Source organism: Chryseobacterium sp. Tr-659 (assembly GCF_011752975.1).
GTDB lineage: Bacteria > Bacteroidota > Bacteroidia > Flavobacteriales > Weeksellaceae > Chryseobacterium.
Genome location: NZ_VWWP01000003.1, coordinates 230,687 through 657,852, shown reverse-complemented (window position 1 = coordinate 657,852; position 427,166 = coordinate 230,687). Strand labels below are relative to the sequence as shown.

The window sequence follows — 427,166 nt, the reverse complement described above, 5'->3', positions numbered from 1 at the left end:
TTACAAATCAACAAAGAGCAAATCAGCAAACTTCAGGAAGAGCAAATGAACAGCCTGAAAGGAGGTAACAACCGTATCCAGGCGCCTAGCCAATCTTGCGGGCAGTGTTCTTGCAACGGGTCTACTCAAGCTGAATTAAGACTTGCTTAATTACCAAATCATTTTTTTAAATAATACAAATCATTAAAATTTTAACATCATGCAAAAAATCAAATTAACTAAAGGGTTACAAATCAACAAAGAGCAAATCAGCAAACTTCAGGAAGAGCAAATGAACAGCCTGAAAGGAGGTAACAACCGTATCCAGGCGCCTAGCCAATCTTGCGGGCAGTGTTCTTGCAACGGGTCTACTCAAGCTGAATTAAGACTTGCTTAATTACCAAATCATTTTTTAAAATAATACAAATCATTAAAATTTTAACATCATGCAAAAAATCAAATTAACTAAAGGATTACAAATCAACAAAGAACAAATCAGCAAACTTCAGGAAGAGCAAATGAACAGCCTGAAAGGAGGTAACAACCGTATCCAGGCGCCTAGCCAATCTTGTGGACAGTGTTCTTGCAACGGGTCTACTCAGGCAGAATTAAGACTTGCTTAAGCCTTTGTAATAAATACAAACTTAACGAGGCAGTCTGCTTCTTTATAAAGAGGGAGATCTAAAACCCTCCCTCTTTAAAAAATAATATAACCCTACAGCTCTAAGATCATGCAAAAAGAAAAAAAAATAATATCTGAAATAGAAGAATGTATCCGTAAAAAAGATTCTGTACTCACCAGTATCGGCCTTAATAACGGAATCCTAAGTGCATCAATGTTTTACTATTATCATTACCTAATGACACAGGAAACAAAATCATTAGAACTGGTAACCTATTATATAGAAAAATCTTTATCTACTTTAACTGAAGATTACAAAAGTTTTCATTTTAATGATGAAATAAGAGAATTGGGATTATATATATTATTTCTGAAAAATCAGGGTATTTTGGATCAAGATATAGACTCTCTTTTGGAAAATATCGATGAAATATTAGAGCAAATTCTTATCCAGAAGATGGAAAAAGGAGATCTCGATCTTACCAGCGGATTTCCAAGTATTGCAAAATATTTTGTATTACGAAATCTGGAAGATAAAAAGCACCTGATCTATAAAACACTTGATAAAGTAACTGAGCTATCAAAATCTGACAAAAATGGAAATTACTGGATGTTTGATTTACGAAACACAGAAAATCCATATGTAGAATTAGGTTTAGGACACGGGGTAACAGGAGTGATCAGCTATCTTTTATTCCTTTACAAAAACAACATTTATACTGATCAGTCTTTAGAACTTATCCATAGCGGATTATCCTTTATCTGGTCATGCAAAGAAAATGGAGCTGAAAACATATCTCTTTTTCCTTTTAATGCATTTGAAAAGATTTATGTTGATTATCATAATCTGGCTTATGGAGAAATTGGTATTGGATATACATTTTACAATGCCGGAATATTATTAAATGAAAAAGACTATTGTGATAAAGGACTCCATATCTTATTACATACAACCAACTTTAAGGATGCTGATAAATCTGCTATTATGGAGGCAGGATTAGTTTATGGCTCAGCAGGATTATCTGCATTATATAAAAACATTTATCACCTAACAAAACATGATGCCTTTTTGGAGGCAAAAGAATACTGGCACGATCATCTTCTTGAATATAAAAAAGAAGAAAACGGTAAATGGGCAGGGTTCAAAGCCTATTACAACAGTGAGTATGACAGTATCAATATGGCCTTAGGGCAAGGCATTGCCGGAATAGGAGTGACATTAATGAGCAATATCATTAAAACCGATCATAATTATGTTTCATTCTATAATTACGACTTATAATGGAAACTCTACAATCTAAAAATATTAGTGCAATTCTCCACGAGTATGACAGAAAAATACTCGATTTTGACTACGAAAACTTACCTGACGGATTGTTATTCGGAAAGCTGGGATTATTGCTTTATTTCTTATCAAAATATCAAATTACTAAGAATGATATTTATATACAAAAAGTAAGTGAAATTCTTGAAGAGGTTTTAGAAAATGCTCATCTTCAAAAAGAAAATAATGTTTATGCACTTCCTAATTTATCAAAAGGAATGACCGGCCTGGGTATTATTCTGGATTTATTAAAGAAAGACGGATTAATAGAAGATGATTTTGATGAATTAATTACTGACATTGGAGAACTAATTTTCCAACAATCCGTAAACATGCTTCACGAGAATAATTATACTTTCTTTGATGGGCCAATCGGAAACTTACATTATTTCAATACCATCAAAAATGAAAAGTACAGCAGTGAAATTGTCAACATTCTTTATGATGAATGCCTTTCACAACCCATTCCATTTGAAAACAAACTGAATGACAGCTATGCAGATGGTATCAACTTAGGATTCAATTATGGCTACCTTTCTATTGTTAATAATCTTTTGTCTCTCCCCTTAATCACGGAAAAAGCAAAGTATATTATTAGTGTCTGCCTGGATTTCATTATTTCTAATTTTGATGTCCGCGAAGTAGAAAATGCCAGAATATATAAACCATACAATTACAAAATAACAAAGGACCTGTTAAAGCCTTTCCACAATAACAGGCTTTGCTGGTGCAACAGTGATCTTTCTTTCTCTTATCTCCTATATAAGACAGGAGAAGCACTACAGGAAACAAAATACAGGGATATGGCCTATGAACTTGGCCTGGAAACCACAAAAAGAAAAGTAATGGCCAATACCGGAATAGAGTTCGTCCAATACTGCCACGGTACTTCAGGTCTTGTACAGCTCTATCATGAAATTGACCAAAAAGACAGCCATCCAGATTATAAAAAGGCAAAAGATTTTTGGTTAAACAGATCTCTCGAAATTTTGGAAAAAGAACTGGATCAGCCATTCACAGAGCAAGACTGCTCCCTGATCCTTGGAAAAACCGGAGCTCTGATGGCTCTTGATGATAAAATTGATAAAACTAATTACCTAAAATTTTTACTTTAACATGAAAACAAAAAGCATAGGATTACTAGAATTAGGCTACAGAGGCGGCAAAGATTCAATGACTGCCCTTAACGATGTAGTTGATTATGCCCTTCATGCAGAAAGATTAGGGTACAGCAGATTTTGGCTTGCAGAGCACCATTATTCTCATATTAAAAATCTCGCATTCTCAAATCCTGATATTGTTATTGCCATGATTGCCGGAATGACAGAAAAAATAAGAGTAGGATCCGCAGGAACTTCTGTTCCCAGTTATTCTCCTTACGCAATTGCAACGACCTATAAACTAAGCAATAACATATTTAGCGGAAGAATAGACCTTGGCCTGTCAAAAGGAGTTCCTGAAAGCGCACATACTAAAAACCTTCTCAATCCGGATATGCTCAAAAAAGGGATCGGAAATGTTTTTAAGGAAAACGCCTACACCATCCATGAATTATTATATTCCGAAATTGAGAAAAATGAAAAAGAAGGTATATTAATTCCTCCGTATGGCGGATTAATCCCCGAACTTTGGTATCTGTCTTCTTCTCTGAATAATGTAGAAGACGCATTAAATTTACATTCAAACTATTGTGTTTCATTATTTCACAATAATGGAAAATTTCTGGAGGATCTCAATGGTAAAAAAGAAAAAATCCACCAATACAAAGAATCATTTTTGCAAAAAAACGGATTCATACCCAAATTTTCTTTAGCCTTAGCTGTTAATCTCTCAGAAGACAATGAGATAAAAGCTACGGCAGAAGAAGAGTCTGAATCATTTAAGGTTTTAAATCTCAGCTTTGAACAGCTTTTTGAACTTATAGCACAGCTTGATAAAAAACTTCCCATTGATGAATTCATTTTATATGATACTGAATCTGACAGCGACAAAAAAATAGAAAATGCTGAAACCATAAGCAATTACTACAACCTACAATCTATCGAACATGAAAACGCAACTAGATAATATTAACATTGGTTTTATGAGAAACGCTTTGTACTCATTTAAACAATATAAAGATATACCGGAAAGAGCAGAAGAGCTTGATCATTTTGTTTTAAAATTATGGGATGATAAGATCTTCAGAGAAGCAATATTTCTGGCATCATCTGAGTTGTATCATGAATGGGCAAAATTATGTGATAATGACCCTTCATTTCCATTGGTTAAAAGAAGTAGAATAAACAATTCAATCTTGAAATATTTCATCCGAATGACCACAAGATCCACTCCTTTTGGCACATTTGCATCTCATTCAAATTTTGAATTAAGTTCAGAAAATCAAGATATTGAACAGGAAAACATGAGCTCTATCAGTCGATATACAACATTGGATCTTTCTTTTCTTTTTCAGGTTATTGCATTAATTAACAGAGACTTTCCGGAAGTTCACGAATATGAGCTTAATGACTCTATCTATAAATTAGGTGATTATTACCGATACATCGAAACGACCATACAAAATGAAAAAAGAGTCTATACGCTAAGCTCGTTGGAAAAGGATGAACTTCTGGATTTTCTTGTTGAAACAGCTGCCAACAAATCTTATTCTTTTGAAAATCTGGTTGCCCTGGTAGCAGAAAATGTGGAAGAAGTTTCTGAAGAAGATGCAAAATATTATATTTTTAGTTTGATTGAAGCTCAATTCTTTAAAAGTAACTTTGATATTTGCTTGAATGAACAATCTCCCCTTCGTCAGACAATTGAATATTTGACTTCAAAAAAGCATCTTCATACTGATCTAAATACATATCTTGAAAATCTCATCAAGATGGAAGATTATTTAAAGCTGCTAAATTCCGGAATCGGACAAGCACAGGAACATTACGATGAAATCTTTTCTATCGCAAATAGTTTCTCTGTTTTATACGACAGAAAACACCTGATCAACACATCATTAAAAAGAAATCTTAATTTTTCTCCTATCACAAAGGAGGACCTTTCTAAAATTAAAAAAGGAATTCATGTTTTATCCTCTTTCTGGGATAAAGGAAATGACGCAATAAATGAAAATTTAGAAAATTTCAAAAAAATGTTTTATTCAAGATATGAGGGAAACCTGGTTCCTCTGGTAGAAGTTTTGGATAATGAAAGTGGAATCGGATATGTACAGGAGCAGAATAATGAAACTGACTTTTCTTCTCTTCTTGACACCTTAAGCTGGCCCAGCCTTGAAAATGAATCATTTACAATTACCTACCACAAAAAACATCATGAATTCTGGCGAAGAGCAATAAGTAACGCAATCTCCAACGGGGACACTTCTATAGATTTAAATCAACATGATATTCAGAGCCTGCAAAGTAAGGAAGATATTAATCTGGCCAGATCCTTATCCATTATGCTGGAGAAAGTCTCAGGTAAAATCGCTATCAATTCTGTTGCCGGCACAAGCGGCCTTAACCTAATTGCAAGATTTTCCAATGAAGATGATGAGATCATGGCATCTATGAACAAAATTATAAAGGAAGAACAAAACAATGACCACTTTATCTATGTGGAGCTTTTACATTTACCCGATAACAGAGTTGGAAATATTCTATTGAGACAGGTAAAAAGAGGAGCTCAGCTATCTTATCTTACCAAAGCATCTTCTTCAGAACAAACAATACATTTAAATGATCTATACATCAAAATGATCAATGGCAGAATCATTTTATTCCACAAAGAACTAAATAGAGAAATTAAAATTTTTCATTCTACTGCACATAATTTTGATTATAACTCTCTTCCTGTATATCAGTTTTTATGTGATCTTCAGAAACAAGATATCTCACCTGGCTTAGTACTGAATATTGGAGATTCCAATTATCTTATGTACGATCATGTCCCTCGTATTACATTTGGTGATGATATTATTTTTACTCCTGCTTTGTGGAGAGTATACCAGAATGAAGTATCCGGAATTAAATCAAAAAATAACTCAGAAAGCATTAAAGTCTTACAAAAATACTTGTCTGAAAAGAAAGTAAGCCGGTATTTCTTTATTTCACAAGGAGATAATAAATTACTTATTGATTCTCAAAATGAAAACTTATTGTTCTTTCTTGTAGAAGAGCTGAGAGTAAAGCAAAGAATTGTTTTAACAGAATGCCTCTATGATTTAAACAATGATGAATTCAGCAACGAAATCATAATGCCTCTTATCAATAAAAACCATAAAGTCATTAAAACAGAATTATCTGAGTATATTTTTAACAGGAACATTTCTGATAATAAATTTATTCCCGGAAACAAATGGCTATACTATAAAATCTATTGCGGAACAAAATCGTCAGACAAAATCGTAAAAGATATTTTCCCTGCCCTTCTCCCTCATCTCACTGAAGAAGAGCTCATAAAAAAATGGTTTTATATCCGGTATAATGATCCTGATAACCATATCAGATTAAGACTGGAAATTAATGATGGAGATTTAACCAATACTGCCAAAATCATTACCACTTTCAATGATTATTTTGATAAACATATCAGTGAAGGAATTATTAGCAAAGTAGAAATGGGAACTTATGACAGAGAGTACGAAAGATATGAGGGCGAATTTATCAATGTTGCAGAACATATTTTCTACTATGACAGTACAATGACTGTTGATTTGTTAAGAAATATACCAAACAATGATGATCTTTGGCTATATGCTATTAAGAGTATTGATACCTATTTTAATGTTTTCAATCTGGACCTGGACAGGCGGTATGAAATAATCAACAATCTCTATACTGGTTTCCAACGTGAGTTCAATGTAGATAGTAACCTAAAGAAGCAGCTTGATATAAAATATCGAAACAACCTGAATACAATCAGCAATATTATAGAAATAACGGATAACAGCTCCTGCTTTTCTCAATTTGTAAGTTCGGTTGCTGAAAACTGTCAGGAAATAGAGAATCTTACCCTCACACAAAAGGAAAAATTAGTGACTAGCTTTATTCATATGCATATTAACAGGCTAATCAGATCCAGACATAGAATGCATGAATTAATTATTTATGGCATTGTAGAAAAGTACTATAAAATGAAAATTGGCAAAAGAAAATATCTAGTATCATGAAGCTAAAATTTGTCCCTCAACACGACCAAATGGACTGCGGCCCTGCCTGCATTGCAATGGTAGCTTCCTATTTTGGCAAGCAGATTCCACTCCATTTTTTAAAAGAAAACACCAATTTATCACGAGAAGGCGTTAGTTTACTAAGTATCAGCGAATTGTTCGAAAATATTGGATTTGAAACATACCCTGCTAAATTAACGTTAAAAACACTTGACGAAAATGGAAGCCTGCCATGTATTCTTCATTGGAATAAAAACCATTTTGTGGTGTTACTAGATGTAAAGAAAAGTTTTTTCACTGGAAAGAACCGCTACAAAATTGCAGATCCAAGCCACGGAATAATTTGGTTAAGTGAGAAAGATTTCCTTAATAGCTGGTTATCAGATGGTGAAGAAGGGATTGCTCTTTTTATAAGCCCTACCAACAGCTTTTATCAACAAAGTTTTCCTGAAGAAAATAAAGTAAATCTTTCATTCGCAGTAAAGTATTTTAAGGAGCACAAAACCAAATTCATTTTTTTGTCTCTTATGCTTTTATTGGGAAGCTGCCTGAGCCTGATATTCCCATTTCTTACACAAACCCTTATTGACAAAGGAGTAAATACAAAAGATATTAATCTTATAACAACGATCCTGCTCTCCCAGGTAGCGTTATATGTAGGAAGTATTACAATAGAAATCTTTAGAAACTGGCTCATGATCCATATTGGAACAAGAATAAGCATTTCCATTATTTCAGACTTTTTGAAAAAAATGCTAGTACTTCCTATGAGCTTTTTTGATTCGAAAATGAAGGGGGACTTCACACAAAGGATACAGGATAATGAAAGGATTGAAGACTTCCTGACATCACAAAGTCTGATGACCTTCTTCTCAATGATTACCTTCTTGGTATTCTTTGGTGTTCTTTGGTATTATAATGTCTCCATTGTATTAATTTACTCAGCCTTAACCGCTTTATCTTTGGGCTGGGCTCAATATTGGCTGAAAAAAAGAGAAATTCTCGATTATTATCGTTTCAGAGAAAAAGGAGAAAGCCAGGAAAGTGTATATGAAATTCTGAACGGTGTTTCTGAGATGAAACTTAATCAATTTGAAGATTATAAAAGAAAAGAATGGGAAGGAATTCAGAATAAGCTTTTTAAAACAACTCTTCGTATCATGAAGGTTGATCAATTCCAATTTTCAGGCTTTGAATTCCTTAATCAACTTAAAAATATTTTAGTGACTTTCTTTGCTGCTTTACAGGTGGTGAAAGGAAATATGACAATCGGGGAATTATTGGCTATTTCCTATATCATCGGACAGCTTAACTCTCCTGTAAATCAAATGATCTCTTTCTTCCGTTCTTTACAGGATGCGAAACTGAGTCTTTCAAGATTAAATGAAGTTCAGAATCATGAAGAGGAAGAAAAAGAAGGGATGAAGGATCTTGAAGTAAGTAATAAAGCCTTAGCCCCTGAAGAAAGAGGAATTACGTTAAATAATGTTTCATTTCAGTATGAAGGTCCGAAATCTCAGTTTGTTTTAAAAGATGTCGATCTTTTTATCCCTGAAGGAAAAGTAACCGCTATTGTGGGAGCCAGCGGAAGTGGAAAAACAACATTAATGAAGCTATTGCTGAAATTCTACAACCCGACCCATGGCACCATTCATTATAACGAGGACGATATTCTTACCTTATCTCCTAAAAGCATCAGAGAAAACTATGGGGTGGTAATGCAGGACGGATTTATCTTCTCCGATACCATTGAAAGAAATATTGCCACCAGCGAAGTGGAAATCAATACCAGAAAAATGGAAAATGCAGTGAGAGTAGCTAACATTTCATCTTTCATTGATAATCTTCCGTTAGGATACAGTACCAAGATCGGAGCTGCCGGCAACGGAATTTCCGGAGGACAGAAACAAAGAGTACTTATTGCAAGAGCTGTCTATAAAAATCCTCATTTCATATTATTTGATGAAGCAACCTCTGCTCTGGATGCAGAAAATGAAAAGATCATCCATGATAATCTGCAGGAATTCTTCAAAGGGAAAACTGTAATCATCGTAGCACACCGTTTAAGTACCGTAAAAAATGCAGATCAGATTATTGTTTTGAAAAACGGCGCTGTTGTGGAAAAAGGCAACCACCAGGAGCTTGTCAATAAAAAAGCGGATTATTACAGTCTTGTAAAAAACCAGCTTGAACTGGGCAACTAATCACCTCTCAATATACTTTAACCGTTTCGCAGCTTGTGAGGCGGTTTTTCGTTTTAGTATATCTTAAAAAGCAAAAGCCCTCCGTAATCTCTTACAGAGGGCTTTTTGTACCCCAGACGGGACTTGAACCCGTACGTCCTTGCGGACACAGGATTTTAAGTCCTGCGTGTCTACCAGTTCCACCACCAGGGCATGGTGTGGGCAAAAAAAAAGATTCGAACCAAGGGTTCCAACCTTCTTAATGACTCTAAAAGAGCCTTTTAGAATAGTGCGGATGAAGGGACTCGAACCCCCACGCCTCACGGCACCAGATCCTAAGTCTGGCGTGGCTACCAATTACACCACATCCGCTGGTTTGCTGATCTGAATACACAGATTCAGGCTGTATCTCTTACAAATATATAAAAGTTTTATAGAAAGAACGCTCTCTATTAAAACAAAAAACCCTCCGTAAGATATTACAGAGGGTCTTGTACCCCAGACGGGACTTGAACCCGTACGTCCTTGCGGACACAGGATTTTAAGTCCTGCGTGTCTACCAGTTCCACCACCAGGGCATGGTGTGGAGCGAAAAACGGGATTCGAACCCGCGACCCCAACCTTGGCAAGGTTGTGCTCTACCAGCTGAGCTATTTTCGCATAGTGCGGATGAAGGGACTCGAACCCCCACGCCTCACGGCACCAGATCCTAAGTCTGGCGTGGCTACCAATTACACCACATCCGCTGGTTTTTTTATATTGTAAGTTTTAAAGAGCTTGCTTCGTTTTTGTGAGTGCAAATATAGGACAATTTCCTTTACTACCAAACTTTTCAGGAAAAAAAATTAAAATTTCCACATTTTTTTTCCGCGGCACGTATTATTACATTTCATTTTCTTACTTTTACGTCGTTAATATTTACGATATGGAATTACAAGGAACGGTAAAGAAACTTTTTGATGCTCAAACATTTGCGAGCGGGTTTCAAAAGAGAGAAATGGTTATTTTGACTCAAGAACAGTATCCACAGCCGATAAACATAGAATTTTTATCTGATAAAATCAGTTTATTAGATAACCTTAAAGAAGGAGAGAACGTAAAAGTAGGAATCAATATCAGAGGAAGAGAATGGGTTTCTCCTCAGGGTGAAACTAAATACTTCAACTCTATCACGGGATGGAGAGTGGAGAAGGTTTCTGATAATGCATCAGAACCTACTCAGGCTATGCCTCAGCAGTCTGCATCTCCTGTTTCTAACGAGAATCCGTTTGCCGGAGATGATGATGACGATTTACCTTTCTAATTAAAGAATAAAGATCAAATATAAATCCTGCTTTTTGAAGTGGGATTTTTTTTCTAAAAGATGGTCCGATTAGACGAAAACGAGATTTCATTTCCTGATCCGGAGGTGTATAACGGTCATGATGGTTTGATAGCGTTTGGCGGAGATCTGTCTGTAGAACGGATCTGGTTTGCCTATCAGCTGGGTATTTTTCCCTGGTTTAATCCCGGAGAAGAAATTTTATGGTGGTGCCCGGATCCCAGGTTTGTTTTGGTTCCTGAAGAAATTAAAGTTTCAAAATCGATGAGGAAGATTCTGAACAGAAATGTTTTTACCTTTTCAGAGAATCAGAGTTTCAGGGAAGTTATAAAAAATTGCCAGCAGGCTAACAGGAAAGGGCAAACAGGGACGTGGCTTTCTGATGAACTGATGAGTTCATTTATCCAGCTTCATGAATACGGCCTGGCAAGAAGTATTGAAGTATGGCAAGGCGGGGAGCTTGTCGGAGGCTTTTACGGATTACAGATCGGGAATGTTTTTTGTGGGGAAAGTATGTTTGCAAAGGTAAGTAATGCGTCAAAAGCAGGATTTATTCATTTTGTTGAAAGTAATAAAGACAAGCTTGAATTAATTGATTGTCAATCTCATACCGAACACCTTGAAAGCTTAGGAGCAAAAATGATTCCTAAAAAAGAATTTCTAAAAATCTTACACGAAAATAATGAACGCAGATAAAGAAAAGTGGGTTCTACTGGTGATCCTGAGTATTATTTGGGGCTCCTCATTCATTTTGATCAAAAAATCACTGGAACATTTCAACCCGTTTCAGGTAGGATCTTTACGGGTTTTAATTGCCGGAATAATCTTACTTCCTATTGCGATTTCCAATTATAAGCTTTTCCCGAAAAAGCACCTGAAATGGCTTATTCTGGCAGCTTTTACAGGAAATTTCATCCCGATGTTCCTTTTTCCTATTGCAGAAACCGAGGTCAGCAGCAGTATTGCAGGGATTATCAATTCCATGATGCCTATTTTTGTTATCATTGTAGGGGCATTGATCTGGAAATTCGAGACCACAAAAAAACAGATCATAGGGACATTTATAAGCTTCACGGGAGTCTGTATTCTTGCGTTTGGAGGTGGTGACAGCGGAGAATTTAAATTGATTCCTATTTTGCTGCTATTATTGGCTACTTTATGTTACGCGCTGAGTACAACCACTGTAAAATCTAAACTTATGAGTGTCTCTTCAACAGTTTTGTCTGCTTTTGTATTCTCATTTGTTTTATTTTTTCCATCCGTTATTGCATTAACGAGTACAGGATTCTTCTCAGAATTCAGCTTTTCAAAAGATAATTTGCTGGGGCTAATGTTTGTGAGTCTGTTATCCATCTTCGGAACCGGCCTGGCCATGATGATGAATTACAGATTACTGAAAGTTTCCACACCTCTTTTTGCATCAACCGTTACATTAGTAATGCCCATTGTTGCTATTATCTGGGGAATTATAGATGGTGAAAAACTGACTTATTTACAATTTGTAGGTGCAGGAATTATCATTGGCGGTCTCGTATTTTTAAGAACAAATCAAAGAAAGTAAAATTTTATTATAAATTAAATTATATTTGAGTGATTTAATTTATAACTATGAAAAAAACTTTACTATCTGGCTGCATAGCCTTATTTGCACTTTCGTGCTCAACTTCTAACGACACTCCTTTTGACAACAGTGACCCTGCCAATCAAAAAGTGATTCTACCCACCAAAATGAGCAAAGGCGGTATCGTTATGAAAGTTAACTACAACGGAACTAAAATCATCAGCCTTATCAACGCCGGCAATACCGGGCAAAGAACTGAATTTACCTATACCGATGATTATATTACCGGTATTAAAAATTATGAAAACAATATTCTTGAAAATGCCTTTGAATATGCATATTCCAACGGACGTATGTCATCAGCAGTCAATAAAGAATATACTACGAACGGAACTGTGGGAAAAACCATAACCTACACTTATACCTACACCAGCAATACTGAAATCAGTGTAAAAAAGCAGGCTAATTTAGGCGCTAATAACAATTATACACTAAACAGTATATATACTTATAGTAATGGAAATATGGTAAAATCCGCAGGTACAGGAACAGGGACCAGCAATGGAGCAACTGTGAATTATACTGAGAGCGGAACTTATACCCATACTGATAAAAATTACGCTTTTAAAAATGTAAAAGGGCTTGACAAAGTTATTTTTAACGGAGATGAGCCTGTAACAACGCTGTTTTCGAATATTAAAAACAGCCTTAGCACGTATAAGGGCCAGCTTAATTCTACGGGTGCCGGAACCGTTTCTGTGGCTTATAAATACACAACTACGTTCAATGAAAGCGGATATCCCGCTATTGAAAGCAGACAGCCGGTAGATAATGCCGGGAACCCTACAAGCAGTTCTCCTGAGAAGTTCATTTACGAATACAACTATCAATAAAAAAACCTGCATTTCTGCAGGTTTTTATTATTTTCAGATTAATTCTAATTCTTTTTCTTCACTTTATCAGCCTTCACCTTTTTTACTTCATCTTTAATGAAAGGATATTTTTTCTGCATATCCTTAGCTAAAGACGGATCAAGGTCTAATGCTTTCTGAAGTGATTCCATTCCTTTAACCTGATCTTTCAGGTTGAAAAAGCAGTTGCTTAACTGATAAAACAATTCCGCTCTGTGATGTTTTTTTATGGCCAGATTCAGAACGGTTACCGCTTCTTCATACTCCCCAACCAACATCAACACTTCCGAATAGGCATACCAGTTATAAAATCTTGTCGGTTCTGCATCTACCAGTTTTTTAAGACAGGAAAGACTTTCTTCAAATTTCCCTGAATCAATGAATAAGAACGCCAGTCTTTTCTGATAATCGAGGTTGTTCTCATTCAGCTGGGTAGCTTCTTTGGCAAAATGCAGCGCTTCAGACATCCCTCCCATTTCTTCGTATAGATAAGACTGTTCCATCATTGCAAGATAAAACTGAGGATCTTCTCTCAATGATTTCTGGAACGCATTTAAAGCTACAATAGGTTGTTTTAAAGCCTTATTACACAATCCGATTTTATAGAAAGTAAATGCTTTTGTATATTCCAGCTCAAGCATTTCTTCATACGTTTCGATGGCTTTCTGGTATTGTCCTAAAGCTTCATAGCAAGCGGCTTTGTTGGCATATACTCCTACAGAGTTTGAGTTAATGGCCAGCAAATAATCATAGCCTCTTATGGCTTCGTCGTAATTTTTCCTGTTGAAATAGAATTGTCCGTATTCAAACCAAGCGGTTTCAGAATAAGAGAATTCATCTAAATATTCATTTAGAAAGGCAATAGCCTCCTCACTCTTATTCAGATCACTGAAACACACCATACAATTTTCCAGCGCATATTCATCCGCAGGATCTTCTTTAAGTGCTTTTCTGTAATGCTTAAGAGCGTTAAAAGGATCTCCGAGATTCACATATTCATCCGCAATAAAGTTGTGGAGAAAGTTTTCTTCTTCCTCTAATGTCAAAGCTTTTTTGCAGATTTCAATGGATTTTCTGGGATTTCCTAGGTTCGAATAATACTTGGCGTAACAAACCAAAAAGTCTGTGTTTTCCATAGAGGAACCTTTCAACTCGTTGATAAGATCCTTCGCCGTATTATATTCTTCCCATTCCAGAAGAATTTCAAGTTTTTTGATCTTGATATCCAATGAATTGGGATGAAGCTTAAGTCCATAATTAACAGCCATGTCGGCGTAATTAAAATCACCAAGCTCCAAGTAATAAACAATGATATCTTCTAATTCTTCGGTATCGAAGTAGAATTCGTCATTGTTTTCCATCATTTCCTCGAACTTTTTTACAAGTTCATTTCCAAAATACTCTTCCAATAGTGTCCTCTTTAGTCGGTCCGATGTCTGAATTTACTTACAAACCTCGGCAAACTTTTAATTAATAATACATCTGAAACTGATATTCAAATATTTATGCAAAGTTGCAACTTTTTTTTGAATTTTCCATTTCATAAATTTCTATTATAAAAATAGTAAAAAAAGAAAACCGATAAAAGGATTGTGGATAAAAAAACAAAAATTGGGGTTAAATCCTTATGACCAGCCGTTTTCCGCTTTGTACCCCGTCATTCCAGACAGCACTGATATTTTTGATATCGACATCTTCAGTCTCCATTTTAATTTTCCCGTTCACGGCCGCTTCAAACATTTCCGGAATGATTTCTGAAAACAGAAGCGCAGATTCTTCCTTCGTCCAGCTTCCCAGCCCGGAACCTGAAATCTGGATATCTGTAGCTCTTAGGATCTGTGAAGAAAGCTGAATGGTATCCCCGCTCATTCCTCCGATTGTTACTAATTTTGTTTTATGAGAAAATGTTCCGTCACCTTTTAAAACAGATAATATCATTTCTACGGAATGTCCCCAAATGTAGTCCACGATAATATCTATTGGAGTTTCCTGATGAATTTCTTTTATTTTTTCTTTAAAGTAAGCATCATCCTTTTGAAGGGAGACGGTTTCATCAGCTCCCAAATTCCGTAAAGCCTCCAAAGATTCTTCATTTCTTCCGGTAACAATGATCTTTTGAGCTCCATATAATCTGGCGATCTGGACGGCAATTCTTCCTGTAATTCCTGTTGCCCCATTAATCAGTACAATATTTCCCGGTTGTATTCCAGCTTTGAATTTTAAAGCCATTGCAGAACCCATAACAGCATTGGGCAAAGCTGCGGCAATTGAAAAATCAAGGTTCTCAGGAATCTTAACAATCATTCTTTTGTCTGCCACTGCTTTTTCCGCCACCGTTCCTTTTTTGCTGAAAAAATAAACCTTATCTCCATTCTCCAGATATCCTACTCCATCTGAACCGATAATTTTTGGCTGATGCACTTCTTTTTCTGTGGAATAGTGATTTCCACTTGCTCTTGCTTTATCAAGATTTTTGATGGATGCGGCTTTCACTGAAACCAGAATTTCATTTTCATCTACGATTTCAGGTTCCGGAAAATCGGCATATTGAGGAGCACTTCCTTTTTCAAATACAACTGCTGCTTTCATTGTTTTAAATTTTTAAACAAAATTATTGAGAATAGGTGCTGCAGAGCAATAACATTTGTTATCAGTTTGGAGAAGGGAAGATAGAATTCTATAAACAGATGTATTAAAGCTTAGAAACTGAAACGCAAGGTTCGCAAAATCATATTGCTTTTATTAGTTTTAACCCAACTTATATATTAAACCTGTTTAAACTTATTTAGAAAATGAGTTTAAACAGGTTCCAAGTGTATAAAAAAATTGAAATATAATTTAAACGATCTCTAAGATTGTACAAACAAACTGTTTTCCTAACGCAAAGTTTTCAATTTTAAAACGGTTGATTGTAAGTGAGCAAAGAATAGAATCAACTTCGTTGATTCGTCGAAGCTTGGGTATAAGCATACCGCTTCATCAGCGACAAAGTTGCATCATTTTGCTCCCTTAAAATAAAGGGTAATTATCCATAAACTTTGCGTTAATAATTTTTAATACACACTTAAGTTCACATAAGATGAAAATCTTTGATCTTCAACAAGACTTTAGTGTACTTCTTATACACAAAGCATATAGCTTAAATAGTTTAAGTTTTTAAAATGCTTTTGTGCCTTTTCTGGTTTAGTAAAAAAGTTTAAACAGACTTATTGTTATCATCAAACTTCCGGCTCCCAGCTTATTAAAGTTTCTCTTTCAATATTTTGCTCTTTATTCTGCTGAGATGCACGGTTGTAATACCTAAATAAGAAGCAATATAATGCTGGGGAACTCTTTTTACGATTTCGGGTTTTTGTTTAAGCAGATTCAGATACCGCTGCTGAGGAGTATCTTTAATAAACGAAAAGAAGTGTTTCATATAATCGAATACCCTTTCAAAAAGCGCATCCATAAACAGCTTTCTGAGCTCAGGAGTTTCGTAAACCTCTTCAAGAAAAGCTTCCACATCAGGCTTATTGATCTTATATAGAATACAGGGTTCTATTGTTTCAAAAGAAACCATACTCGGCAGTCCTTTTTTAAAACTTTCAAGGGAAGAAAACATGGTATTCTCAAGGAAAAACTGAAAGGTAACGTCTTTGCCATCATTATTATACCAGGCTCTTACCATTCCTTTTTCAATATAAAAAGCGTTATATGAGACTTCTCCTTCCTGCAAGAGCAAAGTTCTGGAAGGGACTTCCATGCGTTCAAAGCTGCTTAGAAATTTCCGCCATTTTTCTTTTGGGAAAGGGAATTTGTTTTTGACGTGCTCAAACATTTGGAAATAAAAAAGAACGGAACTTGTTGTCCGTTCTTATACTATTTAGATTAAACTTCTGATTTTAGCAATGATATCATCTCCTAACTTATCAGCTTCTTCCTGAGATTTCGCTTCTGTATAAATTCTGATGATTGGTTCTGTATTGGATTTTCTAAGGTGAACCCAATTGTTTTCAAAGTCTATTTTAACCCCGTCAACAGTAGAAACTTCTTCATTCTGGTATTCCTGTTCCATTTTGCTTAAAATAGCATCCACATCAATTTCCGGAGTCAGTTCTATTTTCTTTTTACCCATGAAGTAGCTTGGATAGCCTGCTCTCAATTCGGAAACTGTTTTATTTTCTTTGGCCAAGTGTGTTAAAAATAGTGCGACACCTACTAAAGAATCTCTTCCGTAATGCAGATCAGGATAGATAATTCCTCCGTTTCCTTCTCCTCCGATCACGGCATTTTTTTCTTTCATCAGAGTCACCACATTTACTTCTCCTACCGCACTGGCAAAGTATTCTGAATTATGTGAATGTGCAACATCTCTCAACGCACGGCTTGAAGATAAGTTGGAAATTGCAGCACCTTTTTTCTGTTTCAGAAGATAATCTGCAACGGCTACTAATGTATATTCTTCACCGAACATTTCTCCTTTTTCATCTATTAGGGCTAATCTGTCTACATCCGGGTCTACAACAATTCCCAGGTCTGCATTTTCTTTTTTCACCAATTCGCAGATATCTCCCAGGTGTTCTTTCAAAGGTTCCGGATTATGTGGGAAATGACCTGTGGGCTCGCAATATAATTTGATGGTTTCACATCCTAATTGGTCTAAAAGCATAGGAATGGCAATCCCTCCTGTAGAGTTTACAGCATCCAGTACAACTTTAAAGTTCTTCGCTTTAATGGCTTCCGCATCTACCATTGGAAGATCAAGAATCTGCTTGATATGGATATCAAAAGCATCTTCTCTTGTTTCATATTTCCCAAGGTCATCCACTTCTGCATAGTTGAAATCTTCATTTTCTGCCAATGCCAATACTTCTGCACCGTTTTCACCACTGATGAATTCTCCTTTCTCATTTAAAAGTTTCAGTGCATTCCATTGCTTTGGATTGTGGGAAGCGGTAAGAATAATTCCTCCGTCTGCATTAAGTTCCGGAACCATTACCTCAACGGTTGGTGTTGTAGAAAGTCCCAGATCAACCACATGGATTCCTAATCCCTGTAATGTAGCAGTAACTAAAGAAGAAACCATTTGCCCGGAAATTCTTGCATCTCTTCCGATAACCAGAGTAAGGTCTTTTTTATTTTTATTATTCTGAAGCCAGGTTCCGAATGCGGAAGCGAATTTTACCACATCCAGCGGTGTAAGATTATCATTTACTTTTCCGCCGATAGTTCCGCGGATCCCTGAAATAGATTTTATTAACGACATTATGTTTTTGCTATTTTATTGTTCTTATTCTAAATTTTCCTACGCAAAGATACTTAAAAGAGCATTCAACTTACAGTACAGGAATCTTTTTTTGGATTTTATCATAGGTATTTTTTACAACCTTCGGAGGAGCAAACCGATAGCCTATGTACAACAGCCCGTAAAGGTTATTATTTTCTACGGTCTGGTTTTCTTTCTGATTGTAGGCGTAAGCATTAAAATTCATTTTCCCTCCGAATAGAAAACGATCGGTATTATATCCTACATGTAAGCCTCCTTCCATTCTAACGGTCATATATTGGGCATTCTCTTTTGAATAATTGTTTTGAGGATCCCGGAAACTGGAGAATTTCCCTCCAAATCCAAGCGCCAGATAAGGAGAAATGTTTACATTTTTCCCGATTACCCAATTGTAAAAATAGCCTATATTTCCTCCAATCTTATACTGATATTCTTTACTTTTCAGCCCTTCAATCTTATTTCTGAATATGGTAAGATCGTAATCCAGAAAAGGAATCCAGCTTCCATAGCTTTTACTCTGCCATTCTCCCTGTGTATAAATACTTCTTGCCGAAAAGTTTTTATTAAGAATATAAGAGGTTGATCCTCCGAAGCTTTGTACACGTAAATCGGGAAACTGGATATAAGGATCTCTCCCTTCCTGCCAGGCGGGAAAAAGGTCTTTCATATTTTCAATATAAAACCCTCTTACGTTTTTATAGTAAACATTCTGAATAAATCTTTCTGGGAAAAACCTGAAGCTCAAATCTGTATAAGAGCTGTTTCCTTTCATTGCATCATCATTATTTCCTTTAATAAATTTGGGTGCAAAGGAAAGCGTTGCGCTTATAATCCTGTAATCAACTGATACCGATGTTTTGGTTTTATTGTTGACAGAAAGAATGGTACGGTCAGGATTTTCATCTTCTCCTTGTGAAAAAATATAGCTTTCAATATTCGTATCAAGGTTCACACGAATCATAACCTGGTCTGCATAAGACTTGGTATTTACAGTATCTGTTTGGCTTTTTCCCTGATTGAAAACTAAAAGAAATATTATAACTGTTCCTGCCCGTAAGAAATTCAAACCGAATAATTTAAATTAAAAAATGAAAATACTACATTTTTTTTAATTATCCCATGAAATCTGTATTATGAACAGCCACAATCTTTATCACAATTCGTTCTTTTGGAGCTGAATTTTTTAGGTGCAAAATTCTTTTTTAACACCTTAAACAATGAGTAACATGCAAATGCCACTATTAAAAATATAAGTACGTATTGAAAAATTAATGATGAATCCATTACTTTAAAATCTGATATACTATCATCGACACAAAATATGCCAAACCTGTCATCATGACTACCTGAAAGCCGGTCCATTTCCAGCTTTTGGTTTCTCTGTAGACTACTGCCAGTGTAGAAACACACTGCATTGCAAATGCATAAAATAAAAGAACTGAAATTCCGGTAGCAAAACTGAAGACCTTTTCGCCATTCGGTTTTACATCTCTTCTCATTTTATCTATTACCTTTACTTCCGGAGCATCATCTTCCAAACTGTAAAGTGTGGACATTGTTCCTACGAAAACCTCTCTCGCTACAAAACTGGTAAGAATACCTACTCCCATTTTCCAATCGTAGCCAAGAGGAGCAATAACAGGTTCTATTCCCTTCCCCATTTTCGCAAGATATGAATGATCTAAGTGCACATCTGCAGCTACCCATTCATCTGCTTTTTGTTTTGGTCCGAAATAACTCAGGAACCAGATGATAATACTTACAATGAAAATGATTTTACCGGCACCTGTAATGAAATCCCATACTTTACCCAGAACCATCTTGAAATCGTATCCGAAAAGCGGTCTTTTATAGGCTGGAAGATCCATCACCAAATATGTTTTTCCTTTACTTTTAATAAATCTCTTAAGAATTGCCGCTGAGAATAAAGCGACCAGGAATCCCAACAGGTACATTCCCATCAGCACCAGCGCTTTATATTTAATTCCTAAAAATGTTCCTTCTGAAATAATCAACCCGATAATGATACTGTAAACCGGAAGTCTCGCGGAACAGGTCATAAACGGAGTTACAAGGATCGTTAAGAGTCTTTCTTTAACGTTTTCGATATTTCTTGTGGAAATTACTGCCGGAATGGCACAGGCTGTTCCTGATACAAGGGGAACGATACTTTTTCCATTGAGTCCGAACGGGCGAAGTAACCTATCCATAAGGAATACCACTCTCGCCATATATCCTGAATCTTCCAAGAGATAAAGAAAGTATAACAGAATCCCGATCTGTGGAGCAAAAACTACAATTCCTCCTATTCCTGGAACAATTCCGTTTGAAATAAGTGAATTGACAGGCCCAGCCGGAAGGTGTTCATTTGTAAATGCAGCCAGCCATGAGAAAAAACTTTCAATCCAGTTCATAGGATATTCTGCCAGAAAGAAAACACTCTGGAAAATCACCAGCAAAATGAGTAAGAATACTACATATCCCCAGAATTTGTGAACCAGAACCTTGTCTAGTTTTTCGGTTATAAGCTCCTTAAACTGAGCTTTTTTTGAAATGACATCCTCAAGGATTTTGTCTACACTTTGATATCTTCTAACGGTTTCCTGAACCTGTAATCTTTTAGGAACCAAACTTTTAGAATCTGATTCATTCATCTGTTCCATTACAGATTCTATCCTGCCAAGGTCTGTACCTAGTGAAAGGCTCATCCAGGCTTTATATTCATTATCGAAACCTTTATGTGCTGCCAGTTTCTGGATGAAATCTCTATGTTCGTTTGGTGTTTCGAAGGAAACTTTATCTGTTTTTACAAAATTGTTATTGTAAACAGCTTCTCTTATCTCTTCAATTCCGATCTGCTTTTTGGCATTGGTCTGAATAATTGTAATGCCTAATGCTTCGGAAAATTTCTGAATATCTATCGTAATACCTCTTCTTTCCGCCTGATCAATCTGATTAACAATCAAAATCATGGGAATTCCCAAATCCTGGATTTGCTGAAACAGAAGAAGTCCTCTTTTTAAACTTAATGCCTCAAGGATATAAACTACTCCTGCATAATTTTTCTGCTCATCAATAAGATATTTGGAAAAAATAGCTTCATCTTCTGAACTCGGATACACGCTATAGGAGCCCGGAAGATCAATTACCTCAACATCTTCGTTTTTATATACGTAATTTCCCGAATGGCTGGCAACGGTAACGCCGGCATAGTTACCGGTCTTCTGCTTTTTATTGCAAAGGGTATTGAAAACCGTTGACTTCCCTACATTAGGGTTTCCGACTAAAAGTATCTGTTTTTTCTTGTTTTCCTGCATTAATTCAATTCTTCAACAATGATGTAATCTCCTTCTTCCTCACGAAGAGCAATCCGGCTTTTTTCTGCTCCAAATTCTACATACATAGGCCCATTGAACGGAGCCTGATACAAAATCCTGAAAATGGTCTCCGGAAGAAGCCCCATTTCAATGATTTTATTGGGCATTTTCAGATGGTCATTATCATACCCCAATATCTTCCCCATTTTGTTTTTAGGGAATCCACTTAATTTATGTAATCCTTTCTCTTTCAAAGCCTAATTTTTAGTGATGCAAATATACGCTATTTAAATTTAATCTAAATAACGTTTCGTTATAAAAGAAATCAACCCAAACACATTGCTGTATCTGGGTTGATTCGAAATATAATTTAGTTGATATGAATGCTTATTTTTTCTTTTTATCTGGTGTTCCCATATCTTTCTCGATCGGGTTATCATTGGATCCGAAGAAATCTTTCACCTGCTTTTCAAGTCTTTTCATAAAGTCTCCTACTGTACCGTCTGTTCCAGGCATTGGTCTGCTCATATTCTCTGCAGTCATGTACGGACGGGATTCTGCAAATGGATCTACTTTAAAGGCTTCGTATGATTTTTGGAATTTTTCTTTTGTAGTTGGGGTTACAGTATTACTAGACATTCCCATCTTAGCATTAATCTTATCTGCATAAGATATTTCATCATAGTTTTCCACTTTTTTATTTCCACTCAACAACCATGAATAATTTTTATCAGTATCTTCAATTTTTACAATAAGACCCGGCAGTCCGTAGAATTTATATGGTCCATCTTGAAAAGGAATGTCAGAGCTAAACCAAGCCGTCCATGTCCTTCCACCAAACTCTGTTGTTGCTTTTTGGGTATTGTAAGATCCTATTTTTTGTTTTTCAGGTAAAATATTCCACTGTAATTTAACATTATCATCATAAGAGAAAAAGTTTCTGCTAATTTTATCAACATACTGCATCTTCATCTCAGGATAATTTTTTATGATCTTATAAGAAAATTTAGGCCATCTTATCATTTTACTCATGTCCTTAAAAGTCTTGGTTTTTTCCATTTCTTCTACCTGAGCTTTAATTATAGAATCCTGAGCAGGCATTGTATAATCCTGATAGATGGATTTTTTAGGAGTAATATCCAAAATAGTAATCACTTTATCCAGCTTTGCTGAATCTTTCTTAGGTTTAAAAGTCAGTTCATAAAAGAAACGGTTGGCTGTCTCTTTAGATTCTTGTGCTCCTGCCATTGCAAAAAGAGCAATAAGAAATAGGGAAAAGAACTTTTTCATTGTAATCAAGTTTATATAATTAGTTATAACATGTTTCGTTTTGTTACAACTTTCTTTAAATTTTATTTTTTGGTGAATATGCTTAGCATTACTTTATCATCTTGTGATCAAAAAATTATGATTCCGTTACAACATTTTCGGATTTTAAAGTCTTACCTTTAAGTTTCTAAAAAACAAAATATTATGGATACCTTATCTCAATTAAAATCCGAACTGGATGGAGAATTCCAAACCACAAAAAAATTTATTGAACTTTTCCCTGAAGGAAAAAATGATTATGCACCTCATGAAAAAAGCATGAAAATGATGCCCTTGGCTACCCATATTGTAGAAGTTTTTCAATGGCCGAAAACCATTTTAAATACTTCTGAGCTTGATTTTGCCAAAGGAGATTACAAACCTACCTTTCTTTCAACAAGAGAAGATCTTCTGAAAAAACTGGAGGAAGATTATCAGGCAGGTAAATCTGCTTTGGAAAATAGTACAGAAGAAGATCTGAATCCGAGCTGGACGATTAAAAATGATGGTCATGAACTTGCAAGCTGGAGCAAGTATGGCGCCATCCGCCATGCTTTAAACCAGATTACACATCACAGAGCACAGCTGGGTGTTTATTACAGACTGAATAACATTCCTTTACCCGGAAGTTATGGTCCTACTGCTGATCAGCAAAGCTTTTAATAGTCAATATATCTCAACAAAAAACCAATCCCTCGGGATTGGTTTTTATTTTATTTAAAGTTGAATTTTACGGTAAACATGACCTGGCTAGGGCGAAGCTGAATTTTACTATATGTTGTGGCTGTTGAACTCACATCATATGTTTCAAAAACTTTTCTGTTGGCAATGTTCATCCATTTAATTTCAAAATCAACTTTCTTTTTTGCCCACGAGAACTGATAAGAAAGGTCATAGAATGCATTATTATAGCTTTGGTTAACATTACTACTGTTCACCTGATCCCAGTTAAACCCGATTGTATGATTTTCTATCGGATAAAAGTAAACTGCCAGATTATGATTGTATCCGTTTCTTGAATTTTTTCCATTCAATTCGGGAATAAAGCTTGTATTGGTTTGCTTGGTAAACGACATACTCGCATTATAATCCAAGCTCATCCAGCTAAAATAAGTGTTATTCAATTTAAACCCAAGAGACTGTGTATTATTTTCAGTTGCATATGCTCCTTTATTTAGATAAGCATCAGAACGGGAAGTATTATTGTTGTAGCTAACTGATGCATTGGTCTTAAATTTCGGGAAATATTTCCCAACTTCTGCGCTGTATACGTTACTTACCGCATGATTATCCTGCTCTTTATAATGTCCAACAATGAAACCTTCATTATTTCTATTCGGATCTGAAATCAAGTTTCTTTTGCTGTCGCTAAAGCGATAATTAACATTAAAAAACAAGTTATTCAGTGGATTTCTATATTCTACTCTCGCTCCTGTAGATTTTGTATTATTTTGTGGAATTGGATTCAAAGGATCCATAACGTTAATACCATTAGGGGATTGCATAAGGAACCCTGCATAAGCCGTATTTACATCTCCGAAGTTATTATTAATATTACCGTTTGCTGAAGCCTTCCAGAATGAAGCAAATGAATATTGTACAAAAATATTCGGTTCAAAAGTCACTTTATTTACAGATTTGGAAACGCTTCTTAATGGATCATCTGCTTTAATATTGTTAGAATTTACAGGAAGGTTTGCAAATAACATCCATGATTCACTCTTATAGTTTACCCCTAAACTTCCATATGGTGTAGCTATAGAATAGGTAAGGTCATTATTATAATCTTCTCCATATCCGAAATATTTTCCTGCCTGAAGATTGGTAAGGGTAGAGTTAAGGGTTGTTCTTTTAAAATTGAACCCTACTTCTGGAGTGAATGTCCATCCTTTAGTAGAAAATCCGATATTGGCAGAATGATTGGCTTCAAAGGTCTTCAGCCTGAAGTTCTGTCTCACGGTTTCTGCGCTATTCCCTGGTGTAAAACCTGGAATTTCCAGATAAGAAGCAGGCGTAACATCCAATGTTTGTTTATCCGTCTGATAGTTTAAGAATGATTTTACATTCACCATTTTTTCTTTCCATGGGATGATTGTACTCAGTGAGTTTTGAAATGAAGAAGTTGGAGATTCTACTGCTTCCTGCCCATGTCTGCTGGATGTATTTGAAGAGGTGCTCGTTCTGTCTGCCAAAGCTCTGTCAGCATTCCAGAATTGAGAGAAGCTTGTTGTATTTTTAAAGAATCCTTTTTTTGCATTCTTGGTAAAAATTAATTCTCCTTTTGCTTTATCCGTATAAAAATTATTCAGAATATTTTGAATAACGGTAGATGCTCCTTCTGTAGGAGTGGCAAAATAATTTGTTTGCTTATAGCTTTCTCTTTCAACTGCGTTATTGGTATAGTTGGCACTTGCCTTTAACTCCCATTCTTTTTTCTTATCAATGTTCACCAGATAGTTGGCAGACAGGTAATGAACATTATTCATCAAATATCTTTTTACCGGTAGATCCGGTGTACTTGCATTTTCAACATTTAGCCAGCTGTTTTGTCCTGCATTAATCCTTCTTCCTTCCCAACCATTACCAAATGCCAGAATATTTCCTTCATTTTCCACCTGCTCACCCATATTATTGGTCTTATAGTTGACTACCCACTGGCTTTTCTGCCCGAAGAACATGGGAGTCAGCTTTACATTCCAAAGCCATGGATCACCAAATCCTGTTCCAACTTCTCCTCTACCTGTCATGGTTACGGAGTTTTTAAGCTTAATATTGATGGCAGCCTGATCAGACGGAACTTTATCCTGAAGGATTTTAACCGGCTGATGGTTTTCAAGAACTTCTACTTTTTGTACGGCATCTTTCGGCAATGAATTATTAATTGTACCATAGCCTCCTTCCATAAGGTCTTTCCCGTTGACATAGAATTTATTGATGGCATTTCCCTGATAAAGAATCGTTCCGTCGTTATTCACTTCAATTCCCGGAATTTTCTTCATTACATCGGCAAGCGTTCTGTCATTTTTATTGTTGAAAGCTTTAAGATCATAAGAAATTGTGTCTCCTCTTGCGGTGATCATTTTTGTTTTCAGCTGTACTTCTTTGATTTCCGTAGCTTCAGACTGCATTTTAAAACTCAGGGTCTGATCGCTGTTGCTGATCTGTTTGGTAAGAGGTTTCTGATTAAAGGCCTTTACCTTCAGGTCTACATTAGATTCTGCAGAGGTAAAAGTAACTTTGTATTCTCCTTTGGAATTGGTAATTCCATATGCAAGAATAGCATCTTTCCCCGGTTCTTCGATGGTAACACTGGCACTTGGAATTGCCACTCCATCCTCATCTGTGATCTTTCCCGAAACGGTTTTCTGTGCAAAAGCAAACACAGTAAAGAAAAGCATCAGAAATAAAGAAATATTCCTTTTCATATTTATTATTTGCTCAATTAGTTAATCGTTATTGTTTTTTGTTACACTTTCTATAAAGATGATTTTTATAAAGAAAAGTTAAAACTCTATCACTACAAACATAGTTATAAAAACAATACCTTTTTATTTTTTTTAATATTAACCGAAACTTATAACTTTTAAACACTCCTTAACTGCTATATATAAGTTCTGAAAAATCTCATTTTGGCATATCAATTCTTCAAAAAAAGCACTGCTTGAATTTTTGAAATTTTGTAACAATATGGAGAATGAAACTGTCTTATTAGTTATAAAAACAATGGTTTTTGGGAGATGAACAAATTTCAAAATTTTTATTTAGTCTAAATAGTTAAATCTGATTTGAATCATAGATTAAAAAAAAATTAAACACTGGTTCATAAATATTTATTTAATAATTTTGTAACATAAAATTTATAAAATGGGAATTATTTTAAAGCCTATAGATGTTGTAGATGAAATTTCTAAAGAAGAATTCTTCGAAAAATATCTAAAGCCAAGAAGGCCCGTTGTCATCAAGAATATGGCAAAAAACTGGCCTGCTTACCAAAAATGGACGATGGAATACATGAAGGAGGTTGTAGGAGATGTAGAGGTCCCGTTATATGACAGTTCAAAAGCAGATCCATCTGCTCCCATCAATGCTTCTGCAGCCAAAATGAAATTTGGAGATTATATAGACCTTATCCAGAGAGAGCCTACAGACCTTAGAATTTTCCTTTTTGATCCTATAAAATATGCTCCAAAACTTCTGGAAGATTATATTTCACCGAAAGAATTAATGGGAGGCTTCCTTGATAAGTACCCTAACATGTTCTTTGGAGGAAAAGGATCTGTAACATTCCTTCACTTTGATATTGATATGGCGCATATCTTCCATACACATTTTAATGGAAGAAAGCATATTCTCCTTTTTGATTATAAGTGGAGAGAAAGACTTTACCAGATTCCTTATGCAACGTATGCACTGGAAGATTATGATATTGAAAACCCGGATTTCACAAAATTCCCGGCATTGGATGGTGTAGAAGGTATTGAGTGCTTCCTTGAGCACGGAGATACATTATTTATGCCTACAGGATGGTGGCACTGGATGAAATATCTGGACGGAAGTTTCTCTATTTCTTTGAGAGCATGGGACAAATCATGGGCAGTAAAAGCACATTCTCTATGGAACCTTACGGTACAACGTAAATTTGATGACATCATGAAGTCCAATTTCAAAAAGAGCTACATGGACTGGAAAGAGAAAATGGCTGTTAAAAGAGCAGAAATTGCCTTGAAGAGAGGCTTACCAAAATAATCAAAAAGGCGTTTCGCTTGAAACGTCTTTTTTAGTTTATTTATTCATTATCAATAATTTACAACACTCTGTAAACAGGATACTGTCTGAATGTTTTTTCTTCAAAATAAGGGGAGTGTTTGTAAATCCAGTCTAATTGCGCTTCACCATCATCCGACAATTTTTTATCAGATGCCTTCGCCGCTTCAAAAGAATCTTTAAGCTTTTTATCTTTCTTCAACAGTTCTGCTGCAGTATCTTCAAAAATATAAGCTGAATAATATTCTTTCTGGGCTAAAATCCCGTCAAAGAAATTCCAGTTAAAAAATGAGTCTAATGCTTCAGGCTCAAGGGTTTCAATGACATATTTAACACCAGGCTGATGGGTAGAAACCAGATAATCACCCGCTGAAAAGGTAAGATTTTTACGGGAAGTTTCTACTGTTGTTTCATAATGCAGATAATGCCCTTCATAGGGATTCTTTACGGTCTTAAAATCTTTGATTTTGTAAGATTCAACGGCAAAAGTACTATCTTTCTGAATCGTTTTCATCTGAATTTTATTCCTTTTAAATTCTTCAATGACCCGATACTGCGACTGTGGAATTACGTAATATTCAGGAATGGTAACATAACCCGTAGGAACAGCTGTGGTAAACAGCTTTATATTTTTTGTAAAAGGCTTACTTCTATCATAATATAATCTGGGTTTGCCGGATACATCACTGGGTTTATACTTTCCTTCATAGCCTTTAAAATCCATGGTAGAAAACTTTGTAGAATCTATTTTCCAACGGATTCCGTATGGTTTCCCGGCTTGGTATTGTTTTAGATTTTCAAGACGGAGTTCCTTTATTTTGCTGTAATCTTTATCCAGATTCTGAAGATTCACCAGCATATATTTGTACGTAGCATCTACTCTTTTGTCATAAGGTTTCAGCATATGAGTTTCGGGAACGGTTCCTAAAGAATTGAAAAGGGAAGTATATCCTGTGGAATATCTCGGAGAATCTTCAAAAGAAGCAAAACCAACTTCCGGAACATCACCGTGAATATTTACGTAAGGAGTACTTTCATATCCCAACTTTTTCATATCCTCCAGATTTTTAGCCTGGTATTCGTTATAGAAATAATTTCCTAATGTATTTCCTAAACGTTCTTTAAAGGTAGAAATATAGGTAAATGTATATTGATAGTCTGCCCCATTACTAACATGGTTATCAATAAAAACATCCGGTTTCAGCCACTGATAGATCTCCTGAAAGCTTCTTGCATTTTTTGAATCTGCTTTGATAAAATCTCTGTTCAAATCATAGTTTCTTGCATTTCCTCTGAATCCATACTGTTCCGGGCCATTCTGATTGGCTCTGGAATAAGATCCTCTGTTGAGCATTCCGCTTACATTATAAGCAGAAATGGCAGCTATAATAAAGTTCTGAGGGGTTTTGATCTTTTGGGCAGCCAGATCACGCATCAACATCATTGTAGCATCTATTCCATCCGGTTCGCCGGGGTGAATTCCGTTATTAACAAACAGAATCGCTTTATTCTTTCTTAGTTTTTCCAGATCTTTTTCGGGAAAAGGATTGTAAATGACTACATAAATAGGTTTTCCGTTATCGTCTTCTCCTTTTTTAAGATATTGAATGGTATTGAAGTTTTTTGCAAGATCCTGGTAGTAGGTATTCATTTCATCATAGGTAACAGTTTGATTACCATTTCCTTTTTCAAAAGGTGTCTGAAATGATTTCTGAGCAAAAAGGAACGTAGAACTTAGGGTAAATAAAAGATATTTCAGTTTCATTGAAGTCATATTTTCAGACTTTAAAAGTAGTTATCTTTTGTGAAAGGGAAATAAGTAAATTGGCAAAATTGCGAAAAGGGAAATAGGGAAAATGCTTTGAAAATACAAACCTCACAGGTTTTCAAAACTTGTGAGGTTCATGATAAAGTAAAGCTCATCTTAATTTATTCTATCAATTTCTTCCTTTTTCTTTTGGATATAAAGCCGGCAGCGGATCGCTTTGCCAGAATTCTTTTGAGTTAATATCCATTATTGACAGAGCTCCCGTGTAGGCTGCTCCGGTATCCATATTCCAGATATTGGCTTTGTTGGCCGGTGTTGTTATTCCAATGTCCAGCGTAGGAGTATGTCCGATAAATATTTCACTATACAAGAGGAGCCTTTTAGGATATAATGCTGAATTCTTCTCAAGCTTCTTATCCATTGCAACGGCAGTTTCCCAAAGAGTTCTGTCCCAGCGGTAATTGCTGGAATACACTTCTCTTTCCGGACCGTGCATAGATGCATATCCTGCATGGATAAACAACCGGTTCTTGTTATCAATATGATAATTTTTCATTCTTTGGAAAAACTCAAGGTGAATATTCCTTTCTTCCAAAGGATAGTCTGTATAACTTTCTACAGTACTCCTACCTCCATTGAAAAGCCAGACATCTGGACTTTTTCCGGAAGCTAACCAGTCTTCACACCAGGCATCATGATTTCCTTTGATAAAAATGCATTCCTGCTTTTCGGAAAGTTCCAGCAGAAATTTTATAATTTCGGAAGATTCACTCCATCCGTCTACATAATCTCCAAGGAAAATCAGCTGGTCATTTTCCGTGACTGCTGCCCTTTCAATAACCTGCTGTAATGCTTTAAACCCTCCGTGAATATCTCCTATTACTAATGTTCTGCTCATTTTACTTCGAAATGTATTTTGCATCTACAAAATCTGTTAACCATACTCCGTTTGCAGACTGGTAGAAAGATAAGCCATCCAAATGCATCATGCCAGTTCTGATGGTAAGAATAACAGGTTTCCCGTGTCTCATTCCCACTTTTGTAGCCGTCTCTTTATCAGCGCTTAAGTGTACATGCTGACGGGTTCTCTTTTCAATACCTTTTTCCAAAATGGATGTGATATTGGCTTCTGCAGTTCCGTGATACAGAAATTCAGGAGGCTGCTTTGTTTCCAAAGCCAGATCTATATCAATAGAATGCCCTTGGCTGGCTCTGATCATGGTTTTATCTTGGTTAAAAGCAAACCGCTTTTTATTATTGGTTTCTACTACCTCATCCAGTTCTTCGGGAGTAAAAAATATTCTTCTTTTTTCTGATTTGGTTCTCAGTTCTTCTACCTCTGCCCAGCCATTTTCATCCAGTTTAAGGCCAATAGTTTCGGGCTGATGCCGTAGAATAAGGCTTAAAAACTTACTTATTTTTTTCTTTTCTATTTCGTTCATGGTTTGTTTTTTAATTTATTAATTTTTCGTTCAACTTATTGCATAAGTTTTCAATATCATCTTTCCTCACCAGCTCAGCAATCCATTCTTCAGGAATATTTTCATATCCATAATAAATTCCTGCAATTCCTCCGGTAATGGCTCCTGTGGTGTCCGTATCTTCACCTAAGTTTACCGCTTTTAAAACAGCTTCAGAATAACTTTCTGAGTTTAGAAAACACCATAAGGAAGCTTCCAGGCTGTGAAGGACATATCCATTTGAACCTATTTTTTCCGCATCAAACTCAAATATGTTTTTATTTAAGATTCTTTCAAATTTATCCATTTCTGACTGAGAACAAACAGGAATATGATCTAAAAAGTGTTTTACTGTTTGTTGCATTTTATGATAAGCATCAAACTTTTCTGCTCCATTTAAGATTTCAAGTAAAAACTCTAAATAGATAAAACATGCAATCACAGAACGAATATGTCCGTGTGTAATTGAAGAAACTTCTTTAATCCTATCAAATCGTTTTTCAACAGGAAAATTTTTAATGTAGAACAATAATGGTAAAATTCTCATTAAAGATCCATTCCCATTATCAAATTCACTTGTTCCACCACATAATTGAGGAGTATCTCCTTTACTGATTTTATATATTGCTTGTCGTGTAGCGATTCCTATATCGAAAACCCTACCATGAGGAGTCCAAATTTCTGTATTATACCATTGCAAAAACTTCAGAGCCATGTCTTGCAGATTGTATTCTTTACACAAACTATCTGCAAGACACAGGGTCAGAGAACTATCATCGCTCCAAGTTCCTGCAGGCTGATTATGAGTTCCGAAGCCTTGCATATTGATTACAGGCGAAAGTTCAAGTCGTTCCCTACTTCGAAATTCAACCGGAACTCCCAAAGCATCTCCAATGCAAACGCCCATGATTCCTGCTTTTACTTTATTTTCCATCAGGCAAGGTTTACCAGTTTATCAAACAACAGTTTCATTCCTTTTGTTGCGGGCTCTTTCATCACTACCGCTCTCTGTCCGTATCCAAATCCTGTTTCATTGGGGTTAATAACGATTAAAAGGCAGTCGTCTTTGATATCATGGATCAGTCCTGCCGCAGGATAAACCTGCAAAGAGGTGCCGATTACCAGTAAAATATCCGATTCTTTTACGATTTCTCTTGCTGTCTGATATAAAGGAACATCTTCACCAAACCAAACGATAAAAGGTCTTAGTTGAGCCCCGTCTTCTGCTTTGTCACCGATATTAATATCCTCTTTCTGCTCATAAATCAGGCTTTTATTATTACATGAGCATGATTTGAACAGTTCTCCATGAATGTGAAGAATCTTAGTAGATCCGGCTCTCTCATGAAGGTCATCGATATTTTGGGTAATGATCTGAATATCGAAATATTTTTCCAGCTCCGCCAACAATTGATGGGCTTCGTTGGGTTGTACTTCATGCAGCTGGCGTCTTCTCTGGTTGTAAAATTCCAATACCAGAGTTCTGTCTTTTCTCCATCCTTCCGGACTTGCTACATCCGTTACATTATGATTTTCCCAGAGTCCGTCTCCGTCTCTGAAGGTTTTTATTCCGCTTTCGGCACTTATTCCTGCGCCGCTTAATATGGTTAGTTTTTTCATTGGTTTAATCTAATAGTTTTTTGTAGATGATCTCATTTTCATCATCGAAACAGACAAAAATAATGTTCTCAATGATATCTGAATGAAAACTTTTTACATTCTCAACAGCAATTCTTGCAGCAAGATCTTTTGGAAATTTATATATTCCAGTACTGATGTTCGGAAAGGCAATTGTTTTTATTTTAAGGCTCTCTGCCAGTTTTAAAGAATTAATATAGCAATTGGATAAAAGTTTTGAACATCTTTCCTTATCATCATTCCAAACCGGGCCTACTGTATGAATAACATATTTTGCAGGAAGATTTCCGGCAGTTGTTACTACAGCTTCCCCGGTATTGCATTTTCCTTGTTTATTTCTGATCATTCTGCATTCTTCCAAGATCTGTGGACCGCCCGCTCTGTGAATAGCTCCATCTACGCCACCACCGCCAAGTAAAGAAGAATTGGCTGCGTTGACAATTGCATCTGCCTGGATCTTTGTAATATCTGCTCTTACTATTTCAATTTTCATTTTAGATTGAGTTTTCTATTTAAAACCTCATCATCAAATAATAATGGTTTTTCTTCAGGAATAATCAAATTATCCAAATCATCATTAAGGACAAACTGATACTGATCTTTCACAAAATCTGAAATATTTTCAATGAGAAGAATATCATTTTTAGCAAAAGAATAGATAAATTCATTCCGTAAACCTATTTGTATTGCTCTTCGCTCCAGTTTATTTCCAAACGGGTCATGATCCGGATCCCATTGCAGCCTCACCGACGATTCTTTTATCTGATCCTGCCATTCTTCTTTTGAGGTTCCAAGCTTATTATTGTAAGAAGAATATACAGCATTTTCAAGATATTTTCTGAAAACATCTTTTTTCAAATGAATTGCCAAAACGTAATCCTGGTCTTCTTTTCTCCCCCAACCATTACGATACATCATCCATAGAAAATTAGGTTTTATCCAGGTCATTCTTTCTAGGCTGAAACCACCGCCAAAGAATTGGTTTTTAACTGCAAATTCTCCTATCTGTTTTCTATAGGATTGATATACTACAATTTTCTCATCATCATATTGAGCCATGATGTGAAACCCTCGTTGAGGCCAATTTTCTAGTTGTTCTTTATATCTTTTTAATTTAAGTTTCATTGGTTTGATGATTAATTCGTCTTTACAACGTTTATCAAATTTGTTATATCATTATTTGCAGTTTTCTCAAAATCCCTTCCTATGAAAACCTTTATCACTTCAATACCTCCTACAATCGCCCCATTAAAATGGTCCAGTTCTTCAGAAGGAATCCATAATTCATTATGATTTCTTGCTCCAACATTTTGTGCAGGATATCGATTGATCATTTCTTCTTGAACCTCAAACCGAGTTACAAAACCAAGATAATTTCCGGCTTCATCTCTGGTATTCCATTTTTCTGCAATCTCGGAAGCATACTCTTCATTAAGAACAGGATAGAAAATGGGCTGCCATTCTAATCTTGGAGGAAATTTTTTAAATCCTGCTTCTATAATCAATATCATTTCTTTTTCTCCTACTGGTCTGTATAATGTTGTTGTTTTCATAGTTATTATTTTTCAATCATTAAATCATTTTTTATTCTATCTTTAACTATAAAATTAATGCTTTTATCCTTCAGCTTCTACTTCTTTAGAAATTTAAAATCCTTTGAATACGGAGAGCAAGATCCGTAAACCTCATCAAATTTTACATCAAGGTTTTCTACCTTAAAATTCTCATCTATCTGATCCAGGCAAGTAACAACAAGATTATTCTTAGCCGGAAATACATATGCTGCATCCAGTTTCAAAGCATAATTCAAAAGGTTATAATCTATCTCTCCGAATCTAAGTTCTTTCTGATATTCATTAAAGGTACAGGTTTCCTCTTCATTGTTTTTTAGAGCGATTTCTTTTTCATTGCTCATCCAGCCATTTCCGTGGCGGGTTGCATAGCTTCTGGTGACGTAATACATTTCGATGTCTTCAATTTTTAAAAGCTTACAGATTTCGTATGCATTTTTTGAAGTGGTATGGGCGTAGGTTACATTAGGAAAAACGCCGTGGTCCATGTCCAATAAAATCCCCTGGCTTCCTTCAAAAATAAGGTGGTCAAATGAAGTCAGGTAGTTATAATCATTTATTTTCCAATCAACCCCATCAATAGCATTTAAGAAAGGATTCAAAAGTTCTCTGATCTCATTCTCTTCAACAAAGCCATAGTAATAAGCAATTCCTTTCAGCTTTTCCATCAGCATTTCTCTAGGCGCTATCAAATCTGCTGCAAATAGCTTATAAGGACTTTCGTGTCTTTTCATCGTTGCTCCTACTCCTTTTCCGCAGGTTCCGTGTTCCAGGTTTTTTACGCTTGTCCTGTTCTGCCACACATCGAACGGAGTCGTTACTTTTGCAAGCGGGTGAATGTGAAGCTCAATATTCCCGTTTTTTGCTTTTAATTCTTCCATTTCATTGAAAAGAAAATCCGGATGAATTGTACAATGTTCGGTAAAATAAGAAGGTAATCCTCTAAGAGCTCCACTTGCAAAACTGGAGTGAACATGCTTTCTCTCATCAATCATTACAGTGTGCGCAGCCTGCTGTCCTCCTGAAAACCTGATCACAACGGCTTCAGGATGCTGAGAAGCCAGAAAGTCTGTGGTAATTCCTTTTCCTTCATCACCAAACCCAAGTCCTATTACTATTTGCGCCTTTTTCATTTTTTAAAGCATTTGAAAATTATTTAATTCCTGATCTGCTTCTCCTGATTTATGACCTTTATATTGATCACAAATAATCCCTTTGATAACATTTGGAATTTCTCTGTGGTCTTCTATCGAGATACAGTTTTGTCCCAATAATTCCTTCCATCCTTTGTCTGCTCTGACTGCCTGATCAGTATGCAAAACACTGATGTGGTAAACATCATATCGTTTTTGTACTTCTTCCAGTAATTCTGTGTGTCTGTAAGTCTGCTGACCTGTTCCCATAATCTCCCTGATCGCAGAGGCGGGCAATGTTTTTAAGCAAGGTTCATCTCCCACCGTAAACAATAATCCTTTTTGTTTTCTTTTTTCAAAGGCATCTGTACGGGTATGAAAAGCGGCAAAATACCAGGCCAAAAGATAGCTTTCTCCTGCATTCCCTCCTCCTCCGGATTCGATGTAGGTACGGGTGAGCCACATATCCAATTCTTCATCTCCGGATTCAAATTGCCCTACCTGAAGAGGATAGCTGTCACACTCATGGTCTCCAATTCCTAGAAATAATAAAGCCGGATCCGGAACTCCTCCCTGAATGATTCCCCCCATAAGTTTGGGAAGGCCTTCCCTGATCAGTTCATAAGGAATATGTCCCATACTTCCTGTAACATCAAGTCCTAAGATAATTGGAATTGAGTTCGGGTGAACTTCTGAATCTCTGGATTCTCTGAAAGAAATTCCATAAGGGTTCATAGATTCGTGGGCTTTTCTCTTAGCATTCTGAGTGAAAATTTCCCCTGCGGATTTTGTTCCGTAACCTGCTTTTCTTGCTCTGTCATAACGAGCGTCTAAATCATATCTTGTACTTCCCATGACTATAAGGTTTTTCCGAATAAATATTCAAATCTCTTTTTAGTAACTTCAAGCTGAATATTCAGATTTCTGATTGTTAATGATAATTCCATGTCTTTCTGAACGAATGCTTCAGGATTGAAGTCCGCAAACGTGAGACTATTCCTGTCTAAAGGACTGATATCAATAAGCCCTTCCTGTTCTCTCTCAAGTCTTTTGATTTTCAATTCGATATCTTCAACTCTGCGTTTGTAAATCAATTCTGAATCTGCTCCAATCGTTTTTGCACGATCTTCTCTGATCTGATCATTATTTCTCTGCAATGATTTGATAAATCTGGGTTTTAGTTCATCTTCCATGATCGAATATTTTTATTTGTGTTATTATTACGCTAATTAGACTGTACATGACTTTTCCTGATTCTTTTACGAATCATTTATTCTCTGGAAAACATTACGTCAGTTCTCAATACATATTTCAGTCCGCTAATCAGTGTTTTTCCTTCATGTCTTAAAGGATGATGAAAGATCAGTGCTGTTCCTTTTTCTGGCGATACAGTACACAAGTTTTCAAATTCTGTTTCTCCACCTTCAAAATCATCATTGAGATAGATCATAAATGTATAAAGACTTTTCTCTTTTTCATTTCTGATATAACTTCCATCTCTGTGCATTTTGAATTGCTGGCCGGAAGTGTATCTGTAAACTCTGAACATTTCATTAAAATTAAGAAGCTTATAACCATTGTGTTCCTGAGGCAGAAATGCAGCTGCTTTTTTAAACAGATCTTCAGCCATTGTTTCATCAAAGATCATCAGTCTGTCATTGTTTCTAACCCCTTTACTCATCTGCTGCTGTCCAAATACAGTAATCTTTGCTTCTTCAAAATCTTTTTCCTGTGAGAGTTTTATATATTGATCACATTCTTCTTCAGCGAGAAAATTTTTGATCAAAAATATCTGGGGGTGTAATTCTATTTTTTCCATAATTAATATTTTGTGTCCGGTTATTGTGCTTTTACCTTCTTAATTCATCTCTTACTTCCATCAGTGCAAATCCTAAAAGATTTTCACCATTCCATAACAACGGATTGTGAGCTCTTGCATCTGTTTCCAGCATACCGATTCCCCATATTTTATCATAAGGACTGGCTTCTACCAGAACTTTTTCACCCGTTGATAACAAAAAGTCTCTGAATTTCTGATTTTGTGAAAACTTTAAAAGATTTCCTTTCTTTACGATCCCATATTTATGCTCATCCCAAAGTTTAGGATCAAAGTTTTTTACTTTACGACCCATACTTTTTGCCTGATTAGGTGTTGCTGATTGTAAGATCTTCTCTTCCATTTCAGAATCATTAAACAATCTTGCTTTTCCAGCCATCATATAGTGTTCAGCCGTTTTATAAGCAATCCCATTTTCTTCAAGCCTCCCCGGATACCATTGACTAAAGCAAGATTTAGTAATCTCATCTTTTGTAGTGTGGCCCCAGAAAAAAAGATATTTTATCTTCTCCTTTTTCTGAAACCTTTCTTTCATATATTGTAAAGTGTAATTCATATTGTGTTATTTTTACACAAATTTAAAGCAATATCATTTTATCCACCAAATTTATTTGTGTCATTTTTACACTAATAAACATAATACACTGATTTTCAATGATAAAAATTTGAATTCAATAAACATAAAATGTTATTAAACATGATGCAATTCTATAATGACCTTAGACTAAAGCCAATAAAAAAACGGGCATTAGCCCGTAACTATTGAATTAATTTCAAAAATGTGATTCTTTCTTGATCTTATCTATTTGTGAATATTAGCCCCAAAATATTAATGAAACCTGTATGTGAAACCAACTATTTAATTTCAAAATAGAATCCCTGTTCTTCCAGTTCTTTATATTTCTCCTGATTGAACGTAAATAGTTTTCCTGGTCTTCCGCTACCTTCCTTTTTAACATTATTGGTTTCATTGAGTAATCCGTAGCTCATTATTTTTTTGCGGAAGTTTCTGCGGTCTATTTCCTGCCCCACAATTGTTTTATAAAGGTTTTCAAGATCTGAAAAAGGGAATTCTTCATTAAGAAGATTGAAACCAATCGGCTGATATTGAATTTTTGTACGAAGTCTTTTCAAGGCCATATCAATAATCGACTGATGGTCGAACGCTACCGATGGAAGCTTATTAACACTGAACCATTGGGCATCATCTGCATCAGAATCTGCAAACAATTCATGATAGGAAGGGTTCACAAGCCCCAGATAAGCCACAGAAACCACTCTATTTCTAGGATCTCTGCCTATCTTACCAAATGTATAAAGTTGTTCTAAAAAATCGGGCTTTATGCCTGCTTCTTCATACAGCTCTCTTTTTACTGCATCATCAAGGTTTTCATCATCCAGAACAAGACCTCCGGGAAGAGCCCACCCTCCTTTAAAAGGTTCTATATTTCTTTTAATGAGAAGGATCTGAAGATCTTTTTTGTCAAAATATCCAAAAATAACGGCATCCACAGCCACTTTTATATCCTGTAATTTCTTTGGAGACTCCATAAATTGATTTGCGTTACGAATACACAAAGTTACGATTTAATCAAAACAATAAAAAATTATTTTGATCATAATAAAAGTTCATACCTTTAAGTTATTATTATAACCAACTTAAAATTAAATAATTATGAAAAATTTACTCGTAACTCTTTCACTTACATTTTTATTTACAGCTTGTGAGAAAAATAAGACAACGGCTGCCAATAACTCTGATAAAGCAGATTCTGCCACAGCAAAATCCGAATGGAAACCTGTAGATTCTGCTGCAGCGAACAAAGCCTGGATGGAATATGCCACTCCTGGTGAAATGCATAAAATGCTGGCAAAATCAGACGGAACCTGGACCGGTGAAACCACAATGTGGATGGAAAACGGAGGAAAGCCTATGGCCAGTAAATCTGAAGCTACCAATAAAATGGTCTATGACGGACGTTATCAGATCAGTAACCACAAGGGAAATTTTATGGGTATGCCTTTTGAAGGAATGAGTATTGTAGGCTATGATAATGCAAAGAAAAAATTTGTAAGCACATGGATTGATAATATGGGAACCGGAATGATGCATGGTGAAGGAGATTGGAACTCTTCAACAAAATCAGTTGAATTTAAGGGAAAAATGACTGATCCTTCAAGACCGGGGCAAGATTGTGATTTCAGGGAAGTTTTCACTTTTATTGATGACAATACTCAAAAATTGGAAATGTACGGCCCTGATTCCAAAACCGGAAAAGAGTATAAAACGATGGAAATAAAATTCACCCGTAAGAAATAAACAAAAAAACCGCTTCATCCGAAGCGGTTTTTAGCTTAGTTTGTTTCTGTAACCAAAGTTGTAGGTGTACTGTAGTTATTGTTGAAATATCCTACATTGAATTCCTGAGAAGTCCAGTTCCCTGTTTTGGAATTGAAAACATATACTTTATGATCATATTTATCCGTAAACAGGAAGTTCCCATTTGAAACCGTTACTTCAGGAGTGCTGTAATTATTATTATGATAGGTGATATTATAGGTCTGCGATTTCCATTCCATAGTCTTAGCATTGAAAACATTAACTTTAGAGTCGTATTTGTCTATAAATGCAAAGTTACTTCCTGAAGAAATTACCTCAGGTACCGTCATATTGTTATTATAATAAGCTACATTAAATTCCTGTCCAAGCCAGGAACCGCTTACATAATTGAACACATACACTTTACGATCATACTTGTCTGTAAACATTATATTTCCATTCGATAACGTAATTAATGCAGGAATAATATTATTGTTGTAATATCCTATATTATATAATTGAGAAGACCAGTTTCCTGTTTTGGAATTAAATACATACACTTTACGATCATATTTATCAAGGAATGACACATTCCCGTTAACAGCATTTACATCCGGCGCAGCATTGTTATTATAATATCCTGCGCTGTATCCCTGTGAAGACCATATTCCCGTTTTAGAATTGAGCGTATATACTTTATGATCAAATTTATCCAGGAAATAGTAATTACTGCTCTTATTTTCAATAAGATCATCCCCAATAGATGAATCCGGAGACGAAACATCAATTTTCTTTGCTACCATAGCATAAGGAACGCTCGTGAGCTGGTTCGTTCCTACATTAATATAATTGCTTCCTCCTGCAGGATCCATTTCCACTTTAATGAATTTAGGGTTCACTGTCCAGTTAATCCCGGAAAATGATCCGGAAACAGGAGTTCCTCCTCCAATATTTAAATTGACCAATCCTTTAGAATTTGTTGTCTTAGAATGCGTTTCAGTATAAAGGTTAATTCCGTTAGCTGAATTATTTAAAATACTGATTCTCAATGATACGTTTCCATTTACTACAGGATTTCCGGATGAATTAAAAGCAATAGCCTGATATGCGAAAGCCTGTGGGACCTGTGCAAAAACTACGGCTGTAGATAATGCTAATAAAAATGTATATAGTTTTTTCATAGTAATAATTTTATTTCTTAATGACTTTTATAGGTTTTAGTTCTGAATTTTTGAAAGTAAGCAGATAAACACCTTTTATCAGAGATGTCAAATCTATATGGTCTCCTTTAATTTCTTGTTGGGAAACCAACTTTCCGGATAAATCGTAAATGGAAACTGTCTTTGGTTTTATTTTGGAGGACACTTTAATTGTGATATAATCTGCCGTTGGGTTTGGAAAAACACTTATTTTTTCCTGATCAGAAATCACTTCATGAATACCCAGAACATTTAAAACAGTCTGATAGAGCATCCCTATCGTTCCCGAATTCTGAGCATCAGGCTCAGTGGGGATTACATAAATCTCTCCTACCGTATGCATGAGATTCTCATTAGATACTCCTCCAGAATTTAATCCTCCCAATGTAGTTTGGGAATAGAATGTGGCAGATGCTAAAAAGCTTGCCAGCAAATAGAATTTTTTCATGGAAATTAATTTGGCGTAAATATAATATAAAGAAATGTAGTTTATTTCAAATAAATATTATGTTAAATCCAAAGCGGCTTTGAGGAAAATAAATGCCAAAACCACTAAATAATAATATAAAAAAGACCGGTAAAATTACCGGTCTCTATATCTATAAACTTATGTTAGTCATTAAGCTTTAATACTGCCATGAATGCAGATTGCGGTACTTCTACCCTTCCAATCTGTTTCATCTTTTTCTTACCTTCTTTCTGCTTTTCCAATAGTTTACGTTTTCTGGAAATATCTCCTCCGTAACATTTTGCTGTTACATCTTTTCTTAAGGCTTTAATTGTTTCTCTGGCAATTACTTTCGTTCCTAACGCTGCCTGAACAGCGATATCAAACTGCTGTCTCGGAATCAGCTCACGAAGCTTCTCACACATCCTTTTACCAATATAATAAGCATTAGAATCGTGAATCAGTGAAGATAATGCATCTACCATATCACCATTGATCAGGATATCCATTTTTACAAGCTTGGAAGCTCTGAATCCTATCGGGTGATAATCGAATGAAGCATATCCTTTGGAAATCGATTTTAGTCTGTCATAGAAGTCGAATACAACCTCAGCAAGAGGCATATTGAAAATCAGCTCTACTCTTTCTGATGTCAGGTAACTTTGATTCACAATTTCTCCTCTCTTTTCGATACATAAAGTCATTACAGCACCTACGAAATCAGATTTTGTAATAATAGAAGCTTTAATGAAAGGTTCTTCCACTCTATCCATTGTAGAAGGATCCATCATTTCAGATGGGTTGTTGATCAAAATCGGAACTTCAGGTTCTTTTTTAGTATATCCAAAATAAGAAACGTTTGGTACCGTTGTGATCACGTTCATATTAAACTCTCTGTCAAGACGTTCCTGAACAATTTCCATGTGAAGCATTCCTAAGAATCCACAACGGAAACCGAAACCAAGAGCGGCAGAACTTTCCGGCTCGAAAACCAGAGAAGCGTCATTCAGTCTTAATTTTTCAAGAGAGAATCTTAATTCTTCAAAATCTTCTGAATCAATTGGGTAGATTCCCGCAAATACCATTGGTTTTACTTCTTCAAATCCGTCAATAGGTCCATCGGCAGGTTTTTCAAAAGAAGTAATGGTATCTCCTACTTTCACTTCACGGGCATCTTTAATCCCGGAAACCAGATATCCTACATCTCCACAGTGGATTGTTTTTTTCGGAACCTGCTTCAGTTTCAGTGTTCCTACCTCATCAGCTCCATATTCTTTCCCTGTTGCAAAGAATTTAATCTTTTCGTTTTTAGTGATGCTTCCGTTCACTACTTTAAAGTAAGCTTCAATACCTCTGAACGGGTTGTAAACAGAGTCAAAAATCAAAGCTTGAAGCGGCCCTTCAGGATTTCCAACCGGAGCAGGAATTCTTTCAACGATCTGCTCTAAAAGGTTATGAACTCCTTCTCCTGTTTTTCCTGAAACCCTTAATACATCTTCATATTCACATCCGATAAGATTCATGATCTCATCTGTTACCTCTTCAGGATTAGCTGAAGGAAGGTCTATTTTATTAAGGATAGGAATGATCGTTAAATCATTCTCTAGGGCAAGATAAAGGTTGCTGATGGTTTGTGCCTGAATACTCTGAGCTGCATCTACAATAAGAAGAGCTCCTTCACAGGCAGCAATGGAACGGGAAACTTCGTAAGAAAAGTCTACGTGTCCCGGTGTATCAATCAGGTTTAAAATATATTTTTCTCCTTTATACTCATAATCCATTTGGATGGCGTGGGATTTAATCGTAATTCCACGTTCTTTCTCCAAATCCATATCATCAAGCGTCTGAGACTGTAATTCTCTCTGGGTAACAGTATTGGTGTACTCCAGAAGACGGTCTGCCAGGGTACTTTTACCGTGGTCGATATGAGCGATTATGCAAAAATTTCGTATGTTTTTCATTTAAGAATCTTGTAATTTGCAAAGATAAAAAAAAGCGAGAGATTATTGTCTTTCATTATCTTAATGTATCAATTTATTTAAAATTCCGGTAAAAATCCCCTATTTCCCTCCATGCCTGATAAGAATTCATAGGGTTGAGTATATCACTGAACTTTAACAAAAAGACATTCCAGCAAAATTAAACGGCTCTCACAGAAAGATCTGTAAGAGCCGTCCAACATTAAAAAAATAAACTATTATGGGTTCTGCTTAGGTCCCGAAGTATTATTATGTCCGTGAGTTTTTCTTTCGTTCATTTTATCTCTCATCATACTTTCAGACTGAAATAGCTTCAGCACTTTCTGGCAGGGAATGACTTGTTGCATTTTATCTGCATATTTTTTTCTGTTATCCAATAGCTTCTGCCCTACTTCAAAGCTTTGCTGTAATTTTGCTTTTGCTTCCTCATCTGTTAGGGTTTCAGGATCATAATTGGGGTCAAACTGCTTTTTAATCTGCTTTTGGCTTTCAATGTATTCATTATAAAGCTGAGTAAATTCTGCTTTATCATTGGGATCAACATTCAGGTTATCCATGATCATATTATCCCTGAATTTTTTAAGCAGCTCTTTTCTTTCTTCGGGAGAAAGATTATTAATGACCTCTTTCCTTTGTTTAGGATCCATTTTTTTCCAGTCATAATCTGTCCTTTGGGCATTCAGACCAAAGCCGTAAATAATCAAAAACGTCAATAATATCTTTTTCATCTTCTTTTAATTATATAAATCCAAATAAACATCCTGAGTCGAGTTACTTGCTAATTCTGCAATTTCAGAATTAGAAAACGAGTCCAGATATTCATTCATTCGGGTTTCTTCTTTCTTGTTTACAGCTTTCACCGGTTTCGGGGTCTCTGTTATCTGTTCTGTTTCATTACCGTTTTTAAAAGAGTAAGCATTGTTACTTTTCTGATTGTCAACTGTTTGATTATTATTTTCAACAGAAGTTAAATCAGATTTCAATGTTTCGTAAGCCAGTTCACCTTCTGTTTTCGGTTCTCCTTTATGAGCCGTATAAGCTGTTTTTGAACTCAAGTCTTCCACTGAATTGTCATCAGAATTAAAAACATAAGTTGCTCCAAAGATCAAAGCCAGAGATGCCGCTGCAGCATATGCCCAGTTCAGCTTAAAGACAGGTGTTTTTTTACTTGCCTTTATATCATTCAAAACGCTCTCCTGAATCGTATCAAAGATACCATCAGAAACCTTGTAAATGTTTTTACGCTCTAATTTTTCTATGTCGAACTCTTTCATCTTTGTTGGGTAAAAAATTATCTTTCGTAATTTTCTTTAATATAATCTTCTATTTTTTGCTTGGCATAATGATAATTGGTCTTCAAAGTTCCTACAGACATATCTACGATCTTAGATATTTCTTCGTAAGGCAAATCATCATAATACCGCATCATAAATACCAGTTTCTGCTTTTCGGGCAGGCTTTGTATAGCGTTCTGCAGCAAAATCTGTATCTCTTCGGCATCTCCTTCAGAATTATCGGCTACAAGATTCTGCATGTGATACTCCGGATCCTCATCAGTTTTCTGCATTTTCTTCATTTTGTTAACCTGCTGTAATGCTTCGTTGGTAGCGATTCTGTACAACCAGGTATACAACTGGCTATCATTTTTGAACTGATGAAAATTCTGGTAAGCTTTAATAAAAGTTTCCTGCAAAGTATCCTGTGCAAGATCTCCGTCCACAATAATTCTTCTTATGTGCCAGTACAATCTGCTTTGGTAGGCATCCATTAAGGCACGGACTCCTTTCTCCTGGGTCCGTGGGTTCTGCATCAACGAAATAATTTCCGCGTCCTTAATCTTCATAAGATGCCTTACATTGTTTTGGATTACAAAAATAACCGAAAGTTAAATTAATTATTCAATTTTCAGTTTAAATATTAAAAATAATATGAGACACTTACGCAATAAACGTGCCTATATGGAAGTTCATGATTTCCGAGACGCTCTTCCTTTCCCGGCTCAGCTTAAAATCTTATATTTGTTATATGCAAATTGTAATTATCGGTTCCGGAAATGTTGCCTATCATATGGCTAAGGCTTTCACTTTGAAAAACATTCCCCCCGCCCAGATTTTTGGCAGGAACGAAAAAGAATTAAGTAAAATTTCTGAAGAATTGAATGTTCCTTATTCCACCGGACAGCTGGAAGATGCAGATCTGTATGTTATCTGTGTAAGTGATAATTCTGTAGAAGAGGTTTCAAAGATTATTACAAAAAAGGACTGCCTGGTTGCCCATACTTCAGGCTCTCTTCCCAAAGAGATTCTTGCCGGTGAATACAGAAAAGCCAGTTTTTACCCTCTTCAGACATTTTCCAGATCAAAAGAACTCGAATATGAAAAAATTCCTTTCTTTATTGAGACTGAAAATGAAAATGACAAAAAAATATTGTTTGAAATCGCATCCAGAATTTCAGAAAATGTAATGGAAAGCAATCACGAGAAGAGAAAGTACATTCATCTTACGGCTGTTTTTGCCTGTAATTTTGTGAATCATCTTTTTTCCAGGGCTAAAGAAATTTCAGATTCACAGGAAATTCCGTTTGATTATTTTTTACCATTGATTGATGAAACAGTTCAGAAAATTCATGAAATTGAACCTCAATTAGCACAAACCGGACCTGCCGTTCGAAATGATGTACGGGTTTTACAACTGCATGAAAAGTTATTAAAAGACGAAAGTCTTGAAATTTATAAAACAATAAATCATTCTATTCAGAAAATGTATGAGTTATAAAGAGAAATTAAAAGATATAAAGGCGTTTGTATTTGATGTGGACGGAGTTTTCACAGACGGAAGTGTTTATCTTCTTCCCGGAGGAAATATGTGCAGAGTCATGAATGTATTGGATGGATATGCCGTAGTTAAAGCCTTAAAAAACAATTATTTAATCGGAGTTATTACAGGAGGAAATGATGAGATGGTAAAACACAGGATCAATTATCTTGGCATTCAGGATTATTACCCGAAATCTCACAACAAGATTGAAGATTTTGAAGATTTTAAGAAGAAATATAATCTTAAGAATGAAGAAATTCTGACCATGGGTGATGATCTACCGGATATTCATATCATGGAAAGCTCTGCTATTGCGGCCTGCCCTGAAAATGCAGTTCCGGAAGTGAAGGGCATTTCACATTATATTTCCCCGAAAAAGGGTGGAAGCGGGGCAGTACGTGATGTTATCGAACAGGTAATGAAGGTTCAGGGCAACTGGCATGATGATAATACCCAATCTGTATAATTAATCTTATGAAATTACTCTTAGCATCACAATCCCCAAGAAGAAAAGAACTTCTTTCTAGCCTTGGCTTTCAATTTGAAGTTGTCAAAATAGATTGTGAAGAAATTCTTCCTGAGTATATAAAAATAGAGGAGGCTGCAGCTTATCTTTCTGAATTAAAAGCTGATGCATTCAGGAGCTTAACATCTGATGAAGTGCTATTGACGGCAGACACTGTGGTGGCTATCGACAATCGGGTTCTTGGAAAGCCTAAGGATGAAACGGATGCTTTTAATATGATCCGGAGTCTTTCGGGAAGGACCCATCAGGTTTATACGGGAATCACGATCAAAACACTTGATCAAACCTTTACTGAAACGGACGTAGCTGATGTTACTTTTCATGAAATCACGGATGAGGAAATTCATTATTACATCCAACAGTATAAACCTTTTGATAAAGCAGGCAGCTACGGCATCCAGGAGTGGCTTGGAATGGCTAAAATCGGGAAGCTCACCGGAAGCTTTTATACCATCATGGGACTTCCTACCCACCTTGTTTACAAAATTTTGACATCTATAGAGAAGAAATAAAATATTTTCACGAGAAATATAAATATTATTCATTATAAAATTTTATTATTTTTACAAAATGATCAAACTGCTGATAATAAAAAGCAGATTAGCGAGTTATATTGAATAATGAAAAAGAATATTTTGTTCCTTTTAGTAATATGCCTTGTTGCTTCCTGTGCTACCAAAACAAAAAAGCCGGAGCAGCGATCTAAACTATTGAAAGGATTTTCCACATATTACAACACGCTTTTTAATGCCAAAGATGCATTAAACAGTGAATTTACCTCCAGAGATAAAGGGCATAAGGATAATTTCTATGCACCTTATATTTCTATCCTTACTATTGATGAACAGCCTTTAGGAAGTGATCTTGGCCAGTCTCAGGCGTTTGCCGAGAATTCTATGAAAATGGCTGAAGTAGCCAACAGACCTGCCGGAAGAAGCAACTCGGGAGTGCCCAATATGCCTGGCGGTCCCGGAAACACACCTGCAAGACCAGACGGAGAGGCGACAAAAGGGGCTACTACACTGGAAATTGCTGAAGCCAAAGCTTTAAAAGCGATTAATAAATATTCGGTAACCAGAAACGGGGAAGAAAAAAACAAACAGATTTTTGAGGCCTATATGATCCTTGCGCAATCGAGAATTTACCGTGGTAAGTCTCTTGAAGCACTGGATGCTCTGAATTATGTGTTTACTCATATGAAGGATGATAAAAGGATTCCGCTGGCAAGAATTTATCAGGGTCTTGCTTATGATAAGATTAAGGACTACCATAAAGCCCACGAAACTTTTGCTAAACTGAAAGGTGAGAAAATTAATAAAAGTTATGCAAAGCTGCTTAGTATTTATTATTCCGAATCTCTGCTGGATGCCGGTAAAAAAGAAGATGCTGCTAAAGAACTAGATGCGGCTTATGAACTGAATTCCAACAGAAAACTAAAGAGCAGAATTGCCTATCTGAGAGGACAGGTTCTGGAAAATCTGGGCCAAAATGATAAAGCAAGAGAAAGTTATACAGCAGCCTACAAATATGCGAATGATTTTGAATTCGAAGTAAAATCCCAGATCGCCATTGCGAAAACCTTTAATGGAAAAGGAGACTATAACGGAGCCAAAAATTATCTCGAAGGCATCAGTAAAAAAGGAACTTACGGATCCAGAAAAAATGAATTTTATTATGCTTTGGGTTTAATGGCAAACAAGGCCGGAAAGAAGGATGAAGCACAGCAATTCTTCAGAAAATCTCTTTTTGAAAAAGTTTCCGACCCTCAGATTCGTGGACTTACTTATTACGAGATAGGGAAGAGCTATCTTGATAAAAATGATTACATCGGCGCCGGAAGTTATTATGATTCAGCACTTGCCGTAATGACTTATGAGCCATCAAAAATACTTTTAAAAGACCAGTCCGCATACATTAAGAAGATTTCAAAGAATTATTATCTGATCAAAAAGAATGACAGTATTCTTTCTTTAGCCAAGATGGATAATACTCAAAAAACTGACTTTTTCACAAAGCATATTGCAAAATTAAAGGCTAAAGAAGAAAAAGAAGAGCAGGAGAGAAGACGTGCAGAAAGAAACAAAGGTTTTGATTCGGGAGATTACAGTGCTAATTCTATTTTTGCCAATAACAATTCCAATTCTTTTGAAGATTTTGGAGTAACTACTAAAGGGTTTTATTTCAGTAATACAGGAACTGTAAGTAAGGGAACTTCCACGTTTAAGCAGACATGGGGAGACAGAGCTCTTGCCGATAACTGGCGCTATTCCAAGAAGATGGCCTCTATTGAAGATATGAAAAATGAAGCTTTAGGAGTGACTTCGGCACCTAATCCAAGACGTTTTGAACCGGCTTACTATATTGAGCAGATTCCTACGGATCAGGGTAAACTTTCCCAATTAAAAAAGGATAGGGATACAGCCGCTTTAGGCCTTGGAGTGATGTATCAGAACTATTTTACCAATACTCCCCTGGCTACTAAAACGCTGTATGACCTGGTAGATGTAAAGCCGGAAGAAAAGGTAATGCTTCAGGCTTTATACGAGATTTTTGCCATGAATTATGAGAAAAATCCTCAGGCTTCAGAAAGGGCAAAACAGATTCTTCTTGCGGATTATCCTTATACTTCTTATGCTGAGTTTGCAAGAAATCCTAAAAATAAATCTTTCGTAAAATCAACGGAAGAAGTTGAAAATGAATATAAAAAGGCCTATGCTTTATTTGAATCTGAGAAATTCGGGGAAAGTAAACAGTTAATTGATCAGACAATTCAGAAGTATCCGAAGGATGCCCTTGTTCCTAAGTTATACCTTCTGAATGCTTTCAATTCTGGTAAATCCAGTGGAAAAGAAGTAATGATATTACAATTGGAACAGATTGCTTTAAATTATTCCAAAACCCCTGAAGGGATAAGAGCCAAAGAAATGCTGAATTACCTGAAAAGCGATCTCAGCTTTCAGGCAACCGACAATAAGGGGAATGCTGTCCCTCAGCAGCCCGGCGGAGTTCCTGTTCAGCCTAATGCCCAGAACAATAATTCTCCACAGCAGATGATGAATGGTATGCCTCAGAAATCAGAGATCCAGAGTATACAGCCACTCAACAATATAGATACGGCTGTACAAGGCAAAGCAAAAAAGCAGAATGATAACAAGCAGGAATCTAAGGTTCCGAAAAGGCCTCAATAAAATAAAAAAGCGAAGAAATATTCTTCGCTTTTTTATTTTTAAGTCGTCTGAAATCTAAGGATTTTTCTTTTTAACTCCATGGAAATCTTTCAGATAAAAAGGCTCAAAATAAGCCATATCTTCAAATTCTTTGTTTTCTACTTTTTCCAGTGTCTTTTTAATGAGATATTGGGCAGAAGGATAAACATCTTCTTTGAAAACTGCATCAGGAAGCTGCAGGATATCTTTTGCCTTTGAAGCACCATCTCCTACAAACAGCACTTTTTTATCTTTAAATTCTTGAAAAGAAGTTTCATCTAAAATCTTAGCTTCGGTCTCTGAGATTTCTTTTCCCGTATTACCGTCATAAACGGCCGTATAAACCTCCATTCTCCTCGCATCAATCAAAGGTACTATTAAGTCATAGTTATTGCCTAAAAAAGGCTCTATCATGCTTTCAAGAGAATTTACAGCAACCAGAGGAACTCTGAGTCCATAACAGAATCCTTTTGCTGATGCCGCACCGATCCTTAACCCGGTGTATGATCCCGGGCCTTTACCCAAAGAAACTGCTTCAATCTCCTGAAGCGAAATACCAGCTCCTTCCAAAGCCCATTCCACATAGGTATGAAGGCTTTCTGACTGTTTATAATTTTCAGAAACCTCTTCACACAAACACAGCAGTTTTTCATCATCCGATACTGCTACGGAACAGTTTTTAGAGGATGTTTCCAGATATAGAATTTTCATTTTCTTGTTTTAAGCTCTACTGCAAAATTGCAAAACGCAAAATCGCTTCTAGTATTCTGCAAATTTACTTCTTTATTTTGATACTATTTTCTGTAAATCGTTCTAGGCTCTGCCTGGGCACTCGGGTAAATCGTCATATCTGAAATGGTCACATGTTTGGGTGCATTTACACAATAGGCGATAGCATCTGCAATATCTTCTGCTTTCAGAGCTTCATATCCGGCATATACTGTTGATGCTTTTTCACTGTCTCCTTTGAATCGTATCAGAGAGAAATCGGTTTCCACCGCTCCCGGCTGGATGTTTGTCACTTTGATTCCAAATTCTGTAAGCTCTAACCTCATTCCTTCTGAAATAACATCTACTGCCTTTTTAGTGGCACAGTAAACAACACCGTTCGCATAGGTCTGTCTTGCTGCTACAGAACTAATGTTTATAATATGACCTAGATTTTTAGTTTTCATCAGCGGGATAATCATTTTAGAAACATAGAGCAGTCCTTTTACATTTCCATCGATCATTGAATCCCAGTCATCGGTCTTCCCCGCTTCCAACGGATCTAATCCATGTGCATTACCGGCATTATTAATAAGAACGTCAATATCTTTCCAATTCTCCGGAAGGGAATTAATGGCAGTTTCAACTTCACTCAGATCCCTTACATCAAACTTTAAACTAAATATTTCGGTATATCGAGATAGTTCAGATTTAACGGCTTCCAGTACTTCAGCTCTTCTTCCGCAAATAATGATTCTGTTCCCTTGTTTCGCAAAAAGCTCTGCTGTGGCTTTTCCAATGCCGGAAGTAGCTCCGGTAATTAATATTGTCTTCATAAATTAATACATTGCTACATTATTATATTGATTGATCAGTTTGCATCGAATGCCTGAAAAGCATCGGCAATATGCTCAATTGTTAAGTTTCTTTTTTCATCGGGAAGAACAGAAATAATATCAAATCTTACTTCATTGTGTTTGTCAAATTCTTCCAGATAATGATTTACAGCGGAAACAATTGATTTTATTTTTGTTTTGGTCACTGCTTCCTGTGGCAGCATAAAAGCATCTGTAGACCTTGCTTTCACTTCCACAATAATGAGAAGATCATCCTTTTCAGCAATAATATCAACTTCAGCTTTCTGAAAGCGAAAATTCCGGGTCAGAATTTTATACCCGTTCTTCTTAAGATAATCTGCAGCCATGTCTTCTGCTATCTTTCCGAAATCATTATGACTAGCCATATTATGGATGGGAGTTTGAAAGTGGGAGAGGATTAAAACTCAATCTTCACTTTGGCTTCAGCCTTTACTTTGATTTTTCCCCCAATGATAAGCGGTCTGTTGTCCTTAATGTGTCCATTTGGAAAAGCAAATACTGTTGGAAATTTATATTTGGAAATTCTTTCAGAGATCAGTTGATAAGCAAATTCATCAAAGCTTTCCTCATAGCTCTTATTTTCTTTTTCATCTCCCATATTAGTCATACCCCCAACAATAAGTCCTTTGATCTTATTGAAGACCCCTGCCAGCTCCAGACTCATCATCATGCGGTCCAGTGCATAGAAATTTTCTCCGATATCTTCGATAAACAAGATCTTGTCTTTAAAGTCAAAAGAATATTTGGTTCCCAAAAGGGCATAAATAAGGGCTAAATTCCCCCCAACCAATTCTCCTTCAACATTACCTTCTTTATTAAATTGATGAGATTTTAAACTGTATTTTGGAGTTTTCCCTTTTAAGAGATCAAAAATTAATTCATAGCTTTCATCAGTAACTCCAAAACTCGATGTTTTAATGGTCTGCCCATGGATAGAAGCAAATCCTTTCTTCAACAGATAGCTTTGTATCACTGTATTGTCGGAATACCCGATATACCATTTCGGATCCTCTGTGAAATTTTTAAGCTTAAGATGCTGAATCAGATGCTGGCATCCGTAACCTCCTCTGGAAGCCCATACCGCTCTGATCTCTTTATCATTTAAAGCCCAATTTATATCTTTTATTCTTTCCTTTTCTGTTCCGGCATAATTGTATCCGTTGGAAAATCTGGTGTAAAGATGTTCTCCTAAAACGGGCTCAAATCCTTTACTTTTAATCATTTCTATTCCCTTTTCCAGCTGGGTGGCATCTACAGCTCCTGCAGGGGAAATAACAGCTATTTTATCCCCTTTTTTAAGGGGTTTTGGAAAGATTATTTTTTTCATTTTGTTTTTTGATATTTTACTTCTTTTTTTTCTGCTTCTTCCAGTTGTCTTTCAAACTGATTGAATTTTTTGAAACTCTGGAGGAAAATAAAGAAACTGAAGATAATAAGAATAACTCCCACAACTCTTCTGATCTGATTGGCCAGCTTTTGGGTAAGTTTATCGTGGAATTGTTTAGCCAGGAAAATTTTGGCAAGATCAATACAGAGATAAGTTCCGATCACAATGCCTATGTATAAAATAAAACTGCTGGTGTCCGGATATTGATTCCTTACGGAAATTACCGTTACCAGCCAGAAAAGAATGACTCCTACGTTTAAAAGATTGAAGAAAAAACCATTAAAAAATGTCTTGATATAATTCTGACTGATAATCTTTTCTTCGCCGGGCATGTGCATTTTGGTTCTTGTGACCAGCATCACTATTCCGTATACAAAAATGAGAATGGAAGTGATTCTATAAAAGCCCGGATGTTTATCAATTAACGTTACAATATCTGCACTGGCATAATAGGCCGCTATAATACATAATAAATCTGCAGTGATAACGCCAAGGTCCAATGATAAGGCATGTTTTGGCCCTCTGGAAAAGCTGGTTTCAATTAACAGGAAAAATATAGGCCCTATAAAAACCAGACTCAGCATGAATCCTAATATGATGGCAGATAGTACAAGTTCTAGCATTAAGTAGTGTTTTAAAATGGAAAAATTCCATTTCGTTTTATACAAAGTTATACTTTATCATTTAATTATTCAATAAAGTTGTGATATATCAATGGGATTTTAATCATAGTTTAATCTGATAATTTCTTACGAAGAAAGCAAAAAGTACATAACAGCAAGTTTTTTGAAAGTAAAAAAATAAGACCGTCAGTTTTAAAAACATGACGGTCCCTTTGCATTTCTTATAAATTCTTAAAGACAAGACTGATTATTCCACAATCTTGAAATCAAGTTGTTTCTGAATCAAATTGGCTTTTACTACTTTGATCTGAACTTCATCTCCCAGCTGATATTTGTTTCCGTGTCTTATTCCATACACAGCATGGGTTTTTGCATCATACATATAAGAATCATCCACAAGATCTCTTAATTTGATAAGTCCTTCTGCACCGTTTTCAGGAATTTCAACCCAGAAACCAAATTCTGCTACTCCGGAAATAACTCCTTTGAAAGTTTCTCCCAGATGTTTCTCCATGAATTTCACCTGCATGAACTTAATAGAATCTCTTTCCGCATCTGCTGCCAGTCTTTCCATAGCACTGCAGTGTTTTGCCTTTTCTTCAAGCTCTGCTCTGTTCGGAGATTTTCCTCCATCCAGATAATGCTGAAGAAGACGGTGTGCGAGTAAATCCGGATAACGGCGGATAGGAGAGGTGAAGTGGGAATAGTATTCGAATCCCAGACCGTAGTGTCCGATAGGTTCCGTAGAATATACTGCCTTGCTCATACTTCGCATTGCCAGTGTTTCAATCATATTTTCTTCTCCTTTTCCTTTTACATCATGAAGAAGCTTATTCAAAGATGCAGCCACTTTTTTTGTATTGGCCAGATCCATTTTATATCCGAAAGTAGCAACAAAATCTCTCAATGACTCTAATTTTGCAGGATCCGGATCATCATGAACCCTGTAAATAAATGTATTGTTTGTGATCTCTCCTTTTCTTGATAAAGAAACAAATTCAGATACTTTTTTATTAGCCAGAAGCATAAACTCTTCAATCAGGTGGTTGGAATCTTTACTTATTTTGAAATAAACCCCTACCGGCTCATTGTTTTCATCCAGATTGAATCTTACTTCGCTTCTGTCAAATGTAATGGCTCCTTTTCTGATACGTTCATGACGCATAATCTTTGCCAGTTTGTCCAAAGTATTGATCTCTTCAACAAGATCTCCTTCACCCGTTTCAATACGCTCCTGAGCTTCTTCATAAGTAAACCTTCTGTCTGAATGGATTACTGTTCTTCCGAACCACTGCTTCTGTATTTCAGCCTGATCATTCAGTTCAAAAACCGCTGAAAAGGTATATTTATCTTCGTTCGGACGTAGGGAGCAGACATCATTACTCAATACTTCCGGCAGCATGGGTACAACCCTGTCAACAAGATATACAGAAGTAGCTCTCTGATATGCTTCATCATCCAGAATAGTTCCCGGAACCACATAATGGGATACATCTGCGATATGGACCCCAATTTCCCAGTTTCCGTTTTCCAGCTTTCTTATTGATAATGCATCATCAAAGTCCTTAGCATCCTTAGGATCAATGGTGAATGTGCATATATTACGCATGTCCCAGCGTTTTGCTACTTCTTCATCTGTAATACTTCTGTCTATTTTATCTGCATCAACTTCAACTTCCTGTGGAAACTCATATGGAAGACCATATTCTGCAAGAATAGAGTGGATCTCCGTTTCATGTTCTCCCGGAGCTCCAAGAACCTGAATGATTTCTCCTTCAGGATTTTTATCTCCCGGTTTCCATTCAGTCATCTTTACAATAACTTTATCTCCGTCTTCAGCATCGTTGAACTTTCCTTTGGGAATAAAGATATCTGTATTGATTGATTTTTTATCACAAACAACGAACCCAAAATCTTTATGGGCAACCTTCTGAAATGTTCCTACAAATTCAGTTCTGGTACGTTCCAAAACCTCCAAAACGGAGCCTTCAAGTTTCTTTCCTTTATAATGATAAGTTATAATAAGAACCTTATCTCCCTGCAGAGCATCTTTCACATTTTTGGAATGAACGAAGACATCATCTTCTAATCCTTCCACATTTACGTAAGCATTCCCGCTCTGGTTAAAGTCAATAATTCCGGTTAGCGTTCCTGCGATTTTCAGGTTCACTATATATTTTCCACGCTCCACTTCTTTGATTTTCTCGGAGCCCTGAAGTTTATGCAGTGCCTGGATTACAAGTTCTCTTTGTCTTGGATTTTTGTAATCTATACCATCAGCGATCTGCTTATAATTATAAATTTTTGATGAATTTGCATTCATAAAACGGAGAATCAGTCTTCCGATCTCCATCAGTTTTAAATCATTTTTATGACTTATATATTTTCTTTTTTTTGGCATTTTAATTTTTTTATTATTGGTAATAATCTGATTCTGAAATCTCTTTAATTTTTGATTTTTCCATTTCCAGAAAAAGCTTTTCTTTATTTAAAGAAACTACAATTCTATTTTCCTTGATATCCAATGTCAAATAAATTGCATCATTGGTAGGAGATATTATACTATCAGAATCTGTTCCATTTGCAAAATTTCCTTTTGCATTAAAAACACTTCTTTTATTAATTGTTATTTTTGGTACACTCTTGAAATTAAACAATTCGTTATTTACTTCATTTTCATATTCTTTCGGGATCATGATCGGAACTATTAATTTGTCAGGAAATATATTAACAAATTTCTTAAAATTTCTCTCATCCCAAAATGATTTAAATAGCAATACACTCTCCAGATTAATAGCAGAATAATCTTGTCTGTCAAGTCCACAACCAGGATAATGCATTTTTAAAATTACAACAGATACGATCTTGCTTTTAATACTTTTCCTGTCTATCTTTCTAAAAATATAATCAGCGAGTATATGATAATTTATATTCTTATTGTGGGCTAAAAAATCTTCCTGTATCTTTTCTAAATCCTTATCTGAATAGTATGGATGACTTATTGCCGGCTTACAACCATCATTTTCAGCAACACCGGGTACAGTAGGACATTTATCATCCTTATCCAAAATACCGTCCCCATCATAATCTGGCCATGGGCAGCCATTATTTTCCGGGGGTCCGGTTACTGTGGGGCAAGCATCATCTTTATCAATCACACCATCCTTATCTGTATCCGGCCATGGGCATCCCTGGTTTTCTTCAGGCCCTGCTTCTTTAGGGCATTTATCAAGATATAATAAAGTTCCGTCTTTATCCTCATCAGAAAGACAGATCTTTTCACTGAACTCTTTTCTGCATTTTTTTAACGAATCTTTCACTATCATCTCCTGAGCCTGGAAATAAAAAGCCGCAAAAAGCAATACTGAAGATATTCTTATTTTCATCAAACCTTAATGTTTAATTTAATCTCATTTTTCTAAATCTACTTAATAACGGGAACTTTAGTTTTGTATAAATTTAATACAATTCTGGAGAAGAAAAGAGAAAAACCTTTTATTAAATAGGGATCAAATATAAGAAAGGCTTTAGAGAATAACAGAGTATAATTTCTATTGAACACTGCAAATGTACAAATAAAAAATAAATAAGGCTTGTAATCGATTACAAGCCTTAGTATATTTAGCAAACTGCAATTTTATCAACCCTGTTCTGGTGTCTTCCACCTTCGAACTCTGTTGAAAGAAATTTATCTACAATTTCAATCGCCAATTCCTTTGATATAAACCTTGCTGGCATGGAGATCATATTGGCATCATTATGCTGTCTTGCCAGTGTTGCAATCTCCGGCATCCAGCAAAGTGCGCATCTGATCTTCTGATGTTTGTTTGCTGTGATCTGAACTCCGTTTCCGCTTCCGCAGATTAGAATTCCCAGCTCATTTTCCCCGTTTTCCACAGACGTTGCTGCAGGGTGTACAAAGTCCGGATAATCCACACTGTTTGTGGAAAACGTGCCAAAATCCTGAACCTCAAACTGTTCTGAAAGGTAGTTTTTAACAATCTCCTTATATTCATAGCCTGCATGGTCTGCTGCGATAGCAATTTTTCTTTTCATAATACCTGTATTAAGCTTTTTTAGATTTTATTTCCTTACAAAGGTAAGAATAATAACAATTCGTGTTAGTAAACCGGGAGTTAATTGTGAAAAGCAATGTGAATAACTGTGGAAAACTTTTCTCAACTTTCTATTTTTAAACTTCAATTTATTTCGTAATAGAAAACCTTTCCGGAAATTTTTACCACAACTTTCCAGATGTTTTCTTCAGCTATCCCCAGCTTTTTCCATAATAAAATAACTAATATCTGCTTTCTTTCAAAGTTATCAACATCTGTTAATAAGTATGTGAAATAGCAGGTTTACAAGCATTTGTATTGTGAGTTAAATATGAGTTCAATAAAAGTTGAATGTTATCAATTATTATCTTAAAACTTATCCCCGAAACTAACAACACTCAACAACAACTACATTATTCTTTTTTTTAAAAGAGAAAAAATTGTTGATTAATGGGTGATTGGGTTCGGGGAAAGTTTTTGAAAACTTTTATTTCAATGAATCTGTTGAAAAAGTTTAAAACCTTACATTTGTGAAAACGAAAATTCAGAGAAATTAATGAAATTGCTTTTGCCAGGGTTTGAAGAAAACCTGAACTGATTGGGCTGGCATGTTTAGGAATTTCCTCAGAAAATAAAAATAAATCTACATATGAAAACAATCAATGATTTCAATTTTAAAGACAAGAAGGCTCTGGTAAGAGTGGATTTCAATGTTCCGCAGGATGATCAGCTGAAAGTGACGGACAATACCAGAATTGTTGCTGTGAAACCAACCGTGGAAAAAATTCTTAATGATGGAGGTTCTGTTATTTTAATGACTCACCTTGGAAGACCTAAGGGAGAAGTTAAGGATGAATTTTCTCTTAAACATATTCTGGGTGAAGTTTCGAATGTTCTTGGACAGGAAGTGAAGTTCGTTGATGAATGTATAGGAGAAAAAGCTGAAAAAGCTGCTTCTGAGCTTAAGCCGGGTGAGATCTTATTATTGGAGAATGTTCGTTTTCATAATGAAGAAGAAAAAGGGGATGAAGGTTTTGCAGAGAAACTGGCAAAATTAGGTGATGCCTTTGTAAACGATGCATTCGGGACGGCTCACAGAGCTCACGCTTCTACTGCTGTGATCGCTCAATATTTTCCATCAACTAAATATTTCGGTTTACTTATGGCGAAAGAGCTTCAGGCAATCGATAAAGTATTGAAAAGTGGTGAAAAACCAGTTACGGCAATTCTGGGAGGCTCCAAGGTTTCAACTAAAATTACCATTATAGAAAATATTCTTCCGGCTGTTGATAATTTAATCATTGGCGGGGGTATGGCGTTTACATTTATTAAAGCACTTGGTGGAAAAATCGGAAACTCTTTGGTTGAAGAAGATAAGTTACCATTGGCTTTAGAGATTTTAGGTAAAGCCAAAGAACATAAAGTAAAAGTATATCTTCCATCTGATGCAATTATCGCTGAAAGCTTTAGTAACGATGTGGAAAGAAAAGAAGCAGATATCTATGCTATTCCTGAAGGATGGATGGGGTTAGATGCTGGACATAAGTCAAGAGATCAGTTTAATGATGTATTGTTAAATTCAAGAACCATTCTTTGGAACGGGCCAATCGGGGTTTTCGAAATGTCACATTTTGCCGGAGGAACTATTGCCTTAGGAGAAAGCATTGCTGAAGCAACGAGATTGGGAGCTTTCTCTTTAGTAGGAGGAGGTGATAGTGTGGCTTTTGTTAAACAGTTTGGATATGCTGATCAGGTTAGTTATGTTTCTACCGGAGGAGGAGCAATGCTTGAAAGTCTTGAAGGGCTTGAGTTACCTGGTGTAGCTGCTATCAATAATTAAAAGGAAATAAAATTCAAATATTACAAGTCTGCTAATTCTATTAGCAGGCTTTTTTTGTTTTTAAAATTCTCTTAGAATCCTTTATTAATCGGAGTTTTCTTATAATTTTTGATATAACTAAAAGTTATATTCAAATAAGTTAGATTCTATTTCAGATACTTATATTTTCAAGTGAATATATGTTTAATGTTTTGTTTTTAAATTCTGAGATTTTATACATTTTTACTTCTATTTAATTATGTGTTAAATGACTATTTTGTTTGCAGTCGATCTCTTGAATCTTATGAGATTTATGGGTTCTTTTCATCAACATCTTTTCTTTAGTAGGAAGGTAGATGATATAAATTTAAGAGTTGTTCTGATGAAAATTTCTTGTTTAGGCTGGCTTTGTTTTTTAGTGTTATGAATCTAATTTTCATTTCAAATTTCTTTTAGCTTATTTTTTACTTTAAGCGCAATTGCGAATTGTGTTTTTTTACATTCAAGAGCGTTTTACGTAATTTTTTAGTTCGATATTTGCGTTTTTATCATATAATTTATTTCATACTTTTGTGAAGACTTTGTATTTTACTGATTTACAATTATTAAACTGTTTTTGTTATTTTTGTTTATTTTGAAAAAATTGAATTATTCACTAATTTTCGTTAAATATGTCTTAGATCTATCTTTTTTGTAGATTTTCTTCAAGAGTAATCGCAAAAGGATTTTTTCAGATTTTAAATTTCCATATCATTTTTATAAATTTTATTTTTCATAAGTAAAATTTTTATTTGTCACTAATGTCTCTTAAATATAAAAATGATCTGATTAAATAAATTTTTAAAATTTATAATTGATTTATAGAAGGTGAGTGGAGGAGGGGGAGTTACCTCAATTAATGTTTATTAAATTTTTGAACGAGAAGCTAATTTTTTATTTTTCAGAAAACTCTCTGAAAATTGACTTCTATAATTGCTTCATAAATCAAGTAACTATCCTTTTTGTATAGATTTATATCTTTATTTATTTCCAAGCGTAATTAAGGTTGTTTTTGAAGGAATTTGACTTCTAAAATTCAAATTTTTGTTTTAAAAGCCATTTTTTGTAAAAGTTGCTGTAAAAGATTCAAAGAAAATTTGAAATGAATGAAAGAAGAAAAATAATTTTTTTTTTTCAATTGAGAAATGGATAGGGGAGGTACTTTTTAAAACTAAGATTAAAGTATAATGATTTTCAGTGTAAGTTTTTTATAGAAGTGACAGTGGTTAAAAATTAATGCAATGAAAAAAGAAAAGCTCAGGGGGTAAATTTCCCTGAGCTTTAATATTTTTTTGTTCAAAATGGTAAAAATCGACCTTCATAAACGGCTTAAAAATCGATTATCTATCTTTTTTCGATAATGTATATCAAACTTGAAAATTCGTTAGAAAAAAGTGCCTTTACGTTGGAAATTGTTCCGTAGACTACTGCTTTTAGCCAAAAAAGTGGTGATTTTTTGTATTTTTCGCTTAGCATAGAGATGTAATAAGAATCTAGAACTAACGGTTTGATTTTTCTCATTTTCCAATCTGGTTTTTTGGAAATGAGATTTTCCATTCCATTTTTCGAAAAATGATAGATGTGTCTCGGGACGTCATAAGCTGCCCAATATTCTTTATAATGTTTTGCATCATATGAAGTAGGGTTGGGAACTGCTATAACAAGAAGTCCTTTTTCTTTTAATTTCGTATGAAATATCTGAAGCATTTCATTTTGATTTTCTACATGTTCAAAGACATGCCATAATGTAATTGCATCCAAAGAATTATCTTCAATTTTTTGGATATTATCCAGAATGGTGGCTTTTGTTATTTTTCCCAACACAGTTTTTCTGGCATCGGCATCAGGCTCAAAACCGAAAGTTTCAAAATCGTTTTCTATATATTTTACAAATTCTCCTGCGCCGCATCCATAATCAAGAACTTTGGATCCTTTTTTAATCCTGTCTACTAAAATATTTTTTTTGTATTGCAGATTGAAGGACTGTAGAAATTTATATAATTTTTCTTTCAGACTTCCGGAATCCTGGTGGTGAGAAATATAATCTTCACTTTCATAATATTTGGAAATATTGGAAGGAATAGGAGAGGTTTTAAAAACCCCTTTGGTTTCTGTCTCTTTAATTTCAAATATTTCCTGGGATAGAAAATGATCTTTTATTTTCATTGAAATCGATATCTTATTGTATTTAAAAAATTAAGATATTCAGAAGCGTTTTATGCTTATAAATACCTTAATTTTTATTTTAAATTTTTAAATGTTTCACGTGAAACATTTATTTTTTTAACGTCCTAAATATACTAGTAAAACATTTATATCGGCCGGAGAAACACCACTTATTCTTCCTGCTTGTGCAATAGTCTTTGGCCTTACGTTAGACATTTTCTGTTTTGCTTCTGCAGAAAGGCTGGAAAGCTTTGTATAATCGAAGTCTTCCGGGATTTTAATATTCTCCAGACGATTTAACTTCGCTACATTTTCTTTTTCTTTCTCTATATAGCCTCTATATTTAATATTGATTTCGGCCTGTTCTCTTACTTCTTCATTATATTTTGTAGAAACTTCTTTAATGAAATCAATTTCATCAAGTTTTTCTAAGGTCATATTAGGTCTGGTAAGGATTTGAGCTGCTCTGTACGCCTGATCAACCGGGCTGCTTTCAATAGATGAAAGAACAGGATTGATAATTCCAGGCTTTAAAGAAGTTTCTCGAAGAAATTCTTCAAGTGATTGACTTTCAGCTATTTTAGCTTCTACGCGTTTCAATCTATCTTCTTTTGCTAATCCAAGTTGGAAAGCTTTCTCTGTAAGTCTGATATCTGCGTTGTCCTGTCTAAGTAAAAGTCTGTATTCGGCACGTGAAGTGAACATTCTGTAAGGTTCTTCAGTTCCTTTTGTGATCAGGTCATCAATAAGTACTCCGATATAAGCTTCATCTCTGTTCAGTATAAATTCATCTTTTTCGTGTACTTTGTTGTGTGCGTTGATACCAGCAATTAAACCTTGTCCGGCTGCTTCCTCATATCCTGTTGTTCCATTGATCTGCCCGGCGAAATATAAATTGTCAATTATTTTCGTTTCCAACGTATGCTTTAACTGGGTAGGAGGGAAGTAGTCGTATTCAATTGCATAACCCGGACGGAAAACTTTTACATTTTCAAATCCCGGAATATGTTTCATTGCTTTGATCTGAACATCTTCAGGAAGGGAAGAACTGAATCCGTTTACATAGATTTCAACAGTTTTCCATCCTTCCGGTTCTACGAAAAGCTGATGTCTGTTTCTTTCTGCAAAACGGTTGATTTTATCTTCAATACTTGGGCAGTATCTTGGACCTAAGCTTTGAATGGTACCATTAAACATTGGGCTTCTGTCAAATCCTTCTCTCAAAATATCGTGTACCGTTTCGTTGGTATATACGATATGACAGCTTAATTGTTTTGTAAGTTTTGGTGTATCAAGATAGCTGAACTTTTGAGGATTTTCATCTCCTTTTTGTTCTTCCATTTTTGAGTAATCCAGACTTCTTCCGTCTACTCTTGGTGGAGTACCGGTTTTCATTCTTCCTGCTTCGAAACCTAAAGTGACCAATTGTTCTGTAATTCCAAATGCTCTTGGTTCGCCCATTCTTCCTCCGCCTAATTGTTTATCTCCAACATGGATCAATCCATTCAGGAAAGTTCCGTTGGTAAGAACTACAGATTTTGCTTTGATCTCAATTCCTAAAGAAGTAACCACTCCGGTTACTTTATTATTTTCAACAATCAGTTGTTTCACCATATCCTGAAAGAAATCAAGATTGGGAGTATTCTCTAATGCTAAGCGCCATTCTTCAGCAAAAAGCATTCTGTCATTTTGGGTTCTTGGAGACCACATTGCAGGACCTTTTGAAAGATTCAGCATTTTGAATTGGATGGCAGATTTGTCTGCTACAATTCCGGAATATCCTCCCATTGCATCAATCTCTCTTACGATTTGTCCTTTTGCGATTCCACCCATTGCCGGGTTGCAGCTCATCTGTCCGATGGTCTGCATATTCATTGTAACCAATAGTGTTTTCGAACCCAGGTTTGCGGCGGCAGCTGCGGCTTCACAACCTGCATGTCCGGCACCCACTACGATCACATCATATATTTCTGAAATCATTTTTATCTCGCTTGTTTTAAGCTTTAAACTTTATCTTTTTAACCAATGTTTCACGTGAAACATTTTTGGAGAATGCGCTCTAGATAAACTTGTATTATTGCTAGAATTGAGTACTTTAGATATCGGACTTTAAGTGATTGTTAAATATTAATTCTTTAAATCCCTATATTTAGCTAAGTACAGATCTTCCATTCTCCGCATCTCTTTTTCTTCCTCTTCCGTCTTGTCTTTGTAGCCTGCAAGATGTAAAATTCCGTGGGCTAAAACCCTTCTTAATTCTTCTTCATAATCTCGGGAAAGGGTAGAGGCGTTGTCAGAAATGCGCTGCAAAGATACGAAAATCTCACCGCTTATTGTCTTGCCTTTTACATAATCAAAAGTGATGATATCTGTATAATAATCATGCTGCAAATAATCCTGATTAACTTTAAGCAGATATTCATCATCACAGAAAATGTAATTGATTTCTCCTAGTTTTTTTCCTTCTGAAAGAATAAGATCTTCCAGCCATTTTTTGTAATCTGTACTTACCGATTCTGGTAAGTTTTCATAAAAGAACTGTATCATTTTTTTAAAACCAGTGTCCTAAAATAACACTGAATATACCTTTTTGATTGTTTTTAAGTGAGTGGCTAAAGTTTACTTTAATCTGCCCGAAAGGAGATTTATAACCCGCCGTAAGTCCTAATGAGCTATAATTTACTTTAACTGCATCTTCAAATTTAATATCATTGGAAAGGTTCGCAAAGCTGAAGTTTCCGCTGATAAAATAGTTTTTATTGAATTTAAACTGAATATCATTTGAAGCTAATATAACGTTATTCGTATAAAGCTGTGCAAAATAAAAGCCACCGAAACTTTTAAAATTAAGAATATTTTGCTCAAATATTCCACCTAATCTGTATTGATAATATTGGGGAAGATGATCACCAATAGTAATACCGCCAAATAGATTAAGACGATATGTGAATTGTTTTCCCAGTGGAACATTGATCTTTAAATCGGCTTTTACCTGAATGATTCTTTTATCAACCTCTGATTTCAACAGATCTATTACCTTTCCTTCAGCAGAGAAATATATACCTTTTGTCGGGAATTCCTTATCATCCTGAGTGTCGGTTTTAATAAATAGATAAGGATTCAGAAAACGCCCGTAACGACGGTTGTCACCATTAATTTCAGCTTTAAAGTAATCATGGCTAATACCACCTCCGATGGCAAATTTATCTTTCCAAGTGGACTGTAAATAAGCCTCATTTCTTGCCCATTCCCATTTATCAATGACATTGTTGTCTACATTTTTAATGTCAAAATTCATTCCTGAGGAATAAATACCAAATCCTGGAATATATCCGTTATCAATAAAATAATTCAGATAATATCTGAGTCTGTCTCCTACAACAACATCTACAGAAAGATTTGAATTTTTGAATAAGAGTCTTTTTGCAGAATAATTCAAAAGAAGGCCGGTTTTGAAAACTTCATCGTAATGCAGTCCGAATTTTAAGAAATGTCTGGCATCATCTTCGGTAACATACAGTTTCAAATAATTGGCATCATTTTCCTGAACGATATCGTAGTTGATAAATTTGTAATTATTAGTGGCAACCAATTTATCAACCATTTTGTTGATGCTGCCGTAGGTCTGTAAAGAGGGGAGACGCAGTCCCATTTTCCCCAGGGTATAATTTTTACCGTAAATTTTGCCTCCTTCTATGGAAATACTATCTATCTTATAAACGTTGGAATATATTGGATTTATGCGTTGTCTGAGACGGTCAAACGGTCGTTTGGGAAGCTGATCCAATACCTGGGAATATTTCATTCCTTCAGCATAGCCGCTGTCAAGGATTTTCTTCTTATCATCATAGCTTGTTGCAGACATTCCCTTTAGGTTGGGTTTGATATTGATATCTGTGTATTTATACTGTTTTCGGGTATCTTTTTTAATACCAAAATCAATGACCTGGTTGAGAATAGATATAATATTGTTTAAATCCTCTCTTTTTGAAAGATCCTGGTTAAGGTCCACACCGATTACGATATCGATTCCTTTATCCTTTAATGGCTTTGATGGATAATTTACGGTCATTGCACCATCTATATAAATACTATCACCAATTTTTACAGGATCCATTAAAGAAGGAAATGCGGAACTTGCCATGATGGATTGTACAAGATCTCCCTTTTCAAAGATCTGCATATTCCCGCTTTCGAGATTGGTGGCAACACATAGAAAAGGAATAGGGAGCTTGGAAAAATCTTCAATATTGGAAACATTTTTAAAAAGCTCTTTAAGAAGATATACGTTTCTCTGGCCCGTACTGATTGAAGAAGGAAGTGTGATTTTTCCGTTTTTTAAAGGAATAGATAAAAGATATTTGTCTACGGATTTATTGAAAAAACTGGCTTCCTGTCTGGATTTAGGATCCATAATAAGTGAATAGAAATCCGTATCCATTACGATTTTTTCAATTTCCTTTCCTGAATATCCGGAAGCATAAAGCCCTCCAACGATAGCTCCCATACTGGTTCCGGCAATATAATCTACTTTTACTCCTAATGAATCCAGCACTTTAAGTACTCCTACATGAGAAAAACCTTTGGCACCACCACCGGCTAGCGATAGTCCTATCTTTGGGTTTTTCGGAATTACCAGATCTTTCTTTACTTGAGAATGAATCAGCAGCAATTGGAATACAAAAACAAGAATCAGGAGTTTTCTCATAGTTAATCTTTTATATAAATCCGTTTCACCCGAGGTGAAATAGAGGTTAATACTTCATAGGTTATCGTTTTGCAGTATCCCGCAAATTCTTTTAGACTGGGTTGTGCATTGAAGACAGTTACCGTATCTCCTTCCTTCACATTAGGGATATGATCTACATTAATCATCATCATATCCATACAGATATTTCCAACAATAGGGGCAAGGGTTTTACTGATTCCAACATTCCCCACTTGGTTTCCTATCAATCTGGGAATACCATCTGCGTATCCTACCGGGATTGTTGCAATTCTGGTAGAATGATCGGCTTTATATCTTCTGCTGTAGCCGACAGACTCTCCGTTTTCAACCATTGATATCTGTGAAATTACGGTTTTAAAACTTACCACAGGCTTTAATTGTTTCTGTATTTCAATGTCAGATGATTCCCCAAGCATTCCAATACCTATTCTCACCATATCATACTGGTGATCTGTATAGCTGGTTATCCCCGATGAGTTAAGGATATGGCGAATAGGCGTGTAACCCAGCTTTTCTGTCAGATAATTTGAATTTCTTTCAAAAACTTCAAGCTGTTTCAATGTAAATTCTTTTTCTTCAGGCATATCCGAAGAAGATAAATGACTGAACAAGCTCTGAACTTTAAGATTTTTTTCATCTAAAGTTTGACTTAGCTGATCCAGCTCAAAATCTTTAAAACCAAGACGGTGCATTCCTGTTTCCAACTTGATATGGATGGGATATTTTTTATCATATCCGGATTTCTGAACAGCTTCATAGAACAATTCCAATACCCTGAAACTGTAAATTTCGGGTTCGAGATTGTATTCTATAATGGTCTGATAACTGTGCTGCTCAGGGTTCATCACAATAATAGGAGTGGTAATCCCTTTTTTACGAAGCTCTACACCTTCATCAACATAAGCTACTCCCAAATAATCGATATGATGATGCTGGAGAAATTCCGAAACTTCATAACTTCCCAGTCCGTAGGCATTGGCTTTTACCATTGCCATCATCTTGGTTTCTGGTTTCAATAATGATTTATGATAATTGATATTATGAAGAATAGCATTCAGATTTACTTCCAGTACCGTATCGTGTTTTCTGAGCTCGAGGATATCTTTAAGTTTTTCGATCTCATATTTTCTTGCACCTTTAAGCAGGATGATCTGGTTTTCTATTTCTGTTAGGTATTTACTTTCAATGAGTTCTTTAGTATCAATAAAAGTATAAGTTTTAGATTTAAATAAATCACTAAACTTTGAAATTTCATCACCGATTAAAAATACAGAATCAAAATTCTGTTCATTAACTAGTTCAGAGACTTCTTCATATAATTCCTGGGAATTGCTGCTCACTCCTACAATATCAGTTAAGACTAATGACTTTTTAGACTTGTTATATTCATTCAGAAATTGAAGGGCAGTTTTTAAAGAATCCAGATCAAGGTTGAAGGAATCGTTGATAATAATATTTCCTTTAATTCCTTCAATCGCTTCAAGCCTCATTTCAACGGCCTTTAAAAGGTTGATTTTTTCGACGATCTTTTTATTTTCGATATTCAATTCCTTAAGCACTGTGATAAGCGCCATAGCATTGGTTAATGTAGCTTCGTCTCTCTGATGGGCCGGAAAACTGATTTCTTCACCAAAATATTCCACTAAAATATTTTCATCTTTGGAAATACTGTTTTTGATAAAGACGTTATTCTCTTTTTTAAAACCGTAGGAAATTAATTTCTTGTCCGGATAGGATTTTTTTATTTTTTGATCAACCAAAGAATTGTCTCCATTATAGATGATCACTTCAGAGTTTTTAAAAAGGATAATCTTTTCATCAATGAGTTGTTCTTCGGAAGAAAAATTTGCAGCATGGGCGGTTCCGATATGGGTTAGCAATCCGATCTGAGGATGGAAGATATTTTCCAGTTTTTCCATTTCATCCGGTTGCGAGATTCCTACTTCAAAAATTCCCAGCTTATGGGAACTGTTAATCTGAAGAAGAGATAAAGGAAGACCGATCTGAGAATTAAAACTTTTGGGACTTTTTACAGTAGGAAATTCATTCCAAAGGCATTGATATAACCATTCTTTTAAAATGGTTTTTCCATTACTTCCGGTAATTCCGATAGATTGTAAATGTGAATTTTCAAAATGATATTTGGCTAATTTTTGAAGAAAATCTACCGAATTATCAACAATAATCCAGGTTATATTTTCAAATTCCGGATACTGATGTTCAGAAATAATGACATTGATACCTCTGTCAATTGCAGATTCAATAAACTTTTCACCGGAATTTTTATGGGTATTGATCGCAATAAATGCAGTATTCTTTATCGAATAAATGATTCTGCTGTCGTAAGCTATATTTTTGATCAATAAATCTCCGTCTCCAATTACCTGTGCATTGGTGATCTCTGCAATGTGTTGTACTGTATAGTTCATTGGTACCCTTTCTGCTTTATTTTTTAGCGGAAATGCAAAAGGTAAAATAGCAAAAGGGTTAAAGATTACATCATCAGGTTTTTCCTTTTCATATTTTACAATAGAGATTTTCCGCTTCTTATTTTATATTAAGTGAATCTGTTTTATGGCTGCCAGTCTTTGCTATCAAGCGATTTTACTGTTTTGCCTTTTCTCTGTTTATTTTCTTTTCGAAAGTACTTCATCAATGAAAACTCTTCGGCTTACGGCTTCATAGCTTTCGGTTTCACCCAGCTCAACCAGATTATCTCCTTGAGAGGTTCTCATGGAGTAATTGGCGAGGTTACCCGTTCTCTTGCAAATAGCATGCACTTTTGTAACATATTCGGCGGTAGCCATTAAATTGGGCATAGGCCCGAAAGGACGGCCAAGAAAGTCCATATCCAATCCGGCAATAACTACTCTTATACCGCTATTGGCAAGCTGATTGGCTACATCAACAATGCTTTCATCAAAAAACTGAGCTTCATCAATTGCTACTACATCACAATTGGAAGCCAACAAAAGAATTTCATTAGGATTTTCTACTGCTGTACTGCGTATTTTATTCTGATTATGAGAAACTACATCCTCTTCAGAATAGCGAATATCCATTTTTGGTTTAAAAATTTCCACATTCTGTCCTGCCATCTCTGCTCTTCGCAATCTGCGGATCAGTTCTTCGGTCTTACCTGAAAACATGGAGCCACAAATCACTTCCATCCAACCGCTTTGTTTGGAATGATTAATTGTATTTTCTAAAAACATTTGTTAAATTAGCCGTATATTTTTAACATCAAAAGTAAGCAATTTTAATAAGAATCTTATTATGCAGAATATCCAAGATTTAAAGGAAAAGATTTTTTTTGAATCCATGAATATCATTGATAATCTGGACAAAATAAGTAACGTAGATGAATTACTTTCCAAGCAAGATCTTGTGGATGAGCTTGCTAACAGGATTTCTTTTTTGAAACTGCTGGAAAAAAATATCGAATATTTCGTTGTTGATGAACCGGGGTATAATCCGGAAAGCCAGTACATCTCTTTTGCTTCGGGGGAGCTAGATCATGATTCCGGCAACGAAGTAACAGAAGAGGAAGCTATCTTCAATAATGAACTGAACGAAATTGATGAAAATGAAGTTTTTTCCGAAGGAAAGGAAGAAGAAGCTATTTTCAACAACCAGCTGAATGAGATCGTTGAAAACGAATTCCATGAAAATATTGTAAGTTTTGTGGAAGAAAGTTATGGTGAAAGATCAGCTGAAAATATTCAGGAACAAAGTTCTCCGAATGAAATTACGGAAGAGGAAGCAGTGTTCAATAATCAATTGAATGAAATTGAAGAAAAAGAAGCAGGAGAACCATACAGTGAGGTTGTAAACTTTGTGGATGAAGAGAAGATTCTGGCAGACTCTCAACCGGATTCTGACGAGGATATTGATGAAAACATGTTTGATAACGAAGTTACGGAAGAAGAAGCCATATTCAATAATCAGCTGAACGAAATAGATAGTAATGAAGAGGAAGAAGCTGTTGAAAAAAACGATAAAAATGAAACCGATTTTGCTGTTGTAAACGAAGCGAAAGAATCTGTAGTAACCGAAACTATTCCAAGTATTTTCGACACAGAAATGCTTGAAGATGAAATGCTGATCGAAGAAAGTGAAGAGCAGTTTATTTCTTCAAATGTATCGATAGAACAGGGAGAAATGGCAACAGATACCTCTAATGTTGAAAATATTCTGAGTGAAATTAAAAATGATCATGAAGAAGAGCATGAAAAAGAGGAAAATATATTAGCAGAGGTTTATGACAGAAGAAAAATTGTTGAAATAGACAAACCTGTTCCAGAAGAAACAGACAAACATCCTTCTGATGAAAGCTTCGAAAACTTAGATGAATATCATCACGATAAAAAAATAAAACTAGCCAATATCAAAGGGTTAAAAGCCGTTCAGTCACTTTTTGATGATGATCCTCTGGAAAGAGAAGTTCCAAATGAAAAAGAGCCTGTGGTAGTGAAAGAAGAAACCGGAAGCATTCTGAAATCTAATATTCCTACCAATTTTATGGAAGCTGAAAAACAGAAACCTGAATTTAAACTGGATCTGAATGACAGAATTGCATTCTCAAAAATGCTTTTTGAAGGCAGCCAGACAGATCTTAATGATACAGTTGCTCAGCTAAACCACTTCAAAACGCTGGAAGAAGCCAAAGAATATCTGAGTGATCTGTATTACGAAAGAAAATGGAACAAGGTGGATGAATATGCGCAGAGACTTTGGATATTGGTGGAAAATAAATTCTTATAATTTTGAGCGGAATCCTATATTTTGTTCCCACACCTGTCGGGAATCTGGAAGATATGACTTTCAGGGCGGTAAACGTCCTTAAAGAAGTTGATTATATATTATGTGAAGACACAAGAACTTCCGGAATACTTTTAAAACATTTTGAGATCTCCAAGCCTTTAAAATCTTATCATTTGCATAACGAACACCAGGCAACGGAGAAAGTGATTACAGACCTTAAAAACGGTCAGAATATCGCTATAATTACCGATGCTGGTACGCCAGGCATCTCAGATCCAGGGTATCTGCTGGCAAAAGCAGGAGCAGATAATAATATTGATATGATCTGCCTTCCTGGAGCTACAGCACTTATTCCGGCACTTGTGGTTTCAGGTCTTCCCAATAATGAATTTTTATTTGCAGGATTTTTACCACAGAAAAAGGGTAGGCAGACAAAGCTGAAGCAGCTTGCAGAAGAAAAGAAAACCATAGTTCTGTATGAGAGCCCACATAAAATCAATACAACACTTGAACAGATTAAAGAATTCTTTGGAGAAGAAACCAAAGTAAGTTTAAGCCGTGAAATCTCCAAGAAATTTGAAGAGACTAAACGAGGAACAATCAATGAATTAATTGAGTTTTCCAAGACTAAAACTTTAAAAGGAGAAATCGTTCTTATTGTCAATAATTCTATTTAATATTCCTTGAAACATTTAGTTTTTGTATTGTGTTCTGTAGTCTGTACAGCACAGACGAACCAGTATATGAAGGTTATTCTGTCTAAAAAGACAGGGAAGGAGGTCATTTCTTATTCGGAAGGGTACGGTACTGTTTATGATTCGGGATCTAAAAAACAGGGAATTGTTGATTCTTTGGGTGTTGTTACTTTCGAATCTCCCTACAAAGGAAGTATTTTACATGTTTTTAAAAACAGATTTATTCTTTATTCGGAAGAAACAGAAAACAGAAGAAAATCAGCAATTATTGATGAAAAAGGAAATGAAGTGATCCCATTGGATGATCAGGAATTTAATACACCCTGGTGGAGCAAACAGAGAATTATTTCTTCCAGAAAAGGAGAGGAAGCAGTTTATGATTACAATGGGAAGCAGGTAATTCCATATTCAAATAAGATTCGTTTTTCGGGAAAAGATAGATTTTTTGTTTTAAAAGATAAAAACTGGCTGTTGTATGACCTTAACGGAAAACAGTTGAGCGATAGAGAATTCAAAGATGATTACAATTTTGAAGAAGGCAGGGCACTTATTGTGAATGAAGAAAATCAAAATGAAATCATTGGAAATAATGGACAGACATTGCACAAGTTTTCAAAGCAGATTGTCAATATCAATGCATATCCTTTTCTGATCACCAGAAATAAAGCTACAGGAAAATACGGGCTGATTGATACAGATGAAAATCTGATTTCAGAGGAAATTTACAATGAAATTACTCCCGAATACTTTGATGAAAAAGAATATATTTATCTCACAAAAAATAATAAAACAACTGTTTTTTATAAAAAGGACCGTCAGCTCTATTCACATGCTTTTAAGTATTTAAATCCCTTATCCAATAATCTTTTCAGTGTATACAATGATAAAGCAAAGAAATCCGGTATTGTAGACCTGAAGGGAAGTATGATTACTCCGCAGGAATATGATTTTATCAGAGACTTTATGGTTTCCGGAAAACATTTCATTTATCTGAAGAAAGGGAGAGAAGAAAAGCTTTTTAATAAAGACTTGGAAAATATTCTGGGTGAAGGTGATCAGGTTCTCGGGTTTTATCCGGAAAGTTTAATTATCAGAAAAAAAGATCAGTATTACAGATTTTCTGTTAAAGATTATTCTATGACTGAACTGAAAGGAATTAGTTGGATAAAAAGACAAGATGATGAATATTTTAATGTTCTTAATGAATATTCAAAGCCTCTGGTATGTAAGAACTCTGATGATCTTTATGGAATTCTTGATGGAAAAGGAACGGAAATTGTACCCTTTATTTATGAAGATATTATCACATTTGAAGACTTTGAAAATGAATTTGTTGTTAAAAAAGACGGTAAATATGGTGTTTTAAATTTTCAGAATGAACCGCTGACAGACATTATATACGATAAGTATTTGTGGCAGAAAGAGGTACTGAAGTTAGATAAAAGTAGAAAGTCAGACTTTATTTATTTCACCAGATTTAAAAATAATACAGTCCAACTTTAATAGAATGCTAATAATTGATCAAAAAAATTCACTATTTTGATGATTTAAATGTGTTGAATAACATTTTATAATATCTTTGCAAACCGTTTAATTCCGGAAAGGAATAATAAATACTAAAATATTCAGCTGTCACAAGCTGAATGAGTTATAAAGAAAATAATTGTCAATAGATATGAAAATATTAGAAGGAAAAGTAGCACTAATTACCGGAGCTACAAGAGGAATCGGGAAAGGTATCGCTGAAATGTTTGCTCAGCAAGGAGCAAAAGTAGCATTTACTTACGCCGGCTCTGTAGACAAAGCAAAAGAATTAGAGGCGGCTTTAAGTTCTGTGACCCAAATTAAAGGATATCAGTCTGACGCATCAGATTATGATGCAGCTCAGAAACTGGTAGAAGAAGTAATGGCGGAGTTCGGACAAATTGATATTTTAGTGAATAATGCAGGGATTACAAAAGATAACCTGTTATTGAGAATGTCCAAAGATGATTGGGATAAAGTAATTAAAGTAAACCTGGATTCAGTTTTTAACCTTACTAAAGCGGTAATTAAACCGATGATGAAGGCGAGATCGGGATCTATTATTAATATGACTTCCGTAGTGGGGGTAAAAGGAAATGCCGGACAGGCCAACTATGCAGCATCTAAGGCCGGAGTAATCGGATTTACAAAATCTGTTGCCCTGGAATTAGGTTCAAGAAATATCAGATGTAACGCGATCGCTCCGGGATTCATTGAAACTGAAATGACAGCTGTTTTAGATGAAAAAACAGTTCAGGGATGGAGAGAAGAAATTCCAATGAAAAGGGGAGGGCAGCCTGCAGATATTGCAAATGCTTGCGTATTCCTGGGAAGCGAAATGTCAGCATATATTACCGGACAAACACTAAATGTTGACGGTGGAATGCTGACTTAAAAATATAAAAAAAGTACAGAATATAATATTATTCTTGTCGGTTAAAAAGTAGTTCCAAGGATATTATATTTTGGAGAAATGGCTTTGGGGAATGAAGAAGAAACATTTGTAAATGACCAGCTTCAAAAGTATTTTCACAAAAAATATATCAGAACAAAATAAAAAAGGCTTTAGATATTGATCTAAAGCCTTTTTTTTAATCTTTAAAAACCTGATTTTCCTGTTCCTGAACCCTGATAAAAGTTGTCCTTTTTGAAAGCTCTTTAAGCTGGGAAGCTCCTACATAAGTGCAGGTAGAGCGTACACCTCCTAAAATATCTTTTACCGTTTCAGATACAGGACCTTTATAGGCTACTCTTACTGTTTTGCCCTCAGAAGCCCGGTATTCTGCAACACCTCCGGAATGTTTATCCATGGCTGTTTTTGAACTCATTCCATAGAACAAACGATATTTTTTACCGTTTTCTTCTATCATTTCGCCACCACTTTCATCATGGCCCGCAAACATTCCACCCAGCATTACAAAATCTGCTCCGCCACCAAAAGCTTTTGCTACATCCCCGGGTACTTTACATCCGCCGTCTGCAATAATGTGTCCTCCTAAGCCATGAGCTGCATCTGCACATTCAATAATAGCGGAAAGCTGAGGATAGCCAACTCCTGTTTTTACTCTGGTAGTACAAACCGAACCAGGCCCGATTCCTACTTTAATAATGTCTGCTCCCACCAAAAGAAGTTCTTCCACCATTTCTCCTGTAACCACATTTCCAGCTATGATAATCTTGTCCGGAAAATTAGTCCTTACTTTCTTCACAAATTCAACGAAATGTTCAGAATAGCCATTGGCTACATCTATACAGAGAAATTCGATTTTTGGGTGCTTTTCGAGGATGTGACATATCTTCTCCTCATCAGATTTCCCCGTTCCGGTACTTAAAGCAATATATTGGTGAATATCATCAGACTGACTGTTCAGAAACTGGCTCCATTCTTCAGGAGTATAATGTTTGTGAACGGCGGTGATGATTTTTTCTTTTGCTAATTCAACGGCCATTTCAAAAGTTCCTACCGTATCCATATTAGCAGCAATAACGGGAACTCCTTTCCACTTCTTTTTTGTATGCCTGAAAGTAAATTCTCTTTCAAGATTAACTTCTGAGCGGGACTTTAATGTTGAACGTTTCGGGCGGAACATTACATCCTTAAAACCCAGTTTTATGTCATATTCTATACGCATTTTGTAATTATTTGTCAGAATAAAGGTAGTGAATAATCTCCAACGGATCATTTTAAAAATACTTGTTTTTTTGAAAAAACAGATCTATTTTTAATCTCGGAAATGATAAAAGGCAGGAAATAAAAAAGAGCATGAATTTTAATTTCACACTCCTTTTATGTTGTTTATTGCTTCAGACAAAGTGAAGTAAAAACCTTTTACATTATAGGTTATTTTGTTTCCTTCGCATCTTCAAAAGTCATCACTTCTTCCAATGTTTTCATATATTCGTAAGCGGTAAGATCGAATTTAACAGGAACAATCGAAATATAGCCGTTAGCCAGAGCTGTTTCATCAGCATCCTCAGAATCATCCATATTATTAAAATAACCGGTTAACCAGTAATATTTTTTTCCATGGGGGTTTATTCTTTCATCAAAGCTTTCCTCCCATTTTGCATGAGCCTGTTTGCAGACTTTTACTCCTTTTATCTCTTCTGCTGTAAGTTTAGGAATATTCACATTGAGAACAATACCTTTCGGCATTGGGTTTTCAAGCGTTCGTCTGACAATATTCTGAATATATTCTTTGGCTTGTGTAAAATCTGCCTCCCAGCTGAAATCAAGTAATGAAAATCCGATAGCAGGAATTCCTTCTACACCAGCTTCCACAGCAGCAGACATCGTGCCTGAGTAGATGACATTGATAGAAGAATTTGCCCCATGATTGATCCCCGAAACCACAATATCCGGCCTCCTTTTCAGAATCTTATCAAGAGCCATCTTTACACAGTCTACAGGAGTTCCACTACAGGAATAGTCGGTTTGTGGACCCTCAAGCGTGACTTCTTCATAACTTAAAGTAGAGTTAATGGTGATAGCGTGGCCTTTTCCACTTTGAGGAGAATTGGGCGCCACAACAACGACTTCTCCGATTTCATTCATAAAACTTACAAGATTTCTGATACCAGGAGCTGTAATTCCATCATCATTAGTAACCAGAATAAGCGGTCTTTCCATAAAAATTAATTTTAACAAATAGTAAAACTTAATTTCTTTTATTCTGTGAATAAGAAAATTAAGTTACCTCAAAAGTAGATAAAAGTTTTCAAATTCAAAGATGGTTTTTATCAAAATCAATTGGAATTTTATTCATTACTCTGGGTTAAAAAATACTTTTTTTTAAATAAAGAAGTGATGTTTTTATATATAATGACTTATTATTTAGGATAAAATTTTTCTCGAAATTCAATTATATTCAATAATATATCAATTTGATTTTGTAGTTATTATGTATAAAATTTATATGATAGAGATTTGTTGTTGAAATGTACTCTAAGTAGTGAATTATTTATTTTTTCAGGGCAAAAAAGATGTAATTTTACTTTGTTAGACTCTTATAAAAACCAAGGTGGTGATATCACTACGATAAGATGAAAACATAAACACAAATCTATTAACCATAAAAAATTTATACTATGTCCCTCAGAATTTTATTATTAGTTATTATTTTAAGTTCTGGCCTTCTTCGGGCTCAGCTTAACGAAATCAACAATATCAAGACAAAATACATCGGCTGGCTTACGGACGGTACTATTACTACCTATTCCGACAATAATGTAAAGGCATTATATAATAAATACATCCAACAGGCTAATACAGTAGAGTCTACAATTAACAGCAATTATAACTTTACAAACCCGGGCCCAGCATGGGATATGACAAATAGTTCAGATGAGAATGCCTTTACAAATCTGGTTAACAATAATCTTTTTTATCTTGTAATGGCTTATCATCTTAAAGGCCCAATTGTTAATGGGCAGCCATCAAACCCAAAATACCACAGTATTCAGCTCAAAGATTTAATTCTTAAAGTGTTTAAATATATTAAAGATAAAGGGGTAAATTCTACAACCAATTTTCAATTTATTGTAAACAGTTCTATTGAAGCCTTAGAAATATATAAATCTAACTTCGGGTTACGAAGTGTTCCCTTAGGGCAATGTATATTACTTATGAAAGATGAATTGGTACAGGCTGGTGAATTTTCCCACCATATGGGAATTTTAGCCGGTCTTACTTCGTTTATTGATCCTTCTAATCCTAACTTTAATTTTACTTATGCAGGATTTAATACGGATGTAATCCGTTCTCTGATGCATGTTCGTTTGTGTTATATTTTAGCCTTGGACGATGCGGAGCCGCAGAAATTAGAAAAAATGAATTTCCTTATTAGTTTTATTAATAATGCATTGCTTGTCGCTAATGGATGGGCAGATTTTATTAAACCAGATTTTACCACTTTCCATCATATTGCAGCTTATCCTAATTCATATGGCATGGATGCTCTGTATGTTGCAGTTATACTTAATTATATTTTGAAAAATACACCTTATGAACTCAGTGCGGCTTCAAAAAATAATATTAAAAATGCATTGATGGCTTATGAGAAGTTTAGTGTTGATACTGAAATACACCGCGGATGGGCAGGGCGTTTTCCTAATTCAACCACACCTCTTCGTAATTACAGATATGCTTATGCTTTGTTATACGCTGCTGATCCTATAGGAAATCTCGAGGCAGGGAAGCTTTTTAAAAGAATTTATAATATGCCGGGAGCTGGTTTTACTACCAATCTTTATCTTTCACTTGGGATCGTCAATACGATGATGACTGGAGAAATAATAGTTAATGCAAATAATAATACTGCTCTTTTACCAGGGAATTCTATTACCGAAGGGCAGTTTGGGTTTCCATATGGAGGGCTGAGTGTTCATAAATACAATGGTTATCAGGTTTCTGTAAAGGGAACCAGCAAACATATCTGGCACTATGAAAACAGTGCAACGGAAAATATTTTTGGAAGATATATTTCAGCGGGAGCGATGGAAATCTTATCAGCTGGAAGTCCTAAAACCCGATTGTCTAACGGATTGGGAGTAGCAGGAACAAACGGAGCAGTTACGGATAACGGATGGGACTGGAGCCATTTGCCAGGAACAACAGTGGCCAGTATTCCGTTAAGTGTTTTTCCTTCGGGTGTACACCGATTGTTTAATGGTAAAAAATTCCTGGTTCATGCTTCTCTGGATAATAATGGGGTGTTTGCAATGGATTATAAAGATGCGAATTCCGGTACAGGTGCTGCGGCATTTAAAACTGTTTTTTTCTTTAAAGACAAAATATTATGTCTTGGCTCGGAAATTAAAGATGCAGGAGGAACCTATCCTATCCATACCACATTGTTTCAAACGGGGCTTCCGGATCCATCTACTCCTACCCATATTAATGGAGCAAGCCAAACAGGACTCAATGTGAATTTTTCTCACAATACGGGTGCTGTTTGGGCAACAGATGCCATAGGAAATAGTTTTGTTGTTCCGGCCAATGGATATACAGGTGCTGTAGTGATTAAAAGAAGTACCCAGCAATCCCGTAACCACGCTAATACAGCAGACACTTCAGGTAATTATACAACGGCCTATATAGATCATGGAATAGCTCCATCAGAAGATAAATATTGTTATGCAATCATTATGCAGGGAGGAGCAAACGGAGCACAGGATATAGCCGCCAATTTTTCCAATTATTTTGAAATTCTCCAGCAGGATAATAAAGGACATATGATGAAATATGTAGAAGATAATATTTATGCATATGCTATATTTGATCCTTCTGCTGCATTTCAGTATGATAAAGTTATTTCCGTTGATAAACCTTCTGTAATAATGACTCAAACATTGAATAGCGGGAATAAACTAAAGGTAAGTCTTACCAATCCTTTAGGGCTTTTGAATGATAACGAATCCTATACCTATAATCAGATTGCAGGGAATGCATCCAGACTGTATCGCATACCACAAGTGGATCCTGTAAAACTGACTATTGCGGGGCAATGGCAGCTTGAAGCCCCAGATAGCAATGTGAATGTTTCCATTGTTGGAAATAATACGGAAGTTACATTCAATATAATCAATGGCTTTACCATTCAGACTTCTTTAATACCTGCAGCTTTCTTGGGAATATATGAGACAAAAGACAATGATAATGGCCTTTCTGTGTATCCCAATCCTACCAAAGGAAAAATAAGGATCGTGCTGAAGAAAAAACCTTCAAATCTTAAAATTTATGATAAGTCAGGCAAAGATGTTTCTTCATTAGCTTCGGTAGTAAAAAGTGATAAAACCGCAGATGTGGACCTTACCCCTTTAATGCCGGGGATTTATACGGTATGTATAGATAAAGATTGTAAAAAAGTGATTAAAAATTAAATCCAAAATAACAGTTTACCTGTTTTTTACCTGTCTCACAAATATTGCGTGCTGGGTTATTATTAAAATATCATCCAGAAATAAGGGGTTTTCTAATCATTACATATCAGGCTTTAACAGATGCCTGTCTCAGACAACATCTGCTAAAGCCTGATAATTGATTGAATAAATTGGTTTTACAAAACGCTGGCCTATTCAAGAGGTTTTCTGCCGGTAATAATATTGTAAAGAATTACAACAATAGCAATAACCAATAAAATGTGGATTAAATAGCCCGTACTGATTCCCGGAACTATTCCTAACATTCCTAAAAGCCATACAACGATACAGATGACTGCGATTAACCATAATAAACTTCTCATGACGTTACATTTTAAAGTTATATGATTAAATATCAGCATATTTTATGCCTTTATGGAACAAAATCCATTTTTATGGTATCTATTTATTCAATTTGTTAGAAAAAAAATTCTTGTAAAAAGAATAAAATCTTCTCCCCTCATTTTTCAGTCAAAGTACCTGATAAAAGGAGATGCTCAAAATGAACCTTATTATTTATGCTTCACTTTTAATAAAAATAGGAAAAACTGTTCGATATTTGTAAATAAGGTATTAAATTTGATCATTTGTAACAGTACCAAACTTACTGCTACTAATTATGATACTTATTTAAAAAAAATTAATAAATAAAGACAGTTTATGTGGAAAAATTTCAAACTGAATAAATTTTTACTCCTGATTCCATTAACCAGTCTAATGTTTTGTTTCAACTCGCCAAAGAACGATGATGAAAAGATGCAGACGATAATGGTGAGCGTAAAAAACACTCTCTCTTACTTACATTATAGCCCGAAATCTTTCAATGATGCTTATTCTAAGGATGTTTATAAGCATTATTTTGAATTGGTAGATCCTGCAAAAAGATATTTTGTGCAATCTGATATGGATGAATTCAGCAAGCATGAAACTAAGCTTGATGACTATATCAGCCAGGGAGATCTTACATTCTATAAACTTACTATTGACAGGCTGTACCAAAGAGTAGATGAAATTGATAAAATCACTCAGGATATCTTCAGCAAGCCAATTAATCTTCAGGAAGATGAAACCCTTACCCTGGAGCCAAAGCTTAAAAAAGTACCCGCTAATAAGCAGGAACAATATAATGAATGGAAAAAATTCATTAAATACAATATCCTTCAGGAAATTGAATCCATGAACAGTAAGGAAGAAGCTCAAAAAGAAAAGAAAGATTCTGTTCAAAAATATAAGCTGAAAGATACGATCAAATTTAAAGTTCTTACTCAGGACGAAAAGATCAAAAAAGCTACGGACGAAGTAAAAGATCTGGTAAAAGATACCTTCACCAGATTCAAAAAAAGAAAGAAAATGGATTGGTTTACAGTATATATGAATGCATATACAGAGGTATTCGATCCACATACCAACTATTACTCTCCAAAGGATAAAGAAGATTTTGATACCCAGTTTACAGGAAAAGTAATTGGTATCGGGGCTTTGATTCAGGAGAAAAAAGGGAATCTGTATCTGGGTGCGCTTACCATTGGAGCACCGGCATGGAAGTCTAAGCAGCTTTCTGAAGGAGATAAGATCTTAAAAGTAAAATCCAAGCCAAAAGAAGACGCAGTTAATGTAGTAGGTATGCTTTCTGATGAAGCAGTAAGATTAATAAGAGGAGAAAAAGGAACTCCGGTTACCTTAACGGTTCAGAAAAAAGATGGAACAATCAAGGATGTAACAATGATCCGTGAGGAAGTTGCTATTGAAGATACTTTTGCAAGAAGTATTGTAGTAAATGCTCCAAACGGAAAGAAATACGGATTTATTAACCTTCCAAGCTTCAATGCTGATTTTGAAAATGCAAAAGGAAGAAATGCTTCTGATGATATCAAAAATGAAATCGTTAAACTGAAAGCTCAGAACATTGAAGGGATCATCCTTGACCTTAGAAATAACGGAGGAGGATCTCTAACAGAAGTAGGAGATATTATGGGGCTTTTCATGGATGCAGGGCCTTATGTTCAGGTGAAGGACGGAAATGGAAAAATACAGACTTTAAAAAATAAATATGAAGCTCCTATCTGGACGGGTCCACTTGTGATCATGCAGAACGAGCTTTCTGCCTCAGCCTCAGAAATCCTTGCAGGAGTAATGCAAGACTACGGAAGAGCAATGATCGTAGGATCTCCACAGTCTTTCGGAAAAGGTACCGTTCAGACTTTTGTGGATTTGAACAGATTCCTGAATACTGAAGACGATTTCGGATCTTTAAAGCTAACCATCCAGAAGTTCTACAGAATTACAGGAGAATCTACGCAGAGAAAGGGTATTGTTTCCGATATTCAAATGAAAGACTTCTTTACCTATGCTGAAGTAGGAGAGCGTTATGATGACTATGCGTTGGCTTGGGATAAAATTCCACCTACAAAGTTCCAGAAACTAAACTATTTCAACATTCAGGCTCTTGAAAAAGCAAGTGCAGGCAGAATGGCTAAAAATACCAATTATCAATTGTTATTAGAATCAGCACAATGGAGAGAGAAACTGGATAAAGAAGAAAGTATTACGTTGAATATTAATAAATTCAATGATCTGATGAAGCAGAGAAAATCTCAGATTGAAAAGTTCAAAGCTTTAACTAAATTTGAGAATGGACTTCAGTTTATGATGTATCCAAGTGAAGTAGAAAGAGAGAAAAAAGATGAAGCTTTCAAGAAAAAATCTGAAATGTGGATCAAAAATCTGAAAAAAGATCTTTACCTGCAGGAAGCAATGAATATTGTAACAGATATGGGAGCAAAATCCTAAACATAAAAAGACCGCTAATGAAAATTAGCGGTCTTTTTATTTAAATAAGGGGGATTATTTAATCTCTACACATCCCACTCTTCCACCTGCATTTCCCGTAGGCTGAGTATGGAAATCATCCGCGGCAGCATGTACAATAAGGCCTTTTCCGATGATGTTTTTGGATTCATCTGTACAGCCAAGACACCATTTATCCGTCTTGAAAGTCAGTGTTGCAGTACCGCTCTGATCAGCAACCAGGTTTCCTATATCTCCCATATGGAAATGTTCGGCACCCCATTTACCATGGTCATCCTTAGCTGGGTTCCAGTGTCCGCCTGTAGAGGTTCCGTCTGCTGCAGAACAGTCTCCTTTTTCATGAATGTGTACCGCATGGATTCCAGGAGTAAGGTGGGTAATATCAAGTTTCATGATAACCTCATTTCCTTTTTGAGTAAACTTTGCAGTTCCTCCTGTCTGTGTTCCGCTTTTGGCATTTACGGAGTATGTTTTTGTAGTTCCGCATGAAGCAGCTAAAAACGCAAATCCTGCCAATAATGCTAGTGTTTGTACTTTCATTTTTAAATGATTTATAGTGATTTTAGGATAAATTTAAAAAAGATTTTCCAAAGCGCTTTATGATTCCAGTATTTTTTTCTGAACTTGCAGTAAACCGGAAACGTATCTCATTATGTTTCAGTCCGGGACTTTGCTAGTTTGAAAACAGACTTATTGATTCTGAGATTCCATGAGAAAATGCTTATTTTGGTTCTGCAATTGTGACAACAATAATGGAATATTTTTAAATCAATAAAAAAATAAGAAATGGTGATTCTGTACACATTCATTAATGAAGAAAAACACCGGGATCTTTTAGATAGATATCTGCCTGCTTTTTCAGATGATATTAAAAAAGATATCCTGAAGTACAGAAGATGGGAGGATGCACAGCTTTCTTTGTTGGGAAAGGTCCTATTGCGATACGGGTTAAAAAACTATTTTCAGATATCTGAAGCAGAAACAGGCCTTTTACCGAATAAAAAACCTTATTTGAAAGAATGTGATATTCAATTTAATATTTCGCACTCAAAAGAACTGGTAGCCTGTATTATTGCAGAGTTTCCAATAGGTATAGACGTAGAATTTACTGATCCGAAGATCAACTATTTCGATTTTAAATTTCAGATGACAGAAAATGAGTTTCGTGAAATTCATGATTCCGAAGATTCAATAAAGGGATTTTTTACGTATTGGACGAGAAAAGAAGCTGTTATAAAAGCACATGGCAGCGGAATGATGCTTCCTCTGGATTCTTTCGAAATTGTAAATGATGAATGTGTTATAGAGGATGAAAAGTTTTTTACGAAGAAGATCTTTATTCATGAAGATTATCACTGTTATATTGCCTCTTCGGATAATAATATTAAAATGACACATCCTGATTTTAAACACCTTGAAATGTGATTTTCTTTAAGACCGCAATAAAAGACAACTGATATCTTTTCCAGAATCATATCTTTGTGAATCAACACTTTTGAATTGGAAGAGTATAAAAAAAGGATCGTTAAAACGATTCAATACATAGACAAAAATCTGGATTCCGAACTTTCTCTGGAAAAAATTTCAGAGTTCAGTGCCTATTCACCATTTCACTTTCACAGAATTTTTAAACTGGTTACAGGAGAAACCCTTCAGGGGTATATTATCAGGAAAAGGGTGGAAAAAAGCGCATTTTACCTTGCTAAGCGGAAAAGTGTTGAGATCAGAGATATCTATTTTGATCTTGGGTTTTCAAACCATTCGGCTTTCTGCAAAACATTTAAAAAACATTATGGTCTTCCTCCTTCCGAATTTCGTAAATCAGCCCCCGAAAAATTCCACAGAATTTTACAGATAGAAAGCAAGAACGGACAAATTGATACGGTTTTCAGCCAATACATTTGCAAGATTGAAAACCTGTTAAACTGGACAAAAATGAATTTAAAAATTGAAGTAAAAGAACTGCCGGAAATGGATCTGGCCTCTGTAATGAGCCTGGGAATTGTAAATGTGGAATCTTCTTTCAATGTTCTGATAGACTGGGCCCTAAAGAAAGGTCTTTTTCCAAGGGAAAATGTAAAAATGATTTCTGTTTATCATGACAGCTGCCAGATAACCCCACTGGATAAGGTAAGAATTCATGCGTGTATGCTTCTGGATGAAAAGCTTTCATACCCGGAAGGAGAGGTATTTTCTGAAACCATTGAGGCCGGAAAGTTCATTGTAGGGAGCGGAGAAGTAACCCTCAATGATATTGAACAATGCTGGGTTTCTCTGTTTCTTTGGATGAACGAGAACAATTATTCTATAAGGAAAACTTTCCCCTTTGAAATTTATCATTCGAATTTTAAAGAACATCCGGAAGGGAAAATGATTGTGGATTTTTGTATTCCGATCCATTAATTTCCCATTCGGTAACAAAAGAATGCCTTTCGGTAATAATTTTTTTACAGAAGGGCATTTCTCATCCTATTTTTGAACCAGAAAACTGCTCAACATGAAAACGCAAGGACAAAAATTACTGCTTCTGATATTACTTATTATTTCGATAACAGGATATGCACAGGTAAAAATTTCAGGAAAAGTAGCCTTTAAGAATAAAGGGATTGGTGAAGTAAACGTAACTCTGAAAGATACCTATGATGGTGCCACAACAGATGTCCAGGGGAACTTCTCTTTTGAAACTTCAGAAAAAGGAATTCAGAAAATAACTTTTACCCATCCGAAATATGAAGATGTGGAAAGAACTATTACCATTGAAGGCCAGGATATTTCAGTGAATGTGGATCTTAAAGAACAGATCAGTGAGATTGATGCTATTGTGGTCTCTGCAGGATCTATTGAGGCCAGTGATAAGAAAAGAGCAACCGCGCTGCTTACGCCTATTGATATTTATACAACGGCTGGGGCAGACGGACAGATTTCTTCTGCTCTTACTTATCTGCCTGGTGTTCAGAAAGTAGGGGAGTCAGAAGGGCTTTTCGTAAGAGGAGGTACAGCTACAGAAACCAAAATCTTTATGGATGGAAGCCTTATTAATAATTATTTCTCTAATTCAGTGCCGGGGATAGCCGGAAGAGATCAGTTCAATACTTCTCTTTTCAAAGGGAATGTATTTTCCAGTGGAGGATATTCTGCGTTGTATGGACAAGCGCTTTCAGGAGCATTAATGTTGGAAAGTGTAGATCTTCCGGATGAAACTTCTTATAATTTTGGGGTGTCACCGATTTTCCTGAGTGCCGGATTTCAAAAACTGGGAAATAATAAGAATTATTCTTATGGTGCTTCTGCCGGATATTCACTGCTAAGTCTGATGCAGAAAGTATTTAATTTTAATACAGACTTTATTGAAGCTCCGCAAGGGCTGAACAGTGATTTTAATTTCAGATTTAAAACAAAATCAGGAGGTATTTTTAAGTATTATGGAATGTACAACTCGAATAAAATGGGGGTAAAAACGCAAAGTCTTGAACCGGGCTATGATTTCGGGCTGGTAAGATTAAAAGGGCAGAATACATATCACAACCTTTCTTTCAGACAAAAATTCGGAAAATATCTTTTGAATGTCGGAGGTTCTTATTCCTATAATAAATCGGACCTTAATTTCTCTACAGAAACCAACGATATAGAATCTGATAAAACAAGACTTCTTACGGATGGAAATTACATTAATTTCAAAGCTGTTCTTGAAAGAAAAATTAACAAAATCAGTGCTGTAAGAGGAGGCTTTGAATTAAATAATACCGACGAAAATCTGAATTTTGAAGAAGTTCATAAACATTATAAAGATCTCATTTCTTCTGCTTTTGTTGAAACCGATTTAGGTTTTAGCAATGCATTATCTGCAAAAATAGGGCTAAGAGCAGAGAACTCATCTTTTTTAGGAAAAACCAATCTTGCACCCCGTTTTGCTTTGGCATACCGCCTGGCAAAAGACTGGACAACCTCTCTTGCTTATGGAATTTTTTATCAGAATCCCGAAAGTAAATACATCAACGGACCAGCAGATCTGGATTTTCAGAAATCACAACATTATATTTTCCAGGTTCAGAGAAGTTCGGAGGGGAGAACGCTACGTTTTGAAGCTTTTTATAAAAAATATGACCAGCTTATCAAAACTTATAATATCACACAGGGAAAAGAACAGAATCAGCAAATTCAGACGGCTTTCAATAATGGAGGTTACGGCTATGCAAAAGGATTGGAACTGTTCTGGAGAGATAATAAGAAAACCTTTAAGAATATAGATTATTGGCTTACTTATTCTTTCCTGGATTCTAAAAGAGATTTCCTCAATTATCCGGTAAGCCTACAGCCAGGTTTTGCGGCAGAGCATACGCTTTCAGCTGTTGTAAAAAGATTTATTCCGGAGTGGAAATTAGGGGTTAATCTTTCTTACACATACGCTAAAGGGCGGCCATATTATGACATTGCCTCTAAATTTGAAGATGGAAAAGCCGTTAATTTCACCAGAAATGAAGGAAGACTAAAAGATTATAATGCATTGAATCTGAGTTTCAATTATGTGCCAAGTGTAGGAAAAAAAGATGCTAAATCGTTTATGGTATTTGTATTGAGTATTTCCAATGTTTTAGGATCAAAGAATGTGTACGGATATAATTTTTCTGTAGACGGATCAAGAAGCTCGGCAGTGGTTCCGCCTGTGAATACCTTTGTTTTTGTTGGAGCCTTTTTCAGCTTCGGAGTAGATAAAACAGAAGATGCAATCAATAATAATCTATAAAAACATAACTTAGAACAAACAATATAACTGACTTTTAAAATTTAATCCTATGAAAAAATATCTTTTAAGCTTTGCTTTAGCTTTTATGAGCTTAACAGCATTTGCACAGACAGGTTACGAAAAAATTATGTCTGAAAAAATTGCAAAAATAGAGACCTGCAAAACACCTGAAGACTTTCAGACACTGGCTAACGATTTCCAGAGAATAGGAAGTAAAGAAAGTACACAATGGCTTCCACAGTATTATGCAGCTTTTACGCAGATTCAGAAAGGAAGAGTAATGATGAGAACCGGGAATATGCAGGAACTTGATGGAATAGCCGGACAAGCCGAAAAGTATTTAGGAATGGCTCAGAACCTTGCCGGAACAGATAACGCGGAAATTCACCTGTTAAGAAAGATGGCTTATTCTTTGAGAATGATGGTCAATCCGCAGCAGCGTTATATGACAGACGGAGCAAGAGCTGCGGAAGAGATGAGTACTGCGGAAAAGCTGGATCCTGCCAACCCAAGAATTGCTCTTATCAAAGCGGAAGATGTTTATTTTACACCAGAACAGTATGGCGGAAGTAAAACCAAAGGATTAGAATTGTTTAAAGATGCCCTGGCTAAATTCAATGCTTATAAACCTAAAACAGCTTTAGATCCGAATTGGGGAAAAGCAGAAGCTGAATATTTCATAAGCCTTCCGGCAGAAAAAGCTAAATAACTCTCTTTCCTTACTTTTTAGATAAAAATTAACCTTCATTCGTGAAGGTTTTTTAGTCCCATTCGGGCATGAAAATCAGCCTTTCGGTAAGAATTAATTTTTGATACCTTTAATAAAAACTAATTTTGAATCAAGAAACAGCTCATGAAACGTAAATACCTTACCATATTGCTTTGGACATCATTGGGAACTACATTGTTTTTCTTTTTGTTTTTTAATGATGAAAAGACTTTGAGTACTTTTATGATTACGCTGCTTCTTTCAACGATGTATTCTTTTGTATTGGGGCTTGGTAACGGATTTATCAATGAATTTCTCAACAAGAAATTTCCCTGGTCTGAAACAACCCGTACAAGAGCTGTTTTAAGTATTATTTCCATTATCATTGGGAACTTTATTCTGGTGTATTTCTGTAATTACATGAATTATGTTGTGATTCAGAAAACAGCTACTACTAAAGAATTCTTTTCTCAAAGATATGGGCTTACCAATTGGTTTATGATCAATATCGCCCTTCTGATCTCAGCATTTCTTCACGCTAAAAGTTTTATGGAAGAGCTGAAGAAGACTTCCAGAAAAGAAGTGGTAGAGCAGAAGCTTATTGCAAAATCAGCAAATGCACAGTTTGAAAGTTTAAAGAACCAGCTGGATCCTCATTTTCTTTTTAATTCATTGAACGTGTTAAGCTCTTTAATTGATGAAAATCCCAGACAAGCCCAGAAGTTTACGGCTTCAATGTCAAAGATTTATCGTTATGTACTTGAACAGAAAGATAAAGAGCTGGTAACGGTAGAAGATGAAATAGAATTTGCGAAAACATACTGTGAGCTTTTAAAAACCAGATTCGAAGACAGCGTAGATTTTACTTTTGATGTTACGAAGGAAGACTATCAGAAGTACGTAGTTCCTCTGTCTTTGCAGCTGCTGCTGGAGAACTGCATCAAACATAACTTTGCAACGTCTTCAAAACCTTTGATCATCAGAATTTTTTCAGACGGAAATACGCTCTGTATTGAAAATAATCTGCAGGTAAGGGAGCAGATCAAAGAAAGCTCCGGAATCGGGCTTGCGAATATTGTACAACGTTATTCTCTTCTTACGGAGCGGAATGTGTTTATAGAAAAATCTGAGGATCATTTTAAAGTGAAGCTTCCGATGCTTCTAGTTAAGCCGCATATTGCCAGTCCTGAGACTGATAATAGTTCGGCAGCCTACAAAAAAGCGCAAAAGAGAGTGAAGGAAATAAAAGGATTTTATTCCAGCCTTATTTCTTTTTGTATTATCATTCCTTTTTTATTTTTTATCAATCTTTTTACCAGCAAAGGGGAATATTGGTTCTGGTATCCGGCATTGGGCTGGGGAATGATTTTGGCTTTCAAGGCTTTAAGGGTTTTTGGGATCGGAGAATCTTGGCAGGAAAAAAAGATCAGAGAAATTATGAATCAGCAAAAAAACAGAAAAAATGGAAAATTTTGATGAAAATGATATTCAATATCAGGAAGCTAAAAAGCAAGTGAATCAATTAACAGGATTTTATGGGCATTTATTTTTTTACATAGCTGTGAACATTCTTATTGTTTTTTACAATATTTCTAATCTGGAACCCGGAGAAAGTTATTTTCAATTCAAGAACTTCTTTACAGCCACTTTATGGGGAATTGGGCTTCTTACCCACGCCGTAGCGGTTTTTTTACCAAGAATCGGGTTTGTAAAGAAGTGGGAGGAAGATAAAGTACGGGAACTAATGAATAAGAAGAAAGATGATTAAATGAAAATGATCATACAGTCAGGTTTATAATCCTGTTACACTTTCGCTTACAAAGAACTTTAACCTTAAAAACTTTCAAAAATGAACACCTTGGTAATTCTATTTTATATGTCAATGGCAGTTTGGTTTATTAGTGAAATACTATACAAAAACATGATGAAATCCGGGAAGTCTGATAAAAAAGACAAGGATAAATCTACCCTGAATATTTTGTGGCTGGCCATTCCTTTTTCTATAGCAAGCTCAATAAGTTTATCATATTATACTCATTTACCTATGGTTGATGGTGATTGGATTCTTTACCTTGGTGAAGCTCTGATACTTATCGGAATTATTTTCAGATATATTATTATCAGATCGTTGGGACAATACTTTACGGTAGATGTAACAATAAGACAGGATCATAAGATTAAAAAAGAAGGTTTCTACAAATATTTGAGACATCCTTCCTATGCTTTTTCTCTGCTGACGTCACTTGGGTTGGGCTTATATTTAAATAACTGGCTGTCACTAATCTTTGCTTTTGTTCCTCCGTTTTTGGCTTTTGCTTACCGTATTAAAGTTGAAGAACAGGCTTTGGTAGAACAGTTCGGAGAAGAATATATTCAATACAGAAAAACGACAAAGAAAGTGATCCCGTTTATCTACTGAGTTCAAATTTTTACCATTCGGGCAGTATTTTCTACCATTCGGTCATATAAAGTTGATTGGGTTCCTTTTTCCGGCTTACCTTTGATTCAACAAAAAAGATATTAACCTTTAAAACAGAATATTATGGAAATTTTATCATCAAATAAAGAAACGAATGCTTACAGAAAAGCTTCAAGAAGAGTAAAAGAACTGAAAGAGTTTTATGGAAACCTTGCTTCTTATTGTGTGGTGATTCCGTTTTTAGCAGTATTAAACCTTCTGACAGCTCCAGGATACCTATGGTTTTTATGGCCGGCTTTAGGATGGGGAGTAGGAATTGCATTTCATGCTATAAATGTATTTGGAATGGGAAAAAACTGGGAAGAAAGAAAAATAAAAGAACTGATGGAGAAAGAAGAAAAAGAAAAAATAAAAACATTTTAATCAATAATTACACTAAAAACTTATACGATCATGGATTATCATACAGCCTATACAAGAACCCAGAACCTTAAAAAGTTTTATAGAAGCATTTTTATATTTGCAGTTATTGCAGTTCTTATTGCTCCTGATGATATTTTTGGAGAGAAAATTGTAAGAATTCAGCTTTTTGACAGATATACCATACTCGGAATATGGGGACTCATTCTTCTTATAAAAGCAATTAAACTTTTTGTTTTTGATTCCGAATGGGAAAGAGAAATGATTGAAAGAGAACTTGAAAAAGAGAAAAAAACAATAGATTATTAAAATCTGCCCGCTTTTATCTAACTTTAGTTCCTGAAATCTGAAAACCAAATTAAAAACTAATGATCAAAACTGTCATTATAGAAGATGAAAAACCTGCTTCAAGGAAATTAGAGCGTATGCTGAGTAATTTTCCTGAAATTGAAGTAGTTGCTAAAATAGAATCGGTAGAAGAGGGGGTTGCCTGGTTTTCGGAAAATGAACATCCTCAGCTGATATTTTCAGATATTGTTTTAGGCGATGGATTGTCTTTCGATATCTTTGAAAAAATTCCTACCAAAGGATTCATTATCTATACAACAGCTTTTGACCAATACACACTGAAGGCCTTTAAGCTGAACAGCATCGATTATCTTTTAAAACCTATTCTTGATGAAGATCTGGAAGGTGCAGTGGAGAAATTTAAATCATTTATTCCTGCAAACAATACGATAGGTTCACAGGATATCAAACAGTTGATCAGGAAGGAAAAGTCTATGCTTTCCAGAGTATTGGTGAAGATTGGGTATAATCTTAAAATCGTGCAGACACACGAAATAAGCTGCTTTTTCAGCGAGAATAAGATAGTCTACCTTCAGACCGAAGACCGTACCTATCCGTCAGATTTTACGCTTGATGAGCTGGAAGAAGTTCTGGATGCGAAAAAGTTTTTCCGTGTCAACAGACAGTTTATTATCAATTCAGATTATATAAAGAATATTCACACATCTCCTTATTACAAAGTGGATCTTGAGTTTCAGCCTCAGGAAGAGATTACAGTAAGCAGAGATCGTGTTAAAGATTTCAAAGACTGGCTGGTAAGCTGATCAAAACAGGTATCTGTTATCAGGCGGTCCTGGAGAGAATATTTTCATTTTAATTTAAAAAAAACTAACCATGGACCTTGTACTCATTATCTTTAAGTTATTCCTTTCTATTTTTTATCCCTAACAGGAAAATTCTGTTCGTTTGATACTCAATGGGCATAAAAATCACTCGCTGATTGTATAAACTGCTGGAAGGCTTCTGTAACCTCTTTACTATGCTTATGAGTAAGAGGAAACGGAACCATATGGGAATATTCATACGGAAAATCTTTTATTTCTACATCTACGGGAATGTTACGATAACCGCCTTGTAAAGTATTCAGGGCTTCCATTGGAGGCGCAACGCCATCCTTTTCCAGAACGTATGCCTTTATTTGTGACTGAATTTCTTGTATTCTTTCCTCTCTTTCCTTTTGAAAATAATTGTAACGAAGCATCTTCTTAAACCAGCTTTCCTGAGGATGGAGCTCATCATTCTGATAATGTTTCAAACGAGAATCCGATTTAAAATCCGAGCTTAAAAGCTCTGTAAAAACAGACTGCATTTTTACAGTCGCCTGAGTATCCATAATGTATTTGGATATCGGAAACATGCGGTCGATTGTCATTCCTCCGCAGAAACAAAAGACCTTAGATTGGGTAAAGAAGCGATTTGGATCTGCCATTTTAATGATTATTGAAAGGAATGAACCAATTGAATATCCGAATAAATCCAGCTCTGCATCCGGAGAAATACTGCTGATCTTATTATTTTTAATATCTTTTACCACCTCTGTGATATCGGAATAGGTTTGCAATCCTGACCAGAAAATCCTTTGCGGATGTGCTTCCAGCCTTGAGCTTATCGCCGCATTCACATAAGAATAATTACTGTTTTCCGGATATTTCCTTTTCCTAAAATTTACAATTTCCATCATATGATGGCGATCGCTCCATACAGCTTCTGCACGATCCATATGAAAAGCAATAGGAAAGAGGATGACAGCCTTATTTGCCCTTTGAGCCAGTTCATAAGCCCACGGCAGATATTTATCCCATTTCTTTTCATTCAGGCCGTGGAAAAAAAGAATACACCCTTTTGCGGTTTTCACATCAGTTCTTTTGAGAATATAATACGTAAACTTTTTATTGCATTCAATATCGAAGTCTTTGATGTCTACCGTAGGCTGATTATAGAGCAGATACCCTTTTCCATTGGTTTCCAGAGATTGGCTGTGCTTACAGCAGGTATGATTTTCCGAGCCATAGAGCAGATCGGAAACCTTAGATTCAAACGGAATAGATTCTATGGTTATATTTAATTCTTTGACCTCTACAATTTCCTTTCCGGAATCAAAATGGCTTTTCAAAACTTCATACAATTCATAATATTCCATAGCAAGATAATTGAAGGGTTCATTATTAGAACTATCAAGTTAGGAGAATTATTGCAGTAATCTGTTGATTTTTAATGAGTAAATGTATTCTAGGCATAAGAGAATAGAAAAAATAATATATTTCTACTGTAAACGCTTCATTTTTTATCTGTTGAACGTTCGGTGGTTATTATTATATCTTTTTTTTTAAGAAGTATAACTATCTGTAATCAATTCTGTTAGATTCAGTGTCTTCAAGTTGTTTAACAATAGATTCTGGAATTTCATCGCTGTCAATCGGAAAGCTTATAGAATCTGAAATAAAGTTTTTTCTGTCTGCTTTTCTGAAAATTTCAAACAGGGCAATCGGTTCCTGGTTAAAACTTATGCAGGTGCTTATAAAATGGATTTCGTGGAGTTTATAGTCGGGATTCTTAAGCTTTTCTTTAATGTCTTTTATTCTGGAAATGAAATGCCGTTGGCGGATGAATGTATTGCTGTTCATAATGATAAAAACATAATCAGAATAAGCAGTTACCTTTCCGAAATATTTATGATGATCACCACCGCTTCTCTCTATGAAATATTCTCCTGTAGTTTCAGACTTGTATATTTCCATGGCAGAGCGCCAGATACGGTCTTCTTTTGCCATTACAGGATTTTCCGGTAGATTTCTGTTGTAAGAGTACCAGCAACCCACTAGACGTTCTAAAAGAGCTGTATTTTGATTTGCATTATTCATATCAATTCTAAGGTCATTAAAATCGAAAGATTCTGTATTAGAGTTAATGAAATCTATATAATTGGAATATCCCAGAACCTTTACAATCAGGCTTAGTTTGGCAAGGTTGGGTTTACTTAAAGCTGCATTTTCATTTTGTCTGAATTTCTTCAGTTTATTAATGATCAAATGCTCGTAAAGATAATTGGTACCGAGAATGTCAGGATCTTTTTTTATTTCTTTTTCAGAATGATCGTTGATAATCAGTTCGTTCAGTTCAGCGCCGATGTAGGACCATTCGGTTTTTGTTACGTCTTCCCAATGGTTTTTCTTTAAAAAATGACGGCTTAAGAAGGTCATCAGTTTTTCAAGATGAAGAATATCTTCCTTTTTCATTTGTTTTCAGTTTTATAAGACTAATTTAAGATTTTTATCAAACCAAAAAAGATTTATGTAAGACTTTTATATTTAAAAATCCATTGACATTTGAATAGAAAAACAAAATTTAAAACAATGGAAACAAAGATGTTATTAAAAGATGAATCCTTATGGAACAGGATACAGGAATTTTCACTGGATGCACCAGATGCGGATTTTCCGTTTTCAAGAAAGCTGGCAAAAGAAGAGTGCTGGAGCCAGGATTTTACCCGCAAAGCAATTGAAGAATATAAAAAGTTTGTCTATCTCTGCTGTATTCTTCCCAATGGAGCTTCACCAAGTAAGATCGTAGATAAAGTATGGCATATGCATCTCATCTATACCCAGAATTATTGGGAAGAGTTCTGTCCCCATATTTTAAAAAGACCACTTCATCATCATCCCTCAAAAGGTGGAGAAACTGAAAATAAAAAACATCAGAACTGGTTTGGCAATACATTGAAAAGTTATTGTGAAATATTTCAACAGGAAGCTCCAGCCGAGATCTGGAAAGAATTGACAATAAAAAGTAAAGGCGGGTCCTGGCTAAAAAAACTGAGGATTCTTTTTCCTTTCCTTATTTTACTGCTGCTATACTCGTGTACGGAAGGTGATGATTTTACCGGATTACTTGTTACAGGGGTGGTTTTTGGGATGATTTTTATATTGGGAACGATAGTGTCTGTAATAGGAAATAATGAAGTTTCTGATCCTAATAAAAAAGATTCTCAGAATAGTGACGGGGGAGGTTGTGGAGGTTCCAGCTGCAGCGGAGGAGGATGTGGTGGCGGCTGCGGTGGTTGTGGCGGTTGTGGTGGCTGTGGAGGATAAAAATTCATTATTATGAAAAAGATAATCATTCATTCAGTTCCGGTTGTAACAAGTTTTGTATGGCTTTTTACAACATATCAGACACTTAATCCCATAATTCTTAAGGGCCCAGATTTTCTTACATTTTACGCCATCCTGATTCTTGGATTTTATGCTTCTGTTTTTATAAACTCTTCTAAAGAACGGGGATCGAAAATAACATTTTATTTTGCGGGACTTATTTTTTTATTGGGATTGGTAAAACTGTTCAGAGGAATTATGTTAGGAAAACCTATTGGCTTCCTATTTATGATTTTAATGACGGAATGTATTGTTACATTGGTTTTTATATCAAATCACATAAATAAAAAGATAAAGTAAAGACCTTGTAAAAAACAAACCCGAAACAATCAAGTTCCGGGCTTTATTATGCGTTGTTGATATTAAATATCTTTTATAGGTTGATAGCCATACTTTCGTATCATAGCGGAGGTAAGAACCACTAAGATAAGTGTGACAGCGATGTTAGATTTTTCCGGATGTACGATAACCTGATAAAGGTTGTAACCCAAAACTGCAGATACAATTGAGATCAGGATATTGTTTACGTAGGCATACTGGTTTCTTGTAGTCGTTTTCATAGTAATTTTTTATTGTTATTTACTTAGTAAGTATGATAACTTTAAAAACGTTACAGAAAATTTCAAAAATTATTTTTCTAAAAATTTCTACCTTCGAAACCCTTACACATACACAACGAATTCTTACGAAATCACACCGCTTCCGATAAGCTCTTCATCAATATACCAGGAAGCAAACTGTCCTTCAGCAATAGCAGATTGCAGTTCATCGAATTCAATATAAAATGCATTTTCAAACTGGTATAGAATCGCTTTTTGTAAAGGCTGTCTGTATCTGAATCTGGCCATTACTTCCAAAGATTCACCCTTTTGAAGTCTCATATCCTCACGTACCCAATGCAGTTCAGAATTATCAATTTTCAATGCTTTTTTATGAAGTCCGGGAAAATGGCTTCCTTCGCCAACAAAAAGAATATTGTTTTCCATGTCTCTGGACACAATAAAGCAGCTTTCTTTATGTCCGCCTATTCCAAGACCTTTGCTTTGTCCGATCGTGAAAAACTGGGCTCCCTGATGTTTCCCGATTACTTTTCCGTCAGATTTTTTATAATTGATTTTTCGTGATAAAAATTCAAGTTCCTCTTCTTTGGACGAAAATTCAGGTTTTTCTTCTGAAAATAATGGTGAATCTTTAAAAATTTCTACAATCTCTCCTTCATTGGGCTTTAATTGCTGCTGTAAAAATTGTGGCAGGCTTACTTTTCCGATAAAACATAATCCCTGAGAATCTTTTTTATCTGCAGTTACCAATCCGATTTCTTTAGCAATCTCTCTTACCTGAGGCTTTGTAAGCTCTCCGATAGGAAATAAAGCTTTTGACAACTGATCCTGGCTCAGCTGGCATAAGAAATAAGACTGATCTTTATTGTTGTCTTTTCCGGATAAAAGATGGAAAATCTCCTTACCGTTTTCATCAAAAGTGGAGTGTACTCTGGCATAATGTCCTGTAGCAACTTTATCTGCTCCAAGGGACATTGCCGTTTTCATGAAAACATCGAACTTTACCTCTCTGTTACATAAAACGTCAGGATTCGGAGTTCTTCCTTTTTCATATTCCGCAAACATATAGTCTACGATACGTTCCTTGTAAAGCTCACTCATGTCTATAACCTGGAAAGGAATTCCGAGTTTTTGCGCTACCATAAGGGCATCATTACTGTCCTCAATCCAGGGGCATTCATCTTCAAGAGTCACGGAAGCATCATTCCAGTTTCTCATAAACAAAGCCACTACCTCATGGCCTTGCTGTTGCAGCAGATACGCTGTAACACTAGAGTCTACACCTCCGGAGAGGCCTACTACTATTTTCATTGTATTTCAATTTTACGAAACTCTTAACGGGAGTTCTTAGTTTGACCCGGCAAAAATACAACTAAATAAATTCGTAAAAAAACCATAATTTTAAACATTGATAAAAACGATGGTTGTCATGATCATCATTATATTCCGTCAATTGCTATGGATGGGAGTATAAAATATCATCAAAACAAAATATATCTACATATGAAAAAGTTTATTATTTCAATGATGCTGATGGGTTCAGGATCAGTCTTTTCTCAGGTTTCAGTGGGAGCACCGGTACAGGAAAACAGTAAATGGACTTTCGGAGGAGGGATTGGAGTAGGCTTCGGAAGCAATAGTGCTTTTAATTTATCAGCATCTCCCAGAGTTGGATACAGACTTACGAATGATCTTGAAGGAGGTGTAGTAGGAACGGTTTCATGGCAGACTTCCAATTCTTATAAATCTACAATGTTTGGAGTAGGGCCTTTTATCAATTACTATTTCGCCCGATCATTTTATCTGGGAGCCAATTATCAGCATTATTTTATTGATTATAAGGATAAATTCTATGATTATAAATTCAATACGGAAGAAAATGCGTTGTTTCTGGGAGGAGGATACATGCAGAGAATTGGTAATAATTCCTTTATGCAGCTGGGATTAATGTATAATGTTCTCTGGAAGCAAAATTCAAGCGTGTTTTCAAGCGGTCTGATCCCGAATATCGGTTTTGTGGTAGGGCTTTAACGATTATATCCATTGAAGGAGTTTAGTAAAATTATATATAAGTACTTCAATTTTATCGAAGATAAAATCTTTGCGCCTTAAAATGCATCACATATAAAATCCTTTTGTGTCTTTGCATTTTCCAATAAAAACGGATGTATTTAAATATAATCTCGCAGATTTTCCAGATCACGCAGATAATTTAACAACATCAAAATGTAAATTCAATAGGGAAGGGCTTAGTCAAACGTATAAAAGCAAAAAGCACCAGGAAATTCCTGGTGCTTTTTTATTGAAATTAAATTAATTATTTAAGATTAAGAAGACTTTTCAGCAGTTGATGACTTCTTAGGTTTTGAAGTTTTTCCCACCAATCCGTCTTTCGCTTCATTAAGGTCAAGAACTACGGTTTCTCCTTCGTTCAATTGTTTATTAACCAGCATTTCTGCTAATAAATCCTCAATGTACTTCTGAATCGCACGTTTCAATGGTCTCGCTCCGAAATCTTTATCCCATCCTTTTTCAGAAATAAAGTTTTTAGCATCTTCAGTTAATTCTACTTTATATCCTAATTTTTCAAGTCTGCCATAAAGTTTATTCAGCTCAATATCAATAATCTTCTTGATATCATCCTGTACAAGAGAGTTAAAGATTACAATATCATCAATTCTGTTTAGGAATTCAGGAGCAAATGCTTTTTTAAGAGCGCTCTCAATTGTACTTCTTGCTCTGGTATCTGAACTTGTCTTCTTAGCTGAAGTTCCAAATCCTACACCATCCCCAAAATCTTTAAGATCTCTTGTTCCGATATTGGAAGTAAGAATAATGATGGTATTTCTAAAGTCAATCTTTCTTCCTAAGCTGTCTGTAACGTGACCTTCATCAAGGATCTGCAACAGAATATTGAATACATCCGGGTGAGCTTTTTCAATCTCATCCAAAAGAACCACCGCATAAGGTTTTCTTCTTACAGCTTCTGTTAACTGACCTCCTTCTTCATATCCAACATATCCCGGAGGCGCACCAACTAATCTTGAAACCGCAAATTTCTCCATGTATTCACTCATGTCAATTCTGATCAGAGATTCATCGGATTCAAAAAGCTCTCTTGCCATTACTTTAGCCAATTCCGTCTTACCAACACCGGTTGTTCCAAGGAAAATAAATGTACCAATTGGACGGTTCGGATCTTTAAGACCAGCTCTGTTTCTTTGGATAGCCTTCACTACTTTTTTCACTGCATCTTCCTGGCCAATTACTTTTCCGTTCAGCTTCTCATCCATTTGGGCAAGCTTGTCAAGTTCGTTTTTGCCTACTTTAGTTACAGGAACTCCACTCATCATAGAAACCACTTCCGCTACATTTTCTTCCGTTACGGTTTCTTTCTTCTCTTTTACATCTTTATCCCATTTTTCCTGAGCAGCATTCAGTTCCATCTGAAGACGTTCCTCTTCATCTTTAAGCTTTCTTGCTTCAAGATAATCCTGAGCTTTTACAGCTTTCTGTTTCAGTTCTTTGATATCTTCAATTTTCTTTTCAAAATCAATGATCTCTGTAGGAACTTTCATATTCTTGATATAAACTCTTGAACCTGCTTCGTCCATAGCATCAATAGCTTTGTCCGGTAAGAAACGGTCTGTAATATATCTCGATGTCAGATTGACACACGCTGCAATAGCTTCCGGCGTATAAATTACATTGTGGTGTTCTTCATACTTATCTTTGATCTGGTTCAGAATCTGAATCGTTTCATCAATAGAAGTAGGTTCCACCATTACTTTCTGGAATCTTCTTTCTAAAGCTCCGTCTTTTTCAATATACTGACGGTACTCATCCAGAGTGGTAGCCCCGATGCATTGAATTTCTCCTCTTGCCAAAGCCGGTTTGAACATATTGGAAGCATCCAGACTTCCTGTAGAACTTCCTGCTCCCACAATTGTATGAAGCTCATCAATGAATAAGATAACATCTCTGTTTTTCTCCAGTTCCGTCATGATGGCCTTCATTCTTTCTTCAAACTGACCACGGTATTTTGTTCCGGCAACTAAACTTGCCAGATCTAAAGTGATCACTCGTTTTCCGTAAAGAACCCTTGATACTTTTTTCTGTTGAATTCTTAATGCCAGACCTTCGGCGATCGCAGATTTACCAACTCCAGGCTCCCCGATAAGAAGCGGGTTGTTTTTCTTTCTTCGTGATAAGATCTGAGAAACTCTCTCAATTTCTTTTTCACGCCCGATCACAGGGTCCAGTTTTCCATCTCTGGCCAAAGAAGTAAGGTCTCTACCAAAGTTATCCAAAGTAGGAGTTTTACTTTTTGCAGAACCTAAATTTCCTGTAGGCTTTCTCATTTGCTCAAATTCTTCTCTCTCATCATCATCGTCATAAGCACTCATTTGTGGCGACTGCCCGGAATTTTTAAGCATAGTCTGGTACTCTCTTGAAACTCCTTCATAGTCGATGTCATAAGCTCCCAGAATATTTGAAGTAGGGTCCTCATATTTATAAAGAATACCTAAAAGCAGGTGAACGGTATTAATCTCATTGCTTTTGTATTGTCGGCATTCTAACTCCGCACGTTTAATGGCATGATCCGCCATTTTGGTGAAAGAAATATTGGTAACCTCCTCAGAAATAGGATTAAGACTTGCTGTATTTAGAGTTTCAATTTTTCTTCTGATTTGTGTTAAATCCGCATTAAGGTTTTGAAGGATTTCTTTTGCAGAGTTTTCCGTTTTTATAATACCTAAAAGTAGATGTTCTGTATTAAGAAATTCACTTTTCAGCCTTTTAGCTTCGCTTTTGCTTTGTTTGAACACCTGGCTCAAACCTTGTGAAAACTTATAATCCATAATATATCTCATTAGAACAAAGGCAACATTACCTTTTATTCATTATCTAAATTACAAATATTTTACCAAAAATCAATTAATGACTTTATGGCAGAAAAAATTTTATTATCTTATTGAAAATGATTAAGTTTGTTATCCTTAAATTTTCCCCATGAATCCTGAGATCACTACTTATATCGGCTATTCTGCTTCTGTTTTTATCGTATTGAGTTTCATACTGAAAGATGTAAGAAAAATCCGAATTGTCAACATGATTGGCTGTATGTGTTTTGTCATTTATGGGTTCTTTAGCGGGCCACTGTGGCCGGTTATTATACCCAATGGGCTAATTTGCTTCATTCAGGTTTATCATTTAATATTAGATAAGAAAGATAAATGAAGAAGAAAATAATAGTATCTGCCTTCAGCAGCCTGTATACCGATCAGAGAATTGAAAAGGTTTGTAAAACCCTTTTTGATAACGGATATCCTGTAGAACTGATAGGAAATGATTGGGGAGGGAATGAGAAAATGGAACGCCCTTATCCTTTTTCCAGAATAACGCTGAAGTCTAAAACTTTAAAGACTGCTTATTTTGAATTCAACTGGAAGCTTTATCATGAACTGAAAAAAAAAGCGGACAAAGATACTATCCTTCATGCCAATGATATAGACGCACTTCTGCCAAATTATCTCATTGCCAAAAAAATGAATATTCCCCTGGTTTTTGACAGCCACGAAATTTTTACGGAAATGCCATCGGTACAAAACCGATTTTCACAGAAATTCTGGAGAGTATTGGAAAGAAACCTTGTTCCAAAAGTAGAATTTATGATGACGGAAAGTGAAAGCTATGCCGGATGGTTTCATGAGAAATATAATGTGAGTCCGGTAGTGGTAAGAAATATTCCGAGAAAAATTAGTTCTGTTCCTGAAATTCCGGACAATCATCCTAAAATAATTCTGTATCAGGGAGCAATCAACCAATCCAGAGGAATTGAAAAAATGATTAAAGCCATGCATCATATTAAAGATGCGGTTCTTAAGATTGCGGGTGATGGGCCAAAGAAAAAAGAATATGAACAGCTTGTTGTTCAGGAAGAATTACAGGATAAAGTATTTTTTCTGGGTAAATTGAAGCCAGATAATCTCAGAGAGATCACAAAAACGGCTGATGCAGGATTTAGTCTTGAAGAAAATAACGGAGTAAGCTATTATTATTCCCTGCCTAATAAGGTTTGTGATTATATTCAGTCCAGAGTACCTTTGGTTATGATCAATTTTCCGGAAATGCAGCGTATCAGAAACCAATTCCATGTAGGTGAAGTTGTAAGTGACCACCAGCCGGAAACAATTGAAAAAGCAATTAATCTGATTCTTAGCAGAGGAAGGCGGTATTATCAGGAAGAGCTGAACAAAGCTGCAGATGTATTCTGTTGGGAGAATGAAGAAATAAAGATTTTGCAACTTTTTGAGAAAGCATCCCGTAAATAAATTTTACAAAATTGGTTATCTTTGCATAAAGAAATTTGATTTAAAATGACCATTAAAGAAAAACAGCAGGAAATAATCGATGAATTCGCATTTCTTGACGACTGGGAGCAAAAGTACGAGTACATTATTGATCTTGGAAAAGAGCTGAAAGGATTACCGGAAGACAAGAAGACAGAAGAAAATTTGATTAAGGGCTGCCAGAGTAAAGTTTGGATTGATGCCGAATTTAAAGACGGAAAACTTTTCTTTAATGCCGATTCAGATGGTATTTTACCCAAAGGTATCGTATCTCTTTTAGTAAGCATTTATAGTGGGCATTCCACTCAGGAGATTCTGGATTCTGATTTTGATTTTATTGCAGAGATCGGATTGCAGGAATTCCTTTCACCATCCAGAGCTAACGGACTGATGGCGATGACCAAACAGATTAAGTTTTATGCAGTTGCTTATCAACTGAAATCATAACCGTGACCAAAATTTTAGCATATCGTTTTTCCGCATTCGGAGACGTTGCGATGACTGTCCCTGTTTTCAGAGAATTTCTGGAGCAGAACCCCGGTGTGGAAATTATTATGGTTTCCAGAAAAAATTTTGAAGCCCTGTTTGCGGGAGTTCCTAACGTTACATTCAAAGGAATTGATTTGGATGATTATAAAGGGTTCTTTGGACTGAGAAAGCTGAGCAATGAGCTGATCAGTGAATTTAATCCGGATTGTATTGCCAATCTTCATGATGTTATCAGGACAAAGATCCTGGATAAGATATATATAAGGAAAGGACTTAAGGTTTTCAAAATCGATAAAGGAAAAGAAGAGAAAGAGCACCTTACGGATGTCTGGAACCTTGAAAAAGTCCAGCTGAAAAGAACAGTGGAGCGTTATGCTGATGTTTTTCGTAAGATGGGATTCAAAGTAGAACTTTCCCATCAGCTCAGACCCGTTTCTAAGCATAAATCAGGGATTGGATTTGCCCCTTTTGCCCAACATAAAGGGAAAATGCTTCCTTTGGAAAAGTCTTATGAATTAGCAAGGATTCTTGCTCAGAAACATACCCTATATTTCTTTGGAGGCGGAAAAAAAGAAACCGAGACTCTTGAACAATGGGAGAGTCAGATTCCCAATACCAAAAATCTTTCCGGGAAACTGAACCTTACTGAAGAACTTAATAAAATTTCAGAACTTGAACTGATGATTTCTATGGACTCTGCCAATATGCACCTGGCAAGCCTCGTAGGAACCCGATGTGTTTCCATATGGGGAGCTACACATCCTTACGCCGGATTTTTAGGGTTTGGGCAGAGTGAAGACGATGTTGTTCAGGTAAAAGATCTTACCTGCAGACCATGTTCCGTTTTCGGTGATAAAGAATGTTATAGGGGAGATTGGGCCTGCCTGGAAGAATTTAATATTCAGAAGGTTGTAGAGGCTGTTAATCTTTAAAAATAGTTGCAATAATTTCTTCGGCTTTAGAAGCATCAGAATGTTTTCTTTCTAAAACTTTCTTCCTGTTTTCGGTGTCATTATAATCTTTTGTTGCAGCAATAATGATTTGTCTGCGGATTTCCTCCGTTTCAGAGCCATACAGGCAGAGTTTGATAAGATCTGCATCGTCGGTAATATTTTCGTTAATGATCACAAAACGGCTGTTATAAAGAGTGTTGAAAAGCTTCACTTTTGTGCCGGAATTCTGATAAGAAAGCAAAATGTTGGCGTGTGCCCCATTCAATAAATGATGGAGGTTTTCTGTAGTTTGAATAGGAGTGAGGCTGATATTTTCAACTGCAGAAATCTTCTTTTTAATATCCTCACTGGCACGGTCGGAAGCTACCTTCAATTGATAGTGAGGAAGACTTTTAAAAAGATCAATCGTTTCCTCCAGAGCCTTTTTGTTATCTGCGGTGGTGAGATCTCCATGAAAAAGAAAATATTTTCCCTTTTTATCTAATTGTTTTACTGATGAGTTGCCATGAAAGATATGAATCAGCTGCGCATTATTCGAGTATGTTTCTACTTCATGATATTCTTTTTCAGAAAGACAGAATACGGTGTTAAACTTCTTTAAAAGCTTTTTCTGATATCCTGTATATTTTAAAGATTCAATGCTGTAAATAATCTTTTTAAAAATATTTTTTTCCGATAGAGATAGGCCTTTATAATATGCTGTTTCGTTATTGTGATGACGAAGATAAAGTTGATGCCCTCTGCCTTTTAAAAACTTTATAACATAGGTTGTCTGAAGGCCTTCAAACAAAATTGGAGCTTTGATCTTTTCCAGATGGGTAAGAAGCAACTCAGAATCTCTTATAGCTGCAGCAAATGGGGTTCCTGAGAAATAAAGAAGTGGATTCTTCTTCTTTTTATAAAAAAATATATTTTCTGTGTTTTCTTCTACTTCCGGATCAATTCTTTCAGGAATCTGATCTACAAAACAATGAAGATGGATCTTTATTCCCAGGTCAGACAAAGCTTTGATCTTATAAAATACATCAATAATTCCACCATAAGAAGGAGGGTAGGGATAGTTGAATGATATGATATGAAGTTCCTTCACGAAATAGATGCAATCGAACGGAGGCAAAGGTAAGTAATATAAAGGAAAAGGACTTATGGAGTTTAGGGATAAAATAAAAAAATCTCCCAATTTCTTGAGAGATTTTTTGTGGGTCCTGAGGGATTCGAACCCCCGACCCTCTGGGTGTAAACCAGATGCTCTGAACCAACTGAGCTAAGAACCCGAATTTTTTTGAAAGGTTTCGTTTCCTTTTCTGTGGGTCCTGAGGGATTCGAACCCCCGACCCTCTGGGTGTAAACCAGATGCTCTGAACCAACTGAGCTAAGAACCCTCTAGACTTGTTCTCTTGTTTAGAGTGGTGCAAATATACGACTTATTCGGTAATCTCCAAATTTTTTTCTAAAAAATCTCCCACAACAAAGTTACTTCCGCCAATAAAAATCATTTCTTCGTTTGTACATTGTTCTTTTGCAGATAGATACGCTTCCTGTACGGAATTAAAAATTTTGTAAAAAATTTTCGCCTCCTTAAGAAGGTTTTCATAATCTTCCGGATGTCTTCCCCTGTTGATGGATGGTTTTGCAAAATAAAACTCAGAATTTTCAGGAAGTAAATTCATCACTTCATCTATTTTTTTGTCATTTACGAACCCCAAAATGATATGCTTGTGCCTGTCAATTGAATTTAATTGTGAAAAAACATACTCCAAACCTGCCTGATTATGTCCCGTATCACAAATCGTAAGTGGATTTTTTGAGAACTCGAACCAACGGCCGATAAATCCGGTATGATGATGAACGCTTAATAATCCTTTTTCCAGATTCTGATCAGAAATGTCAACCTGCTGCTTTTTCAGCTCTTCAACCAATGCTAATACAACGCGGATATTCTTTTGCTGGTAGTTTCCTTTCAGATCAGAAGTAAGATCAGTTTCAATTAAAGTGGCATCTATAAAAGGAGCATTTTCTTTAATGGCTTTTTCTCTGATGATGTTTTTTACAACCTCATTTTCATCGCCAGAGATAATAGGAGTGTTGTTTTTAACGATTCCTGCCTTTTCCGTAGCAATTTCCGCTATGGTATCTCCTAAAATATTCTGATGATCCAGCTGAACATTCGTAATTGCAGAAATCAGAGGTTTAATAATATTGGTAGAATCCAGCCTTCCTCCTAATCCCACTTCAATAATAGCAAAATCTACCTGCTGCTGGTAAAAATATTCAAAAGCCATAATGGTAGTGAATTCAAAGAAAGACGGGCGGATATCTTCGGGAATAGTTTTAAGCTTTTGAATAAAATCGAAAACAAACTCTTTATTACAGTTTTTTCCGTTCACTTTGATGCGTTCCGTGAAGTCGATGAGGTGAGGAGAATTATATAAACCTACTTTATAACCTGATTCCTGAAGTACAGAAGCCAGCATATTGCTTGAAGAGCCTTTTCCGTTGGTACCGCCAATATGGATACATTTGATTTTATCCTGAGGGTTTCCAAAGAAAGCGCAAAGCTTCGTAATGTTATCCAGTCCCGGTTTATAGGCCTTTTGCCCATCTATCTGATAGTTGGGCATTTGTATGAAAAGCCAGTCAATGGCTTCCTGGTATTGTTCATTTGTCATGGTACAAAATTCCCAAAAGTTTTTTTAAAATAAAATATAATTTTTCAATCTGTAACTTTTTTATATTTAATTCGTCTAATATTGAAAAATCTTAATATGAAAAAAGTTTGGATCATCGTTTTTGGATTGGGTTATCTGGGTTTAAGTGCTCAGAAGAAATGGTCCTTAAAAGAATGTGTGAATTATGCTGTAGAGCATAATCTTCAGGTTATCCAAAATCAATATAACAAACAATCACAAGAATCTAATCTTAAAATTGCCAAGAAAGGGTACCTGCCTTCTGTTTCGGCAGGGTTGAACAATTCCGTAAGTTTTGGACAGCTTTCATTAGGGACCGGAAGTATCAGAAACGATAGATTTAGTAATAGTGCTAGTCTTGGTGCTGATATTTTGGTATACAATAATGGGAGGCTTGAAAAAAATGTTCGAAAAGCTCAGTTTGATGTAGAAGCCAGCCAATATGATATTGAAACCATCAAAAATGATATTTCTCTCCAGATTGCTCAGCAGTATCTTACAACGCTTTTGAATAAAGAGATTGTCAAGATTTCTCAAAGCGCGGTAGAGAATGCTCAAAAGCAGTATGACAGAGCAAAAATAACAACAAATGTAGGAACAACGGCACAAACTGTTTTGGCAGAAGCGGAAGCTGCTTTGGCAAGAGAAAAACAAAATTTAAAGACAGCTGAAGTAAATGTTGGAAGAGCATTATTTGCTATTGTTCAGCTTTTACAACTTACAGAGTATAAAGATTTTGATGTTGAAGATGTTAATATCCCCGAAACCTTAGACTTGCAGCTGCAGTCTGCGGATGACGTTTTGGTTACCGCTTATAAAATTCAGCCACAGATAAAAGCAGCAGAAAGCAGAATAAAATCTGCTGAAGCTCAAACGGAAGTCAGTAAAACGGCATTTTGGCCTACGCTTACGGCTAGTGCTGGTCTTTCTTCATTTTACAACAATATATTGAATGGAGGTCCTGCAGAGAGTGCTCAGCCAGGGCTATTTCAACAGTATAAAGACAATTTCGGTCAGAATGTAGGGCTTTCTCTGAATGTTCCTATTTTTAACAAAGGAATTACAAAATTACAGGTAGAACAGTCCAAAATTAATGAAAGTCTTGCTAAAAACAGTTTAGAACAACAGAAACAAACGGTAAGACAGAATGTACAAAAAGCACAGTTTGATGCGGATGCCAACTATGAAACCTATCTGGCAGCCGTGGAAGCAGAGAAGAGTTCCAAGCTGGCACTTGAGTTTGCTGATAAAAGTTATGCTGCAGGAAGAACTACTATCTATGACGTGAATGTGGCAAGAAATAATTATGCAAATGCACAGGGATCGGTAGCGCAGGCAAAATATAATTATCTTTTTAGTCTTAAACTATTGAATTTCTATGCCGGAATTCCATTAAGTTTGTAAAATGTCTATCCAATCATTAGAAAAATATTTACCTCAAAATACTCTTAAATATTTAAGAATCTGGTTTTCAGATTACTATATACATATAAAAGTTACAAGAAACAGAAATTCCAAACTGGGAGATTACAGAAAACTTCCGGACAATTCTCATGAAATTACGGTAAACTCTACGCTTACCCCACAACTTTTTTTCTTTGTGCTTACCCATGAGCTGGCCCATCTGATTGCCTTTGAAAAATATGGACGAAGAATTTCTCCCCATGGCAACGAGTGGAAGGAAACCTTCAGAAATATGCTTCTTGAAAGTCTCGAAATTTATGATGAAGAACTGAAACCAATTATTATAAGATTTTCAAAATCCCCTAAAGCAAATTTCATGGCAAGCCCTGATCTGGTAAGATATTTTCATACTGAAAAACAGGATGATAGTCTTCATTTTATAGAGGAGCTTCAAAAAGGTGAATTCTTTATATATCGTAACGAAAAGTATTTATTGGAAGGTCTGGTTAAAAAAAACTATCTTTGTAAGAACCTGGCTACTGGAAGGAAGTATTCTTTCAAGCCTTTAGCAAGGGTAGAAAAATGTAGCTAAGAATGTTAAAATCAGATAAATACTGCGTTATAATGGCGGGAGGAATCGGAAGCCGGTTCTGGCCAATGAGTACGCAGAAATTTCCAAAACAGTTTCAGGATATTTTAGGAACAGGCCGTACGATGATTCAGCAAACCTATGACAGAATCAGTAAGGTAATTCCTAAAGAGCACATATTCGTGATCACGAATAAAGAGTATGTTGCTCTTTCTCATCAGCAGCTTCCGGAAATTCCTGAAGAAAATATTGTGGGTGAGCCGCTGATGAAGAATACAGCTGCCTGTAACCTGTATATGGCCAATAAAATTGCTGAAATTGATCCGGATGCCACTATGATTGTACTTCCGGCAGATCATCTGATTCTTAAAGAAGATGTGTTTTTGGAAAAAGTGGAGCTTGCTTTTGAAGTAGCTTCAAAAAATGATTATCTGGTGACGTTAGGAATCACACCTACAAGGCCGGATACGGGATATGGATATATTCAGTTTGTAGAAAAGAAAGGTTCAGAATATTTTAAAGTAAAAACATTTACAGAAAAACCCATTCTTGAAATAGCCCAAAGCTTCCTGGAAAGTGGAGATTTTCTTTGGAATGCCGGGATATTTATCTGGAATGTAAAAAGTATTCATCATGCATTTGAACTGTATCTTCCTGAGATGATGCAGCATTTTATGGCTTGTGAATATAATTCAGAGAAAGAAAACAGCTGTATTGAGACCATTTATCCGAAAGTTCAGAAAATCTCTATTGATAACGGAATTTTAGAAAAAGCAAAGAATGTGTATGTTATTCCATCAGATCTTGGATGGAGTGATCTGGGAACATGGACTTCTGTTTACGAAAATACGGAAAAGGATAAAGAAGGAAATGCCGTAAAACTAAAGCATTTACTGGCCTATAATTCAAAGGGAAATATCATTCGTTTAAAAAATAATAATAAGGCCGTGATTATTGATGGTCTTGAAAACTATATTGTAGTAGATACAGATAAAGCACTTCTTATTTGTCCCCGTGACAATGATCAGCTTATTAAAGACTACGTTCTTGACTTAAAAAACTTCAAGAAAGGAGAGAAGTTTATGTAAAATTTGGTATATTTTCTGCTGATTTTGAAATTATGATTATAGCTGCAACCCGATTCACAATTCTTACATTTTTACTTTTTGGAATATTTGGATATGCCCAGGAGAAGCAAAAATTTGCGGGTATTTCACATATTTTACAGGAGATTAATCCAGGTAATAAAGTAGACTCATGGATACTGGTATATAACAGCTATGGAAAAGGTAAAGAAATAAGGATTTCGGGTAAGGTAGATTATATTCCCCAGTTTTCGGGATTCAATCTTTTTCCCCATGAAGATAGTTTTTATTATATCGCTTATTCAGAAGGAGGGAAAGTAAACTATGTTCTTGATCTTGAAGGGTTAAAGAAATTTGTAGGTAAAATTGAAAACCCTCAGGAAGCAGCAATTGTTTTGGCAGCAGATGGGTATGTGGTAGATGAGGAGTTCAAAGATATTGCAGGTAATTATCATGAAGATAAGTCGAATTATTATCTGGACTTAGGGAAACTTACCTCAAAGGAATGTCCTTATCAGAAAACACATTATACATTAACTGTAAATAAAGCAACAGGAGCCGTAACCCATGTAAAGGACAACGGAACCTATATTGAACTTTACAATAAAAAATGTGCTAATAACCCGAGACTTTTAAAAATCGAAAAAAAGGAAGAACCAAAGAAAGATGAGCCTAAAAAAACACCCAAGCGCAGATAATACCTACGAGACTGAGCGATTAATACTTCGTCCGATGTCTCGTGAAGACAGAGATTTTATTTTTGAACTTTACAACAGACCTAAATTTGTTCAGTACATCGGCAATCGTAATGTAAATACTATTGAAGATGCTGAAAACTATATTCTGAACAGATTTACTCCACAAGTTGAAAGGCTGGGATTTGGAAATTATCTTTTAGTAACCAAAGAGGGAAAAGAAAAAATTGGAGCCGTTGGAATCTTTCAAAGAGAAGGGCTGGATGTAGTGGATATCGGATATTCTTTATTGGAAGAATTTGAAGGAAAAGGATATGCTTTTGAAGCGGCTCAGAAGGTAAAATCCATTGGGATGGATGATTTTGGATTATCAAAAATATCGGCCATCATTTCAAAAGATAATATTTCTTCTCAAAAGCTGATCGAAAAGCTGGGACTAAAGTTTAAAAAACATGTAACCCTTCCCGGTGAAACCGAAGAATTAAACTATTACGAAACAGAATAATATCAATTTCTAATATTATGTTTCCACCAATAGCACAACATGTATCAGTGCTGTTGGTGGAAATATTTTTTATATCTGTGTTCGAAAAGGAATTACCCTTCCAGAATCTGGTCAGTCGCCGTTTTAGACGTTACTTTTTCAATAACTCTTGTGCAGACTCCGCTTTCATCAAAAATAAACGTAGTTCTTACAATTCCCATATACGTTTTTCCAAATGTTTTTTTCTCTTGCCAAACCCCGAATTTTTCAATTATATCACGGGTTTCGTCAGCAATAAGATCATAAGGAAAAGCAAATTTGCTGTGGAAGTTCTTCTGTTTTTTTACCGTATCACCACTTATTCCTAATAATTGAAATCCTGCTTTTTTAAGCTTGGAATAATTGTCGCTAAGATTGCATGCTTCTACAGTGCAGGTTGGCGTATTGGCCTGCGGATAGAAGAAAACAACCAGCTTTTTTCCGATTAATTTTGATGAGGTTATAGTTTCTCCGTCTTGATTGACTCCTTCAAATTCAGGTAATTTGTCTCCAACTTTCAGCATAATGATTTAATTTTGTTCAAATTTAAGGGTTACATGACAAAAAAACAAAGAGCTGAGCTCGTTCAGATAGAACTGGATAAATTATATCCTACTACACCTATTCCTTTGGATCATACAGATCCGTATACATTAATGGTTGCCGTTGCGCTTTCTGCCCAGACAACAGATAAAAAGGTAAATCAGGTGACACCTGACCTTTTTGCCGTTGCCGGAACACCTCAGAGAATGGCTAAACTGGAAGAATTTGAGATCAAGGAACTGATCAAAGAGATCGGGCTATCCAATACGAAGGCCAAAAACCTGAAAAGAATGGCCGAACTTCTATTGGAAAGGCATGCTGGTATTGTTCCTCAGACTTATGAAGAATTGGAAGCGCTTCCGGGTGTAGGACATAAAACGGCTTCAGTGGTAATGAGCCAGGGATTTGGTTTCCCGGCTTTTCCGGTGGATACCCACATTCATCGTCTGATGACACAATGGAAGCTTACGTCAGGAAAAAATGTAGTAGAAACGGAGCGTGATGCGAAGGATTTATTTCCTGAAGAAGTATGGAATAAACTTCACCTTCAGATTATTTTCTATGGAAGAGAATATTCTCCTGCAAGAGGAAAAGGAGAGAAAGATTTTATTACTAAGATGATGTTTGAAAAGTAGTTTCTCACAGGTAATTTCCTGTGGTTCCCGGGCAAGTAAAAAAATATTTGGATTTTCAACCGTGTCAAGGTTTTAAACCTTGACACGGTTATTAGACATAGCGCTATTAAAAAATTAGGTTGAAATAGCTCGCAAAGTCAATATTTCCCTAGCTGAATGAACGAAAAAGAAAACGCAACAATTACTTTGTGATCGTTGCGTTATTTTAATTTTTATTGGTGGATTAAAAGTCCAATAGTCTTCTGTGGTAATTAATCTGTCCCAAGTGATAATCCAGATGAGCAACCAGATGAATAAGAAAATAATCTGTGGTCATAGTGCTTTCAAAAACGACTAAAGGATATTCTTTTTTAAGATCTTCTTCAGACAATTGTGGCAGAACAGAATCTATCATAGCAATTGTAGCTTCAACCTTTTCGATGAGTTCGGCTCTTGGAATATCTTTTAAAGAAAATTCCAAGTCACGTTGTCTTACATAGCTGGTATTTCCAAGGTGAGTTCCTATAAAGTGGTTAAGATTTCCTACAAGGTGAAGAACAAGATTACCTGCGGAATTGGCGATGTTTTTATCAATTTTCCAAAGATTTTCTTCATTCTGATAGGCTTCTATCTCTGTTTTAAGTTTGTTTAAATCTCTGTTGTAAAGTGATTTAAGGCTTTCTGTGATCATATCAATTTTTATTGTATTAAGGTTTTAAAATATCCTTTGAAGTGCTTATCAACCAGAGGATCAATGCTGCATTTATAATCTATGAAACCATAAATACTGTCATTTTTGTTGAATTTGCTTCCGTTTAGAATCAATTTTTGATTTAGTGCATGAGTTTCAATGAATTTTACTTCATTTTTTAGAGCTTTAGGATTAATATCCCTTATTCTGAAATGATCGTTAAATACCTGAACAAGAACTCCGTTTCCAAAATATCCATTGTAATTGTTCAGCCATATTTCTAATGTATCATTTTTATATAAGGCTTTACATTTATAATCATCAAATGAAATATTTCGCTGAGAGTGATTATCAAGAAAGCTGGCAACCTGAGTAATAAAAGCTGTTCTTGTATTGTTTTCAACGACCTCGCTATTGTATAATTTCTGCTCAGGATATTTTGAGAGAAGCTGTATACTATCATGAGACGGTAAATTCCGGTTAACCAAAAATGTTTCGAAATTTTGCTTCTTTTGACAGTTTAAAGCAGTCAGTAAAAGTATGGCAAAAAATAAAAATAGTCTCATAAGAAACTATTTTTGTTTTTTAGCCCAAAGCTCCATTTTTCTGTTCAGTACATCCAGAGGAAGGCATCCCTGGCTCAAAACTTCATCGTGGAAGCTTGCCAGATTGAATTTGTTCCCGAGTTCTTTCTGATACATCTCTCTCAGTTCACGGATTCTTAAGGATCCTATTTTATAGCCTAAAGCCTGTCCCGGCATTGCCATATATCTTTCAACTTCCGCAGTAGCAGCCCCTTCATCATAAGAAATATTGCTCAGAAAATATTTAATAGCTTCTTCTCTTGACATCTTTCCGGAATGGATTCCTGTATCTACTACAAGTCTTACCGCTCTCAGCATCTGGTCGCTTAAGTATCCCATTTTCTGATAAGGATCTGTATACAACCCGAATTCTGGGCCTAACGTTTCACAATAGTGTGCCCATCCTTCACCATACGCTCCAAACCATCCGAATCTCATAAATTTAGGAAGTTTCGTATTTTCCTGCTGAAGGGAAACCTGATAGTGATGACCTGGAATTGCTTCGTGCAGGAAAAGAGATTCCATTCCCGAAGTAACATTGAATTTGGCAGGATCAGGAAGCGGAACATAAAATATTCCCGGTCTTTTTCCGTCCGGAGTTCCCGGAATATATTCTGCGCTGGCACTTGCCTCTCTGAATTTCTCCGTCTGTCTGATCTCAAACTTTGTTTTCGGGGTTACATTGAACATTGTTTTCAGTTTCGGAGTAATCTTCGTTAAAATACCGTTGAATGCATTTAACACCTCTTTAGATGTTTTATAAGGCATTGCTTTCGGATCTGTTTTTACAAAAGTGATAAACTCTTCCAGTGTTCCGGAGAAGCCAACCTGCTGCTTTACTTTTTCCATTTCTGCGCGAAGCATAGCTACCTGCTGCTGCCCGATCTTATTAATTTCTTCAGGAGATTTCTTAGTGGTTGTCCAACTTTTTACATAATAGTTATAGATTTCACTGCCATTAGGAAGGCTGTTGTAACCGTCAGTATCTCTTGCTTTTGGCAAATATTCTTTTTCTAAAAACACTCCCATTTTGGTATAAGCAGGAATGATTTTTTTGGTAATGGCCTCTTTATAAAGTGCAGAGAATTTATCTTTCTGAGCCTGGGTGAAATTCTTAGGAAAGTTTTTAACAGGTCCATAGAAGATGTTTTTTTCCATATCTGATGTAGTGATTTCCTCAGCTTTCATTTGAGGAATCATTTTAACAACCAGTTTTTTGGGAAGAACAATCTTGTTATTAATTCCTTCACGGAAGTTGTCTGCAGCGGCTGACATCCATTCCGGGAATTTTTCCATTCTTTTTAACCAGTCACTGTAATCTTTTTCAGTTTTAAACGGCTGGCTTCCCTGTCCACTTCCATACAGCGGAAAAGTAAGCGGAAGTCCTCCGAACTGTGTAAAAGGAATATATTCAGGATGATAGGCATAGGCCTGAATTTTATCTTTTAACGTATAATCAAGAACATCATAGACCACCTTGTCATCATCAGAAAGGTCTTTATAATCTACATGTTCAAGCTGTTTCTGAACCGAATTGTAGAAAGCGATTTCCCCGGAGATAAAGTCTTTATCAATATTAATAGGCAGCTGATCGTTGTACCTTGTATCTCCCTGAGAAGTTGCATCTAACGGATATAGCTTAAGATATTGCTCATAATAGTTGGATGCAATAGAATCCAGGTTGCTGGGTGTTACTTTTGTAAGAGGAGAGTCTGATTTTTTGCATGATGCAAGACCAATCATCAACCCTAATCCTAAAATACCTTTTGATAAAATGTTTTTCATTTCCAGAATCTTTATGAAAACAAAAGTAAGTATTATTAGGAGATCCAGACTTATTGTAGGACTTGATTTTAAAAAATAATTTTCAAAATCCTTTTATCTTAAAATCAATTTTTTATCTTTGTCTAAAACGTTTAACAATCATATTATTACAGTTCTTTTTTAAGAAAAAATGAAAGGGATTTTAAAAATTTACCATCCGGACGAAACGCTAAAATACAATATTAGAAATACTTATTGTAAGGCAGTTTACAGCAACCAGCAACACTTTTTAGAGGTTGAAATTATTACGGATGACAGTTTGGATCACGTAGACGATGATTCATTACAGTACAACTTTCCACAGCTATCACTTGAGGTTTTCGATTTCCCTATTGCATCAGCGGAAATAGAAGACAAAACCATTAAAATCGATGATTCTGACGAAGAAACCTATACAGAGGTAGATCTTTTCGATGATGAAGAGGCCTATATCTATGATAATGAGCTTCTTTTTGAAAGAAACGAAGAAGGAGAACTTCAGTTAATCTGGAAGGGAACCATTGACGACTTCTATACCGGATCAGATACGCCGATTCCTTTTAGATTAAAATGTGAATTTAAACAGGATGATATTGAAGTAGACGAAGACTAACAACCGTCTCCATCCTTTTTTATACCGAATTTCTTTTCAAAGTTTCTTTTGGAAAGAAATTTGCTATTTGTAAATCATAACAAAATTTAAGTTGTTTTTAAGCAATTTTAAGATATCAATTCATAATATTTCCACTACATTTGTCGTTGAAACTTTAATAAAATTCACATTTAATGCTGTTAACGGAACTTTCTCAGATTTTATTTGCACAAATCGCTACACCCGCAGTTGCTACAGACAATTTAGAGTTCTCATTCTGGAAGATCATGTTCCACGGAGGGGCTTTCGCTAAAATAGTGATGGTTACAGTGTTACTCCTTGGGGTATTTTCTCTGTATCTGTTTTTTGAAAGATTTTTCTTTATTAAAAGGCTGACTTCGAAAACGGACTCTAATTTTATGAACAATATTGAAGACTTTATAAAAGCCGGAAAGATAGAAGCTGCGTCAGATTATTGTAAAACCCAAAATTCGCCGGAAGGAAGAATTTTAGAAAAAGGAATTTCAAGATTGGGACGTCCCGTTTCTGATATTGTAAGTGCTATGGAAGCTCAGGCACAGGTTGAAGTTGCCAATATGGAAAAGAACCTGAACCTTTTGGCTGTGGTGCCAAGTATTGCTCCCATGCTGGGACTTTTAGGAACGGTAATCGGGATGATTATTGCATTCTTTAACTTATCTCATGCAACAGGATCTTTCTCTCCGAAAACCCTTTCAGAGGGTATTTATACTGCTTTAGGACAAACAGCTGTAGGTTTGGCGGTAGCAATTCCTGCTAACTTTTGTTATAATATTCTTTTAACAAGAATTGACAAGTTTGTATTGAAAGCTCAGAATATGTCCGGAGAATTCCTAGACCTAATCAACAAACCTTTATAAATCTTTCTTAAGATGAAAATTCAGAGAAGAAATAAAGCGAATCCGGAATTCAGTTTAGCAGCGATGACAGACGTTATCCTGTTGATGCTGATCTTCTTTATGGTAACCTCTTCTGCTGCTAATCAAAGCGCAATTGATGTAAACCTGCCGAAAACCGGAGCCGTTGAAGACAATATTCCTAATCCTTTGACTGTAAGCATCAAACCGGATGGTTCATATTTTGTAGATGATAACCCGGTGAACAAAGGAGAGCTGGAACAGATTATCGTGGATAAATTAACGAATCAAACCAATAAATCCTTCACCATCAGAGCTGATGAAAATACATTGCATAAAGATGTTGTTTTTGTAATGGAAATTGCAGAAAAGCATAAGTTTAATATTGCTATTGCAACAGTTAAGGATAAATAATAAAGCCGGATTTCCGGAAAGAATCGCCTTTATAAAATGAGAAGCTATACAGCAAATAGAAACGAAGAAAATAAAGACAGGATAAAAAGCGCCTTGCTTTCTGTTCTGATCTGGGCTGCCATTTTGCTTTTTGTTTTTTTATATAAATTGAAGCCTGAACTGGATAAAAATCCTGAAGTGGTAACAACAATGCTGGTGAACTTTGGAGATAACAGGAATGGAAAAGGAGTTGAAGAGCCGGCCGAGCAGCCGGGAAGTTTAGCTGCCGCAACGGAAGAAGTAACCCCGGAGCCTGCAGAAACTCCTGTTCCTGAAACAAAGACAGTTGTAAAACCTGAACCAGCCCCGGAGCCTAAGAAAACTGAAGTTAAGGAGAAGGTGATCACAGGAAATAATCCAAAAAATACGGTTGCTAAAAAAGAAGAATCGAAAAAAGCGGATAAAAAGGAAGCTACCAGTACAAGCGCTTCTAAGAATACTAAAAAGTCAGGCGCTGCCACGGCCAATTCAAAAACAGGAAATGGTGATGGTAAAGGCAATGCTGCCATCGGAAATCTGATTAAAGGAAGAGGAACAAAAGCTGGAAGCCAGGGAACGGGTGAAGGTATCGGAAATGCCGGAGATCCTTTAGGCGGAGACGGAAATGGTGACAGCAAAGTAGGAATAGACAGAAAACTAGTTGGATATATTCCCGGAACGATGGGAAGAGGTGGCGCACAGCCATCTCATAGTTGTACTGCCAGTGGATCAATTACCATTGCTTATACAGTAGATAAAGCCGGAAATGTAGTTTCTGCAAGAAGAGCAGGAGGGGTTTCAGATCCTTGTGTTTCATCTACATCTGTAGCCTGGGTGAAGAAATATGTAAAGGCAGAGAAAGCCAATGTATCCTCAACAGGAACGTATAAAATTACATTCTAAAAATATAAAAGCACTTTATTCAAGTGCTTTTTTTAATTCGTTGATTCTGTTGATAACCGGAAGCGCGAATATTCCGCTGGTCTGAAGATACAGTTCGTAGAATGTTTTTGCTTTATCCTGAAAGTCTTTATTCTGATCTTCTCTGCTCTTAAAGTAGAAGAGATTCCCAAGCATTTCATAATAATCTTTATGGTCTCTTTCCTGTCTTTCATTAACGATTGCAATTATTTCTTCTTTTGTTTTAGATGAAACTTCTGTAAAGCTCATTTTGAAAATATCCCTCATTAAAGTGTCAAAATCCAGTTCTTTCTGCATTAGACTTTCTTCGGGTTTTTCCAGGATCAGTTTTTCCAGAGCTTGAGTTAATTGACGGATGAGTCTTAAAGTAAATTCTTTATCTGTAATCATAATGGGTAATTTTGTTGCTAGTTGCTAGTTGCTAGTTGCTAGTTGCTAGTTGCTAGTTGCTAGTTGCTAGTTGCTAGTTGCCAGTGATTGTTTATTTACGCCAGTTTAATTGGACGTATTTTATGAAATTATTTATTTTTCCTCCCAGGAGTTTATATTGTTCTGATTTTTCTTTAAACTCTAAACTTAATTCTGGGTAAAGTCTTGTGATTTTTGATAAATGGCATACAGTTTCATCGCAACTTGCCTGAGAATAAGTCAGGAATTTGATAAAGTCTCCTTTGTAACTGTTTCTTCCATATCCTTCTGCAATGTTTGTGACAACGGAATCTGCCGAGCGCCTTAATTGGCTGCCAAGCTCATATAGTTCATACTTTGGTAATTGTAATGAAAGCTTATGTGTTTCGATAAATAATCCAAAAGCAATATTATAAATATCAAGTTTTTCGTAGCTCATTCATATAATTTTTTAATGATAGAAAAACCAGCAACTTTAATTAAGCAAAGAATAGATAAGCTAAGGCAATTGAAGTAATAATACCTACTAAATCGGCCAGAAGCATAGCAACAACAGTATATCTTGTGTTTTTAATAGCCACAGCACCGAAATATACTGCAATCACGTAAAACGTCGTATCTGAGCTTCCCTGAAGAACCGCAGCAAGTCTTCCCTGGAAACTGTCTGGACCAAAGGTTGCCATTGTATCCACCATCATTCCTCTGGCTCCAGAACCGGATAAAGGTTTTATTAATGCTGTTGGTAGCCCATCTACAAATCTCGGATCAAGGCTGGCAACATTGGCGACCCATTTCATTCCGTCGATGATTACATCAAAAACTCCGGAAGTTCTTAATAAAGAAATGGCAATCAGCATTCCAACCAGATAAGGAATAATCTTTACGCAGGTTGTAAATCCTTCTTTAGCGCCTTCAATAAAAGCATCAAAAACGTTGATCTTTTTATAAACGGCCCCAAGTACAATCGCAAGGAAAATAAAAAGAATTAAACCATTGCTTAACACCTTACTGAAGTCATCCAGCTCATCTTTGCTCAGCTGGACGAGATATAATACCAATAAAGCAATAATTGCTGAAATTCCGCCTACATAAGCAATAACGACAGGGCGCAATAGATTTATTTTCTGATATAAGGAAACAATGATCATTGCAGCTAAAGTTGCCGCAAAAGTAGCAATCATGCAGGGAAGGAAAATATCCGTAGGTGTTTTTGAGTTCATTGAAGCCCTTATGGCGATGATAGATACAGGAATTAAGGTCATCCCACCGGCATGTAAGCAGAGAAACATAATCTGAGAATTACTTGCCGTCTCTTTATTAGGATTTAAAGTTTGGAGACTTTCCATCGCTTTTAATCCGAAAGGTGTTGCTGCATTATCCAAACCCAGAAGATTGGCACTGAAATTCATCAGCATATGTCCGAAGGCAGGGTGATTTTTAGGGATATCCGGAAACAGTTTGGAGAAAAATGGCTGGATCAGACGGCTTAAAAGATTGATTCCTCCTGCTTTTTCGGCAATACTCATGAATCCCATGAACAATGTCATAATTCCAATTAACCCGAGACATATCTTCACCGCAGTTTCTGAAGTCCCGATAACTCCATCAGCTTCCTGAACACGATAAACATTTACATTTTGCTTTAAAGAGTCTGTTTTATAATGAATTCTGCTGTCTGTAAAATCATTTTTTTTCATCAGGCTGTCTCTGACAACCGGAGAGAGGTTGTTCATTGGCTGAGAAGCAATCTTCACGGTATCACCCCCTTTTCCTACCACCATATCATTAAAAATGGTTTTATAATGGCTTGATGAAATATATTTTATACTGGCAATGGCAATGGCAATGATAATGAATGCCGACCAAATTCTGCTGAGAACCATCTGATTGATTTAATTGTTTAAACTTATCAAAAATACTTTAAACCACAAAAATAACTAAAGTCTTTTGTTATTCTGGTGTGAAATAGAACTAATGGAGGCTTCTGATCTCAGAGCTTATTTTATCGCAATGCCCGCAAAGAATTCCAGTAATTATGTATGATGTTTTCGTTCGCGAAGGTGTTAGCACTAAGCAAAAAGTTATAATTAAATAACATAGCTGAATAAAATGCCCTTGCGGACAAAAAATATATGTTAAGTTTTTAGATTTCCCTTGCGATCCTTGGCGTTTAAATTAAAAGATTTACTCTTCCAGATAAACAAGATGTCCCTCGAAATTATCATCTAAATTTCTAAGAACCTTTGCATCATCCATTTTTTTTGCTAATCCGTCTATAAAGAAACTCTTTTCAAAAAACTGACGGTGAATCCCAGGAAGCATTTCCATGAAATAATCCATTCCGAATTTATTGTTATGGAGATCCATTTTGGTTTCCAAAGGCTGGTTAGGGAATAGTTCTTCATGCATGTCTGTCATTCTTTTACAGAAATCCAATGCTTTTTTAGGGGAAGAGATTTTGCAGCAATACATCATAATGAAACAGCACCATAAGGCATGCCTGAAAGCATTTCCTATTCCGTTGTTTGAAGCTGTTGCTGGGAATTTTGCCTGTGCAATAGTGTAAGCTTTTACCGTAGCATGAAAGCTTAGCAAAGCAAAAAGAGGATGGGGGAGAACAAGTGATAAAAGACGGATGATCTTTTTAAAACTCATACTCCTGACGGCATTGAAAAATATCTTAAAAGTCCTCATAAATAAAAATCTCTCCCTAATTAGAGAGAGATTGTATTGTTTTTGTTACAGTTACTAAGCTTTTACTGCTAATAAATTAACGGTTTTTGCAACAGTATCCTGAATTTCAGTTCTTTTTACAATGAAGTCTACAAATCCTTTTTCCTGTAAGAATTCTGATGTCTGGAATCCTTCCGGTAAGTCTCTACCAATCGTTTCACGGATTACTCTTGGTCCTGCAAAACCGATCAATGCTCCTGGTTCTGCCATAATGATATCAGCAGTCATTGCGAAAGACGCAGTGATTCCTCCGAATGTAGGGTCACAAAGATAAGCGATGTATAAAAGTCCTGCTTCTGAAAGCTGAGCCAGTTTAGCCTGAACTTTTGCCAGCTGCATCAAAGAGTAAGTGGCTTCCTGCATTCTTGCTCCTCCGGATTGACAAATAATCATATAGGGAAGTTTATGCTTGATACAGTAATCTACGGCCCTTCTGATCTTTTCTCCCATTACAGAACCCAAAGATCCTCCGATAAAAGCAAAATCCATACAAGAAACTACCATTTCAGTTCCTTTTACGGTTCCTACAGCATTTCTGATAGAATCTGTAAGTTTTGTTTTAGCTTTTACTTCTTTTAAACGGTCTTTGTAAGGCTTTGTATCTTTGAAGTTTAAGATATCAATACTTTCAACATTGGCATCCAGTTCGGTAAATTTACCACCGTCAAAAAGGATGTCAAAAAATTCTGCACTTCCTATTCTTACATGAAATCCGTCTTCAGGAGAAACATAGTTATTTCTCTTTAGTTCATCATGTTCCACAACTTTTCCGGATGGAGTCTGATGCCACAGGCCTTTGGGAACGTCCTTTTTTTCATCAGTAGAGGTGGTAATGTTTTTTGCTTTTCTTTTAAACCAGTCGAATGCCATTTTTTATTAGTATTAATGTATAAATGTAAAATGTACCAATGTAAATGTATTTTTATGAATACTTTTTACATTGATACAAATGTACAGTTCTTATTTTAAAGTATTTACGTTATTTAAATCTTCAAATGCTTTTACCAATCTTGTAGAGAAAGTTTCCTCACCTTTTCTTACCCAAACTCTTGGGTCATAGAATTTTTTGTTTGGCTTTTCTTCTCCTTCAGGGTTTCCGATTTGAGCTCTTAAATAATCAATATTGTTCACCATGTAATCTCTTACGCCCTCTGTGTAAGCAAACTGAAGATCAGTATCGATATTCATTTTGATTACTCCGTAGTCAATAGCCTCTCTGATTTCTTCCAAAGTGGATCCTGATCCTCCGTGGAATACAAAATTAACAGGCTTAGCTGCTGTTCCGAATTTCTCCTGAACATACTTCTGAGAATTGTCAAGGATTTTTGGAGTAAGAACTACGTTTCCTGGCTTGTAAACTCCGTGTACGTTACCGAAAGCGGCAGCAATTGTGAAGTTTTCAGAAATAGCTTTTAATTTTTCATATGTATAAGCTACATCTTCAGGTTGAGTATATAATTTAGAGTTATCAACGTCTGAGTTATCAACACCATCTTCTTCACCTCCTGTTACTCCGATTTCCACTTCAAGAGTCATCTGAAGTTTAGCCATTCTTTCGAAATATTCAGAAGAAATCTCAAGGTTTTCTTCTAAAGATTCTTCAGAAAGGTCTAACATGTGAGAAGAGTAAAGAGATTTTCCTGTCTGCTTGAAGAATTCTTCGTTAGCATCCATTAATCCATCAATCCAAGGAAGTAATTTTTTTGCACAGTGGTCTGTGTGAAGAATTACTGTTGCTCCGTAAGCTTCAGCAAGGGTATGGATATGTTTTGCACCTGCTATAGCTCCTAAGATAGCAGCTTTTTGTCCGTCATTGCTTAATCCTTTCCCTGCATTGAAAGCAGCTCCACCATTTGAAAACTGAATAATTACAGGAGAGTTTAATTTCGCTGCAGTTTCCATCACAGCGTTTACGTTGCTTGATCCAATTACGTTTACTGCAGGTAATGCAAATTTGTTTTCTTTAGCATACTGAAAGATATCAGTAACTAACTGACCTGTGGCAACTCCTGCCGGAAAAATTCTGCTCATGTTTTACTTTTTATTATAAATTTATTAGGTGTTTTAATTTCGTGTAAAGGTAATCATTTTTAAGAAATTACTAATTTCTTTTGTCTCGTCCCCAAAGTAGCTTCTGGCGGATGGTTTCGTAGAAACTCAAACCGTTGGGCTGAACCAGAAGAAGCTGAAAAGAAGCCTTCCTGATGATGATTTCCTTGTCGGTTTCAATATGGATTAATCGAGAATCCAAAGAAAGCGAATATTGTGATACACGACTTTCCACTCTGAATTTTATTTCCACTTTATCATTCACCACTAAAGGTCTCACGTTCAGATTATGAGGAGCAATAGGTGTGATGACGAAGTTCTCGTTGTTGGGTGAAATGATAGGTCCGCCACAGCTCAATGAGTATGCGGTAGAACCGGTTGGTGTTGAAATGATAACCCCGTCTCCCCAGAATACATTCAGAAACTCATCATTAATATAAGAATCTACGGTAACCATGGAAGTGGTTTCTTTTCTGGAAACGGTAACATCATTCAAAGCATATGGAAAAAAGCCTTCCAGGTTAGGAGATACCACTTCAATTACTGAACGGCGGCTTGTTTTTACATCACCTTTTAAGATCGAATCCAGCTCTTTAAATGCTTCTTCTTTTGTAAAAAAGGCAAGGAATCCCAATCTTCCTGTATTAACTCCTACCACAGGAATTTCAAGATCTTCAATAAAGGTTAAAGAGTTTACGATAGTTCCGTCTCCTCCGAAAGTGAAGAATAGATCAACCTCTTTATCCAAAAGGTCCTGCTTGCAGTTAAAAGTCTCAAAAATTTTTGAAAACTGAAGCGCTTCGGCCATTTCATCATACAGAACAGATTTTACACCTCTGGTTTCAAGTTCAGAGATAAACTTGCTTAGATATAGAAAAGTATCAAGATCCTTTTTCTGAGAATATATGGCTGCCTTCATGTTATATTTCTATGAATTTTTGGAAAAAACCAAATCGGTCTTTAAACAGATCGGTTTTCTCGTCAGAATAGTATTTTTCAACAATTCTGTAATCGTACCGGTCAAAAGTTGAGTCTATCGAGGCCAGATTTTCGTTGCTGATCTTTATGGTGATATGGATCACTTCATCAGACATAAAGCTGATAAATCCGCCATAGAATTTCGAGTTGTTGCTTTCCACAATATTGGCGATTTCCGTCATTGAATATTTTCTGGCGGGCGTTTCTATGGTGAGAATCGCTCCGGTTTCAGAAAACAGAGGGTAACGGGAAAGATCCTGGAAAATATCTTCACAAGTGATATATCCCAGGTATTTTTCACTTTTGTTAATCACCGGTATCACATTGGAACTGAAGGTATGAAACAGGCGAATACTGTCCATAATATTATTGTCTTCCAGAATCGCAAAACGTTCGATCTGATGTTCAAGATCCTTCAGAGTACCACCGTCTTCCTCATAAAGAAAGTCCTGGGCAATAGCTCCGTAAAAGTGATGAGATTTTTTGATGAAAATATGGGAATATCCAAAATCTTCCAATGTATTTCTGGCCGACTCTATGGAGTCAGACAAGCTAAAACACGGAAAGTCTTTTGAGATATAGTCCTTGATAAACATTGTGCTAATTTATAAAAAATTAAATGAAACTTTTTCTGAAAACACGACTTTTTTTAAGATGAAACAAAAAAAGTGCCGTCAAAATTTGTTTGTAAAGAAAAAAAAGGTACCTTTGTCGCCTTTCATTTTTACTTTTTATTAGATTTATTTCAAACTGCACTGTCTACTAAGGACATATGCAGTTTTTTTATTTTAATGCTTTTGCAAATTCCCACATCACAATTCCGCCGCACACACTTACATTAAGAGAATGCTTTGTTCCGAGCTGTGGAATTTCGAGAAATACATCAATATTGGGCAATACTTCATCACTGATTCCTTCTACTTCGTTTCCTAAAATCAGGGCATATTTTTTTGATCTGTCAATCGTGAAATCAGTAATGAGCTGGCTGTCGGTAGTCTGCTCAATTCCGATGATTTCGTATCCATTACTTTTCAAATCGGCAATGGCCGTATTAGTCTCTGATTCATGAGACCAGTCTACACTTTCCGTTGCTCCCAATGCCGCTTTATGAATCTCACGGTGCGGGGGCTGCGGAGTAATTCCGCAAAGGATTATTTTTTCAATTAAAAAGGCATCTGCCGTTCTGAAAGCGGCACCCACATTGTGCATACTTCTGATATTATCTAAAATGATGACTAACGGGATTTTTTCAACCTTCTTAAATGTTTCTACATCTATTCTGTTAAGTTCTTCCAGTTTTAGTTTCTGTACCAATTGTATTATTTTGTTGAGATTAATTTTCCGTCTTATTTTCAATGTTCTGCATCCTTGATAAAGGATTTTATTGCTTATTACATTGCTGCTTTCAGAGAAAGGGCGGTTTCATTGTGCAATTTATTAAATTTATAATTGAAAATTTCAGATACACTTAATTAAATGCTGTTATTTTTTATTCATAATCTGATGAACGTTTTTCTCAATATTCTGCGCTAATGTTTCCATTGGGATATCATTCTCATCATTGTTGAAAGGATCCTCGATTTCTTCCGCAATAAGTTCAAGACTCATAAGAACATAGTATACAAAAACAGTAAGAGGGATCATGAAAAGGCCAATAGTAATCACATAGGCAATAGGCAAAGCAAAAACATACAGGATTATAAATTTCTTGATGAATGAAGAATATGAATAAGGAATAGGGGTGTTTTTGATTCTCTCACAACCTCCGCATACATCCAGAAATCCTGAAAGCTGCGTGTCCAGATATAGCATTTCAACATCTGAAATTTTACCTTCTTTTTTTAGCAGGTTAAGTTTATGACTTAAAAGAATAATCATTTCGCTTGGCCCGTGATTTTTTAATGAATTTTCTATTTCGGAATAATCTTCATCCAAAGCCAGTCTCGTTGATTCTTTAGAAAGATGTTGGGCTAAAAAATGAGGGAAGAATTTTAAATATCTTGAAATCTGTTCTGCATCCTGGTGATTGTCACCAAGAATGGTATTGATTTTTATAGCAAAGTTTCGGGTATCATTCACCAGCTTTCCCCAAAGTTTTCTCCCTTCCCACCATCTGTCATAAGCCGTATTGGTTCTGAAAACCAATAACAGGGAAAGTACAAATCCTAATAAAGAATGAATCATTCCTACATTACTGATTCCCGATTTTGAAGTAAGATGAAGGTATTCCACCTCCAGATATTGAATTCCCCAGGAATATAATCCCACCAGCAGCATACTTGGAAAAAGAATTTTTAAGGTATCACTTTTATGTAGGCTGAAAAGGATTTTAAGAAAATGTTTGGTATTATAGACTCTCATAAATTCACTTGATATCACAAATATAAATTTTTCATCTGAGGTCTGCTAATAAAGTAATAAAGTCTGAAGCTGGAAGAGGGAAGTTATGGATGCCGAAGAGATAGTTTACGTTTTCTATACATAATCTTTTATTGAATGACGTATACGGTTACAGACAAATAAGAACTTACAGCCTCCCTTTTCCAGCTTCGTATCTTTTTATCTTAATTTTCTCAATTTTCAAAAAAACACTATTTTTATTTCGCCTAAATACAAAATACATGATCCTCGAAAACGTAGATGTTGTTAATGATATCAGTAAAGAAGATTTTCAGAAAAATTATTTTAAAAAGCAGAAACCGCTTTTGATAAAGAATTTTGCGAGCAGATGGGATGCTTTTGATCAATGGAACCTAGCTTACATCCGGGAAAAAGCGGGGGATCAGGAAGTCCCGTTATATGACAATAAACCTGCTGATGCTGCTAAAAGCTCAGATGCACCGGTAACGCATATGAAAATGAAGGATTATATCGATACCATTAAAAGCAAACCTTCAGATCTTCGTATCTTTTTTTATATCATTACAGACAGGCTTCCTGAATTACTGAAAAACTTCACCTATCCGGATCTTGGAATGAAGTTTTTTAAAAGGCTTCCTACTTTATTTTTCGGGGGAAGTGAAGCACACGTTCTGATGCACTATGATGTGGATCTGGGAGACTTCATGCATATTCATTTTGAAGGGAAAAAACGAATTCTGCTGTTTGATCAGAAACAATCTCCGTTTTTATATAAGGTTCCGTTGTCAGTTCATACCATCTATGATGTGGATTATGAAAACCCGGATTATGAGAAATTTCCTGCTTTGAAGCATGCAAGAGGGTATGAAATCTTTATGGAACATGGTGATGCATTATTTATTCCGGGAGCATTCTGGCATTTCAACAGATATCTCGAGCCGGGATTTTCTCTTTCATTGAGAGCGCTTCCCAATAAACCGAATGTTTTCGCCAATATGCTGTATCATGTTTTCATTATGAGATACACAGATAAGATGATGCGTAAGTTATTTAAAGCGAAATGGGTAAATTATAAGCAAAAATGGGCCTATAAGAAAAGTTCAGAGGCGCTGGAAAGACATTTAAAAGAGAAATAACTTTTTCAGACTGGATGCGTGAAGATCAAACTTGGAAATTACTATTTGTTAATAAGGTTCTGAAAATCAAAAATTTATCAAAGGGATAGAAATACATCTTCTCAACTTCAATAACCTCCCTTTTCCTGCTCCCATCTTCCAGCCTTAAAAGTTTCTACTTATTAATCAACCCGAAAATCGTTGCATCTACAAATTTTCCTTTTTCAAAAAAGAAATCTTTCAAAATCCCTTCTTTGCTGAAGTTTAAAGAGGTTAACAGCTTTTCAGAAGAAATATTCGCGGGATCAATAAATGCATCTATGCGGTGCAGTCTCATCGTTTCAAATCCGAAAGTAAGAATAGGAAGAACAGCTTCCTTCATATAAGACTGTTTCCAGAACTTTGGGTTAAGCTCGTATCCGATCTCGGCTCTGAAGTGTTCCCGGTACCAGTTGTGATAGCCACAGGTTCCTATGACTTTCTTTTCAGACTTCAGCTCCAATGCCCAGCGGAATCCTTTTCCTTTGTCAAACTCAGTATTGAAATGCTGAATGATCTGTTGTGAATCTTCCAACGTTTTGAAGGTATCCAGATCATAATATTCCATTACTTCATCTAAAGAAAAGTACTCAAATAAGTCCTGGCTATCATTAAGGGTAAGCTGCCGTAAAATAAGTCTTTCGGTCTCTAAAACTGGAAATTCCATGAATAGTGTGATTTTATGGTGAAAATACGATTAATTACTGATAAAGAAAAGCGAATAAGATTAACCTATAAACAATTCTCCCTCCGTGAATTTATTTTTTTAAATTTGGGGCTCATTTTTTACTATGGCAAAAACGAAGAAGGAAACCCCATTAATGACACAGTACAATACCATCAAGGGTAAATATCCTGATGCGCTTTTACTTTTCAGGGTGGGAGATTTTTATGAAACTTTTGGGCAGGATGCCGTGAAAACATCCCAGATACTGGGTATTGTTCTTACCAAAAGAAATAACGGAGAAGGAAGTGTAGAGCTTGCCGGTTTTCCGCATCATTCAATAGATTCTTACCTGCCGAAACTGGTAAGAGCAGGAATGAGAGTGGCTATCTGCGATCAGCTGGAAGATCCTAAAATGGTGAAAGGGATTGTAAAGAGAGGCGTTACAGAATTGGTTACTCCCGGCGTTACTTTCAATGATCAGGTTCTGAATTCGAAAAAGAACAACTTCCTTCTGTCTTTGCATAAAGAAAAAGAGAAATATGGTATTGCGCTGGTAGATATTTCTACAGGAGAATTTCTGGTAAGTGAAGGAAACCTGGAGAAATTATTGCATATCGTCAATACTTTTGATCCGAGCGAGATCATTTTTCAGAGAAGTGCACAGATTCCTGAACAGTTTAAGAATAAGAATGCTTTTAAGCTGGAAGATTGGGCATTTCAATATAATTTTGCCTATGAAAAATTAACGAATCATTTTAAAACCAATTCATTAAAAGGATTTGGGGTAGAGAATCTTCCATTAGCCATTACGGCTGCCGGGGCTATTTTTGCCTATCTGGTGGAGGATACCCATCATAATTTACTTTCCCATATTACCAAACTTCAGATTATCCCTCAGGAAGACTATCTGATGATGGATAATTTTACGTTAAGAAACCTGGAGATCGTTTATCCGAGCAATCCACAAGGAAAATCACTGCTGGATATTATTGATAAGACATCTACTCCAATGGGAGGGCGTTTATTGAGGAGGAGAATCATTCTTCCCCTTAAATCTGTGGATGAGATCATGAGAAGGCTGTCCCTGATTGATTTTCTAAATGAAAATGATCATCTGAAATACGAAATCTGCCAGTTGTTGAAATCTATTTCTGATCTGGACAGACTGATGGGAAAACTGGCCGCAGAAAAAATATCTCCCAAGGAACTGGGATATCTGCGTCAAAGTTTAATTAATATTCATAAGATCAAAGCTTTATTGCATCCTCATGCAGATGTATTGGCTTGGCTTGAGCCCTTATTTAATCTTGAAGAGCTGATTAAATTTTTACAAGATCATCTTAATGAAGAGCTTCCGGTAAGCATTGCGAAAGGAAATATTATTAAGGAAGGAGTTTCCGAAGAACTGGACAGATTAAGAAATCTCCAGAGTAAAGGCCGCGGTTTTTTGGATGAAATGTGCCAGAGAGAGATCGAAAGAACAGGGATTACCAGTCTTAAGATTGATTTTAACAATGTTTTCGGGTATTATATTGAAGTTCGTAATACCCATAAAGACAAAGTTCCGGATGATTGGGTAAGAAAGCAGACACTTGTAAATGCGGAAAGGTATATTACCGAGGAATTAAAGGAATACGAAAACCAGATTTTAGGAGCTGAAGAAAAAATCGGGGTTCTGGAAACTTCATTGTACAGAAAAGTATGTTCCGAAACAATGATTTATATTGATCAGATCCAGGGGAATTCAAACATTATTGCTCAGCTTGATGTTGCTGCAGGATTATCCGAGCTGGCTGTTTCCGAAAGTTATACTAAACCTATATTAAATGACGGGTATGCCATTGATTTAAAAGAGGCAAGACATCCGATCATTGAAAATGCACTTCCTTTAGGAGAAAAATATATTCCTAACGATATATTCCTTGATAAAGATTCGCAGCAGATTATTATGGTTACCGGACCGAACATGGCCGGTAAATCGGCGATCCTTCGCCAGACGGCAATTGTATGTCTTCTCGCTCAGATCGGAAGTTTTGTGCCTGCAAAGCATGCTGAAATAGGAATGCTGGATAAAATCTTTACAAGGGTAGGAGCTACGGATAATATTTCTGCCGGTGAATCAACTTTTATGGTGGAGATGAACGAGGCAGCAAACATTCTGAACAATATCTCCGAACGAAGTCTGATTCTTTTAGATGAAATTGGCCGCGGAACGTCAACCTATGACGGGGTTTCCATAGCCTGGGCCATTGCAGAATACTTGCATCAGCATCCTACACAATCCAAAACTTTATTTGCAACACATTACCACGAACTGAATGAAATGACCGTGAATTTTGAAAGAGTAAAGAACTTTCACGTATCCATTCAGGAGAACAAAGGAAATATTATTTTCCTGAGAAAATTGGTTCCTGGAGGAAGCGAACATAGTTTCGGTATTCATGTTGCAAAACTGGCCGGGATGCCTGCAAAAGTAGTAAACAGGGCCAATGAGATCCTTAAGACTCTGGAAGCCAGCAGAACGCAGGGAGGGAGTTCTTCGGAAAGCATTAAAAGAGTTACGGAAGAAAATATGCAGCTTTCTTTTTTCCAGCTGGATGATCCGGTTCTGGAGAATATCCGGGAAGAGCTTACAAAGATAGATATCAATACTTTAACACCCATTGAAGCTTTAATGAAGCTTAATGCGATAAAAAAAATGATTGGAGGTTAATCCAATCATTTTTTTATTATCTGGTATTAGCAGCAAAATCCGTCTTGCATGCCGGGAACACCATAGCGGTCTTCTCCGGTATTCGGATCTGTGCAGCTTATCACTCTTGGGCAGATAGGTCTGTTTGCCCCTCCGCAAATCTCTTTTAGCTCATTTTTAGAGAGCTTTCTTTTTTTAATGTCTGATGTTTTCATAGTGATTTTAATTAGGTTAAACTAAATTCTTTTCTTATTGATGAAAACCTACATCTATAATCTATAAATCTTTTGTAAATAAGGCTATTAGCAGCAGAATCCGTTTTTATCCCCGGAACCAGGTCGCCATTCTTCAAACTCTCCTCCGCGGCAGAATCCTTCCCAGCATACTCTACCACTTCCTGTAATGTTTTTCAATTCATCTTTGGTTAATTTTTTTCTCTGAATGTTTAATTTTTTCATGATAATTTTAATTTGTTTCAGAGCTAATTTACATTTTATTTCTAATAATTCAACAGGTTGTGAAAGAATTTCACATGATAAATGAATTTATTAACAAAGTTTAACAAATTGATATTCACTGCAAAAGGATGTATTTTGTTAATTTTGAGTATGAAGGATTTAATAAAAATATTCGTCCTATTCTTTTTTTGTACAGTTTTCAAAGCTCAGCAGACCAGTGTCTCTGTTGTGAAATATGAAGACCTTGAAAAAAGAATACAACAGGAAAAAAATAAGCTTCTGGTTGTCAATTTCTGGTCAACCACTTGCGGGCCCTGCGTGAAGGAAATGCCTTATTTCATGGAGGTAAATCATAAAAATGCAGGTAACCCGAAGTTTAAGATGCTCCTGGTTTCATTAGACCGATTGGCAGATAAAGAAAGGGTATTGAAATTCATGAAAAATAAAAGTCTTACAGCAGAGGTGGTTTTGCTGGATGATATCAAAAGAATGAACACCTGGATTCCGAAGTTTGAAAAAGACTGGGATGGAAATATTCCGGTGACATTATTCTATAAGAACGGAGAGAAAATTCATTTTAACGATGGAGAAATGAGTAAAGAAGAACTCGAGAAAACGATTGCAGAAAACCTACAATAAATAATTTATAATATGAAAAACCTGAAAATTTTAATGACAACATTCCTGGTTGGGCTCGGATTACTAAGCTTTACTACAAAGGATCATGATAAAAATACATCCGGAAATGAAAATACTTCCAAGATAAAAGGCTATGAAGTGGGAGATGAAGCTACAGATTTTAAGCTTAAAAATATTGATGGTAAAATGGTTTCGTTAAGTGATTTCAAAAGTGCAAAAGGATTCATTGTGATATTTACCTGCAATCATTGCCCATATGCCAAGAAATATGAAGACAGGATTATTGAGCTTGATAAAAAATATAAATCACAGGGATATCCGGTAATCGCTATTAATCCAAACGATCCGAATGTACAGCCGGAAGACGGGTATCAGCAGATGATTGAAAGAGCAAAACAGAAAGGATTCACTTTCCCTTATTTAGTAGATGATGGACAGAAGATCTATCCCCAGTACGGAGCAACAAAAACGCCTCATGTTTTTGTCCTGAAAAAGGAAAACGGAAAGAATATCGTAAAATATATAGGAGCTATTGACAATAATTATGACAACCCGAATGATGTCTCAGAATATTATGCTCAGGATGCAGTCAATGCATTGATCAAGGAAGAAAATATAAAGATGACGAAAACAGTAGCCATCGGATGTACAATCAAAGTAAAGAAATAATATCTTTGTTTAATATAAAATAAAATCGGTGTTCTTAGGATGCCGATTTTTTATGCCCTAAACCCAATTTGAAATGAAGTTACAATTCAGTTTAAAGTATTTCCTTCTAACCATTTTTATTTTTCTTGTAGAAGTCTTAATTGCCACAAAGCTGGAACATATTTTCTTTGTAAGGGCTTACCTGGGTGATGTTATTGTTGTAATACTTCTTTATACTTTTGTAAAAAGCTTTATTCATACTAATGATCAAAAGCTGATTCTGGGAATTTTGATTTTTTCGTTTATGGTGGAATTTGCACAGTATTTCAATATTGCAGAAAGATTAGGGTTCCGCCCTGGAAGCCTGATGTATATTGTTATTGGAAACTCTTTCTCTTGGATTGATATTGTATGCTATGGTGTAGGATGTCTGTTATTATATTTCGGAATACAAATGAAAAAAAAGTCTCAAAAGTAATGTAAACCATGTCAAGGTTTTAAACCTTGACATGGTTTGGGAAAAAATATCTCGGAAATCTATCTTCCAAAGCTGTCATATTTATCTTCTGCGTATTTAGTAAACCGGTTCAATAAAGCTACATTTTCTTTTTCCATGGGAGAAAGATCATTGTCTACATTATTAGATACCGGGATGTACCAATCTGTTTGTTCAAAAAAGTTTCTGTATGTTTCTTTTTTAAAGGAATAACCATGTCTGGCGAATACAGAATTCTTAATGATCTCAAGATCCAGCTTTCTCAGGTTTTTAAGATCTTTTTCTGTAAGCTTCTGCTTAGATGCATTCAGTTTGAATATTGCATCTGAGGCGAAACGGTTTTTAGACGTTTTATAGCTTTCCGTTTTCCCGGTTTCTTCGTTGGTGTATTTTTCAGTAAATTCTTTAGGATTTGACCAGTCTACCAGATCAGAATTCTCATCCAACATAAAGTTCGGGTTATAAACAAATTCTTTTTTTGCCAGTTTAAGTGTTTTCGAAGGGGCTTTTACCGATGTTTTGTTGAAAGCATTCCACTTTCCGGTTAAGCTGTCTCCGCTTAATTTAACTTCAAATCTTCCGTCTGTTTTGTCATTTCCAGGTTCATCCAGAACAAAAGATTTTGAAGACTCGTTGAATACTCCTCTGAAGGGGCGCTGATTTCCATCAACAATACTTTGCCCGTAAACACTGTCTTTCGTAATTCTGTTAATCTTTAAAGAAATTCTTTTGTAAATGCTTGTGTCATATTCTGAACCGTCTGTTTCATCTGTCATCTTCTGCATGCCTGCGAAATCACCAGTGTAAATTCCGTAATATTCTTTATAAACTTCAGGAATGACAACAGAATCTTTTTTTGCCGTTAAAGAATCTTTCCCTTTTTCATTAATGTTCCCCTCTTTTTTGCAGCTTATCAAAGAAACAGCCAATAAGGAAATCATGGTGTAATTTAAAATTTTCATATATGTTTTTTTGTGATTAAATATTCAATAATCAGGATATTCGGAATCCAGCCCAGCCATGCAATGATCTGGTAGACATCCATGGGATTCGGGTGGAATAAATATACAATAATAACTTTCCACATCCTTAATGTGATGGCAGATAGCGTGAAAGCAAAACTTCGCCACATCCACTGTTTATGTTCGATAAATTTCTTCTGCCTCGCAAGGCGATAAGCCTTAAAAGTAGAAAACCACCACAACAAACCTAAAATTACAAACGAAATCTTAGAAAAAAGCCCTCCGTTGGCAAAGATTCCCATATAGATTCCTGAAGGCGCCGCGAAAACCAAAACAAGAAAAATATATACTTTTCCTATATTACGATGGAGGTTCTTCACACCCAGATCCTTTCTGAGTATGGCTAGAAATCCTGAAAGAAGAACAAAAATACTGGTGTAAACATGAGTGTAGAAAAACATAAGATATTCAGGTCTTTCTACCACTTCTGTCTGTTTGATCATCAGAAAGCTGACCTCAGGACTAAAAGGTATATATTCTAATGTAATCTTAAGCATCAGCCAAAAGAAATATATGAACCCTATGATGAGTAGGGTTTTAAAGAAAGGAGAACTATTTCTTTTAGCAGAGAGCATTATTAGTTATTCAAAGTTTATTTTTTACAGGCCGTTGAGGTCCTGAGCAATCAGCCACCCTTCACTCCAGCAGGCCTGGAAATTGAAACCGCCTGTCACTGCATCTATATTTAACACCTCGCCGGCAATATAAAAATTAGAGAGTAGTTTTGAAGACATGTTTTTGAAGTTAATTTCCTTTAAATCAACACCTCCTGCTGTTACAAATTCATCTTTGAAAGTTGATTTTCCTGTCACCTGAAGTTTCTTTCTGCAAAGATTTTCCAGGATTTTCTGCATTTCCTTTCCAGAAATATTAGCCACCTGCTTGTTGAGGTCAACTTTTGAAATCTCCAGAATTTTCTGCCAGAATCTATTGGTAATATCAAAGATTTTGGATTGTCCAATGCTTTTTTTAGGATTGTTTAGTTTGAAATTATGGAAGATTTCTTCAGCCTCATCTATTTCTATGGAAATAAAATTAACCTCAATTTCAAAGTTATATTTAAGCTTGGCAAGGCTTATGGCTTCCCAAGCGGAAATTTTTAATACTGCGGGCCCGGAAAGTCCCCAGTGGGTAATCAATAATGGGCCGCTTTCTTTCGTTTTCAATTTGGGAATTGAAATCCCTGCATTTTCAAAACTTGTTCCCGGAAGGTCTTTCAACAGATCATCTTTAATATTGAAAGTAAAAAGTGAAGGAACCAGATCTACAATCTTATGTCCCAGATTTTCAATCATTTTTAACGATTTTGGAGAACTTCCGGTTGTGTAAACGATATAATCTGCCTGGAAATCACCAAGACTTGTTTTTACCAAATACTTTTCATCCTGTTTTTCAATTTCTTTTACAGAACATTTTGTTTTGACTTCAACATTCTTTTTACGGGTTTCATTCAGAAAAGTATTGATAATGGTTTGTGAAGAATTGCTCTCCGGAAAAGTTCTGTTATCGTTTTCAATTTTCAGTGGAACATTAAGCTGATCAAACCACTCCATGGTGTCACCCGGCTGAAATTTGGTGAAAACACTTAGTAATTCCTTGTTTCCACGCGGATAAAACTGAACAAGCTCCCTTGGATCAAAACAGGCATGGGTTACATTGCACCGCCCGCCTCCGGAAATTTTCACTTTCTGAAGGACATCCGAGTTCTGTTCTAAAATGGTAATTGTATATTTCTTTTCGTCAAGATTGGATGCACAGAAAAAGCCTGCAGCACCGCCTCCGATAATAATGATCTGTTTCATGTATATGTAATCCTATGCAGGAGATTATTTTTTCAAAAGTACAATTTTTATAAACCATCTTATTTGAGTATTTTTGAAGATTATAATTTTAATTATATCAAAAACGATTTTCATATGATTTTCTACCATAAATTTGAAGTACGTTGGAGCGATCTTGATGCCAACAAACACTTAGCCAATTCATCATATGTACAATACTGTGCACAGGCCAGAATGGCTTTTATGACCAAAGAAAAAATGGGCGTTACGCAGCTGAGCAGATGGGGAATAGGCCCGGTAATCCTGCACGAAAGATATTCTTTCTTTAAAGAGATCTATGCAGACCAGATTGTCATCGTAAGTGTGGAAATAGACGGATGTTCAGAAGATTCTTCGATCTACCGTTTTGTACATAAATTTTATACTCCGGACGGTGTGCACTGTGCTACTGCAGAAGCTACAGGAGTATGGATCGATATGATGCTCAGAAAAATGACCACTCCACCGGATGATGTTGTGGAAGCTATGAATAAATATAAAAGCCCGGAAACGGTGGTGCTGTCAAAAGAAGACTTCAAAAAGCTTCCTTTCCACCCGCACAATATTGATCCGGCAGAATTGATTAAATAATTCGAAGTTTAAAATTCAAAGTTCAGGGTTGAGAGTTTTAAGTTTTGGAGCAATTTTTAAAATCATTATTACTTTTTACATTGGACATTAATACAAAAAATCATGTTTGAAGATAAATCACAGGAATTAACGCCTATTTCGAAACTTGGAGAATTCGGTCTTATTAAGCATTTGACAGAACATTTTCCTCTATCCAACGAATCTTCGGAGCTTGGAGTAGGAGACGATGCGGCAGTTATTAATCCTGATCATAAAAGAGTGGTCCTTACTACAGATGTTCTGGCGGAAGGCGTACACTTTAATCTGGGCTATGTTCCGTTGAAGCATTTAGGATATAAAGCTGTTGTTGTTAACCTCAGCGATATTGCAGCCATGAATGCTGCTCCCACCCAAATATTGGTTTCCCTTGCCGTTTCAAGCCGATTCCCTGTGGAAGCTTTGGAAGAGATCTATTCCGGAATTCAGGCTGCCTGCACAAGATATAAAGTAGACCTGATTGGAGGAGATACCACAAGTTCCAATTCAGGACTGGTAATGAGCATTACTGCAGTAGGAATTGAAAATGAGGAAAATATTGTAAAAAGGAGTGGTGCAAAATCCAATGATCTTCTTGTGGTAACAGGAGATTTAGGAGGTGCTTACATGGGACTGCAGATCTTGGAAAGAGAACATGCTGTTTATCTTGCAAACCCAAATATGCAGCCGGAAATGGAGGGGTACGATTATATTCTTGAAAGACAGCTTAAGCCCGAAGCAAGAACCGACGTGAAGAAGATCCTGGAAGAACTGGATATTAAACCTACTTCCATGATTGATATTTCAGATGGCCTGGCTTCTGAAATCCTTCACCTTTCAGATCAGTCAAAAGTAGGATTCAGATTATATGAGGAAAAAGTTCCTTTAGACAGTCTTACGATTTCTACTGCGGATGAAATGAATTTAAATCCTGTGGTAACAGCATTAAGCGGGGGAGAAGATTATGAATTGCTGTTCACTATTTCTCCTAATGATTTTGATAAAATTAAAAATCATCCTGATTTTACCATCATAGGACATGCTGTAGAACAGGAAGAAGGAAACTTTATGGTGGCAAGAGGCTCCAATCAGCTGGTTGCCCTTACCGCTCAGGGATGGGATGCCTTCCTGAACCAATAAATTGAAAAATTATATTTAATTTTAAATATTGTAAGAAAACCGCAGCACTTTTTTTGCTGTGGTTTTTATTTATTACTCATTATTTTATAATATAGTGATGATTACACCCGAAAAAGAAATCCCGGTTCACCATCTCACTTCTGAAGAATTTCAGATGAGCACGTTGAGTGCGGCCGGCCCTGAAAATTTTCATGAAGTACACAGGCATAATTTTTTCGAAATTATCTGGTTCAGGGAGGTGTATGAAAACAGTCGTTTGGAATTGGATTTTGAAAGCTATAAACTTGAAAACAATCAGATATGTATCATTGCACCAGGACAGGCTTTCAATATGAAGCTGGATGGAGAAGAAGGATATGCAATGGCCATCAGCAGTGAAATTTTTAATGAAGCGTGTGATATAGAATCTGTACTTACAGGAGGGGAGCTTCCCTTTTTTTTAAATCTGGAAAATGAAAAGACCTGCAGTACAATTATATCGTTGATTGAGCAGGAATATAAGGGTGCCTCGAGGAAAGAGCTCTTAAAAGCTTATCTGAAAGCATTTTGTATTATTATTGGGGAACAAATTAAGCCTCAGGAACCTTTATTGAATGACCGTCAGCGTATTCAGGAACTGGTTGGTCTTATAGAACGGCATTACATTCAGCATAAAGAAACGAGCTTCTATGCTGATCAGTTAAAGATAAGCACTCATCATCTTAATGATATCGTGCGCCTTTTGAGAGGAACTACTGTAAAAAAGATGATTTCCCAGCGTCTCATTCTGGAAGCCAAAAGAGAACTTAGCTTTGGCGCTCTTACGGTGAAGGAAATTGCTTTTAAACTTGGTTTTAACGATGCTTCATATTTTTCAAGATTTTTTAAGAAACATACTCACCAAAATCCTGACTGTTTTAAGAATAATGAAAAAAGGTAATCCCCAATATTTACTGCAATAACGAGTTTAAATTTATATTTTTTGTTATAAATCTTCAATTTGTCCTATACTTCCTTCAGTTCTTGTCTTGAAAAACGATGCTTTTTATTCCAATTTTGCAGTTGAAAAACCGCCGGAAAAGGCTTATCGTTTATTTATGAAGAAGAATTTAAGTATTGTAGTGTTTATTCTCGCACTACTCAACACATTGGAGTCGTTAAGTATAGACCTCTATCTTCCTGCTTTCCCAAGTATGGCAGAAATTTTTAAAACCGATATCGGGCATATCCAGATATCCATTTCTGTGTTTTTTGCCGGGTTTGCATTCGGGCAGTTGTTATGGGGACCTTTATCTGACAAAAAAGGACGTAAACCTATGCTCTATTGCGGATTGCTGCTCTTCATTATCGGAGCTACAGCCATTTATTTTACATCAGATATTTATGTTCTATGGGCGATGCGGTTTTTACAGGCTTTCGGGGGAAGTGCCGGGATTGTTATCGGAAGAGCAATTATTATTGATCTTTATGACAAGCAAAAGTCTGTAACCATTTTCTCACAGCAATCTCAGATCAGCGGGATTGCCCCAATAGTTGCCCCATTGCTGGGGAGTGTATTTCTCAGATACTGGGGCTGGAACAGTTCTTTCGCGTTCCTATGCATTATGGGGCTAATAACCTTCTTCATGGTGTATAAATATGTTCCGGAAACCAATACCAGGATCAGCCTTCCTGATAATGAGCTTACGGATGAAAAAGGATTAAAAGAACAATTGAAAATGATCATTTCCAATAGAGATTTCATCAACAGCACAATGGTAGGAAGTATCGCTTTTGCTTCACTCATTATCTATATTTCAAATGCCCCTTTTCTATTTATGGAGCTTCATGGATTTTCGAGTACTGTTTTCAGTTTTATTTTTGCTTTTAATTCATTGGCTCTTATAACAGCGGCTTATATTACTCCCAGATTGATCAAAAGAATAAGCCATTCAAATCTTCTATTTATCGCCACAATTGTTTTATTGATTGTGTGTAGCCTTCATATTGTGATTGCAGCTGAGAACCTTTCCGTAGCATTAGAAATTACAATGTTATATCTGTCATTACTGGCCATCGGAATTTTATTTCCCATTACATCAGCTCACGCTTTATCTCCTTTTAAAGAAGGAAGAGGCACTGCTGCTGCATTGCTTGGATTTATGCAGCTGATGGTTACATTTTTAATGTCCGGACTGATTGGTTTATTGGAAGCAAATTCGATCTTTCCAATGGTGGTAACACGTGCGGGAATGGCGCTGATTGCAGTATGGTTTGGATATCAGATTTTTAAAGGGCAGAAGTCTACGTTTAAAAAAGCAGCGGTCTCATAAACAATATCTCTAATCATAATATTTTATTATCCTGTTATTTCATCCTGTTGTCATACCATGTAGGCACTTAATCAAGTAATTTTTGTAAAAAATACCCAAAGGGTTCTCTTTGCATAAAATTTAAAATATGAAAAGAAACCTTTTGACGGCATTTTGCTGTCTGCTGCCTTTAGGATATTGGATGAAGGCACAATCCGGAATCTCTGCAGAACTTAAAACTGAATATGTCCCGGCTTCCAGCTACATCCGCCCGGAAGATAGTACAAAGACCAATTCAAAAAGTGATTTTAAAAGAATTAGCCTCAACCTGAGTATTCCATTATCTGTAAAAAAAGACAGTGGCGGAAGAGTAAAAGCATGGTCTATGCTGTTGAGCGGATCTTATGCGAAGATGTCTAACAAAAATTACGAAACATCACTATTTCCGGATCAAATGCTGAATGCTCAGGTCGGATTACAGCATATAAGACCTTTGGGAAAGAGATGGAGCATGATGATGATGGCTTCAGTGGGAGTGTATACCGATCTGGAAAAAATAAGCTCTGATGATATTCTGGGACAGGGAGGTGTTCTTTTTATCAGACATTTCAGCCCTAATTTTGCTTTGGGAGGAGGCCCGATACTTACTACAGCATTCGGAGTGCCGATGCTTCTGCCATGGATTTATATCGACTGGAAGACCAACGGAAAAGTTAAATTCAGGATCAATTTTCCTGAAGGTGCAGAAGCGGGATATCTGTTCTCAGATAAATTTGCGTTAAAAGCCGTAGTAGATCTTAACGGGATGACAATTGAAAGAAATAAGGACGGAAAATCCATATTGATGGGATATCAACAGATCACAGCAGGGCTCAGACCGGAGCTTAAGATCAATGATAAGCTTACATTACGGATTACAGGAGGTACTGCTTTATTAAGAGGCTTCAGCGAGAATGACAGAAAGATCAAGAATATTTTCAGAGAGAAAAAGATGGCTGATCCAAGATTTGCCAGTACATTCTATGCCGCTTTGTCACTAAGATGGAATCTTCCATAAATAAAGAACCGGGAGTTATCATGTAACTTCCGGTTTGTTTTTCTATTTACTGATCAACTTTTTATACACCACCTGATTGAGCAATTCGTCTTTACGGCTGCGGGAAATAGGAAGTTCCGTTTTATTGATAAAAAGACGGCCTCCGGAGATCATATCGATATGAGTAATATTGATGAGGTAGGATTTATGAATCCTGAAAAAATGGTCAGATGGGAGAGATTCTTCAATCGCTTTCATCGTCTGATGGATAACCAGGAATTTATCCTTAAAGTGAAGCTTGGTATAATTTTGCATGCTTTCAATATAAAGAATATCCACCCAAGACACTTTTATAAAGGTATCAGACTGCCTTACATACAGAAAAGGGTCATCCAGAGAGGTGTTCTTTTTTAGCTTTTCACTGATAATAAACTGTTGCTGTGCCTTATTGACAGCCTGATAAAAACGATTAAAAGCAATAGGCTTTAAAAGATAATCTACCACCTGAAGCCGGAACCCTTCCAGTGCATACTCGGAATAGGCTGTGGTAAGGATACATAAAGGAGGATTTTCAAGCTGTTCTAAAAACTCCAGTCCGGTGAGGTAAGGCATATTGATATCAAGAAAAAGAAGATCAATTTCCTTTTCCTTTACTATGGTATCCGCTTCCAATGCAGTGGCACAGGTTCCCTCAACCACTAAAAAATCGATCTGGCCGGCCAGTTCTTTAAGATGGAACCTTGCCAGCGGTTCATCATCTATAATCAGACATTTCATTTTCGGGATAATATTATTCATCAGGATCGGATAGTTTTAAAGTTAAAGTTATTCTGAAGATTTGGTCACCGGATTCAATCTTTAAATCATGAGAATCAGGGTATTGCAGGTTTAAGCGTTTTTTTACATTCTGAAGGCCGATTCCGCCCACATTATCTTTCTTTTTATAGCTTATAATATCTGAATAAGAGTTTTCAATATAGAAGGTGAGCAGATGATCTCTTTCTTTGCATGAAATGATGATATACCCTTTATGACCTGGAAGCCGGCAAACATATTTAAAGGCATTTTCAATAAAGTTAACCAACAGGAGAGGGGCAATACAAGCTTTTTTATGATGAATATCCCAGGTTGTTTTTACATCAAGTTCATTGCCCCATCTCAGTTTTTCCACTTCTACGAGGTTTTGAATATGTTCTATGTCCTTGTCTAAAGGAACCAGATTCTGATTGCAATGATACAGCTGGTAGCGCAAAATATCCGAGAATTTAAGCAAGAGATAATCAGCGAGCTGAGTGTCTGTTCTCATCAGAATATGAATATGGTTCAGAATATTGAATACTACATGTGGGTTGATCTGATCTTGTAGCAGTTTGAGCTGGTTTTCCAGATGGGTCTGCTGAAGAAGGATGTGATCTCGCTCTATCTTTCCGTGTTCCTGATAAAATTTGACACCACAAGCCGCTCCATTAATGAGAAAAGAGGCCGGAAGTGCAAGATAAAACCCTTTCCATAAAAGAGGAACCTGGTCAGAAAAATCGGCAGGCAGGGCTGTATCCGCATTTCCTGTAATATAAGTAAAGATGAGAGCATAGATAAAGCTCAATGTAAAAATGATGAGAGTTGCCTGAATTAAGAACAAGCTCATCTTTTTTGAACGTAAAGCCTTAGGGAGTAATTTTGTTGTAAGAAAATGAGTAAATAATAATGACGTTATTGTAACGGCAAATGTTTGAAATATGGCTGTGTAGCTACCAGATGTGGACTGGAAATTGATCCACATCGCAACAGTGAAAACGAGCCAGAAAAGAATAACAAAAATGTGCTTTCTTAAAACAAAAAATCTTGTCATGAATATAAAGTAAATAAAAACAAAAATAGAAACTGCACAGAGACAGTTTCTAAAAGTAAAGATAATTTAAGTTTTTTAGAACAGGAAATATCCTATCCCAAGGGAAAAGCTGTGGGGTTTAGACTTAAACTCCTTACTGATGCTTGATAACCCGGTTTCATATCTGAAGTCCAGAGTGAAATTCTTATAATCTGCACCTATACCTCCTGTTACTCCGATATTGGACCTGTCAAACTGCTTAAAGCCTTCCTGTAAAGCCCGGGAAGTAGAGAGGTTATTGTTGAATGCATAGCTGTACACGCCTCCCGCAAATGCCCTGATGTTAAAATTGTCGGTTTTAATGAATTTATATCCTACTACAACAGGAATATCAATAGCGTTCCAGGTAAGCTTTGAAGAGCTTCCGTCTTGAGATTCGTAAGATGCTTTTCTTTTGTTGAATAATGCTTCTCCCTGTACATAAAGACTCCCCAGATCTATTCTTGTCATTACTCCTGCCTGATAGCCGAAGCCGTATTTTCCTTCCAGGGAAGGAGACTCCGTTGAAGTTTTTGTAAAATTTGTACCTCCCTTTACTCCAATGTGAAAAGCCGGGGTCTGTTGTGCTTTAGTTTCTATGGTACAGGAGATGCATAATAATAGTGAGCCCAGGGCTAAAAATTGCTGCTTCATAAATTAGTGTTGTTAAAAATCTGATGCAAAACAACAATTATCATGAGCTGAATAAAACTTTATTTGATGAACGGCAAAGATGCTTTGACAAGGTTCTGTTTCCGGGTGAAAAAATAAAAACCCGGAAGCAGTAATGCTTCCGGGTTTCTGTTCATTATTGTTGTTGCTCTTCACATCCGGAAGGAGGAACACATCCGCCACCTCCAGGATTTCCGCCACCTCCACGGACGCACTGTCCTTCACCTCCTCCGTCATACATTTGGCATACATTTCCCCAGGCACACTGGCAGTCATCCTGACAATTATAGGAATCTCCTCCCATATGACAGCCTCCAAGCCCGCTGCCCAGAATTGTAGATAAGTCTTTTCTCAAAAGTTTTTTCATTTTTTTCATGATTAATTAGGTGTTAAAAGTTAATGGATTAAAAAAAAAATATAATCAAAAAATAAATAGGTTGTATCATAACCTATTGTGAATGAGTGAAAAATAAAACCCACGGCAATGGCAATGGGTTATGGTTTCATGTTAATAAGGTTGTTCAGTACAGTCGTTCGGAGGTATACATCCGCCACCTCCGCCGCCAGGATTTCCACCTCCTCCTACAGCAATGCACTGGCCAGGACTTCCATCCTCATACATTTCACAGCCTTTTCCCCAGGCACACTGGCAGTCGTTCTGGCAATTATAGGAATCTCCGCTCATATGGCACGAATCTCCAAATCCGCTACCTGTAATGGCAGCCAGATCTTTTCTCAAGAGTTTTTTCATTTTTTTCATGATTGATTAATTAGGCGTTAAAGGTTTAAAAAGTAAATATAACGAAAAAGGGAATAGGTTTAGTTATAACTTGCTGCTAATGAGTGAAAAAACAAAGCCCACTGCAATAACAGTGGGCTATATAATTTTATTTTTTAAAGGTAAGCTGTAAAGGTATAGTGACCGTAGAAGAAACCGGTTTTCCTTTGTCTTCTGCAGGTTTCCATTTTCCTTTATCTTTAATCCTGTAAAACGCGGCCTCAATGAAAGCGTTTACATCCTCATTATTTCCTTTTACCTGGGGATCAAGAGCATTTCCTTTTGAATCTACAACAAAAGTCATGGTTGCTTTGTAGGAATCCGACGAAAAGTCCAGAAAATCAAGATCAACAGCTCCATATAAAAGCTTTTGAAAAGCTGATTTGCCCTGATCATATTCTGCTTCTTTAGCCACTTTTGTTTTAGGAGGATCTGCCGTGATCATTTTCTGCGCCTCAGCAGAAGCCTTATCTAAAGCATTTTTGTATGCCGATATTTTGTCTTCCGTCAGAAGCCATTCTTTCTTGGTTCTTAAATCATTAGGCTTGGGATATTTATCATATAGAGCCTTTTTCTTTCTTTCATAACGGGAATCTGCTTTTTGAAATTCAGAAACCTGGGCACTGCCGAAAAGAAAAGTGAAAATAAATGCTAATGCTAAGACCTTTTTCATGATGAATTAAGCTTTTACGATATTAATGATTACTTCAGTAGCCTTTTCCATGCTTTCAAGGGCTACATATTCGTATGGGCCGTGGAAATTAATTCCTCCCGCAAAGATATTCGGGCAGGGAAGTCCCATATAAGAAAGCTGAGCTCCGTCTGTTCCTCCTCTGATCGCCTTGATCTTTGGTTCGATGCCTGCTTCCGTCATTGCTTTTGCAGCAAGATCTATGATGTGCAATTTACCTTCAAACTGCTGTTTCATATTTCTGTACTGCTCTTTAATTTCTACTTCAGCAGTTCCTTCACCGTGTTTTTGATTGAATTCAGCCACTTTTTGCTCTAAGAATTTCTTTCTTGTTTCGAATTTATCGGCATCGTGATCACGGATGATGTATTGAAGTTTAGCTTCAGAAATATCAGCTGTAATATCCATTAAATGATAGAAACCGTCAAACCCTTTTGTTGTGGCAGGCGTTTCGTTGGCAGGTAGCATCTGAGCAAATTCAGCAGCCAAAAGAGCAGCATTGATCATTTTCCCGTAAGCATAACCGGGATGTACGCTTAATCCGTGAATTCTTACGACAGCTCCTGCGGCATTGAAGTTTTCATATTCCAATTCTCCAACTTCTCCACCATCCATAGTATATGCCCATTCTGCTCCGAATTTAGCAACATCGAATTTATGAGCTCCTCTTCCAATCTCTTCGTCCGGAGTAAATCCTACGGCAATTCTTCCGTGTTTGATTTCGGGATGAGCAATAAGATATTCCGCAGCCGTTACAATTTCTGCACAACCCGCTTTGTCATCTGCACCAAGAAGAGTACTTCCGTCAGTTGTAATTAATGTCTGCCCAACATATTTTTTTAAACTTTCAAATCTTGAAGGAGATAAAGTGAATCCTGTAGTCTGGTTCAGCAGAAGATCATTTCCGTCATAGTTTTCCCAAACCTGAGGTTTTACATTCTCTCCGCTAAAATCCGGTGAAGTATCATAATGGGAGATAAACCCGATTGTAGGTCTGTCATCATTTTCCAGATTAGAAGGGATATATCCCATAATATAACCATTACCGTCAATGGAAACATCTTCCAGACCGATAGTCTTCAGTTCTTCAGTAATATAGTTTGCAATATCCCACTGACGCTCAGTAGAAGGTGTTGTTTCACTTTCTGCATCACTGGTTGAATAGATTTTTACATAGCTGAGAAAACGGTTTAGTAATTTCTCTTTCCACAATGGGTTGAACTCTATTGTACTCATCAGATTAATCATAAATTTTAACAAAGTTAGCAAATTTGATGCTCAGAATACGTTATTTGCGACTTAATATCAATGATCGAAATTATAAATCGGATATAAATCTTTGAAAATCAAAATGGTGTTAGATTTGTAAGACTCATGTACAAACTTGTTTAGTTTTATTATATTTGAGAAAATGAAAGTACCCATGTTTCTTACCGAATGTCCTAGAGATGCAATGCAGGGCTGGGGAGAATTTATCCCTACCGACAAAAAAATAGATTATATCAACTCCCTGATGGATGTTGGCTTTGATGTGTTGGATTGTCTTAGTTTTGTTTCTCCGAAAGCGATTCCACAAATGGCCGATTCTGATGTGGTGGCCGAAAACATTGACAAATCACGTTCCAAGACAAAAGTTTCCGCGATTATAGGAAATTACAGAGGAGCTGAAAAAGCTTTGAAACACCAGTCGGTAGATATTCTTGGGTTTCCGTTCTCTATTTCTGAAACGTTTCAACATAGAAATACGAATAAAAGTCGGGACGAAGCTTTTAATGAAATTATTAAAATGCTGGAACTGGTAAAAAGTGAAGGGAAGCAGCTGAATATTTATTTTTCCATGGCTTTTGGAAACCCGTACGGTGAAATGTGGAAATGGGAAGATGTTGATCAGTGGGCACAAAGGTTTTCAGAAATCGGAGTGAAAGATATTTTATTATCAGATACAACAGGGGTCGCCACTCCTGAAACGATAGCTCTTTTATTTGAAAAAATTCCTTCAAAATATCCGGAGATTAACTTCGGAGGACATTTTCATAACCGCTATGAGGATTCTTATTCCAAATTAAAAGCGGCTTATGACCAAGGCTGTAGAAGATTCGACAGCGCTATCAAAGGAATTGGAGGGTGTCCTATGGCTAAAGATGATCTTGTAGGAAACATGCCAACCGAACAGGTGATCAATTTTATGAGCGTTGAAAAAGTGGAACATAAACTCAATCTCCTGAACTTTGAGAGTTCTTATAATAAAGCGAAGGATATTTTTCATTTTTAAAAAGAATGAATCATAAATTTTAAAGATAAAAAAGAGATCTGCCCCCATCGGCAGAATATTGAGAAAATATTGATAGGAGCGGGCTAAAACCCGCTTTATTCTATTGAAACAGGACGGGCTTTAGCCAAAACTTAAATAAAAATTAATCCAAAAACCAACATCATGTCTCCAATAATTTCTTCATCCGAATTAAAAAATCTTTCCACAGAAAATCTTGTTATCCTAGATGCCAGAACAGGAAAAGAAGTAAAACAGAACTACCTAGATAAGCATATTAAAGGAGCCAGATTCATTGATCTGGATAAAGACCTTGCCGAAATAGGAGAAGATGCCGCTTTTGGAGGAAGGCATCCGCTTCCTTCCGTAGAAAAATTTGCAGAAACGCTTTCAAACCTTGGGATATCTGAAAATTCTCATGTCGTTGTGTATGATGATAAAAATGCATCCAATGCGGCAGCAAGAGCATGGTGGATGTTAAGATCTTTCGGATTTGAAAATGTTCAGGTCCTGGATGGAGGAATGCAGGCTGCAGAAAATAATGGAATGGAATTCTCTGCAGGAGAGGAAATATATGAAAAGGCCTCTATAATTAAAAAAGAGCATTGGTCTCTTCCGGTTTCAAGTCTGGAACGTGTTGAAAATGAGTTGAAAAGCGGTTCTTCTACCGTGATTGATGTAAGAGATGCTTACCGTTACAGAGGAGAATCTGAACCTATTGATCTGGTTGCGGGGCATATTCCGGGAGCCATCAATATTCCTTTTTCTGAAAACCTTGATGAAAACGGAAATTTTCTGAAAACGGAAATTTTAAAAGAAAAGTACAATAACTTATTGAAGAATAAAGCTGATCACCTGATCATTCACTGCGGTTCGGGGGTTACTGCCTGCCATACTATTTTGGCATTGGATTATGCCGGCTTCCCAATTCCTGATCTGTATGTAGGATCATGGAGCGAATGGAGCAGGAGAGAAGGAAAAGAAATTGCAAAAGATCATATTTAGAAAGGAAGAAGGATGCTGGAAGAGAGAAGTTTTTTGAAAGCTGCTGAAAATATCAATAGATAATAACTTCCAGCTTCCCTCGTCCAGCTTCCGGCTTTATTAAAGCATTCCCAGTTCGAATTTCGCCTCTTCACTCATCATATCCTTATTCCAGCTTGGTTCGAAAGTAAGTTCTAAATCAACACTGTTTACATGTTCTACTTCAGCCACTTTATCTTTTACCTCCTGAGGAAGTGTTTCTGCAACAGGACAGTTGGGAGTCGTAAGTGTCATTATAATTTTTACGTCAGCATCATCGGAGATCTGGACATCGTAAATCAGCCCTAATTCGTAGATATCTACCGGAATTTCAGGGTCATATACGGTTTTTAATACACCAATGATTTCCTCACCAATGTCAGCAATTTGATCGTCTGTAAATTTCATTTTTTAATCTAGATTGATATTCCTTTTCAACAAATCTTCCTGACGCATGCGCCGGAAAATATTTGCCAAAGTTAAGACATCTTTTTCACAATAGTCAACAATTCTCTGCAAGTCTTTTTCTATGTAGTAAATTGATGAAACCATTGAGCCGTCAATATCATCTTTCGGAGTAGGAATACCAAAGACATGAGCTAATAATTCCAGAGATACAAAACTCTTATAATCCCCGAATTTCCACAGTTCCATAGTGTCTATATGCGGGATTTCCCAAGGTTTTTTCCCAAACATCTGGAACGGAGCGGGTGGCTGTATTCCATTGATGAGGTATCGTCTGGCAATCCATGGAAAGTCAAATTCCTTTCCGTTGTGAGCACAAAGAATAACATTATTAAGCCTTGGACTGTTGAAAATCTCACCAAATTCCTGCAGCATTTTTTTTTCATCATGGCCGGAAAAACTTTTGATCTTTAAAGTTTCATTCTTTTCAAGCATTCCGATACTGATGCAGATGATCTTTCCAAATTCGGCCATAATACCAGCCCTTTCATAAAATTCTTCTGCTGTAACCTCTTCTTTTCTCTGGAATTTTGTCTTTTTGTCCCAGAGATATTGTTCAGTTTCAGATAGTTCGTCCCATGAGCCTGCCTGCGGAACGGTCTCAATATCAAGGAATAAGATTCTTTCTAATGGTATGTTCTGTATCATGTGTGTTTTTTGTTTGCTATCCTACCTGCATCCCGTTTTTTGTTGGCAATGAAGGGGTTAAAAGGGTGACATCTTTTTTATCTTCACCATATAATCCTAAAACCAGGCATTCACTGAAAAAATTAGCAATTTGTTTTTTAGGGAAATTGACTACAGCTAAGATCTGTTTTCCTACCAGGGCTTCTTTCTCATAAAGCGAGGTGATCTGGGCAGCAGATTTTCTGATTCCAAGGTCTCCGAAGTCTATTTCCAGCTGATAAGAAGGATTTCTTGCTTTTTCAAAATCATTTACGGAGATAATGGTTCCACATCGGATGTCTATTTTTTCAAAATCTGCCCAAGCGATATCTGGTTTTACTGTCATGGTAACGGGTTAATTAAGTGTTCTATTTCTGATTTCTGTTCTGCATATTTTTGTTGTAATACTGAGCCTTCGCCCATTCTTTTGTAATATTCCAAGGCTTTTCCTCCGAAGAACTTCTTATGAAAGTCCGAAACCTCCGGCACCTGTGGGAATACCTTATGAAAAAGCATTTCGTAATAGGCCTGAAATTCTCTTTCATTCTTGTCTTCAATAACCTGTCCGGGAGCTTTCTGCCTTACATGCAGCATCTCGTGAGCAATCATGTTCAGGACAAGGTGGAGGTCAAAATCAAATAAATTTCTTGGAATCATCACCGTTTGTGGTCCTCCCAGCTCTCCTTCTGCCGTAAGAAGCATTGAGGTAGGAGAAAGCTCTTGTCTGAAGCCAAATCCTGCAAAGTTTTCATGTTCCAGATTAAAGGAGTGGATCAGATATTTTGCTGCATCCAGAATCTGGTTGTGCTCTTTATAAGCCTCAAGATGTAGATTGACCTGCTCGAAATTCATTTTAGAATATGTTTTGAACAAATGTATTAAAATATTGAGAATTACGAGATATTTTGATTATTTGGAAGAACAAGAAAAAAAGATTTGTTTTCGATATTGCAGTTCACTTCATCATACGGTTTTTGGAATAGGGATTTGGGGGGATTGGTCTCAATTACAAAAGAGAATGATAATTTACAATTTAAAGTGATAAAATACCGAATGCAATAATATCTGTATTTTATTAAAACATACCAAAAAACCCGTTCAAAAGAACGGGTTTTACAAAAACCTACCTACATTAAGGAAAATTAAACCTGAGGGAGTGCCTGGATCCCCAATAATTTTATATAAACATTTGTATTTCTAGAATAATGAAAAATGAGGGGAAATTTCATTACAATTATTTAAAATATTATGATCCCAATTGTACAATGGTAAATAAAGCGCCGGAACCTATAGTAAAAGTGACTGAATTTCCACTGCATCCGATCGCACAATGTGTGGAACCAAATTTTATAACCTGACCTGCCGTAAGATAAAGTGTTGTAGTACCACCTCTAAAAGCGGCACCTCCTGTAGAAATATTCTGTCCATAGAAAACGTTTGCTCTTTCTTCAGTTGTACCTGTATAGATAAAGATGGTCCAATTTGTGGTATTCACAGATTGGCTTGGTTTCAAAGGGCCTCCCATAGATAATTGATAATAACCAGAGGTAGGAACTGTATACCCGATAGTTGGATCCCAATTGCCGTCGTTTAGTGTAATATCTTGAAAAATCCATGGGTGGGCTTCCGGATTATCTGTAGAGAAAACTTCATCAACATTCTTTCTTCCTGCAGCTACAACTTTAGGAAGTGCATCGCTGGCAGAACCTCCAATCAATTGTTGCCATACGACACCATTGCTATAATAGATTCCATTGCTATATTTCATTGCTCCAGCTCCGGCATTTGAAGCATTTTGATTTGTATTTCCAAAGGCAATGGCAGAATTCCCGTTATTAGCTCTCGCATCTAAGAGCACTTGAGGAGATGCTGTATTGATTCCTACTTGTCTTGTTTGAGCAAAAAACTTACATGAAATTAAGAATAGACATAGTAAAATAAATCTGTTTTTCATTGTCTTAAATTTTTAAATTAAAAACTTATTTATTTTACTAATTACTTAATTGGGTAATTGTAAACAAAGCTCCTGGGGATACAGTATAGGTCTTTGCACTTCCACATCCGTTACAATAAGCCGTTCCAAGTTTTACAACCTGTCCGGCTGTAAGGTATAAAGTGAGAGTTCCTCCTGTTGAATATGAACCCAATGCCGGAATATTAGTATAAGTAGCTACAATATATCTGCTCTCTACTGCACCTGTGTATACAAAAATGGTCCATGATGTAGAGTTGTTGGCAGCATTTACGCTAATGTTTCCAAACAAAGACATCTGATAAAATCCGGTAACAGGAACCGTGTATCCATTGGCTGTTGAATCCCAGTTTCCATCGTTTATTGTGATATCTTCAAAATTCCAGATATGGGTTTCATTAGTATTGGTAGGACCATCTGTCTGAATTGCATTTTTTTTCGCAGAAGCTACTACCCTGGGAATAAATACATTGGGTAATTTTTCTAATAAAGGAACCCATGTTGTTCCATTACTGTAATACAGTGATCCCGTGTCATACTTCATTGCTCCACCTCCTGCATCGGGGGCGGTTTGGTTGGTATTGCCAAATGCGATAGCTGAGTTTCCAGTGACCGCTCTTGCATCAAGGTTTACCTTTGGGTTTGTATTTCCAACCCCCACTTGTGCGAACGAAGCCCCGAATATAAATAGGGCATAAAAAAGAATAATCTTTTTTTTCATAGTCTTATGTATTATCATGAGTAAAATTTTTAATTAAAAAAATCAATTTGGATTTTAAGTACAGAGGTCAATCCAAGCTATTAATAGTTTGGTTTTTAATGACTTTTAGTGATTGATAGTGAAATTAAGATGCAAACCTTCTAATAAAGAATGCGGAAAATAATATCCCGCATTCTGCGAGCTAAAAAAGGCAGTTCAATTAATATAATTGATCCGTAGATGACATTTAAAACAATGTTGTAATTCTGTCAAGACATACTCATCTTTGGAGTTGCCTTTGCTGCTCTATGCCATCTATAAACTATATGGAATTATAAACTATCACCATACGAAATATAATTCGAAAGGGGATTAGTGAATTGACATCAAAATAGTTTTGTTATCATTAAAAAGTTTGTATAATTAGTATAAAGTATTGGACTATATTTATACTAATCATTGTGTTGAAAATGGAGTTTTTGTTTTCATTTTTGTTTTAAATTTTTGTTGCTTGACTTTACACCACAAATGTATTGTGAAGCGTTATCTCTCACAAAAACTACACTTCTTATATTCGGAATATGAAAAACAAAAAATATGTAAATATTTGAAAATTAAATTATTGTAATTTCGTTTTTATTCGATGAAAAATATTACTGATGAACCTGTTCAAGCAATAATTTGCTAACAATGATTATAAGTTATATGCTTTGGTATGAAAAGTACACTAAAGTCTTTTTGAACATCAAAGATTTTCATCTTATGTGAACTTAAATGTGTGGTATTTCTCTAAGCTTTCTAAAGTGGCCTCAAGTGTTTGAAAAATAAAAAACTTTTGTGACTTTGTGGTTAAGTTTAGATAGCTTTGAAAAAAAAGTCTGTATCAAAATAATACAGACCTAAAATTTATCTTCTATTAATTTTAATCTTCTTTGGATTTTTCTTGTTCAATAAATGAAATAAAATTTGAAGGCGAAATCCCGGTAATCGATTTAAAGGTAGTAGTAAATTGAGCATGTGTTGAAAACCCGCATTCATCAGCTAATGCTGATACTTTGTATTTTCTGTATTTTTCAAATGTATTCAGTTTGTGAATAATATAGTTAACTCTCAATTTATTAATGTAATTTTTAAAATCGGTATTTTTATATTTCTTTACCACATAGGAAACATATCTAATATTTGTATTAAACTCCGCAGCTAAGGATGTAAGAGATACATTTTTATTATTAAATATTTCATTTTTTTCAAAAAGATCAAGCTGTTCTAAAATTTTTGTTTCCGACTCCTTACTTATTGTAACACTACTTTGTGTAATTTCCTCACTTCCCTGTACCGTATTCCTTTCAATATCTTCAATAGATTTTGCCGGAGTATCAGCTTTAGCTTCCAAAACATATTCTTCCTTCTCTTTGTAATGATCGATAATACTTTTAAACTTGCGATATTCTTTTTTATGTTTTTTTCTGTTCATTATAAAAATGATAATAAGAACCAAAATCAATACAGAAGCGATGCTAATAATCATTGTTTTAATATTATTCCAACCGACATATTCTTCTTTTTCATTCTCAACCTTACTATAATCTTTATCAACAGACTTGATATATTTTACTGTTTCATTCCAGGTACTTTCGGCAAATTTTTTTCTATAAATAGCTGCTTTCTTATATTGATTGGTTTTTTCATAATATTCTGATATGCCATTATAGATTCTTTTTTTCATTTCAGGATGATCACTAGATTCGGCAAATTCCAATGCCTTTAAGTAAAATTTTTCAGCTTCATCATAACGTTGCTGATAAGTTCTAATTTTACCCAATCCTTCATAAGTAAGACCTGTAACATAATATTGCTCGGGTAAATTTTCTAATGCTTTCCGGTAGTCTTTTTCTGCGAGATCGTAATTATTTAAATAAAAACAATTTACTTCACCCAACATCTGATATGTTCTTCCTAATGTGATTTTATCCTGAGGGACTTTGGATATATACCGAAGAGAATTATTGAGAAGCTCAGCTGCGTTGTTATAGTTTTTTTCAATATCAATTGCATAATAAGCCAGTTCCTGAGAAAAAAGAGCTTTTACCTGAGCTTGCTTTTGAGGATTACTTATTTTATTAGCGATGTTTAATCCTTCATCTGCACATTTTTTAGATTTTTGATTTAGCCCAATAATTCGGTATTCTGTTGCAAGAAAACCTCGTATTTTAGCCTGTAATTCATAATTATTAGTAGTGTTGAAAATATCCTTTGATTGTTCAGCAAATTTTAAACTTTCGTTGTATTTACTCTGCTGCATATAAAGGCTGGCCTTTAACATCATACTTCTTCCTTTATGTTGTAGAGTTGTAGAAGCAGAAATCATGGAATCGGCTACTTTTAAAGCCTGAGTCATATTTTTTGCCGCCGTTTCGGTAGCGGTAAAAATATAGAGTTTTTCAAAAGGGTCATCTTGTTTTTGCGCACATATAATGTTGGAATATAGGAAAATAAAAAAAAGAAAGTTTTTAGCCATGCTTGATTATGTGTTGATATTTTATTAAAATAGAATCATTTTGATTGAATTTAACAAATATAATTGAAAAATATCTTTAAATGTTTAACTTAAATTTAATAAAGAGTTACAATATTGCTCAGAGAATACGTAATCAAAATAAGATTAAACCTTATATAGCAGATGGTTATGATTATTATCAAAATACCGAGGGAGAGGGAATTAATGAACTTTCCTGTTTTGGAAATACCAAAAACTACATTTTGAGTATTAATATGGAAACTCTGGATAAACTCTATAAAAAAATCCGAAGAAACAAAAAACGTTCTCCGGATTTAATATTGTTTAATATTTCATCAACCTATTTTAGGAGGGCTTATAAAATAAACTAAGGATGTTCATTTCTTGCTCGGATGACCAGATTTACTAAATCCGAGCCGCCGCTTGCAAAATTCTCACTTGGATTATGAGCACTTTGCGTGGCAACGGCATAAGGAGAACCATCCCAGTAGCCCCAGAAAGGACCTCCGCTTTGTCCAGGCCAAATATCAGCTTTATGGCTCATGCTTTCATTATCATCGGCACTCCAAAAATCTCCGTCCAGAGCAATTCCGGTTTGATAAGTAGGTCTTTGAGTTCCGGTAAGATCTCCCGGATATCCTGCGTGTGTCCAGTATGCTCCTCCATCCCAAGAATCGGAATATGATTTTGATCCCAGCCATCCCGTACTGTTTCCTATAGGTCTGTCTAATACAATAACGACGTAGTCATATTGTATTTCTGTAGAGTCAATAGTAGGACCTGCAACTTTATATTTGTAATAGGTTAATGTACCCCAGGCTGTTCCATAAGGTGCGCTTCCGTTATAATACATTGGCGTGAACTTCAGCCATCCGGTTGTGTTATTAGGCTGCCAATCTACAATATGGGAGCAGGTGAGGAGATGTCTTGGCCCGATCATTACACCGCTTCCTGAGCCTAAAGAGCTTTCCACTCTGCCCACACATCTCCATGGATAAGCTGTAGAGTTATATACCTTTCTTTGATCAGCTCCGAATATAGTTCTTGCATTTTCCGGAGTCAGAAAAGAATCTCTGTCAATAAATTTCGGCTTGCGGTCTTTTTTGGGTTCCAGCTTTGGATTGTATTCAAAATCTGCATGGGTAGGATAAAAATGATCCGTTTCAAGAGATCGGTTTTCTGCTGTTTTCTCATCCATAGGCATTCCTATGGTTTTCATTCCTTTAGGAAAAGTTCTTCCATTCATGGTTTCCATTGCAGGAGCCTGGTTAAATAACTTTTCAATAACAGCTGGCTTTTCAGCTGATTTTGCTTTAACAGTTCTGAGTCTTGAAATCTCTTCAGCTGTCATTGGGTTAATGTTTTCAATTGTAGACATGATGATTAATTTTTAATATTGATTCCTACTCTTTTAATGGCTTTTCGGATTCCGCCGTATGGTTTAGATCAGGTAAATATTTTTTGAGAAAATTCTGTGGAAATACTTTCTGTTTGGTTAATTTGAGCAGCTCCCATAGCAGCCAATGCAATCGCGATCTGCTTGTCGAGTGTTTTTCTGATGATATTACCATTGGTAGCCCGTAATATTTTACAAAAATGATACGTGAAATAGCCTCTTATTTGTCCGCTGATGTTTCCTTCCATCGATACCTGATTATCTTTGGCAGCAGCCCATAAAGTATGATTCAATCCGGGAACAGGAACAAGGGCTTTGGTAAGTACAGTTGTCTTTTTAGCATTTTTTGAAGTTGTAATTTCGCTGGCGTACGTCAGGTAAAACTCATCTTCGAGCATGGGAGGAATAAAGCGGGCCGCTTCACTGAGGAGATCTGTTTCCAGGCCGAGGTCCATTTTTCGGGTTCCGGTTCCGGAGTAACAACAGTCAAAAATAACTTCCATATTAACTCCGGCTTTTAGCTTATCAAGAATTGTTTTAAAATCATCATCACGAATTACACCGGCATTGGCGTAATCATGTGGGCAGATAGCTTCATCCAAACCATCTATCTCAAGATCAGATCCGATATTGGCCACTCTGGTTCCGTGTCCCGAGTAATAAAAGACAAGAGAATCTCCTTTTACGCTTGTATTGATCATGGATTTCAGATAGTTCAATATATTGGCTCTAGTAGCATTTTGATTGGTTAAAATTTTAATCTTTGCCGGGCTAAAGCCACAAATAACCAAGGTATTGGCCATATCCCTCGCGTCATTTACACATCCGTTGAGGTCTGGTCCGCCAGATCCGATGGGTGCATAGTCATTGATTCCTACGATGAGTGCTTTTTTCATTGTATTAGTTTTTATGTAGTCCCTACTCTGTTATGGCTTTTCGGGTTGGGCCTTCTGTATTTTTGTAAGACAAAATTCCGTTATTCCGAAGGATGAAAACAGAGGATAAAGCTGTATTTTGAATAGGGAAAAGCCCTTTTTTAAAGGTGTAAGATTTATTTTTAATAAAAGAATCCGGCAGCTTAACAAGCTGCCGGATTCTTTTATAAATTGTAAAGATTGAAAATCAGCACAGATCATGCTTTAAAGCAAAAAGCACGAGACCAGCTCTGTTTTTGATGTCTAGCTTCAAAAAAACGGAATCTCTGTAGCCGTCAATTGTTTTGGGGCTGAGAAACATTTTATCAGCTATTTCTTTATAGGTAAGTTCACTGCAGGCCCACTTAATAAATTCTTTTTCTCTGTCTTTCAATTCCGAAAGTAGAGAAGCGGTTTTCATTTCTTCTGTTTTTACTTTCAATAATTTCTGAGCTACAAAGTCGGTATAAAAACTTCCTTTCTCAAATACTGTATCTATGGCCTGAAACAGTATTGAGGGCTGCATGTCTTTCAGAAGATATCCTTTGGCTCCTGCCTTAAGCATTTTGATGAGGATCTTTTCATCATCATCCATCGTCAGGGCAATAACTTTGATGTCGGGATAATGTTCGCTAAGCCATTCTGTAGTTTCTATACCATTTTTATAAGGCATATTCACATCCATAAGAACTACAGCCGGTAATTCTGAAGCCTTTTCTATTGCTGTAATAAATTCCTCTCCGTTAGGATAGTTCATAATCACTTTATATTGAGGGTTTTCCGTGATCATATTCTCCAGTGCTTTGGAAATTAAGGTATGATCATCAACAATAGCTATGGGAATTGTTTTCATGATAAATTTTTGTAATAGGTGATCAAAGTTTGTGTTCCTTTACTCAGTTCAGATTGTATAGACAGTTCTGCATGAATCAGCTTTGCTCTCAGTTCCATATTTTTCAGTCCTGAACCGTCCTGCATGCTGTTGGTGTTAAATCCTTTTCCGTTGTCAGAAATGCTGATATGCAGCTTTTCATTATCATCTTCCATTCGGATGGAAACATTTTTGGCTCTGGAATGTTTAAGGATGTTGTTGATGCTTTCCTGGATTATTCTGAAAAGGATTAGTCCATGTTTTGGAGAAATATCAATATCCTGTTTTTGAGTGATGAATTCTATTTTTAATAATTTCAGTTTTTTTATCCTGTGAACTTCCCTTTCTATGGATTCTGTCAGTCCGAAATGAATAATCTGTTCAGTGATAAGTGTTTTAGAAAGGTTTCTGATATCCTGTATACATTCACCCAATAGTTCGTTCAGTTCGTTCAGTTCTTCCTTTTCTCCATTGGTAAGCTTGTTGATGAGTTGATTTTGGCGCAATCGGACCACGGAGAGCTTTTGTCCTAGATCATCATGTAATTCCTGCCCGATATAATTGAGCGTTTGTTCCTTCATCTCTACCTGTGAGGTGGCAAGTTCCTTTTCAAACCGTAAATCTTTCTCTTTTTGCTCAATCAGAAGACTAGTTTTTTTTTTGATGAAAACCGCATAAATGAAGATCATTGTCAAGACAATAATAAATAAAGTAATAGTAAAGATAATGACCAAATTATTCTCTTCCATAGATGAGCGGTATTTATCGGGTTTTGTCCTGTTTATTCCAAATTAAACCTAATATGAGGATGCCGTTGCTGATCAGATTCAACATAAATAATATGAAAAAATAAATAGTTTCCGAAACCGTATTTCTAAAAAAGAAAATCGGGATACTTCCGATAAAAAATATCAGTAAGGCAACCGAGATCCAAAACGGTAAATAATTTTTAATTCCCAATATTTTATCTGAATTAAAAGTCTGATACAAAAACAGAATAATTGAAAATAACAGTAAAAGAATATCTGCATAGAGCATATTAAAAGAAAAATGATGGAGCAGATCTTCTTCGATTAAAAACATTACAGCAATATTCAGAACAAAAAGAACAAGAATAACAGTCTGTATTTTTTTGAGTAGCGGGACATACAATAATTGATAATAATAAAGCAGGTACAAAAAGAAAACGATCATCAAAAAACCAATTACATAGAATATATCCGTAGGCAGGCTCGTCATCCTGTAGTAGAAATAGCAGAAAATATCAATCAGGGAAAACAAGAGATATCCAATAATGAAAAATAGATTTTCTTTTCCGGTTTTTCTATACTTTATGATCATTAAAATCATCACAATGATGGATATGATCATAGATATCAGTTTCCCTGTTTCAATATTCCAGTTCATAATCTTGTTTTTTTATTGTATTCCCACTGCTGAAGCTTTAGGAGGAGGAGCCAGGTTGGTCATGTTCATTGGCTCTATAGATTCTACGGTGGTATTTTCATCTGTTGCTGTCGTTCTGGACATTACTTTTGTATTATTTCTTTTATCCTTTTTTGAAGTAGGAACTAAAAATATCGTTTGATATCCTGCATACTCCGGTTTCGCCATTCTGTTTTTAGGCTGATTTACAGGATATTTTCCCATATAGATTCTGATTCCTACATTTTTCAATTTTTGTTTTTTTGCGTTTTCTTTTACATATCTGATATATCCTTCCATCTCCTCCAGGGAGAACCAATACCATCGTGAATCTGGTTCACCGTTTCTGTATTTGGTGAGAACCATATCATTAGTTCTGGAATATTCATCATAAAGGACTCTGGCTTCGCGATAGCTGATCAGTTTCTTTTTATAACTGTCGTTCACAGGTTCCTTAGGGGGCTCGGAGCAGCGGGTACAGCTTAGTAAACAAAAAAGAATAACGAATACCGCGCTAAGCAGACTTAAAGTTTTAGTTAACAAGGAAGTTTTCATTTTTTATGGTTTTTTAATTTTTAATCTGAACAAAATTAACTAACGGGGCAGGCATAAAAAAGAGTGAAAACACTGTTTTTATCTTTTATTAAATTTACGACTTTTTGATATTCAAAGAGATATGAATTTATTAATGAATGTGTAAATTCTGGTATTTACTATAATTAATAAGTAGTTTTGTAATCGGATACAGGATTATAGCTGAATGTAATATAATCCCCATAAAATATCACACGTTATTAGCATTATGAAAGGAGGGAAAAATATCAGAATACTATTATTTGTTTTTGTTGTAATAATAAGCCTTTTAGCCCAGCTTATTTCTATCACAGGAGTTCTTGTTGTAATGGCATTTTGTTGTATAGTATACTTATATAATCTTTTCGGGAAAAGTGAAAAATATCCGAGATATCTTTATCATATTTTAGCCGCTATAGTTTTCATTTTCTCAATTGTCATATATCAGCATTTGTTACCGGGATTCCATAATATTCTTATTTTTGATAAAATACAGGTCTCAGAAGATGCTTCCCCGTTTACGATGTATTTTAATATAGATAAAGCATTAACAGGTATGGCCTTACTTTTATTTATTGTACCATTAGGGGCAAGCTTAAAGACGGCATTTCTGGATGCTTGGTATCTTACAGTTATGGCAATTCTTTTACTGATGGGGCTTACCCTGATGTTTAACTTTGTAAAAGTGGAATATAAATTTCATAGCTATTTTTTTATTTGGGCTGTGAATAACCTGTTAGTAGTCACCATGGCTGAAGAAGTTTTATTCAGAGGCTTTCTTCAAAGGCATTTATCTCTTTTGAAGATAAAATATCCGGAAGTGGTTGGTATCAGTATTGCAGCAGCAGCTTTTGGAGCTTTACACTGGCAGGGAGGAATATATTATATGATGTACGCAGCTATAGCAGGAGCAATGTACGGCATTATATATCAAAAGTCTAAAAGTATTGTATTCAGCATTATGAGCCATTTTTTCCTGAATTTAGTTCATATCATATTTTTTACCTATCCTTTTTTGAAATAAAGAGAAGATGTGCTCTTTATATAGTATGAGTAATTTATAGCAAACGAGCCTCTCCATGCTGTAAGCGAAGATCCGAGAACTTGCTGGCATCAGTAGAACTGTGGTTACAAAAAAGGTCCTGAAATTTCTTCAGGACCTGTTAAACAAGATTAAGTGTAAAATTTAGCCTTTAAGGCAAAAAAGGATAATTCAAATGTGAACAGATTTTTATTGATCTTAATCTATGTTTAAGGGGATTGATAGTAATGGAATTTTATTTTTGTACGCCATAATAGCGGTTTTGCTTCGGTGGAAAAGAGATTCCAAAAGATTGTATTGATACGGAACCATAGTCAGTAAATCAGGATTCGTCAGCCTGACCTCCTCTTCAATAGCTTTGATCACTTCTACAGACTGGATCATTTTAAAACGGTATTTAATATCCTCCAGATCGTATCCGGAATTCAGATCGATATCATGAATAACCTCTGTGAAGTCCTCAAGATTTTCATTCACATTAAATACTTCAATCTCAGCATTAAATGTATTGATGAAATAATAAATATCATTCATGGCAGACCAGGTCATATTCTTCTGGGTATCGTACGCAAAAAGAATTTTGCGGATTCCTGTATATTCTATATGAGAAGGAACAATCAGGATCGGCTTTTTGATTCTGTGGATGGCCCGTGTTACATTATTCCCTAAAAGCTTTTGTTCAAGAGTTTTTTCTGCCATTCCCATAACAATGCAATCGCAGTCATGAGCCTCAATACAGTTTTCAAGCTCTTCCATAAAATTACCCGAAGCCAGATGATGGTCTGCTTCTATATTATATAATTCTTTGAGTTCCTCAGTCTTCTCAATTATTTTTTTCTGATTTTTAAGAGTTTGAGCGTAGAAAAAATCAGCGGAGGCCTGGGCATTCAACGCGTGGATAGAAATGGTCTGTAAATTAAACAGTACGATTTTGTAATTATTTTCTTTAGCCAGAGAAGCCCCATAATGGGTGGCATTTTCAGCCTCGCGGGAAAAATCTGTGCAGACAATTATCGTTTTCATTGTACAGGATTTGATACTGCAAAACTATTACAGAAGAGAATGGGCCTATCATAAAAATAGGGTGACATTGCATAAAATGATGATGAAATGTCTTTTTGAGGTGATGAAACGTTCACATCCATTCTACCTCTGCTATTTTACGCTTCAGGTACGGTTTTGGCGGTCTCGTATAAAATAGACCAGATCCATATAAAATCTATTTCTATATTTACACCCACAAAGCCCAGGATATGACCAAAATTTCTACCATAAGAAAAAATATAGTACGGAATAAAAAGATTCTTTCTGCCATGAAGAGAAGGCTGGTGATCTGGACAGTAGCATGCATCACTTTCTATATTTTTTCTTACCTGATTGATCCGTTTGATCCGGTGTGGCAGATATATTTCAAAGAACCTTGGCAGGTAATTACTGAGGATATTCTTTGGGTTCTTCTTTTTTCAATTCTTATTTCTGAGGTTAGTATTTTGATTGACAGGATGCTTAATAAAATGCTGCCGTGGCGAAACAGAACAATAAAACGCCTGCTTATTCAGTGTCTGCTGCAGATTGTGGGCAGCGTTTTGATTGTAATTATCATTAATACGGTTGTTGATTGTACTTCGGAAACATTACCCAAGATGGATGCCCGCAAAGAATACACTTTATTAGGGCAGTGGGTTGCTACTAATATTGTTATATCGCTTATTATCAGCGCCTTTAATACCGTGGATTATTTACTTGAAAACTGGAAGAAAACAGCCGTAGAAGCGGCTCAGCATAAACTGAGAGCATCCAAGCATAAACAGGCTGCTATGGCAGCAGAGCTTCAGGCGCTTAAACTTCAGATAGATCCACATTTCATTTTCAATAATCTGAGCGTATTGTCTGAGCTCATTCTGGCAGACCAGCAGCTGGGATATGAATATTCTGAAAAATTTGCAAGAGTTTATAGATATCTGCTCGTTAATTCCAAAAAAGACATTATTGCCGTAGAAGAAGAACTTAAATTCCTGGAATCCTATATCTTCCTTATAGAAAAAAGGATCGGGGAAGGTGTCATATTTAAAATTGATGTTCAGGAAGAATATCGATCTATGTATACACTTCCATTGTCTCTGCAGCTCCTGGTTGAAAATGCCATCAAACACAATCAGACCTCAAAGGCTAATCCTTTGGAAATTCATGTTTATACCAGCTCTGAAGGAGAATTGGCCGTGTCCAATACATTCCTTCCGTTAATTAATAAACCGGACTCCTCAGGAGTAGGACTTACCAATATTATTGCCAGGTATGAGATTCTGGGATATGCAAAGCCAATTATAGAAAGAACCGAAGATAAATTTACTGTAAAACTACCCTTGATATGAAGATTAATAAAATTTTAATAGTAGAGGACGAAAGGCCCAATGCAGACAGGCTGAAAAGGCTGTTGCTGAAACTTAGACCTCATATTGAAATCCTTTCTGTAGAAGATTCGATTACCTCAACGGTACATTGGCTGCAAAACAACATTGTTCCGGATATCATTATGATGGATGTACGTCTTGCAGATGGGTTGAGTTTTGAAATATTCAATAAACACGAAATTAAAAGTGCAGTTATATTCACAACAGCATACGATGAATATGCCGTACAGGCATTTAAATATAACAGTATAGATTATCTCCTGAAACCCATTGAAGAAGAAGAGCTGGATGCCGCTTTAAAACGCTATGAAACCTTTATGGAATCTGTTCCGGTAGTAGGAACGGCCATTGAAGGCTTATTAAATTATATACAGCCAAAAGATTATAGAAAACGTTTTCTGATTGCTCACCGGGATGGTTATAAAACCGTTCTGGCTGAAGATATATTATACTTTTATACCGAGCTGGGAATCAGTAAGGCAATGCTGAATACCGGTATTGTGGAAAATGTTCCCCAGACTTTGGAAGAGCTTGAAAAACAATTGGACCCGAAGTTTTTCTTCCGCGCCAACAGGCAGTTCATTATTCATATAGATTCCGTAAAACAGATCTTCAATCATTTTAATGGAAAATTGAAACTGGAGTTGAGAAAACAACCGGATTTAGAAGTGATCGTGAGCCGGGAAAAAGCTTCTATTTTCAAATCCTGGATGGATTATTAATTCAAAAAAGAATAACTATGACTGCTTTCAGATAAGGCAGTCTTTTTTTGTCTCAATTTTTCGGATACTGTTAATGAGCTTATTAATAATTTGTTTATATTCAATCCAAAACGCACTTTTAATGTCGGTTTTAAAAAGAAAATATAGGATTTCCTTTCATTTTTATTATCATACGCTTCACCTGCGATTAATTACGCTTCACCCGATTTCTACATAAATATCCCTATTATATGGAGTTATTTTGCTGCTGTAAAATTTAAAAAGCAATGTTATGAATTACAGAAAAGGATATCTGGTACTTTCACTTACCGCAGCAGCAATACTTTACTCGTGCGGTTCCGGAAATGGTCAGGAAAATGCCCAGCAGATGCAGCAGGCATTGCCCACAGACTTTATCCAGGTGAAATCCGGAGATGCAGATGTTTCTACAGGTTACCCTGGAAGTATAGAAGGCCAGGATAATGTAGATATTAAAGCACAGGTGACAGGTTACCTGGAAGCTGTATATGTTAAAGAAGGGCAATATGTAAGCAAGGGACAGACCTTATTCAGAATTAATCCTTCTGTATACAACGAACAGGTTAATACCAATCAGGCAGCCCTAAAAGCCGCCTTGGCCGCTCAGGAAACTGCAAGACTGGAAGTTGAAAAATTAAAACCTCTTGTAGAAGGAAAAGTAGTTTCAGATATGCAGTTAAAAACAGCTCAGGCTAGTTACAAAGCGGCATCTGCGCAGGTAGCTCAGGCGCAGTCATCATTAGGATCATCAAAGATCAATGCTAATTTTACGTATATCAAAGCGCCGGTTAGCGGATATATTGGAAGAATTCCGAACAGGGTAGGAAATCTTATCAGCCCTTCAGATCCGTCACCACTAACTACGCTTTCAAGTATCAATACAGTCAATGTATATTTCTCAATGAATGAAGCCGATTTTATTGTCCACAGCAGAGCTGCTGCATCAGGAAATACCCCTGAAGATGTGGAGCTTATTCTGGCAGACGGTTCCGCATATCCCCTCAAAGGAAGATTGGAGAATGCCAGTGGAAATTTCGACAGGAATACAGGAAGCATACAGATGAAAGCTGTTTTCCAGAATCCTGACAAATTACTGAGAGCAGGAGGAACAGCAAGAGTAATGATCCATAATGCTTTGAATGGAGTGATCAAGCTCCCGAAAAATTCTGTAAAAGATATTCAGGACAGATTCTTTGTGTATAAACTCGAAGGTAAGGATAAAGTGAAAATGACTCAGATTACAGTATCAGGAAGTACTTCCCAGGATTACTTTATCAAAGAAGGAGTGAATGCAGGAGATAAAATCGCGATCAACAGAATTGATGCTCTTACAGACGGAGCTCATGTAGTGGCCAAAGTGATCCCTTTGAAATAGTTTTTATAATCATTCTTAGAAAATTCAAAAATGTTAAAAAAGATAATAGACCGTCCGGTACTGGCGACGGTAATATCCCTTATTATTGTCATTTTGGGGATAATAGGATTAAACCAGCTGGCGGTGACCAGATTCCCGGATATTTCACCACCCACTATCACTGTTTCAGGTTCTTATCCGGGAGGAAACAGTGAAACCGTGATCCGTTCCGTAGTAACCCCTCTGGAAGAGCAGATCAATGGAGTAGAAGATATGGAATATATGAAATCTACCGCAAGTAATGATGGTACATTTTCCATATCCATTATATTCAAGCAGGGTGTAAATGCAGATCAGGCTGCCGTAAATGTGCAAAACAGGGTACAGCAGGCCACTCCGATACTGCCACAGGAAGTCGTGAGGATGGGATTGACAACATCCAAGCAGCAAAACAGTATGGTGCTGATCTTCAATATTTATACGGAAGATAATAAACAATACGACGAAACTTTTCTGCAGAACTATGCCAATATCAACCTTATTCCACAGGTGAAAAGAGTAAAAGGAGTGGGGCAGGCGATGGTATTCGGAGCGAAGGATTATTCCATGAGAATATGGCTTAACCCTCAGAAAATGTCATCATACGGGCTTGAACCGGCAGATGTTTCAAGAGCTATTGCAGACCACAGTTTGGAATCGGCTCCCGGTAAATTGGGAGAAGAGTCTAATGCCGCCCTGGAATACGTAATAAGGTATAAAGGAAAGAAAAATAAGCCGGAACAATACGAAAATATCATTGTAAAAAATACGGGAAGTCAAATAATCAGATTAAAAGATGTGGCGCGTGTGGAATTCGGGGCTATTTCCAACACAGGAGATAATCTTTCCAACGGTAAAAATGCCGTTACTGTTGCTATTATGCAGACTACCGGCTCTAATGCGAACCAGATCGAAATAGGAGTAAACAAAGCCCTTGATCAATTGTCCAAATCATTCCCGCCAGGCATAAAATACACGAAAGTAATGAGTACAAAGGAAAGGCTGGATGAAGCAACAGGACAAGTAAAATCTACCCTGATAGAAGCATTCATACTGGTATTTATTGTGGTATTCATCTTTTTACAGGATTTCAGATCTACCATTATTCCGGCAGTAGCAGTGCCGGTAGCTATCATTGGTACTTTCTTTTTCCTTCTGGTCTTAGGATTTACAATCAATGTACTGACGCTTTTTGCTCTTGTACTCGCCATCGGTATTGTGGTTGATGATGCCATAGTAGTGGTAGAGGCCGTGCACAGTAATATGGAAGGGACAGATCTTTCAGGAAGAGATGCCACCCACAAAGCAATGAGTGAGATCACAGGTGCCGTTATTTCCATTACACTGGTGATGTCAGCAGTATTTATCCCGATCGGATTTATGTCCGGTTCTGCAGGGCTGTTCTATAAACAGTTTGCGTACACATTGGCGATAGCTATTATTATTTCGGCAGTCAATGCACTTACTTTGACACCGGCTTTATGTGCTGTATTTCTGAAAAATAATCATGCGGGAGAAGGAGAAAAGCCAAAAGGATTCGGGCAGAGATTTGCCGTAGCATTCAACGCCGGATTCAATAATATGACCAACCGTTATGCCAAAGGAGTTAAATTTTTAATAGGACGTAAATGGATTGCAGGAGGTTTGGTTATAGGAATTATCGGTATTGCAGGATGGCTGATGTCCAGTACTCCGAAAAGTTTTGTTCCTATGGAAGATGACGGGTTTTTCATGTATACATTAAGTATGCCTCCGGGAACAGCTTTAACGAAGACTACGGAGGTTTCTAATAAGATCAATGCAATTTTAAAAAGCGTGGATGCCGTTCAGGAAAACACTTCCATTACAGGATATAACCTGTTAAGTAACAGTGCCGGTCCGGCTTATGCAATGGGATTTGTTAAACTAAAACCTAAAAAAGAAAGGGGAGCGGTTCAGGATATTCAGGAAATTGTAGATATGGCCAACGGAAAACTGGCAGCCATTAAAGAAGGAAGCGTTATGACCTTCAGAATGCCTCCGGTAGAAGGATATGGAATGACAAACGATGCAGAAATCGTGCTTCAGGATCGTATGGGCAGAGATCCACAGGTTCTGAAAGCGAAAGCAGATGAGCTGATCGGTCAGTTGATGCAGGTTCCGGAAGTCGCATTTGCCTATACCATGTTCCGTGCAGATTATCCTCAGATGGAACTTGAGGTGAATGAAGATAAGGCAAGGCAACTCGGAGTAAGTATTTCAAATCTTTTAGGTACAGTACAGACTTATTTCTCCGGAGATCAGTCCCAGAACTTTTCAAGATTCGGGAAATTCTACAGGGTAAATATAAAAGCTGATGGTGTCTTCAGAATGGATGAGCAGGCTTTCAATGATATTTTTGTAAAGAATGAAAAAGGAGATATGGTACCGGTGAATACTTTGATCACCCTGAAAAAAGTATACGGTCCGGAATCCGTTCAGCGTTATAATCTTTATAACTCATTAAATATCAATGTATCTCCGAAACCGGGTGTGAGTAACGGAGAATTAATGGGCAAGCTTGAACAGACATTGAATAAACTGCCTTCAGACTATAGTTATGAATGGACAGGTTTAAGTCTGGAGGAAAAATCCGCAGGAAATCAGACCATTGCCATCTTTGGATTATGTTTACTTTTCGTATATCTGCTGCTGGCAGCACAATATGAAAGTTACATTCTTCCTCTGGCTGTAATGCTTTCCATACCAACGGGAATTGTAGGAGCTTTCTTAGGAATAAAAGCTATTGGACTGGATAATAACATTTATGTACAGGTAGGATTGATTATGCTTATCGGTTTGCTGGCTAAAAATGCCATTCTGATCGTTGAATTTGCTGTACAGAGAAGGAAATCAGGGCTTTCTATTTTGGATTCTGCGCTGGAAGGAGCTAAGGCAAGGTTACGTCCCATCATCATGACCTCACTGGCCTTTATTGTAGGGATGATTCCTCTAATGATTTCTACAGGAGGAATGGCTTCCGGAAACAAATCAATCAGCACAAGTGCTGCTATAGGAATGTTGAGCGGAGTAGTACTGGGAGTCTTCGTAATTCCGGTATTGTACATGTTCTTCCAATATCTGGATGAAAAATTTTCAACGAAAAAGAAATATCCTGCAACACAAAATCAATTGACGAATGACACTATTTAAAATAAAAAATTTCCTTATTTCAGGCACAATGGCATCACTGCTGATGTCTTGTGCCGTAGGGAAAAAATATACAAGAACAGAGCTTCAGCTTCCTGAAACATATAAAGAATCTGTACAGCTAACAGGAGATACAATTGTGCTTCCCTGGAAGACCTTTTTCAAAGATCCTAAACTGATAGGATTGATAGATAAAGCACTTACCAGAAACAATGAAGTGAGTGTGGCGGTAAAAAATATAGAACAGCTGGATCTGGCCTATAAGAAAGCCAAATTGTCTCTGATGCCTACTTTGGATTTTACAGCCGGTGCCAACAGAAGCTGGGCCTCTAAAAACAGTCTTAACGGATCTCTTAACGAGCAGTTTTTGGGGACCAAATATATAGATGACTTTAATGCAGCTATCCGGCTTTCCTGGGAAGTAGATATCTGGGGTAAAGCCAAAATGCAGAAAGAATCCGCAGCCGCAGAATATTTCGGACAAAAAGAAAATCTAAATGCCATAAAAAGCAGAATTGTAGTGCAGGTAGCACAGGCTTATTATAATCTGATAAGTCTGGATGAACAGCTGAAAATTGCAGAGCAGAATATAGAACTTAGTGATAATACCCTGAAAATGATGAATCTTCAGTTTAAAGCCGGGCAGATCAATTCATTGGCGATACAGCAGTCCGAGGCACAAAAAAAAACTGCGGAGCTGCTGATTCCTTTGGCAAAACAGAATATTTCTATTCAGGAAAATGCCTTAAGCATCCTTTGCGGAGAATATCCGGGAAAGATAGAAAGGCAGGGAGTTCTTAAAACCATGATTCCGGAAAATAAACTCTCAGAAGGTTTACCGGCACAGCTGCTGAGCAGAAGACCGGATCTGAAAGTTGCCGAATTCAACGTGATCAGCCTGAATTCAAAAACAGGACTGGCAAAAGCAGCCATGTATCCAAGCATCAGCCTCAGCCCGCAGATAGGAGTGAACTCGAATAAGTTCAATTCATGGTTTGATATCCCGGGATCTATAACCAAAGCAATTGCAGCAAATCTGGCAGCTCCGATATTTCAGAAGAAAGAGCTGAAAACAGCATATGAAACAGCGCGTATTGAACAGGAAAAAGCAGCCATCAATTTTAAGCAATCAGTAATGACAGCAGTGGGAGAAGTTTCTGATGCAATGGCCAAATCTACCGGTTCTTCTGAAAGACTGGAACTTTTGGAACAGAGAACGGCTATTTTAGATAAAGGAATCAATGATGCACTTAAACTGTATAAAAGTGGTATGGCAACTTATCTGGAAGTAATTACAGCACAGAATAATAAACTCCAGAATGATCTGGAAACAATTAATGTTACCCTTGAAAGGCTGAATGCGGAGGTTGATCTGTACAGGGCACTTGGAGGTGGAGTAGAATAGCCATAGAATAATAAAAGATACTATCTCAAAAGTCAGATATCTGGCTTCTATCATGCTGAGCTTATCAGAGAATCTCTAAAACCAACACAATTAAGATTCTTGATTTGTAATATGTTCAGAATGATATCCATGAGGTAGTATCTTTTTATATAAACACTTTTTACCAAAAATAAATAGCCGGAACCGGCTATTTATTCCCCACTAATTAAAACAATATTTGATAAGGTCAAAACTATTTTGCCACGTAAGAGTAATCTTTGATGAATGTCTGTCCGGCTGCCAATGATTTTGTTTCATTGGTTTCCACATTTCCTCCCACTTCAGATTTATAGCTCACAGAAATAGGAGCACCGTCAAAATTGCTGAGAGCAACATGCAGACTGGAAAAATTGAATGGTTTTACAGATTCAAAAACATACGTTTTTGTATTACCGGTAAAGTTGCTTACCTCCAGCTGGATGTCATCTAAATTGCCCTGTGTAGTCCCATTCATGTTCCAGACAGGACTTCCGTATTGGCTGGCATCGTGATTTCCTGCGCTTACAATAAAATCAGCCTGGTCATTGGAATCTGCTCCATTTACGGTGATCGTAAATTTCATTACAGCCTTTGCTTCTGCAGGATCATCATCTTTACTGCATGCTGTGAATACAGCACCAATAATGGCAGACATCATAAAGGTCGAAATAATTTTTTTTACTCCTTGCATTTTCATAATAATATTTTGTAATCTACTGGGACAAATGTACTTTCAGACAGACCACCATAACAATACAAAGAAATAGTGGTTTTTTTCTACCTGTAATTAGGGATAAATTATATTTTTTGACGTCTTGAAATTTAAATTTTAAATGGATATTGGCTTACGATGGATTTTTATGTTCTTTAAATCAGTCATTTATGGAAAAAACATGTTTTTTCTTAAAAAAATCATGCAAGATTTTATAAAAACAGGATTTATATTAATGAGTACTCGGAAATAATTAATGTTTAACGAAAAAAATTATGCAATGAAAAAATTGACAGTACCCTATTTTTTAATGACTGTTTTACTGCTAGTGGCAGGATTCGCTTTATCCTCATGCAACAATGACGGTCCGGATATACCATTGGTAAAGCTTGAGGAACTTCCAGGAAATTACAAAGGAAGACTTATTGTTGTACAAGGAAATGTAAAGAAAGAGAGTGTTAAAGAATTCAAAGTCAAAAAAGATACGATCACATTTGCAGAATTCCCAATTGAAGAAATTGTGAAGACGGTAGTGAAGAACCCAGCCAAAGTAGAAGCCGCTTTGAAAGCGATGGGGAAAGTGAAATATGATCTTAAATATACAGCATCAGTGAATGCTCAAAGTAATGTTATAGAGTTGGCTTTTGCTCCTAAAACCATGGAACTTCAGATTCCTGTGGATGGTGTAAATAAAAAGACGATTGTAGATTTAACAACCAAACAGAAAGGATTTTATGTAGGGATGGACCGATCTTTAAGGTTTGTAGTGACGGCAGAAAAGATTACGGTAGACGGGACATTAGTTGCTCCATATGAAGTTATCGATTATAACTTTCCATTCTGTATAAAGAATTAATAGATATCATCATAAATGGATTGCACTTTAATAAGATGCAATCTATTTTTGCTTTAAATTTTAAATATCCCATCAGGAACTGAGGCAGTATATGGAAGAAAGTAAAGAACAGATTTTGGTAAAGCACCTTCTGAAAAAGGAGGAAGCTGCCTGGAAAGAGCTTTTTGGAGCTTATTCCGGAAATCTGTCTTATGTATGTTCCCGCTATATCACCGAAAAAGAAGATGTACATGATGTACTTCAAAATAGTTTTATCAAAATGTTCCGCTCTATAGAATCTTTCGAATACAGGGGAAATGGTTCTTTAAAAGCATGGATGACCAGAATCACGGTTAATGAATCTTTAAAGCATATAAAACAAAAAGGAGATTTTAAATCAGCAGTGGAAGTGGATGAGCTTCCGGATATTCCCAATGAAGAAGAACCTGATTTTGAGGAAATTCCGCGCGATGATATTATGATGATGATCAGATCACTTCCGGAAGGTTACAGAACGGTTTTTAACCTGTTTGTATTTGAGAAAAAGAGCCATAAAGAGATTGCAGGGCTTCTGGGAATCGCGGAAAATTCGTCTGCATCTCAGTTTCACCGGGCAAAAGGATTGCTTGTTCAGAAGATAAAAGATTTTAAAATGTCAAAAAAAGCACAATATGAATAATGAATGGCTAAATACCCTGCGAAGCAGAATGGATGACCATGAAGAGGACGTTCCGGAAGGGTTGTGGGATGACATTAAAGAGGAATTATTCTCCGGAGAAGAAGATCATATGATTGCAGGGGCTATTCCTGTGTCTGATGAGCAGGAAACCGGAAAAAAAGAGACAGGTTCAGATGCAAGAAAATCTTTTTTATTTTATCGTATCGGAGGTATTGCGGCTGCAATTACGTTGCTTTTTCTGATCATTAAATTACTTCCACAGGAAAATTCTCATAAAATTCTTTCCCGGAAACAGCAAGATTTGAAAGAAAATGAAAATCGTTCTTTAGAAAATACTAATGATTATCGGGATTCGGGAACTGAAATCAAATCTGCTTCCGCTGATCCTTTAGTTCAGAATGGTAATAAACCGGAATTAATGGTAAATGCCTTAGATCACAGGTCTTTTAAAAACTTACGGAACAAAGGGACAGAAAAGAGCCGCAATTTTCAAGAAATAACGGAAACTTCTACTGGAGCAGAGTTATTTCATCATGAGAATCAAATCTCCGGGAAAGAACCCGCGCCAGATAAAACAATAAATAAGCCGGTAGTAGAAGAAAAACGTGATGAGGTTCTTTTTAAAGAAGAAAAAACAAAAGAACTCTATGCAGATGATACAAGAAATAAAATAGCAAAAACCCAGGAAAAAAAATCTTGGATGTTGAGTATGCTTACAGGAAATATATCCTCAAACGGAGCAGAACAGCAGTTTCCGGGATATGCTTCCATCAGTGGAAAACCTATGAATATTGAACAGATTTGGAGTACTTCTGTATTTCATGATGATGATCCTCTTACTGCAATATTGCTGGCTAACCAAAGCCAGCCGATAGAGGCGAGAATCAGACATAAGGTACCTGTTACTTTTGGTTTCTCCGTTTATTATAACCTTGGAAAGAGATGGGGAATAGGAACCGGGCTGAATTATACCAAATTATCTTCTGAGCTTCATTCAGGAAGTGAAATGAATTATATTAAAGGAGATCAGACGGTGCATTATGTAGGAGTTCCTGTTCAGGTTAATTATAATGTAATTCAGAAAGGGAAGTTTACCGGGTATGTTACAGGTGGTGCATTGGTTGAAAAACCGATATCGGGAAGTATTACCACCACCTATATTGTTAATGATGAAATAAAGGAAACGTCTAAGGAACGTCTGGAACATAAGACGCTTCAATTCTCTGTCAGTTCAGCTGTCGGATTGCAGCTGAAAGTTATAGACAGGTTGGGAATTTATGCTGAGCCGGGAATAGGATATCACTTTAAGAGCGAAGATGCTCCCAACACCATATATAAAGAAAAGCCACTTCAGTTTAATATGAAATTCGGAGTCAGGTTATTGCTGGATTGATGAAGAAGATCTATTAAAACACCAACTTAAATATCCATATATGAAAACAAAATTAATCTTTTTAGCCTTTTTATTATTTAGCCTTCTGAATATAAAAGCGCAGTGTAACCCTACAATTACCAGTCCCAGGTTAGGAATGAAATACCCCGCGTCCATTTTATTCTGCGATACTGAAGACGAAATACTTTCTACTGCGCAAACTTATGCAGCTTATCAATGGTATAAGCAGGAATGGACGTGGCAGACACCGAATAACAATCCATGGGTGCCTGTTCCGGGAGCTACTTCCCAACAACTGACTATTAACGGAAATGACCAGCTGAATTATTATAAAGTAATAGTAAGTGAAGGCGACTGTACAGCAGAAAGTACTCCGGTATTTGCAGATGGTTTTGTGTATGGTCTTCCCGCAATGATGTCTACCTATACCCCGGGAACCTATGAGGAAAATATGGGGGAAATAAATGTATGCAATGGTGCTTCTGTACAGTTGGATAATATATTTCCCGTAGTGTATGGCAAACATGTCTGGTTCAGATGTGTACCCACCAGCACTGCTCCGTTTACAGGAGATCCTTGTGTAATCCCTGGAGTGTCAGGAGATACATATGTTGCTACAAATTCAGGTAAATATGGATTTTATGCCTGTACTGAATATTGCCCTGATCAATGCCAGATGCTGGATCCTTTTGCTTTTTTACAACTGAATTTCGGTAATTGGGATTTCTGCAGCAACCTGGGAACAGGAGAGAGCAGAGCGAAGGATAATAACCTGAAAATCTATCCCAATCCAACGGCACAGCTTCTATATATCGGGAAAGAATCGGATAAGGTATATAAGGAAGTTTCCATCATAGATATGTCTGGAAAGCTGGTATTGAAGAAAAATGATCACAGGTATAACCAGGCGATTGATGTAAGCCAGCTGGTACCGGGGAACTATATTATTGTTTCCAGAAGTTCAGATGGAAGCGAGTATAAGAACAGATTCATAAAGAAATAGGATTAAATAATTTGATTTCTATGGTTTTTAAAAATTTTTGATTGTGGAAAGGAAGAATGGATGCCGGGAGAGGGTGTTCCTTGTATCGAAGAAGAGCTAAAGTGTTGTTTTATTGATACTTTACATTCAATAGATAAAGTTTTCATCCCTTGTTAAATTCAATGACGATCATAATTACCCCCTGAGGAAACCCTCTTTCTGGCATCCGGCTTCCTGACTTATATCTCAGTTTTTTTTACCACAAATTCAGATCAAGAATCTTTTCGTTAGTTTTTAATAATGGTTGGGTCGGTACAAATTAGTTTTGTACCGATTTTTTATTAGAGGCAGAACGTAGTATTCCTTTTCATTACATTTTCAGGATTGATTTTATCATTGTCAATATAAAAAAACATCTCTTACTTCTGTAAGAGATGTTTTTATTAATCCATTTTATTCTACTATCAGTGGAACCTTCCTGGTGGTAAGCTTTCCATGAAAGATCTTGATATGATTCTTTTGTAAAGAGTCCAGATCAGAAGGTGTTAGCTGTTTTTTGATCTCGGTACTGTCAAAAGATACTTCTAATTGAAGAGTATATTTCTGCTTTTTCTTAAGATCATAATATCCGCCGGTTGAGCTCATCTGAGAGATAAGTAATGAAAACCTTCTTTCCAGTTGTTCCTTAGAGAATGGCTTTACAAATACCGCTTTTTCTTTCATTTCCCTGTTATTTGAATGCCAAAACAGATCTCTGTCAAATCCTTTCTTTTTTTCAGAATTCATGGCAATAGTATCTTTTCGTGTATAGGGAGATCCGGAAATATTTACAAAAATATCTTTGCTTTTTACCTCTTTATCTGACGCATCTTTTATAATGACATTATACCTTCCTGTTAAGGAGTAGTTAGTTTCTCCTACGTTATTTATTGAATAAAAAACATAGTTATTGCCTGTATTATTATCAATTGAAATATGATGTTGCTTTTTATTAGCATAAAAAGGCTGATCAATATCCATTGAGACTTCTTTCCTTGCACATGAAGTTGCCAATAAGGAAAGCATTACGATTAATAAATTATTTTTAACGTCCATATCTCTTAAAAAGGTCTTGTGCTATTTGAGTATTTTTGTCTCGATTCCCCACGGCAGTATCATAGTCTTTTTGTGTGCCTGAGTAAGCAGCTTCCCAGTTATAAGCACCCTGTTCTGATAATGCTTTTGCATAGGCCTGCCCTTCCTTGGTGACATAGCTTGCCCACAACGCATGGAGGCCATGGCTTTCGTTAGCCGCATGGATCAGCTCATGTCCCATTGTTAATGCTACTCCCATCCATCTGTCTGATTTAATCATCTCCAGATTGATAGTGATAGTTCCCGCTGTATTTTTATACGTTTCAGCCAGAATTCTATTCCCTTTATCGTCTGTTAAAGGGGTAATCCCTCTGTTTGTTACTTTAAACCAAATAACAGTACCCGGTTTTATTTTTAAAAATAACTCGTTAAGAATAGGAACTTTTGTTACCAATTTGATCAGATCTTCTGGTTTTCCTGTAAAAGATGTTGCAATAGCACTTTCGCCTTCTTTTAGCATGTAATCTTCAACCTGCTGCTTTAATTTCTCATAATTCGACTTATCAAGTTCTTCAGTTGTTAGATGCCCTAGGTGGTTCAATCCTGCAGAAATAAGCCCCTGTCTGAATCCCTGCCAGAAATTACCTCCTGCAATAGCTGCAGAAATACCTCCGCTTAATCCCCCGCTTACAAGCATAACAGCTTTCATTGATTCTTTTCCAAAGCCATTGTATACTACATCACCGCCTCCTGCTCTTGTTGCAGCAAAATCAATTCCTAAAGACTGAATTCCGCTTGCCATGAGTGAAGATACGGCACCACTTAAAGCTCCGCTTCCGAATTTTCCTCCGTCTATTACAGACATAAATCCTCCGGTTGAGGCATGCATTGCGGCTTCAAATAGCGATTTTCCAACCGAGAGATATTGGCCGAAAATTGAGGTGGCCATACTTCCGATCCCAAAACTGATTGCTCCGGAAAACGCTCCCATCACGGCGGCCTTTCCGAGACCATACCAGAACGGAATACCATTAATCATATTCATAATCACTTTGGTTGTAATGGCAACGGCTAACCCTATAAGTACAGCTGCTCCTAAAGTGATTGCTTCATATCCGTTTACATCAATATACAATAACGGATTATTATACGCATATCCGAATCTGTCATAACTTTGGGTATTAAACTTGTCCGGAATGATTGTATCTGCGCTTAAGAACTTTCTTACTACTGGATCATAGATCCTTGCATTCATATTGATAAGTCCTACAGACTGCAGATGCTCATGCCCGGTATATCCTCTGCTTATAAACAATGGTGTAAACCTCAGCTGATCCGCATTGGTGATCACTTGTCCATTATCTTTTACAAGCCCTTTCAGATTTCCCCAGGCATCAAAAAATCTTTTTTCAACAACAGATCCGTCTGCTTTAGTAATCGCAACAATACTATTCAGATTATCCCTATGAAGATAGTATTTATTTTTTTCAATCAGATTTCCATTCTTTACAACTTCTTTCTTAATATAATTTGCTGTATAAGGATCTCCGTTCAGGTAAGTTATTATTTCAGTAACGCCTGTGGTCGTATTTTTAGTGATTTCAACCCCGAAATCCGAAGAATAGTACTTTGTATTGAATCCGGACTTAGAGGTCATTGAATATCTTGATGCCAGGATATTGTATTCGAAGCGGAGAACGTCTTTTCCTGCTAAAGCAATGGAATTCGGGCTTCTGAATGCATTATAAGATACTTTTGCAAAACCTCTCTGTGTGTTTACATTCTTCCCGTTGGTATTGAAATCAACACTTTGTAACTTATAATCGGTTTCATTATAATTATATTTTCCTAACTCTGAATTGGAGGTAATTCTGCCTCGTTTATCATAGGTGTATTGATTGGTAATAACTCCGTTTACTGCTTCAGAAAGCAAACGGTTCAGGGTATCATAAGTGAACTCTTCTTTATTTCCAAAAGAATTGTTTCTACGCCAGTTTAAAACACCTTTATTAACATCGTAATTATAATCAATATCTACTGCAACTGTTCCGTTATTTGTATTCTGATGTTTGATATTGAAAAGACTGAAATCCGACGGGTTGTACTGGTTGGCAATAGAATATCCGTTACCATATTCCATCTGTGTATACTGTCCTTTTGCATTGATGTCAGACAGGTGCCAAACCATAGTATTGGTATCGGCATCATTTTGCTGAACAAGTATTCCGTTGGCATCATATACATTTTTGATGGTAGACGTTGATAAATGCTGCCCTATAATGATTGTTGAAATCGTTGTGGCATCCACTCTTCCATAGCTGTCATAAGTATCGGCAGAGCTATAGGTAAAGTCAGGAGTTTCCTCTGTTTTTGCATATAAACGGTAATACTGATCATAATAAGATGTATAAATGAATTGTTTTCCGTTGCTTGTTCCGGTAACCGTCTGTGGTAGCTTTGTCTGCCCGTTATACGTATATGTTTTTTCAATATTGGTATTTTCAGCAGGGCTATTTCCATAGGTTTTCTCTGTTTCAGGTCTTCCCAGACTATCATAGGTATAGAGTGTATATCCTTTAGGGTTGGTTTCTTTAGTAATACGACTTAAATTGTCATATTCATACGTGAAGGTTCCTGCCGTAGGATCAGACTCTTTCTTTTTATTTCCCCAGCCATCAATTTCGTACGTTGTTTTGATGCCTTCGTAATTGCTTTCTTTTATAGCTCCGTTCGGATAATAAGAAAAGGCAACTACACCACCATGATCCTGATGACGGACAACATGGCCCATAGCATCAATCGTTTTGGAAGTCTTTTTGTAGCCGTCATCTACTGTTACTTTCATTCCTTCGTAACAAGTAGTCATTACCTTTCCTGTAAACGCCGTATTTTTTACAGGACGGCTCATTTCATCATATTCGATAGAATTCCATTTAGGCGCTTCTCCTTCGAAGAAAGGCTCTGAATATCTGGATTTTCTTCCAAAAAGATCATATTCCGTTTTTACAACAAGCCACTTTCCGTTTATAGATTGGGTTTTGTTCTGAATTTCACGGTCAAATTTATCGAACGTAACAACGGTTTCCGTTCCGCCTTCCCTTTTCTTATGAAGATTATAGCGTGCTCCGGTAGCAATATCAGAAACAGATTTTGACAACGTTGTTTTTTTGCCCAGATAATCTGTAATTTCTGTAGCATTTCCCCAGGTATCATAAATATATGAAGTAACAAGACCCATAGGGGTAGTCTCTGAAGCAACCTGGCCAAAAATATTGACATTTGCCTGAGAAGACAGACCTTCCGGAGTAGTTGTTTTTCTGATATAACGATTCGTTGTATCATATTCATAAGAAGTAGTTTGAGGAGAAACTCCTGTAGTGGAAAGACTTTCACTTTCTAAATTTCCGAAGCTATTATAAGTATAATTGGTAACAATAGGCTGAGCGGCAGGGTCGTTTCCGAACTTTCTTTTCTGGCTTAGGTTTCCGTTAGGAGCATAATCTGTTTCTTCCTTAGTGGAGAAAGATAATCCGTCTTTATAAGTTATGCTTTCTATAGAAGCAAACTTCCCGTATAAATAATGATCTCCGTTGAAAAACTCCGGTTTATAATTATATTTGGTAAGTGAAGATCCTATACCGTTATAATCTGTAAATACACTTTTCAGTTTTAACCCGTCTGCTTCATCATAATCGTATTTTTTAGAGATCGTGATATTCTTCAGGTTGTCTTTTGATATCTCCTCAGAATCTAAAATCAGGTATTGATGATTCCCCTTATCAAACTTTTTATATTTGGTTTGAGTTTCATTAATGAATTTCTTGAGCCCTCCATAAGTCGTAAGAACAACCGCATTTTCCATTAAAGGATCTTTAGTGGTAATATTCCAGAAAAGAGGTTTTACAGGATTTTTATTAGCGTATTTATTGTTTTTAAATTCAGATTCATAAGGATCACTCATATAAATCTTCTGGAAGCCCATAAAACCTTTTCCTTCAAGATGCTGGATTCCATTCTCAAAACGATATTCCTTGGTAAGGATCTTATTGTCAAAAACAGTATGAATTTTATTAACAAGATAATATGACCCGTTTGTATTATGTGTATAATAAGGATAATTAAGTGTTTGATCAGGCTTATAGTTGTATACAACTTCTGCATTGCTATAATTTGGAACCATTGGCCTGTACTCAATTCTTTGTAGTACTGACGATCCATTATCTACTTCCTGAATCTGCTTTTCAAGGAAATTGTCATTCTTGATCTCAAATGTAGTCTCTTTCTTAAGTAGCGGATCGTAGATGTAAAGCCCGGTTGTATAAGTGTTAAGCTGATTAAAGTTATGCTGTGCAAGAATCAGCGAAAGGGGAGAAATAGTAATGTTTTCCAACGGAATACTCTGAGGAAGCGGACGGAACATCGTAGATGAACCACCATCTACATAACCGTTTTGCAGAAATTTTATTTTATTCACCATATTGGAGTTAAAATAATTTCCAGGTTGTCCCATATATGGATATTCTACACTATTTCCTAAATTGGTTACTGTAGTTTTATATAAAAGCTCATCCGGGGTATATTTAGCATTTCCGATTTTTACACTGGTAATGATATCTGTTCTTCCATCTCCATTGAAATCTGCCATAATGATAGAAGTATTGATATACTCACTACCCTTATACTCATCAAACTCCCCATTCCAGAACTTATCCCAGAAAGATGTACGTTTAATTATATTTCTGCTTGCAGGCACTGCATATACCAGATCACCATCGTTGTAAGGTTCCGAATAACTGGTGAAACTGTTTCCTTTTGACAGGTAGGTATACCAGTAATTGGTTTGTGTCTCCATCTGCTTTACCAATGATCCTAAAGCTTTAAAGGCGTTCGGATCCATTTCATATACTTTTGCGGGAGCCATGAAATCTGAAAGCCCATCTCCGTTAAAATCGCCTATGAACAAAGGTGTTTTAGGAGTAAAAGAACCAAATAAAGCAACATTTGCAAGCTTAGTAGTGATCACATTTGAAGCCATGTCCAGTTTATAAACAGAGAATGACTTCTGAGCCGCATTTACTCCCAGGATTTCAGGAATTCCATCTCCATCAAACTCCATGTTGTAATAAGTTCTTCCCACAAAACCTGCAGGAGTAGCTATTTCAATAGGAACCGTTGTAGAAGTCTGTATTTTGGAAACCTCTACTAAATATACCTTAGCAGGTCTGTTATCATTGGCTGATTCAAAAATTAAGAAATCCATAAGACCATCATTGTTGAAATCGCCGGTATGGAATGTTCTTTCTGTTTTATCTCTGTAAAGATATTCAGGAGTAATGACTTCTCCCGTATAATGATCATAGTCGGGAGGAGAGGTGAATGTACCACCGGGCAGATTGATTTTCACCGTTCGGCTTTGGTTGCCCATGAGGTCATCAATATGAAAAGTAACTTCATCCACAAGGCTCCCTCCGGAATTTACATCTCCAACGTAATTGGTAGTAACCCCGATTAGAGCGTCTCTTAATGATATTTTGTTATTAAAAAGAACTTTTGCAGAATGAAACGTAGAATTTCCACTGGTTGGATAATTAAGAGACACAGTACCTCTTCTACTTGAGATTCTATACCCCGATGCTTTGGTTTTTACACCATATACAGGTTCAAGTTTTCCAGCTTCGAAAAAATCGCCCATAGCTACAGTTCCCAGACCATTAACGTCACCACCAAAGCCAGGTACCATATAAGAGTTTGTGACTAATTGAGAACCTGTTGAAGTATTGTAGTTAAAATTTAATGGCTTCAACTTATCTCCCACACCATTTTCAACAACTACTTTACGCAATCTTTCCGTTGGAAACCTTGTGTTATTCTGAAGCATGTCATACGTTAGAGAATATTTTCTGTACACTCCCGTAGATGTGGTTCCAGAGATAACATAATCAATGATTTTTTGATTTGTTGACTGTAATCCGTTTCTGTAAGAAACAGTACTGCCTTTTCTCATTTTATAAACAATACTGATATAATACGGATCATTGGCAGCATCTGTTCCTCCATAGGATATCTTAGCCAATCGCATATTTTTCCTTTCAACAGTAGTATTGGTGTACTCAGAATCATAGCTGTAATGAATCTGATTGTCCATCGCGTCTGAAAGCTGTACAATATAGTGCTGCCCGGGAGAAAACTCCTTGTATTTGGCTATTTTTCCATCCGTATACTGAATGATAAATGAAAATTCTCCGGAAGCAGGTTTTGTGATTTTTACCTTTGAATATTTTTCCGTAGCGAAAGAAGTATCATTGATTTTAATTAATCTCTGGCCATCCAGATAATAAGGGTCATCACTATTGAATTGAGGACCAATGGTTACCCCGTCAATTTCCTTGCTTTTTCCACCCTGGCTGATCGTCGAAATCCCGGTAACATTCCATCCCCATCCTGCCTGGCCGTTTCCACCCTGGCTATTGTAGGCTATTGCAACATTAGGATGATGATCATTGATTCCTTTTACCGTTTCAATAGGAATGGTATAATTTAAAGTTCCACCTTCGTTGACATTCATTTCCCCAAATACAGTAGGAATCAGATTTTCATTCGGATCAAGCTTTTGAGTGGATACAGATCCTGGCTTGCTAATGCTATTCTCAGCATATCCGGAAGTGTCAAATTGTAAAGTGACACTTGTTTGCTTCTGAGCTGTCAGGCATATTGAAGCAATGAGTAAGAATAAAGAATATATTTTAAGTTTCATATTAGCCATTACCATTTTAGAATATTTTTGGAGATGATCTGTCCCGTATTAAGTACGAAATTGGCGATAAATGCTCCTTGTAATTGATTTTGCATATTAAATGTAGTGGTGTTGATCCCGGTTCCCGGTGAAAATCCGTAGATAATTACCCCAACTGAGCTGGCCACCTGAATATTGTTGATCTTATTAAGTGCCGGTCCAGACCAGGTCATAGTAACATTATAACCGTCTGTTGCTTTTGTTGGGTTAGGAGAGATAACAATACTGTTTTTGATTGCTTCAAGCTCATCGGTACTATATCCCTGAGAAACGGTTCCCGGTCCGCTGGACGGTAGACAGCTTTCTCCTATCAACGTATTTCCGGCTTCATCATAACTAAAGCATAATGAACCCTGATCATAAGTGCCGGTTGGGGTCTGGGAGATTTTTTCAATATTAATCTGGCATATCCTGTTTAGAAGATCATTCACATTATCAGTCCAGTCCAGATAACCGTAGTTTTGCTGATAATCATCCCTGATGAGGTCCTCATAGTTTTGAGTGGGAGGAACATAAGTAGCTTCCAGGGGATTGGGAGTTGCTTCGTAATTATCAGAAATATTAGGATTATACTGTATGGATTTTACATTATAGAAAAGAGCGGGATTCTGCCAGATATTTGGGATAAAGTTGAAGAAATCCTTGTCGTTCCAAACAACTCTGCTTTTTTCAATAAGAGTTGTTCCATTAAATGAACGTCCTAACATCACTGCTTCTGCCTTATTTCGGAGAAGCATAAAGTCCTGAAAAATAATCTGACTGTCTTTTCCAACGGTTGTAGAAAAAAGCTCTGTAAAAGGAGTTGTTTCAGTTGGAAATGAACTGTAGGCAATAAGCATAAATTGCCCCTTTTTTATAATTTTATCCGCCGGCAGCCAGAATATTCCCTGATTATCCTTCAGATACCAGTCTTTTAGTGAAATATCTTTGTCACTGATATTATATATTTCTACAAACTCTCCCCAGTGATGTTTTCTGGAACTTACAGTACCGGAATCATTGGTAAAAGACATTTTCTCATTGTAAGGAGTGTTGTAATATACTTCAGTAATGACAAGTTGAGAATAAGCAGATGCTGCGAAAAACAGAATGGGTAAAGAAATAATAAACTTCAGTTTCATAGCTTGTCAATTAGTTTTTGTAAATTCTGGAAATGAACAATTTTAGAAGAATCTCTGTTCATATTCATCAATGCAAGAGATTTAGCAAGAGAATCCGGGTCCTCCAGATAAGATTTGGGATTCACTACAATTTTTACAATTTTTTTCTTCCCTTCGTCATTTCCTGTTTTTGCGTAATAAGTAGCGGCTAGAACATTGATTCTGTCAATAGAGTGAGTATTGCTTATACCATACATATTCCGGCTTTGTTCCAGGATCTTGATTTTTGCTGCTTCGAGCTGCCCTGTTGATAGATCGAGCTTGATTTGTCTGGTGCTGTATTCAAACTTTTTACCCGGCGATAATGTTTCCTCTTTTAAAAATGTCATTAATGTGGTCATTTCCGGGTGTACAGGCGTATTATCATTTTCCATTTTCCTGAAATAAGCATCAAATAATGCCAACCCGGACCAAAACGTATTCCTAATTTTATGATTCTGAGTTTCAAGATTGATTAAAACTTCATATTTCTTCTGATATCGCGATAGATCCCGAATGTATTTTATAAAAAGTGGATCTTGATTATTGATGGTTTTGTTATAATTGAGAGCAAGTTCTAAGGCTATATCTGAGCGTTTTTCCTTTCGGTGGCCTTTAAGTGTGAGCTCGTATAGCTCCCGGATATGAGCCCTTCTGGAGTGCGGATTTGGTTTTGAAAGCAGGGTATCCAATTTCTTATTGAGCTCCTCAGTGGAAAACTTTTTAAATCTGTTCTTATTCTCCTGGTATTTAGCTTTTCTGTATTTTTTTAAAGGAATATTGGTGTGAGGCTTATCAATATCTACATTCCATTGCACATAATTGGAAATCTTCTTTAATTGATCATTAACATTATTTACATTAGAATGGCCGTTTAAAAATGATTTATAATTTTGTTGAACATTTTCTAACAGCCTGCCTTCTATTCCTAGTGTTTTAGCTATTTTTTTATTTCCTAATGCGGCGTTGAAATACTCTCTGTAAAGCCTCTGTTTGATATCAACATTTTCAGGATTACTATCTACAGCTTTTTGTAGTAAAGTAATAACCCCTTGTTGATCATAACTTGAAAGTAGGATTCTTCTTAAGCCATCATAAGCTCTTACCTCACCGGGAGCTACTTTTAAAATGTCATAATAAAGCTGGCTGGCCTCTGTATATTTCCAATTCTTTCTCAAAGAAGCAGCTTCACGCAGCATTGCAGAAACATCTGTTTTTTTTGGAATTTTAAGTGGTTTTGAGAAAAAAAAATTAGGAAATAACAAAGAAACGGCACCTAATGAACTTAGGGCCAGGAATTTTTTTCTGGTTATCATTTTTTATTTTTAAAAAAAGGGGAAGACAGGGTTTCATGCCTGGATTGTTGTACTACATAAGTTTCAAAATCAATGTTTAACTTCCCCTTACGTTGCCGTAAATATAGAACTTTTTATGATCCGTCAAAATATTATTGGTTTAATTTATTGTAAATTTTTGAAAATTATATGTATTTTATTGGTTATTAATTAGATAAAATCTTAAAAATTTTTATAAATCGTCTGTTTTTGATTAAAAAATTGATTTTTTTATACTTGTTGCTACCACATTTAGACCCCAAAAAGTGTCTTAATTTTCGTTTTTACAGATATTTGATAAATTTTTATGCAGGTTTTGTGATATATCATTGCCTTCAGAAACTTTACGAATACCTTTTTAAATAATTACTACAGATGAGAATATCATTCGTTTAAATGCCGAATTTTCAAAATAGTATATTGATTATTTTTACATAAAAACACCCATGCTGATTAAAATTTATGGAAGCGCAATTCATGGAGTTGCCGCACAAACAATAACCATTGAAGTTAATGTAGACACCGGTGGAGTAGGATATCATCTGGTAGGCCTTCCTGATAATGCTATCAAAGAAAGCAGTTATAGGATTTCTGCCGCACTTAAAAATGTAGGATACAAGATTCCCGGAAAGAAAATTACAATTAATATGGCGCCTGCAGATCTCAGAAAAGAAGGATCTGCCTACGATCTGAGTATTGCAATCGGTATTTTAACTGCTTCAGAACAGATTTTGGCAGAAGAGATTCAGGATTATATTATTATGGGAGAACTGTCTCTGGATGGGAGTTTGCAACCTATAAAAGGGGTATTGCCTATTGCTATCCAGGCAAAAGAAGACGGATTTAAAGGAATTATTCTCCCTGTTCAAAATGCCCGCGAAGCAGCTATTGTTAATGACTTTGATGTGTACGGAGTAGAAAATATCAAAGAAGTGATCGATTTTTTTAATAAAGGAACCCCTCTTAATAAAGTTATTCTGGATACCAGAAAAGAGTTTCATGAAAAGATCAATGATTTCCCATTTGATTTTTCAGAAGTAAAAGGCCAGGAAACCGCTAAAAGAGCAATGGAAGTAGCAGCGGCAGGCGGACATAACATTATTCTGATTGGTCCTCCCGGAAGCGGAAAAACAATGCTGGCCAAAAGAGTTCCCAGTATCTTGCCCCCATTAACTCTGAAAGAAGCCCTGGAAACAACAAAAATACATTCTGTTGCCGGGAAAATAGGGGCGGAATCTTCACTGATGACCGTCAGGCCTTTCCGTTCACCACATCATACGATTTCTGATGTAGCTCTGGTAGGAGGTGGAAGCTATCCTCAGCCGGGGGAAATTTCCCTTGCACATAACGGGGTATTATTTCTGGATGAAATGCCAGAGTTTAAACGTACAGTACTTGAAGTGATGAGACAGCCTTTGGAAGATCGGGAAGTAACCATTTCAAGAGCAAGGTTTACAGTGAACTATCCTGCGAGTTTTATGCTGGTTGCCTCAATGAATCCCAGTCCAAGCGGGTTTTTCCCTGACGATCCTAACAATACTTCTTCAGTATATGAAATGCAGCGGTATATGAACAAGCTTTCCGGACCGCTGCTAGACAGAATCGATATCCACATCGAAGTACAGAAAGTGGAATTCGAACAACTATCTGAAAAAAGAAAAGGAGAAAAGAGCAAAGATATAAGAGAACGTGTATTAAAAGCACGTGACAAGCAAAATGAACGGTATAAAGATCTTAATATCAGCTGTAACGCCCAAATAGGTCCCAAAGAAATCGAAGCTTTCTGTGAGTTGGATGAGACTTCTTTCCACCTCATCAAATTAGCGATGGAAAAATTGAACCTTTCAGCAAGAGCTTATGATCGGATTTTGAAAGTTGCAAGAACGATTGCCGATCTTGAGGAATCTGAAGATATTCTTTCCCATCATATTTCCGAAGCTATACAGTACAGAAGTCTCGATAGAGAGTTTTGGAATGCCTGATACTTGAAATTGTGATGATCAAACTAAAACAAATATTAGAAAGTAAACCACTATTGTGAACAGCCAGGGAATTTGACTGCTAATAGTATGTTCTGAAAAATAAATGCCCGGGCAGAAACTGCCCGGACATCTTTTAATAACATAACTTTTTATTGAAATCAGTTTACAGTTACTTTTATAACATTCTGCACAGCAGGTACAGGAAACTGGGCTCCCACTTTAGAAATAACCATGTTTTCACTTTGTGGAGTTCCACCAAATAATGCCTGATGATTTCCGGCACCCGGATATTGATCAATTCCTGTCCCGGAGTCAAACAGAGTCGTTTTCGAAGTGAGGTCTCCTTGGGTATTGGCATCAATGCTTTGTTCATTAGCATAGAACCAATCATTGGAAAAACCAAACATAGTAGCATATGCAATTTTATCTCCCGGGCCGGCATTAAAGCTGGTCATAATTTTGCTTCCAGGAGGAACTGGTGCATTTCCGGCAATATACACACCTTTTACATTAGGTAGAGATTTCAGGCTGTTTTGTAGTTTCGTAACATTTCCGAATTGTGCAATTTCCTTTAACCCCAATCCGCTGTCTGTTTTCCCCAGTTCATAAATAGGGTTTTTGTCACCCTGATAAACGACAACCAATGCAGGCGAAAGGCCCGTTATAATTCCGGTATTGGCGTTCAGTTTCGTCATCATTTTACCGATATCTCCCATTTGGGCAATATCTGTAATCTCCGGATTTGATGCTGCATTGGGAGTAAAGAATGGTGCGCTGTTCAATAGTTGAGAACCATTGTAATTAGAAACAGCCCATACTCCGGGAGAGAAAGGAGTTTCGTTGGCAGTACCGCCGGAAGTGTTGGTAATTGTTAATGTAAATTCTGATGATACATCATTGTAAGCAAGGTTCAGCTTCATCAGCTGAGATGCATTTACATTCGGAACCTGCATAATGGGTTTGCTTTCCATCTGCCCGGTCATATTATCTTTCGTTCCGTTGTCCCACAACAATACACTTGAAGAGACGTCTCCGGTTACTGCATTTCCGTTAGCATCAAATAGTTTGATTCCCGGCTGTTGTGAAGCAAAGAACCAGTCTTTTGAGGCTCCATACATGGTAGCAAACATCAACGCCTGCGTTTTCCCTGCATTAAACTTGATGGAGACAGACTGTCCGGGCAGAATTATCGGTGGATTTCCCACTCCCTGAAAGCTTCCGCTCTGGACAAAATCTTTAGCTGCAACAACATTTTCAAAGGTGATGGTTCTTTGATAAGACATATCCGTCATGTCATTATCTGAGTCGTTACATGAAAAAAGTGTAAGCGCAGCAAAAGTAGCCGCCGCTAATACTGTTGTTTTGAAAAAAGTCTTTTTCATAATGTGAATTTTTAATAGTTATAACTAGTATCCTTCACTATAGTCGCAGACTTTTTTGGATCCTGACAAAAAATATTGAAATTTTTTAGAAAAATAAAAATCACGTCAAGTTTTGTCGTGGTGCAGGACGATATTTGCTTTAAGATAAACAGAGAATATGGCCATATAAAATGTTGTCTGATAAAACCATTAATCAAAAAAATATTTTAAAATGAAATTTACAGATGATTTCTTCTCGCCCACCTCAACAGATCCGGCTGATGATTTAGTACAATTAGTAGATAGTGAATCTCACGAAAATGTAAACTATCAGAAAGTTACCCATTGGTATCATGATGCAAATCCGATAGCGATGACGGATGCTTTGTGTGACGGGGTTATTTATCGTAAGAGATGGAATGTATCAGAAAATAAGAATGAATATTATGTCTTAGCAAGCTTCTTAGCTGGAAAACCTGTTAATATTGAGCTTTTTGGAGCAAAAGGAGATGCTGTAACAGATGATTCGCGTGCGTTTTTGAAGGCTGCAGATTTTGTCAATAGGCTTTATGATTTCGTGTCTCCAAACCCAGGGAATCCAAGTGAACAGTGGTCGCTTGAGAAAGTATCAGTAACTTTAGTTGGGAATAGCCCGATTGGATATAAAATATCTAAGACTATTTTATTCAAAAATCCGGTAAACTTTATCGTAGACAGGATCTTCTATAGAGGAACAAGTGATAAAACGGCTCTGATTTTCCAGAACAGTTTTAAAAATACAATTACAACCAACATTTCCGGAACTCCGGTATCAGATGTTTCTTCTGATGATTATATTGGTATTTTGCTCCAGGGTTCACAACATTCAAAGATGTATTTGGGAGCTTCATTCTTTACAAAAGGTGTTGTTTGTGAGGCGAATGATTCACCAGGGTTATTTCCTGGTTTTGCATGGAATGAAATTGAGCTAAAATCAATGCAGTCTAATCTTGATGCATTTGTTATTAGAAATTTAAATAATGGCTGGGCAAATGCTAACCGTGTAATAGGAGGGGAGTTTGGTTCTTTTACAGGATTACTTAATCCGAATACCGTTACACGCAAAAGAACATTTGTAAAATTTGAAAAAGATGATCTTTCTAAAGGTTGTAATTCCTGGCTTTTCCTTAATCAGGCATTCGAATGGGGGCTTGATATTGAGCCTTGGGAAACCCTTTGTTTTGATTTTTCGGCAGCTCCATGTTATGGAATTTCTATTTCTGAGCCGAGAATTGAAATCAAAAAAGGAGAAAGGATTGGAATTTTCCACAGAGGATCAGATTTTAATTTCAGCTCAAACCAGCTTCATTATCTTACTTATTTTACAGATCAGAATGGTATTAAATATATAGGGGAAAAACCTTTTGTTTTATTGGATGAAGACCTGAGTGGAGATGTAAAGACCAATGGTTCCAATAGTCATTTTTATGTTAAGAATCTTGAGCCTTTTAACGAGCTTTCCGGATTATTTCCCAATGCTGATTATGATAATCAGTTCTGTCAGGTTTTTAAGATCAATGATCATAATACCAATCTTTGGGTACAATGGCATCGTTATCCTCAGTTTGTTCTTTTTGATGAAAACAGGAACATAATAACAGATCATGCTTTGTTGCAGGCTCAGATCGATCTGCTTGATTTTAGACCGCAGGATTATTGGATTGCCCATGGAATTACTCCTGCTGTAGAAATTATTAAGATAGGAGCAGAGGACGAAGGAGATTATATAAACAATATGTCTTTTATTCCGGAGGCAAAATATGTAGGTATTATACAAAGGCTATATGATAATGCAAGGCTAAAAGTGATGATCAACAGGGCTGATAGAGGAAAAATTGAAAAGATTAAATTTCTTGAAATTCCCGAAGATACCTATTCAACACTTGATGATCCTTCAAGCCCGAATATGATTGGATTCAATTTCAGTACAGGTGAAAAGTTTTACAATTTTAATACATTTAAAACATCCGTTATCAAAGAATCAGGAGTAGGAAGTGTGTTGTCCGGATACACGATAGATGCAGTCACAGGATCGAGAATGTTTACAGTAAAGACAGGAGATATGAATAAGCTCTCTCTTGGAACAATATTTTACATTAATACTACTGGTGGAGCTGTACGTTTTAAAATTGCAGGAAAGGAGGGAAATGTAATCATCTCTGATATTCCATCCCACGTTACCGTGAATGACGCAGATATTACTTTTCCATTATGTACCTATGATACCTATTAAGTTAAGATCAAAAATAAGTTGATATCATATAAGAGTTCAGGATTTCCTGGACTCTTTTTTATACTCCCTTTTTCCCGGCTAAAATCATCTGAATCATTTTAACTTTTCTGTTTTCTCTTGTCTCAGGCTTTTTAGCGTCTTCTATCCATCGGATATATTCTTTTTTATGAGTATAGCTCATCTTTTCAAATGAAGTTTTGGCTTCTGGATTTTCGTTAAAGAGGGCAGCAATATCATCTGCAATTTCAACCGTTCTTTCTTCTTTATCTTCTGTAAGAGAAACAGAAACTTCGTCTCCAAAAGTTTTTCCCAATTGCTTTCTGACTTCCTGAGTCATTCCTAAAATATGACAATCAGAATTCATTTTAGCAAGGCTTCCACGGTATTCTACTTTCTGATCAAAGATCGCCCTGATTTTTATCTGTCCCTTCTTATTAAATACTTCTTCTGCAGAAAAAGGAAATTCAACAAACGCAGCATTCATTTCCCCGTTTTGTTGTATAATAGCTTTGAATTGTATAGGTTGAGGATTCATAATACAGTTTTTAATAATTCAAAAATAAAAAAACCGTGAAAGTAAATTTCACGGTTTCAGAAATATATCAAAAAAAGATTATTTTTTCTTTATTTTCTTAGGTGTTGTTGTAGTACCTGAGTTTTTAGTTTTAGTATCAGCAGGAGTATTTTCACCTCTTACAAGCTTCAATTCATCAACTAATCTTCTGGCACCTGCAAACTTATCGATTGTCCAAAGAACGAAACGAACGTCTACGTTGATCGTTTTCTGCCATTCCGGCTCAAATACGATATCACCACTTAATGCTTCACTGTTTCCATCGAAAGCAATACCAATAAGGTTTCCGTCTCCGTCAATAACAGGAGAACCAGAGTTACCACCTGTAATATCATTGTTAGAAAGGAAGTTTACAGGCATATATCCTGCAGCATCCGCATATTGACCGAAATCTTTAAGGTTGTAAAGATCAATCACTCTTTGAGGAAGGTCGAACTCTTCATCTCCTTTCTTGTATTTTCCAACAAGACCTGTCATATCTGTATAGTAGTTATCAGTAATACCGAAGTAATTTCTGTCACTTCTGATAGGAAGCTTATCTACAGTACCATACGTTAATCTCATTGTAGAGTTTGCATCCGGATAGAATTTTTTCTCAGGCATAGCCTTCATCAGACCTGCTAAGAACATACGGTTATTTTTTGCAAAGTTATCATCTACTTTTGCATATCTCTCAATGCTTATTTTTTGATCAGCAACAATTCCGTTAGCAGCTTTCCAAAGCGGATCAGCATCAAGCTTCAATGCATCAGGATTTAATAAGAAGTTCGTTGCAGAAGTTTTGTTAGCGAAAATAGAAGAATAAGCAACATTAGAAATTGTTTTTGCGTCTAATCCTAAAATAGTAGCAGAAGCTATTTCTTTATTGGTAACTCTTGACTGATAAAGGTTGATCATGGAAGAAAGCATTTCTCCTTCTAGTGCCGGATTAAAATTTTCATAAGCCGCTTTGATAGCTGCTTCCGTTTTAGCCTTCATTGCCAATCTTCCCTGCATATCCTGAGCTGCATAAGCTTTAAGAGCGGAACCTAGTTGTAAAGCAAGAGAGATGTATTTTGCATTTCTTGAAAACTGAGAAGCATAGTTTCTTTCAACATTTCTTTCAGAAACCTGCTTGTAGTAAATCCCTATATCTTCAAGAACTTCGTCATATTCCTCATTTCCGGCCATCATAGACCATTTTCTAAAGGTATCTTCAATTTTTTGCTTATCAGCAATAGTTCCGTTTTTCTCTACAGCATCAATAGTTCCCTGTCTGTTTTTCCAGTAGTTAGCTACCGAAGCATATTGAGAAGCATAGTTCAATTGAGTCGCTTTATCCTTATCCATGTATTTTTTCATAACATCCATGGCAAGTTTAGAAGCTTCAACCCAAGCCGGGTAATCTTTGTTTACCATTTGCTGAATTCCGTAAGAAGTCAGGTAACGGTTTGTTCTTCCCGGGTATCCTAAGATCATTGAGAAGTCACCAGGCTTAATTCCTTTTAGAGAAACCGGAAGGAAATGCTTAGGCTTCAAAGGAGTATTACTTGGAGAATACTCAGCAGGGTTACCCGCAGCATCGGCATACACTCTGAAAACAGTGAAGTCTGCAGTATGTCTTGGCCACTCCCAGTTATCAGTATCTCCTCCGAACTTTCCTAATGAAGAAGGTGGAGCTCCTACTAATCTGATGTCTTTATAGTCTTGATACACAAAGTAGTAGAATTCATTCCCGTTGAAGAAATCTCTTACTACTACAGTGTATTTCCCGTTTTCAGAGTTTTCTGTCTGGATGGCTTTAGTTTCCGCATCAATAACAGCTTTTCTCTCTGCTCCGGTCATATTGTTGTTAAGTTTAGACGTGATTCTTTTCGTAGCATCATCCATTCTAACCAAGAATCTTACATAAAGATCCTTTGCATTGAATTCGTCTTTCTGTTTCATAGCCCAGAAACCATTCTTTAAATAGTCTTTTTCTGGTGTAGAAGCAGCAGCAACGGCTCCGTAGCCGCAGTGGTGGTTGGTGAAGATAAGTCCTTTATCAGAAACAATCTCACCCGTACAGAAACCACCGAAACTTACGATAGCATCCTTTAAACTTGAATTGTTTACCGAATAAATTTCTTCAGGCGTCAGATGTAAACCTTCTTTTTGCATATCAACACCGTTAAGTCTCTTGATAAGCATAAGAAGCCACATCCCCTCATCCGCCCTCATCTGAGCAAAGCCCAGTAAGAAAGTGAATAGTAGAAATAGTCTTTTCATTTTATAAAATAATTTTTGTGTCGCTAATTTACTAATTTTTACGAGATTCTGTCCCGGATTGGTATGAAAATGGGATGATAATCCGCATGAGAAAGATACTATTGTCAGTTTTTGCTGTTTTACTTTTAAATCTTGTTTTAAATTGTTCCTCAGTACCGGATCAAAATCCTAACCTTAAAAGGCAATGGATGCTGGTTGCTTTCGATGGATTTTCAAAAGATCAGCTGGTGGCCCATAAAGCCGAAATGAACCTGACAGAGAGAATAGTTGATGGAAAAATTCAGGCAAGCGCCTATATGGGATGCAACAGGATGTCCTTTACCACGGAGTTTAAAAAAGGAGGGAAAGTAAAAATCTCCCAAGGGGCAAGTACTATGAAAGCCTGCCAGGATATGAATCTGGAAACATCTTTTCAGAAAAAGATTGAAACCATGACTAAATATACGGTTGAAGGACACTTTCTCACCTTGTCCGACGAGCAGGGAAATTCCATGAAATTTGTTGCGGCTGACTGGGATTAATGATTTGAACTTAACATAAAAATAAAAGTCCGCGCTATGACGGACTTTCTTTTTTGTTTGAAAAATCTAGTTCGGTTATCAGTCTTTTAAAGTTTTTCTCTCGGAGTCCCCATACGGGCCCGTCCAGGGCATTAAATTTGTGTTCCTAGAATAACCGTATTACGGTCTGCCTGTTTTGAGATGAGTTCTTTAGTTTATTAATTTTTATCTTAGAGGATTTTGGGAAGACTAAATTACAACGTCTCAGATTGAGATTGTAAAAAAATAGACCAACGGCAAAAAAAATCGACCAATGGAATTTTAAGGATTAAAGAATGATAAGTTATCCTTGTATGTTCTGCCGATAGGAAGCCTGATCTGATGCGCTAATTCTATTTCATGACTGCTTTTTCCACGTATAAGATGCCTGGGAACGGCATAACTTCGATGGATTCTTACAAATGAATCAAAAAAGTTCTTATGAAGAAGGTTGCCCAGTGAATCTAAAATGCAATGATTTTTTTCAAGGGTGATAATCCGGGTATAATCCTTTAAGGCTTCCAGATAGAGTATATCTTTCATTTTGATCTGAAAAATGTTTCCGCCTTCTTTTATTCTGATACAGTTTTCTCCTACCAAAGCATCATAACACTCACATTTTTTCCTTATTTCAAAAAAATCGAAAAGCCTTTGCATCGAATGATAAAAGCGCTCAGGAGTAAGTGGCTTGGAGATAAAATCCAGCGTGTTAAGTTCAAAAACTCCGGCAGCCAGCTCAGGATGGGAGCTGACAAAAATACAGGCCGGTATTTTATGAGCGAGTTTTCGGAATTCCAATCCGCTCATACCTTTTAAGTTGGTCTCAGTGATCAGAAGATCAATAGGAAGACCCAGATAAGAAACGGCCTTTTCAGCGGAATCAAATGACCCGACAATCTCAATGTTCTGATACTGTCTGATATAATGCTGAAGAACCAGTCTGTCCAGTTCATCATCATCAATAATCATACATCTGATAGAGGGAATCATGATCTTCTGGAGGTTAATTTTTTAATTTAAATGTTTAAAAATCAGAAAATTATTATATAAAGTTATTGATTTTTTGTAAAGCATCCTTAGGTTAAACTTAAATTTATATTAAAATGTGTTATTAAGTAAAAATTGATTTTGTTTTTTTTCTGAAAAATATTAACTTGTAAAAATCATAAACATAGACAGAACTTAATGTTAGAAAAGAAAGAACATAACTATGAGAAAGCGGTCTTGGTGGGAGTTATAACTCAAAATCAAGATGAAGAAAAACTGACGGAGTACTTGGATGAACTGGAGTTTTTAGCTTTCACAGCAGGAGCAACCGTACAAAAACGTTTTACCCAAAAATTAACGCAGCCGGATTCCAAAACCTTTATTGGAAGTGGAAAAGCTATCGAGATAAAAGAATATGTAAAGGAAAATGAGATTGGAACTGTAATTTTCGATGATGAACTTTCTCCTTCACAGCTTAAAAACCTGGAAAGAGATATGGAAGTGAAAATTCTGGACCGTACCAATCTTATCCTTGATATTTTTGCCCAAAGAGCACAAACTTCATATGCAAGAACTCAGGTAGAATTGGCTCAATACCAATATCTTTTACCACGTCTGACAAGAATGTGGACCCACCTTGAACGCCAGAAAGGGGGAATCGGAATGAGAGGTCCCGGTGAAACGGAAATTGAAACTGACCGTCGTATCATCCGTGACAGAATCACGTTACTGAAAGATAAATTAAAGACGATCGACAAGCAGATGGCAACCCAGCGTAATAACCGCGGAAAAGTGGTTCGTGCAGCCTTGGTAGGATACACCAATGTTGGAAAATCTACGCTGATGAATTCCATTTCAAAATCGGAAGTATTTGCAGAGAATAAATTATTTGCTACCCTGGATACTACGGTAAGAAAAGTGGTAATAGGTAATTTACCGTTTCTGCTTACTGATACGGTAGGATTCATCAGAAAATTGCCAACTCAGCTGGTGGAGTCATTTAAATCTACTCTGGATGAGGTTCGTGAAGCGGATCTTTTAATTCATGTGGTAGATATCTCTCATGAAAGTTTCGAAGATCACATAGAATCTGTTAATCATATCCTCATGGAGATCAATGCGCATCAAAAACCGGTGATTATGATCTTTAATAAGATTGATGATTTCAGCTATGAGAAAAAAGATGAAGATGATCTTACTCCTTCAACCCGTAAAAATATTTCTCTGGAAGAGTGGAAGAAAACATGGATGGCAAAATCCAAATATCCAACGGTTTTCATCTCTGCTTTAACTAAGGAAAACTTCCCGGAAATGAAGAAAATGATCTATGACGAGGTCATGAAGATCCATATTTCAAGATTTCCATATAACGACTTCCTTTTCGAATATTTCGATAACGACGAAGAAGAAAGCAACAATTAATGAAATATCACTTTTTCCTTTTATTCATTATGTTTTCGGTTTTTGGCTTCAGCCAGAAATCAAAAATTGATTTAAAAGCCATTGAGAAAAGTCTCACGAATCCCGATTCTCCTTATAATTATGAGAAACTGATTTTTAAATACAAGGGGTATCCGAAGTCTTTAGACAGTATAGAAGCACAATATCTTTACTATGGAAGGAACTTCAGAAAAGACAGAATAGCTACCTCAGATGATAGTTTTAAAAGCCTTGCAGAAGCATTTAAACAAAATAATTTTGCAGACTGTATCAAACAAGGAAAAGCCCTGTATGATAAAGATCCTACCAATCTGGACATTCTCCTGATCCTTCTCAGAGCTTATGACTCTGTAAAAGACGGAAATAATTTTATGCATCACCTGAATCAGTTCCGTTCGCTTACGGAAGGTATAAAAAGCTCCGGAGATGGGAAATCTGAAAAGACGGCTTATATTGTCAATTCGGTAGGAGATGAATATATTTTGTTGAATATCCTGAATATAGGACAGGATTATACAAGAAGCTCAAAGCCTTCTAAAAACGGGTTGTTCGATATATGGGAAAAAGACGGACGGCAGATCTATATTAAAATACTATTCTTAGACCTAACCAATTAACCTTAAAAAACACTTAGTGGAATTATATTATTCGTTTTCAGCATTAATCGTACTCGCATCCATATTTGCCTATCTCAATTACAGGTTTCTAAAACTTCCAAGCACCATCGGAATTATGGTTATCGCCATTGTAGTTTCCATTTTCCTGGTAATGTTCGGAGAAACGGTTCTTCCGAGAACTTTCGGACATCTTCACAATCTGATGAACAGCATAGACTTTACAGAAGTTCTGATGGGTGCTATGCTTAACTTTCTTCTTTTTGCAGGAGGAATTCATATTAACATTAATGATTTGAAGGAACAGTTCCGGCCGGTATTGATATTTTCTACGATAGGTGTTGTTATTTCCACTTTTGTAGTAGGTTTTGGAATGTTTTATTTATTGCCTTATGTGGGGATTAAGCTTCCGTTTATCTACTGTCTGGTTTTTGGAGCATTAATTTCTCCTACTGATCCGGTTGCCGTTCTGAGTGTTCTGAAACAGGCGAATGTATCCAAGTCACTGGAAACAAAAGTTGCCGGTGAATCTCTTTTCAATGACGGTATGGCAGTAGTGGTCTTTACCGTTGTTCTGCAGCTTGCAGTGGGGAAAGAAGTAGATTTGGGAGTTGAAAATATAGGACTATTGTTAATGAGAGAAGCCGGAGGAGGAATCCTGCTGGGAGGATTGCTTGGATGGGTTACTTCCCGATTGATGCGTGAAGTGGATGATTATATTATTTCTGTACTGGTAACCCTTTCTGTAGTAATGGGAGGCTATCTTATTGCAAGACAAATGCATATTTCCGGTCCGTTGACGATGGTTGCGGCAGGTTTATTCATGGGGAACTTTAATGTAAGATTTAAAATGAAATCCATTACCCAGGATTATCTGATTAAATTCTGGGAGCTGATTGATGAAATTCTGAATGCCGTATTATTCCTTTTCATCGGATTTGAGCTTTTGATGATTAAGGATTTGAAACACTTCATGATTCCAGGGTTAGTAGCGATTATTGTAGTTCTTTTTGCAAGATTTATTTCCATTTGGGGCCCTTCAAAATTTACTTCTTTGAGAAAAAGCTTTAGCCCGCAGACTGTAAAGGTTCTGGTTTGGGGAGGAATCCGTGGCGGGGTTTCCATTGCATTGGCGATGTCTATTCCTAAAAGTGAATACAGTGAGATTATCTTAAGTATTACCTACTGTGTAGTTGTATTCTCAATCATTGTTCAGGGGCTAACCATTGCTAAAGTTGCCAACCCTAAACAGATCGCGAAAGAAGAAGAAGAGCAGGAAAATATTGTTTTGGAAGAAAAGGCTTAATTACCGGATCTCATGGCAGATATTATCAAAGAAATAAAAGAAGCGCTTGCTGTTCTGTCGATTCCTGAAAAGGCAGAATTCTTTCCCAGATTTTTTAAAACCGGAAAGGGAGAATATGGAGAAGGAGACTTGTTTCTGGGAGTTAAAGTCCCGGATCAACGGTCGGTAGCCAAGGAGTATTATTCAAAAATAAATTTAGAAGAGCTCAGCAGCTTACTTTCTTCAAAGTATCATGAACATAGGCTTACCGCTCTTTTCATACTGATTTCAAAGTTTGAAAAAACGAAAGATAAATCTGTACAGGCAGAAGTGATTACTTTTTATTTTAATCATCTTCCATATGTCAACAACTGGGATCTTGTGGATTCAAGCTGTTATAAAATTCTGGGCAGATATGCTTTTGAAAATCATAAAGAAAACCTTCTTAGAGAGCTTTCGGAATCGGAAGAAATGTGGCACAAGAGAATTGCTGTGGTGGGAACTATGCATTATGTGAAGAAAGGATCATTTGAACTGACAAAAGAATTCGTTACCCGTAATCTGAAACATCCTCATGATCTGATGCACAAAGCCAACGGATGGCTGCTGCGTGAAATGGGAAATAAAAATGAAGGTGAACTCATTAGCTATCTGAATCAGTATTACAAAGAAATGCCTAGAACCTGCCTTCGGTATGCTATTGAAAAGCTGGACGAAGATCTTCGTCAGGATTATCTGAAAGGACGTGTTTAAAAATATGTACCGTATTTTCCCCTAAAAGAGTACCGGGAAACAGCTATTTATGCCCAAAAAACCAAAGATTATAAGGATTTAAGGCCAAAATTGAGTAATTTTGCTGTTTTAAACCCAATCATGAAAAACACGCTCAGATTATTTCTCCTTTTTCTACCTTTATTCATCCTTACAAGCTGTTTCGATATTTTGGATAAAGTAAATGTAAAAGCAGACGGAACAGGAGAATATACTATTATTCTTAATGCCAGTAAAAGTAAGACAAGACTGGCTTCAATTTCTAAAATGGAAACAATCAACGGAAAGAAAGTTCCCAAAAGATCAGAAATTGAAAATAAAATCAATGAAGCTGCAAAAATTTTCAAAGCAACTCCCGGAATTACTAATGTAAAAACATCCATGGATTTTGATAATTACATCATTAAACTGAGTTGTAATTTCAAAAAAATTGAAAATATCAATGCCGGATTAGAAAAGCTAAAGTCTCAGAATATTCTCGGTAAAATGGTTCCTACTCAGATCTACAGTCAAAACCTTGAGAAGAAGACGTTAACCAGAAACAAGATCAATACATTCAAAGCAGATTATGACAAGATGAGCAAGGCAGACAGAGAAGTTTTTAACGATGCCAGGTACACTTCCATAATGCAGTTTGAAAATACAGTGAAATCACAGTCAAATAATGCCTATCAGCTTTCACCTAATAAAAAAGCGCTTAAGTTTGAAGCCGAGATCCTGGATCTTATCCTTCAGAAAAAACAAATACAAAACACAATCCTTTTTCAATAAAAACAGCCATGAAATCTATCTTACTAAAAACACAAAAAATTATTTTATTATTGTTTGGCTTTACACTCGTTTTTGCGCAGAACAGTATGAAAATACCGACTGATGCTGTATTTTATATGGAAATCAACGGAAAACAGCTAAATAATAAAATCAACTGGAATAAACTGAATCCTTTACTGCATGAATTAAGCAAAAACAGTAAAGAAAAAGCTACCTGGACCGATTATTCCAAAACCGGGATCAAATATGATGCAGTTCAGTATCATTATGGAAGTTTTAATGATTCCATCAAAACCTACAACACACACTTTATTATCGATAACAAAGAGAAGTTTGAAGAGTTCATCCATTCCATTAAGAAAAAAGGACTGGAAATCTCCAAAAAAACCAGGTATTCTTATGTAGATATTGATGATGATATATTTGTTGCCTGGAACGGAAGCCGGGCTGTTCTAAGTATGATAAGCTATACCAAGCCTTACAAGGACCTTTGGAAAGAAGAAGCTGTAGTAGACAGCGCTGTTGCAGTGGCAGATAGTGTTGCCATAGATGCGGGTGACAGCAATTATACCGATGAACCTGAAAAGCCTTTCGATTATAAGGAAGAAATAAAGAGTCTGAAGGATGATATCAAATATCTGAAGGAAAATATTAAAGAGAATAACCTGGAAATTGCAAAAATTCAGAAGGATATCAAGTATTTGCAGAAACATCATAAGTATCCTGAGGAAAAAGAAAATGCAGATAAATCTGAAAATGAAGAAGGGACACCTGATGATTATGCCTATGATGAGGAAGAAGCAAAAGCTTATCAGAAAGAACAGGATTCGATCCGCAGAGAAAATTTCAAGGTTGTTAAAAAGAATGCCGAAGAGCGTTTTGATCAGTATTTCAGCTCAAATTTAGAAATCGAAGTTCCTAAAGAGATGCTTACATTCCGGGATGCCAATTCAGATGTTTTTATCTATGCGGATTATGGGAGAATTGTAAATGATGGTATTTATGGGAAAATGATGGATCGTTATGATTTTGGAAAGGTATTTCAGAATATGTACAACTCCGATTATGCTTACAATCTGTATTTTGATAAGGACAAGGTAAAGCTGATCAATAATTACAAGCATAAAAATACTGAAATTCAGAAGAATATCTCTTCAATCTATAAAGGGAAAAGAAATAAAAAATTACTGGAACTTATCAGTGATAAAAGCGTAGGGTATTATGCTGTAAATCTGAACGGAGCGAAGTGCTTTGATATGATGTACAGCCTTCTTCAGGAAACAGGAGACAGCGAATATAAAAAGGAAATGGAACTGATTATGGAAACAATGAAGATTGTTCTGGATGAAGAAGCCATTGCTAAAATAGCACCCGGAAACGGAATTTTTGTCTTAAACGAACTGAAGTCCAAAAAAGTAGATTACACGGATTATGAATACGATGATAACTACAATGAAAAAGAAGTGAAGAAAACCAAAGATGTGGCTGTTCCTAACTTTACTTTTGCTTTTGCCACTGAAAATGAAGGCTACTGGAACCGTATTTTTAACTTGTTGACGACTAATAAGAAACTGTCTAAAAAATTCTCAAAGAAAGGAAGCTTCTATGTTTTTAAAGATGAAAAAGACAGAGGGTATCTCGATGAAATATTTTTTACTGTTAAAGATGGAGTGGTTTATATAATGAGTGCTACTGAAAACATTTTACCGAACAGACAGTCTGAGATTTCCAGAAAATGGGCTAAAGATTCTTCAAAATACCCGCTATCCGGAAGACTGGATATGCAGAAACTTCTGATTGGCCTCGATAAAGAATTCAAAAGCCCTTCAGAGAGAAAAACATTAGATATCATCAGAAAAAATGTAGGGGAGCTGTATTATAAAACAGAAGTAAAAGGAGAAAGTATCCAGACTGAAATGGATTATATGATTAAAGATTCGTCTGAAAACAGCCTGATGTACTTCTTTGAGTTATTTGATCAGATTTTTAAAACCAAAGAATCAGAAAAAAAACCTCAGCTCCTGTAAATGAATAAGAAGAAAATTATTGTCCCGTTAATTGCTTTGCTGTTGGCAGCTGCTGTGTATATTGTGTTTTTTCATAAAGATAAAAGGCTATATTTTATCCCTGAAAATGCAGATGCGGTGGTTTTGATTGATGTAAAGAAATTAACGGGACAATACCTCTTCAGCTTAGTTACCCATCCTTCACAATGGTCAGGTAAGAACAGTAAAGGAAAAAGCTCTGCTTCTTTGAAGGATTCGGGAATAAAGATTCCGGATTTTTTACAGATTTTCCATGTCAGAGGTACTCGGTTTTCTCAGTGGTATACAGTGCTGGAACTTCAGGATAAGCAAAAATTCATTTCATATTTAAAAAATCAGAACTTTACAGATAATGGAAAGAACCATTTTCAGAAAGATCAGATTGTCCTGATTTTAGATGATAAATACTGCTTTTGGGGAACTTCTGAGATAAGTTTTGAATCCATAAAGAAAGATCTTTTTGGGCAAAGGAAAAAGACGATGAATGCAGATCAGTTCATTGATGGCTCTTTGGGAAGTATTTCTTTTATTTCTGGAGAAAAGATCTTGAATTTCTCTGTTGAATTAACGCATGATGAAATTGAGATCAAAAACAATTCAAATACAGGAACCTTTAATAATATTGCTTCGAAGCTTCAGGATAGCAGTCACTTTCTGGAAGTGGAACTTGATCAGTTGAATATCAGGAATATCACCCGGTTTTTCAATAAAGATATTGCAGATTCCTCACAGGCGGTTTCTTTTAAAGCAACTGCTGATCTTGAGCAGGTGAATGATACTATTATCAGTTATGAATACGATGATAATTTTAATGAAGTTGAAAAAAAGACCTTTCAAAAAATTACCCAGCCTAACTATATTGTTGATATTCAAAGTAAAAATACTGGGGAAGCCTGGGAATATTTCCAGTCTAAAAACTGGATCAACGGAGAAAACCAATTTACTGCAATTCCTTTTCAACCGAATAAAATCAGTCAGAATAATAACAGTATTATTATAAAATCTATCAGAAAACCGGTAAAATTATCATCTCAATTAAAAGAAAATTACATCCTGATGAGAAATAATCCTTTACTGTATTCATCTTTAAAAATGCTTACGAATACCGAAAAGAGAATGATCTCTGATATTGATTATATATTGTATGCTAATAATTCACAGGATTATTGGGTGAAAATAAAAGCAAAGAAAGGAGATTTACCCTTAATTTTACGATGGTAATTATGAAAACTGAAAAAATAAATATTTATTAATGGCTCCGTCAGATATTGCTTTTCTCAAAACCTTTACACATTATTTTTTACATTTTGTGTTTCCTGTTTTTATAGCACTGGTTTTTTATCCTAAAACCTGGAAGAAGGTATATCTTATATTATTGGCAACAATGCTGGTAGATCTGGATCATCTTTTTGCTAATCCTATTTTTGACCCTTCCAGAGAAAGTATAGGTTTTCATTTTTTACACTCTTATTATGCCATTGCGGTGTATTTTTTGATGTTGTTTTTTAAAGGAAATATCAGAGTTATAGGAATTGGACTTCTTTTTCATATGTTTACAGATTTTCAGGACTTTAACTTCTGGCCTCATTAAAATAACATTAATATTTTCTTTTGATATTTAAAATTTTATAGATTTTTTGTATTTTGTAATCACTTTATGAAATTAAAAGAATTTTTACATTATACCTATATTTTTCCTGTCCTTGCGGTAGGTTACTACTTTTCCGGAATGATGGGATCCGGTGTGTTGTATGATATTATTGCAGGTATTTTACTTATTGGGAGTGTTTTATCGGCGGTACATCACGCAGAAGTAGTGGCTCATAAAGTAGGAGAGCCTTTCGGAACCATTATCCTGGCTCTTTGTATTACGATTATTGAAGTTGCGCTGATTATCTCACTGATGGTAGCCGGCGGAGATCAGGCGATCACGCTGGCCAGAGATACGGTTTTTGCCGCTGTAATGCTTATTCTTAATGGAATTCTGGGAATATGTATCCTTGTTGGTGGTGTCAAATATCATGAGCAGTTCTTTGCAAGAACTTCAGCAACTACTTATCTGGTAAGTATTGTTTCTATCCTGATTCTTACCCTTGTTCTTCCTAATTTCACGTCAAGCGTCAACGGACCTTTCTATAATGAGGCACAATTGGTATTCGTATCCATTGCCTGTCTTGTTATTTACGGAGTTTTCCTAATGGTTCAAACTGTTCGTCACAGAAGTTACTTTATAATCCCTGATGAGCATCCTGAAGAACATTATATTCCGTCATTATCTAAAACAATAATAAGCTTTGTTTTCCTGGTGATCTGCCTGGTGATTGTTGTTCTGATGGCAAAAGGGCTATCAGACACCATAGAGAATATGGTACGAAGCTTAGGAGCACCTAAATCATTGGTTGGAGTAATTATTGCAGCCGTAGTGCTTCTTCCTGAAGGGGTAGCAGCTATACGTGCAGCAAGAGCGAATCAGATACAATCCAGTCTGAATCTTGCATTAGGTTCTGCATTGGCAAGTATCGGGTTATCAATTCCTGCAGTTTCGGTAGTTTGTATCATGTATGATATCCCTTTGGTGCTGGGATTGGATAAAAAAGATATTATCCTCCTTTCCTTATCTGTATTTATCGTAATGCTCTCATTAAGCAGGGGAAAAACAAATATCCTTTATGGAACTGTTTTATTAGTGAATTTAGCCGCTTATATCTTTACGGTCATTGTTCCTTAGGAGGTAGAAAGAGTAAAATTGTAAAAATGCGGAATTGCTTATTTGCAGGATAAAGTCCTTGGAAACGCACATTTGATCTCCCGAATTCCTTACAATCTTCTCGCCAGCTCCATTTTGAAAGCCATTAGTTTTGCAATATTCTCAGATTTGTAAACCGCCATGTCTGCATTTTCGCCCACAAAATTTTCTTCAATCGTAGTACGCCAAAGTTCAAGCCATTTGTCAAAATGCTTTTGTTCCATTGCCTGTATTTCATTGATAGGAAAATGAACTCCCATAGGGTTTCCCTTATAAGTCATCTGCCCGAAAAGAATTGATTCCCAGAAAGAATACATTTTGGGAAGATGTTTATCCCAGTCTACCTTGGCTATATCATTAAAAAAAAATCCAATAGTTTCATCTTTAACTACTTTCGCATAAAATGAGTTAACAAGATGTTCAATGTCTTCTCTTGATTCCAATTTTTTCATACTTCAAATGTAGTTTAAAATTGAATTAAAAATGAAATCATCCTATTGATAAAATTCATCATTAAAAGTTATTTATAAATAAAAAACAATTTTTTAATCCTGAAAACCAGTAAGTTATATTTTTTTTATAAAACATCAGGTGATTTTTTACATTTTTTTGAACCTAATTGTATAAGTCTTCTTTGACATTAAAAATTAGAATGATAATTAAAAAATAAAACCAACTCTATGAAAAAAATGTACAAAAACTATATGATCCTGCAGAAAGCAGGAATCCTGTTTCTTATTCTCTTTGGAGCTGCAAAAGGTTTGCAGGCCCAGGTACACGACTATACTTTCTCACAAAGTACAGGAACATTCAACAGTATTGCGGCTTCCGGGGATCTCGCTTACGATGGGACTTCACCCTCAATTAATGACTCTTTATGGGTAAACGTTGCCATTCCCTTTACTTTTAAATTCAGCGGGGTTGATTATACATCAGCTTTTGTAAATTTTAATGGAGGAGTAACATTTGGCGAGCCGGATTATGGTACATCATTAATTTCACGGTCAACGCCGTATAATGGCGGAGCTATTGCAGTAATGAACAAGGATCTTTGGAGAGTTTTTTATACCACTGGAGATCTGACGGCCGGTTCCAATGTGATTACCAACGTAGCTTCTTTTAAAGGAATCGAAATTGGGAAGAAATTAAATACTACAACCGGAATCTATGGCGGGCAGAAAGTCACAGCCTTTGATGAAGCAGCCGGTACTATTACAATGTCATCCCCGACCTCCATTAATCTTACCGGAGCTAGAATAGAATATTATACCGGTAAAGTTTTTACATCAACCGAAGGAACAGCTCCCAACAGAGTTTTCGTGATAGAATGGATAGGATATAATGATTATTTTGCCCCGTTCCCAGGAAATAATTATCTTAATTTCCAGCTGAGACTGGCAGAAACATCTAATACAGTTTCTATTGTTTACGGGCCGTATTATCAATTGTCTACAGAAGCAAGAACTTCCCAGGTAGGATTGAGGGGAGCTGAAAGCAATGACTTTAATAACAGATATGGCGATGACTGGAATAATACATCTGCCGGGACAACGAATACAGCTGCTGTTTTCAGGGATAATGTAATTTTTCCGGAGTCTGGACTTACTTTTACCTGGACACCCCCTGTACCTGTTTTGTCGACTGTTGAAACAGCTGGAACTAAAGGAGGTGTAAGAACCTATCCGAATCCGTTTACTGATATACTGAACATTTCTAATGTACATGAAATAAGATCTGTTTCCGTTACAGATGCTGCAGGAAGATTAGTGAAAACTATTGATGCTCCTTCTTCAACACTTCATTTAGAGGAATTGAAACCCGGATTGTATGTGGTTGTTCTTAATATGAAAGATGGTTCTAAGCAGTCAATTAAAGCAATTAAGAAATAAATCTTTTAAATTTCATACGTATTAAAAGGAGAGTATAAGATCTTCTGATGAGAGTTTCTTAGAAGCTTAGGTTTAATATTTAAAAAAATATAATCGAAAGTCGAAATACCAGGTTAATAAATTATATATCTGATTTATAATAATGCGTATTTTGGGCTTTTGATTATGTTTAAGTTTTGATAAAATTCATGAAAACAATATTTTATCTTTGCATTGAAAACAGAGAAGAAGTGGTGCTGCTTTAATCTGTTAAGAAACAAATGATATAAAAATGACAGGAGGATTCAGAAAAAAGATCCGTCAGAAAAATGCGGAAAATAGCGGTTTCGGAAGTAATGCATCCGGAAGGTTTATCAATAAGGATGGTCTCCCGAATGTTCAAAGGAGAGGCGTGAATGTTTTTAACAGATTAAGCTGGTATCACACCATGCTGAATTTATCTTCATTCCGTTTTATTTCCTATTTAGTGATTGCGTACATTCTGGTAAATATTCTTTTCGCGCTGATCTATTATCTGATCGGAGTGGAACATCTTACCGGAATTGACAAAAGTGATCCTCTAAATGAATTTATTGATGTCTTTTTTTTCAGCTCGCAGACATTTACTACGGTAGGATATGGTAGAATTGCTCCTGTTGGCTTTATGGCAAGTCTTGTCGCTACTTTTGAAGCTTTTCTGGGATTGCTTACCTTTGCCATTGCAACAGGTCTTTTTTATGGAAGATTTTCAAGGCCGAGGGCATATCTTAGGTTTTCTGACATTGCAGTAATTGCACCATTTCAGGACACTTCAGCACTCATGTTCAGGCTGGCTCCATATAAAAATAATGCACTTACTGATGCAGATGTAATCGTATCGGCCGCAATTGAAGTTATAGAAAACGGTATTGCAAAAAGTAATTTTTACAGACTTAATACGCAGATGAACAAGATCAATACATTAGCACTCAACTGGACGGTGGTGCATAAGATTGATGAAAACTCTCCGTTTTATGGCTTTTCCGAGGAGGATTTTAAAAATACCGATATAGAGCTTATCGTTCAGGTACGTGCATTTGATGAAGTATTTTCAAATACTGTGGTTCAGAGATCTTCCTATACAACCGGAGAAATTGTATACGGAGCGAAGTTTGTCCCGATGTATTATCCGAACAAAGAAAACCTTTCCACAGTTCTGGATCTGGATAAAATCAATGAATATCAAAAGGAAAATCTTCCTGATGCTGTGAGAATTAAAGAATAAATGAACTTAGATTTTTATAAAAAACAGGCTTTACAAAAGCAGAAAGAACATAAAAAATTTCTGGACGGATTGAAAAAGAAACCGCCTAAGAATCTCGATTATATCGTTCAGGAAACCCATGATGAAGTTTTTGAAGAAATAGATTGCTTACAATGCGCTAATTGCTGTAAAACAACAGGTCCGCTGTATACAGAAAAAGATATTGAACGTATTTCAAAGCATCTTCGTATGAAATCTGCAGATTTTGAAGCTAAGTTTTTGAGAGTAGATGAAGATCAGGATAAGGTTCTGCAAAATTTACCCTGCTTTTTCCTGAATAGCGACAATACCTGTTCAATCTATGAAGTAAGACCAAAGGCGTGCCGGGAATATCCTCATACCGACCGAAAAAAGATCTATCAGATCAATAATCTCATGCTCAAGAATACAGTAATCTGTCCGGCTGCATTTGAATTCGTAGAAAAAATGATGAAAAATATAGCAAAGTAGATTTCAAAAATGGAAGCAGGAAGAGAGGTAGGGGAAGTTTTTGAACCAAAATAAGTTTCCAGTTCCCAGCATCACTTTTCAAACCGAATTAACCTAACTTATTTTGCAAAATCCTCTTAAATAATTATAAAGTACGTTAAATAAGCTTCTTACGCATAATTTTGTAAATGATGACTCGTTTAAGTTAAACAATCATTTAAATATTACATTATGAAAAAGTTATTTTTAACGGCTGCGTTTACATTAGTCGGGGTGATCGCAGTATCAGCACAGTCAACAACACAAAAGCCGGCTGAGACCACTACTAATACCCCAACGACAACTCAGACACAACAAACGAGTCCGCAGACTACAAATCCTTCAGATCCAAAGAATCAACAGGAAAAAACACCTGCCACCACTATGGAAACTGCTCCTGCAACTGATCCATCAGTAAGTACAACGCCTACGGATGCTACCAAGCCTGCAGATGCTCCTAAAGAAGGAAAGAAAGATAAGAAAAAGAAAAAGTAAAAGCACTTTAGCAAACACTAGTCGGAATCCTGGAATATTATATTTCAGGATTTTTTCTGTTCAATTTCCTGGATCCGGAACCGCACAATTTTGGCAATTAGAGCTGAAGGAAGTGCTTCATCAATCGGAAATTGAACTGCGCCTTTCGAAAACTTATATTTATTTTTTTCAAAATCTTTTTCAAAGTTTTTAATGCCGTCTGCTCCCGGATAAAACCCAATATGTTTTTTATAGCCGGCAAAATACACTAAAGGTTTTCCTTTATGCCTGAAGGCGGGCATCTGATACCCGATATATTCTTCCAATTCAGAAACCTGTGAATGAATAATGCCTCTCAGCTCGAGGAGCTTTTCCTGTACTTCTATTGGGAAGAGAAGAATGTACTCATCAATATTTTTAAAGGTGTTTTTCATACCTAAAAATAAAAAAAGCGCTGCATATAGCAACGCTTTCTCCTTTCACTTTTTACTTTTTTCCCATTTTCCCGGGAACAGGCTATATCAAAAAAGGTCGGGAGTTTTTCCCAACCTTTGCTTTTTCTGTTACACAACTCCCTGAGCCAACATTGCTTCTGCAACCTTTACGAAGCCGGCAATATTTGCACCCTTTACGTAGTTTACATAACCGTCCTCGTCTTTTCCGTAGTCTCTACAAGCTTTGTGGATACCAATCATGATTTCCTTCAATCTTGCGTCAACTTCTTCAGAAGTCCAGTTAAGACGGATAGAGTTCTGAGTCATTTCTAATCCTGATGTAGCAACACCTCCAGCATTGGAAGCTTTACCAGGAGAGAATAATACTTTATTGTCTAAGAAATAGTTGATAGCATCTAGTGTAGAAGGCATGTTAGCCGCTTCAGTTACACAAACACATCCATTTTCAACTAATACTCTTGCGTCATCTAAATCTAATTCGTTCTGAGTTGCAGAAGGGAATGCTACATCGCATTTTACTTCCCAAGGGCGTTTCCCAGCATGGAATTCAGCAGATGGGTATTTTTTAGCATAATCCTCAGCTCTGTTGTTTCCTGAAGATCTAAGCTCTAATAGATAATCGATTTTTTCTCCGCTGATGCCATCTTTATCATAAATGTATCCATCCGGGCCGGAGATTGTTACAACTTTAGCACCTAGTTCAGTTGCTTTTTTGATAACTCCCCAAGCTACGTTTCCGAAACCTGATACTGATACTGTTTTCCCCTGGAAATTCTGGCCGATAGTTTTAAGCATTTGCTCAGCAAAGTAAACAACTCCATATCCTGTAGCTTCAGGACGGATTAATGAACCTCCGTAAGCAAGCCCTTTTCCTGTAAGAACTCCTGTAAACTCGTTTCTGATTTTCTTGTATTGTCCGAAAAGATATCCGATCTCTCTAGCTCCTACACCAATATCTCCTGCAGGTACGTCTGTTTCAGGACCAATGTGCTTGCATAGCTCTGTCATGAAAGCCTGGCAGAAACGCATTACTTCCATATCAGATTTTCCTTGTGGGTCAAAATCAGAACCTCCTTTACCTCCTCCCATCGGAAGAGTTGTTAATGAGTTTTTGAATACCTGTTCGAAAGCTAAGAACTTAAGAACTGATAAGTTTACCGTAGGATGGAAACGAATTCCTCCTTTGTATGGCCCAATAGCAGAGTTCATTTGAATTCTGAAACCTCTGTTAACCTGAATTTCTCCTTTATCATCAACCCATGGAACTCTGAAAATAATAATTCTTTCAGCTTCAGCCATTCTTTCAAGCAGCTTCATTCCGTTATATTCTTTTTTCGTAGCAATGAATGGAATTACTGTTACGGCAACTTCTTTTACAGCCTGTAAGAACTCCGGTTCGTTAGGATTTTTTGCTTCAATTTTTGCAATAAACTCTTGGATTTTCTGGTCAATATTATATTGTTCCATATATTAAGGTTGAATATTATTGTCAACAAATTTAATTTTTTTTTCAAGATTCACAACACTATATTTTAAGATTGTTAAAAATTAAATAATAATGTTCCATAATATTATTAAATTAATAATTTATGATTAAATTTTATTAAAAATGAAATGTTATGTGTGAAATAATGCAATATTAAGAAATCATTAATTCTTAAATTGCAATGAATTGCCTCCCGGAAAATGATTTTACTTTCCCTAAAAGCTCCAATTCTAAAATTATCGGTAGGATCTTGTGAGAAGAAATATCAATTTTTTGAGATAAATCGTCTAAAGAAATCTGTGGATTTTCTTTAATGGACTGATGAATTATGCGTTGGTTTTCAGTTAGTTGCGGGGTTGTCTCGCTATGAGGAAATAATTCTTCAATTTTTTCCTTCGCAGGATTAAATCCAAGCAAGCTGATCATATCTTTTATAGCTGAAATGGCCGTTGCTTTATTATGGAAAATCAACTGATTACACCCTTGGCTGGAAGGATCTGTAATTTTTCCGGGAAGCGCAAATACCTCGCGGTTATAATCATTTGCAAAAGAAGCTGTACTTACAGATCCGCCGCCAAAACCGGTTTCCACTACAATGGTGGAAGGGGAGATTCCGGCCACAATTCTGTTTCTTTGGATGAAATTTTCCCGATCAGGTTTTCTGGAAGAGCTAAACTCTGTAAGTAAAGCTCCTCCCTCCTGAAGAATCTTCTCGGAAAGTCTTTTGTTTTTTGAAGGATATAAAAACTGAAAACCGTGGGCAAGAACTGCTGCAGTAGGTTTCTGATAGTGGATTGACTGTTCATGAACTTCCTTATCAACTCCCAGAGCCAGGCCGCTTACCGAAACAAATATTGATGATTGCAGGGCTTCAAAGAAATTTTCAATAAACTGTTTTCCATAAGGAGTCATGTTCCGGGTACCTACAAGACTCACTTTTTGAAGAGAATCGTTAAAAGTTCCCTTTTGATAAAGTATAGCAGGGGCATCAGGGCATTCCTGGAGAAGTGACGGAATTTCATTGAGATATCTGAGCCTGATCTGAATATTATTCTTTTCGCAAAATTTTAATTCTTTTTCTGCAAATTTCAGATGTTCATCATTTCCTATATCAGAAACGGTTTTTAGTCCTATCCCTTCCAGCTTCCGATATTCTTTTTTCGATCTTTTCCATGCTTCCTGTGCACTTCCAAAGGTTCTGACAAGTTTATGAAAATTAATGTCGCCAATTTGACTGCATTCGCGGAGAGCGATGGCATAAAAATATTCTTCGGAGTTCATGTGTGTTTTTTTCAAATGTAAGGAATTAAGTTTTATCTCTTCCTTAATTCATCCAAATGATCCCAGATGTCATCTCTTTTTTTATAAGGAAGCTCCAGAAAGTCTTCCGGGTGGCTTTCTTTATATTCCTGCCACAGCTTGTCGTCTTTCTCGCTGTAATAGTTAGGAAATTCCCAGATGTATTTTTTCTTTTTTTCTCCTACATTCTTAAAGGCAAATGCTATAATACTGCCTACTACGGCTCCGGATAAATGGGCCTGCCATGAAATTTTGCTGGGTTCCTGCATATTATAGAATAATTCTTCAGGAAGCATACCCCAGACCAAACTGCCATAATAAAGTACAACAAGCAGTGAAATGGTAAGAAGTTTCATATTCCATTTGAAAACTCCGCTGAAAAAGAGAAAAAACGCGAGAACGTAAACCACACCACTTGCTCCTATAGTACAGGTGTACATATATTCACCGGTAAGAATATCGATCGGGGGAAGGAGCCACACTAAAAGACCTGTAGACAGCCAGCCAATGATAAAAACTTTATTGGCAACCAAAGGATAAAACTGATACAGCAGAAACATAAGTGCTGCTATGGGGATAGAGTTTCCTATAATATGGTCCAGATTTCCATGTAAAAGAGGAGAAGTAATAATGCCAAGTAATCCTTCTGGAAGAAGTGGGATAATGGCTCCAAAGCAACTCGCAAAAAAGCCCTGCATCTGTAAAAAGTACCCAAGCCACATTGCAGAAAGCATCAGCAATGGGTATATAATCGCTCTTTTGGAAATTACATTTTTAAACATGAAGATTTTACGTCAAATCAAAAGCCAAGGATAAATTTCGGAAAATTTGTCGATGAATTTGCCCTACTGATCTGATTTTAAGACAAAAGGTATTAATTTTAACTTTTGATTCCATTATTTTGGCATTGATTTTATTGAAATACTTTGTTGTTAAATGACTTAAGTTATAAGGTAAAAAAAATTCTTTGAAGTTGAATTTACCTTTAAAAAAAATTATATTAATACTTTTGTATTGAAAATTATTTAGAGTAATGAAGAAGTTTTTATTGATTCTTTCCTTTTTTATGGGGATTTATGCAAGTGCACAAGAAGAATTGAAAAAAGATTCCGTGGTAGTAGACACGGTGAAATACTGGTCGGTATTAGGAAAAAACACTTTGATGATTAATCAGGCAGCCTTTTCAAATTGGGTAGGAGGTGGAGCCAACAACGTTGGCTGGCTTGCGGGTGCCAACTACAATATAACGTATGAGAAAGACAAAGATCTTTGGGAAAATATTATTGTCCTGGGATATGGGCAGAATGATACCAAAGGTCTGGGTATAAGAAAGACTCAGGATGTTATGAATATCTCTACCAATTATGGGCGAAAATTCCTGAAAAGCTGGTATTTCTCTTTAGGAGCCGGGCTGCAATCTCAATTTGCAGCGGGTTATGAAGACGGAAATAATCCGGAAGCAAAAAAGATCTCCAATTTTATGGCTCCGGGATACCTGAACATTGGTATGGGTATCACTTACAGACCGAATGATGATTTAACAGTCACTTTACGCCCTACCAACGCCAGATGGACTTTTGTATTGGATAAAGAACTTCAACTTGCCGGAAATTACGGATTGAAAAATGATGGTGATACCTCATTATTGCAATTTGGTTTTCTTGGCACTGCGATGTATAAGCTGAAGATTATGGAAGATGTTCACCTAACGAATACAGCATCTGTATTTTCCAATTATCTGGATCATCCTGAAAGGCTCGTTCTGGCTTATGGAGCTATCCTAAATCTTAAAGTGAATAAATATATCTCCTCCAATATAACTGTTGATTTACTGTATGATCATAACCAGATTGAAAAGACCCAGCTGAAGCAGACCCTCGGTATTGGTTTTGCCTATACATTGGATAATGGAGTTAAACGTTCAGAACGTAAAGACAGCCAATGGTGGATAAAGAAATAATAAATGATAAATTGTAATAGGAAACACTTCAGAATTGAGGTGTTTTTTTGTTTTTAAAATTAGTGTAATTTTAAGTTACTTTAAGTTTGAATGGTGGGGTTTTATCGCTTAATTAATTTGTTTTCATTAGTTTATGCATATTTTTTTCATGCATTAAATTCAAATTAAAGTGAATTTTAACCGGACGTAGATTATTATTTATACATTTGTAAGAAATCGTCAATTATGAAAAAACTTTTATTACTGGCCTCCATTTCTTGTGGGGCTATTGCTGCGGCTCAGGATGCAAAAACAGAAGCTCCAGCATCAGATACCGTTAAAGCCTGGTCTATTCAGGGACAGAATACCTTAATGCTAAATCAAGCTGCTTTTTCGAATTGGGTAGGAGGAGGAGCCAACAACGTAGGATGGCTTGCCGGTGTCAATTATAATCTGACCTATGAAAAAGGTAAAGATCTTTGGGAGAACATTATCATTCTTGGTTATGGACAAAATAATACACAAGGAACAGGAGTAAGAAAAACCCAAGATGTTATTAATCTTTCCACAAACTACGGAAGGGAGTTTAGAAAACATTGGTATTTTTCTGCGGGTGCGGGGCTTCAAACCCAATTTGCACCGGGTTACGGGGATGGTAATAACCCTGATGCGAATAAAATATCCAATTTTATGGCACCTGGATATCTAAACCTGGGGGTAGGAGTTACCTATCGTCCTAATGACAATCTTAGCGTAACTTTACGTCCTGCGAATGCCAGATGGACTTTTGTTCTTGACAAAGATCTTCAGAAAGCCGGAACCTACGGCCTTAAGAATGATGGAGACTCTTCTCTTTTCCAGTTCGGTTTCCTGGGAACGGCAATGTATAAGCTGAAAATTATGGACAACATTACTCTTTTAAACACAGCGTCCGTATTCTCAAACTATCTTGATCATCCGGAAAGACTGGTTCTTGGATATAGTGGAGTTTTAAGCATGAAAATCAATAAATATATTTCTACTAATGTTACTCTTGATCTTTTGTATGACCACAATCAAATATGGAAAACACAGTTGAAACAAACATTAGGGGTAGGTTTGGCTTACAACTTTGACAACGGTAAAAAGCGCTCAGATAATAAAGATAACCAAGGCTGGTTAAAAAAATAAAACGGAAATAGTCCGTCAAAATAGAAAAGCACTTCAAAAAGAAGTGCTTTTGTGTATCAATATATAAAGTCTTAGAATTCTATATCAACTTCTAATTTCTCTGCCAATAGCTTTGAAATTTTTTCTTTTAGAGGTTCTATGTCTATATTTTGCATAGCATCATTAGCAAAGGCGTATAAAAGCAGCGCCTGTGCTTCCTTTTTAGAAATCCCTCTTGCTCTCAGATAGAATAAAGCATCTTCATTAAGCTGGCCTACTGTACATCCGTGAGAACATTTTACATCGTCTGCAAAGATCTCCAACTGAGGTTTAGTATCAATACTCGCTCCTTCACTTAGCAGAACGTTGTTGTTTTGCTGGTAAGCATTTGTTTTCTGAGCGATTTTGTCAACAAAAACCTTTCCGTTGAAAACACCATGTGCATTGCCGTCAAAAATACCTTTATAGTTCTGATAGCTTTCACAATTCGGGAAGTTATGGTGAACTGCTGTATGGTGGTCTACCAGCTGATCTTTTCCGATGATTGTGATTCCGTTCATGAATGAATTGATATTAGATCCATTATGAATAAAATCAAGGTTATTTCTCACCAGTTTACCTCCGAAAGAGAATGTGTTTACAGTGGTTAAGCTGTCTTTCTCCTGCTTAGCGAAAGTGCTGTCGATAAGATATGAAGTATTGTTATCGTTCTGAAGTTTATGCCAGTCTGCCTTTGCGTTAGGATATGTGAAGATTTCCGTCACAGAATTGGTCAACACATAGGTGCTGTCAAAATTATGATGACTTTCAATTACCTCTACTTTTGCTCCCTCTTCTACAACCAATAGATTTCTCGTATTGTAGAATGTATTCTCCTCTTGATTTTGAGAAATATAAAAAACGTGAATTGGCTTTTCAATTACCACATTTTTAGGTACCTTTAAAAAGAAACCGTATTTGCAGTAAGCCAGGTTCAGGTTCGTAAAAGCCTGCTCCTTAGAAGCAATGCTGTTGAAATACTTTTCAAAAACCTCTTTATGTTTCTCGTCGTTTAGTGCGTAGTTGAATGAAAGGAATTCTACATTTTCAATAGAAACCTTCGAAAGCTCCTTGTGAAGCTTACCATTTACAAAAACGATCCAATCAAAATTTTCCTCTCCTAAATGCAGTTCGTCGAACTGTTCTTTTGTAATGTTATGGTTCTCTTTCGGGAAAAAGTTATAGCTTTTTTCCGTGATCTCCTTTAGGTTGGTGTATTTATATTCCTCGTCTTTTTTTGTCGGGAAACCAATGTTGTGAAATCTTTGAAGAGCGGCTTGTCTGTCGTCATCCAGAAATCTGTGACGAAGGCTCTCCAAAAATTCATTATGGTTCTCTATAATTTGTTCTTTTAATGCCATTACTGGTATATCTGTGGTCTGCACCATTTTTTCTTTTTATTTGAACTAAAATATTGTCATTCCAAAAAATAAGGAATCCAATGTTAATAGTAGAGATTCTCCATTTGCTGTGCTCCACTCAGAATGACAGCGGAAAATTTATAATCTCCGAAATAATCGATTATCTTCTTAGTTAAGCAGCCAATCGTAACCTTTCTCTTCAAGTTCCAATGCTAAAGATTTATCACCAGTTTTGATGATTTTTCCATTTGCTAAAACGTGAACAAAGTCCGGTTGAATATAGTTAAGCAATCTCTGATAGTGAGTAATCAAAAGAACTGCATTTCCTTCATTTTTAAAGTGGTTTACTCCGTCTGCAACAATTCTTAAAGCATCAATATCCAAACCTGAATCAGTTTCATCAAGAATCGCCAGTTTAGGATTAAGCATCATCATCTGGAAGATCTCGTTTCTTTTCTTCTCACCTCCGGAGAATCCCTCGTTCAATGATCTTGAAAGGAAATCTTTTTTGATTCCTAATTTTTCAGATTTCTCACGGATTAATGCAAGCATTTCTTTTGCCGGCATTTCTTCCAATCCGTTTGCTTTTCTTGTTTCGTTTAAAGCCGCTTTGATAAAGTTCGTTACGGAAACCCCCGGAATTTCCACAGGATATTGGAAAGATAGGAAGATCCCTTTGTGAGCTCTGTCCTCAGGAGCATCTTCGCTGATGTCTTCTCCTTCGAAAAGAATCTCTCCACCCGTAACTTCGTAATCTTCTTTTCCTGCGATTACGGAAGAAAGAGTAGATTTACCTGCTCCGTTCGGCCCCATGATAGCATGAACTTCGCCTGGTTTTATTTCAAGATTAATACCTTTTAAAATTTCTGCGCCATCTTCAATTTTAGCGTGTAAGTTTTTTATCTCTAACATATATTCGAGTTTATCACAAAGTCAGACTAACATTGTCTTCTGTAATCCTAACCTTTAATCACAAAAGCACTGACATTGCAAATGAAATACTATTTTAATTTATTTAAGCATTAAGAATTTAAAAAAACTAATTTCTTACTGCTGATGATTTTATCCGACACTTCCTTCCAGGGAAATTTCCAATAATTTTTGTGCTTCAATAGCAAACTCCATCGGAAGTTTATTTAAAACCTCTTTACTGAAACCATTTACGATCAAAGCAATTGCTCTTTCTGTATCAATCCCTCTCTGATTACAATAGAAGATCTGGTCTTCCCCGATTTTTGAAGTTGTAGCTTCATGCTCTAACTGTGCAGACGGATCTTTGATTTCAATATAAGGGAAAGTGTGTGCACCACATTCATTACCCATCAATAGAGAATCACATTGAGAGAAGTTTCTTGCTCCTTTTGCAGAAGGCATTACTTTTACCAACCCTCTGTAGGAGTTCTGAGATTTCCCTGCAGAAATACCTTTTGAAATGATCGTCGATTTGGTGTTTTTTCCAATGTGAATCATTTTTGTACCGGTATCTGCATATTGGTGATTGTTCGTTACCGCAATAGAGTAGAACTCTCCGATAGCGTTGTCACCTTTAAGGATACATGATGGATATTTCCATGTTACGGCTGAACCTGTCTCAACCTGTGTCCATGAAATTTTTGCATTTCTTTCGCAAAGACCTCTTTTGGTTACAAAGTTAAATACCCCTCCTTTTCCTTCTTCATTTCCTGGATACCAGTTCTGAACCGTTGAATATTTAATCTCTGCATTATCTAGTGCAATAAGTTCCACTACAGCAGCGTGAAGCTGGTTTTCATCTCTTGATGGAGCTGTACAGCCTTCAAGATAAGAAACATAACTTCCTTCATCCGCAATCACAAGAGTTCTTTCAAACTGTCCTGTTCCTGCCTGGTTGATACGGAAATAAGTGGAAAGTTCCATCGGGCATCTTACTCCTTTAGGAATATAGCAGAAACTTCCGTCAGAGAAAACTGCGGAATTCAGTGCTGCATAGAAGTTATCTCCTCTCGGAACTACCTTTCCAAGATGTTTTCTTACTAAATCAGGGTGGTTTTTAATCGCCTCGGAGATAGAACAGAAAATAATTCCTTTTTCTGCCAACGTATCCTGGAAAGTAGTTTTCACAGAAACCGAGTCCATTACAATATCTACGGCAACCCCTGATAGTCTTTTTTGCTCCTCAATATTGATCCCCAGTTTTTCGAATGTTTTCAATAACTCAGGATCTACTTCGTCAAGGCTTGCCAATTCCGGCTTTACCTTAGGAGCCGCGTAATAACGGATAGCCTGGAAATCCGGCTTTTCATATTTGATATTCGCCCACTCAGGTTCTACCATTTTCTGCCAGATTTTAAAAGACTCCAAACGCCATTCTGTCATCCATTCCGGTTCCTCTTTTTTAGCAGAGATCGCACGGATGATATCTTCATTTAAACCAATTGGAAAATCTTCATAATCTATCTTCGTTTCCCAACCGAATTCATATTTTTTATTTTCTAGATCGACTCTTAGATCGTCTTCTGTATATTTACTCATTATTATTTTTTAGATTTCAGATTTTAGATTTCAGCATTCAGAATAATTCTGAAGTTTTACATCTACGATACTGATGTCTTTTCTCTAAAGACTAAATGATTCTCCACATCCACATGTTCTGGATGCGTTCGGATTGTTGAAAACAAACCCTTTTCCGTTCAATCCTCCTGAATATTCAAGAGTAGTTCCTGCAAGATAAAGAATGGATTTTTTATCAATAATGATTTTAATATTATTATCTTCAAAAATCTGATCCGCGTCCGTTTTTTGGTTGTCAAACTTCAGAACGTACTCTAAACCAGAGCATCCGCCGCTTTTTACACCCACTCTTATATAATCTTCAGCAGGGTTAAAACCATCTTCAGTCATCAACTGGATAGCTTTTTCCTTTGCATAGTCTGATACCTTTATCATTGTATTTATTTAGAATGATTTAATGATGCAAAAATACGAACTAATTTCCGCAATCTCAAATCGAAGATATCTATTTTAATGATTCTGATATTAATAGGGATTTACGAAGCTTGTTGTTAATGTTAAAATAACATAAATTTTCTTTTACGAATGTGAAGATTTTAATTCTGGTTTTAACCTTGAATCTTATTTTACATCTATAAAGAAAATTGGTAATGGGACAAAAAATAGTTGTTTTTTTTGTATTGTTTCTAACGGGAGTGTCCTACGGACAGACAACGAGGTTTGTATATGAAACTATGGTAAATCCTGATTCAATCAATCTTGTAGGGATGAAAAGTGAGAGAACTTTTCTGGATGTTAAAGAAGGGCGGTCATTATTCATCAGCGAAAATAAACTGATCAGAGATTCTCTGTTTACTTCTTTCAGATCTGATGTAAAAGAAAATAATAAAAAAGACGAGAAAGATTTTTTAAAATCAGAAGGAAGAAAACATCCGGAACCTACTTTTTTTGAATATTTCATTACCAAAAACCTTCCTGAACAAAAAGTGTATTATTATGATAAAACTGCAGGCAAACAGATTTATTATCAGGAAGACAGACCGATAAAATGGGAAATCACGAATGTTGTAGATAAACAAAACGGTTATCAGGCCCAAAAAGCTGTTGCCGGTTTTGGAGGACGGGAATGGACGGCATGGTTTACAAAAGAAATACCCGTTTCCGATGGCCCATACAAATTTTCCGGATTACCGGGCTTAATCGTAAAGCTGGAAGATGATAAAGGAGATTATAAATTTGATCTTGTTAAAAAGATCAATTTGAAAAATGCTTTTGAAGAAAAGATAAGTGCTGATGCAAAACAAAGTACAAGAGTTAATTTCCATAGTGATAAAGCAGCACTGGAACTTGAATTTGGTAAAAACAGAAAAGCTATGGGATCAGATAACGGCGGAGGAAATATGAGTTTTGGAGGAGGAAGACATGGTGGCGGAATGGGCGGCGGTATGAGAGGTGGTGGTCATTCTGGTGGCGGTATGCGAAGAGGAAGTGGTGAAGATCATAATATGCCAATGCAGGGCAGTACCCCGGGAGATGCTCAAAGTCATCCTTTTAGCAATGCTTCGAATCAAAATCCAATAGAATTAAAATAAAGAAAATATAAATGAAAAAATTAGGTATTATTGCTCTGGCGCTCTTTATACAGCATGTTTCTGCGCAAACCAACAGGTTTGTGTACCAGGTTACTATGAAACCGGATGCAGAAAATAAAACTGATGTTAAAACCGAAAATGCTTATCTGGATATTTCTCCGGAAAAGTCTGTTTTTTATTCTGAAAACAGGATCAAAAGAGATTCTATTATGCAGAAAGCGTTTCAAGGAGGAGGTGGAAGAGGAAGTATCAACAGAGATCAGATGGAAAGTCTGAGAACAAATATCAACTATTCGGTAGAAAAAGATAAAACCAATCAGAAAATGTATTTTAAAGACAGAATAGGACGTGATATTTATTCTTATGAAGAAGACAGACCTCTGACATGGAAAATTTCTTCTGAAACAAGAAAAATAGGTGAGTACAAAGTTCAGAAAGCAGAAACGGATTTTGGGGGAAGAAAATGGACGGCGTGGTTTACTACAGATCTTCCTTATCAGGATGGTCCTTACAAATTCGGAGGGCTTCCGGGGCTGATTGTAAAAGTTGAAGATGATAAAGGAGATTATTCTTTTGATTTGATGAAAAACTACAAGATTGCTGAATTTCCTACTTTGAACCAGTTTGGAAATACCCTGAAAGTAAAAAGAGCTGATTATCTAAAGCAACAAAAAAAGTTTCAGACTGATCCAATGTCATTCATGACTCAGGGAGGTGGACAAGGAGGTGGGTTCTCCGCAGTCAGAGTAGGTGCTGGAAGAGGCCCTGGCGGCGGTGGGAACCAAAATCCGGCCGATATGAGAAAACGAATGGAAGAAAGGGTAAAAGAAGATGCCAAGAAAAATTCTAATCCAATTGAATTGCAATAAATAAAACATGCGGTCTTACTTTGAGACCGCATGTTGTTTTATTAAGAGAAGCTAATAGGTTTAGCTATTCCTTTTGCACTTAACTTCTATTTCTTCAATACATTATTTCAAAAGCTGGTTGAAAGTATCGCCTTGTCTAATATCTCCGGTGTTATAGCCTTTCATAAACCATTCTTTACGCTGTGCAGATGATCCGTGGGTAAAGGTTTCCTGGTTAACATACCCCTGAGCTCTTTTCTGAATATTATCGTCTCCCACAGCCTCTGCAGCATCTATCGCGGACTGAATGTCTCCGGGTTCCAGTATATGTTTGCTGTCATTGGTTCTTTTTGCCCATACACCGGCGTAAAAATCAGCCTGTAGTTCTGTAGCAACAGAAATCCTGTTCATTTCTTCTTCGGAATATTTTCCGCTTCTTCTTAATGCATCTACCTTTTGAGTAGTTCCTAAAAGAGTTTGTACATGATGCCCTACTTCATGAGCCAGAACATAAGCAACTGTAAATTCCGTTACATTTGCTCCGAATTTTTGCTGAAGCTCATTGAAGAAACTCATATCCATATAAACTTTCTGATCAGCCGGGCAGTAAAATGGTCCCATAGCAGATTGGGCAGTACCACACGCGGAAGATGTTGTATTTTCAAAAAGTACCACTTGCGGCGGAGTATAGGTCATTCCATTTTCTTTAAAAATTTGATCCCAAGTCAGAATATTCCATTTGGCCATCATATCGACCATTTCGCCAATCTGTTTTTCATTGGCCGTAAGCTCCCTTCTTTCTCCTGTTCCTGCTGAAGATTGCATACTCCCGGAATTCAGAATACCGGAAGGATCACCTCCCAAAAAGAAAACAATCGCAGCGATAATTAAAGTTCCGAGTCCGCCGCCAACGATCATACCGCCACTGCCTCCACCGGAACCACGGCGGTCATCAACGTTTCCGCCTCTGTCGTCTGTCCATTTCATACTAATAAATTTATTTGTTAATTTAAATATTTTAAGTGAAAAATCTATATAAATTTTAAGGGTAAAATATTTAAATCTTATCTGTTAAGTTGTTTTGTTTTCAGCCAGTAAGATGTTGACTGGTATGCTGATATGGCATCATTTACCAGGTTCTGGTTATTGTTTTTTAATAATGTTTCGTCATAATAAAGTTTAAACTCAGGAGCAAGGTTGCTTTCTTCCAATTCCAGAGAATATTGCTTTACTTTTTTCACAGGGGAGATAATCGTCAGCTTTCCGTCTTTCACGAAACCAAGATCCTGATAGGTTGCGATATACGCTTTAGGCTGGAATTCAGTTTTGAAAACATCCTGCCCTAAGAACTTAGACTGATAGCTGAAATTCAATAATCCGAAAAGCGTTGGCATCACATCAATCTGTGACATCAGGCTGTCAAATTTCTGAGGCTGAATAAATCCTTCTGAGAATATCATCGCCGGAATTCTGTATTTATCCATCGGAAGCTCTGTTTTTCCGGCACTGGAAGCACAGTGATCTGCAATAATTACAAAGACAGTGTTTTTATACCAATCCTGTTTTTTAGCCATTTCGAAGAATAATCTAAGGGAGTAATCCGTATATTTTACTCCTCCTTCACGGGATTTTGCAGTTCCGGGGATATCAATTCTTCCATCAGGATAGGTAAACGGTCTGTGGTTGGAAACTGTCATCCAGTGGTTGAAAAACGGTTTTCCTGATTTTGCTTCACTATTCATAACCTTGATCGCTTTTCTGGCCATATCCTCATCAGCAACACCCCAAACATTGGCAAAAGTGATTTCCTCGGGTTTAAAGTTATTTCTGTCTACAATACCGTAACCATTTCCGCCAAAGAAATCCTGCATATTGTCAAAATAGCTGTAGCCGCCATATAGAAACTTAACATCATATCCTTTAGATTTGAAAACACTTCCGGTTGTGAATTTGTTTTTGTTATCATTTCTCTTGATGATACTTTCTCCTGCAGTAGGAGGAATACACAACGTTAAAGCTTCCAAGCCGCGTACAGTTCTGTTTCCGGTTGCATAAAGATTGGTGAACATCAGAGATTTTTCTGCAAGGCTGTCCAGGAAAGGAGTGATTTTTTGTGTATTTCCGTAGTGCTCCATAAAGTCTGCGGAAAGACTTTCAATAGAAATCAGAACTACATTTTTCTTTGTTTCAGGCTGCTCTGCTATAATGTTTCTGGATAAAGTATGCTGTGGATACTGGCTTAAAAAATTCTTTTCGGCCTGTTGTTGGTCAAGCTGTGAATAAAACTGGAAATAATCCAGTTCATTGTGGGTAAATGCCCAGTAGAACTTAGGAATTCCGTTGGCTTCAATTTCATCAGCAAAGACATTATCGGATTTGATCTGCATGAGTGATGGTATCGCCAGTACACTGAGTGCACAAAGAACAATAAATGAGCCTAGTAATACCATTTTCTGTTTGAAATCCGGCAGTTCAAGCAATTCGTCTTTTGTTTTTTTATAAATGAACCATGTAATGGTTAATGTAACAATCAATATTGCGGAAAATAATGGGACAACAGGATAACTTTCCATGATGTTTCCAATTACCTCATTAGTATAGATCAGGTAATCTACTGCAATAAAATTATAACGAACCCCGAATTCATTGTAAAAGAAATACTCACTTACTCCATTGAAAATGATTAAAAGAACATACAACAATAAAGTGATAAAATACAAGACATTTCGGATTCTGATTCTTTGAGTGGGAAGAAAAAGCATCAACCCGAAGAAAAGAGTCTTTATTCCCACAAAGACAAGTGCAATTTCCATTATAGAACCACCATATTGCTTGAAAATATTGTTGGGAATAAGCCAGATATAAAGGAAGAACAGCACCAAAGCCCCTAAAATAATGTAACCGTAAGGTTTTTTATACTTGGAATTGGATAGAAAGAGGAAGTAAAGAGCGAGAATAGAACTGGCCAATATGAAGACGAAAACGTCATTCACGAGACCTATCATCAGGACTTTTACAACTTCAAAAAAACCAAAACTAGCGGTAGTAATGGGATGGAAAAAGAATACTGTTCTTATTATCAATGAAATAATAAGATAAAAAACTCCTAAATATAGGAACGGTTTTATTTTTTTTAAAAACATGTATTGACTGTCTATATTAGTTTTCACAAAGATAGTTTTTGTACAGAACTTTTGATGAGAAAAAACAAAAACATGCTGCTTATTAATAAGATTTATGATTTATAAACCAAAAAAAAGGACTATTAAAAAATAGTCCTATTATTTGTTAAGGTAGATCCGTTATTAAGAGTGTCCGAAACCGATATTTCCTTTTTTATCAGATAATTTCTTTTTGAAATCGATCATTTGTAAAGCGGTAACCGCTGCCTCTACACCTTTATTTCCAAGATCGCCGCCGCTTCTTGCGATAGATTGTTCCTTGGTATCATCTGTCAATACGCAGAAAATAGTAGGAGTATCTGTCATGATGTTGCAGTCTTTAATTCCTTGTGCTACTGCAGAACATACATAGTCGAAGTGAGGGGTTTCTCCGCGGATTACACACCCGATAGAGATGACTGCATCATATTTTCTTTCTTTGCAAAGCTGCATACTGGCGTAGCTTAGTTCAAAAGCTCCCGGAACCGGAAAAAGTTTAATGTTTTCTGGTTTTACTCCCTCTTTTTCAAGGATTTCCAAAGCTGCATCACGAAGATTATAGGTTACAAAATCATTCCACTCAGAAAAAACAATGCCGATAGAAAAATCTTCGGCATTCGTTATATGAAGTGGCTTGTAATCGGAAAGATTAACTGTTGCCATTTTTTAATAATATTTAGTCATTTCAATATAAGAATCAGACATTCCGTTGTCGTAGTCCTGATATTTCTCATCAATTGCAGAGAAGTATTTTTTAGCATCTGCATTTTTCTTTAATCCTAAAGCAACAATACCTGCTTTTCTTGTGAAATAGTAAGTTGTATAAGGATCATCAGAAGCCGTTGATGCTTTGTCTAGTAAAGCAAGAGCTTCATCGTTTTTGTTTAGTCCTGATTTTGCATCTGCCATTGCTCCGTATTTCATTGCCATCAAAGTTTTGTTGTCAGATGAAAATTGGTCTAAAAGATCGTAAGCTTCCTGGAATTTTCCTTCTTTAAATTTCAATAAACCAGCATTATAAGAAGAAAGTTTACCGATTTCGGTTGAAGAATATTCATTAGCTGTCCCTATAAATCCAGGGTTGGCAGCAGATTTTCCACCCAAAGCCTCTTTATCTTTACCTTCTGTAAGGTTTTTTTGAGCAGCAAGGAAGCTCTTCACAGCTTCAACGTTCTTTGGCGCAACTACAAATTGCTTGTAAGCAAAGAATCCTAAAACTCCCAAGATTAACACTCCAAATACAAGACCTAGCGGTTTTGAATATTTTTCAACAAATCTCTCAGTGTTTAACGCTTCTCTGTCAAGGTCTTTAAAGAACTCAACCGTTTCTTTACCTTCTTGCTCGTTCTGAGCACTCTTTCCCAATTTTGCCATAAGTTTTTAAAAATTGAAATGCAAATTTAATTGTTTCTGAATGATTTACAAAATACTTTATTGGTATTATTGCGTAAATGTTGTGAATTTGTAGTTTTTTAAAGTAAAAACGCTTAAACTCCGCTTAGAGTGACACTTCTAATACTAACTTTTTAAAGTTTCAATAGTTATTGCCATGCTAAGCGGAGCCGAGGTATTTATCTTTTAAACCAAGGTTTAATATTTTAAAATATGGTAGACTTCTGCACCGAATTTTTTCAGCTTTTCATCTCCATTAAGGCCTTCCAGCCCGATTAGAAAACTGAATTGTGAAACGGTTGCTCCCTGTTTTTCTACCAGTTTGGCTGCAGCTTCAGTAGTGCCGCCGGTTGCAAGAAGATCGTCATGAATCAGAATTCTTTGTCCTTTTTTGATTTGTCCTTCGCGCGTTTCTATTTCCGCACTTCCGTATTCAAGATCATATTTTTCCGAAATGATAGGAGGAGGAAGTTTTCCTTTTTTTCTGATTAAGATGAATGGAACTTCCAGCGCTACAGCAATGGCAATTCCAAAAAGATAGCCACGGCTTTCTATTCCGCAGACTGCATCTACTTTTCCTTTACTGAAAGCCGCAAGATCTGCAATAACCTCTTCATAAAGCTTTGGGTTTAGAAAAATAGGAGAAATATCCTTAAACTGTATTCCCGGGATCGGAAAATCGGGAATATTTTCAATAGTGTTTTCCAGTTTTTTGATCAGTTCTGCTGAAGCCATTATGGATTGATTTTATAGCTGGAAATTTTCCAGTCTCCGTTTACGTTTTTAAGGCCAAAAGTTACTTTCAAAGAGGTTGTTTTCCCGCTTTTATCCGTTACGTCATAAGTAGCATTTACACTCGCACTGTTAGCCGTAGCACCGCTTGTTGTAATGTTCTTCACGCTCACATTTTTTACAGATCCGAAACCTGAAGTAGGGTTTGAGAAAGACTCATAACTTCCCCAGCTTGGGTTGTTGGAAGTGTCGTAAGCGGCTTTTAGATTCTGAGAGCTTACACTATTCAAAAACTTACTCACGGTATTTTTAGGATCTGTTGTCGGTTGTTTCGGTGCTGCAGGAGCTGCCGGTGTTGCCGCAGAAGGATCTGTGGTTGCTCCAGAACTCGTTGCATTCGGATTATTTGGATCTATTACAGCACTTGGTTCTTGTGTTACAACGGTAGAATCCGCTTTAGGCACAGCAGGAACTTTAAGCGCTGCTGCATTCACATCAAGCCCGATTTTTGACATTTTGAAAGTCTTAGCCGTTGTTTTTACGGAGACTGTAATGTCAATTTTATTATCCACTACTTTTGATGCTGGAATTGAAGAGAACTTTAGATTGAACCCTTTGAAATTATTATCCTGCATCAGGTTTTTAGCAGTAGCCAGTCTTACACCATTACTGAAGACCTCTAATGTGGCTTCAAGACCTGCGCCTGTAAACGATACCGGGTTTCCGGCTGCATCTACAAGTCTTGGAATAACCTGAATAGCTGTAGGAGCTCCTGTTCCATCATCTCCTGTAGGTCTTGTTACAAGGCTTAGTGATCCTGCTTTTACATCATTAGGATCGCTTTCCTTAGCTTTATCATCCCCGAAGATATTCATTTCTCCTAAAGATGGTGGAGCTGTACTTGCCCATTCTATTCCGTTTTTTTGTGCAACCTCGTCGGCCAGGCTCATGATCTCAGGAACTTTTTTCCCGTTGATCAGTTTTCCTAAGGCTTTAAGCTCATTTACATCACCGTCTGCTTCTACTCCAAATGTTTTAAGGATATAAAGAGCTTCATTAAACTTAATCTGCTTAATGGTTGGTAAGCTGGAAGTCATATCATTGATACTCGACTGCAGCGTTTTAGTATTCGTAGCATCTACATGATCTTTCTTGCATGCTGTAAAAAGCAACAAGCTGAAAACAAGTAGAAAAGAAAACTTTTTCATTTTTATTTGGTTTGTTGCAAATTTAATAAAACCTTTATTAATAGTGGATTTTATTTTTACTTATGTTTTACCGCTCATTTTTATTTCTTTTTTTCGGTAAGCTCAATACTATTATTATTCCTTTGAACCATTTCTTTAGCCTTCTTTTCAGCGTCCCGCATTCCATCAGAGATTGATGATCCGTCCGGAAGTTTCATGCCAGCCGGAAGTTGCGAAGCCATTTGCCTTATTTGAGCGAAAGGATCTTTCTTATATTCTTTAAATTTTTCTTCAAACTTTTCTTTAGAAAGCTGACGTGCTTGTGCCGTAGAATTTTTTTTGTCCATTTTTTCGAGAAGAAGGACATTTTTTATGGTGTCGATTTTTTTGTTTCCCTGAAGTTCCCAGGAGTAATTTTTTTCTGAGTCTTCTATTTTAATTATTAAGCCAGGAAGCCCATAAAATTTATAAGGGCCATCCTGAAAGGGAAGATCTGTAGTAAACCATGCCGTCCATCTTCTTCCTCCATAATTGGTTTCTGCTTTTTGGGTAACATAATTCCCTGTTTTTTGCTTTTCGTTGCTTATTTTCCAAATCAGGTCAGGTGTTTCGAGGTAAGAATAATTATCATTATAGATTACATCGGTATACTGTATATCTTGTATGGGATAATTCTTGAAAATTCTGTGAGAAAATGATAATGGACTTTTCTCCGGCATGGTATTAAAGTCTGGTATTGCCCCGTTATTTTTATTTTTTAATATGAAATCATTAGAAAGGGAATCTAAGACTATTAGCTCGTAAGACTGGTAAACAGATTGTTTCTTATCGATATCTAGAATCATCATCTCTTTTTCATAGCGCATAGAGTCTTTATTGGGTTTATACGATAATTCATAGAAAAAACGATGGGCAGAATTCTGGGCATTTAAAACTGAGACAACAGTAATGAAAATAATTTTTAGTATTTTTTTCATATTAATTAAAGAGTATTATCGTTTATTAGTTTTCTCTTTCAGGTCTCCTTTAAAAAAGTTGCTGAAAATGGTCTGCATATTCGGGAATGATGGTGTATTCCAGTATGGGTTTGAATAGTTGCTGTAATCTTTGTTGAATTTTACTCTTTCAATATCATTATCATCACTGAAGCTTAATTCTTTAGGATAAAAGTTATTGTATGTGATGATCTGGTTATATTCTGGCTCGCTTTTGTGTTTAAGCTTCATAGAAATGACTTCGTTGTACTCTAAAAAATCTTTTAAAGTCTTTTCGGAACCCTTTTCAAACGACATGTTGAGAATGGTTTTGATATCAAAAAGTCTGAATCCGAATAAAGAAAACTCCTTTTGCTGGAGTGCTGCTCCCGTTACTTCAATCTGATCTTTTTGATCTCCTTTTAATTCTTTTATAACATTTCTTTTTGTTTTATATTCTTCAGGATTGCCTACATATTTAAGTTCAGGAAGACGTAATGAACTGCTGGTATCCCATGATGAAACCTGCTTCTTTTCATTTTTAGCATCTGCTAAGTGAAATATTCTGTATTGTTCAATATTGGCGCTTTTCAGTTTTTTTGTTTTGTTATCGAAAATATAGGTGATTATACCGTCTGTATAACTATTCAGTCTGCTGTTCATCGTTACATAAGCATTAAAATTTCCTTTGATCAGAATATATTTAGCGGGTTTGGTATTTTTGATAACTACAGTTTCGATCTCTTTGAACTGGTCATTGATTCTGATAACGTCTTTGTCCATATCAGCATAGGAAAGACTGGCTACCGGAAAATTATTGTAAACGATCTGAAATTTTTCCTGAGATGGGGTTAGTGATTGTTTCTCAATTTTTCCATCTATGTCTGAGAAGGCGAGAATGTTTCCGTCTTTGCCAAATACAGACACTTTGGGAAGAGGCTTATTGGTTTTCTCTGAAACGAAAGTGATGGTTTGTGCATTCGTGAAAACGGAGATTACACAGAATAAGATGTAAAACAGATGTATTTTTTTCATAGCAGTATTTTGTTTTGGTGTTACTATTAAAACAGACTTTAATGTAAAGACGGGAAAACTTTAAAATAGTTGCCTGGAAAAAGTGTTATTCACATCATGATACAAAAAAAAGACTGATTGTTTAACAATCAGTCTTTTATAATATTATTTTGTTACAAGTCCTTAGAAAGGATACTCATAAATTTCAGATTCGTGTAAGAATGGATTTCCTGTAGGAATCAACTTCAGTTTAGATAAAGCTGAAAGTACAGTAAACATAAATAATCCAGCTACGAATAGGACAGCACCTAAGATCAATAAGAATACTTCAGGAGTTTTCCAGTATGGTCCTACCGTTCCTGGCATTACCATGTTGAAGTAATCTAAAATGTGTCCTAAGATAACTACCACAGCCATTGTTGTTACTACTTTGTAGTTTCTCTTGATGCTGCTACTTACTAATACCAATAGTGGTAATAAGAAGTTGATGATCAACATCGGTAAGAAAGTAGGAGAGTAGTGCTGGAATCTACCGAAGAAGTAGTTAACCTCTTCTGGAACGTTAGCATACCAATACAACATGAACTGAGCGAACCATGTATATGTCCAAAGCATACTTGTAGCGAAAAGGAATACTCCTAAATCGTGTAAGTGATTGTCATTGAACTGTGGTAAGAAACCATTTTTCTTAAGATAAACACTTAATAAGATGATTACTGCAATACCACTTGACAGGCAGCTAACCATTGAATACCAGATATACATTGTAGAATACCAGTGAGGGTCAATAGACATCAACCAATCCCAAGCCCAAGCTGCAGAAGCAAATCCGAAGAATGCAATATATCCTACTGCCCATCTGTAAAGCATTTGATACTCTACTTTAGACTTAGTTTCATCTACTTTCTTAGACTGAGCTTTTAATTTCCATGCGAAGAAAGAAGCACCGATCACATAGATCAAAGTTCTTATTGCGTAGAAAGGAATATTTAAGAATTTTTTCTTTTCGAATAAGATCACATCAAAGTGCGGAGAATCCGGATTAGTCAATTCAGGGTCCATCCAGTGGAATAAATGACCATTATGAGTGATATTTAAGATCATCATGATAATCAAGATTGCACCACCATAAGGGATATAAGAAGCAATAGCTTCCATTACTCTTGTAATGATGATTGGCCATCCTGCGTGAGCTGCGTGCTGAATACAGTAGAAAAACAGTACAGCACAACTTACTCCAAAGAAAAAGACTGCCACAAAGTGTAGTGATGCTAAAGGCTGGTTGTGTACCTGCATGGTAGCATGCTCAAGGTGAGCCGCGTGATCCTGAGGTCCAACCATTTCACTTGAATGTGTAGGAGCTGTGTGACCTGAAGCATGAACAGCTTCCATCATTTGTTCTATTTTCTCAGTAGAAATTCCTTTGTTCATAAAGAAACCAATACCGAAAAGAACTAAACCTACAACAAGAAGTATTATAGAAGTTGATTTTAATTTTGGTGAAAAACTATACATTTCTTTTCTTATTTTTTAGTTTCGGTAGTCGTTTCAGTTGTTGCTGGTGCCGCCGCTGTAGCTGCTGCCGGTGCTGCTGCTCCTTTTTTGAAAGCACTCATCACATACATTGCTACTCTCCATCTGTCTCCTGCGTTCAATTGTCCCGCATAAGATCCCATTGCATTTCTACCGTTTGTTAATACATAATGAACAGATCCTACAGTAATTTCTCTGTCAGCATAGTTAGGTACTCCAGAGAATGCTCCACTTTGAACGATAGGTCCTTGTCCATCACCTCCTGTTCCATGGCATGCCGCACAAGTGTGATCAAACAATATTTTACCTCTTTCAAGATCCTTAGCTGCATTAGCCGGGTTTAAAGGAGATACTGTAAGTTTTTTAGAAGCATCATACCCAGCGTTGTACTCGTCAACATTTTTAGGTAATAAGCTTTCTTCAAAAACGCCATCTTTATTCTGAGGAACTGATCCTTCTACTGGAGAAAGACCTGTTGCACCATTATTTTTAACAAAAGCAGGAATTTCATTCTCATGATCTGAATAAGCATCTTGCGCTTTCATCAATGGATCATAAGCTACCGGAAAATACATGTCCGGGAAATATACCAACGGAGTGTTCTCCTTTGGTCCGCAAGAGTTAAGTAAAACTGTTGTTAAACCTAAAACTGCTGTAATTTTTAATACATTCTTTTTCATTTTAAGCGTCTTTAACAGTTATTTCTTCAACTCCAGTTTCAATAAGCAACTGCTTTATAGATTCTACATCTTCAGTTACGAATTCCATCATGAATTTATCATCAGTAGTTCTTGGATCAGGGTTCTGAGCTGGAGCTCCCGGATACATTTTGTTTCTAACTAAGAAAGTTAAAGACATCATGTGAGCTGCACAGAATACCATTAATTCGAACATTGGTACTACGAATGCCGGCATGTTGTGTCCCCAGTCAAAAGCTGGTTTACCACCGATATTCTGAGGCCAGTCATGGTTCATTACATACCAAGTCAAAGTAGCACCGATAGTAACTCCATAACAAGCGTAGATGAAAGCAGCATCAGAAATTCTAGTTTTCTTTAAACCTAAAGCTTTATCTAGTCCGTGAACCGGAAACGGAGTATAAACCTCGTTAATCTTGATTCCTTTATCGTTGAATGCTTTAACGCCGTTCATTAAATCGTCGTCGTCAGCATAAAGTCCGTATACAATTTTAGTGGTGCTCATCTCCTTCTTTTGCTTTATAAGTTTCACCTGAGATTTTCAAAATCGATTTTAATTCAGCCTGTGCAATTACAGGGAATGTTCTTGCGTATAATAAGAATAATACAGAGAAGAATCCGATAGTTCCTAAGTATACACCCACATCAATGATCGTTGGCTTAAACATTGTCCATGATCCTGGTAAGTAGTCTCTTGAAAGGTTGATAACGATGATATCGAAACGCTCAAACCACATACCGATGTTGATGATCAAAGCAACGATGAATGTCCAGATAATGTTCGTTCTAAGTCTCTTGAACCAGAAAGAAGCAGGAATAACAAGGTTACAGATGATCAATGACCAGAATGCCCACCAGTAAGGCCCTACAGCCGCACCTGGAGAAAGATATGTAAAGTCTTCGAATCTAGAACCTGAGTACCATCCGATGAAATATTCAGTAGCATAAGCTACAGTTACCATACCACCTGTTAAGATGATTACGATATTCATGATTTCGATATGATACATGGTAATGTACTCTTCTAAGTGACATACTTTTCTTGCAACCAACAATAGTGTTTGTACCATTGCAAATCCTGAGAAGATCGCACCAGCAACGAAGTAAGGAGGGTAGATTGTAGAGTGCCATCCTTTAATTACTGAAGTCGCGAAGTCAAAAGATACGGTTGTGTGTACTGAGAATACAAGCGGAGTTGCCAAACCTGCAAGAACCAAAGAAAGTTCTTCGAATCTTTGCCAGTGTTTTGCTTTACCACCCCAACCGAATGCAAGGAATGTATAAATTTTTCTCGTCCAAGGAGTCTTAGCTCTATCTCTGATCATTGCAAAGTCAGGGATTAGTCCCATGAACCAGAATACAGTTGATACTGAGAAATACGTAGAGATCGCAAATACGTCCCAAAGTAGAGGAGAGTTAAAGTTCCCCCAAAGAGAACCGAACTGGTTTGGTAAAGGGAATACCCAATATCCAACCCAAACTCTACCCATGTGAATTACAGGGAAGATTGCTGCCTGTACAACCGCAAAGATCGTCATCGCCTCTGCAGATCTGTTTACAGACATTCTCCATCTCTGTCTAAATAATAATAATACCGCTGAGATTAAGGTTCCGGCGTGACCAATACCTACCCACCATACGAAGTTGGTAATATCCCAACCCCAGTTAATAGTTCTGTTAAGCCCCCATGCTCCAATACCTGTTCCGATAGTATAAGCGATACAGCCGAATCCATAGAGGAATAGAACTAACGCAGCATATAATGAGATCCACCATAATTTACCTGCTCTTTCTTCGATAGGTCGTGCAATATCTTCTGTGATATCGTGATAAGTTTTGTGACCAATAATTAGAGGTTCCCTTATCGGAGCTTCGTAATGTCCTGACATTTTTTACCTATTTATTATTTAAACTTTATTTTTCTACTCTGTTTCTTACTTTAGTGTGATAGAACACGTTTGGCTTTGTTCCGATCTCCTCTAGTAAATAATATCTTCTGTTAGAGGCATATACCTTTCTAATTGAAGAATCTTTATCATTCATGTCTCCAAATGTCATTGCTCCAGTAGAACAAGCTTTAGAACAAGCAGTCTGGAATTCTCCATCCTTCACTCTTCTTCCTTCTTTCTTAGCCTCAAGAATAGTATTCTGAGTCATTTGGATACACATTGAACATTTTTCCATTACCCCTCTAGTTCTTACAACTACGTCCGGGTTAAGTACCATTCTTCCTAAATCGTTGTTCATGTTGTAATCGAACTTGTCATTTAGGTTATAAGTAAACCAGTTGAAACGTCTTACTTTGTACGGACAGTTGTTTGCACAATATCTTGTACCGATACATCTGTTGTAAGCCATATGGTTTTGACCTTGCTTACCGTGTGAAGTAGCCGCTACCGGACATACAGTTTCACATGGAGCGTGGTTACAGTGCTGACACATTACTGGTTGGAAGATTACATCAGGATTGTCTGCAGGGTGGTTTAACGCACCTCCGTCTCCGAATGCAGTACCATACAATTCAGGTACAGCCATTCCTTCTTTTAATCCTTCGTATACTTCAACTTTCTGTCTTGAAGAATAGTAACGGTCAATTCTTAACCAGTACATATCTCTGGACATTCTTACCTCTTCTTTACCTACTACAGGAACGTTGTTCTCAGCCTGACAAGCAATAATACATGCTCCACAACCTGTACAAGAGTTCAAGTCAATAGATAAGTTGAAGTGAGGACCGTCAGTATCATCAAATGCATCCCAAAGGTCAATTTTTCTTGCTGGAAGAGCTCCACTGATGGTGTGGTATTCCAAAGGCTTGTTCCATCCTTTGTGCTCATCATCGAAAGGTACATTAATGAATTCAGCTAAAGGAACTTCCTTCGCAATTTCATAACGACCCATTAATGTATTTTGAAGCTGGATACCTGCGAATTCGTGATCTTCTCCAGTTTTCTCGATTTTAACACCTGAAAGTACAAGGTTAGAACCATCAAATAAAGGATAAGCATTTACACCTGTATCTGCAGTAGCTCCTGAGTTTTTCTTACCATATCCAAGCGCAAGACCTACAGATCCTTCAGCTTGTCCCGGTTGAACGAATACAGGAACGTTTTCTATTTTAACTCCATTTACTGTAAGGTTTACGATAGAACCATCCAACTGCATTCTCGCGTTAAGATCGTTATCTATTGCAAACTTCTCAGCGTCTTTTGGAGAAATTGTCAAGTAGTTATCCCAAGACATTCTTGTGATTGGATCAGGTAATTCTTGTAACCAAGGGTTGTTTGCCTGAGTTCCATCTCCCATTGAAGTTTTAGTGTATAATACTAATTCTAATTCAGATGGCTTAAAGTTTCCTAGTTCAGCAGCGGCCTGGGCTCCGTTTCCTCCAGCATAAGATAAAGTTGCTGTGTTTGTAGAAGCGTTGATCCCGTTATACAATGCTTTGTTGAAAGAAGTACCACCTAAAAGAGAAGCAGAGCTTGCCTTTAAATAATCGTAGTAATTGTTTGAGGCATTGTTCTTACCATTCTTCCAAACCAATAGAGATTCTTCAATCTGTCTTGATTTGTAGATTTTCTGGATCGTAGGCTGCATCAATGAATATACTCCGGTCTGTGGTTCGATATCTCCCCAAGATTCTAGCCAGTTAGCTACAGGAATTACAGCTTTCGCTGCTTTGTACATTTCATTTTTCTTATCTGCTACAGCAACTACATAAGGAACTTTTGATAAAGACTTTTTGAAATCTTCTCCTTTTGGATGAGAGTAAATAGGATCTACGTTGTTTGTAATTAATACACCAACTTGTCCACCGTTTACCCATCCTAAGAATTCCTGGTATTTTGCACCGTCAAATTCTTTAAGGAAGTTGGCTTTACCTGTGAAAGCTACTGAAGTTAGCTTTTGGTTGATTAAGTGTGCTAAAACCTGTGCTCCTTTAGAACCATCAGCAAAAACAACAGCTTTGCTCCTTTTGTCGTTAAGTTCTTTTGCAATCTCAGCCGCAGCCTTATCAGAAGTACTACCACCTCCTACGATTACATTGTAAACTTCAACTAAAGTTTTGTTTACAGCACTTGGCTTTAATCTGTATCTTGAGTCAGCATTAGCACCAGTTAAAGACATGTTAGATTCCACCTGGATGTGTCTCAACATGTTTGCCCCCGGCTTTCTAGCTGCTGCGTAAGAAGTTTCTAAGCTTGAAGCGTTATAATCTCCTAAGAAATCAGCCTGGAAAGAAACTACCAACTCAGAACCGCTAAGGTCATAAACTGGTAATGCTCTTTGTCCGAATACTTCCTGAGCTGCATCTAATCCTGCAGAGTAAGGGAAAGCATCATAAGTTACTAATTCAGCTGTAGGATATTTAGCTTTGAATTCAGCGAATAACTTTTTGAAAGTTGGTGAAGCAAAAGAGTGTGATAAAACCACAATCTTTTTACCTGACGCTTTAGCTTCTTCTAACCCTTTAATTACAAAACTGTCTACTTTATCGAAAGTTTCGTCTTTACCGTCTAGTTTAGGCTGTTTTACTTTATCATTATCATAAAGAGAAAGTACACTTGCCTGAGCTCTTGCATTAGTTTTACCTAAATCACCACCAGCCGGGTTGGGTTCAATTTTGATTGGTCTACCTTCTCTGGTTTTTACTAAAACACTAGCAAAGTCGAAACCGTCAAAATAAGTTGAAGCGTAATAATTAGGGATTCCCGGAATAATATCATGCGGCTTTACCACATAAGGAATCGTTTTGATTACCGGAGCTTCGCAGGCAGCTAATGTAACTGCTGCTGTAGAGAATCCTAATAATTTAAGGAAATCTCTTCTTGAAGTACTTGATCCGTTTTTCTCAGCATCTCCAAGGAAATCTTCTACCGGAATTTCTTCCTGAAACTCTTTCTGAGCCAGCTTATTATTCAAAGCTGGATCTTTAAGTTCATGAATACTTCTGAATTGTATTTTGTTTGAAGCCATTTATACTTCTAATTTTTTAGTTATTAATAATGACATTTACCACACTCAAGACCTCCAATTGCATCTACAGTGATCTTACCTCCATCTTGTGGATACTGTTTTTTCAACTTGTCATGTAGATTTTTGAAGTACTCTTTATTATAACCGTTGTTCATATCAACCTCAGTAGTTCTGTGGCACTCGATACACCATCCCATAGTAAAGTCGTTAGCCATCTGAACAACATTCATTGTATCAATTTTACCGTGACAAGCTTTACATACAACATCAATTTTGTTGTTAGGATTCTTTTTGTTGAAAGAATTGATGATCGCTTGTTCTCCAGCAATTACGTGCTGAGAGTGGTTGAAGTAAACGAAGTCTGGCATGTTGTGGATTCTTGTCCATTCAACCGGCTGTGTTTTTCCTGTGTACTGTTGTTTTGCAGGATCCCAACCTGTTGCAGCGTAGATCTTCTGGATTTCTCCGTCATAGAATGCCTTATCTTTTCCTGGCTCCATGTAGTGATCTGCGTTGTATTCAGAAATTGTTCTGTGACAGTTCATACAAACGTTCATAGAAGGAATTTCAGATACTTTTCCGTATTTAGCACTAGAGTGGCATAACTGACAGTCAATTTTCTGTTCTCCAGCGTGGATTTTGTGAGAGAAGTAGATAGGTTGTTCTGGTTTGTAACCTTTGTAAACCCCGATCCACATTAACCAGTTCCATACTCCGTAAGCAGCTAAAATAGCAAGGATTGCTAATAAACCTTTACCAATGAAGTGGAACTTCTCATACATTTCACTGAAAGAACGAACTCTTGTTTCATTAAGTCCGGCCAAATCTTCAGACTGACCCAGTTTTACCAATTGTCTTAGTTTAACCAAGATCCAAACCAGTAAACCTGCGATCGCTAAAAGTGAAATGATTACAACGTTTGTAGTAGTTTTGTCTGCAGGAGCTGCCGCAGTAGCGTCAGCTGCAGGAGTTGCTTCCGGCTTTTTCTCTTCCGGAGCAGGAGGATTAGTCGTGAAAGCTAAAATGTCATCTATATCCTTATCTGTAAGATTTGGAAAGACCTGCATTTCAGTCTTATTAAACTTTTCAAAAATCTCATTGGCGTATTTATCCCCAGAAGCTCTAAGAGCTTTGTTGTCTTTGATCCACTTGTGAAGCCAATCTTTGTCTACACCACCTTCTGTCTTTACACGTTCTACAACCCCCTTTAATGGTGGCCCAACAACTTGTTTGTCCAGCGCGTGACATGCAGTACAATTCGCTTTGAAAAGTTTCTCTCCGTTTTTAGGATCGCCGTCTTGCCCGTAAAATGAAGCACTGGTTGATAGCAATAAGCCTATTGCGATCAACGTTTTTTTATAATGCTTTCTCCAACTAATCATTTAAATTATCTTATGTTAGTAAATTATTGAACATTCAATCAATTCCGCAAAAATAATATTTTTAACAGGAATTTAACGGTATATCGAAAAGGGAAAATATCATTTACGTTTAATTTGTATTGATTCTAAATAACTGGTTTGGTATAGTTTTTTAATTTGTATAAATTTGCGGAAACAAGTTTAAATGAGAAATCTAATCAAAATATTTTCGATATTATCATTATTTGGATTTTATAATATTGAAGCACAGCAGGTTGTTAAAAAAGATACCCTTTCGGGAACGGAACTTGTCATGACAATGGATTCCAGAATAAATGCTGCTTTAGAAGGAATTGAAGGTAAATGTGCTAAAGTTACCCCAACAAATCCATCTAAAGATTTCAGTAATAATGATGATGGAATTTCTACAGGAATCAGCACAAAACCTCCAAAAATCTTTGTACCGAACAGAGAGCTTACCAATGCTGAAATTTGTAAGAAAAATCCTAGGATTTTAGGGTTCAAAATTCAGATTACAACGGTGAAAAGTAATGATGAAGCGAATGAAGTGAAGTCTTATTTCAGAAAAAGATTTCCGAATCTGAAAGTTGAAACGGATGCTTCTTTGAGACCTAATTATAAAATTTTAGCAGGAAGTTATTTTACTAAACAAAGTGCTGCAAGCGATCTTTCGAAGATCAGAGAATATTTTAAATCTGCAGTGCCGGTACAATATAGAATTTTCTGCGCCGAAGCAAAATAGTATTGATTTTCTAAATATAAAAACAAAAAGCTGAGAAATTTTCTCAGCTTTTTTATTGATAATATTTTTCCAAAAACCAGAAGAATTCCGACATCCTGAAAAGATTGTTTACAAATAGATAAACGAGCAGGGTGCAGATGATAAGTGTTAAGAGTGCCATCACTTTCTGAGAAGATCTGTACGCGTAGAAAAGCCACCCGATAAGGAGCGGATATACAAAAACAAAGTGCCCTCCATAGATGTAAGAGGTGTGAAGCCCGAACCTCATCACGCAATGGATGATAATGTCAACGAAAAATGAGAGGGCAATTACCTGAACCCATTTGTTCCTGAAATTCTTAAAATAACTCCAACTGATCAGTATCAATAAAAGGATAATGAAAATATATGAAAAGACAGATGAATAAAGATCCATATAAAGTGCTTTGAAATGGAATCCTTTCATATTGTGTTTATCCGAAATAATAAACCCCGGGAATAGAATGTTGCCGCCGAAAAAGAAAGACAGAATCATATCCCAGGTAGGCATAGTTTCTACGTTTGAAAATTTTTCATATTGCTGATTGGTTTTCGAAAAAATATTCTGGTACTTAAAATCAATTCTGTTCAGATAAAGAAGAACATAGCAGATTACAGCAATGAGTACCCTCAAAACGGCGCTTCCAAATTTTTTCCAGCTCCTGAAAAGATCTTTTTCAAAAAGAAGTGGTATAAAAACTTTTACAAAATTGGTTATAGTAAGTCCTCCAATAGTAATGCCTGCCAATGAAAGAGCTGTTGCGGGTATTTTTTCTTCCTTCCTGAGTTTAATTGCGGCATAATAATTATATAAAGAAAGTAGAAACAACGTGTATGTGAAATTCTCGGGAGTGAAGGATAATATAATATTGGTTGAAAAGATCCCAAAGAAAGTAATAATTAAAATACTTAACCATAGAGGTAACATAATAATATTCTTCAGGTATTTAAAAATCTGAACAATATTCAGTGTAATTACAATACTACTGAGCCAGGCCAGAGTAAGTCTGAAATTAACATCCATTTTTCCACCTGAAATCAATAGGGAGAATTCTCTTACCCAGTTAAAAAAATAATAGGAGAGGGGATGTCTCTCAAAACTCCCGCCGGTCATAATAATGGATTTATTATCAAAACTGAAGTAGGCATCCCAGGGAATTCTGCTGTCAAATATGATTCTGTAATGGATTGCGATGTAAGAACCCAATATTCCATAGCAGGTCATAAAAATAAGGAAGACGGTTACTTCAGTGGAAGATGAAGGGAAGATCAGCCTTAGAAAGTTAATAAATTTAGTTTTGATCAATGACACGTATTTATTTTTTTGCAAAAGTAAAATAAAAAAACCACCAAGCTGGTGGTTTTAGAAAGATTGTATAATGGTGTTATTGTTTAATTATTTTTTCAGTTGTAGATGTTCCGTCAGAGAAATCTACTTTCAATAGATATGTTCCTTTTGGAAGTGAAGAAACATCTGGTTTTCCGGAATTTTCTGTGTTAAGTGTTTTTCCAGACATGTCAATAATGGTAGCCATTTTTATTTTCTGGTCTGTCTTGATGTTAATGTCTCCTTTGGTTGGGTTAGGATAAATTGACAGGGTATGTTTTGTAGCAGCTTTTGTTTCAGCCGTTCCAAGTGAGAGTAAAGATTTGAACATTCCTCCAACAGTTGCGGAAGTATTAAACCCTCCGGAATAGCAGGTATTGGCATCTGAGCAGCGTATTCCCAGATGTTGAACGCCTGTATCTAATGCGGTCCATGTAACACCGTTGTTGATGCTTTTCCATGAGCCTCCGGTTGTTCCATCAGAGCTTGTTGCTACTACAATATTGGTTCCTGGTACATAGGCTATATCACTAATTTTATTAGCTGCGGTAATTCCTGTAAAGGTTACCGGGGCCCATGTTGTTCCTCCATTGGTGGTAGTGTATAGTTGTAATGTTGTGGATGTTCTTTTAAGAATCATTCCGTTGTTAGCGTCACTCCATGCCATATCACCACTTTCTGTAGTTCCTCCAAAATCACTGATGATGGCATCTGTTGCCAACGCGGTCCATGTGAGTCCTTTATCTGCAGATTTGTAGATTCTTCCGTGATCTGTATAGAAGAACATATTATTACCTACCGCATAATATCCGCTATTGTATCCGTATTCATCTACTAAAGGATCCGGAAGGTTAGCGGCAGGTACTCTTGTCCATGTAGAACCTCCGTTAGAAGTTGTATAAATTTCAAATTCTCCGCCTTCAGGGTCTCCACCAACAATACCGTTATTAGCATCGAAGAAATGTACATAATTGGTCCATGATTCGCCTGGTGTAGATAGCATTTTCTGGTTCACCCATGTTGCGCCGCCATCACTTGTTTTCCAAACTCCTCCTAATCCGCTTGTATTATTAAAAGCACCTACCCATGCTGTGGTAGCACTTACTCCTGAGATATTGGTAATTCTTAAGCTTGTATTGCCAACATTAATTGATCCGGCTGTCCATGTAGTACCACCGTTAGATGTTTTTGTAAATTCCTGTACGTTTGCTGTAGAACTCGTTCCATTATAAGCAAATGCCCAAACTGTATTCGCGTCATAAACTTCCAAGCCACTGATTCCTCTGGATGCAGCAGCAAATCCGGAGTTTTGAGTTCCCCAATACTGGGAAAATACAGATGTGCTGATCAACAATGCTGTGATAGATAGTATAATTTTTTTCATGTTAAAAATTTTTCTAAAAATAAGAAAAAGATTTAATATTGTAAATTAAATTCAATAAAACAGTTTAATTATTGTTGTTTTTGCTATGAACTGCAGGAAAGTGTAGAGCATCCGGTAACGTCGTCATAACCAGAAGGTCTTTTGGCTGAAAATTCAGGGAATGTTTCCTGATAAGGATTTTCCAAAGCTTGAGTAAGCTTTTCAAGCATTTCTGTTCTGCCATTGCTGATCTCTTCAATGCATTCGTAAAGGAGATAATTTCTTAAAATGAATTTTGGATTGGCGTTTTTCATCATGTTTAAAGAAATCTCTCTTGATATTGAGTTTAGACTTAATCGTGATTCATAGTTCTTAATGAAATCGTTAAGCTTTCTTAGTTTCTCTTCATTCAGAATGCTGTAGGAAACCTTTTTGAAATGGTCTTTTAAAATTGTTTCTTTATTCCAATCTTCTAAACGGTTAAAAAATAAGGTATAATCCATTTCTAATTCCTGCATCAGGCCTTGCCAGTTGGTAAAAAATTCTTCGTCTTCTTTTAATAGTTGATCCAGTCCAAATTTTCTGCAAAGCATTGTATCGTGGGCGTTCCAGAAATAGTTTCCGTACCTGTTTAAAGTCTCTTCAAGGAACTTTTCATCTTTGATCAGCGGATGAAGTGCATTGGCAAGCTGCCAGAGATTCCATTGGGAGATTTGTCCCTGTTTTCCGAAAGCATATCTTCTTCCCGGAAGATCAGTTGTATTAGGCGTGAAATTCAGATCATATTCATCCATCATTGAATAAGGTCCATAATCAATAGTTAATCCCAGTATCGACATATTATCAGTATTCATCACACCATGTACAAATCCTACCCTGAGCCATTCCACCATAAGATCTGCAGTTCTGGTACAGATATTTTCAAAAAAATCTTTGTATTTCTGATCATCCGAAGAGGTTATTTCCGGAAAGTAATTTTCAATGGTAAAGTCGACAAGGTCTTGTAATGTTTTGTACTCGCCCTGGGCAGACATTAACTCAAAATGTCCAAAACGAAGAAAGCTTTCTGCTGTTCTGATAACAACAGCTCCTTTTTCAAGCTGGGGATTTCCGTTGTACATTATATCGCGTACGACATCTTCTCCTGTAAAGGCTAAGCTGAGTGCTCTCGTTGTGGGAACTCCAAGATGATACATGGCTTCACTCATGAGGTATTCACGTAAAGAAGATCTCAGAACAGCTCTTCCATCTGCATGTCTGGAGTACGGTGTGGCTCCGGCTCCTTTCCATTGGATTTCCGTTTTTTTACCAGAATCATTGATGATCTCACCGGCCAGAATAGCTCTTCCGTCTCCAAGCTGTCCTGCCCAGTTTCCAAACTGATGCCCTGCATAAGCTGTTGCGTAGGTTTGTACATTTTCCGGTAGGCTGGTTCCCACCAGAAAATTCAGATCCTTATCTTCGTATTTTCCCAGTCCTATCTCTTCAGCTAATTCTTCGTTAAAGGCGATCAGCTCTGGCTGATCAAACCCGGCGGGCTGAGTGGTAGAAAATAAGACTTTCGGAGTATTTCTCTGCATAGGATTATTGGAAAAATCACCTGGAAATTTCTTGATAAAAGGTTGTCTGATACGTTCGATATTCATACACCAAAGGTATTAATTATAAAAGAAAAGACCTTCCAAATTATTGAAAGGTCTTATGTATTTCTAAAAGAGAATTTATTTATTAAAGTCTACTTCATCATTGGAATGAAGATTTTCATTGATATTATCCTCTTTCTTTTCTGTAGGTTTTTTAGGGTTAGGATCTACAGGTTTTGGATTTTTGATCTCGTCAATGGTCTGAAGACTTCCATCGTCTCCGTATCCTCCACTTAATCCTTTAAGGTTTGAACAGCCGTCTTTCCAGTCTGAAGGCTTAATAAACTTATCGTCTGGAGTAACTCCTAAACTCTTGTCTGCCCATACTTTCTTCATGAAGATTGCCCATATCGGAAGAGCCATTTTGGCCCCCTGACCTTCTCCTGTTCCAAAGAAGTGAGTGGCTCTGTCTTCCCATCCAACCCATGCTCCGGTTGCTAATTTCGGTGTGATTCCCATAAACCATCCGTCGGAGTTGTTCTGAGTTGTACCAGTCTTAGCTGCAATTTCTACGGCTTTCGAAATTCCTCTTCTTCCTAGTTCTCCGGAAGCGGTTCCATATTGTGCAACACCTTTCATAAGTTCAATCATGGTGTATGCATACATTGGGTTCATCACTTCCTTAGGTTCTACGTTTACTTCCTTAATTACTCTACCGTTGGCGTCTTCAATTCTCCAGATCATTTCCGGTTTATTGTAGTTTCCATAGTTGGCAAAAGTACTGTAAGCTCCTAACATTTCATAAATAGTAATGTCTGATGAACCTAATGCAATGGTATTATTTCTTGGGATATCTTCTGTTACTCCAAGATCTCTTGCAGTTTGGATTACAGCGTCTACACCTGTCATTTCGATAAGTCTTGCGGCAACCGGGTTTTGAGAGTGTGCTAATGCATCTTTTAAAGTAAGCATTCCGCCTCTTCCTGGTACATGCCATCCGTTATGATCGTAAGTTCCGTTAGAAACCGCTGAGCAAGGTGTCATTCCCAATTTCATAATAGCAGTTGCATATACGAAAGGTTTGAAGGTAGATCCTACCTGTCTTTTCCCTTGTTTGATATGGTCGTATTGGAAGTGCTGCCAGTCTATACCACCTACCCATGCTTTGATTTCTCCGGTTCCCGGAACCATAGACATCAAACCTGCCTGAGCAATCTGTTTGTGGTATCTGATAGAATCCCAAGGGGACATTTCAACTTCTTCTTCTCCATTCCACGTAAATCTTGACGTTTTGATAGGCTTTTTGAATTCCATCATAATAGAATCCTCAGGCATTCCGTCAGCCTTTAACAACTTGTAACGGCCCGTTCTTTTCATGGCCTGAACCATTACATCATTGATTTGTTTGTCTGTTAGATAGTAGAAAGGTCTGTTCTTTCTTCCTCTCTGTTCAGCATCAAATCTCTTTTGAAGATCTGTTAAGTGTTCCTTGATTGCTTCTTCTGCATATTTCTGCATTTTAGAATCAAGAGTAACATATATTTTTAATCCGTCTTTATACAGGTTGAGTTTCTTACCGGTTTCTTTTTCGTGAGTTTCAAGATATTTATCGATCTCTTTTCTCAAATAGAATTTATAATACGCAGAATATCCGTCAGTAATACTCTTAATAGGGTGGAAGTCAACTTCTATCGGAGTGTTGGCTGCTTTCTCATAAGTAGCTGCATCAATATATCCTGTTTTCTGCATCTGATCCAAAACAACATTCCTTCTTTCTTTTGCCTTTTCTGGGTATCTGTAAGGGTTGTTTTTTCTTGGATTTTCAAGCATTGCCACGAATGTTGCGGCTTCAGGTAAGGTAAGCTCAGAAGTCTTTTTGTTAAAGTACACTCTGGAAGCCATTTCGATACCATTCGCATTGAAAAGGAAATCGAATTTATTGAAATAAAGAGTGATGATCTCTTCTTTGGTGTATCTTTTTTCAAGGCTTACTGCTACCACCCATTCTTTCAGTTTCTGGAATGCTCTCTGAAATTTATTTTGAGAGGCATTTCCTGTGAAGAGAAGCTTTGCCAGCTGTTGGGTTATAGTAGAACCTCCTCCACGTCCACCACCATAGGCTACGGCTCTGGCAACGGAGTACAAATCGATCCCTGAGTGTTCCTTAAAACGCTCATCTTCTTTAGCCTGAAGGGCGTAAATTAGATATGGAGGGAGATCTTTAAAAACGATAGGCTGTGTTTTTTCCTTTTCAAACTTTCCTAAAGTTATTCCGTCTGAAGAGATGATCTCAGAAGCGACAAAGATATCCGGGTTTTCAAGTTCTTTCACATCCGGCATTTCCCCAAGGAATCCTTGAGAAACAGCAAAGAAAAGCCCTGAAATTCCCAGAACTACCGCAATGAGTCCAATCCAAATAAATGAAACCCATTTTTTCCAGGAGGTATCTTTCTTTTTTTTGGGAGGCAGAGGAAATGTCTTCCCCTTATTTCCTGCATTTTTTTTGTTTTCTTCCATTTATGGTTACGGTTTAGCCGTTTCTATTTTTACCCCTACATCCTCAATTCCCGGAAGGTTGTCATTTCTCATCGCCTGAATCAGACCGATTTCATATTTTCCTTTACCGGGGAATCTGTAATTCAATTTATACTGAAACAATGTTTCTTTCGTATCACCAAAGCCTGTACCAAGCCATTCGCCGTTTGGTTTTGCCAGTACATAATTCAAGGTATCCGTTTCCTTTTTTTTGTTTTGAAGATTGGTGAAGTTCACAATAAACCTTATGTTGCTATAAGGGTAATTGTTGTTGTTTCTTACGACAAATATAATATTTTTAGGATTTTGCGGATCTGAAACTTCAAGATTAAATTTTTGTTCACTTTTCTTATTCCATTTGTTATTTACGGAGTTCATAATAACGTCTCCTTCTGAAGAAGAGTTACAGCTAAAGAAAAGGATAAGAGTAAATAATCCTAAAATTTTACGCATTTTTATCTTTTTTTGGAGGATACTTCTTTTTAAATTTCTTCTTGTTCGGATTGTTTTGTTGCTTTTTATCACCTTCAGCATTGCTTTCTACCTTTTCTGCCTGTACTTTTGGCTGTGGCTGTGGCTGCTTTTGCTGTCTGGGCTGATTCCCTGAATAAGCATTTGGGTTTTCGGGCTTTTCGGATCTTTCAGGCCTTTCTTGTTTTTCCGGTCTGTTATTTCTTTTCTGTCCCTGTCCCTGTCCCTGAGGGGTGTTATTTGGTTTGTTCTGGTTGTTTCTGTTTCGGTTTCCTCTGTTTTTCTTTTCGAAACGGTCCACATTATTTTCCTGAATCAGGTCTATACTTTGAAGTGAGGTTTCAGGCTGCTTCAGGTCTTCCAGAGGAAGTGTTCTTTCTCCTCTTTTATTTTTTGAAATCAGTTTTTTAACAAGGTCAATATCAAAGTCATACCATGCAATGGAATTTTCCACATAGGCAAACCACATTTTCTTTTTGAAAACATCAATTTTGATACAGAATGCTTTTCCTTTTTCTGTTTCCAAGGTCGTTGAAGAAGAAGGGAAGTCGCTTAATGCATCTAAGTAGCTATCAAGCTCGTAATTAAGGCAGCATTTAAGTTTACCGCATTGCCCTGCAAGTTTTTGAGGGTTGATACTCAATTGCTGATATCTTGCTACATTGGTGTTTACTGATCTGAAATCAGTAAGCCATGTAGAACAGCAAAGCTCACGGCCACAAGAGCCTATTCCTCCTACTTTTGCCGCTTCCTGTCTGAAACCGATTTGTTTCATATCGATTTTAGTTCTGAAAGCTCCGGCGTAATCTTTGATCAGTTGTCTAAAATCTACTCGGGTGTCTGCTGTGTAATAAAAGGTGATCTTTGAGGAATCTCCCTGGTATTCAACATCAGTAACCTTCATTTCAAGGCCTAATCTTTGGGCAATTTTTCTTGCTTCAAGCTTTACGCCATCTTCTTTCTTTCTTGCTTCCTGCCATACCTCAAGGTCTTTTTGGTTGGCCTGTCTGTATATTTTGAGTGCCGATTCTTCAGAAAACTTTTTCTTTTTCATCTGAATCTTTACTAATTCTCCCGTAAGGCTTATAACGCCTACATCGTGTCCCGGACTAGATTCTACTGTAACTACGCTACCTATATGTAAAGGAATATTATTTACATTCTTATAAAACGATTTTCTGTCATTTTTAAATCTAACTTCTACAAAATCACACCTGTTTGGTGCCGGATTGTTGATGTTAGAAAGCCAGTCAAAAACACTTAATTTATAACTATTCCCGCAGGTATTTACATTTTCACAGCCATTTGCGGTTTTTTTAGGGCCGCAAGAATGTGCAGAATCGCCGGATGTTTTACATCCACAACTCATATTACTATTATTTATAATCTGCAAATTTATGTATTTTTATCTTTATGCGATTCTAAAATACTTAAATAACCTGAATTCGGCGCAAAACATTTTTGGAATTTAGTTAAAACATGGAATAGAAAGCCGTAGTCAATAGGTTTTAAAAAAGATTAAGAATGGCAAGGTTTTTTTGTTTTGACTTTTTTTTCTGTTAAAATTATATTTCTGGTTTAGCCTTCTGTTTTATATGATGTAGTTTCTTTTTGAGTTATGAACCTCTTAATGTTAAACAATTGTTTAGTATTAAACGCAAAAATTATGGTTATCTCATAAATAATGTAAATGTTTAATAACTATTGTTTTGTGTTCTGTTTTTCGTCAGGTATTATTTTAAACATAATTTTCTTTTAAGATATTGTTTAAAATATTGGGAAATATTAACAGACGTATTCAAAATAATTTTATATTTGGATTATATAATAATAGTCTATGAAAAAAATATTAGTATCAACTGCTTTATTGGCGGGAGTTCTATCTTACGCAGGAGGCTTCAGAGTTTCTCTGCAAGGGGTAAAACAATTGGCAATGGCGCATACTAGTGCTCATGCCGAAGATGCGAGTGTGACATTCTTCAACCCGGCGGGTATGTCATTTATCCCTTCCAAACTGAGTGTAGTGGCAGGAGGGTTTGCTGCAAGTAATAAAGTTACTTTTCAGAATTTCAATACTTTGCAGAGCGCAGAAACAGATAACCCTGTAGGGACTCCTTTCTATGCAGCGATTACTTATAGACCAATTGAAAAATTAACCGTAGGTCTTAGTGTGACAACACCTTTTGGAAGCACAATTCAATGGCCTGACAACTGGGAAGGGAAAGAAATGGTTCAGAAACTGGAGCTGAAAAGTTTCTATTTCCAGCCTATGGTTTCTGTGAAACTTGCTCCTTGGTTGGCTTTCGGTGCTAGTTATATCTATGCACGAGGGGTTGTGGATTGGGATAAAGCGGTAACACAATTCGATGGACAAGTTAATATCAATGATAAAAAAGCAAGTGGACACGGATATGGTTTCGGTTTCTATTTCAGACCTGATCCGAAGCTAGACATCAGTATTGCTTACCGTTCACCGGTGGATATGAAAGCTAAAAATGGGACGGCTTCATTCAAGTTCCCTTCACAGTCTGTATATTCACAGTTGAAACTGAACGCAGCAGGACAGGATGGCTTCTCGGCAACTCTTCCGCTTGTTGAAGAATATACAATCGGTTTAACATATAAAGTGACACCGAAATGGCAGGTTTCTGCTGACTTTAACTATCATGGATGGGAAAGATACAGCAAGCTTGTATTGGATTTCGACAATGCTCCTATTGGAAACAGCCCGTCAGATCCAACAGTTCTTATAAGCCCTAAAAACTTTAAAAACTCCAAAACATTCAGACTGGGAACTCAGTATGCATTCACGAATATGATCTACGGACGTTTGGGAGCTTATTATGATGAAGCACCTTATTCTACTGAAAACTTTATTCCGGAAACACCTTCGTATGATACATATGTTGTTACAGGAGGTATAGGGTTTAAGCTAAAACAGTTCGGAATTGATATTGCCGGAGGATATGCAATGCCTCAATACAGAAAGGTAAATAACGCGAGTCTAGGATTCTATGGGCAGTCAAAAGCCACAGCATTCTATTTAGGTCTAGGTTTATCTTATAATCCATTTTAATTTTAGAAGACTATGAAAAAAATTATAATATCGACAATTGCAGTTTCTGCGCTTCTTTTTACAGTAACAAGCTGTAATACGGATTTCGATACGGATGTGAAAGATATTCCGGTGACAAAAGGAGATGCGGACTTTTCAAAATATATATCTTTAGGAAACTCTCTTACTTCAGGATACCGTGATGGTGCACTATATAGCAGCGGGCAGAATGAATCTTACCCAAGTATGATTGCAGGGCAAATGCAATTAGCCGGTGGTGGAGCTTTTAAACAGCCATTGATGCCTAACGATGTCGGAGGGTTTAATAACCTTCCCGGTTTTCCAGGGAAGCTTACCTTGCAAGTCGTTAACGGATCTTTATCTCCGGTAGCAAGTGCGCCGGCTGCGGCATTGGATAATGTAACGGCAGGTGGCCCTTATCAGAACATGGGGGTTCCGGGAGCGAAGTCATTTCACCTTGTTGCACCTGGATATGGCAGCCAGGCAGGTCTTGCAACAGGAACTGCTAATCCTTATTTCGTAAGGTTTGCTACTTCTGCAACAACCAGTGTTCTTGCAGATGCTATGGCTCAGAAACCAACATTCTTCTCATTATGGATCGGTAATAATGATGTGTTGTCATATGCTACTAACGGGGGAACAAACTCTCAGACGGTAGGAGGTGTTACAACATATTCTACCGCAATGGTTCAGACAGGAAATTCAAATCCTGCAACATATAAATCTAATGATATTTCTGATCCTGCAGTAGTGGCGGGATCTATTAAAGGTGTTCTTGACGGGCTTAAAAGTGTAGGAACAACAAAAGGTGTTATTGCAAATATTCCTTATGTTACTTCAGTTCCTTACTTTACTACAGTTCCCTATAATCCTTTAACACCAGCAGCTTTAGGAGCTAACTTAACAACTCTTAACTCAAGCTTATACGGGCCATTAAAGCAGGCGCTTACCGCTTTTGGAGCTGGAGATAGAATTAATTTACTTTCTTCCACAGCTTCAAATCCTGTTCTAATCAAAGACGTTGCCCTTACAGATTTGTCAGCTCAACTTACTGCCGCATTGACTCCGTCTTTAGGGTTGCCAACTGCAGCAGCTTTCGGGCAGATTTTTGGGCAGGCAAGACAATCTACGCCGGATGACTATATTCTTCTTCCAACAAGTTCTCTGATCGGAACTACGGCAGCTGGTGCGCCAGCTCCGGTAAATGTTTACGGGATTTCGTATCCGCTTCAGAATCAACATGTGCTTACGAAAATAGAAGCGGGTTATGTAAAAACAGCAACAGATGCTTATAACGCTTCTATAAAGTCACTTGCTGATTCTTACGGATTGGCATTTGTAGATGCGAACAGTAAAATGATCGAACTCAACAGTCAGTCAGGAATTTTATTTGACGGAGTAAGATATACCGCTAAGTTCGTTACAGGAGGTGCCTTCTCTCTGGATGGTGTACACTTAACAGGACGTGGGTATGGCGTTGTAGCTAATGAATTTATTAAGTCTATCAATGCGAAATACAGATCTACACTTCCGCAGGTAGATCCGAACAAATATTCAGGAGTTAAATTCCCTTAATAATTGATAAAATAAAAACTTAGAAACCACAGGAGTAAATCTTGTGGTTTTTTTTTAAATTTGCAAAATCTTTTAAAAAGTAAAAATGGCCGATCAGTTAAGTTATCTATTTTGTACAAGAACCAGCAGGGACTTGGCAGAGAAAATTGCCCAAAGTTATGGGAAAGAATTAGGAAAAATCAACTTTCAGGAGTTCAGCGACGGGGAATTTGAGCCTGTTTTGGACGAATCTGTAAGAGGTGGAAGAGTTTTCCTAATCGGGTCTACATTCCCGCCTGCAGACAATCTTTTGGAACTTCTTCTAATGATTGATGCAGCAAAAAGAGCCTCTGCAAAGAGCATTACTGTTGTAATTCCTTATTTCGGACTTGCAAGACAGGACAGAAAAGACAAACCTAGAGCACCGATCGGTGCCAAGTTAGTTGCTAACCTTCTAACAGCAGCAGGTGCAACAAGAGTAATGACTATGGATCTCCACGCAGATCAGATCCAGGGATTCTTCGAAATTCCGGTAGATCACCTTTATGCTTCTACCATCTTTGTTGATTATATCAAATCTTTAAACCTTGATAATCTTACCATTGCTTCTCCGGATATGGGAGGTGCAAAAAGAGCAAAAAATTATGCTGGCCACCTGGGTGCAGAAGTCGTAATTGCTTATAAAGAAAGAAAAAAGGCAAACGTTGTAGAAGAAATGTTCCTTATTGGAGATGTAACGGGTAAAAATGTTATCCTTATTGATGATATGATTGATACTGCAGGTACACTTTGTAAAGCCGCAGACATCTTAATTGAAAAAGGAGCAAAAACCGTAAGAGCTATGGCAACCCACGGAGTACTTTCAGGAAAGGCATACGAGAATATTGAGAACTCACAACTTCTGGAAGTTATTGTAACTGACTCAATTCCTGTTAAAAATAATTTGTCATCTAAAATAAAAGTGCTATCTTGCGCCCCATTATTTGCAGACGTTATGACAATGGTGCATGAGCACAAATCAATTAGCAGTAAATTTGTTATTTAATTGATTTTTAGCAGATTGCAAATTAAAATTAGAACAATTTTTTAAATTTTTTATAAATGAAATCTATTACAATTCAAGGTACAAAAAGAGAAAGCGTGGGCAAAAAGTCTACAAAAGCTTTACGTGATGCTGAATTAGTTCCTTGTGTTGTTTATGGAGGTGAAGCACCTTTAAACTTCTCTGCAGAAGAGAAAGCTTTCAAAGGGTTAGTATACACTCCTGAAGCACACACGGTATCTATTGAAGTTGACGGAAAAACAATTCCAGCTGTTCTTCAGGATATTCAGTTTCACCCAATCACTGACAAAATTCTTCACATCGACTTCTATCAGTTATCTGACGATAAGCCAGTTATCATGGAAGTTCCAGTAAGAATTACAGGTCGTTCAAAAGGTGTTGTAGCTGGTGGTGTTTTACGTCAGTCTTTCAGAAAACTAAAAGTAAAAGCTATCCCTGCTAACCTACCAGACGAAATCGTTGTAGATGTTACTCCACTAAGAATTGGTAACAAACTTTACATCGGTGGTATCAAAACAGAAGGATATTCTTTCGTGCACCCGGACAATGCAGTAGTAGTTGCTGTTAAGATGTCTAGAAATGCAATGAAAGGAGGTGCAGCAGCAATGGATGATGAAGATGAAGAAGAAGTTGCAACTGAAGAAGGTGCAGCTCCAGAAGCAGCAGAAACTGCAGCAGAATAAGAATTGCTTATTTACACAATATAGAACCTGTCAATTTATTGGCAGGTTTTTTTATGTAATCTACTAGACAAAATTAATTTGTAAAAAAGCGAAATCGTAAAATGGTAAAAAGGTTTAAAGACAAAGGAAAGGATAGAATGAAAACTTCCTATGAATGATAAGGCTCTTTTTAGTGCCTTCGCTCTTCGGCAATCTTACCTTTCCGTTTTATTGGTTTTCTCCACCTAAACTATTGAATATTTCTATTAGCTGACAACTATCAGTGCTTCTTCAAATGCTTCCTTTCGGAAAAAAAGCCGTAAATTTGAAGTGTTCTAAATAAGAACGTTGTAATTTAAAAAATAAATAAATGTTTGACATTCAGGAAATAAGAAGCCAGTTTTCTATATTGGACAGAGAAGTGAACGGTAAACCACTGGTTTATCTGGATAATGCAGCTACATCTCAAAAGCCAAATTCGGTTTTGGAAGTCTGTCACGCATATTATACCGAACTTAATGCGAATGTTCACAGAGGAATTCACACTCTAAGCCAGCTGGCAACAGAAGAAATGGAGCTATCCAGAAGGAAGATCCAGAAATTCATCAATGCAGAGCATGATTTCGAAGTCATCTTTACAAAAGGAACCACAGAAGGGCTGAACCTTATTGCATATATCTTAACACAGAAGCTTAAAAAAGATGATGAAATTATTATTTCATATCTGGAACATCATTCTAATATTGTTCCGTGGCAAATGCTTTGTGAGAGAACAGGAGCAAAGCTTCGCGTGATTCCTATAGATGAAAATGGTGTTTTGCAGTTGGATCAATTTGATCAGTTTTTAAGTGACAAAACTAAAGTGGTTTCTGTAAACCAGGTTTCCAATGCATTAGGAATTGTAAATCCTATTGAAGAGATTATTGCAAAAACGAGAAAAAATACGGATGCATATATCGTGATTGATGGTGCGCAGTCTGCCCCGCATTTTACTATAGATGTTCAGAAGCTTGATTGCGACTTCTTTGTATTCTCAGGACATAAAATGTATGCTCCGATGGGAACAGGTATTTTATATGGGAAACGTGAAATATTAGAAGCTTTACCTCCGTTTCATGGAGGTGGAGAGATGATTGCGACATGTTCATTTGAAGGAACTACGTATGCAGGGCTTCCATTCAAATACGAAGCAGGAACGCCAAACGTGGGTGGAAACATCGCTTTGGGTGCCGCTGTTGACTTTATGAACAGAGTGGGACATGAAAATATTCAGAATCATGAAAATGCTTTATTAGAATATGCTCAAAGACAGCTATTAGAAATAGAAGGACTTAAAGTGTACGGAGAAAAAGCAAAAAGAACAGGTGTCGTTTCCTTTAACCTTGAAGGAGTAGGAATTGCTTCTGATGTAGGAATGATCCTGGATAAAATGGGAATTGCCGTAAGAACCGGACACCACTGTACACAGCCTATTATGAACTTCTTTAATATTGCCGGAACCGTAAGAGCAAGTTTTGCTGTTTATAATACTTTTGAAGAAATTGACAGATTGGTGGAAGGAGTTAAAAAAGCGCAACGAATGTTGAGTTAATAAACAACTATACTTCTTAAGATATAAACAAAAAAGCAGCTATGAGCTGCTTTTTTGTTAGTCCATAGGTACGCAGTAACATCTGCCATTGATGATAACCTGATAATACCCGATAGCGCATTCAAGACAGATTTCTCCTCCTGCCATGATGCTTTTCATTTTTTCTTTGTCAATCTTTTTCATATTGATTAATTAAAGTGTTAGTAATCAAATATAAAGATAAATGATAAGTTTAGAAAAAGAATGATATAAAAAAGCCCTGTTATCAAATAACAAGGCTTTCATAATATTGAAAAGCTATAAAAGCTTTATTCTTTTTTAAAGGGTAGGCTTCCAGTCAACCACGGCTCTGATAAATGCTTCAGCATTTTCAACCGGAACATTAGGCAAAATTCCATGTCCTAGATTGGCAATATACCTGTCTTTTCCAAAACGATTGATCATTTCATTCACCATTTTTTTAATTGTCTCAGGTGTAGAATGAAGTCTTGCAGGATCAAAATTTCCTTGCAGAGTCATTGTATGATTGGTTAATGTTCTTGCAAATTCAGGTTTGATAGTCCAGTCTACTCCAAGAGCAGAAGCTTTGGACATCGTCATATCCTCCAAAGCGAACCAGCATCCTTTTCCGAACACAACCACATGGGTAAGCGGGCTTAGTGCTTCAACAATCTGGTTAATGTATTGCCATGAGAATTCCTGATAATCCGTAGGAGAAAGCATTCCTCCCCAAGAATCGAAAACCTGTACGGCAGCAACTCCTTTTTCTACTTTTCTCTTCAAATAAGCAATCGTAGTATCTGTAATCTTCTGAAGTAACAAATGAGCTGCTTCAGGCTGTTGGAAGCAGAAAGACTTCGCAATATCAAAGGCTTTACTTCCTTTTCCTTCCACACAATAACAAAGGATGGTCCAAGGGGAGCCTGCAAAACCGATCAATGGAATTTCATTATCCAGCTTCTGTAGTGTAAGTTCAATAGCATCAAAAACGTATCCTAAAGTATCATTCACATCCGGAGTTTCAATATTCTGAACCTGTTCCATTGTTCTGATAGGAGTATCCAGCCATGGGCCAACAGATTCCTTCATTTTGAAATCAATTCCCATTGCTTGCGGAACCACCAGGATATCGGAAAACAGAATCGCTGCGTCCAAAGGAAATCTGCGGATAGGCTGTAGGGTAATCTCAGCCGCAAGCTCAGGTGTCTGACATCTTGTAAAGAAATCATATTGATCTCTTAGGGCAATGAATTCCGGCAGATATCTTCCAGCCTGCCTCATCATCCAGACAGGAGGTCTTTCAACGGTTTCTCCGCGAAGTGCTTTTAAATATAGGTCGTTTTTTATCATAATCTATTTAAATAGTACCGGCCATTTCCGGCAGTATATATTCTAAATTGTATTTCCCATTTGCCTTCTGATCAGCTCAAAGATAGAAGTCAAGGTGTTTTCTTCGGAAGTAAAAATGTTTTCCTTGGTATAATTTCTCAACTCACCGGAAGTGGTTTCACCAATTGAAAAAAGTTTCATGCCTTCCAGAGAATTTCGCCTTGCAAAACTACGAACTCCGCTCGGACTAAAAAATACTGCAGCATGATATTTTTCAGGTATTAAAGGATTGATTTCCTCCGTATTATATAAGGTAACTTTTTTATAACTGATGTTTTGCAAAGGCAAATCTTTGTCCAGAACATTGATCGCCAGATTGCCGCAGAAGTGAAGAAATTGTTCATGCTGGCAGTTTCCAATAATAAATTTGGAAAGCACATCTGCATTTTTCAACACTTTAAATGTCCCGAATCCATGTTTTCTTAATGCTCTTTTTGTTTTTTCACCCACACAATAAATCTTGTTGTAGTTTTTGGCGGTAAAATTTTCATTAGGCTTGAATCTGTTTTTGAAAAACGAAGCAACTCCATTCACACTGGTAAAAATCAAAGAATAATTTTTCAGGTCAAAAGGGCTGATCATGATGGGCTTTGTCTTAATTACCTCAATACAATCAACCAAAATATCCTCTCCTAATTCTTTGGATATAATCGTTTGGTCTATATTTTTGGTAAATAAGATTTTCATGTCTGATAAGTTAAGAAGATGAAAAAAAGGTGAATAAAGGAATTTAAAATCTAAAATGAAATTATTCTAGATCTGGCTTTTGATTTCTGCCATTAATTCTTTCCCTCCGTTTTCAAGAACAACTTTTGCAAACTTTTCTCCAAAATTCTCTGTTGGGTTGTATTCGAAGTTTTCATCAACTGCAATACAGTTTTTACCATCCAGAGAACAAAGGGCCGCTTTGAAACGGATCTGATCTCCGATGATTTCTGCAAAAGCTCCGATAGGTGCCGTACAGCCTCCTTCTAAAGTACTTAAAAAGTTCCTTTCAATCTCTACACAGATCTGCGTCTGCTTATGGTTGATTTTGCTAACAATTTCATTGATCTCAGGCTTGTCGGAATGTCCGGCTACCGAGATTACTCCTTGTGAAGGTGCAGAGATCATTAATGGAAGCATCTCGTAATCAATTTCCATTTTCATCCTTTTGATTCCAGCCAGAGATAAAATGGTGGCATCAAAGTTTCCGTCTTCCAGTTTCTGAAGTCTGGTTTGAATATTTCCTCGAATGTCTGAGAATTCGGTATTCGGATAATTTCTTAACCAGAATGCTCTTCTTCTTAAGCTGCTTGTTGCCAGCTTCAGTTCATGGAAATCTTTATTTCTTGCAGATTCTTTTCTAATAAGGATATCCTGAGGATAATCTCTTTCCAGATGAGCAATCATCTCAATATTGTGAGGCAATTGAGTAGGAACATCTTTTAAAGAATGTACCGCAATATCAATTTCATCATTCAATAAGGCAATATCAAGGTCTCTTGTGAAAACCCCGGTAATTCCTAAAGAATAGAGTGGCTGATTAAGGTTCTTATCGCCGGAAGAAACGATAGGAACAATTTCCGTTAAATAATTGTTGTTCTGAAGGTGCCTCGCAACCTCTCTAGCCTGCCAAAGTGCAAGTGCGGAATTTCTTGTTCCGATTCTAATGCTTTTCATTGAATTCGTTGTTTGGTTGTTCAACTAATATTTCGTGCATTAATTTACTAATTTCTTCGGCTTTTAAAGGGTTGTCAATAATATATTTTGCAAAACGGTTGGTAATTTTCTGGATCATTTTATCAGAAAGTTCCATGTCCGTGATGTTTATGTATTTGTTCTTTTTGTAAAAATTATGCATTTCATTACGTTCCATATTCTTTAAAACGGCTTTGAAATGATGAATATTGGGTGCCAGTTTTCTTTTTTTCTCCCATTCAATGAAATCTTTCATCAGTTCTTTGATGATCTTTTCAGCTTTTGGAATTTCTTTTTCACGCTGTTGGATCGTTTCCTGAATCTGTTTTGAAAGTTCATCAACATCAATCAGGGTTACATTTTCATTTTCTGTAACATTCTTTTCAACATTGTGAGGTATTGAAAGATCAATCACTAAAGTTTCTTTTCCGTTCGGGAAATGAGACTGGTTGATGATGGGGTGCTTGGCTCCCGTTGCCACAATAAGAATGTCTGTATCTTTTAATTCCTTGTCAAAATCAGAATAATCAACGTGAGGAATATTATATTTCTGGGAAATCTTTTCAGCTTTCTCCTGAGTTCTGTTGGCGATTTTAATTTTGGGCTGGTAAACATGTTTTACCAGATTTTCAACAGTATTCTGTCCAATTTCACCTACACCCAAAAGAAGGATGTTCTTTTCCGTAATTTTCTTCTGGCTGTTCAAGATATAATGAACTGCTGCATAAGAAACAGAAGCTGCTCCATTAGAAATACCGGTTTCATTCTTTATCCTTTTTGAAATCTGAATGGCCGCATTAATCGCTCTTTCCAGATAAGGATTAGAATTTTGTCTCTCTTTTTTAAAACGGCTGTATGCTTTTTTGATCTGACCAATGATTTCAAAATCCCCGATGATCTGGCTCTCAAGCCCGGCAGCTACTCTGAAAAGGTGAATCAAGGCTTCTTCTTTCGTAAGAATATTGGCGAACTGAAGGAAATCAGTAAGGTGTACCCCTATGGTTTTGCAATACTCTTCAGCTACTAAAAGATAATTGGGAGAGGTGGTGTAGATTTCGGTTCTGTTACATGTGGAAACCACAAATGCATCCCCAAGGTCTTCCTGATGGACACGGGAAACAAAGTTTTTGATGTTTTCATCAAAGAATGCAAATTTTCCTCTCGTTTCTACATCGGCCTTTTCGTAGCTTATGGAAAGCACGGCAAAATTTGATGTTTGATGGATGTTGGAATACTGTAACATAAGCAGTCGCAAATTTACGCTTTTTTTAATTAATCATCCTCTGAAAGTGTATATGATAATTATCGTAAAAAACTATAAGACGGGATGGATGTTAATTTGCGAAATAGCAAAAATGCAAAATGGCTTATCCCATCAAACGATAGTTGTTTTACTTTTAATTTCTCCATTTTCTTTAGTCTTTTCACCCTTTTGCGAATTCGCTTTTTCACCCTTTTAATATCCCATGAATTTTAGTTGAACTCAAACTCTGTAATTATCTAAACTGAAAGTTAATAAAGAATTATAAATTTTAATAAAATTTTAACCAAATTATGTTGGTGGGAAATTTCTTTAATAGTGTTAAATTTATATCTTTGTAAACTTAAAATCAGAAGAAAAATATGAGTTTATTTGATATGTTTACGCAAGAAATTGCGATAGACCTTGGAACTGCTAATACCCTTATCATCCATAATAACAAAATTGTTATAGATCAACCTTCAATTGTTGCAATTGAACGTTCTTCGGGTAAGCCGATTGCCGTGGGTGAGCAGGCTAAACATATGCAGGGTAAAACTCACGAGGATATCAAAACTATCCGTCCTTTGAAGGATGGGGTTATTGCTGATTTCCACGCTTCTGAACATATGATCAAGGAATTTATCAAAAAAATCCCCGGGATTAAAGGTAAATTCATTCAACCAGCATTACGAATTGTAATCTGTATCCCTTCTGGTATTACTGAAGTTGAAAAAAGAGCGGTAAGAGATTCTGCTCAGAAAGTAAACGCAAAAGAAGTAAGATTAATCTATGAACCAATGGCTGCTGCAATTGGGGTTGGGATTGACGTACAGAAACCTGAAGGTAACATGATTATCGATATAGGTGGAGGTACAACGGAAATTGCGGTAGTAGCTTTAGGAGGTATTGTATGTGATAAATCTGTGAAAATCGCAGGAGATGTATTTACCAATGATATTGCTTATTACTTAAGAACTCACCATAACCTTTATATCGGAGAAAGAACTGCAGAAAGAATTAAAATTGAAGTAGGTTCTGCTGTAGAAGATCTGGATGTTGATATCGAAGATATTCCGGTACAAGGTAGAGACCTTATTACAGGTAAACCTAAAGAGATTATGGTTGGATACAAAGAGATTGCACGTGCATTAGACAAATCGATCATCAGAATCGAAGATGCTGTAATGGAAACACTTTCTCTTACACCGCCGGAACTGGCTGCGGATATTTACAAAACAGGTATTTATCTTGCCGGAGGAGGAGCGTTACTAAGAGGTCTTGCGGACAGAATCCACAAAAAGACAGGTCTTCCTGTATTTGTAGCTGAAGATCCGTTGAGAGCTGTAGTTCGCGGAACAGGTATTGCCCTTAAGAATATGGATAAGTTCAATTTCTTAATTAAATAATTCTAACTTTTTACGACTTTATATCTGAATGGGATTTTTGCTGAGATTATTTTCGAAGAACACTCTTTTCGTCTTCTTTATATTCCTGCAAATTATTGCTCTGGTTTTGATATTCTCAAGAAATGCTATGCAGAAATCCTGGATTGCGGGCCAGACTGCTGCGTTCAATTCCTGGGTTTCCGGATATATTGACGAAGGAGTTTCTTATCTGAAATTAAAACAGATCAACGAAGATCTTGTCGTTCAGAATAAAGCCCTTATGACTGAACTCTATGGGAAAGACAGATCAAAGAATCCCGTTTTCAAAAGAGTTCACGATACCCTTGGCGGAGGGCAGATCTATACTTTTGTAGATGGTGAAATCGTTTTCAATAGTATTAACAGAAGAAACAATTATTTTACAATCAACCGTGGCCGCAGAGACGGAGTCTTTCCCCAAATGGGAGTAATGGCACCACGAGGTATTGCGGGGATTGTAATCAATTCTACAGATAGCTATGCGTTGGTTCAATCTGTCTTGAGTGTTAACAAGATCAGAATTAATGCGGCACTTAAAAATTCAGGATATTTTGGTACCTTAACATGGAATGGAGATAACTCCAGGGTAATGCACCTTGCAGATATTCCAAAATATGTTGCATTGAAAGTAGGAGATACGGTGGTTACCGATGGTAAGTCTGCTATCTTTCCTAAGGGAGTAATGATTGGTACCATTGCAGGATACTCTGTAGATAACAAAACCGGCTTCTGGGATATTTCCGTGGAGCTGAGTGAAAAAATGGGAGCGTTAAATAAAGTGTATGTAGTGAAGAATCTTAAGAAAGCAGAAGTGCAGAAGATTCAGGATACCCTACAGGCTGTAATAAAAAAAGAAAATGATTAGCAGAACTTTATTTACCGATATATTGATCATGATTTTTCTTGTTGCATTACAGATTTTTGTATTGAACAGGATTACGCTTTTCGGGAAATATACTCCGGTATTATATCCTGTGTTTGTTATGTTCTATCCTTTTTTCAGAAATAAATTTCAGTTCCTGGCATTGAGCTTTTTAATAGGGCTGTCTATTGACGGTTTCCTTTATTCTTGGGGTATCAATGCATTTGCAACAACGTTAATTGCTTATTTCAGAACGTTGATTTTCAGGACTTCCACAGATACGTCAACAGACTTTTTCTCTTTTCAGTCCCTTCAATGGGCGCAGTTTTTGCTGTTTTTATTTTCAAGTATTTTCCTGCATCAACTTTTAGTACAATATATTGAGTTCTTTAAGTTCAGCAGGTTTTTTGAAATATTATTTAATGTGTTGGTAACAAGTGTAATTTCGTTTATCTTTATAGTCATCTACGCATTAATATTTAAAATCAAACAAAAAGTTTGAACACACGTTATTTAAAAATTTTTTCCATCCTCGTTGCCATCGCCATTATCTTTGTGGTGAGGCTTGCGTATTTGCAGTTGTTTACAGACCGTTATGCCCTGAATGCTGCCAATACCTCTATTAAAACAGAATATATTATTCCTCAGCGTGGGGTCATTTTCGATAGAAACGGTAAAATTATGGTGGGTAACCAGCCTGCTTATGAGATATCGTTTACTCAGGCTTTAATGAAACCTGATTTTGATACCTTAGCTTTCTGTAGTTTAATGAAAATTACAAAGCAGGATTTTATCAATAAAATCAATATTATTAAAAAAGAAAAGTATTATTCCAAGCTGACTCCGATGACTTTTATTAAAGACCTCAGCAGGGAAGATATTGCAAGAGTTCAGGAAATTATTTTTAAATATCCCGCATTTAATATTGTATCTAGACCTCAGCGCCAATATGAAGTTTCTACTTCCGGAAACCTTTTGGGCTATACCAGTGAGGTAAACGAAAGGGATATTAAAAAAGATTCTACTTACTATTTGCCTGGAGATTTTATTGGAAAAACAGGAGTTGAAAAATCCTATGAAAAAGAACTCCGAGGTATAAAAGGAATTAAATATATCCAAAAAGATATCAGGCTGCGTAATATCGGGTCCTATAAAAACGGAACATTGGATAAAGATGTTATTACCGGGAAGGATATTACATTAACCATTGATTACGATCTTCAGAGAACCGCTGAAGAAATGCTTGTCAACAAACACGGTGCAATTGTAGCGATAGACCCGAATAATGGGGAAGTATTGGTTGCTGCTACAGGACCGGATATTGATCCTAATCTTTTCACCGGACCTAATAAATCAAAAAACTTATATGCCCTGTCAAAAGATACGCTTTACGAAAATAAACCTACTTTTGACCGTTCTTTACAAGCAGGATATCCTCCGGGATCCACATTCAAATTGTTGACTGCCCTGGCTGCAATGCAGATGGGAGTAATGGATGAAAAGACTATTTTCCCTTGTGGCGGCGGTTTTTTCTATAAAGGGAAAAGAATTAAAGGGCATGGTGGAGCAGATCCGCTTATTCCTTCCATTCAGGTTTCCAGTAACTGCTTTTTTACGTACGCATTCATTGCCATTATTAAAAAATATCCGGGAAATCCTTCCAAAGGTGTTGATGAATGGAAAGAAATCATGAGCAGTTTTGGAGTTGGAGAATTTTTAAATAATGATTTTGCTGTAGGTGCAAAAGGAAGAATCCCTTCCGGAGATTTTTACGAAAGAAGGTTTAAAGCTATCATGAAAGCTAGTGGTTCCAAGAGAACTGACTTTAAAAATTGGGATGAGATGTCTACCGGTGCTATTTACAACGGAATGGGACAGGGAGATGTTTTGGTAACTCCTATTCAGCTGGCAAATTATGTAGCGGCGATTGCTAACAGAGGCTGGTATTATACACCTCATATTGTAAAAGCAATTGATGGGAAACCAAACCCCGATCCAAGGTTTAAGGTTAAACATAAAACCTTAGTTGATCCGAAGCACTTTGAACCCGTTTTAAAAGGAATGGAAGCTGTGGTTTTAAGAGGAACGGCAAGAGGGTTGAAATCCAATGACTTTACGCAATTAGCAAAAACAGGTACAGCACAGGTTCCGCAAGGGAAAGATAATTCTATTTTTGTATTGATTGCTCCTGCAGATAAGCCCAAAATTGTAGTAGTTGCAGTAATGGAGCATGCAGGATTTGGTGCTACATGGGCTGGTCCGGCTTGTACCGTTATTGCAGAAAAATATATCACAGGTGATCTGAAACGTGAAAATCTTTATAAAAAAATGATTACGTCCAGCTTTATGCCGGAATATAAGAGACAGTGGATAATTGACCTAAAGCGTAAAGGGCTGTATGTTGATCCCAAACCGGATTCAATTAGACAAAAAAGAATAAAGGATAGTCTGGAACTCGTAAAGAAACAAAAAGCCCAGCTGCAAAAGAAAATAGAAGAAGAAACTAAAAATAATAACACGGCTAAAAAACCTGTCAAACAATGAAATGGACTGAAGGAATAGATAAACTGGGCCTTGGGCTGTATTTCCTGCTTTGCATTTTTGCGATTGCAAACATATACAGTGTAGACCAGAAGCTGGGAGAAAAACAATTGGTTTTCTTCTGTATTTCTTTATTTGTAGGACTTATCATATTTGTGGGAAGAAGTAAATTCTTCGAAAATATGTCCGGAATCATTTATATTGGAGGAGTTCTTCTGCTGGTAGGACTTTTCCCGTTTGGGAAAGAGATTCTCGGGCAAAAGAACTGGTATAAGTTTGGAAGTTTTACCATGCAGCCTGTTGAGTTCGCAAAAATAGGAACAGCACTCATGCTTGCCAATTATGTTTCGAGCCCGGATTTTAATCTTAAAAATAAGAAATCACTTTGGATGGCCCTTGCAATTATAGGGATCCCGGCAGCGGTTGTTTTGGCTATTCCGGATGTTGGTTCCATGCTTGTGTTTATTGCATTCTTTATTGCTTTATACAGAGAAGGGCTGAGTGGTCTTTTGTTTGGGCTGGGATTTATTTTTGCTGCAGTTTTTTTGGTGTCATTGGCAATTCCTCCGGTGTATGTTGCAATAGCAATTTTAGTAATTGCCGGTATTCTGATTGCAATGAACTATCATAGAATGTCCTGGGATGTAATTTCTATTTCAGGAATTTCAGCATCTATTCTTATATTGTGCGGACTGGCTTTCGGGTCTCCTTATATTTTAGAAAAACTTCCTAAACACCAGAGAGAAAGAATTGATGTTCTTTACAAAGGTGAAAAAGCATTTAGAGATACTTCAGGGTATAACTTACTCTATTCCAAAACAGCCATCGGATCCGGTGGTGTCTGGGGAAAAGGATATCGTGAAGGATCGGTTACACAGGGGAAATTTGTGCCCGAGCAGGAAACGGATTATATCTTTTGTACAGTAGGAGAAGAATGGGGCTTTGTAGGAAGTGCAATTCTTATCCTGTGTTATATGGTTTACATCGGAAGAATCTATTATCTGGCAGAGAAACAGAAATCCACTTTTAACCGGGTATTCGGGTATTGTTTTGCCTCAATCCTTTTGATGCACTTTTCGATCAATTTAGGAATGGTTATGGGGCTTTTTCCTACGGTTGGAATTCCTCTTCCGTATTTCAGTTATGGAGGAAGTTCTTTATTGGCCTTTTCTATGATGACTTTTATCTTCTTTAAACTTAATTATTCGGATAAGAATAGTCTTGTATAGAAGCGGAAACCGGTATCAGTTTTAACAGCTGTCCTCTTAGGATCTCATAAATAAAAATCAGCGAAATCTCCAAAATCAACGAGATACAACTTTAATCATAAAATTTTATGAAAGAAACATATGTCCTTGATCAAAACTTTGAAAATACAGACTGTTCTCAATTAGCTACAGGCGAATATGAAAACTGTATTTTCAGAAATTGTAATTTCGAATATGCAGATCTATCTGGTTTCAGTTTTGCAGATTGCGAGTTCATTGAATGCAACCTCAGCATGGCAAAATTGGTAAAGACTGCCTTTCATGATGTGATCTTCAAAGAATGCAAAATGTTCGGGCTTCAGTTTAGCGATTGTAATGCTTTTGGGCTATCATTTCAATTTGATGGGAGTGCTTTAAATAATTCCGTTTTTTATCAGACCTCTATTAAGAAAACAGTTTTCAAAAACTCCAGGTTAATTGAGGTTGATTTTGCTGAATGTGATTTATCAAATGCTATCTTTAGTAACTGCGATCTGTCAGGCGCTGTTTTTGATAGCACAAATCTTGAAAAAGCAGATTTTCGAACATCGGTCAACTATTCAATAGATCCGGCTTTAAATCGGCTTAAAAAAGCTAGATTTTCGCTTTCTGAAATCTATGGTCTGCTGTATAAACTGGATATTGAAATTGATAAGAATAGTTGATATCCGTAATAATGCAATAGCAAATCTGAAATAAATAGAAATTAATTCAATAGGAGCGGGCTTTAGCCCGCTTTTTCTATCCATATATTCCATTGGCTTTAGCCAAAATTTGATGTAATAAGCAGGATACATAAAAAAGCCATCAGAATTCTGATGGCTTCATTATTTAAATCAATTATTTATAAAATTAAAAATTTGCTGGTGTAGCGGGAGTAACAGCGGCTAAGTTGTTGTATGCTTCTCCTTCTTCGTTAATCACTCTTTTGGCGAATCTGAATTTTGGTCCCCAATAAGAATCATTCAGTGAAGAAATCATTACCCCTTTTGATGTTGCTGCGTGGATAAACTTGATCTCACCATCTTCAGTAACGCTTTCTACGATACCTACGTGAGAAATTCTTCTTCCGTGAGAAAAGAAAATTAAATCTCCTTTCTGCAACTCTCCTCTTTCCACTCTTTCACCCTCCTGAGCCTGAGATGCTGCTACTCTTGGTAAGCTAAGACCTGCTGCTGCTCCGAATACAGAAAGAACAAAAGCTGAACAATCTATACCGTTTCTTGTAGTTCCTCCATATCTGTAAGGAGTCCCAAGGTATGTTTCAGCTTCTTCAAGGATACCATCAATGGTTTTATTATGTTTGATTGCTTTTGCAATCTCAGAATTCTTAATTGCTTTTTTAGCATTAGCTATAGATGCAGCCTTTTCAGCAAGGAAAGAGTCGATAAGTTTCTGCTTATCCTGCTCCATTTTTTTGTTATCTATAGAAGCTAGTTTGGCATCTGTTTTGTATTCTTTTGTGTAAGTTGCTGGTTTTGAAACCACATAATTAGTAGCACACGATTGCAGTGAAACAGTAGTAACTAAAGCAACTAAATAAAACAAAACTCTTTTCTTCATATATATTTGATTATCCGTGTTAAAAAGGAATATTTATTTTCAAAAGCATTACAAAAGTAGAGATTCCGAGCAAAAGACCCCTGTTATGATAATTGTCAGGATCTTATTTTAACACTATTTAACATATTGTTTGCATATGTTAAAGAAAAATAAACCGCAACAGCCTATTTTTGGTGAGTGTGCGGTTTTTTTTATTAAGATTCTTTAACAAACTCTATCGATTTTCTTCTATAAATCGGTATTTGTGATGTAAAGTTCTAATTTTCAGGGCTGTTAAAAAAACAAAAAAATTCCCCGGAAAACCGAGGAATTTAAACTAATATGGAACTTTACAGGACGTTATTTTGTAAACAACATTTCTCTGTATTTTGTCATTGGCCAAAGCTCATCGTCTACCATCATTTCCAATGCATCAGAAGCTTCTCTGATAGGATCAAATAAAGGCTTTACTTTGTTGCAGTACTCTTCTGCCTGCTTTTGGCTGTTTGATGTATTTTTTGCTGCCTCTCTGGCTTTGATAAGAACTTCAACTCCAAGTTTGATCTTGGAAACATTTTCAGAAATACTTGTAATCAAGCTCATCTGTTCTTTTGCTAAAGATTTGAATTCCTTATCACCAAAGATATCTTTAAGGCCTTTTACGTTTTCAATTAATCTGTTCTGATAATTTAATGCAGAAGGAATGATATGGTTTCTTGCAATATCACTTAAAACTCTCGCTTCAATATCGATTACAGTAGAATATTTTTCTAATTTAATTTCATTTCTCGCCTCAACTTCTCTGTGGTTAAAAATTCCCATCTCTTCATATAGATCCAGAAATTTCTTATCCATTTCTTGTTTTAAAGCTTCAGGAGTTGTTTTAAGATTGTTCAACCCTCTTTTCTTAGCTTCTTTCGCCCAGTCGTCAGAATATCCGTCACCTTCAAACATAATGTTTTTACACTGCTTGATGTATTCTCTCAATACATTAAAGATAGCTTCATCTTTCTTAAGACCGGTTTCTATTAAAGCATCAACTTCTTTTTTGAAGTCATTAAGCTGTTTTGCTGCAATGGTGTTCATTACAGTCATTGATTCTGCACAGTTTGCAGAAGATCCTACCGCTCTGATCTCAAATTTGTTTCCTGTAAATGCAAATGGAGAAGTTCTGTTTCTATCCGTATTATCTAATAAGATTTCAGGAATTTTTCCAACTACATTTAATTTTAATTCTGTTTTTTCTTCCGGAGATAATTTTCCGTTTGTTACTTTCTCAAGTTCCTCCAATACACTGAATAGCTGGCTTCCGATGAATACAGAAATAATTGCTGGTGGAGCTTCATTAGCACCAAGTCTGTGGTCGTTGCTTGCAGAAGCAATACTTGCTCTTAAAAGGTCTGCATATTCATGAACCGCTTTAATTGTGTTAACGAAGAATGTTAAGAACTGAAGGTTTTTCTTTGGGTTTTTCCCTGGGCTTAACAGGTTTTCTCCCGTATCAGTTGCTAAAGACCAGTTGTTGTGCTTTCCGCTTCCGTTTACTCCAGCAAATGGTTTTTCGTGGAAAAGAATGTGGAAATGGTGTTTGTGAGCTACTCTTGCCATGATATCCATCAACAAAGAGTTGTGATCTACTGCAACGTTCACTTCTTCAAACATTGGAGCAAGTTCAAACTGATTTGGAGCGACCTCATTATGTCTTGTTGTTGCAGGAATACCCAATTTCATACATTCGATTTCCAGTTCCTTCATAAAGTTCATTACTCTTGTAGGAATTGAACCGAAGTAATGGTCGTCAAGCTGCTGCCCTTTTGCCGGAGAATGTCCTAAAAGCGTTTTACCTGTTAAAACAAGGTCCGGACGAGATTGGTATAATGCTGAATCAACAAGGAAATATTCCTGTTCCCAACCTAAAGTAGGAGTTACCTTTGTTACGTTTTTGTCAAAATACTGCATAACATTTGTTGCAGCTTCATCCACAGCATTTAAAGCTCTTAATAAAGGGGCTTTATAATCTAAGGTCTCTCCTGTATAAGAGATAAAGATAGAAGGAATACATAATGTTGTTCCCATGATGAATGCCGGAGATGTAGGATCCCAAGCAGTATAACCTCTTGCTTCAAAAGTATTTCTGATACCTCCGTTAGGGAATGAAGATGCATCAGGCTCCTGCTGGATCAGCATGTTTCCACTGAATCTTTCAATCGCTCTGCCTCCTTCGATAGGTGTGAAGAAAGAATCGTGCTTTTCTGCAGTAGTACCAGTCAAAGGCTGAAACCAGTGCGTGTAGTGTGTTACGCCTTTGCTCATTGCCCAGTCTTTCATCGCAACAGCTACCTGATCTGCGATATGTCTCTGGATCTTGGTTCCTTTTTTAATGGCATCCATAATAGAACCGAATGCTTCTTTCGTTAAATATTCTCTCATCGTTTCTTCCGAGAAAACATTTTTACAGAATAGTTCTGATAATTTCGCAGGGATCTCAACAGAGTTGTCTTTTCTGAAATCCTTGAATGGTAGGGTTTCTAATGCTTTGAATCTTAAGGTTGACATATTTGGGTGATTTTTACTGGGCAAATTTACAAAAAAAACAATTCGAAAATTATTTTACCCTAAAAAAATAAGGGGTGTTTTTAAAATTTACATAAATTAAACGCTTGTTTGGTATGTTTTTAATGGGGTGCTTAATGATTTAAAGGCTAAATGTTGGTTTTTAAGGGTGTTTTTAAAGGGGGTGAAAACCGTGGATATATTTTACATTGAGGTTTATGTCTTGTCATATGGATTAAATAACTTATTAAAAGATACTTAAAATAAGTTGAACGGAGATTTTGTATATTTGTGTGAAATTTATTTTATGACAAATTCTAGAGCAAGAGAAACTACAGAGGCTATTGAAAGATTATACATCTCTATGAGACACTTATTTTATAGAGGATTTTTCAAGCCGGGCGGGGTTTCAGGAGAAAGTATCAGAAGTTTGTTGAAGACCATCAATCCGGAGATTTATGGAACCATGAATATTCCGAGCAAATTGGAACTTGACGGTTTGATGTATGTTTTGGACAGACTTCCGGAGGGGATTGAGGAATGTGCTTTTATTCATCTTACATCTGATGAAGGGTTTGATAAAGGAAGTTTCGAACCTATTGTTCCAAAGAAAAGAAGAAGAAACTGTTATAGAATAGACGAACACCAGATGAATATTGAGGTTCTTTTGGGCCGGTCCGAAATTTATGACATTCTTACCCACCTTACCTTCTTATTTATAGAAGCTGATAAAATCCGTAACCTGGCATTCATTCAGGATGAAAACTGGAAACCGACACGCGCCTTCAAAATCATTGAAGAAGTAGTGAAAGGAGAAAAGAAATTCAGCAGAAAAGAAAAAGAGGTGGCACTTATTCATCTTTCTTCTTTAATAGGAAGATCTTTTGATGAAACATTAAGAGCTTACAATACCTTCGGAGATGATCAGAATCCTGATCGTTTATTTAAAATCATCTACAACTTAGGAAAAGTAAGTCTGGAGGATGCAAAAAGTACCAGAGAAAGAGAAATTCATTTCAGCTCCATATTGAAAGAAAGGGTAGGACACCATTATTTTGGTGAAAAATGGGCAAACAAAGTGAAAGAAGTTTTATTTGAAAACAATCTTCACATGCGTCCTTTGCATATTATTTCTGCCAACATGCACTCAGTAAAAAATATGCTGTATGCTAATGATGCCCTTAAAAAGAAACAGCATCATGATGTGGATTATAAACTTTACGAAGAGATTTCCAATAAAAAAGAACTTCGCGACAAAGTATTGAAATATGCTTTGGATGAAGGAATGATTTATATTGCTGATAAAAGTGGAAGTAATATTGATGTTCAGATCATTGACCTCAGCAAAACAAGTTTAAAGAATACACCGTTTGCAGATAGCAAATTTTCCGGAGATGATGTTGTAATGGTTTTTGATTACGCCTTCGGAGAACAGGCTTTCGAAGTAATGGATGAATTGCTGAAACCTTTCGAACACAAAGGAGAAGTTTACATGATGCATGTAAAATCCGTTTCAATTATGGGAAAAGCAGGAATCCTTACTGGAGAAAAAGGAGATATCATGATCCCGACTTCCCACATTTTTGAAGGAACTGCAGATAATTATCCTTTTGAAAATGCATTAAAGCTGGAAGACTTCAATGATGATGAGCTAAAAGCTTTCGAAGGACCAATGATTACCGTTTTAGGTACCTCCCTTCAGAATAAAGATATCCTTTCGTACTTTATGAACACTTCATGGAAGGCGATTGGTCTTGAAATGGAAGGAGCCCACTACCAGAAAGCGATTCAGGTAGCTTCTAAAATCAGACATCATATTTCACCGGATCTGTTTGTATGTTATGCTTACTATGCATCGGATAATCCTTTGGAAACAGGAAGTACATTGTCTTCCGGAGGACTAGGGCTTACAGGAGTAAAACCAACCTATCTGATCACCTTAAGAATCCTTGAAAAAATTCTAAGAAGCAGCAAGAAAGAGATTTCTGCTAAGAAATAATTCTAATTTAAGAATGATAATATCAGCCTCAGATGTACTGTACATCTGAGGTTTTTTGTTTATGAACCTTGTCAAGGTTTTAAACCTTGACAAGGTTCCTTTAGAAGAAATTGCTAAATTGTGTATCTTGAAAAGCAAAAAAATACTGCTTATGAGTTCGGTATCAGAATTATCAAAAAGATTCAGAGAGGTTCTTCTGGATGGTCTCTGGATTGCCAATACTAATTTTAAAGCTCAGCTTTCAGACGTAACCTGGAAGGAGGCGGTGACGAAGATAGAATCTTTAAATACCATCGCTATGCTTACTTTTCATATCGATTATTACATTGCAGGCGTAACAAATGTTTTTGAGGGCGGAGATCTTGAAATAAAAGACCAGTACAGCTTTGATCTTCCTCCTGTTGAATCTCAGGAGCAGTGGGACACATTACTTAATAAGCTATGGAACGATTCTGAAAAATTTGCCAGATGGGTTGAAGAAATACCCGACAGTAAACTGGATGATGTTTTTGTTGATGAAAAGTACGGAACTTACCGAAGAAACATTGAAGGAATGATTGAGCATAGCTACTATCATCTGGGACAGATTACATTAATCAAGAAACTGCTGAAAAACGGGTGAAAATATGCATGCGGGTATCCTTACAACCTTCAGATAACTCCAATTTGAGGGTGTTATTTAAATTACCTACCTTTAGAAAAAATAAAATTTTAAATGAGAAAATCGGCTGCAATCATTTTTGCGTTTATCATTTCACAATTTCAGGCTCAACAAGGAGCTTACTATCAGCAGGCTGCGAAGTACAAGATGGATATTGATGTTAATGCTGAAAAATTTACCTATCAGGGAAAACAAACTCTGGAATATACCAATAACTCGCCGGATGAGCTTAATGTGGTTTATTTCCACTTATACTGGAATGCTTTTAAGCCCAATTCCATGATGGATCAAAGAGTGGCTTCTCAGGGGAAAAACGGTGACGGAAGATTGCAGAAAGATGGAATCTCAAGACTGGCATCTATCCCGAAAGATCAGGAAGGGGCTCAGAATATTCACTGGATCAGACAAAATGGCAAAGACCTGAAATTTGAAGTTCAGGAAACCATTATGAAAGTATATCTGGCTGAACCTATCAAACCTAATTCCACAACTACTTTTACAATGGACTGGGATGCTGTGATTCCTCAACAGATCAGAAGAAGTGGAAGAAATAATAAGGAAGGAGTGGATATGACCATGACACAGTGGTATCCGAAAATTGCCGAATATGACTATGATGGTTGGGCTACTTTTGATTACCTGGGAAGAGAGTTTCATGCCCCATTTTCAGATTTTGATGTTACCATTAAAATCAATAAAGATTATGTAGTAGGAGCGGGAGGAATTCTTGAGAATCCGGCTGAGGTAAAAGGTTATGATGCGAATGCTAAAATAAAAGCTGAAAAAGATAAGAAAGCTACCTGGAAATGGACCGCAAAAAATATCCTTGATTTTGCATGGAGTGCAGACAGAGATTACTCTGTAGAGAGCTTCAATGTTCCGGAAGGACCGAAAGTATATCTGGTGTATCAGAAAAATGATAAAACAAAAGTATGGGGAGAGGCACAGCCTTATATCACCAAGTATTTCCAGATCATGAATGCTCACTTCGGGAAATATGTTTACCCGACTTATGCTTTTATCCAGGGAGGTGATGGAGGTATGGAATACGGAATGTGTACCATGATTTTAGGCGAAGCTAAAGATATTAAAGGATTAATGGGCTTAATGGCTCACGAAGGATCACACTCATGGTATCAGCAGATGCTTGCAACTAATGAATCTGTACGCCCATGGATGGATGAAGGTTTTACAAGCTATGCAGAAGGATATACCATGTATCAGCTATTCCCGGAAGAGCTTCCGAACCCGTTTGCCAATACTTTAGAGGCTTATAGAAATTTTGTTAAAAAAGGAATTGAAGAACCTGCTGTATGGCTAGGAGATCATCATGATAACGGAACAGCTTATACCTATGCTTCTTACGTAAAAGGTGAATTGTACCTGGTGCAGCTGGGATATATTATGGGAGAGCAGAATCTTGCAGAGACCTTAAAGCAGTATTATGATCAATGGAGCATGAAGCATCCTTCAGACAGAGATTTCCTTCACATCGCCCAAAAAGTTTCCGGAATGGACCTGAAGTGGTTCCAAAATTACTGGATCAATACCATTAAAACAATTGATTACGGAATCAAAGACGTAAAGTATGAGGCAAAGTCAACAACAATTACGTTGGTTAATAAAGGCCAGGTTCCTATGCCAATTGATTTCAGTGTAATGACAACGGATAAAAAAGTGGTTACATACCAGATTCCGATGAACATGACGCATACATGGAAAGAAAAAGATGTCTACGGAGATTTCAAAACAATGCCATACTGGCCTTGGACTCAGAAAGAATATACCATAACAGTTCCTTATACAAAATCTCAATTGTCTGTTTTAGGAATAGATTTCAGCCAGAGAATTGCTGATGTGAATATGGCAGATAACTTTGTAGAAGTGAAATAAGACGATAAACATATAGATAAAAGGGGTATTTGTAAATACTCCTTTTATTTTTTTATAAATTTGAAGCTCAAATTTTTTCAAATCTTAGCCTGTTAAAATATAAATGAATTCAATTGTAATCAACGTAGGGAACAGTAATATCAGATTCGGCCTTTTTAATGGTGATAACTGTGATATTTCCTGGGTAATCAATACAAAACCTTACAGAACGGCAGATGAACTTTATGTACAGATGCTGATGCTTTATCAGACCTATAAAATTGAGCCGAAAGAAATCGATAAGGTAATTATCGGATCAGTAGTTCCTCAACTTACCAAAGTGATGAGCTCGGGAATCAAAAAGATTCATGGAACAAATCCTGTCATTGTAGACAGGAATACCCCATCCGGAGTTCAGGCGAAATCAAAGCAGATGGGAACGGATATTTACGCTAATCTTGTAGCAGCACACAATTTATATCCAAACAAAAAAAAGATAGTTATTGATTTCGGTACGGCTCTTACGGCAAGCTGCGTAGCGGAAACGGGAGAAACTTTAGGGGTTATTATTGCTCCGGGGATCGTTACTTCTTTAAATTCACTGATTAATCAGACCGCACAACTTCCTGATATTGAATTGAAAAAACCAAAAACTGTTCTCGGATTAGATACGGTAACCTGTATGCAAAGCGGAATGGTGTATGGATTCTTAGGAATGGTGGAAGGTTTTGTTAACCGAATTAATGACGAAGTGAATGATGATTGCTTTGTAGTGGCAACAGGAGGTGTTTCGCATGTGTATAAGCCTTTGACGGACAAGATTCATGTGATGGACAGGCTTCACACCCTGAAAGGACTTTACTTCCTGGGAAAAGATTTATAAATTAAGATTGAGAAGGCTTTAATCACAACTTCAACCCTATTAAAAAATGGACAAATTCCCGATCATAGAAACAGAAAGGCTTATTCTCTCACAACTGGAAGAGAAAGATATTCCTTTTATTGTTGAGCTGCTTCAACACAGGATTTATTCGGATCTTACTTCAAATATTCCTTATCCTTATACGGAAAATGATGCAAAGTTCTGGCTGAAAATGTCTAAGGAGGCTTTTGAGAATAACACAGGATATACTTTCGGTATCCGAAATAAAGAAGGACAGATCATAGGAGCCGTAGGAATTCATGACAGAGACGATGATAAAGCAGAATTAGGCTACTGGATAGGAATTCCCTACTGGAACAAAGGATATGTAACTGAAGCTGCAAAGGCCATTGTAAATTTTGGATTTAATGAATTAGGATTCAATAAAATTTTTGCTACTCATTTTCTTCACAATCCGGCCTCCGGAAGAATTATGGAAAAAATAGGAATGGAGCAGGAAGCCGTTTTAAAACAGGAAGCAAAGAAAGACGGAGAATACTTCGATCTTGTAAGATATTGTATTTTTAAAGATTAATTCCTGAAAAATATTGATAAAGATTAAAAATTCTAGACAATAAAAGCGGAGCATATTGAAAAATACGCTCCGCTTTTTATATTATGATCTAATGTATTTGATACAAGATTATCTTTTACTTTTAAAGAAATCTTTAACAATAGAGGAACATTCTGTTTCCATAATTCCTGTAATAATCTCTGTTTTTGGATGTAGGGAAAGATGTTTATTAATGAAACCTCTTTGTTCATCCCTGGCTCCGATGACTACTCTTGATATCTGAGACCACGCAAGGGCTCCGGAACACATTACACATGGCTCCATAGTAACGTAGAGTGTGCAGTCTTTCAGATATTTCCCTCCCAAAAAGTTGGCTGCTGAGGTGATGGCCTGCATTTCTGCATGAGCAGTCACATCGTTCAATGTTTCCGTAAGGTTGTGTGCTCTGGCAATGATACGATTGTTGGAAACTACGATACAGCCAATAGGAACCTCGTCTTTTTCTAATGCAGCTTCTGCTTCCTGCAGCGCCATTTTCATATAATATTCGTCAGTAAACATTTTTAATCGAAATTTAAAGAAATAGGAAAGCCCATGTAAGAAACTACAGGTTCATGATCTCTTGTTGCAGGTTCCCATTTTTTCTGGGTAAGCAGTACGGCAAGTTCAGCCTGCTTGTTAAACTTTTCATTGTTTCCCTTGGCATTGACAAAAGTAATACTCCCGTCTTTTTCTATGGCAAATGATACGCGGGATTCAACTTTTCCTTTAAGAGAAATACCATACGTGTACATGTTGTCAGAAATTTCTTTTTTGAAAGACTCCGCGCCATCAAGATGTTTGGCAGATGTTTCATTGTCACTTTTTGATTTGCTTCCTGATTGTTTCTCAGAAGGTTTATAGGCTGCTTTTATCTTTGCTGCCTCTTCCAGATATTCATTATTCCTCTGAGCATTCAGATTGTATATATCATCATTCTTTTTCAGGGTAACTTTGGCAAGTTTTCTTGAAGAAACCTTAAGGCTGTCTTCTGCATATTTATTTTTTATTTCCTGAATTTGAGTATCATACTTTTCTTTAATACGTTTCAGGCCTTCAGTTTGCTGTGAGAAATAAAAATTGATAGCAAGAAGCAGAAATAAGCTGCAATATTTCTTCATTATTCGGTTATAGTTAAAGTTAAAGGAATTTTAAAATGATAGGTGGTGGGATCTCCTTTTATCATAGCCGGAGAAAACTTTTCTGCAAGAGAATAGAGGGCAATTTCAGCCTGCCTGTTGAAGGTGAAGTTATTACCCTGGGCATGTACATTGCTTACACTTCCGTCTTTTTCCACAATAAAAGCAACATCTGTTTTTACTGTTCTCTCTTCAGAATATACTCCGTCAACATAGAGCAGGTTGGCGACTTCCTGCCTCAAAGAATTCAGCCCGCCGGGATAATCAGCTACCTTTTCTACGGCTGAAAACTTCTCAGAAGGTTGTTCTGTTTTTTTTATTTTCTGAAGATCTTCCAGATTCCTTACTTTTAACAGAGCACCTATCAGTGCCGTATTTTCAATACTGTCCATCTTTTTCATAAAGAAAAGGAAATCTCCTTTGATAGCGGCTTTTTTTAAAGAATTGGACTCAGCGTCAAATTTCTTCTTGAATTCATTATTCAGCATATTTCTGTGCTGGTTATAATAATTCTTTATAAGCCTGAATTCTTCTTTCTGCTGCGATAGCAAAAAGGAAGATATAAAACAGCTGATAACGATGAATAAAGTTTTCAATAAGGGTATATTTATGTAAATATAACCAAAAAAAATGACTCCCGATGATTATTTATTAACTCTCAAGATAGCGGTTTAATGACTCCTGCAGATGATTTCGGATGTCATCAACTAAACATTTCGGTTCCAAAACAGTTACCTCTTTTCCATATGAAAGAATTTCCTGCATAAAGTCATAAGTAGGGTGAAGGAAAAACTCAAAATAAATTTCTTCAGGGGTTTCTCTGGTTTCTTTCTGAGACTGATGCAACGGGAAGCTTCTGATGTATTCTCCCTGATGTCTGCTGCATTTTAGTACAATGTTCTGCGGTTTCTGTTCAGTAAGATTCATAACACCGAAGGCATTTTTAAAATGTTCTCTGAAATTATATTTGTATTTTTCCCTGAATTGGTTCTTGGCCACATCCAGATAATTGATCCTGTCCAGCCCGAAAGATTTTAATACTTTGTCTTTGGTATCAATTGCGATAAGATACCAGCGGTCTTTGGATTCTTTTAATGCCAAAGGATGAACTTTCCTGGAGGTCATCAGTTTGTTTTTGTAGTTGTAATGCTCAAAAGTAACCACTCTTTTGTTGCGGATGGCAAAGAAGAGGTCATAGAAATTTTCCACTCCGGTGGGTTTTCTGCTTTCAAAAAAGATAAAATCTGAGAAATCCGGATGAAGATTTAATGCGTTGCTTACCTGAAAAGACTCCAGTAGCTTTTGGTTGTATTCATCCACTTCCATAATTGGGCGGCTTTCAATATAATAACGGTTGTCTCCTTTTTTCTTGTTGTGAATAGCCAGATTGAAAAGATCTGAAATCTCACGGATATCCCTTTGTAAGGTACGGATAGAGTAGCTTTTGATTCCCGCATCCTGGAATTCAAAAGAGTTTAAAAGATAGTCCTCCAGCTGCGAATAGGTAGCGGGAGAACTTTCTAATCTTTTTATAATTAAGGCATATCTTGTCAGATAAAAATCTTTTTTCATTTCTCTATTTTTATATTGCAGCAGAGCTGCGTTTCATGGTAAAGTTTTATAAGACAAATATATGCGGTTAATGCGACAAAACGTGTCGTGTTTTATTTTTTGTGCTAAGATTTTGAAAAGAAATAAGCCACAGGAATTCTGTGGCTTATTAATTATTGGTCAAAATATTCTGATATTAATTTTAAGCATAATTCTTTTCTATCATTCTTTTGTTAATCCAAAGAAGGAGGGCGATTATTAAAACCATAACTGACATGGGCTTCAAGAAAAAGAGAACATATACAGGAATAGTTGCTAAACCAATACCTCCGGCATATAAGAAGAACAACAAGATTAAATTAATCAATAAAAAAGTAATAATTAGTTTAAAAAATGCTTTTAAGAAATTTTCTTTTAAAACCCATTTATAAGAAGCAATAAATAAAATGGTACTTACAATTAAATTGAAAATAAAAATTAATAAATCTTTTATATCAAAATTATAATATATATTCTGGTTTAGCATGAACTTTCTAAAAATACGCCCTAAAGGAGTATACAAGTTTTCATACTTTAAACCATGTAAATTGATTAGATATTCAAAAACAATGTGATATAATAAGAAATAGATGATTATACTTTTTATTAGCAACTTTTTTTTCATCATACAGTTTTAAATTGTTCTGTATTTTCAAAATGAAGGATATCATAATATCCTAAATTACCTTTTTATTTTTCTAACATCCAATTGTATCTCTCTCCATTGGAAAGTTTATTATAAATTATTTCGACATAAAATAGCTTGTTATTAGCGTATACAATAGCCGGAAATTTATTATCTATCAAAAATGTTTTTTCTCCGTCAATTTTCACCATAGAGTTAAGATTATATTTCTGCTGAATGGCCGGATCCTGATAGATATCCTTTTCAGAATATTTAATATTTGAAGAGTTTAATGAATTTTTAAACTGATCTAGACTGGTAATTGTAGATTTGTTTTGTGAACCCGAATTATTTACAAGTAAATTATCCACAAGATATACTTTAGAAATAAGGCTGTCATTTCTGTAATGATAATAGACAAACTTGTTATCATTTTCTTTGTCGAAATACTCAAGAACTTTAGGGTCTTCTGTATAAACCAGTCGCCCTAAAGGTTTGGTACTTCTATATTTACGGATATTATCAGGTTTGATATTTGAGAAAAAAATATTCTTTTCGGATGCTGTTTGTAAAGGTAAAATGTTATTATACTCGTATAATGACATTTTTCTGATCTCATTTATAGTTTTAGGCTGTACATCAGTTAAAGCGACTTCTTTTTTGTCGTTACATGAAATTAAAGCTACTGCAGCTCCCAAAAATTTTAATATTTTTTTCATATTATTTTTTTTTAATTAAATCTTCTTGTAAAAGTTCTAATACTTCTCCCATGATAAAATCTTCATCCAGTTTTTCAGAGCTTCTTAATATTTGTCTATATCCGCCTATAGGTGTTCCTGATCCATTTGAGACATCTGCTTTTTCATAAAAATCATGATAAATAGGAGAAAGTGGAATAGGACCTCTTTCATCAAAAAACTTATCAATTATCTTAGTTTTAGAGTCTACATCACTTGCGTATGCAATAATCTCTAGCAAACCTTGTAGTGGTTTTACAAACTTAAGAGGGATTTCAACAGGAATTGCAGCAATTGAAATCCAGTCTAAAATTTCCTCCAGCTTTTCTTTTTCTTCTCCTACTAATGCATAAATATGGTTGGTGTCGCCACATGCGTTTCTCGTAGAAGCATTTATTAATTCTTTATAAGCTCTGTTATTGTTGGTTATAGGTATTTCAGCACCTGTTGCAAATTTATATTTTTTTTCTATGAAAACTTCATTATGCAAATCTTTTCCTTCAGAAAGATAGGGGAAGATCTTTTTATTGATGGGTGTCAATAATTTTTTTTCATAGGCATAGAATCCGCCTTGCGGAACTTTCTGAGATTGGGTTTTAAAGTCAAGGTGAATTTGTTTTCCAGAAACCAATTTTCCTAATTTGTTCATATAGAAGACATTTACGAATATGAAATGATCTTTTATAGTATCTATTTCGTAGGTATCGTAACATTCATGATGTTCTATCCAGCATATAGCATTCATACAAAAGTTGATATCACTTTTAAAGTCCTCATCATATATTAAACGGTTTTCCGTAAATCCGAAATCCATATAGTATCTGTCTCTCATTTTAAATTCTTCATGTGGAAATGTAGAATTTAATGTTGGAATATATTTAGGAGCATCAGTTGTTAACTTATCAAGGTTTTTGTTCTTCCTGATTATGGGCTTTTTTGCTTCTTTTTCATTATTCTTTTTTTCAAATTCCTTTATCAGTTCTTTTCTGTCTACTTTAAGAACTTGGCCAAGATATACCTTGTCATCTGCTAATTTATTAAGCTGCTTTAGTTCGCTTGGGAAAATATTGTATAATTCTGAAATACGTGCTAAGCTTTGACCGGGATTAACAACATGAAACAAAGAACTAACATTTTTGGTATTATCTTCTTTTCCCAGAGGAGAAATTTTTTTTAAGCCTAATGGTTTTACTATACTCATTTTTTAATTTTAAAAAGTTAAAAGGAAATAAAATGGCGGTCTAGCCGCCATTTATTTAAAAAAATTAAGATTAAGAAAGTGTGGTGGCTTTATCTCCAGGTTCCATTCTGATATTATCTTTAGAGAATGAAGTTTTTGTTTCCAGCTCTTTCGGATTTTCACAGTTTTCAGGATTATCTTCCGGGAAGATTGGTAATGGTTGATCAGCGCTTACACTTAACCCCACAGATTCAGCCTGAAGGATAGTTAAAGTAGTAGGAATTCTTGTGATCCAGTATTTTCCTTGTGCAATTCCTGTCGGCTGTCTCAATTCATCCACAATAGACATGTATAAAGGATCTCCGATTACAGGAACTTCACCGCCATTCCAGATCTTTCCTGTTGACATAAAGAACTGTACGGCATCTTCAAATCCTGGTTTTACAGTAACCACTACTCTGGCCATACCTGCCTGAAGGAAACTTCTGAACAACTGATCTGTACTTTGAGAAAGATACATTTCCTGCCATTTCGCTTTATTTCCCCAGTAATATGGGTAGAATGTGTAATCCATGATGCTCCATTCGAAAGCCTGCTCCATAAATTTGGCTAAAGCGGTATATTGCTCAAGATCATCACTTAACACAATGCTGAAATCCTGCATTCTTTCTGCTCCGTTGGTAAAGTTGACACCCAGTGCACCATAATCCTGTAACAGGTAAGCGATACAATTGTGTTTCAGAATAACAGATTCCATATCACGATAGAAATTATTAGTACTGAGTTTCTCTTTATTCTTTTCTTCTTCTTCCTTCGCTTTAGTTTCAAATTCTTTTTGTTTCTCTAAAAATACAGCATAAGCTTCATCATAAGCTTTGATAATTGCAGCAAAGTTTTCCTGGAACCAAGATTGTAAATAAGCAGCAGAAAGCTTACACGTAATTTCAAAAGCGATATTAACAGAATCAATATTCTCACATCTGTACACGAAATCATATGATCCGGTAACATTCTGCGGTGTAAAGTAAGCTATACTGTCAATAGAGTTATTCCAGTTTTCCAAAGCAGCGGTACCACCGGCAAAGTTGTTAACATATAAAACACTTCTGCCTCTTGAATCTCTTTCGAAACCATAAAACATTTTAACTGCGCTGGCCTCGTAATTATCAGGAATATCAATAGTTCTGTGTCTGAATTCTCCGTTTCCGTCTACTTTTTCCCATTGTTGTCCTAAAATCAGATTGATAGGAGACTTTGGTTGTTCAGTCAGTTTTACATTATAAATTCCTGCCCAGTATTCAATTTGCTCTTTTGTAGCTTTCTGAGGAGTAGGCATCATCCATTTATCTTGTGAAGCTCTTGGATCTACAGGCTGTGTTAAAGTATTAGCTTTGGAAGTAGCTGTTGCCAGGGTGTGTAATCTGGCAGGCTCAGGAATCATGAATTCAAACATGGTACGTTTTCCATAGTTATACACCTGATTTTTCATCTTCTTATCTACCCATCTGTATACTCCGGTAATATGTTGTGGCGGAACTCCTGTTTTGCTTCCTCTGTTATCAAACTCATGAACATTGGTTTCCGTAAATTCTCTGATGATTTTCTGAACACGCTCTTTGTTTACTTTTGTAAGTACACGTTCCATTGCACGTTCTGTAATCTCCTGAGATTTAGCCACAGCTTGTCTTGTACTGTCGTGCTGTGCCGTATTGTTGGCATAACCCGCTGAGATATCAAGGGTATAACCTCCGCTGTAACCAAAATGGGTACTTCCGGTAAAGCTTCGCTGTTTTTCAAGTTCTTTTGCAACTTCGGTCTGCATCTCAGCTCTTTCAGCCCTTGATGTATCGGAAATTTTTTCCGTTTCAATAGTTTCTGAAGTCGTGTCAATGGTTTCAGAATAATCTCTGGATACAGAAGACTTATGACGCAGTTCGCTAGCCATTACGTTTTCGATATTGGAAACTTCTCCCGGAACATAGGCATGAACACTTTGTTCTACCTTTAAATAATCGGCAATACCTAATCTTTTTACTCCGAAATGTTTAGGAATGAAAACTCCGGGGTTTGAAGTATTCCCATCCGAAGGGTTTTCAATCTGTTCGTCATCTTTTGCATCCTCAGTATATAAAACTCCTGTGAGAGACTTGTTAATTTCAATTTCAGTAAGTCTTAAAGAAGCTTCTTTTCCGTTATTGAAATAGATTTTTATATCTAACGATCTGATGAATTTACCAAACTTATCAACTAATAAAAGCGGTAAAGCCACTTTGTTATCTACCACACTGATATTCGAGAATGTTTCTTCATATAATCCTAAATCTGTGCTGGCATTGATTTGTACGGAAGCAGCTCCCCAGGCATTACTTTCTGCCTGATAATAGAACGTAACGGTTGCAGGCATTCTTGAAGACAATGGCTCGTAAGATGTTTTCAGGTAATATGATCTGGAAACGATGCGGGATGCAGAGCTGTAAGAATCAACAACAGGGATTAGTACACCTCCTACACTTGCATAGGTTTGTTCAGGAGAAGGGGTCTTATTGAATAAAGACTGCATTGTTGAAGAAAGATCTTCTTCCAGTTTTTCAAATACCTCAGGGAAAGTATCATACTCATCAGTGATGGAAACTACGATATTGCCCAATTTAAGGGTTTTATCGGTTAATACTGTGATGGATGAAAAATCAAACCCATCAGCAGGCTTTTGCCCTGTAGTTACTTTCGTGAAGATATTGATGAATAATTTGAAAGAATCCAATGAAAGTTTCTCTTTCAGATCGCCGAAGTTAATTTCGTTTTTATATTCGAACACGAAAGGAGCTACTTTGAACTGATCCAATGAAGCATACAGAGCATCAATTTGCTCTTGTGTTAATCCTCCTTTTGCAATCTGGGCTTTTATATCCTCAAGCTTACTGTTATATCTCTCAAGTTCTGCCTGATGATCTTCCTGATATGCTTTTAATGCAGCATCATATGCTTTTGCTCTCAGATTATAGAAAGATTTTTGGATGCTTTCCAATTCGGATCTTAATTGCAATAAGCTGTCTTTTTCAAAAGAAAGGAAAGAAAGTTCTGAAATTCTGTTTCCTTCATCTTTTAATTGTTGCTGGGTAGCAAATGAAAGAGCCGTTCCGTTAATTACACCATCTCCGATCTTTGAAACATTCACCTGGAAAGCATTTCCTGTAGTGTTAGGGTTGGGATTAGATCCTTCTCCTTCATAGCCGTCTCCGAAGAATTTCATAGGAAGAACAACTCTGGCTTCCAAAGCTTTGGCTTTTAAATCATCACCGTTAACCTTTGTCAATTCAGGAGTTACAGGCAGATCCGTCACATATCCGAAATGAAGGGCTTTTAAAATGTGGATCAAAGCTTCTTTTACGTAAAAGTTCTTTTGGGTAACGGTCTGATAGATTAGATTGTCCCAGATCTGTCCCAGCTTATTCTGGATAGCACTATTGTTATAAAGGTTTCTCGCTGAAATTTCTTCAGCAGAAGAAAGAATTTCTTTTTTTGCAATTTTTCTACCAATTTTAAGTGCTTCTGCAAAACTCCCTGTTTCAATTTCTCTTTCAGACTGATATCCTGTAGAATCGAAGGTTTTTGCAGCACGTTCCATGGCTCTGAACTTTAAAAGAGCCGTATCTCCGGGATTTATTACTGCATCAAAAGTACTTGTAACCTTCGAAGATTTATGGATGAAACCTAAGTTCAGGGCCTTGGTTTCTGTTAATTGTGGGTTTCTTAAACTTACAAATCTGAAAAGAGTTTGAGAAGCATTATTTTGGGTATCGTTTGTTGCCATTATTAATATTTTGTTATGTTTTGTTTTTAATTAAGAATATACGGGACCATCACTTTTTTTGGTGTATTCAAGAGTAAGGGTAAAGGAATTGATCAAAGAATAGTCATAGTCAGTAACGCCCTTGAGTTCAAATCTTACTTTTCTGTTTTCCAGTGTGATGAATGCTTTGGTCATCCATTGATTGCCTGCGAATGCTACATCCATCGCATACCATTCGGTAAACATCTGATTGGAAACAATCACTTCTACATCTTCAAAAATTTTGTCAATTGGAAGTTCTCCTGTTCTTGGAATCTGATCCAAAAACAAAGTTTTTTTGTAAACTGGTTTTTTATTGATCCATTTTCCTCCCGTTCGTTCTTCTTTTGTAGTATAAGAATGTTGTTTATCTGCGTATTGTTTTTGGATATAACTTTCATTGGTATAGTAATCTCCATAATAACTTCCACCTCTTAAACCTGAGAATGAAGGACTGTCAGAAAATATAGCCACATCATCATGATATACCCTTAACATTGTTTTATTATTATCCGTCCCAATCCAATAGATGTGTGGACTTAAAGAGCCATCATCCTGAATATCAAAACCTGCTTTTTCATTATTAGAAAGCTTGTTATAAAACCCGAATGAGTTATATCCTGTTGTATCACCGCCTTGATATTGAATAGAACCTGTTAAAGGGCTGTTATCAGCCGTTCCCGTTAAAGGAATATGATTTTGAGTATCGGAAGTCTGATTGGTCCATCCAACAGTTCCATCATTTTTTAAGGCAAGAATTTTGGTAGTATTGCCGGATTGTGCAGGAATGTACTGCGGATTGGTAAGAATCATGCCCTGAGATTTGATATTTCCTTCTACCTGAAGGATTTCTGTAGGCATATTCGTTCCTATTCCTATTTTACCTCTGTCGCTGTATACATTACTGCTGACAAAACTTGATCCGTTCCATGAGGTAAGATAATAAGATTGAAGGTTGATTTTTATAAAGTACGGATCATCATTATAACCTACAATATAGAATCCGGTTCCCAGCTGAGGTTTGGTGAGTTTGTTTTTTAAAGATTCCTTAAGATCAGCAATATTATCCTGCGGAATTTTTTCATCTTTATGCCAGTAAGATTCCTGCCACTCCCAGAATTCTTCCTGTTTTGGAATGTCTCCGTTTTCGAAATACTGTTTTAATTCTTGTTTTGTTTTCATTTTTGTTTAATAATTTAATTGATAAGCTTGCCTCCGGTTACCTGAACTTCAGGATCGAAAGAATAGGGATAGTACTGGGTGTTTTCGCCTAATATTACCTGAGTGAGTTTATTCCCTGAAAAAGCCCCCTGTTGAATTGTAAGAACGCTCTTAGCTATACTTACGGAAGTCAGTAGATTGTTTCCGAATGCATAATTTTTAATCTCAGTAACGCCTTCAGGAATAGTTACAGAAGTCAGCTGGTTAGAACTGAATGTTGATTCTTCTATTACCTTAATTCCTTTTGGAATTCGTAGATCTGCAAGTTGATTTCCCGCAAATGCTCCATATCCGATAACTGAAATATTTTCAGGAAGCCGAAGTGAACTTATTTTGTTGCTTGAGAATGCAAGACTTTTAATTTCAGAGACACTGTCAGGAATAACAAGAGAAGTGATCTGTGAGCCTGCAAAAGCATTCTCACCAATACTGATGATACCATCAGGGATCTGTACTTCTGTTATAACTACACCCATTGTAAAAGACGTTGGAATTTTTAATGTACCAGGTTTTATGACTAATTTTCTTTTAAAGAAAGACTCCATTGAAGCATTTCCCTGTGCATCTATCTCTGAATAAACGAGATTATAAGTGCCGTTTTCAAGTCCTGCTACTTTTCTTGTGTCAATTTTTTCATCCTTATGCCAGTAGGAATCCTGCCATGCCCAAAAGTCTTCCTGTCTGGGGATATCTCCATTTTCGAAATAGAGTTTTAATTCTTCTTTTGTTTTCATAAAAGATTGTGTGATTGGTTACGTTGATTAATGTTCACCTTTTTTTGTGTGGTTACAGGTGTACTTCCACAGTTGTATTATATTTTCATGTGTATTGGTTTTCAGATATAGTTCTGGCTGTCCAACATTTTGTGAATGGTGAATTCAAAGGTGTTGAGAATGTTTAATGAGATTGCTGAGAGTATATTATAGAGACTTTAAGAGAATGTCGGACAGCATCAGAACTTATGGTATATTAGTTTTTATCTTAAAAGGATTCTTCTTCAGATTCTTCAAAATCTTCTCTGAAGAAGCTTTCAATGTCATTGAGATAGTTTTCATAGTCCATCTCTGCATTTTCGATGTCACTCCATTCTATGGTATAGAGATCTTCATCGAAGGGTATATCTGTATTGTGATCAGGTGTTTCCATATTGTATGTTCTAAGGTGTTGGTTGTTTTTTGAACATATTTTAGGCTGTTCAGCATAGGTGAATGTTGAATTCAAAGGCTTTTTAAAATTTTATTGATTGTTGTTTTGTGTCTTTTTTGATACTCCAAAGGTAATGGAGCAAAGCGACAAAACTTGACGTGTTTAAAAATATTTTTTAATTTTTTAAATATAATCTTTAGAGCTTATATACGTTATTTATAAGGTAAAAAGCTTATATTTTGTTTTTGATGAGTTTCTGAACAATTTGATTCAATATTTCTCTGTTATCATCAATATAACTAAGTCCGGCTTGTATCAGATTCTCAATATTGGATCTTCTTACATTGTCCATTGCCGGGGAAGCATTTTTCAGTGAAGGATTCAGACGGTAATAATTTTTCTGGTTCCTAGATCCTAAAGTCTGGAACATTTGACCCAACTGGTAATCTACGGTTTCTGCATTGGCAGACATTAAAATATCAATTATTGGGCTTACCCATCCAATTTTTCCGGATTTTTGTAATCTTTTAAATGAATAAGGCCTGGCTTCAACTCCTGTTCCGATAGAAATCATGATCATATCATTTACTCCTGGCTGATTGGCTTTCTGGTGATTTTTCAACACCTCCGCAAAAGGAATTTTTCTGGCTTCTGCATAAGCGCACAGTGCAGGGTTATTCGCAAACATTCCTCCGTCAATCAGACTGAAAATCTGTCCGTACATGGATTTGATCTGTACAGGGCTGAAATAAGTAGGAGCAGCTGAGGTGGCTCTGCAGATATCTTTTACATAAAAATTATCTGTGCTGAGATGGGCTTCCCATGAGTTGAAAAGCTTTGCTCTTCTGTTTTCAATGTCATAACTTGTTATTAAGCATGGTTTAATTAATTCTTTTAATTCTAAATTTCCAAAAAAGTCGTTCAGGTTTTTTTCAAGTGCTTCCTGAGAAATTCTTTCATTCAATAATCCGAAAGGATTGACCAGCTTTTCCCAAAAAGAAACCTGGAAGATGTCACCGCCCTTTTCAGCATATAATTCCAATCCTTTCTGAATAGAATATTTTGCTTTTCGGGTTTCATCGGGAGAGAGAATAATAGAAGCAATCAGACCTCCGGTGCTGCTGCCCGCTACCAGATCGAAATAATCTCCGAGTTTGGCAGTCGGCTTATCATAATACTGGAGCTGTTCTTCTATGTAACGTAGAATAATACAGGTAATGATTCCTCTTATTCCACCCCCGTCCAAAGAAAGAATAGTTGTCTTTTTCATGTGATATTTTTAATTGTTTTTTAAAAGGACACATGCAATCTTACATCTGCGGAACCTCTTGATTTATCATAAAAATATAGGATTCCATACTTCGATTTCATTGCTTTTTTAGTGGTTTTCTTATAAAGTAAAGATAGGACGGGGAAGCGACAGAACTTGTCGTGTTTTATTTAATTTCAAATAAAAATTATTAAAAAATAACATAATTTTCTTTGTCTCTGGGCATCTTCAAAAGCGTTCTCCAACTGGTTTTTACAAACCCTTTTTTAGAAGGAATATTCTTTTTTTCGAAGTGGGGAAGGTCCTTGAAAGTTTTCCAGTTTCCACCCCAATCCCAGCCGTGTTTCGCGAAAATTTTCACACATTCATACCAATCGGCAACTTTGTCATTATCCCAATCTTTGACGGTATCCCAGCTTGCCGTTTTTCCATCAATCATCAAACAGATATCTACTGCAAGACCATAATTATGAATACTTTGTCCGGCTTTCGCATTGGTCACTTTTTTGCCTGAAGTAATTCTTCCAATGGCGTAAAGTTTTTCCTGCTCTTCAAAAGATCTTAATCCCTGCGTTATCCGGATTTTGGCTCTTCCGGTAAGTGCCTCATCACATTCTTTAATAATCTGTTTTACTTCTTCCCTTATCAGTGGGTGAAGCTTCTGAATTCGGTCTAATGTTACTTTATCCATAATATTTACTGTTATAGGGCAAAATTATAGGATCATGACGACGAAACTTGACGTGTTTTATTTAAATTTTTTTAAAATTATCGTACGGAGAGACTATAAAAAATACAATATTTAAAAAGCTTTATAGTAAGAAATAAATAGATTAGGAGTAAAAAAATGGAAAAAATATCCTCTTAAATTTTTAGAAATCAAATAGAAGTAGTAAATATGAGGGATAAAAAACACAATTTAAATGCATACGATCTTACCTTTCCTGCTGGCGATGGTAGCCGCCATTGTTTTACTGAACATGTGGGCAACCAAATTAAAAATTGCTTATCCGATTCTATTAGTCGTCTTCGGGCTGCTTGTGAGCTTTGTACCCGGTTTACCCGTTGTAAAGATTAACCCGGATCTTATCTTCTTTATCTTTTTACCTCCTTTATTATTCGAAGCAGCATGGTCTATTTCCTTTAAAGAAATGAAGAGATGGTGGCGCATTATTGGAAGTTTTGCTTTTCTGGTGGTATTTTTTACAGCACTTACCGTTGCTGTAGCTGCCAATTACTTCATTCCTGGATTTACGATTGCATTAGGATTTTTGCTGGGAGGAATCGTATCTCCGCCCGATGCAGTAAGTACAGGTGCAATTATGAAATTTGTAAAAATCCCCGCCACGACCTCTGCTATTCTCGAAGGAGAAAGCCTTCTGAATGATGCTTCTTCGCTGATTATTTTTCGGTTTGCCCTGATAGCAGTAGGCACAGGACAGTTTGTATGGCAGGAAGCCTCTTTGGATTTTTTGTGGATGATAATCGGTGGAGCAGGAATAGGGCTTTTAGTAGGCTGGATCTTTGTACAGGCACACAAACGCCTTCCCACAGATGCTTCCTCAGATATCGCATTAACCCTGATTGAACCTTATCTGATGTATTGGATTGCAGAACAGTTCCATTGCTCCGGTGTACTGGCAGTTGTATGCGGTGGTTTGTATATGTCTGGCAAGCGGATGATATTCTTAAACAGTACCAGCCGTATAAGAGGATATAGTGTCTGGGAGAGTTTTGTATTTATTTTGAATGGAATTGTATTTCTGATTATCGGTCTGGAACTTCCTGAAATTGTGGGAGGGCTTCGTTCAGAAGGAATTCCTTTAAAAACGGCTATTCAGTATGGTGTTTTGATAACAGGAATCCTGATTGCTGCCAGAATAATAAGTTCATATGCTGCGATGATAGCTACTTTGGTTTTTCGCCCCGGTGTTGCTCCGCGGGCATCTTCCAGAAGAAGAAGTCTGATGATGCCTCTTCTGTTGGGATGGACCGGAATGAGAGGAGTTGTATCTTTAGCCGCTGCATTGGCTATTCCGATTACTCTGGAAAACGGAACTCCTTTTCCAAACAGAAACCTTATCCTGTTCATTACTTTTGTCGTTATATTACTGACATTGCTGGTACAAGGGCTTACATTGCCTTATTTTATTAAATACGGACATGCCTTTGATGATTTTATAAATGAAGAAAAAGAAAAGAAAACCAGAGAAGAAATAAAACATAAACTAAAGCAACATGTTTATCACTTTCTTAAAAATAAACATGAAAATGAGCTGAACGGGCATGCCGGACTGGAAAGAATGCTGAAGCATTGGGAAGAAAAAATACAGACCGATAATGCAGAATGGATGAATGAGAAAAACAAAACCATCTTTTTTGAAATGCTGGAAAGCCAGAGGCAGTTTCTTTCAGAACTCAATAAAGACGTGTCAATTAATGAAGAAATTATCAGACATCAGCTCTACCAGATTGATCTGGAAGAAGAACGTTTAAGAATGATCTGATACATTAATCAATATGTGTTTTTGACAACAAAATTAAAGCACTAATGCGACAAAAGGTGTCGTGTTTAAAAATTTTATCATTTTGTTTTTCAGAGTGTTAAATGTGATGTTAATTATAGTCTAAAAGATTATTTTATTCTTTAAAAACAATAATTTTGTATAGATATTCCTATGCGATTATTATGTATGCTCTGGTAGATTGTAACAACTTTTTTGTTTCCTGTGAAAGGACCTTAGATCCTGAGCTGGAAGGCAAGCCCGTTGTGGTTCTTTCCAACAACGATGGTTGTGTTGTATCCCGCAGCAAAGAAGCAAAAGATCTGGGAATTCCCATGGCAGCTCCGGCCTTCAAGTATAAAGAGCTCTTTCAAAAGCATGATGTAAAAAGCTTTTCCGCAAAATTTGAATTGTATAATTATAAAAGCCAGCAGGTAATTAATATTTCGAAATCTTATGTTCTTGATCATGAAGTTTATAGTATAGATGAACTATTTCTCGATCTGACAGGTTTTAAATATATTGATATCTATGAATATTGTACTAAAATCAAGGATGAGATCAAGGAGAAAGAAAATATTCCTGTAAGTATAGGAATTGCCCCCACCAAAACCTTATGCAAAGTTGCGAACAGGATTGTAAAAGATTTTCCGGATAATTTCAATGGAGTTTATATTCTGGATACACCCGAAAAAATTGAAAAAGCCCTGAAGTGGCTCAATATAGGTGATGTCTGGGGAATTGGACGAAGACTGGCGGCCAAAATGAATGATAATGGGGTCTACAAAGCCTGGGATCTTCTTCAGAAACCTGAGATGTGGATTCGGAAGATTATGGGAATTCATGGCGTAAGAATGATTAATGAACTGAAAGGAATCCGCCAGCTTGAGCTGGATACACCATCCCCTAAAAAATCAATAGCAGTTACCAGAAGTTTCATGCAGATGCTTACAAAGAAAGAAGAGGTGCGGGAACGGGTAGAAACCTTTGGAATGTATTGCTCAGAAAGATTACGTAAGCAGAACACCTGCTGCAAAATGATTACTGTTTTTGTGCAGACCAACCGCTTTAGAAAAGATCTTCCGGAATATCGGAATGCAATGACAAGGATTCTTTCTAATCCTACCAATTCATCTATCCTTATCGGAAGAGTGGTGAATGAACTTTTTGAAGCTATTTATAAAGATGGGTTTCATTATAAAAGAGCAGGTGTCATAGTTAATGACTTTGTACCCGAAGATCAGAGACAAATAAGCCTTTTTGAAGAAGACATACAAAATCAGCATCTTCCTGTGATGAAGGCAATGGATGCTATGAACAGAAAGTTTGGAAAGGATAAAGTCCGTCTGGGAAGTATGAGCGGAGAAAATACCTTTGGACGTGCAAAATTGTCTCCGGAGTATGAGGCTTTCCTAAAAAATAATACGCTGCCGGAAGCCAATTTCAGATTTCATTAAATGTATCATTCTTTATAAGTGGAAAAGAGATAAGTGCAGTCCAGTTTCTACTTCCTCTCGTATTTCCAGTTCCTTCCTTTTCCTTCTGCAATCCATTCCAATGCCTGCTGCATCCTTTTATTTCGGGTTGTTTCTGTTTTGGCTTCTGTGATCCATGTAATATATTCTTTTCTAAATGATGGAGAAGCCTTTTCAAAAATATTCAACGCTTTTTGATCGGTATTTAAAGCTGATTGAAAATAATCAGGAATTTCTATTTCTGTTTTGGAAGGAGCCGTCTTCTTCATGGTAACGCCCATATCCGTAAGTTCCATTGCTTCTCTGATCGCTTTTTTCAGTTGAGGTTTTGAAGGAAGGTTCTCAATCTTAGTAATTTTTCCCAGACTGAACATTGAATTCTTTTCAATATCCTGAGTGATTTCCTGCATGGTTTTCATTTCTTTTTCCAGCCAGAAACCGAAAGTACAGTGCTGTTTGAAAGAAGCCATTGCACAAAGATTTTTCCCTTTGTAAATAAAATGGGGAAAACTCCATTTCATAGTCTCCTCAGCATTAGGGCAGAACTCATGAACCGTTTCGCGGATATAATTCAGAACCGGTTTTGCAAAATCCTGAGATTTTTCGATATAAGCATCTATTTTAGGACTGTATTTTTCCATTGTTTTATTGGAATAATTGGATGATTTCATTGACCAGGAATTTCACCTGATCAGGTCTTCCTCTGTCATTCTTGGGATTGTTCAGGTAGCTTCCTGTTTTTACAATGACCATATTGTATTCAGGAACCATAATGATGTATTGTCCCTGAAGCCCGAGAAAATAATAATGCTTAACAGGGTTGTCATGATTAATCCAAAGCCCCATTCCATAGATCTCTTCAGACTTTTGGGTTGGTGTTCTCATCAGCTCGATAAAATCAGAATTGAGAAGCTGTTGATCACCTGCTTTTCCATTATCCAGAAACAGCTGTCCCAGTTTGGCAAAATCGCGGGCATTGGAATGAATACAGCAGTACGCTTTTTCCATTCCATAATCATCTGTGCTCCATTTTGCATTTTGTTCCATTCCCAGCGGAATCCAGAACTTTTCAGATAAATAGCTTGCCAGCGGTTGATTAAGCGCTTTTCTTACGGCAAAACCAAGCAGTTGTGTAGATCCGCTTTGATATTCGAATCTGGTTCCGGGCTCTTCTTTAAACCTCCTTGGAAACACAGCTTTTACCAGGCTTTTACCATAATAGGCTTTGGCATTGGGAAGAAAAGGATTATTATAATTCTCATCCCAGTCGAGACCGGCTTCCATTTGAGCTAAATTTTTGAGAGTAACCTGATTTCCGAATGTTTTATCTTTAAATTCAGTATGAAAATCAGCAAGCTTTTCATCAATGGAAGAAATGATTCCTTCCTCAAGAGCTTTGCCTAAAAGCATTACAGTAACTGCTTTTGCCATGGAAAAAGAATTGGTTTGTGAAAGCTGGTTATAACCTTCCCAATATTGTTCATGAAGAATTTTACCATTCCTTATCACTACAAAAGCAGCTGTTTTGGAATGTGTTAAATTTTCGACTAAATCTTTAGGTAGTTCTTTTTTATTGTATTCAGAATCTTCTTCCCATAACATGGGTTCCTCTGTCGCAATAGGATTGCTTGGGAAAAGATCTCCGTCATCAATATAGGCACTTGATTTTCCTTTAAGATAGGTCTTGGAAATACCACTGAACAAATAATCATATCCCAGAAAATAAGCTGCTGCTGCACCTGCTGCTGCACCGCCTATCATATATTTTAGTATTCTCATTTTTTCATGAATCGGTCTCTAACAAATTTAGAATAATTTGTTCATAAAAATTAAAACGAATCAGGAAATAAGTTCTTTTTTCATGGTTAAAATTTGAAGAACTAGAGTAAGAAATTAACACATAGGTTGACAAAAAATGAAAAAGCCCTGAAAACAGGGCTTTTGATTATATTTTAGAAAGTAGATTTCTGAAGTTGGTCTTCTCATCAATAATTCTTCTCAACTCTGAAACAGGAACTCTTTCCTGCTGCATGGTGTCTCTGTCTCTGATGGTTACCGTATGGTCAACAAGTGAATCGTGGTCTACGGTAATACAGTAAGGAGTACCAATAGCATCCTGTCTTCTGTAACGTTTTCCGATGGCATCTTTTTCTTCGTAGAACAAATTGAAATCGTACTTCAGATCATTGAAGATCTTTTCTGCATACTCTGCCAAACCGTCTTTCTTCATCAATGGAAGAATAGCGGCTTTAATCGGTGCAATAGCAGGCGGTAAAGATAAAACTGTTCTCTCTGAACCGTCTTCCAATACTTCGTCTTTTAAACAGTGAGAGAATATAGAAAGGAATAATCTGTCTAAACCTACAGAAGTTTCTACTACATAAGGAACATAGTTTTCATTTCTTTCCGGATCGAAGAACTGAAGTTTTCTTCCTGAATGCTTCTCGTGAGCTTTTAAGTCAAAATCTGTTCTTGAGTGGATTCCTTCCAATTCTTTAAATCCGAATGGGAAATTAAACTCAATATCAGCCGCTGCATTGGCATAGTGAGCCAATTTCTCATGATCGTGGAATCTATAATTTTCATCACCTAAACCTAAAGCTAAGTGCCAGTTCAGACGTTTTTGCTTCCACTGCTCGTAGAATTCAAGTTCTGTTCCCGGAGCAACGAAGAACTGCATTTCCATTTGTTCGAATTCACGCATTCTGAAAATAAACTGTCTTGCAACAATTTCGTTTCTGAATGCTTTACCAATTTGTGCAATACCGAAAGGAAGCTTATGACGTGAAGTTTTCTGTACATTCAGGAAGTTAACGAAAATACCCTGAGCCGTTTCCGGTCTCAGATAAAGATCCATGGCACTATCAGCAGAAGCTCCCAGCTTGGTTCCGAACATTAAGTTGAACTGTCTTACTTCTGTCCAGTTCTTGGAACCTGTATCAGGATCAGCAATCTCAAGCTCTTCAATCAATGCTTTTACATCAGCAAGGTCTTCATTTTCCAAAGATTTTGCCAGCCTTGAAAGAATTGCCTCTCTTTTTGCTTTGTATTCCAAAATTTTTGGATTCGTGGCAACAAACTGATCTTTATCAAAAGCATCTCCGAATCTCTTCGCTGCTTTTTCAATTTCTTTCTTCTCTTTATCTTCAATTTTAGCACAATAATCTTCCACTAAAACGTCTGCTCTGAAACGCTTCTTGGAATCTTTATTGTCAATCAATGGATCATTGAAAGCGTCTACGTGGCCTGATGCTTTCCATGTTGTTGGGTGCATCAAAATTGCCGAATCAATACCTACAATATTTTCGTTCAGCTGTACCATAGCTTTCCACCAGTATTGTTTGATATTATTTTTTAGTTCGGCCCCGTTCTGTCCGTAATCATAAACAGCGGATAAACCATCATAGATCTCACTCGATGGGAAAATAAAACCATATTCTTTAGCGTGAGAAATCACTTTCTTGAAAACATCTTCTTGCTTTGCCATAATTTTTTTATGTCTGATGTGCAAAAATAATGTTTTTTATTGGGAAAATATTAATACCTGTAAGATCCTACATTAGACACGGACATTAAAAAGCATCCTCCTGCACCAATAATAAATAGAATACCAGCAATAATAAGCAATAATATCTTTGCTATCCGGTATTTTTTTAATGGAACAAAAATAATTACGGCAACCCCTATCATGACTGAGATCACCATTAATTTTACAAAAAAACCGAAATAGTCTGTCATAATTTTTTAATTTGAGCCGAATCGTATACCAAGATAAAGATTTTATCTGAAGTTTGCTATTCTTATATTTAGGAGCCGGGAACCTGCTTTTCACTCTATCTTTTGCCTTGCAAAAGGATGCCGTTACAATCAGGGCTATATCACTCGAAAATTTCTACTTTTGCATCATGTTAGAAATTCTTTATCGTGACGAGCATATTATTGCCATCAACAAACCCAGCGGATTACTGGTTCATAAATCTTTCTATGCGGGAGAAGCAGATACCTATGCCATTCAGGAGCTGAAGAAACAGATTGGACAAAAAGTGTTTCCTGTACATCGGTTAGACCGAAAAACTTCAGGAGTTTTGCTATTCACTTTAGATAAAGATACCCTTAGAGTCATGAGCGATCAGTTTGCATCACGCGAAGTAGAGAAGAAATATCTGGCAATTCTGCGGGGTTGGACGAAAGAAGAAGAAACAATTGATTATGATTTAATTAATGAAAATGAAGTTAAGCAAAATGCGGTTACCTACTATCGCCGTTTGCAGACTTCGGAAATAGATTTACCTTTTTTAAAACATCAGACTTCGAGATATTGCTTGGTAGAAGCAATTCCTGAAACAGGAAGATTTCATCAGTTGAGAAAACATTTTAAACATATTCTGCATCCTATTTTAGGTTGCCGAAAACACGGTTGCAATAAACAGAACAAATTGTGGCTTCAAACATTTGGCATCAACAAAATGACGCTTCACGCCCATCAGTTGATTTTTAATCATCCTGTATCTAACGAAAGAATGACAATAAATGCTGCTATAGATGACGAATTCAAAAGAGTAGGAGACATTCTGAATTTCGATCTGAGTGCATATTCTTAATTTGAATTCGACGATTTTATTTAATAAACTTCCTATGTAGAAGTAGGAAGTATCCTTGTCAAGGTTTCAAACCTTGACAAGGATGGACAGAGATAAAAGGGAGGTAGTTTCAATCTTCACTAAGTGAAACGCCTTTGCGAACAAAAAATGTTTTCACTAATGTTATCATCTTTTGTAAACGTAACATTAAAAAGTATTTCGATGGTTATGCAGATGTTACGCTCCTTGATAGAGGCTGTATATGAAACATTTTGATAAAATATCACAGGTTAATCAACTATTAATTTTAAAATGAGTAATTTTGTAAAACTTTTTTTCAATGTACAAAAGTATCATCAGACCTGTTCTCTTCAAATTTGATCCCGAAGAAGTTCATCACTTTACTTTTTCGATGCTTAAGAATTTTGGATTTCTCACTAAATTATTTTTCCCAAAACCTGTTGAAGACAAACGTCTGGAAAGAGAAGTTTTCGGATTGAAGTTTAAAAATCCTGTAGGACTGGCCGCTGGTTTCGATAAAAATGCAGTGTTATTTAATGAACTGGGAGATTTAGGTTTCGGATTTGTAGAAATCGGGACGGTAACCCCAAGAGCTCAGGCAGGAAATCCTAAGAAAAGATTATTCCGTCTTATAGAAGATAGCGGGATTATCAACAGAATGGGATTCAATAATGACGGCCTTGAAGCAGCTATTGAAAAGCTGAAATCCAATAAAGGAAAAATAATCATCGGGGGAAATATCGGAAAAAATACCGACACAAGCCCGGAAAACTATACCCAGGATTATTTGGACTGTTTCGAAGGTCTTCATCCTCATGTAGACTATTTTGTCCTGAACGTAAGCTGCCCGAATGTAGGAAGCCACGCCAAACTTGAAGATGTAGATTATCTGAGAGAACTGATTACGGAGGTGAAAAAAATCAATCAGTCAAAAGCTGTACAGAAACCTATATTACTAAAAATAGCTCCGGACCTTAATAACAATCAGTTGGACGAAATTGTAGACCTTATTGCTGAAACAAAAATTGATGGTGTAATTGTCTCCAATACCTCTGTCAACAGAGAAGGTCTGAAAACCTCTCCTGAAGTTTTAGAACAAATAGGAAACGGTGGTTTAAGTGGAAAACCGATCCGTGAAAGAAGTACAAAAATGATCAAATACCTTTCTGATAAAAGTAACAGAGCATTTCCAATTATCGGAGTAGGAGGAATTCATTCTGCAAAAGATGCAATCGAGAAACTGGATGCCGGTGCAAGCCTGATCCAGTTATATACCGGATTTATTTACGAAGGCCCGGAACTGATTAATGAGATTAATAAGGAAATTCTGAAAAGAGCGGGCAGATTGCCAAGATAAGATATAAAGAGAGTTGATGTAACTCTCTTTTTTATTTTGACTTTATAACAGATGCATTTTTTAGATCTACAGTAAGTTTATGCGCTGGTGTAGTATCAGATTTTCCAATCTTATATTGTATCGTTTTTCTGTCTTTGGATTTTGTTTTGGTAACGTCATAAATATTTTCCCAGCAGCTTTCAGTCAGGAATTGTTCATAATTTTTATAATTCCAGTCTTTTGTAAAATAAAGAACCCTATAGCCTTTTTCACCGTCGCTTGCTCCGCATTGTCCGCAGGCGTTAAAATTTGAAGTTTGTTCAAAATAGAGCAATACTCTGTTCCCATTTTCTCCTGAGGCATAGGAAATCAACTCATTTCCACCAGCCTTATTAATAAAATCATAGGTATTGATCTTTTTATTATTGGGTAAAAAGAGATAATTGTTGAGGCGGTAGATCATAACATTTCCTGTGTAAAGTTTTACCTGCTGAACTTTTTTATCGATATAAAAATGCCCCGAAACCGGGTTTTTGCTGCTGTTCACCTCTTCAAATATAATATATTCCTGAGGAGACAGCTTTTGTGCTATCTCATCTGTTTTTTCTACTTTTTGCAGAGAGGTGATCTGTTCTTTTAGTAGTTTGGAGCTCTGTTTCTGTCTGGGTCCAAAATTATATAATGAAAGATTCCCGTAATAATTATAAATTCCGGTGAGCGGTATTTTCTTTTTGTATTTGTCATAATAATACCATCCGTCAACATAATGCTGATACTGATCACAGTCTACCAATCCTGTGTAATGAAGTTGCATAGTAATAGGAGATCCTCCGATTTCTCCCGTAAAAGTCTGTGATGAGTCTGTTACTTTCTTTAATTCAATTTTTTGACAGAGGAAAAATGTGAGGGATAAGAAAAAGAAAAGGGTAAAATTTTTTTTCATGGTTAGGATATCGTGAATTTTAGTTTTATCATAGGAAAAAATGGGCAATCGTATAGATAATGAGCCCTACCAGCCCTCCCACCAGCGTTCCGTTTACGCGGATAAACTGAAGATCTTTTCCAACTTCCAGTTCGAGCTTTTCACTGAGTTCTTTTCCCTGCCAGTTTCCAACGGTTGTACTGATGAGGTTTCCAAACTGATGGGTATTTTTAAGAATATATTTATAGGCTGTTACCCGAACCCAATGATCAATTTTGTTCTGAAGGTTCTCGTCCGTTTTTAAATTCTGTGCAAATTCATTCAGATTTTTGGAAAGGTAATTTTTTAATGCTGAATGCTCTTCCTGCAGTTCTTTCATCAATGTCTTTTTGATGGAAACCCAGATGTCATTGGAGTATTCATCAAGTTTATCCGCTTTCAGAAGTCCGTTTTTGATGGTTTTGAACTCTTCATCCCATTTCGGATCTTCTTTAAGATCAACAGAAAATTCATGAATCTTCTGAGTGATCAGATTTCTGACTTCATGCTGAGGGTTTTCCTCAATTTCTTTAAAAAAATCTGAAAGCCCATCCGCAATCTTATCCGCAATTTTATTATCTACAAAAGATGGAATGAATGAGTAGCTGCCTTTCTTTACACGGTCTTTGATCATTTCATCATTTTCAATAATGTATTCTTTAATCTGCTTAGAAAGATTGGTAACGATTCTTTGATGATCATTTTTTTCCAGAATATAATTGATGCCGTTTCCAACCACTTTATTAAGCTTAATATCATCGGTCATTTCCGATACTTTTTTACTGATGAACTGGCTTACGGCAGAATCGTCAAGTTTATTAAGAATATCCAGCACAATATCTGAAAGATTCCTCAGCAAAATTTCCTGATTTTTTTCTTTACCGAGCCATTCTCCTGCAAAGTTGGAGACTTTAAGTTTTTGAATATAAGGACGGATATTCTGTGGCGAAAGAAAATTACTTACCACAAAACTTCCCAGGTTATCACCTAATCTCTGTTTGCTGTTTTCAATAAGATTGGTATGCGGAATAGGAAGCCCTAGAGGATGACGAAACAGGGCGGTTACCGCAAACCAGTCGGCGAGTGCACCTACCATTGCGGCTTCGGAAAAAGCACGTACATATCCAATCCAATGAGAACTGTTGGACTTCTGTAATATTGTGGTAATAATGAAAATAACGGCCATCAGGACAAATAACCCTGTAGCAAACGCTTTATATTTTCTGAGCTGTTTTCTTTTCGCTTCGTCATTCATATTCTCAAATTTACTAAATTTGGTTATGGAACTATTTACTACTGAACCACAAAAGTTACAAAAGTTTTATTTTAAACACTTTAGCGCCCTAAGTAAGCTCAGCGTTATATCCTGTTATAAGTTCATATAAGAAGAGAATCAAAGATTTTCATCAACTAAAATGTACTTTAATAAGGTTATATATTACTTCTTAAACTTAAGTGCTTTTATAAATCTCATGACTTTTGTGGTTAAGAAATAAATAATTAAAATTTACGATGAAGTTTTTAGTTTCAATCATTATATTAATTGTTCTGCAGTCATGTACGCAGAAATATCAACCTATTAAAATCCCTTCTATGGAAAATACAGAAGCAAAAAACAATCCATACTATTCCAGAACTGATACGGCAAAACTCAATATTTCCAATGAAGAGTGGAGAAAAATACTCTCTCCGGATCTTTATGCAATATCTAGGGAAGCTGCAACAGAAAGAGCTTTTACTGGGAAATATAATGAATTTGATGAGATTGGAGATTATTATTGCGCGGCTTGCGGAAACCATTTATTTCGCTCTACTTCAAAATTTGCAAGCAGTTGCGGGTGGCCAAGTTTCTTTGAAGCTGATAAAGAAGGAGTGTATTATAAAAGAGATCAGTCTTATGGGATGGATAGAGTAGAAGTTCTTTGTAAAAGATGTGATTCCCATCTGGGACATGTTTTTGATGATGGTCCAAAACCTACTGGGTTGAGGTATTGTATGAATTCCATAAGTCTGGAATTTGTAGCGGATAACAAGAATTAAGCATTATTATGAAAGAACTGGAATTTCCGGAAGAAAGAAGAAATGTTTGGTATGCACTTTCCGACCTGTATCTGGATACAGAACTTCAGGAATGGCAGTTTCAGTATATGGCAGATATTTTTCTTAAAAGTCCATTTAGTCTTGAGAAAATTAAAAAGATAGATAAATACGAGGTTTTTCCTGTACTTTTTTCCAATCTGTTAGATCCCGCAGGTGAGTGGGCAGGATTTGATGAAAAGAGGTTAGTTAAAAATATTATGAAGTGGATGGATTCCAGAAGTCAGCTGGATATTCTTGCCATCAAATTTATTTATCTGTTTTATGAACCTATAAATAGGAGTTATTGGAAAAAGCTTGAAGATATTTATAATCAGACAGATGGATAACCTACCGTTAAAGTTTCTTAAATAGCGTTAAACTTTTTTGAGTTATAACCCCTTGGTAATTATGTTTTTATAATTTTGCCCCACTAATTTGGATTTATATATTATTGAATGAAAGGATTTTATAGTGTGTTGGGCCTTGTTTACATGGTGACGACTTCATTCTACATTTCTCCAAGAGTGGCAATGAAGAATGTAAACGTTAATACAACAAAAACAGAAAAAGTAACTGACGTGAAATCTGAGAAGAATACAGTGACGGTATCTTCATCAGAAGCATTGTATCAATCAATTGCATTTGACCCTGAGCATGAGCTGAACTATGAAGTGTTCTCAAAAGCATTAACCGGGTTTGAAAACTTAAAGAAAGCAGGATTGCTTAACCAGGACTCGCATTTATTAACTATCTGCGATTTTTCTATGTCTTCCAATACCAAAAGACTCTGGGTAATAGATATTGAAGACAAAAAAGTACTGTTCAACTCATTGGTTGCCCATGGTAAAAATACAGGCGAAGAATTTGCGACGAATTTTTCTAACAAGGAAAGTTCGTTGCAGAGCAGCTTAGGATTTTACATTACGGATGCAACCTACCAGGGAGACAACGGATATTCTTTGAAATTACTGGGAATGGATAAAGGATTTAATGATGCGGCTTACAGAAGAGCTATTGTAATGCACGGAGCCAATTATGTAAGTGATGATTTTGCTGCAATGCACAAAAGAATCGGAAGAAGCTGGGGATGTCCCGCAGTTCCAAGAGAGCTTACACAGCCGATTATTAATACCATAAAAGGCAGAAATTGTCTGTTTATCTATTATCCCGATCAGAATTATCTTTCTTCCTCAGAATGGTTAAAAGCATAAAGTAAAAGCTGTTTCATTTTTGAAACAGCTTTTTTGTTTAAGGTTGTGTACAATTGCTTCCTATAAGCGGTGTATAAGTAGTTTGAGTTTGAGTAGTGTGGAATTTAAAGTAACATCCATTATAATAAACCCCTTCCATATATCCTTGTAAATAATTGTTGGCATGCGATATATCAAGATCTACCACTTTTGTCTGATAAAGCAGCGTAATCTTATTATCAAGGATGGTGTGGCCAATAAAAGCCCGCTCAGCACCCAATGCAGAAAGAATTGAATTTACTTGTGTTTGTGTAAGTGACTGCTGGGCCATTCCCCGGTACCAGTACAATCCGTAGCTGCTGCTGGTAGCTGTTTTGCAATCCGGAGATGTGCAGGTCTTATTGATGACAGGATTTACATATGTATTAAGTGTGGTAACAGACTGGTTCAGTGCTACGACTTCAGGACTAATACCGGCATGCAGAAATAACGTATTTCCGGCACGTTCAATCATATTTTTACTACGCAGCCACTTGCCGAGCTCACTGTTAGCATCATATAATGTTGCTAACGTTTCTCCCAATACCGGCATATTATCCGTATACTTCGTGTGTACATACCTGAAATCGCCAATGAGGTTCATAATATCATGATTGCCCAAAATAAAATGTACTTTTCCTCCTGCTGCAGCGGCTTCCTGCTCTAGTTTATAAATCAGCCACAGGCATTGTGTTACATATTGACCGCGATCAAAAACATCGCCCATAATAAATAAGTGACTGTTGCCATAACTCCATTTATAGTTTGAATCAATAACCCCGGCTTTTTGCAACATTAATATAAAACCCATGATGCCGCCTTCAATGTCAGATGTAGCAAAATATTTACCCGGCAATGTAGAATATTCTGCTTGCTCCCTGTTTGCTAGCTGGGGTTGCAGGCTTAGGGGAAAAGAATTCCCGTCAGGCAGCTGTACGGTTAGTGCAACCTGGCTTCGTGTGGGAAATGTTTGGGTAATGAATCCCTGTGCTCTGTCAATACTTTTCACGATATAGCTGTTGTTGCGAAAAAATACATAAGGGCCGTCGGGATCTTGCGAAGGGCTTTCAGCAATTTTACAGTCAAATGAAACATCACTGCTGCTGGCATTTTGATTATGTACCTCTATAGCAATAACGTTATCTCCTGTTTTAAAATGTGATGAAGGAATAGTATAATTAAAAAAATTGTTTTCCTGCGCTGTCGGCAGATAAGTGCTGGTTCCGGTATTATAACTGATAGTTCCCGATTGTGGCAGTAATGCTGTCCGTATAACTTCCGTTCCGTTAATGTAAACAACTGCAGCATCATCATGAATCATAGATAATGTCAGGGAAGAAGGAAGAGAAGCTGCATCAGCAATATTAATATGTTTTCTGAAATAATAGGTAATATGTCCCGATTGCAGTACGGTGGTCTCATCACCATCGCCAAATCCGAACTGTCCCGTTCCGGATGACCAGCTGTCGTCATTGAAAGCAGAACTGCGCCAGGCTGTACCCTGGTTTGAGCCATTATCGAGATATTTCCAACTGGAATTAGGTAGCAGCAGCTGAGCCGTCTGCTTCATTTGGTTTTTGATATTGTTCCCGTTATCTGAAGACTCAGGTAAGGAAGCATCTAAAATATTGTTCTGACAGCTGATGGCCAGGAAGAATACCATAATAAAGGTACCATACAATTTCTTTTTCATGTTGAGGTGTAAATTTTGATTGATTTGATGTTGATAAAAATTCAAAGTACTATTCTTTATTTTTCAGAAACCACAGCATATTTAAGTTAAATTAACTCTATTTGTGATTTTTAAAATAAAAATAATCGCTTTTATAGTTGATAAAAGTAATGTAATTGAGTGGTAAAATGGTATTTTGGTAAAAAATAAATAATATTTTCCATTTATTGAAATAAAATTAATATTATTTGAGTTTTAGGTGTAATGTAGTCGTTTAAACAAGGGTTGGGTTACGTTGATAGCCTTATAATTATAAGTGTCTTGCTTAAGAATTTATTCAAAAATAAGGAGCTATTATTTAAAAATATGAGAATTAATGAATGAAATAATCAGTCTTTTTGAGATTACCATTAGTGAATTTTTGGAGTTTATAAACTAAAAAATCCTTGTCCACATGGTAAACAAGGATTTTTAAATTATTCTTTACTTTAAAATTAACTGAATTTCTTGAAGACTACGGTTGCATTATGCCCCCCGAATCCAAAAGCATTGCTCAGTGCAAAATTGATGTTTTTCTCTTTTGCCTTTCCAAAGACAATATTAATATCCTGAGGAATATTCTCATCAATACTATGAAGATTGATGGTAGGCGGAATAATACTGTGTTGGATGGCTTTTATCGAAAGGATTGCTTCAACAGCTCCTGCCGCACCTAATAAATGCCCGGTCATTGATTTTGTAGCACTGATATCAAGATTTTTACTTCCTTTAAATGCATTGTTGATGGCCTTTAACTCAATAAGATCTCCCAACGGTGTTGAGGTAGCATGCGGATTGATGTAATCGATGTCCTCCATATTAGCACCCGCTTCTTTCACTGCCAATTGCATTGCTTTGATCGCTCCTGCTCCTTCCGGATGGGGTGCTGTCATATGATAGGCATCTGCGGTCATGGCAGCTCCTGCCAACTCAGCATAAATTTTTGCCCCTCTGGCAACAGCATGTTCATATTCTTCAAGTATCAAAGCTCCCGCGCCTTCACCCATTACAAATCCATCTCTTTGCGCATCATAAGGACGGCTGGCTGTGGCAAAATCATCATTTCTTGTAGACATCGCCTTCATAATAGAGAATCCTCCGATTGAAGCCGGAGTGATTGCCGCTTCAGAGCCGCCGCTGATGATTACTTTCGCTTTTCCAAGGCGGATATAATTGAAAGCGTCCATCAATGCAGTATTTCCTGTTGCACAAGCAGAAACTGTGGTATAATTGATACCCTGAAGTCCGTATTTCATAGAAATCATTCCGGATGCCATATTAGCGATGAATTTCGGAACGAAAAACGGATTGAAACGAGGTGTACCATCACCTTTTGCAAAATCCATTACCTCACTTTCGAATGTCCACATTCCGCCTTGGCCTGTTCCCCAGATCACGCCCGTATCGAAAGGATCCATTTTTTCAAATTCCAGCCCGGAATCCTGCACCGCTTCAGCAGAAGCATACATTGCATATTGAGTGAACATGTCACTTCTTTTAATCTCGTTATGATTCAGGTGTAGCTTAGGATCAAAATTTTTAACCTCACAGGCAAAATGTACCTTAAATTTTTCTGTATCGAAATGGGTAATCAACCCGGCACCACTGATTCCTTTAATGCTGTTTTGCCAAAATTCTTCAACATTATTTCCCAAAGGTGTCACAGCACCTAATCCTGTAATGACAACTCTCTTCATAGTTAGTTACTAATTTTAAATAGATTAGACTTTCATGTGATAAATCTTATTTACCCATGCTCCATTTTTCTTCTTTCTTTTATCATCTAAGTTTTCGACTGCAATATTATCATTTTTCTTTCGCTGTAGACGAATAATCAGCCATATTATTTATTGCATAATAAAAGAATTTTTGTGTTTTGGATATATTTTCCTTTTATACTATTATTTTTCCAAGATCATGGTTACTCCTTGTCCACGGGCTGCACAAATAGATATAAAACCTTTTCCGCTTCCTTTTTCATGGAGTAATTTTGCTAATGTGGCGATAATTCTTCCTCCTGTTGCAGCAAATGGATGTGCTGCAGCCAGACTTCCCCCTTTTACATTTAGCTTAGTTCTGTCAATTTTTCCCAGTGCTTTTTCAAGCCCGAATTTTTTTGCCAGATCATCATTTTCCCAGATCTTTATTGTTGCCAGAACCTGTGCTGCAAAGGCTTCGTGAATTTCGTAATAGTCAAAGTCTGATAAATTCATTCCTGCTTTTTTAAGCATTCTGTCTGCTGCGAAAACCGGAGCCAGGAGTAGATTCTGTTTGTTCTCAACATATTCTATCCCAGCAAGCTCTGAAAAACTGATATAAGCTAAAATAGGAAGATTATTAGCATTTGCCCATTCTTCACTGGCTAATAAAACAGCAGAGGCTCCATCTGTAAAAGGAGTAGAATTTCCTGCCGTTAAAGTACCATTCTGTTTATCAAAAGCAGGTTTCAGTTGCGATAACTTTTCCATGCTGCTGTCACGTCTCAGATTATTATCCTTTTCCAAACCGAAAGCGGGAGTGATCATGTCATCGAAGAATCCTTCGTCGTAAGCCTGGGCCATATTTTGATGACTTTTCAATGCAAGTTCATCCTGTTCTTCTCTCGGAATATTATAATACTTTGCAGTAATTTCAGTATGCTCACCCATCACCAATCCTGTTTTCGGCTCCTGACCTTTGTAAGGAATAGGCATCCAATCTTTTATCTTTGGGCTCAGAAGTTGTTTTAACTTTCCGAATGCTGATTTTTCCTTATTGGCTTTAAGCAATGCTTTTCTTAACCTGGGGGAAGACTCAAAAGGGATGTTGCTCATGGCTTCCACGCCGCAAGCGATACCACTTTCAATTTGTCCCAGTGCTATTTTATTTCCGATGTATATTGCCGCTTCAATGCCCGTATCACATGCCTGCTGGAGATCACATGCAGGTGTAGCCGGATCAAGGCTCGTATTCATTACGGTTTCTCTGATGAGGTTGCTTTCTGAAATATGTTTAATGACTGCACCGCCGGCAACTTCTCCAAGACGTTTACCTTTCAGGTGGTAACGGTCAATAAGTCCGTTGAGAGCTGCCAATAAAAGCTCCTGATTTCCCTGCTCTGCATAAGCGGTATTCATTCTGGCAAAAGGGATTCTGTTGTATCCTACAATAGCCACTTTTTTTGTTTCCATATTGTATAATTTATGATGGAAGAATGGTTAATTCATGATCAATCATCTGAGTAATTCTATCTAGGGCATTATTAAGAAAGCTTTGGTCTCCCATGGTTTTTGAAAGCAATATTCCGCCTTCAATCAGCATAATGAACATCGATGCATATTCTCCGGCATTAATTTTTTCATTGATTTCCCTGTCTTTCTGTCCTTGCTGAATAACTGATGATACTTTTTTCATCCATAACTCAAAAGAGTTTTTAACCTGATTTTTCAAGGCAGGAAAAGAATCATCTGCTTCTGTTGCGGCATTCATTAAAGGACATCCTCCATTCGAAAATACATAAGGCCAGTTTTTTCTGTAAAAATTTACAAAAGCGTGGAGCTTATCCAGTGATGTGGGGTATTCATCTCCGAAAGACCGGCTGAGTGTTGTGCTTAATAATGCAGCATTGTATTTGTATACCTCAATAGCTACTTCATCTTTATTTTCAAAATTTCCATAGATACTCCCTTTAGTTAAGCCGGTTGCCTGGGTAATGTCTGACAGCGACGTGGAGATATAGCCCTTTGTATTAAAAAGAGTAGCCGTTTTCTCAATGATGTGCTGCTTTGTTTTTTCTGCCTTTGACATTTAAGTGTTTAATAATAATGCAAATATACAAAAATATACCACTCGGTATATTTTATTTGAAAATTAAATCTGAGTTGCGATTATACCCAGATTTAATAGTGATTTTTTATATTTTACTGCTCCAAAGTAGCATTCAAAGTGATTTCAAAGTTGAACGCTGCGCTTACCGGGCATCCTTCTTCAGCAATCTTTGCATATTTTTGAAACTCTTCTTCAGAAATTCCCGGAACCTTAGCTGTTAAGGTAAGTTCGGATTTTGTGATCTTTCCAATGTTTGGATCAAGGGTAATCACAGAGGTGGTTTTTAGCTCTTCGGGGTTATATCCTGCCTGTGAAAGTTCTGCATCCAGTTTCATTGTAAAACATCCGGCGTGTGCTGCGGCGAGCAATTCTTCAGGGTTGGTTCCCACACCATCAGCAAAACGGCTGTTGAAAGAATATTGAGTATTGTTAAGCGTTGTACTCTGAGTAGTTAGATGTCCTTTACCTTCTTTGATGGTACCGTTCCAAACGGCTGTTGCGTTACGTCTCATAATGTTTGTTTTTTTATTTTAATATTGTTTGTTTTTGATGTTACAAAGATATGTCGGTAATAAAGCTGATTCAATAGATAAAAAGACTTAAATATTGTACTTTTTTCCCGAAGAGTAATTTTTCTTAAAATTAGCAGGAGTACTTCCTGTTTTATTGGTGAAAAGCCGGTTGAAATAGGCCGGATCTTCATATCCGAGATCATATGCAACCTCCTTCACCGGTTTATCCGTATAATAGAGCAGTCTTTTAGCTTCCAGTAAAATTCTGTTGATGATAAACTGATTCGGAGAATCCAGATTTAAATTTTTAAACTTATGGGTCAGAGTTTTTGGAGCAAGATGAAGCAGGTCTGCATAATCTGCTACATGATGCTTTTCTCTGAAATGGATTTCCAGATGTCTGCTGAAATCCCTGAAAATATCGAGTTCACTACCGGGTATTCTGACCATATCATTATCGAGATTCTGTTTTTTCCATTTTCTGGTAGCCCGGATAATGATCTGCTTTACATAGGTTCTGATCATTTCTTCTGCCGAAGAATCTTTCCATTCAAGCTCATCTTTAATATTTTTGAATAATTCTTTAATACGTATTGTTTCCGGGGCATCCAGTTCCACAAAAGGAATTTCAAATACATTATGAAAGAGAAGTCCGTCACAAGCTACCTCTTTATCATGAATTTGAATACAATAGAAATCACGGTTATAATACAGAAGCATAGACTCTTCTTTCCCCTTTTGTAAATTCAGATGCTGATTGGTAAGAAAGAACAGAGATGGTTTTTGAGTTTTATAATGATTAAAATCTACCGTTAGCTGATATCCTGAAGGAATAAAAAAAACTTTGATATCTGTTTTAAAATGATCCCCGCTGAAGTTTTCCAGATTTTTTTCTGAAAATATTTCCAATCCAAGTCTTTTATATTGATCTTCAAAGATAAGCGGTTGCGGCATACTTTAACTTTAGTTTAAAGATACAAAAAAGCATGATTTCAAACGGATTAAATTACTGAGATTTGTTTTTTCTTACGACTAAGATCAAGAATCGGGATGAAAAAAAATGCAAATATGCTTTTACATTGATATTATTTTATCAATTTTACAAATATTTGTACTGTGAACTTTATTATTAACCTTTTTCCAGCACTGCCTGTATGAACGAATTAGAAAATATTCTCAGAGAAATAACTCCACTATCTCCTGAAGATAGTTTTCTGGTATTTGACAGGATCAAAGCATCGTTTGATTTCCCCTACCATTATCATCCGGAAATTGAAATTAATTTTATCTATAAAGGAAAAGGATACCGAAGGATGATAGGTGATCACACTGGAGAAATCGGGAATATAGAGTTGGTACTGGTAGGGCCTAATTTGCCGCATTGCTGGGCCAATTACAAATGCAAAAACCGGAAGACTCATGAAATTACGGTGCAATTTAATCAGGACTTCTTTAATCAGTCTTTAATGGAGAAAAATATCCTGAAGCCCATAAATAATCTGATGAAAGATTCCATAAGAGGAATTCTTTTCTCTACGGAAACCGCTGAAAAGCTAAAAGATTCGTTTCTCAATCTGTCAAAAATGAACAGCTTTGAGTCTTTTATAGAGATTATGAAGATTTTAAATGAATTGGCCACTGCGGAAGATAAAACACTTTTGTCTTCTTACAGTATTGAGCTTGAAACGTTTGCAGATAATGATAAAATGAAGATTATTCATGATTTTGTACATAAAAATTTTGAAAATAAAATCACCCTGGACGATGTGGCTTCGCTGGTAAATATGAGCAATGTAACCTTCAACAGGTTTATTAAAAAGAGAACCGGCAAAACATTTATCAATTACCTTAATGAAATAAGGATCAGTTATGCTGCCCGCTGGCTAATGGAAAAAAATCTCACCGTTTTTGAAATTGCTTTTGAAGCGGGATTCAATAATATCGCGAATTTTAATAAAGTTTTTAAATCCATCAAAAAAACTACCCCTACGGAATTCAGAGAACAATTTAAAGGGGTTAAAAAGATTGAATAATAGTGCCTTAAAGTTCAAACTTTCCTCTTTTTGCTTTTAATTATAAAAATAAATCCTCTTTTTCTAATTGTTTGGGTGGTGTTGTATTTTGTTGATATTTAGGATGTTATTTGCTTTTTTAATTAATTGCTGAAAAAATAATATCGTTTTATGATAAAATAGTATTATATCTGACTGGTTACAAAATTTAGATTTGTTAATGTGAATTAAATCTTAATAAAACTTTAAATAATTTAATACAAAAACAGTAAAATATTGCTGAAAAAACAATAAACTCTGTGTATTGGAAAAATAAAGTAATGTCATTGATTCTCAATTAAATCTAACTAATCTAAACCTTATGAGAAAAGCAGTTATACCGGTTCTGTTTGTTTTTTCACTTTCTGCCAATGCACAGGAGAAAAAAGCGGCCGACACTACGAAGACAACCGATATTCAGGAGGTCGTAGTCACCTCTTTGGGGATCAAAAGGCAGGCCCGCTCCCTGACATATTCCAGCCAGCAGATTGGAGGAGATGAGCTTACGGAAGTGAAAACTCCCAATCTTTTAAACTCGATCAATGGAAAAGTTTCCAATGTACAAATCAACAGAACTAATGGTGTAGGAAGTTCCGTAAGGGTGATTATGAGAGGGAATAAGTCTGTAAATAATGCCCAGCCTTTATATGTAATCGATGGAATTCCTATTATCAACGGAACAGGAAAATCAGCAGATATCGGACAGTACTCCAATATGCCGGATCCCGGAGACGTATTGAGTTCTATTAATCCTGATGATATTGAAAGTATCAACTTCCTTAAAGGAGCTTCTGCTTCTGCATTGTATGGATCCGCTGGAGGCAACGGAGCTATTTTGATTACCACTAGAAAAGGGCGTGCGGGTAAAAGTTCAATTGCTTATAGTTCCAGTTTTACCGTAGAAAGAGCATACAGTCTTCCAAAACTGCAGCATAGTTATCTGTCTTATGATCCTTCTATTTCAGGTCAACAACCTGGGCAGGCTGTGGACAGCTGGGGAGCAAAAGGAGCATCCAAGGATTATTTAAAAGATTTTCTACAAACGGGAACTACGTGGGTAAACAGTCTTTCTTTCCAATCAGGAAATGAAAGATCAACCAGCTATTTCTCCATCGGAAATACGACCAATAAAGGAGTGGTTCCGATGTCTTATTTTGATCAGTATAATGTATCCTTCAGAAATTCAAGTAAGTTCCTGGACGATAAACTGACATTAGATGCCAACTTTATTGGATCATTACAGGAAAGTAAGAACAGACAGACTCCCGGAGCATCTTTTTCTCCATTAACAAGTTTATACTGGCTGCCAAGAGGAGTAGATTTTGATCAATATGGCCCCAATAATTATTTTTACTTAGATAAAACGAGATTTTTACCCGCTCAAAATTGGTGGGAAGTAAACCCGGATGGAAGTTTCAAAGGAAATCCGGTGACGCAGAATCCTTATTGGATCTTGAACAGAAACCCTGTTACGGTTAGTAACAAGAATACCTATGGAGCTCTTTCATTGTCTTATCAGATTAATCCTTGGTTAACAGCGAGAGTGAGAGGGAACTATAGCTGGAATATTTCAGACAGCCAGCGTGATATCGCAGCTTTTTCCGCACCTAGCTTACTGGCGAATGGTATTAATGGTAGAATTCTCAAAAATACATATGAAAACTCGTCTACCTATGGAGATGTTTTACTTATTGGTAGTCCTAAAATAAGTGAGTCTATTTCATTAGATTTTACGGTAGGGGGAAGTATCAATACAACCAGAAATAAGATAGGACAAATTGATAATGCTTATCTGGCGAATCCTAACCTTTTCACTTTGAACAACCTTCAATGGAATGTAAACAGAGCGCCGGGAGATGGATATCACAATACCTATACTAATATGAAAAAACAGGTGCAATCTGTTTTTGCAAGTGCTTCTGTAGGTTATAAGAATATGTTCTATGTGGATATGACTTTCAGAAATGACTGGGATTCTACTTTGGCTTTAACAGGAAGAACGGGATTTGATTATGAATCTGTGGGGGCTAATGCTATATTATCTTCTATTTTCAAACTTCCTGAGGTTATTAACTTCTGGAAAGTAAGAGGATCTTACGCTACTGTCGGATTGGGGCTGCCAACTAATATTACCAATGCGATGGTTGAATATAATAAGGGATATGTTTATGGAGTAGATGCAGGAACGCTTGTATATCCTAAGAGCTCTTTTGCTACAGGTGCTGGTTTTGAGGCATTGCTTCCAAAACCGGAACTTAACAAAACCTTTGAAGCCGGAACCGAGCTAAGATTACTTAATAACAAGCTAAATTTTGATATTACTTACTATAACTCCAATACAAGTAACCAATTGTTGGAAACAACAATCCCTTCAAATTTAGGAGGGCTGTTTCCAGGGTCATACTACATTAACGCAGGAAAAATCCGAAATACAGGTTTTGAATCTTCATTATCCTATAAGATCTTTGATTCAGAAAGATTTGGATGGACAGCTACAGTGAATGCTTCAGCTAATAAAAATAAAATTGTTGAACTATTCCCAAGCAGACTTCCTATACCGGAAGAGCAACTTTTCTCGTTAGCAGGAGGGGGAGACTATACCAGACTTAAACTGGGAGGATCATTTGGAGACCTTTATGGAATAAAATTTAAAAGAGATGACCAGGGACGTGTTTTAGTAAATGAAAAAGGAGTTCCTTTAGCAGAAGGTACCCCTTCTTATCTGGGTAATCCTAACCCTAAATTTATTATGGGATTCAATAACTCCTTTAATATTGGCAAGTTAGGAATCTCTTTCCTTATTGATGGTAAATTTGGAGGTAAAGTACTTTCTCTTACCGAAAAGGCTAATGACTTGTATGGAGTAAGCCAGGCTACTGCAGATGCAAGAGATGCAGGAGGAGTAGCAATTCCAAATGCTGTATATGCACCGGGAACTCCTAATGCAGGGCAGGCTTATACTGGTTTAACCAATGCAAAGGATTATTATAAAGCAGTAGGAACAACGGAAGGATTTGGAAAAGGGATTGATGAAGCCTATTTGTATAGCGCTACAACAGTACGTTTACGTCAGGCATCTGTGTCATATACGTTTGATCTTAATTCAAAATATTTGAGAAATGCAACGGTAAGTTTAGTAGGAACGAACTTATTTTTCTTCTATAAAAAAGCGCCGTTTGATCCTGAACAAGTATCAGGAAATACTCCCGGTGGGGTTGGGGTAGACTCTTTTGGATTACCGGTTACCCGATCTATAGGTTTATCATTAAAGGCTAATTTCTAACTTTTACAATTAAGAAAATGAAAATCAATCATATTAAAACATTGTTATTCGGTGCTGTAGTAACACTTTCTGCTTCAGGCTGTACGAATGACTTTGACCAATATAATCAGGAAAAACTAGGAGGACCTGAAAATTTTTACGCAGATTTTATTGCAGTTGTTAACCCTATGAAGTCTATACAAAGAGGATTACAGGCAGATTATCAGCTATACCCTAACCTTAGTGCAGATATGTATAGCGGGCTGTTCAGTACAGCAACCCCATTTAACGGAGGAGTAAATAATCTTACTTATTCTATGATGGATGGATGGAACAATAGAATTATTGCCAGACAGCAGGATATTTTCAATTATTCTATCGTTATAGATAACGCAGCTAAAGTAAACTATCAGGGAGTAGATTTTACAGGAACATTCGCTGTTAAAAAAATTCTTAAAGTCATCACAGCAGCAAGAGTGTCAGACAGCCATGGCCCTGTGGTATACAGCAAATATGAAACACCCAATCCTAATGGAGTTACGGATTTTGATTCCCAGCAGGATGCGTATAAGTATTTTATTGCAGATCTTACCGCAGCTATTACAGATTTACAGAAAGTAATTGCTACTCCGGCGACGCAAAATGTTGAAGATAAAACCTCATTGAAGAATGCAGATCTGGTTTATGGAGGAAATATGGCTCAGTGGGCAAAACTGGCTAATTCATTAAAGCTGAGATTAGCCATGAGAATGAGTTATGCAGATCCTGCGAAGTCAAAACAATATGCAGAAGAGGCATTAGCTTCAACAGCAGGATTGATTACTGACAATGCAGACAATGCCCTGATCAGTGTAGGACAGTCCGAATTGAGCTTTATTATCTACTCTTGGGGAGACTGTTTGATAGGGGCACCTTTAATGGCTTATATGAACGGATATAATGACCCAAGGCTTCCTGCATATGCTATTCCTGCAAAAGATGCAGATGTTCAGGGGAAATATATAGGAGTACGCCAGGGAATTGATTTATTAAATGGGAAATCTACTTATGGAGCATTCTCACAGCCGCAGGCAAAATCAGCCGCCGGAGACTATTTTTCCGCAACTGATGGTAAAATGAAATTATTTACTGCCGCAGAAACATGGTTCCTGAAAGCTGAGGCTGCGTTGAGAGGATACACAGGAGCAGGAGATATTGGAACCAACTATACCACCGGAGTTCAGCAATCTTTCGGTGAGTGGGGTAAAAGTGCAAATGTTGCAGCCTACCTTGCCGATGCAACTTCTACAGAAGCTCCCTATGTTGATCCTAAAAATGCTGCGAATAATATCCCGGTAGGAAATCCACAGTTAAGTACAATTACCATTGCATGGAATAACAGCGATACCAACGAAAGAAAATTAGAAAGAATTATTACCCAAAAATGGCTGTCACTTTATCCAAACGGACCAGAAGCTTGGGCTGAGCAGAGAAGAACAGGTTATCCTATTCTTTTCAAAATTAGAAAAAATGATAGTGGCGGAACGATTGATACTGATGTAATGATCCGAAGAATTCCTTTCACTATTGATACCAAAACCTCATTGTACAACTATCAGCAGGCAGCACAAATGCTTAACGGCCCTGATACAGGAGGAACCAAATTATGGTGGGATAAAAAATAATACAACCCCAAACACTTTTTAATATATACAGAGACATCTCAAGCCAGGCCATACTGGATACTTTCATTTGGGCGGAGAGTAAAATCTCCAAAAATTTATAGTTTCGTTTTATGCCGGAATGAAATTTTGAGATGTCCTTTTTTTCTTTTAGCATCTTATTTTAAAATATGGGAAACAACAACTCCGGAACACGTCGGATTCAACCAATTCTTTGGATATCTACATTATATTTTGCAATGGGAGTTCCCTTTGTAACCATTAATGCCGTTTCCGGAATCATGTACAAAGATATGGGGGTGTCAGATTCGAAGATCACCTTCTGGACGGCCCTTATCATGTTCTCGTGGACGTTGAAACCTCTTTGGAGCCCTTTTTTGGAGATTTATAAAACCAAAAAATTCTTTGTTGTTTTTACTCAGTTTGCCATAGGGATTCTGTTTGCCTTAGTTGCATTAAGTCTGCCTTTGCATGATTTTTTCAAATACAGTATAGCACTTTTTGCTGTGGTAGCATTTTGCGGAGCTACCCATGATGTGGTAGCAGATGGAACATATATTGGGCTTCTTTCCAATAAAGAACAGGCAAAATACATTGGCTGGCAGGGAGCTTTCTATAATCTGGCAAAAATTATAAGCAGCGGAGCCTTGGTCTATTTTGCGGGTGTTTTAGAAAAGACCAAAGGAGTTACTCATGCCTGGATGATCATCATGGTAATCTATGCCTTATTGTTTTTTGTGTTGGCCGTATATCATTACTTCATCCTGCCGAAAGAAAATAAAGCTGAGGTTCAGAAAACAGGAAAAACAGCAGGAAACGTACGTAAAGAATTGCTCGAAGTTATTACTTCTTTCTTTACTAAAAAAAGTATCCTGTGGTCTGTACTGTTTATAATTCTATACCGTTTTGCAGAAGGTTTTGCCATAAAAATTGCACCCTTATTTTTTAAGGCGCCGAGAACTTCAGGAGGGTTGGGATTATCAACATCGGATATCGGGCTGATCTATGGAACATACGGTTCAGCAGCATTCATCCTGGGATCTGTACTGGCGGGATATTTTATCTCAGCCAGAGGTTTGAAAAAATCACTGATATGGCTATGTTGTGCCTTTAATATTCCGTTTGTAGTGTATGCTTTATTAGCATATTATCAACCGTCAGAACTTTTGCCGGTAGGAATTGCCGTTGTTGTCGAATATTTCGGCTATGGATTCGGCTTTGTGGGATTGATGCTGTATATGATGCAGCAGATAGCACCAGGAAAACATAAAACAGCACATTATGCATTCGCAACAGGAATTATGAATCTGGGAGTTATGATTCCCGGTATGTTCAGTGGAATGATCAGCGACTGGATCGGGTACAAAATGTTCTTTATCTGGGTGCTGGTAGCTACTATTCCTGCTTTTCTTGTAACCCTGTGGGTTCCGTTCCCTTATTCTGAAGATCAGAAAGAACACTCAATCGATTAATAATTAATTTAAAAATAAAAAAGTAAACATACTTTATGACAGCTCAATCAGTAATGATCCCTTGGCAGGATCGCCCGGAAGGTTGCAGTGATATTATGTGGAGGTTTTCCGAAAACCCGATCATTAACAGATATGCGATACCAACATCCAACAGTATATTCAACAGTGCGGTTATCCCCTTTGAAGATGGATTCGCAGGAGTATTCCGTTGCGATAATAAAGCGGTACAAATGAATATTTTTGCCGGCTTCAGTAAAGACGGAATCAATTGGGATATTAATCACGATCCTATTGAAATGAAGGCCGGAAACACCGATATGATTGAATCCGATTATAAATATGACCCAAGAGTAACTTTCATAGAAGACCGCTATTGGATCACTTGGTGTAACGGATACAATGGCCCAACCATCGGGATTGGATACACTTTTGATTTTAAAGAATTTTTTCAGTGTGAAAATGCATTCCTTCCCTTCAACAGAAACGGAGTTCTTTTTCCTGAAAAAATCAATGGTAAATATGCAATGTTGAGCCGCCCGAGTGATAACGGACACACACCTTTCGGAGATATTTATATCAGTTATAGTCCTGATATGAAATACTGGGGAGAACACCGTTGTGTAATGAAAGTAACTCCATTTGAAGACAGTGCATGGCAATGTACAAAGATTGGAGGAGGACCGGTTCCTATTAAAACAGAAGAAGGATGGCTGCTTTTCTATCATGGGGTAATCAATACCTGCAGAGGGTTCAGATATTCCATGGGAGCTGCTTTACTGGACCTTGAAGATCCTACAAAAGTACTGTACAGAACCAAGCCCTATCTGTTGGCTCCGGCAGAATTGTATGAGATGACAGGAGATGTTCCGAATGTGGTTTTCCCTTGTGCTGCATTAACAGAAGGCGATAAAGTAACCGTATATTACGGTGCAGCCGATACTGTAGTAGCGATAGCATTCGGGTATATCTCAGAAATTATTGATTTTATGAAAAAGAACTCAATCTAAGTAATCACAAAGTTTTTGAAAATATGATCATCAGCTTAATTCCCTTTATTATTGGGATCTTTGTAATGGTTTTCATATTTTTAAACCAACTTTTAAATTAAAACCATCCTGATGCCTCTTATCATGAAAAAAGAATTGCTTATCTGCCTTTTTACAACCCTGGTTTCTGTAACCTATGCCCAACAGAGTAAAAATGATGTTTTATCCTGGGTAGATCCGTTCATAGGAACAGGTGGCCATGGGCATACCTTCCCGGGAGCTACCACACCATTTGGAATGATCCAGCTAAGCCCTGATCAGAATACCAAAAGCGGAGACTGGGACTGGTGTTCCGGATATCATTACAGCAGTAAGACGATCATGGGATTCAGCCACAATCACCTTAGCGGAACAGGCTGGGCAGATCTTGGAGATATTCTCGTAATGCCTACTGTAGGGCAGGTAAAAATGGTTCCGGGATCGGAAGATAAGCCGGAAACAGGGTATCGTTCAACTTTCAGCCATGATAAAGAAACAGCATCTCCCGGATATTATTCTGTAATGCTTGACAGCTATGGAGTGAAGGCAGAACTTACCGCTTCCCCAAGAGTCGGATTTCATAAGTATACCTTCCCGAAAACTGACGAAGCCAATATCATTATTGATCCTACCAATAAGATATTCGGAAATATTTATCACACTTTGGTAAGCGTAGAAGGCAATAATAAAATAAAAGGATATTGCTATAGTAACGGATGGGGAGGAAAACGATTTGCCTATTTCGTAATGGAATTTTCAAAACCGTTTAAATCCTATGGCGTTTATGCTGAAGGAAAAATAAAAAACGATGAAAAGATAGCGCTGGCCAAAGATGCAAAAGCATTTGTAAGATTTGCAACGGAAGCCAACGAGAGTATTGAAGTAAAAGTGTCTTTATCTCCGGTAAGCACAGAAAATGCACAGGAAAACTTCGATACAGAAGCTAAAAATGTGGATTTTGCAAAAGCAAAAGAAACAGCGCAAAAAACATGGAGAGACCTTATAGGCAGATTCCAGGTAACGGGAGGCACGGATAATCAGAGAAAAATTTTCTACACAGGAGTGTATCATACATTCATTGCTCCGAACCTTTATATGGATGTGAATGGCGATTATGTGGCCGCTCAGGAAAATATGAATACCAAATGGTTTACCAACTACAGTACCTATTCGTACTGGGATGGTTTCAGAGCAACTCACCCGCTGCTTACTATTATGGATCAGAAACATACCAAAGAATTTGCAAATTCCCTGATCAGCAGGTATACAGATCGTAAGGATCATATGCCGATCTGGGAGCTTTGCGGATACGATAACTTCTGTATGCTGGGATACCACAGTGCATCGGTCATCTGGGATGCTATCTCCAAAGGAGTTCCCGGAATTGATGAAGAAAAAGCTTTTGCAGCAATGAAAGATGCTTCTCTTACAGATAAAATGAGCAGCAGCGATGGAGGCGGAGGTCTTAATGATTATATTAAATTAGGATACACACCATCAGAAAACGGAGCTTCTGTTTCAGCAACTCTGGAATATGCTTATGACGACTGGTGTATCCTGCAGTTAGCAGAAAAATTAGGTAAAAAAGATGAAGCAGAAGTATACAGAAAACGTTCCATGAACTTCCTGAATACCTTCAATAAAGAAAATAATCATTTCTGGCCAAGACAGAAAGACGGAAAATTCTTAGCAGATTTCCCTCTTAACGATTGGAAGAAATTACAGCCACATTGGGTTTCCGGAAATATCTGGGCTTATGATTTCTTTGTTCCGCATCAGATTGATGAAATGATGAATCTGTACGGCGGAAAAAAGGGATTTGAAGAAAAACTGGATAAAACGTTCTCTGAAGCGTTGAATATGCAGGGAGAGCAGCATGTTGATATTTCAGGATTCATCGGTTCTCTGGGCTTTGGTGATGAACCGGGGCATCATGTTCCGTATCTGTACAACTATGCAGGAAGTCCTTATAAAACCCAGAAAATGGTAAAGTATATCAGGGATAATATGTATGCTGCAAAACCAGACGGGATTGTGAATAACGAAGACTGCGGGCAAATGTCAGCATGGTATATTTTCTCTTCATTAGGATTCTATCCTGTAACACCTGGAAAACCGGTTTATGCCATTGGAGCACCCCAATTCCCGAAAGCCTCCTTACAGTTGGAAAACGGAAAAACTTTCACGGTGATTGCCGATAAAATCTCAGATAAAAATATCTACGTACAGAAAATGTTCCTGAACGGGAAAGAGTACAAAAGCTGGGAACTGAATCACAGTGATATCATGAATGGCGGGGAATTGAGATTTGTAATGGGAAGCAAACCTGTAAAATAAGACTAATAAAAAATAACGAAATAAAAGTATCAATGGAAAGGAGAAATTTTATTAAAACAAGCGCACTGGCGGGAGCCGGATTACTGTTTACTCAAAATGTTTTTGCTAAAAATCTAGTGATGGATGATTTTCCTGTTGTCCGTGTTCCTAAAGATAAAAGACATTTTACAAGTGAATCAGTAGAAGGTGCCATCGCAGCTTTTAAGAAGAAAGTAAAAAATAAAGAACTGTCCTGGCTCTTTGAAAACTGCTTTCCGAATACATTAGATACTACCGTTTTCTATAGCGAAACCAATGGGACTCCTGATACCTACGTTATTACAGGAGATATTGATGCCATGTGGCTTCGTGACAGTTCTGCACAGGTTTTCCCTTACCTGCAGTTCTCAAAAAAAGATGAAAAACTTCACAAATTGATTTCCGGAGTTATTCATAAACAGACCACATTCATCCTTAAAGACCCTTATGCTAATGCTTTCTACAACGATGATCAAAAGATCAGCAAGTGGAAAGAATATGATCATACCGATATGAAACCGGGTACCCATGAGAGAAAATGGGAAATTGATTCATTATGTTATCCTATTCGTCTGGCCTATCATTTCTGGAAAACAACGGGAGATACAAAGCCTTTCGATGCCAATTGGTTAAAAGGAATTAAACTTACATTACAGACTTTTACAGAGCAACAAAGAAAAAAGGATCTTGGGCCATACAAATTCGAGCGTACAACAGCTTGGGCTACAGACGGGGTTCCTATGGGAGGATACGGGTATCCTACAAAACCTGTGGGGTTAATCAGCTCCATGTTCCGTCCAAGTGATGATGCAACAATTTATGGATTCCTGATTCCATCCAATTTATTTGCTGTCGTAAGCTTACGACAGGCTGCAGAAATGGTTTCCCAGATTAAAAATGAAAAAACATTGGCTCAACAACTTACCAGCCTTGCGGATGAGGTGGAAGCAGCCATAAAAAAATACGGAATTTACAATCATCCTGAATTTGGGAAAATATACGCTTTTGAAGTAAACGGTTTCGGAAGCTATAACCTGATGGATGATGCGAACTGCCCAAGCTTGCTGGGATTACCTTATCTGGATGCGGTGAAATCGGATGATCCTGTATATCTGAATACAAGAAAATTTGTGTGGTCAGAAAACAACCCTTTCTTTTTCAAAGGTAAGCTGGCAGAAGGAATAGGAGGTCCGCATATCGGACTGGATATGATCTGGCCAATGAGTATCATTATGAAAGCGCTCACTACAAAAGACAAGAGTGAGATCAAATGGTGTATTGATACCTTACAGAAAACGCACGGCGGGACAGGCTTTATGCATGAGTCCTTCCATAAAGACAATGACAAAAAGTTCACCAGAGAATGGTTTGCATGGGCCAATACGTTATTTGGTGAATTATTATGGAAAACCTTTAACGAAAACCCTGAGCTACTGACATAGCCCTCCTTTTTATACAGCTTTTCATCTGAGGTATTTTCTTGAAAAAGAAGATATCAGGGGATTGCTATATAAAATTCAGACACCAAAAAACCTTAAAAAAATTATACAATGAAAAAAAAATCCATTTTCACCGCACTGGCTGCAGTAATGCTTCAGGCGGTCTCTCCGATTAACGCACAACAGCTTAATCCCACGGGAATATGCTATGTGGAAGTGAATAACAATAACATCCTGAATGCAGGAGCGTACAAACTGCAGACATCGAACAGTTACCTGTTTAATGTTGTCAATATTTTTGCTGCCAATATTAATTATGATACCAGCCGCGGCAGGGCTTACCTGTATGCTAATAATAATGTAACGAAGGTTCTTACCAACGCAGATACCTACATTAAACCTCTTCAGCAAAAAGGAATGAAAGTGGTATTAACTATTCTGGGAAATCACCAGGGAGCTGGAATTTGTAATTTCCCTACCCGTGAAGCAGCAAAAGATTTTGCATTACAGCTTGCCAATACGGTGAATACATATGGTTTGGATGGAATTGATTTTGATGATGAATACTCTGAATACGGAAAGAACGGGACAGGACAGCCTAATGACAGTTCTTTTGTCATGCTTGTTCAGGAATTAAAAGCACTGTTGCCGGATAAGATTATTTCATTCTATTACTATGGTGATGCGGCTTCAAGACTTTCATGGAACGGATCAAGAGTGGGAGACTATGTCAACTACAGCTGGAACGCCATGTACGGAACTTTTTCCGCACCCAATGTTCCGCCTCTTACCAAAGCACAAATCTCTCCCGCAGCTGTATGGATGGGAAATACTTCCAATTCTACCACAACAAGTTTAGCAACTCAAACCAAGAACGGAGGATATGGTGTTTTCATGTGGTATGATCTTCACGGAACCAACGAAACAGCACAGCTTTCAGCTGGTACCCAAACATTATATGGACAACCAACGGTGTTAAGCGGAACTTTACAATCCTGGACTCAAGGTACAAATTGTGATGCACCAATCGGATTATTTACCAGTAATCTTACAAGTACAAGCGCCAAGCTGAACTGGTCAGCTGTGGGCACAAATACCTACGATATTGATTATAAACCGGCTTCTTCCTCAACATGGACAAGTGCGGCAACAGCCTTGAATGCTACTTCAGTTACTATAACAGGATTAACAGCCAACACCGATTACGACTGGAGAATCAGAACTAATTGCAGCGTGAAAAGTACTTATATGTTCGCGCCAAGATTTAACAGCGGTTCAGGGACAACCAACCCTACAGGATCTTATGCTCTTTCATTGGATGGAAGCTCTGAATCAGGTGCAGCCGGAAATCTTAATCTGGGCGGTTCTGCATTATCTTTTGAGGGCTGGATCAAACCATCATCTTTCAAATCAGCCTCGCCATATATTTCTTCAATTATGGGAACAGAGGTTAGTGACAGTAACTCTGCATTTTTACGACTAGGAGATGCCAATGTAGCAAACAATAAAGTTCAGTTTGTACTAAGCATCAATAATGTACAGCAAAAATTGGCTTCCACTACAGCATTGAATGCTAATACCTGGTATCATGTGGCTGCAACATATGATGGTACTACTATGAAGATTTATATTAATGGCGTACTGGATGCCAGTAAATCACAAACAGGAAGTGTAAGTTCAAACGGTGCATTTAATGTAGGATATTTATACAATACATCAAGAAACTTCAATGGTAAAGTAGATGAGGTTAGAGTTTGGAAACGTGCATTAAGCCAGACAGAGATCAGTCAGAATATGTGTAATGTATCAGTTCCGGCAACTTCGCTTGCGGCTTACTGGAAGTTTAACGAAGGAAGCGGTTCATCCGTTCAGGATACTTCAGGAAATGGGGTTACATTAACATTAACAGGAGTTGATGCTTCCAATTGGGGAACAGATGTGCCATGTACAACAGGTACTTCCAAACTTGCAAGAAATGGTGCAGCTCAGAAAGCAATCAGTTCAGCAGAGAACAACGGTAAGAATCAGATCAAAATGTATCCGAATCCTGCCAGCAAATCTTCATCACTAACGGTTTCTGTTCCGGATGGATACAGCAGAGGGAAATTAACGGTTTATGATTTTAACGGAAGAATCTTAGACACTAAAACAATAAAAGCCGGAAATTATCAGTATGACCTGTCTGTCCTTTCAGCAGGAAGCTATATTGTTCAGGTTGAATCTCAGGACGGAAGCCTTAAACACACAGAGAAATTAATTGTAAAATAACCAATCAATCACCGGGTTTCGGCCCGGTGGTTTTTCCAATAACAAAAATTAAAAGATATGAAAAAAAAATTCTTTTTTATTCCTCTTCTGGCAATGATGCTTCAGACGGCTCCTTTGCTCAAGGGGCAGCAGCTGAACCCGCTAGGAGTATGCTATGTGGAAGTGAACAACAACAATATGCTGAATGCAGGCTCTTATACTTTACAGAATACAAACAGACAGCTTTTTGATGTTGCCATTATCTTTGCTGCCAACATTAATTATGACGCATCCAAAAGCCGGGCCTACATCTCAAGCAATAATAATGTTACCAAAGTTCTGAACGATGTCAATACTTATGTAAAACCTCTACAACAGAAAGGGATCAAGGTGTTGCTGGATATCCTGGGAAATCACCAGGGGGCGGGAATTTCCAATTTCCCCAACCGTGAAGCGGCTAAAGATTTTGCTTTACAGGTAGCTCATACCGTTTATACTTATGGATTAGACGGAGTAGATCTGGATGATGAATATGCAGGCTATGGAAACAACGGAACCGGACAGCCGAATAACAGCTCTTTTGTCATGCTTTTGCAGGAACTTAAAGCAGCAATGCCTGATAAACTGATTACATTCTATTATCTGGGACCCGCAACGAGCAGACAGAATTATAACGGAGATATGGCCGGAAACTATATAGATTACAGCTGGAATCCATTTTACGGAACTTACAGCGCTCCTAATGTACCTCCGCTTACTAAATCTAAACTTTCTGCCGCAGCAACCTGGATTCAAAATACAAATCCTCAGTCTACATCTCCTGCTACGCTTACTACGCTGGCTACCAATACCAAAAATGACGGATATGGTGTATTTATGTGGTATGACCTCGGAGGAATAGATGTGGCGAATTATTTAAGTACAGGATCCAATATTCTTTATAATGAAAATACACTTCTGAGTGGACAGTTATATTCATGGTCCCAAGGTCAAACCTGTGATCCTCCGTTGGGATTGGATGTTTCTAATGTAACAGGAACTTCCGCCAAACTGAACTGGACTTCCAACGGATCTCAAACCTATAATGTTGACTATAAACCGGCCAATTCGACAGTGTGGACCAATGCAGCAAGCAATTATTCCGGAAGTAATGTGGTGGTAAATAACCTTACACTGAACACAGATTATGACTGGAGAATACAATCCAATTGTTCTCCAACATTAACGAGTACTTATTTATTTGCTCCAAGATTCAATTCTGGAAACGGATGTTCCACCCCTTCGGGACTGACCTCAGGAAGTTATCTTGGAAATTCTGTTCAGTTGTCATGGGATGCAGGAACCGCTGCTTCTTATACATTGCAATACAAAACAACTGCTGCTTCTGCCTGGGAAGAAATTCAGAATATTACTACCAATACCTATTCACTTCAGAATTTGACTCCGAATACCAGCTATCAATGGAAAGTACAGACCGTTTGCAGCGGAGGAACAGCAAGTACCTATTCGGGAGAAGGAACATTTAACAGTGGTTTTGCTCCTGTTACAAGTCCCGGCCCAAGGTCTTTATCTTTTAACGGAAGCACACAATACCTTAATGCAGGCCAGTTTAACCTCAATGGAAATGCCGTTACATTTGAAGGCTGGGTCAACGTAAATGCATTCAAGACAGGATTTCCATATATATCTTCCGTCATCGGAATTGAAGTTGGAGACAATAATTCCGCGATACTAAGATTTGGAGACGGAAATCTTGCGAATAATAAACTTCAGTTTATTTTGAGTTTCGGATCTTCTCAGGTGAAACTTAATACAAACACGGCATTCAATACAAATACATGGTATCATGTGGCAGCAACCTATGATGGAGCTGCGATGAAACTTTACGTCAACGGAAGCCTTGATGCCAGTACTCCGGCTACAGGAAACTTTACAGCAAATGGTATTCTTTATTTAGCAAGAAACTATGATAATTCCCGTGCTCTTAATGGTTCTATGGACGAATTCAGAGTATGGAAAAGAGCATTAACCGCACAGGAAATTCTGGACAATAAATGTAATGTAGCACCTAATGCATCCAGTCTTGAGGCCAATTGGAAAATGGATGAAGGAAGTGGTGTGGCTGCTTTAGATTCCACACCTAACACGCATTTTGCTACACTGATTAGTATGACCGATACCAACTGGAAAACAGATGTACCTTGCCAGGCCACTTTATCGGTAAAAGATACTGAACTGGTTAAAGAAAGCAATGTTTATCCTAATCCTGTTAAAAGAGGAAATGATATTCATTTCAGAATTGAGGATCATTCGGCAAGCGATATTTTCCTGTATGATGCTTCAGGAAAATTATCCAAAAAACAGAATATTAATAAAAATAATAATGTAGTGAATACACAGGATTTAGCCAGTGGTACTTATCTTTACAAAATTACAGCAGCAGGTAATAAGATATTGTCATCCGGAAAAATAATTGTGAAATAAACAAAGATATTTATCTTGATCATAAGATAAAATATGTGACCGGGAGCAGACAGACGGATGATTGCATTTGTTTGTCTGTTTTTCAGTCATAATATGGTTTGATATTAAATTTAAAGTAAAAAATAATGCAAAATATAGTAGGAATAGATATTGGAGGTTCGCATATTACAATGGCGCAGGTAGATCCTGAAAAACGTGAGATAATTTCTTCAACGTATGTACGGGAGCATGTTAATTCATTTGATGATAAAGAAACAATTTTCTCAGCCTGGGTTTCGGCTATTCATAAAGCAGCTCATAATCTGGCTAAAGAAGACCTTCTTGTAGGAATTGCAATGCCCGGCCCTTTTAATTATGAAAACGGAATATCGCTGATGCTCCACGGAAAGTTTCTTGATATATACAACGTAAATATCAAAGAAGAACTGGCGAAAAGACTATCGGTTTCTACAGATCAGATTCATTTTGTAAATGATGCTGCGGCCTTTATGGAAGGAGAAGTATTTGGTGGATGTGTTCAGGGTTTTAAGAAGATTTTCGGCGTGACATTGGGAACAGGATTGGGAACTACTTTCTATGATGGAGAAATGGCAACCGATGAAGACCTTTGGGATTCCCCCTTTAAAGAATCTGTTTGTGAAGACTATCTTGCTACACGATGGTTTGTAAACCGTTATCAGGAGCTAACAGGCGAAGAGATTTCCGGAACCAAAGATCTGTTGGACAAACCTGCTGAAATACAGACTCAGATATTTGATGAATATGCAGATTCATTTTCTGAATTTATTGTGAAATATGTGGACGATTACAAACCGGAAGTTTTAGTTATAGGAGGTAATATTGCAAAAGCATACCCACATTTCGAAGAAAGATTTATTCAGAATTTAACAAAGAATAATATTAACTTGCCGGTTAAAATATCTGCCATCTTTGAAGATGCCGCCATTTTAGGAGCCGCCAGCTATGCATTAAAAAAGCTTACATAAATTAACAAACGAAACGATACAATGAAGTCTCTATTTTCTACTTTCTTTCTTGTAGTACAGGCCTGGGCCTTCGGGCAGAATCCTTCACCGGTAGATTATGTGAATCCGTTGATGGGAACCCAGTCTAAACCTTCTCTGTCAAATGGTAATACTTATCCGGCAGTGGGTCTTCCGTGGGGAATGAATATCTGGACCCCGCAGACAGGAAAAATGGGTGACGGATGGGCGTACACCTACGATGCAGATAAAATAAAAGGATTCAAACAAACACATCAGCCTTCTCCCTGGATGAATGATTACGGCGCATTTGCCATCATGCCGGGAGTAGGAAAAGTAAAATTTAAAGAAGATGACAGGGCAAGCTGGTTCAGTCATAAAGCTGAGGTTTCAACGCCTTATTTTTATAGCGTATACCTTGCTGATATCAATGTAACCACAGAATTTACACCTACAGAAAGAGCATCCTTCTTTAAATTCGATTTTCCGAAGACTGATAGTGCTTATGTAGTGATTGATGCCCTGAACAAAGGTTCTTACATAAAAATACTTCCCAAAGAAAGAAAAATTCTGGGATACACTACAAGATATTCTACCGGGAAATATGAAAATTTTAAAAACTATTTTGTCATTCAGTTTGATAAAGATTTTGAGCTGACAAAGGCCTGGAAAGATGATAAATTCATTAATGATCAGCTGGAAATTACCAGTGATCATGCCGGCGCTGTAGTTGGATTCAAATTGAAAAATAAAGAAGCCGTTTATGCAAAAGTAGCCTCTTCATTCATCAGTTTTGAACAGGCAGAACTGAACCTTAAAAGAGAGATCGGAAACAGGAATTTTGATCAGGTAAAAACAGATGCTAAAAATATCTGGAACAAAACACTTGGAAAACTTGAAGTAAAAGGAGGAACAGATCAGCAGATGAGGACCTTTTATTCCTCTTTATACAGAACGTTATTTTTTCCTCAGAAATTATATGAAATCGATGCTCAGAATAAAATAAAACACTGGAGCCCTTATAACGGTAAAATTGCAGACGGAAGAATGTTTGCCGGAACAGGTTTCTGGGATACTTTCCGTGCGTTGTATCCGTTTCTGAACCTTGTATATCCAAGTATCAATGTTGAAATGCAGGAAGGGCTTGCGAATGCTTATAAAGAAGGTGGTTTCTTACCAGAGTGGAGCAGTCCGGGATATTCTGATATTATGATCGGGAATAATTCCGCATCCGTAGTAGCAGATGCTTATATCAAAGGACTCAGAGGATATGATGTGGAAACCCTTTGGCAGGCTGTAAAACATGGAGCGGATAATGAAGGTCCCATTGAAGCGGTAGGGCGTGCAGGAGTAGAATATTATAACAAATTAGGCTATGTTCCTTACGATGTGAAAATCAACGAGAATGCCGCAAGAACTTTAGAATATGCTTATGATGATTTTTCCATTTACCAGTTGGGAAAAGCACTAGGGAAGCCTGCTTCGGAAATTGATATCTATAAAAAAAGAGCGTATAATTATAAAAATCTGTTCGATAAAGAGACAGGCCTGATGCGTGGTAAAAATAAAGACGGGAATTTCCAGAAACCTTTCAATCCTTTCAAATGGGGTGATGCTTTTACGGAAGGAAACAGCTGGCATTACACATGGTCGGTTTTCCAGGATATAAATGGTCTTGCAGAACTGATGGGCGGAAAGAAGAAATTTGAAGCAAAACTGGATGAGGTATTTTCACTTCCACCGGTTTTTGATGACAGTTATTACGGTGGAGTGATCCATGAAATTCGAGAAATGCAGATCATGAATATGGGACAATATGCTCACGGAAATCAACCGATCCAGCATATGATCTACTTGTATAACTATGCCGGAGCACCTTACAAAACGCAATATTGGGCAAGGCAGGTGATGAATAAATTATATCATGCAACTCCGGATGGCTATTGCGGAGACGAAGATAACGGACAGACTTCTGCATGGTATATTTTCTCAGCTTTAGGGTTCTATCCGGTAACGCCGGCAACCGATCAGTATGTTTTGGGAGCTCCTTTATTTAAAGAAGCAACCATTCATCTTGAAAATGGTAAGAAAATTGAAATAAAAGCACAGGAAAACAGTGCTGATAATATATATGTAAAATCATTGAATGTAAACCAACAGCCTTATTCTAAAAACTGGCTTAGCCATCAAGAATTGATAAAAGGAGCGGTTCTGGATTTTAAAATGGACAGCAAACCGAATAAAGAAAGAGGTTCACAGGAAAAAGATTTCCCATATTCAATGTCCAAAGAATAATCAGATAATAAATTTTAATTCAGAAATACAAACTGTATGAGTACAGAAAAAAAAGAAATATTCGATAGAGTAGAGAAAATGCTGCATACGCAGGGATTTACTATCGCAGCGAAAGATGAAACAAGACCTTGGGGTGGTTTCTTTGTCATTGATGAAACTCAGGCACAGGATTTTGCCAACCAGTATTTTGACGGAATCGATGTGGAAAACCTGAGAATAGGAGGGAAGCTGAGTCCGAAAATTCTTATTGTTGCTCCTGAAGCAAGATTAAGCTGGCAGTATCACCACAGAAGAGCAGAGATATGGCAGGTTGTGGAAGGAACGGTAGGCATTAAAAGAAGCAATACCGATGAAGAAGGAGCATTGGCAGAATACAATCCGAAAGATCAGGTAAAGCTTCAGCAGGGCGAAAGACACAGGTTAATCGGTCTTGCAGGCTGGGGAATCGTAGCTGAAATCTGGCAGCACACAGATGCAGCCAATCCTTCAGATGAAGACGATATTGTAAGAGTACAGGATGACTTCGGAAGATAATTCAAAATCAATATAAAAACAGATCCCATTTTGGCGATGATCAGCTAAAATGGGATTTTTATTTTCATAGGTTCGAAAATTAGGAAGTGGTACAAAACATACTCTCTTTTTCGTTGAATGAAACAATGTATTTAAAAAAACACAAACAAAGCTTATTTGAATGTTTTACTTTAGGGAGCAAAGAGGGGCGGCTTTGTCACTGAAGAAGCTTCATGGAATGCATTCGCTTAGAAAGAATCAATGAAATTGATTCCATTCTTTGCATCCTTAAGAATATGAAATAAGGTGCTAAAAACTTTGCGTCAAGTAAATTTCATAGACACAAACAATAGTTTCAAGACCAAAGAATTTTCAATTGAGTTTCGTCTATTTTTATTTTTGTCCCCCAATTTTGTGCCTGATTAAATATTTATTTTTCCCACGTCTCTTCTATTTCCTCTAATGTTTTTCCTTTCGTCTCAGGAACCCTTTTGAGAATAAACAGGAATGCAGCTGCAGCAATGATCATATAGAGCCAGAATGTATAAGCACTTCCTACAGATCCTATCAGGACTGGAAAGGTCTGTGATACTAAAAAAACAGCAGCCCAGAGAAAAAATGTAGCCACGGACATAGCGGTTGCCCGTACTTTCGTGGGAAATATTTCTGCAATCACCACAAATGTAAGCGGGCCCAATGACATGGCAAAACACGCAATATAGCCCAGGATCGCAATCAGTACAATATAGCCCTGCTGTTGTGCATAAAAAGCAAAACCAACGATAAATAAGCAGACTGCCATTCCCGAAACTCCCAGTAATAGTAGTTTTTTACGGCCCCACAGATCTACATATCGGATGGCTACAAAAGTGAAAACAACGTTAATAACACCCACCAGAATGGTCTGTACAAAAGCAGAATCAGATCCTACGCCTGTAGATTTAAAGATTTCCGGAGCATAATACATAATCGCATTGATGCCGGTGAACTGTGAAAACACGGCTAATAAAATCCCGATTCCCAACGCCCGTTTGAGCTTTGGTTCTTTTATGTCGGAAAGAGAAGCCGGATTTTCGTCTTTCAGAGAATCATTAATTGAATCCAGTTCCTGATGGGCTGCAGTTGATCCGTTGATCTGGGTGAGAATGGCTAATGCTTCAGGGATTCGTTTCTGCTGGGCCAGCCAGCGGGGGCTTTCAGGTACGGTGAGCAGTAAAAGGATAAAGATAATGGAAGGGATAGCACCTGATCCGAACATCCACCGCCATCCCGTAGAAATATTCCAGTTTTCATTATGAATGCCCGCAATATAAGCGTTAACGAAATAAATGACCAGAATACCCGTCACAATACCCAATTGAAAGATCGAGATAAGACGGCCTCTTATCGGAGCCGGAGCCATCTCTGAAATATACATGGGTGACAGCATAGACGCAATTCCGATTCCCATTCCTCCTATTATCCGGAATATAACAAAAAACCAAAGGTTGGGAGCCAGTGCCGTACCCACAGAAGAGACTGTGAATAAAAACGCAGAAAGCATTAATACTTTTTTTCTTCCAACCTGATCGCTTAGCTTTCCGGAATACATCGCGCCGATGATACAGCCCAATAAAGCACAGGAAGCCACCCAGCCGGTCATCACATCCGAAAGCTGATAATAGATCTTCATAAAACCAATAGCTCCAGAGATTACCGCTGTATCATACCCGAATAACAATCCACCCACAGATGCTATCAGTGTTGATTTATAAATAATATTTGAATTGGTGTTTGCTGGCATAACGATTATTTTAAAACTTTATTTGCAATCATTTCCGTACGGACAGTGGCTTTTATTGTCGCACATTCCTTACCTGTACTTTCTCCGTACGGAGTAATCGTATAAGCTCCGATATGGGCGGGGACAATAAAGGTTTCAGCATAATGAATAACATAAGGTTCAAAGCTATTGTTCGGACTTTCAATGATTACTTCACTACCTTCAACCAGATTCAGAACATTGACGACGCCTTCCGTATGGTGAAGAACTTTTTGGGTAAACCAATGTCTGCGGGTTTCAATAAATGAACAGGCATCCAGTCCGGTGCGTTCTTCACGCCAGCCTTCTCCTTCAGCAATCGGTTCTGTAAGGTTAAGAATATTCTTTTGAGTCCATGAAGTATCACGGTTCCATTGGATTACATTTTTACCATGTTCCAGAGAGATAGGTCTTGGCTTACCATCCAGTCCCATTCTTCCCCAATCCCAGAGTTTAAAAGTAAAGATATAAGGGGTTGCACTTATTTCCAGCACTACAGAATCTGCTCCTGAACAATGTATGGTTCCGGCAGGAATAGAAAAATGATTATGCTTCCGGACCGGCCATTTTTGTACATATTTTTCGGCATCAAAAGGGATGTTGTCATTTTGAGCAGCGGCTAGATCTTTCATCATGGCATCAGGATCAGTATTTTCTTTCAGTCCAAGATATACAAAAGCATTGTCTTTTGCTTCCAGCATATAATAACTTTCGTCCTGAGTATAAGTCATTCCGAATTTTTCTTTGATATATTCTTTCAGAGGATGAACCTGTAAACTTAAATTGCCTCCTTCCATAGTATCCAGAAAATCAAAGCGAATGGGAAATTCATCTCCGAATCCATTATAGACCTTCTTTCCAAGCAAAGCTTCCGGCTGAAAAAATACCAGATTAATAGAAGGGGTTTCTATGACCTGATCTCCAAATCCTAATAATAAACTGTTTTCTTCCGGCACACAATCAAATCCCCAGGCATAATTTGTTACATTCCTGTCCAGATCACATACCTCTTTCAGCCACTGTCCGCCCCACGGCCCAGGATCAAAAAACGGAACGACTCTGAAAGGCTGTGTTATAATTTGCTGAAAGGCTTCAAATAAAGCATCTGCACTTATCATTTTAGGCTGCTGAGGTAGGGTTGTATCCAGAACAAAATGACACTTTTTCAAAACTCTTTTCTTATAACGGTCACAAACACGCCAGTCTACAAAGTAAGCATGCTTGTATTGATAGGCAAACGAATCCGTATAATTAGTTCTTCCAAGATTACAGGCGGTATTCTTACGAAAGCGCATTTGTATTTCCCATCGGGGCATATCTGCATAAAGGGAAAGGCCGGGCTGTGCTGAAACTAAAGTTGCACCGGGGCCTATAACCGCTATACGACCTTGAGAATTATCTATTTGTTTTTGAAATGCAGCTATTTTTGAAGAATCAAAATAATCTTCCAGCTCCAAAGGGGTGATATATCCAAATACAGGATCATCCGTAACATATTGCTGTACCATTGCTGCAATTTCATCTTCCGGTTTCATGGCTTTTGAAGTGTCAATGATCAATTCCGGAGTTAAGAGTTCCTGTACAGAAGCCATGATCTCGTTAAGAAAAACACCAGGATAGCATTCAATAGCAATGATTTCAGGGCTATTTTTTTTAATTTCTTCTGCAATATTTTCCCAGCCCGCTATGCAGGTATGTTTTTGTATTGCTATAATAGGAAACTTATTGAAATTTGATTTCATTCGATTTTTTTATTAATGATTGACGAGGTGTGCGATCCCTAGCAAAGCCGCTGTATTTGGAAAAGCTCCTTCTTCGATATGTACCTTTCCCCATGGGGTCCAGGCGTGAGTTTCTATATAATGTCTGATATAGGGTAGAATTTGTGAACTGCTGGCCATGATTCCGCCGGTTAATAGAAGAACTTCAGGATCATAGGCATGGATGAGGTTAATGGTACATGCTGACCAAGCCATTAAACTTTGATCCCGGAGATGCATCGCAGCGATGTCCCCTTTTTCAGCCAGCTTGAAAACAAGCTTATAATCAATGACAGGGAAGGAGGAAAGCTCACTTGTGGTAAAGTTTTCATTCGCTTTTGCGACTGCAGGAAGATTCCAGGTAGAAGCTTCTGTTTCTACACAGCCTTTATTACCACAGTTGCAAGGATTTCCTTGATAGTTGATCACAGAATGTCCGCCTAGTATACCAGCGGTGAAATGTTTACCTTTTAATAATTTTCCTTCCATGATAACAGCACTTCCGATTCCTGTTCCCAATGTTATCAAAACAGTGTTTTCGTAGTTTTTTGCATTACCATATTTCCATTCTCCCAATAAAGCAGAACGGGCGTCATTTTCTATTACAAAAGGAAGATTGAATGTCTGCAGGCACCATTCTTCCAGATCAATATCCGGAGCGTCTCCAAATTTTTTATCAATAGAAAGAATTTTTTTCCGAATACTGTCCACAATACCAGGAGAAGCAATTCCCAATCCTGAAATATCAGCGGTTGAAAATTTTTGCTGGTACAATAGGTTTTCTACAGCCTCCTGTATAAAAGGTAATCTCTCTCTGAGACCATTGTTAGAATGAGCATCAATAGATATAGAGGCAAGAATGCGGGCATCCTTTACAATTCCTATTTTAATTTTAGTTCCGCCCATGTCTATGGCAATGACTGGCTTTGACATTTTTTTGATTTTAAATATTATTAAAGAACAATTCTGATCTCTATCACATCCATTCCGGATAAACTAATCTTTTCGGTAGGACTTAATGCTTTACCGGTTTTAAGTTCAATAAGTTTTGATGGTTTAAGCTGCTCCCATAAAAATGTCATTGTCTGCTCATTTTCAGAAGGGTTATAGAGCCTGATCAGGAAACTTTTATCTTCCTGTGGAGTAATGCTTGTTACTACAATATTCTCATTATTCATACGGAAAAGACTTCCTCCGGCAGATAATTTTTCTTTAACAGGAATCGCAATAAGAGGCTGTGTAAAAGCTGCTGCAGATTTTTCATTTTCAACAGCATTAAACTCAGCATGAGGACGAAGGGTATAACGATAATGTACAGGTCCTTCCTGGTCTGCCTTATAATTGGTGTGCCAGTAATTGTTCATCGCATAGCTGAACCAGTTTGTAGTTCCGGGAGTTCCTTTATCTTTCCATTTTTTGTGGCTGTTATCTATGGTCATTCTTTCGTCGATCATCTCTGCGGCTTCAATCAGCGGGGTTTCAATCATCATCCACTGCATTCCTTTTTGTCCTGAAGAAGCATCTACCCAACGGCGGCTGTACCAGTAATCCATATTGGAGCCAGGGAGTTGATCTGTAAGGTATTTCATTGTTCCATATCCTGCATCTATAGTAATATTTTTAAAGTCAGAATTGAATGGAAATCCGAAATGAACAGACTCTTTTGTACGTACAGGCTTTTTATCCACAATATTTTCCAGAGCCACTTCATCACTTCCCGCTGTCAATGTGATAATTCTTTCCAATTTGTTAGCCCCGGGCGCTTCTGAGAGAATAGAAACTTTAGCGATCACAGGACCGTTTTCCAATACTTTTACCTGTACGTCTGCATTGGTTACCACTTCTTTAGGATCAGAACCCGGTACATACCAGTAGCTGTTTAATCCCTGCTCATTAAAGTTTCCTGCATAATTGGTTGAACTGTTATCCGTTAATTGGGTGATACTTCCTGTTTTACGATCCCAGGTGATATTTACTCTTCCGTTGGAAATTCCGTTGTCTGAAATCGTAAATGTTTTTTGAATTTGTGTTTTATTTTTAATAACAGTAAAAGTTGCTGTACCTAATGCTGGAATATCTTTGGCGAAGAACACCATATTTCCGTTCTGTAATTTCTGAAGAGGAATTCTATTTCCGGATTTGTCTTGTACTGCATTTCCCAAAACTGTTCCTGGGATTGTTACAATACCGCTTCTTATCCATGATGAAGTATTGAAAACAGCGATTGTTTTGGAAGAAGAATCAGAAAGAGGTTGTAAGAGCTCTTTTTCCAGTGTTTCTGAAAGAGAATTTCCGTCAAGAGAAAACTGTCTTTTCACCTTCCACTGGTCTGAAACAAACGGAAGATCCGGAGCGGTAATACTGTTGAATGCGCCCCAGGTATGCTCATGAAAAAGAATAACATTTCTCCAGGCATCATAAAACTTCTGGCTGTTATACTGGCCAGGATTGAGCATTGCATAAAGCGTAGTCAGTTGTTGTAGTTTCAAACTGCTGTTTCGGTTCATTCCTTCCTCTTTGGCCGTAGACATAGCTCCGTCTTCCCAATAAGGACTGATGTCTCCTTTTACAACAGGAATCTGATCTCCATATTTCTTTTCAAATACCTCAAACATTTTTTCATTTGTACTTAATACAATTTTTGGGGATGTATATTTTTTATTCCATTCATCTACAAACTTTGATACAGAAGGATCTATTGGACCATTGTCAGCTACAATATTATACCGCCACTGGACCATGTCATACGGATAATTGGTTTTCGTCAGATCTTCCAGGTATTCCGCAATTTTTTTCTGCCCGGCCTCAAATACTGCTCCCGGATGTACTCCATGCCATGAAGAATATCCTCTTCCGGCGGTCCAGAATAATATTTTTTCTTTCCCGGAAGGAGATTGCCACCAGACAGGTTTATCCCCCCAATTTTTCACAAAGTTTCCGACACGATCTCCCAGATAAGGATTGGTTTTCCCCAAATAATTAGGACCGCTCGAAAAATATTTTACTCCGGATGAGGTTAAAGCCGGGACCAAAGCCCATGCAAATCCCGGTACATCAGACATCATGGCGCTGTTGATCTTCAAACCATATTCTTTTTCAAGTTTCTGAGCATATTCTGTATAATGGAAAAGCTCTTCAGGCTGGCTGAGTCCCGTTAAAATATTACCATACATAGCTGAAAGACCGATTCCTCCTTCCTTTACTGCTTTTACAAATGATTTCTTATCCTCCGAAGTCGCTGTTTTCATGAAATTTTCCACATCCCAGAGAGCCTCTACATTCCATTTAAAGCGGGCTTCTTCCGGAAGGTTTTTAGTGTCGCCGATCATTTTGATAGCGTCATAAATGTTTTTAGTATGTATTTTTTCCACTTCAGCCTGAAGGTGAGAATAACCCACATCAGTATGAGAATGATGAATAAAATATAACGTGCGGGGAACTACTTTTCCTGCTTCAATATTTTTACGGAACAATTCTTTTTTTCCTGAAGTCACTATCAGCTGTACATTTCCGCCCTCAGGTGAAAGTGTAACAGGAATATCAAAGGTTTTAATTCCGTCAGGTATTGTGAAAAAATAAGAGTCTTTATTATCTATTGTAGCCGTTATTTTTTGATTCGGCCCAAAATGCAAAGTAGTAAGGGTAATAAGTCTTTTACCATCTTTTAAGATAAATGGAGTAGAAGCCGCGTCTATTTTTTCTTCAAAAGTAAATTTATAGGTCATGAACCAGTCACGGCTGTTTTGAGCCTGACCGATAAGTTTTAAACGCAGAGGCTTTCCTGGAGTTATTTTACTCGTAGGCACTCTTAAATAGGCAATTCCATAAGAATCTTTCAGGCCGTCCATTTTTGTTTGATGAAAAACAAAAGCAGTACTGTCAGCAGCTTTGGAAACCCAGTCCGGACGTTGGTTGCCCGGGTAAGTGGTGAGGGTTAATGCTTTCTGGTCATCAATATACAGATCAAAATTTCTAGGTCCGCCGCTGGTTCCCGATGAATGGGAGACCAGCCAGCTGAAGTATACATATGAGCCGGTATTCTTTTGTGGTGCAGGAGCTGTTTCCCATTCTATTGTTTTAGCGCCGTCAGTCGTACGGGTAAGCAGCGCACGGGTAGCATGGTCGGGGAAAGCTGAGAAATAATCAATGTTTTCGCCGCTTATTTCATGATTATAACCGTTAATGGTCTGGACATTTCCAAAGTAAGGAATTTTTTTCTGACCATAGACCGTATTGCTTATCAGGAAAGAAAACAGCAAAAGAAAATACCTGTTATACATAAGTTTAGTTTTTATAGTTATATGTTAGAATGTTTGAACATATTAATTGTTAAAAAAAAATTAATCCCCTGGAGATTTATTAATATCAATGGTATAGGTAAATTTATCCGAGCGATAATATCCTACATTATATTCTACCGGTTTCCCATTAATATCATATACGAAGCGTTCTCGTTTTAAAACGGGAAAAGAAGGAGAAACTTTCAGCTTTTTTCCTATTACAGTACCAGCCTGGCAGGCACTGATATTTTCGCGGGAACGATGAACGGTTACCCCATGGTTTTCCTGCAGCATGCCGTACAATGGTATATTGAAGTCATCATTTTTATCAATTCCGATCCTTGGATGAAAATAGCTTTCAAAATAAACAATAGGATCTCCTGAGCTTTCTCCTTTTAATTTGGAAAGCTTGAATACCTTTTTATCCGATGAACAATGAAAGAAATTACAAATTACTTCATCCGGCTGCACCATGGTCGTTTTCAATAACTGGTTAATGACATGAATCCCTTTTTCCTGCATTTCTCTGGTGAAACTATACCAATGATCCAGCCCCGTTACCAAGCTTTTCTTCTCTGCAACACGGGTTCCAATCCCTTTTTTACGAATGATGAGTCCTTCATTTTCAAGCTTGTTGGTCGCCTGTCGGATCGTGTTTCTGGAAACTCCCCATAAATTGGCAAGGTCTACTTCTTTAGGTAATAAAGCCCCTTTTTTGTAAACGTCCATTTTGATAAGCTTACGGAAAAGTTCCTCTACTTGTACATGTAGAGGGAGTTTGCTGTTATGATCAATTGTAAAATCCTGAGTGGGTATGTTCATACATATAATAAAATGTAAATATAGTATTTTTTTAATTTGATGGTCAATTTTTTTAATTATTCCGAAAAAAATAAAGAAGGTGGGGGATATTTGGTAAAAACCTATGCCGTTATGGGGTTCGAAATCTTTTAAATCGCATAGGGACATAGAATAGTATAATGTTTAATATCTAAGTTTGTGAAAAACGGAGGTAAAAAGGGAAGAATTATTTTATCACCCGCTGATTTTGCTGATCACGCAGATGTTTATGAAAATCTGTGAAATCGGCTGGATCTGCGAGAAATTTTAATTGCCACGGATACACAAATAAAATGCTTTTCTGAAACACAAAGCTCTATTTTTCAGAATGAATATTTCAGGAGAGCAAAGAGTGGAATCAATTTCATTGATTCTTTCTAAGCGAATGCATATCCATAAAGCTTCATCAGCGACAAAGTCGCATCTCTTAGCACCCTTAAAAATATAGTATGAAGAATAAAAACCTTTGTGTTAAAGAAAACATTCTACAAAAAATAAACCTTACAGACTTCAGAAGCTGTAAGGTTTATGTATTCATATTTTCTTTATTAGTGGTTTAACCGAATTAAGGATTTCAGTTGACTGGTAGTACTCCCGGCTTCATTTTTCCAGCATCCATCTTTAAAACGTTACATCCAGTCCCACATAGAAATTAGCTTTCATAATCGGGGCATACACCATTCCGCCATCAAAATAATTCCCGAAAGGATTTCTGAAATCAACGATCGCATTTTTTTGATAATAAGAAGTAAGGTTTTCTCCGCCTGCATAAGCTCTGATCTTTTTGTTGAAATTTCTTGAAACCTGTGCATTCAATACCGCATAAGAATTAGAATAGGCTGGTAATTGAAATTCCGCAGGATTACTTGATGTGTCGGGAAGTCTTTGTTTTCCAACCCAGTTTAAAGTGGTATCAAAACTCCAGAACCCTCCATTGTCATTCTTATTGGTTGAATACGCTAAGTTCACGAAACCTCTGTGCTTGGCCATAAAAGGAACTTCTCTTCTTCCTCCGATATAATCAGCCTGTACGTCATAATATTTATAAGCCATTCTTACCTCAAAGTTTTTGAAAGGCATAAAATCCCATTGTGTCTGGAAAGAGTTGGCAAAAGATTTTCCATCCAGGTTATAGAAGGTTAGCTGTTGCGGAGATTTGTCCAGATCAACCAATACCTGATCCTGAAAATCTGTTCTGAAGAAGTCTGCAATAATGCTTGATTTTCTTCCGAAAAGTTTAAACTCCTGTTGCAAACTCGCCCCATAATTCCAGGCGATTTCCGGTTTTAATCCATAAATATTTCCTCCGTTGGGCAGAATATTAATTGCCCTGTTAGAAGCAAAATACTGTTGGCTTTCAGCGAATACATTGGCGGTTCTGAAACCTCTTCCTGCAGAAAGTCTTAGAATCGTTTGCGGAGTGAAGTCATATTTGAAATTCAATCTTGGTGTAAACTGAGTCCCTGCCAGATTGTGAAAATCTACTCTGGTACCTGCTACTAAAGTATACTTTAAACCTGTTAAAGTATATTCAGCAAAAATACCCGGTACAATTTCATTCCTTCTAAGATCATTGGTAAGATAGGTTTCTTTGTAGCCGTCATATAAAAAGCTTGCTCCAGCTTTATATTTATGATTGGTATTTCCGATGATACTCTCAAAAATTAAGTTGGAATAATAGGTATGCTGCTGTCCTGCATAATTTCTTAACCCGAAAAAGCTGTCCTGCTGATGATATACATACTGATTCATCCAGCCGATGCTCTGGTAAGGTTTTCCTTTAAAAACATAACCAGTCTTGTTCCACACCTGAAATCTTGAAATATCAATCCCCACGCCATAGGCAGATTGCTTATCCTGAGGCAGTTTTTTATCAAAACCAATCTGTCCTGCCGTTCTCTCATCTCGGATAAAATTGATACCGAAGTGAGATCCGAACCCTGATTTTTCCAGATCATTATAATTAAGAAGATAAGCCGCATTGATCTGAGTTCCTTTTGGCCTGTCAAGAAAACCGTCGTCATTCATATCCGTGTTCCCGAAAGTTCCGTTTCCATGAAGAAGGAAAGTCTGGGACCATTTATCATTGATGGGGGAAACATTTGTAATATTGATTTCAGCTCTTCCATTAAAATCTGAAAAAAGATTCAGTGATGTTTCCGGATTCTTTGCATTTTTCAAAAGCTCAGTGTTAATCTGTCCTGTAATGCTTTCATACCCATTCGTTACGGTGCTTCCTCCTTTTGTCAACTGGATGCTTTCAATCCATCTTCCGGGAATAAAATTCAAACCGTATGCAGATGCCAGGCCTCTGATTTCAGGAAGCTGTTCCTTGGTCAAACTTGTATATTTCTGATCAAGACCAAGCATTTTTAATTGCTTTGTTCCGGTAACGGCATTGCTGAACGAAACGTCAACGGTTGCATTGGTTTCAAAGCTTTCAGACAAGTTACAACAAGCTGCTTTTAATAATTCTTTTTTGTCAATATTGAAAACAAGCCCGGCTTCTTTTTTACTTAAAGCTGTAGCTGCCTTTGAACCTGTTACCACTACACCTTCAATATTTTTTTCCTGTTTACTGCTGGATTCATCAGAAGATGATGTCTGGTGTTCTTTATGATCTTCAATTTTTGCTCCTTCTTCACCATGAGCGGTTGGATTAGGTTCCCCGAAATTAAAGTTCCTGTCATACAGACAACATCCCGGAAGGGTATTGTAAACGGAATCATCAGCTTTGTATTTTTCATTGTCATGTCCCGCATTAGCAATGGCTTTTAAAATTTTATCTGATGAAGTTTTTGAAGGATCAAAGTTTAAAATAACAGTCTGTTTTTCTACATCCCATTCTGCAGTATCAGCACCGGCTTCTTTAGATGCTTTTTCAATTCTGGCTTTACATGAAGAACAGTTTCCTCTTACATAGAACTCATTCTCTTTTTTATGGGAAACTTTAGCTTCTGTATGATGCTCATGGGGAGTTTCTGCCTGTGAAGGCTGTAAATCTCTGTCGTAATGACAACATCCCGGAAGCCCTTCATAAGTGTTGTCAGAAGCTTTGAATTTCTCATTATCATGTCCTGCTTCCGCAACCTTTTTCAGAATGTCATCCGAAGAGACTTTGTCCGTTTCTATGGTGAGGGTTTGTAAATCAATAGAGTAAACCGCAGTTTTTGCTCCTGCTTTTTTAGCCGCACTTTCAATTCTGGTTTTGCACATTTCGCAGTTCCCTTTTACTTTGAACTGATTTTTTGAAAGATTTTGAGCAGATATAAATTGTGTAAATAAGAATAATGCACCAAGTATTAACCTGGAAATATATAATTTCATTTCGTTTAAAAGTTTAGATTAATTAAATAACGGTTCATTACATACCGTAATGAACTCATGATGTTTTAATTAACCTATTTTAGGCGGTTGCCAGATTTCCTTTAAACGGTCTGAGAGATGAGGATCTGAATATTGAAACTGAGGATTCTTATTCGCTTTGTAATAAGATAATTCCAGTTTTAAGTTTTTAGAAAACGGAGTTTCAATGAAAGTGTAACAAGCAATGCAAGATGAACAACAGTCATCATTGCAGGATGATTTTGAATCTTCCTTGCCCTCTTTTTTTGAAGAATGATTTTTACAACAGTCACTTTTTTGAGATTCTGCTTTATTACAGCATGTTTCCTGCATAGATTGCGCATAGAAATTATCCTTGGGAATCAGAAAGACTCCCAGACAAAATACTATAGCAAGTAGATGAAACAGCTTCATATCTGCAAAAATAAGAAATTTATGGCAAAGGATCACCAACTTTTACCGCGCAGCTGTGCCAAGGCTCACCATGTGCAGGATTTACTTTCGGTTTTTCTCCCATTGCAAGACTCTGTGATGCCGGAGCCGGAGTTGGAGTAACCTGTACTGTATTCTGAGCGGGTTGTGGTGCAGGAGCAGGTTTACTGCTTAAAGGCTGTCCTACAGGAATATCACATCGGTGTCCCGGCTGCCCATGGGGAGGATTCATTCCCGGTGCTGTTTTTACCTGTTTTCCGTTATTGTCAAGTACAATTTTTCCTGGAGACACAGCATTAGGATCAATCTGAACCACGTTATTTCCAGCTGTATTTACATTTTGTGCAGCAGCAGCGGCGGGTTTACTATTCAGAGGCTGTCCTACGGGAATATCGCATCGATGTCCCGGCTGCCCGTGTGGAGGATTCATCCCTGGGGCCGTAGCCATAGGAGCGGGGCTGGGATTGGATTGAACTCCTGCCTGATCCATTAGTTTGGTTTTAGAAGTAGTGCTGGTAAGAGCCACATTAGGCTGCGCAGATCCTGCTTCATCTTTCAGATAAGTGGCTTTTTCATCCTTTTTGCAGGATGCTGCTAATAGTGATACGGTAATCAAACCTATAAATGTATTCTTCATGTTCATGGGTATGAAACAAAATTAGCAAAACATTTTGAATTGTTTTGCTAATCTTACATTTATAATTCGGTTTTTGAATTAATTTTTTACTAAAAGTCTAAATCCTTCTCCGTGAACGTTGATGATCTCCAATCCTTCGTCATCTTTTAACAATTTACGAAGCTTGGCGATATACACGTCCATACTTCTTGCAGTAAAATAATTTTCTTTTTTCCAGATTTTTCTTAAAGCAAGATCTCTTGGCATAAAATCATTTCTATGAATGCAAAGAAGTTTCAGCAATTCATTTTCTTTAGGAGAGAGTTTGTATTCTTTGTCGCCCACTTTAAGCTGTCTCAGCATAGAGTCAAAGAAGATATTACTGATTTTGAACTGTTCCTGCTCTTCATTTTCCAGCGTAGAGCTTCTTTGAAGAATCGCTTTAATTTTGTATAAAAGAAGTTCGGTATCAAATGGTTTTGTGATATAATCATCTGCTCCCAGCTGGTATCCTTTCAGGATGTCTTCTCTCATGTTTCTTGCTGTAAGGAAAATGATTGGGGTATTTTTATCAATCTTTTTTACATCTTCAGCTAATGAAAATCCATCTTTTTTAGGCATCATTACGTCAAATATGCAGATATCGAATTCATTTTCCGTAAATTCTTTCAATCCCTGCTCTCCATCTGTGGCAAGAGTTACTTCAAAATTATTGATTGTCAAATAATCTTTAAGCACCGCTCCGAAACTCTGATCGTCCTCTACTAATAATATTCTGTTGCTCATAACTTTACTAATTAATAATTAACATTAAGAATGAACTTCTTCACTCTATCTTCTATATTTGTTATTTGGTTTTTAGTTCTATAATTGATAGCTGATCAATGGTGGTGGGTTGAGAATAATTTTTTCAACATAGATCAATTACCATACATCATTTATTTTCTAGCTCATCGGCAGTTTTATCGTAAACGTGCTTCCTTTTCCTTTATGAGAGTCTACGATGATTTGTCCTTTGTGCAGTTCTACAATCTTTTTAACATAGGAAAGGCCTAATCCCTGTCCTTTTACATTGTGAATATTTCCAGTTTCTTCCCTGAAGAATTTCTCGAAAATTTTGGTCTTATTCTGAGTTTCCATACCCATTCCTTTGTCGGAGATCTCAATAACATACCAATGTCCTTCATTTCTTGTTTCAATATGAATTTCCGGTGCTTCAGGAGAATATTTATTAGCATTGTCCAGTAAATTGACCAGCATATTCGAGATATGGAATTCGTCTATTTTAAAATTATATTGTGTAGCATTAAATTTCTGGGTAAGCGTACCGTTTCTCTGGGCTACAATCAGATTGAAAGATTCTGTAGTCTTTTGGATCAGCTCTCTTACATTGGCTTCCTTTAAGAAGAGTTCTACCTCATTTCTTTCAAGCTTAGACATATTCAATACATTTTCCACCTGCTTTTTCATTCTTAGATTCTCCTGCTTGATCAACTCCGAATAATACTTTACCTTATCCGGATTAGTAGCAATTTTATCATTAGCCAAAGAATCTGTGGCTACAGAGATGGTTGCCAGTGGCGTTTTGAATTCATGGGACATATTGTTGATGAAGTCTGTTTTCACTTCAGCAAGTTTTTTCTGCCTCATCATATAATTAATGGAAATGATGTAAATTCCCAAAATAGTCAGTAGAGAAAGGAAAGTTCCTAAAAGCATCGGCCAGTTATCCATCGCCACGAAATACTCTTTCTTTGGGAAAACCAGAGCCAGTGTATATAATGTGTTCTTTTTGTCAGTAAAAAGAGGATAGCTGTAAGTGTTATCATCTTTTTTCTCTTTAAAAGCTTTATTAACGATGCTGGTGAGCTTATTGTTTCTGTCAATAACTCCATAGCCAAACTTAGCGGTAATTCCCTTTATCCTTAATTCTTTAGCAATAACGGAATCAAGTGTTTTGGGGTCTACTCTTTTAGTAATAGGAAGATTGCTTCCATTAACCTTTACAAACTCTTTCATGGAATAATCTCCCGTTTCAATATCCTGGTTGATATCTGTGGTGAGAAGTTCCCGGTTGGTGGTGTCTCTCTTTATTTTGTATGCAGCCTCATCTGTATACAAAGTGGTTAATTTTATGGAGTCTCCTTTTTGAGAAATCGGAAGCTGGGTTTTTTCAATAATATTTTTAGAATAAATGATCTGTCTCTGTGTTCCGGAGTCTTCCACTTGCTGGATGGTAGTAAGAGACGGCTGTTTGCTGTTGGCAAGAATATTCTTTCTGAAATCTTTATAATCCTGATTCAGATATTTGTCAACTTCAATTTCTTCAATACTTTTTGTGGTGTTTTCCAAAACAGAGTAAACTTTATTTGAGAAATCTTGTTCCAAGGCAACGTAATACCTTTTCAGCCAATAAAATTGGAGCGTAACAAAGACAATCAGTGAGATTGTCATAAACACCGAAATTATTGGGATGAATTTATTATTCATTATTTAATTATATATGTTTTGGAAAAATGAATGTTAAAATTAATTGTTTTAAGACTACCTAAACAAAAAACGAGCCAAAAAATTGTTTTTTTTTTCTTAAAACAGTGTTTTTTAACAATTATTTATGAATTATCATTTACTTGTCATATGAAAAGTCCTGTCAATAAATAAAAACGGTAACTTTATTAAAAATAATTATTTATGGAATCTAATATCATTTTCAACAAAGATTTTGACGCGAATTCAGCCTATGTGATGAAAATTTTTGATGCTGACGTTTCAACAGTATGGAACTATTTCACCCAATCCGGATTATTAGATCAGTGGTGGGGACCAAAACCATGGAGATGTGAAACCCTAAAACAGGATTTTAAACAAGAAGGAATCTGGTTGTATACGATGATAGGTCCTAATGGAGAGAAAGCAGGGTACTCCCGCGCGAAGTATGGAGAAATTATGGAGCATAGAAGTTTTGATTGGATGAGTGCATTCTGCGACGAAAACGGAAATGTAGGTGAAGATGCCCCGCAATCAAAATGGCTGTTCGGATTTACAGGAGTAGAGGAAGGAACAAAAGTTACTATCAATATTCATTACCAGTCGCAGGAAATTATGAATAAAATGATGGAGATGGGTTTCGAAGGAGGTTTTACAATGGGACTTAATCAACTCGAAGAACTGGTGGGATAAGTTTATAGCCATAAAAATAGCGTAATAAATAAAAAGAGTATTTTTCCATAGAAAAATACTCTTTTTATTTATTGAGAGCTGCTAGCTTTCGGCTTCTGTCTACCAGTTTCGGACTTTTATAAAAGTTCTTCTTCCTGAAAGTACTGAATAATTGCCTTTTTCATAAGCAGGGTCTGCTCATTAGGCCTTAATTCCGGGAGATCTTCCAGTTTCTCAAACTGTGGCCATCCGTCTTCATAGTGGGAGAATTTATAATATCCGAAAGGTTCAAGCAGTCTGCAGACTGCAATATGAATCAGGTTGACTTTATCCTCTTTTGTGTATTTCTGCTGGCCGCTTCCCAGCTCCTGTAACCCAATTAAAAATAAAAGAGTTTCAATGGGCGGATTTTTCTCCGTTTGGAAATGATCTTCGAAGAATTGTTCTATCTTTTTCCAATATTCAGATTCGTTCATTGTTTAATTTTTAGTTTAGCTATCTTTCCAATAATCTAAAAAGTTGTTGTTATCAGCAGAAATTTTATCAAATTTTGAGTAATCGAGGCCAAGAAAGCCATCCTTATCTATAAAAAATAAATTTTTCTCGTAACTTTCTGCTATTGTATGAAATAAATTTTTTAAAGAATCATATAAATAGTCTGGATCTTTACCGAATGTATTGGTCCAAAATATCTTGTTTTCATTGTTAGTATTCGGATTCAGGTCAACCCAAAAACAATTTCCTGCACCATCTTCCAGAAAGGGAAACAATTGAATATCAGGTGTAAAGTCTTTGTCAGAATTGAAAAAAGATTCCCTAAATTCAATATTGTTGTTGTAATAATCAACAGCATCTGCAAGGCTTAAAAAATTATGTATGGGGATTATTCCTGTTAGCCCGCTTGGTGTTTGATAATCATTATGAATTCCATTGGCCAGAGAATATAATTCTCTTAAATCATGATTAAACTTTATGTTTAAAACCTTTTCGGCTTGGCTGATCTCTTCTTCCGTTGCCGGAGGATTTAAGATTTTAGGCATATGATAGCCTAACCCGTTTTGTTGTAAAATAATTGTTTTAAATGATTCTGTAATGGAATTCATATACTAATTAATTTTTATCGATTTTCAATAGAAATGCATATTCTAACGCATCTTCTTTCAGGGATTCAAATCTTCCGCTGGCACCTCCGTGTCCGGAGCTCATGTCTGTTTTGAAGACTAAGATATTATCATCAGTTTTTAGCTCTCTCAGTTTTGCTGTCCATTTTGCAGGTTCCCAATATTGTACCTGAGAATCATGGAATCCTGTGGTGATCAGCATGTGAGGATAATCTTTAGCTTCAACATTGTCATAAGGAGAGTAGTCCTTCATATAATGATAATATTCCTCATCATTCGGATTCCCCCATTCGTCATATTCTCCCGTGGTTAGAGGAATGGTATCATCCAGCATTGTTGTAACCACATCCACGAAAGGAACCTGTGCTACAATTCCGTTGAATAACTGCGGTTCATAGTTTACCACGGCACCCACTAAAAGGCCACCGGCACTTCCGCCCATCGCATAAAGATGTTTTGATGAAGTGTAGTTTTCTTTAATTAAATACTTTCCGGCATCAATAAAGTCGAAGAACGTATTTTTCTTGAAAAGCATTTTTCCGTCCTCATACCATTCTCTTCCCAGATATTCTCCGCCTCGGATGTGGGCAATGGCATAAATAAAGCCTCTGTCAAGGATAGATAATCTTACGTTAGAGAAGCTGGCATCAACCGTATGTCCGTAACTTCCATATCCATATAGAAGAAGGGGAGTATCTGCTGATTTTTTAGTGTCTTTATGATATACCAGTGAAATTGGAACTTTAGTCTTTCCGTCTCGCGAATCTGCCCAGATTCTTTCTGAAATATAATTTTCAGGGAAGAATCTCCCGCCCAGAACTTCCTGTTGTTTAAGAAGTTTGGTGGTCTTTTCCTTCATGTTATATTCGTACGTGGAGCTTGGCTGCGTAAGGGAAGTATATCCATAACGAAGGATTTCTGTGTTAAACTCCAGGTTAATTCCGATATAAGTAGTATATGTTGGATCTGAGAATGGCAAATAATAAGATTCCTGTGTTTTCTCGTCAATAATTTTAATTTGGAGTAATCCTTTTTCTCTCTCCTCAAGAACCAGATAATCTTTGAATATCTCAAAGCCTTCCAATAAAACTTCTGCACGATGCGGAATCACATCAATCCAGTTTTCCATGCCGCAATTGTTGATTTTTGCTTTTACAATTTTGAAGTTGATAGCATCATCAGCGTTGGTAATAATGTAAAATTCATCCTCATAATGTTCTACGGAATATTCCAGATCATCTATTCTTGGCTGAATCACAGTCCAGTCTGCAAATACATTATCAGAAGGAATGAATCTGTGTTCATCAGAAATGGTACTTGAACTTGCGATGAAAATATACTGTAACGATTTTGTTTTAAATACATTAACGTCAAAAGTATCATCCTCTTCATGGAAGATCAGAACATCTTCAGAAGAATCTGTTCCGAGCTGGTGTCTGTATACCTGGAATGCACGAAGGCTTTTATCTTTTCTGATATAAAAAACATGTTGATTATCATTTGCCCATACAGCCTTTCCTGTTGTATTTGGAATGATATCCGGTAGAATTTCCCCTGTTTTTAAATTCTTAAAATTTAAAGTATAGATTCTTCTTCCTATATTATCTGAAGAAAAAGATGCCAGTTCATTACCAGGGCTTACCGCTACACTTCCTACCTCAAAGAAATTTTCGCCTTCTGCTAAAATATTAACATCAAGTACAATTTCCTCCTGGTTATCAAGACTTTCATGCTTTCTGCAGAAAATAGGATATTCTTTACCTTCCTCATAGCGCACAATATACCAGTATTCATTGAAGAAATAGGGCAGAGACTCGTCATCTTTCTTATAACGGGCTTTCATTTCTTCAAAAAGCTCCTCCTGAAGAACTTCCGTATCTTTCATAACGAATTCTTCATAAGCATTTTCTTCTTCAATGTATTGAAGAACTTCCGGGTTTTCTCTTTCGTTTAGCCAGAAATAATTGTCGGTTCTTTTATCGCCGTGGGATTCTAATATTTTTTCTATTTTTTTTGCCTGTGGAGCTTTCATCCGGATATTTTAATTTTATATTGAATGGATGTAAGTCTTTGCTTCTGTTTGATGTTTCGAGCCGACATTTCATCCAATGTTAATTCTTGTTCAAATTTAGGTAAAAAAAAACCATCTTTCCTTTACCGAAAAGATGGTTGATGTATTTTTATAGTTAAAGACTATTTGTGAAGTGCTTTAATATACTTTTCCAAAGCCATTGTCATAGAAGGAGTTTCCTTCGTAGGAGCCATCAGATCTACGTTTAATCCTGCTTCTTCAGCTGCTGCCAGAGTAGTGTTTCCGAAAACACCGATCTTTGTTTCTTCCTGCTTGAAATCAGGGAAGTTCTGCTGCAGGGATTTGATACCTTGCGGGCTGAAGAATATCAGCATATCGTAATCCTTAATGTTGATATCAGTAAGATCACTGCATACAGTACGGTACATGATTGCTCTTGTCCATTCTATATTTGCAGCATCTAAAGTTTTTACAATATCCGGGCTCAAAACATCTGAAGAAGGCAACAGGTATTTTTCACTTGGGAATTTTTTGAAAAGAGGAAGCAGGTCTGAGAAGTTTTTTTCTCCGAAGCTGATCTTTCTTTTTCTATAAACAATGTGTTTTTGAAGATAGTTGGCAATTGCTTCCGACTGGCAGATGTATCTCATTGTATCCGGAACGGCAAAACGCAGCTCTTCAGCAAGTCTGAAGTAATGGTCAATCGCATTCTTACTGGTAAAAATAATACCGGTATACTGCGTCAGATCTATTTTCTGTGTTCTGAGCTCTTTATTGTCAACTCCTTCGACGTGGATAAATGGACGGAAATCAATCTTTATTTTTTCCTTCTTCGCAATATCCAAATATGGAGAAGATTCACTAGGCGCTGGTTGAGAAACCAATATAGACTTTATTCTCATCATTGACATTTATTAAAAAAATAACAACTTCCAAAGCAATAATAATGGTGCGATTTGGAGGGTGCAAATATACAAAAATTTATAATACCATTTCTCCGGAAGAATCTTGTTCTTGTGAAATAAATAGAAAAAAACTTTGAAAATGAACACAAAAGAAAAGAAGCAGAAATAATATAAAAACATTTTATTTCTGTCTATGGGGAAGTAGTAATGGGTTACACAAAGAATTATCAATAAAAAAGATAAGATGAAATAAAATTTGGTGGAGGTAAAATAAAAAATAGTCCATTTTTTTCCATCTCCTATACTTTGATAAAATAAAAAGCCTAAAGTGGATTTTATCAGGTAAAAAAATAATACTGCCAGTAAAGTATATCCGAATTTATTAAGCTGATACCCTAGAAGCTGTAAGTCTGCAATGTATTTCGGAACAATAGGAATATACTGTGAAATTAAAACAGACAGAGTAAGCGTTGTTACGCAGGAGGTAATAATCCAGCTCGGAAGGTTGTTGCTTGCATCAAAATATTTCTGAAGCAGAAAATCTTTAAGGCTGGCATCTCTTTCTATGACGTTCATCATAAAAACATATAAAAATATACAGCCTACGAGTATAAAGATTACCCAGTCATTGTTCTCAGGTATTCTTACATGATTGATGAAGTGTTGTGACGATGGCAAAATTTAAGTTTTTTTATTTTTAATTTAACTTCAAATAACACAAATTGGCACAGATTTTCTTATCGCCTCATCTATGAATTTGCTGTTAGAATATCTACTCACAGTAATTGCAGGCATCGTTCAGAATCATTGTATAAAAGTTTCTGCTTTATGCATTTGATCTGTGAGAAATATTTTTGCAAAATTATAGATTATTTTGTATAAAATAAAAAGGTTAAATAAACTATCTTTGCAAACTGAAATGAAAAAACTCGTCATCATCCCAACCTATAACGAAATGGAAAATATTGAAAATATTATTTCCGCTGTTTTTGCATTGGAAGACGACTTTCATATTTTAGTGGTGGATGATTCTTCTCCTGACGGAACTGCCGAACTGGTAAAAGAACTGCAGAAGAGATATCCTCATTATCTGCACCTGTCTGTAAGACATATAAAAGATGGCTTAGGAAAAGCTTATATTCATGGATTTAAATGGGCCATCGAAAATCAATATGACTACATATTTGAAATGGATGCAGATTTTTCACACAACCCGAATGATCTTCCAAAACTTTATGAAGCCTGTCTGAATGCAGATATGGCTATAGGTTCAAGGTATTCAAAAGGAGTAAATGTGGTTAACTGGCCCATGGGACGAGTATTGCTTTCTTATTTTGCCTCAAAATATGTAAGGTTTGTTTTAGGACTTCCTATTCACGATACCACAGCTGGATTTGTATGCTTTTCAAGAAAAGTATTGGAAGAAATAGGACTGGATAACGTAAGACTGAAAGGATATGGGTTTCAGATAGAAATGAAATTCAGAGCATATAAAAAAGAATTTAAAATTGTAGAGGTTCCTATTATATTTACCAACAGAATTTTAGGAGAAAGTAAAATGAATGGCGGAATTATTCATGAAGCCGTATTTGGGGTTTTAAATTTAAAATGGAAATCAATCATCAACAGATTGTAAAACTGAATGTGAATCTGATGAAAACGCTTCAACAGGTGATTAAAAAATATAAAAAATAAACTGATGAAAAAGCTGATCCTTATTTTCGTTTTGCTGGGACTGTTTTCATGCGGTGATTATATCGATAAACCAAAGAATTTAATCGATAAGGATGTAATGGCTGAAGTTATTGCAGACCTTACGATCAATGATCAGGCGATTTATATGTATCAGGATAAAAATATGGAAGCCGGTACAAGATTTATATTGAAAGCTCACCATGTAAAGCCTGCTGATTTTGTTGAAAGCTTCAAATATTATGTGATTAAAGAAGAAATGGAGGGGATTACCAATGATGCACAGGAAATATTGCTGAAAAGAGATCCGAAAGCGGATAAATATATAAAAGACAAAAAGAAACAGAATGGAGTGACATTGCCTTTAGTAAGGTAAATAAACCACTTTATTCTGAAGAAAATCACTTATAAAACGGTGGATTATAAAGTATACAGATGAAATTTTTTAATATAGAAAAAACCTCTGAAGGAAAAGCCAGAGCGGGAGAAATTACCACAGACCACGGGAAGATTCAGACCCCCATATTTATGCCTGTGGGAACAGTTGCAAGTGTGAAAACGGTTCATCAGAGAGAATTAAAAGAAGACATTAAAGCTCAGATTATTTTAGGGAATACCTATCACCTTTATCTTCGTCCCGGTATGGAAACGATGCAGGATGCAGGTGGCTTACATAAATTCATGAATTGGGATCTGCCGATTCTTACCGATTCAGGAGGTTTTCAGGTCTTTTCATTGGCAAGTAACAGAAAGATGACGGAAGAAGGTGCCAGATTTAAATCTCACATTGATGGAAGTTATCACATGTTTTCTCCGGAAAGATCCATGGAGATTCAAAGACAGATCGGAGCTGATATTTTTATGGCGTTCGATGAATGTACCCCTTATCCTTGTGAATACAACCAGGCAAAATCATCAATGGAACTAACTCACCGTTGGTTAAAAAGATGTATTGAATGGACCAACAATAATCCTGAATTATACGGACATAAACAAAGGCTTTTCCCGATTGTACAGGGATCAACCTATTCAGATCTGAGAAAAATTTCAGCAGAAGTTATCTCTGAAGCAGGAGCAGAAGGAAATGCTATCGGAGGACTTTCTGTAGGAGAGCCTGAAGAAGAAATGTACAGAATTACAGATGAAGTGACGGATATTCTTCCGAAAGAAAAACCAAGATATCTAATGGGGGTAGGAACTCCTTGGAATATCCTTGAATCTATCGGTTTGGGTATTGATATGATGGATTGCGTGATGCCTACCAGAAATGCAAGAAATGCAATGCTTTTTACATGGCAGGGTGTAATGAACCTTAAAAATGAAAAATGGAAACGTGATTTCTCGCCATTAGATGAGTTCGGAACCAGTTTTGTGGATAAGGAATATTCAAAAGCGTATCTTCGCCACCTGTTTGTATCTAAGGAATATCTGGCAAAACAGATCGCCTCAATCCATAATCTTGCATTCTATCTGGATCTGGTAAAAGTAGCCAGAGAACATATCATCGCAGGAGATTTTTATGAGTGGAAAAACTCTGTAGTACCGGTTCTTAGACAAAGACTGTAAGAGATTATGTTTAAAATTGTAGACAGATATATCATTAAAAAATACCTTGGAACTTTTAGTTTCATGTTGGTACTATTGTCTATAGTGGTGCTTGTTATTGATGTTCAGCAGAAGATTCCGAGAATAGAAAATGCAAAAGCAATTGATCCGAAACTGGATCTGATGTATTTTCTTCTCCATTTTTATCCTTTCTGGATCATCAATCTTGTGGTGACCTTCCTTTCCATTCTCGTCTTCATTTCGGTAATTTATTTTACTTCGAGAATGGCAAATAATACGGAAATTGTTGCCATCATTAGTAGTGGAGCAAGTTTTCACAGGTTTTCAAAACCATATCTTTATACTTCCATTTTAATTGCTATGATTTCCCTTCTGGTGTATCATATGGTACTTCCGTGGGCCAATATCAAGAAAAATGAATTGGAAGCTTATACCTATAATGCTGCCAATAAAGAAAAGATCCTGGGAACAGCTCCGGCCTCCTCACAGCTCAGCAAAACAGAATATATCTTTGTAGATTCCTGGAATAAACGAGAAAAAAGAGGCTCTAGTTTTGTCTATCAGAAATTTGATAAAGACAGAAGAATGGTGTATGAACTGAAAGCCAGTGATGTGTATTGGGATAAGGCTAAGAAACAGTTCGTTCTCAATAACTATCTGGAAAAGACCATTAATAAAGATAATTCAGAAAAGCTTAACAATGGAGTAGAATTAAGAAAGAATTATGGACATTCTCCCGAAGAACTTTTTCCTAATGAACTTTTAGGACAGAATAAAACCACTCCGGAGCTTTTAAAATTTATTGAAAGAGAAAAGGCGCGAGGAAACAGTAACCTGAACTCTTATCTGAACGAGCTTCATCAAAGAACATCAATGCCTGTTTCGATTATTATTCTTACGTTTCTGGCACTTTCTCTATCTTCCCAAAAGAAAAGGGGAGGATTGGGAGTTAACCTGGCGATTGGTATTTCGCTGGCATTCCTTTTTGTATTCTCATTTGAGGCTTTAAAGGTGGTTTCAGAAAATAAAAGCTTATCTCCCGCACTGGCAATGTGGCTGCCCAATCTGGTGTTTTTACCCCTTACCCTTTATCTTTACATCAAAAGAGCGAATCAATAAAGTAGTTTTACTTCTTTGTGATAAAAGGAGTGCATTCCGTCTTCCAGTTCAATCCAGAGTTCGCCTTTATCATCAGCGTTTCGTATGATGCCATTTTGTCGCTCTTTTTCAATTTCGAAGACTGATATTTCGTCTTTTCTGAAAAGGTTGTTGTTGAACCCGTCAATGATTTCCTGGTCAGAAGGAATATTTTTAAGCTTTTCACACATGAATTCATGGTAGTTTAAGACAAGGTCTTCAAGATCAAATGTTTTGCCTGTCTGTGTCAGAAGAGAACCTGCGTTGGATATTTCATCAAATTTTTCCTGAAGGATATTGATCCCTGTTCCGATAATGAAATAATTATTTTGATTAATTTTTTTCTTTTCAATTAAAATTCCAACGATTTTTTTACCTTTAAGGATGATATCATTCGGCCATTTAATTTTTACATCAGAATCAGCCAAATTGGCAAGGAAATCCCGGACAATCATTGCGGTATAATAATTGAATATAAAGTCGGAGCACAGGATGTTTTGAGTATTCACTGCCAGCGTATAAGCCAGGTTTTTTCCGGCAGTCTGAGTCCATACATTTCCATACTGCCCGCGGCCTTTGGTTTGATTAAAAGTATGCAGCCCTATAAAATCTGAATTTTCGTAAAGTAAAAACTTTGATATTTCGTCATTAGTAGAAGAACATTCTTTCAGGTAGAATAGTTGGCTCATTTAAGAAAACTTTAAGACATTAAGGGGGTAAAAGTAAGGTTAAAGTAAAGAAAAAACAATAAATTTGCAGATTATAGTATTTTTTTAATGAATAAAACAGCAGAAAAACAAGCATTAATAGATAAAATCGTTGAAGCTATCCAGGATGTAAAAGGAGAAGATATCATGATCTTCGACCTTACCAATATAGAAAATTCCGTAGCAGAAACTTTCGTTATATGTAGTGGAAACTCAAATACACAAGTGTCTGCATTGGCAGGAAGTGTAGAAAAGAAAGTAAGAAACGATCTTAAAGACAGACCTTGGCATGTAGAAGGTACGGAAAATTCAATGTGGGTATTGGTAGACTACGTTACGGTAGTGGTTCACATATTTCAAAAACAGGTACGTGAGTACTATGATATAGAAGAGCTTTGGGGTGACGCTGTCATCACCAAAATTGAAAATGAATAATAAAATTTTAAAAAGTATCAATGAATAATAAAGGATTCAACTGGTTCTTTCCTATTGCAATCATAGCTCTTTTGCTATTTTTTGGCTCCAATTTCCTTGGAGGTGATAGTGCAAAATCTATTGATGAAGATGGTTTCTTTAGAGAAATGCAGGCGGGGAAAGTCCAGAATATAATTATATACAAAGACATAGAGAAAGCTGATGTTTTCCTTACAAAAGAAGCAAAATCGGCAACTGTTGCCAAATCTGCTAAAGAAAACAATCCTCTTTCTGCATTCGAAATGGCTCCTAAAGCAGATTATTCTGTAAAATATGGAGACCTTCAGCTTTTCCTTCAGAAATTTGATCAGATTAAGGCGGCAAATCCTGCCATTAAGACGGCTAAAGACTACGGAACAGGTAAAAGTCCGTTCACAGATATTTTGGTGTCTGCATTGATCTGGATTGCGATCTTAGGATTATTCTACTTCCTTCTTTTCAGAAAGATGGGCGGTGGAGGAGGTCCTGGAGGACAAATCTTCTCTATTGGAAAATCTAAAGCGAAGCTTTTTGACGAAAAAGAAAGAATTCAGGTAACATTCAAAGATGTTGCAGGACTGGAAGGCGCTAAAGAAGAGGTTCAGGAAGTAGTAGATTTCTTGAAAAACTCTGAGAAATATACAAAACTGGGAGGTAAAATTCCTAAAGGAGTTCTTTTGGTAGGTCCTCCGGGAACAGGTAAAACCTTATTGGCTAAAGCTGTTGCAGGAGAAGCTAAAGTTCCGTTTTTCTCGCTTTCAGGTTCTGATTTCGTAGAAATGTTCGTCGGGGTAGGAGCTTCCAGGGTAAGAGACCTTTTTGCTCAGGCAAAAGCGAAATCTCCGGCTATTATCTTTATCGATGAAATTGATGCTATCGGACGTGCAAGGGGAAAAAATAATTTCTCCGGCGGAAACGATGAAAGAGAAAATACATTGAACCAGCTTCTTACCGAAATGGATGGTTTCGGAACAGATGTGAATGTAATTGTAATGGCTGCTACCAACAGAGCAGATATTCTTGATAAGGCTTTGATGAGAGCGGGACGTTTTGACCGTTCAATCTATGTAGACCTTCCTGAATTACACGAAAGAAGACAAATTTTTGATGTTCATTTGAAGAAGATCAAACTTGATGATAATGTAGACAGAGATTTCTTGGCAAAGCAAACACCCGGATTTAGTGGTGCAGATATTGCGAATGTTTGTAATGAAGCAGCATTAATTGCAGCAAGAAACAGCCATACTTCAGTAACAAAACAAGACTTCCTTGATGCTGTAGACAGAATTATCGGTGGTCTTGAGAAGAAAAATATGGCTATTAAGCCGTCTGAAAAAAGAAGAGTGGCATTCCACGAAGCAGGACATGCAACGGTGAGTTGGTTGGTAGAACATGCCGCACCACTTCTAAAAGTAACTATTGTTCCGAGAGGACAGTCTCTAGGAGCAGCATGGTACTTGCCGGAAGAAAGACAGTTGACAACCACACAGCAAATGCTTGATGAAATGTGTGCTACTTTAGGAGGTAGAGCCGCTGAGCAGGTAATTTTCAACAATATTTCAACCGGAGCTTTATCTGACCTGGAAAAAGTAACAAAACGTGCTCAGGCAATGGTAACGATCTACGGACTAAGCGAAAATATAGGAAATATTTCTTATTATGACAGCTCAGGCCAGTCTGAATATAACTTTGGAAAACCTTATTCTGAAGAAACAGCTACGAAGATTGATGCAGAGATCAAATCGATCATCGAAGATCAATATGAAAGAGCTATCAGAATTCTGACAGAAAATAAGGATAAGCTAGATGCTCTTGCTAACAAGCTTCTGGAAAAAGAAGTGATCTTCCGTGAAGACCTTGAAGAGATTTTCGGAAAGAGAGCATGGGATCCTGAATTGACAGAGAAGCCCGTTACCAATACCATTCCTGAAAAAGATCATCCGGTAGTATTGGAAACACCTCAGATCAAAGAAAAAGAAGAAGAAAGCGAAATACAGGCTCCGGAAAGCCCAACACAGCTTTAAGACTCTAAAAAAATAGAAATAATAAAACCTGACAACCTCAAAAATTGTCAGGTTTTTTCATATTTAAGGAGATATTTTGGACACTATTGTAATTTATTTTCTATTTTTGTATAAAGTTGACTAAAAATAGATTAAGTTGAATTTATTCAAGAGGATTGTAAGCAAACTTACCAACCAGCCTGAGGAAGAGGAAAAACAGAGTCTGGAGAAGCTTGGAGATTCGCTGAAAAATGCGGATCTTGACTATAAGTTTGCGCAATTATTTACGCATTCGGGGGGATTTTTTAATTATTGTGCAGATGAAGCGGAAGCTCTACAAACTTTAAATCAAATTATCAAAATAGAAGGGATCAGAAATCTTTTCTGTTGGGATAAAGAACTTCAGAACTTTCTGAACGTGGTGAAGTCTCCTTATACCTCAGAACTGCAGCCGTCTAACGATGCTGCATTTATTACCTGTGAATATCTGATTGCCTATGATGGCAGAATCATGCTTTCGCACAATAATATCCTTCATTATCATTCTTCAAGGCTCCCTGATAAAATTATCATTATTGCCAATGTTTCTCAGATTGTAAACAACCTGAATGATGCAATGGGGAAAATAAAAAGAAACGGAAATATCAAGAACCTTACTTCCATCAGTGGAAGCCAATCTAAAATGGATAGTTCTTCCAATTCCAATACAAAACTGTTTTTATTGCTGCTTGAAGATTAAGCACCCACTCTAAATTTTAAATTTTGGACAAAAATCTCATTCAAAGAACCGTATCAGGTATAGTTTATGTAGCCATCATTATTCTTTGTTCTACTCCGCTGGGAGCACAGCTGATTAATAATATCGCACCCGGCCTTATCAAACAGCAGTATCTTTATCATGGATTGATGAGTTTCTTATTGATCGTGGGTACGTGGGAATGTGTTAAAATCATGAAGTTTGGAAACGGATATGAAAAATGGGTAGTATATCCATTGGTTATTTTTATATTCTATATGTTTTCCAAAAGATTTTTTAATCACGATTTCTTTTTTGATTTCAGAATAAGCGAAATATTAGCCCTGGCTCTTATCGGAATTGCTGTGGTTACTTTATTTAAATATCCTAACGAATTATATTTCGATAGTGGAAAGCTGATCTTTACAGTCATATATGTGGCTCTTCCGTTCAGTTTTGCATTAGGGCTTCCGAAATTCTCCAGTTATAATGATACGTTTTCCCTGGAAGTTCTTTTCCTTTTTATTCTGATCTGGAGCAGCGATACTTTTGCTTATCTGGTAGGAAAGTTCTTTGGAAAACATAAGATGGCACCTAAAATATCCCCTAAAAAAACCTGGGAAGGCTATGCCGGCGGTGTTGTTCTTACATTGGTTTTATCCTACTTTATTGAACATTATCAGCCTGAACTAAGAGGGAATTGGATGATTGTAGGTTTTCTAGTGGCGGCTTTTGCTCCGTTGGGAGATCTTGTAGAAAGCCAGCTGAAAAGAAATTTCGGGGTGAAAGACAGTGGAAACATTATCCCAGGGCATGGTGGAGTTTTAGACAGGCTTGATAGTTTTATTATCTGCGTTCCTGTCGTATATTTGTACTTTATTTTAGAAAAATTTATATAGTCTCATGAAATTACATAGAGAATCAAAAGGAACGATTACAGTTGCTACCCTACTTTTTATCATATTGGGAGCATTAGCAATTTATTTCCTTAAAATATGGTCCCTGCTGATCATTATGCCATTATTGGTTGTTTATAGTTTAGTATTCTGGTTTTTCAGAGTTCCAGACCGTAACATCCTTGACCACAGAGAGAATGTGATTGCTCCGGTAGACGGAAAAGTAGTGATGATCAAAGAAGTAGAAGAAGATGAGTTTATCAAAGGAAAAGCAATTCAGGTTTCTATTTTCATGTCTCCGCTGAATGTACACATCTGTAGATATCCGGTTTCTGGAAAAGTAATTTATAAAAAATACCATCCGGGAAAATATCTTGTAGCATGGCATGAAAAATCTTCCACCGAAAATGAAAGAACAACAGTAGCGGTAGAAACGTTAACCCACCACAAAGTTGTGTTCAGACAGATTGCAGGATATGTGGCCAGAAGAATCGTTTTCTACTGTAATGAAGGAGATCATGCAAAAGCCGGGCATGAGTTCGGGTTTATCAAATTCGGCTCCAGAATGGATGTGTTTCTGCCTTTGGATACCGAGATTATTTGTAAAATAGGTGATATCACAAAAGGAGGTTTGGATGTTATTGCCAAATTGAAAGATTAAGATTTATATTAAAGATATTAATAAAAAAGACTGTTCTGAAAAGAGCGGTCTTTCTTATTTAAATACAGCCAAGAATCTGTTATAGAGACTATCTAATAAAAAAGCAGGAGTAAGCTCCTGTGTGATTTTTATAATGTTGTGATCTGTCTAAATAAAGAGGATGTGTCCGCTACCTGATGTATTGTTTAATTTCATCTAACAGGCCCAATATAAACTCAACAGGTAAATCCTCTTCCGCATCAATTAAAAGGATTTTAAACTTCTTTCTGCCGTCCTGTGTCAGTTCCGGATATTCTAATTTATCCCCGTGATAAAAACTGAGATAATGTTTTTTGTATTTTTTGCTGTAATAGAAATAGCACAGCATTTTCTTTTTGTATTTAATGAAGGGAAGTCCAAAGCTGAAAGTTTCGGTAATATTTTCAGGATCTGAAGCTAAGATAGTTTCACGTAAAAATAAAAGAGTACTTCTTTCAGGCTCTTCGATTCTGTAGAAATACTCTTGTATGGGGTTCATTTTAAATTAATTAAAAAGTTTAGTCGAAATTTTGAAGTTCAACAAGCTTGTTGTACATCCCTTTTTTCGCGATCAGGTCGTGATGGGTTCCCTGTTCAACAATATCACCTTTTTCCATCACTACAATCCAGTCCGCTTTTTGAATTGTTGAAAGTCTGTGGGCAATAACAAGAGAAGTTCTGTTTTCCATCATCTTCTCCAGGGCATCCTGTACAAACCTTTCAGATTCCGTATCCAGAGCGGATGTGGCTTCGTCAAGGATCATGATCGGTGGATTTTTCAATACTGCTCGTGCAATAGAAACCCTTTGCTTCTGACCTCCGGAAAGCTTATTTCCGTCATCTCCGATGTTAGTATCATAACCTTCAGAGAGATTGGTAATGAAAGTATCTGCATTGGCAATTTTAGCCGCTGCAACTACTTCTTCTTTGGTGGCATCAGGTTTACCCATCAGGATATTATTATAAACCGTATCATTAAATAATACAGATTCCTGAGTTACCATTCCCAGAAGCTGACGGTATTCTTTCAATTTTAAATGTTTGATATCAGTTCCGTCAATAAGGATTTCTCCTTCCGAAACATCATAGAACCTGGCTAAAAGATTGGCAATTGTTGTTTTTCCGCTTCCGCTCTGTCCAACCAAGGCAACCGTTTTTCCTTTTGGAATAGTAAGATTAAAGTTTTTAAGAATCAGATTCGCTTTATCATAATAAAAACCAATATCCTTAAATTCAATATTATGCTGAAGCGTTGAGATAGAAACCGGTTCTGCAATTTCTTCGATCTTTACATCAGCTTCTAAAATTTCCAACACTCTTTTCAGGGAAGCTTCTCCCTTCTGAACATTCGAAATGGCTGTAGATAAACTTTTTGCAGGAGGCAGGATCTGGAAGAACATACCCAGAAATACAAGGAAATCTGCAGGAGAGATACTTTGCTCAACAATGATTTGCTTTCCTCCGTACCATGCAATGATTAAGAATGTAATTGAACCTAGAAATTCACTCATAGGCGATGCCAGTTCTTTTTTTCTGCCAAGGCTGATGGAGCTGGAGATCCACTTGTTCATAGATCTCATGAATCTGTTATCCATAATCTTTTCAGCATTGAAGATCTTAATCACTTTTGAAGATTTCAATGTTTCATCTACAATAGAAAAGATAGTTCCCATTTCGTGCTGTGCCTGGTGAGAATCCTTTTTGAGGCTTTTCCCTACCAATGCGATCATTGTTCCCATTACAGGAAGTACCAATAAAGAGAAAAGCGTCATTTCCGGACTCAGGAAGAATAAGGTGATCAAAGTACTGATCAGCATGAAAGGAGAGTTGATCAGTTCAATTAAACTTCCTAAAATATTTCCTTCCACTTCACCTACGTCATTAGACATACGAGACATCAGATCCCCTTTTCGGCTTTCCGTAAAAAATGAAACCGGCAAGGAAAGTATTTTTCTGTACATTGCCCCACGAAGATCTTTTGTAACCCCTACACGATAGTTGATCAATAGGTAAGCACCAAAATATCTGAAAGCATTCCTCAGCAAGAACATAAAGGCAGTAACAATACATAGCCATGCAAGAACCGTCAATGCTCCGTACTGATCCACAAGATACTGTACATAATAATTGGAATATTCTTTTAAATAAGAGAAAAAATCAATGATCTCACCCGAATAAACCGGTGGTTTTTCATATTTCTCAGGCTTGATGGTGCCAAAAAGCATCCCCAAAACCGGCAGAATAGTTCCTAAGGAAGCAATCTGAAATACAGAATACAGAATATTGAAAAATAAACTTCCGTAAATATATTTCTGATGCGGCCTCGCAAACTTTAAGATTTTTTTGTATTCGTTCATTCAATGAAAAAATTGGATAGCAAAATTACGTAAAATTAAAAGATAAGACGTTCTTAATCCTGTTTTACTTTAATTGATATGTTCTAAAAAATAGCTTTTTGTTACAACTGTATGAAGTTGAATTGGTTTTTTAATTTAAATACAAATTAAATCTCACTCTGGAAACAGGGCAATGATCAAAATGAACCCTTATTCTTACATCTATATTGGTATAGCTAAACTTTTTGTTGAGTGTTCTAAAAACATATACTATTAGGGCTTTTCAGATTGTTTGTTGCTTTACAACCATAAGTTTGCATCATTTCTTATAATTTTTGTGTCATTATGAATGTCTTTGATTTTAATAAACGTTTTATTAAAGACGTTTTTAAGCTCTATTGCGATATTTTAAGTGTAAGGATTTCTTTGTAATTCACATAGTTTTGAAAAAGTACAATGCGCAAAAGTATTATTCAAATTATTAATTCTTAAAAAAAAGAGAAATGAAAAAAAGAATCCTTTTTAGTACTTTATTAACCATGTCAGCATCGGTATGTTTTTTTGCCCAGACAGAGGCTGACAGGCAAGAGATAACAAAGAAATACGATAAAAAAGAGCTGCATAGCCTATTTGATCAGTTTTCCCAAACAGCTGAAGCTGAAGCAGGCAAAGTAGCAGCTTACGCCAGAGAACACAAAATTCCTGTTATAATAAAAGGGGAGGATGGTTCTATACAGCAATTGATGAGAATAGATGAAGATGGTACCCCTATTTATTATACAAATACTAATGTTGATGCAGCGAAATCTACAAGAACAAATCATCTTAATACGGGTGGTTCTTTGAATCTGGACTTGAATGGAGAAAATATGGTGGTTTCTGTATGGGACGGAGGTTCTATTAGAAAGACTCATCAGGAATTTGGAACCCGAGTTACTGTAAAAGATGGTGGTGTGCCTAATGATCATGCAACCCATGTCGGAGGAACGGTAGGAGCGTCAGGAGTTATTGCCAGAGCAAAAGGTATGGCGTGGAAGTCAAGTATTAATTCTTATGATTGGAATAATGATGAAGCTGAAATGACTTCAGCAGCTGCAACAGGCTTATTGTTGTCAAACCATTCTTATGGTTTGGTAGGAGAATATTTACAACTGTGGCAGTTTGGGGCATATATAAATGAGTCGAGAGATTGGGATAATATTTTGTTTAATGCTCCTTCATACCTTGCTGTTAAAGCGGCAGGAAATGATGGTCGTAACCGTAATAGATTCACGGGGGTTGTTTTAAACACAAGCCCTATGGGGGGAAGTACTGATTTTTATGATAAACTTACGGGGGCAGCTACATCTAAAAATGCATTGGTTGTGGCTAATGCTCAAGATGCCAATATTGGAGCTGATGGAAATCTTATCAGTGTAGCAATTCATGAGAGTAGCAGCCAAGGGCCAACCGATGATTTAAGAATTAAGCCTGATATTGCAGGAAACGGCACAGGTGTTTATTCCCCGGTAGCCTACATTCCTGGAACAGATACAAAAGACAACCCGAATACACCTGTCAATGAGTATGACCCTGGAACACCAAGTAATAATTCTTATAATGCTTACACGGGAACATCTATGGCTTCACCGAATGTTATGGGGTCGCTTACTCTTGTTCAGCAGCATAATCATAAAAAGGAAGAAAGATATATGCTGGGAGCAGAGCTTAAAGGTCTTGCATTGCACACCGCTGATGATGCCGGTGCAGCTGGCCCGGATGCAATGTTTGGATGGGGATTATTGAATGCAAAGAAAATGGTGGAGACCATTAATGCTAAGGGCAAAACTTCAATTATTGAGAACAGAACACTGAATAATCTGGCTACAGATACATTAACGGTAAAATCTGACGGCGTAACTCCATTAATTGTTTCGATTTCATGGTATGACAGAGGAGGTGCTTTACAGACTTCGAGCCAGCTTAATGACAATGCTACAAAGAGATTAGTAAATAATCTTGATCTTAAGGTAATAAAGGTAGATGATAATACAGAATATCTTCCTTGGGTATTAACCTCTCGTTCTACGAATGCTAAAGCTGTAAACAATAATGATAATTTCGAAAGAGTAGATCTTGGAGTGGTTCCAAAAGGAGATTATAAAATCGAAATTACCCATAAAGGGACATTGGCAGGGAATTTACAGAATTATACCCTTATTGTTACAGGTAAGGAAGATTCAGGAAATGTTTCAGGACCTGCAGCTCCGTCTTGCATCAATGCTTATGAGTCTAATGAAACTATATCAACGGCTGCAGCTATCAATATAAATCAGGATATTACAGCAGCGATATCATCAGCTACAGATAGAGATTTCTATAAATTCACTATCGGAGCAGGAAAACTTACAGCGAAATTGAACGGTCCGGTTGGTGTAGATTATGATCTTTACATCTATAATGCATCAGGGGCACTTCTTGGAAAATCAGAAGATACATCAGCAAATGAAGCTATTGCATTAAACAACAGAGCAGCGGGAACTTATTATGCAAGAGTAATAGGATATAACGGGGCAAACAGTACAACCTGCTATTCATTAAATATCTCGGCAACAGCACCTATAACAGCGGGTACATCTGCCGGAGCTATCAATACGAATGCCGCTATTTATCCAAACCCTGCAGATAAAGAAATCACGGTAAGAGATGCTAAAGAAGGGGACAATTATATTATTTATGATTATTCCGGTAAAGTAATGAAGCAAGGTTCTGTAATCAGAGGGAAGGTTGATCTTCACACAGTACATCCAGGAAACTATATATTAAAAGTAAATAATAAAGCGTATAAATTCATTAAAAAGTAATAATGATCAGTGGTATATTAATAATAAATTATTTTGGGACTATTTGTGATTACCACTACATGAGCTGATGATTTTGTAGCATCAATATTGTCAGTTTTAGGAACCTTACCTTCAAAAGTAAGGTTCCTTTGTTATTAATAGATGAGAAATAATCTTTCTCATTACAATTTCATTTATTAAAACTTAACCTGATCATTATACTTCGGAGCAAAATTTTTGGTATTCAATTTATCCAGTGTTTTTCCGAAGTTGTTGATTATTTGGGTCATATTATCAAAATCGACTACGTTGATATCATCATTTTCATGATGATAATGAGAAGCTTTCGTCATATCGACAGTGGAAAATGAATGGGCAATAATTTTCTTTTTTACAAAACTGACATTATCCGAACGATAAAATAATTGTTGTCTTGCATAAGGATCAGCATTGATTTTCAATCCGTTTACAGCATACTGGTTGAAAAGTTCATCAAGATCAGAGAATCCGTCTCCGGTCATGTATAGGGCATTTTTCCCCCATTGAGACTCTGTGGCTACCATTTCGAAGTTGAAAAGAGCAGTCATATTATTATAGATATGATCGAGGTTTTTATCAGTTGAAATCGCTTTCGAGCCCAGCATTCCTTTTTCTTCACCGTTGAAAGCCATAAAGACCATGGAGAAATCCGGTTTTTTATTTTTGAAATAATCGGCAATACCTACAAGGGTTGTAATTCCGCTGGCATCATCATCTGCTCCGTTATAAATATTATCACCGCTTTTATCGCTGGTACCAATGTGATCAAAGTGCCCGGAGAATCCCAGATACTTATCTGTTTTTCCTTTTTTTATACCGCATACATTATAGACTTTCTGGCCATTGTATTCAAAAGGAACAAGATAAGAGCTGCCCGTACAGTATTCCAGTTTGTTTTCTTTAAAAAGTTTGGCGATATAATTCGCTGCATTTTCATTTTCCTGGGTTCCGATCTCGCGGCCTTTCATTTCGTCAGAAGCCAGTGTGGATAGTACAGTTTTTACTCTTTCCTTTGAAACCTCCTGTGCAAAAGTAAATATGGAGAAAAGTGATAAGGTAAGATAAGTTAGCTTTTTCATTGTCTTTTATTAAAAGTTATATGATCTGTCGCATTTTCAGTTGAAATGTTGCAGGAAGTTACATAAATTAATTGGTGTATAAGAGTTATATGAATCAAATAGAAAGGATAGGGTAGATAATCAAAAAAACAGCTCCTTAAAAGAAGCTGTTCTCACTCAAAAAATCGTTGTAAGGCTATCGAAGTCTGTCTACAGATTTTACGAGCCTCTCATCTTTGCGGATGTACACGTTTGCAATAAGCAGACATATCACCGCAATTAATGGGAAAATCGGCTCAATACCCTTCTCAGGAAACTGAATTCCTCCGGATAAGTTTAGTAACCAGTACGCCAATACACCAATCAACAAAGCGTTTATAATGATGCTGATGGTATTCAGCAAAATTTGTCTTTTTCTGTTTTTAAAACTGAAAATACTTAATGCACCAAGAATAACAAGTACTATACATCCGATATTAAGTAAAGGAATACTGTCTGAAATAACAACATCCTGTCCTGTTATAAACAGGAAAACGGCAGCCAGAACTGCCAATAAAGTCCATATAGTTTGTATTCTCTGTAGCATTGAATATTAAATTCTTGGCAAAAATAATATAAATTTTGCACAATTCAAAAATAAGTGTAGATTTGCATTATACAATGTACTTGAAAACAAAAGTCACCGGACTTACTTTTCTTACTCACAATTAATTACATTTTTACATTAAATATGTTTAACATAGAAACGTTAAGGTCAAAATCCGTAACGGAACTGACTAAAATCTTAAAAGATTTGGGCGTTAAAGTTGCAAGAAACAGCAATGAAAATGACAAGATCTTTGCTATTCTTGACTTTCAGGCTTCTAACCCTAAAGTTGCAAAAGATTATTTCAACGCCACAGAAACCACCAGTGTAAATACTGAAGAGGCTCCAGCAGAAAAACCTGCTAAAGCCCCGGTAAAAAAAGCTGCCCCGAAAAAAACAACGGCAGCCAAACCAAAAGCAAATGCAAAAGCTCCGGCAGAACCCAAAGTAGAGGAAAAAGTAGAAGAGAAGATACCTGTTTCTGAAGACGTAAAACCGGAAGAGCCAAAAGCTGAAACGGTAGCTGTTGCAGAAGACACTCCAGCCGCTGCACAAGCTAAAAAGAAAAGAAAAAGAGTTTCTACCAATACAGCAAATACAGAAGCAGTACAAGAAAAAACAGAAGCTCCTAAAAACACAGATTCCCCAGAGCCTGCTCAGGCAGAAGAAAAGCCTAATACTCCTCAGCAACCACAGGCTAACAGACCTCAAAAAGGACATAATAACCATCCACAGAACGGTGGAAACCAACATAAAAACCAACACCAGCATCAGAACCAAAACCAAAATCAGAACAGACATTCTGAAAAGGCAGAGGAACAGCAAGACCATAAAAAAGAATTTAATTTCGATGGAATGGTAAGCATTGAAGGTGTTCTGGAAATCTTACCTGACAACTACGGATTTTTACGTTCCTCAGATTTCAGCTATATCTCTTCTCCTGATGATGTATATGTTTCTACAGCACAGATTAGAAATTTCGGTTTGAAAACCGGAGATACAGTTAAAGGAATTGTAAGGCTTCCAAAAGAAGGAGAAAAATATTTTTCATTATTAAGACCTACAGAAGTTAACGGACGAGATTTAGCATTTATCAAAGACCGTGTGGCTTTTGAATATCTTACGCCGCTTTTCCCTGAGGAGAAATTCAATCTGGCAGGAAGCGGTTCCACAGTTTCCACAAGAATTGTAGATTTATTTGCACCTATCGGGAAAGGGCAGAGAGCAATGATTGTTGCCCAGCCTAAAACGGGTAAAACAATGTTGCTTAAAGACATTGCGAATTCTATTGCAGCAAATCATCCGGAAGTATATATGATGGTTCTTCTTATAGACGAACGTCCGGAAGAGGTTACCGATATGGAAAGAAGTGTAAATGCAGAAGTGATTGCTTCTACATTTGATGAAGCAGCTGAAAAGCACGTAAAAGTAGCTAACCTGGTTCTTGCGAAAGCTCAGAGAATGGTTGAATGTGGGCATGACGTAGTGATTTTGCTAGATTCCATCACAAGATTGGCAAGAGCATACAACACTGTTACTCCTGCATCAGGAAAAGTACTTTCTGGTGGGGTGGATGCGAATGCATTACACAAGCCGAAAAGATTCTTCGGAGCTGCAAGAAAAATTGAAGGTGGAGGATCTTTAACCATTATTGCAACTGCACTTATTGATACAGGTTCTAAAATGGATGAAGTAATTTTTGAAGAATTCAAAGGTACAGGTAACATGGAACTTCAACTGGACAGAAAAATTGCCAACAGAAGAATTTATCCTGCTATTGATCTGGTATCTTCAAGTACCCGTAGAGACGATCTTCTTCTTGATGAAGTAACTTCACAAAGAATGTGGATTCTTAGAAAATATCTTTCTGAAATGAATCCCGTAGAAGCTATGGAATTTGTTGATAAAAACATCAAAGGAACCCTGAACAATGAAGAGTTCCTGATGTCTATGAATAAATAAATTAATTTAATTGTTGTTAAATAGAAAGCACGGGCCCTCGGGTTCGTGCTTTTTGTTATTCTGTGGATAAGTTTTTGAAATTTAATTCATTCTAAATCAATATATCAATGTTAAAGATTTATTAAAGTAATCCCCAATCTTTGATAATACCTTAAATATTGGCTAATTTTGGGTTATAACATTAAAAATAAAGATTATGTCATTTGAATTACCAAAATTAGGATATGCATATGATGCATTAGAGCCAACTATTGATGCAAGAACTATGGAAATCCACCATACAAAACACCACCAGGCATACATTGACAATTTAAATAAAGCAATTGAAGGAACTGATCTAGCAGGAAAAACTATTGAAGAGATCTGCCAGACAGGAACTGATAAACCAGCAGTAAGAAATAACGGAGGAGGCCACTTTAACCACTCTTTATTCTGGGAAATTTTAACTCCTGGAGGCAGCAAAGAGCCTGTAGGAAACGTAAAAGCTGCTATCGAAAACTATGGTGGGCTTGAAAAATTTAAAACAGATTTTTCTGATGCTGCTAAAACAAGATTCGGTTCAGGATGGGCTTGGTTGGTAAAAAATGCTGACGGTTCTGTTTCTGTTTCTTCTACTCCAAACCAGGACAACCCGTTAATGCCTGTAGCAGACGTTAAAGGAACTCCGGTTTTAGGATTAGATGTTTGGGAGCACGCTTATTATTTGAACTATCAAAACAGAAGACCTGATTATGTTTCTGCATTCTTCGATGTAGTAAACTGGGATAAAGTAGAGGAATTATTCAACAAATAATTTTCAGCTATTATAAAAATGAAAAGGTTCAGAATTATTCTGAACCTTTTTTATTGATTGAAATCTGTAATTATCTTATGGCGTCGCTTCCGGTTAATCCGTTCAGCCGTAGGTTGTATTTCCAGTTTACATAAACAAATACCTGATATAGCTTGTATTCAAACTTGATCCCATAATTTTCCTTAGGATCATAATCTATCCCGGATTCAATAATATTTCGATACCTTCCGGAATTGTAATAGCTGTTCCATTCATTCACCAGAAAAGTATTCTTTGTCTTCAGATAAGATTCGGAATACTGGCTTATAGGTTTAGCAACGGCGCTTAGAAAGTAATCGAACTGGGTATCAATTACTGTAAGGTCCCATTCTCCATCTTCATTTTTAGATGGTTTCATCTCATGCTGCTCTTTATCTTTCTTTGTGGTATCCTGAGAAAAACAACTGAAAGGTAGTAAGGCAACCAATACTATTAAAACAAAATTTTTCATAATTCTGGTATTTACATAAAAAAAGCACTCCAATAAGAGTGCCTAACTTTTTTATGGTTCTTTCTGGAGAACTACAAATGCCGGGAAGTGGTCACTGTAGCCGCCTGTAAATTGGTCTCCATTCCAGGATCTGAACGGGTAGCCTTTATAATTTCCTTCTTTATTTACGAGATAAGCTGGTGCGTAAATTTCAGTTTTGTATACAGAATATTCTTTAGTTACCTGATCTGAAATTAAGTTTTTAGAAACAATAATCTGGTCAAATAAGTTAGGAGCATCCTGATAAGCAAGAGATGCTACTCCTTTTTTGTATAAAGGATACATCAGGTTAAGATAAGGAGTTTGTTCACTTAAATCTTTAGGGCTTGCCTGAGCTTTAAGATAATTTTTTAAACTTGAGCTCACAGGATCATCGTTAAAGTCACCCATTGCAAAAAGTTTTGTTGAAGGATCTGCAGCTCTTACACTGTCCATTTGTTGTTTCAGTAAAGCAGCAGCAGCATTTCTTTTAGGTAAGGAAATGGCTTCACCACCTCTTCTTGAAGGCCAGTGGTTCATAAAAAATGCTACTTTTTCATTATCTAAAAATCCGGTTACTACCAGAATGTCTCTCGTGTATTCTCTTTTTCCATTATCACCGAAAATCTTAAGTTCTTTTTTCAATGAATTGGTTGGGGTAAATCTTCTTTTCTGATAAATCAGTGCGACATCAATTCCTCTGTAATCATAAGAATTGTAGTGAATGATTCCGTAATCATATTTCTTAAGAGCAGGCTCATTAATAAGATCCTGAATTACCTGTCTGTTTTCCACCTCGATCAACCCTACCACTGCAGGTGCTGTCTTTGTATACTGTGCACCCAACTCAGAAATTACTTTTGCTTCGTTGGCAAGTTTTGCTTTGTAGATCTTAGTTCCGTAGTTTTTAGGACTTTTTGGGGTGAATTCTTCAGAACCACTCTGCTCTCTTACCACTTTTTTTCCGATTAAAGCTCCGTCACTCCATGGCCCGTCATATTTTTCCGCTTCCAGAAACTTGATAGAATCCAACGGAATACTTCTGTGGAAAGCAGGATTCTTAATATCCTTAGTTCCGTCAATATAATCTGCTGAGCGAATCGTGTCCCAAAGGTTTTCTACATTTAAAAAACCTATTGTGGCAACTTTTCTCAGTTTTCCTTGTTGTTGTGAGAATGCCATTACCGAAAAAACGATGGCAAACAGACTCAAAAATCTCTTCATCCTCTTAGAGTTATTATTAATATTATTTAATTTGCAAATTTACCTTTTTTTAATTCACTGCATTTTAAATATTTGTAAATTTAATTAAGGTAATTTGATTGTTTGTTATATAATCATTCTTAAAAGTTTGCAATGTTAAGAAAAAATAATGTTAAAAAAGTTGTGAATTATAAAATTTGACTAAATTTGTGCCCCCAACTTTTAAACTGTTGAAAATTAACAAGAAAAGTATTTAAAAAAATAAATATACTCATGATTAAAAAACTATCATTAATCTCTTTATTTACTTTGCTGCCTGCGTCATATTATTATGCGCAGACAACAGTGTTTGCGTATCTTAAGGATGCGGATGGTAAGCCTGTTGAGCAAGCAAATGTAGATTTAAAAGGAGCAGGAAATGATGCAAAGGCAGACAAAATCGGTTACTTCCAGTTTACTGATCTGATGCCGGGACATTATCAGATTATGGTTACAAAATCAAATTTTGAAACTAAAATTCTTGAATTTGACGTAACTAGTAATGAGAAAAGAAAAGATCTTGGAGTAATCACTCTTTATTCTGCATTGAACGGTGCAGATCAGGGTTTGGCTATCGTAGAAGATTCTGGAGAAAGCGACAGCGGCGGAGCACAGCAAACTGCTACCGTAGGATTGCTACAATCTTCTCAGGATGTATTCAACAGAATTGCTAGTTTTGATTTAGGACCATACTGGTTCCGTCCAAGAGGAATCGACAGCAGAACCGGAGAAAACATGATAAACGGTATTTCTATGGCTGGAGCAGATAACGGAGACGTTGACTTCAGTACATGGGGAGGCTTGAATGAAATTACCCGTTACCCGGAAATTGCTGCCAATCATGCACCTTCCGAATATGCTTTCGGAGGAACTACAGGTGTATTTTATAAGAATACAAAAGCCAGCGAGTACAGAAAAGGCAGCCAGCTGACCTACTCACTAACCAACAGAAACTACAGAAACAGATTATCTTACAGATTCTCTTCCGGAATGAATAAAAACGGATGGGCATTTACAGGAATGATCGCAAGAAGATGGGCACAGGAAGGTATACAGGATGGAACTGCTTATGATGCATACAGCGGATACATCGGTGTTGAGAAGAAATTCAGCGACAGCCATACGATGACATTCAACGCGATCGGTTCTAAATATGAGAGAAGCTCTTCCAGCCCAAGTACTCAGGAAGTATATGACTTCAGAGGAGTTCACTACAACTCTTATTGGGGATGGCAAGGCGGAGAAAAAAGAAATGAAAGGGTAAAAAGAGGTTTCCAGCCTATACTTCAATTACAGGATTTTTGGAAAATCAATAAAAACTCCCAATTATGGACATCCGTTTCTTACCAGTTCGGAAAAGAGTACAGCTCAAGATTGGATTGGTACAGAGCAAACAACCCATCGCCTACTTACTACCGAAATTTACCAAGCTATTGGTTAAACTATAAAAATCCGGCACCGGAACAAGCAGCGAATATTGATATTACAAGAGATTGGTGGACTAATAATGATGAATCTCATACACAGATCAACTGGGATAATCTTTATAATGCCAACAGAAGTGATAACCTTTACAGACCAGAATTTGGCGGAAGAAGAGCAGCTTACTATCTTGTGGATGATGTAAAAGATGATAAAGTATGGAATGTATCTACACACTATACTTATAACTTTAATGATACATCCCGTTTTATTTTAAATTTATCATACCAGAACTACAGATCTGAGCAGTATAGAGAAGTAAACGATTTATTAGGTGCTGATTTTGCACTGAATATGGACCCGTTTGCATACAATACTAATGGTGGAAGCGTGTGGGGTAAATTTAATACCTTAGAAAGCGATGCTGATGTAGCTAAAAGAAAAGGAGATAAGATCGGGTACGATTATATTTTCAGAAGACAGGAAGTAAAAGTAAACCCTGCATTCAAGTTTTCTACAGGGAAATTTGATGTGTTTGTTTCCGGATTATTCGGTTATACAACTAATAGCAGAGAAGGTTTATTCAAACATTATCTGTATGAATCATCTTACGGAAAAGGAGAAGATAAAAACTTCTGGAACGTAGGGGTAAAAGGTCAGGTTACTTACAGAATCAATGGTAGAAACTTCTTTGTATATAACGGAGCTTATTTCTCACAATCTCCTTTCCTGAATGATATTTATTTCAATACAAGAGTAAGTGGTGTTGCCACTCCGGGAATCAAGAATGTTGTAGTTGATGCCAACGATTTAAGCTATGTGATTTCTACTCCGATTGTTAAAGTAAGATTAACAGGATATCTTGTTAACACTCAAAATGAAACCAGCGTACAAAGATATTTTGCGCAGGGAATTAAGCTGACTACACTTACTGAAAGTGGTGATCAGGCTCCTGTTCAGGATGGTGCTTTCATTACACAGGTATTGGCTGGTGCTAACAAGAGAAATATGGGAATCGAGCTTGGGGCTCAGGTGAAAATTACTCCTACATTAACTGCCAGCGGATTATTAAGCTTAGGACAGTATACCTATACGAATAATCCTACCGTGTATTTCGCATCTGATGCAGTGGGAACTTTCAGAGAGCTTGACGGAAACGGAAATCTTGTTTCCAGATCTTACACGAACATGGGAGAAGCTACTCTTAAAAACTACAGACAAGGTGGAACTCCACAGGAGGCATATACTTTAGGTCTTAGATATAGCAGTCCTAAATACTGGTGGGTAGGTGCTACATGGAACTACTTCGGACACTCTTTCCTAGATCCGTCTCCAGTAACCAGAACAGCAAGATTCTATACAAACCCTAATACACCTGGAGTACCTTATGATAATGTAAGCGAGGAAGAATTAGCAAGAGTTCTTACCCCTACAAGATTACCAGCAGCATTCTTCTTCAATGTGAACGCAGGGAAGTCATGGATGATTGGTAAATATTATGTATTGGTGTCTGCATCTGTAAATAATATTCTTAATAACAGAAATTATATTACCGGTGGATTCGAACAGACAAGAAACGTTAACTATACTGACTATGCTAATGATTATGACAGCGGAAACATGGTATTCGCTCCTAAGTATTGGTATAACCAGGGTAGATCTTATTTTGTTAACCTTCAATTCAGATTCTAAAAAATAAATTTAAAAATTGAAAACAATGAAAAATATATATTTTAAAGCGGCCATTTTTAGTGCCATTTCCATGCTGTCGATTTCGTCTTGTGTAAAAACTGATGATTATGATGTGCCGGAAATCAAATGTACCAACAAATTTGCTGCGGCAAACCATCAGCTGTCAGAACTTGCAACTATTGCAAAGCCAAAGCCTACTGAAGCTGATATCATTAAAGATGATTTCATCGTAGATGCTTATGTTACTTCAAGCGATGAATCCGGAAACATTTACAAAATGATGTTCCTTCAGGATAAGCCTGAAAACCCAACACAAGGTATTGAAATTGATATTGACGGTGGAAACCAGTATCTTGATTTCCCAACAGGAGCTTTAGTTAGAATCAACTTAAAAGGACTTATCGTTCAGGCTTCTAACGGAAATATTAAAGTAGGTTCTTTTGACCCTAATTATTCTGTGGGAAGAATCAATCCAAATAAAGTATCAAACTACATCGCAAGAGTTTGTGACGGACAGAAACCTGTTGTAGCTGCAATCAAGCCATTAGAATTTAACTCTATTGCTGATGCTCTTAAAAACGGAGCTCACATCAACCAGCTTGTAAAAATTAAAAATGTTCAGTTTGAAGATCCGGAATTAACAAAGAACTTCGCTGATGATACAGGAACAGGTGATCGTTATATCGTAGATAAAAAAGCAGCAAGATTAGATCTTCGTTTCAGTAACTACGCAACATTCGCGAAGTCTCCAATCTCTCCTAAATATGCAAAGAGTGGTGATATCGTTCTTCTTTTAAGCCGTTATACAAGTCCAAGTAACCCAACAACTCCTACTTTTACAGAACAGGCTTATATCAGAGATCTTAATGATATGAACTTCCCTAATGACAGATTTAACCCTGGAGAGCCAGATGCTCCGTCTGCAAGTGCAGTAAATCTTTTCGCAGGATCTGATTTTGAAAACTGGGCTACTTTCTTATCAAGTGTGAACAGTTTCGGACTTAAACCTTATGCAACTCAAGGTGTTGGTCTTGGATATAACAATACAAACTCTCTTCAGTTAAAAGGAACTCCTACTGCAAACGATTATGTATTTACATCAGTTGCTGCTACAGGAATACCTGCTGTTCCAAAGAGAATCACTATGTATATCAAAGGTTCTGCAACAGGGAAATCACTTTCTTTCAACGTATATAAAGCAGGAGGAGGTTTCTATGTATTTAATTTAGGAACATTCAGTACCGGTGCTACTTTAGGAGTAGAAAGTGCTAACTCTTACACTGGATCCATCAATACTAATGGACAATGGAGATTGGTTGAACTTACTCTTACAGGTATTACAGACATCAACGTAACTGCTGGAAAAGATATGTTTGCTATCAAGACAGGTACCGGAGGAGTTTATGATGTTCAGATTGATAATATCAGAATTGAGTAATACTCATTATAATTTTATAGATAGTATTTTCTTACTATAATTTAAACAAAACCAGGCAGTCCTCATAGGCTGCCTGGTTTTTATTTTATAATAGAGCTGTGAATTTGAAATAAATGTTGTTTATCAAGAGTATGATAAATATAGAAGAGATCATTTTTTACATGAATCTAGGAAAAGCATTACAATGTTTTATTAGCTTGATGTGTCTAATGACATTTGCTTTTCAGGTATTTTTTATTGTCTTTAAAATGATTAATGATAAAAAAATACCCTAAAAAGTTTAACTCTTCAGGGTACCCATTTTATAATGGTTAAATCTAATTCTTTTTTAAAAGGAAACCTCGTTCACTTCTTTTCCTCTTTGGAAATTCATCATTTTCTGGCTGCCTTTGTAAGCAATACTAACCAAGTTGATTTGCTTAGGAAAAGCGCTTAAAAGGATGGTATTTTTAATCTTTAAGGTGTTGATATCTGAAACACCTCCGGTTTCAAAATACACCCATACCGTTTCTCCACTGACCTGACTTCCTGTGAAGGTTATCGTTTTGGGAGCTCCATTAACAAATACATCAAAATTATTATTCACATATTTTTTTACCTCTGCTTCAAATCCGGCCGTATTAGGGTTAATTTTAATAGCGTCAGAGATATGGCTTGTATTCATTTTTGTGGTAAACTTCAATGTCTTGCTTCCATCAATATAGTCCACTTTGGTCATTGAAGAGAAAAAGTCTACATACATAAAACTCATTAACACAAAAAATGTTAAAATTCCTGATATATATAAAAGTTTTTTCATCTTAATTAATAGATTTACAATCATACTTGCTAGTTATAAGTCACAAATAATATGCCAATTAAAAATTAACATTCACAGAATACTTATCATAAAAAGCTTTAATATGTGCTACGGCCTCATCAGCCGTATCTACCACACGATAAAGATCAAGATCATCTTCAGCAATCATGCCGTCTTTTAGCAGTGTTGCTTTGAACCAATCCAATAATCCCCCCCAGAATTCACTTCCTACCAAAACGATGGGAAATTTACCAATTTTATTGGTCTGAATCAGGGTAAGCGCCTCAGTGAGCTCATCCAGAGTTCCGAAACCTCCCGGCATTACAACAAAGCCCTGAGAGTATTTTACAAACATTACTTTTCTCACGAAAAAGTAATCAAAATTCATGGAATAAGATTTATTGATGTAAGGATTGAAGTGCTGTTCAAACGGAAGGTCAATATTGAGACCAATAGATCTTCCTTTCGCATTGAAAGCTCCTTTATTTCCGGCTTCCATAATTCCCGGGCCACCGCCGGTAATAATTCCGAAACCTAGTTTTGTGATTTTCTCAGCGATTTCTACCGCCATTTCATAGTATTTGTTTTCCGGTTTAAGACGTGCAGAACCAAATATAGAAACACAGGGCCCAATCTTAGCCAGTTTTTCATAGCCATCTACAAATTCAGCCATGATTTTGAATACCATCCAGCTGTCTTTGGTAATCGTTTCGTCCCAGGTCTTTTGTCTTAAACTGTTGTGAAGCTTTGTTTCATTAACATCAAATTCCGGATTTACTAAACTTTCATCTCTGGTTCCATCAATTTCCATTGCAAAATTTATTTAAAATGTTTTTCGGCTTCTGTTACAGATTCCGGTCTGCCCACATCGATAAGGATGCTGTCATGTACAAAACCATGAATATGCTCAGTCTGCATCAGGTCGAGATACTCTTCCATAACAGAAAATTTGCCTTTTCTTTTTATTTTTTCAAAGATAACAGGATTGATGCAGTGAATTCCGCTGAAGGCAAGTGCCCTGAAGCCTTTGTTGAATTCCGCAAGCCGCTGCTCACCTGTCTGTACGTTCAGCCAGCCTCTCAAAACCATATCATCATTGAAAAGGAGTTTTCTCGAACTTTCTCTGTCCGAAACTGCTAAAGTAGCAAAATCTTTTATCTTTTTATGATATTCTACTAATGTATTGATGTTCAGATCAGTTAAAATATCAGCGTTCATGATTAAAAAATCTTCTCCGTGATCAAGAAATTTTCTTGCAAAAACCAGGCCGCCCCCGGTTTCAAGGAGTTCATTGGTTTCATCAGATATTTCAATCTTACATCCGAAATGATTATTTTTATTTAAGAAGTCAACAATCTGATCTCCAAAATGATGAATATTGATAACAAAATCTTTTATTCCGAAACTTTTCAGATAATTGATATTTCTCTCCAATAAAGGGATATCATTTACTTTAGCTAATGCTTTTGGATGATGATCTGTAAAAGGTTTGAGTCTGGTTCCCTTTCCTGCTGCGAAAATTAAAGCTTTCATGATAGTATGAATAATACGTGATGAATAATTTGATAAACAGGCATTAAGTAAAAATATTACTTATTGCTCATTATGGATTGCTTATGTTCAGTTGTGGCTGTTCATCGTGATGAAGGCTTACTTGTGTTCCTTCAGGATACTTTTTTTTGATGAACTCAGCAATTTTTATAGCAGAATATACCGATCTGTGCTGGCCCCCCGTGCATCCGAAATTGATTTGCAGATGCTCAAATCCTCTGTCCAGATAATTGTCTATATTGATAGAAACAATAGATTTTACGAGCTCCAGGAATTGAGGCATATCAGTTTTTGTTTCCAGATATTCTTGTACTCCGATATCATTTCCGGTCTGGCTTTTATATTCTTCAATTCTTCCGGGATTTAAAATTCCTCTGCAGTCAAAAGCGAAACCTCCGCCGTTCCCTGAATTATCTTTTGGAATTCCTCCTTTCTTGTAAGAAAAACTGTGTATCTCAATGTGTAGCATATTCTTTTTTTATTTTTAAACCATTAAGGTTCATTTTGTTTTAAGGTAAGTTAAGATTTTGACCAATGTAAGCCCGAGCAAATTCAAAATTTAATGATTCAGTATTGTATCAATTTTCAATCGGGTTTCTTTAAGACTGAGTTGGTGAATTACCTTTTCCAGCTCCGGATAATCCTTCATCAGATTCCATGAAGATGCAAACTCTGTAATGTTCTGAATTCCCATTTGCAGGCTCGATATAAAATGTTGTTTTCTCTGAATCAGACCTCTGAATCCGTAAGCTCCCAAAACCTGAAGAAATCTCATCATCTGAATCGGCATAACAGACTCTTTTAGCTGAGCTCTGGTTTCAGACTGGTCAAATTGCTGAATATAAAATTCCAGCATTTCATTTTTAAAGTCTTTCGGGAAATTAGCTTTAGCCTGGAAAAGAAAAGATATGACATCATACATCAGAGGTCCTTTCATTGCAGACTGATAATCGATGAATGATACTTCGTTTTGATCATTCACCATAATATTTCTTGCCTGAAAATCTCGGATCATGATTCCTTTGGGCTCAAGATTTTCAATTAATACAGCAATTTGCTTGAATTCTTTTAAAAGGGTAGACTTGTTATATTCAAGCTCAAGAACATCAGCAATGAAATTTTTGAAATAATAAAGATCATGAATTACCGGAAGTTCATCATAGCTTTCATATTCAAAGGTTTTAGAGAAGTCTATTTTTCCCTGAGTCTGAATTTGCAGTAAAAAAAGTTTTTGGAGTGTCTGTTTCACCAATGCTTTTACATCAGGAGATAATTCTTCTTTTGTGATGATTTCTGAAAGGGTATTTTCTCCCAAAAACTCCTGGACATACATTTTTCTGTCCTCCGAAATAGCAAAAATCTGGGGCGTGTTAAGATGTAAAGCAGAAAATACTTCAGAATAATAAAGGAAACTTTCGTTTTCCGGAATATTTTCGTTGTAAGTGATGATGTATTTCCCGGTACTGGTAGTGGCCACAAAATTTACCCTCGCAGAGCCACTTTGAGCTAATGTGACAAATTCAGAAGATTTTTTTCCCAGATGGTTTTCAAAAAATCGTTTTGCGTTTTCAGAAGTCATAATATGGAAACAAATATACTAATTTAGCGTGAGTTAGAAATACAATGTCATTGTTTTTAAAATTGGGATCAGATCCAGAGATGGGAGAAGTTTTTCGATATAAAAAACGGTGTCTTTTATTTTTAGAATATGCTAGAATAAAAAAGAATCATAATTTATCATTTATTGGTGAAATGTAATGATTCTATTTGTAACTTAGAATTCAGGATATTACCTCCTAATTTTTATCTTTGTAGTATGTTAAAAGACTTTAAACCTGTTTTAGGTATTTTATTACGCTTCATAGTCATTTATCTGGTTTTGCTTTTTGCTTATCAGTTTTATCTGAATAATGGTAAGGCTTTCGGATTGGATCCTTTTTCAAGAATGATCGCTAATCAGGTTAGTGCCATACAAAATACGATTGGTTATCCAACGGAACTTTATGATGATATAAAGAATGAACAGGTTTGGTTTTATGTAAAGAATCATTATGTGACGAGAATGGTGGAGGGATGTAATGCCGTTTCTGTGGTTATTCTGTTTGTCTCTTTTATCTTTGCTTTTTATAAAGGGGTAAAGACCTTTTTCTTTGTGGGTGCAGGGCTGGTTTTACTTTATATTATGAATCTTCTTAGAATTATAGGATTGAATATCGTGGTTGTTGATCATAAAGAATATGGTAAAATGTTCCATGATTTTATTTTCCCTGCCATTATCTATGGAACCGTGGTTGTACTTTGGTTAGTTTGGATTAAATTTTTTGCTTTAAAACATGAAAACTCTTAATTGGCTATTGATTATTGCAGGAATCTTAGGATTGGTTTGTGTGCGGGTTCTGGAAGGGACATTATTTTATGACCCCTTTCTTGATTATTTTCACGAAGCCAACAAGAATATTACATTTCCGGCATTTGAATGGGGAAGGCTGGTTGCAGGACATTTATTCAGATTTATTTTAAATCTGGTGTTTTCCTGCCTGATTATTTATGGTTTATTTAAAAACAAACAATGGACATTACAGGGTGCGATTATGATGGTGATCGTTTTTGCTATTTCTTTTCCGATCTATCTATATTGTATTTCTAATAAATTTGAGATAGGCTATCTTTTTTCCTTTTATATGAGAAGGTTTGTGATTCAGCCTTTGATTATACTTCTGATTGTGCCGATGTTTTATTACAGAAAACAGATGATGCATAAAGAAGGCGAAGTAAGCTGAGAAAGCAAAGTCACAGCATTTTATCCATGCTTTATAGCTTATTGTGCAGTATGCTTATCCACGCTGGTGACATTTTCCGGAGTCCATTCTACCCGTTTGATGAAATCCTTTTCACGCACAGGGCATTCCTTGATCTGGCAGACCGGGCATGAGATCGGTTTACAATCATCCATGTGAAAATTGAACTCAATACTTCGTTTGATATTTTGAGCAAGAAGAATAATTACTTTTTCCATTTCCGCATGAGCATCACGAAGGTCATAATACCACGGAAGTGTAATATGAGCATCAATATGAAGGGAAGAACCAAATTGCTGGATCTTCATATTATGTACATCTATCCATTCTATATGTCTGTTTTCTTCAAGAATTCTAATGACCTGATTTAATATTTCAGGATCCTGCTCATCCATAATACCGCTTAGAGATTTACGAACGATTTTATAACCTACAAATATGATATAAAGCCCAAATGTAAGTGCCACCACAGAATCCAGCCAATAGATTTTAGTGAAGTAAACAATGATTAAACTTCCTACAACTCCAAGTGTTGTAATGGTATCCGACTGTAAGTGTTTTCCTGATGAAATAAGGACGAGAGAGTTTTCTTTTTCCCCTTTTTTTATTGAAATATATCCCAGCAGATAATTAATAATTGCTGTTGCGGCAATTATCCATATTCCCAGATCGATTTTACTTAGTGTTTTTCCTACAATAAGACTGTGAACTCCTTCATAGATGATCATAATACCGGCAATAGCGATCAGGGCTCCTTCAATTCCGGAAGTGACAAATTCTACTTTTCCGTGGCCGTAAGGATGATCTTCATCTTTTGGTTTGGCAGCGAGGTGAAGTGAATAAAGCCCCATAAACGCACTGATTACATTCACGATACTTTCCATCGCATCTGAGAAAACGGCATCGGAATTGGTGAGTTTCCAGGCAATAATCTTTCCAACAAAAAGGATAATTCCAAATGCAGCAATGAGTCTTTGAAAGCCTATTTTATCTTTATGGGTATTTTTCTGGGTATTCATATGGGTGTTTGATAAAAAAAAGAATCTCAATTTTGAGACTCTTTTTTATTTTGTTAGTTTATACTAAGTTGTTTGCTACAAGGTATTCTGCAATTTGTACAGCGTTTGTTGCTGCTCCTTTCCTCAGGTTGTCTGCTACGATCCAAAGGTTGAGCGTTTTGGGCTGCGACAGATCCCGTCTTATTCTTCCTACAAAGACCTCATCTTTTCCTTCTGAATATAAAGGCATCGGGTAGTGGTTGTTTTTCACATCGTCCATTACGATTACGCCTGGTGTTTCAGATAAAATTTTTCTTACTTCATCCAGTTCAAATTCATTTTCGAATTCGATATTTACACTTTCAGAATGTCCTCCCTGAACCGGAACTCTTACTGCAGTTGCCGTCAGATTAAAGGTATCGTCACCTAAAATTTTCTTAGGTTCCTTCATTAGTTTGATTTCTTCTTTCGTGTAATCATCATCAGCAAAAACATCACAGTGTGGCAATGCATTTTTAAAGATCTGGTAAGGATATACTTTTGCAATATCATCATTTCCGCTGATTTCTCCGTTTAGCTGGTCCACAGCAGCTTTACCAGTTCCTGTTACAGACTGGTAAGTAGAAACAATTACTCTTTTTAAATCATATTTCTTGTTCAATGGCCCTAAAACCATGACCAACTGAATGGTAGAACAATTCGGATTTGCAATGATCTTGTCTTCTTTAGTCAATACATCTGCATTGATTTCAGGAACTACTAATTTTTTATCAGGATCCATTCTCCATGCAGAAGAATTGTCTATTACTGTTGTTCCTGCTTCCGCAAATAATGGTGCGAATTCAAGAGAGGTAGAACCTCCGGCAGAAAAGATGGCAATATCCGGTTTGGCAGCTATAGCGTCCTTCATGCTTACAATCGTAAATTCCTTCTGTTTATACTTCACCTTTTTACCTACAGATTTTTCGGATGCTACCGGGATTAATTCTGTTACAGGGAAGTTTCTCTCCTCCAAAACTTTAAGCATAACTTGTCCAACCATTCCTGTTGAACCTACTACAGCTACTTTCATTGATTTAATTAAAATATTTAAGATTAAACTATTTATAAATTATAACGCATAATGTATAATTTCTTTTTCTGGTTTTAAGCCCCGAACACTCTTGTCCAAGGGAATGCAAATGCAAATAAACCTACTGCGATCAATCCCATGAAAACTACTCCCAAAGAGATGGTATCATTGGACTTTACCTTTTTGTTGACAATAGTCATCAACACAGCTGCAATAAGCATTGAAAATGGATGTTCAACATATTGAAATCTCAATGCTGCATTTTTCATTACTTCACCCATATTCAATCCTCTGCTGAAAGTGGTGATCAGCATAATGATACCCAGTAAAAACTGAACGTGGAAGAAGATCATTGTAAATAAAGTTGTTTTCTTTAAAAACTTGTTCACTTTTCCACTGAAACCGAACATGGTAGCCAGAAGTGCAATGATAAATAATGCAACCAAAAGAAGCTCAAGATACCCGAATCCTTTGTGGGCATTAAGCAAAATGTTGTAAAAATCCATACTTTCTATTTTTTTGTAGACAAAGATAACAAAAATCCCGGCTCAAAGCCGGGATTGATATTTATAAAATCTAATATTGTGATATTATTAGAAGTTGAATGATAATGTTGTAGACCAAGTTCTTCCGAATCCAAAGAATACTCTGTTTGCATCAGCAATACCTTTGTAAACTCTTCCAGCCTGCTCGTAAGTAACACCGTAATCTGCAGCACCTGGTTTAGCAGATGGATTAACAAGATCTGTGGTCTTGATATTTGTTGCTCCATCCTGAATGTAAGTAGTATCAAACAGGTTGTATACGTTAACTCCAAGAGTGAAATACTGATTTTGGTTTTTAAGCTTAATCTTGTAAGAAGCACCTACATTGAATAAGTTGAAATCAGGTAGCTGAAGAGCTTCATTTCCTGGTTTAAGGAAGTCGTTCACATTCATTGCTGAATAGATTCTTCCTGTATACTGCCAGTTACCATAGATTCTAAGATCTGTAACCGGAGTTACTGTAAATCCTAATGAAGAAGTAGTTTGTGGAATACTGTTATTTGTACCACCTACTTTTACTTTATCTAAATAAAGTGTAGAAGTGTTAGATCCGTCAGTAAGGATAGGAGTGTTGTCATCCTGGAAGTTAGAACCACTTGCATTTCCTTTATATTGGTAATCACCCCAAGAGAACATTCCTTGTAATTCTAAGAATCTGTTTACTCTGTAAGTTGCTTCTGCTTCTACCCCCTGGTGAAGTTGAGTAATTCCGCTGATTTCAGAATATCCTCTGATTCCGTTTCCGAAGTCTACACTTCCTCTTCTGAACCATCTATCTTTCCACTCAGTTCTATATAAGTTAACTTTTGCATTGAAGTTAGCCGTTTTGAATCCATAACCTAATTCAACAGAGAAGATTTTCTCATTTGTTAAGTTAGGGTTTACTACCTGCTGGTTACTTGGGTATACTGCACTCATCAAAGGCTGCTTGCTATAGTATCCGATGTTGGCAAATACGTTATTGTTGGCATCAATATTATAGTTGGCACCCCCTTTAATGTTATAACCAAAAAGGTTTTTGAATCCTGTTTTTCTTTCTACAGGCTGTCCTTGCTGAATGGTACCAGGTTTAGTAAAGTCGTCAATTCTTTGGTATCCCTGATTAGAAACGGAACCTTGTACATAAGCCGTTAATTTTTCAGTAGAATATTCTACCTGACCGAAACCACTATACCATAGTACTTCACCATCATTACTGAATGCAATTCTGTCTTCCATTGGTGCATTTGCCCCACCGAAAGGATTCCAAGTTAACTTTTGGTAATCATAAGTGTTACGAACGATATTATTCGTTGGTAAGTTTTTGTTTGTATTGTCTGTATAACCAGAAGCACCATATAGATTAGAAAGCACTTGATAGTGGTATCCATAGTAGTATCTGTCATCAGTACCAATAGAGAAGTTCCAGTTATCATTGATTTTATGCTGGAAGTTCATCAAGATACCATACCAGTTGTGTGAGTTCACACTTGAACTACGTACCAATGTATTTCCTGCAACACCTATCGTTGGAGTTACAGCTGCGTTAGCTGCAAAAATTGAGTTAAAATTGTAGTGACCTTCTGCGTCGATAAAAGATGGATCAGTAATTGATTTATTGGCAACTTTACCAAGGTTTCTTGCTCCACCACCACGTCCGTTAGACATATAGGCAACAGTACTTAAAGTTGATTTATCACTGATTGTCCAATCCCAGTTCAACATCATTACCGGCTTAGCATAGTAATTCATAGCATTGGCTATGCTTGTTCTGTTTCCGTCCGGAGAAGTATAATATCCATAATCAGAGTTGTATTGTCTGTATGGGCTACCATCATGATCAGGGTTATATTTGATGTAGTTATTGATGGTTGGTGCGTAAGATCTCTGATCATGCCACTGTGGAGAAGACGTCATCATAAACTGTAAGTTATGCTTTGCGTTTGGCTGATAACCTAAAGCAAAGAAATAAGTATATGATTCGTAATCTGTATTTTGTACGTAAGTAGCTCCAGCTTGTCTTGCCATCAAGAATGAAGCAGCCCAGCCATTTTGAGATTTACCAGTGTTATAAGCAAAGGAAGTTTTTAAGAAATCGTTATTACCGATACCTAATCTTACTACTCCCCCTTGTTTCATGTCTGCAGAACGAGTAAGGAAGTTCAATGTACCTCCTACAGATGCAATAGCAAGTTTGGAAGAACCAAGTCCTCTTTGTACCTGCATAGTACTTGTTACATCGGATAAACCAGTCCAGTTAGACATGTATACGGTACCTCCTTCCATGTCGTTAACAGGCATACCGTTTACCATTACTGCAATGTTTCTTGATTCAAAACCACGCATTGTAATTTGAGAATCTCCGAAACCACCACCACCTTTTGTAGCATATACAGACGGTGTTGTGTTTAGCATTTCTACAAGCTCCTGGTTTCCTTGTCTTTCAAGGATTTGTGCAGCTTTGATTGTAGAAACAGCTACTGGTGTCTTTCTATCTTTAGCGATATCTGTAACACCTTTTAGAATTACCTCTTCAATGTCTTTAGATTTAGCTTTTGCTGTATCCTGAACTTGTTGAGCATAATAAACACTAGCTGTAGATAATGTAATTACCGCAGTTAGTATTGATTTGTTGATTAATTTCATAATCGTTAGTAATAATTAGATTTAATTTTCTGCAAAATTCGCAAAATAAATTTTAACTATTATTAACTCAATGTTAATTTTTAATCAGTCTTAATAATGTTAAGTGTGTGATTATTAGTATTATAGATAAAAATTGAATTTTTGTATGAAAAAAGTCATGTTATTGAATTTTTAACAAAATGGGGGTGTTTTTATTAAAAATTCAACGCTATTTCACTGCTTTGAGACTCAAATCTATATTCTCAGCAGAGTGTGTAAGAGCGCCTACAGAGATATATGTTACACCTGTAGTTGCAATTTCTTTAAGCATATCGCGGGTAATTCCTCCTGAAGCTTCAGACTCACATGAACCGTTGATCATTTTTACGGCTTCCTTCATTGTTTTAACATCCATGTTGTCAAGCATGATTCTGTCAACTTTGGCATTGATAGCTTCCTGAACCTCCTCCAGATTTCTTGTCTCAACCTCTATTTTTAACTTTTTCTTATTTTTTTTAACATAGTCTTTGGCCATTGCTACAGCATTCGTGATACTGCCGTTGTAGTCAATGTGGTTGTCTTTCAGCATGATCATGTCATATAGTCCATATCTGTGATTGGTTCCTCCGCCTATCGCAACAGCCCATTTTTCACACATTCTGAAATTAGGGGTTGTTTTTCTGGTGTCTAAAAGTTTAGTTTTGGTTCCTACCAATCTGGAATCCCATTCGTGAGTGAGTGTTGCAATTCCACTCATTCTTTGCATGCAGTTAAGGATAAGTCTTTCTGTGGAAAGGATAGATCTTGCACTTCCGGTTACAATCAAAGCGATATCTCCAACTTTTGCAGCATCACCATCTTTTAAAAACTTTTCAATCTTTAAATTTTTATCAAACGTTTTGAAGATAATTTCTGCAAGCTCAATACCTGCAAGGATACAATCCTGTTTTACCAGAAGCTTTGCGCTTTGTTCAAGATCCTGCGGTATGGTAGAAAGGGTAGAATGGTCTCCATCCTGAATATCTTCTTCAAGTGCATTTTTTATAAATGTTTTTAATGCTTTATCTGTAACGTATGCTGGTTTTTTCATAATTTTGATTTTAGTAATAAAAGGAAGATCTTTTTCCGAACAATAAATCGTGAATGATGAAGAGTAAAAGGACTTCGTTTTCCTTTGCATCTATTTTTTCAAAATCTATATTGTCTTTTATTTTTATATTGTTTTGATTAATGCCTTGAAACTCTAATACTTGTTTTTCATTTCGCCCTTGTGGTATGATTCTATAGTTCCATTTAAAATTATCCCAGTTATATTCTTGAGTGTAGTAAATGATTTTTTCCCTATCGAATGTTAAAATCGGATATTGGCGATTATTGATATAATATAGAGTTAAGTGTAACTTATTATCTTTAATTATATTGTTTAAGTCGAATTTTAAACTTCCATAATAATCTGGTTTTCCTAAACCTTTCATATTGCATAAAAGATTTAAAACTAAAGGATATCGGGATCTGGGAACAATGATCTTTTTTAATATTGTTACTCCATATAATCCGAAAACAAGTCCTAAAACTATTATTCCTGCAAGGATGGCTATGTTTGAAAAACCATCAGTTTTTCCAGGTTTCATCCAAAAATTCAATAATAAAAAACCACAAATCAATGAGAGTGTCATTCTTGAATAGAATAAAATATTGACTACTGTAAGAATATTTAAATTTGAGGTTTTCATTTGTTTAATTAAAATTAAACCAGATCTTTATTATAAAAAGCTCCTTTATTCTCCGTCATTTCCATAGACTGCGTGATAATAAGGTGTGCAACGGTTGTTAAGTTTCTCAATTCTGATAATTGTGGAGAAAGAATAGAGTAGTGGTAAATTTCATCCACAGCAGCTGCAATCTCCTGATGCTTTTGTAGTGCCATATTCAGACGTCGGTTGCTTCTTACGATTCCTACAAGATCACTCATCATTTCCTGCAGTTGTTTTCTTAGATAGCTGATGATAACCATCTCATCCATAATTTTCATTCCTTCCTCATTCCATTCCGGAACGGCTTTCAGGTCGTCAAAATTGAAGCTGTTCTCATTCAGAAGATCTACGGTTTTCATGGCAGCATTATGCCCGAAAACAAGTCCTTCAAGTAATGAATTGGAAGCGAGCCTGTTGGCTCCATGCAGCCCGGAATTGGTACATTCGCCCACTGCAAAAAGATTTCTGATGGAAGACTGTCCGTCTCTGTCTACTTCAATACCTCCCATTAAGTAATGGCACGCAGGGACAACCGGAATCAATTGATTGAAAGGGTCAATTCCTTCATCTTTACATTTTTTATAAATATTCGGGAAGTGCTCAAGAAATTTTTCCTGGTTCATTTCACGGCAGTCAAGACCTACATATTCATCACCGGAGATCTTCATTTCATTGTCAATGGCTCTGGCAACGATATCTCTTGAAGCTAATTCTTCACGCTCATCATATTTCTGCATGAATTTTTCACCTCTTTTTGTTCTCAGCTTAGCTCCGTCACCTCTCACGGCTTCGGAAATAAGAAATAGCATACCATCTATCTTATTATATAAAGCTGTAGGGTGGAACTGATAATACTGCATATTGGAAACCTTTCCTTTGGCACGGGCTACGAAAGCAATTCCGTCACCTGTTGCAATGGTAGGATTGGTTGTATTTTTATACACATGGCCAGCGCCTCCGGTGGCAACAAGTGTTATTTTAGAAGTGATTTTTTTGATCGTTTTGGAATTTTCATCCAGAATATAAGCGCCGTAGCAGTGGATATCTCCCTCATTGAGTTCTTTCCCTGGAACGTGGTGCTGTGTGATGATATCAATTACATAATGATGATCCAGAATTTCAATATTAGGGCTGCTGTTGGCTGTTTCCAGCAATGCTCTTTCGATTTCAAACCCAGTGATATCTTTATGATGAACAATTCTGTTTTCTGTATGACCGCCTTCTCGTCCTAATGCAAATTTGCCATTCTTCATATCGAACTTAGCTCCCCATTCCACTATTTCATTGAATCTGGCTGGTGCTTCTCTTACCACCATTTCCACTACATCACGTTTGTTTTCACCGTCTCCGGCACGCATGGTATCTTCAATATGTTTTTCAAAATTATCATTCTGAAAATCCGTTACAACAGCCAGACCGCCCTGTGCATATTTGGTGTTGCTTTCGTCTTCATCGGATTTTGTTACAATAATGATTTTGGCATCAGGGTGCTGTTCAGAAACTTTAATGGCATAGGAAAGTCCGGAAATGCCGGAACCGATTACTAATACATCCGCTTTTATCATATGCTTGCTTTAGGTACAATCGTTTAAATATTAAATAAATTTAAACAATTTTTCGTTTGGTTTTCTTACTTTTTTCATATGCTGGAATTGGTCTTCCTCAGATCGGTAGCCTAAAGCGAGGGTAACGGTTACTTTTTCTGTTTGGGGATCAATATTCAGAATTTCTTCTATAAGATCCTGGCGGAAACCTTCCATAGGACAAGAGTCTATACTTTCAATCGCTGCGGCGTACATCAGATTGGCCAATACGATATAAGACTGTTTCTCTGCCCAGTTGAAAATTTCATCCTGTGTTTTCTGATTAATATGCTGATTAATACTATTTCTGAAAGGATCCAGCTTTTCAACAGGAGTTTCTCTTACCTCAGAAATATGGTTAAAATAACCATGGATATAATTCTCTTCAATAACCTTCTTTGAAATGATAACAATCAAATGAGAACAAGTGGAAATCTGTGATGGATTATAGAAAGCCGGAATTAATTTCTGCTTCATGTCCTCGCTCTCCACAATTACAATTTTATAAGGCTGAAGACCCAGCGAACTGGCAGACAGCTTTCCTGACTCAAGAATGTTGTGAAGGGTTTCCTGAGGAATGATCTGATGATTAAATTTCTTTACAGAATATCTTCTGCTTAAAGCTTCCAAATAATTCATAGGGCAAATTTAAGAATTGAATATGAATAAAGAGTCTTTAAAATGAAATATCTCCCTCTTCATACAAAAAAATCACCCCAACGGATGGGGTGACTTTTTGATCTGGTAGAAAGTGTAATTATTCTCTGTTTTTTACAACGATCCAGCCTGAGAATTTTATCGGAGTGCTGTTCTTATTATTTTCTTTCCACGTTACGGAATACCAGTAATTTCCTGTCGGAACTTTTTTGCTGCCATTGGTGGTTCCTGCCCATTTGTAACCATTGGTTTTATCGGCCTGGAATATCTTGTAACCATATCTGTCGAAAATTCCGATTTCAAGATCCTGTTTGCCGGAAAGAGCGGAATAATCTACAAGATCATTAATTCCATCGTCATTAGGTGTAATGACATTGATCAGATTAGGTACCGTAATATTGATCTCTATCGGAGCACATTTATAGGCATCTCTTACATATATCTTGGCTTCTCCTCTTGTAATATTTGTAAAAATATTGGAGTCCTGCCAGTTGATGTTATCCATAGAATATTGATAAGGAGCAGTTCCTCCGTTTGCATAAACCGTTACTGTACTTCCTGAAATATCAATCGTAGAAACAACAGGATTCTCAGACGGATATACCGTTACCTTCTGAATGGCGATACAATCTCCGGTTTTAAGTTTTACCCAATATGTGCCTACTCCAACATTAGAGATTGCCTGTGTTGTTGCTCCGGTACTCCATTCATAACTTTTGAAACCAGGTCCTGCATCTAAAGTCGTTTTACTTTCCATGCAAATAGTTTTGTCCTCTAATACTCTTGAGAAAACAGGAGCGATAACAGTTAAGGTCACCTTAGCAATAGAGTAACACCCGTTTGTGCTGAAAACTTTAATATAAGCCACTCCATTAGGAGCAATATAAGCTGCCGGTGTAGAGATGGCATTCGTTCCGTTGATGGCATCAGTTAATGAAGGATAATATTCTTTTGTTAATCCGCCTTGGGAAACAACGGCTCCCTGAAGATTGAAAGATGCCATGGAAGGGCTTCCTTCAATAAAGCATGATCTTAATTCCGTATCATTAACAACGACAACCGGATAAATGTTTAAAGTGATTTTTGCCGTACTTACACATCCCTGCGAAGTGGTCACTTTTACATAAATAGTGGCTGCTGCTGATGCGTAGGCAGTTGGGTTGGTAATTTTATTGGTCCCATTGTTCAGATCGTATAATGTAGGGTAGAATTCTTTGGTGGTTCCCAACAGTGTGGTTACCGCTGCTGTGGTAAGGTCAAATGTGGCTGTTCCTGCATTGTTATTATTACATCCGGTGAGACTTGCATCTGTTGCCGCAAATGGAGTAGGGTTAAGTTGAATAACACCATCACCATTATCACAAAGTGTTGAGGTAGGATCTTTTACAATGACCTTAATGGTTGTATTTCCTGTGTATTGAAAACTTGCGGGATTAGCAATAGGAGTAGAACTTCCCAGTACATAATATGTGAAAACATAGTTTCCCGGATTATTTACAAATTGGGAATTGTAAGATGTAAGATCTACAACGCCATTACCTGTCGCAGGATTTGTACATACAAACGGTGTAACAGTATTGCTTAAAATAGGAACCTTATCTACAAAAACTTTTGCATTCTTAATAGAATGTCTTGCACTGGCGCCTCCGGTTGCTGCAGAGAAACCAAAATATCCCTGAGACATTCCCACCGCACCTCCGGAAGGGGCAAAAGACTGATCCACAATAAGTACGCCATCTATTCTTACCTTGATAATCCAGTTGGTAGGGTTGGTAAGGTCTGTTTCTCCGTTTACTTCAACGTGTCTGTAAGTATCTCCTACGAAAGGCTGTGTAGGGTTAAGGTCAGGAGAGTGAAATGTACTCCCGGGTGTATTGTTGAATTCAATATTGTTTCCTGCAGTATTGTTGGTGCCGTAAAGAATATGTACTTTACTCATCTGGCCTTCGGTAGTATTATTGAAAATATCAAAACCTACCATTAATCCATTGGCATTGGCAGGGATTCCCAGTCCTCCTCCGGACACAAAGCCTGTAGGGGGATTGGCAAGATACCAGAAGGTAAATCCGTCTCCTCTCCCGAACTGAGCTGTCCCATTTCCGTCAATTCTGAAATCGAATTCTACTTTCCATTTGTCACAATAGCTTAGGGTAATAGGTGTAGATAGTTTTATAGCCCCATATCTGCTTGTCTGGTCAGTCGTAAGTCTTATAAAGTCTCCGCTTACAACAGCATCAGAAACGAGATCCCAGCCTGTTGTATTCACTGGATTTCCGGCAAGCTGATAAGTTTGTGAAAGTAATTTCCCCGGCAAGCATAATAAGACAGCCAGCAAAAAAATGAGTATATCTTTTTTCATAATGGATGGATTGTGATGTTAATTATTTTTACTTGATATTCAATTGATTTCTATTTAAGTGTCTGATTAATATGATGATGTGTTGTTTTGTCTGATTGGAATTTTATTTTTATTTAGATTAAAAATAAATTATAATAACATGATAACTACCCCAAAAGAAGAGGTAGTTATCATGTAAGTGGTTTATTCTCTGTTTTTTACCAGTACCCAGCCGGAATATTTCGTTTCGGTATTGTCTTTATTGTTTTCATTCCAGGAGATGGTGTACCAATAGGTTCCTGTAAGGATTTTTTTACCAGAAGCAGTGCCGTCCCATTTGAAATTTCTGATTTTGTCAGCTTGATAAAGTTTGTTTCCATACCTGTCATACACTACAAATACCAGATTTTTCTTATAAGCAAGTGCGGAGTAATCGATAGCGTCATTTATATTATCACCATTAGGGGTAATGGCGTTAATGAGGTTAGGAACGGTAATCTGAACTTCTACAGGAGTACAATTATAGAAATCTTTCACGAAAACTTTTACTTCCCCTCTTGCCAGACCGGCGAACGTATTGCTTGTCTGCCAGTTGGCTCCGTCTAAAGAATATTGATAAGGAGGAGTTCCGCCGGCTACATTTACCGTAATGGTATTGTTGTTAATATCAATGCTGGAAATTACAGGATTCGGAGAAGCCAATACCTTTACAATCTGAGTAGTAATGCAGTTTCCTGTTTTAAGCTTTACCCAATATATGCCCACTCCTACATCTTTTATAGATGGAGTAGTTGCTCCTGTGCTCCATTCATATCCATCAAAACCAGGGCCTGCATCAAGATTGGTTTTCTCACCAATGCAAATCGTTTTGTCCTTCAAAACGGCAGATTTTACCGGCGGGAGAACAATTAAATTAATTTTGGCAATATTGAAGCATCCGTTGGCGTCCGTTACTTTTGCATACACAGCAGTAGTTGTTGACATGTACTGAAGCGGGTTCATGATTTCATTGGTGCCGCTTACTGCATTGGCAGCTGTTGTATAATACTTTTTGGTGTACCCACTGGTTAGTGTAGTGACATCAGCAGCGGTTAAATTGAAAACAGCATTTGTAATATTATCTTCAATGAAGCATGATCTGAGAGTTGCCTCTTTAACAGGAGTATCAGGATAAAAAGCCAGAGTAATTTTAGCTGTACCCATACATCCCTGAGGAGTAGTTACCTTTACATAAACAGTTCCAGGAGCAGATAAATAATTATCCGGGTACTGAATTTCATTAGTGCCAGCATTCAGATCAGCCAATGTTTTATAATACTTTTTACTAACACCAGGAACATCCGTCACATTAGCCGTATTCAGGTTGAAAGTAGCGGTGCCTGCTTTATTGTTATTACATACTGTGATGGTTCTGTCCTCTGCTTTGAAAGGAGCGAGAACCAGTAGGATTTTTCCATCCGGGTTGTCACACAGGATACCTGCATTGTCTTTGATAATAACGGTTACCGTAGTATTAGCATTAAATTGATAGTTTGTAGGGTTCGTAATAGGAGTGCCGCCCTGCATATAACTAAAAGTATAGTTGGAAGGGTTGCTTACAAATTGCGAATTAAAAGTAGTGAGATTTACACTTCCATACCCTGTGGCAGGATTAGGACAGAACGATTGAGTTGCTGAATTTTGTAAAATAGGAACTTTGTCAGTGTATATCTTTACGTTTTTAATAGAATGTCTGGATCTTGCACCTCCGGTGGAAGCTGAAAATCCAAAATATCCGATAGTCATTGCAGCAGCTGTACCAGAAGGGGCAAAAGATTGATTACAGATCAGGTTGCCGTCAATTGTTATTTTTACAATCCAGTTAGTAGGTGTTGCCGGATCTACCTGAGCGGTTACTTCAACGTGTTTGAAGGTTGTTCCCTGAAAAGGCAGTGTGGTATTTAAATCCGGTGAGTGAAAAGAACTTCCCGGAACATTGAAGAACTCTACATTGTTAGAGTCTGTAGTATTCGCTACCTGTCCATAAGCAACATGTACTTTACTCATGGTGGCCGTTGTTGTATTGTTGTAAGTATCAAATCCTACAATAAAGCCAACTGCATTTTGCGAAACGCCAAGACCGGAGCCTAATACACTCGCTACAGGTGGATTTGCCAGATACCAAAACGCAATTCCGTCTCCGTTTGAAGTTTGATTGGAATCCATTCTGAAATCAAACTCTACCCTCCATTTGTCGCAATATTTTAAATTAATAGGATCGTTCAGTCGGATAGATCCTGATTGGTTGTTGGTGTCAGGAGTGAGCTGAACAAAATCACCGTTTACCTGTGTAGGAGAAACCATTGTCCATCCGGTAGTGTTCACAGGGTTTCCTGCAAGCTGATAAGTCTGGGCAAAAGACTTTCCTGCGATGCAGAATAAGAAAACGGCTAAGTAAAATAATAGATTTTTATTCATTTAGCTGGGACTTAGATTAATACGTAAAGATATTAAATCCCATTCAAAAAATATGTATTTAATGTTAAATTTGTTAAAATTTTCAATATTAAATAAAAAATACTATTTCCGACAATGAAATAATGAATGTTGTGAGCTTAATTATATGTTTGTATTAATAAAATTCAGAACAGCGAATTATTATCAAGATTCTCAAAATAAGTATCAACTTCAAGATCCGGAGAACTGGCTGCGGCAACAGCGAGTTTGTCGCAAAGCTCATTTTCGAAATGCCCTGCATGGCCTTTTACCCAGTGCATTTTAGGGGAGTGTTTTTGATATAATTCAACAAACCTTTTCCAGAGATCAGGGTTTTTTACATTCTTCCAGCCTCTTTTGATCCAGCCTGAAATCCAGTTTTGGTTGATGGCATCAGATACATATTTGCTATCTGTATATACATGAATGTCATTTTCTGTTGATTTCAGTTTTTCCAGTGCCGTAATTACTGCCAGAAGTTCCATTCTGTTGTTGGTAGTTTTCCGAAAACCCTTTGAAAATGTTTTTTGGTAATTTTTTTCAGGAACGCGCATAAGAATTCCATATCCGCCTTTTCCCGGATTTCCGCTGCAAGCTCCGTCAGTATAAATTTCGATTCTCAAATCTGTATATAAAAAATGAATTATTTAAATTATCCTCAGCATCTGCCTGTTTTAAAATTTAAAAAGGAAAATCATCATCATCATCAAAATCATTCATGGATGATCCTGAAAGTTTGGAGCTGTCCGGAAGGTCAAATGCTGCACCCGGCTGTATGGTTGTTTTGATCTTATCGAAACCGCTTGGTTCATTAAAGTTGGACGGATAGCCTCCTCCCATACCGCCATCAAGAGCTGCTTCAATATCACCGAATTTTGCGAAATGTTTTAAGAAAGATAATCTTACATCTGCCGTTGCACCATTTCTATGTTTTGCAATAATAAGCTCAGCCTGGTTTTCCGTTGAGGTTTCCTGTCCTTCTTCATCATTATCCCAAACGGTAATTTTATAATACTCAGGTCTGAAGATGAAAGATACAATATCCGCATCCTGTTCAATTGCTCCGGATTCCCTCAGGTCAGAAAGCTGAGGTCTTTTTCCCGGACGGGCTTCAACACTTCTGGAAAGCTGGGAAAGTGCAATTACCGGGACGTTCAGTTCTTTTGCAATGGCTTTTAATGAACGTGAAATCATGGAGATTTCCTGTTCACGGTTTCCAACACCTTTTCCACCGCCTCCGGCTGTCATCAGCTGAAGGTAGTCTACCATGATTAATCTCACTCCATGCTGCATTACCAGCCTTCGGCATTTTGCACGGAAATCGAATATGGAAAGTGAAGGGGTTTCGTCAATATATAAAGGTGCGTTTTCCAGTTCAGATACATTGGAGAATAGTCTCTGCCATTCTTCATCATCCAGGGTTCCTTTTCTGAGTTTTTCAGATGAGATTCTGGTTTCTGATGCTATCATTCTGGTGATAAGCTGTACGGACGCCATCTCGAGAGAGAACAGTGCCATAGGTATTTTGTGTCCCACCGCAATATTTCTGGCCATAGAAAGAAGAAATGCTGTTTTTCCCATCGCGGGACGGGCTGCAATTATAATAAGGTCGGAATTCTGCCATCCCCCGGTTTCCTTATCTACATCTCTGAATCCTGAAGGAACTCCGGAAAGACCTTGCTTGTCTTTCAAAGATTTGATGGTATCAATGGCCTGCTTTACTAATGAGTTGGCGGTATCAAACCCCTTCTTGATCGTTCCGTTGGTGATCTCAAAGAAGGATTGTTCTGCTTTATCCAGAAGTTCAAAAACATCTGTGGATTCTTTATAGGAAGAATCAATTACATTCGCAGAAACATTGATTAAACTTCTTAAAATATATTTTTCAAGAATAACACGGACATGATATTCAATATGGGCAGATGAACTTACTCCCATGGTAAGATCAATAATATAATGATCACCACCAGCCTGAATCAGTTTGTCTTCTTTTTTTAATTCCTGAATAATCGTCATCAGGTCTACCGGGTGGTTGCCTTCATAAAGCTTCAGAATGGTGGAGAAGATGATCTGATGTCTCGGATCATAAAATACCTCTGGGGTAAGAAGGTCAATGGAATGATCAAGCCCTTTTTTGTCAATCAAAAAAGTTCCGATAACAAGTCTTTCAAAATCCACTGCATTGGGAGGCATTTTTCCATCCGCAATAGACAATTCTTTTGCAAAGTTTCCGTGTGTCAGGGATGATAATGTTTCTTTCTGCGCCATGGTGCAAAGATAGCTTATTTAAAAAATAATAAAAAAATAGTAATCAACAAATTGTTAGTAGATTTTCAAAAAAGGCTGTAAACAGGAGATTGGATGTGTTGATAAAAAAATCACCTCAAAATGAGGTGATTTTTCAAATATGGAATAAATGTTTAGTTTTTATTTTTTACCAATACCCATCCTGAATATCTGGTTTCGGTATTGTCTTTATTGTTTTCATTCCAAGAGATCGTGTACCAGTAAGTTCCGGTAGGGATTTTCTTGCCGAAAGCCGTTCCGTCCCATGTGAAATTTCTTATTTTGTTGGCCTCGTGAAGTTTGTTTCCGTATCTGTCAAATACAATGAACACAAGATTCTTCTTGTAAGCCAGTGCAGAGTAATCAATAACATCATTTACGTTGTCCCCGTTTGGAGTAATCGCATTGATAAGGTTAGGAACAGTTACCGTCACCTGGATAGGATTACAGTTGTAAGTATCTTTTACATAAATCGTGTTTTCACCTCTCGGAAGTCCTGTGAAAGTGTTGGAATCCTGCCAGTTGATACCATCTACGGAATACTTATACGGTGGAACACCTCCTGTAGCCGTAACTGTAATATTGTTATTGGTGATTTCTATTCCCGAAACAACAGGCTGAAGACTAGGATGTACGCGTACTTCTTGAAGCGTGAAGCATTTTCCAGTCTGAAGTTTTACCCAATAAACTCCTACCCCCACATTGTTGATGGCTTGTGTAGTAGCGCCGGTGCTCCATTCATAACCGTCAAATCCAGGTCCTGCATCCAGTGTGGTTTTGTTTTCCACACAAATGGTTTTATCCTTTAAAACAGCAGATTTTACCGGTGGTAATACTTTTAATACAATTTTAGCTATAGAATAACATAGTTTGTCGTTATCTACTCTTGCATATACGGTAGTACTTTCGGAAAGATAATTAAATGGTGTAGCAATCGGATTGGATTGAGCTTTGGCATCAGCAACCGATGTATAATACTTGATTATAATTCCCGGCGGCGTTGGTACGGCAACTCCGATTGATGCTTTGGATAAGTCAAATGTTGAACGGGTAACATCATTTTCAATATAGCAATTTTCAAGAACTGCATCTTTTAGTACTACGGTCGGATAGAATAATAATCTGATTGTAGTTGTTGCAATACATCCGAAAGAAGATATCACTTTAGCATATATCGTTGTTTCAGGAGACATATAATTGGTAGGATCAGTAATCTCGTTAGTTCCTGCATTCATATCAGCAGCGGTAGGATAATACTTGATCGTGCCCCCCGGGCCATATACGTTAGCGGTTGTTAAATCGTATTTCGCTTTACCTTCACCGTTATTATTACACGAATACAATGTTGCAGCATTGGCAGAGATACCTACATTAACGAATTTAAATTTACCGGTTATAAAACAGCCGTTGACAGGGTTGTTTGGGTTATTCGGATCTTTATATACCACTCTGTAGTAATAAATTGTAGTTCCATTCACAGTAGCTACTGTAAGAGGGTTATCTCCTGTAAGTGCGTCATTGGTATCTTTGTGATAAGTTACTTTGAAATTAGAACTGTTTCCATTGATGATTGAAGCACTAAGTGTGGTAAAATCAAACTGAGTGGGAAGCGCGCACACCATCACCTGAGTTGGATCATTAATTGTTGCTCCCGGAATTCCCGGCGGGATAAACGGATTGGGAGAAAGTGTAGGGTCATTAAATGCAGAACTTAAACTGGCAGTACCGGACCAAACCATAGAGAACCCTTTGGCTGTACTACGGTAGTTGTCTATAATCAGGTAATAAGTCTGACCCGCTATAACATTCATGTAAGGGCTCCATTTTCCACTGTTCATGTCAGATGTTAAGTTGGGAGGAAAGGTTGGGAAAACAGCGGGAGGTGCCAGGTTGATATCAAGTCCCGTATCTCCGGATTCTCCAGAAAAGTTACATCTTATCGGTTGGATAAAGATGTTGTTGGTTTGTAAAGAAGCACACCCGTTTGTAGTAGGCCCATATACTGCAAAGTCATAATCGTCACTCTGAACATTAGGTTTAATGGTAAATGCAAGAGTTCCTGAAGTTGCCACCGTGAACGTATACCATACAGATAAGTTTTCATTGGTTTTTAGGCATCCTCCGTTTTGCTCAAGGATTTCCACTACATTTCCGTGGCCTGGCGGATTGTATGAAATGTCAGAGTTACCACAGATGGGAATAGCTGAGGTACAGTCTGACTGAGAATAGGCCATTTGTGCTATCAATAAAATAAAAAAGAATAGTATTTTTTTCATGGTCAAAACTATTTTTGTTAAACAAAAAGTGAAGGAAACAAGTTTTTTATCAAGATTTGAAAAAGAAAAAGCCGCCTGGGCGGCTTTTAATAGTATAAAAGGTTATTACTCTCTGTTTTTTACAACAATCCATCCTGAAAACTTGAAAGGAGTATTCTTTTTATCATTCTCATTCCATGTTACAGAGTACCAGTATGTACCGGTAGGGATATTTTTACCCGCAATTTTTCCATCCCACTTATATCCGTTGGATTTATCTCCCTGGTGGATTTTTGTTCCGTATCTGTCGAAAATACTTAGAACAAGATTTTGTTTGTCAGCCATTGCAGAATAATCTACAACATCGTTCACGCCATCTCCGTTCGGAGTAATCATATTAATCAGGTTTGGAACCACCACAGTAACTTCAATAGGGTCACAGTCATAAGCATCTTTTACATATACTTTGTATGTTCCTCTTGCCACATTGGAGAATGTGTTTGAAGGCTGCCATATTATTTTATCCATTGAATACTGATAATCCGGAGTTCCTCCAATAACGTTGATCGTAAGTGTTGTGTTGGAAATATCAATATTGGATACCACCGGCTGTTCAGAAGGATATACGGTTACCGTTTGAGTCGCAATACACTCTCCTGTTTTTAATTTTACCCAGTAGGTTCCTACTCCTACATTTTTAATAGTTTGCGTAGTGGCTCCTGTGCTCCATTCGTAGCTCTTGAATCCAGGGCCTGCATCAAGAGTAGTAGTGTCTTCCATACAAATGATTTTGTCTTTCAGAACATCAGATTTTACTGGCGGAAGTACTGTTAATCCAATTTTTACTACCACATAACAGCCTCTGTTATCAGATACTCTTACATACACAAAACCGTTTGGAGCAACATATGTTTTAGGAGCTACGATTTCATTGGTTGCATCAATTGCATCAGTTAATGAAGGATAGTAATTTTTTACTATACCTGCCTGTGGTGTTATAACAGCAGCATTATCAAGGTTAAATAAAGCTGTTGAAGGGTTAGATTCTATAAAACATTCTCTCAGTTCAGCATCTTTTGCAATAATTGCAGGATAGAATTTAAGAGTGATCTCTGCAGTAGAAGTACATCCGAACGGAGAAGTTACTTTAGCATATATTTTCCCTTCAGCTGAAACAAACTGATAAATGTTGGTGATTTCATTGATGCCGTTATTGAGATCATATAAAGTATGATAATACTTTTTAGTCATCGCAGGATCTCCTGAAACGTTTGCTGTAGTAAGGTCGTATGTAGCAGTACCTGCATTGTTATTGTTACAGCTTGTTAAGGTAGCATTGGTTGCTTTGAAAGAACCATCTTTGAATTTAAAGTTACCTATTTGCTTACATTTGCTGGCAGGGCTGTTTGGGTTCAAAGGATCTGTATAGCTGATGCTGTAATAATATAATCCTGTAGGAGTAACTGTTTGAGGTGTTGTAATAGGATTGTTGCCTATTAAAGCATCATTCTGGCTTGTGTGATAACTAACGCTGAAGTTAGGGTTGCCATTGATAATTCCTGCGGATAATGATGAGAAATCAAAGGTTGCAGGATTGGTACAGATAACAACTTCTCTTGGATCTGCAGGGTTAGCACCAGGTATTCCAGGAGGGTTGAATGGGTGAGGCTGTATTGTAGGATCAGAGAATGGAGAAGTTAATGTAGCAGTTCCACCCCATACCAATTTAAATCCGTTGGCAGACTCACTCCAGTTATTCACAACCAGATAATAAGTTTCACCAGGCAGTACATCCATATATTTTACCCATTTGTCTCCACCGGAATCCTCACAAAGGTCGGTGGCTACCATGTTAAGACCAGTATTTCCTTTTTTTGCAGAAAAGGATCCTCTGATTGGTGTGCCGCGGGTAGCACAGGTTTTATTAGGTCCGTATACCCCAAAGTCATAATCATCTTCAAGCTGGTCATTAGGAACAATCTCAAAGGTAAGTGTTCCTGCTGTGGCAATGGAGAAAGTATACCATACTGAATATTTTTCTTTAGTCAGACATCCGCCCATATCCTCATAGTCATTACCATAACCGTTCGGAGTATAAGAAATTTCTGAGTTACCACAAACTGCCATGGCTGTTGAGCAATCTGACTGGGCATACAAAATATGCGAAAATATAATTAGAAAAATGAGTAGTGTTTTTTTCATAGGAGAAGATTTAAAAACAAATATTAAAACTAAAATTGCTAATAAGAACGTCAATGTATTTTTAATACTGTTTGTAAGTAAGAATAGATTAGAAAATTATTCTTGTTACCCGTTCTTGTGTTCTTATTGGTCTATTGGCCAATTAAATTTTTACCCCAGTTTGGAGAGCTCGATGAAAGATCTGCAGCCTCAAACTCTTTTACTGCCTTTTGACGTAATTCAATAGATTGGGCTTTATTTCCGGAATTTTCGGCTATTTCAACTTTCAGGAAGGTCAGTCTTGGATTGTTTTTCAGCTGAGTATCAGCTTTGGACATATATCCGATGGCTGTTTTAAGGTCCTTTTGAGTGTCACCAGATGCTCTTAATCTGATTTTCTGAATATAAATAAGCCCGAGAAGGGTATTGATTTCTCCATTGTTTTTTTCTGAAGCAAGTGCCTGCATAGCAAAATTTTTGGCAAGCTCATTAGATTCAGTCATAGGTCTGCCGGTTGTTTGTTTCAGCAAAAAATGGGTTTTAAGATACATCGTTACTGCTGCATAGTAATTGGCCTTCCATTTTTCTGAAGTCTTAGCATCGGAAAATACTTTGAAAAGAGTATCGTAGTCACTGTCTGTTTTAGCATTATTGATCTGCTGAACCGACTGTTGCAAGGCCTGATCTGAAAAAGTCTGAGCATTTGCGCAGAAACCGGTCATAAAAAAGCCTAAAATAAATAAAAGTTTATTCATATGGGGATATTTTGTAGCAAATATAAAAAATTATTAACGTTAAATTAAAGATTTTGAGATATATTTAAAGAAACTACGGGTATGATTTTAAATGTGGTATTTTTATGTTTAAATGAAATTATATGAAGATCGTAAAGATATCTGTATTTACTCTGTTAATTTGAAAGGAAAATGTATGATTATTTTTTAATAATAGGGCGTAAAAGTAAAATCGGAACAGAAGTCTTTCTGTTCCGATTTTAAATATTTCGAATTATTGAAAATTCTTTTTGTTAAATTAAATGTCTTGATTAATAGTTGTTTAGTATTGCATTTTTCTTAGTTTAGGATTGGTGCTTCCTACTACTAAAGCAACCAAAACAGTCATGCATCCTCCAAATACAACAGAACGTACAACACCTAATAATTTAGCCATTACACCACTTTCAAACTGTCCCATTTCGTTACTGGACATGATGAAGATTGAATTGACACTTAGAACACGTCCTCTTATATGATCAGGTGTTTTTAGCTGCACAATAGTACCACGGATTACCACGGAAATTCCGTCAAGCATTCCGCTCATGACAAGGAACATGAAAGACAGCCAGTATAATTTGGATAAACCGAATCCAATGATGCAAAGTCCGAATCCGGTAACCACTGCAAGTAGAATTTTTCCCTGATTTTTTCGAAGAGGAACAAGAGAAAGAATAGTGATAATGCACATGGAGCCTATATCTGATGCAGCATTCAGTAAACCAAAACCTTCAGCCCCCGAATGTAAGATATCTGTGGCGAATACAGGTATCATGGCCACTGCTCCTCCGAAAAGAACAGCAAACATATCAAGACAAAGCGCTCCTAAAATCTCCTTGGTTTTGAAAATATAAGAAATTCCTTCACGCATGCTTTCTACAATATTTACCGTTTCTTTTTTATACTCCGAATGTTGTTGTTTCAGCTGCCAGAAAAATAGTGAAGCAACAAAAATTAAGGATAAAATTACCACTAACGTCCATTTTACCCCGAAATATCCGATAAGAATACCACCTATCGCATGTCCGCATACAGAAGAGATCAGAAAGGTAGCCTGGTTTAAGGTAACGGCATTCGGGAGATTCTCTTTTTTTACAATTTTAGGAATCATGGAAGGTACAATAGGTCCGATAAAAGCCCTTGCTATTCCGGTAAAAAAAATAACACCGTAAATAAAATAAGTAATCTGATGACCGGTGAAATGCATCTCAACATCCAGAAATGCCGGAATCAGCAGAAGACCAATCAGAAAAATATAAGCATAATTACAAATGAGAAGCAGCCGCTTTTTTTCATTCATATCGATAACATGGCCGGCATATAACGCACAGCTTACAGCAGGAATCACTTCGGAAAGGCCGATAAGACCTATTGAAAAAGGATCTTTTGTTAATTCGTACACCCACCATCCTAATAATGTGGCCAGCATTCTGAAAGCTAAAACAATAAAAAATCTCCCGGTAAGAAGATTTCTGAACTCAACATTTTGTAATGTTTGTAACGGGGTAAAGGAAATCATGAACAAAAATAGCCCTAAAAATTTATTTAGGGCTATTCATATGGCAATTTTTGAAAGATATAGTAAATATATCTCAAAAGATAAAATCTATTTTAGTCAGCTCTTGAAGAACTAAGAACTATTGCGGCAACCCCGGCAGCCCCAATAATAGTAGCTCCGGTTGCAATTCTTGCTTTTCTGCTGTCTTTCACCGCAGCAACATTAGCTTTAGGAATGATTACTTCCGTACTGTCTTTCTTTCCTGCTGTACCCACAAGATTATCTCCAACAATATTTCTGAATAATATTTTCTGCTTCGGAGAACCGTCTCTCATAGTAACCTTATAGACTTTTCCTGCTTCAAGATTGGAATAGTTGTTTTTTGAAATATCCTCGCTGTATTTTGTAGTAGCACAAGATGTAATAACAAATAAAGACGTTAATAAAGATGATTTCAACAGTACAGATGCTTTCATTATTTTCTTTTAGTTTTTCAAATTTATAATTTTTTTCGAATATACGTTTTTGGAATTGAAAAAATATGTTTAAAGTTTGTAAATTTCTAATAGATTTGCAATATTTCTGTCATTTGCCAGTCTTGGTGTCTTATTCTGGCCTCCCAATTTTCCCTGAGATTTGGCGTATTCGTGAAACGCATTCTTTTGAAGTTTAGTGATCTGAAGTTTCTGTAAAATATTTCCGGAGATCAGATCATCATAATACGTATTTCTTGTTCTGAGCTGATGATCCAGTTCATTTCCGAATAATTCCAAATTTTCAGGATCTTTTTCAAATTCAATCAGCCATTCATGATAAGGAAGTCCTTCGCCCGGATTTACCTGTGGTGCAAGATGAAATTCCGTAATTTGTGCAGGATATTTTTCTAGCGCTGCTTTCATGGCTTCCTCGACCTCAAAAGCAATCACATGCTCCCCGAAAGCAGATGTAAAATGCTTGGTTCTGCCACTTACAAGAACTCTATATGGTTTTTTGCTGATAAATCTTACCACATCTCCGATAGAATAAGCCCATAAACCTGAGTTAGTTGTCAGAATCAGAGCATAATCTTTATGGAGTTCAACTTCTTTTAAGGTTAATCTTCTTGCTCCTGGCTTTCCATACTCTTCCAGAGGAATAAATTCATAGAAAATACCATGATTGGTTAAAAGCAGAAGCCCTTCCTTTGTGTAATCATCCTGAAAAGCAAAAAAGCCTTCAGAAGCCGGAAATGTTTGGATAATATCCACCTTGCCTCCTAAAAGATCTTCCATTTTATCGCGATACGGCTCATAATTAACCCCGCCTGTCACAAGAAGCTGTAGATTGGGAAATAATTGTTTGATCTTCTTGCCATGCTTTTCCGTAAGTTTTTCAAAATACATGATCAGCCATGGCGGAATTCCTGAGATCAGGGTCATGTTTTCATGTTCGGTTTCCTCAATAATCTTATCAACTTTGGCTTCCCAGTCTTCCATGATATTGGTTTCCCAGCTTGGGAGACGGTTCTTTTGAAGGTAATTGGGAATATGATGTGCAACAATGCCGGATAATCTTCCCGTTTTTATTCCGAAAACTTCTTCCAGCTCAGGGCTGCCCTGAAGAAAGATCATTTTTCCATTAACGAAATCCGCATTGTTCTTTTTGCTGATATAATGGAACAATGCACTTTGGGCACCCGCAATCTGAAATGGCATTCCTTCTCTGGAAATAGGAATATATTTAGACCCGGAAGTTGTACCGGATGTTTTGGCAAAATATTCCGGGGTATCTGTCCAGAGAATATTGGCCTGTCCTTTTTTTACCCTTTCAATATAAGGTTTCAGATCTTCATAATCGGCTACCGGAACCCTGTTCTGAAATTCCTTTACAGAATGGATGTTTTCAAAATCATGTTCCCGCCCGAAAAGTGTCTTTTGGGCAGTACTTACAAGAGAAAGCAGTAAGTCCTCCTGGTTTTTCTCCGCATTTTTCTTGAATTCCTCTGCTTTTTGAACATGTTTCTTTGCCCAGATAAGCGCTGCATTTTTCTTGAAGAAGTTTAACATGGCTCAAATTTATAAATAAGTAGAGAATCTGTAAGCATTTTTTATATGCTAAGACACAAAAAAACCGATGAAACCAGGTTCCATCGGCTTTTCGAAATTTGATTATGAAAATAACAACTATATGTTAATGTTATGCTTATTTGTTTTCCTTATATCTTTTATCCGGAGTCCCGTCTTTTTTCAGGTGCTTGTTTTCTTTATATCTTTTGTCCGGAGTCCCGTCTTTTTTCATTTTGGCAGCCGGCTGTGCAGGCTTCGCTGCTTTTGCATCCATTGCAGGTTTAGCGGTCTTCATTTCTGCCGGTTTAGCAGCTTTCATTGTAGTGGTTTTTACAGGTGGCTGAGCCTTAGTGCCTGTGGCGGGAGCAGTCTGCTGAGCAGTTGCAAGTCCTAATCCTAAGATCAATGACATTGCAGATAATAATTTTTTCATAAGAAATACTGTTTGTTTTTGTTGAATAAAGATATGCAAAAAGCAGGCTAAAAAATTGATAATTTTAAACTTAACTAAAGTTTATTACAGCTTAAAAAAAAATTAAAACAATTTTTTTAGAACAAAAAAGCCTGTCTTCATTTCAGAAAACAGGCTGCATAATATATAAAAAGACATATAAAGAGATGGTTTAACGTGTACAGTTAGCTGTCCATGTTTTTCCATCCTTTACATATAAGATTTTTAAAACATTGTTATCGATTCTGATATAAGAGGTAGCTGTAGAACCAATCATAACAAGGGTATGATCTCCCTGTTGGTTGAACTCTATTCCGTTAAGGTCAGGAATGCCGTTTGAGAATGCAAAATTATACTTGGTGCCGCTGGCGATCTTTGTTACAAATACACTTCCATTATCTGTACTGATATTGGTAGATCCGCCATCATTATAAGAAACACTTCCTTTATAAGTTCCTGCAAAGAATTCATTGTTTACGGGATCGTCATCTTTACTGCACGACGAAAAAGATAATGCTGTAAATACCAACAGCATCATCACTCCCAGGATTTTAATTGCTTTTTTCATAATACTATTCTTAAATGTTTGGTAGTTCTCAAAATCCCAAACATTATGCCAGGAGAAAATATTCGATTTTTTTTAACAACTAATTAAAAAAAATTGTAAAAATTTAAGATTCAACATCTTCTAAGAGGTTCATTTTACAATGTAACCTTTTCTGTTTTCGCAGGGAAGAAAAAAATATCCGTACCTTTGTATAGCATTAAACGGTTTCGGAAAACTCCCGAAATCGCTTTTGTCGTTTATATCATTACTATTTATGCAGTTAAAATCCATCAGCGAAAAGTTTCTTCCTGAACTTATGCAGAAAGAATTCGGGAAAGAAATTTTCACTCAATTAGAAAGCAGCCAGCATATTTCTGTAAAAGGAAGTGCGGGGTCTTCAGTTTCTGTTTTTGTAGCCGAACTTTTCTTGGTTCAGAAGAAAAATATTCTTTATCTCTTAGATGATAAGGAAGATGCATTGTATGTAAATACCGAGATGGAAGATCTTCTCGGGAAAGAAAAAGTATTGTATTTTCCGGCTACCCATCTTGAACCTTATCAGGTTGAAAAAACACAGAATGCCAATCTTGTTTTAAGAACCGAAGTTTTAAATAAGATCAATTCCGGGAGATCGCCAAAAGTGATTGTTGCCTATTCCGGAGCTTTATCTGAAAAAGTTTTAAAGAAAGAAGATTTTAAAGCAATTTCTCATCATATAAAAGTAGGCGATCAGCTGGATTTTGATTTTGTGGATGAATTGCTCAATCATTATCACTTCCAACAAGCCGACTTTGTGTCAGAGCCTGGAGAATTTTCGGTAAGAGGAGGAATTGTGGATGTGTTTTCTTATTCTTATGAAAAACCGTATAGAATTACATTCTTTGGTAATGAGGTGGAAAGTATTAAAACATTTGATATTGAGACACAGCTTTCCGTAGATAAGGTAAAGGATTTTCAGCTGGTTTCCAATATGAATTTTTCAGTTACCGGAAGCAGGGTCTCATTACTACAGCTGTTGCCAAAAGAAAGTTTTGTTGTTTCTAAAAACGGAATGATCGGCATGCAAAAGATCAGAACTTTCTACGAAAAATCGCTGGAAAAGTATGATACTTTAAACAAAGATATTGCGCACAGAACTCCACAGGAACTTTTTATTTCCGATCAGGAATTTTTATTTGATTATAAAAAATTTAAAACAGTTGATTTTGGAAACGGAGTTATTGAGGGGTTGAAAGATATCACTGAAATTAAAATGGATCAGTTGCCACAGCCTTCTTTCCATAAGAACTTTGAGCTGCTGATTGAAGATATTGAAGAAAAACAGGAGGATGGATTTGATACCTGGATTTCCTTTTCAACGGAGAAGCAGAAAGAAAGGCTGGAATCTATTTTTGAGGAGCTCGAACATGAACTTCCTTTTAAAAGCTTTAAGTCCGAATTACATGAAGGTTTTGTAGATAATGGACACAAAATTCTGGTATATACAGATCACCAGATCTTTGACCGTTATCAGAGATATAAAGCAAAGAATACGTTTGCTAAATCGGAACAGCTTACCCTTAAAGATTTGATGTCCCTGAAAATAGGAGATTATATTGCTCATATAGATCATGGAATCGGGAAATTTATGGGATTGGTGAAAGTAAATAATGATGGTAAAATCCAGGAATGTTTTAAACTAACCTATAAAAATGGAGATTTATTATATGTAAGTATCCATTCCCTGCATAAAATTTCAAAATATAACGGCCCGGATGGGAAAGAGATCGTTTTAAGCAAGCTTGGGTCTCCAACGTGGAAATCTTTGAAACAGAAAACAAAAGCTAAGGTTAAACAAATTGCTTTTGACCTTATTAAATTATACGCTCAAAGAAAAACGGCGAAAGGTTTTGCTTATACTCCGGATTCTTATCTGCAGAATGAGTTGGAAGCAAGCTTTATTTATGAGGATACTCCGGATCAGGAAAAAGCTACTGTAGACGTAAAAAGAGATATGGAAGCTGAAACAGTGATGGACAGGCTAGTTTGTGGTGATGTAGGTTTTGGAAAAACGGAGGTAGCGATTCGTGCTGCATTTAAGGCGGCTACAGACGGTAAACAGGTAGCTGTTTTAGTCCCGACAACAATTCTGGCTTTCCAGCATTACAGAAGTTTTAAAGAAAGATTAAAAGATTTTCCGGTAAATGTTGCTTACGTGAATAGATTCAGAACTGCTAAACAAAAATCTGAAACACTGGAAGAACTTAAGAACGGTAAAGTAGATATTATCATCGGAACCCATCAGCTGGTTAGCGCTTCTGTAAAATTTAAAGATCTTGGGCTGCTGATTATTGATGAAGAGCACAAGTTTGGTGTTTCAGTAAAAGATAAACTGAAGACTCTTAAAAATAATGTGGATACTCTTACTCTTACGGCTACCCCAATTCCGAGGACTTTACAGTTCTCATTAATGGCTGCAAGGGATTTATCCGTAATCAAGACACCGCCGCCTAACAGGCAGCCGGTGGATACGCAACTGATAGGTTTTAATGAAGAAATCCTTCGTGATGCTGTTTCTTATGAGCTGCAGAGAGACGGGCAGGTTTACTTCATTAATAACAGAATTGAGAACCTGAAAGATATTGCAGGCCTCATTCAAAGGCTGGTTCCTGATGCAAGAGTGATTACAGGACATGGTCAGATGGAAGGCAAGCAGCTTGAAAAGAATGTCCTCGATTTTATGGAAGGGAAATACGATGTTCTTGTTTCCACAACCATTGTAGAAAGTGGAGTAGATGTTCCTAATGCCAATACGATTTTTATTAACGATGCTCAGAGATTTGGTATGGCAGATCTGCATCAGATGAGAGGAAGGGTAGGGCGAAGCAACAGAAAAGCTTTTTGTTATCTGATTACTCCTCCTTATGATATGCTGACGGCAGATGCCAGAAAACGTCTTGAAGCAATTGAGCAATTTTCTGATCTGGGAAGTGGTTTCCAGATTGCAATGAAAGATCTTGAGATCCGTGGTGCCGGTGATCTTTTGGGTGCTGAACAGAGCGGGTTTATTAATGAGATGGGATTTGAAACTTACCAGAAGTTGATGCAGGAAGCGCTGGAAGAGCTTAAGGATGATGCGGATTTTGAAAATTTATTTGAAAATGAAGAAGATCGTCAGAAGCTTTTCAAATCTGTGAAAGATGTTAATATCGATACAGATCTGGAACTGATGCTGCCGGATTCTTATATTTCCAATACGGAAGAGCGATTGCTGCTGTATCAGAAAATTGCAGAAATCAATAATGAAGCAGATCTTCATCAGTTTGAACTTGAGCTCATTGATCGTTTCGGAGCACTGCCAAAAGAAGCAGTCAACCTGTTGAAAAGTGTTTCTCTGAAGTGGTTGGCAGCAGATATCGGTTTTGAAAAGATTGTAATGAAAAATGGTGTGTTTTTGGGGTATTTCCCTGGCAATCCTCAGGATAAGTTTTATCAGACAGACAGATTCAGACATATCATCAACTATTTAACACGAAATCCTGCAGAGGCACAGCTTAAGGAAAAGTCTGGCAAAGAAGGTAACCAGCTCATGATGAGGAAAGAGCGGGTGAAGAATGTGGATGAGGTGAATGTATTGTTAAAAGCTATTATTGAGCATAATTAAATTATCGTTTTATAAAAATGAAATATTCTATAAAAGATATTAAAAGTTTATAAAAAACTTAAGTTTTTATAAGTTTTTTTGTGATTCTTATCAGGTTTTTCTTCAATAATATTCATTAAGAAGAGAATTAAGACCTTTTTTGGGGTCTTGATATCACTTTTGAATGATTAAAAATATTACGTAAGTCCCCGATTATAAAGGATTTGGGACGATACGTAATTTTTTTTGTTCGATGAAAGTAGAGTTATGTAGAAATAATTCTACTTTTATGTGTGATTAATTCTATTCTGTAAAGTGTTTATTTCTATATGCTTATGAATATATAACTGGAATTTTTTGATCTTGTTTGTGTACCTTTGCAATCCTTGTTATGAAAAAAATAATATATTGCTGCGCGGCTGGACTTGTTTCTTTCTACGCCAACGCACAGGTGGGAATCGGTACATCCAAGCCAAAATCCAGTCTTGATGTGAACGGAAAGACCACCTTAAGAAAAGAACTTAGAGTAGCTGGTACTTCAACTCAGGCAGGTGATGCAGGGTTGAACGGCCAGGTTTTGGTTTCTCAGGGAGAGGGCTTGCCTCCAGTCTGGAAATCAGTGAATGTTTCCTTTATGGAAGAGGGACAATATAAATTGATCAATTCATATTTGTCTTCCGATCAGGTAGGTGTTACTACCCTTTCAAACGGCGTTGCAGGTGATAATATCTATAAAAACAATGTTGGAGATCTTCTTACTGATACTTCCAAAGGAAAATGGGTAAAAATTGCAGGGCTTGAAAATAATTTCACTATTAAAAACGGAAAAAACAGGCTTACCTATCAATTCCAGACCGGGATTGAAATGAAAGCTCCTACCGCTACTACTTCGGAAAATATCAGATTTGCATGTGGTGTGTTCAGAAACGGAGTTTTAGTGGCAGTACGTCCGGATAGGGTTGCTTCCAATAACAATACTGCCAAAGCCGGGCTTCAGGATTACATCTTTACGCTTAGTTATACGGAGCAGAATGTTCCTATAGGTCCTCAGAAACTTGAAATCGCGTGCAGAAAAATTGATACTTCAAATTCTTCATCTCAATTTGCGGTAGGGAGAAGTGTACAGGATGCAAACGGAGCTTCCAGTCCATTTACTTTGGAATCTACAATGAAGATTGATGTGATCGAATATGTAACCTATAAAACTAATTAATGATGAGAAAAATATTATTAACTCTGTTTTTTATGACGGGCATTTTGCTGTCGGCTCAAGTAGGAATTAATACTCCTTCCCCGAAAGCAAAGCTGGATGTAAACGGAGATGTTAATCTTAGAAATAAAATTGCGGTTCAGGATGCTACGGATAACTCATTGTATCAAGGGAATAATGACCAGGTGCTGGTTTCTCAGGGATTGGGGTATGCTCCAACCTGGAAAACGCTTCGTATTCCTGAATATGAACCTAATAAATTTTATCTGATTTACAATAACTCTTTTTCAGATAAAGTGGGAGTTACATTTACTGATTCGGAAAACTCTACCGTAGGAATGGCTTCAAGAGGAGCTACTTTTACAAAAGGAAAAGACTACAGCTCGCTTCAGAGTTTTAAGAAAATTGACGGGCTTTCTCAAACGATCAGTGTATTCAGTACCCAAAGTAAAGCATACTTTTTGTTTGAAACTGTCGTACAGGCAGATTTTGGAGGAAATGGAAATCCCGATACCTCTATAGACTATGCTTGCGGTATTTTTGTAGATAATAAACTGGTAAATCTTAGACAAAGAAATCTGAAAGCAATCAGTACAACATATCCTTTCATTACTCATACTCAGATAGGTATCGTAGAAAACCTTTCTAAAGGAAATCATACAGTAAGTGTAGCTTGTACAAGATTAGGTTCTTACGAGGCGCAAGGTAAAACCCTTACTATTGGTACCAATGTGTATACCAATATCAATGACTTTATTGCACAATCGTCACTTAAAGTGGATGTATATGAAGTTCCTGAGGTATTTAACACCATTATTAACTAAACGGATTATGAAAAAAATATTATTTGTAACATCTTTACTGTTAGCTGTTTTTACGAATGCTCAGGTGGGTATCAATACTTCTGCTCCTACCAATACGCTGGATGTAAACGGAGATCTGAATCTCAGAAAAGAATTAAGAACGGGTGGAACTGACCTGTTGAAAGGTTCCGCAGGAAATGCCGGAGATATTTTTCACAATAATTCTGAATTAACGGTGAACGATTGGAAGGGAATTAAGATTGCTGACGGACAAGGTAGTATGTCTTTGTTCTCCATGAATACAGTTGCAGACAAAACAGGCGTAAGCTTTACAACGCCTAACGGTCAGACTTTACCTTATAATGACGGAGAGGCTTTAGCCGGTAACTGGACAGTGCTTCCTGAAGCCGTTGATACCTTCTCTATTACCAATGCTGTGAATAAAGTCACTTTTTCATTTCAGACCACTGTTCAGAAGACAGGAACGAGCTCAGGAAGTTTTGCTTGTGGAGTATTCGTAGACGATAAGCTTAGAGCCGTAAGAACAGATGTGTTATTAGGAGAAACCGGAGCTTACAAGATTTTTAATCTTAACGCAACATTGGCTAATCTTACCCCTAAAAATAAATATTCGGTAAAAGTAGCCTGTATAAAAAGAGCTGTTACAGGAATAACATTGGGAATAGGAAGAGCTATTGATACCAACAACCTGAATAGCGATATGTCTCAATCTGTTTTAACAACATCGGTATTACAACCTTACTAATTTTTATCATTATACAATAAATAGAAATCTAAAAACGTTATGTTTTTAGATTTTTTTTGTTTATTAAGTCTATTTCTTGTGAATTTGTTCGTATAAATTGAAGTGTATTATCGAAAATTGAATTATATTTGAGCAAGCTAAAAAAATTCTATATGGTAAAAAACTATTTTTTTAAAATGTTTGCCGGTATTGCTTTTCTTGGGCTGCTGACAGCATGTAATACAACCTCAGATCCCACAGAATCCATCCCTAATCCTGATGATGGACCGCCTCCTAAGAGAATTCTGACAAAGATTAATGTAAATAATACTTCTCAGGAAGAATATATTAGTACAGCCGGAACAGGAGCTTTGCAGCAAACAGTTTTTAAAGATGAAGCTGCCGGGGGAAGTGCTGCTTATACAGGAACAGTAACTTATACAGACAAGAACATCACGAAAATTAAATTTGTAAGTTCTGCCACTGCCAGTCTTGCTTATGAATTTAATGTCGTTCCCGATGCTACAGGAAAGAAAATTTATAATGCTACCTGTACAGCAACCGGAACAACTGCTGCCAATTCATTCCTAAGTGATTATGCCTTTACTTATGATACTACAACAGGGAAACTCACTAAGATCCTTGAGAAAAGAAAAGCAGGTGGGATTAGTGCTTATAACATGTTTATAGACTATACCTTTGTATATGAAAAGGATAATATCTTCCAGGTAGTATACTCTAAAGGAATTCTGGATATTAATGGTGCTCCGAATATGAGTACAGCGGTAGTAACCAAGTATAGCTTCCAGAATTACGATGCTCAGAAAAGCCCATTCTCTACACTTCCTTCAGTCTATTTTATTATGCAGAGTTTGATGAATCCGGCTAATTTCTACAGAGTATCCCCGAATAACCCTACCTCTATGTACATACAATTTCCACCTCCGGCTGCTGCGGTTAATACAGCTCAGAGTTATTCTTATGATAATCAGGGATATCCGGTGGTAGAAAAAAATCAGAATATAGTGTATACCTATAAAAACTTATAGGAGAAGAATAGTTGCTAAACTTACCAGAATATAAATAATAATATAACTTTTAGGCAAAAAAAAATTATATTTGTCAAAAAAATAATCAATTACCAGGAAATGAAACAAATTTTCTATTTTATTTTACTAATTGCAGGCTTTTCCTCAATACACTCCTGCAAGAATTTATTAGATGAGGACGGAAATCCTTTATTGGATTTAAACAATACAGGAGGATTAAGCGGCCCCAGAGCATTATACAGAGAAATTACAGATAAAGATACTATTGCTGAGTACCGTTATAGTGGTCTTCTTGTGACGAAAGTGATCACAGATAGTGCTTCTATCACAGATATCATGTACAGTGGTGATAAAATCAGCCAGATTAATTTTAATGGATTTCTGGATCTTGACGGAAACGGAAAACTAGATAAAGATAGTGTATCATATACTCAACTGTTTACTTATGTAAACAACAAGTTACAGATGATATCGGAAAACCGTTCAACTTTCAGAAGACCTCCGCCAGTTCCACCTGCAACTACGCCTGGGCCGCAGACACTATTGAAAAAAGAGAAAACTCTTTATAGCATAAAGTACAATGCAGCTACGGCGAAACTGGATTCCATCATTATGAAAAATGGTCCGGATGTAACAGGAGCTCCGCTTGCTTTTACAGATTTCTCTAAAACAGCATATACATATGTTGGTGATAATATTTCTAAAGTAGTGAGACATTATGGTACCATGGCAGGAGGTGCATTTGGAGCAGTTACCAACAGATATAGCTATGAATATTATGCTTATGATAATCAGGTAAGCCCTTTCACTTTATTACCGGAAGTATATAAAATCTCAAGATTATTATCTACAGTGATTAATGATAAAGAAAGTCTTATCCTGTCACCGAATAACCCGAAGAGATGGTCAGTAACAGATCTTACGCCGGCAATTCCTACACCAATTGTAAAGAGTACAAATTACGTTTATGATCCTCAAACTTATATGACAAAAGGATATGGCGTTAATTATATCTACAAACCACAATAGAATAAATTTTTAACAATATTCAAACTCAATCTTTCCTAAGATTGAGTTTTTTATTTTTTATGCCTTAATTTTGCAAAAAATTTCTGATGAAATATTTAATTGTTGGGCTTGGAAATAAAGGCCCGGAATATGAAAATACACGACATAATATAGGGTTTAAAGTAGCAGAGAAAATAGCAGAACTGCTGGATGTTTCATTCAATACTACCAACTTTGGCTGGATGGCAGAAGGAAAGCACAAAGGAAGAAAAGTCTTTGTCCTTAAACCGGATACTTATATGAATCTCTCCGGTAATGCAGTGAAATACTGGATGCAGAAAGAAAATATCCCTTTGGAGAATGTGTTGATTGTTACAGATGATCTTGCACTTCCTTTCGGGACTTTAAGAATGAAAGGCAAAGGTTCTGATGCTGGTCATAATGGGCTTAAGAACATCAATGAAGTATTGCAGACTCAAAATTATGCAAGACTTCGTTTTGGGATCTCTGCTGATTTTGCAGCAGGCCGCCAGGTAGATTACGTATTAGGAACCTGGAATGAAGAAGAATTAGAAAAGCTTACAGAAAGAATTGAAACATTCTCAAAAGCCAGTCTCTCTTTTGTTTTTGCAGGAATTAACAATACGATGTCCGCGTTTAACGGAAAATAGATCATTGATAGCTTACCTATCAGTTGAATAAAATAAAGGCCATCGGATTTCCGATGGCCTTCTGATGTACTTTTGATAATTAATTTCCAATCAATTTATCTGAGTTAGATTATATTTATACGTTTTTTGGAACTGCTGAATTCTATAACCAGCTTACAGCTCCGGTTTCAACATCATAATTAGCACCAACGATTTTGATTTTTCCTTCATTTTCAAGGTTTCTCAATGTTGAGCTCTGTTTACGGATGTCTTCGATCGCGCTTTTTACATTCTGGTGATTCAGTCTTTCAAGAAGAGAACTGTTTTTTGATGAACGCTCTTCATTCTCCTGAATAACTTCATTGATGATAGGGTTAAAGTGATTGATCAGGTGGTTCAGGTTATCCATTCCCAGTCCTTCAATTTGTGCTGCATCAAGACCTCCTTTTAGAGCTCCGCATTTAGTATGTCCTAAAACTACAATAAGTTTAGAACCTGCTACATTACAGCCAAATTCCATTGAGCCCAAGATATCCTGATTAACAAAGTTACCGGCAATTCTGATGCTGAAAACATCTCCCAATCCCTGATCAAAGATTAACTCTGCAGAAGTACGGCTGTCTATACAGCTTAGAACCACAGCAAAAGGCCATTGCCCTTCACGGGTAGCATTTACCTGCTCAAGAAGATCTCTGTTAGCTTTAAGGTTGTTTACAAACCTCTGGTTTCCTTCTTTCAAAAAGTCTAAAGCTTTCTCAGGTGTAATTGTCGACTGGGTTTCGTATGTATGTGCTTTCATATAATAATTTCTATTGTTTTGAATTTTAAAGTTAAAAAAATAAATTGATGAGCAATCATTTTTTACATCGCTCTTTTATGAGTGACCAAAATGTGAGAGTCCTGGCTTCTTTCATAATCTCTGTATGATGTTTTAAAGCCCAGAAGTTCTACAGTAATGTCCTCTTCTTTTGCGCGGATATTGGCGAAGTCCTGAATCATTTCCAATACATCGGTTGCAATGTATGATGTTTCTCGGGCATCAATAATCACGCTTGAGTTTGATTTTATGTTTTTAAGTGTTTTTTTAATGGCTGCTTTATTTAAGAAGGAGACTTCTTCAGCCAGCTTAATTTTGATTCCGTCTGCATCATCCAGTTTTTCTCTGCTCAGATAATAGGCTCTTTTCATATTTCCCTGAAGAATATAGAAAATAGAGATGGCAAGACCAATTCCTACACCTTTTAATAAATCTGTTGCCACAACGGCTACAACAGTTGCCACAAATGGTACAAACTGGAATTTTCCAAGATGCCAGAAATGTTTGAAGGTCGCAGGCTTAGCCAGTTTGTATCCAACAAGAATCAATACAGCAGCAAGCGTTGCAAGTGGAATCAGGTTTAAGATAAAAGGAATGGAAAGTACACATACCAACAGGAGAACTCCGTGGATCATGGCAGATACTTTAGAGGTTGCTCCCGCATTTGCATTGGCAGAACTTCTTACCACTACAGATGTCATAGGAAGTCCTCCGATGAACGAGCTAACCAGATTTCCTATTCCCTGAGCTTTAAGCTCCAGATTGGTATCTGTAATTCTTCTCTGCTTATCTAATCTGTCTGATGCTTCAATACAAAGTAATGTTTCAATAGAAGCTACAATGGCAATAGTTGCTCCTACAATCCATACTTTAGGATTGGTAAAACCTCCGAAATCGGGCATTATGATCAGATTTTTAAAATCATCCAGGGACTGTGGAACCGGAAGAGATACCAAATGCTCCGTTCCTATTGCTAAAGAACTTCCGGATAGTTTAAAAACTTCATTTAAAGCAATCCCGATAACCACAGCTACCAAAGCTCCGGGAAGCATTTTCATTCTTCTTAATCCGGGAACTTTATCCCATGCGATAAGAATTCCGACAGAAACTAATGTTACAATGATAGCCCCTGGATGAATAGCTCCGAAAAGCTCTGTAAAATAATTGAAATTGATTCCGTTGCTGAAAAGAGACTGGTTTCCTTCATAATCTTTATCGAATCCCAATGCATGAGGAATCTGTTTTAAAATAATAATGATACCGATAGCGGCAAGCATTCCTTCAATAACGTTGTTAGGAAAATAATTGGAAATACTTCCTGCTCTTACAAATCCTAAAACCAGCTGGATGAGTCCGGCAATGATACCGGCACACAAGAACAGTTCAAATGCTCCAAGGTCTGTGATAGCAGTAAGAACAATTGCAGTAAGTCCTGCTGCAGGTCCTGAAACGGATATATTTGAGTTACTGATACAACCTACAACCAGTCCGCCCACAATTCCGGCAATGATGCCGGATAATGGGGGAGCACCGGAAGCTAAAGCGATTCCTAAGCACAATGGAAGTGCTACTAAGAATACAACGAGCCCGGAAGGGAAGTTCTCCTTGATTCCTCCTAATAATGATGTTTTTTTCATGATTTCTTGAAAAAGTATTATAACCGATTATTCATCTGTTGGTAAACAGTCGATTATAAAAGATTGGAAAATTAATTTTAAAGTACATGCTTAATATTCAGGTCAAAAAATGACATGAACAACTGTAAAAAATAATCTAAATATACTTAAAAGTTAAGCTTCCGGAGGCGGAGAAAATATGGTAAGTAAAGGTGATAGATGAAAAGAATCATCTACCAGCACAAAAGATACAGCTTGAAGATCTGGTTCGGAAAACTTCAGATAATCGAAAACATCCAAAGGTTTCGGAATTGTTTTTTCGTATACAATAAATGAAGACGGGTGAGAATGAGGTTCTTCTTCGTTAACTATTATATTCGTTCTCAGAATATCCCAGCCCGCAACCGCAGCAATGCTTGGCAGCGCTGTAAAATTCAGAAAAAACGTTAATACAATAATACTCCAGAATTTCATTTTACATTCTTTTTTAGAAAAACTATTTGGTCTTTCTGCTCATTACCCAATCAGAGCCTGTAAGGTTATATATTTTCTGGATATCTTTCAAGGTTTTCTCAAAATCAATCTCCAGATCAATAATCTTACCTGTTCTAAGGTCAAATACCCACCCGTGTACAATAGGTTGTTCTTCTAAAATATACCTTTCCTGTACACAAGCCATTTTAATTACGTTGATGCATTGTTCCTGAACATTAAGTTCTACAAGCCTGTCATAACGTTTGTCTTCATCTTCAATAGAATCAAGTTCAGCCTGGTGCAGTCTGTAAACATCACGAATATTTCTCAACCATGGATTTAACAATCCTAGATCCTGAGGAGTCATCGCTGCTTTTACACCACCGCAATTGTAATGTCCACAGACAATAATGTGTTTTACTTTAAGATGTTCTACAGCATATTGAATAACCGCTGTGGAACTCATGTCTAAAGTATTGACAACATTGGCAATATTCCTGTGAACAAAAACCTCTCCCGGTTTTGCGCCCATTAATTCTTCTGCTGTTGCTCTGCTGTCTGAACATCCGATATATAAATAATCAGGATGTTGAGTTTTTGCCAACTCGTGGAAGAAATTCGGATCTTCTGAGACTTTGGATTCTACCCATTTTCTATTGTTCTCGAAAATAACTTCGTACGATTGTGACATAATTTTAAATTTTTAAAAGGTTTATAATTATTTATTTCGTTTAAATTATTTTCAAAATCAATAGACTGAATCAATAACTATGCAAAAATATAATTTTTGATGAAGATTCAATCACTTTTAACAAAGTTTAATATTAAAATATGCTTAAAATCATATGTAATTTACCGATATACTTTGTATTAGAGTGAAGAATGTGTCTTTTGATAATCCAAACGTTTAAAAAACTATGATAAAATTACGAAGTATAAATTATAATTGGAGAATTGTGAATTAAAAAATTCTTAATTTTTTTATCAATTCAGAGATGGAGGAGAGGAAAAGCAGATGCCTTTATTACAAAAAATAAGATTGGTTATTGGAAAAAATGAATAAATTAAAACCTTGATTTTAAGCCCATAATTTCAAATGCAACATTCAGATCTTCAACCCTTATCACCTTTATTTTATTTGGCAGGAATTTTTATTGCCTGTTTCTCTGCATTTCTGATCATAGGAAAACGGAATAAAATAATGGCAGATTATGTATTGGCAGCGTGGTTTCTGATCATAGGGATTCATCTTAGCCTTTTTATGTTGTTCTTTTCAGGAAGCTATGTAAAGTATCCTTATTTTTTGGGGTATGAAGTGCTATTTCCTTTCATTCATGGGCCGATGTTGTATTTCTATGTTCTTTGCGTGACAGGAAGAAACCCCGGCAAAAAGACTTGGTTATTGCATTTGGTTCCTGTTTTTATCGTTTTCCTGATCTTGCTTAAATTCCTGCTACTGCTGTCCCCTTGGGATAGATTAACGATTTATCAAAATGGGGCTAATGAATATAAATTATTGAGTAATATTCTCAAATATCTAATGATCTTCTCAGGAGTCCTTTACATAGGATTAAGTTTTTTCGCAATGGAAAAATATAAGAAGGGGCTTTCCGATCAGTACTCTAATACCGAGAAAATGAATATGAACTGGTTATACTGTCTTATAATTGGAATAGCATTCATTTGGATTGCTGTTATAATAAGAAATGATATTTTGATTTTTTCTATAGTGGTGCTGTTTATTATTGTGGCTGCTTACTTTGGAATCAGCCGTGTTGGTATTTTGAATCAGCCTGTTACTGAAATTGATATTTCTGAGGAAAAGATTGTAAATGATGATACAGAAGTTATAAAATATGAGAAAACCTTTGCCGGTGAAGAAAGGCTTCGGAATATTTTTCAAAAACTAACTTTCAGAATGAAACAAGATCAACTTTATAAAGATCCGGAGCTGAACCTGAATCATGTTGCCGGGCTTTTAGACGTTCATCCCAATATACTTTCCCAGACCATCAACTTTGTTGAAAACAAGAATTTCTATGATTATGTCAATCGTATGAGGGTTGAAGAATTTAAAAGAATAGCATTATTGCCGGAAAATGAAAAATTTACCATTCTTTCATTAGCCTTTGAAAGCGGATTCAATTCCAAAACATCATTTAACCGGAATTTTAAAAAGTACATGAATTGCTCACCGAGAGAATTTTTAAAAATTAAAAACCTTAACAAGGAATAATGGTTTATAGTAGTTTTATATGTAATGTGTTGTTTTATAAAATATTGTGAATTTGTTTCACCTTTCATGTTGGAACATTTGAAGCTTTTATAATGCTCATTTTTGCAGAAATTCTAATCGGTCATTATGAAAAAACTACTATTTGTGATCATGTGTGCTTTTGCATTATTTATCGGGCTGTATCCTTTCATTTATATCTTTGTGGAACATAAACATACTTTTCTGAGTTCCAAATCTCCGGAAGTTCTTCACAATCTGCTCTGGAAAATTGCATTTTTTGCACATATTATTTTCGGAGGGCTGGCTCTTTTTATAGGCTGGCGGCAATTTGGAAGTTCGTTCAGAAATAAACATATTAAGGTACATCGCATTATAGGAACTATTTATGTAATTGCGGTTGTCATAAGTTCTCTTACTTCCATTTATATGGGATTTTATGCGAATGGGGGTGTCGTCTCAGCGATGGGGTTTATCTGTCTGGGATTAATCTGGCTGATCATAACTCTTATGGCGGTTTTAAAAATAAGAAAAGGTTCTATTATAAAACACCAGCAATTCATGATCTACAGTTATGCATGTACTTTTGCTGCAGTAACATTGAGATTATGGTACCCTTTGTTAAAAAACATCACTGGAGACCCTATTGTTGCCTATCTGGCTGTAGCATGGCTATGCTGGGTGCCTAATCTATTGGTAGCCTATTTTATTAATAAGAAAATTATGGTAGAATAATTTTATATTAAACTAATGCCAAGATTATATTTTACGGTTAATGTAATCTTTTGTAGCATTAAGAGTAGGGATAATCTTAGCTGGGTTTCCAATCACAACGGAATTGGCAGGAACATCAAAGTTGACATATGAGTTAGGAACAATCAATACATTATTTCCAATATTAATAGCTCCTACAATCACAGCATTGGTACCTATCCATACCTCATCTCCAATCACAGGTGAGCCTTCATTTTTGCCACGGTTCTGCTGCCCGATAGTAACTCCCTGGGCAATATTGCAGTTTTTTCCAATAATAGTTTTCGGGTTGATAACAAGGCTTCCCCAGTGCCCCAGATAAAAACCTTCTCCGATCTGGGTTTCAGGATAGATCTGAAAACCGTATTTAATCTGGTAATGCCTTAGAATAATTCGCCAGAAAGGATTCAGAACAGGATTTTTCTGATATCTCTGAGCCATTCTCAGGATATAAATAAAATGAAGATTGGGATTGATACACTTTTTCCAGATTCCAAATCTGGAAAGCCACTTTCCGCTTTCCCTGTAAAAGTCTTTTTGAATGATAGAATAATTGGCCATGGTAAACGTTTTTATACTTCATCAATGATTTCCTGAAGATGTGCTACTGATTTTTTTAGAACAAAAGGAAGATCGGTATTGGTAATTTCTTTTTCATAGTTTTTCGCAAGCTCCGGATTGGTAAGGTATTTTTTCATTCCTTCATAGATTCCGTCTTCTGAATTGGGGACTATAATTCCCAGTTTTCCATCCTGAAGAAGGTCTTTGATTCCTGAAACATCTGTTGAGATAACCGGTTTATTTAAAATAAGAGCTTCAGCAATAATGGTCGGGAAGCCCTCATGTCTCGAAGACATGACATAAAAATCCGATTGCTTCAGATAAGGATAAGGATTGCTTCTGAAACCTAACATTTTTACAGTTCCCTGCAGCCCAAGCTGATTAAGTTTTGCCTGGATATTATCAAAATCGAATCCGTCACCAATAATAATGATCTGGTGTTTCAGACCTTCATCCAATAGTTTTTTATGAACATCAAGAAGTCTGTCATATCCTTTCTGAGGATATACGGTGCCTATAGTAATAAAAGTAGGAAGACTACCGGAAAAAGGATAGTCATTAATTTCTATATTGGCTTTCTTTAATGTATCATCCTTATCGATAGGATTAAAAATTTTGATAACAGATTGTTTCTCTCTGTCGTTTCTCGCCAATTTCTGCATTTCTTCTTTAAGCTTATTTGAAATGACAAGAATTCTGTCGAATCCGAAAAACTGACGGATGATGTCCGGAGTAAATTCTTTCAGGTTAAAGATGTCATTCTGAATCCAGATAATCTTCTTTGAATCTCTCTGCGGGCTGGATAATAATTCTTTATACATACCATGGATAGCCGCAATTTCCACATCATATTTTTTATTTTTTAAAACAAATCTGTAAAGTAGAGACGGAAACCATAGGAACATTTTCTGATAAAGCACTCTGAATGCTTTTACGGGAATCTCATGAGGCTTGTTGGTGGTGATCATTTCGCCTTTCAGAAGGTAATGTAAATTAACCCATGATGGAACTTCTTTAATATACATTCCCGTGTAAAGGTTAATCAGAAGATCAATTTCATACTTATCAGAAGGCAGGTTTTTTAAAAAGTTAACTAAAACTTTTTCTGCACCGCCATGTCTTAGGGAACCGATTCTGATAAGGATTTTTTTCTTTTGAGACATAATGTTTCGAATAACTTAATAATTTTTTTTTCGGGCTGTTGTGTTTATTTTATTTTTCTTGCTTTCTTAAATTTATAAGGAAGGTTAAGTTTGATATATTCATCAAGTTTTTTACGATCGTTTTCCAGCTCTCTCGGATATTCGGGACTGTTTTTGAGTATAATATCCCCATAATCTTCAATGGTACATAGAAATTGAGCCGGATTTCCAACAAAAACAGTATTGTCTGGCATCGATTGAGAAAGCACAGAATTAGCTCCCAATATGCAGTTATTCCCGATTTGTACATCCTGAGTAATAACACAGTTGATCCCGATAGTACAATTGTTTCCTATCTTTATCCATCCGAAAATTCTGGCATCTTCATACCCCGGAAGTTTTCTTAATAAGGTTGTGGTTCCGCCATGATTAACAAATCTTACCCCTGCAGCAATATTAACATCATCCCCAATTTCAATAAGATAAGGCTCCGTTCCAAAATAGATTTTGTCTGGCATATTGAAATTTTTTCCTACTTTCATACCACGATATTTTGCAGCCTCTAAGCCGGCTCTATTCAAAAATGTATGGTAGACGGAATGTATTTTTAGTGCTATTCGGTATATGAATATCATTTTTGTAAATTTGTTGTTCACTTCTGCAAAGAAAAAGAATTTATATGATAAAAGTTTCTAAAATAGAATATTATTTGCCTGAGACAGTTCTCACTAATGAGGATTTGGAGAAAGAATTCCCGGAATGGACTTCGGAAAGAATTCGTGAAAAGGTAGGCATTACACAGCGACATATCTCTTCAGAAAATGAAACGGTATTGGATCTTGCAGTAAAATCCTCAGAGAAAATTTTTGAAAATTATGACAGAAATAAAGTAGATTTTATTTTATTCTGTACCCAAAGTCCGGAATACTTTCTACCCACTACGGCCTGTATTTTGCAGGACAGATTAGGTCTCAGAAAAAATATAGGAGCAATAGACTTTAACCTTGGATGCTCAGGCTTTGTGTATGGGTTAGCTTTCGCTAAAGGTCTGATTGCAGCCGGGATTGCTCAAAGCATTTTATTGGTTACTTCAGAAACCTATACAAAACATATCAATCCTAAGGATAAAGGAAACCGTAGTATATTCGGTGATGCTTCTGCTTCTGCAATTGTAGAGAGGGCAGAAGGAGGAAGCGATTATAAATTTTGCCTGGGGACAGATGGAAGCGGAGCGGAAAATCTGATTGTAAAGAAAGGGGCTTTCAAAACTGATTTTGAGCAGAATCCTGAACATGAGTTTGAGCCTCAGAATCTCTATATGAACGGTCCTGAAATCTTTAATTTTACAATTGAAAATATTCCGGGGCTGGTAAGAGAAACCCTTGAAGAAAACAAAATGACAATGGATGATATCGATCATTTTGTTTTCCACCAGGCTAATTCTTTTATGTTGAATTATCTGAGAAAAAAAACTAAAATACCCGCAGAAAAGTTTTATATTGATATGGAAAATACAGGAAATACGGTTTCAGCAACCATTCCTATTGCCCTTAAAAATATGATGGAGAAAGGAATGCTTAAAGAGGGAGATAAGGTTTTACTTGCTGGATTTGGAGTAGGATATTCCTGGGGAGCAACAATTATGGAAATATAAAAGTAATAATATTTAAAATTATAAAATATGAAAACATCCGTTTTTTTAGAAAAACTACAAGAAGAATTGGAAGAAGATGAAACACTGACTGTGGAAACCAATTTGAAATCTCTGGAAAGTTATGATTCAATCAGTCTGCTTTCTGTTATTGCATTTGTTGATGAAAATTTTGACAAAAAAATTGATACGAAACAGTTTAAAGATATCGATACTGTTTCAGATCTTATGAATGCAATAGGGATAGAAAATTTTGAAAATTAATGGAAGTTTTCTCATTAAAAAATAAAATTATACTTATAACAGGGGCTTCTTCCGGTATCGGGAGAAGCTGTTCTGTAGAATGCAGTAAGAGTGGTGCAGGCTTAATCTTAGTAGCCAGAAATGAAGAGGAGTTAAAAAAGACAGTATCCATGCTGGCTCCGGGCACAAAAGCAGAAACTATTATTGCTGATATTGCCGAAGGAGAGAATCTGGAAGAACTTATTGCTGAAAAAGTTTCGGTAATGGGGAAAATTTCAGGATTTATCCATTGTGCCGGGGTAGAAAAAACACTTCCGCTTAAAAAGCACACCCCGCAATTATATCATGATATCTTTGCAGTCAATGTAATTGCAGGATTTGAAATTGCAAAGATCCTGTCTCTTAAAAAATATAAAACCGAAAATTCTAGTTTTGTCTTTATTTCTTCCGTTGCAGGAATGGTTGGTGAAATAGGAAAAGCAGCGTATTCATCCAGTAAGGGTGCGGTCATTTCAGGAGCACGTTCTATGGCGATGGAGCTTTCGCGAAGCAATATCCGTGTCAATAGCATCAGCCCGGCGATGGTAAATACTCCTATTTTAGAAAAAATGTTTGAGAATATAGGAGAAGATGCAGCTGAAGAAATCCTTAAAAAACATCCTTTAGGAATAGGAAAACCAGAAGATGTAGCTAATGCCTGTATCTTCCTGTTATCCGATGCTGCGGGCTGGATTACCGGTTCCAATCTTGTTGTAGACGGAGGGTATTCAGCCCAATAATTATTTTCGGTAAAGATCTTCTATGATTTTTTCAACAGTATTGAAAATTTTCTGATTGTCAAACTGATCTTCAATAGATTCAAGATTTTTCCTGATAGTATTGATAAGCTCAGTGTCAGTCAGAAATATTTTCATAGCTTCATACATTTCCTGAGTGTCATAAGAGATGAGGTACCCGGTTTTCCGGTCTTTGATCATGACACCTACATCACCGGTATCAGTGGCAATAATAGGCTTCTGAAGAATCAATGCTTCAGCAATCACTAGCGGCCACGCCTCAGATTCTGAGGAGAGAATGAAGTAATCAGCATTTTTAATATAAGGATAAGGGTTCATTCTATTACCTGCCAGGATAAAGGTATCCTGAACGTTGTTGGCCTGGATCTGTTCCGTAAGATTCTTCATTTCCTCACCATTGCCTACAATTACAATACGATGCAGAAAGCCCTCATCAATCAGTTTCTTGTGAGCATCAATCAGTTTATGATATCCCTTTCTGCGGTGGAGGCGGCCTACAGACACAAAAACAGGACCTTTCGGAAGATCTTCAATTTTTGCTTCGGCTTTCTCCTTGATTTCATCAATGGATATCGCATTAATGACTACACTTTCTTCAGGATACATTAAATCCGGATAATGTTGATGCATAAGATCCTTAATCTTTTGAGAACAGTAAATCATATGATCGAAACGGGGGAAATTTTTTAAAATATCCGGAACCAGGGGCTGCATCCCCGGAATATTGATCTCAGAATGAAACCATCCTATTTTTTTTGAATTCTTATTACTTGAATTGATTACAGAAGAGAATGCAGAATAGGTAGGAGCAATTTCAATATCAAACTTTGTGTTTCCTAAGATATGATCAGAAATGGTATGGTCTTTTAAAGCTCGTGACAATTTTAATCTTCTTCTGATCAGCTGGATCTTATGAAGTACCGGATTTTGAGAAAAACTTTCTTTACCCTCAGCGATAAAAACTTTCTTTACATGACCAGGAAATTCATCCCGAAGCTCTCCCTGATTTATATTAAGGCATACGGTAAGATCAAACTTATCAGGATTAAGATTGTTGAGCATACTAAGTATGACTTTTTCCACGCCCCCCATCTCCATTGAGCGGTGTCTGAAAAGAACTTTTATTTTCTTGTTTTCTGACATCATTTGAAAAGTTTCTGTAAAGTAATGGAGATTTTTTTCTTTATCCTATATAAAATCCCGTTTTGATATTCCAGAAGGGAGAAAATTTCATTATGATGAGTGTAATGATCCGGAATTCTTTTACCATTAATACTTCTGAGGTTTCTTCTCTTCATTGCACGAAAGGCAACTTGTGCGAAATAGTCATAA

380 protein-coding genes, 7 tRNA genes and 1 pseudogene (1 of these 388 cut by a window edge) are annotated in these 427,166 nt (G+C 36.6%); 160 read left to right on the top strand and 228 right to left on the bottom strand.

What is annotated here, in order from left to right; all coding sequences use genetic code 11:
- The first annotated feature begins 6 nt into the window (after positions 1-6).
- The 8 genes from F3J23_RS21820 (at position 7) to F3J23_RS10590 (ending at position 9,281) form a co-directional block, all read left to right on the top strand.
- Positions 7-150: a class I lanthipeptide gene (locus F3J23_RS21820; RefSeq protein ID WP_410497718.1), complete on the top strand. Its 144-nt coding sequence runs from the start codon at positions 7-9 to the stop codon at positions 148-150.
- Positions 151-199: 49 nt separating this feature from the next.
- Entirely contained in the window at positions 200-376 is a 177-nt protein-coding gene (locus F3J23_RS10620; protein ID WP_167028093.1) for a class I lanthipeptide, read from the top strand.
- Positions 377-425: 49 nt separating this feature from the next.
- The gene (locus F3J23_RS10615; protein ID WP_167028093.1) at positions 426-602 is read left to right on the top strand and encodes a class I lanthipeptide; all 177 of its coding nucleotides are present in this window, start codon (positions 426-428) and stop codon (positions 600-602) included.
- Between the two features lie 108 nt (positions 603-710).
- Positions 711-1,883, top strand: a complete 1,173-nt coding sequence (locus F3J23_RS10610) for a lanthionine synthetase LanC family protein (RefSeq protein ID WP_167028090.1) — start codon at positions 711-713, stop codon at positions 1,881-1,883.
- A complete protein-coding gene (locus F3J23_RS10605; protein ID WP_167028088.1) occupies positions 1,883-3,040 on the top strand; it encodes a lanthionine synthetase LanC family protein in 1,158 nt (385 codons plus the stop codon). The genes F3J23_RS10610 and F3J23_RS10605 overlap by 1 nt, the downstream gene beginning before the upstream one ends.
- Position 3,041: 1 nt before the next feature.
- Positions 3,042-3,992, top strand: a complete 951-nt coding sequence (locus F3J23_RS10600; protein ID WP_167028085.1) for an LLM class flavin-dependent oxidoreductase — start codon at positions 3,042-3,044, stop codon at positions 3,990-3,992.
- Complete coding sequence (locus F3J23_RS10595; RefSeq protein WP_167028081.1) at positions 3,973-7,077, top strand: lantibiotic dehydratase; 3,105 nt, start codon at positions 3,973-3,975, stop codon at positions 7,075-7,077. The genes F3J23_RS10600 and F3J23_RS10595 overlap by 20 nt, the downstream gene beginning before the upstream one ends.
- Positions 7,074-9,281 (top strand): peptidase domain-containing ABC transporter, encoded by a 2,208-nt coding sequence (locus F3J23_RS10590; protein ID WP_167028078.1) that lies wholly within the window; start codon positions 7,074-7,076, stop codon positions 9,279-9,281. Before F3J23_RS10595 ends, F3J23_RS10590 begins: the two co-directional genes overlap by 4 nt.
- Before the next feature lie 108 nt (positions 9,282-9,389).
- Here F3J23_RS10590 and F3J23_RS10585 read toward each other — a convergent pair.
- The 5 genes from F3J23_RS10585 to F3J23_RS10565 form a co-directional block, all read right to left on the bottom strand.
- Positions 9,390-9,473 (bottom strand) — tRNA-Leu (locus F3J23_RS10585).
- Between the two features lie 77 nt (positions 9,474-9,550).
- Positions 9,551-9,632, bottom strand: a tRNA-Leu gene (locus F3J23_RS10580).
- A gap of 122 nt (positions 9,633-9,754) precedes the next feature.
- A tRNA-Leu gene (locus F3J23_RS10575) sits at positions 9,755-9,838 on the bottom strand.
- A gap of 6 nt (positions 9,839-9,844) precedes the next feature.
- Positions 9,845-9,920 (bottom strand) — tRNA-Gly (locus F3J23_RS10570).
- Positions 9,921-9,924: 4 nt separating this feature from the next.
- Positions 9,925-10,006, bottom strand: a tRNA-Leu gene (locus F3J23_RS10565).
- A 179-nt stretch (positions 10,007-10,185) separates the two neighbouring features.
- Between F3J23_RS10565 and F3J23_RS10560 the strand changes: the two genes are divergently transcribed.
- The 4 genes from F3J23_RS10560 to F3J23_RS10545 are packed head-to-tail and all read left to right on the top strand — an operon-like array spanning position 10,186 to position 13,035.
- On the top strand, positions 10,186-10,563 hold the full coding sequence (locus F3J23_RS10560; RefSeq protein ID WP_103288684.1) for a DUF3127 domain-containing protein: 378 nt from the start codon (positions 10,186-10,188) through the stop codon (positions 10,561-10,563).
- A gap of 60 nt (positions 10,564-10,623) precedes the next feature.
- Positions 10,624-11,277: a leucyl/phenylalanyl-tRNA--protein transferase gene (gene aat, locus F3J23_RS10555; protein ID WP_167028075.1), complete on the top strand. Its 654-nt coding sequence runs from the start codon at positions 10,624-10,626 to the stop codon at positions 11,275-11,277.
- Positions 11,264-12,142: a DMT family transporter gene (locus tag F3J23_RS10550; RefSeq protein ID WP_167028072.1), complete on the top strand. Its 879-nt coding sequence runs from the start codon at positions 11,264-11,266 to the stop codon at positions 12,140-12,142. Before aat ends, F3J23_RS10550 begins: the two co-directional genes overlap by 14 nt.
- Positions 12,143-12,189: 47 nt before the next feature.
- A complete protein-coding gene (locus F3J23_RS10545) occupies positions 12,190-13,035 on the top strand; it encodes a hypothetical protein (protein WP_167028069.1) in 846 nt (281 codons plus the stop codon).
- Between the two features lie 44 nt (positions 13,036-13,079).
- Here the strand turns inward: F3J23_RS10545 and F3J23_RS10540 are convergent, their stop codons facing one another.
- The 8 genes from F3J23_RS10540 to F3J23_RS10505 all read right to left on the bottom strand — a co-directional run bounded on the left by F3J23_RS10540 (position 13,080) and on the right by F3J23_RS10505 (position 22,929).
- Positions 13,080-14,462, bottom strand: coding sequence for a tetratricopeptide repeat protein (locus F3J23_RS10540; protein ID WP_167028066.1), 1,383 nt, complete (start codon positions 14,460-14,462; stop codon positions 13,080-13,082).
- Positions 14,463-14,670: 208 nt separating this feature from the next.
- Complete coding sequence (locus F3J23_RS10535) at positions 14,671-15,642, bottom strand: zinc-binding alcohol dehydrogenase family protein (RefSeq protein WP_167028063.1); 972 nt, start codon at positions 15,640-15,642, stop codon at positions 14,671-14,673.
- A gap of 652 nt (positions 15,643-16,294) precedes the next feature.
- Positions 16,295-16,873 carry a Crp/Fnr family transcriptional regulator gene (locus F3J23_RS10530; RefSeq protein ID WP_167028059.1) on the bottom strand — a complete coding sequence of 193 codons (579 nt, stop codon included), beginning with the start codon at positions 16,871-16,873 and terminating at the stop codon, positions 16,295-16,297.
- A gap of 45 nt (positions 16,874-16,918) precedes the next feature.
- Positions 16,919-18,301: a phosphoglucosamine mutase gene (gene glmM / locus F3J23_RS10525; protein WP_167028056.1), complete on the bottom strand. Its 1,383-nt coding sequence runs from the start codon at positions 18,299-18,301 to the stop codon at positions 16,919-16,921.
- Positions 18,302-18,371: 70 nt separating this feature from the next.
- On the bottom strand, positions 18,372-19,388 hold the full coding sequence (locus F3J23_RS10520; RefSeq protein ID WP_167028053.1) for a DUF4421 family protein: 1,017 nt from the start codon (positions 19,386-19,388) through the stop codon (positions 18,372-18,374).
- A gap of 217 nt (positions 19,389-19,605) precedes the next feature.
- Positions 19,606-21,639 carry a ferrous iron transport protein B gene (feoB, locus tag F3J23_RS10515; protein ID WP_167028050.1) on the bottom strand — a complete coding sequence of 678 codons (2,034 nt, stop codon included), beginning with the start codon at positions 21,637-21,639 and terminating at the stop codon, positions 19,606-19,608.
- Positions 21,639-21,893 carry a ferrous iron transport protein A gene (locus F3J23_RS10510; protein WP_167028047.1) on the bottom strand — a complete coding sequence of 85 codons (255 nt, stop codon included), beginning with the start codon at positions 21,891-21,893 and terminating at the stop codon, positions 21,639-21,641. Before F3J23_RS10510 ends, feoB begins: the two co-directional genes overlap by 1 nt.
- A gap of 133 nt (positions 21,894-22,026) precedes the next feature.
- The gene (locus F3J23_RS10505; RefSeq protein WP_167028044.1) at positions 22,027-22,929 is read right to left on the bottom strand and encodes a GLPGLI family protein; all 903 of its coding nucleotides are present in this window, start codon (positions 22,927-22,929) and stop codon (positions 22,027-22,029) included.
- A gap of 183 nt (positions 22,930-23,112) precedes the next feature.
- Between F3J23_RS10505 and F3J23_RS10500 the strand changes: the two genes are divergently transcribed.
- Complete coding sequence (locus F3J23_RS10500) at positions 23,113-23,610, top strand: DinB family protein (RefSeq protein WP_167028041.1); 498 nt, start codon at positions 23,113-23,115, stop codon at positions 23,608-23,610.
- Positions 23,611-23,660: 50 nt separating this feature from the next.
- Here the strand turns inward: F3J23_RS10500 and F3J23_RS10495 are convergent, their stop codons facing one another.
- Positions 23,661-26,372 (bottom strand): Plug and carboxypeptidase regulatory-like domain-containing protein, encoded by a 2,712-nt coding sequence (locus F3J23_RS10495; RefSeq protein ID WP_167028038.1) that lies wholly within the window; start codon positions 26,370-26,372, stop codon positions 23,661-23,663.
- Positions 26,373-26,811: 439 nt separating this feature from the next.
- Between F3J23_RS10495 and F3J23_RS10490 the strand changes: the two genes are divergently transcribed.
- Entirely contained in the window at positions 26,812-27,693 is an 882-nt protein-coding gene (locus F3J23_RS10490; RefSeq protein ID WP_167028035.1) for a cupin-like domain-containing protein, read from the top strand.
- A gap of 58 nt (positions 27,694-27,751) precedes the next feature.
- Here the strand turns inward: F3J23_RS10490 and F3J23_RS10485 are convergent, their stop codons facing one another.
- From F3J23_RS10485 to F3J23_RS10420, 14 genes are all read right to left on the bottom strand, one after another.
- The gene (locus tag F3J23_RS10485) at positions 27,752-29,476 is read right to left on the bottom strand and encodes a M14 family metallopeptidase (protein ID WP_167028032.1); all 1,725 of its coding nucleotides are present in this window, start codon (positions 29,474-29,476) and stop codon (positions 27,752-27,754) included.
- 172 nt (positions 29,477-29,648) lie between these two features.
- The gene (locus F3J23_RS10480; RefSeq protein WP_167028029.1) at positions 29,649-30,377 is read right to left on the bottom strand and encodes a metallophosphoesterase family protein; all 729 of its coding nucleotides are present in this window, start codon (positions 30,375-30,377) and stop codon (positions 29,649-29,651) included.
- A gap of 1 nt (position 30,378) precedes the next feature.
- Entirely contained in the window at positions 30,379-30,921 is a 543-nt protein-coding gene (locus F3J23_RS10475) for an RNA 2'-phosphotransferase (RefSeq protein WP_167028026.1), read from the bottom strand.
- Between the two features lie 10 nt (positions 30,922-30,931).
- Entirely contained in the window at positions 30,932-31,873 is a 942-nt protein-coding gene (locus tag F3J23_RS10470; RefSeq protein WP_167028023.1) for an ADP-ribosylglycohydrolase family protein, read from the bottom strand.
- Positions 31,873-32,559: an SIR2 family NAD-dependent protein deacylase gene (locus tag F3J23_RS10465; RefSeq protein WP_167028020.1), complete on the bottom strand. Its 687-nt coding sequence runs from the start codon at positions 32,557-32,559 to the stop codon at positions 31,873-31,875. The genes F3J23_RS10470 and F3J23_RS10465 overlap by 1 nt, the downstream gene beginning before the upstream one ends.
- A gap of 4 nt (positions 32,560-32,563) precedes the next feature.
- A complete protein-coding gene (locus F3J23_RS10460; RefSeq protein ID WP_167028017.1) occupies positions 32,564-33,070 on the bottom strand; it encodes an O-acetyl-ADP-ribose deacetylase in 507 nt (168 codons plus the stop codon).
- On the bottom strand, positions 33,067-33,702 hold the full coding sequence (locus F3J23_RS10455; protein ID WP_167028014.1) for a DUF4291 domain-containing protein: 636 nt from the start codon (positions 33,700-33,702) through the stop codon (positions 33,067-33,069). Before F3J23_RS10455 ends, F3J23_RS10460 begins: the two co-directional genes overlap by 4 nt.
- Before the next feature lie 11 nt (positions 33,703-33,713).
- Entirely contained in the window at positions 33,714-34,130 is a 417-nt protein-coding gene (locus F3J23_RS10450) for an ADP-ribosylation/crystallin J1 (protein WP_167028011.1), read from the bottom strand.
- 77 nt (positions 34,131-34,207) lie between these two features.
- Positions 34,208-35,281: an adenylosuccinate synthetase gene (locus tag F3J23_RS10445; RefSeq protein ID WP_167028008.1), complete on the bottom strand. Its 1,074-nt coding sequence runs from the start codon at positions 35,279-35,281 to the stop codon at positions 34,208-34,210.
- A gap of 3 nt (positions 35,282-35,284) precedes the next feature.
- Complete coding sequence (locus F3J23_RS10440) at positions 35,285-36,136, bottom strand: hypothetical protein (RefSeq protein ID WP_167028005.1); 852 nt, start codon at positions 36,134-36,136, stop codon at positions 35,285-35,287.
- Positions 36,137-36,138: 2 nt separating this feature from the next.
- Positions 36,139-36,474, bottom strand: a complete 336-nt coding sequence (locus F3J23_RS10435; RefSeq protein WP_167028002.1) for a hypothetical protein — start codon at positions 36,472-36,474, stop codon at positions 36,139-36,141.
- A gap of 77 nt (positions 36,475-36,551) precedes the next feature.
- Entirely contained in the window at positions 36,552-37,100 is a 549-nt protein-coding gene (locus F3J23_RS10430; protein WP_167028000.1) for a 2OG-Fe(II) oxygenase, read from the bottom strand.
- Positions 37,101-37,131: 31 nt separating this feature from the next.
- Entirely contained in the window at positions 37,132-37,674 is a 543-nt protein-coding gene (locus F3J23_RS10425) for an NADAR family protein (RefSeq protein WP_167027997.1), read from the bottom strand.
- 299 nt (positions 37,675-37,973) lie between these two features.
- Positions 37,974-38,669 (bottom strand): NUDIX hydrolase, encoded by a 696-nt coding sequence (locus F3J23_RS10420; RefSeq protein ID WP_167027994.1) that lies wholly within the window; start codon positions 38,667-38,669, stop codon positions 37,974-37,976.
- Between the two features lie 124 nt (positions 38,670-38,793).
- On the opposite strand from F3J23_RS10420, the gene F3J23_RS10415 reads away from it, so the two are divergent.
- Positions 38,794-39,438, top strand: a complete 645-nt coding sequence (locus F3J23_RS10415) for a DUF1579 domain-containing protein (protein ID WP_167027992.1) — start codon at positions 38,794-38,796, stop codon at positions 39,436-39,438.
- A gap of 35 nt (positions 39,439-39,473) precedes the next feature.
- On the opposite strand, the gene F3J23_RS10410 is transcribed toward F3J23_RS10415, so the two are convergent.
- The 6 genes from F3J23_RS10410 to F3J23_RS10385 form a co-directional block, all read right to left on the bottom strand.
- Positions 39,474-40,619, bottom strand: a complete 1,146-nt coding sequence (locus F3J23_RS10410; protein WP_167027990.1) for a hypothetical protein — start codon at positions 40,617-40,619, stop codon at positions 39,474-39,476.
- Positions 40,620-40,629: 10 nt separating this feature from the next.
- Positions 40,630-41,085 carry a T9SS type A sorting domain-containing protein gene (locus F3J23_RS10405; protein ID WP_167027987.1) on the bottom strand — a complete coding sequence of 152 codons (456 nt, stop codon included), beginning with the start codon at positions 41,083-41,085 and terminating at the stop codon, positions 40,630-40,632.
- A gap of 164 nt (positions 41,086-41,249) precedes the next feature.
- Complete coding sequence (gene lepA / locus F3J23_RS10400) at positions 41,250-43,046, bottom strand: translation elongation factor 4 (RefSeq protein ID WP_167027985.1); 1,797 nt, start codon at positions 43,044-43,046, stop codon at positions 41,250-41,252.
- A gap of 236 nt (positions 43,047-43,282) precedes the next feature.
- Positions 43,283-43,792, bottom strand: a complete 510-nt coding sequence (locus F3J23_RS10395; RefSeq protein WP_167027983.1) for a hypothetical protein — start codon at positions 43,790-43,792, stop codon at positions 43,283-43,285.
- A 6-nt stretch (positions 43,793-43,798) separates the two neighbouring features.
- Positions 43,799-44,338 carry a hypothetical protein gene (locus F3J23_RS10390; RefSeq protein ID WP_167027980.1) on the bottom strand — a complete coding sequence of 180 codons (540 nt, stop codon included), beginning with the start codon at positions 44,336-44,338 and terminating at the stop codon, positions 43,799-43,801.
- Between the two features lie 17 nt (positions 44,339-44,355).
- Positions 44,356-44,907, bottom strand: coding sequence for an RNA polymerase sigma factor (locus F3J23_RS10385; protein WP_167027978.1), 552 nt, complete (start codon positions 44,905-44,907; stop codon positions 44,356-44,358).
- Between the two features lie 182 nt (positions 44,908-45,089).
- Here F3J23_RS10385 and F3J23_RS10380 point away from each other — a divergent pair, with 182 nt between their 5' ends.
- The 4 genes from F3J23_RS10380 to F3J23_RS10365 all read left to right on the top strand — a co-directional run bounded on the left by F3J23_RS10380 (position 45,090) and on the right by F3J23_RS10365 (position 49,595).
- Entirely contained in the window at positions 45,090-45,839 is a 750-nt protein-coding gene (locus F3J23_RS10380) for a Rossmann-like and DUF2520 domain-containing protein (protein ID WP_167027975.1), read from the top strand.
- On the top strand, positions 45,829-46,347 hold the full coding sequence (locus F3J23_RS10375; protein ID WP_167027973.1) for a KdsC family phosphatase: 519 nt from the start codon (positions 45,829-45,831) through the stop codon (positions 46,345-46,347). Before F3J23_RS10380 ends, F3J23_RS10375 begins: the two co-directional genes overlap by 11 nt.
- Positions 46,348-46,355: 8 nt before the next feature.
- Complete coding sequence (locus F3J23_RS10370; RefSeq protein WP_167027970.1) at positions 46,356-46,919, top strand: Maf family protein; 564 nt, start codon at positions 46,356-46,358, stop codon at positions 46,917-46,919.
- Between the two features lie 108 nt (positions 46,920-47,027).
- Positions 47,028-49,595, top strand: coding sequence for a tetratricopeptide repeat protein (locus tag F3J23_RS10365; RefSeq protein ID WP_167027968.1), 2,568 nt, complete (start codon positions 47,028-47,030; stop codon positions 49,593-49,595).
- Between the two features lie 54 nt (positions 49,596-49,649).
- Here the strand turns inward: F3J23_RS10365 and tsaB are convergent, their stop codons facing one another.
- The 8 genes and pseudogenes from tsaB to rpiB all read right to left on the bottom strand — a co-directional run bounded on the left by tsaB (position 49,650) and on the right by rpiB (position 57,265).
- A complete protein-coding gene (gene tsaB / locus F3J23_RS10360) occupies positions 49,650-50,324 on the bottom strand; it encodes a tRNA (adenosine(37)-N6)-threonylcarbamoyltransferase complex dimerization subunit type 1 TsaB (protein WP_167027966.1) in 675 nt (224 codons plus the stop codon).
- Positions 50,325-50,407: 83 nt separating this feature from the next.
- Complete coding sequence (locus F3J23_RS10355; protein ID WP_167027963.1) at positions 50,408-51,157, bottom strand: SDR family NAD(P)-dependent oxidoreductase; 750 nt, start codon at positions 51,155-51,157, stop codon at positions 50,408-50,410.
- A gap of 35 nt (positions 51,158-51,192) precedes the next feature.
- Positions 51,193-51,564: a YraN family protein gene (locus F3J23_RS10350; RefSeq protein ID WP_167027961.1), complete on the bottom strand. Its 372-nt coding sequence runs from the start codon at positions 51,562-51,564 to the stop codon at positions 51,193-51,195.
- A 32-nt stretch (positions 51,565-51,596) separates the two neighbouring features.
- Positions 51,597-52,526, bottom strand: coding sequence for an LD-carboxypeptidase (locus F3J23_RS10345; protein WP_167027959.1), 930 nt, complete (start codon positions 52,524-52,526; stop codon positions 51,597-51,599).
- The gene (locus tag F3J23_RS10340) at positions 52,523-53,209 is read right to left on the bottom strand and encodes a LysE family translocator (RefSeq protein ID WP_167027957.1); all 687 of its coding nucleotides are present in this window, start codon (positions 53,207-53,209) and stop codon (positions 52,523-52,525) included. Before F3J23_RS10340 ends, F3J23_RS10345 begins: the two co-directional genes overlap by 4 nt.
- A 247-nt stretch (positions 53,210-53,456) precedes the next feature.
- Entirely contained in the window at positions 53,457-55,610 is a 2,154-nt protein-coding gene (gene rnr / locus F3J23_RS10335) for a ribonuclease R (protein WP_167027956.1), read from the bottom strand.
- A 610-nt stretch (positions 55,611-56,220) separates the two neighbouring features.
- Positions 56,221-56,472, bottom strand: a pseudogene (locus F3J23_RS10330) (thrombospondin type 3 repeat-containing protein); the annotation flags it as partial.
- Between the two features lie 358 nt (positions 56,473-56,830).
- Positions 56,831-57,265, bottom strand: a complete 435-nt coding sequence (gene rpiB, locus F3J23_RS10325; protein WP_167027954.1) for a ribose 5-phosphate isomerase B — start codon at positions 57,263-57,265, stop codon at positions 56,831-56,833.
- A 648-nt stretch (positions 57,266-57,913) separates the two neighbouring features.
- On the opposite strand from rpiB, the gene F3J23_RS10320 reads away from it, so the two are divergent.
- Positions 57,914-59,104 (top strand): phosphoglycerate kinase, encoded by a 1,191-nt coding sequence (locus F3J23_RS10320; protein WP_167027953.1) that lies wholly within the window; start codon positions 57,914-57,916, stop codon positions 59,102-59,104.
- Positions 59,105-60,466: 1,362 nt separating this feature from the next.
- On the opposite strand, the gene F3J23_RS10315 is transcribed toward F3J23_RS10320, so the two are convergent.
- From F3J23_RS10315 to F3J23_RS10290, 6 genes are all read right to left on the bottom strand, one after another.
- On the bottom strand, positions 60,467-61,288 hold the full coding sequence (locus F3J23_RS10315; RefSeq protein WP_167027951.1) for a class I SAM-dependent methyltransferase: 822 nt from the start codon (positions 61,286-61,288) through the stop codon (positions 60,467-60,469).
- Positions 61,289-61,405: 117 nt separating this feature from the next.
- A complete protein-coding gene (gene mnmG, locus F3J23_RS10310) occupies positions 61,406-63,268 on the bottom strand; it encodes a tRNA uridine-5-carboxymethylaminomethyl(34) synthesis enzyme MnmG (RefSeq protein WP_167027950.1) in 1,863 nt (620 codons plus the stop codon).
- A 147-nt stretch (positions 63,269-63,415) separates the two neighbouring features.
- Positions 63,416-63,835: an rRNA maturation RNase YbeY gene (ybeY, locus tag F3J23_RS10305; protein ID WP_167027948.1), complete on the bottom strand. Its 420-nt coding sequence runs from the start codon at positions 63,833-63,835 to the stop codon at positions 63,416-63,418.
- Between the two features lie 4 nt (positions 63,836-63,839).
- Complete coding sequence (locus F3J23_RS10300) at positions 63,840-65,996, bottom strand: patatin-like phospholipase family protein (RefSeq protein ID WP_167027945.1); 2,157 nt, start codon at positions 65,994-65,996, stop codon at positions 63,840-63,842.
- A gap of 2 nt (positions 65,997-65,998) precedes the next feature.
- Positions 65,999-68,446, bottom strand: a complete 2,448-nt coding sequence (locus F3J23_RS10295) for a bifunctional UDP-N-acetylmuramoyl-tripeptide:D-alanyl-D-alanine ligase/alanine racemase (protein WP_167027942.1) — start codon at positions 68,444-68,446, stop codon at positions 65,999-66,001.
- A 198-nt stretch (positions 68,447-68,644) separates the two neighbouring features.
- Positions 68,645-69,232, bottom strand: coding sequence for a thymidine kinase (locus F3J23_RS10290; protein WP_034694049.1), 588 nt, complete (start codon positions 69,230-69,232; stop codon positions 68,645-68,647).
- 61 nt (positions 69,233-69,293) lie between these two features.
- Here F3J23_RS10290 and F3J23_RS10285 point away from each other — a divergent pair, with 61 nt between their 5' ends.
- From F3J23_RS10285 to fabG, 4 genes are all read left to right on the top strand, one after another.
- The gene (locus F3J23_RS10285) at positions 69,294-70,781 is read left to right on the top strand and encodes a hypothetical protein (protein WP_167027939.1); all 1,488 of its coding nucleotides are present in this window, start codon (positions 69,294-69,296) and stop codon (positions 70,779-70,781) included.
- 2 nt (positions 70,782-70,783) lie between these two features.
- On the top strand, positions 70,784-71,458 hold the full coding sequence (gene rsmI / locus F3J23_RS10280; RefSeq protein WP_167027936.1) for a 16S rRNA (cytidine(1402)-2'-O)-methyltransferase: 675 nt from the start codon (positions 70,784-70,786) through the stop codon (positions 71,456-71,458).
- 6 nt (positions 71,459-71,464) lie between these two features.
- Positions 71,465-72,979 carry a WG repeat-containing protein gene (locus tag F3J23_RS10275; protein WP_167027933.1) on the top strand — a complete coding sequence of 505 codons (1,515 nt, stop codon included), beginning with the start codon at positions 71,465-71,467 and terminating at the stop codon, positions 72,977-72,979.
- Between the two features lie 172 nt (positions 72,980-73,151).
- Entirely contained in the window at positions 73,152-73,895 is a 744-nt protein-coding gene (fabG, locus tag F3J23_RS10270; RefSeq protein WP_167027930.1) for a 3-oxoacyl-[acyl-carrier-protein] reductase, read from the top strand.
- 196 nt (positions 73,896-74,091) lie between these two features.
- Here fabG and F3J23_RS10265 read toward each other — a convergent pair whose 3' ends face one another.
- A complete protein-coding gene (locus F3J23_RS10265) occupies positions 74,092-75,132 on the bottom strand; it encodes a GMP reductase (RefSeq protein ID WP_167027927.1) in 1,041 nt (346 codons plus the stop codon).
- Between the two features lie 209 nt (positions 75,133-75,341).
- Positions 75,342-76,130 (bottom strand): 5'/3'-nucleotidase SurE, encoded by a 789-nt coding sequence (surE, locus tag F3J23_RS10260; RefSeq protein ID WP_167027924.1) that lies wholly within the window; start codon positions 76,128-76,130, stop codon positions 75,342-75,344.
- Positions 76,131-76,588: 458 nt separating this feature from the next.
- Here surE and F3J23_RS10255 point away from each other — a divergent pair, with 458 nt between their 5' ends.
- A complete protein-coding gene (locus tag F3J23_RS10255) occupies positions 76,589-79,381 on the top strand; it encodes a chondroitinase family polysaccharide lyase (RefSeq protein WP_167027921.1) in 2,793 nt (930 codons plus the stop codon).
- 191 nt (positions 79,382-79,572) lie between these two features.
- Here the strand turns inward: F3J23_RS10255 and F3J23_RS10250 are convergent, their stop codons facing one another.
- Positions 79,573-79,743: a lmo0937 family membrane protein gene (locus F3J23_RS10250; RefSeq protein WP_117590580.1), complete on the bottom strand. Its 171-nt coding sequence runs from the start codon at positions 79,741-79,743 to the stop codon at positions 79,573-79,575.
- 337 nt (positions 79,744-80,080) lie between these two features.
- Here F3J23_RS10250 and F3J23_RS10245 point away from each other — a divergent pair, with 337 nt between their 5' ends.
- Complete coding sequence (locus F3J23_RS10245) at positions 80,081-82,210, top strand: carboxy terminal-processing peptidase (RefSeq protein ID WP_167027919.1); 2,130 nt, start codon at positions 80,081-80,083, stop codon at positions 82,208-82,210.
- 54 nt (positions 82,211-82,264) lie between these two features.
- Here the strand turns inward: F3J23_RS10245 and F3J23_RS10240 are convergent, their stop codons facing one another.
- Positions 82,265-82,768: a superoxide dismutase family protein gene (locus tag F3J23_RS10240; RefSeq protein ID WP_167027915.1), complete on the bottom strand. Its 504-nt coding sequence runs from the start codon at positions 82,766-82,768 to the stop codon at positions 82,265-82,267.
- 246 nt (positions 82,769-83,014) lie between these two features.
- Between F3J23_RS10240 and F3J23_RS10235 the strand changes: the two genes are divergently transcribed.
- The 10 genes from F3J23_RS10235 (at position 83,015) to F3J23_RS10190 (ending at position 91,632) form a co-directional block, all read left to right on the top strand.
- Entirely contained in the window at positions 83,015-83,653 is a 639-nt protein-coding gene (locus F3J23_RS10235) for a 4'-phosphopantetheinyl transferase family protein (protein WP_167027912.1), read from the top strand.
- Between the two features lie 75 nt (positions 83,654-83,728).
- On the top strand, positions 83,729-84,631 hold the full coding sequence (locus F3J23_RS10230) for a GyrI-like domain-containing protein (RefSeq protein ID WP_167027909.1): 903 nt from the start codon (positions 83,729-83,731) through the stop codon (positions 84,629-84,631).
- Between the two features lie 94 nt (positions 84,632-84,725).
- Complete coding sequence (locus F3J23_RS10225; protein ID WP_167027907.1) at positions 84,726-86,972, top strand: TonB-dependent receptor; 2,247 nt, start codon at positions 84,726-84,728, stop codon at positions 86,970-86,972.
- 49 nt (positions 86,973-87,021) lie between these two features.
- Positions 87,022-87,681, top strand: coding sequence for a hypothetical protein (locus F3J23_RS10220; protein WP_167027904.1), 660 nt, complete (start codon positions 87,022-87,024; stop codon positions 87,679-87,681).
- A gap of 144 nt (positions 87,682-87,825) precedes the next feature.
- Complete coding sequence (locus F3J23_RS10215) at positions 87,826-89,157, top strand: histidine kinase (RefSeq protein ID WP_167027901.1); 1,332 nt, start codon at positions 87,826-87,828, stop codon at positions 89,155-89,157.
- Positions 89,144-89,449, top strand: coding sequence for a 2TM domain-containing protein (locus tag F3J23_RS10210; RefSeq protein ID WP_167027898.1), 306 nt, complete (start codon positions 89,144-89,146; stop codon positions 89,447-89,449). Before F3J23_RS10215 ends, F3J23_RS10210 begins: the two co-directional genes overlap by 14 nt.
- A gap of 81 nt (positions 89,450-89,530) precedes the next feature.
- On the top strand, positions 89,531-90,100 hold the full coding sequence (locus F3J23_RS10205) for a methyltransferase family protein (RefSeq protein ID WP_167027895.1): 570 nt from the start codon (positions 89,531-89,533) through the stop codon (positions 90,098-90,100).
- A gap of 123 nt (positions 90,101-90,223) precedes the next feature.
- Positions 90,224-90,523, top strand: a complete 300-nt coding sequence (locus F3J23_RS10200; protein WP_167027892.1) for a 2TM domain-containing protein — start codon at positions 90,224-90,226, stop codon at positions 90,521-90,523.
- A gap of 30 nt (positions 90,524-90,553) precedes the next feature.
- Complete coding sequence (locus tag F3J23_RS10195; protein WP_167027889.1) at positions 90,554-90,829, top strand: 2TM domain-containing protein; 276 nt, start codon at positions 90,554-90,556, stop codon at positions 90,827-90,829.
- Between the two features lie 59 nt (positions 90,830-90,888).
- A complete protein-coding gene (locus F3J23_RS10190; RefSeq protein WP_167027886.1) occupies positions 90,889-91,632 on the top strand; it encodes a LytR/AlgR family response regulator transcription factor in 744 nt (247 codons plus the stop codon).
- A 149-nt stretch (positions 91,633-91,781) separates the two neighbouring features.
- Here F3J23_RS10190 and F3J23_RS10185 read toward each other — a convergent pair whose 3' ends face one another.
- Positions 91,782-93,008 (bottom strand): DUF6051 family protein, encoded by a 1,227-nt coding sequence (locus F3J23_RS10185; RefSeq protein WP_167027883.1) that lies wholly within the window; start codon positions 93,006-93,008, stop codon positions 91,782-91,784.
- Between the two features lie 199 nt (positions 93,009-93,207).
- Complete coding sequence (locus F3J23_RS10180) at positions 93,208-94,104, bottom strand: hypothetical protein (RefSeq protein WP_167027880.1); 897 nt, start codon at positions 94,102-94,104, stop codon at positions 93,208-93,210.
- A 117-nt stretch (positions 94,105-94,221) separates the two neighbouring features.
- On the opposite strand from F3J23_RS10180, the gene F3J23_RS10175 reads away from it, so the two are divergent.
- A complete protein-coding gene (locus F3J23_RS10175; protein WP_167027877.1) occupies positions 94,222-94,956 on the top strand; it encodes a glycine-rich domain-containing protein in 735 nt (244 codons plus the stop codon).
- 422 nt (positions 94,957-95,378) lie between these two features.
- Here F3J23_RS10175 and F3J23_RS10170 read toward each other — a convergent pair whose 3' ends face one another.
- On the bottom strand, positions 95,379-95,576 hold the full coding sequence (locus F3J23_RS10170) for a hypothetical protein (RefSeq protein ID WP_167027874.1): 198 nt from the start codon (positions 95,574-95,576) through the stop codon (positions 95,379-95,381).
- A 123-nt stretch (positions 95,577-95,699) separates the two neighbouring features.
- A complete protein-coding gene (mnmA, locus tag F3J23_RS10165) occupies positions 95,700-96,887 on the bottom strand; it encodes a tRNA 2-thiouridine(34) synthase MnmA (RefSeq protein WP_167027871.1) in 1,188 nt (395 codons plus the stop codon).
- A 192-nt stretch (positions 96,888-97,079) separates the two neighbouring features.
- On the opposite strand from mnmA, the gene F3J23_RS10160 reads away from it, so the two are divergent.
- Positions 97,080-97,607, top strand: coding sequence for a hypothetical protein (locus F3J23_RS10160; protein WP_167027868.1), 528 nt, complete (start codon positions 97,080-97,082; stop codon positions 97,605-97,607).
- A gap of 296 nt (positions 97,608-97,903) precedes the next feature.
- Here F3J23_RS10160 and F3J23_RS10155 read toward each other — a convergent pair whose 3' ends face one another.
- Entirely contained in the window at positions 97,904-100,438 is a 2,535-nt protein-coding gene (locus F3J23_RS10155) for an ATP-dependent Clp protease ATP-binding subunit (RefSeq protein WP_167027865.1), read from the bottom strand.
- Positions 100,439-100,589: 151 nt separating this feature from the next.
- On the opposite strand from F3J23_RS10155, the gene F3J23_RS21630 reads away from it, so the two are divergent.
- The 4 genes from F3J23_RS21630 to F3J23_RS10135 are packed head-to-tail and all read left to right on the top strand — an operon-like array spanning position 100,590 to position 103,350.
- The gene (locus F3J23_RS21630) at positions 100,590-100,817 is read left to right on the top strand and encodes a uroporphyrinogen decarboxylase (RefSeq protein WP_167027862.1); all 228 of its coding nucleotides are present in this window, start codon (positions 100,590-100,592) and stop codon (positions 100,815-100,817) included.
- Entirely contained in the window at positions 100,814-101,911 is a 1,098-nt protein-coding gene (locus F3J23_RS10145; RefSeq protein ID WP_167027859.1) for a glycosyltransferase, read from the top strand. The genes F3J23_RS21630 and F3J23_RS10145 overlap by 4 nt, the downstream gene beginning before the upstream one ends.
- A 45-nt stretch (positions 101,912-101,956) precedes the next feature.
- A complete protein-coding gene (locus tag F3J23_RS10140) occupies positions 101,957-102,376 on the top strand; it encodes a SufE family protein (RefSeq protein ID WP_137904536.1) in 420 nt (139 codons plus the stop codon).
- 2 nt (positions 102,377-102,378) lie between these two features.
- Positions 102,379-103,350 carry a glycosyltransferase family 9 protein gene (locus F3J23_RS10135; RefSeq protein WP_317167711.1) on the top strand — a complete coding sequence of 324 codons (972 nt, stop codon included), beginning with the start codon at positions 102,379-102,381 and terminating at the stop codon, positions 103,348-103,350.
- Here the strand turns inward: F3J23_RS10135 and F3J23_RS10130 are convergent.
- The 4 genes from F3J23_RS10130 to F3J23_RS10115 all read right to left on the bottom strand — a co-directional run bounded on the left by F3J23_RS10130 (position 103,340) and on the right by F3J23_RS10115 (position 106,040).
- Positions 103,340-104,461, bottom strand: coding sequence for a glycosyltransferase (locus F3J23_RS10130; protein ID WP_167027856.1), 1,122 nt, complete (start codon positions 104,459-104,461; stop codon positions 103,340-103,342). The genes F3J23_RS10135 and F3J23_RS10130 overlap by 11 nt on opposite strands.
- A gap of 109 nt (positions 104,462-104,570) precedes the next feature.
- Positions 104,571-104,645: transfer RNA gene (locus F3J23_RS10125), tRNA-Val, on the bottom strand.
- Between the two features lie 33 nt (positions 104,646-104,678).
- Positions 104,679-104,753, bottom strand: a tRNA-Val gene (locus F3J23_RS10120).
- A gap of 42 nt (positions 104,754-104,795) precedes the next feature.
- The gene (locus tag F3J23_RS10115) at positions 104,796-106,040 is read right to left on the bottom strand and encodes a bifunctional folylpolyglutamate synthase/dihydrofolate synthase (protein WP_167027853.1); all 1,245 of its coding nucleotides are present in this window, start codon (positions 106,038-106,040) and stop codon (positions 104,796-104,798) included.
- Positions 106,041-106,136: 96 nt separating this feature from the next.
- Here F3J23_RS10115 and F3J23_RS10110 point away from each other — a divergent pair, with 96 nt between their 5' ends.
- From F3J23_RS10110 to F3J23_RS10090, 5 genes are read left to right on the top strand one after another with little or no spacing between them, the layout of a single operon-like run.
- A complete protein-coding gene (locus F3J23_RS10110; protein ID WP_167027850.1) occupies positions 106,137-107,462 on the top strand; it encodes a TolC family protein in 1,326 nt (441 codons plus the stop codon).
- 1 nt (position 107,463) lies between these two features.
- Positions 107,464-108,054 carry a SprT-like domain-containing protein gene (locus F3J23_RS10105; protein WP_167027847.1) on the top strand — a complete coding sequence of 197 codons (591 nt, stop codon included), beginning with the start codon at positions 107,464-107,466 and terminating at the stop codon, positions 108,052-108,054.
- A gap of 2 nt (positions 108,055-108,056) precedes the next feature.
- Positions 108,057-109,139, top strand: coding sequence for a mannose-1-phosphate guanylyltransferase (locus tag F3J23_RS10100; protein WP_228455316.1), 1,083 nt, complete (start codon positions 108,057-108,059; stop codon positions 109,137-109,139).
- 32 nt (positions 109,140-109,171) lie between these two features.
- Positions 109,172-109,834 (top strand): hypothetical protein, encoded by a 663-nt coding sequence (locus tag F3J23_RS10095; RefSeq protein ID WP_167027844.1) that lies wholly within the window; start codon positions 109,172-109,174, stop codon positions 109,832-109,834.
- Positions 109,803-110,336, top strand: a complete 534-nt coding sequence (locus tag F3J23_RS10090) for a GNAT family N-acetyltransferase (RefSeq protein ID WP_167027841.1) — start codon at positions 109,803-109,805, stop codon at positions 110,334-110,336. The genes F3J23_RS10095 and F3J23_RS10090 overlap by 32 nt, the downstream gene beginning before the upstream one ends.
- A gap of 92 nt (positions 110,337-110,428) precedes the next feature.
- On the opposite strand, the gene bcp is transcribed toward F3J23_RS10090, so the two are convergent.
- The gene (gene bcp / locus F3J23_RS10085; protein ID WP_167027837.1) at positions 110,429-110,878 is read right to left on the bottom strand and encodes a thioredoxin-dependent thiol peroxidase; all 450 of its coding nucleotides are present in this window, start codon (positions 110,876-110,878) and stop codon (positions 110,429-110,431) included.
- A 33-nt stretch (positions 110,879-110,911) separates the two neighbouring features.
- Between bcp and F3J23_RS10080 the strand changes: the two genes are divergently transcribed.
- Complete coding sequence (locus F3J23_RS10080; protein ID WP_167027834.1) at positions 110,912-111,532, top strand: endonuclease III domain-containing protein; 621 nt, start codon at positions 110,912-110,914, stop codon at positions 111,530-111,532.
- Between the two features lie 223 nt (positions 111,533-111,755).
- Here the strand turns inward: F3J23_RS10080 and F3J23_RS10075 are convergent, their stop codons facing one another.
- Genes F3J23_RS10075 through F3J23_RS10065 form a run of 3 tightly spaced genes read right to left on the bottom strand, consistent with a single transcriptional unit; the run spans position 111,756 to position 114,571 of the window.
- Positions 111,756-112,202, bottom strand: a complete 447-nt coding sequence (locus F3J23_RS10075; protein ID WP_167027831.1) for a DinB family protein — start codon at positions 112,200-112,202, stop codon at positions 111,756-111,758.
- Positions 112,203-112,210: 8 nt separating this feature from the next.
- Entirely contained in the window at positions 112,211-112,768 is a 558-nt protein-coding gene (locus tag F3J23_RS10070; RefSeq protein WP_167027828.1) for a hypothetical protein, read from the bottom strand.
- A 6-nt stretch (positions 112,769-112,774) separates the two neighbouring features.
- Complete coding sequence (locus tag F3J23_RS10065; RefSeq protein WP_167027825.1) at positions 112,775-114,571, bottom strand: DUF885 domain-containing protein; 1,797 nt, start codon at positions 114,569-114,571, stop codon at positions 112,775-112,777.
- A gap of 169 nt (positions 114,572-114,740) precedes the next feature.
- Here F3J23_RS10065 and F3J23_RS10060 point away from each other — a divergent pair, with 169 nt between their 5' ends.
- The 4 genes from F3J23_RS10060 (at position 114,741) to F3J23_RS10045 (ending at position 117,412) form a co-directional block, all read left to right on the top strand.
- Entirely contained in the window at positions 114,741-115,202 is a 462-nt protein-coding gene (locus F3J23_RS10060; protein WP_167027822.1) for a hypothetical protein, read from the top strand.
- A 173-nt stretch (positions 115,203-115,375) separates the two neighbouring features.
- On the top strand, positions 115,376-116,080 hold the full coding sequence (locus F3J23_RS10055) for a MotA/TolQ/ExbB proton channel family protein (protein WP_047095050.1): 705 nt from the start codon (positions 115,376-115,378) through the stop codon (positions 116,078-116,080).
- A 12-nt stretch (positions 116,081-116,092) separates the two neighbouring features.
- Entirely contained in the window at positions 116,093-116,491 is a 399-nt protein-coding gene (locus F3J23_RS10050; protein ID WP_167027819.1) for an ExbD/TolR family protein, read from the top strand.
- 36 nt (positions 116,492-116,527) lie between these two features.
- Complete coding sequence (locus tag F3J23_RS10045; protein WP_167027816.1) at positions 116,528-117,412, top strand: ferric siderophore ABC transporter substrate-binding protein; 885 nt, start codon at positions 116,528-116,530, stop codon at positions 117,410-117,412.
- Between the two features lie 15 nt (positions 117,413-117,427).
- Here the strand turns inward: F3J23_RS10045 and F3J23_RS10040 are convergent, their stop codons facing one another.
- The 10 genes from F3J23_RS10040 to F3J23_RS09995 all read right to left on the bottom strand — a co-directional run bounded on the left by F3J23_RS10040 (position 117,428) and on the right by F3J23_RS09995 (position 125,977).
- Positions 117,428-117,820, bottom strand: coding sequence for a hypothetical protein (locus F3J23_RS10040; protein ID WP_167027813.1), 393 nt, complete (start codon positions 117,818-117,820; stop codon positions 117,428-117,430).
- 91 nt (positions 117,821-117,911) lie between these two features.
- On the bottom strand, positions 117,912-118,277 hold the full coding sequence (locus tag F3J23_RS10035) for a four helix bundle protein (protein ID WP_167027810.1): 366 nt from the start codon (positions 118,275-118,277) through the stop codon (positions 117,912-117,914).
- Positions 118,278-118,317: 40 nt separating this feature from the next.
- Positions 118,318-119,721: a nucleoside recognition domain-containing protein gene (locus F3J23_RS10030; protein ID WP_167027807.1), complete on the bottom strand. Its 1,404-nt coding sequence runs from the start codon at positions 119,719-119,721 to the stop codon at positions 118,318-118,320.
- Positions 119,722-120,022: 301 nt separating this feature from the next.
- Positions 120,023-120,532, bottom strand: a complete 510-nt coding sequence (locus F3J23_RS10025) for a DUF6973 domain-containing protein (RefSeq protein WP_167027805.1) — start codon at positions 120,530-120,532, stop codon at positions 120,023-120,025.
- A 54-nt stretch (positions 120,533-120,586) separates the two neighbouring features.
- Positions 120,587-121,441, bottom strand: coding sequence for an acetyl-CoA carboxylase, carboxyltransferase subunit beta (gene accD / locus F3J23_RS10020; protein WP_047095043.1), 855 nt, complete (start codon positions 121,439-121,441; stop codon positions 120,587-120,589).
- A gap of 90 nt (positions 121,442-121,531) precedes the next feature.
- Complete coding sequence (gene fbaA, locus F3J23_RS10015; RefSeq protein ID WP_167027802.1) at positions 121,532-122,602, bottom strand: class II fructose-bisphosphate aldolase; 1,071 nt, start codon at positions 122,600-122,602, stop codon at positions 121,532-121,534.
- Between the two features lie 70 nt (positions 122,603-122,672).
- Positions 122,673-123,539, bottom strand: coding sequence for an NAD kinase (locus tag F3J23_RS10010; RefSeq protein WP_167027799.1), 867 nt, complete (start codon positions 123,537-123,539; stop codon positions 122,673-122,675).
- 1 nt (position 123,540) lies between these two features.
- Positions 123,541-124,194, bottom strand: a complete 654-nt coding sequence (locus tag F3J23_RS10005) for a CBS domain-containing protein (protein WP_167027796.1) — start codon at positions 124,192-124,194, stop codon at positions 123,541-123,543.
- Between the two features lie 187 nt (positions 124,195-124,381).
- Entirely contained in the window at positions 124,382-124,912 is a 531-nt protein-coding gene (locus F3J23_RS10000) for an RNA methyltransferase (protein WP_167027793.1), read from the bottom strand.
- 168 nt (positions 124,913-125,080) lie between these two features.
- Positions 125,081-125,977 (bottom strand): bestrophin family protein, encoded by an 897-nt coding sequence (locus tag F3J23_RS09995; protein ID WP_317167709.1) that lies wholly within the window; start codon positions 125,975-125,977, stop codon positions 125,081-125,083.
- A 242-nt stretch (positions 125,978-126,219) separates the two neighbouring features.
- Between F3J23_RS09995 and F3J23_RS09990 the strand changes: the two genes are divergently transcribed.
- Positions 126,220-127,095, top strand: a complete 876-nt coding sequence (locus F3J23_RS09990) for a cupin-like domain-containing protein (RefSeq protein WP_167027790.1) — start codon at positions 126,220-126,222, stop codon at positions 127,093-127,095.
- Positions 127,096-127,249: 154 nt separating this feature from the next.
- Here the strand turns inward: F3J23_RS09990 and F3J23_RS09985 are convergent, their stop codons facing one another.
- The gene (locus tag F3J23_RS09985) at positions 127,250-127,780 is read right to left on the bottom strand and encodes a GNAT family N-acetyltransferase (RefSeq protein WP_167027787.1); all 531 of its coding nucleotides are present in this window, start codon (positions 127,778-127,780) and stop codon (positions 127,250-127,252) included.
- A 124-nt stretch (positions 127,781-127,904) separates the two neighbouring features.
- On the opposite strand from F3J23_RS09985, the gene mutS reads away from it, so the two are divergent.
- Complete coding sequence (gene mutS / locus F3J23_RS09980) at positions 127,905-130,493, top strand: DNA mismatch repair protein MutS (RefSeq protein WP_167027784.1); 2,589 nt, start codon at positions 127,905-127,907, stop codon at positions 130,491-130,493.
- Positions 130,494-130,519: 26 nt separating this feature from the next.
- Here mutS and F3J23_RS09975 read toward each other — a convergent pair whose 3' ends face one another.
- Together F3J23_RS09975 and F3J23_RS09970 are read right to left on the bottom strand one after the other, a co-directional pair.
- Complete coding sequence (locus tag F3J23_RS09975; protein ID WP_167027781.1) at positions 130,520-130,687, bottom strand: hypothetical protein; 168 nt, start codon at positions 130,685-130,687, stop codon at positions 130,520-130,522.
- Between the two features lie 87 nt (positions 130,688-130,774).
- Positions 130,775-130,930, bottom strand: a complete 156-nt coding sequence (locus F3J23_RS09970; protein ID WP_167027778.1) for a hypothetical protein — start codon at positions 130,928-130,930, stop codon at positions 130,775-130,777.
- A 150-nt stretch (positions 130,931-131,080) separates the two neighbouring features.
- Here F3J23_RS09970 and F3J23_RS09965 point away from each other — a divergent pair, with 150 nt between their 5' ends.
- From F3J23_RS09965 to F3J23_RS09955, 3 genes are all read left to right on the top strand, one after another.
- A complete protein-coding gene (locus tag F3J23_RS09965; protein WP_167027775.1) occupies positions 131,081-131,569 on the top strand; it encodes a TlpA family protein disulfide reductase in 489 nt (162 codons plus the stop codon).
- A gap of 12 nt (positions 131,570-131,581) precedes the next feature.
- On the top strand, positions 131,582-132,238 hold the full coding sequence (locus F3J23_RS09960) for a thioredoxin family protein (protein ID WP_167027772.1): 657 nt from the start codon (positions 131,582-131,584) through the stop codon (positions 132,236-132,238).
- Positions 132,239-132,311: 73 nt separating this feature from the next.
- Entirely contained in the window at positions 132,312-132,695 is a 384-nt protein-coding gene (locus F3J23_RS09955) for a DUF2809 domain-containing protein (protein WP_167027769.1), read from the top strand.
- Positions 132,696-132,754: 59 nt separating this feature from the next.
- Here F3J23_RS09955 and F3J23_RS09950 read toward each other — a convergent pair whose 3' ends face one another.
- The 3 genes from F3J23_RS09950 to F3J23_RS09940 form a co-directional block, all read right to left on the bottom strand.
- Positions 132,755-133,675, bottom strand: a complete 921-nt coding sequence (locus tag F3J23_RS09950; protein WP_185156449.1) for a YARHG domain-containing protein — start codon at positions 133,673-133,675, stop codon at positions 132,755-132,757.
- On the bottom strand, positions 133,672-134,232 hold the full coding sequence (locus F3J23_RS09945) for a DUF2306 domain-containing protein (RefSeq protein WP_228455315.1): 561 nt from the start codon (positions 134,230-134,232) through the stop codon (positions 133,672-133,674). The genes F3J23_RS09950 and F3J23_RS09945 overlap by 4 nt, the downstream gene beginning before the upstream one ends.
- Positions 134,233-134,334: 102 nt before the next feature.
- A complete protein-coding gene (locus F3J23_RS09940; protein ID WP_167027763.1) occupies positions 134,335-135,537 on the bottom strand; it encodes an NAD(P)/FAD-dependent oxidoreductase in 1,203 nt (400 codons plus the stop codon).
- A gap of 114 nt (positions 135,538-135,651) precedes the next feature.
- Here F3J23_RS09940 and F3J23_RS09935 point away from each other — a divergent pair, with 114 nt between their 5' ends.
- The 5 genes from F3J23_RS09935 to F3J23_RS09915 all read left to right on the top strand — a co-directional run bounded on the left by F3J23_RS09935 (position 135,652) and on the right by F3J23_RS09915 (position 140,628).
- Positions 135,652-136,146 carry an acyl-CoA thioesterase gene (locus F3J23_RS09935; protein WP_167027760.1) on the top strand — a complete coding sequence of 165 codons (495 nt, stop codon included), beginning with the start codon at positions 135,652-135,654 and terminating at the stop codon, positions 136,144-136,146.
- A gap of 102 nt (positions 136,147-136,248) precedes the next feature.
- The gene (thiL, locus tag F3J23_RS09930; RefSeq protein ID WP_167027757.1) at positions 136,249-137,301 is read left to right on the top strand and encodes a thiamine-phosphate kinase; all 1,053 of its coding nucleotides are present in this window, start codon (positions 136,249-136,251) and stop codon (positions 137,299-137,301) included.
- 97 nt (positions 137,302-137,398) lie between these two features.
- Positions 137,399-138,220 (top strand): helix-turn-helix domain-containing protein, encoded by an 822-nt coding sequence (locus tag F3J23_RS09925; RefSeq protein ID WP_167027754.1) that lies wholly within the window; start codon positions 137,399-137,401, stop codon positions 138,218-138,220.
- 157 nt (positions 138,221-138,377) lie between these two features.
- The gene (locus tag F3J23_RS09920; RefSeq protein ID WP_167027751.1) at positions 138,378-139,592 is read left to right on the top strand and encodes a multidrug effflux MFS transporter; all 1,215 of its coding nucleotides are present in this window, start codon (positions 138,378-138,380) and stop codon (positions 139,590-139,592) included.
- Positions 139,593-139,719: 127 nt separating this feature from the next.
- Positions 139,720-140,628, top strand: a complete 909-nt coding sequence (locus F3J23_RS09915) for a DUF6268 family outer membrane beta-barrel protein (RefSeq protein WP_167027748.1) — start codon at positions 139,720-139,722, stop codon at positions 140,626-140,628.
- A 42-nt stretch (positions 140,629-140,670) separates the two neighbouring features.
- Here the strand turns inward: F3J23_RS09915 and F3J23_RS09910 are convergent, their stop codons facing one another.
- The 7 genes from F3J23_RS09910 to pepT all read right to left on the bottom strand — a co-directional run bounded on the left by F3J23_RS09910 (position 140,671) and on the right by pepT (position 145,851).
- On the bottom strand, positions 140,671-141,405 hold the full coding sequence (locus F3J23_RS09910; RefSeq protein ID WP_185156448.1) for a LytR/AlgR family response regulator transcription factor: 735 nt from the start codon (positions 141,403-141,405) through the stop codon (positions 140,671-140,673).
- Positions 141,398-142,252 (bottom strand): sensor histidine kinase, encoded by an 855-nt coding sequence (locus tag F3J23_RS09905; RefSeq protein ID WP_228455314.1) that lies wholly within the window; start codon positions 142,250-142,252, stop codon positions 141,398-141,400. Before F3J23_RS09905 ends, F3J23_RS09910 begins: the two co-directional genes overlap by 8 nt.
- A 279-nt stretch (positions 142,253-142,531) precedes the next feature.
- Positions 142,532-143,128 carry a porin family protein gene (locus tag F3J23_RS09900; RefSeq protein WP_167027742.1) on the bottom strand — a complete coding sequence of 199 codons (597 nt, stop codon included), beginning with the start codon at positions 143,126-143,128 and terminating at the stop codon, positions 142,532-142,534.
- 154 nt (positions 143,129-143,282) lie between these two features.
- The gene (locus tag F3J23_RS09895) at positions 143,283-143,513 is read right to left on the bottom strand and encodes a hypothetical protein (protein ID WP_167027739.1); all 231 of its coding nucleotides are present in this window, start codon (positions 143,511-143,513) and stop codon (positions 143,283-143,285) included.
- 141 nt (positions 143,514-143,654) lie between these two features.
- Positions 143,655-143,897, bottom strand: coding sequence for a hypothetical protein (locus tag F3J23_RS09890; RefSeq protein WP_167027736.1), 243 nt, complete (start codon positions 143,895-143,897; stop codon positions 143,655-143,657).
- Between the two features lie 136 nt (positions 143,898-144,033).
- A complete protein-coding gene (locus F3J23_RS09885) occupies positions 144,034-144,597 on the bottom strand; it encodes a hypothetical protein (protein ID WP_167027733.1) in 564 nt (187 codons plus the stop codon).
- Between the two features lie 6 nt (positions 144,598-144,603).
- Entirely contained in the window at positions 144,604-145,851 is a 1,248-nt protein-coding gene (gene pepT / locus F3J23_RS09880) for a peptidase T (RefSeq protein WP_167027730.1), read from the bottom strand.
- Between the two features lie 187 nt (positions 145,852-146,038).
- Between pepT and F3J23_RS09875 the strand changes: the two genes are divergently transcribed.
- Positions 146,039-146,887, top strand: a complete 849-nt coding sequence (locus F3J23_RS09875) for a hydroxymethylglutaryl-CoA lyase (RefSeq protein WP_167028174.1) — start codon at positions 146,039-146,041, stop codon at positions 146,885-146,887.
- Between the two features lie 162 nt (positions 146,888-147,049).
- Positions 147,050-147,889, top strand: a complete 840-nt coding sequence (locus F3J23_RS09870; protein WP_167027727.1) for a sulfurtransferase — start codon at positions 147,050-147,052, stop codon at positions 147,887-147,889.
- Between the two features lie 99 nt (positions 147,890-147,988).
- Here the strand turns inward: F3J23_RS09870 and F3J23_RS09865 are convergent, their stop codons facing one another.
- The 7 genes from F3J23_RS09865 to F3J23_RS09835 form a co-directional block, all read right to left on the bottom strand.
- On the bottom strand, positions 147,989-148,315 hold the full coding sequence (locus F3J23_RS09865; protein ID WP_047422116.1) for an SUF system Fe-S cluster assembly protein: 327 nt from the start codon (positions 148,313-148,315) through the stop codon (positions 147,989-147,991).
- A gap of 3 nt (positions 148,316-148,318) precedes the next feature.
- Positions 148,319-149,020, bottom strand: a complete 702-nt coding sequence (locus F3J23_RS09860) for a 3'-5' exonuclease (protein WP_167027724.1) — start codon at positions 149,018-149,020, stop codon at positions 148,319-148,321.
- Positions 149,021-149,036: 16 nt separating this feature from the next.
- Positions 149,037-149,384: a tRNA-binding protein gene (locus F3J23_RS09855; protein WP_167027721.1), complete on the bottom strand. Its 348-nt coding sequence runs from the start codon at positions 149,382-149,384 to the stop codon at positions 149,037-149,039.
- The gene (locus tag F3J23_RS09850) at positions 149,381-149,890 is read right to left on the bottom strand and encodes a hypothetical protein (RefSeq protein ID WP_167027718.1); all 510 of its coding nucleotides are present in this window, start codon (positions 149,888-149,890) and stop codon (positions 149,381-149,383) included. Before F3J23_RS09850 ends, F3J23_RS09855 begins: the two co-directional genes overlap by 4 nt.
- Before the next feature lie 394 nt (positions 149,891-150,284).
- A complete protein-coding gene (locus F3J23_RS09845; RefSeq protein WP_167027715.1) occupies positions 150,285-150,992 on the bottom strand; it encodes a hypothetical protein in 708 nt (235 codons plus the stop codon).
- Between the two features lie 37 nt (positions 150,993-151,029).
- Positions 151,030-151,731, bottom strand: a complete 702-nt coding sequence (locus F3J23_RS09840; protein ID WP_167027712.1) for a hypothetical protein — start codon at positions 151,729-151,731, stop codon at positions 151,030-151,032.
- Between the two features lie 901 nt (positions 151,732-152,632).
- Positions 152,633-154,108 carry an AraC family transcriptional regulator gene (locus F3J23_RS09835; RefSeq protein ID WP_167027709.1) on the bottom strand — a complete coding sequence of 492 codons (1,476 nt, stop codon included), beginning with the start codon at positions 154,106-154,108 and terminating at the stop codon, positions 152,633-152,635.
- A 200-nt stretch (positions 154,109-154,308) separates the two neighbouring features.
- Between F3J23_RS09835 and F3J23_RS09830 the strand changes: the two genes are divergently transcribed.
- Positions 154,309-154,599, top strand: coding sequence for a hypothetical protein (locus F3J23_RS09830; RefSeq protein WP_167027706.1), 291 nt, complete (start codon positions 154,309-154,311; stop codon positions 154,597-154,599).
- Here F3J23_RS09830 and F3J23_RS09825 read toward each other — a convergent pair.
- The 6 genes from F3J23_RS09825 to F3J23_RS09800 form a co-directional block, all read right to left on the bottom strand.
- Positions 154,596-155,606: a trypsin-like serine peptidase gene (locus tag F3J23_RS09825; RefSeq protein ID WP_167027703.1), complete on the bottom strand. Its 1,011-nt coding sequence runs from the start codon at positions 155,604-155,606 to the stop codon at positions 154,596-154,598. The genes F3J23_RS09830 and F3J23_RS09825 overlap by 4 nt on opposite strands.
- 68 nt (positions 155,607-155,674) lie before the next feature.
- The gene (locus F3J23_RS09820) at positions 155,675-156,520 is read right to left on the bottom strand and encodes a caspase domain-containing protein (protein WP_167027700.1); all 846 of its coding nucleotides are present in this window, start codon (positions 156,518-156,520) and stop codon (positions 155,675-155,677) included.
- Positions 156,521-156,746: 226 nt separating this feature from the next.
- Positions 156,747-157,391, bottom strand: a complete 645-nt coding sequence (locus F3J23_RS09815; RefSeq protein ID WP_167027697.1) for a response regulator transcription factor — start codon at positions 157,389-157,391, stop codon at positions 156,747-156,749.
- Positions 157,388-158,158 (bottom strand): sensor histidine kinase, encoded by a 771-nt coding sequence (locus F3J23_RS09810; RefSeq protein WP_167027694.1) that lies wholly within the window; start codon positions 158,156-158,158, stop codon positions 157,388-157,390. The genes F3J23_RS09815 and F3J23_RS09810 overlap by 4 nt, the downstream gene beginning before the upstream one ends.
- Before the next feature lie 13 nt (positions 158,159-158,171).
- Complete coding sequence (locus F3J23_RS09805) at positions 158,172-158,816, bottom strand: hypothetical protein (RefSeq protein WP_167027691.1); 645 nt, start codon at positions 158,814-158,816, stop codon at positions 158,172-158,174.
- 12 nt (positions 158,817-158,828) lie between these two features.
- Positions 158,829-159,389 carry a hypothetical protein gene (locus tag F3J23_RS09800; RefSeq protein ID WP_167027688.1) on the bottom strand — a complete coding sequence of 187 codons (561 nt, stop codon included), beginning with the start codon at positions 159,387-159,389 and terminating at the stop codon, positions 158,829-158,831.
- A gap of 247 nt (positions 159,390-159,636) precedes the next feature.
- On the opposite strand from F3J23_RS09800, the gene F3J23_RS09795 reads away from it, so the two are divergent.
- Positions 159,637-160,431 (top strand): CPBP family intramembrane glutamic endopeptidase, encoded by a 795-nt coding sequence (locus tag F3J23_RS09795; protein WP_167027685.1) that lies wholly within the window; start codon positions 159,637-159,639, stop codon positions 160,429-160,431.
- A 216-nt stretch (positions 160,432-160,647) separates the two neighbouring features.
- Here F3J23_RS09795 and F3J23_RS09790 read toward each other — a convergent pair whose 3' ends face one another.
- Positions 160,648-161,472: a universal stress protein gene (locus tag F3J23_RS09790; protein WP_167027682.1), complete on the bottom strand. Its 825-nt coding sequence runs from the start codon at positions 161,470-161,472 to the stop codon at positions 160,648-160,650.
- Between the two features lie 230 nt (positions 161,473-161,702).
- Here F3J23_RS09790 and F3J23_RS09785 point away from each other — a divergent pair, with 230 nt between their 5' ends.
- The 5 genes from F3J23_RS09785 to F3J23_RS09765 all read left to right on the top strand — a co-directional run bounded on the left by F3J23_RS09785 (position 161,703) and on the right by F3J23_RS09765 (position 169,566).
- A complete protein-coding gene (locus F3J23_RS09785) occupies positions 161,703-162,821 on the top strand; it encodes a sensor histidine kinase (protein WP_167027679.1) in 1,119 nt (372 codons plus the stop codon).
- Positions 162,818-163,582 (top strand): LytR/AlgR family response regulator transcription factor, encoded by a 765-nt coding sequence (locus F3J23_RS09780; protein ID WP_167027676.1) that lies wholly within the window; start codon positions 162,818-162,820, stop codon positions 163,580-163,582. The genes F3J23_RS09785 and F3J23_RS09780 overlap by 4 nt, the downstream gene beginning before the upstream one ends.
- Before the next feature lie 271 nt (positions 163,583-163,853).
- Entirely contained in the window at positions 163,854-164,975 is a 1,122-nt protein-coding gene (locus F3J23_RS09775; RefSeq protein WP_167027673.1) for an efflux RND transporter periplasmic adaptor subunit, read from the top strand.
- Positions 164,976-165,005: 30 nt separating this feature from the next.
- Complete coding sequence (locus F3J23_RS09770; RefSeq protein WP_167027670.1) at positions 165,006-168,164, top strand: efflux RND transporter permease subunit; 3,159 nt, start codon at positions 165,006-165,008, stop codon at positions 168,162-168,164.
- Positions 168,151-169,566: a TolC family protein gene (locus F3J23_RS09765; protein ID WP_167027667.1), complete on the top strand. Its 1,416-nt coding sequence runs from the start codon at positions 168,151-168,153 to the stop codon at positions 169,564-169,566. The genes F3J23_RS09770 and F3J23_RS09765 overlap by 14 nt, the downstream gene beginning before the upstream one ends.
- 232 nt (positions 169,567-169,798) lie before the next feature.
- On the opposite strand, the gene F3J23_RS09760 is transcribed toward F3J23_RS09765, so the two are convergent.
- Positions 169,799-170,281, bottom strand: a complete 483-nt coding sequence (locus F3J23_RS09760; RefSeq protein ID WP_167027664.1) for a hypothetical protein — start codon at positions 170,279-170,281, stop codon at positions 169,799-169,801.
- A gap of 295 nt (positions 170,282-170,576) precedes the next feature.
- Here F3J23_RS09760 and F3J23_RS09755 point away from each other — a divergent pair, with 295 nt between their 5' ends.
- The 4 genes from F3J23_RS09755 to F3J23_RS09740 all read left to right on the top strand — a co-directional run bounded on the left by F3J23_RS09755 (position 170,577) and on the right by F3J23_RS09740 (position 174,206).
- The gene (locus tag F3J23_RS09755; protein ID WP_167027661.1) at positions 170,577-171,152 is read left to right on the top strand and encodes a DUF4840 domain-containing protein; all 576 of its coding nucleotides are present in this window, start codon (positions 170,577-170,579) and stop codon (positions 171,150-171,152) included.
- 91 nt (positions 171,153-171,243) lie between these two features.
- Positions 171,244-171,810, top strand: coding sequence for an RNA polymerase sigma factor (locus F3J23_RS09750; protein ID WP_167027658.1), 567 nt, complete (start codon positions 171,244-171,246; stop codon positions 171,808-171,810).
- Complete coding sequence (locus tag F3J23_RS09745) at positions 171,803-173,203, top strand: outer membrane beta-barrel protein (RefSeq protein WP_167027655.1); 1,401 nt, start codon at positions 171,803-171,805, stop codon at positions 173,201-173,203. The genes F3J23_RS09750 and F3J23_RS09745 overlap by 8 nt, the downstream gene beginning before the upstream one ends.
- Before the next feature lie 40 nt (positions 173,204-173,243).
- Positions 173,244-174,206 carry a T9SS type A sorting domain-containing protein gene (locus F3J23_RS09740; RefSeq protein ID WP_167027652.1) on the top strand — a complete coding sequence of 321 codons (963 nt, stop codon included), beginning with the start codon at positions 173,244-173,246 and terminating at the stop codon, positions 174,204-174,206.
- A 432-nt stretch (positions 174,207-174,638) separates the two neighbouring features.
- On the opposite strand, the gene F3J23_RS09735 is transcribed toward F3J23_RS09740, so the two are convergent.
- Genes F3J23_RS09735 through F3J23_RS09720 form a run of 4 tightly spaced genes read right to left on the bottom strand, consistent with a single transcriptional unit; the run spans position 174,639 to position 184,507 of the window.
- Positions 174,639-175,280, bottom strand: a complete 642-nt coding sequence (locus F3J23_RS09735) for a hypothetical protein (protein WP_167027649.1) — start codon at positions 175,278-175,280, stop codon at positions 174,639-174,641.
- Positions 175,270-182,013: an RHS repeat-associated core domain-containing protein gene (locus F3J23_RS09730; RefSeq protein WP_167027646.1), complete on the bottom strand. Its 6,744-nt coding sequence runs from the start codon at positions 182,011-182,013 to the stop codon at positions 175,270-175,272. Before F3J23_RS09730 ends, F3J23_RS09735 begins: the two co-directional genes overlap by 11 nt.
- 8 nt (positions 182,014-182,021) lie before the next feature.
- Entirely contained in the window at positions 182,022-183,173 is a 1,152-nt protein-coding gene (locus F3J23_RS09725; protein ID WP_167027643.1) for a lamin tail domain-containing protein, read from the bottom strand.
- A complete protein-coding gene (locus F3J23_RS09720; RefSeq protein ID WP_167027640.1) occupies positions 183,170-184,507 on the bottom strand; it encodes a tetratricopeptide repeat protein in 1,338 nt (445 codons plus the stop codon). Before F3J23_RS09720 ends, F3J23_RS09725 begins: the two co-directional genes overlap by 4 nt.
- A gap of 464 nt (positions 184,508-184,971) precedes the next feature.
- On the opposite strand from F3J23_RS09720, the gene F3J23_RS09715 reads away from it, so the two are divergent.
- The gene (locus tag F3J23_RS09715) at positions 184,972-186,507 is read left to right on the top strand and encodes a YifB family Mg chelatase-like AAA ATPase (protein ID WP_167027637.1); all 1,536 of its coding nucleotides are present in this window, start codon (positions 184,972-184,974) and stop codon (positions 186,505-186,507) included.
- Between the two features lie 158 nt (positions 186,508-186,665).
- Here F3J23_RS09715 and F3J23_RS09710 read toward each other — a convergent pair whose 3' ends face one another.
- Entirely contained in the window at positions 186,666-187,889 is a 1,224-nt protein-coding gene (locus F3J23_RS09710; RefSeq protein ID WP_167027635.1) for a spondin domain-containing protein, read from the bottom strand.
- Between the two features lie 211 nt (positions 187,890-188,100).
- On the opposite strand from F3J23_RS09710, the gene F3J23_RS09705 reads away from it, so the two are divergent.
- Positions 188,101-190,140 (top strand): hypothetical protein, encoded by a 2,040-nt coding sequence (locus tag F3J23_RS09705; RefSeq protein ID WP_167027632.1) that lies wholly within the window; start codon positions 188,101-188,103, stop codon positions 190,138-190,140.
- A 58-nt stretch (positions 190,141-190,198) separates the two neighbouring features.
- On the opposite strand, the gene F3J23_RS09700 is transcribed toward F3J23_RS09705, so the two are convergent.
- Positions 190,199-190,675, bottom strand: a complete 477-nt coding sequence (locus F3J23_RS09700) for a YdeI/OmpD-associated family protein (protein WP_167027629.1) — start codon at positions 190,673-190,675, stop codon at positions 190,199-190,201.
- 78 nt (positions 190,676-190,753) lie between these two features.
- Positions 190,754-192,961, bottom strand: coding sequence for a S46 family peptidase (locus F3J23_RS09695; RefSeq protein ID WP_167027626.1), 2,208 nt, complete (start codon positions 192,959-192,961; stop codon positions 190,754-190,756).
- Between the two features lie 86 nt (positions 192,962-193,047).
- On the opposite strand from F3J23_RS09695, the gene F3J23_RS09690 reads away from it, so the two are divergent.
- On the top strand, positions 193,048-193,482 hold the full coding sequence (locus F3J23_RS09690; protein ID WP_228455313.1) for an META domain-containing protein: 435 nt from the start codon (positions 193,048-193,050) through the stop codon (positions 193,480-193,482).
- Positions 193,483-193,782: 300 nt separating this feature from the next.
- Here the strand turns inward: F3J23_RS09690 and F3J23_RS09685 are convergent, their stop codons facing one another.
- The gene (locus tag F3J23_RS09685; RefSeq protein ID WP_228455312.1) at positions 193,783-194,490 is read right to left on the bottom strand and encodes a LytR/AlgR family response regulator transcription factor; all 708 of its coding nucleotides are present in this window, start codon (positions 194,488-194,490) and stop codon (positions 193,783-193,785) included.
- A gap of 195 nt (positions 194,491-194,685) precedes the next feature.
- Here F3J23_RS09685 and hflX point away from each other — a divergent pair, with 195 nt between their 5' ends.
- The 9 genes from hflX (at position 194,686) to F3J23_RS09640 (ending at position 204,141) form a co-directional block, all read left to right on the top strand.
- Complete coding sequence (gene hflX / locus F3J23_RS09680) at positions 194,686-195,909, top strand: GTPase HflX (protein ID WP_167027623.1); 1,224 nt, start codon at positions 194,686-194,688, stop codon at positions 195,907-195,909.
- Positions 195,909-196,544, top strand: a complete 636-nt coding sequence (locus F3J23_RS09675) for a DUF4919 domain-containing protein (RefSeq protein ID WP_167027620.1) — start codon at positions 195,909-195,911, stop codon at positions 196,542-196,544. The genes hflX and F3J23_RS09675 overlap by 1 nt, the downstream gene beginning before the upstream one ends.
- Positions 196,545-196,560: 16 nt before the next feature.
- Entirely contained in the window at positions 196,561-197,847 is a 1,287-nt protein-coding gene (locus F3J23_RS09670; RefSeq protein WP_167027617.1) for a cation:proton antiporter, read from the top strand.
- A gap of 12 nt (positions 197,848-197,859) precedes the next feature.
- Complete coding sequence (locus F3J23_RS09665) at positions 197,860-198,579, top strand: DNA alkylation repair protein (protein ID WP_167027614.1); 720 nt, start codon at positions 197,860-197,862, stop codon at positions 198,577-198,579.
- Positions 198,580-198,699: 120 nt separating this feature from the next.
- A complete protein-coding gene (locus F3J23_RS09660; protein WP_167027612.1) occupies positions 198,700-199,368 on the top strand; it encodes a hypothetical protein in 669 nt (222 codons plus the stop codon).
- An 86-nt stretch (positions 199,369-199,454) separates the two neighbouring features.
- A complete protein-coding gene (locus F3J23_RS09655; RefSeq protein ID WP_228455311.1) occupies positions 199,455-201,395 on the top strand; it encodes a hypothetical protein in 1,941 nt (646 codons plus the stop codon).
- The gene (locus F3J23_RS09650; protein ID WP_167027606.1) at positions 201,396-202,634 is read left to right on the top strand and encodes a hypothetical protein; all 1,239 of its coding nucleotides are present in this window, start codon (positions 201,396-201,398) and stop codon (positions 202,632-202,634) included.
- Positions 202,635-202,665: 31 nt separating this feature from the next.
- The gene (locus F3J23_RS09645; protein WP_167027603.1) at positions 202,666-203,004 is read left to right on the top strand and encodes a DUF6122 family protein; all 339 of its coding nucleotides are present in this window, start codon (positions 202,666-202,668) and stop codon (positions 203,002-203,004) included.
- Between the two features lie 66 nt (positions 203,005-203,070).
- Positions 203,071-204,141, top strand: coding sequence for a calcium:proton antiporter (locus F3J23_RS09640; protein WP_167027601.1), 1,071 nt, complete (start codon positions 203,071-203,073; stop codon positions 204,139-204,141).
- Positions 204,142-204,230: 89 nt separating this feature from the next.
- Here the strand turns inward: F3J23_RS09640 and F3J23_RS09635 are convergent, their stop codons facing one another.
- On the bottom strand, positions 204,231-204,611 hold the full coding sequence (locus F3J23_RS09635) for a group III truncated hemoglobin (RefSeq protein ID WP_167027597.1): 381 nt from the start codon (positions 204,609-204,611) through the stop codon (positions 204,231-204,233).
- 228 nt (positions 204,612-204,839) lie between these two features.
- On the opposite strand from F3J23_RS09635, the gene F3J23_RS09630 reads away from it, so the two are divergent.
- The 4 genes from F3J23_RS09630 (at position 204,840) to F3J23_RS09615 (ending at position 208,293) form a co-directional block, all read left to right on the top strand.
- Positions 204,840-206,048: a T9SS type A sorting domain-containing protein gene (locus F3J23_RS09630; protein WP_167027594.1), complete on the top strand. Its 1,209-nt coding sequence runs from the start codon at positions 204,840-204,842 to the stop codon at positions 206,046-206,048.
- A 271-nt stretch (positions 206,049-206,319) separates the two neighbouring features.
- Positions 206,320-207,291: an ion channel gene (locus F3J23_RS09625; protein ID WP_167027591.1), complete on the top strand. Its 972-nt coding sequence runs from the start codon at positions 206,320-206,322 to the stop codon at positions 207,289-207,291.
- Positions 207,292-207,780, top strand: a complete 489-nt coding sequence (locus F3J23_RS09620; protein WP_167027588.1) for a YkgJ family cysteine cluster protein — start codon at positions 207,292-207,294, stop codon at positions 207,778-207,780.
- Positions 207,781-207,990: 210 nt separating this feature from the next.
- The gene (locus F3J23_RS09615; RefSeq protein ID WP_167027585.1) at positions 207,991-208,293 is read left to right on the top strand and encodes a hypothetical protein; all 303 of its coding nucleotides are present in this window, start codon (positions 207,991-207,993) and stop codon (positions 208,291-208,293) included.
- A gap of 44 nt (positions 208,294-208,337) precedes the next feature.
- Here the strand turns inward: F3J23_RS09615 and F3J23_RS09610 are convergent, their stop codons facing one another.
- From F3J23_RS09610 to F3J23_RS09595, 4 genes are all read right to left on the bottom strand, one after another.
- The gene (locus tag F3J23_RS09610) at positions 208,338-208,706 is read right to left on the bottom strand and encodes an iron chaperone (protein WP_167027582.1); all 369 of its coding nucleotides are present in this window, start codon (positions 208,704-208,706) and stop codon (positions 208,338-208,340) included.
- 129 nt (positions 208,707-208,835) lie between these two features.
- A complete protein-coding gene (gene gdhA / locus F3J23_RS09605) occupies positions 208,836-210,194 on the bottom strand; it encodes an NADP-specific glutamate dehydrogenase (protein WP_167027579.1) in 1,359 nt (452 codons plus the stop codon).
- A gap of 190 nt (positions 210,195-210,384) precedes the next feature.
- Positions 210,385-211,494 (bottom strand): DNA-processing protein DprA, encoded by a 1,110-nt coding sequence (gene dprA / locus F3J23_RS09600; RefSeq protein WP_167027576.1) that lies wholly within the window; start codon positions 211,492-211,494, stop codon positions 210,385-210,387.
- 32 nt (positions 211,495-211,526) lie between these two features.
- Positions 211,527-212,294 carry a rhomboid family intramembrane serine protease gene (locus F3J23_RS09595; protein ID WP_167027573.1) on the bottom strand — a complete coding sequence of 256 codons (768 nt, stop codon included), beginning with the start codon at positions 212,292-212,294 and terminating at the stop codon, positions 211,527-211,529.
- Positions 212,295-212,545: 251 nt separating this feature from the next.
- On the opposite strand from F3J23_RS09595, the gene F3J23_RS09590 reads away from it, so the two are divergent.
- Both F3J23_RS09590 and F3J23_RS09585 read left to right on the top strand, forming a co-directional pair.
- Positions 212,546-213,472, top strand: coding sequence for a DUF3078 domain-containing protein (locus tag F3J23_RS09590; protein ID WP_167027570.1), 927 nt, complete (start codon positions 212,546-212,548; stop codon positions 213,470-213,472).
- A gap of 225 nt (positions 213,473-213,697) precedes the next feature.
- Positions 213,698-214,621, top strand: a complete 924-nt coding sequence (locus F3J23_RS09585; protein ID WP_167027567.1) for a DUF3078 domain-containing protein — start codon at positions 213,698-213,700, stop codon at positions 214,619-214,621.
- Between the two features lie 71 nt (positions 214,622-214,692).
- Here F3J23_RS09585 and sufD read toward each other — a convergent pair whose 3' ends face one another.
- The 4 genes from sufD to F3J23_RS09565 form a co-directional block, all read right to left on the bottom strand.
- Positions 214,693-216,000 carry a Fe-S cluster assembly protein SufD gene (sufD, locus tag F3J23_RS09580; RefSeq protein WP_167028165.1) on the bottom strand — a complete coding sequence of 436 codons (1,308 nt, stop codon included), beginning with the start codon at positions 215,998-216,000 and terminating at the stop codon, positions 214,693-214,695.
- 168 nt (positions 216,001-216,168) lie between these two features.
- On the bottom strand, positions 216,169-216,912 hold the full coding sequence (gene sufC, locus F3J23_RS09575) for a Fe-S cluster assembly ATPase SufC (RefSeq protein ID WP_167027564.1): 744 nt from the start codon (positions 216,910-216,912) through the stop codon (positions 216,169-216,171).
- Between the two features lie 150 nt (positions 216,913-217,062).
- Positions 217,063-218,511: a Fe-S cluster assembly protein SufB gene (gene sufB, locus F3J23_RS09570; RefSeq protein WP_167027561.1), complete on the bottom strand. Its 1,449-nt coding sequence runs from the start codon at positions 218,509-218,511 to the stop codon at positions 217,063-217,065.
- 84 nt (positions 218,512-218,595) lie between these two features.
- Positions 218,596-218,925 (bottom strand): HesB/IscA family protein, encoded by a 330-nt coding sequence (locus tag F3J23_RS09565; RefSeq protein WP_045491822.1) that lies wholly within the window; start codon positions 218,923-218,925, stop codon positions 218,596-218,598.
- Positions 218,926-219,140: 215 nt separating this feature from the next.
- Between F3J23_RS09565 and F3J23_RS09560 the strand changes: the two genes are divergently transcribed.
- Together F3J23_RS09560 and F3J23_RS09555 are read left to right on the top strand one after the other, a co-directional pair.
- Positions 219,141-220,082 carry a GLPGLI family protein gene (locus tag F3J23_RS09560; RefSeq protein WP_167027558.1) on the top strand — a complete coding sequence of 314 codons (942 nt, stop codon included), beginning with the start codon at positions 219,141-219,143 and terminating at the stop codon, positions 220,080-220,082.
- Between the two features lie 11 nt (positions 220,083-220,093).
- Positions 220,094-220,951 (top strand): GLPGLI family protein, encoded by an 858-nt coding sequence (locus tag F3J23_RS09555; protein ID WP_167027555.1) that lies wholly within the window; start codon positions 220,094-220,096, stop codon positions 220,949-220,951.
- Positions 220,952-221,053: 102 nt separating this feature from the next.
- Here F3J23_RS09555 and F3J23_RS09550 read toward each other — a convergent pair whose 3' ends face one another.
- The 14 genes from F3J23_RS09550 to F3J23_RS09485 form a co-directional block, all read right to left on the bottom strand.
- Positions 221,054-221,917, bottom strand: coding sequence for a neutral zinc metallopeptidase (locus tag F3J23_RS09550; RefSeq protein ID WP_167027552.1), 864 nt, complete (start codon positions 221,915-221,917; stop codon positions 221,054-221,056).
- A 77-nt stretch (positions 221,918-221,994) separates the two neighbouring features.
- Positions 221,995-224,073, bottom strand: a complete 2,079-nt coding sequence (locus F3J23_RS09545) for an LTA synthase family protein (RefSeq protein ID WP_167028162.1) — start codon at positions 224,071-224,073, stop codon at positions 221,995-221,997.
- A 162-nt stretch (positions 224,074-224,235) separates the two neighbouring features.
- Positions 224,236-224,754: a 6,7-dimethyl-8-ribityllumazine synthase gene (ribH, locus tag F3J23_RS09540; RefSeq protein WP_167027549.1), complete on the bottom strand. Its 519-nt coding sequence runs from the start codon at positions 224,752-224,754 to the stop codon at positions 224,236-224,238.
- A 3-nt stretch (positions 224,755-224,757) separates the two neighbouring features.
- On the bottom strand, positions 224,758-225,465 hold the full coding sequence (locus F3J23_RS09535; RefSeq protein ID WP_167027545.1) for a tetratricopeptide repeat protein: 708 nt from the start codon (positions 225,463-225,465) through the stop codon (positions 224,758-224,760).
- 216 nt (positions 225,466-225,681) lie between these two features.
- A complete protein-coding gene (locus F3J23_RS09530) occupies positions 225,682-226,218 on the bottom strand; it encodes an adenine phosphoribosyltransferase (protein WP_167027542.1) in 537 nt (178 codons plus the stop codon).
- Complete coding sequence (locus tag F3J23_RS09525; protein WP_167027539.1) at positions 226,218-227,423, bottom strand: hypothetical protein; 1,206 nt, start codon at positions 227,421-227,423, stop codon at positions 226,218-226,220. The genes F3J23_RS09530 and F3J23_RS09525 overlap by 1 nt, the downstream gene beginning before the upstream one ends.
- 80 nt (positions 227,424-227,503) lie before the next feature.
- Positions 227,504-228,379, bottom strand: coding sequence for a GLPGLI family protein (locus tag F3J23_RS09520; RefSeq protein WP_167027536.1), 876 nt, complete (start codon positions 228,377-228,379; stop codon positions 227,504-227,506).
- A 15-nt stretch (positions 228,380-228,394) separates the two neighbouring features.
- Complete coding sequence (locus F3J23_RS09515) at positions 228,395-229,411, bottom strand: hypothetical protein (RefSeq protein WP_167027533.1); 1,017 nt, start codon at positions 229,409-229,411, stop codon at positions 228,395-228,397.
- A 162-nt stretch (positions 229,412-229,573) separates the two neighbouring features.
- Positions 229,574-230,905, bottom strand: coding sequence for a quinol:cytochrome C oxidoreductase (locus F3J23_RS09510; RefSeq protein ID WP_167027530.1), 1,332 nt, complete (start codon positions 230,903-230,905; stop codon positions 229,574-229,576).
- Positions 230,906-230,913: 8 nt separating this feature from the next.
- Positions 230,914-231,603, bottom strand: coding sequence for a c-type cytochrome (locus tag F3J23_RS09505; protein ID WP_167027527.1), 690 nt, complete (start codon positions 231,601-231,603; stop codon positions 230,914-230,916).
- Position 231,604: 1 nt separating this feature from the next.
- Positions 231,605-232,126 carry a DUF3341 domain-containing protein gene (locus F3J23_RS09500; protein ID WP_167027524.1) on the bottom strand — a complete coding sequence of 174 codons (522 nt, stop codon included), beginning with the start codon at positions 232,124-232,126 and terminating at the stop codon, positions 231,605-231,607.
- On the bottom strand, positions 232,113-233,510 hold the full coding sequence (gene nrfD, locus F3J23_RS09495; protein ID WP_167027521.1) for an NrfD/PsrC family molybdoenzyme membrane anchor subunit: 1,398 nt from the start codon (positions 233,508-233,510) through the stop codon (positions 232,113-232,115). Before nrfD ends, F3J23_RS09500 begins: the two co-directional genes overlap by 14 nt.
- 25 nt (positions 233,511-233,535) lie before the next feature.
- Positions 233,536-236,598 carry a TAT-variant-translocated molybdopterin oxidoreductase gene (locus tag F3J23_RS09490; RefSeq protein WP_167027518.1) on the bottom strand — a complete coding sequence of 1,021 codons (3,063 nt, stop codon included), beginning with the start codon at positions 236,596-236,598 and terminating at the stop codon, positions 233,536-233,538.
- A 23-nt stretch (positions 236,599-236,621) separates the two neighbouring features.
- Positions 236,622-237,980, bottom strand: a complete 1,359-nt coding sequence (locus F3J23_RS09485) for a c-type cytochrome (protein ID WP_167027515.1) — start codon at positions 237,978-237,980, stop codon at positions 236,622-236,624.
- A 184-nt stretch (positions 237,981-238,164) separates the two neighbouring features.
- Here F3J23_RS09485 and F3J23_RS09480 point away from each other — a divergent pair, with 184 nt between their 5' ends.
- Positions 238,165-238,722, top strand: a complete 558-nt coding sequence (locus tag F3J23_RS09480; RefSeq protein ID WP_167027512.1) for an SPOR domain-containing protein — start codon at positions 238,165-238,167, stop codon at positions 238,720-238,722.
- A 52-nt stretch (positions 238,723-238,774) separates the two neighbouring features.
- Here F3J23_RS09480 and F3J23_RS09475 read toward each other — a convergent pair whose 3' ends face one another.
- From F3J23_RS09475 to F3J23_RS09450, 6 genes are all read right to left on the bottom strand, one after another.
- Positions 238,775-240,052 (bottom strand): DUF6080 domain-containing protein, encoded by a 1,278-nt coding sequence (locus tag F3J23_RS09475; protein ID WP_317167707.1) that lies wholly within the window; start codon positions 240,050-240,052, stop codon positions 238,775-238,777.
- 73 nt (positions 240,053-240,125) lie between these two features.
- Complete coding sequence (locus F3J23_RS09470; protein ID WP_167027508.1) at positions 240,126-241,451, bottom strand: T9SS type A sorting domain-containing protein; 1,326 nt, start codon at positions 241,449-241,451, stop codon at positions 240,126-240,128.
- Between the two features lie 83 nt (positions 241,452-241,534).
- Positions 241,535-243,076, bottom strand: coding sequence for a protein adenylyltransferase SelO (locus tag F3J23_RS09465; RefSeq protein WP_167027505.1), 1,542 nt, complete (start codon positions 243,074-243,076; stop codon positions 241,535-241,537).
- 75 nt (positions 243,077-243,151) lie between these two features.
- Positions 243,152-245,530 carry a transglycosylase domain-containing protein gene (locus tag F3J23_RS09460; RefSeq protein ID WP_167027502.1) on the bottom strand — a complete coding sequence of 793 codons (2,379 nt, stop codon included), beginning with the start codon at positions 245,528-245,530 and terminating at the stop codon, positions 243,152-243,154.
- Between the two features lie 6 nt (positions 245,531-245,536).
- Positions 245,537-246,001 carry a gliding motility lipoprotein GldH gene (locus F3J23_RS09455; protein WP_167027498.1) on the bottom strand — a complete coding sequence of 155 codons (465 nt, stop codon included), beginning with the start codon at positions 245,999-246,001 and terminating at the stop codon, positions 245,537-245,539.
- On the bottom strand, positions 245,994-247,388 hold the full coding sequence (locus F3J23_RS09450; protein WP_167028156.1) for a stage 0 sporulation family protein: 1,395 nt from the start codon (positions 247,386-247,388) through the stop codon (positions 245,994-245,996). Before F3J23_RS09450 ends, F3J23_RS09455 begins: the two co-directional genes overlap by 8 nt.
- 468 nt (positions 247,389-247,856) lie before the next feature.
- Between F3J23_RS09450 and F3J23_RS09445 the strand changes: the two genes are divergently transcribed.
- The 5 genes from F3J23_RS09445 to F3J23_RS09425 all read left to right on the top strand — a co-directional run bounded on the left by F3J23_RS09445 (position 247,857) and on the right by F3J23_RS09425 (position 253,965).
- Complete coding sequence (locus tag F3J23_RS09445; RefSeq protein ID WP_167027495.1) at positions 247,857-249,095, top strand: OmpP1/FadL family transporter; 1,239 nt, start codon at positions 247,857-247,859, stop codon at positions 249,093-249,095.
- A gap of 12 nt (positions 249,096-249,107) precedes the next feature.
- Complete coding sequence (locus F3J23_RS09440) at positions 249,108-250,670, top strand: G-D-S-L family lipolytic protein (RefSeq protein WP_167027492.1); 1,563 nt, start codon at positions 249,108-249,110, stop codon at positions 250,668-250,670.
- A gap of 85 nt (positions 250,671-250,755) precedes the next feature.
- Positions 250,756-251,694: a ribose-phosphate pyrophosphokinase gene (locus tag F3J23_RS09435; RefSeq protein ID WP_167027489.1), complete on the top strand. Its 939-nt coding sequence runs from the start codon at positions 250,756-250,758 to the stop codon at positions 251,692-251,694.
- Between the two features lie 56 nt (positions 251,695-251,750).
- The gene (locus F3J23_RS09430; RefSeq protein WP_167027486.1) at positions 251,751-252,395 is read left to right on the top strand and encodes a 50S ribosomal protein L25/general stress protein Ctc; all 645 of its coding nucleotides are present in this window, start codon (positions 251,751-251,753) and stop codon (positions 252,393-252,395) included.
- A gap of 349 nt (positions 252,396-252,744) precedes the next feature.
- Positions 252,745-253,965, top strand: a complete 1,221-nt coding sequence (locus F3J23_RS09425) for an aminotransferase class V-fold PLP-dependent enzyme (protein ID WP_167027483.1) — start codon at positions 252,745-252,747, stop codon at positions 253,963-253,965.
- Positions 253,966-254,022: 57 nt separating this feature from the next.
- Here the strand turns inward: F3J23_RS09425 and F3J23_RS09420 are convergent, their stop codons facing one another.
- From F3J23_RS09420 to hemA, 5 genes are all read right to left on the bottom strand, one after another.
- Positions 254,023-254,148 carry a GNAT family acetyltransferase gene (locus tag F3J23_RS09420; RefSeq protein WP_167027480.1) on the bottom strand — a complete coding sequence of 42 codons (126 nt, stop codon included), beginning with the start codon at positions 254,146-254,148 and terminating at the stop codon, positions 254,023-254,025.
- Positions 254,149-254,283: 135 nt separating this feature from the next.
- Positions 254,284-255,315 (bottom strand): uroporphyrinogen decarboxylase, encoded by a 1,032-nt coding sequence (gene hemE / locus F3J23_RS09415; protein WP_167027477.1) that lies wholly within the window; start codon positions 255,313-255,315, stop codon positions 254,284-254,286.
- Between the two features lie 42 nt (positions 255,316-255,357).
- Positions 255,358-256,041 (bottom strand): uroporphyrinogen-III synthase, encoded by a 684-nt coding sequence (locus F3J23_RS09410; RefSeq protein ID WP_167027474.1) that lies wholly within the window; start codon positions 256,039-256,041, stop codon positions 255,358-255,360.
- Between the two features lie 66 nt (positions 256,042-256,107).
- Positions 256,108-257,016, bottom strand: a complete 909-nt coding sequence (hemC, locus tag F3J23_RS09405; protein ID WP_167027471.1) for a hydroxymethylbilane synthase — start codon at positions 257,014-257,016, stop codon at positions 256,108-256,110.
- Entirely contained in the window at positions 257,003-258,277 is a 1,275-nt protein-coding gene (gene hemA, locus F3J23_RS09400; RefSeq protein WP_167027468.1) for a glutamyl-tRNA reductase, read from the bottom strand. The genes hemC and hemA overlap by 14 nt, the downstream gene beginning before the upstream one ends.
- A gap of 380 nt (positions 258,278-258,657) precedes the next feature.
- On the opposite strand from hemA, the gene F3J23_RS09395 reads away from it, so the two are divergent.
- The 6 genes from F3J23_RS09395 to F3J23_RS09370 all read left to right on the top strand — a co-directional run bounded on the left by F3J23_RS09395 (position 258,658) and on the right by F3J23_RS09370 (position 265,016).
- A complete protein-coding gene (locus tag F3J23_RS09395; RefSeq protein ID WP_002982450.1) occupies positions 258,658-259,683 on the top strand; it encodes a rod shape-determining protein in 1,026 nt (341 codons plus the stop codon).
- A 28-nt stretch (positions 259,684-259,711) separates the two neighbouring features.
- Complete coding sequence (mreC, locus tag F3J23_RS09390; RefSeq protein WP_167027465.1) at positions 259,712-260,566, top strand: rod shape-determining protein MreC; 855 nt, start codon at positions 259,712-259,714, stop codon at positions 260,564-260,566.
- Entirely contained in the window at positions 260,559-261,065 is a 507-nt protein-coding gene (locus F3J23_RS09385; protein ID WP_002982456.1) for a hypothetical protein, read from the top strand. The genes mreC and F3J23_RS09385 overlap by 8 nt, the downstream gene beginning before the upstream one ends.
- Entirely contained in the window at positions 261,062-263,107 is a 2,046-nt protein-coding gene (locus F3J23_RS09380; RefSeq protein ID WP_167027462.1) for a peptidoglycan D,D-transpeptidase FtsI family protein, read from the top strand. Before F3J23_RS09385 ends, F3J23_RS09380 begins: the two co-directional genes overlap by 4 nt.
- Positions 263,104-264,333 carry a rod shape-determining protein RodA gene (gene rodA, locus F3J23_RS09375; protein WP_167027458.1) on the top strand — a complete coding sequence of 410 codons (1,230 nt, stop codon included), beginning with the start codon at positions 263,104-263,106 and terminating at the stop codon, positions 264,331-264,333. Before F3J23_RS09380 ends, rodA begins: the two co-directional genes overlap by 4 nt.
- 107 nt (positions 264,334-264,440) lie before the next feature.
- Positions 264,441-265,016 (top strand): pentapeptide repeat-containing protein, encoded by a 576-nt coding sequence (locus F3J23_RS09370; protein ID WP_167027455.1) that lies wholly within the window; start codon positions 264,441-264,443, stop codon positions 265,014-265,016.
- Between the two features lie 187 nt (positions 265,017-265,203).
- Here the strand turns inward: F3J23_RS09370 and F3J23_RS09365 are convergent, their stop codons facing one another.
- Together F3J23_RS09365 and F3J23_RS09360 are read right to left on the bottom strand one after the other, a co-directional pair.
- Positions 265,204-265,914 (bottom strand): C40 family peptidase, encoded by a 711-nt coding sequence (locus tag F3J23_RS09365; RefSeq protein WP_167027452.1) that lies wholly within the window; start codon positions 265,912-265,914, stop codon positions 265,204-265,206.
- A gap of 339 nt (positions 265,915-266,253) precedes the next feature.
- Positions 266,254-268,449, bottom strand: a complete 2,196-nt coding sequence (locus tag F3J23_RS09360; RefSeq protein ID WP_167027449.1) for a glutamine synthetase III — start codon at positions 268,447-268,449, stop codon at positions 266,254-266,256.
- Positions 268,450-268,753: 304 nt separating this feature from the next.
- Here F3J23_RS09360 and F3J23_RS09355 point away from each other — a divergent pair, with 304 nt between their 5' ends.
- The 5 genes from F3J23_RS09355 to F3J23_RS09335 all read left to right on the top strand — a co-directional run bounded on the left by F3J23_RS09355 (position 268,754) and on the right by F3J23_RS09335 (position 274,435).
- On the top strand, positions 268,754-270,445 hold the full coding sequence (locus F3J23_RS09355) for a DUF6909 family protein (protein ID WP_167027446.1): 1,692 nt from the start codon (positions 268,754-268,756) through the stop codon (positions 270,443-270,445).
- Positions 270,446-270,596: 151 nt separating this feature from the next.
- The gene (locus F3J23_RS09350) at positions 270,597-271,067 is read left to right on the top strand and encodes a DinB family protein (protein ID WP_167027443.1); all 471 of its coding nucleotides are present in this window, start codon (positions 270,597-270,599) and stop codon (positions 271,065-271,067) included.
- Between the two features lie 93 nt (positions 271,068-271,160).
- Positions 271,161-272,999, top strand: a complete 1,839-nt coding sequence (locus tag F3J23_RS09345) for a M1 family metallopeptidase (protein ID WP_167027439.1) — start codon at positions 271,161-271,163, stop codon at positions 272,997-272,999.
- Between the two features lie 103 nt (positions 273,000-273,102).
- Positions 273,103-273,861 carry a type III pantothenate kinase gene (locus tag F3J23_RS09340; protein WP_167027436.1) on the top strand — a complete coding sequence of 253 codons (759 nt, stop codon included), beginning with the start codon at positions 273,103-273,105 and terminating at the stop codon, positions 273,859-273,861.
- Positions 273,862-273,907: 46 nt separating this feature from the next.
- A complete protein-coding gene (locus tag F3J23_RS09335) occupies positions 273,908-274,435 on the top strand; it encodes a GNAT family N-acetyltransferase (RefSeq protein WP_167027433.1) in 528 nt (175 codons plus the stop codon).
- A gap of 108 nt (positions 274,436-274,543) precedes the next feature.
- On the opposite strand, the gene F3J23_RS09330 is transcribed toward F3J23_RS09335, so the two are convergent.
- The 13 genes from F3J23_RS09330 to F3J23_RS09270 form a co-directional block, all read right to left on the bottom strand.
- Positions 274,544-274,975, bottom strand: a complete 432-nt coding sequence (locus tag F3J23_RS09330; RefSeq protein WP_167027430.1) for a nucleoside deaminase — start codon at positions 274,973-274,975, stop codon at positions 274,544-274,546.
- Positions 274,976-274,977: 2 nt separating this feature from the next.
- Positions 274,978-275,574, bottom strand: coding sequence for an energy transducer TonB (locus F3J23_RS09325; protein WP_167027427.1), 597 nt, complete (start codon positions 275,572-275,574; stop codon positions 274,978-274,980).
- Positions 275,574-276,188, bottom strand: coding sequence for a hypothetical protein (locus F3J23_RS09320; RefSeq protein ID WP_228455310.1), 615 nt, complete (start codon positions 276,186-276,188; stop codon positions 275,574-275,576). The genes F3J23_RS09325 and F3J23_RS09320 overlap by 1 nt, the downstream gene beginning before the upstream one ends.
- A gap of 55 nt (positions 276,189-276,243) precedes the next feature.
- Positions 276,244-277,164 (bottom strand): helix-turn-helix transcriptional regulator, encoded by a 921-nt coding sequence (locus F3J23_RS09315; protein WP_167027424.1) that lies wholly within the window; start codon positions 277,162-277,164, stop codon positions 276,244-276,246.
- Positions 277,165-277,345: 181 nt separating this feature from the next.
- Complete coding sequence (locus F3J23_RS09310) at positions 277,346-277,810, bottom strand: hypothetical protein (RefSeq protein WP_167027421.1); 465 nt, start codon at positions 277,808-277,810, stop codon at positions 277,346-277,348.
- A 62-nt stretch (positions 277,811-277,872) separates the two neighbouring features.
- Entirely contained in the window at positions 277,873-278,526 is a 654-nt protein-coding gene (locus tag F3J23_RS09305) for a hypothetical protein (protein WP_167027418.1), read from the bottom strand.
- 1 nt (position 278,527) lies between these two features.
- Positions 278,528-279,745: a LysM peptidoglycan-binding domain-containing protein gene (locus F3J23_RS09300; protein ID WP_167027415.1), complete on the bottom strand. Its 1,218-nt coding sequence runs from the start codon at positions 279,743-279,745 to the stop codon at positions 278,528-278,530.
- 70 nt (positions 279,746-279,815) lie between these two features.
- On the bottom strand, positions 279,816-283,535 hold the full coding sequence (locus tag F3J23_RS09295; protein ID WP_167027412.1) for a hypothetical protein: 3,720 nt from the start codon (positions 283,533-283,535) through the stop codon (positions 279,816-279,818).
- A 30-nt stretch (positions 283,536-283,565) separates the two neighbouring features.
- Positions 283,566-284,735, bottom strand: coding sequence for a hypothetical protein (locus F3J23_RS09290; protein WP_167027409.1), 1,170 nt, complete (start codon positions 284,733-284,735; stop codon positions 283,566-283,568).
- Positions 284,736-284,749: 14 nt separating this feature from the next.
- Complete coding sequence (locus tag F3J23_RS09285) at positions 284,750-285,508, bottom strand: leucine-rich repeat domain-containing protein (protein WP_167028150.1); 759 nt, start codon at positions 285,506-285,508, stop codon at positions 284,750-284,752.
- A gap of 247 nt (positions 285,509-285,755) precedes the next feature.
- The gene (locus F3J23_RS09280; protein ID WP_167027406.1) at positions 285,756-285,995 is read right to left on the bottom strand and encodes a hypothetical protein; all 240 of its coding nucleotides are present in this window, start codon (positions 285,993-285,995) and stop codon (positions 285,756-285,758) included.
- A gap of 157 nt (positions 285,996-286,152) precedes the next feature.
- Positions 286,153-287,190, bottom strand: coding sequence for a patatin-like phospholipase family protein (locus F3J23_RS09275; RefSeq protein ID WP_167027403.1), 1,038 nt, complete (start codon positions 287,188-287,190; stop codon positions 286,153-286,155).
- Between the two features lie 190 nt (positions 287,191-287,380).
- Positions 287,381-287,881, bottom strand: a complete 501-nt coding sequence (locus F3J23_RS09270; protein ID WP_167027400.1) for a M15 family metallopeptidase — start codon at positions 287,879-287,881, stop codon at positions 287,381-287,383.
- A gap of 232 nt (positions 287,882-288,113) precedes the next feature.
- On the opposite strand from F3J23_RS09270, the gene F3J23_RS09265 reads away from it, so the two are divergent.
- On the top strand, positions 288,114-289,697 hold the full coding sequence (locus F3J23_RS09265; protein ID WP_167027398.1) for a Na+/H+ antiporter: 1,584 nt from the start codon (positions 288,114-288,116) through the stop codon (positions 289,695-289,697).
- A gap of 155 nt (positions 289,698-289,852) precedes the next feature.
- Positions 289,853-291,151, top strand: coding sequence for a Y-family DNA polymerase (locus F3J23_RS09260; RefSeq protein ID WP_228455309.1), 1,299 nt, complete (start codon positions 289,853-289,855; stop codon positions 291,149-291,151).
- A 47-nt stretch (positions 291,152-291,198) separates the two neighbouring features.
- Here F3J23_RS09260 and F3J23_RS09255 read toward each other — a convergent pair whose 3' ends face one another.
- The 4 genes from F3J23_RS09255 to F3J23_RS09240 form a co-directional block, all read right to left on the bottom strand.
- On the bottom strand, positions 291,199-291,840 hold the full coding sequence (locus tag F3J23_RS09255) for a YdeI/OmpD-associated family protein (protein WP_228455308.1): 642 nt from the start codon (positions 291,838-291,840) through the stop codon (positions 291,199-291,201).
- Positions 291,815-292,948: a serine hydrolase domain-containing protein gene (locus F3J23_RS09250; RefSeq protein WP_167027395.1), complete on the bottom strand. Its 1,134-nt coding sequence runs from the start codon at positions 292,946-292,948 to the stop codon at positions 291,815-291,817. Before F3J23_RS09250 ends, F3J23_RS09255 begins: the two co-directional genes overlap by 26 nt.
- Positions 292,949-293,114: 166 nt before the next feature.
- A complete protein-coding gene (locus F3J23_RS09245; protein WP_167027392.1) occupies positions 293,115-294,656 on the bottom strand; it encodes a glycine--tRNA ligase in 1,542 nt (513 codons plus the stop codon).
- 50 nt (positions 294,657-294,706) lie between these two features.
- Positions 294,707-294,907, bottom strand: coding sequence for a hypothetical protein (locus F3J23_RS09240; RefSeq protein ID WP_167027389.1), 201 nt, complete (start codon positions 294,905-294,907; stop codon positions 294,707-294,709).
- Between the two features lie 167 nt (positions 294,908-295,074).
- Here F3J23_RS09240 and F3J23_RS09235 point away from each other — a divergent pair, with 167 nt between their 5' ends.
- On the top strand, positions 295,075-295,770 hold the full coding sequence (locus F3J23_RS09235; protein WP_167027386.1) for a pseudouridine synthase: 696 nt from the start codon (positions 295,075-295,077) through the stop codon (positions 295,768-295,770).
- A 319-nt stretch (positions 295,771-296,089) separates the two neighbouring features.
- Complete coding sequence (locus F3J23_RS09230; RefSeq protein ID WP_167027383.1) at positions 296,090-297,127, top strand: quinone-dependent dihydroorotate dehydrogenase; 1,038 nt, start codon at positions 296,090-296,092, stop codon at positions 297,125-297,127.
- Positions 297,128-297,158: 31 nt separating this feature from the next.
- Here F3J23_RS09230 and F3J23_RS09225 read toward each other — a convergent pair whose 3' ends face one another.
- Together F3J23_RS09225 and F3J23_RS09220 are read right to left on the bottom strand one after the other, a co-directional pair.
- Positions 297,159-298,049: a hypothetical protein gene (locus F3J23_RS09225; RefSeq protein ID WP_167027380.1), complete on the bottom strand. Its 891-nt coding sequence runs from the start codon at positions 298,047-298,049 to the stop codon at positions 297,159-297,161.
- 28 nt (positions 298,050-298,077) lie between these two features.
- Entirely contained in the window at positions 298,078-299,322 is a 1,245-nt protein-coding gene (locus tag F3J23_RS09220) for a DUF445 domain-containing protein (protein WP_167027377.1), read from the bottom strand.
- A 338-nt stretch (positions 299,323-299,660) separates the two neighbouring features.
- On the opposite strand from F3J23_RS09220, the gene msrB reads away from it, so the two are divergent.
- The 3 genes from msrB to F3J23_RS09205 all read left to right on the top strand — a co-directional run bounded on the left by msrB (position 299,661) and on the right by F3J23_RS09205 (position 301,357).
- Positions 299,661-300,107: a peptide-methionine (R)-S-oxide reductase MsrB gene (gene msrB, locus F3J23_RS09215; RefSeq protein WP_228455307.1), complete on the top strand. Its 447-nt coding sequence runs from the start codon at positions 299,661-299,663 to the stop codon at positions 300,105-300,107.
- A gap of 8 nt (positions 300,108-300,115) precedes the next feature.
- Positions 300,116-300,493, top strand: a complete 378-nt coding sequence (locus F3J23_RS09210; RefSeq protein WP_167027371.1) for a hypothetical protein — start codon at positions 300,116-300,118, stop codon at positions 300,491-300,493.
- A 108-nt stretch (positions 300,494-300,601) separates the two neighbouring features.
- Positions 300,602-301,357 carry a murein L,D-transpeptidase catalytic domain family protein gene (locus F3J23_RS09205; RefSeq protein ID WP_167027368.1) on the top strand — a complete coding sequence of 252 codons (756 nt, stop codon included), beginning with the start codon at positions 300,602-300,604 and terminating at the stop codon, positions 301,355-301,357.
- A gap of 37 nt (positions 301,358-301,394) precedes the next feature.
- On the opposite strand, the gene F3J23_RS09200 is transcribed toward F3J23_RS09205, so the two are convergent.
- The 6 genes from F3J23_RS09200 to F3J23_RS09175 form a co-directional block, all read right to left on the bottom strand.
- Positions 301,395-303,068 carry a metallophosphoesterase gene (locus tag F3J23_RS09200; protein WP_167027365.1) on the bottom strand — a complete coding sequence of 558 codons (1,674 nt, stop codon included), beginning with the start codon at positions 303,066-303,068 and terminating at the stop codon, positions 301,395-301,397.
- A 473-nt stretch (positions 303,069-303,541) separates the two neighbouring features.
- Positions 303,542-304,783: a beta-ketoacyl-ACP synthase II gene (gene fabF, locus F3J23_RS09195; RefSeq protein WP_167027362.1), complete on the bottom strand. Its 1,242-nt coding sequence runs from the start codon at positions 304,781-304,783 to the stop codon at positions 303,542-303,544.
- Positions 304,784-304,987: 204 nt separating this feature from the next.
- The gene (locus F3J23_RS09190; RefSeq protein WP_167027359.1) at positions 304,988-306,256 is read right to left on the bottom strand and encodes an acetyl-CoA C-acetyltransferase; all 1,269 of its coding nucleotides are present in this window, start codon (positions 306,254-306,256) and stop codon (positions 304,988-304,990) included.
- Between the two features lie 10 nt (positions 306,257-306,266).
- Positions 306,267-306,872, bottom strand: a complete 606-nt coding sequence (locus F3J23_RS09185; RefSeq protein ID WP_167027356.1) for a TetR/AcrR family transcriptional regulator — start codon at positions 306,870-306,872, stop codon at positions 306,267-306,269.
- A 113-nt stretch (positions 306,873-306,985) separates the two neighbouring features.
- Complete coding sequence (locus tag F3J23_RS09180; protein WP_167027353.1) at positions 306,986-307,405, bottom strand: OsmC family protein; 420 nt, start codon at positions 307,403-307,405, stop codon at positions 306,986-306,988.
- Between the two features lie 87 nt (positions 307,406-307,492).
- Positions 307,493-308,359, bottom strand: a complete 867-nt coding sequence (locus tag F3J23_RS09175; RefSeq protein ID WP_167027350.1) for a helix-turn-helix domain-containing protein — start codon at positions 308,357-308,359, stop codon at positions 307,493-307,495.
- 200 nt (positions 308,360-308,559) lie between these two features.
- Here F3J23_RS09175 and F3J23_RS09170 point away from each other — a divergent pair, with 200 nt between their 5' ends.
- The 12 genes from F3J23_RS09170 to F3J23_RS09115 all read left to right on the top strand — a co-directional run bounded on the left by F3J23_RS09170 (position 308,560) and on the right by F3J23_RS09115 (position 329,213).
- Positions 308,560-309,438 (top strand): AraC family transcriptional regulator, encoded by an 879-nt coding sequence (locus tag F3J23_RS09170; RefSeq protein ID WP_167027347.1) that lies wholly within the window; start codon positions 308,560-308,562, stop codon positions 309,436-309,438.
- A gap of 340 nt (positions 309,439-309,778) precedes the next feature.
- Complete coding sequence (locus F3J23_RS09165) at positions 309,779-312,739, top strand: SusC/RagA family TonB-linked outer membrane protein (protein WP_167027344.1); 2,961 nt, start codon at positions 309,779-309,781, stop codon at positions 312,737-312,739.
- A 17-nt stretch (positions 312,740-312,756) separates the two neighbouring features.
- Positions 312,757-314,382: a SusD/RagB family nutrient-binding outer membrane lipoprotein gene (locus tag F3J23_RS09160; RefSeq protein ID WP_167027340.1), complete on the top strand. Its 1,626-nt coding sequence runs from the start codon at positions 312,757-312,759 to the stop codon at positions 314,380-314,382.
- Between the two features lie 167 nt (positions 314,383-314,549).
- Complete coding sequence (locus F3J23_RS09155; RefSeq protein ID WP_167027338.1) at positions 314,550-315,851, top strand: MFS transporter; 1,302 nt, start codon at positions 314,550-314,552, stop codon at positions 315,849-315,851.
- Positions 315,852-315,886: 35 nt separating this feature from the next.
- Positions 315,887-316,858: a glycoside hydrolase family 130 protein gene (locus F3J23_RS09150; RefSeq protein WP_167027335.1), complete on the top strand. Its 972-nt coding sequence runs from the start codon at positions 315,887-315,889 to the stop codon at positions 316,856-316,858.
- Positions 316,859-316,969: 111 nt separating this feature from the next.
- Positions 316,970-319,213, top strand: coding sequence for a GH92 family glycosyl hydrolase (locus tag F3J23_RS09145; RefSeq protein ID WP_228455306.1), 2,244 nt, complete (start codon positions 316,970-316,972; stop codon positions 319,211-319,213).
- A gap of 32 nt (positions 319,214-319,245) precedes the next feature.
- Positions 319,246-320,673, top strand: coding sequence for a glycoside hydrolase family 125 protein (locus F3J23_RS09140; protein WP_167027333.1), 1,428 nt, complete (start codon positions 319,246-319,248; stop codon positions 320,671-320,673).
- Between the two features lie 108 nt (positions 320,674-320,781).
- The gene (locus F3J23_RS09135) at positions 320,782-322,938 is read left to right on the top strand and encodes an endo-beta-N-acetylglucosaminidase H (RefSeq protein ID WP_167027331.1); all 2,157 of its coding nucleotides are present in this window, start codon (positions 320,782-320,784) and stop codon (positions 322,936-322,938) included.
- 57 nt (positions 322,939-322,995) lie between these two features.
- A complete protein-coding gene (locus F3J23_RS09130) occupies positions 322,996-325,401 on the top strand; it encodes an endo-beta-N-acetylglucosaminidase H (RefSeq protein WP_167027329.1) in 2,406 nt (801 codons plus the stop codon).
- 125 nt (positions 325,402-325,526) lie between these two features.
- Positions 325,527-326,387, top strand: coding sequence for an ROK family protein (locus tag F3J23_RS09125; protein ID WP_167027327.1), 861 nt, complete (start codon positions 325,527-325,529; stop codon positions 326,385-326,387).
- A 21-nt stretch (positions 326,388-326,408) separates the two neighbouring features.
- Entirely contained in the window at positions 326,409-328,679 is a 2,271-nt protein-coding gene (locus tag F3J23_RS09120; RefSeq protein WP_167027325.1) for a GH92 family glycosyl hydrolase, read from the top strand.
- A 36-nt stretch (positions 328,680-328,715) separates the two neighbouring features.
- Positions 328,716-329,213 (top strand): phosphoheptose isomerase, encoded by a 498-nt coding sequence (locus F3J23_RS09115; protein ID WP_167027323.1) that lies wholly within the window; start codon positions 328,716-328,718, stop codon positions 329,211-329,213.
- 409 nt (positions 329,214-329,622) lie between these two features.
- Here F3J23_RS09115 and F3J23_RS09110 read toward each other — a convergent pair whose 3' ends face one another.
- The 10 genes from F3J23_RS09110 to F3J23_RS09065 all read right to left on the bottom strand — a co-directional run bounded on the left by F3J23_RS09110 (position 329,623) and on the right by F3J23_RS09065 (position 344,756).
- Positions 329,623-330,975 (bottom strand): sugar porter family MFS transporter, encoded by a 1,353-nt coding sequence (locus F3J23_RS09110; RefSeq protein ID WP_167027321.1) that lies wholly within the window; start codon positions 330,973-330,975, stop codon positions 329,623-329,625.
- A gap of 5 nt (positions 330,976-330,980) precedes the next feature.
- Positions 330,981-332,735: a class I mannose-6-phosphate isomerase gene (locus F3J23_RS09105; protein ID WP_167027320.1), complete on the bottom strand. Its 1,755-nt coding sequence runs from the start codon at positions 332,733-332,735 to the stop codon at positions 330,981-330,983.
- Between the two features lie 12 nt (positions 332,736-332,747).
- A complete protein-coding gene (locus F3J23_RS09100; RefSeq protein WP_167027319.1) occupies positions 332,748-333,686 on the bottom strand; it encodes an ROK family protein in 939 nt (312 codons plus the stop codon).
- Positions 333,687-333,706: 20 nt separating this feature from the next.
- Entirely contained in the window at positions 333,707-337,033 is a 3,327-nt protein-coding gene (locus F3J23_RS09095) for a glycoside hydrolase family 38 C-terminal domain-containing protein (RefSeq protein WP_185156447.1), read from the bottom strand.
- A 60-nt stretch (positions 337,034-337,093) separates the two neighbouring features.
- Positions 337,094-337,855: a GntR family transcriptional regulator gene (locus tag F3J23_RS09090; protein ID WP_167027318.1), complete on the bottom strand. Its 762-nt coding sequence runs from the start codon at positions 337,853-337,855 to the stop codon at positions 337,094-337,096.
- A 639-nt stretch (positions 337,856-338,494) separates the two neighbouring features.
- The gene (locus F3J23_RS09085) at positions 338,495-341,200 is read right to left on the bottom strand and encodes a TonB-dependent receptor domain-containing protein (protein WP_167027317.1); all 2,706 of its coding nucleotides are present in this window, start codon (positions 341,198-341,200) and stop codon (positions 338,495-338,497) included.
- 69 nt (positions 341,201-341,269) lie between these two features.
- Positions 341,270-341,632 carry a hypothetical protein gene (locus tag F3J23_RS09080; protein WP_167027316.1) on the bottom strand — a complete coding sequence of 121 codons (363 nt, stop codon included), beginning with the start codon at positions 341,630-341,632 and terminating at the stop codon, positions 341,270-341,272.
- Positions 341,633-341,651: 19 nt separating this feature from the next.
- Positions 341,652-342,293 (bottom strand): hypothetical protein, encoded by a 642-nt coding sequence (locus tag F3J23_RS09075; protein ID WP_167027315.1) that lies wholly within the window; start codon positions 342,291-342,293, stop codon positions 341,652-341,654.
- Between the two features lie 72 nt (positions 342,294-342,365).
- Positions 342,366-343,052 carry a response regulator transcription factor gene (locus F3J23_RS09070; protein WP_002982671.1) on the bottom strand — a complete coding sequence of 229 codons (687 nt, stop codon included), beginning with the start codon at positions 343,050-343,052 and terminating at the stop codon, positions 342,366-342,368.
- 159 nt (positions 343,053-343,211) lie between these two features.
- On the bottom strand, positions 343,212-344,756 hold the full coding sequence (locus tag F3J23_RS09065; RefSeq protein ID WP_167027314.1) for a sensor histidine kinase: 1,545 nt from the start codon (positions 344,754-344,756) through the stop codon (positions 343,212-343,214).
- 201 nt (positions 344,757-344,957) lie between these two features.
- On the opposite strand from F3J23_RS09065, the gene F3J23_RS09060 reads away from it, so the two are divergent.
- Positions 344,958-345,446, top strand: a complete 489-nt coding sequence (locus F3J23_RS09060; protein WP_167027313.1) for an SRPBCC domain-containing protein — start codon at positions 344,958-344,960, stop codon at positions 345,444-345,446.
- Positions 345,447-345,562: 116 nt separating this feature from the next.
- On the opposite strand, the gene F3J23_RS09055 is transcribed toward F3J23_RS09060, so the two are convergent.
- The 5 genes from F3J23_RS09055 to F3J23_RS09035 form a co-directional block, all read right to left on the bottom strand.
- Positions 345,563-345,901, bottom strand: a complete 339-nt coding sequence (locus tag F3J23_RS09055) for a hypothetical protein (protein ID WP_167027310.1) — start codon at positions 345,899-345,901, stop codon at positions 345,563-345,565.
- Between the two features lie 15 nt (positions 345,902-345,916).
- Complete coding sequence (locus F3J23_RS09050) at positions 345,917-346,528, bottom strand: SMI1/KNR4 family protein (RefSeq protein ID WP_167027307.1); 612 nt, start codon at positions 346,526-346,528, stop codon at positions 345,917-345,919.
- Between the two features lie 7 nt (positions 346,529-346,535).
- On the bottom strand, positions 346,536-348,578 hold the full coding sequence (locus F3J23_RS09045; RefSeq protein WP_167027304.1) for a S9 family peptidase: 2,043 nt from the start codon (positions 348,576-348,578) through the stop codon (positions 346,536-346,538).
- 161 nt (positions 348,579-348,739) lie between these two features.
- The gene (locus F3J23_RS09040) at positions 348,740-349,480 is read right to left on the bottom strand and encodes a uroporphyrinogen-III synthase (protein ID WP_167028135.1); all 741 of its coding nucleotides are present in this window, start codon (positions 349,478-349,480) and stop codon (positions 348,740-348,742) included.
- A 12-nt stretch (positions 349,481-349,492) separates the two neighbouring features.
- Positions 349,493-350,161, bottom strand: coding sequence for a DUF4271 domain-containing protein (locus tag F3J23_RS09035; RefSeq protein WP_167027301.1), 669 nt, complete (start codon positions 350,159-350,161; stop codon positions 349,493-349,495).
- A 241-nt stretch (positions 350,162-350,402) separates the two neighbouring features.
- Between F3J23_RS09035 and F3J23_RS09030 the strand changes: the two genes are divergently transcribed.
- The 4 genes from F3J23_RS09030 to F3J23_RS09015 all read left to right on the top strand — a co-directional run bounded on the left by F3J23_RS09030 (position 350,403) and on the right by F3J23_RS09015 (position 353,860).
- Complete coding sequence (locus tag F3J23_RS09030) at positions 350,403-351,119, top strand: polyprenol monophosphomannose synthase (RefSeq protein WP_167027298.1); 717 nt, start codon at positions 350,403-350,405, stop codon at positions 351,117-351,119.
- Positions 351,120-351,182: 63 nt separating this feature from the next.
- Complete coding sequence (locus tag F3J23_RS09025; protein ID WP_167027295.1) at positions 351,183-351,551, top strand: DUF4296 domain-containing protein; 369 nt, start codon at positions 351,183-351,185, stop codon at positions 351,549-351,551.
- A gap of 59 nt (positions 351,552-351,610) precedes the next feature.
- Positions 351,611-352,741: a tRNA guanosine(34) transglycosylase Tgt gene (tgt, locus tag F3J23_RS09020; protein ID WP_101238567.1), complete on the top strand. Its 1,131-nt coding sequence runs from the start codon at positions 351,611-351,613 to the stop codon at positions 352,739-352,741.
- Positions 352,742-352,747: 6 nt separating this feature from the next.
- Entirely contained in the window at positions 352,748-353,860 is a 1,113-nt protein-coding gene (locus F3J23_RS09015; protein WP_167027292.1) for an LptF/LptG family permease, read from the top strand.
- Here F3J23_RS09015 and F3J23_RS09010 read toward each other — a convergent pair.
- On the bottom strand, positions 353,854-354,567 hold the full coding sequence (locus F3J23_RS09010; protein ID WP_167027289.1) for a biotin--[acetyl-CoA-carboxylase] ligase: 714 nt from the start codon (positions 354,565-354,567) through the stop codon (positions 353,854-353,856). The two genes, F3J23_RS09015 and F3J23_RS09010, sit on opposite strands and share 7 nt — an antisense overlap.
- Positions 354,568-354,654: 87 nt before the next feature.
- On the opposite strand from F3J23_RS09010, the gene rsfS reads away from it, so the two are divergent.
- From rsfS to F3J23_RS08985, 5 genes are all read left to right on the top strand, one after another.
- Positions 354,655-355,020 carry a ribosome silencing factor gene (gene rsfS / locus F3J23_RS09005; RefSeq protein WP_167027286.1) on the top strand — a complete coding sequence of 122 codons (366 nt, stop codon included), beginning with the start codon at positions 354,655-354,657 and terminating at the stop codon, positions 355,018-355,020.
- 20 nt (positions 355,021-355,040) lie between these two features.
- Positions 355,041-357,062: an ATP-dependent zinc metalloprotease FtsH gene (gene ftsH / locus F3J23_RS09000; RefSeq protein WP_167027283.1), complete on the top strand. Its 2,022-nt coding sequence runs from the start codon at positions 355,041-355,043 to the stop codon at positions 357,060-357,062.
- A 136-nt stretch (positions 357,063-357,198) separates the two neighbouring features.
- On the top strand, positions 357,199-357,780 hold the full coding sequence (locus tag F3J23_RS08995) for an LUD domain-containing protein (protein ID WP_185156446.1): 582 nt from the start codon (positions 357,199-357,201) through the stop codon (positions 357,778-357,780).
- Between the two features lie 23 nt (positions 357,781-357,803).
- Entirely contained in the window at positions 357,804-358,676 is an 873-nt protein-coding gene (locus F3J23_RS08990; protein ID WP_167027280.1) for a phosphatidate cytidylyltransferase, read from the top strand.
- 4 nt (positions 358,677-358,680) lie between these two features.
- The gene (locus F3J23_RS08985) at positions 358,681-359,334 is read left to right on the top strand and encodes a phosphatidylserine decarboxylase family protein (RefSeq protein WP_167027277.1); all 654 of its coding nucleotides are present in this window, start codon (positions 358,681-358,683) and stop codon (positions 359,332-359,334) included.
- 169 nt (positions 359,335-359,503) lie between these two features.
- On the opposite strand, the gene F3J23_RS08980 is transcribed toward F3J23_RS08985, so the two are convergent.
- Positions 359,504-359,851 (bottom strand): DUF1801 domain-containing protein, encoded by a 348-nt coding sequence (locus F3J23_RS08980; RefSeq protein ID WP_167027274.1) that lies wholly within the window; start codon positions 359,849-359,851, stop codon positions 359,504-359,506.
- Between the two features lie 19 nt (positions 359,852-359,870).
- Positions 359,871-361,709, bottom strand: a complete 1,839-nt coding sequence (locus F3J23_RS08975) for an ABC transporter ATP-binding protein (protein ID WP_167027271.1) — start codon at positions 361,707-361,709, stop codon at positions 359,871-359,873.
- 482 nt (positions 361,710-362,191) lie between these two features.
- On the opposite strand from F3J23_RS08975, the gene F3J23_RS08970 reads away from it, so the two are divergent.
- Positions 362,192-364,531: a S8 family serine peptidase gene (locus F3J23_RS08970; RefSeq protein ID WP_167027268.1), complete on the top strand. Its 2,340-nt coding sequence runs from the start codon at positions 362,192-362,194 to the stop codon at positions 364,529-364,531.
- A 176-nt stretch (positions 364,532-364,707) separates the two neighbouring features.
- Here the strand turns inward: F3J23_RS08970 and F3J23_RS08965 are convergent, their stop codons facing one another.
- A complete protein-coding gene (locus tag F3J23_RS08965; protein WP_167027265.1) occupies positions 364,708-365,628 on the bottom strand; it encodes a M28 family metallopeptidase in 921 nt (306 codons plus the stop codon).
- A 175-nt stretch (positions 365,629-365,803) separates the two neighbouring features.
- The gene (locus F3J23_RS08960) at positions 365,804-366,193 is read right to left on the bottom strand and encodes a DUF4293 family protein (RefSeq protein WP_167027262.1); all 390 of its coding nucleotides are present in this window, start codon (positions 366,191-366,193) and stop codon (positions 365,804-365,806) included.
- Between the two features lie 144 nt (positions 366,194-366,337).
- On the opposite strand from F3J23_RS08960, the gene rho reads away from it, so the two are divergent.
- Together rho and F3J23_RS08950 are read left to right on the top strand one after the other, a co-directional pair.
- Entirely contained in the window at positions 366,338-368,155 is a 1,818-nt protein-coding gene (rho, locus tag F3J23_RS08955; RefSeq protein ID WP_167027259.1) for a transcription termination factor Rho, read from the top strand.
- A gap of 196 nt (positions 368,156-368,351) precedes the next feature.
- A complete protein-coding gene (locus tag F3J23_RS08950; RefSeq protein WP_167027256.1) occupies positions 368,352-368,948 on the top strand; it encodes a superoxide dismutase in 597 nt (198 codons plus the stop codon).
- Between the two features lie 70 nt (positions 368,949-369,018).
- Here the strand turns inward: F3J23_RS08950 and F3J23_RS08945 are convergent, their stop codons facing one another.
- Complete coding sequence (locus F3J23_RS08945) at positions 369,019-369,438, bottom strand: DUF6146 family protein (RefSeq protein ID WP_167027253.1); 420 nt, start codon at positions 369,436-369,438, stop codon at positions 369,019-369,021.
- A gap of 51 nt (positions 369,439-369,489) precedes the next feature.
- Positions 369,490-370,680 (bottom strand): endonuclease, encoded by a 1,191-nt coding sequence (locus tag F3J23_RS08940; protein WP_167027250.1) that lies wholly within the window; start codon positions 370,678-370,680, stop codon positions 369,490-369,492.
- Positions 370,681-370,932: 252 nt separating this feature from the next.
- Here F3J23_RS08940 and F3J23_RS08935 point away from each other — a divergent pair, with 252 nt between their 5' ends.
- Together F3J23_RS08935 and F3J23_RS08930 are read left to right on the top strand one after the other, a co-directional pair.
- Entirely contained in the window at positions 370,933-373,812 is a 2,880-nt protein-coding gene (locus F3J23_RS08935; RefSeq protein WP_167027247.1) for a carboxypeptidase-like regulatory domain-containing protein, read from the top strand.
- 25 nt (positions 373,813-373,837) lie between these two features.
- On the top strand, positions 373,838-375,250 hold the full coding sequence (locus F3J23_RS08930) for a DUF5689 domain-containing protein (protein ID WP_167027244.1): 1,413 nt from the start codon (positions 373,838-373,840) through the stop codon (positions 375,248-375,250).
- A gap of 328 nt (positions 375,251-375,578) precedes the next feature.
- On the opposite strand, the gene F3J23_RS08925 is transcribed toward F3J23_RS08930, so the two are convergent.
- The 5 genes from F3J23_RS08925 to F3J23_RS08905 form a co-directional block, all read right to left on the bottom strand.
- Positions 375,579-376,049, bottom strand: coding sequence for a DUF6702 family protein (locus F3J23_RS08925; protein ID WP_228455304.1), 471 nt, complete (start codon positions 376,047-376,049; stop codon positions 375,579-375,581).
- Positions 376,050-376,107: 58 nt separating this feature from the next.
- Positions 376,108-376,860 carry a TIGR00730 family Rossman fold protein gene (locus F3J23_RS08920; protein ID WP_167027238.1) on the bottom strand — a complete coding sequence of 251 codons (753 nt, stop codon included), beginning with the start codon at positions 376,858-376,860 and terminating at the stop codon, positions 376,108-376,110.
- Positions 376,861-376,868: 8 nt separating this feature from the next.
- Positions 376,869-377,582, bottom strand: a complete 714-nt coding sequence (locus F3J23_RS08915; protein ID WP_167027235.1) for a nucleotidyltransferase family protein — start codon at positions 377,580-377,582, stop codon at positions 376,869-376,871.
- A gap of 70 nt (positions 377,583-377,652) precedes the next feature.
- Positions 377,653-378,069, bottom strand: a complete 417-nt coding sequence (locus F3J23_RS08910; protein ID WP_167027232.1) for an RNase adapter RapZ — start codon at positions 378,067-378,069, stop codon at positions 377,653-377,655.
- A 90-nt stretch (positions 378,070-378,159) separates the two neighbouring features.
- A complete protein-coding gene (locus tag F3J23_RS08905; protein WP_167027229.1) occupies positions 378,160-379,179 on the bottom strand; it encodes an aminoglycoside phosphotransferase family protein in 1,020 nt (339 codons plus the stop codon).
- A 237-nt stretch (positions 379,180-379,416) separates the two neighbouring features.
- Here F3J23_RS08905 and xrtF point away from each other — a divergent pair, with 237 nt between their 5' ends.
- Positions 379,417-379,947, top strand: coding sequence for an exosortase family protein XrtF (xrtF, locus tag F3J23_RS08900; RefSeq protein WP_167027226.1), 531 nt, complete (start codon positions 379,417-379,419; stop codon positions 379,945-379,947).
- Positions 379,934-380,380, top strand: coding sequence for an exosortase F system-associated membrane protein (locus F3J23_RS08895; RefSeq protein ID WP_167027223.1), 447 nt, complete (start codon positions 379,934-379,936; stop codon positions 380,378-380,380). Before xrtF ends, F3J23_RS08895 begins: the two co-directional genes overlap by 14 nt.
- Before the next feature lie 38 nt (positions 380,381-380,418).
- On the opposite strand, the gene F3J23_RS08890 is transcribed toward F3J23_RS08895, so the two are convergent.
- From F3J23_RS08890 to F3J23_RS08795, 20 genes are all read right to left on the bottom strand, one after another.
- Positions 380,419-381,417, bottom strand: coding sequence for a cation diffusion facilitator family transporter (locus tag F3J23_RS08890; protein WP_167027220.1), 999 nt, complete (start codon positions 381,415-381,417; stop codon positions 380,419-380,421).
- Between the two features lie 58 nt (positions 381,418-381,475).
- Entirely contained in the window at positions 381,476-382,468 is a 993-nt protein-coding gene (locus tag F3J23_RS08885) for an aspartate-semialdehyde dehydrogenase (protein ID WP_167027217.1), read from the bottom strand.
- 74 nt (positions 382,469-382,542) lie between these two features.
- Positions 382,543-382,974, bottom strand: coding sequence for a hypothetical protein (locus F3J23_RS08880; protein WP_167027214.1), 432 nt, complete (start codon positions 382,972-382,974; stop codon positions 382,543-382,545).
- 87 nt (positions 382,975-383,061) lie between these two features.
- Positions 383,062-385,638 (bottom strand): TonB-dependent receptor, encoded by a 2,577-nt coding sequence (locus tag F3J23_RS08875; protein ID WP_167027211.1) that lies wholly within the window; start codon positions 385,636-385,638, stop codon positions 383,062-383,064.
- Positions 385,639-385,846: 208 nt separating this feature from the next.
- Positions 385,847-386,707 (bottom strand): carboxylating nicotinate-nucleotide diphosphorylase, encoded by an 861-nt coding sequence (gene nadC / locus F3J23_RS08870; RefSeq protein WP_167027208.1) that lies wholly within the window; start codon positions 386,705-386,707, stop codon positions 385,847-385,849.
- A gap of 10 nt (positions 386,708-386,717) precedes the next feature.
- Positions 386,718-387,350: a hypothetical protein gene (locus F3J23_RS08865; protein ID WP_167027205.1), complete on the bottom strand. Its 633-nt coding sequence runs from the start codon at positions 387,348-387,350 to the stop codon at positions 386,718-386,720.
- A 14-nt stretch (positions 387,351-387,364) separates the two neighbouring features.
- Complete coding sequence (nadB, locus tag F3J23_RS08860; RefSeq protein WP_167027202.1) at positions 387,365-388,936, bottom strand: L-aspartate oxidase; 1,572 nt, start codon at positions 388,934-388,936, stop codon at positions 387,365-387,367.
- A 30-nt stretch (positions 388,937-388,966) separates the two neighbouring features.
- Entirely contained in the window at positions 388,967-389,593 is a 627-nt protein-coding gene (locus F3J23_RS08855) for an NAD(P)H-dependent oxidoreductase (RefSeq protein ID WP_167027199.1), read from the bottom strand.
- A 118-nt stretch (positions 389,594-389,711) separates the two neighbouring features.
- A complete protein-coding gene (locus tag F3J23_RS08850; RefSeq protein ID WP_167027195.1) occupies positions 389,712-391,970 on the bottom strand; it encodes a T9SS type B sorting domain-containing protein in 2,259 nt (752 codons plus the stop codon).
- Positions 391,971-392,153: 183 nt separating this feature from the next.
- Positions 392,154-394,406, bottom strand: coding sequence for a lectin-like domain-containing protein (locus F3J23_RS08845; RefSeq protein WP_167027192.1), 2,253 nt, complete (start codon positions 394,404-394,406; stop codon positions 392,154-392,156).
- Between the two features lie 164 nt (positions 394,407-394,570).
- Positions 394,571-395,047, bottom strand: coding sequence for a ribonuclease HI (gene rnhA, locus F3J23_RS08840; protein ID WP_167027189.1), 477 nt, complete (start codon positions 395,045-395,047; stop codon positions 394,571-394,573).
- Between the two features lie 58 nt (positions 395,048-395,105).
- Positions 395,106-396,692: a replicative DNA helicase gene (gene dnaB, locus F3J23_RS08835; protein ID WP_167027186.1), complete on the bottom strand. Its 1,587-nt coding sequence runs from the start codon at positions 396,690-396,692 to the stop codon at positions 395,106-395,108.
- A gap of 152 nt (positions 396,693-396,844) precedes the next feature.
- On the bottom strand, positions 396,845-398,986 hold the full coding sequence (locus F3J23_RS08830) for a T9SS type B sorting domain-containing protein (RefSeq protein ID WP_167027183.1): 2,142 nt from the start codon (positions 398,984-398,986) through the stop codon (positions 396,845-396,847).
- A 105-nt stretch (positions 398,987-399,091) separates the two neighbouring features.
- Complete coding sequence (locus F3J23_RS08825; RefSeq protein WP_167027180.1) at positions 399,092-401,167, bottom strand: T9SS type B sorting domain-containing protein; 2,076 nt, start codon at positions 401,165-401,167, stop codon at positions 399,092-399,094.
- 131 nt (positions 401,168-401,298) lie between these two features.
- Positions 401,299-401,901, bottom strand: coding sequence for a hypothetical protein (locus F3J23_RS08820; RefSeq protein WP_167027177.1), 603 nt, complete (start codon positions 401,899-401,901; stop codon positions 401,299-401,301).
- Positions 401,902-402,202: 301 nt separating this feature from the next.
- Positions 402,203-403,438, bottom strand: coding sequence for an MFS transporter (locus tag F3J23_RS08815; RefSeq protein ID WP_167027174.1), 1,236 nt, complete (start codon positions 403,436-403,438; stop codon positions 402,203-402,205).
- A gap of 92 nt (positions 403,439-403,530) precedes the next feature.
- A complete protein-coding gene (locus tag F3J23_RS08810) occupies positions 403,531-403,893 on the bottom strand; it encodes a hypothetical protein (RefSeq protein WP_167027171.1) in 363 nt (120 codons plus the stop codon).
- A gap of 69 nt (positions 403,894-403,962) precedes the next feature.
- A complete protein-coding gene (locus F3J23_RS08805) occupies positions 403,963-405,462 on the bottom strand; it encodes a GH3 auxin-responsive promoter family protein (protein WP_167027168.1) in 1,500 nt (499 codons plus the stop codon).
- A 136-nt stretch (positions 405,463-405,598) separates the two neighbouring features.
- Positions 405,599-405,895, bottom strand: a complete 297-nt coding sequence (locus tag F3J23_RS08800) for a hypothetical protein (protein WP_167027165.1) — start codon at positions 405,893-405,895, stop codon at positions 405,599-405,601.
- A gap of 190 nt (positions 405,896-406,085) precedes the next feature.
- Complete coding sequence (locus F3J23_RS08795) at positions 406,086-406,481, bottom strand: hypothetical protein (RefSeq protein WP_167027162.1); 396 nt, start codon at positions 406,479-406,481, stop codon at positions 406,086-406,088.
- A 253-nt stretch (positions 406,482-406,734) separates the two neighbouring features.
- Between F3J23_RS08795 and mfd the strand changes: the two genes are divergently transcribed.
- The 7 genes from mfd to pth all read left to right on the top strand — a co-directional run bounded on the left by mfd (position 406,735) and on the right by pth (position 415,568).
- Positions 406,735-410,103 (top strand): transcription-repair coupling factor, encoded by a 3,369-nt coding sequence (mfd, locus tag F3J23_RS08790; RefSeq protein WP_167027159.1) that lies wholly within the window; start codon positions 406,735-406,737, stop codon positions 410,101-410,103.
- Positions 410,104-410,473: 370 nt separating this feature from the next.
- On the top strand, positions 410,474-411,295 hold the full coding sequence (locus F3J23_RS08785; protein WP_167027157.1) for a hypothetical protein: 822 nt from the start codon (positions 410,474-410,476) through the stop codon (positions 411,293-411,295).
- Positions 411,296-411,297: 2 nt separating this feature from the next.
- On the top strand, positions 411,298-412,116 hold the full coding sequence (locus tag F3J23_RS08780) for a hypothetical protein (protein ID WP_228455303.1): 819 nt from the start codon (positions 411,298-411,300) through the stop codon (positions 412,114-412,116).
- 7 nt (positions 412,117-412,123) lie between these two features.
- Positions 412,124-412,861, top strand: a complete 738-nt coding sequence (locus F3J23_RS08775) for a hypothetical protein (protein ID WP_167027151.1) — start codon at positions 412,124-412,126, stop codon at positions 412,859-412,861.
- A 152-nt stretch (positions 412,862-413,013) separates the two neighbouring features.
- Entirely contained in the window at positions 413,014-413,889 is an 876-nt protein-coding gene (locus F3J23_RS08770) for a hypothetical protein (RefSeq protein ID WP_167027148.1), read from the top strand.
- A 99-nt stretch (positions 413,890-413,988) separates the two neighbouring features.
- A complete protein-coding gene (locus F3J23_RS08765) occupies positions 413,989-414,918 on the top strand; it encodes a hypothetical protein (protein ID WP_167027145.1) in 930 nt (309 codons plus the stop codon).
- 86 nt (positions 414,919-415,004) lie between these two features.
- The gene (gene pth, locus F3J23_RS08760; protein ID WP_167027142.1) at positions 415,005-415,568 is read left to right on the top strand and encodes an aminoacyl-tRNA hydrolase; all 564 of its coding nucleotides are present in this window, start codon (positions 415,005-415,007) and stop codon (positions 415,566-415,568) included.
- A 142-nt stretch (positions 415,569-415,710) separates the two neighbouring features.
- On the opposite strand, the gene F3J23_RS08755 is transcribed toward pth, so the two are convergent.
- The 4 genes from F3J23_RS08755 to F3J23_RS08740 all read right to left on the bottom strand — a co-directional run bounded on the left by F3J23_RS08755 (position 415,711) and on the right by F3J23_RS08740 (position 419,145).
- Positions 415,711-416,346 (bottom strand): carbonic anhydrase family protein, encoded by a 636-nt coding sequence (locus tag F3J23_RS08755; protein WP_167027139.1) that lies wholly within the window; start codon positions 416,344-416,346, stop codon positions 415,711-415,713.
- 62 nt (positions 416,347-416,408) lie between these two features.
- Complete coding sequence (locus F3J23_RS08750; protein WP_167027136.1) at positions 416,409-418,001, bottom strand: SulP family inorganic anion transporter; 1,593 nt, start codon at positions 417,999-418,001, stop codon at positions 416,409-416,411.
- Positions 418,002-418,154: 153 nt separating this feature from the next.
- The gene (locus tag F3J23_RS08745; protein WP_167027132.1) at positions 418,155-418,454 is read right to left on the bottom strand and encodes a hypothetical protein; all 300 of its coding nucleotides are present in this window, start codon (positions 418,452-418,454) and stop codon (positions 418,155-418,157) included.
- 22 nt (positions 418,455-418,476) lie between these two features.
- Entirely contained in the window at positions 418,477-419,145 is a 669-nt protein-coding gene (locus F3J23_RS08740; RefSeq protein WP_167027128.1) for a carbonic anhydrase, read from the bottom strand.
- 405 nt (positions 419,146-419,550) lie between these two features.
- On the opposite strand from F3J23_RS08740, the gene F3J23_RS08735 reads away from it, so the two are divergent.
- The gene (locus tag F3J23_RS08735) at positions 419,551-420,690 is read left to right on the top strand and encodes a helix-turn-helix domain-containing protein (RefSeq protein ID WP_167027125.1); all 1,140 of its coding nucleotides are present in this window, start codon (positions 419,551-419,553) and stop codon (positions 420,688-420,690) included.
- Positions 420,691-420,816: 126 nt separating this feature from the next.
- Positions 420,817-421,422: a DUF2306 domain-containing protein gene (locus F3J23_RS08730; RefSeq protein WP_185156445.1), complete on the top strand. Its 606-nt coding sequence runs from the start codon at positions 420,817-420,819 to the stop codon at positions 421,420-421,422.
- A gap of 24 nt (positions 421,423-421,446) precedes the next feature.
- On the opposite strand, the gene F3J23_RS08725 is transcribed toward F3J23_RS08730, so the two are convergent.
- The 3 genes from F3J23_RS08725 to F3J23_RS08715 are packed head-to-tail and all read right to left on the bottom strand — an operon-like array spanning position 421,447 to position 423,685.
- Entirely contained in the window at positions 421,447-422,001 is a 555-nt protein-coding gene (locus F3J23_RS08725; RefSeq protein ID WP_167027122.1) for a serine O-acetyltransferase, read from the bottom strand.
- 11 nt (positions 422,002-422,012) lie between these two features.
- A complete protein-coding gene (locus F3J23_RS08720) occupies positions 422,013-423,164 on the bottom strand; it encodes a glycosyltransferase (RefSeq protein WP_167027119.1) in 1,152 nt (383 codons plus the stop codon).
- Between the two features lie 44 nt (positions 423,165-423,208).
- Entirely contained in the window at positions 423,209-423,685 is a 477-nt protein-coding gene (locus F3J23_RS08715; protein WP_228455302.1) for an acyltransferase, read from the bottom strand.
- Between the two features lie 137 nt (positions 423,686-423,822).
- Here F3J23_RS08715 and F3J23_RS08710 point away from each other — a divergent pair, with 137 nt between their 5' ends.
- Genes F3J23_RS08710 through F3J23_RS08700 form a run of 3 tightly spaced genes read left to right on the top strand, consistent with a single transcriptional unit; the run spans position 423,823 to position 425,816 of the window.
- Positions 423,823-424,797, top strand: coding sequence for a 3-oxoacyl-ACP synthase III family protein (locus tag F3J23_RS08710; protein WP_167027113.1), 975 nt, complete (start codon positions 423,823-423,825; stop codon positions 424,795-424,797).
- Positions 424,798-424,824: 27 nt separating this feature from the next.
- Positions 424,825-425,058, top strand: a complete 234-nt coding sequence (locus F3J23_RS08705; protein WP_167027110.1) for a phosphopantetheine-binding protein — start codon at positions 424,825-424,827, stop codon at positions 425,056-425,058.
- On the top strand, positions 425,058-425,816 hold the full coding sequence (locus F3J23_RS08700) for an SDR family NAD(P)-dependent oxidoreductase (RefSeq protein WP_167027107.1): 759 nt from the start codon (positions 425,058-425,060) through the stop codon (positions 425,814-425,816). The genes F3J23_RS08705 and F3J23_RS08700 overlap by 1 nt, the downstream gene beginning before the upstream one ends.
- On the opposite strand, the gene F3J23_RS08695 is transcribed toward F3J23_RS08700, so the two are convergent.
- Positions 425,817-426,980, bottom strand: a complete 1,164-nt coding sequence (locus tag F3J23_RS08695; RefSeq protein ID WP_228455301.1) for a glycosyltransferase — start codon at positions 426,978-426,980, stop codon at positions 425,817-425,819. It abuts the gene before it with no gap.
- A protein-coding gene (locus tag F3J23_RS08690; RefSeq protein WP_167027103.1) for a glycosyltransferase family 2 protein crosses the window boundary here: on the bottom strand, positions 426,977-427,166 show its end. It continues 650 nt past the right edge of the window; the window shows 190 of its 840 coding nt (coding positions 651-840); its start codon lies beyond the right edge, outside the window; it ends in the stop codon at positions 426,977-426,979. Before F3J23_RS08690 ends, F3J23_RS08695 begins: the two co-directional genes overlap by 4 nt.

Bases quoted from the DNA above. Each gene is read 5' to 3' on its own strand.
- F3J23_RS10620 (WP_167028093.1), top strand. From the start codon at position 200: ATGCAAAAAATCAAATTAACTAAAGGGTTACAAATCAACAAAGAGCAA.
- F3J23_RS10615 (WP_167028093.1), top strand. From the start codon at position 426: ATGCAAAAAATCAAATTAACTAAAGGATTACAAATCAACAAAGAACAA.
- F3J23_RS10610 (WP_167028090.1), top strand. From the start codon at position 711: ATGCAAAAAGAAAAAAAAATAATATCTGAAATAGAAGAATGTATCCGT.
- F3J23_RS10605 (WP_167028088.1), top strand. From the start codon at position 1,883: ATGGAAACTCTACAATCTAAAAATATTAGTGCAATTCTCCACGAGTAT.
- F3J23_RS10600 (WP_167028085.1), top strand. From the start codon at position 3,042: ATGAAAACAAAAAGCATAGGATTACTAGAATTAGGCTACAGAGGCGGC.
- F3J23_RS10595 (WP_167028081.1), top strand. From the start codon at position 3,973: ATGAAAACGCAACTAGATAATATTAACATTGGTTTTATGAGAAACGCT.
- F3J23_RS10590 (WP_167028078.1), top strand. From the start codon at position 7,074: ATGAAGCTAAAATTTGTCCCTCAACACGACCAAATGGACTGCGGCCCT.
- F3J23_RS10560 (WP_103288684.1), top strand. From the start codon at position 10,186: ATGGAATTACAAGGAACGGTAAAGAAACTTTTTGATGCTCAAACATTT.
- aat (WP_167028075.1), top strand. From the start codon at position 10,624: ATGGTCCGATTAGACGAAAACGAGATTTCATTTCCTGATCCGGAGGTG.
- F3J23_RS10550 (WP_167028072.1), top strand. From the start codon at position 11,264: ATGAACGCAGATAAAGAAAAGTGGGTTCTACTGGTGATCCTGAGTATT.
- F3J23_RS10545 (WP_167028069.1), top strand. From the start codon at position 12,190: ATGAAAAAAACTTTACTATCTGGCTGCATAGCCTTATTTGCACTTTCG.
- F3J23_RS10535 (WP_167028063.1), bottom strand. From the start codon at position 15,642: ATGAAAGCAGCAGTTGTATTTGAAAAAGGAAGTGCTCCTCAATATGCC.
- F3J23_RS10530 (WP_167028059.1), bottom strand. From the start codon at position 16,873: ATGTTTGAGCACGTCAAAAACAAATTCCCTTTCCCAAAAGAAAAATGG.
- glmM (WP_167028056.1), bottom strand. From the start codon at position 18,301: ATGTCGTTAATAAAATCTATTTCAGGGATCCGCGGAACTATCGGCGGA.
- feoB (WP_167028050.1), bottom strand. From the start codon at position 21,639: ATGCAGGAAAACAAGAAAAAACAGATACTTTTAGTCGGAAACCCTAAT.
- F3J23_RS10505 (WP_167028044.1), bottom strand. From the start codon at position 22,929: ATGAAAAAGTTCTTTTCCCTATTTCTTATTGCTCTTTTTGCAATGGCA.
- F3J23_RS10500 (WP_167028041.1), top strand. From the start codon at position 23,113: ATGGATACCTTATCTCAATTAAAATCCGAACTGGATGGAGAATTCCAA.
- F3J23_RS10495 (WP_167028038.1), bottom strand. From the start codon at position 26,372: ATGAAAAGGAATATTTCTTTATTTCTGATGCTTTTCTTTACTGTGTTT.
- F3J23_RS10490 (WP_167028035.1), top strand. From the start codon at position 26,812: ATGGGAATTATTTTAAAGCCTATAGATGTTGTAGATGAAATTTCTAAA.
- F3J23_RS10485 (WP_167028032.1), bottom strand. From the start codon at position 29,476: ATGAAACTGAAATATCTTTTATTTACCCTAAGTTCTACGTTCCTTTTT.
- F3J23_RS10480 (WP_167028029.1), bottom strand. From the start codon at position 30,377: ATGAGCAGAACATTAGTAATAGGAGATATTCACGGAGGGTTTAAAGCA.
- F3J23_RS10475 (WP_167028026.1), bottom strand. From the start codon at position 30,921: ATGAACGAAATAGAAAAGAAAAAAATAAGTAAGTTTTTAAGCCTTATT.
- F3J23_RS10470 (WP_167028023.1), bottom strand. From the start codon at position 31,873: ATGGAAAATAAAGTAAAAGCAGGAATCATGGGCGTTTGCATTGGAGAT.
- F3J23_RS10465 (WP_167028020.1), bottom strand. From the start codon at position 32,559: ATGAAAAAACTAACCATATTAAGCGGCGCAGGAATAAGTGCCGAAAGC.
- F3J23_RS10460 (WP_167028017.1), bottom strand. From the start codon at position 33,070: ATGAAAATTGAAATAGTAAGAGCAGATATTACAAAGATCCAGGCAGAT.
- F3J23_RS10455 (WP_167028014.1), bottom strand. From the start codon at position 33,702: ATGAAACTTAAATTAAAAAGATATAAAGAACAACTAGAAAATTGGCCT.
- F3J23_RS10450 (WP_167028011.1), bottom strand. From the start codon at position 34,130: ATGAAAACAACAACATTATACAGACCAGTAGGAGAAAAAGAAATGATA.
- F3J23_RS10445 (WP_167028008.1), bottom strand. From the start codon at position 35,281: ATGAAAAAGGCGCAAATAGTAATAGGACTTGGGTTTGGTGATGAAGGA.
- F3J23_RS10440 (WP_167028005.1), bottom strand. From the start codon at position 36,136: ATGGGAAGTACAAGATATGATTTAGACGCTCGTTATGACAGAGCAAGA.
- F3J23_RS10435 (WP_167028002.1), bottom strand. From the start codon at position 36,474: ATGGAAGATGAACTAAAACCCAGATTTATCAAATCATTGCAGAGAAAT.
- F3J23_RS10430 (WP_167028000.1), bottom strand. From the start codon at position 37,100: ATGGAAAAAATAGAATTACACCCCCAGATATTTTTGATCAAAAATTTT.
- F3J23_RS10425 (WP_167027997.1), bottom strand. From the start codon at position 37,674: ATGAATTACACTTTACAATATATGAAAGAAAGGTTTCAGAAAAAGGAG.
- F3J23_RS10420 (WP_167027994.1), bottom strand. From the start codon at position 38,669: ATGGAGTCTCCAAAGAAATTACAGGATATAAAAGTGGCTGTGGATGCC.
- F3J23_RS10415 (WP_167027992.1), top strand. From the start codon at position 38,794: ATGAAAAATTTACTCGTAACTCTTTCACTTACATTTTTATTTACAGCT.
- F3J23_RS10410 (WP_167027990.1), bottom strand. From the start codon at position 40,619: ATGAAAAAACTATATACATTTTTATTAGCATTATCTACAGCCGTAGTT.
- F3J23_RS10405 (WP_167027987.1), bottom strand. From the start codon at position 41,085: ATGAAAAAATTCTATTTGCTGGCAAGCTTTTTAGCATCTGCCACATTC.
- lepA (WP_167027985.1), bottom strand. From the start codon at position 43,046: ATGAAAAACATACGAAATTTTTGCATAATCGCTCATATCGACCACGGT.
- F3J23_RS10395 (WP_167027983.1), bottom strand. From the start codon at position 43,792: ATGAAAAAGATATTATTGACGTTTTTGATTATTTACGGCTTTGGTCTG.
- F3J23_RS10390 (WP_167027980.1), bottom strand. From the start codon at position 44,338: ATGAAAGAGTTCGACATAGAAAAATTAGAGCGTAAAAACATTTACAAG.
- F3J23_RS10385 (WP_167027978.1), bottom strand. From the start codon at position 44,907: ATGAAGATTAAGGACGCGGAAATTATTTCGTTGATGCAGAACCCACGG.
- F3J23_RS10380 (WP_167027975.1), top strand. From the start codon at position 45,090: ATGCAAATTGTAATTATCGGTTCCGGAAATGTTGCCTATCATATGGCT.
- F3J23_RS10375 (WP_167027973.1), top strand. From the start codon at position 45,829: ATGAGTTATAAAGAGAAATTAAAAGATATAAAGGCGTTTGTATTTGAT.
- F3J23_RS10370 (WP_167027970.1), top strand. From the start codon at position 46,356: ATGAAATTACTCTTAGCATCACAATCCCCAAGAAGAAAAGAACTTCTT.
- F3J23_RS10365 (WP_167027968.1), top strand. From the start codon at position 47,028: ATGAAAAAGAATATTTTGTTCCTTTTAGTAATATGCCTTGTTGCTTCC.
- tsaB (WP_167027966.1), bottom strand. From the start codon at position 50,324: ATGAAAATTCTATATCTGGAAACATCCTCTAAAAACTGTTCCGTAGCA.
- F3J23_RS10355 (WP_167027963.1), bottom strand. From the start codon at position 51,157: ATGAAGACAATATTAATTACCGGAGCTACTTCCGGCATTGGAAAAGCC.
- F3J23_RS10350 (WP_167027961.1), bottom strand. From the start codon at position 51,564: ATGGCTAGTCATAATGATTTCGGAAAGATAGCAGAAGACATGGCTGCA.
- F3J23_RS10345 (WP_167027959.1), bottom strand. From the start codon at position 52,526: ATGAAAAAAATAATCTTTCCAAAACCCCTTAAAAAAGGGGATAAAATA.
- F3J23_RS10340 (WP_167027957.1), bottom strand. From the start codon at position 53,209: ATGCTAGAACTTGTACTATCTGCCATCATATTAGGATTCATGCTGAGT.
- rnr (WP_167027956.1), bottom strand. From the start codon at position 55,610: ATGCCAAAAAAAAGAAAATATATAAGTCATAAAAATGATTTAAAACTG.
- rpiB (WP_167027954.1), bottom strand. From the start codon at position 57,265: ATGAAAAGAAAAATTGCTATCGCAGCAGACCATGCAGGCTATGAATAT.
- F3J23_RS10320 (WP_167027953.1), top strand. From the start codon at position 57,914: ATGAAAACAATCAATGATTTCAATTTTAAAGACAAGAAGGCTCTGGTA.
- F3J23_RS10315 (WP_167027951.1), bottom strand. From the start codon at position 61,288: ATGAAAATAAAAGATCATTTTCTATCCCAGGAAATATTTGAAATTAAA.
- mnmG (WP_167027950.1), bottom strand. From the start codon at position 63,268: ATGATTTCAGAAATATATGATGTGATCGTAGTGGGTGCCGGACATGCA.
- ybeY (WP_167027948.1), bottom strand. From the start codon at position 63,835: ATGATACAGTTCTTTTATGAAAACTTACCAGAATCGGTAAGTACAGAT.
- F3J23_RS10300 (WP_167027945.1), bottom strand. From the start codon at position 65,996: ATGAGAAAACTCCTGATTCTTGTTTTTGTATTCCAATTGCTGCTGATT.
- F3J23_RS10295 (WP_167027942.1), bottom strand. From the start codon at position 68,446: ATGAACTATACAGTACAACACATTGCAGAGATCACCAATGCACAGGTA.
- F3J23_RS10290 (WP_034694049.1), bottom strand. From the start codon at position 69,232: ATGTTTTTAGAAAATACAATTAATCATTCCAAACAAAGCGGTTGGATG.
- F3J23_RS10285 (WP_167027939.1), top strand. From the start codon at position 69,294: ATGCAGAATATCCAAGATTTAAAGGAAAAGATTTTTTTTGAATCCATG.
- fabG (WP_167027930.1), top strand. From the start codon at position 73,152: ATGAAAATATTAGAAGGAAAAGTAGCACTAATTACCGGAGCTACAAGA.
- F3J23_RS10265 (WP_167027927.1), bottom strand. From the start codon at position 75,132: ATGCGTATAGAATATGACATAAAACTGGGTTTTAAGGATGTAATGTTC.
- surE (WP_167027924.1), bottom strand. From the start codon at position 76,130: ATGGAAAGACCGCTTATTCTGGTTACTAATGATGATGGAATTACAGCT.
- F3J23_RS10255 (WP_167027921.1), top strand. From the start codon at position 76,589: ATGTCCCTCAGAATTTTATTATTAGTTATTATTTTAAGTTCTGGCCTT.
- F3J23_RS10250 (WP_117590580.1), bottom strand. From the start codon at position 79,743: ATGAGAAGTTTATTATGGTTAATCGCAGTCATCTGTATCGTTGTATGG.
- F3J23_RS10245 (WP_167027919.1), top strand. From the start codon at position 80,081: ATGTGGAAAAATTTCAAACTGAATAAATTTTTACTCCTGATTCCATTA.
- F3J23_RS10240 (WP_167027915.1), bottom strand. From the start codon at position 82,768: ATGAAAGTACAAACACTAGCATTATTGGCAGGATTTGCGTTTTTAGCT.
- F3J23_RS10235 (WP_167027912.1), top strand. From the start codon at position 83,015: ATGGTGATTCTGTACACATTCATTAATGAAGAAAAACACCGGGATCTT.
- F3J23_RS10225 (WP_167027907.1), top strand. From the start codon at position 84,726: ATGAAAACGCAAGGACAAAAATTACTGCTTCTGATATTACTTATTATT.
- F3J23_RS10220 (WP_167027904.1), top strand. From the start codon at position 87,022: ATGAAAAAATATCTTTTAAGCTTTGCTTTAGCTTTTATGAGCTTAACA.
- F3J23_RS10215 (WP_167027901.1), top strand. From the start codon at position 87,826: ATGAAACGTAAATACCTTACCATATTGCTTTGGACATCATTGGGAACT.
- F3J23_RS10210 (WP_167027898.1), top strand. From the start codon at position 89,144: ATGGAAAATTTTGATGAAAATGATATTCAATATCAGGAAGCTAAAAAG.
- F3J23_RS10205 (WP_167027895.1), top strand. From the start codon at position 89,531: ATGAACACCTTGGTAATTCTATTTTATATGTCAATGGCAGTTTGGTTT.
- F3J23_RS10200 (WP_167027892.1), top strand. From the start codon at position 90,224: ATGGAAATTTTATCATCAAATAAAGAAACGAATGCTTACAGAAAAGCT.
- F3J23_RS10195 (WP_167027889.1), top strand. From the start codon at position 90,554: ATGGATTATCATACAGCCTATACAAGAACCCAGAACCTTAAAAAGTTT.
- F3J23_RS10190 (WP_167027886.1), top strand. From the start codon at position 90,889: ATGATCAAAACTGTCATTATAGAAGATGAAAAACCTGCTTCAAGGAAA.
- F3J23_RS10185 (WP_167027883.1), bottom strand. From the start codon at position 93,008: ATGGAATATTATGAATTGTATGAAGTTTTGAAAAGCCATTTTGATTCC.
- F3J23_RS10180 (WP_167027880.1), bottom strand. From the start codon at position 94,104: ATGAAAAAGGAAGATATTCTTCATCTTGAAAAACTGATGACCTTCTTA.
- F3J23_RS10175 (WP_167027877.1), top strand. From the start codon at position 94,222: ATGGAAACAAAGATGTTATTAAAAGATGAATCCTTATGGAACAGGATA.
- F3J23_RS10170 (WP_167027874.1), bottom strand. From the start codon at position 95,576: ATGAAAACGACTACAAGAAACCAGTATGCCTACGTAAACAATATCCTG.
- mnmA (WP_167027871.1), bottom strand. From the start codon at position 96,887: ATGAAAATAGTAGTAGGCCTCTCCGGAGGTGTAGACTCTAGTGTTACA.
- F3J23_RS10160 (WP_167027868.1), top strand. From the start codon at position 97,080: ATGAAAAAGTTTATTATTTCAATGATGCTGATGGGTTCAGGATCAGTC.
- F3J23_RS10155 (WP_167027865.1), bottom strand. From the start codon at position 100,438: ATGGATTATAAGTTTTCACAAGGTTTGAGCCAGGTGTTCAAACAAAGC.
- F3J23_RS21630 (WP_167027862.1), top strand. From the start codon at position 100,590: ATGAATCCTGAGATCACTACTTATATCGGCTATTCTGCTTCTGTTTTT.
- F3J23_RS10145 (WP_167027859.1), top strand. From the start codon at position 100,814: ATGAAGAAGAAAATAATAGTATCTGCCTTCAGCAGCCTGTATACCGAT.
- F3J23_RS10140 (WP_137904536.1), top strand. From the start codon at position 101,957: ATGACCATTAAAGAAAAACAGCAGGAAATAATCGATGAATTCGCATTT.
- F3J23_RS10115 (WP_167027853.1), bottom strand. From the start codon at position 106,040: ATGACAAATGAACAATACCAGGAAGCCATTGACTGGCTTTTCATACAA.
- F3J23_RS10110 (WP_167027850.1), top strand. From the start codon at position 106,137: ATGAAAAAAGTTTGGATCATCGTTTTTGGATTGGGTTATCTGGGTTTA.
- F3J23_RS10105 (WP_167027847.1), top strand. From the start codon at position 107,464: ATGTCTATCCAATCATTAGAAAAATATTTACCTCAAAATACTCTTAAA.
- F3J23_RS10100 (WP_228455316.1), top strand. From the start codon at position 108,057: ATGTTAAAATCAGATAAATACTGCGTTATAATGGCGGGAGGAATCGGA.
- F3J23_RS10095 (WP_167027844.1), top strand. From the start codon at position 109,172: ATGATTATAGCTGCAACCCGATTCACAATTCTTACATTTTTACTTTTT.
- F3J23_RS10090 (WP_167027841.1), top strand. From the start codon at position 109,803: ATGAGCCTAAAAAAACACCCAAGCGCAGATAATACCTACGAGACTGAG.
- bcp (WP_167027837.1), bottom strand. From the start codon at position 110,878: ATGCTGAAAGTTGGAGACAAATTACCTGAATTTGAAGGAGTCAATCAA.
- F3J23_RS10080 (WP_167027834.1), top strand. From the start codon at position 110,912: ATGACAAAAAAACAAAGAGCTGAGCTCGTTCAGATAGAACTGGATAAA.
- F3J23_RS10075 (WP_167027831.1), bottom strand. From the start codon at position 112,202: ATGATCACAGAAAGCCTTAAATCACTTTACAACAGAGATTTAAACAAA.
- F3J23_RS10070 (WP_167027828.1), bottom strand. From the start codon at position 112,768: ATGAGACTATTTTTATTTTTTGCCATACTTTTACTGACTGCTTTAAAC.
- F3J23_RS10065 (WP_167027825.1), bottom strand. From the start codon at position 114,571: ATGAAAAACATTTTATCAAAAGGTATTTTAGGATTAGGGTTGATGATT.
- F3J23_RS10060 (WP_167027822.1), top strand. From the start codon at position 114,741: ATGAAAGGGATTTTAAAAATTTACCATCCGGACGAAACGCTAAAATAC.
- F3J23_RS10055 (WP_047095050.1), top strand. From the start codon at position 115,376: ATGCTGTTAACGGAACTTTCTCAGATTTTATTTGCACAAATCGCTACA.
- F3J23_RS10050 (WP_167027819.1), top strand. From the start codon at position 116,093: ATGAAAATTCAGAGAAGAAATAAAGCGAATCCGGAATTCAGTTTAGCA.
- F3J23_RS10045 (WP_167027816.1), top strand. From the start codon at position 116,528: ATGAGAAGCTATACAGCAAATAGAAACGAAGAAAATAAAGACAGGATA.
- F3J23_RS10040 (WP_167027813.1), bottom strand. From the start codon at position 117,820: ATGATTACAGATAAAGAATTTACTTTAAGACTCATCCGTCAATTAACT.
- F3J23_RS10035 (WP_167027810.1), bottom strand. From the start codon at position 118,277: ATGAGCTACGAAAAACTTGATATTTATAATATTGCTTTTGGATTATTT.
- F3J23_RS10030 (WP_167027807.1), bottom strand. From the start codon at position 119,721: ATGGTTCTCAGCAGAATTTGGTCGGCATTCATTATCATTGCCATTGCC.
- F3J23_RS10025 (WP_167027805.1), bottom strand. From the start codon at position 120,532: ATGAGGACTTTTAAGATATTTTTCAATGCCGTCAGGAGTATGAGTTTT.
- accD (WP_047095043.1), bottom strand. From the start codon at position 121,441: ATGGCATTCGACTGGTTTAAAAGAAAAGCAAAAAACATTACCACCTCT.
- fbaA (WP_167027802.1), bottom strand. From the start codon at position 122,602: ATGAGCAGAATTTTTCCGGCAGGAGTTGCCACAGGTCAGTTAGTTACT.
- F3J23_RS10010 (WP_167027799.1), bottom strand. From the start codon at position 123,539: ATGAAGGCAGCCATATATTCTCAGAAAAAGGATCTTGATACTTTTCTA.
- F3J23_RS10005 (WP_167027796.1), bottom strand. From the start codon at position 124,194: ATGTTTATCAAGGACTATATCTCAAAAGACTTTCCGTGTTTTAGCTTG.
- F3J23_RS09990 (WP_167027790.1), top strand. From the start codon at position 126,220: ATGATCCTCGAAAACGTAGATGTTGTTAATGATATCAGTAAAGAAGAT.
- F3J23_RS09985 (WP_167027787.1), bottom strand. From the start codon at position 127,780: ATGGAATTTCCAGTTTTAGAGACCGAAAGACTTATTTTACGGCAGCTT.
- mutS (WP_167027784.1), top strand. From the start codon at position 127,905: ATGGCAAAAACGAAGAAGGAAACCCCATTAATGACACAGTACAATACC.
- F3J23_RS09975 (WP_167027781.1), bottom strand. From the start codon at position 130,687: ATGAAAACATCAGACATTAAAAAAAGAAAGCTCTCTAAAAATGAGCTA.
- F3J23_RS09970 (WP_167027778.1), bottom strand. From the start codon at position 130,930: ATGAAAAAATTAAACATTCAGAGAAAAAAATTAACCAAAGATGAATTG.
- F3J23_RS09965 (WP_167027775.1), top strand. From the start codon at position 131,081: ATGAAGGATTTAATAAAAATATTCGTCCTATTCTTTTTTTGTACAGTT.
- F3J23_RS09960 (WP_167027772.1), top strand. From the start codon at position 131,582: ATGAAAAACCTGAAAATTTTAATGACAACATTCCTGGTTGGGCTCGGA.
- F3J23_RS09955 (WP_167027769.1), top strand. From the start codon at position 132,312: ATGAAGTTACAATTCAGTTTAAAGTATTTCCTTCTAACCATTTTTATT.
- F3J23_RS09950 (WP_185156449.1), bottom strand. From the start codon at position 133,675: ATGAAAATTTTAAATTACACCATGATTTCCTTATTGGCTGTTTCTTTG.
- F3J23_RS09945 (WP_228455315.1), bottom strand. From the start codon at position 134,232: ATGCTTAAGATTACATTAGAATATATACCTTTTAGTCCTGAGGTCAGC.
- F3J23_RS09940 (WP_167027763.1), bottom strand. From the start codon at position 135,537: ATGAAACAGATCATTATTATCGGAGGCGGTGCTGCAGGCTTTTTCTGT.
- F3J23_RS09935 (WP_167027760.1), top strand. From the start codon at position 135,652: ATGATTTTCTACCATAAATTTGAAGTACGTTGGAGCGATCTTGATGCC.
- thiL (WP_167027757.1), top strand. From the start codon at position 136,249: ATGTTTGAAGATAAATCACAGGAATTAACGCCTATTTCGAAACTTGGA.
- F3J23_RS09925 (WP_167027754.1), top strand. From the start codon at position 137,399: ATGATTACACCCGAAAAAGAAATCCCGGTTCACCATCTCACTTCTGAA.
- F3J23_RS09920 (WP_167027751.1), top strand. From the start codon at position 138,378: ATGAAGAAGAATTTAAGTATTGTAGTGTTTATTCTCGCACTACTCAAC.
- F3J23_RS09915 (WP_167027748.1), top strand. From the start codon at position 139,720: ATGAAAAGAAACCTTTTGACGGCATTTTGCTGTCTGCTGCCTTTAGGA.
- F3J23_RS09910 (WP_185156448.1), bottom strand. From the start codon at position 141,405: ATGAATAATATTATCCCGAAAATGAAATGTCTGATTATAGATGATGAA.
- F3J23_RS09905 (WP_228455314.1), bottom strand. From the start codon at position 142,252: ATGAGCTTGTTCTTAATTCAGGCAACTCTCATCATTTTTACATTGAGC.
- F3J23_RS09900 (WP_167027742.1), bottom strand. From the start codon at position 143,128: ATGAAGCAGCAATTTTTAGCCCTGGGCTCACTATTATTATGCATCTCC.
- F3J23_RS09895 (WP_167027739.1), bottom strand. From the start codon at position 143,513: ATGAAAAAACTTTTGAGAAAAGACTTATCTACAATTCTGGGCAGCGGG.
- F3J23_RS09890 (WP_167027736.1), bottom strand. From the start codon at position 143,897: ATGAAAAAACTCTTGAGAAAAGATCTGGCTGCCATTACAGGTAGCGGA.
- F3J23_RS09885 (WP_167027733.1), bottom strand. From the start codon at position 144,597: ATGAAAAAGGTCTTAGCATTAGCATTTATTTTCACTTTTCTTTTCGGC.
- pepT (WP_167027730.1), bottom strand. From the start codon at position 145,851: ATGAGTACAATAGAGTTCAACCCATTGTGGAAAGAGAAATTACTAAAC.
- F3J23_RS09875 (WP_167028174.1), top strand. From the start codon at position 146,039: ATGTTTCTTACCGAATGTCCTAGAGATGCAATGCAGGGCTGGGGAGAA.
- F3J23_RS09870 (WP_167027727.1), top strand. From the start codon at position 147,050: ATGTCTCCAATAATTTCTTCATCCGAATTAAAAAATCTTTCCACAGAA.
- F3J23_RS09865 (WP_047422116.1), bottom strand. From the start codon at position 148,315: ATGAAATTTACAGACGATCAAATTGCTGACATTGGTGAGGAAATCATT.
- F3J23_RS09860 (WP_167027724.1), bottom strand. From the start codon at position 149,020: ATGATACAGAACATACCATTAGAAAGAATCTTATTCCTTGATATTGAG.
- F3J23_RS09855 (WP_167027721.1), bottom strand. From the start codon at position 149,384: ATGACAGTAAAACCAGATATCGCTTGGGCAGATTTTGAAAAAATAGAC.
- F3J23_RS09850 (WP_167027718.1), bottom strand. From the start codon at position 149,890: ATGAATTTCGAGCAGGTCAATCTACATCTTGAGGCTTATAAAGAGCAC.
- F3J23_RS09845 (WP_167027715.1), bottom strand. From the start codon at position 150,992: ATGAAAAACAGATTTATTTTACTATGTCTATTCTTAATTTCATGTAAG.
- F3J23_RS09840 (WP_167027712.1), bottom strand. From the start codon at position 151,731: ATGAAAAAAAAGATTATTCTTTTTTATGCCCTATTTATATTCGGGGCT.
- F3J23_RS09835 (WP_167027709.1), bottom strand. From the start codon at position 154,108: ATGACTCAGGCTTTAAAAGTAGCCGATTCCATGATTTCTGCTTCTACA.
- F3J23_RS09830 (WP_167027706.1), top strand. From the start codon at position 154,309: ATGTTTAACTTAAATTTAATAAAGAGTTACAATATTGCTCAGAGAATA.
- F3J23_RS09825 (WP_167027703.1), bottom strand. From the start codon at position 155,606: ATGTCTACAATTGAAAACATTAACCCAATGACAGCTGAAGAGATTTCA.
- F3J23_RS09820 (WP_167027700.1), bottom strand. From the start codon at position 156,520: ATGAAAAAAGCACTCATCGTAGGAATCAATGACTATGCACCCATCGGA.
- F3J23_RS09815 (WP_167027697.1), bottom strand. From the start codon at position 157,391: ATGAAAACAATTCCCATAGCTATTGTTGATGATCATACCTTAATTTCC.
- F3J23_RS09810 (WP_167027694.1), bottom strand. From the start codon at position 158,158: ATGGAAGAGAATAATTTGGTCATTATCTTTACTATTACTTTATTTATT.
- F3J23_RS09805 (WP_167027691.1), bottom strand. From the start codon at position 158,816: ATGAACTGGAATATTGAAACAGGGAAACTGATATCTATGATCATATCC.
- F3J23_RS09800 (WP_167027688.1), bottom strand. From the start codon at position 159,389: ATGAAAACTTCCTTGTTAACTAAAACTTTAAGTCTGCTTAGCGCGGTA.
- F3J23_RS09795 (WP_167027685.1), top strand. From the start codon at position 159,637: ATGAAAGGAGGGAAAAATATCAGAATACTATTATTTGTTTTTGTTGTA.
- F3J23_RS09790 (WP_167027682.1), bottom strand. From the start codon at position 161,472: ATGAAAACGATAATTGTCTGCACAGATTTTTCCCGCGAGGCTGAAAAT.
- F3J23_RS09785 (WP_167027679.1), top strand. From the start codon at position 161,703: ATGACCAAAATTTCTACCATAAGAAAAAATATAGTACGGAATAAAAAG.
- F3J23_RS09780 (WP_167027676.1), top strand. From the start codon at position 162,818: ATGAAGATTAATAAAATTTTAATAGTAGAGGACGAAAGGCCCAATGCA.
- F3J23_RS09775 (WP_167027673.1), top strand. From the start codon at position 163,854: ATGAATTACAGAAAAGGATATCTGGTACTTTCACTTACCGCAGCAGCA.
- F3J23_RS09770 (WP_167027670.1), top strand. From the start codon at position 165,006: ATGTTAAAAAAGATAATAGACCGTCCGGTACTGGCGACGGTAATATCC.
- F3J23_RS09765 (WP_167027667.1), top strand. From the start codon at position 168,151: ATGACACTATTTAAAATAAAAAATTTCCTTATTTCAGGCACAATGGCA.
- F3J23_RS09760 (WP_167027664.1), bottom strand. From the start codon at position 170,281: ATGAAAATGCAAGGAGTAAAAAAAATTATTTCGACCTTTATGATGTCT.
- F3J23_RS09755 (WP_167027661.1), top strand. From the start codon at position 170,577: ATGAAAAAATTGACAGTACCCTATTTTTTAATGACTGTTTTACTGCTA.
- F3J23_RS09750 (WP_167027658.1), top strand. From the start codon at position 171,244: ATGGAAGAAAGTAAAGAACAGATTTTGGTAAAGCACCTTCTGAAAAAG.
- F3J23_RS09745 (WP_167027655.1), top strand. From the start codon at position 171,803: ATGAATAATGAATGGCTAAATACCCTGCGAAGCAGAATGGATGACCAT.
- F3J23_RS09740 (WP_167027652.1), top strand. From the start codon at position 173,244: ATGAAAACAAAATTAATCTTTTTAGCCTTTTTATTATTTAGCCTTCTG.
- F3J23_RS09735 (WP_167027649.1), bottom strand. From the start codon at position 175,280: ATGGACGTTAAAAATAATTTATTAATCGTAATGCTTTCCTTATTGGCA.
- F3J23_RS09730 (WP_167027646.1), bottom strand. From the start codon at position 182,013: ATGAAACTTAAAATATATTCTTTATTCTTACTCATTGCTTCAATATGC.
- F3J23_RS09725 (WP_167027643.1), bottom strand. From the start codon at position 183,173: ATGAAACTGAAGTTTATTATTTCTTTACCCATTCTGTTTTTCGCAGCA.
- F3J23_RS09720 (WP_167027640.1), bottom strand. From the start codon at position 184,507: ATGATAACCAGAAAAAAATTCCTGGCCCTAAGTTCATTAGGTGCCGTT.
- F3J23_RS09715 (WP_167027637.1), top strand. From the start codon at position 184,972: ATGCTGATTAAAATTTATGGAAGCGCAATTCATGGAGTTGCCGCACAA.
- F3J23_RS09710 (WP_167027635.1), bottom strand. From the start codon at position 187,889: ATGAAAAAGACTTTTTTCAAAACAACAGTATTAGCGGCGGCTACTTTT.
- F3J23_RS09705 (WP_167027632.1), top strand. From the start codon at position 188,101: ATGAAATTTACAGATGATTTCTTCTCGCCCACCTCAACAGATCCGGCT.
- F3J23_RS09700 (WP_167027629.1), bottom strand. From the start codon at position 190,675: ATGAATCCTCAACCTATACAATTCAAAGCTATTATACAACAAAACGGG.
- F3J23_RS09695 (WP_167027626.1), bottom strand. From the start codon at position 192,961: ATGAAAAGACTATTTCTACTATTCACTTTCTTACTGGGCTTTGCTCAG.
- F3J23_RS09690 (WP_228455313.1), top strand. From the start codon at position 193,048: ATGAGAAAGATACTATTGTCAGTTTTTGCTGTTTTACTTTTAAATCTT.
- F3J23_RS09685 (WP_228455312.1), bottom strand. From the start codon at position 194,490: ATGATTCCCTCTATCAGATGTATGATTATTGATGATGATGAACTGGAC.
- hflX (WP_167027623.1), top strand. From the start codon at position 194,686: ATGTTAGAAAAGAAAGAACATAACTATGAGAAAGCGGTCTTGGTGGGA.
- F3J23_RS09675 (WP_167027620.1), top strand. From the start codon at position 195,909: ATGAAATATCACTTTTTCCTTTTATTCATTATGTTTTCGGTTTTTGGC.
- F3J23_RS09665 (WP_167027614.1), top strand. From the start codon at position 197,860: ATGGCAGATATTATCAAAGAAATAAAAGAAGCGCTTGCTGTTCTGTCG.
- F3J23_RS09660 (WP_167027612.1), top strand. From the start codon at position 198,700: ATGAAAAACACGCTCAGATTATTTCTCCTTTTTCTACCTTTATTCATC.
- F3J23_RS09655 (WP_228455311.1), top strand. From the start codon at position 199,455: ATGAAAATACCGACTGATGCTGTATTTTATATGGAAATCAACGGAAAA.
- F3J23_RS09650 (WP_167027606.1), top strand. From the start codon at position 201,396: ATGAATAAGAAGAAAATTATTGTCCCGTTAATTGCTTTGCTGTTGGCA.
- F3J23_RS09645 (WP_167027603.1), top strand. From the start codon at position 202,666: ATGGCTCCGTCAGATATTGCTTTTCTCAAAACCTTTACACATTATTTT.
- F3J23_RS09640 (WP_167027601.1), top strand. From the start codon at position 203,071: ATGAAATTAAAAGAATTTTTACATTATACCTATATTTTTCCTGTCCTT.
- F3J23_RS09635 (WP_167027597.1), bottom strand. From the start codon at position 204,611: ATGAAAAAATTGGAATCAAGAGAAGACATTGAACATCTTGTTAACTCA.
- F3J23_RS09630 (WP_167027594.1), top strand. From the start codon at position 204,840: ATGAAAAAAATGTACAAAAACTATATGATCCTGCAGAAAGCAGGAATC.
- F3J23_RS09625 (WP_167027591.1), top strand. From the start codon at position 206,320: ATGACAGGAGGATTCAGAAAAAAGATCCGTCAGAAAAATGCGGAAAAT.
- F3J23_RS09620 (WP_167027588.1), top strand. From the start codon at position 207,292: ATGAACTTAGATTTTTATAAAAAACAGGCTTTACAAAAGCAGAAAGAA.
- F3J23_RS09615 (WP_167027585.1), top strand. From the start codon at position 207,991: ATGAAAAAGTTATTTTTAACGGCTGCGTTTACATTAGTCGGGGTGATC.
- F3J23_RS09610 (WP_167027582.1), bottom strand. From the start codon at position 208,706: ATGAAAAACACCTTTAAAAATATTGATGAGTACATTCTTCTCTTCCCA.
- gdhA (WP_167027579.1), bottom strand. From the start codon at position 210,194: ATGGAACAATATAATATTGACCAGAAAATCCAAGAGTTTATTGCAAAA.
- dprA (WP_167027576.1), bottom strand. From the start codon at position 211,494: ATGAACTCCGAAGAATATTTTTATGCCATCGCTCTCCGCGAATGCAGT.
- F3J23_RS09595 (WP_167027573.1), bottom strand. From the start codon at position 212,294: ATGTTTAAAAATGTAATTTCCAAAAGAGCGATTATATACCCATTGCTG.
- F3J23_RS09590 (WP_167027570.1), top strand. From the start codon at position 212,546: ATGAAGAAGTTTTTATTGATTCTTTCCTTTTTTATGGGGATTTATGCA.
- F3J23_RS09585 (WP_167027567.1), top strand. From the start codon at position 213,698: ATGAAAAAACTTTTATTACTGGCCTCCATTTCTTGTGGGGCTATTGCT.
- sufD (WP_167028165.1), bottom strand. From the start codon at position 216,000: ATGGCATTAAAAGAACAAATTATAGAGAACCATAATGAATTTTTGGAG.
- sufC (WP_167027564.1), bottom strand. From the start codon at position 216,912: ATGTTAGAGATAAAAAACTTACACGCTAAAATTGAAGATGGCGCAGAA.
- sufB (WP_167027561.1), bottom strand. From the start codon at position 218,511: ATGAGTAAATATACAGAAGACGATCTAAGAGTCGATCTAGAAAATAAA.
- F3J23_RS09565 (WP_045491822.1), bottom strand. From the start codon at position 218,925: ATGATAAAGGTATCAGACTATGCAAAGGAAAAAGCTATCCAGTTGATG.
- F3J23_RS09560 (WP_167027558.1), top strand. From the start codon at position 219,141: ATGGGACAAAAAATAGTTGTTTTTTTTGTATTGTTTCTAACGGGAGTG.
- F3J23_RS09555 (WP_167027555.1), top strand. From the start codon at position 220,094: ATGAAAAAATTAGGTATTATTGCTCTGGCGCTCTTTATACAGCATGTT.
- F3J23_RS09550 (WP_167027552.1), bottom strand. From the start codon at position 221,917: ATGAAATGGACAGACGACAGAGGCGGAAACGTTGATGACCGCCGTGGT.
- F3J23_RS09545 (WP_167028162.1), bottom strand. From the start codon at position 224,073: ATGTTTTTAAAAAAAATAAAACCGTTCCTATATTTAGGAGTTTTTTAT.
- ribH (WP_167027549.1), bottom strand. From the start codon at position 224,754: ATGGCAACAGTTAATCTTTCCGATTACAAGCCACTTCATATAACGAAT.
- F3J23_RS09535 (WP_167027545.1), bottom strand. From the start codon at position 225,465: ATGGCAAAATTGGGAAAGAGTGCTCAGAACGAGCAAGAAGGTAAAGAA.
- F3J23_RS09530 (WP_167027542.1), bottom strand. From the start codon at position 226,218: ATGGCTTCAGCAGAACTGATCAAAAAACTGGAAAACACTATTGAAAAT.
- F3J23_RS09525 (WP_167027539.1), bottom strand. From the start codon at position 227,423: ATGAAAAAGTTTTCTTTTCTACTTGTTTTCAGCTTGTTGCTTTTTACA.
- F3J23_RS09520 (WP_167027536.1), bottom strand. From the start codon at position 228,379: ATGAAAAAAATACTAAAAATTATTTTCATTACTGTTGTCTCAGTTTTA.
- F3J23_RS09515 (WP_167027533.1), bottom strand. From the start codon at position 229,411: ATGAAAAAAATACATCTGTTTTACATCTTATTCTGTGTAATCTCCGTT.
- F3J23_RS09510 (WP_167027530.1), bottom strand. From the start codon at position 230,905: ATGTATAGTTTTTCACCAAAATTAAAATCAACTTCTATAATACTTCTT.
- F3J23_RS09505 (WP_167027527.1), bottom strand. From the start codon at position 231,603: ATGAAAAAGAATGTATTAAAAATTACAGCAGTTTTAGGTTTAACAACA.
- F3J23_RS09500 (WP_167027524.1), bottom strand. From the start codon at position 232,126: ATGAGCACCACTAAAATTGTATACGGACTTTATGCTGACGACGACGAT.
- nrfD (WP_167027521.1), bottom strand. From the start codon at position 233,510: ATGTCAGGACATTACGAAGCTCCGATAAGGGAACCTCTAATTATTGGT.
- F3J23_RS09490 (WP_167027518.1), bottom strand. From the start codon at position 236,598: ATGGCTTCAAACAAAATACAATTCAGAAGTATTCATGAACTTAAAGAT.
- F3J23_RS09485 (WP_167027515.1), bottom strand. From the start codon at position 237,980: ATGATTAGTTGGAGAAAGCATTATAAAAAAACGTTGATCGCAATAGGC.
- F3J23_RS09480 (WP_167027512.1), top strand. From the start codon at position 238,165: ATGAGAAATCTAATCAAAATATTTTCGATATTATCATTATTTGGATTT.
- F3J23_RS09470 (WP_167027508.1), bottom strand. From the start codon at position 241,451: ATGAAAAAAATTATACTATCTATCACAGCATTGTTGATCAGCACATCT.
- F3J23_RS09465 (WP_167027505.1), bottom strand. From the start codon at position 243,076: ATGAATATCGAACGTATCAGACAACCTTTTATCAAGAAATTTCCAGGT.
- F3J23_RS09460 (WP_167027502.1), bottom strand. From the start codon at position 245,530: ATGGAAGAAAACAAAAAAAATGCAGGAAATAAGGGGAAGACATTTCCT.
- F3J23_RS09455 (WP_167027498.1), bottom strand. From the start codon at position 246,001: ATGCGTAAAATTTTAGGATTATTTACTCTTATCCTTTTCTTTAGCTGT.
- F3J23_RS09450 (WP_167028156.1), bottom strand. From the start codon at position 247,388: ATGAGTTGTGGATGTAAAACATCCGGCGATTCTGCACATTCTTGCGGC.
- F3J23_RS09445 (WP_167027495.1), top strand. From the start codon at position 247,857: ATGAAAAAAATATTAGTATCAACTGCTTTATTGGCGGGAGTTCTATCT.
- F3J23_RS09440 (WP_167027492.1), top strand. From the start codon at position 249,108: ATGAAAAAAATTATAATATCGACAATTGCAGTTTCTGCGCTTCTTTTT.
- F3J23_RS09435 (WP_167027489.1), top strand. From the start codon at position 250,756: ATGGCCGATCAGTTAAGTTATCTATTTTGTACAAGAACCAGCAGGGAC.
- F3J23_RS09430 (WP_167027486.1), top strand. From the start codon at position 251,751: ATGAAATCTATTACAATTCAAGGTACAAAAAGAGAAAGCGTGGGCAAA.
- F3J23_RS09425 (WP_167027483.1), top strand. From the start codon at position 252,745: ATGTTTGACATTCAGGAAATAAGAAGCCAGTTTTCTATATTGGACAGA.
- F3J23_RS09420 (WP_167027480.1), bottom strand. From the start codon at position 254,148: ATGAAAAAGATTGACAAAGAAAAAATGAAAAGCATCATGGCAGGAGGA.
- hemE (WP_167027477.1), bottom strand. From the start codon at position 255,315: ATGATAAAAAACGACCTATATTTAAAAGCACTTCGCGGAGAAACCGTT.
- F3J23_RS09410 (WP_167027474.1), bottom strand. From the start codon at position 256,041: ATGAAAATCTTATTTACCAAAAATATAGACCAAACGATTATATCCAAA.
- hemC (WP_167027471.1), bottom strand. From the start codon at position 257,016: ATGAAAAGCATTAGAATCGGAACAAGAAATTCCGCACTTGCACTTTGG.
- hemA (WP_167027468.1), bottom strand. From the start codon at position 258,277: ATGTTACAGTATTCCAACATCCATCAAACATCAAATTTTGCCGTGCTT.
- F3J23_RS09395 (WP_002982450.1), top strand. From the start codon at position 258,658: ATGAGTTTATTTGATATGTTTACGCAAGAAATTGCGATAGACCTTGGA.
- mreC (WP_167027465.1), top strand. From the start codon at position 259,712: ATGGGATTTTTGCTGAGATTATTTTCGAAGAACACTCTTTTCGTCTTC.
- F3J23_RS09385 (WP_002982456.1), top strand. From the start codon at position 260,559: ATGATTAGCAGAACTTTATTTACCGATATATTGATCATGATTTTTCTT.
- rodA (WP_167027458.1), top strand. From the start codon at position 263,104: ATGAAATGGACTGAAGGAATAGATAAACTGGGCCTTGGGCTGTATTTC.
- F3J23_RS09370 (WP_167027455.1), top strand. From the start codon at position 264,441: ATGAAAGAAACATATGTCCTTGATCAAAACTTTGAAAATACAGACTGT.
- F3J23_RS09365 (WP_167027452.1), bottom strand. From the start codon at position 265,914: ATGAAGAAAAGAGTTTTGTTTTATTTAGTTGCTTTAGTTACTACTGTT.
- F3J23_RS09360 (WP_167027449.1), bottom strand. From the start codon at position 268,449: ATGTCAACCTTAAGATTCAAAGCATTAGAAACCCTACCATTCAAGGAT.
- F3J23_RS09355 (WP_167027446.1), top strand. From the start codon at position 268,754: ATGACAAATTCTAGAGCAAGAGAAACTACAGAGGCTATTGAAAGATTA.
- F3J23_RS09350 (WP_167027443.1), top strand. From the start codon at position 270,597: ATGAGTTCGGTATCAGAATTATCAAAAAGATTCAGAGAGGTTCTTCTG.
- F3J23_RS09345 (WP_167027439.1), top strand. From the start codon at position 271,161: ATGAGAAAATCGGCTGCAATCATTTTTGCGTTTATCATTTCACAATTT.
- F3J23_RS09340 (WP_167027436.1), top strand. From the start codon at position 273,103: ATGAATTCAATTGTAATCAACGTAGGGAACAGTAATATCAGATTCGGC.
- F3J23_RS09335 (WP_167027433.1), top strand. From the start codon at position 273,908: ATGGACAAATTCCCGATCATAGAAACAGAAAGGCTTATTCTCTCACAA.
- F3J23_RS09330 (WP_167027430.1), bottom strand. From the start codon at position 274,975: ATGTTTACTGACGAATATTATATGAAAATGGCGCTGCAGGAAGCAGAA.
- F3J23_RS09325 (WP_167027427.1), bottom strand. From the start codon at position 275,574: ATGAAGAAATATTGCAGCTTATTTCTGCTTCTTGCTATCAATTTTTAT.
- F3J23_RS09315 (WP_167027424.1), bottom strand. From the start codon at position 277,164: ATGAAAAAAGATTTTTATCTGACAAGATATGCCTTAATTATAAAAAGA.
- F3J23_RS09310 (WP_167027421.1), bottom strand. From the start codon at position 277,810: ATGATGAAAAAAAAGTTGCTAATAAAAAGTATAATCATCTATTTCTTA.
- F3J23_RS09305 (WP_167027418.1), bottom strand. From the start codon at position 278,526: ATGAAAAAAATATTAAAATTTTTGGGAGCTGCAGTAGCTTTAATTTCA.
- F3J23_RS09300 (WP_167027415.1), bottom strand. From the start codon at position 279,745: ATGAGTATAGTAAAACCATTAGGCTTAAAAAAAATTTCTCCTCTGGGA.
- F3J23_RS09295 (WP_167027412.1), bottom strand. From the start codon at position 283,535: ATGGCAACAAACGATACCCAAAATAATGCTTCTCAAACTCTTTTCAGA.
- F3J23_RS09290 (WP_167027409.1), bottom strand. From the start codon at position 284,735: ATGAAAACAAAACAAGAATTAAAACAGTATTTCGAAAACGGAGACATT.
- F3J23_RS09285 (WP_167028150.1), bottom strand. From the start codon at position 285,508: ATGAAAACAAAAGAAGAATTAAAACTCTATTTCGAAAATGGAGATATC.
- F3J23_RS09275 (WP_167027403.1), bottom strand. From the start codon at position 287,190: ATGAAAAAGACAACTATTCTTTCTTTGGACGGGGGTGGAATAAGAGGA.
- F3J23_RS09270 (WP_167027400.1), bottom strand. From the start codon at position 287,881: ATGGATAAAGTAACATTAGACCGAATTCAGAAGCTTCACCCACTGATA.
- F3J23_RS09265 (WP_167027398.1), top strand. From the start codon at position 288,114: ATGCATACGATCTTACCTTTCCTGCTGGCGATGGTAGCCGCCATTGTT.
- F3J23_RS09255 (WP_228455308.1), bottom strand. From the start codon at position 291,840: ATGAAATCATCCAATTATTCCAATAAAACAATGGAAAAATACAGTCCT.
- F3J23_RS09250 (WP_167027395.1), bottom strand. From the start codon at position 292,948: ATGAGAATACTAAAATATATGATAGGCGGTGCAGCAGCAGGTGCAGCA.
- F3J23_RS09245 (WP_167027392.1), bottom strand. From the start codon at position 294,656: ATGGCAAAGCAAGAAGATGTTTTCAAGAAAGTGATTTCTCACGCTAAA.
- F3J23_RS09240 (WP_167027389.1), bottom strand. From the start codon at position 294,907: ATGACAGACTATTTCGGTTTTTTTGTAAAATTAATGGTGATCTCAGTC.
- F3J23_RS09235 (WP_167027386.1), top strand. From the start codon at position 295,075: ATGTTAGAAATTCTTTATCGTGACGAGCATATTATTGCCATCAACAAA.
- F3J23_RS09230 (WP_167027383.1), top strand. From the start codon at position 296,090: ATGTACAAAAGTATCATCAGACCTGTTCTCTTCAAATTTGATCCCGAA.
- F3J23_RS09225 (WP_167027380.1), bottom strand. From the start codon at position 298,049: ATGAAAAAAAATTTTACCCTTTTCTTTTTCTTATCCCTCACATTTTTC.
- F3J23_RS09220 (WP_167027377.1), bottom strand. From the start codon at position 299,322: ATGAATGACGAAGCGAAAAGAAAACAGCTCAGAAAATATAAAGCGTTT.
- msrB (WP_228455307.1), top strand. From the start codon at position 299,661: ATGGAAAATACAGAAGCAAAAAACAATCCATACTATTCCAGAACTGAT.
- F3J23_RS09210 (WP_167027371.1), top strand. From the start codon at position 300,116: ATGAAAGAACTGGAATTTCCGGAAGAAAGAAGAAATGTTTGGTATGCA.
- F3J23_RS09205 (WP_167027368.1), top strand. From the start codon at position 300,602: ATGAAAGGATTTTATAGTGTGTTGGGCCTTGTTTACATGGTGACGACT.
- F3J23_RS09200 (WP_167027365.1), bottom strand. From the start codon at position 303,068: ATGAAAAAGAAATTGTATGGTACCTTTATTATGGTATTCTTCCTGGCC.
- fabF (WP_167027362.1), bottom strand. From the start codon at position 304,783: ATGAAGAGAGTTGTCATTACAGGATTAGGTGCTGTGACACCTTTGGGA.
- F3J23_RS09190 (WP_167027359.1), bottom strand. From the start codon at position 306,256: ATGGAAACAAAAAAAGTGGCTATTGTAGGATACAACAGAATCCCTTTT.
- F3J23_RS09185 (WP_167027356.1), bottom strand. From the start codon at position 306,872: ATGTCAAAGGCAGAAAAAACAAAGCAGCACATCATTGAGAAAACGGCT.
- F3J23_RS09180 (WP_167027353.1), bottom strand. From the start codon at position 307,405: ATGAGACGTAACGCAACAGCCGTTTGGAACGGTACCATCAAAGAAGGT.
- F3J23_RS09175 (WP_167027350.1), bottom strand. From the start codon at position 308,359: ATGCCGCAACCGCTTATCTTTGAAGATCAATATAAAAGACTTGGATTG.
- F3J23_RS09170 (WP_167027347.1), top strand. From the start codon at position 308,560: ATGAACGAATTAGAAAATATTCTCAGAGAAATAACTCCACTATCTCCT.
- F3J23_RS09165 (WP_167027344.1), top strand. From the start codon at position 309,779: ATGAGAAAAGCAGTTATACCGGTTCTGTTTGTTTTTTCACTTTCTGCC.
- F3J23_RS09160 (WP_167027340.1), top strand. From the start codon at position 312,757: ATGAAAATCAATCATATTAAAACATTGTTATTCGGTGCTGTAGTAACA.
- F3J23_RS09155 (WP_167027338.1), top strand. From the start codon at position 314,550: ATGGGAAACAACAACTCCGGAACACGTCGGATTCAACCAATTCTTTGG.
- F3J23_RS09150 (WP_167027335.1), top strand. From the start codon at position 315,887: ATGACAGCTCAATCAGTAATGATCCCTTGGCAGGATCGCCCGGAAGGT.
- F3J23_RS09145 (WP_228455306.1), top strand. From the start codon at position 316,970: ATGCCTCTTATCATGAAAAAAGAATTGCTTATCTGCCTTTTTACAACC.
- F3J23_RS09140 (WP_167027333.1), top strand. From the start codon at position 319,246: ATGGAAAGGAGAAATTTTATTAAAACAAGCGCACTGGCGGGAGCCGGA.
- F3J23_RS09135 (WP_167027331.1), top strand. From the start codon at position 320,782: ATGAAAAAAAAATCCATTTTCACCGCACTGGCTGCAGTAATGCTTCAG.
- F3J23_RS09130 (WP_167027329.1), top strand. From the start codon at position 322,996: ATGAAAAAAAAATTCTTTTTTATTCCTCTTCTGGCAATGATGCTTCAG.
- F3J23_RS09125 (WP_167027327.1), top strand. From the start codon at position 325,527: ATGCAAAATATAGTAGGAATAGATATTGGAGGTTCGCATATTACAATG.
- F3J23_RS09120 (WP_167027325.1), top strand. From the start codon at position 326,409: ATGAAGTCTCTATTTTCTACTTTCTTTCTTGTAGTACAGGCCTGGGCC.
- F3J23_RS09115 (WP_167027323.1), top strand. From the start codon at position 328,716: ATGAGTACAGAAAAAAAAGAAATATTCGATAGAGTAGAGAAAATGCTG.
- F3J23_RS09110 (WP_167027321.1), bottom strand. From the start codon at position 330,975: ATGCCAGCAAACACCAATTCAAATATTATTTATAAATCAACACTGATA.
- F3J23_RS09105 (WP_167027320.1), bottom strand. From the start codon at position 332,735: ATGAAATCAAATTTCAATAAGTTTCCTATTATAGCAATACAAAAACAT.
- F3J23_RS09100 (WP_167027319.1), bottom strand. From the start codon at position 333,686: ATGTCAAAGCCAGTCATTGCCATAGACATGGGCGGAACTAAAATTAAA.
- F3J23_RS09095 (WP_185156447.1), bottom strand. From the start codon at position 337,033: ATGTATAACAGGTATTTTCTTTTGCTGTTTTCTTTCCTGATAAGCAAT.
- F3J23_RS09090 (WP_167027318.1), bottom strand. From the start codon at position 337,855: ATGAACATACCCACTCAGGATTTTACAATTGATCATAACAGCAAACTC.
- F3J23_RS09085 (WP_167027317.1), bottom strand. From the start codon at position 341,200: ATGAAATTATATATTTCCAGGTTAATACTTGGTGCATTATTCTTATTT.
- F3J23_RS09080 (WP_167027316.1), bottom strand. From the start codon at position 341,632: ATGAAGCTGTTTCATCTACTTGCTATAGTATTTTGTCTGGGAGTCTTT.
- F3J23_RS09075 (WP_167027315.1), bottom strand. From the start codon at position 342,293: ATGAACATGAAGAATACATTTATAGGTTTGATTACCGTATCACTATTA.
- F3J23_RS09070 (WP_002982671.1), bottom strand. From the start codon at position 343,052: ATGAGCAACAGAATATTATTAGTAGAGGACGATCAGAGTTTCGGAGCG.
- F3J23_RS09065 (WP_167027314.1), bottom strand. From the start codon at position 344,756: ATGAATAATAAATTCATCCCAATAATTTCGGTGTTTATGACAATCTCA.
- F3J23_RS09060 (WP_167027313.1), top strand. From the start codon at position 344,958: ATGGAATCTAATATCATTTTCAACAAAGATTTTGACGCGAATTCAGCC.
- F3J23_RS09055 (WP_167027310.1), bottom strand. From the start codon at position 345,901: ATGAACGAATCTGAATATTGGAAAAAGATAGAACAATTCTTCGAAGAT.
- F3J23_RS09050 (WP_167027307.1), bottom strand. From the start codon at position 346,528: ATGAATTCCATTACAGAATCATTTAAAACAATTATTTTACAACAAAAC.
- F3J23_RS09045 (WP_167027304.1), bottom strand. From the start codon at position 348,578: ATGAAAGCTCCACAGGCAAAAAAAATAGAAAAAATATTAGAATCCCAC.
- F3J23_RS09040 (WP_167028135.1), bottom strand. From the start codon at position 349,480: ATGAGAATAAAGTCTATATTGGTTTCTCAACCAGCGCCTAGTGAATCT.
- F3J23_RS09030 (WP_167027298.1), top strand. From the start codon at position 350,403: ATGAAAAAACTCGTCATCATCCCAACCTATAACGAAATGGAAAATATT.
- F3J23_RS09025 (WP_167027295.1), top strand. From the start codon at position 351,183: ATGAAAAAGCTGATCCTTATTTTCGTTTTGCTGGGACTGTTTTCATGC.
- tgt (WP_101238567.1), top strand. From the start codon at position 351,611: ATGAAATTTTTTAATATAGAAAAAACCTCTGAAGGAAAAGCCAGAGCG.
- F3J23_RS09015 (WP_167027292.1), top strand. From the start codon at position 352,748: ATGTTTAAAATTGTAGACAGATATATCATTAAAAAATACCTTGGAACT.
- F3J23_RS09010 (WP_167027289.1), bottom strand. From the start codon at position 354,567: ATGAGCCAACTATTCTACCTGAAAGAATGTTCTTCTACTAATGACGAA.
- rsfS (WP_167027286.1), top strand. From the start codon at position 354,655: ATGAATAAAACAGCAGAAAAACAAGCATTAATAGATAAAATCGTTGAA.
- ftsH (WP_167027283.1), top strand. From the start codon at position 355,041: ATGAATAATAAAGGATTCAACTGGTTCTTTCCTATTGCAATCATAGCT.
- F3J23_RS08985 (WP_167027277.1), top strand. From the start codon at position 358,681: ATGAAATTACATAGAGAATCAAAAGGAACGATTACAGTTGCTACCCTA.
- F3J23_RS08980 (WP_167027274.1), bottom strand. From the start codon at position 359,851: ATGAACCCCATACAAGAGTATTTCTACAGAATCGAAGAGCCTGAAAGA.
- F3J23_RS08975 (WP_167027271.1), bottom strand. From the start codon at position 361,709: ATGAACGAATACAAAAAAATCTTAAAGTTTGCGAGGCCGCATCAGAAA.
- F3J23_RS08970 (WP_167027268.1), top strand. From the start codon at position 362,192: ATGAAAAAAAGAATCCTTTTTAGTACTTTATTAACCATGTCAGCATCG.
- F3J23_RS08965 (WP_167027265.1), bottom strand. From the start codon at position 365,628: ATGAAAAAGCTAACTTATCTTACCTTATCACTTTTCTCCATATTTACT.
- F3J23_RS08960 (WP_167027262.1), bottom strand. From the start codon at position 366,193: ATGCTACAGAGAATACAAACTATATGGACTTTATTGGCAGTTCTGGCT.
- rho (WP_167027259.1), top strand. From the start codon at position 366,338: ATGTTTAACATAGAAACGTTAAGGTCAAAATCCGTAACGGAACTGACT.
- F3J23_RS08950 (WP_167027256.1), top strand. From the start codon at position 368,352: ATGTCATTTGAATTACCAAAATTAGGATATGCATATGATGCATTAGAG.
- F3J23_RS08945 (WP_167027253.1), bottom strand. From the start codon at position 369,438: ATGAAAAATTTTGTTTTAATAGTATTGGTTGCCTTACTACCTTTCAGT.
- F3J23_RS08940 (WP_167027250.1), bottom strand. From the start codon at position 370,680: ATGAAGAGATTTTTGAGTCTGTTTGCCATCGTTTTTTCGGTAATGGCA.
- F3J23_RS08935 (WP_167027247.1), top strand. From the start codon at position 370,933: ATGATTAAAAAACTATCATTAATCTCTTTATTTACTTTGCTGCCTGCG.
- F3J23_RS08930 (WP_167027244.1), top strand. From the start codon at position 373,838: ATGAAAAATATATATTTTAAAGCGGCCATTTTTAGTGCCATTTCCATG.
- F3J23_RS08925 (WP_228455304.1), bottom strand. From the start codon at position 376,049: ATGAAAAAACTTTTATATATATCAGGAATTTTAACATTTTTTGTGTTA.
- F3J23_RS08920 (WP_167027238.1), bottom strand. From the start codon at position 376,860: ATGGAAATTGATGGAACCAGAGATGAAAGTTTAGTAAATCCGGAATTT.
- F3J23_RS08915 (WP_167027235.1), bottom strand. From the start codon at position 377,582: ATGAAAGCTTTAATTTTCGCAGCAGGAAAGGGAACCAGACTCAAACCT.
- F3J23_RS08910 (WP_167027232.1), bottom strand. From the start codon at position 378,069: ATGCTACACATTGAGATACACAGTTTTTCTTACAAGAAAGGAGGAATT.
- F3J23_RS08905 (WP_167027229.1), bottom strand. From the start codon at position 379,179: ATGACTTCTGAAAACGCAAAACGATTTTTTGAAAACCATCTGGGAAAA.
- xrtF (WP_167027226.1), top strand. From the start codon at position 379,417: ATGTTAAAAGACTTTAAACCTGTTTTAGGTATTTTATTACGCTTCATA.
- F3J23_RS08895 (WP_167027223.1), top strand. From the start codon at position 379,934: ATGAAAACTCTTAATTGGCTATTGATTATTGCAGGAATCTTAGGATTG.
- F3J23_RS08890 (WP_167027220.1), bottom strand. From the start codon at position 381,417: ATGAATACCCAGAAAAATACCCATAAAGATAAAATAGGCTTTCAAAGA.
- F3J23_RS08885 (WP_167027217.1), bottom strand. From the start codon at position 382,468: ATGAAAGTAGCTGTAGTAGGTTCAACAGGAATGGTTGGACAAGTTATG.
- F3J23_RS08880 (WP_167027214.1), bottom strand. From the start codon at position 382,974: ATGGATTTTTACAACATTTTGCTTAATGCCCACAAAGGATTCGGGTAT.
- F3J23_RS08875 (WP_167027211.1), bottom strand. From the start codon at position 385,638: ATGAAATTAATCAACAAATCAATACTAACTGCGGTAATTACATTATCT.
- nadC (WP_167027208.1), bottom strand. From the start codon at position 386,707: ATGAAAAAACCAGCATACGTTACAGATAAAGCATTAAAAACATTTATA.
- F3J23_RS08865 (WP_167027205.1), bottom strand. From the start codon at position 387,350: ATGAAAACCTCAAATTTAAATATTCTTACAGTAGTCAATATTTTATTC.
- nadB (WP_167027202.1), bottom strand. From the start codon at position 388,936: ATGATAAAAGCGGATGTATTAGTAATCGGTTCCGGCATTTCCGGACTT.
- F3J23_RS08855 (WP_167027199.1), bottom strand. From the start codon at position 389,593: ATGAATTATTTGGAAGCTTTAAGCAGAAGATATTCTGTAAAGAAATTT.
- F3J23_RS08850 (WP_167027195.1), bottom strand. From the start codon at position 391,970: ATGAAAAAAGATATACTCATTTTTTTGCTGGCTGTCTTATTATGCTTG.
- F3J23_RS08845 (WP_167027192.1), bottom strand. From the start codon at position 394,406: ATGAATAAAAATCTATTATTTTACTTAGCCGTTTTCTTATTCTGCATC.
- dnaB (WP_167027186.1), bottom strand. From the start codon at position 396,692: ATGGCGCAGAAAGAAACATTATCATCCCTGACACACGGAAACTTTGCA.
- F3J23_RS08830 (WP_167027183.1), bottom strand. From the start codon at position 398,986: ATGAAAAAAATACTATTCTTTTTTATTTTATTGATAGCACAAATGGCC.
- F3J23_RS08825 (WP_167027180.1), bottom strand. From the start codon at position 401,167: ATGAAAAAAACACTACTCATTTTTCTAATTATATTTTCGCATATTTTG.
- F3J23_RS08820 (WP_167027177.1), bottom strand. From the start codon at position 401,901: ATGAATAAACTTTTATTTATTTTAGGCTTTTTTATGACCGGTTTCTGC.
- F3J23_RS08815 (WP_167027174.1), bottom strand. From the start codon at position 403,438: ATGATTTCCTTTACCCCGTTACAAACATTACAAAATGTTGAGTTCAGA.
- F3J23_RS08810 (WP_167027171.1), bottom strand. From the start codon at position 403,893: ATGAAAGCATCTGTACTGTTGAAATCATCTTTATTAACGTCTTTATTT.
- F3J23_RS08805 (WP_167027168.1), bottom strand. From the start codon at position 405,462: ATGTTAAACTTCTTCAAGAAAAATGCAGCGCTTATCTGGGCAAAGAAA.
- F3J23_RS08800 (WP_167027165.1), bottom strand. From the start codon at position 405,895: ATGAAAAAATTATTATCTGCAATGTCATTGATCTTAGGATTAGGACTT.
- F3J23_RS08795 (WP_167027162.1), bottom strand. From the start codon at position 406,481: ATGAAAAAAGCAATTAAAATCCTGGGAGTGATGATGCTGTTGGTATTT.
- mfd (WP_167027159.1), top strand. From the start codon at position 406,735: ATGCAGTTAAAATCCATCAGCGAAAAGTTTCTTCCTGAACTTATGCAG.
- F3J23_RS08785 (WP_167027157.1), top strand. From the start codon at position 410,474: ATGAAAAAAATAATATATTGCTGCGCGGCTGGACTTGTTTCTTTCTAC.
- F3J23_RS08780 (WP_228455303.1), top strand. From the start codon at position 411,298: ATGAGAAAAATATTATTAACTCTGTTTTTTATGACGGGCATTTTGCTG.
- F3J23_RS08775 (WP_167027151.1), top strand. From the start codon at position 412,124: ATGAAAAAAATATTATTTGTAACATCTTTACTGTTAGCTGTTTTTACG.
- F3J23_RS08770 (WP_167027148.1), top strand. From the start codon at position 413,014: ATGGTAAAAAACTATTTTTTTAAAATGTTTGCCGGTATTGCTTTTCTT.
- F3J23_RS08765 (WP_167027145.1), top strand. From the start codon at position 413,989: ATGAAACAAATTTTCTATTTTATTTTACTAATTGCAGGCTTTTCCTCA.
- pth (WP_167027142.1), top strand. From the start codon at position 415,005: ATGAAATATTTAATTGTTGGGCTTGGAAATAAAGGCCCGGAATATGAA.
- F3J23_RS08755 (WP_167027139.1), bottom strand. From the start codon at position 416,346: ATGAAAGCACATACATACGAAACCCAGTCGACAATTACACCTGAGAAA.
- F3J23_RS08750 (WP_167027136.1), bottom strand. From the start codon at position 418,001: ATGAAAAAAACATCATTATTAGGAGGAATCAAGGAGAACTTCCCTTCC.
- F3J23_RS08745 (WP_167027132.1), bottom strand. From the start codon at position 418,454: ATGAAATTCTGGAGTATTATTGTATTAACGTTTTTTCTGAATTTTACA.
- F3J23_RS08740 (WP_167027128.1), bottom strand. From the start codon at position 419,145: ATGTCACAATCGTACGAAGTTATTTTCGAGAACAATAGAAAATGGGTA.
- F3J23_RS08735 (WP_167027125.1), top strand. From the start codon at position 419,551: ATGCAACATTCAGATCTTCAACCCTTATCACCTTTATTTTATTTGGCA.
- F3J23_RS08730 (WP_185156445.1), top strand. From the start codon at position 420,817: ATGAAAAAACTACTATTTGTGATCATGTGTGCTTTTGCATTATTTATC.
- F3J23_RS08725 (WP_167027122.1), bottom strand. From the start codon at position 422,001: ATGGCCAATTATTCTATCATTCAAAAAGACTTTTACAGGGAAAGCGGA.
- F3J23_RS08720 (WP_167027119.1), bottom strand. From the start codon at position 423,164: ATGTCTCAAAAGAAAAAAATCCTTATCAGAATCGGTTCCCTAAGACAT.
- F3J23_RS08715 (WP_228455302.1), bottom strand. From the start codon at position 423,685: ATGAAAGTAGGAAAAAATTTCAATATGCCAGACAAAATCTATTTTGGA.
- F3J23_RS08710 (WP_167027113.1), top strand. From the start codon at position 423,823: ATGATAAAAGTTTCTAAAATAGAATATTATTTGCCTGAGACAGTTCTC.
- F3J23_RS08705 (WP_167027110.1), top strand. From the start codon at position 424,825: ATGAAAACATCCGTTTTTTTAGAAAAACTACAAGAAGAATTGGAAGAA.
- F3J23_RS08700 (WP_167027107.1), top strand. From the start codon at position 425,058: ATGGAAGTTTTCTCATTAAAAAATAAAATTATACTTATAACAGGGGCT.
- F3J23_RS08695 (WP_228455301.1), bottom strand. From the start codon at position 426,980: ATGATGTCAGAAAACAAGAAAATAAAAGTTCTTTTCAGACACCGCTCA.